Genomic DNA, 452,943 nt, shown 5'->3' with positions numbered 1-452,943 from the left:
CCACCGCCGCGCTCGACCCGGAGGCGGTCATCGACCAGAGCGACACCACCCTCGCCGGCCACCACGCCACCTGCGTGGACGTGACGCAGTCCGCCGGCGACTTCACCGCCTGCGTGACCACCGACGGGGTGCTGGGCAGCTTCACCGGCCTGGTCGACGGCCGCCAGGTCGAGCTGGCGCTCAACCGCTACCGCGAGACGGTCGACGGCGCCGCGTTCGACCTCCCGCCCGACGCCGGCGTCGTGGACCGCCGCCCGGCCAGTTCGTGACCGACCCCGTCGGCGGGCCCGCGCCCGGCGCCGGGCGGCCGCCCTCCGTCACACGCCCAGCAGGGTGCGCAGGTGGCGCGGGGGCGGGCAGTCGTGGGCGAGCATCGCGTCGTGCCACTCGCGCACCGACACTCCGGCCGGGCGGGCGGCGGCGATCCCGGCCACCTCGCTGTAGCCGACGAAGTACGTCGAGAGCTGCGTCGAGGTGAGCAGCGCGCGCCGCCACTTGCCGGCCGCCTCGCCCTCCTCCTGGAAGCCACGCCCGGTCATCAGCGCCATCGCCTCGGCCTCCGGCAGCTCCTCGCAGTGCACGAGCTGGTCCAGCAGCGCGTTGATGGTCATCCGCAGCTGCATCTTGAGCTGCTGCAACCGCACCGGCAGGCCGCCGAAGCCCAGGCCGGCCATCAGCTCCTCCGTGTAGACCGCCCAGCCCTCGATGAAGGGGCCCGACTCGGTCAGCGCGCGGACCCGGGTGGGGCCGACGTGCCGGCGGGCGTGGGCGAGCTGGAGGAAGTGCCCCGGCATCGCCTCGTGCACCGTCAGGTTGCGGATCATGTGGTCGTTGTACTCCCGGTAGAACGACTCGACCCGGTGCGCGGGCCACTCCTCGGGAGTGGGCGCGATGCAGTAGAAGGTCGGCACGTCCGCCGTCTCCAGCGGGCCGGGCGAGTCGCAGTACGCGACCGCCACGCCCCGGGCGAACCGCGGCATCTCCTGGATCACGCACGGATCGTCGACCAGGGTGACTAGGTCGTGGGCGCGTACGAAGTCGGTCGCCTCGTCCAGGCTGACCGAGGCCAGGTCCACGATCGAGGCGTCGTCGGGGTGCTCTGCGGCCAGCAGGTCCAGCGCCCGGCGTACCGTCTCGTCGTCGGCCGGGCCGCCGACCAGCTCGACGGCCGCCGCACGGATCTCCTCGCCGACCCGGTCCAGGTTTGCCCAGGCCCGGCGCTGGATCTCGGCGGCCCCCAGCTCCGTGTCGAGGGTGTGCCAGAGCCGCGCCTCCCAACGGCGCCGGCCCAGCCGCGGGTCCCGCCCGGGGCCGGCGTCGGCGGCCAGGCCCTGACGCAGCCACGCGACGAACTCCTCCAGCGCCGCGATCGCCGCCGTGGCGGCCGGCTCGACCCGGTCGTGCAGGGTGGGGGCCTGCGCGAGCAGCGCCGGCACCTCGTCGCGGATCAGCGCCGCCGTGCCGGTGAACTGCCCGACGGCCGTCTCGGCGTGGATCCGCGGCATGTCGCGCAGCGTCGCGCGCGCCGTCGCCAGCGCGTCCGGTACGGCGGCGAGCCGCCCGGCCAGGCTGCTCAGCCGGACCTCGACCGGGGCGTACGGGCGGGCGAGCAGCGCGTGCAGCAGCGGCCCGGGGTTGTGCCGCAGCGGGTCCCACTCGTGGGCGCGGATGTCGCCGGACTCGAACAGCTCCCGGTCCACGAACGAGGTGAGCAGTGCGTGGTCGACGCGCTCCTCGACGTCCAGGGCGTCCGGGTCCAGCTCGGCGAGCGCGTCCCCGGCCTCCCTGAGCATGGCCTGGTCGGCCGCGACCGCCTCGGCAGAGAGGTCCGGCAGCCGGTCGTCGTAGCGGTGGTCACCGGTGGTGGTCGCCAGCCCGGGCCGGCTCTCCAGCAACGCGTCGACGATCCGCTCCGCGAGCGGCACAAACGATTCCACCCGCCGACCCTACCGGCGTTCGGCCGTCCTGACGGCGTCGGCGTAGGCGAGGGCGGCGCGGCGCAGGGCCGCCTCCGGGTCCAGACCCGCCTCGCGGGCCGCCGCGACCGTGGCGAGCAGGCTCGCGCCGAGCCTCGCCTCCGGGTCCGCCTGGGAATCCGCGAGGGGCGGCGGTACGGCGAGGCCGACCCGGCCGGCGCGTTCCAGGATCTTGGCGGCCAGGGCGAGCGCGGGCTGGCTCAGCGCGATGCCGTCCAGCACCGAGTCACGCGCCTTCTCGGCCCGCTTGATCCGCTCCCAGCTCGCCTCGATCTCCTCCAGCGTGCCGGCCTCGGCGTCGGCGAAGACGTGCGGGTTGCGCCGGACCATCTTGTCGACCAGCCCACCGGCCACGTCGTCGACGGTCCACCGTTCCCCCTCGGGCAGCTCCTCGGCGAGCCGGGCGTGCAGCACCACCTGGAGCAGCACGTCGCCCAGCTCCTCGCGCAGCGCGTCGGTGTCGCCCGCGCTGATCGCGTCGTACGCCTCGTAGCACTCCTCCAGCAGGAAGCCGGCGAGGCTGCGGTGGGTCTGCGCCCGCTTCCACGGGTCGCCGCCCGGGGAGGCCAGCCGGTCCATCACCGCCACGGCGTCGAGCAGCCGGGCCCCGGGCGGGTCCCAGGAGCCGTACATCAGCTCCAGCTCGGCCAGGCCGGGCTCGCGCGCCAGCCGCAGGCCCAGCTCGCGGGCCAGCGACTCGTCGCCGGCCGGGCCGGCCAGCCACACCGCGACGCCGTGCGCCGCCGCCGCGTCGAGCAGCGCCTGCGTCGCCCGGCCGTCGACCACCGTGACCTCGGCGCCCGCCGCGCGCACCGCCGTCGTCAGCTCGCTCTCCGCCCCCGCCAGCACCGGATGCCGGCGTACGACGTCCCACGCGGCGGCGGTCAGCAGACCGGCCGGCAGACGGGGCGAGGTGACGAGCAGGACGATCCGGGCGGACATGCTCAGCTGTCGGTCCCGCCGGCCGCCTGCGGCCCACCGGGGGACAGCGGGTCCGGGGTGGAGACGTCGGTGACCCCGTCGGAGCCGGCCTCGCCCAGCGGCACGCTCACCGCCGGCGCGTTGCCGGAGAAGCTCAACACCGGGAACTCCAGCGGACGGTAGCGGGGGTTGACCGTCACGTCGTACGCGGCGACCGCCTCGGCCAGCGACTTACGGGTGGCCAGCGCGGTGCGCAGCTGCTCGCCGTCGAGCTGGCCGGCGGCGGCCTCGTCGGTCACGTCGGCCGGGATGGCACCGGCCTTGCGGCCCGCCGCCACCACGTCCGCCAGGTCCTGCGCGGTCGGCTCGGCCGGCGCACCGGTCGGCACCCCCGACAGGCAGGTGTAGAGCTCGGCGACCTGGCGCACGTAGCCGGTGTCGGGCGACAGGCCGAACTGCTGGGCGAGCTGCTCCGGCGCCACCTGCCCGCGCGGCTGGTAGTTCTTCTCCGCCGAGACCCGCTCGCAGACCTCGGCCAGCACCAGCACGCTGACGACCTGACCGCGGCCAGGCAGCTGCGGCGCCTGCGCCGGAGGCTGCCCCTCGGGCGCCTCGGGCTGCCCGGTCGGCGCCGGGTTCTTCGCCCGCAGGTCGGCCACGACGTCGGTGACGGCATCCTCGGTGATTCGCAGGTCGCCGACGTAGGCGGCGACACCGGGCTCGGCACGGCAACCGGAGAGGGCGACGAGGCCGAGCGCCACGCTGGCGACGGCGACAAGACGGCGAGCACGCATGACGGTCACTCTCTCATGCCGCCCGGGACCAGCGTGACGCCGCCCACCGGTCTGCCCGCCGCCCGTCCCCCGGCGTCCGCGCGTCCCCGCTCCGGCCGCCCGGGCCCCCGCGACCGACCCGCCGTCCTGCCGCACCGGCGCCCGCTCACCACCCGTCCGGCGTCCGCCGCTCACCGGGCGGGGGCTGCCGCCGTCGCCGGCTCGCCCAGCACGTCCTTCAGCAGCTGGGCGCACCACTCCAGCAGGGCCTGGTCGCGCAGCGGCTCGCCGCCCACCCGCCGCGTGCTCGGCCGGGGCACGCTGACCTGGTCGAGCGCGGACTTGTAGACCGAGTCCGGGTGGTAGCGCTTGAGCCGCAGCTGCTTCGAGTCGGGCAGCGGCAACGGGCCGAACCGGATGTGCTTGCCCTGCATGGAGACGTCGGTGAGGCCGTAGCGACGGGCCAGCAGGCGGAACCGGGCCACCGCGACCAGGTTCTGCACCGGGGCCGGGGGCTCGCCGTAGCGGTCCGTCATCTCGGCGACCACCTCGCGCAACCGGTCGGCGTCGCGGGCCTCGGCGAGCTTGCGGTACATCTCCAGGCGCAGCCGCTCCACGCCGACGTAGTCGTGCGGCAGGTGCGCGTCGACCGGCAGGTCGACCTTGACCTCGGTCTCCTCCTCCGGGCGCTCGCCCTTGAACGCGGAGACCGCCTCGCCGACCATCCGCACGTACAGGTCGAAGCCGACGCCCTCGATGTGCCCGGACTGCTCGCCGCCGAGCAGGTTGCCAGCGCCCCGGATCTCCAGGTCCTTCATCGCCACGTACATGCCGGCGCCCAGCTCGGTGTGCTGGGCGATGGTCGCCAGCCGCTCGTGGGCGTGCTCGGTGAGCGGCTTCTCCGGCGGGTAGAGGAAGTACGCGTACGCCCGCTCCCGGCCCCGGCCGACCCGGCCGCGGATCTGGTGCAGCTGGGCCAGGCCGAGCAGGTCGGCCCGCTCCACGATGAGGGTGTTGGCGTTGGGGATGTCGATGCCGGACTCCACGATCGTGGTGCAGACCAGCACGTCGAACTCCTTCTCCCAGAAGCCGACCATGACCTTCTCCAGGGCCTCCTCGCCCATCTGGCCGTGCGCCACCGCGACCCGCGCCTCGGGCACCAGCTCACGCAGCTTGCGGGCCGTCCGGTCGATCGACTCGACCCGGTTGTGCAGGTAGAAGACCTGCCCGTCGCGGAGCAGCTCGCGGTGGATGGAGGCCGCCACCTGCCGCTCGTCGTACGCCCCGACGAAGGTGAGCACCGGGTGCCGCTCCTCCGGCGGGGTGGCGATGGTGGACATCTCCCGGATGCCGGTGATCGCCATCTCCAGCGTGCGCGGGATCGGGGTGGCCGACATGCTCAACACGTCGACCGAGGCGCGCATCGTCTTCAGGTGCTCCTTGTGCTCGACGCCGAAGCGCTGCTCCTCGTCGACGATGACCAGGCCGAGCGACTTGAACCGGGTGGCCGCCTGGAGCAGCCGGTGGGTGCCGATGACGATGTCGGCGGTGCCCGCGGCGGCCATCTCCAGGGTCCGCTCGGCCTCCTTCGGAGTCTGGAAGCGGGAGAGCTGCTTGATGGTCACCGGGAACTGGCTCATCCGCTCGGCGAACGTGTTGTAGTGCTGCTGCACCAGCAGCGTGGTGGGCACCAGCACCGCCACCTGCTTGCCGTCCTGCACCGCCTTGAACGCCGCCCGTACCGCGATCTCCGTCTTGCCGTAGCCGACGTCACCGCAGATCAACCGGTCCATCGGGACGGTCTGCTCCATGTCACGCTTGACCTCCTCGATGGCGGCGAGCTGGTCCGGCGTCTCCTGCCACGGGAAGGCGTCCTCCAGCTCCCGCTGCCACGGGGTGTCGGGGCCGAAGTTGTGCCCCTTGGACGCCTTGCGGGCGGCGTAGAGCTGGATGAGCTGGGCGGCGATCTCCTTGACCGCCTTGCGGGCCCGGGCCTTGGACTTCTGCCAGTCCGAGCCGCCCATCTTGTGCAGGGCGGGCTGCTCGCCGCCCACGTAGCGGGAGAGCTGGTCGAGCTGGTCGGTGGGGACGAAGAGCCGGTCGCCGGGCTGGCCGCGCTTGCTCGGGGCGTACTCGATGACCAGGTATTCCCGGGAGGCGCCGTTCACGGTGCGCTGCACCAGCTCGACGTAGCGGCCGATGCCGTGCTGCTCGTGCACGACGTGGTCGCCGGCCTTCAGCTCCAGCGGGTCGATGGTGTTGCGCCGCCGGCTCGGCATCTTGCGCATGTCGCGGGTGGAGGTGCCCCGCCCGCCGGTGACGTCGTTGCCGGTGAGCAGCACGAACCGCGACGCCTCGTCGACGAAGCCGCTGGTCAGGCTGCCGCAGGAGACGAGCACCTCGCCGGGGGCGGGCGCGGTCGGGATCTCCTCGGTCAGCCGCGCGCCGAGGCCCGCGTCGCGGAGCACCTCGACCGCCCGCTGGGCGGGGCCGTGCCCCTCGAAGACCAGCGCGACCGACCAGCCCTCGCCGGTCCAGCGCTTGAGGTCGTCGACCACCCGGGCGGTCTCGCCGTGGTAGAGCGGGGCCGGCTGCGCGGCCAGGGTCACCGCGATCGCGTCGTCGGGGGTGACGTCGTACGCCTCCGGCCCGTCCTCCCACGGCTGCCGCGCCGGGGCGGCGTCCGCCTCCACCAGGCCGAACGGCGACAGCGTCCACCAGGGCTGGCGCAGCTTCGCCGCGACGGCGCGTACCTCCGCCAGGGTCCGGAAGGCGGCGGCGCCGACGTCGACCGGTGCCTGGCCGCCGACGGCCGCCGCGGCCCAGCTCGCCTGGAGGAACTCGTCGGAGGTACGCACCAGGTCGTGCGCCCGGGTGCGGATGCGCTCCGGGTCGCAGAGGAGCACGTGGGTGCCGGCCGGCATGGCGTCCAGCAGCAGCTCCATCGAGTCGGCGCCGATCAGCACCGGGGCGAGGGACTCCATCCCCTCGACCGGGATGCCCTCGGCCAGCTTGTCGAGGATCTCGGCCAGCTCCGGGTGCTCCTCGGCGAGGGCGGCGGCCCGCTTGCGCACCGAAGGGGTGAGCAGCAGCTCCCGGCACGGCGGCGCCCACAGCGTCGGCACCTGCTCGATGGTGCGCTGGTCGGCGACGGCGAAGGTGCGGATCTCCTCCACCTCGTCGCCCCAGAACTCGACCCGCGACGGGTGCTCGTCGGTGGGCGGGAAGATGTCGAGGATGCCGCCGCGCACGGCGAACTCGCCCCGCTTGGTGACCAGGTCGACCCGCGCGTACGCCATGTCGGTGAGGCGGCGGGCGACCTCCTCCAGGTCGGCCTCCGCCCCGGCGGCGAGCTGCACCGGCTCCAGGTCGCCGAGCCCCTTGAGCTGCGGTTGCAGCAACGACCGGACGGGCGCCACGACCACCCGCAGCGGGCCGGTGCGGCCGTGCGCGTCGGCCGCCCCGGGGTGCGCCAGCCGGCGCAGCACGGCCAGCCGCCGGCCGACCGTGTCGGAGCGGGGCGACAGGCGCTCGTGCGGCAGCGTCTCCCAGGACGGGAAGACCGTCACCTGCCCGGATGGGAGGAGGCTGCCCAGCGCGGCGGCCAGGTCGTCGGCCTCCCGGGTGGTGGCGGTCACGGCGAGCACCGGACGGCCCGCGCCGCCGGCCGCCCCGTCGGCCTCGTCGGCCGCGACCGCGGCGACCGCGAAGGGACGCAGCGCGGCCGGCGCCGTGATGTCGAGGCCGTCGACCTGCGCGGCACCGGAGCGCGCCAGGTCACGTGCCCGGGCCAGCCCCGGATCGGCCAGGGCGGCGGAGAACAGACCGGTGAGCATGGGATCACTTCCAGCGGGAGGACACGACGATCACCCCTCGCCCGGCCGGGCGGGGGGTCCACCGGTCGACACTATCTCTCCGGTCGGACGAACCACCCCCGCGTAGGTTGGATCCTCGACAATCCGCGCAGGGCCACCCGAGGGGGAGGACGGATGCCTGAGGGAGTCGGCAGCGACCCGCGCCGGAAGACCACGCCCGGCCGGTGGCGGGTGCTGGGGCACCCGGAGGGGATCCTGATCTACGAGGTGCGCTGCATCGTCGAGAGCCACGGCTGGACCGAACCCGCCGTCGAGAGGTTCTACAACCTCATCCTCGGACGCTCGGGGGCGTACCGGCGGCGGCTCAACGGTCGTACGGCGTTCTCGGACGCCACCTCGGTGCTGCTCACCCGGCCGGGCGACGTGATGTCCGTGTCCCACCCGCTGGGCTGCGGCGACTCGTACACCTGCGTGCAGGTCGACCCGACGGTGCTGGCCGACCGCCCGGACGGGGCGCGCTGGCTGGACACCGCCGGCTGGGAGGGCACCTCCGACGCGGCGCTCGACCTGGCACACCGGATGCTCATCGCGGAGTTCCGGCGTGGAATCGACCGGTTCGAGATGTCGGAGCGGCTGCACCGCTTCCTCGACGGGGTGCTCAACCTCACCGATGCCCGGGCCGAGCCACCGGGGGCCGACCTGGCACGCGCCATCGGCCGGCGGCCCGCCACCCAGGTCGCCCACCGCCGCCTGGCCGACCGGGCCCGCGAGGTGCTCGCCGCCGGCGCCTTCTCGCTCGGCCTCGACGAGGTGGCGCGGGAGGTGGGCGCCTCCCCGCACCACCTGAGCCGGGTGTTCCAGCAGGTCACCGGCAGCAGCCTCACCGCGTACCGCAACCGGCTGCGGGTCCGCGCGGTGCTCGACACCCTCGCGGAGGCGGACGGACGGCCGCTGCGCGCCGTGGCGGCGGAGCACGGCTTCGCCGACCAGGCCCACCTCACCCGCGTGGTCCGGGACCACGTCGGCCACCCGCCGGCCCGCCTGCGCCGCCTGCTCACCCACGACTGACCGACCCGCCCGCCGCCCTCCGCGCCTCTCCCCGCCCGCGCCGGGGCATCGGGTCGCGGGACCGCTGCCCGGCCAGCCCCGATCGGCCAGAGCGGCGGAGAACAGACCGGTGAGCGTGGGATCACTTCCAGCGCGAGGACACGATGATCACCCCTCGTCCAGCTGGACCGGGGGCCACCGCTCGACGCTGTTTCTCCGGACGTGCGAGCCACCCCCGCGTACGCTTCGTCGATGGTTCGCGACGGTCAGCCGAGGGGGAGGACGGATGACTGAGGGAGTCGGCAGCGACCCACGCCGAACGACCACGCCCTGCCGCTGGCGGGTGCTGGGTCACCCGGCGGGGATCTCGCTCTCCGAGGTGCGCTGCGGCGTCGAAAAGCGCGGCTGGACGGCACCGACGGTCCTGCTGCGTCACGAGGTCAACCTTGGCTGGTCGGGCGCCTACCGGCGGCGCATCAACGGTCGTACGGCCTTCTCGGACGCCACCTCGCTGCTGCTCACCCGGCCCGGCGACGAGATGCAGGTGTCCCACCCGCTGGGCTGCGACACGTTCACCCGCCTGGAGATCGAGCCGGCGGTCCTCGCCGAACACCGGGGCGGGGCGCGCTGGTTGGCGACCGCCGGCTGGGACGGCACCTCGGACACGGCGCTCGACCTGGCACACCGGATGCTCGTCACGGAGTTCCGGCGAGGGCTGGACCCGTTCGAGATGGCGGAGCGACTGCACGGCTTCCTCGGCAGGGTGCTCGACTTCGTCAACGGCCGGGCCGAGCCACCGGGGGCGGACCTGGGGCGCGTCGTCAACCGGCGCCCAGCCACCGCGGCCGCCCACCGTCGCCTCGCCGACCGGGCCCGGGAGGTGCTCATGCTCCGCGACTTCTCTCTCACGCTCGACCAGGTGGCGCGGGAAGTGGGCGCCTCACCACACCACCTGAGCCGGGTGTTCCAGCGGGTCACCGGCAGCAGCCTCACCGCGTACCGCAACCGGCTACGGGTCCGCGCGGTGCTCGACACCCTCGCGGAGGCGGACGACCGACCGCTACGCGCCGTGGCGGCGGAGCACGGCTTCGCCGACCAGGCCCACCTCACCCGTGTGCTCCGGGACCACGTCGGCCACCCCCCGGCCCGCCTGCGCCGCCTGCTCACCCACGACTGACCGACCCGCCCGCCGCCCTCCGCGCCTCTCCCCGCCCGCCGCCCGTCGCGCCGGGTCCCGGCTGCTGGCGTCGGAGCCACAGGGCGGCGGGATCGCGGGCCGGTCGGGGCCGAGGCCGAGTGGGCGACGAACCGAGCATCGATGTTCAAGACCCGCGACCGCCCGACGGACGACCATGGAATCCGTCAGCCGGGATCGCGCCGCCGCAGCGGCGGTCGGGGTGCGCGGACCTTTTCGGGGAGGCCCGCAGCTCCACCCCGGCTGCGACCTCGGCGGCGGCGACCTGCCGTCGCCGCCCGCCGGCGGTGTCGTACACCCCCCTGTACGGCACTCCGGCGGGCGCGCGGTGCTGTGGCTCGCCGGTTGAGCACTAAACGTGCCGGCGGCCGGGCCCGGGGCGGCGACGCCCCTGCCCGAGCTGGCCGGCCGGCCAGCCAGCCAGGAAGGATCTTGACGAGGGCGACCGGCCGTGATCGGCTGCGCTGATGGACAACCAGTGGCGGGCGCAGTTCGACGCGGAGGTCACCTTCGCCAACGGCGGCGGGCTGCGGACGGACGGGTTCCGACTGGACGTCCCCGGCCCCGACATCACCGACGACGAACTGGCGGCGCTGTTCGTCCGGCACCTCGGGCTGCTCATGGTGGCCGAGGTACGGATCACCGGCCGGACAATGATCGAGGAACCGCACAAGGGCGGCCGGGGCGTAGCTGCCCGGCCCGGCCCGGAGGGCGGCTCCCGGCGACTGGTCGAGCTGAGCCACGTGGTCACCGACGGCATGACCACCCTGCCGGGCTGGCCGGCGCCCCGGATCACCGAGTGGCTGACCCGGGAGGCGTCCCGGGCCAACTACGCCCCCGGCACCGAGTTCCAGGTGGGGCGCATCGACATGATCGCCAACACCGGCACGTACGTCGACACACCCGCCCACCGCTTCGCCGACGGCGCCGACCTCGCCGGCACCGGGCTGGAGCGCCTCGCCGACCTGCCCGGCGTCGTGGTCCGGGTGCCGGCGGGCACCCGTGCGGTGGACCGGCTGCTGCTGGCGCCGTACGAGGTCGCCGGGCACGCGGTGCTGCTGCACACCGGTTGGTCGGCGCACTTCGGCACCGACCGGTACGGCGCGCCGGAGGCGCCGTACCTCACGGGGGACGGCGCCCGGGCCCTGGTCGACGCGGGTGCCGCCCTGGTCGGCATCGACTCGGTCAACATCGACGACATGAGCCCGGCGGCAGCCGGCGAGCGCCCCGCGCACAGCGCCCTGCTGGCCGCCGGCGTACCGGTCGTGGAGCACCTGACCAACCTCGACGCGCTGCCCCCGACCGGCTTCCGGTTCACGGCCGCCCCGCCGATGGTGGCCGGCATGGGCACCTTCCCGGTACGGGCGTTCGCCGTCCTCGACCCCACCTGATCGACCAGCAGCCTGCCACCGGCACCACGGCCGGCTCCTGTCGCGACTCCGGTAACGACCACCAGGTCCGGAACGAATACAACCGCTGCGTGCCCGAACCCGAAGCGTCGCGCACACGCGGCACCCGCGGCCGGGACTCCGGCAGCCCTCGGCCGACCGGGTCCCGGTGGCGACGCAACGGCGGCGGGGCCACGCCAACACCCCGGGATCGACCTTCGGGTCAGCGCGCGAGCGGACGGTGACGGCAGGCTGCCGGAATGTCACGGGCACCGCGCGTCCCCAGAGCATTGGCGTTCCTCCCGTTCTCCGGCAGTCGGGCCGTCGCCGCCGGCCTGGTCACCTGGCGGATGCTTCGTGGGCCGTCCTGGCGCCGGCTGCTGCCCGACATCTACGTCCACGTCGACGGTTACCGTGAGGACGACCACCGGATGTGGTGCGACGCCGTTGCCCTCACCCTGCCGGCGGGTGCCGCCATCAGCGGTCTCAGCGCGGCATTCCTGTGGGGCGTGGAGCTTCTCCCACGCGCGAGCCCGGTCTTCGTCACGCTCCCGGCGACGGCGCGGCGACGCTCCTCTCGACGTGTGTCGGTCGACCAACGGTCGCTCGCCGCCCGGGAGATCACCCGCTTCGCCGGCTTGCCGGTCACCACCGGCGTCCGCACGGCCTTCGACCTCGGGCGGCAGTTGCCCCGGACGGACGCGCTCGTCGCGGTGGACGCGCTGCTTCATCGGCGGGTGGTCAAGCTCGCGGCGCTGGGCAGTTGCCTGGACACGCACAGCGGCTGGCCCGGCCTAGCCCAACTGCGGGAGGTGCTCGCGCTGGCCGAGCCGTTGAGCGAGTCTCCCATGGAGACCCGGCTCCGGCTCGTCCTGCACGACGCCGGCCTGCCAACCCCGACCGCGCAGTACGACGTGTACGGCACCCACCCGCACCGAGGACGCGTCTTCCTCGGCCGCGTCGATCTCGCCTACCCCCGGTGGCGAATCGCCATCGAGTACGAGGGTGACCACCACCGGGAACGCACCCACTTCCAGCGGGACGTCGCTCGGCTCAACGCACTCCGTGCGGCGGGCTGGTTGGTGCTGCGCTTCACGGCGGACGACGCACTGCGGCACCCCGCCCGGATTGTCCGGCTGGTCGCTGACGCAATCCACGAACGCCGCACTTGACCACGGCCCAGCCGACGGTGATCAGGACCCCATGGACCTTGAAACGGCCGGATAACGTCCATCGCGTCCTGATCACCGGGGCGCTCGCACGTGAGCGGCGGCGGGGCGGGGCCGGGCGCTCGCACGCGAGCGGCGGCGGGGCGGGGCCGGGCGCTCGCACGCGAGCGGCGGCGGGGCGGGGCCGGGCGCTCGCACGCGAGCGGCGGCGGGGCGGGGCCGGGCGCTCGCACGCGAAGGCGGGGCGGGAGGTCGGGTCAGTAGCGGACCGAGATGCGGCGCTCGACGGCGTCTACGCGGATCTCGCCGCCGTACGGGACGATCAGCTGCGGGTCGGTGTGGCCGAGGTCGACTTCGAAGACCACCACGGCGTCCGGCGCGTACGTGGCGAGCGCCCGGCTGACCGCCTCCCGCTGCGCGTCGGCCCAGGCACGCCGCTCGTCGGGGCTGTGCGGTCGTTCGAAGTCCCACGCCTTCGCCCGGCCGACGAGGACCGCCGGGAAGCCGGCGAGCAGCCCGCGCTCCCCCATGTTGCGCAGGATCCGGAACACCTCGGTGGCCGAGGGCAGTTCCTCGGAGGTCTCGACCATCAGCACCGACCCGGCCAGTTCCCCGGCGGCGGGTACCCGGTCGGCGGCCAGGAGCCAGTGCAGGATCTCCAGGTTGCCACCCCAGGTGCGCCCCTGGACCACCGTCGCCGGCCCCTGCCAGCGCCAGCCCTCGCCCGGCAGCATCTCCGGCTCGTCGGCCAGCGCCGCCAGGTCGTGCCAGTCGTTGGGCCGGTCGCCCCACTGCGGCGCGGGGGTGAGGTCGTACCAGCCGGAGGTGAACAGGGCCGCGCGCAGCGAGTCGAAGGTCAGCGGGTGCGGGCTGCCCGGCCGCCCGAGGTGCACGAGCACCGACCCTCCGTGGTACGACACGACGCCCAGCCGGTACAGGTGGTTGAGGACGTTGGTGTTGTCGGAGTAGCCGAAGTACGGCTTCGGGTTGGCCCGCAGCACGGCGTCGTCCAGGTGCGGGGTGACCGTGATCAGGTCGTCCCCGCCCACCGTCGCGAGCACGGCGGTGATCGTCGGGTCGGCGAAGGCGGCGGTCAGGTCGCGGGCCCGGTCACGGGGGTCGGCGCCGAGCACCCGGGTCGTCGGGTACTCCACCGGTTCCAGGCCGAACTCCTCGCGCAACCGGCGCAGCCCCAGCTCGTACACGTGGGGGAAGAGGGCCGGCAGGCCGGCGGAGGGCGAGACGACCGCGACCCGGTCTCCTGGGCGGGGCTTGGGGGGATAGTTCGGCGACGTCATGATCGGACGCTACCGACCGGCTCCACCGGTTTTCCGTTCGTCCGACCCGCCGGGGCGCTGGCAGACGGCCTCTAGGCTGGCCCCGCCGAAGTTGATCGAGCATTCGGAGGCCGCGTGAGCACCCCCGCCGGACATCCACCGCAGCCCTTCCACCACGGGCCGCCGCCCGGCGGCCCGTGGGGAGACCCCGTGCCGCCGCCGGTGACCAGGCGAATCCCGGAGGACCAGCCCTTCGTGGTACGCCCCAACGTCGCGAAGCGCGGCCTGCTGATGATGGGGGTGGCGCTGGTCCTCATCCTCCCGATCGCCTGCTGCGCCGGCCTCGGCGTGGTGAACTCGGCCGACCCGCAGTCGCGCTCCCAGTCCGTCGTCGGCCTCCTCGCCGTGGTGGGGTGCCTGCTGGCCCTGATCGCCCTGCCGCTGGGGATCCAGCTCTGGCTGATCGGCTCCGGCGGCCCGGTGCTGGCACTCGGCCCGGCCGGGCTCTGGATCCGCACCCGACCGACCCGGGGCCAGGCGATCTGGCTGCCCTGGGAGGGCGTCGCGCAGATCTCCCGCCGACGGTGGAGCCTGGAGAAGATGCTGGTGGTCACGCCGCGCGACGCACGGGCGCTGCGGCACCTCGGGGCGTTCACGGCGCTGGACGGCGCGGCGCTGAACGCCTTCTACGGCTCCGGTCTGGTCGCCACGCTCAACTTCGCGGACCGGCCCGAGGCGGAGATCATGGCGGCGGTCGCCCACTACAGCGCGGGCCGCTGCCAGCTCACCTGATCGACGGCCTCCCCGGCCGGGCCACCGACCTGCCCGGGTCCGTCGGCTACTTCGACCGCCGGTCGACCTCCTGGCCGGTCGCCGGGCTCACCATCTGGACCTCGCCGGAGGTGGCGGGTGTGCTCAGCGCCACCCCGTTCCAGGCCCGCCGCCGCGCCGGCCGACGCGCCGCACCCGCCCCCACCAGCGAAGACGCGCCCGGCGCCGGCTGAGACGCGAGGAAGGGCCACGTGCCGTACCCCGGGCGATTGCCCGGGTCCCCCTCCTTCCCGGCGGGGGACGCGGATACGATCCAGGGAGTCGGACAGCGCTGTCCTTCGTACTCGCGTAAGGAGCGCATCGTGACCGACCAGCACGACCACGACGGCCCCGACGCCGCCCTGCGGGCCGACATCCGCCGCCTCGGCACCCTGCTCGGGCAGACCCTCGCCCGCCAGGAGGGCCGGCCACTGCTCGACCTCGTCGAGGAGATCCGCGCCCAGGTGCGCTCCGACGCCCCCGCCGCCGCGCAGCGCCTCGCCGGCCTGGACGTCACCACCGGCACCAAGCTGGCCCGCGCCTTCTCCACCTACTTCCACCTGGCCAACATCACCGAGCAGGTGCACCGGGCCCGGGAGCTGCGGCGCCGCCGGGCGGTGCAGGGCGGGTGGCTGGACCAGGCGGCCAAGATGATCGCCGAGCGCGGCGTGCCCGCCGAGGAGATCGCCGCGGCAGCGCGGCGGCTGGCGGTACGGCCCGTCTTCACCGCCCACCCGACCGAGGCGGCGCGCCGGTCCATCCTGTCCAAGCTGCGCGCCATCGCCGACGAGCTGGACACCGAGACCGCCAACGCGATCCTCTACGGCGCCAGCGACGAGGGCCCGGCCAACCGCCGCCTCGCCGAGCTGCTCGACCTGATGTGGCAGACCGACGAGCTGCGGCTCGACCGGCCGGACCCGACCGACGAGGCCCGCAACGCCATCTACTACCTGCGCGACCTGTACGCCGAGGCCGCCCCGCAGGTCCTCGACGACCTCGCCGACACGCTGCGTACCCTCGGCGTGGAGACCTCCCCCACGGCCCGGCCGCTGTCCTTCGGCACCTGGATCGGCGGCGACCGCGACGGCAACCCGTTCGTCACCCCGGCGGTGACCCGCGAGGTGCTGACGATCCAGCACGAGCACGGCATCGCGGCCACCGAGAAGGCGATGGACCACCTGATCGACGAGGTGTCGGTGTCCCGGCGGCTGCGCGGGGTGTCGCTCGACCTCTCCGCGAGCCTCGCCGCCGACCTGGACGCGTTGCCCGAGGTGGCGGCCCGGTTCCGCCGGGTCAACGCCGAGGAGCCCTACCGGCTCAAGGCCCGCTGCGTGAAGGCGAAGCTGGCCAACACCCGGCAGCGGCTGCGCCACGGCACCGCGCACGTGCCCGGGCGGGACTACCGCGGCTCCGCCGAGCTGGTGGCCGACCTGGAGCTGCTGCGCGCCTCGCTGGCCCGCAACGCCGGGCAGCTCACCGCCGTGGGCCGGCTCGCCTCCACCATCCGTACGGTCTCCGCGTTCGGGCTGCACCTGGCGACCATGGACGTCCGGGAGCACGCCGAGGCGCACCACGCGGTGCTCGCCCAGCTCTACGCGGCCGTCGGCGAGGTCTCCGACTACCCGTCGCTGAGCCGGCAGGAACGCACGAAGCTGCTCGCCGACGAGCTGACCGGTCGCCGGCCGCTCTCCACCGTGGACACTCCGCTGACCGAGGCGACCCGCAAGACGTTCGACGTGTTCGGCACCATCCGCGAGGCGCAGGACCGGTTCGGCGGCGAGGTCATCGAGTCGTACATCGTCTCGATGACGCTCGGCGTGGACGACGTGCTCGCCGCCGTGGTGCTGGCGCGCGAGGCGGGCCTGGTCGACGTGCACAGCGGCCGGTCCCGCATCGGGTTCGTACCGCTGCTGGAGACCCCCGCCGAGCTGAACGCGGGCGGCGAGCTGCTCGACGAGCTGCTCTCCCTGCCGGCGTACCGGGCGCTGGTCGCGGCGCGCGGCGACGTGCAGGAGGTGATGCTGGGCTACTCCGACTCCAACAAGGAGGCCGGCATCACCACCAGCCAGTGGTCCATCCACCGGGCCCAGCGCGCGCTGCGCGACGTGGCCGCCCGGCACGGGGTGCACCTGCGGCTCTTCCACGGCCGCGGCGGCACGGTGGGTCGCGGCGGCGGGCCGACGCACGAGGCGATCCTGGCCCAGCCGTACGGCACCCTGGACGGCGCGATCAAGGTCACCGAGCAGGGCGAGGTCATCTCCGACAAGTACTCCCTGCCGTCGCTGGCGCGGGAGAACCTGGAGCTGACCCTGGCCGCGGTGCTCCAGGCCACCCTGCTGCACACCGCGCCCCGGCAGCCCGCCGAGATGCTGGAACGCTGGGACGCCACCATGGAGCTGGTCTCCGACTCGGCCTTCCGGTCGTACCGGTCGCTGGTCGAGGACCCGGACCTGCCCGCGTACTTCTGGGCGTCGACGCCCACCGAGCTGCTCGGCGCGCTGAACATCGGCTCCCGCCCGGCGAAGCGGCCCAACACGGGCGCCGGGCTCGCCGGGCTGCGCGCCATCCCGTGGGTGTTCGGCTGGACCCAGACCCGGCAGATCGTGCCCGGCTGGTTCGGGGTCGGCTCGGGCCTGGCCGCGGCCCGGGAGGCCGGCCTGGAGGACGTGCTGGCCGAGATGCACCGCAACTGGCACTTCTTCCGCACGTTCCTGTCGAACGTCGAGATGATGCTCACCAAGACCGACCTGAGCATCGCCCGCCGCTACGTCGAGACGCTGGTGCCGAAGAAGCTGCACCCGATCTTCCACAAGATCGAGCAGGAGTACGAGCTGACCAAGCAGGAGGTGCTGGCCGTGACCTCCTCGCCGGCCCTGCTGGAGAACTCCCCCGTGCTCCAGCGCACCCTGGCCGTCCGCGACACCTACCTGGAGCCGCTGCACCACCTCCAGGTGGCCCTGCTGCGCCAGTACCGGGAGTCCGGGGCGGCGGGCCGGGCGGTGGCCACCGCGCCGGGTGGCCGGCGGGCGCCGAGCGACGGTACGGCGCTGGAGCGCGCGCTGCTGACCACCGTGAACGGCATCGCCGCCGGCATGCGCAACACGGGCTGAGCGGCGGCGGGGACACCTTCCCGCGCCTTGCGCGCCGGAGGGTGTCCCGGCCGACCCGCCACCGACGAGCCTGCCCGACACCGTCACCGCCGGCCCTACCGGTCACACCATCGCTGGTGCTACCAGTCGCCGCCGCCGAAGTCGCCACCCCCGAAGTCGCCGCCGCCGAAGCCTCCACCGAAGTCACCGCCACCGCCGAAGTCGCCGCCGACCTCGCCGCCCTGCTCACCGAAGCCGGTGGCGTCGCCGAAGCCCTCCTGGTAGCCGGCCTCGTAGCCGTACCCGGGATCGGCGAAGCCGGGCGAGAAGAGCGCGTCGGCGATCAGGACACCGCCGAGGACACCCGCGCCGGCACCGAGCGCGGTCTTCCACCACGGGGTGGAGTACCAGCCCGCCGGCACCGGCCGGCCCTGGTAGCGCCCGCCGGGGTAGTAGTAGGGCGTGTCGCGGCCGGGCTGCGGCCCGGCCTTGAAGGTCTGCCCCTGCACGTCGACCTGACGCTCCCGGGTGAGCCGCCCGGCACCCTGTGCGGCGGCCAGCGGCGGCAGCTCGGGACCGGGGTCGATGCCGAGCGCCACCCGGGCCGCCCGCGCGTACGTCAGCCCCTCCAGCGCGGTCTCCCGGGCGAGGCGGAACTGCTCGACGCTGCGGGCCTGCTCGAGCTGGCTGCCGGCCGCGTTGTAGCGCTCCCCGGCGTCGACCAGCGCCTGGCGTACGGCCGGGTGGTCGCCGTGCAGGTTCATCACCTGGCCGCCGAGCCGCTCGTACCACCGCTGGGCGTCGGCCCGTACGTCGGCGAGGCGCCGCGCCTCCCGCGCGGCGCTCTCCCGGCGCCACCACAGGAACGCGCCCACCAGCAGCACCACGAGGATGAGCAGGGGCAGATATCTCATGGCAGCGACGTTACCCAGGCCAGGCCAGTGCCACGCCTGCGATCGGCACCGCGCGGCGGGCCGGTGGGCGGGGGCCAGGCCCTGACCGGCGCGCGGCACGCCCCTGCCGGGGAACGGCACCGCCCCGCCGGCCAGCGGCACGCTCCGGGCGGGAGCGGCACGGCGGCGCGCGGCGCGCCGGTCTGGCAAGCTCCGGGGGTGGACTTCTCGACGCTGGCCGTGGTGATCGTCTGCCTCGCCGCCGGAGGCGCGGTGGGCTGGTACGCCGCCCGGACCCGCTCGGCGACCGAGATCGCCCGGCTGGACGCCACGCTGCGGGCCACCCGGGAGGGCGAGGGGCGGCTGGAACAGTCCATGCGGGCGCTGAGCTACGAGGCCACCGCGCAGTCCCAGGAGGCGGTGGCCCGCGCCGTCGCCCCGCTGCACGACACCTTGCGCCGCTACGAGCAGCGCGTCGCCGAGTTGGAGCACGACCGGGTCGACGCGTACGCCGAACTGCGCGAGCAGGTCCGCGCGATGAGCACGGTCTCGGGCGAGCTACGTACCGAGACGAAGCAGCTGGTGGCGGCCCTGCGGGCACCCCAGGTGCGGGGCCGCTGGGGCGAGCACCAGTTGCGCCGAATCGTCGAGGCGGCCGGCATGCTGGAGCACTGCGACTTCTCCGAGCAGGTCACCGCCGCCACCGACCACCAGGGGGTCCGTCCCGACCTCGTGGTGCGGCTGCACAGCGGCCGGTCCGTGGTGGTGGACGCCAAGGCGCCGTTCGACGCCTACCTGACGGCGATGGAGGCCCGCGACGAGCGGGGTCGGGACACCAGTCTCGACGCGCACGCGAAGCACCTACGCGCGCACGTGGACGCCTTGGCCGCCAAGACCTACTGGGCCGCGTTCGACAGCACGCCGGAGTTCGTGGTGCTCTTCGTGCCGGCCGATCCGTTCCTCGACGTCGCGTTGCAGCGCGACCCGACGCTGCTGGAGCACGCGTTCGCCCGCAACGTGGTGCTGGCGACCCCGGCCACCCTGGTCGCGCTGCTGCGTACGGTCGCCTACTCGTGGCGGCAGGAGGCGCTGGCGCGCAACGCGGTGGCGGTGCACTCCCTGGCCCGCGAGCTGTACGGGCGACTGTCGACGTTGGGTGAGCACGTCGGCAAGCTCGGCGCGTCGCTCGGCAGCGCGGTGACCGCGTACAACCGGGCCGTCGGGTCGTTGGAGGCGCGCGTGCTGGTCAGCGCCCGCAAGCTAGCCGAGCTGGGGGTATCCGACCAGGAGCTGGCCGCGCCGGCGCAGGTCGAGCTGGCACCCCGTCAGCCGCAGGCCCCGGAGCTGCTCGGAAACGCCGAGGCCGGGGCGCCGACCGGTCGGTCGACACTGGACTGACGGCCGATACCTATCACCACCGATGTGACAATGGACGCCCACCCATGTCACGAAGTGGTCACAACGAACTCCACGGTAGTGACAGTGACCAGCGGCAGCGCGAAGGATTCGCCTCACGCGTGCCCTGCATCTGAGGGCCCTGTTCTCTGGAGGAAAGAGAACGTGAGCAAACCCCGAAACCTGAGCCGGCGGACCTCCGCCGCGCTCTTCGCGTCGGTCGTGGCGGCCAGCGCGGTGACGGTAGCCGGTGGTGCCGCCACCGCGAGCGCCGCGCCGACCGCCGCACCCGACGCGTCCCAGGCCACCCCTGTGGAGGCGCTGGGCTCGCACGACGCCAAGCTCCTCGCCGAGGCGGAGGCGAAGAAGGCCCCGACCGTCACCCTGATCGTGGCCACCAAGAAGGGCGAGGCGAAGGACGTCGCCGCCGACCTCAAGAACCTGGGCGCGGCCGTCACCGAGCGCTACGACAGCATCGGCTACGTCCTGGCCAAGGTCCCCACCTCGAAGGTGGTCAAGGCGGCCACGCTGCCCGGCGTCTCCGCCGTCGACCTGGACGAGACCATCCAGCTGCCCGACCCGACGCCCGAGGTCGCCCCCTCCGGCAAGAAGGCCGCGAAGCAGGCGGCGACGCTGCCCGGCCCCGGGGCCGACACCCCGGCCGCCAACCCCTACATGCCGACCAACGAGATCGGCGCCGTCGACTTCGTCGCCAAGAACCCCCAGTGGGACGGCCGCGGCGTCACGATCGGCATCATGGACTCCGGTGTGGACCTCGGTCACCCGGCGTTGCAGAAGACCACCACGGGTGAGCGGAAGATCGTCGACTGGGTGACCGCGACGGACCCGTTCGAGGACGCCACCTGGCGCCCGATGCTCACCGAGGTGACCGGTCCGACGTTCACCTCCGGCGGCGCGACCTGGACGGCCCCGGCGGGCACCTACCGGTTCAACCGGTTCGCCGAGTCGATCACGGCTGCCAGCGACCCGGCCGGTGACGTCAACCGCGACGGGGACCGGACCGACACGTTCGGCATCCTCTACGACCCGGCCACCCACAACATCTGGGTGGACGTCAACCAGAACAACGACTTCACCGACGACGCCATGATGCGGCCGTACAAGGAGAAGTTCGACGTCGGCTACTTCGGTACCGACAACGCGGCCACCCCGGTGGTCGAGCGGATCCCGTTCGTGGTCGAGTACCGCGAGGACGTGGACACCGCCCCCATCGGCGGTCCCGGCCTGGTGGACTACGTCAACATCGGCATCGTCGAGAGCACCCACGGCACGCACGTCGCCGGCATCACCGCCGCCAACGACATGCTCGGCAACGGCGCCTTCGACGGTGCCGCGCCCGGCGCCAAGCTCGTCTCGGCCCGCGCCTGCTCCTGGGGCGGCGGCTGCACGTACGCCGCGCTCACCACCGGCATGGCCGACCTGGTGATCAACCGCAAGGTCGACGTGGTCAACATGTCGATCGGCGGCCTGCCGGCGCTGAACGACGGCAACAACGCCCGCGCCGAGCTCTACAACAACCTGATCACCACCTACGGCGTGCAGATGTTCATCTCGGCCGGCAACTCCGGCCCGGGCCTGAACACCATCGGCGACCCGTCGGTGGCGGCCAACGTGGTCAGCGTCGCGGCGAGCATCAGCAAGGACACCTGGCTGGCCAACTACGGCTCCGCGGTGAAGAAGAAGAACGCCCTGTTCAACTTCTCCTCCCGTGGCCCGCGCGAGGACGGCGGCGTCAAGCCGAACATCGCCGCCCCCGGCTCGGCCATCTCCACCGCCCCGACCTGGCAGCCCGGCAACGCGGTCCCCGAGGCCGGCTACGCGCTGCCCCCGGGCTACGCGATGCTGAACGGCACCTCGATGGCCTCCCCGCAGGCCGCTGGCGCCGCCGCGCTGCTGCTGTCGGCCGCCAAGGCGACCGACAAGGGCGTCACCCCGGCCGCGCTGCGCCGGGCGATCTACACCTCGGCCAAGCCGATCAAGGACGTTCCGACGTACGCCCAGGGCTACGGCATGTTCAACGTGCCGGGCGCGTGGAAGCTGCTGCGTAAGGGCGTGGAGACGCGCTCCTACACCTCCGAGGCCCCGGTCTGCACCGTCCTGTCCGGTCAGCTGGGCACCCCGAACCGGGGCACCGGCCTCTACAACCGCTGCGCCTCCACCGAGGGTGGGCAGCGGATCGGCCAGTCGAAGAGCTACCAGGTCAAGCTGACCCGCACCAGCGGGCCGGCCGGCACCGTGAAGCACAACGTGGGTCTGCGCGGCAACGACGGCACCTTCAAGGCGCCGAAGACCGTCTCGCTCCCGCTGAACAAGACCGTCACCGTCTCGGTCACCGCCAAGCCCGCCACCGCCGGCGCGCACGGCGCGATCATGACGATCGACGACCCGGCCACCTCGGTCGTCGACTTCGAGGTCTCCACCGTCGTGGTGGCCTCGAACGACGTGAAGAAGCCGAACTTCTCCTTCTCGGCCGAGGGCTCGGTCGACCGGAACGGCTTCACCTCGTACTTCGTGACGGTTCCGCCGGGCACGGGCGCCCTCCAGGTGAACCTCTCCGGCATCGCCACCGGTTCGCAGACCCGGTTCATCGCCTTCAACCCGTACGGCGTTCCGGTGGAGAGCACCTCCAGCCTCGCCTGCTACACCAACTTCTCCGACGCCAACGCCTGCAAGCCGCAGGAGCGCGACTACCAGAACCCGATCGCCGGGGTCTGGGAGATCGAGGTGGAGTCCCGTCGGACCTCGCCGTCGCTGAACAACCCGTTCCAGCTCACGGCGCGGGTGCAGGGTGTCGCGGTCGAGCCGGCCGTCGTCGAGCTGCCGTCGGTCACCGCCGGTACGGCGACCCCGGTGACCTGGTCGCTGACCAACACCTTCGGCCCGGTCGCGGTGACCGGTCAGGGTGGCCCGCTCTCCAGCGTCCACGCCGAGCGGCCCACCATCGCCGAGGGCGCGTCGCAGGAGTACACCGTGGAGGTGCCGGCGGGCGCGACCCGCTTCACCGCCCGGATCGGCAACCCGGCCAGCGCCGCGGCCGACCTCGACCTCTACGTCTTCCGCGGTACCGCGGAGGTCGGTCGGGCCGCCGACGGCGACTCCGAGGAGGCCGTGACCATCAACAACCCGCCGGCGGGCACCTACCGGGTGGTCGTCGAGGGTTACGCGGTGGACGGGGCCGGTGGCAGCACCGCCTACGACTACCGGGACTCGTTCTCCGCGGCGGCGCTGGGCACCCTCTCGGCGCCCGCCACCCCGCTGGACCTGGCCCACGGCGCCACCGCCACCCTCACCGGTACGGTGACCGCCCAGTCCACCCCGCTCGCCGGTCGGGCGCTCTTCGGTGAGCTGTCCGTGGTGACCACCGAGGGCGCGGTCGTCGGCCGCGGCGCCGTCTCCATCGGCACCGTGAACTGACCCGTCCCGCACCGGAAACACCGGAGCCCGCCCCCACCCGGGGGCGGGCTCCGCCCGTTGTGCCGGCTCAGCCCCGGCGGGCGGTTTCGACCAGGAAGGGCGTGCCCTGCTGGCAGGTGGTGAGCAGGTCCCGCTGGACCCGGCCAGTCACCGTGACCTTCGCGCCCGGCTTGAGCAGGTCACGCGGGCCGCCGACCAGCAGGTAGTTGTCGAGCAGCAGGCAGTTGGGCTCCACCCCGGAGGTGACGGTCCCGGTCAGGGTGGTGCCGCCGGCCGGCGGCTTCGTCGGCGCGTTGCTGGGTCTCGGGGGCGGAGGCAGGGCCGGCCCCGTCGGATCCACCGGGTCGCCGGGGGTCGGGGTCACTCCGGGGGCGCTCGGATCCGGGCTGGGCGGGCTGGTCACCGGCTGCGCTCCCGTCGGGGTCGGGGTGGGGGTGTCGCCGGCACCGTCCTGGCCGCCGCAGGCGCTCAGCGCCACGCAGACGGCCAGCGCGGAGACGGCGAGCCGAAGAGTCCTCATACCCTTGTCTGACGCAGCGGGGCCGCGTGCCGTTCCCGCCCGGTCAGCCACGGGCCGCGGCGGCGGCCTTCATGTCCCGCTTCAGCTCCTGGGGCAGCGAGAAGGTCAGCCGCTCGTTGGCGGTCACCACCTCGTCGACGTCGGTGAAGCCGCGCGCCGCGAGGTGGGCCAGCACCTCCTGGACCAGCTCGTCGGGGACGCTGGCGCCCGAGGTCAGGCCGACCGTACGCGCCCCCGACAGCCACGCGTCGTCGATCTCGTGCGCGAAGTCGACGAGGTGACCGGCGCGCGCGCCGGCGTCAAGGGCGACCTCGACCAGGCGTACGGAGTTGGAGGAGTTGGTCGAGCCCACGACGATCATCACGTCGCACTCGGGCGCGATCTCCTTGACCACGTGCTGCCGGTTGGAGGTGGCATAGCAGATGTCGTCGCTGGGCGGCGACTGGAGCATCGGCAGCCGCTTCTTGAGCCGGGCCACCGTCTCCAGCGTCTCGTCCACCGAGAGGGTGGTCTGGGAGAGCCAGACGACCTTGTTCGGGTCGCGGACGGTGATCGTGTCGGCGTCCTCCGGGCCGTCCACGAGCTGGATGTGCTCGGGTGCCTCGCCGGAGGTGCCGATGACCTCCTCGTGCCCCTCGTGGCCGATCAGCAGGATGTCGTAGTCCTCGGCGGCGAACCGCTTCGCCTCCTGGTGCACCTTCGTGACCAGCGGGCAGGTCGCGTCGATGGCCCGCAGCGAGCGGCTGCGGGCCTGCTCGTAGACCTCGGGGGCCACCCCGTGCGCGGAGAAGATGACGGTGGCGCCCTCGGGCACCTCCTCGTTCTCCTCCACGAAGATCGCGCCCTGTGCCTCCAGGGTCTGCACGACGTGCTTGTTGTGCACGATCTGCTTGCGTACGTAGATCGGGGCGCCGTAGAGCTTGAGTGCCTCCTCCACGGTCTGCACCGCGCGGTCCACGCCCGCGCAGTAGCCGCGGGGCTTGGCCAGGATCACGCGCTTGCCGGTCCGGGACGTCACTTCAGCCTCAGTCACCCACCCATCGTACGTGTCGCCCCGTGGGGCGACACGGGCCGCGACCGCCACCACCACGGCCCGCGCCCGGCCGGACGGGCGCACCGGGCGCGACGCCCGCCCCGCCCGGGCCGGCTGCCGGGTGCCGCCCGTCGAGCCGCGCGGGAGTGTCCGGGGCGGGCCGTAGGGTGGGGCGGGTGAGCACAGGTGAGGTGGGGCGGAGCACGTCCGAGGAGCCGTGGCCGGTCCGGGTGGTCAGCCAGAAGGTCGGCGCCTGGATCGCCCGGCTGGGCTGGGTGTGGGTGGACGGGCAGGTGGCGCAGATCAGCCGCCGGCCGGGTGCCAGCACCGTCTTCCTCACCCTGCGCGACCCGTCGGCCGACCTGAGCCTGACGGTCACCACCAACCGTGACGTCCTGGACGTCGGCGCGCCGGAGCTGCGCGAGGGTGCCCGGGTGGTGCTGCACGCCAAGCCGGAGTTCTACGCCGCCCGGGGCACGCTGAGCCTGCGCGCCGACGAGATCCGGCAGGTCGGCCTCGGCGAGCTGCTGGCGCGGCTGGAGAAGCTCAAGAAGCTGCTCGCGGCCGAGGGGCTGTTCGACCGGGCGCGCAAGCGCCGGCCCCCGTTCCTGCCCAACCGGGTCGGGCTGATCACGGGCCGCGCCTCCGCCGCCGAGCGCGACGTGCTGACCAACGCCCGCCGGCGCTGGCCGGCGGTGGAGTTCCGCACGGTCAACGTGGCCGTGCAGGGGCCGAGCGCGGTTCCCCAGATCGTCGACGCGCTCAAGGTGCTGGACGCCGACCCGACCGTCGACGTGATCGTCATCGCCCGGGGCGGCGGCGGCATCGAGGACCTGCTCCCCTTCTCCGACGAGGCGCTCTGCCGGGCCGTCTTCGCCTGCCGCACGCCGGTGGTGAGCGCGATCGGCCACGAGACCGACGCGCCGCTGGTCGACTACGTCGCCGACGTGCGGGCCTCGACCCCGACGGACGCGGCCAAGCGCGTGGTGCCCGACCTCACCGAGGAGGTGCGCGTCATCCGCCAGGCCCGCCACCGCCTCGAACGCGCGGTGCGCAACCTGGTGGACCGCGAGTCGCACCGGCTCGACGGGCTGCGTTCCCGGCCGGTGCTGGCCCGCCCGCAGGTGATGGTCGACCAGCGGTTCGTCGACCTCGACGGGCTGCGCCAGCGGGCCGGCCGCTGCCTCGACCACCGGCTCGCCGCCGCCGACGACGACCTGCGGCACACCCTGGCCCGGCTGCGCGCCCTCTCCCCCGCCGCCACCCTCGACCGGGGCTACGCAATCGTCCAGCGCGCGGACGGTCACGTCGTACGTGCCGCGTCGGAGGTCGGCAAGGGCGATCCGCTCCGGGTACGCCTCGCCGACGGCGAGCTGGCCGCGACGGTCGACGGCTGAACGACGACGGGATCACGATGTGGTGGGATGGCAGCGATGACTGACGAGAAGAAGGACGAACCGCTCAGCTACGAGCAGGCCCGCGCCGAACTGGCGTCGGTGGTCGAGCGGCTGGAGACCGGCGGCACCACGCTGGAGGAGTCACTGGCGCTCTGGGAGCGCGGCGAGAAGCTCGCCGACACCTGCCAGCGCTGGCTCGACGGCGCCCGCGCCCGCATCGACGCCGCCCGCCAGGACCCCACCGCCTGACCACCTCACCCCACCCCGCGCGGGCCCCCGGCCGGGGCCCGCGACGCGGGGGTGGGTGGGGTCAGTTGAAGAGGTTGTAGAGCTCGGCGGGGGCCTCGACCACCTGGTCCGCCGGGGGCTTCTGGGCGGCGGTGGCGCTGCCGTAGTCCGAGTACGTGATCCGGATGTCCTGCGCCTTGCTCTGGCCGGCGGCCGGGATCTGGATGACCATCTCGCTGAGCCGGCCCTGCGGGTCGAGCTTCGCGGTGAACGGCACCGACTTCGCCTGCGCACCGAGCGCCGTGATCACCGTCGGGTCCACCGAGCCGGCTTCCGCCGCCTTCGACACGTCGATGGTGCCGGCGTACGCGCCGTCGCCGGTCTGGCGTACCTCCGTGATGCCCTGCGTCAGCACCTCGCTGCCGGTGGGGTCGACCTTGTCGAAGTCGAAGCCGAGGTTCCGGTTGCCCTTGATCCGGGTCTGGTCCAGGTGCTGGTACTTGCCGAGGTTCAGCTTCTGCACCCCCGGCACGCTGCTGGCGGTCGTGCCGCCGAGTTCGACCTTCACCCAGCTGTCCGGCTTGTAGTGGACGAGGTCGAGCTTCATGAACAGGTCGTCGGTCGGCTTGCCGATCGTCACCCGCATCTCGGCGCTCTGGGTGGGCTCGTGCACCCGCCCCTCGGCCGTCGAGCCGACGCCGGACATGGTGAACCGGAAGTTGCCGTTGCTGATCTCGCGGGTGGATGCCAGCAGCGCCTGCTTGGCGTCGCCGGCCCCCGGGGCCGCGCTGCCGGAGGCCGGGGCCCCGCTGCCGGAGGCGCCGGGCGTACCGGACGCCGAGACGGACGGGGAGGCGGACGAGCCCGCCGTCGGGGTCCCGGAGGCGTTGCAGGCGGCCAGGCCGGGAGTGAAGAGGGCGGCGGCCACCAGGCCGGCGCTCAGGCGTCGAACAGTCATACGTGTCTCCCACGTGGGTCACCCGACGCACCTGGCGGCGGCCGGAAACCGGGCGACGCACCACGTCGGCTGCGCCGCGCGAACCCCGCCGGGCCGGCTGCCGGAGGCGACCCGGCCCGGGTTCGCCCCACTCCTGTTCCCTGTCGCCGCGTCGCACAATCACCGGGATGTCCGGTTGCCCCGGTCGGGTGACCCCGGGAACGCGGGAACGGGGCGGCCGAGGCCGCCCCGTTCCCGTCGTGCCGGTGTTACTTGAGCATCTCGTACGTCGAGGCGGGGGCCTCTACGACCTGGTCCGCCGGCGGCTTCTGCGGGGTGGTGGCCTTGCCGTAGTCGGCGTAGGAGACCTTGATGTCGTGGGCCTTGTTGTCACCGGCCGCCGGGACCGAGATGACCAGCTCGGTGAGCCGACCCTCGGCGTCCACCTTGGCGGTGAAGGGCAGCGCCTTGGCCTGCGCGCCGAGCGCCTTGACCAGGTCGGAGTCCAGGGCGGCCGAGCCGTCGCCCACGGCGGACGCGTCGAGCTTGCCGGCGTAGCTGCCCTCGGCGGTCTTCTCCACCTCGGTGATGCCCTTGGCGAGCACCGCGGTGCCGGCCGGGTCCAGGTCCTTCATGTTGAGGCCGAGTTCGCCGCCGTCCTTGACCTTGGACTGGTCGAGGTGCTGGTACTTGCCCTTCATCTTGTCCGCGCCCGGGATCATCGCCCCCAGCTCGCCGAGGTCCATCTTCACCCAGCTGTCGGGCTCGACGTAGATCATCTCCATGCCGAAGGTCGTGCCGGAACCGTCGTCGACCTTCATCGTGAACTGGGCGCTGTTGCTCGGCTTGTGCACCGAGCCCTGGCCGTTGACGCCGCTACCGGAGATCGTGAAGGTGAAGTTGCCCTTCTCGATCTCCTTGGTGGAGGCGATGAGCGCCTCCTTCGGGTCGGCGGGCACGGCCGACGCTGCCGAGCCCGCACCGGCCGGCGCGGGGTCGTCCGACTTGCAGGCAGTCAGGCCGGGAACGAGCAGGGTGGCGGCGAGCACGCCGACGCTCCACCGTCGAATGTTCACAGTTGTCTCTCTTCGGGAAACGGAAAGCACGCGGCAGGCCTCAGCCGCCGGGCAGTGAGCCGGGGCAGCGTAGCCGATCCGACCGACACCCGGGGGGCGGTTTCCCGGGGCGGGCTACCGGATCGCGGTGGCCAGGTGCCGCAGCTCGTTGTCCCGGGCGTCGCCGACCACGATCACCGTCCGGTTCGGTTCGAGCAGGACCAGCGCCTGCTCGTTGCCGCGGGCGGTGTACCACTGCCAGGTGCGTCCGCCCAGGTCGGTCTGACCCTGCGGCTGCCCCTCGGCGGTCAGTTCGGTCGGCAGCAGCCGCTCCGGCGGGACACTGCTCTGCACCAACTGGGCGCCCCGGCCCTCCGGGGTGAGGTAGCCGAGGCGGAGGCTCGATCCGCCCTCGACGGTCTGGAAGTTCGCGCTGACCGTGCGCCACCCGTCGTCCAGCTCCGCGGGCTCGCTGACCGGGAAGGCGTTGGCGGCCCGCGCCGACTCGATGGCGGGCGCCGGGTCGACGGTCGTCGGCTGCTCGCCGCCGAGGAACCCCCGGTAGAAGGCGATCAGCAGGGCGATCGGGATCAGCAGCACCAGCAGCGAGATCGCCATGTCCTTCGGCGAGCGTTCCGACTTGCGGGTGTCGATCGCCGGCGGCGGCGCGGGCCGCTCGCCCGTCTCCGCCACGCCGTCGGGCGGGGGCGCCCCCGCCGCGCCGGCGGGCTCGACCAGCGCCGGTTCCCCCTCGGGTACGGCGGCGGCCCGGGTCGGGACGACCGGCGGCTGGCCGTCCGGCGGCGTCGGGTCGGCTGGTACGCGATCGGCAGGCTGTGCGGCTTCCACCCTGCCATCTTCGCAGCCGCCCGACCGGCCGTATCCGGGCCATCACCGCCCCGACCCCGCACCGGGTGAGCCATCGTGTGAGGATCAGCGACAAAGCCGGCAGCGGCGACGCCGCACCCTGCCGCCCCGCAACGTCGCGAGGAGGAGCCGTCATGACGAACACCAGGACCCGGATCCCACAGGATCTCGACCGCAACCTCGCCCTCGACCTGGTCCGGGTCACCGAGGCCGCGGCGATGGCCGCCGGTCGCTGGGTCGGCCGGGGCGACAAGGAGGGCGGCGACGGGGCCGCCGTCGACGCGATGCGCAAGCTGATCAACTCGATCCCCATGCGGGGCGTCGTGGTGATCGGCGAGGGCGAGAAGGACAACGCCCCGATGCTCTTCAACGGCGAGCACGTCGGCGACGGCAGCGGCCCGGAGGTGGACGTCGCGGTCGACCCGGTCGACGGCACCACGCTGATGAGCAAGGGCATGCCGAACGCCGTGGCGGTGCTCGCCGTGTCCGAGCGGGGCGCCATGTTCGATCCGAGCGCGGTCTTCTACATGGAGAAGCTCGCCGTCGGACCGGCGTACGCCGACGTGGTGGACATCAACGCCGGGGTGGCCGAGAACCTGCGCCGGATCGCCAAGGTCAAGGGCACCGACGTCTCCGAGGTCACGGTCTGTGTGCTGGACCGCAGCCGCCACGACGACCTGGTCACGCAGATCCGCCGGGCCGGGGCGGGCATCCGCTTCATCTCGGACGGGGACATCGCCGGTTCCATCGCGGCGGCCCGGGGCGAGTCGGACGTCGACGTGCTGATGGGCATCGGCGGCACCCCCGAGGGCATCATCTCCGCCTGCGCCCTGAAGTGCATGGGCGGGGCGATGCAGGCCAAGCTCTGGCCGCGCGACGCCGAGGAGCGGGAGAAGGCGCTCGCGGCCGGGCACGACCTGGACCGGGTGCTCAGCACCGACGACCTCGTCACCGGGGACAACTGCTTCTTCGTGGCCACCGGCGTCACCTCCGGCGACCTGCTGCGCGGCGTGCGCTACCGGGCCGGCGGCGCGTACACGCAGTCGATCGTCATGCGCTCGAAGAGCGGCACGATCCGCGTCATCGACTCGTACCACCGGTTGGAGAAGCTCGCGCTCTACTCGGCGGTCGACTTCGACGGCCGCCCGCTGGCCGAGCAGGAGTGAGCGTCACCGGGACGCTGGCCCCGCCGGCTCCGTCGGCGGCCCGCCGGATCACCGGCGTGGGCCTCGCGACCGCCTCCGGGCTGGCCGTGGCCGGGCAGTCCCGGATCAACGGCGAGTTGGGCGTACGCCTGGCCGACGGGATCGCCGCCGCGGTCGTCTCGTTCGGGCTGGGCCTGTTGGTGCTGCTGGTGCTGGTCCCCGCCACCCCGGGTGGGCGGCGGGGGCTGGTCGCCCTGCGCGACGCGCTCACCGACGGCACGCTACGGCCGTGGCAGTGCCTCGGCGGGGTGTGCGGGGCGTTCCTGGTCGCCGCCCAGGGGCTGACGATCGGCGCCCTCGGCGTGGCGGTCTTCACGGTCGCGGTGGTGGCCGGCCAGTCCGGCAGCAGCCTGGCCGTCGACCGGGCGGGCGTCGGCCCGAGCGGCCCCCAGCCGGTCACCGGCCAGCGACTGGCCGGCGCGGCGCTGACCGTGGTCGCGGTCCTGCTGGCCGTCGGCGACCGGCTCGGCGATCCCGCCGCCCTCGGGCTGGCCCTGCTGCCGCTGCTCGCCGGGGTGGGCATCGCCTGGCAGCAGGCCGTCAACGGCCGGGTACGGATGGCCTCCGGCAGCGCGCTGACCGCCACGCTGGTCAACTTCTCCGTCGGCACGGTGGCCCTGCTGGTCGCCTTCGCCGTCGACGTCGCGGTGCGGGGCTGGCCGGCGGGCGGCGCGCCGGCCGAGCCGTGGCTCTACCTGGGCGGGCCGATCGGGATCGTGTTCATCGCGATCGCCGCGGCGATCGTCCGGTTCACCGGCGTGCTGCTGCTCGGCCTGGCCACCATCGCCGGGCAGATCGTCGGCGCCGTACTCCTGGACGTGCTGCTGCCCACGGCGGCCTCCCGGCCGAGCGCCGTCACCCTGCTCGGCGCGGCGCTGACCCTGGTCGCCGTCGGGGTCGCCGCCCTCGCGCCGGTCGTGCCCCGCCCGTCGCGCTGACCGGCCCGCCGCCGGCCGGGCTGCCGGGTCCGCGGCGGCCCGGCGGGAGGCGCACCGCGACCGCCGGTACGTCAGGTGCCGTCGGACGAGTGCCCGGGGAACAGGTGGGCGCTCGGGTCGATGGCCACCGCCGCGTTGTTGACCGCCGTGGCGGCCTCGCCGAAGCCGGTCGCGATCAGCCGCACCTTGCCCGGGTACTCCGTGATGTCGCCCGCCGCGAAGACTCGGGGCAGGTTCGTCGCCATCGCGCTGTCGACCACGATGTGCCGGCGGTCCAGCCGCAGCCCCCACTCGGCCAGCGGGCCGAGGTCGGCGGTGAAGCCGAGGGCGGCCACCACCGTGTCGACGGGCAGCAGCTCCGCCGCGCCGCCGCGTACGGTGATCTCGGCGCCGGTGACCGCGCCGTCGCCGTGCAGCCCGGTCACCTCGGCGTTGACGATCACGCGGACCGGCAGGCCCAGCACCCGGGCGACGGTGGCCGCGTGTGCCCGGAACTTCTCCCGCCGGTGCACCACCGTCACCGAGCGGGCCAGCGGCTGGAGCGTCGACGCCCAGTCGAACGCGGAGTCGCCGCCGCCGACGATCAGCACGTCCCGGCCGGTCAGCTCCGTCGGCCGCGGTACGAAGTAGACGATCCCGGTGCCGGCGAAGTGCTCGGCCACGGGCAGCGGGCGGGGCGTGAAGCTGCCCAGCCCGCCGGTGACGATCACCGCACCGCAGCGCAGCTGCCCGCCGTCGGCGAGGCCGAGCACCGGCCGCCCGTCGGCGTACGAGAGCTTCTCGGCGCGGTTGCCGAGCAGGTAGCAGGGGTCGAAGGGCGCGGCCTGGGCGACGAGGTTGGCCACCAGGTCCCGCCCCTTGACCGCCGGGAAGCCGGCCACGTCGTGGATGAGCTTCTCCGGGTACATGGCGGTGATCTGGCCGCCCGGCTCGGGCAGCGCGTCGACGACCGCGACGGAGAGCCCCCGGAATCCGGCGTAGTACGCCGCGAACAGCCCGGCGGGGCCGGCCCCGATCACCGCGACATCGACCTGGCGCATGGGCGTACCGTCGCTTTCCGCTCACGAATCAACGCGTGCTGATCCCGACGGTAGGGCCGGCGGTGCGCTTCGGGCAAGCATGTCCCGTGCTCGGCTGGTGCCGGCGCGTCGGCGCTCAGGGCATGGTGAGCGTGGACTCCGAGCGGTAGGGGCCGCCCAGGTCCCGGCGGCGCCGGAAGATGATCGCCGCCACGACGCCCCCGAGCAGCCCGAAGAGATGGCCCTGCCAGGAGATCCGCTCGTCGGTGGGGAGGATGCCGACGAGCTGCCAGCCGTAGAGCAGGCCGACCAGCAGGAAGACCGCGAAGTTCCACCAGCTCCGCTCGACGATGCCCCGGGTGAGCAGGATGCCCAGGTAGCCGAAGATGACGCCGCTCGCCCCGACCACGACGGAGGTCGACGAGCCGGTGAACCACACCCCCAGCCCGCTGACCAGGATGATGACGAGCGTCGACCAGAGGAAGCGGCGGGCGCCGGCGGCCAGGACGAAGGTGCCGAGCAGGATCAGCGGGATGCTGTTGCTGTAGAGGTGGTCGAAGCCGTGGTGCAGGAACGGCGAGAAGAAGACCCCGTCGAGCCCGTCGATGCGCTTCGGGACGATGCCGGCGGCGGTGTCGAAGCCGGCCGCGAGCCCCTGGTCGAGGGCCTCGATGAGGAACAGGAACGGCACCACCGCGCACATGGCGACGAAGGCCCGGCCGAGCGCGGCGTAGAACGCCTCGGTGCCGAACCGGTTCGGGTCGCCGCTTGACGGGTGCAGGGTCACCCGTCAAGAGCTATCAGGTGCGGGGCGCAGCCGCCACTTCTGCGGGCGATCCCGTACCCGAGATGACGAGGGCGGGGTGTGTGGACGCCCACACACCCCGCCCTCGGAGGATCGGTCAGTACCAGCCCACGTCCTGCGAGTGCGCCCAGGCCTTGCAGGGCGAACCGTAGCGGCCCTCGATGTAGCCGAGGCCCCACTTGATCTGGGTCGTGGGGTTGGTCTGCCAGTCGTCGGCGACGGAGCCCATCTTGCTGCCGGGCAGCGCCTGCGGGATGCCGTACGCCCCGGACGAGGGGTTGCGGGCCTTGTGGTTCCAGCCGCTCTCCTTGTCCCAGAGCTTGTTGAGGCAGGGGAACTGGTCCATCCCGAAGCCCGCCTTGACCATCAGCGCGCAGCCGACCTCGCGGTTGCCGCTGAACTCGGCGCAGGACGCCGGGATCGGCCCGTCGTACGGCTTGCTCTCGGCGGCCTTCTCGGCCGCGGCCTTGGCGGCTGCCTCGCGCGCCTTCTTGCGCGACGCGGCGGCGGCCTCGGCCTCGCGGGCGCGCTTGGCGGCCTCCTTGGCCGCGGCGGCGGCGCGCAGCTTCGCCTGGTACTCGGCGGCCCGCTGCTTCGCGGACTGCACCTGGTGGCTGGCCTGCCGCTCGTGCTGGTACTCGAACTCGGCCTGCTCGACAGCGGCGCTGACCTGCGCGGTCAGGCCCTGCTGCTGGGTCTGTCGGTCTTCGCCCAGGTAGACACCGCCAGCGACGCCCACGGAGAGCAGCGCGACAGCGGCCGTACGGGCGCCGAACCGGCTCCACAGCCGACTCACGAAGTGGTCCCTTCGTCGGGTTCAAGGACACGGCGCGGGGCGGCACCCCGGGTGGGATGCGTCCGCGTCGCGAGCGCCCCGACCCGGTGTCGGTCGCAGCCGACGTACCCGGTGGATGCTGGCGCGTCCTGTGACGAACGATCACCAACGATCTTCTCGGTACGTGGGCGCTCGTGGGACACCATCGCGCACAGTGGGACTGTTGGGAAACCACGAGCCTCAATTGTGATCTGCACCACAAAGAGAATGCGGACAAACCCCTACATAAGGACCATCATTGCGGGATGTCCTCCAGCAGATCCGTCACCATCGCGGCGATCGGCGAACGCTCCGAACGGCTGAGGGTGACGTGGGCGAAGAGCGGATGGCCCTTGAGCGCCTCGATCACCGCGGTCACCCCGTCGTGCCGCCCGACGCGCAGATTGTCCCGCTGGGCGACGTCGTGGGTGAGCACCACGCGGGAGCCCTGGCCGATGCGGGAGAGCACCGTGAGCAGCACGCCCCGCTCCAGCGACTGCGCCTCGTCCACGATCACGAACGCGTCGTGCAGGCTGCGGCCCCGGATGTGCGTCAGCGGCAGCACCTCCAGCAGACCCCGCGAGGTGACCTCCTCCAGCACGTTCTCGTGCACCACCGCGCCCAGGGTGTCGAAGACCGCCTGCGCCCAGGGCGACATCTTCTCCGACTCCGAACCGGGCAGATAGCCCAGCTCCTGGCCGCCGACGGCGTAGAGCGGGCGGAAGACGACCACCTTCTTGTGGCGGCGGCGTTCCATCACCGCCTCCAGCCCGGCGCACAGCGCCAGCGCCGACTTGCCGGTGCCGGCCCGCCCGCCCAGCGAGACGATGCCGACCGACTCGTCCAGCAGCAGGTCCAGCGCGATCCGCTGCTCAGCCGAGCGGCCGTGCAGCCCGAACGCCTCCCGGTCGCCCCGGACCAGCCGTACGGTCTTGTCGGGCAGCACCCGGCCGAGCGCCGAGCCCCGGCCCGAGTGCAGCACCAGGCCGGTGTGGCACGGCAGCCCGGCGGCGGCGTCCACGTCGAGCGCATCGCCCGCGTAGAGCCGGCCGATCTGCTCCTCCGTCAGCTCCAGTTCGGCCATTCCCGTCCACGTCGGGTCGCTGGCCTGGCCGTGCCGGTACTCGTCCGCCCGCAGGCCCACCGAGGCGGCCTTGACCCGCAGCGGCATGTCCTTGCTGACCAGGGTGACCTCCCGCCCCTCGGCGGCGAGGTTGAGCGCGACGGAGAGGATCCGGGCGTCGTTGGAGTCGGTGCGGAACCCCGGCGGCAGCACGCCGCCGTCGGAGTGGTTGAGCTCCACCCGCAGCGTGCCGCCGGAGTCGTTGGCGGGCACCGGGCGGTCCAGCCGCCCGTGCCGGACCCGCAGCTCGTCCAGCATGCGCAGGGACTGCCGGGCGAACCAGCCCAGCTCCGGGTGGTGCCGCTTGCCCTCCAGCTCGGAGATGACCACGAGGGGCAGGACCACCTCGTGCTCGGCGAAGCGGTGGAAGGCCGCCGGGTCGGACAGGAGCACCGAGGTGTCCAGGACGAACGCCTGGCCTGCTGGTCGGGGCTCCTCGTTGCCGACCGGAGCGGCGGACGCGCTGCGGCGGCTCCGGGTGGCGCGGCGGGTCGTGGCAGTCGCGGCCGGGGTCTGGTCGGTCCCGGCGGGCGTACGGCGAGTCGTCACAGGCCTGCTCCGACGGATGGGCACCCGCCACCCGTGTTCCGCCTCCTCCGGTGCCCGGGGACACGGGGTCGGATGCGGAACCCCGTGCGCGAGGTCGCAGATCCGGGCGGACCGGCTGGCCCGGGAGAACCCCGCGCCATGCCTAGACGCTAGCCGCGTCGGACCCCGTCGGCTAGAGGTCGACGGTGGATCTCCGGGGACCGGCGGGTGAACTCGGCCGGCGGCGGAACCGGCCGGGATGCATGCCCCCTGCGCGCATCCCGGCCGGTGGGACCACCGTCACCGGTCTGACGTGGCCCCGACGGTGCGTGTCCGCCGCGGACGACGCACCGCGCCCGTTCCGGTCGACGGGGCCTCGGGCTCCCCGTCGACCGGGCTCAACCGGTCCGCCGGACCAGGGTGCCGGTCGGGTGCCGCCCGGTGACCGGGGCGACCGGCGCCGAGAACGACGAGCCGGTGTACGTGGTGCCGGGCCGGACCACCGTGCCGGTGACCCGGGCGGTGGTCACGGGCGACGGGCCGGCCAGGGCCGACGCGATGGCGGCCTGGGCGTCGCGGCGACGCCGGTTCCACGCCCCCCGGTCGCCGTCGAAGTAGCCCTGCCGGTAGCCGAACCGGTAGCCGATCCGGTAGCTGAGCTGACCGTGCAGCCGCCCGGCCGCGTAGCTCGTGGCACCGAGCACGAGTACGAGGAAGACGGCGAGGAAGGGGCTCATCCGGCGGCTCCGGTGCGCCGTGGGTCCCGGGTCATCGCTCCTCCGGCTCGGTGTGCGTGGGCTCGGCGACGAGCAGGCGGTCGAGGTCGTCGGTGCTGACCTCCTCGACCAGCTCGACGCTGATCCGGCAGCCGTCCAGGACGACCTCGGCCACCGAGGAGCGACGGATCTCCCCGCCGGCGTCGTACACCCGGACGCTGACCTCGGGGCAGCCGAGGTGGGTACGCCAGGCGTCCCACTCGGTGCGGTCGCCGACGCTGAGCGACAGGTAGCGGCAGCCTCTGGCGAGGTAGAGCCGCCATGGCGCGCTCAGGCCCGTGGCCACCCCCTCCGCGATCAGGCCGAAGGCCTGGGCCCGGGTGGCTAGCTCGGTCACCACGCCCCCCTCGCGCCGGGGGCGTGACACATGTGAGCACCGATCGTCTCATGCACGTGACACACCGTAGATTGTCCCATGGACGTGACAGTATCAGCTTTTCGTCCGTTTACGGCGACCTCTACGGGCATCTATTCTGCCCAGGTGACACCCCTCAGGAGCGGTGCCGGATCGTTTACCGGCACGTCGACGACCACGTCACGTCCGCGTGACAACAGCGTGCCAGGACACGCACCGGTGGCCGGATGGTCGTACCGTCACCAGGTGACCGAGACGGCCAACGCACGGAAGATCGCCTTCGCCACCTTCGTCCGGCGGGCGCTCGACGAGGCCCGGGCCACCCGGGCGTGGAGCGGCACCGAGGTGTCCCGTCGCACCGGCGTCTCCCGGCAGACGATCAACCGCTGGGTCCGGGGCGACTGGGCGAGCGACCCGGAGGCGGAGCGCGTGGTCGCGTTCTGTGAGGGCCTCGGGCTCAGCCCCGCGACCGCCTTCGCGGCGCTGGGCTGGGAACGGACGTCCGCCCCCCGCAGCGCACCGACCCCGCCGCCGATGGACCCGGACGTGGAGGCGCTGCTGCGGCGGCTCGTGGACCCCGACGTCTCCGACGCGGAGAAGTTCCACATCCGGGAAACCATCAGATACCTCGCGTACCGGCCCACCCTCCCGGTCGATGTCCGAAAACGAGGGAAACAGGCCGGCTAGTTCCTCAGATGGCGAAAGAACGGCAGGTCAGACTCATTCGTTTCGCTCCGGGGCCGGAACGGGCGCGCTAGCGTCCGTATTCGTACTGCTTGGGCTCGTCGTCGGCGGGGGGACGGGACAAGGCCGAACCCAGCCCTGCGGGACAGAAGGAGGGGTCTGTCCATGACCCTAAAGTGGATGGCAGTCGTGATCGCCACCGTGTCGCTGACACTGGGCGTGACCGGAAACGTCGTGACCCTGGCGGTCAACGGCGGGCAGCTTCCCCTGCTCGTCAACCTCCTCGCGCTCACCTCCGCCAGCACCGCGGTGATCGTGGCCGTGGTCGCCGAGCTGCACGACCGGCTCGACAACCGGGTCAGCGCCCTGACCGACTTCCTCGTCGGCCGGCTGAAGGAGATCGAGGAGCGCACCGGCGACCGCAACAGCGGATTCGTCGAGGGCTACCTGCTCAGCCACGGCCAGGATGCCGCCGTCGTGCCGTTCGGCCGGCGGGGACGGGGAGCCGCCGAACGCTGACCGTCGGGCCCGCCGCGCACCGACCGCACGCCTGTGGGGCGCCGGCCGGCAGCCACCGCTCGGGCGGGGATTGAGCCGTCCCGCCCGGGGTACGCTGTCGCGCGTGCCGCCGTTGAATCTGGGCAACCAGCAGCCGAGGACCCCGTTGGACGCCGAGCAGGCCTGGCGGACGACCGCCGGTCGGTCGGCCGGGACCGTGCTCTTCTTCGACTTCGACGGCACCCTGGCGCCGGTCGACGACGATCCCACCGCCGTCCGCCCCGCCCCGAAGGTGCTGGCTGCGATCGAAGCGCTCGCCCCGGTGGTCCGGCGCGTCGCGATCGTCTCCGCGCGCCCGGTCGACTTCCTCCGCGACCACCTCGGCGGCCTTTCCGGCGTCGACCTCTACGGCCTCTACGGCCTGGAGCACAGCCACTCCGGCGGCGAGACCGTGACGGAGCCTGCGGCCCTGCCCTGGGTGCCCACCATGGCCGAGCTGAACGACCTGGCCCGGGCCGAGCTGCCCGAGGGCACCCTGGTGGAGTACAAGCGGCTCTCCGTGGCGCTGCACTGGCGCACCGCGCCGCAGCTCGGCGCGGACGTGGAGCGGTGGGGTCGGGCCCAGGCCGAGCGGCTCGGGCTCAAGGTCCAGGCCGGGCGCATGGTGCTGGAGCTCAAGCCGCCGGTCGACCGCGACAAGGGCATGGTGATCGACGAGATCGTCCGGGACGCCGAGGGCGCCTGGTACTTCGGCGACGACGTCTCCGACATCAAGGCGTTCGCCGCGCTGCGGGCCCGGGCCGCCGCCGATCCGCACTTCTTCGGCGTCTGCGTCGCCGTCGCCAACCCGGAGACGGGTCACGAGGTCGCGGAGGCCGCCGACCTGACCCTGGACAGCCCCGCCGCCCTCGGCGACTTCCTCACCGACGCCACCCGGCACCTCACCTGACGCGCCCGCGCCGGCCGGGGGTGACACGCGCGCGGGCCCGCCCCGGCGACGCGCGCTGCGGGGCCGACCGGGCGAGGGCGCTGCGGGGCCGACCGGCGACGGCGCTGCGGGGCGGTCAGGCGCCGTAGCGGCGTTGGCGGTTGGCGTAGGAGCGCAGGGCGCGCAGGAAGTCGATGTGCCGGAAGTCGGGCCAGTTCAACTCGCAGAAGTAGAACTCCGAGTGCGCCGACTGCCACAGCATGAAGCCGGAGAGGCGCTGCTCGCCGCTGGTCCGGATGACCAGGTCGGGGTCGGGCTGCCCCCGGGTGTAGAGGTGCTCGGCGATGTGCTCGACGTCCAGCACCTCGGCCAGTTCCTCGATGGTGCCGCCGGTGGCGGCGTACTCCAGCAGCAGCGAGCGCACCGCGTCGGTGATCTCCCGTCGGCCGCCGTAGCCCACCGCGATGTTGACCTCGGCCCCGCCGCTGCGGTCCCGCGTGCGTTCCTCGGCGGCCTTCAGCGCGGCGGCGGTGGAGGCGGGCAGCAGGTCGAGCGCGCCGACCATCCGCAGCCGCCAGGGGTTGCCCTCCTCGGCCAACTCGACCACCAGGTCCTCGATGATCTGGAGCAGCGGGTCGAGTTCCTTGGCCGGTCGGCGCAGGTTGTCGGTGGCGAGGAGATAGAGCGTCACGTGCCCGATGCCGGCCTGGTTGCACCAGCCCAGCATGTGCTTGATCTTGACGGCGCCCATGCGGTGCCCGTCGTTCGGGTCGACGTAGCCCATCTCCCGGGCCCAACGACGGTTGCCGTCGCACATCACGCCGACGTGCCGGGGCACCGGCTTGCCCGCGAGCTTCGCCGTCAGGCGACGCTCGTACACCGAGTAGATCAGGTCCCGCAGAGTCATCACCTTGCAGCGTAGCGACCCACGCCCCGGATCACCGCCTCGGAATGCGCTCCCGCGCCGACAGACCGATGCCGATCATGCCGAGGGTCCGGGCGTCGAGCCGCCCGTCGCCCAGCCCCAACTCGACCACCGTCCGGTAGACCCGGTCGTCCCGGCGGGCCGCGCGGACCGCCGCGTCGACCACCTGCCGGCGCCGGGCCAGCCACGCCGCGACCGAGCTGTGCCGCAGGTGGGTGCCGAGGCGACGGCGCAGCGTCGCCGCGTACCGCCGGGCGGCCTGCTCGGGCGAGCCGGCGGCAGCCGCCCCGGCGAGCGCCCCGGAGAGCAGCGCGTAGAAGATGCCCTCCCCGGTGAACGGGTTGATCAGGGAGAGCGCGTCGCCGGCGAGCACCAGCCGCCCCTGCCCCGGGGCGGGGCGGTGCGTCGACAGCGGCAGGTGGTGGGCGCGCAGGTCGGTGACCGTGGCCGGGTCCGTGCCGGGCAGCAGCGTGCCGAGCCGGTCGACCAGGTGCGCCCGGCTCAGCGGCTCGCCCCGCAGCACCTCCCCGTACCCGACGTTCGCCCGACCGTTCCCGATCGGGAACGACCAGGCGTACGCCGGCCAGCGCGGCGCCGAGGTGACGATGAGCTGTTCGGGCGGGCCGGTCGGCGCTGGCGCGTACCCCCGGATGGCGAGCGCCAGGTGCCGGTCGGGATTCGGCCGGTGGCCCAGCGCCCGCCGGAGGACGGACCCCGCGCCGTCCGCGCCGACCACCGCCCGCGCCGCCAGCCCGCCGTCGAGCACCACCCGGTCGTCCCGGACCTCGACGTGCCGCACCGCGTGCCGGCGCAGCCGCGCGCCGGCCGCGACCGCCGCCGCCACCAGCCGGGCGTCGAAGACCTTCCGGGGCACGGTGTACGCGGGCCGTGGCAGCGCCCGCGCCACGGTGCCGCCACCCGGGCCGACCAGCCGGAGCGCCGGCAGGGGCGCGTACCCGGCCACCGCGTCGGTCACCCCCAGCTCGTCCAGTACGTCCAGCGCGTGCGCGGCGATGCCGTCCCCGCACGCCTTGTCCCGGGGAAAGTCGCTCCGGTCCAGCAGCAGTACGCTCGCCCCCGCCCGCCGGGCCGCCAGCGCCGCGGCCGACCCCGCCGGACCGGCCCCGACCACCACCACGTCGAACTCGTCGCCCACGGACTCGTCGCCCACCGCGTCGCCTCCCACCGCCGGTCCGGCTCCTACGGTCATCCTGCCGCCGCAGACCCGCGCAGCGCCGAAACCCGCCCGGCACGTCGGCGCGGCCGTCCAGGCGCCACCCGCACCAGTGCTGCGGACCGCGCCGACGCGGCAGGCACCCACACAGGCGGCCCGGACCCGCACCGGCGGCCCGCATCCGCCTCAGCAGCCCGCACCCGAATCGGCGGCCCGCACCCGCCTGAGCAGCCCGCACCCGAATCGGCGGCCCGCACCCGCCTGAGCAGCCCGGACCCGCGTCAGCAGCGCGTAAGCCCCGTGGGTGCCGCATTCGGTCACCCGGCAGGAGCCGCTCTTCCCGGACGCGGCGACGCGGACATCCATGTGCGCGGACGCTGTCGAGCTGCCCGCACGGACGGGGCGGACCGGAGCGGGGCCGGGCGGGAAGGGGGCGCGGCCGGGCGGGAACGGGGCAGGGCGAGGACGGGGCGGGAGCCGGCGGTTCGCAGGTGGTCCCATGGACGGGGCAGCTCGACAGTGCACGCGGGGGACACCGTCTCCGGCTGGTGGGGACGGCCTACTGGTCTCCTGGTTGGGCCCTACGGCGCCCGGTCACCCCGCGCTGCTTCGAGGGTGACCGGCGACGCCCTGGGCCGGCCGGGCGGCCCGTTCGGCGCGGGTGGCGCGCCAGAGGCCGTAGAACGTCAGCGCGGCGGCGGCCACCAGCGGGCCGCCGTCGCGGACCAGCCCGTCCGGGCCAAGCAGCCACCAGCACAGCGGCAGGTCGACGGCGAGCACGATCGCGGTGACGGCCACCAGCAGCGTGCGCGCCCAGCCCTTGCCGCGCATGAGGAAGGCGGTGCAGAAGAGCACCGCGTAGCTGGTCACGATTCCGGCGGCGAACCAGAACAGCACGGCGGGCACGGCGGTCAGCCGGTCGTCCAGCACCGCGCCGCCGGCGACCAGGGCCGGGACCAGCATGAGCGGGCTGTACGTGAACGCCGCGACCCGGCTGGTGAGCAGCCAACCGCTGACCTCCGGCCGGCGGGGCGGGGTCTCCCGCCAGGAGATGCCCTCGCGGTCGATGACCAGCCGGGGCCGGTGGCGGACCAGGTGCCCGGACACGGCTGGCGAGCGGTAGAGCAGCCAGACCACGGCGGCGCAGAGCACGGTGAGCAGGGCGAAGCCGAGCAACCCCGGCAGCGGCGGCACGCCCTGGCGGGGCACGATCAGCCGGCCCACCGCGAAGACCGTGGTCACCGCCAGGATCAGCCCGAACGGCCGGGCCACCCGCCGGCCCCGACGGACGTGCCCGATCAGCAGCAGGAAGCCGAGCGAGCGCAGCATCGCCCAGCCCGTCCGTACCGCCAGCCCGAAGCCCTGCTCCGGGGCGTACCACCAGTTGAGCAACTCGACCACGACGGTGGCCGCCGCGGTCAGCGCGAGCAGCGTGGTCAGCGCCCGGACGGCGGACGGCCGCCGGACCTCGGTCGCGGCGGCCGTCCTCATGGGAACCGATGATGCCCGCTCGGGGCGTCGGTCACACCTGTCGTCAGCGCTGCGGCGCCGCGTCGAGCCGGGCGCGCAGCGCGTCCAGCTCGGCCCAGAGCACGCCGGGCAGCTTGTCGCCGAACTTCTCGAACCACTCGGTGACCATCGGGAGTTCCTTGCGCCACTCCTCCGCGTCGACCTTCAGCGCGATCCGGACGTCCTCCGGGGTCATGTCCAGGCCCTCGACGTCGAGCGCGTCCTGGGCCGGGACCATGCCGATCGGGGTCTCCACCGCGTCGGCGCGCCCCTCGATCCGCTCGATGATCCACTTGAGGACGCGGGAGTTCTCGCCGAAGCCGGGCCAGAGGAAGTTGCCCTCCGGGTCCTTGCGGAACCAGTTGACGTAGTAGATCTTCGGCAGCTTGGACTCGTCGCCGTCGGTGCCCTTGCCCATCTCGATCCAGTGCCGGAAGTAGTCGCCGGCGTGGTAGCCGATGAACGGCAGCATGGCCATCGGATCGCGGCGGACGACGCCGACCGCGCCGGAGGCGGCGGCGGTGGTCTCCGAGGAGAGCGTCGCGCCCATGTAGACGCCGTGCACCCAGTCGCGGGCCTCGGTCACCAGCGGGATGGTGTCCCGGCGGCGACCGCCGAAGAGGATCGCGTCGATCGGCACGCCGTTCGGGTCGTAGTAGTCCTCGGCGAGGATCGGGCACTGCGTGATCGGGGTGCAGAACCGGCTGTTCGCGTGCGAGGAGAGGCTGTCGCTCTCCGGCGTCCAGTCGTTGCCCTTCCAGTCGACCAGGTGCGCCGGCGGCTCGCCCATGCCCTCCCACCAGATGTCCCCGTCGTCGGTCAGGGCCACGTTGGTGAAGATCGAGTTGCCGCGGTCGAGCGTCCGCATCGCGTTGGCGTTGGTCTTCCAGTCGGTGCCGGGCGCGACGCCGAAGAGGCCGTACTCGGGGTTGACCGCGTAGAGGCGGCCGTCGGGGCCGAAGCGCATCCAGGCGATGTCGTCGCCGATGGTCTCGACCTTCCAGCCCGGGACGGTCGGCTCCAGCATCGCCAGGTTGGTCTTGCCGCAGGCCGACGGGAAGGCCCCGGCGACGTGGTAGACCTTGCCCTCCGGCGAGGTGATCTTGAGGATCAGCATGTGCTCGGCGAGCCAGCCCTCGTCACGGCCCATCACGCTGGCGATCCGCAGCGAGTAGCACTTCTTGCCCAGCAGCGAGTTGCCGCCGTAGCCGGAGCCGAAGGACCAGATCTCCCGGGTCTCCGGGAAGTGCGAGATGTACTTCGTCTCGTTGCACGGCCACGCCACGTCCTGCTGGCCGGGGGCGAGCGGCGCGCCGATGGAGTGCAGCGCGTGGACGAAGTCCGCGTCGTCGCCCATGGCCTCCAGGACCGTGGCGCCCATCCGGGTCATGATGCGCATGGAGGCGACCACGTACGGGCTGTCGGTGATCTCGACGCCGAACATGGGGCTCTCGGCCTCGACCGGGCCCATGCAGAACGGGATGACGTACATGGTGCGCCCGCGCATGCAACCGCGGTACAGCTCCGTCATCGTCCGCTTCATCTCGGCCGGCGCCATCCAGTTGTTGGTGGGGCCGGCGTCCGCCTCGTCGACGGAGCAGATGAAGGTGCGCTCCTCGACCCGGGCGACGTCCGTCGGGTCGGTGCGCGCGTAGAACGAGTTGGGCTTCTTCTCGGGGTTGAGTCGGATCAGGGTGCCGGCCTCGACCAGCTCGTCGGTGAGGCGACGCCATTCCTCGTCGGACCCGTCCACCCAGACGACACGGTCGGGGGTGGTCAGTTCAGCGACCTCACGGACCCAGGCGAGCAGTTTGGGGTGGGACGTCGGGGCCTGATCGATACCCCGAACGGTAGCCGGAGCAACCATGACACATCTCCTTGGTGGTCGACGCTGACCGATCTATGGGATGCACGAGTCTTGACGGCGCATATGCGTCGCCTTCGTGGAAACCTGGGATTGGCCTCAGCGTAAACCGGGTGAGGTCACCAGTCAGTGGGACTGGTTGTGAAGAACTGCACAAGCTGCGGTCACGCTGCGGCATCACGAGCTAATACCCGCTTTCACGCGCAGTTTCACGCAAATGCTCTGGTGAAACCTCACACGCCCGCCGGCGGCGTCCCGTCGACGGAACCCACCGAACCGCCCCGCCGCGCCGTCGATCTCGTTACGCTCTGTCCACAGGCGCACACCCGGACAGGTGGTCCGTCGTTGCTACCCGTGCGGGATGCCGCCAGCCGGTAGGCTCGCGTCGTGGCCGCGACGATGACCGGGGAGCCCGGCTCCCGGCAGACCCGCACGGGTCTGGTCCACTCGCTGGTGGACCGTTTCGGCCATCTGGTCCGCGAGCTGAGCAAGTTCGCCACCGTGGGCGGGGTCGCCTTCCTGATCGACTTCGCGCTCTTCAACTACCTGACGAGCGTGCGGGGCGTCGAGCAGGTCACCGCGAAGACCATCTCGACGGTGATCGCGGCGACCGTCGCCTTCGTCGGCAACCGGTTCTGGACGTGGCGGCACCGCAAGCGCTCCAACCCGGCCCGCGAGTACGCGCTGTTCTTCTTCTTCAACGGCGTCGGCCTGGGGATCGCCGTGGCCTGCCTCGCGATCAGCCGCTACGGCCTGGGCAGCATCTGGCCGGCGGTGTTCCAGACCCCGCTGGCCGACAACATCGCCAGCTTCATCGTCGGGACCGGCCTCGGGACGCTGTTCCGGTTCTGGTCCTACCGACGGTTCGTCTTCGTCGAAGCGGGAACTCCCAGCGTTCCGGAAGAGAAGGACGACCGAGACCACCGGGCGTGACCTGCCGCCCACCCCGTCCCGGCCGGAGCCTGCCGGCCCCGCCCACTGCCCTAAGGTGTTCCGCATGCGTCTTGTCCGTCTGCTGCCTGAGCGCTGGCAGAAGTTCATCCACGAGGCGCTCAAGTTCGGAATCGTCGGCGGCGTCAACACCGTCATCAATTACGCCGTGTTCAACGCGCTCGCACTGACCGTTTTCGTCGACGGTCAGCTGAAGGCGACGGTCATCGCGACCGTGGTGGCGACCATCACGTCGTATCTGATGAATCGTCACTGGACGTACAGGGATCGCCCGAAAGCGGCCATGCGGCGCGAGTACGTCCTCTTTTTCCTTTTCAACGGGGCCGGCCTGCTCATCGAGCTGGGCGTCCTGGCCGCCGCCAAGTACGGACTGGGCCTGACCAGCCTGCTCGCCCTCAACGTGGCGAAGACCGGCGGCGTGCTGTTGGCGACGCTGTTCCGCTTCTGGTCCTACCGGACGTTCGTCTTCCAACCGGCACCCGCCCACGCGGCAGACACGTGGCACAGCATCCCGCGCGACGAGTGGGACACGATGGCCGAGATGGACCCGGTGGCCGAGCTGGCCGAGTCGATCTCCGAGCTGGAGGAGTCCGAGCCGCCACCGGGTGCCGGGCGGCGCGTCCCACGCGTCGCGCCCGGCCCGGGCCCCGCGCCGGCGGCGGGCCCGGCGGCCCCGGTCCAGGGGCGCCCCGCCCCGCTCGACGCCGGCCTCGGCAGCTCGCTGGACCGGGAACTGGAAGCGGAGCTGGCCGCCGAGCTCCAGGCGAGCACCCGCCGCCCGCCGCGCCGCTGACCCGCGCCGGGGCCCGCCGCCGGTCTCAGGCGGTGGGGTCGCGCAGGGGCTTGCCGTCGTGCAGGTCCGCCAGGATGTCGCGCATCTCGGAGTCGCCCAGGGAGTGCTTGTCGTGGTGGGCCTCCACCAGCTCGTAGAGCTTGGTCTGGACCTGACCGACCTTCGGCACGTCGTGCAGGACCGACTGGCCGCGCTCGCCGGCGGACTCGATGGTCAGCGTCCCGCAGCCGAGCAGGCGCTCCACGAACCGCTGGTTCATGGCGTGGTCGTTGATCCGGGTCAGCGGGATGTCCCGCCGGTCCCGGGAGAGCACGCCCTGCTGGAGCAGCACCCGCTCGTCTGTGAAGAGGTAGTGGGTGGTCCGCCAGACCAGGAACGGCCACAGCGCCAGCCACAGCACCGCCAGCAGGGCCAGGCCACCGATGACGGCGAGCGCGATCGAGCCGCCCCCGCCGGACGGCAGCAGGACCACACCGGCCACCACCGCCGCGATGGCGAGCACGAGCACCGCGACCGGCCGGACCAGCGCCTTCCAGTGCGGGTGCAGGTGCAGTACGACATGCTCGTCCTCGGTGAGCACGTCATCGGGGAACGCCACGGGAACCTCCTCGCAGAAACGGACGCGCTGACCGTAACCGCTCCCCTGTCGCCGGGGGATCAGCCGCGCGGCGGTCTGCGGGATTCAGCGCAGGTGCAGCACGTCGCCGGCCGCGAGGGCGCGGGTGCCGGCGGAGGTGGCGACCAGCAGCTGGCCGTCGGCGTCCACGCCGGTCGCGGTGCCGGTCACCTCCCCGCCGCCGGGCAGCAGCACGCGTACCTGCCGGTCGACCGTCGCGCAGGCGGCCAGGTAGGCGTCGCGCAGGCCGCAGGCGACCGCGTCGCCGCCCGCCGCGCGCCACTCGGCGTACCAGTCGGCGATCCCGCGCAGCAGCGCCCGCAGCAGCGGGTCCCGGTCGGTGGCCGCCGCGCCGGCCAGTTGCAGGGAGGTCGCCGGCAGCCCCGTCGGGTTCTCCGGCAGCTCGTCCGCGCGCAGCGTGACGTTGAGGCCGACACCGAGCACGATCGCGGGCGGCCGGGCCGGCGAGGCCCCCGGCACCGCCTCGGCGAGGATGCCGGCGCACTTCGCGTCGCCGACGAGCAGGTCGTTCGGCCACTTCAGGCCCGCGTCCAGCTCGGCCAGCCGGGTGACCGCCTCGATGAGGGCCACGCCGGCGAGCAGCGGCAGCCAGCCGTACCCCGTCTGGGGTGCCGCCGGCCAGTCGCGGTCGGCGACGGCCTCACCGGGACGGAGCAGCACGCTGGTGGCGATGCCGGCCCGGGCGGGCGACTGCCAGACCCGACCGCGCCGGCCGCGCCCGGCCGTCTGCCGCTCGGCGACCACCACCAGACCCTCCGGCTCGCCGGCCCGGGCCGCCTCGGCGACGTCCGCGTTGGTGGAGCCGGTCTCGACGCGCAGCTCCAGCCGGGCCCAGGGTCCGTGCGGGGCGACCAGCGCCCGCCGCAGCCGCGCCGCCGACAGCGGCGGGCGGTCCAGATCGGTGTACGGCGAGCCCGGCATCCCGTCAGCCTACGGCCGCCCCCGTCCGGCCGGCCGGGGGCGTCGCGGCCCGGCTGAGGCGAACTGCACAGCGGCGGCGGCCTGAACCATCGTTATATTCCCAGGGTGACTACCGAGACCGGGATCAACATCCACAGCACCGCGGGCAAGCTGGCCGACCTGGAGCGGCGGGTCGACGAGGCGGTGCACGCCGGGTCGGCGCGTGCGGTCGAGAAGCAGCACGCGAGGGGCAAGAAGACCGCCCGCGAGCGCATCGAGATGCTCCTCGACGAGGGTTCCTTCGTCGAGCTGGACGAGCTGGCCCGGCACCGGTCCACCAACTTCGGGCTGGCGAAGACCCGCCCGTACGGCGACGGCGTCATCACCGGCTACGGCACCGTCGACGGCCGGCAGGTCTGCGTCTTCGCCCAGGACTTCACCGTCTTCGGCGGCTCCCTCGGCGAGGTCTTCGGCGAGAAGATCGTCAAGGTGATGGACCTGGCCATGAAGATCGGCTGCCCGGTCGTCGGCATCAACGACTCCGGGGGCGCGCGCATCCAGGAGGGCGTCGCCTCGCTCGGCCTCTACGGCGAGATCTTCTTCCGCAACGTACGGGCCAGCGGCGTCATCCCGCAGATCTCCCTGATCATGGGCCCGTGCGCGGGCGGCGCCGTCTACTCCCCGGCGGTCACCGACTTCACCGTCATGGTCGACCAGACCTCCCACATGTTCATCACCGGCCCGGACGTCATCAAGACGGTCACCGGCGAGGACGTCGGCATGGAGGAGCTGGGCGGCGCCCGTACGCACAACTCGCGCAGCGGCAACGCGCACTACCTCGCCACGGACGAGCAGGACGCGATCGACTACGTCAAGGCGCTGCTGTCGTACCTGCCGTCGAACAACCTGGACGAGCCGGTGGTCTTCGACGCCCCCGCCGACCCCGACGTGACCGACGCCGACCGGGAACTGGACACGCTGATCCCCGACTCGGCGAACCAGCCGTACGACATGCACCGGGTCATCGAGCACGTCCTCGACGACGGCGAGTTCCTGGAGGTCCAGCCGCTCTACGCGCAGAACATGGTCGTCGGCTACGGCCGCGTCGAGGGCCGGCCGGTGGGCGTGGTCGCGAACCAGCCGATGCACTTCGCCGGCACCCTGGACATCGCCGCCTCGGAGAAGGCCGCCCGGTTCGTACGCACCTGCGACGCGTTCAACATCCCGGTGCTGACCTTCGTGGACGTCCCCGGCTTCCTGCCGGGCACCGGGCAGGAGTGGGACGGCATCATCCGCCGGGGCGCGAAGCTCATCTACGCGTACGCCGAGGCCACCGTTCCGAAGGTCACCGTGATCACCCGCAAGGCGTACGGCGGGGCGTACGACGTGATGGGCTCCAAGCACCTCGGCGCGGACCTGAACTTCGCGTGGCCGACCGCGCAGATCGCGGTGATGGGCGCGCAGGGTGCGGTGAACATCCTCTACCGCTCGGAGCTGGCCGCCGCCGAGGACCCGGCAGCCGTGCGGGCGGAGAAGATCGCCGAGTACGAGGACACGCTCGCCAACCCGTACATCGCGGCGGAGCGCGGTTACGTGGACAGCGTCATCCCGCCGCACGAGACGCGCACCCAGATCGTCCGCGCGCTGCGGATGCTGCGTACCAAGCGCGAGACCCTGCCCCCGAAGAAGCACGGCAACATCCCGCTCTGACCCCGGCCGCGCCGGCTCAGCAGCCCGGGTTCGCCCACGGGCACAGCCGGCGTGCCGCCGTCTCGCCCAGCGTCGTGAGGTCGGCGTAACCCAGGCCCTGCGGCCGGGCGCCGTCGACCGTGTCCCGCAGGACGTCGCCCTTCAGGGCGATCACGGTCACCAGGTCGCCGACCCGCACCAGCAGGGTGACCTCGACCGACGTGGCCGCGGCCAGCACCTTGCCGCTGCGCGGGTCACGAGGGGCCAGTGACGCGTGGCTCAGCAGCACGGACTGGTCTCCGGCGAAGCCGCTGACCGGTGTCTCCCACCGGTGCGTGGCGACCGTGGCCACCTGTCGGCCGCCCAGGAACGCGGACCCGGCGAGCTGCCACTCGGCGCAGGGGTTGAGCAGCAGCCCGACCATGCCGAAGACCAACCGTCCCTGGCCCGGGTCGAGCCGGTAGACGTCCTGGGTGAGCGCCGGGCCGCGCGCCGTGGCGTCCTCCTTGAGCCGAAGCAGGGTCTGGGAGCGCGAGTAGCGGGAGGTGGGCGCCGCCGACGGCACGCCCCGTTCCCGGCCGCAGGCCTCCAGCACGGGGTCGATCCGCACCGGTTCCGCCAGTCCCGACTCGCCGAGCAGCGCGCCGGTCTTCAGCGGCACGTCCACCGGCCTGAGCAGAGCCTCCTGCGGGATCTCCGCCGGCGTGACGGCGACCGGCGACCCGGCGGTGACGGCGGCCGGGGGGGCCGGCGGCACCGGGCGCCCGTTCACCGCGTACGCGGAGCCTGACGCCACGACGAGCACCGCGACGGCCGCCAGCACCGACGTACGCCTGCTGCGCCTGCGCGCCCGGGCGCGGATCTCCGCCGGCTCCGGCCAGCGGACGTCACGCAGGTCACGGTGCAGTTGTTCGACGAACCTCGGCTCGTCACGCATCGGCGGCCTCCTCCAGGTCAGAGACGGCGAGCAGCCCGGCGAGCGCGGCACGCCCCCGGGAGAGTCGGGCCTTCACGGTGCCCACCGGGGCGGCCGTCTGCCGGGCCACCTCGGCGACGGGCATGCCCATCAGGTAGTAGAGCGCGATGGCGGTGCGCTGTTCCTCGGGGAGCCGCCGCAGTGCGGTGACCACCTCCACTGTGGCGGTGTCCGGGCCGGGCACGCTCTCGTTGGCGCCGTGCCGCAGGTAGGCGCGGGCCCGGCTGCGCAGGCTGCGCCACCGGCTGACCGCGATTCGGCTCGCCACGACCCGCACCCACGCCTCCGGCTCCTCGTACCCGCTCACCGTCGACCAGCGCTGCCAGGCCCGGATGTACGCCTCCTGCACGGCGTCCTGCGCCTCGGCGAGGTCGCCGGTGAGCGCGTAGACGAAGCCGAGCAGCCGTTGCCGGCTGCCCCGGTAGAACTCGTCGAACCCGTCGACGTCCGGCACCTGCTACCTCCCCGTGACGGTCGCAGGGGACACGCGCCCGGCGGTGCCGCCGGTTGCCCCGGTAGCCGACCATTTTCACCGGCCCGGGCACGTCACCCCCGCCGGCCGGAGTCCGACGGCGGAAATTGACCTGCCCTCGACGGCGGACGCGGGCAGGATGGCGCGCATGACCCTCGACCGTGACATCCGCGCCTACCACCCGGACGACTGGCCGGCGATCGCCCGCGTCCACGACGCCGCCCGACTGGACGAGCTGCGCTGCTCGGTCGGGGTCGCCGCGTTCCGGTCCCTGGCCGACACCGCCGAGGGCGAGGGCCTCTTCGACGGCGAGGTGTGGGTGGCCGTGCGGGCGGGCGAGGTCGTCGGTTTCGTGGCGCTGGCCGACGGGGAGATCACCTGGCTGTACGTCGACCCTTCGTGTTACCGGCAGGGTCACGGCCGGGCGCTGCTTCGCCACGCTCTCGCCGCGGCGGGTGACGTGCCTGTCGAGACCACCGTCCTCGCGGGCAACGACGGGGCGCTCGCGCTGTACCTCGCCGAGGGCTTCCAGCTCCAGGAGACGAAGACGGGCCGGCTGGCCGGGAACGAGGAGTTTCCCGCCACCGGCCACATCCTGCTGCGCCCCGCGCCGGTCTGACCTTCCGCTTCGTCGGGGCTCCCTCAAGCGCCCGGCCAGGGCCGGCGGCGGCAGCCCGGAGTCGGCCCTGGTCAGGGCATCAGCCCGGCGTCGCTGAGGATCGGGCCGGCCAGCAGCAGCGCGCCGGCACCGAGCGCGACCAGGTTGACCAGGGCGAAGACGGTGACCCAGAAGAACGCGGGCAGCGGGGTGAGGCCGGCGAGCTGGTCGGCGTCGGAGGCGGGCATCCGGCCGCGCGAGCGCAACCGTTGCAGCTCCACCACCGGCCGTACGCCGCCGAGCAGCAGGAACCACACCCCGGCGTACGCGAACGCCGCCTGCACCTGCGGCGTGGCGTACCAGGAGACGGCGAGCACCACCCCGCCGGTGACCAGTAGCGAGATCACGCCGAAGACGTTGCGGATCATCACCAGCATGGCCAGCAGCAGCGCCACGGCGACCCAGAGCAGCAGGGTGATCCGGTTGCCGCCGAGCAGCCACGCCCCGGCCAACCCCACCAGCGGCGGGGCGACGTAGCCGGCGAGCAGGGTGAGGATCATCCCCGGGCCGGTGGGTCGGCCGGCCGAGAGGGTGAGCCCGGAGGTGTCGGAGTGCAGCCGGATGCCCTGCAGCCGGCGGCCGGTGAGCAGGGCGACCAGCGCGTGCCCGCCCTCGTGGGCGATCGTGATGGCGTTGCGGGCGATCCGCCAGGGCAACCGGGTGGAGACGACCACCAGCGCGGCGGCGGCGGTCAGCAGCACCAGCAGGGGCGGTGGGTCCGGCTGCGCCGCGAACAACTTGTCCCAGAGACCGCCGAGCCCGTCGATCGACACCATGGGGCGCGAGCCTACCGGCCCCGACCTGTGTCGCTGCGTGGTCGTCGGCCCGTGCCTGCCCGTGAGCCCTGCCCCGAGCAGGCGGCCCCAGTCGGTGTCGTGTCACGTGCGGGAGCCGGTCCGCTGGCGCGTCGACCCGGCCGCGCTGCGCCGAGGCGGCGACGCATGCTCGGCCCGGTGGTCGACTTCCGCCGTTCATGAAGAATTCCTTAGCTCCCCTTGCCATCCGGGGCACTTACCTCCAAAGATGAACGTCTATTAAGTCCGGCGTCCTTGGAGGCATCCATGACCCGTACCGGAACATCCGTGCGGCGGCTGCTGGCCGCCACCCTCGCGGCCCTCGCCACCGCGGCGGCGGGGCTCGTCGCGACCGCGACCCCCGCAGCGGCCGCCACCACACCCGGCATCGACGTGTCCCACTACCAGGGCGCCATCAACTGGACCAGCGTCCGCAACGCGGGCATCCAGTTCGCCTTCATCAAGGCGACCGAGGGCACCAGTTACAAGGACCCGAGGTTCAACACGAACTACGTGGCCGCCTACAACGCCGGCGTCATCCGGGGCGCGTACCACTTCGCCCGGCCCAACATCTCCTCCGGGGCGGTGCAGGCGAACTACCTGGCCTCCAACGGCGGCGCCTGGTCGGCCGACAGCCGCACCCTCCCGGCCGCGCTGGACCTCGAGGCCAACCCGTACGCCGGCGGCTACTGCTACGGCAAGACCACCTCCGGCATGCGGGCCTGGGTGCAGGACTTCCTGAACACCTACCGCTCCCGCACCGGCCGCTACGCCGTCATCTACACCACCACGAGCTGGTGGAACCAGTGCACCGGCAACTGGACGGCGCCGTGGGCCAACCACCCGCTCTGGATCGCCCGCTGGTCGAGCACGGTCGGCACCCTGCCGGCCGGGGCGCCGTTCTGGAGCTTCTGGCAGTACACCGACCGGGGCAGCGTCGCCGGAATCAGCGGCGGGGTCGATCGCAACCACTGGAACGGTGACCGGAGCCGGCTGATCGCCCTGGCCAACAACACCTGAGCCTGAATCGCCTGGGGAGGCGGTTGGCGGCAGCGGGATCGGTTGTGACCGTACGGTCGACAACCGGTCCCGCTGCCGCCACGTCGCGTCGCGGGTGTCAGACCCGCCGTCGGGCCGCCACGGGCACCGTCGCCGCATTCTCGCGGGCGAGCGCGTTGCGCCGGGGGAAGCGCCGGACGCCCACCCCGGCGAGGGTGACGGTGACGACGCTGAGCAGCGCGAACAGCAGCGGCAGGCCGGCGGCGGCGAGCAGCAGGACGATGTCGCCGAGGGCCACGAGCATCCACAGTGCCACTCGGGGCCGGGCGTCCCTGCGTCGGTAACCCATGTCGTACCCTCCCTTCCGTCGTGCAGGTCAGATACCCCGTACGGCGGAAGGTCATGCGAGTCGATCTCGCAACGGGCGCGAATCCCGCGGGTCAGTCCTTGCGGTCGGGCACGAAGCCCTCGGCGATCCGGTCGAAGTTGGCCAGGTTGGCCTGCCAGTCCTTCGCGGCGACCTCCCAGCGCAGGGCGTAGCCCCGGTTCTTGGCCGTGACGAAGCCCCGGTTGCGGACGTGGATCCGGGTGCCGTCGCGGGTCTCCAGCCACTCCCAGTCCGCGCAGGTCTTCCAGAAGCCGTCGCAGCTCGTGATGTCGACGTACTGGTAGCTGTTTACGTACTTCCTGCGATCCGGCTCTTTCTCCTTCCAGTCGGCCAACGCGTCCAACTCCGGCGTGTTGGTCCACTGGATCAGCAGCTCGCCCACCCCGTTGGGCTCGTCGAAGACGACGGTGTTCTGCCCGGCGTTGCGGCGCACCCAGTTCGCCGGGATCGGCAGCGCGAAGCCGGCGGGGTCCTTGTGCAGCTTCCAGCCCGCCGGCAGCGCGTCCGGGGTCGGCGACGGGGTGGCCGACGGCGTCGGGCTCGGCGCGGCGCTCGTGGGCGGGGCCGGCGCGGAGGACTGCGGCGGCTGCCCCTGCGAGGTCGCCGCGCCGGTCGGGTCGGCCTGCGGTGTGCCGCCGCCGTCCCCACCGTCGCCACCGGTCAGCATCGGCACGACCACCACCAAGCCGAGCAACAGCAGCGCCACCAGCACGCCGATCAGCACGTTGCGGCGGGTGTTGTCGGGCTTCGTACCGTCGGACGCCACGACCGCCGCCCGACCGGACGGCGGGCTCACCGGCGCGGGCATCACCGAGGTGGGATTCGCCGGCTTCCGGGGCGCCGGGTCGGCCTTCGTGTCGTCGAGCGCCGGCTTGGGCGGGTCGACCTTCGCGGTCGGGGCCGGGTCCGACGTGGAGGCTCCGACCTTGGCCGTCGGCGCGGCGTCCGAGGAGACCGCCGCCGTGGGGTCCTCGGCGGTGGACGCAGCGGCGGCACCGGCACCGGCCGCCGCCAGGGGCGCACGCGGAGCCGGCGGGCTGACGGGCCTGTCGGACGCGCCCTCGGCCGGGCGGGGCGCCGGCACCAACGGTGGGCGCGGCTCACGCGGACCGTTCGGCCCCGGCCGGCGTACGCCGTCGAGCAGCGGGATGGTCCGGGTGCGCTTGCCACCGGCGCGGCGCAGCAGCTTCTCCGCGACCTCGGCGGTGATCCGCTCCTTGGGGTCCTTGCGCAGCAGGCCGTTGAGCACCGGCTTGAGCGGCCCGGCGTTCTTCGGCGGCGGCATCGGCTCGGTGGCGAGCGCCGCCAGGGTGGCGATCGCCGACGGCCGCGCGTACGGCGACTTGCCCTCGACCGCCGCGTAGAGGGTGGCGCCCAGCGACCAGAGGTCGGCCTCCGGCCCGGCGGTGCCCTCGCGGGCCCGCTCCGGCGAGATGTACGCGGGCGACCCCAGCACCATGCCCGTGCGGGTCACGTTGGGGTCGCCGGGGATCGTGGCGAGACCGAAATCGGTCAGCACCACCCGGCCGTCGTCGCCGAGCAGCACGTTCCCGGGCTTGACGTCGCGGTGCATCACGCCGGCCTTGTGCGCCGACTTCAGCGCGGCCAGCACGCCCAGGCCGATCTCCACCGCGCGCGCCGGCGTCACCGGACCGTCCTCGGCGAGCGTGTCCTGCAACGACTTCGACGGCACGTACTCCATGACGATCCACGGGTCGCCGTCGGTACGCAGCACGTCGAAGATGCGGACCACGTTGATGTGGTTGAGCCGGGCGATGGCGCGGGCCTCGCGCAGCGAGCGCTCCCGCATCTCGCGGCGCTCCTCGTCGGTGAGGCTGGGCGGCGGGACGAGTTCCTTGATCGCCACGTCCCGGTGCAGCACCTCGTCGCGCGCCTTCCACACCCGACCCATGCCACCCTGACCGAGCGGCGACAGAAGCCGGTATCGGTCAGCGACGAGTTGGGGCAGCGCGTTCGACATCGCCCAGACGGTACCCGGAGCCGGCGACGCTCACACCGCCGGCACGCCACTGTGCGGTTCAGGTCAACCTCTCCGGCGCGTACGCTGGCGCCATGTCTGCCGAAGAGCCGCTGTTCCGGGTCGTCCGTGGGGTCCCCACCGCCGAGGAACTGGCCGCGCTGGTGGGCGCGATCGTCGTACGGTCCCGCCCGGCCGCCGCGTCCCCTCCGGTCGCCGCGTCCGCCTGGGCGCGCTCCGGCCGGCCCGCAGCGGCGGTCGCCGGCCCCGGCGCGTGGCGGGCGTCCGGCCTGCCCCGCTGACCTTTTCCGTCCTTTCCGTACGGATCACCGCAGCTCGGCGCCCCTACGCGACCGCAGGGTGACCGGTGCCGGTCGGGGCGGGGCTGCCGACATGCCCGGGGACCCATTAACCTCACTCAGGGAAACGGCACAGTGACGGGCAGGGAGGGGCGATGATCCCCGAAGAGGACGGTCCAGCGTCCTGGCTCCGCGGCTACGGCAGCATCGAGGCCGACATCCGCCAGCTCCGCGAGTTCGCCGACAAGCTCCAGGCCGAGGTGGAACGCAACTACGCCCCACACCTGTCGTACATCGCCGAGGACATGACCGCACCGGTGCCCAACCCGGCCGACGCGTTCATCGAGCTGGTCAACTTCCTGCGCGCCCACCACGAGACCCAGCAGGCCACCGCCGACATGGTCTGGGGCGTCCGCGACGCCACCGGCCACCTGGCCACGGCCGCCGGCACCGTCGCCACCAACTACACCGGGTCCGACGCCTTCGCCTCCGCGCGCGTGACCGACGTCGAGCGGGCCCTCGCCAACCCGGCCGCCACGGCGCCTCGCGGCGCGCCGCCGGTGCTACCCGATCCCACCGGGCCGGAGCCCGTGCCGGGGCAGGTGCGGGGTCCGGTGGTGCTCCCATGATCGAGCGAGGCACCGGTGGCCGCACGTCGGCCCTCACCGACTGGCGGCTGATGGACGTCGCCAGCATGTGGGCCTGCCTCCAGGACCACGACACCACCAACCACTGGAAGCAGGTCGCCGGCTGGCGCAAGGTCTGCGACCTCGCGCGGGCCCACCTGAGCCGGCTCCAGGAATACCGCAAGGGGCTGGCCGAGGCCTGGCCTCCGGAGACCAACGAGGCCGCCCGGGCGTACGTCCGGGAGCTGGACGAGCTGATCGACAAGGTGCAGCGCACGCACGACGCCGCCAGCGCCAACTACACCGTGCTCTCCGCCGCCACGCAGGCCATCAGCACCACCCGCGCGGAGCTCAAGAAGATCTACGAGACGTACGCCGTCAAGGTCCAGGAGAAGCAGACGTACGACGCGACGCTCGCCGACCCGAAGGCAGCCATGGGCAGCCGGGTCCCCGACCGTCCGGTGACCGACGCCGACCTGGAACGACTCAACGTCCAAGCGCGCGGCATCATGTACGGCCTCAGCAACGAACTCCAACAGGCCCAAGTAATGCTCCGCCAACCACCCCCTGTCAGGCCACCACGCCCCGGAGTTGACCCTGGGTCCACCGAGGTTTACGGCGGAGGAACCGCGCCAGCCATCCCACCAATCATCCCTGTACCAGTATCGACATCAATCGGTGCATCATCGGTCCGCTCACCAACTGCGCCTGTTCGGCCTGTCCAAACCCCTGTCGCGCCGAACGCTGGCCCCGTCCTAGGTGGCGCTGGTGCTGGGCTGGCACCAGCCAGCCCTGGGCTGCCAACCGCCACCCCGCCCGCATCACCCAATCCACCTTCAGTAACTGGAGGGATGCCTCCGCTATCGACCGGAATCAGCCGGCCCAGTGCCGTTGCCCCGCAACAAAGCCCGTTGAGTCGCCCCATCTCGAGAGGCGCTGGCAGCCAAGCAAACCCGGCGCAGCCATCTTCAAACCGGGCATTGCCACCTAGCGGCTTGATCGGGGGAACACCCGGGATAGGGCTAGGCCAACCCAGTGCAGGCAACAACCAACCACCACGACGAGTCAATCCGATCGGGGGCGTAATCGGGGGTGGCGGCGCGGGCACTGCACCGACAGGCGGGGCGGGCTCCCGACCTGGTGGGGGCCGAGGGCTTGGAAGTTCCCACGGAATGCTGCCCAACGGGGGTACTCTGCTTGGGGGTGTGGCAGGGATTGGCAGCCCGAATGGTGTAGCCGGACGAGGCAGGCGTCCGGAGCCCGACGAAACACGTCGCTGGGATCCAGACCAACCCTGGGAAACAGATAAGGGAGGCCCTCCGGTCGTAGGACCGCCCGCTGAGGAGGGGCCGATCGACCCAGGACCAGCTATCGGCCTTGACAGGTGAAAATAAGAGCGATTTTGGGCGCGCTGATGCTGAGTGCGTCGACGTCAACAGTTCCCGCCGACAAAATCGTCCTCTCGAATCATGCGCCTCAGCCATTCGGCGTTGATCGCATCCGAGGCGACCAGTGGCACTTGCGATACTTGAAGGTGACCCAAGCACATCTCATAACTCGTGGCGAAGGAGTAGTTGTCGCCGTACCAGACACCGGCGTCTACGCCCATCCCGATCTGCGCAACAACCTGCTCACCGGCACAGACGTCATTGCTGGCGGCAGCGGCAACGGTCAGCAAGACCTGAATGGGCACGGTACAGGAATGGCGGGGCTGATCGCCGCGCACGGCAGACCCCTGAGCAAGGGGGCGCTCGGTGTGGCTCCTAAGGCCAAGATTCTCCCTATTATGTCGTCCTCGGCCGACAATCTTGGCGACGCCGACGATCTCGCTCTAGCGATAGAAATAGCGATCACTGAGGGCGCGGACGTAATCAGCGTATCCAGCGGAGGAGGCACTAGCCCGCGCCTCACACAGGCCGTAAGGAAAGCCCTCGCGTCCAATATTGTAGTCGTTGCCGGTGCGGGAAACCTTCCAAATGATCGAACCGTTGCTTATCCCGCCCGAGAGCCAGGCGTAGTCGCGGTTGGCGGGATAGACCGAGGCGGACGGCACGCAGCCATATCAGTGACAGGCGCGGAAGTCGATATAGTTGCTCCGGCGGTCGATATCTACAGCACGAGCGTGGACGGCAAGTACCGGAAAGGTACAGGAACCTCGGACTCCACTGCCATCGTCGCGGGAGCCGCAGCACTGATCAGATCAAGGTATCCGTACCTGCCTGCCTCCGAGGTGTCGCACAGGCTCACGGCTACCGCGATCGACAAGGGCCCCCCGGGGCGGGACGACGAGTACGGGCACGGGGTCATCGACCTGGTGGCGGCGTTGACTGCTGACGTACCGCCGCTGGGCTTCGGTTCGGCGACGGCGAGCGCGCCGGCCCCCACCGCCGCGACCACGGCGGCGGTAGCGGAGCCGGCGGACGACGAAGACAACGCGGCGACGGCCCGTGGCCTGGTCACTCTCGGTGTGATCGTGGCGGCCGGCGGTGCGTGGGCGTTCGTCGCCCGTCGACGTCGTCGGGGCGACGACCCGCCGCCGCGCATCAGTCGCTGAGCAGCCCTGACGACCGACGGGCGGAGGAGCCCGCAACACGGCGCGGGCAACAGGCCGACACGGCCCGCCGGGGGCGTGGTCGCTGCGGTCAGCCGGTAACGTCGGCGACGTGCCGAAGTCCTTGCCGCTCCGCCTCGTGCTCGCGTCCGCCAGCCCTGCCCGCCGCAAGATTCTCCAAGCCGCCGGGATCGAGACGGACGTGCTGGTCAGCGGCGTCGACGAGTCCCTCGTGGTCACCGAGCGGGCCGAGGAACTCTGCCTGGAGTTGGCCCGGATGAAGGCGCAGGCCGTGCTCACCCGGCTGCGGCCGGCCGACGACCAGCGGACGCTGGTGATCGGCTGCGACTCGGTGCTGGCCTTCGACGGGGAGATCCTCGGCAAGCCGACCGACGCGGCGGACGCCACCCGGCGCTGGGAGCGGATGCGCGGGCGCAGCGGTGTGCTGCACAGCGGGCACTGCCTGATCGACGTCGCGGCCGGGCGGCGGGCCGAGGCGGTCGCATCGACCGTGGTGCACTTCGCCGACGTCAGCGACGACGAGATCGCCACGTACGTGGGCACGGGCGAGCCACTGGCCGTGGCCGGCGCCTTCACCATCGACGGGCTGGGCGGGCCGTTCGTGGAGCGCATCGAGGGCGACCCGAGCACGGTCATCGGGCTCAGCCTGCCGGTGCTGCGCCGCCTCCTCGCCGAGTTGGACCTGCGGCTGACGGATTTGTGGACGAAGGTCGCGCCCGGCAACCAGACGGTCGAGCCGCTCGATTAGCGTCAGTTCATGACCACCAAGTCGATCCTGCTCACCTCGGAACTGCACGCGTACCTGGTCTCGCGCGGTGCGCCGCCGGACGAGATCATGCGGGACCTGGCCGAGGAGACCCTCGCGGCCCTGCCGAACGACGCGCAGATGCAGGTCGCGCCGGAGCAGGCCGCCTTCCTGACCTTCCTCACCCGGCTGCTGGGGGTACGACACGCCGTCGAGGTGGGCACGTTCACCGGCCTCTCGTCGCTGGCCATCGCGCGAGGGCTGCCCGAGGGCGGGCGGCTGACCTGCTTCGACATCTCGGAGGAGTTCACCGGGATCGCCCGGCGCTACTGGGCCCGCGCCGGCGTGGACGACCGCATCGAGCTACGCATCGGCCCGGCCGGCGACACGCTGCGCGAACTGCCCCACGAGCGGCACCTGGACTTCGCGTTCATCGACGCCGACAAGACCGGCTATCCGATCTACTGGGCGGAACTGGTGCCCCGGATGCGCCCCGGCGGGGTGATCGCGGTCGACAACGTGCTGCGCGGGGGCCGGGTGATCGCCCCGCAGAACGCCGACGACCGGGCCATCGCCGCGTTCAACGACGAGGTGCTCGCCGACGTCCGCGTCGACGCGGTGATGCTCCCGATCGCCGACGGCCTCACCCTGGCCCGGGTGCACTGACGCCTCGCCCTGCGCGATCTTGGTAGGGAAAGGCCCCTGGAGGGGCCGTTCCCTACCAAGATCCAGGGGAACCGAAGATCCACGGGGGCGCCGCTCGGCGTCAGGCGGGGGCCGGGCGCAGGGCGCGGCCCAGGCGGGCGGCAAGCAGCGCGGCTGCCGCGATGAAGGCCGGCAGCAGCAGGAAGGCCAGGTGCGGTCCGACGCCGTCGGCCACCCAGCCGAGCACGACCGGCGCGATCCCGAAGCCCACCCCCATCGAGTACGACGCATAGCCGGCCGCCCGGTCCGCGGCCGGCCCGGCGACGGCGAGCGCGATCGAGATCGCCAGCGGGTAGTGCAGGGCGTTGCCGAGGCCGAGGACGACCAGGCCGGTGACGGCGAGCCAGCCGACCGGCGCGATCCAGAAGAGCGTGAACCCGGCCAGCGACACGCCCAGCGCGGCCAGCAGCAGCGGCACGGGCCGGTACCGCAGGGCGAGCCGGCCCCCGGCGAGCCGGCCCACGAACATGCCGCAGACGATCGCGGCGACGGCGGCCGAGGCGCCGCCGGCCGCCATCCCGGCGTGCGAGCGGAGCACGTCGGCCGTCCAGAGCGACAGGCAGACCTCGATCGAGCCGGTGACCGCCATCAGCACCCAGGCGATCCAGTAGGCAGGCGGCAGCCGCCGACCCGACCGCTGGGCGTCGGGCGCCACGCCGACACCCGGGGCCGAGGCAGCGGCGACCGCCGACCCCACGGCCGCACCCGAGGCCACGTCGACACCAACGGCGACCGCCGACCCCACAGCCGCACCCGAGGCCACGTCGACACCGGCGGGGACGGTCAGGGCGGCGGCGGCCGGGTCGGTGGCCGGCGGATCGCCGGGAGCCGCGGCAGCGGGGGCGGGTCGCGGCAGGCGTACGCGGAAGGTCAGGGCGGCGAGCGCGACCAGCGCGATCAGGCCGATCTCGACGGCCATCGCCGGTCGCCAGCCCCAGCCGGCGTCCACGCTGGCGCCGATGACCAGCGGGGCGAGGATGCCGGCGCCGGCGCAGACGGCGTTGGCCTCGGTCAGCGCGGCGGGCGCGCCGGCGCCGTGCCGGTCGGTGAGCACCACGGACACGCCGCTGATCACCAGCATGCCGAAGGTGGCGATCACGGCTACGGCGGTGATCGTGGCGGGCAGGGCGCGGACGACGCCCAGGGCGGCGACGCCGGCCGCCACGCCCGCCAGCCCGATCCAGATCGCCCGGCCCCGGCCGAGGCGGCCGGCCAGAGGTGCGAAGAGCGCTCCGCCGGCCAGCGCGCCGACGGCGATGCCGGTGCTGTGCAGGCCGGCGACGGCCGCCGAGGTGCCCTGTTCGTCGCGGAGCAGCGGCACGACCGGCCCGAAGCCGTAGAGGAAGAAGCCCCACAGCCCGAGCTGGGCGTAGGTCAGCCAGGTGAGCCGGTCACGGGTGAGGCGGGGCACCGGCCTCACGCTACAAGCGTCGGACTGGCGCCCCGCCCCTGGTGAGAGGCAACTCTCCCCGCCGTCAGGAAGGGGGACCCGCGCTCAGCGGACGCTGCGGGCGAACTGCCGTGCGGCCCAGACGACGCCGGCGGCGGCGAGGACCGCGATGATGCCGAGGCCCTGCCAGACCTTGTCGTCGCCGAGTTCGCCGGCGAAGAGGGCCCGGGTGCCGTCGACCGCCCAGGAGAACGGGTTCCACTCGGCGATGCCCTGGAGCCAGCCGGGGGCGAAGGTCAGCGGCAGCAGGATGCCGGAGAGCAGCAGCACGGGCTGGGCCACCGTGTTCATCAGCGGGGCCAGCGCGTCCTCGCTCTTGACCTTGAGCGCGATGCCGTAGGAGACGGCCGAGGTCATCAGCGCGATCAGGGCCAGCATGAGGTACGCCAGCAGCAGGTCGACGAGGGAGACGCGCAGGTCGAACAGGAGCGCGAGCAGCGTGATGATGACCGCCTGCACGATGAGCGACACCACGTCGCGCAGCGAGCGGCCGAGCAGCAGGGCGAGCCGGCTGACGGGGGTGACCCGGGAGCGTTCGATGACTCCGGCGCGCAGCTCGGCGATCAGGCCGAAGCCCTGGAACAGGCCGCCGAAGATGGCCAGCAGCACCAGCAGGCCCGGTACGAAGATCTTGTAGGCCTCCGCCTGGGTGGGCGCGTTCAGCGCCGGCTTGAGCAGCGGGGCGAAGAGCAGCAGGTACATCACCGGCTGGAAGACGCCGACGAAGACCCAGACGGGGTTGCGCAGCAGCAGCTGGAGCTGGCGCTGGAAGATCAGCCAGGTGTCACGGGCGAGTTTCATCAGATCTCTCCGGTCTGGGCTCAGGACTCGCGCAGCGAGCGGCCGGTCTTGGTGAGGAAGACGTCGTCGAGGCTGGGCCGGTGCAGCTCGATGGAGCTGAGCGCCAGGCCGGCGCCGTCCACCCGGCGCAGGATCTGCGGGATGGCGGTCGCGCCCTCGTCGACGTAGAGGCGCAGCCCGCCCTCGTCGACGGTCTCCAGCTTGTTGACGTACGGCTCGCCGTCGAGCAACTGCGCGGCCTGCGGAGTGGCCGTGGCGTCGAGCCCGACCAGTACGACGTCGCCGGAGATCTCGCGCTTCAGGTCGGCCGGGGTGCCCTCGGCGACCATCTCGCCGTGATCCATGATCGCGATCCGGTCGCAGAGCGCGTCGGCCTCCTCCAGGTAGTGGGTCGTGATGAATACGGTCATGCCGTCGGTACGCAGTCGCCGGATCTCGTCCCACATGTGCGCACGGCTCTGCGGGTCGAGGCCGGTGGTCGGCTCGTCCAGGAAGACGATCTTCGGCTCGTGGATGATGCCGAGGGCGATCTCCACTCGCCGGCGCTGGCCGCCGGAGTAGGTCTTGCACTTGCGGTCGGCGTACTCGGTGAGCTGGAAGGCGTCGAGGGCGCGGGCGGCCCGCCGCTGCGCGTCGGCCTTGCCGATGCCGTACATCCGGGCGTGCAGGACCAACTCCTCCCGGGCGGTGGACTCGTCCCAGGTGCTGCCGCCCTGGGCGACGTAGCCGATGCGCCGGCGCACCTCGGCCGGGTCCTTGCGCAGGTCGGCCCCGGCGATGGTGGCCTCGCCGCCGTCCGGCTCGATGAGCGTGGCCAGCATCCGCAGGGTGGTGGTCTTGCCGGCGCCGTTGGGGCCGAGGAAGCCGAAGATCTCCCCCTCGGCGACCTTCAGGTCCACGCCGCGCACCGCGTCGACGGTTTTCGTCTGGCGACCCTCTCGGGAGCGGAAGGACTTCCGCAACCCTCTGGTCTCGATCATCTCTGCTCCTGGTCGTCCGGGCCGGTGCCACCGGCCACCTGTTGTCCCTCGGAGACGACGCCGGACGGCATGCTCCCCCGTGGCGTCCCGGGCAGGCTAACGCGATATAACTTTTATGGTCAACGTTGATTATTCGTCGATCGTGCCCCGGGGCGGCAGCCGTTCCTCCCAGCCCTGCCACCCCTGCGCCCGCTCCAGCCCCTCGGGCAGGTACGGCACCCCCGACTCGATCCGCTCCGCGATCCGCTCGCACCACGAGATCTCCGCCTCGGACCGGGCCGTCCACAGCTCGAACATCCACCCCACGTGCACCGGCTTGGTCTCACGCATCCAGCCAGAGCTCAACGACGTACGCATCCACTCGACACCGGCGCGCAGCAGGTTCGCCCGGTTGCGCAGGGCGGCCGCCGCCTCCTCGCGCGGCATCGCGGGGAGGAAGGAGAACGCCGCCGTGAACGGATCCGGCGGCTCGTGCAGCCGCCACCACAGGCCGCGCAGCAGCGACTCGAACTCCTCCTCCCCCTTCGGGGTCACCTCGTACGTGGTGCGGGCCGGACGGGCGCCCACCTGCTCCGTGGCCACCGCGCGCAACAGCCCCTCCTGGGTCAGCTTGCGCAGGGCGTGGTAGATCGACCCGGGCTGCACGTTCGCCCACTTGTCGGCGTTCCAACTGAGCAGCTCGCGGCGCACGTCGTAGCCGTGCACGGGCTGCATCCAGCGCACCAGGCCGAGAATCATCATTCGCGTGGCAGACACCGGACGAGCGTAATAGGCAAATTTGACTAGGGTGGCGGAAGACAGTGCGGCATCCCACACTGAGCGATCGTTAGGGCCGACACGGTGGCCGATACACTCCCGGTCAGTGACCCTCCGGGAGGAGCCAGCAAGGTGCGCAAGGTACTCATCGCCAACCGCGGCGAGATCGCCGTCCGCGTCATCCGCGCCTGCCGCGACGCCGGCCTCGGCAGCGTCGCCGTCTACGCGGACTCCGACCGGGACGCCCTGCACGCCACGCTGGCCGACGAGGCGTACGCGCTCGGCGGGGACACCGCCACCGAGACGTACCTGCGCATCGACAAGCTGCTGGAGGTCGCCGCGAAGGCCGGGGCCGACGCGGTGCACCCCGGCTACGGCTTCCTCTCCGAGAACGCCGACTTCGCCCAGGCCGTCATCGACGCCGGGCTGACCTGGATCGGCCCCACCCCGCAGGCGATCCGGGACCTCGGCGACAAGGTGACGGCCCGGCACATCGCCCAGCGCGCCGGCGCGCCCCTGGTGCCCGGCACCCCCGACCCGGTCGGCGGCCCCGACGAGGTGTTGGCGTTCGCCGTCGACCACGGCCTGCCGGTCGCCATCAAGGCCGCCTTCGGCGGCGGCGGGCGCGGGCTCAAGGTCGCCCGCACCATGGAGGAGATCCCGCACCTGTTCGAGTCGGCCACCCGCGAGGCGGTCGCCGCGTTCGGCCGGGGCGAGTGCTTCGTCGAGCGCTACCTCGACAAGCCCCGCCACGTCGAGGCACAGGTGCTGGCCGACCAGCACGGCAACGTGATCGTGGTCGGCACGCGCGACTGCTCGCTCCAGCGCCGGCACCAGAAGCTCGTCGAGGAGGCCCCCGCGCCGTTCCTCACCGACGCGCAGCGCGCCCAGATCCACGACAGCGCCAAGGCGATCTGCCGGGAGGCGGGCTACCACGGCGCCGGCACGGTCGAATACCTGGTCGGCGCCGACGGCACCATCTCCTTCCTGGAGGTCAACACCCGCCTCCAGGTCGAGCACCCGGTCACCGAGGAGACCGCCGGCATCGACCTGGTGCGCGAGCAGTTCCGCATCGCCGACGGCGAGAAGCTGCGCCTCACCGAGGACCCGACCCCGCGCGGGCACTCCATCGAGTTCCGGATCAACGGCGAGGACCCGGGCCGCAGCTTCCTGCCCGCGCCCGGCACGGTCACCGCGCTGCGGCTGCCCACCGGTCCCGGTGTCCGGGTCGACACCGGCATCTCCGCCGGCGACGTGATCGGCGGCAACTTCGACTCGCTGCTGGCCAAGGTGATCGTCACCGGCGAGACGCGTACCGAGGCGCTGGAGCGGGCCCGCCGCGCCCTGGACGAGATGGTCGTCGAGGGCATGGCCACCGCGCTGCCGTTCCACCGGCTGGTGGTCCGGGACGAGGCGTACACCGCCGAGCCGTTCGCCGTGCACACCCGGTGGATCGAGACCGAGTTCGACAACACCGTCCCGCCGTTCACCGCCGCCGCCGGCACCGCCGAGGCGCCGGCCGAGCGCGAGACCGTCGTGGTCGAGGTCGGCGGCAAGCGGCTGGAGGTCAGCCTCCCCGCCGGCCTCGGCGGGGGTACGGCCACCGCCGCGCCCGCCGCGCGCAAGCCGGCCCGTCGGGGCGGCGGGGCCAAGGCCGGCGTCGCGGTCAGCGGCGACGCGCTGACCTCCCCGATGCAGGGCACCATCGTCAAGATCGCGGTCGCCGACGGCGACACCGTGGCCGAGGGTGACCTGGTCGTGGTGCTGGAGGCGATGAAGATGGAGCAGCCGCTGCACGCCCACAAGGCGGGTACGGTCAGCGGCCTCGCGGCCGAGGTCGGCGCCGTCATCACCGCCGGCGCGGCGATCTGCACCATCGCCTGACCCGCCGCCCCGGTGCCGGGCGCACCGCGGAGACCGGGTGGGGTCGGCGTCAGCGCAGCTCGGCGGCGGCCACCGCCCGGACGGCGGCCGTCAACGCCTCCAGGGTGGTGGATGCCACCCGCCAGTGCTGCCAGTACAACGGGCGGTCCAGGTGCCGCCCGGCGCCGAGGTCGACGCAGCGCCCGGCGGCGATGTCGGCGCGGGCGACGCGTTCCGGCACCATCCCCCAGCCGAGCCCGAGCCGCACCGCCTCGTTGAAGCCGTCGAAGGACGGGACGTAGTGGATCGGCGGGTCGAGCCGGCGCCGGGTGACCGTGCGGGCGAACCGCTGCTGGAGCTGGTCCTTGCGGTCGAACGCCATCGCCGGCGCGGACGCGAGGGCGGCCTCGGTGAGACCGTCGGGGAAGTGCCGGGCGGCGAACCCCGCCTCGGCCAGCGCGACGTACCGCATGGCGCCCAGCCGCTCCACCCGGCAGCCCTGCACGGCCTCGCGTTGCGCGGTCACGGCGGCCATCGCCGTGCCGTCGCGGACCAGCTCCGCGGTGTGGTGCTCGTCGTCGCGGCGGACGTCGAACAGGAGCGCCAGCTCGGTCGGCAGTCGCGCCAGCGCGCCGACGAACCAGGTGCCCAGCGAGTCCCCGTTCGCCACGACCGTCACCCGGGTGGGCACCGGCCCGCCGACGGCGGGTCGGGCGGCGTCCAGCGCCTCGCGTTCCAGCAGGGCGACCTGCCCGGCCAGCCGCAGCAGCGGCCGACCCGCGTCGGTGGCCCCGCACGGCTTCGTCCGCCGGACGAGCACCTGCCCGACGGCCTGCTCCAGCGCCTTGATCCGCTGGCTGACGGCCGAGGGGGTGACGTGCAGGGACCGCGCCGCCGCCTCGAAGCTGCCCTCGCGGACCACCGCCGCGAACGTCCGGAGCTGCGTGGTGTCCAGCATGATGAAGCCGAGCTTAACCGTGATGAGAATCCTTAGCTGGGCTGCATCCCGTGCGGCTCGTAGCCTCGGTGCGTGCCCGACATCCTCAGCAGCTCCGTGGCCGGCTCCGCCGCCGCCGGCTTCACCCTCGCCATCGCGCTGATCGCCGCCATCGGCGCGCAGAACGCCTTCGTCCTGCGGCAGGGCCTGCGCCGCGAGCACGTCCTGCCGGTCGTCGCCGTCTGCGCCGGGTCCGACGCGCTGCTGATCGCGCTCGGCATCGCCGGCATGGGCGGCGCCACGGCCGAGCACCCCGCCGCCCTCACCGCCGTCCGGTGGTTCGGCGCCGCGTTCCTGCTCGGGTACGCCGCACTGGCCGCCCGCCGCGCGCTGCGCCCCGGCGCGCTCTCCCCCGCCGACCGGCCGCCGGCCACGCTCGGGGCGACGCTGCTGGCCTGCCTCGCGTTCACCTACCTCAACCCGCACGTCTACCTCGACACCGTGCTGCTGCTCGGCGGGGTGGCCCGCCAGCACCCGCACCACTGGGTCTTCGGCGCGGGCGCCGCGCTGGCCAGCGTGGTCTGGTTCACGGTCATCGGCGCCGCCGCCCACCGGCTCGCGCCCGTGCTGGCCCGCCCGGTGGCCTGGCGGATCATCGACGGGACGGTGGCCGTCGTGATGGTGGCGGTCGCGGCCACCCTGCTGTTCGACTGACGACGCGCACCTGCCGGTCGGGGTGTTTTCGGCTACCACCGGGGGCGCGGGCGCCGGTGGGCGGGAATGATGGCGACGTGCGGTTCCTTCACGGCGCGGCTCCCGCGCACGACCTGACCTACAACGACGTCTTCATGGCGCCCGCCCGTTCCGAGGTGGGCTCACGGCTCGACGTCGACCTGGCCACCACCGACGGTACGGGCACCACCATCCCGCTGGTGGTGTCGAACATGACGGCGGTGGCCGGCCGCCGGATGGCCGAGACGGTGGCCCGGCGCGGCGCGATCGCGGTCATCCCGCAGGACATCCCCATCGAGGTGGTGGCGAACGTCGTCGCCTGGGTCAAGCGGCGGCACCTGGTGCACGACACGGCCATCACGCTGGGCCCGACCGACACCGTCGGCGACGCGATCCACCTGCTGCCGAAGCGGTCGCACGGCGCCGTGGTGGTGATCGACGACGAGAGCCGGCCGGTGGGCGTGGTGACCGAGGCCGACACGATCAGCGTGGACCGTTTCGCCCAGCTCCGGCACGTGATGTCCACCGAGCTGCACACCGTGCCGGCGGACGCCGACCCGCGTACCGGCTTCGACCGGCTCTCGGCAGGCCGGCGCCGGCTCGCCCCGGTGGTCGACGCGGAGGGGCGCCTGGTCGGGGTGCTGACCCGGCAGGGCGCGCTACGGGCCACCCTCTACCGGCCGGCCGTGGACGACCGGGGCCGGCTGCGGATCGCCGCCGCCGTGGGCATCAACGGCGACGTGACCGGCAAGGCGGCGGCGCTGCTGGAGGCGGGGGTGGACACGCTGGTCGTGGACACCGCGCACGGCCACCAGGAGCGGATGATCAGCGCCCTGCGGGCGGTCCGGACGCTGGACCCGGCGGTCCCGGTCGCGGCCGGCAACGTGGTGACCGCCGAGGGCGTACGCGACCTCGTGCGGGCGGGCGCCGACATCGTCAAGGTCGGCGTCGGCCCGGGCGCGATGTGCACCACCCGGATGATGACCGGGGTCGGCCGGCCGCAGTTCTCCGCCGTGCTCGACTGTGCCGCCGCGGCCCGCCAGCTCGGCCGGCACGTCTGGGCCGACGGCGGGGTCCGCCACCCGCGCGACGTGGCGCTGGCGCTGGCCGCCGGGGCCTCGAACGTGATGATCGGCTCCTGGTTCGCCGGCACGTACGAGTCTCCCGGCGACCTCTACACCGACGCCGACGGCCGGCGCTACAAGGAGAGCTTCGGCATGGCCTCGGCACGGGCGGTCAGCGCGCGCACGGCCGACGACAGCGCGTACGACCGGGCCCGCAAGGCGGTCTTCGAGGAGGGCATCTCCTCGGCGCGGATGTACCTGGACCCGGCCCGTCCGGGCGTGGAGGACCTGATCGACGAGATCATCGCGGGGGTGCGCAGCGCCTTCACCTACGCGGGCGCGCGCGACCTCGCCGAGTTCCACGAGCGGGCCCTGGTCGGTGTGCAGAGCACGGCCGGCTACACCGAGGGGATGCCGCTGCCCACGAGCTGGTGACACCGCCACCCGGCCGACGGCCTCGCGGACCGCAGCCGCTCCCGCTGCCGGGTGGCGGCCGGCTCGCCGCGCTGCCGCATACCGTCACGGCTGCGTCCGAGAGGGCCCGTCAGGGCTTTGGGAAGAGGCGGTGGATCACCTCGCGGGCCGCCTTGCGGGGGTCGTCGCCGACCCGGGGCGGCAGCGCGCCCGAGAGCCAGAGCGTGGCGAAGCCGTGCACGATGGACCAGGCTGCGAGCGCGTCGCCCAGCGGGTCCTCCGCCGTCGGGCGGCCCTCGGGCAGCCCGGCGACGCCCGAGTGCAGCGCGTGGCCGGCCCGCTGGCGGGCCACCACCAGTTCCTTCGCGTCGGAGCGGTAGAGGTCCGGCCGGAACATCACCTCGAAGTGCGCGCGGTGCCCGACCGCGAAGTCGACGTACGCGACGCCCCTGTCGAGCAGGTCGCCGCCGGCACCGTGCAGCGCCTCGGCCAGCAGGTGGAAGCCCTCGGCGGCGAGGGCGGTGAGCAGCCCGGCCTTGTCGCCGAAGTGGTGTGCGGGGGCGGCGTGCGAGACACCCGCCCGGCGGGCGAGGTCGCGCAGGCTCAGTGCCGCGGGTCCGGATTCCTCGATCACCCGTACCGCTGCGGTGAGCAGGGCACGACGCAGGTCCCCGTGATGGTAGCCGCGCGTTCCGGTCATGGCACGATCCTAACTTGTCATTGACAAGTTGACGCTTCGATGGGCAATCTTGTCGGCGACAAGTTTCCCCTCGAGGAGGTACCGATGGCTCCGCTCGTCGCTCTCGTGACCGGCACCGCACTAGCCCGGCTGGCCGGGCTGGTCGGCGTGGGCGCCCTCGACGGCTGGCACCCCGCGCTGCGGGTGGGACTGGCGCTGATGTTCGTGGTGACCGGGGTGGCGCACTTCGCCCCGGCGTACCGCAGCGACATGATCGCGATGGTGCCGCCCGCCCTGCCCCGGCCCGACCTGCTGGTCACGCTCACCGGGGTGCTGGAACTGGTGGGCGCGGTCGGGCTGCTGGTGCCCGCGACCGCCCGTTGGGCCGCGGGCGGGCTCGCGCTGTTGATGCTGGCCATGTTCCCGGCGAACGTCTCGGCGGCCCGGCGCGGACTGACCCTCGCCGGCCGGCCGGCGACCCCCCTCGGCCCACGTACGGCGGAGCAGGTCCTCTTCGTCGGCGCGGCGACCGCTATTTGGTTTGGGGCCTGACGTTCAGGGAGCTAACCTGCTTCCCATGCATCTGACAGAGCTGCGGGACGTGCCTCTCGCGCGGCTGCTCGTGGTCGCCGGGCACGTCACCGGGCAACGGTGGAACCGCTACCTCGCCGAGGCGCACGGCCTCACCCAGGCCGGGATGGTCACCCTGATGACCCTCGCCGAGCACGGCGAACTGCCGCACCGCACGGTTGCCGAGCGCTGCTTCGTCCGGCCGGCGACCCTGACCGGCATCGTCGACACCCTCGTGCGCGACGGCCTCGTCGAGCGGCAGCGCGACACGGCCGACCGGCGCAGCGTCAAGATCGCGATCACGACGGCCGGCCGGGCCCGCGTCGAGGCGGTGACCGCCATGATCCGCTCCGGCGCCCCGCTCACCTCGGTGGACGCCGACCCGGCGAAGGCGGCGGTGATCCGCGAGTTCCTCCTCGAGGTCATCGGCAACGGCGACCAGGCCACCCCGGAAGGGGGCCTGGCATGCTGACCCGGCTGCTGCGTACGCACCTGCGCCCGTACCACCGGCCGCTGGCCGCGGTGGTGCTGCTCCAGTTCGTCGGCACCATCGCGTCGCTCTACCTGCCCAGCCTCAACGCCGACATCATCGACCTGGGCGTGGCCCGGGGCGACACCGCGTTCATCCTGCGTACCGGCGGCTGGATGCTCGCGGTCAGCCTGGTCCAGATCGTCTGCTCGGTGGCGGCCGTCTACCTCGGCGCGCGGACCGCGATGGCCTTCGGCCGGGACGTCCGCTCGACGATCTTCGGGCACGTCAACCGCTTCTCCGCCCGTGAGGTCGCCCGGTTCGGCGCGCCCTCGCTGATCACCCGCAACACCAACGACGTCCAACAGGTGCAGATGCTCGTGCTGATGAGCTGCACGATGCTCGTCGCCGCACCCATCATGAGCGTCGGCGGCGTGGTGATGGCGCTGCGCGAGGACGTCGGGCTCTCCTGGCTGATGCTGGTCAGCGTGCCCGGTCTGGCCGTCGCCCTGTGGCTGATCATCCGGCGGATGGTGCCGGGCTTCCGGCTCATGCAGACCCGCATCGACACCGTCAACCGGGTGCTGCGCGAGCAGATCACCGGCATCCGGGTGGTGCGGGCGTTCGTCCGGGAGCCGTACGAGACGGAGCGCTTCGCCACGGCGAACGCCGACCTCACGGCGACCGCGCTGCGCATCGGCCGCCTGATGGCGTTGGTCTTCCCGGTGGTGATGCTGGTGCTCAACGTCTCCAGCGTCGCGGTGCTCTGGTTCGGCGCCGAGCGGGTGGACGCCGGGGCGATCCAGGTCGGCTCGCTCACGGCCTTCCTCCAGTACCTGATGCAGATCCTGATGGCCGTCATGATGGCCACCTTCATGCTGATGATGGTGCCGCGCGCGGCGGTCTGCGCCGAGCGGATCGTCGAGGTGCTCGACACCGACTCCTCCGTGGTGCCCGCCGCCCGGCCCGTCACCGAGGTGACGACCCACGGCGAGTTGGAACTGCGCGACGTCGGTTTCCAGTACCCGGGCGCGGCCGAGCCGGTGCTGCGCGACGTGTCGTTCCGGGTGACCCCGGGCACGACGACGGCCGTCATCGGCAGCACCGGCGCGGGCAAGACCACCCTGCTGTCGCTCGTGCCCCGGCTGGTCGACACGACCGCCGGCGCGGTGCTCGTCGACGGCGTCGACGTACGGGACCTGGCACCGGACGAGCTGTGGCGCCGGATCGGACTGGTACCGCAGCGGCCGTACCTGTTCACCGGGACGGTGGCGAGCAACCTGCGCTACGGCAACCCGGACGCGACCGACACGGAACTCTGGGACGCGCTGGAGATCGCCCAGGCGCGGGACTTCGTCGCCGCGATGCCCGAGGGACTGGAGTCGCCCATCGCACAGGGCGGCACGAACGTCTCCGGCGGGCAGCGGCAGCGGCTGGCCATCGCGCGGGCCCTGGTGCGACGCCCGGAGATCTACCTCTTCGACGACTCGTTCTCCGCGCTCGACCTCGGCACGGACGCGCGGCTGCGGGCGGCGCTGCGCCCCGTCACCGCGGACGCCGCCGTGGTGATCGTGGCGCAGCGGGTCTCCACCATCGTCGGCGCCGACCAGATCGTCGTGCTGGAGAACGGGGGCGTGGTGGGCATCGGCCGACACGACGAACTGTTGAGGACCTGTCCGACGTACGCCGAGATCGTGGCGTCGCAGAACACGGCGGAGGTGGCGGCGTGAGCGAGCGGAGCGAGCGAACCATCAGGCACAGCAGCGTGGCGCCTCATGCCGCTACCGAGCGAAGCGAGGTGGCGGCATGAGCGAGCGGAGCGAGCGAACCATCAGGCACAGCAGCGTGGCGCCTCATGCCGCTACCGAGCGAAGCGAGGTGGCGGCATGAGCGCCGTACCGCAGCAGAAGCCGGCCGCCGAGGAGCGGACGCCGAAGCGGCTGCCGCCCGGCGGACAGCGCGGCGGGCCGCCGTGGGCGGGGGCCGGGATGCCCGCCGAGCGGTCGATGAACTTCGGGCCCTCGGCCCGGCGGCTGCTGGGCCGGCTGCGCCCGCAACGCCTCCAGCTCGTCGCCGTGATCGCCCTGGCGGTGGTCAGCGTGGCGCTCAGCGTCATCGGGCCGAAGGTGCTCGGCTGGGCCACCGACCTGATCTTCACGGGGGTGATCGGCCGGCAGCTGCCGGCGGGCACCACCGCCGACCAGGCGGTGGCCGCCGCGCGGGCGGCCGGCAACGACAACTTCGCCGACATGCTCGCCCGGATGGACGTGGTGCCCGGCGTGGGCATCGACTTCGCCGCGCTGGCGCGCGTGCTGCTGCTGGCGCTGGGGCTCTTCGTGGGGGCCAGCCTGCTGATGTGGTGGCAGGGCTGGCTGCTCAACGGCGTGGTGCAGCGCACCGTGCTGCGGCTGCGCGCCGACGTGGAGGACAAGCTCAACCGGCTGCCGCTGCCCTACTTCGACCGGCAGCCCCGGGGCGAGCTGCTCAGCCGGGTCACCAACGACATCGACAACATCTCGACCAGCCTCCAGCAGACGCTGAGCCAGCTGCTCACCTCGCTGCTCACCGTGGTCGGCGTCCTGGCCATGATGTTCTGGATCTCGCCGCTGCTCGCCCTGGTGGCCCTGGTCGCGGTCCCGGTCTCGGTGGTCGTCACCACCAGCATCGCCAAGCGGTCGCAGCAGCAGTTCATCGCCCAGTGGACGCACACCGGCGAGCTGAACGGCCAGATCGAGGAGGCGTTCACCGGCCACGAGCTGGTGAAGGTCTTCGGCCGCCAGCGCGAGGTGGAGGCCGCCTTCACCGCGAAGAACGAGGAGCTGTTCCGGGCGAGCTTCGGCGCCCAGTTCGTCTCCGGGATCATCATGCCGGCGATGATGTTCGTCGGGAACCTCAGCTACGTGGCGATCGCCGTGGTGGGCGGCCTGCGGGTGGCGTCGGGGTCGATGAGCCTCGGCGACGTGCAGGCGTTCATCCAGTACTCCCGGCAGTTCACCCAGCCACTCACCCAGGTCGCCTCGATGGCGAACCTGCTCCAGTCGGGGGTGGCCTCCGCCGAGCGGGTCTTCGCCGTGCTCGACGCCGAGGAGCAGAGCCCCGACCCGGTCGAGCCGGCCCGGGTACGCGACCCGCGCGGCCGGGTCGAGTTCTCGAACGTCTCCTTCCGGTACACCCCGGACAAGCCACTGATCGAGGACCTCTCGCTGGTCGCCGAGCCCGGCCACACGGTGGCCATCGTCGGGCCGACCGGGGCCGGCAAGACCACGCTGGTCAACCTGGTCATGCGCTTCTACGAGCTGGACGCCGGCCGGATCACGCTCGACGGGGTGGACGTCACCACGATGCGCCGCGACGACCTGCGCGGCCGGATCGGGATGGTGCTCCAGGAGACGTGGCTCTTCGGGGGCACCATCCGCGACAACATCGCGTACGGCCGCCCCGGGGCGAGCGAGGAGGAGATCGTGGCCGCCGCCCGGGCGACGTTCGTCGACCGGTTCGTCCGCAGCCTGCCCGACGGCTACGACACGGTGATCGACGAGGAGGGCAGCAACGTCAGCGCCGGCGAGAAGCAGCTCATCACGATCGCCCGCGCCTTCCTCGCCGAGCCGTCGCTGCTGATCCTGGACGAGGCGACCAGCTCGGTGGACACCCGCACCGAGGTGCTGCTCCAGCGGGCCATGGCCGCCCTGCGCTCGGACCGGACGAGCTTCGTCATCGCGCACCGGCTCTCCACCATCCGCGACGCCGACCTGATCCTGATGATGGAGGACGGCCGGATCGTGGAGCAGGGCACGCACGACCAACTGCTCGCCGCGCAGGGCGCGTACCACCGCCTGTACCGGTCGCAGTTCACCGCCGCCGTCCAGCCCGACCCCGACCCGCAGCCCGAGCCCGAGCCCGCGCTGATCGAGGGGTCCGCCCGGTGAGGGGCGGGCCGCCGGTGGCGCGGGGCGGGCGGCCGACGGGGTCGGGGCCGGACGGGCGCTCAGCCGGCCGGCAGCAGGGTCGGGGCGCGGTCGGCCACCACCGCGCCGATCAGCCCCAGGGCGTCGGCGGCGGGCATCGGGTCGAGGGTCCGGCCGCCGCGCAACCGCAGCGCGACCGCGCCCCCGGCCGCCTCACGGGGGCCGAGGACGGCGGCGTACGGGACCCGGGCCCGGGCCGCGTCGCGGATGCGGGAGCCCAGCGAGCCGGCCCCGTCGACCTCGACGCGCAGCCCCGCGGCCAGCGCGTCGCGGGCGAGCCGGGCCGCCGCGTCGGCCTGGCCGTCCCCGACGGGCAGCACCACGAGCTGCACCGGGGCGTACCAGGCGGGGAAGGCGCCCTCGTGCACCTCGATCAGGTACGCGAAGAGCCGCTCCATGCTGCCGACGAGGCTGCGGTGCACCATCACGGGTCGACGCCGCGCCCCGGACGCGTCGGTGTACGACAGGTCGAACCGCTCCGGTTTGTCGAAGTCGAGCTGGACGGTGGAGAGGGTGGACTCCCGCCCGGCGGCGTCGCGCACCTGGACGTCGATCTTCGGACCGTAGAACGCGGCCTCCCCCGGCGCCTCGGTGAACTCCACCCCGTCGAGCGCGGCGCGCAACAGCTCCTCGGCCCGCGCCCAGCCGGCGTCGTCCCCGACGTAGCTCTCCCCCGGCCCGCGCAGCGACAGCCGGAACCCCGCCGGCCGTACGCCGAGCGCGGCGTGCGCCTCGCGGATCAGCCGCAGGATCTCGGCGACCTCCTCGCCCACCTGCTCCAGGGCGCAGAAGTTGTGCGCGTCGTTGAGCGAGATGGCCCGCACCCGGGACAGCCCGCCGAGCACCCCCGAGCGCTCGGCCCGGTACATGCCGCCCAGCTCGGCGATGCGCAGCGGCAGCTCCCGGTAGGAGCGGCCCCGGGCCCGGAACACGAGCGCGTGGTGCGGGCAGAGCGAGGGACGCAGCACGAACTCGTCGTCGGCGGAGAGCCGCATCGGCGGGAACATGTCGTCGGCGAAGTAGCCGAGGTGGCCGGAGCGTTCGAAGAGTTCCCGCCGGCCCAGCGGCGGGGTGACGACGTGCCGGTAGCCGGCCCGGCGTTCCAGCTCGCGGACGTACTCCTCGACGGCGTGCCGGGCGGCGGCGCCCGCCGGCAGCCAGAGCGGCAGCCCGGCGCCGGCCAGCGGGTCGGAGTCGAACAGCTCCAGCTCCCGGCCGAGCCTGCGGTGGTCGATCATGTGGCGCTCCTTGATCGGGTACGACCCGGAGGCGACCCGGTCACCGGACGCCACGAGGCCCCGGGGCGGATCGCCCCGGGGCCTCGTCGACGGTCAGGTCAGTGCGGCGCGCCGGGGTCTCCCGGCGTCGTGGTGGATACCGCACTGCGCATGCGGCGACGGTACGCCCCCGCCCGGGGCGACCGCAGCCGGATATTCCGGGCGGTCCGGGAAGGCGCGGGTCGGCGCGCCGGACGGGACGTGGGTGGGCCGCCGGCACGGGACCTGCCGGCGGCCCGCGGCGGCCGCACCGTCGGAAACGGGGGACCCGACGGTCGTGGGGCCGCGCGCCGACAACGGTACGCCCGGCCGATGCGATCCGCCGACCCTCGGCGGTACGCGGATCCGTCACCTCCGACGGTGTCCGCTCGTTGCACCTGGTGGCCCTGCCGTGTCGGTGGTCACCAGGAGCCAGGGTCGCGCCCCGGGACGTCGGACGACCAGTCAGGCTCGGTACCCGCAATCGGCCCCGTCCGGCGAGGTGGCAGTCGTGCCCGAACTACTCACTGAGATCGCGTCGCCGGCCTGGGCGTACGTCGTACTGCTCGCGCTGCTGGTCGCGGACGCCTTCGTCCCCGTGATACCCACCCAGGTCGTCATGATCACCGGCGGCGCCCTCACCGTGTACGGCGGGCTGAACCTGCCGGTGACCATCGCCGTCGGCGCGCTCGGCGTCTTCGTCGGGGACCTGGCCTGCTACCTGCTCGGGCGGGGCGCACCGGACCGCCGGGCACCGCGCGACGTGCAGCGGGGCCGGGCCCGGCGGGTCGCCAACCGGGTCACCCGGGGGCTGCGCCAGCCCGGGCCGCTCGTGATCCTGCTCTGCCGCTTCGTGCCGGGCGGCCGGATGGCGGCCTGCTTCTCAGCCGGCCGCAGCCGGTACCCGTACCGGCTCTTCGTGCTCTACGAGGGCCTGGCGGCGATCGGCTGGGCCACCTACGGCGGGCTGGTCGGGCACCTCGGCGGGACGGCGCTCACCGAGTCGGCGTGGCGGCTGGCGCTGATCGCGGGGCTCGCGGCGGCCGGCTTCGCGGCGGCGGGCTGGGCGATGACCGTCGTCGGCGCCCGGCGGGCCGCGGACCCGGTGGCGGTGGTGCCGGTCGTCGTCACGGCCCGCACGGACGCGCCCGGGGCGGAGTGACCGGCCGCGCCGGTCGCCGGGGTGGCCCGGGCGGCGCGGCCGGTGCGGTCACTCCAGCTCGTGCAGCATGAGCTGGCGGGCGGCCTCGGTGATGGAGCCGGAGAGGCTCGGATAGATCGTGATGGTCTGGGCCAGCTCGTTGACCGTGAGGTTGTTCTCCACCGCCATGGTGATCGGCAGGATCAGCTCGCTGGCCTTCGGCGCCACCACGACGCCGCCGACCACCTGGCCGCTGGCCGGGCGGCAGAAGAGCTTGACGAAGCCGTCGGCGAGGTCGTCCATCTTCGCCCGGGCGTTGCCGTCCAGCGCGAGCATCACCTGCCGGGCCGGCACCTTGCCCGCGTCGACCTCGTCCTGCGAGACGCCCACGGTGGCCAGCTCCGGGTCGGTGAACACGTTCGCCGCGACGGTACGCAGCCGCAGCGGCCGGACCGCCTCGCCGAGCGCGTGCCACATCGCGATCCGGCCCTGCATGGCGGCCACGCTGGCCAGGGGCAGCACGCCCGTGCAGTCGCCAGCGGCGTAGATGCCGGGCACGTTGGTCCGGGAGACCCGGTCGACGGTGACGTAGCCGCCCCGGGCCAGCGCGACGCCGTACTCGGCGAGGCCCAGGTCGGCGGTGTTGGGGATGGAGCCGACCGCGATGAGGGCGTGGGAGCCGGCCACCCGGCGGCCGTCGGAGAGTTCGACCTCCACCCCGTCGGCGGTACGCCGGACCGCGTCCGCCCGCGAGTTGTTCAGGATGCTCATGCCCCGGTTGCGGAAGACCCGCTCGATCGCCATCGCCGCGTCGGCGTCCTCGTGCGGCATCACCCGGTCGCGGCTGGAGACCAGGGTCACCTGCACGCCCATGGCCAGGTAGGCGCTGGCGAACTCCGCGCCGGTGACGCCGGAGCCGACCACGATCAGGTGCTCGGGCAGCTCCGGCAGGTCGTACACCTGGCGCCAGGTCAGGATGCGCTCACCGTCGGGGACGGCGGTGGGCAGTTGGCGCGGGGTGGCGCCGGTGGCGATGAGCACGGTCGACGCGGCGATCGACTGCTCCTCGCCGCCGTCGGTCGGGGTGACGAGCACCCGGTGGGTGTGGCCGAGGGTGTCCTCGCCGAGGCGGGCGGTGCCCGGCACGAAGGTCACCCCGGCCTTGACCAGCTTGGCGTGGATGTCGGCGGACTGGGCGAGCGCGAGGCGCTTGACCCGCTCGTGCACCGCGCTGGCGTCGACGGTGACGGCCTCCAGCCCGTCGGAGTGCACCCCGAACTCCTCGGTGTCCCGGTAGCCGGTGACCACCTCGGAGCTGGCGATGAAGGTCTTCGACGGTACGCAGTCGGACAGCACGCAGGCCCCGCCGGCGCCCTCGGCCTCCACGACGGTGACATCAGCGTCCAACTGCGCGGCGACCAGGGCCGCCTCGTAGCCGGCCGGTCCACCGCCGATGATCACGATCCGGCTCACAGTGCCATCCTTTCGTTCGCGGCTGCGGGGCTCCGCTCCGCTGCACTCCTCGCGCTCACCGTGCCCGCCCCCGACCAATGCTCACAGTGACTTTCTTCTCCCGAACGCGTCCGACACGCTCTGTCGTATTCTCCCCCACCCCGTGGGCGGGCTATCGTCATCGCCGTGCGTCATCACGCCGCCTACGGCTCAAACCTCGACCCCGCCCGCATGCGCGCCTACTGCCCGCATTCGCCGATGGTGGGCACCGGCTGGCTGGAGGGCTGGCGGCTCACCTTCGCGGGCGAGGACGTGATCGGCTGGGAGGGCGCGGTCAGCACGGTCGTCGAGTCCCCCGGCGACCGGGTGTTCGTGGCGATCTACGACATCCACCCGTACGACGCCGCCCAGCTCGACGAGCTGGAGGGGGTGGCCGCCGGCACGTACCGCAAGCTGCACGTGCGCGTCTCCACCCTCGACGGCGAAGTGACCGCGTGGATCTACGTCTTCGACGGGTACGAGGGCGGGCTGCCCACGGCGTGGTACCTCTCGGAGATCGCGAACGCCGCCGAGAAGGCGGGCGCGCCGGACGACTACGTCACCGAGCTGCGGTCCCGCCCCACCGGCACCGCGTCGGCCTGACGCCCCTCGTCGGCCCAGCGCGTATCCCACGGCCCCAGTCTGCTCCGGCACCGGGCGGAGCCTCCAGCCGCCCCCGGCCGGCGTCGTCAATCACACACCGGCGGCCGGTACGACCAGCTCGTACATGTCGACCCAGCGCACCTCGCCGAGCCCCACCGACCGGTAGAGCGAGAGCGGGGCGGTCGGGTTCGTCAGGTCCACCCCGAGGCCGGCCGAGGCCCGGCCCTTCGCCGCGTACCGGGCGAACGCGTGGTGCAGCAGGGCCGCGCCCACGCCCCGGCGCCGCTGCCCGGGCAGCACGGCGAGGTTCTTGACCCAGCCCTCGTTCCGGTCGAGCCCCTGGTCGGACGACTGGAGGATGCCCGCCGGCTCCCCGTCGACCTCGGCGACGAACCACTCGTCCCAGGCCGGGTCGGCCCCGATCCGGGCCCGCCACAGGTCGAAGCCGAGCGGCTCGTAGTCGGGGATGTCGCGGAAGGAGGTGTCGTAGATCCGGTGGAAGTCACGCAGATCCGACTCGTCGCCGGGGCGCAGCGGACGGACCGTCACCCCCGCCGAGGGTGCCGGCGGCTCGGCGGGCAGCCCCGCCAGCGACCGGCTCATGACCTGGTAACGCTTGACGAAGCCGAATCCCGCGTCGAGCAGTTCCTCGGCCCACCGCCGCTCGGGCGGGTACGCGGGGCTGCGTACCGTCAGGGCCGGCAGACCGCGCTCGGCGGCCCGCCCGGCCACCCGGTCCAGCTGCCGGGCCAACAGCGACGCCCGCACTGCGGCGCCCCGCTCCGGGTCGACGAAGACGTCGACGAACTCCCGACCCACCCCGCCCGGGTTGTCCAGCATCGCCCACGCCACGAGCGTGCCGTCCGGCTCGGCCACCACCCAGGAGTCCCGTTCCGGGTCGACGTTCGGCGCGGTCAGCGCGTCACGCACGTCCTCGGCGGTGAAGTCCGGGTAGCCGAGGGTGAAGGTGTCGGCGGCGTGCACCACCGCCAGGATCGCCGGTACGTCGTCGAGGGTGGGTCGGCGGGCCTGCCAACCGGCGGGGAGAGTCACGGAGGCGATCCTGACAGCCGGGCCGTCGAAGCGCCGCCGAATTTCCGGCCGCGGCGGCTCAGCCCGCGTCGGCCAGGTGGGCCCGGGTCGCGGTGAGCAGCTCCACCAGCTCGGCGCCGTCCGCCGGGCCGAGCGCCGCGAAGGCCGGCGCGGCCAGCCGGTCGGTCACCGCCTGGGCCCAGAGCCGCCGCCGGACCAGCGGCCCGACCGGGGGGTACGGCGGCGGCCAGCCGCAGGCGACCGCACCCGCCTCGCCGTCCGGGCCGGCGAGTACGGCCTCCAACGGCGTCATCCCGCTGGCCCGGACCGCGATCAGGTGCGCGCCGGCGAAGTGCTCCCGGAGCAGGCGCAGGCCGACGGCCGCCCGGGCGCCGGCCGTGCGGACCGGCACCGGCATGGCCCGCCAGGCAGCGAAGAGCGGCATGCCGCTGGCGTCCGCGGCGTCGACGGCACGGCCGAGCAGGGCGGCGAGCCGGCTCACCCCGGAAAGGGGGTCGAGCCGCTCCTCGCCCCACCGGCAGCACTCGGCCAGGGTGGCGGCGGCCACCTCGACCGGCGGGACGACCCGCCGGGCCGCGTCCCAGCCGTCGGCGACGGCGTCGGGGGCCAGGAAGCCGAGGGCGGCGGCGACCGTCTCCGCGCGGACGTCCCCGAGGGCGCCGGCCCGCCCGGTGACGTAGAACGCCCAGCCGGAGATGCCGAGCAACCGCGCCCGGCGCAGGGTGGTCGGGCAGCGGGTGAAGAGGTCACCGAGTTCCAGCACGACCGGCTTGCTGGCCGCCGCCACCTGTTCCGGCGTCATCCGCACGCTCCCCGGTCGCCCCGCCCGTCCACAAGGGTCAGTCTGCCGCGCCGACGTCCGCGTCGGCATCCCCCTCCTCGGCGTCGAGCGCCTCCACCGCCGCCTCCACCTCGCCGGCGCGGCGGCGGGCGGCGGTCACGGTCCGCTCCGCTCCGCGCCGCGCCAGCCTCGCCCGGCTCAGGTCCTGCTCGGCGACGGCCCGGCGGCGCTCCAGCTCGGCCAGTTCCGCCTCGATCGCGTCCAGGGCGGCGACGCCGTCGCGCTCGGCCGCCGTCGCGCCCGTCAGCTCCGCCTCGGCCCGTTTGTGATCGGTACGCGCCCTCGCCAGCTCCTTCTCCAGCGCCCGCCGCCGGCGTGCCCGCTCCGCCCGGGCGGCCCGCTGCGCCTGCTCGGCGCGGAGCGCGGACCGGTCGGCGTCGGGCCGCTGCTTCCCGGCCGGCTCGGGGCGGGGTGCCGGTTCCGGCTCCTCCCCGCCGGTCACCAGCCGCAACTGCGGGCGGGGCACCTCCCCGAAGCCGGCGTAGGTGGCGGCCTTCAGCAGCCGGCCGGAGCGGACCTGCTCGGCGACGTCGGTGTCGGCGAGCGCCGCGTTGAGGGTGGCCTCCACCTCGGCCAGCGGCAGTTTCCCGGCCGACGGGGCCCCCTCCGCCCCGGCCGCGAGCTTGCGCACCTCGGCGACGAGCGCGGCGACCACAGCCCGCCGCTGGGTGGAGAGTTCCCGCAGCCGGGGCCCGCGCAGCTCGCGTTGGGCGGTGCGTAGCGCCTCGGCGAGCTGGGCCAGGTCGGCGACCAACTCGGGGCGGCGGATGGCGAGCAGGTTGACCAGCCAGGCGGCCACGGTGGGCCGGCGCAGCCGGGCGATCTCCCGCGCGCCCTTCGGGTCGCCGGCGCTGCGGGCCTCGGCGACCGCCTCGTCGCGGATCGCGACGAACCGGTCCGGCGCGGTGGTGTAGAGCCGGTGCACCAGCTCTCGGGACGGGCCGGGCATCGCCGTCAGGCGTCGATCCGGGTGCCCGGTTCAAGCCGGCGGTAGTCCACTTCGGACATTTTGGTGAAGTTGCCGTTGAGCACGTTGAGCCCGTTGTCGTTGAGCAGCCCGTCGTGCAGCGCGTACGCCCGGCGCGGGGCGACCGCCCGGAGGAAGTCCAGCGACTCGGAGAACTTCGTCCACGGGGCGTGGATCGGCAGGAAGAGCGTGTCGACCTGGGTGTCCTCGGGGACCACCAGGCTGTCCCCGGGGTGGTAGACCACGTCGTCCAGGAGGTACGCCAGGTTGTCCACGACCGGGATGTCGGGGTGGATCACGGCGTGCCGGCCGCCGTAGGCGCGTACCGGCACGCCGGCGGCCGTGAACGACTGTCCCGGTCGGACCGCGTCGAGCGCCTCGGCGGCGTCACCGAGGGTGCCGGCCAGCGACGCCGGACCGTGGATGACGAACCGACGCCGGTCGAGCTGCCGGCTGACCGCCTCGACGTCGACGTGGTCGGGGTGCTCGTGGGTGATGAGCACCGCGTCCGCCCCGTCGAGCGCCGCCGCCTCGCTGAACACGCCCGGGTCGATGACCAGCACTCCCCCGTCGTGCTCCACCCGCAGGCAGGAGTGGGCGTACTTGGTGAGCTGCATCGTGACTCCAAGATTATCGAATCGTGACGTCCTGAGCGCAGTCTGCCGGAACCGACGTGGTGACGCGTCACGTCTGAGGTATCGCCCCACACGGGGGCGAGGACGATGGAGGCGGGATGGACGTAGGGGGACGGCGACGTCGGGGCGTACGGCTGACGGCTGCCGCTCTGGTCGCGCTGCTCGCGCTGGCGGGCTGTGGCAGCGACGCGGGCGACAACGCCGACAGCGCGCCGGCGGCGGCCCCGGCGGAGCGGGACCAGGCGGGCGGCGCGGCGGACCAGGCGGGCGGCGCGGCCGAGCCGGGCGCCGGCAAGGCCGAGCCGGGTGCCGGCGCCGGTGCGCCCGACCTGCGGGTCGACCAGCGGTCCATCATCTACACCGGCACGATGCGCGTGCAGGTGGAGGATGTGGACGACGCGGCGCGCAGCGCGATCGCCACGGTCACGGCGGCCGGCGGTTTCGTCGGCGGCGACCAGCGCCGCAGCGCCGACGCGGACGCGCGGGCCGAGCTGGAGCTGCGGGTGCCGGCGGCGAAGTTCCACGGCGTCGTCGAGGATCTGGCGAGGCTGGGCCGGCAGCAGCGGCGGGAGATCCGCACCGAGGACGTCACCGAGCAGATGGTCGACCTGGACGCGCGGATCACCACCCAGCGTGCCCGGGTGGAGAGCGCCCGCAGGCTGCTGGCGAAGGCGACCTCGATCAGCGACCTGGTGTCGCTGGAGAACGAGCTGTCCCGGCGGGAGGCGGACCTGGCGTCGCTGGTGGCGAAGAAGGAGCGGCTGGCGGACCTGACCAGCCTGTCGACGATCACCGTGTCGCTGGTCGGTCCGGATGCGAGCACCGCCGACGAGGAGACCGAGGTCGGCTTCATGGTGGGGCTCAGGGGCGGCTGGAAGGTCTTCCTGACCTCGATGACCGTCCTGCTGACGGTGCTCGGCGCGGTGCTGCCGTGGCTGCTGGTGATCGGCGTACCGCTGACGGTGCTGCTGGTGGTGCTGCGCCGGCGGCGGCGCACGGGCCCGCCGCCGGCGATGCCGGGCGGACCGGCGGCGCCGCTGCCTACCGGGCCGCCGCCAGTGCCCGCAGCGCGGTCTGGACCATGAGCCGTACGCCGACAGGGATGGCCCGTTCGTCCACGTCGAACGAGGCCCGGTGCAGGTCCACGTTCGGGCCGGAGCGGCCGACACCCAGCCGGGCGAGCGCGCCGGGGACGTACTCCAGGTACCAGGAGAAGTCCTCGCCGCCCATGCTCTGCGGGGTCTCGGCCACGCCCTCCGGCCCGAGCGTGGCGGTGGTGGCGCCGGTGAGGACCTGGATGGCGCGGGAGTCGTTGCACACCGGCGGGCGGCCCCGCAGGTATTCGAGGTCGACGGTGGCCCCGGTCGGGGCGACGACGTCGCGGACGACCTGACCCACGATCTTGGGGGCCAGCTCCCAGGTGTCGCGGTCCATCACCCGCAGGGTGCCGGACGCGGACGCCTCGGAGGGGATGACGTTGTAACGGGTGCCGGCCGAGGCGTGGCCGAAGACCAGCAGCAGCCCGCTGTTGGCCGGCACCCGGCGGCTGACCAGCGCCGGCACCTCGGTGATCAGGCGGCCCAGGGCGTCGACCAGGTCGACGGTCAGGTGCGGGCGGGCGGTGTGCCCGCCGGGGCCGGTGAGCCGGACGGTGACGTTGTCGGCGGCGGCGGTGATCGGGCCGACCCGCAGGCCGATCTGCCCGACCGGCAGGTTGGGGTCGCAGTGCAGCGCGAAGATCTGCACCACGTCGTCCAGGCCGCCGGCCTCGATGACCTCAAGCGAGCCGCAGGGCAGGATCTCCTCGGCGGGCTGGAAGATCAGCCGGACCCGGCCGGGCAGCTCGCCCAGGTCGGCGAGCTGGGCGAGCAGCATGCCGACGCCGAGCATGACGGTGGTGTGCACGTCGTGACCGCAGGCGTGGCAGACGCCGTCCACCGTGGAGCGGTACGGCACGTCCTTCGAGTCGGTCAGCGGCAGGGCGTCGATGTCGGCGCGCAGCGCGACGACCGGCCCGTCGGGGCGCCCGTCGATGTCGCAGATGACCCCGTTGCCCTTCGGCAGCAGCCGCGGCCGCAGCCCGGCCAGGGTGAGCTCCCGGGCGATCAGGGCGGCCGTCTCGAACTCCTCGCCGGAGAGCTCCGGGTGCGAGTGGAGGTGGCGACGGGTGGCGATCAGCCCGGGCACCCGGAGGGCGAGCAGGTGGTCCAGCTCGAACGGCAGGGGCTGGGACCCGGACGGCGCCTCCGGCCAGGACGACGCCAGCTGGTTGCCGGTGGGCAGCGTCAACGCACTCGTCACGTCGAATTCTCGTTCGCTAGAGATGGATGGATCATCAGGAACAGCAGACAGCCTAGACCTCCGACGGTGACGCTGCGCAACGTCGTTCTGGTAGCCGTCGGACCGCGCAGCGTCACGTATGCCCTGCTCGGAGCGCTCGTAGATCTGCGGGACAGCAGGTAGATCGCGGTCGAACGCCGTCATCTGCCACCCACCTCCTACAACGCGTAATCGGCCCGGCCGTCGCGAAATCGATGCCGATCGCAGAGGCCGCTTTTCCGAATTGTCGCATTAGTCGGTCACGTCGACGGACACTCCGACAATTACCCGACCTTCGCCCGAGCGAGGGCACCCGAGACGGTCACACACCCCGTTGCCGACCAACCGCACACCGTGTGCGTCCACGTCCACCCGGTCGGGTTACCCCCGAACCCGTCCGGCACACGCCGTGGCCGGTGGGCCACGTCGCCCCGCACCGCGCGCGCAGCCATCGGCTGCGTCGCCGGGGCCGCTCCACGCGCCCGCGCCGCCGATGGGCGGCCAGGGTCTCCTCCGACTGTAGCGCTCCTCCTCGCAGGCCCGCGACCAGCAGGAACGCGCCGTGGGCGGGTCGTTACCCGCACGTGCACCGGCCGGTTACGGCCAGGGGTGAAACGGTGCCGCACCGACGCCGACTCCCCGCCCGCCCCCGGCGCGGCGGGAGGGCGGACGGCCGTCGGGCGACGTGATCAGAACCGGTCGCTCGGGCGGTACAGCCCCCACACCTGGCGCAGGGTGCCGCAGACCTCGCCCACGGTGGCGCGGGCCCGCAGCGCCTCCTTCATCGGGTAGAGCACGTTCTCCGTGCCCTCGGCGGCGGCCCGCAGCTCCGCCAGCCCCCGCTCGACCGCCCCGGCGTCGCGCTCGGCACGCAGCCGGGCCAGCCGCTCGGCCTGCGCCGCCTCGATCGTCGGGTCCACCCGCAGCGGCTCGTACGGCTCCTCCTCGTCGACGGTGAACCGGTTGAGGCCCACCACCACCCGCTCGCCGGAGTCGATCTCCTGCGCGATCCGGTACGCGGACTGCTCGATCTCCCGCTTCTGGAAGCCCGCCTCGATGGCGTCGACCGCCGAGCCGTGGTCGGCCACCCGCTCCATCAGCTCGGTCGCCGCCGCCTCGATCTCGGCGGTCATCGCCTCCACCACGTACGAGCCGGCGAACGGGTCCACCGTGGCGGTCAGGTCCGTCTCGTACGCCAGCACCTGCTGGGTGCGCAGCGCCAGCCGGGCCGCCTTCTCGGTGGGCAGCGCGATCGCCTCGTCGAAGCTGTTGGTGTGCAGCGACTGGGTCCCGCCGAGCACCGCGCCGAGGCCCTGCACCGCCACCCGGACCAGGTTGACCTCGGGCTGCTGGGCGGTGAGCTGCACGCCCGCGGTCTGGGTGTGGAAGCGCAGCATCATCGACTTCGGGTTCTTGGCGCCGAAGTCGTCGCGCATCAGCCGGGCCCAGATCCGGCGGGCGGCCCGGAACTTGGCCACCTCCTCCAGCAGGGTGGTGCGGGCGACGAAGAAGAACGACAGCCGGGGCGCGAAGTCGTCCACGGCCAGGCCGGCCGCCAGCGCGGCCCGAACGTACTCGACGCCATTGGCCAGGGTGAACGCGATCTCCTGCGCGGGCGACGCGCCGGCCTCGGCCATGTGGTAGCCGGAGATGGAGATCGTGTTCCACTTCGGCACCTCCTTGCGGCAGTAGCCGAAGGTGTCGGCCACCAGCCGCAGCGAGGGCTTCGGCGGGAAGATGTACGTCCCCCGGGCGATGTACTCCTTGAGGATGTCGTTCTGGATCGTGCCGTTGAGGGCCGAGCCGGCGACCCCGTTCTCCTCGGCCACGAGCTGGTAGAGCAGGAGCAGCACCGACCCCGGCGCGTTGATGGTCATCGACGTCGAGACCTTGTCGAGCGGGATGCCGTCGAAGAGCATCCGCATGTCGTCGATCGAGTCGATGGCCACCCCGACCTTGCCCACCTCGCCGTGCGCGATCGGGTCGTCGGAGTCGTAGCCCATCTGCGTCGGCAGGTCAAAGGCCACGGAGAGACCCATCGTGCCGGCCCGCAACAACTGGTGGTACCGCGCGTTGGACTCGGTGGCGGTACCGAAGCCGGCGTACTGGCGCATGGTCCACGGGCGGGAGGTGTACATGGTGGGGTAGACCCCGCGCGTGTACGGGAACTCGCCCGGTCCGCCGAGCCGGGAGTCCAGTTCCTCCGGAAGGTCCGCCGCCGTGTAGACGCCCTTGATCGGAAAACCGGACTCGCTTGACCGCGGTTCGCTCATTAGCGGATGGTAGGACGCGCGACGGCGTCGGCGGGTGAGGGATACCGCACACCGGTCGACGCGTCGACGGGCATCGACGAGAGGTGAGCGCTCGGACACGTACCGTCCAGTTCGACAAACGTCCGCCGCGTCGGGTTTCGCATCGGGCGTCGGAACCAGCAAGATAGGGGGGTTGTGTCCCAGCCCCCCTCGAATTCCCCCGGTGGCTTTTCTGTGACTCAGATCCCGACGTGGAGCGGCGGACCAGTCAGTTCCCCCAACGGACGCGCGACGCCCGGCACGACCATCGGCGACCGCTACTCGCTGCGTTCGGCGGTGGGCAACGGCGGCATGGGCACGGTCTGGCGTGCCACGGACACACTCCTGCGGCGGGACGTGGCCGTCAAGGAGGTCGTCCTGCCCCCGGGGCTGGCCCCCAGCGACCGCGACGCCATGTACGAGCGCACCCTGCGCGAGGCCCGCGCGGCGGCGGCGATCCAGCACCCGGCCGTCGTCCAGGTCTACGACGTGGTCACCGAGGGCGGCCGGCCGTGGATCGTGATGGAGCTGCTCGACGCCCGCAGCCTCGCCGACATGGTGATCGAGGACGGGCCGGTCGCGCAGCGGGTGGTCGCCAAGATCGGCATCGCGCTGCTCGGCGCGCTGGAGGTGGCGCACGCGATCGGCGTGCTGCACCGCGACGTCAAGCCGGCCAACGTGCTGATCTGCGCCGACGGGCGCTGCGTGCTGACCGACTTCGGCGTCGCCCGGATGCCCACCGACGTGCAGCTCACCACCCCCGGGATGGTGCTCGGCTCGCCGCACTTCATCTCCCCCGAGCGCGCGATGGGCCAGGAGTTCGGCCCGCCGAGCGACCTCTTCTCGCTGGGCGTCACGCTCTACACGGCGGTGGAGGGGCGGCCCCCGTTCGACAAGGGCGACCCGATCGAGACCATGCACGCCGTGGTCGAGGACCCGCCCGCCCCGCCGCAGCGCAGCGGGCCGCTGGCCCGGGTGCTGATGGGGCTGCTGGAGAAGGACCCGGCCCGCCGGCTCGACGTGCACACCGCCCGGGCCATGCTGCGCGAACTGCTCGCCGGCCCGCTGACCAGCAACGCCGCCGCGGTGAACTCGGTGACCGATCCCTACTCCGTGGTGCCGGTGCAGCGGCCCGTGCCGACCCCGCCGGCCGCCCAGCCGGAGCAGCCGAAGCCGAGCGGGCAGATCGGCGGCCGGGCGATGCTCAACCCCGGCGAGTCGCTCACCGACCGGCTGGCGGCGCTGCGCCGGGGCGAGCGCCCCGCGCAGGCCGCCCTCGCCGCGAGCCCCGCCGCGATGGACGACACCAGCGCCGACGCCCTGGCCGGGCCGCTGCACACCCCCACCGGCGCAATGCCGGCGCCGGGTGGCCCCACCCCGGCCGGCCGCACCTACGGCGGCGCCGAGGCGACCCAGCGGATGGGGTCCGGCGGTTCGGACGCGACCCAGCAGCTGCGCACCAACGCCGCCGGCCTGGTCGGCTTCAGCGGCCCGACGGAGGCGACCCCGCGGGTGAAGGCGGGCACGCCCACCTTCGGGCCCCCGCCGGAGGCCACCCAGCGGGTGACCGCCGGCACCCCCGTCTTCGGCGCACCGCCGCCCGAGGCGACCCAGCAGCTCGGCGGGACGTACGGCGGCGGCCAGTGGTCCGTGCCCGGCACCGGCCAGGCGTGGGCGACCCCGGCCACCGCGCCGGCCACGGGCGGCTCCGGCGGCGGCTTCGCCGGTCGGGTCGGCACCGTCGGCAACCAGCTCGTCGGCACGGTCAAAGGCTGGCCGCGCAAGGTGCAGCTCGCCGCCGCCGGTGGGCTGGCCGCGCTGCTGCTGATCGGGGCTGTCGCCCTGTTCACCGGCGGCGACGACCCGGCACCCACCGTCCCGCAGGCCGCCCCGACCTCGCAGGCCCCGGCCGCCGGCGTGCCCGAGATGAAGGAGCACACCGGCAAGGGCGTGCGCGTCATGGTGCCGCAGGGCTGGGAGGTCAAGAGCGCCGGCGTGTGGGTGGACTACGTCGACCCGGAGGACGAGGGCCGCAAGGTCCGGATCCTGGTGGAGGACTTCCGCACCACCTCCATGCGCTGGGCGGAGGTCGCCGAGGACACCCTGAAGAACCGTTCCAAGTCCTGCGCCAAGCCGTACGCCCAGCTCGCCATGAACGAGGTGCAGTGGGTCGGCAAGGCGGCGGCCGAGTTCGAGTACACCTGCGGCGAGGGCGAGGCCAAGCGGCACGGCGTGTGGCGCGGCGTGGTCCACGAGGGCAAGGTCTACTCGTTCTACCTGACCTCGACCGACGCGAAGTTCGCCGACAGCAAGCCGATCTTCGACGAGATGGTGAAGTCGTTCCAGCTCACCGAGGCCGGCTGAGCCCGGGGGACGCGCGGTGGTGATCCGCCGGCGTGCTATCAAGAGACATGCCGGCGGAAACCACTGACATCGACGACATTCGCGAGCGAGCGCGGCGCTGGCTCGACGACGATCCCGACCCGGCCAGCCGGGCGGAGCTGCGGGCGGTGCTCGACCGCCTGCCGGCGAGCGCCCCGGAGCTGGCCGACCGGTTCGCCGGCCCGCTGACCTTCGGCACCGCCGGGCTGCGCGGCCCGCTGCGCGCCGGCCCCAACGGGATGAACCTCGCGGTGGTCACCCAGGCCGCCGCCGGGCTGGTCGGCTGGCTCGCCGCCCAGGGCGGCACCGGTCCGCTGGTGATCGGGTACGACGCCCGGCACGGTTCCCGCGAGTTCGCCGAGCGCACCGCCCAGGTCGCCACCGGCGCGGGACGCCCGGCGCTGCTGCTGCCCCGTCCCCTGCCCACCCCCGTGCTCGCGTACGCGGTGCGCCACCTCGGGGCGGTCGCCGGGGTGATGGTCACGGCCAGCCACAACCCGCCGCAGGACAACGGCTACAAGGTCTACCTCGGCGCAGAGCTGGGCGGGACGCTGGGCGCGGGCGCCCAGATCGTGCCGCCGGCCGACGCCGGCATCGAGGCCGCGATCCGGTCGGTCGGGCCGCTGGCCGAGGTGCCGCTCGGCCCGGCCGGGCAGGTGCTCGGCGACGACCTGGTGGCCTCCTACGTGCAGCGGGCCACCGCCGTCATCGACCCGGGCGGCCCACGCGACCTGGCGGTGGCGTACACGCCGCTGCACGGGGTGGGCGCGGCGGTGCTCACCGCGGCGTTCGCCAGCGCGGGCTTCCCCGTGCCCGGTGTGGTGCCCGAGCAGGCCGAGCCCGACCCCGCGTTCCCGACCGTCTCCTTCCCCAACCCGGAGGAGCCGGGGGCGGTGGACCGGCTGGTCGCGCTGGCCGAGGCGACCGGCGCGGACATCGCCATCGCCAACGATCCCGACGCGGACCGCTGCGCCGTGGCCGTCCGGGACACCGCCCGGGCGGCGAGCGCGGGCGGCGAGGTCGCCGGCCCGGCCCAGCCGGACGCGGCCCCGCCCGGCTGGCGGATGCTGCGCGGCGACGAGGTGGGTGTGCTGCTGGCCGACCACCTCATGCGGCGCGGCGTGACCGGGCTCTACGCCACCACGATCGTGTCGTCGTCCCTGCTGCGGGCGATGTGCGCCGCCCGGGGCCTGCCGTACGACGAGACGCTGACCGGGTTCAAGTGGATCGTGCGGGCCGGCGGCGGGGCCGAGCCGCTGGTCTTCGGCTACGAGGAGGCGCTCGGCTACTGCGTCGCCCCCGAGCACGTACGCGACAAGGACGGCATCACCGCCGCGCTGACCGTCGCCGAGTTGGCCGCCGGGCTCAAGGCGCGGGGACTCACCCTGACCGACCGGCTCGACGAGCTGGCCGCCGAGTTCGGCGTGCACCACACCGACCAGCTCTCGGTACGGGTGGACGACCTGCGGCTGATCGCCGACGCGATGGCCCGGATCCGGGCCGCCACCCCCACCACGCTGCTCGGCCAGCCGGTCACCGAGGCACAGGACCTGCTCCCCGAGGCCGACGTGGTGATCCTGCGTACCGGCACCGCCCGGGTGGTGATCCGCCCCTCGGGCACCGAGCCGAAGCTCAAGGCGTACCTGGAGGTGGTGGAGCCGGTGGCGGACGGCGACGTCGCCGCAGCCCGCGCCCGCGCCACCGACGCGGTAACCACCCTCCGCAAGGAAATGGCCGCAACCCTGGGCCTCTGACCCACCCTGCCCCGTCCCCCGGCCCACCCACCCCGTCCCCGCCACGTTGATCATGAGGTTAGCGGCACTGGAAAGCGCTTCCCCGGCCCGCCAACCTCACGATCGACGGGGTGTCGGGGGGGTGCGGCCGGATGGGTGGGGTGGGGTGGGGTGGGGTGGTTCAGCCGGGGGGGGTCAGCGGCGGGGGCCCAGGGCGGCGTCGACGGCGCGGCCCAGGGCGGCCACGACGAGGCCGACCGAGGGGCGGACCACGGAGTCGTCCAGGCTGACGGTGCCGGAGAAGCCGGCGCCGCCGGCGATCTCCTCCAGCCGCTGCCGGGCCTCCCGCGCCGCGTCACCGGTCAGGCCGAGAGCCGGCTCCATCCGCAGCACCGCGACCAGGGTGGCCAGCGCGGCGGTCCGCTCGTCGGGCAGTTCGCCGCTGGCCAGTGCCTCGGCGAGCCGGCGTCGGGTGTCCGCCTCGACGGCGGGGTCCACCGTCGGGTAGCGGTGCACGTGGATGAAGCCCAGCTCGGTCTCGTCGACGTCACGCACCACGCCCTGGGCGCACAGGTCGCCGAGGATCTTGTCGCGCAGGCCGTGCCGCAGCCGCTGCACCCACGACGAGGGGCTGTGCGGCGTGTCGGCCGCCATGCGGGCGAGGACCCCGTCGACGAGCGGCTCGCCGGTGGGCGTCGGGTCGACCACCGTCAGGGACCCCGCGGAGTACGCGATCCGCCCGGCCAGGGCCAGTTCGATCAGCACCGCGGCGGCCATCCCCAGGTCGAGGCTGATCCGCGGCATGGTCGCCTTGCCGGTCTCGTCGTCGTACGCGAGGAGAAGCAGCTCTTCGGCGAGCGCAACACCAGTCATGGCCGGAGACGGTAGCGGCTGCGCGCATCCCGCGCACGGACTCGCGCACGGATTCACGCGCAGCCGCGCGACGGACCTCAGAAGCGGGGCATGCCACCGAACTGGCGGTCGCCGGCGTCGCCGAGCCCCGGCACGATGAACATGCGGTCGTTGAGCCTCTCGTCGATGGAGGCGGTGACCAGGCGCAGCGGCAGGCCGGAGCACTCCAGCCGCTCGATGCCGACGGGCGCGGCGAGCACGCAGAGCACCGTGATGTCGGTGCACCCGCGGTCGGCCAGCAGCCGGCAGCAGTGCTCCAGCGAGCCGCCGGTGGCGAGCATCGGGTCGAGCACCAGCACCGGCAGGCCGCTCAGGTCGCGCGGCAGCGACTCCATGTAGGCGCGCGGCTCGTACGTCTCCTCGTCGCGGGCCAGACCGACGAAGCCCATCGAGGACTCCGGCAGCAGGCCGAGCGCGGCGTCGGCCATGCCCAGGCCGGCCCGCAGCACCGGTACGAGCAGCGGCGGATTGGCCAGCCGGGTGCCCTCGGTGCCGGTGACGGGGGTCTGCACCGGGTACTTCTCGACGGGGAAGGAGCGCGCGGCCTCGTACACCAGCATGGTGGTGAGTTCGTGCAGCGCCGCCCGGAACGAGGAGGAGTCGGTGCGCGCGTCCCGCATGGCGGTCAGCCGCGACTGGGCGAGCGGATGGTCAATGACGTGTACGTCCACGATCGCTCAACCTACCGGTCGCCCCGCTCCCGCACTGCGGGTGCGGCCGGACCAGCGACCTCGCTCACCACGCGCGCTCCCGACGGCACCGTGACCAAGATCACTGTCGGGTCGGGTGCGTAGACTTCGGGCCATGACGGCGACAGCGACGTCGGCCCGGTCGGAGCTCTCCGAGTTGGGACGATCCGAGACCGCTCTGCGGACCTTCCTGCACGGCCTGCCCGGCGTGGATCAGGTCGGCGCGGAGCAGCGGGCGGCACAGCTCGGCACCCGCTCCATCAAGACCACCGCCAAGGCCCAGGCCATCGACCTGGCGATCCGGATGGTCGACCTGACCACCCTCGAAGGGGCCGACACCCCCGGCAAGGTGCGGGCCCTCGCGGCCAAGGCACTGCGCCCCGATCCGGCCGATCCGTCCTGCCCGCACGTCGGCGCGGTCTGCGTCTACCCCTCGATGGTCCCGCACGTGGCCGAGGTGCTCGCCGGCTCCGGCGTGCACCTGGCCAGCGTGGCGACCGCCTTCCCGTCGGGCCAGGCCCCGCTGGAGGTCAAGCTCGCCGACACCCGGGCGGCCGTGGCGGCCGGCGCCGACGAGATCGACATGGTGATCAACCGGGGCGCGTTCCTGGCCGGGCGCTACTCCGAGGTCTACGACGAGATCGTGGCCACCAAGGAGGCCTGCGGGGACGCCCACCTGAAGGTGATCCTGGAGACCGGTGAGCTGGCCACGTACGACAACGTGCGGCGCGCCTCCTGGCTGGCGATGCTGGCCGGCGGCGACTTCATCAAGACCTCCACCGGCAAGGTCCCGGTCGCGGCCACCCTCCCGGTGACCCTGGTGATGCTGGAGGCCGTACGCGACTTCCGGGCGGCCACCGGCCGGCAGGTCGGCGTGAAGCCGGCCGGCGGCATCAAGACCACCAAGGACGCCATCAAGTACCTGGTGATGGTCAACGAAACCGTCGGCGCGGACTGGCTGGACCCGGACTGGTTCCGCTTCGGCGCCTCCAGCCTGCTCAACGACCTGCTCATGCAGCGCACCAAGCTGACGACCGGCACCTACTCCGGTCCCGACTACTTCACCCTGGACTGAGAGCCGATGTTCGAATACGCACCCGCCCCCGAGTCCCGCTCGGTGGTGGACCTCAAGGCCTCCTACGGGCTCTTCGTCGACGGTGACTTCGTCGACCCGGCCGACGGCGGCACGTTCAAGACGGTCAACCCGGCCTCCGAGGAGGTGCTCGCCGAGGTCGCCGAGGCCGGCGCGCAGGACGTGGAACGCGCCGTCCGCGCCGCCCGGGCCGCGTACGAGAAGGTCTGGGGCCCCATGCCGGGCCGGGACCGGGCGAAGTACCTGTTCCGGATCGCCCGGATCATCCAGGAGCGCTCGCGCGAGCTGGCCGTGCTGGAGTCGCTGGACAACGGCAAGCCGATCAAGGAGTCCCGCGACGTCGACCTGCCGCTGGTCGCCGCGCACTTCTTCTACTACGCCGGCTGGGCCGACAAGCTGGAACACGCCGGCTTCGGCCCCGGTCCGAGGCCGCTGGGCGTGGCCGCGCAGGTCATCCCGTGGAACTTCCCCCTGCTGATGCTGGCGTGGAAGATCGCCCCGGCGCTGGCCGCCGGCAACACGGTGGTGCTGAAGCCGGCCGAGACGACCCCGCTGACCGCGCTGCTCTTCGCCGAGATCTGCCAGCAGGCCGACCTGCCCGCCGGCGTGGTGAACATCGTCACGGGCGCCGGCGACACCGGCCGCGCGCTGGTGGAGCACCCGGGCGTGGACAAGGTCGCCTTCACCGGCTCGACCGAGGTGGGCCGGGCCATCGCCCGCGCCGTGGCCGGCACCCGCAAGAAGCTCACCCTGGAGCTGGGCGGCAAGGCGGCAAACATCGTCTTCGACGACGCCCCCGTCGACCAGGCCGTCGAGGGCATCGTCAACGGCATCTTCTTCAACCAGGGGCACGTCTGCTGCGCCGGCTCGCGGCTGCTGATCCAGGAGAACGTCGCCGACCGGGTGCTGGAGTCGCTGAAGCGGCGGATGGCCCAGCTGCGCGTCGGCGACCCGCTGGACAAGAACACCGACATCGGGGCGATCAACTCGGCCGCGCAGCTCGCGCGGATCCGGGAGCTGTCCGACGCCGGGTCCGCCGAGGGCGCCGAGCGCTGGTCGCCGTCGTGCGAGCTGCCGGAGCGCGGCTTCTGGTTCGCCCCGACGATCTTCACCGGGGTCACCCAGGCACACCGGATCGCCCGCGAGGAGATCTTCGGCCCGGTGCTGTCCGTGCTGACGTTCCGCACCCCGGCGGAGGCCGTCGAGAAGGCCAACAACACGCCGTACGGGCTGTCGGCCGGGATCTGGACCGACAAGGGCTCCCGGATCCTCTGGATGGCCGACCGGCTGCGCGCCGGCGTGGTCTGGGCCAACACGTTCAACAAGTTCGACCCCACCTCGCCGTTCGGCGGCTACAAGGAGTCGGGCTACGGTCGCGAGGGCGGCCGGCACGGGCTGGAGGGCTACCTCAATGTCTGAGCGGGTCGCGGTACGCAAGACGTACAAGCTCTTCATCGGCGGGAAGTTCCCGCGCAGCGAGTCGGGACGGTCGTATCTCGTGCAGGACGCGAATGTCTCCCTGGCCTCCCGCAAGGACGCGCGGGACGCCGTCGTCGCCGCCCGCGCCGCCGTGAAGGGCTGGGCCGGGGCGACCGCGTACAACCGGGGTCAGATCCTCTACCGGGTCGCCGAGATGCTGGAGGGCCGGCGCGAGCAGTTCGTCGCCCTCGGCGTGCCCGGCGACGAGGTCGACGCGGCCGTGGACCGCTGGGTCTGGTACGCCGGCTGGGCCGACAAGCTCCCCCAGGTGTACGGCGGCGCCAACCCGGTCGCCGGGCCGTACTTCAACCTGTCGGCGCCCGAGCCGACCGGCGTGGTGGCCGTGGTCGCCCCCGAGTCCCCGGCGCTGCTCGGCCTGGTCAGCGTGATCGCCCCGGCGATCGTCACCGGCAACACCGTGGTGGTGGCGACCTCGCCGACGCAGCCCCTGGCGGCGGTGACGCTGGCCGAGGTGCTCGCCACCTCCGACCTGCCCGGCGGCGTGGTCAACCTGCTCACCGGGCGGATCGCCGAGACCGTGCCGGCGCTGGCGGCCCACATGGACGTCAACGCCATCGACCTGACCGGGGTGACCGACGCCGAGCTGGCGGTGGAGCTGGAGGTCAAGGCGGCGCAGAACCTCAAGCGGGTGCTCCGGCCGGCCCCGGCCGACCACGACTGGTCCGCCGACCCGGGCATGACCCGGATGACCACCCTGCTGGAGACGAAGACGGTCTGGCACCCCAAGGGGGTGTGACTGTTCTGTCCTGGGGTTTTCCGGGGGAGCCCCGCCCGCTCCGGGCGGGGCGGGCGTGCGGGGCGGGGCGGGTCTACTACCGGGGGTAGGATTGCGGCGTGACTCGGCTTGGTGATCTCGAACGCGCGGTGATGGACGTCTTGTGGGACTCGGTCCCGGGCACCTCGGACGGGATCACCGTGCGCGAGGTGGCCGACGCGCTGGACGGACGCGAGCTGGCGTACACGACGGTGATGACCGTGCTGGACCGGCTCGCCGGCAAGGACATGGTGCAGCGCGAGCGGGAGGGGCGGGCCTGGCGTTACCGAGCCGCCGCCAGCCGTGAGGCGTACATCGCCCAGCTCATGCTCGACGCCCTCGACCTCGGCGGCAGCCGCGACGCCGCGCTGGTGCGCTTCGCCCGCTCGGTGACCGGCACCGAGGCCGAGGTGCTGCGCGCCGCCCTCGGGGCCGAGGCCGGGGCGACCGGGCACGACGGGAGCGCGCTGACCGGCCGGGTCGAGGCGCCGTCGGTCGACGGCCTGCCGCCCCGGTCCGACAAGGCAGCGGACAGGTAGGGCGGCGGTCGTGGCGTACGCCCTGCACTTCGCCGCGTCGATGCTGGCCTGCTGGCTGACCGCGCAGGTGCTGTCCCGCTCCACCTGGACGTGGCGCAGCCCCCGCGTGGCGATCGTCTGCTGGCAGGCGGTCGGGCTGGCCCTCGGGCTCTCCGCCATGGGCGTGCCGATCGCGCTGGGCCTGGCCGCCTACGACCGCCCGACCGGCAGCGCGCTGGTCGCCCTCGCCACGGACCTCGCCCATGGCACCCTGCCCGTCGGGCTGGGCGCGCCGCACCTGGCCGCCGTCGGGGTGGGCCTCGGCATCGGCGCGGTCCTGCTGGCCACGACCGTCCGCAGCATCCACGGCACCGTACGCGCCCAGCGCCGGCACCGGGACCTGCTCGCCCTGGTCGCCCGGCGCGACCCGACGGTGCCCGGGGCGCTGGTGCTCGACCACCCGGGCGCCGCGGCGTACTGCCTGCCGGGGATGCGGCCCCGGGTGGTGGTCAGCGCGGGCGCCCTCGACCTGCTGGACCCCGCCGAGTTGGCGGCCGTGCTCGCCCACGAGCGGGCGCACGCCCAGGAACGCCACGATCTGGTGCTGCTGCCGTTCACCGCGCTCAGCCGGGCGCTGCCGTGGTTCGCGTGGGTCCGCGAGGCGCACGACCGGGTCGCCCTGCTGGTCGAGATGCGGGCCGACGACAAGGCCCGGGAGGCGCACGCCGACGCGCCGCTCGCCGGCGCCCTGCGCCGCTTCGCCGCCGCCGGCAACCGGATCACTCCGGCGGGCGCCCTCGGGGTGGGCGACCGGGATCTCGACGTACGGGTGCAGCGGCTGCTGGTCGCCGGCCGGCCGCCCCGGCTGCTCGGAACCGCCGCGCTGACCGTGGCGACCACCGTGGCCGCCCTGCCGGTCTCCCTCTTCCTGAGCTGACTCCGGGCCGGCCCCGCGCCGCCTGCGGGCGGCCTTCCCGGGACTCGGTCCACCCTTACGGCATCGGTAGTTACCGCTGCGTGGAGCGCGTCCCGCCATGCTGGACGACGCCAGCCCGGGTGGCGACGCGACCCGCCCGTCGCTCCTCCCCCCACAGCTACTACAAGTCGTCGTAGGATCCACTACGACGGGCCATAGTAGTTATGTGTAGGCAATCTACGTGTAGGCTCGCTACGACAAGTGAGCCAACCGTACGGAGAGCCGGCCATGGACACCCTGCTGCTCGCCCGCCTGCAGTTCGCCACCACCACCTCGATCCACTTCCTCTTCGTGGTGGTCACCCTCGGCCTGGTGACCCTGCTGGTCTATCTCCAGACCGCCTCGGTGATCACCAACAAGCCGGTCTACGAGCGACTGACCAGGTTCTGGGGCCAGCTCTACGTGATCAACTACGTCCTCGGGATCGCCACCGGCATCGTGATGGAGTTCCAGTTCGGGCTGAACTGGAGCGGCCTGTCGCGCTACGTCGGCAACGTCTTCGGCGCGCCCCTGGCCATCGAGACGCTGGTCGCCTTCTTCCTGGAGTCGACGTTCCTCGGCATGTGGATCTTCGGCTGGCACCGGCTGCGCCGGGGCGTCCACCTCGCCCTGCTCTGGGGCGTCGCGATCACCGCGTACGCCTCGGCGTTCTGGATCATGGTGGCCAACGCCTGGTTGCAGAACCCGGTCGGCCACGAGGTACGCGACGGGGTCGCGCACCTCACCGACTTCTCCGCGCTGCTGGACAACCCCACCTTCCGCATGGCGTTCGGGCACGTCGTCACGGCGGCGCTGCTGGTCGGCGGGATGCTGATGGCGGCGGTCAGCGCGTGGCACCTCCTCCGGCGCACCGACGACTTCGCGCTGCACCGCAAGGGGCTGCGCATCGGCCTGATCACCTCGGCGGTGGCGATCTTCTTCGTGCAGGGCTTCGGCTTCGCCCAGTTCTTCGCGATCAGCGACGTGCAGCCCACCAAGTTCGGCGACGACCCCGCCGCCGCGCCGCTGATCGCCGAATGGACCGCCCGGTTCGGCCCCGGCGACTACACGCCGCCGGCCCTCGCCGACGTCGGCCTCGGCTTCATGATCCTGATCGGGTTCACCCTCGGCCTGCTCTGGCTGATGCTTCCGCTGCTGTGGCGGGACTGGATCATCCGGCTGCGCGTCCCGCTGTGGATCCTCCAGTTCGCCCTGCCGCTGCCGTTCGTCGCGGTCATCCTCGGCTGGATCGCCCGCGAGGTCGGCCGCCAGCCCTGGGCCGCGTACGGGCTGCTGCCCGTGGAGCAGGCCGTGTCGCCGGTCAGCCCCTGGCTGATGCTCACCTCGCTGATCGGCTTCAGCCTGCTGCTCGGCACCCTCGCCGTCACCAACTGGGTGCTGCTGGCGCGGCACGCCGCCCGGGGGGCCCACGACCCGGCCCTGGGCCGGCAACCGGACCAGCCGCCGGCCGACCCCCACCCCGAGCCCGCCTTCGCCTGAGGAGACGACCGTGGAACTCGCCTGGTACGCCCTGCTCGGCCTCTTCTTCGCCGTCTACCTGGTGCTCGGCGGGTACGACTACGGCGTCGGCCTGCTGCTCGCCCGCGACACCGGCCCGGCCCGCCGGCGCGCCGCGCTCAACGCGGTCGGCCCGTTCTTCCTCGGCAACGAGGTCTGGCTGGTGGCCGCCGTCGGCATCCTGTTCGGCGCCTTCCCCGTGCTGGAGGGGGAACTGCTCTCCGGCTTCTACCCGGCGGTGCTGTGCGCATTGACCGGGGTCGTGCTGGTGACCGCCGGCGTGCAGCTGCGCAGCCGACCGGGCGGGCAGCGCGCCCGCACCCGGTGGGACCGGATCGTGGTCGTCGGCAGCGCGCTCGCCGCGCTGGGCTGGGGTGCCGTGCTGGCCGGGCTGCTCCAGGGCGTACCGCTGCGCGCCGACGGCCACGTCGCCGGGGTGACCCACCTCTTCACCCCGTTCGTGGCCGCCGCCGCGCTCGCCGTCGCCGCGCTGGTCGCGCTGCATGGTGCGACCTTTCTCACGCTCCGGCTGCCCGCCGCCGACGCCGCGCAGGTCGGGCGGCTGGCCGCCCGGCTCGTCCCGGTGGCACTGACCACCGTCGGCGCGGCCACCGTCCTGGGCCTGCTCTCCGCCGACGTACGCGCCGCCGCACAGCAGCCAGTAGTGGGCGTACTGCTGCTGTCGTTGCTGGTCACGGCGCTGCTGACGACCCGCGCGGCGCTCGCGCGGCGGCGGCCCGGGCTGGCCTTCGCCGCCACCTGCGCGGCCCTGGCCCTGCCGGTGGCGCTGGTCGGGGCGACCATCTGGCCCTACGCGCTGGTCTCCACGGTCGACCCGGGGGCGTCACTGACCGTGGCCGACGCGGCGGCGAGCACACCCACGCTGCGGCTGCTGGGCTGGCTGACGCTGCCGCTCCTGCCGGCCCTACTAGGCTTTCAGGCGATGTGCTGGTGGGTGTTCCGGGGACGGACCGACGGCAGGGCACCGGTGTACTGGTGAACCGCCGTCCCTTCGACCCGCGTCTGCTGCGCCGGGTCCCGGGGGCCCGGCGCGACCTCGCCATGCTCGCGCTACTCGGCGTGCTGGCCGCGGGGTTGGTCGTCGCGCAGGCCACGACGCTGGCCGCGCTGCTGGCGACCGCGTTCGAAGGACGGCTCGACCGGCCCGCGCTGGCCGGCTTCGCCACCGCGGTGGCCGCCCGCTCGCTGCTGGTCTGGGCGCAGGGCACGGTGTCGGCGCGGGTCGCGGCGACGGTCAAGGCGGCGCTGCGGGCCGACCTGCTCGCGTCGGTCGGGCGACACGGCCCCGGCTGGGTCGCCGGGCAGCGCGCCGGGCAACTCGCCACGCTGACCGGGCGCGGGCTGGACGCGCTGGACGCCTACTTCACCGGCTACCTGCCGCAGCTGGTGCTCAGCGTCACCGTGCCGGTCGCCGTGCTGGCCCGGGTCTTCGTCGCCGACTGGAGCTCGGCGCTGATCATCGCGGTGACCCTGCCGCTGATCCCGATCTTCGGCGCGCTGCTCGGCTGGCAGGCGCAGGCCGCCACCGAGCGGCAGTGGCGACGGCTCTCCCTGCTCGGCGGGCACTTCCTCGACATGGTCGCCGGGCTGCCCACGCTGCGCGCGTTCGGCCGGGCGCGGGCGCAGACCGAGGTGGTCCGCCGGATGGCCGACGGCCACCGGGTCGCGACCATGAAGACGCTGCGGATCGCGTTCCTCTCCGCGCTGGTGCTGGAGCTGGTCGCCACCCTCTCCGTGGCGCTGGTCGCCGTGCCGGTGGGCGTACGGCTGCTCGGCGGCGGGCTGACCCTCCAGACCGCGCTGCTGGTGCTCCTGCTCACCCCGGAGGCGTACCTGCCGCTGCGGGCGGCCGGCGCCCGGTTCCACGCCAGCATGGAGGGGCTCACCGCGCTGGACGAGGCCCTCACCCTGTCGGCCGCCGCCCCCGCGCCGGCGCGCGGCGAGGGCGCGCCCGTCCCCGGCGGCCGCGGCGAGATCCGGTTCGAGGCGGTGACCGTGCGGTACGAGCGGACCACCGCCCTGCGCGACGTCACGCTGACCATCCGGCCGGGCGAACGCGTCGCCGTGATCGGGCCCAGCGGCGCCGGCAAGAGCACGCTGCTCGGCCTGCTGCTCGGCTTCGTCACGCCGACCGCCGGCCGGGTCACCGTGGGCGGGGTGGACCTGACCGACGCCGACGCCGACGGCTGGCGCCGCCAGGTGGCCTGGGTGCCGCAGCGGGCCCACCTCTTCGCCGCCTCACTGGCCGACAACATCCGGCTCGGCGCCCCGGACACCCCGGACGCGGCGCTCGCCGCAGCGGTCCACGACGCCGCCCTGGACGACGTGGTCGCCGGGCTGCCCGACGGGCTCGACACCGTACTCGGCGAACGCGGGCACGGCCTGTCCAGCGGGCAACGGCAGCGGGTCGCCCTGGCCCGCGCGTTCCTGCGGGACGCGCCCGTGGTGCTGCTCGACGAGCCGACCGCCCGGCTGGACACCGCCGCCGAGGCCGTCGTCCTCGACGCCACCCGCCGCCTGGTGGCCGGCCGGACGGCGCTGCTGGTGGCGCACCGGCCGGCCCTGCTCGCCGACGCCGACCGGATCCTGCGGATCGAGGACGGCCGGGTCACGGAACTGACGCGCACGGCGGCCGGGGAGGCCACCCGATGACCGACGACCGGCCCCCCGCCGACGCCCGGCCCCGCACGCAGCCCACCGACGCACCCGGCTCCGCCGACGTGCCCAGCGCCGCTGCCGACGCCCGGACTTCCGACGTGCCCAGCGCCGCTGCCGCCGCCCGGCCCGGGCCGGGGCGCGCCGGCTCCGCCGAGCGGGCCGTGCTGCGGCTGGCCCGGCCGTACCTGAACCGGCTGCTCGGCGCGGGGCTGCTCGCCGCCGCCACCGAGTTCGCCGCCCTCGCCCTGATGGCCACCGCGACCTGGCTGCTGATGAGCGCCGCCGAACGCCCCCCGCTGGACCGCCTCACCGTGGCGATCGTGGCGGTCCGGGCGCTGGCGATCAGCCGGGGCGTGCTCCGCTACACCGAACGGCTCGCCGGGCACGACGCCGTGCTGCGGCTGATCACCGACGTCCGGGCCCGGGTCTTCGGCACCCTCGCCGCCAGCCCGGCGGCACGGCAGCGCTCCGGCGACGCGCTGAGCCGGCTCGTCTCCGACGTGGAGGCGGTGCAGGACCTGCTGCTACGGGTGCTGGTGCCGGCCTCGGCGGCGGCGCTGGTCGGCGTGCTCGCGGTCGGCGGGGCGGCACTGATGTCGCCGGCCGCCGCCGGGGTGCTCGCGGTCGGGCTGCTGCTCGCCGGGGTCGCGCTGCCCGTGCTGGCCACCGCGTTGACCCGCCGCGCCGCCGCCGAACTGGCGCCGCTGCGCGGCGCCCTCGCCACCGACGCGGTCGACCTCACCCACGGCGCCGCCGACCTGGCCGCGTTCGGCGCCACCGGGCACGCGCTGGAGGCGGCCGGGGCGCGGGCGGAACAGCTGGCCCGGCTGGAGCGGCGGCTCGCCGCCACCGGCTTCGCGGTCGACGCGGCCGGGGTGCTGGTGGCCGGGCTGACCGCCGGGGCGGTGGTGCTCGCCGCGCTCGCCGACGGCGTGGACGGCGTGCTGGTCGGCGTCCTGGCGGTCGGCACGCTCGCCGCCGTGGAGATCGCGCTGGCCCTGGTCGGGGCCGCCCGGCAGTGGACCCAGCTCCGGACCGGCCTGACCCGGGTCGCCGCCCTGCTGGAGGCCCCGGCCGGTCCGGCCGCCCCCGGCGGCGCCGAGGTCGGCCCCGGGCCGTACGAGGTGCGGTTCGAGGACGTCACCGTCCGGTACCGGGAGGGTGCCCCGCCCGCCCTGGACGGGTTCGGCCTCGACCTGCCGCCCGGTCGACGGGTGGCGGTGGTCGGGCCCAGCGGCGCCGGCAAGAGCACGCTGGCCGCCGTACTCACCGGGGCGGTGCGCCCCGCGCACGGGCGGATCACCCTCGACGGGCGGGAGCTGTCGGCGTACCGGGCCGAGGAGCTGCCCCGCGCCGTCGGCGGGCTGCTCGCCGAGGCGTACGTCTTCCACGCCTCGGTGCGGGAGAACCTGCTGCTCGGGCGGCCCGACGCCGACGAGGAGGAGCTGGCGGCGGCCACCGCGGCGGCCGGGCTGCTGGCCTGGGTACGCGAGCAGCCCGACGGCTGGGACACCGTGGTCGGCGAGGAGGGCGGTCAGCTCTCCGGCGGCCAGCGGCAGCGGCTCGCGCTGGCCCGGGCGCTGCTCGCGGCCCCGGGTGTGCTGGTGCTCGACGAGCCGACCGAGGGGCTCGATCCCGCCGCCGCCGACGCGGTGCTCGCCTCCGCGCTGGCCGCCACGCCGGCCGGGCACTCCGTACTGCTGATCAGCCACCGGCTCAGCGGGCTGGCCGGGCTCGACGAGATCGTGGTCCTGGACGCCGGGCGGGTGGCCCAGCGCGGCCGGCACGCCGAGCTGGTCGCCGCCCCCGGTTGGTACCGGGACCAGTGGCTGATCCAGGAGGCGGCCGAACGCGGGTACCTGGCGCTGCGCCCCTGACGCCCGTCCGCCCGGATCCGGGTCGGGGCCAGGGTTCTCCCCGACGACGACCGCGGCGCCAGCGTGACAGGGTGGGGCCATGCGGGGCGAGGACGACGCGACGATCGTGGAGGAACGGCTGCGGGAGCTGGGCGCGCGCCTGCGGGGGCCGCGCCGCCTCAGGTCCGACCTGCTGGCCGAGGCGCGGCACGGGCTGTTGGACGCCGTCGACGCGTACCGCGAGAGTGGGCTGCCGGCGGCGGAGGCGCAGCGCCGGGCGGTGGCCGAGTTCGGCGCGCCGGCGGAACTCGCCCCGGCCTACCAGGCGGAGCTGGCGGCGGGTGCGCTGCGCGGGCTGTCGCTGCGGGTCGTCGCGCTCGCCACGGTCGCGTTCGTCGCCGGCGACCTCACCTGGCGGGGGGCGAGCTGGAACGGCTCCCCGCCGCCGGCCGCCTACCAGCTGCTGTCGGCGTCGGTGGGCTGGATCTGGGCGGCGGCGTTCGTGCTGGCCGCGATCGGGCTGCTGCCGGGCGGGCGGGCGGCGCTGCGCGGCCGTGCCGTGGACCGGGCGGTGGGGACGGCCCTCACCGGGGTCCTCGCCCTCGGCGTGCTGGCCGGCTCGGCCCTCTTCGCGTGGTCGATCGGCCTCTGGGACGCCGCGCTCACCTGGCCGCCCATGATCATCGGCACGGTGGTGGCCGCCGCCGGTTACCTCTGGCTCGGCCGGGCCGCACACACCTGGCTGCTCGCCACCCGCTGAAACCGGCGGTCAGGCCGGGGCGGTCGGCGGGGTGTCGGTGTCGAGGAAGCGCCCGACGGTGGAGCGGAACTCGTGCCACCCCGACCGCTCGCCGGCCAGCGCCCGCCGACCCTCGTCGGTGAGCTGGTACGTCCGCCGCTCCCGCCCGTTGACGGTGCTCCAGGTGCTGGCCACGCGGCCGGCCCGCTCCAGCCGACGCAGCGCCGGGTAGATGGTGCCGGTCGGCAGGTCGAGCTGGCCGTCGCTGCGGCTGCGCAGCGCCTCGATGATCGCGTAGCCGTGCAGCGGACCCTGCTCGAGCACCGCGAGCAGCAGCGCGTCGAGGTGTCCGTGCAGCGCCTGGGCCTTCATGCGTAGCAACGCTACTTGTCGGCGGGCGGGACCGCCACCGGGGTGCGGGCACCGGTCTCCCGGAGACGCCCACTAGGGTATGTGCCCAGAGTCACTCGTCGGCGGCGGACGCCGACGGGTGGGCAACCCGAAGCACACGGAGGTCAGCGTGGCCCGCCAGTCGCCCCAACGGCCCGACGCCGACGAGCCCGAGCTCGACGACGCCGACGCCCCGGCCGAGTCCGGCACCGCAACCGTCTCTGCCGAGGCCGCCCGCGCCCTCTGGGACGAGCTGCGGATCGACCCGGTGGAGATCGCGCTGCCCGCCGGCACCGGCTACACGCTGCGGGCCTACCGCCCGGCTCGGGAGCTGACCCCGACCGACGTCGCCGAGCGCGACCAGGACGATCCGTTCCTGGCCCGCCGCCAGGTCGCGGAGGAGGACGACGAGGAGGACGACGACGAGGCCGTCGTCATCCTCGACGAGGAGGTCGCCCAGGAGTTCGCCGAGAGCGACGAGGAGGAGGCCAAGGGCCGCCGCCGCGACGCGACCGACGAGGACGCCAAGGCCGACTCCGACGAGGACGAGGACGAGGCGGGCGACGAGGAGGTGCCGGTCTTCCTCAGCCACCGCGGGAAGCTGCTGCTCTTCAAGACGCCCGAGTCGCTGGTCAGTTTCGTCCGGTCCGGGGCGCCCAACGACCTGTCTCAGCTGGACAGCTGGAATGAACTGTCCGAACGGGTGGAGCCGGCCGACATCGCGCCGCTCGACGAGGACGTCTACGAGCTCGACCTGGTGGTCGAGAACCTCCGCGGCGGGCACGACACCTGGGACCCGACGCTGCTCATCGAGGCCGGCGAGGTGGCCCGCGACCTGGCGTACGCGCTGCGGCTACCCGCGGTGCTGGACATGCTCTCCGCCGGCTCCAGCCTGGACGATCTCGACGAGGCGCTGCGCGCCACGGTCGACGGCGGCGTGGGCGGCTTCTTCGGGCGGCGCCGACTGAAGAAAATCGGGGCACAAACCGCAAGTCTGGGTTGGCGCACCATTGTCGGAAAGATCTCTGCGGTCGTGGACTGGCGCGACTGACCCTTTACGGGGAGCATCAGTCTCTGGCAGTGAAAGCCTTGTGTCCCGGGAGGAGGACGACGCCGTGGCGCTCGTGCGCGTGTACTGCGGTCTGGCCTCGGCGGATCCGGCCGACCGACCGGTCTCGGCCGGTTCGACGCTGACGTCCGCTGTGGTCGACGACGCAGGCCGTCTGCTGCATGTCCGCGAGATCGGTGACGACCCCGCTGGCTACGCCCAGCTGGTCGCGCTGCTCGTGGAGCGGTCGGGCGGGCCGAGCGGTGCGGCCATCGCCGCCGACAGCGACGACCACACGGTCACCTCGCTGCTCAGCGCGGCGGGTCGTCCACTGGCGATCGCGGACGACGACTCCGTCGACGACTTCGCCGAACGCTTCGCCGACGACGACTCCCTGGAGGAGATGCAGTCGCCCCCGGTCGAGCGGCGTGCCGTCGGCCTGGCCCGCGCCCTGCAGGCCGGCGCCCTCTCCGCCGTCACCCTCCCGGCCCCCCGGGACCTCGCCGGCTACAAGCAGGTCCTCGCCGCGCACGCCGCCCTGGCCAGCGGCCGGCACTCCGCCGCCGTCGCGCTGCGGGAGGTGCTGCGCGAGCTCTACCCGGCCGCGTTGCGCGCGTACCCGGACCCGGCCGAGCCGGTCTCGCTGGCCGTGCTGGACGCGCTGCCCGAGCCCGGCATGCTGACCGGCACCGTGGGTCGCGGCGGCGACGCCCCGGCGGAGGCGGTCGCGACGCGTCTCGCCGCCGACGGGGTCGCCGACGCCGACGAACTCACCTCGGCGGTGACCGCCCTGCGGGTCGCCATCAGCGAGACGCCCCGACGCGCCACCGTCAACCGCGCCCTCACCTCCGCGGTGGCCGACACCGTACGGCAGGCCGTCGCCTCCGTCCGCGCCTGCGACGCCGGCTGCCAGGCCCTGGTCGGCGCGCTCAACGAGCGGGTGGGCGCGCCCGCCACGCCGGCCCCGGGCCGCCGCGCCGCGACCCGCCACGGCGAGCCGCTCGGCGACGTGCCCGGTCGCGCCCCCGCCGGCGCGCTGCCCGGCCTGACTCCCACCGGCGGTGGCCTGCCCGGCCTCGCCCCCACCGGCGCCGCTCCGCGTCCACTGCGGCCCGCCGAGTCCGAGCCCGCCCCGGGCGGTGGCCGCCGCAGCCGGCCCGAGCCCGTCTCCGGCACGACGGCGCCCCCGGCCCCCCGACCGCTCGGCCCGCCGCCGGTCGCCCCGGCCCCCGTCACCCCGCCCCCGGTCGCGCCGACGCCGGTCACGCCGGCTGCGGTCGCCGGTCCCCCGGTCTCCGCGCCCCCCGCGCGGCCGGGAGCGCTGCCGAGCCGCATCGATGGCCCGACCAACCGCCCGGTGTCCGCGCCGCCGCCTCCGCCGCCGGGGATCACCCCCATCGCCCCGGCGCAGCGTGGCGCGGTGCCGCCGGCCGAGGCGGGCGAGCCGTTCCGCCCGACCCTGACCACCGCGGCGATCCAGAACGCCCGCGCCGAGCGCCAGCGCACCGTGATCCCGCCCCGGCCGAAGACGAACGTCGAGCCGGCCCCGCCCACGGGCGGTTTCAGCGCCACCGACCTCAGCGTTCCCGTGCCCACGCCCCGGCCGGACCAGGAGACGACCCCGGCCGCCCGCACGGAGCCCGCTCCGCCCGGTTCCCGGGCGAACTGGCCGCTGGTCAACAACCCGGAGGACCCGGCCGACAGCTCCGCCAAGAACCCGGTCGCCAACTCCTACGGAGAGCGCGGCGGGCGCGGCGTCGACGCCCCGACCGATCCGGGGGCGGAGCGCCGGGTCACCCCGCCCTGGCTGGCCGACGACCTGCCCCAGGAGCCTCCGGTGCTGCGGTTGGTCGAGCCGCCGCCGCTGGCGGACCGCGCGCTGCGCGGCGCGACAGGGCCGGCCCCGGACGCGCAGCCCGAGACGCCCCCGCTGCGGCTGGTCGACCGCGAGGAGGCCGCACGCGGTGGCCGACCTGTCCCCCGTGACGAGCGGCCCGCGGCCGAGTACCGGCCGGCACCCCCGGTCGAGCGCCGGCCTCCGCCGGTGTCCGACGAGGGCGACGGCGACCTGCTGATCTTCGCCCAGGCCAAGTCCGCCTGGTTCGTGGGGCACGACGACGAGTCCAACCTGGACTGGTCCACCACCGCGGACACCGGCTGGCAGGCGGCCGAGCAGGCCGCCCGCCCGGCGGTCGGCGCCGAGACCCCGGCAGGGCTGCCGAAGCGGGTCCCCCAGGCCAACCTCGTCCCCGGCTCCCCGCTGCGGGACGAGCGGCCACTGCGGATCGTCCGCGACGCGGCGAGCCTCGCCGAGAACACCACCGGCTACTTCCGTGGCTGGCGCCGCGGGCAGGAGATCGGCGGGTTCGCGGTGGGCGGTCGGCCCGGGCGCGAAGCCGCCGGTGGCTGGGACTTCACCCGTGACACGGGCGACCGCGACGACGACCGGGAATACGAGTTCCGCTCCGCCGGCTACCGCTCCTGACCGCCGGGAAATCGCCTCCCACCTGCGTGTTCATGCCCACACCCGGATAATTTGACGCCACCTCGCGGCGGCCGGGAGCATACCGGCGGAACAGCCGGCGGCAGGGGTCGTCGGGTGGGAAGGCGACTCATGGCGACATCGGCAACCGGCTCCTCCGCGTTCACCCGCCGTGGCCTGCTGGCCGCGACGGCGGGCACGCTCCTGCTCAGCGCCTGCGGGCGGGGCGAGGCGGGCGCGGGCGATCCCGCCACGACGGTCGCGCCGAGCGGCCAGGAGCTGCTGATCGGCGTCAGCCTGGAGCTGACCGGCCCCGGCGCCGCGCTCGGCGTACTCCAGCGGCGGGCGTTGGAGATCACCTCCGAATCGCTCAACGCCAAGGGCGTCCCGATCGGCAACCTCCGCCGCGCCGTACGGCTCGAGGTACGCGACAACGCCGGCGACCCCGCGCTGGCGGCCCAACAGGCCACCGCGCTGGCCCGCGACAACGGCGTGCACGCCCTGCTCGGCGGCACCATGGCCGAGACCTCGATGGCTCTGGTCCAGGTGGCGCAGAAGGAGCGGGTGCCGTTCCTCTCGCTCGCCTTCGGCGACGGGATCGTGCTGCCGCTGGCGCAGCGGACGTACGTCTTCAAGATGACTCCGGACGCCGGCGACATGGCCCGTCGGCTCGCCCGGCTCATCGCCTCGCAGCGGCTCTCCCGGATCGCCCTGCTGGCGGCGGACGGCCTGCACGGCGATTCGGGCGCACGGGCGATGAGAGGCGCCCTGCGCACGGCCGGGGTGGCGCTGGCCTCCGCCACCCGGCTGCCCCGCACCGGCGGGGACTTCCGCCGGGCGGCCGGCGCGGCGGCGGGTACCCGCCCCGACGGGGTGGTGGTGTGGGCGACCGCCCCCGACTCGGCAGCCGCCGTCGGGGCGCTGCGCCGGGCCGGCTACGACGGGCCGGTGTTCCTCGACGCGGGCGCGGTGGCGGAGCAGACCCTCCAGGGCGGGAACGTGGCCCTCCTGGAGGGCGCGTACGCCGTGCACCCGACCTCGCTGGGCGGGGCGATGCTCGCCAACACCACCATGTCGGCGTTGGATCGCAAGGAGTTCGTCTACCGCTACGTGCAGCTGCACGGCGGGTTCAGCGGCTTCGCCCCGTACGCGTCCGACGCGGTGCAGCTGATCGCGGACGCGGCCCGGCTCTCCACCAGCGTCGACCGTGGACGGATCCGCGCGTTCCTCCAGAACCAGGTCACCGAGGGGATGGCGGGGATGTACTCCTTCACCCCCATCCGGCACGGCGGTATGGACCAGGGCTCGCTGGGCGTCTACACCGTCAGCGCGGGAGCCTGGACACGGGTGTCCTGACCCCGTGCCGACGGGCCACCCCGAGCGCGCCCGGCCACCGCGGGGCTCCCCTCGGGCCAGGCCCTCGCCCCCGTGACCTGGACAGCGACGAGCGCCCGGTGGCGGCCGAGGCCGTCACCGGGCGCGGGTCGCGTCGATCAGGCCGGCGCCACGGCGCGCGAGCGCCGCATGGTCAGCACGTACTCGACCAGCGAGATCAGCACGTGCTTCGTCGACTCCCGGTTGCGGGCGTCGCAGGCCACCACCGGCACGTCCCCGGAGATCGCGAGCGCGTCCCGGACGTCCTGCGGGTCGTGGTACTGCATCCCGTCGAAGCAGTTGATGGCCACCAGGTACGGCAGCCGCCGGTGCTCGAAGAAGTCGATCGCCGCGAAGCAGTCGGCCAGCCGGCGGGTGTCGACCAGCACGACCGCGCCGATCGCGCCCCGGACCAACTCGTCCCACATGAACCAGAACCGGGTCTGACCCGGCGTACCGAACAGGTACAGGATCAGGTCACGGTCGATCGAGATGCGGCCGAAGTCCATCGCCACCGTGGTCGTCGTCTTGCCCGGCACCTGCCGGGTGTCGTCGACGCCCACGCCGGCGGAGGTCATGATGGCCTCGGTCGTCAGCGGCGTGATCTCCGAGACCGAGCCGACCAGCGTCGTCTTGCCGACGCCGAATCCACCGGCGATAACGATCTTCGCCGACGTCACGCGCCCACTCGGGGTCGGCGGGCGGTGCGACATGTCAGAGCCTGCGAAGTCCACTCAGCACCCTCTCCAGCAGTTCAGTGCCCACCGCGTCGTCCGAGTCGTCCAAGATGGTCGGCTCGTGGACCGCGACCAGGCCGTCCGTCGCCATGTCGGCGATGAGCACCCGGGCCACACCGAGCGGGAGCTGCATGCGCGCCGCGATCTCGGCGAGCGACTGCACACGTCCATCACACAGCGCAGCGATGTACTGGTGCTCGCGACCCTGACCGCCGTTGCCACTACTGGCAGCGGCGCGGCCGCGCACCGTCGTCTCGACGAGCGCCTCCAGCGCGATGTCGAGGCGGGGGCGGGTACGACCGCGGGTCACGGCGTATGGACGGACCAACGCTCCGGTCGGCTCGTCACGATCGACCATGTCGCCGCTCACCTCCCTCGCACCCGGCACCGGCTCCGGTTGGAGCCCGTCGTCGTCGTTGTCGTCGTCGGCCCGCCGACCTCACGGGTCAACGGGTCGTCAGCCCAGCATGCCCGCAGCCGCACGTGGCTGCGGGGTCAACGCGTCGCCCACCCGGTCGACCAGCAGGGCCATCTCGTAGCCCACCTGCCCCACGTCGCAGCTGCGGGCGGCGAGCACCGCGAACGACGAGCCGTCCGAGATGGACATGAGGAACAGGAAGCCATTGTCCATCTCCACCACTGTCTGCAACACCGCGCCTCCCTCGAAGCAGCGGGCCGCACCCTGGGTGAGGCTGACCAGGCCGGACGCGATGGCGGCCAGCTGGTCCGCCCGGTCCCGCGGGAGGTCCCGTGACGACGCGAGGAGCAGGCCGTCCGCGGAGACGGCGACCGCGTGCGCGACACCGGGTACCCGGTCGGCGAAGTTGGCCAGCAGCCAACCGAGATCCTGCGTAGTTGTCATCGTTCTTGCTCCTTCTGCCCGCTCCCGGCCACCGGGCCTGAGCCAGACTGCGAGGATTGCTGCCCTCCCGGAGTCGCCTCCGGGCTGGTCGGGTTGTCCGACGGGTTCGTACGACCCCGCTGCACGCCCCGATGGTAGGCCGACAGGAGGCCGCGGACACCCTCCGGCGTACGCCGCTGCACCGACGTGGTGGGCTTCTCCACCGCGCCGGGCACCAACTGCGCCATCGGGGTGCGCTTCGGCAGCCCCGTCGAGGTGGTCGCCGCGACGGGCACCTCGGTGGCCGCGGTGGCGGCACGCCACCCGTCGTCGGCCGCGGTCTGCCAACTGCCCGTCTGCTGCTGAGCGGACCGCCGGTGACCGAAGCTGTCGGCGAAGCCGGGGCGGGCACCCCCGTTGGCCGTCGATCCGTTCTCGCGCGGCGCTCCTCCGGCCGCCGGAGTGTCTGCCATCGGTGCGTTACCTGTCGTCCCGGGTGGTGTCGGCTGCACGGCCCGACCGCCGGCGTCGACCCGGGCGAACTGCTGGGTCGATCCACTGTCGGTCGGCGTATTCGCGGCGGCCGTCGCCGCCTCCTCCGGCCCCGGGCGGCGGGTACGGAACCAGGCCGACTCGAGCTCCCGGAAGATCGGCAGCTCCATCGTCTCGTCCGCGTACCGCTGCCTGTTCTGGACCGGCGGCGTGGCCGGCCGCGTCTGCGGGGCGGCCGGGGTCGGCGCGGGAGCGGCCGGGGCCGGCGCGCCGGAGCGCGGCACCCGCGGCAGTTCGGTGGTCATGTCCAGCGCGGCGGCCAGACGCTCGGGCACCGGCGGGGTCGCCGCGTCCCGGTCCCCACCGGCGACCGGCGGCCAGGCCGGCGGCGCCGGCGTGGCCGGGCCCGGCGCGCCGGGACCCTGGCGCTGGGGCAGCGGGTTGGTCGGCGGCGCCGAGACCGGCATGCCGGAGTACGGCGCGGCCGAGACCGGCGGACCCGAGTAAGGGTGGCCGGAGACGGGCGACGCCGAGACCGGCATGCCGGAGACCGGCGGGCTGGACACCGGCGGCGCGGAGTAGGGCACCGGCGGGGTCGACACCGGCGGGCCCGCGTAGGGCACGGGCGGCGCGGAGACCGGCGGGACGGAGTACGGCCGGGCCTCGGGGGTGCTGGGCAGCTGCCGCGGGACGGGCTGCTGCTGACCCGTGGCGTCCTGGTCGTCGGCCGACCGCCGCTGCGGCAGCGGGTCGATCGACTGGCCGTTCGAGGTGCGCGGCTGGAAGGCCTCGCCCCCGTTGAAGCCGCTGGCGCCGGTCAGGTCCGACCAGGCCGGCATCGACCGCGCCGCGCCGGCCGAGGCGGGTGTGCCGGCCCCGTTGCGCGGCGCCGGGTCGAACGGCCGGCCGCCCAGGGTGACCTGGTTGCCGGACTCGCCGGGGCGCTGCGTGGGCATCGGGTTGGCGGGGCCGTTGCCGAGGGCCGGCAGGGCGCCGAAGGCCGGGGCCGGGCCGGACGAGCGCGGGCCGGGCGGCGGCAGCGCGGGCGCCGACTGCGGGCGGCCGGAGAGCGCCCGGGGCACGAGCACCGAGGTCGGCATGACCACCTCGGCGACGGTCCCCCGGTCGGTGCCCGGACGCAGCTCGACCTTGACGCCGTGCCGGGACGCCAGCCGGGCGACCACGACCAGGCCCATCATCCGCGAGACGGCCACGTCCACCTGCGGCGGCGTGGCGAGCCGCTCGTTGAGGTCGTGGAGCTGCTCGGGGCTGATCCCGATGCCCCGGTCCTCCACGTAGAGCGACGCGCGGTCGCCGACGCGCCGGGCCTCCACCATGACGTGCGAGTCCGGCGGGGAGAAGGCGGTGGCGTTGTCGAACAGCTCGGCGACCAGGTGGACCAGGTCGTTGACGGCGTGCGCCGCCACCTCGATGTCGCGGTCGATCACCCCGAACTCGATGCGGGTGTAGTGCTCGACCTCGGACTGGGCGGCCCGGAGCACGTCGATCAGGGCGGCCGGCTCCCGCTGCACGCGGGTGGAGTCGGCGCCGGCGAGCACCAGCAGGTTTTCGTCGTTGCGGCGCATCCGGGTCGCCAGGTGGTCGAGCTGGAACAGCTCGGCCAGCCGGTCCGGGTCCTCCTCGCCGCGCTCCAGCCGGTCGAGGTGACCGATCAGGCGGTCGACCAGGATCTGCGAGCGGCGGGCCAGGTTGACGAACATCGTCGCGACGGACGCCCGCAGCGCGGCCTGCTCGGCGGCGGTGCGGACGGCCTCCAGGTGGACCGCGTTGAACGCCTCGGTCACCTGGCCGAACTCGTCCTTGCTGCGCACCGGCAGCGGCTCGGCGATCTGGTTGGCGAGCTGCACCGGGGAGAGCTGGCCGGTCACCTTGGGGTCGCGCAGCCGGGCCACGGCCTGGGGCAGGCCGTACTGGGCGATGGAGAGCGCGCCCTGACGCAGGTCGCGCAGGGAGCGGGCCATCGAGCGGGCGACCAGGTAGGCGAAGAGGATCGCCAGGAGCAGCATGCTCAGCAGCAGGCCGGTCTCCAGGAACACCTGACGCTGCACGTCCGAGCGCAGCTTCTCGGCGCCCGCGACGACCTCGCGGTCGATCTTCGACTCGACCGTACGGATCAGCTTGGCGTTGGCCACCATCGCCGCGTCCCACTCGTCCGCGTCGAACGGCGCGCCGGTCAGGCTGTCGGCGGTGGTGATGCCGTTGAGCCAACTGTTGTAGGTGTTCGCCTCGCGCAGGTCGGGGCCGGCGACCACCTGGGCGTAGTACTCCTGCTCCGGCTGGCTCGCCACCACCTGGAAGCTCTGCAACCACTGGCTGGAGCCGGTGCTGGTGGCGATGTACTCGTTGCGCAGGTTGGGGGTGAGTCGCTGCTGGATGAAGGCCCGGTGCACCACGTCCCGGCGGCGCGACAGGAACTCCTTGTTGCGGGCGGTGGCGGTCGACGCGCGCATCTGGTCGCTGAGCTCGTTGTCGCCGGCGAGCTGGGTGGCCGAGTCGCGGATGCTGATCAGGTCGTCGATCAGGCCGTCGTACGCCTGCATGGCCGGGACGAGCCCGAGCTTGCCGTTGAAGACCTGGCTGCGGGTGCCGGGCAGGTCGGTCAGCGTCTGGTCGATGTCGCCCAGCAGGGTGTCGAGGTTGGCCGGGAGGTCCTCGACCTCGGCCCGCTGCTGCGAGTACGGCCCCTTGGCCTTGTCGACGCGGGCGTTGGCCTGCTCGTACGCCTGCTTGTAGCGGGCGCTGTCCTGACCGCGGGGCACGCCCAGCAGGCGCAGCGCGTTGGTGCGCTCGTCCTGGAGGGTGTCGACCAGGTCACCCGAGTAGCCGACGAGGTTGGCCAGGTCACCGGCCCGGTTGGCGTTGTTGAGGGTCTCCAGGTGGTCGACGAGGCCGCTGGTGCCCACGACCACCGTGGCGATGGTCGGCACGATCATGATGAGACCGAGCTTGGACCAGATCGGCATGTCGCGGAGCCGACCGGTCGGCCGGCGCAGACGCGACAGGAAGGAGCCCGCCGCCTTTGGCCGTTTGCTCACGTCACCGCCCTCGCGAAATTCTGGAACTGCGTTGCTCCTGGACATGCCCAGCGGCCGACCCCACGGGCCGGACCATTCGAGATTCCATCACGCCACCTGCGAAAGAGAAAGCCCAGGTTGGCCGCAGCGGGAGGTGTGATGAGATGTTGATGCAATTTGATAGCAATCCGTCTGGCCGGAGTAACTGAAGGTAATGAAGCACCCCCATCGCGTTGTCCTGCTCGCTGGGCCTTCCGGGTCCGGAAAGTCGTACATAGCGCAGCGAACCGGCCTTCCGGTGCTCTGCCTGGACGACTTCTACAAGAACGGCGACGACCCTACGTTGCCGCGACGAAACGGCCTGGTGGATTGGGAGTCGCCCCGCTCCTGGGACGCTGCGGCGGCCGTGGAGACGATTGCCCGGTTGGCCAGGGAGGGCAGGGCCGATGTGCCGGTCTACGCGATCGGTGCGGACCGGCGGGTGTCCACCCGGCCATTCGAGGTCGCCGGTTCGCCACTTTTCGTGGCCGAAGGGATCTTCGCGGCCGAGATCGTCGAGGAGTGCCGTCGGCGCGGGGTGCTCGCCGGGGCGTACGCCCTGCGTCGGCCCCGGGGGGCGACCTTCGTCCGCCGCCTGGCCCGCGACCTCGCCGAACAGCGCAAGGCGCCCCGGGTGCTCGTGCGCCGCGGCCTGGCGCTGCTGCGCGCGGAGCCGGCGGTGCTGCGGCGGCAGACCGGCCTGGGCGCCGAGGCGGCCCGGGCGGGCGAGGTGCTGCGCGCGGTGGCCGGCATGCTCGCCGGCCACCCGCACCGCTCCTGAGTCCTGCCGCGGTCAGCCCAGCAGCTTGCCGTACGCGGGCTTGATCACTTCATCGATGATCTTCAGCCGCTCGTCGAACGGGATGAAGGCGCTCTTCATGGCGTTGATGGTGAACCACTGGAGTTCCTTCCAGCCGTAGCCGAAGGCGTCCACCAGCAGGGCCATCTCCCGCGACATCGACGTGCCGCTCATCAGCCGGTTGTCGGTGTTGACCGTCACCCGGAACCGCAGGTCCCGCAGCAGCCCGATCGGGTGCTCGGCGATCGACGGCGCGGCGCCGGTCTGCACGTTCGACGACGGGCACAGCTCCAGCGGGATCCGCTTGTCCCGCACGTACGCGGCCAGCCGCCCGAGCACCGGCTCCGGGCCGGGCGTGATGTCGTCCACGATGCGCACCCCGTGGCCGAGCCGGTCCGCCCCGCACCACTGGATCGCCTGCCAGATCGACGGCAGGCCGAACGCCTCGCCGGCGTGGATGGTGAAGTGGAAGTTCTCCCGCTGGAGGTACTCGAAGGCGTCCAGGTGCCGGGTGGGCGGGAAGCCCGCCTCGGCGCCGGCGATGTCGAAGCCGACCACCCCGGTGTCCCGGTGCCGGACGGCCAGCTCGGCGATCTCCTGGGACCGGGCGGCGTGCCGCATCGCGGTGAGCAGGGTGCCGACCCGGATCGGGGTGCCCGCCTCGGCGGCCAGCGCGCTGCCCTCGACGAAGCCGGCGAGCACCGCCTCGACCACCTCGTCCAGGGTCAGGTCCCGCTCCAGGTGCTGCTCGGGGGCGAACCGCACCTCGGCGTAGACCACCCCGTCGGCGGCCAGGTCCTGGGCGCACTCCCGGGCCACCCGCCGCAGGGACGACGCGGTCTGCATGACGGCGACGGTGTGCGCGAACGTCTCCAGGTAGCGCTCCAGGGAGCCGGAGTCTGCCGCCTCGACGAACCACCGACCGAGCGCCTCGGGATCGGTGGTGGGCAGCTCGTGGCCTGCCTCGGCGGCCAGCTCGACGATCGTCGCCGGCCGCAGGCCGCCGTCGAGGTGATCGTGCAGCAGCGCCTTCGGGACCTTGACGATGTCCTCGTAACGGATTGTCGCGACCATGCACAGACCCTAGTCGGCGCCGCCGGGCCGACCGACGGGACCGGCACGGATCGGCGCTCGGCGCGCCGTCCCGCCGGCCCCGCGCCACCGGCGCCCGTTCCGGCCGGACGCCCCGCGTCGCCCGGCCGGACCTGCCCGGCACGGTGGCCGGACCTGCCCGGCGCGGGTCAGGGACGCCAGCCGTACACCCGGTCGACGGCGAGCCGGAGCACCAGGCGGCCGTCGGCGACCATCGCCGCCCGGTAGTCGGCCCAGTCGGGGTGCTCGCCGCGGATCCGTCGGTAGACCTCGACCAGTTCCTCGACGCTCGCGTCGTCGGTCGCCGCCGCCGGCGGGCTGAGCGTGACCACGCCCTCCGCGACCGCGTAGGCCCCGCCGTCGGCGGTGGTGACGTGCAGGCTGGCCCGGGGATCGCGGCGCAGGTTGCGCACCTTGGCGCGGTCGCCGGTGGTGGAGCAGCGGATCAGGCCGGGTTCGGCGAGGAAGTCGAGGTTGGACAGCTGGGGCCGCCCGTCGCGGCGCAGGGTCACCAGCACGCCCCGGCCGCGCTCGCCGAACAGCTCCCACAGCCGGGCGTTCACGCCGTCACCCGCAGCGGGGCGAGGGCGGCGGCCAGCCGGGCCAGCTCGTCGAGCAGCACCGTGGCGGCGGCGTCACGCCCCGGGTCCGGCACGAGTTCCCCCGTGTCGTCCAGCGCCTGCCGCAGGAACACGGTCACCGCCTCGTTGGCCGGCATCATCTTGAGGGTGGTCACGACCTGCTTGATCATCTGGACCGCGCGCAGGCCGCCGGAGGTCATGCCGTAGCTGACGAAGCCGACCGGCTTGTACTGCCACTCCGTGTAGAGGTAGTCGATCGCGTTCTTCAACGGCGCGCTGAAGCCGTAGTTGTACTCCGGCATGACGAAGACGAAGGCGTCGGCGGCGGCGACGGTGGCGCTCCACTCCCGGGTGTGCCGGTGCAGGTAGCGACCCTCGGAGGGGTGGTGCGGTTCGTCGTGGAAGGGCAGGCCCACCTCGGCGAGGTCGACGAGGCGTACGTCGTGGAAGGCGTCGTACGCGGTGGCGACGGCGGTGAACCAGTCGCCGATCCGGCGGCCCGCGCGGCCGGGCCGGGTGCTGGCGACGATGACGGTCAGGCAGGGCATGGCGAGGTCGCTCCTGTGGTGACGGGCCGGACCGGGGCCGGCACGGTGAACTTCGGGATGAGGCGCTGCGCCAGCGGGCCGATGCTGACGGCGAAGAGGAGGGTCCCGGGGCCGACGGTGCCGCCGAGGGCCCAGCCGAGGGCGAGCACGCCGAGCTCGATGGCCGTGCGTACCCGCCCGATCGGCAGGCCGCGGGCGGCCAGCCCGGTCATCAGGCCGTCGCGCGGCCCGGGGCCGAGGCGGGCCCCGAGGTAGAGGGCCGTGGCGAGCCCGTTGAGCAGGATGCCGACGAGCAGCAGGCCGACCCGGCCCGCGACCGGGGCCACGGGCGGCAGGACGGCGAGCGCGACGTCGGCCGCGACGCCGACCACCACCGCGTTCGCGACGGTGCCGATGCCGGGGCGCTGCCGGAGTGGGATCCAGAGCAGCAAAACGGCGAGGGCGACCAGGTTCACCACCTGCCCGAGGGGCAACCCGGTCCGGGCGGCGAGGCCCTGGTGCAGCACGTCCCAGGACGCGAGACCCAGGTCGGCGCGGACCATCAGGGCCACGCTGACGCCGAACAGCACGAGGCCGCTCAGCAGGCGGACCAGCCGGCCCGGCGATCTGGTTGACATGTCACTCACCCTAGGAGGCAGGTTGATGACATGTCAACCAGATCGCTAGGATGGTCGGTATGGAGCAACCACGCTGGCTGGACGGGCGGGAGCAGAGCGCCTGGCGCGGCTACCGGCGGATGCGCCGCCTGCTCGACCTGGAGCTGGCCCGCGAGCTGATGCGCGACGCCGGGCTCTCCGAACCCGACTACGACGTCCTCTCCGACCTCTCGGAGACGCCCGACCAGCGGCTGCGGCTCAGCGAGCTGGCCGACCGGATGCTCTGGTCGCGCAGCCGGCTCTCCCACCACCTCACCCGGATGCAGCAGCGCGGCCTCGTCACCCGCGAGGAGTGCGCCTCGGACGGGCGCGGCGCCGTCGTCGTACTCACCGCCGAGGGCCGGCGCGCCATCGAGGCCGCCGCCCCCGGCCACGTCGCGGCCGTCCGCCGGCACCTCATCGACCTGCTGACCCCCGACGAGGTCGCCGCGCTGGACGCGCTCACCCACCGGGTGGTCGACCACCTCACCGGCCGGGACGCCGCGCGAGACTGACCGCGGTGGTGCAGGCACCACCATCGAACCGGCGTACGCGCACCATCGAAGTGCCCCGGCCGGCTCCCTAGCGTCAACGGCACAGGTAGGAGCCGACGCGGGGAGTTGCACGTGTTCACGACATTGGCCACAGCGGTGGTCCACCGTCCGGGGCGGGTGATCGCCGGCTGGCTGCTCGCCATCGCCGCGCTGACCGCCGCCACCTTCGCCGTCTACGGCCCGGGCGGACCGCGCCCCGCCGACAGTCAGGCCGACATCCTGCCGGCCCGGTACGAGTCAGCGCAGGCCGCCGCCATCGCGGCGCGGATGTTCCCCGAGCCGCCCGGCAGCAGCGCGGTGCTGGTCGTCCGCCGCGCCGACGGGGCGCCGCTGACCGCCGACGACAGCGCCCGACTCGACCGGCTGCCGCAGGAGCTCCGGGTCGCCGGCGTCACGGAGGTGACCCCCGGCGCGGCGGCCCCGGACGGGCGGCTGCGCCTGACCGAGGCCCGCCTGGCCGGTGACGCGCACGAGGAGGCCACCGTGCAGGCGGTCGGACGGCTGCGCGACGCCACCGACGACGCGCTGGCGGGCAGCGGACTGGTCGCCGGCTGGACCGGGCAGGCGGCCGCCGCCGCCGACAGCTTCCTGCTCGACATGATCGTCAACGGCGCCATGGTGCTGGTGATCCTGATCCTGCTGCTCGTCGTGTTCCGCAGCCCGGCGATCGCGCTGCTCAACCTCTTCCTGGTACTGCTGGTCGCGCAGGCCGCCACCGGCCTGCTCGCGCTGGGCGCGAAGGTCTTCGGGTACCCGCTGGACGCCTCCACCACTGGCCTGCTCCCGGTCGTGCTGCTCGGCATCGGCACCGACTACGCGGTCTTCCTGCTCTTCCGCTACCGGGAACGGCTGCGGGCCGGCGAGGACCGCCGGGCCGCGATGGTCCACGCGGTCGGCCGCATCGGCGGCCCGGTCACCGTGTCCGCCCTGGTCGTGGCCGTCGCGTTCGGCGCCCTCGTGCTCTCCCGGCTGGCCTCCTTCCAGGTACTCGGGCCGGCCCTGGCCGTCGCCGTGCTGCTCATGGTGGCCGCCGCGCTGACGCTGTTCCCCGCCGTCTACTCGCTGCTCGGCCGCCGGGCGTACTGGCCGGCAAAGCTCACTGCGCCGGACGACGGCGGGGCCGCGCCGACGGGGCTGGCGGCCCGCGCCGGCCGGCTGGTCGCCCGCCGGCCCGCCCGGGTCGTGCTGACCACCCTCGCCGCGCTCCTGCTGCTCGGCCTCGGCGCGCTGCACCACCGGCCCAGCTACGAACTCGACGCGCTGCCGCCCGGCTCCGAGTCGGCCCGGGCCCTGGACTGGCTCCGCTCCGGGCTGCCCGCCGGGACCCTCTCCCCGACCGACGTCTACCTCACCGGCCCCGGCGTCGACGACGCCGCCGCGGAACGGTTCGCCGGACGACTCGCCGAGGTGCCGATCGTGGCGGCCCCGGCCGGCGTCGAGGTCACCGACGGCGTGGCCCGCGTGCGGGTGCTGCTCGCCGAGCCGCCGTACTCGCAGCGGGCCATCGACGCCGTGGAGACCGGGTTGCGGCCGGCCGCGCACGCGGCGGCGCCGCCCGGCACCCGGGCGTACGTCGGCGGGGAGACCGCCACCTTCGCCGACATCCGTGCCGTGCTCGACGAGGACCTGCGGCTGGTCCTCCCGGTGGCCGCCGGGCTGATCGGGCTGCTCCTGCTGCTGATGCTGCGCGGGCTGCTCGCCTCGCTGGGTCTCCTCGCCGCCGTGGCGCTCGGCTTCGCCGCCACCCTGGGCACCAGCGTGCTGGTGTTCCAGGTCCTCGGTGGGCAGGACGGGCTCAACTTCCAACTGCCGCTGGTCGTGTTCCTCTTCGTCACCGCGATCGGCACCGACTACAACATCCTGATGGTCGCCCGGCTCCGGGAGGAACTGCGCGCGGGACGCCCGCCCCGCCAGGCCGCCGAGGAGGCGGTACGCCGGAGCGGACCGGCCGTCGCCGCGGCCGGGGTGATCCTGGCCGGCAGCTTCGGGGTGCTGGTCGCGTCGCCGATGATGGCCCAGATCGGGCTCGCCGTCGCCGTCGGCGTGCTGATCGCCACGTTCGGGCTCTCCTGGCTGCTGGTGCCGGCGTCGACCGCGCTCACCGGCCGGGTGGCCTTCTGGCCGGCCCGTACCCGTCCGGAGCCGGCCGTGGTGGCGTCCCCGCCGGCGACGCGCGTCCCGCCGGAGCCCGCCCCGGCCCCCACGCCGGCCGAGGACGCGGCGCCGGCTGGGACAATGGCCCGATGAGCGGGGTGCGGCGGGCTCGGCGCGAGCTGAACCAGTTGGCTGTCGCGGCGGGGCTGGCCTGCGCGGGCATGCTGTTCGCGCTGGCCACGCTCCTCACCGCCGGGCTCAGCCTGCTCGGCGTCGGCCTGCCCCTGCTCGACCGCACCCTCGCCGGCACCCGGAGGCTGCTGGGCCGGCAGCGCCACCGGGTGCCCGGGCCGCCGGTCCGCTCGCCGTACCGGCCCGTGTCCGGCCCGCTGGCGGCCCGGCTGCGGACGATGGCCGGCGACCCGGCGACCTACCGGGACGTCGCGTACCTGTTCACGCACTTCGCCTACGCCCCGGTCGCCCTGCTCCTCGCCGTGGGGCTCTGGCTCGGCGTCGCGCAGGGCCTCGCCCTGCCGGTGATCCACACGGTCGCCCCCGGCGCGGTCGACAACTACCTGGGCCTGCCGATCGACTCGCTGGGCAACGCCGCGCTGGCCGTGGTGCCCGCGCTGCTGGTGGGGGTGGGGGCGTACTGGCTGCCCCGGGGGCTGGTCCACCTCGACGGGGCGCTGACCCGTGCGCTGCTCGGACCGACCGCGCGGGCGGCCCTCGCCGAGCGGGTCGTGGAACTGGCCGACACCCGTGCGCAGAGCGTCGACGCGCAGGCGGCCGAGCTGCGCCGGATCGAACGGGACCTGCACGACGGCGCGCAGGCGCGGCTGGTCGCGATGGCGATGAACCTCGGCCTCGCCGAGGAGCTGCTGGCCCGCGATCCCGAGGCGGCGCGTGGGCTGGTCGCGGAGGCCCGTACGAGCGCCGGCACCGCCCTGTCCGAGCTGCGCGACGTGGTACGCGGCATCCACCCCCCGGTGCTCGCCGACCGGGGGCTCGCCGGCGGCCTCGCCGCCCTCGCCCTCGGCGCGGCCCTCCCGGTCGACCTGGACGTCGACCTGCCCGGCCGGCTGGCGCCCCCGCTGGAGTCGGCGCTCTACTTCACCGCCGCCGAACTGATCACCAACGCGGCCCGGCACAGCGGGGCGGCGCGCGTGGCGGTACGGCTGCGCGGGACGGCGGACACGGTACGGCTGGCCGTCTCCGACGACGGGCGGGGCGGCGCCGACCCGCAGCGGGGCACCGGGCTGGCCGGCATCCGGCGGCGGCTCGCCGTCTTCGACGGCCGGGTCCGGATCGACTCGCCCGCGGGTGGGCCTACGGTGGTCGACGTGGAGCTGCCGTGCGAGTCGTGATCGCCGAGGACCTGGCGCTGCTGCGCGACGGGCTGATCCGGCTGCTCACCGCGTACGGCGACGAGGTGGTGGCCGCCGTGGAGACCGGCGACGAGCTGCTCGCCGCACTGCTCGAGCACCGCCCCGACGTGGCGGTGGTGGACGTCCGGCTGCCGCCCACCCACACGGACGAGGGGCTGCGCGCCGCGCTGGCCGCCCGGGAACGGATCCCCGGCCTGCCGGTGCTGGTCCTCTCCCAGTACGTCGAGCAGCTCTACGCCCGGGAACTGCTCTCCGACGGCGCGGGATCGGTCGGCTACCTGCTCAAGGACCGGGTGGCCGACGTGACGCAGTTCGTCGACGCGGTGCACCGGGTCGCCGACGGCGGGATGGCGATGGACCCGGAGGTCGTCTCGCAACTGCTGGCCCGGCCGACCCGGGCCGCGCCGCTGCGCCGGCTCACCCCGCGCGAGCACGAGGTGCTGGCGCTGATGGCCGAGGGGCGTTCCAACGGGGCGATCGCCCAGCGCATGGTGGTCACCGAGAAGGCCGTCAGCAAGCACATCAACTCGATCTTCGCCAAGCTCGACCTGCGCGACTGCGACGACGACCACCGCCGGGTACGCGCGGTGCTGACCTTCCTGGACGCCTGACGTGGACCCCCGCATCGTCGACCGTCTCCGCTGCCCGGTCTGCGCCGAGCCGCTGGCCGAGGTCGCCACCGGTGGTGCCGGCGCGCTGCGCTGCCCGCGCCGGCACAGCTTCGACGTGGCCCGCCAGGGCTACGTCAACCTGCTCGCCGGCCGCGCCCCGCACGCCGGCGACACCGCAGAGATGGTGGCTGCCCGCGCCGACTTCCTCTCCGCCGGCCACTACGACCTCATCTCGGCCGCCCTCGCCGCCGCCGCCACGGAGGCCGTCGACGGCGTGACGGCTGCTCGGCGCCTGCCGGCCGGGGCGCACGCCGACGGGACGTACCCCCTGGTGGTGGACGCCGGCGCGGGGACGGGCCGGCACCTCGCGGCGGTGCTGGCGGCGCTGCCGGACGCCGTGGGTCTCGCCCTCGACGTGTCGAAGCCGGCGCTGCGTCGGGCCGCCCGCGCGCACCCGCGCGCGGCGGCGGCGCTCGCCGACACCTGGCAGCGGCTGCCCCTGGCCGATGCCGGCACCGCCGTGCTGCTGAACGTCTTCGCGCCGCGCAACGGCGCCGAGTTCCACCGGGTCCTCGACCCGGCCGGGTCCCTGCTGGTGGTCACGCCGGCCGCCGACCATCTCGCCGAACTGGTCGGCGCCCTCGGCCTGCTGCGGGTGGACCCGGCCAAGGCGGACCGGGTCGCCGAGAGCCTCGGCGGGCACTTCACCGAGGTGGCGGCGGCCGAGCACCGGCGCGAGCTGGCGCTGACCGGCCCGGAGGTCGCGACGCTGGTCGGGATGGGCCCCAGCGCCTGGCACACCGACCCGGCCGGGCTCGCCGCCCGGGTCGCCGGGCTCGCCGAGCCGGTCCGGGTGACCGTCGCGGTGCGGCTGACCGTCTGGCGCCCCACCCCGCGCTGACCGTCCCTCAGGTGGAGAGGTCGACCTCTTCCCAGCCGGGGGGCTCGTCGTGGTACGGCCCTCGCAGCATCACCGCCCACTCCAGCGCCCAGCGGCGCTGGCCGATCGCGTTGGCGTCGACCAGCCCGGGCGGCGTCCGGCCGGACCGTTCCGTCTCCAGGTACGCCCAGTCCAGGCAGTAGTGCAGGTCCAGCAGGGCGGCCGCGTCGGCGGGGTGCTGCGGGGCGGTGAGGATCCGGGCCCGCCACTGGCCGAAGGTCTCCCCCTCGGGGATGTGCGGCATCCGCTCCACCAGCCGCTCGTCGACCGGCAGCGTCGGGTCGAGCTGCTTGGTCAGGCCGAGCACCCAGGCCAGGGCGAAGAGCGCGTCGTGGTGCAGCACGAACGACCGGTGGTCGCCCTTGCCGCCGGTCACGAACTGGAACTCCGGCGGCGTGACCATCTCCACCAGGTGCGAGGCGAGCAGCCAGCTCATCGCCGCCTGCGGCGGCATCCCGAAGCAGCGGGCCAGGATCAGGTGCAGCACCGCGATGCGGGCCTCGATCTCCACCGTGGGGCGGAGCTCGATCTGGTCGCCGGGTTCCCACACGAGCGGGAACTGGGCGGGCGGCAGCGGGAGGCCCAGCCGGGACAGTTCGTCCAGGCTCGCCTCACGCACCTCCCGCGGATCGGGGGCAGGTACGGTCACGGCGAAAGATCCTGTCTGCTCGCGACGACTCGGCGCCGGTTGTCCCCCCTTGGCCAGGGAGGATAGCGGTCCGAACGGGCGGACACCATGCCGCCCCGGCGACCGCCGCGCTCAGCCGATCCGCTCGATCACCAGCGGCGTCGCGGCGGGCGCGACGGGCGCGATCCGCACCGCCCGCGCGGCGTCGTCCCGCGCCGCCGGGATGCGGGCGGCGTCCTGCGCGCGCAGCTCGTAGAGCGGGTCGCCCGCCCGCACCGCCTCGCCCGGGCGCTTGTGCAGCACCACCCCCGCCGGCACGCTGACCGGGTCCTCCTTGCGGGCGCGTCCGGCGCCGAGCCGCCAGGCGGCCACCCCCATGTCGTACGCGTCGATCGCCGCGACGTGGCCGTCGGTGTCCGCGCGGACCACCTCGACCTCGTTGGCGGTGGGCATCGGGGCGTCCGGGTCCCCGCCCTGGGCGCGGATCATCGCCCGCCAGGAGTCCATCGCCCGGCCGTCGCGCAGGGCGGCCTCCGGGTCGACGTCCGGCAGCCCGGCCGCGTCGAGCATCTCGCGGGCCAGCGCCAGGGTCAGCTCGACCACGTCGGCGGGGCCGCCCCCGGCGAGCACCTCGACGGACTCGGTCACCTCGACGGCGTTGCCGATGGCCAGGCCCAGCGGGGTGGACATGTCGGTGAGCAGGGCGACGGTCCGTACGCCGTGCGCGCCGCCCAGCTCGACCATCGTCCGGGCCAGCTCGCGGGCCTGCTCGACGGACTTCATGAACGCGCCGGAGCCGACCTTCACGTCGAGCACCAGCGCGCCGGTGCCCTCCGCGATCTTCTTGCTCATGATCGAGCTGGCGATCAGCGGGATGGCCTCGACGGTCCCGGTCACGTCGCGCAGCGCGTACAGCTTGCGGTCGGCCGGGGCGAGCCCGGCGCCGGCCGCGCAGATCACCGCGCCGACGTCGCGGAGCTGGGCGGTGAACTCGTCGTTGCTCAACGCCGCCCGCCAGCCCGGGATCGACTCCAGCTTGTCCAGCGTGCCGCCGGTGTGCCCGAGACCCCGGCCGCTGAGCTGCGGCACGGCGGCGCCGCACGCGGCGACCAGCGGGGTCAGCGGCAGCGTGATCTTGTCACCGACGCCGCCGGTCGAGTGCTTGTCGACGGTCGGCCGGTCGACGGCGGAGAGGTCGAGCCGCTCCCCGCTGGCGATCATCGCGGCGGTCCACCGGGCGATCTCGGGTGCGGTCATGCCGCGCAGCAGGATCGCCATGGCCAGCGCCGACATCTGCTCGTCGGCCACCACCCCCCGGGTGTACGCGTCCACCACCCAGTCGATCTGCGCGTCGGAGAGCACACCCCCGTCCCGCTTGACCCGGATGACGTCAACCGCCGTGAAAGCACTCACCTTTGAGTTCCTATCAGTCGTTGCGAACGGGTCGACGGGCCGTGCCCACCGAGGGCTCGGCTCAACCACCCCAGCGGGCAGGGATCTCCATCGGCGGCTCACCCTCGCCGGCCCAGAAGATCGCGCCCGAGGCGTCCACGACCACCACCCGGGGCGTACGGGCCAGACCCCACGTGATCGCCTCCGCCGGGTCGCCCCAGCTCGGGCCCTCCTCCAGCACGCCGGTCTCGGCGCCCTCGTCGTCGCCCGCCGACCGCTCCCAGTAGGCCGTCCAGACCTGCTGGCCGGCGGAGAGGTCGGGGTGCACGAAGACCGTGCCGCGCCCACGCCAGGCGGCCAGCCGATCCGGCACCACGGGCACCGGGGCCTCCCCGGTCACGGCCTCCAGGTCGGCCACGTCGAAGGCGTGCGGCAGCAGCTCCGCCATCCGCAGCGGGCCGTCCTTCGCCTCGATGAGGCACTCCGGCCCGCCCTGCTCCCAGAGCAGCTGGCGGCACCGGCCGCACGGCATCAGCGGCTCGCCGGTGGCGTCGACGCAGGAGAGGGCCACGATCCGGCCGCCCCCGGTGGCGTGCAGCGAGGAGACGACGCCGCACTCGGCGCAGAGCACCACGCCGTACGCGGCGTTCTCCACGTTGCAGCCGACCACCACCCGGCCGTCGTCGACCAGCGCGGCCGCCCCGACCGGGAACTTCGAGTACGGCACGTACGCGTGCCGCATCACCTCGGTGGCGGCGTCCCGCAGCCGTTCCCAGTCGATCTCAGTCATTCCATCATTCTGCCGAATCCCCACGGGCCGGGCGTAGGAAGGGTGCGCGTGGGTGGTGGCCGGCACGCTCCGACGCCGGCGTCCGGCTGCCCGACGCGGCCGTCACCTGACGCTCAGTTCGGCCAGCCGCCGCGGGCTGACCAGGGTCAGCGTCGCGGCGGCCGCCTCGACGTCCACGTCGGGAACGTCATCGCCGCGACTGACCTGTACGAATGCGCCGTCGCGACGCAGCAGGTGGACGCGCTGGTCGTTCTCGACGCGCACCCAGTGCTCCGGTTCCACCCGCTGACAGGGTCCGTTCGTCCTGGTTGGCGCGGTGACGATGTCACGCACTGAGACCTCAGCCACCGTCGGACCGCACCGCTGTGGTGGAGCGAAGTCGGCCGGCAGCGGCAGCACCGAGATCGATATCCGGCGGTCCCCTTTCATCACGGTCACCGCCAACATGGGGTCGCGCAGTTCGGCGCGTGCGAAGACCACCTGGTAGCCCTCCACCTGCGGCACCAGGAGCGGCAACCCGAGGCGGGCGAACCCGTCCTCGCGGACGTCGCTTCGGGTTTCCTGACGCAGAAACGGAAACGCGGCGAGCGGAACAGCCAGGACACCGGCCAGGACGGCTTGGAGCAAGCGTGTACGGCCGCCGCCGATCGCGGTCCCGACGGCGAACCCCACAGCACCCAGCAGCACCGCCAGCCACACCGGCGGCGGAACCCAGCGTGGATGCCCCGCCTCGTAGAGCAGCGTGCCGCTGGCGGTGGCGAGGGCGCCGAACAGCGCGGACAGCAGCGGACGGTCGACGGCCAGGGCACGCAACGTCGCCCAGATGGCGGCGACGGCGGCGTACGGTCCGATGAGCAGTACCGGGATCCCCCACCCGAGGCAGCCACCGACGTTGTCCGGCACGCAGTCCGCCTGCGCGTGGACCTCGGACTGCCAGAGAGAGGTCAGCAGCCCGGCGCCGACGGCGCCCAGGACGCCGGCGAGGACCGCGTCACGTAACCGCTTCACTTGATGCCTCCCGGCCTGCGGGGCCTGGTCGGACTTCGGCCAGGCCCCGCAGGATACCTACCACCGGTAGTTGAACAGACCCATGTAGTCGGTCAGGACCCGGGCATACGCCTGGTTGCCCGCCTGGGTGGGGTGCAGCGTCTCCATACTGGAGAACTGCTTGGGGTCCCCGTCGTCGTCCACGGCCGCGTCCCCGACCCGCGCGCCGTGCAGATAAGCCTCGGAGCTGCCACAGATGTTGTGATCGGCGAACTCACTGCGCGCGTCCATGCCGTACACCCGGTTGGCGGCGTCCGACGGAAGCACCGACACCATCTTGTCGGAGAGCCCGTTGAGGAACTGCGTCTCGGTGGACGAGAAGCCGAACGGGATCGACGGCGGCAGCACCACCGCGTACTGACAGGGCGTGTCGAACAGGTGCGGGTATCCCATCACGAAGATGGCGGCGTTTGGCGCCCGGAGTCGGACCTGTCGTACGACCTCCTGGATCGACTGCCTGACGTAACCGTTGATCAGTTCCTCCTGCTTCTCCCCCAGCGGCTTGTCGTCGCCCTCCATGCGGTAGTCCGGCGCGCTGCAGTCGATGCCTGTCGCACAGGACATGCCGATCTTCGTGAACCGGGCGTCGTTGCCGCCGATGGACAGCATCACCGCCGTGGTGTTGGTGTTCAGCGATCCCTGATCGAGTTGGCTGATCTCCCCGTACTGGCCCACGGCCGGCTCGCCCTGCCAGGCACCGCCGGAGAGCAGGCTCGGGCTCATCAGATTGTGGGCCCGCGCTCCGCTGCACGCCACGAACTGTGCGTCGATGTTCTGGTGGTGCTGCGCCGTCAACGACGCGACGGTCCCGGGCGCGCCGGGAATCGTCGCCTGCTGCGACCAGGCGTGCACGCTGCGCCGGCAGGAGTTCCGCCACGCCTTGTCGTCGCCGTACTGGTCGCTGACCCGCGTGTAGTCGCCCGTCCCTTCACCCGAGGAGTACGAGTCGCCCAGCGCCACCAGGAAGTGCCGGGGTTTGCTGGGCAACGGTTGCACGGCGATGGCGTCAAAGGCGACGTCCTGGATACCTTCGCCGTCCAAAGTGAAGTTGCTCAACTCGACCCTGGGGCTACCCGTTCCGGTCAGGTCGAACACGCCCAGGTTGACCCATTTGTTGGACTCCCACTGCGTGGGGATGATGCGCTGTTCGGTGGTGCCGTTCGGCCGGCGGATGACGTATTTCGCCTGCCGTGTGTGCGCGCCGTGGTCCGGCATGTGCGCCCAGATCCGGGTCCAGGCGTTGGTCGGGTTGATGTTCCAGGTGCCGGTGACCCGGTACGTGGGGTGTTCCGACTGTTTGTAGGTGTGGGTGAACCAGAAGTGCCCGCCGAAGCCGGCCCCGATCTGGTGGAAGTCCACCTTGCCGGGGTTCACCACGTCGCCGTCCGGCTGGGTGTGGCTGGCGAAGTTGAGGCTGAACGTACCGCCCGACGTGAACGTGGGCCGGCAGCCCTCCGCGCCGAGCGGCACGGTGGTCGAGATGTCGTCGATGATCCGTACGCCGCTGGGGAGACCCTCCACCTTGCAGGTGCCGTCCGCGTTGACCGGGGTCGGGTGGATGTTGTCGCCTGCGTTCGCGTACGGCCGGGGCTCGACCGTCGTGTACCTACGGTTCTCCAGTCCACAGTTGATCGAGCAGTCCGTCCAGGTGACCGGGCCGTGCCACCAGCACTTCAGGTCGTCGCGCTGGCACGCCCCCGCCTTGGTGGTCGGGTAGTCGCCCGGCACCTTCGGTGGCAGGGTCTCATCGCAGTCGTTGACCTGCGGTTCGCAGAAGGTGTAGCGGGCCGCGTGCGCGACGTCCGGCTGCCGTGCCGCCGCCGTCACGTACGTCGGGGAGAACGTCTCCAGCTTGTAGTTGTAGCGAATCAGCGACGTGTAGGCGAAGCCGATCACCCGTTCGGGGTACGACCAGTGGTTGGGGTGTTTCGCGTTGTCGTAGCCGATGTCGTCATCGACATCGTCCTCGTCGCCCGGGTTGTCCACGTCGAGCGGCGCCGTCAGGAACCGCTTGCGATCGGCAGGATAGTCGGTGTTGGCGGGGTTGTTCGCCCAGCCCACGCCCCAGGGCAGGGTTGGGGCCTGCGGGTTCTGTGCGTAGAAGCCGGTGTTGTAGGCCCAGACGGCGAACCACCAGTTCTCCAGGTACTTCGGGTCGCCGTCGTTGGCGATCAGCCCGGCGGCACGGGTCTGGTTCCACTTGTCCTGAAGGATCCGCAGACCCGCCGCCACGTTGGTGGCGTAGTCCGTCGCGACCGCCTTCTGCTTCGTGTAGTCCCACGTGACCCCGGCGAGGGTCCGGCCGGTCTCGGACTTCCGCATGCCCGAGGTCACCTGACCCGCGCCGTATCCGCAGTCCGGACGCGGTTCCTTGGTCTCGTCGAAATTGATCAGATTGAAGTCCGGGTCCTGGAGGTCGAGACCGTAGTAACCCAGGCTGGTCAGCGGATTCCCGACGGAGGCGTCCACGGCATGCCGGCTCGCCTGCCAGAGGTTCGACTCCTGGGCGAGGATGCCCAGAAAGATCTGCGCGGGCACGTAGCCGCCGCCGAAGAGCGCCATCGACGGGAACATGCCTTGTGGGGAGTAGGCCGGCATGGAGTTGTTGCTCCAGTTGGCGGGTCGCTGGAACGTCAGCTGGTTACGCACCGCGAGGTTGGCCGCCCACTCCATCTGGGCCACTGTCGGCTGGTAGACCTGAAGCGTCTTGTCGTTGCGGGACACCGCGCAGGCGCCGTCAGGGTCCGTCGGGACGTTGGGGTCGCCCGCCGTCGCGGTCGTCCGGGAACTGCCCTGCCCGCTGGCGGCGGGCCGGCCACGCAGTGCGGGCGAGAGCCGCCGCCCGGCGTGGTCCACCCGTGGCTCGACCGAGAAACGGAGTTCCGAGTCGTCGGCCGTCCGGCTTGTCCTGATGTCCACCCGCTCCGGTCGCCCGTTGTCCGGCCGTTCCGCCAACTGCCCAGCGGCCTCCCGACCCGTGGTGGCCCGCTGGACAACCAGAGCACCGGTAGTGGAGACGTCCGCGTCGGGCAGGCCGTCGATCGCCCGCCAGCTACGCGGCAGCCGGCCCGCCGTACCGGCCTCTGCCCGCCCGCCGACAGCGAACACCCGGCCGCCCGCTCCGGGCCGGAGCTTGACCTGACCCTGCGGGACCGCCCCGTGGTGGGACACCTTCCCGGCGGCGAACCGCTTGAACTCGGTCCGGCCGTCACGCACGATCTGGAACGCCACCGCGTCCCGACCGTCGGCGAGCATCCGGAAGGGCGTGCCCCCCGTCGTTGCCAGGTGGGTCAGTGCACCGCCGGCACCGATCCGGACCAGGCTGTTGCCCTTCGAGCCGATCAGGCCGTCGCGCACCGGCAGCACAGAGGAGACCTGGCCGGCGGCGCGCACCTTTCGCACCGGCGAGGTCGGCCGCGCCGTGTCGACCGTGCCGAGCCAGGTGTGGGCCGCCTGACCAGGCTCGGCCGGCATTTCCAGCCGCGACAGAACCGCCTTCTCGCCCCTGCCGCACCCGGGGTTGTGGTAGGCCAGCGACACCCGCTCGGGCAGCTTCGTGACCGCACCAGTCTTCAGGTCGACGACTGCGGCAAACCCGCCTCGCTGCATGAGCAGCTCGCGGTTGGTGAAGGTCCGCGGCGCGTACACCACGACGGCGCGCCGGCCCGAGCCGGTGACGCAGGCCTGCCCGATCCACTGGTCGGTGTCGAAGCCGGGTTCCGCGAGGGTCGCCGCGGTCCGCCAGGCGTACGCCTGTGCCTCGTCGGCGACGAGGAGATGTAGGCCGGTTGCGTCGCCGGACGTGGTGACGGCGCGATCAGCCGACCGCCGCCATGCCGGCCCCAGACGGCGGTCGGGGTCGCGGACCCGGTCCGGATCGGCGGGTGGCCGAGGTGCACGACGGTTCTCCGGTGGGCGCGCGGACGCGGCGGTCGGGCCGGTCTCGGGCGCGGCGAACTTCGCAGTCGCGATGGACGAGGGAAGGAGGGTAGCGGCGCAGATCAGCGTCGCCATTGCGGCTAGGGACCGCTTCATACTCACCTCACGCAGACGAGGGGAATCTGCGTAGAAGGCTGACCGGGGGCGTCATCACAGGATCATCGCCAGATCACCGTCACCCGCACGGCAAGGGCCGCGTCCACCAGTGGTGGTGGACGCGGCCCGTGGCTGTCGCCTGCGCTCAGCCCTTGATGTACGGCTTGCCGTCGGCGGCCGGTGCCCGGACCCGGCCGACCAGCCCGGCCACCGCCAGGATCGTCGCCAGGTAGGGCAGCATGGCGAGGAACTGGCTCGGGATCGCGCTGTTGATGGCGCCCAGGTAGGTGGCGAGCTGGTCGGCGAAGCCGAAGAACAGCGCCGCGAGCAGCGCACCCGTGGGGCTCCACCGGCCGAAGATCAGCGCGGCGAGGGCGATGAAGCCCTTGCCGCCGATCATGTTCTTGGTGAACGAGTAGAGGGCCAGCGTGTAGGAGGCGCCGCCGATGCCGGCCACCACCCCGGCGAGCAGCACGTTGCGGTAGCGCAGCCCGAGCACCTTGACGCCCAGGGTGTCGGCGGCGGTGGGGTGCTCGCCGACCGAGCGGGTGCGCAGGCCCCAGCGGGTGCGGAACAGCGCGATGTGGATGACCAGCACCAGCAGCAGGCCGAGGTAGAGGAAGATGTTGCCCCGGAACAGCGCCGGGCCGAGCAGCGGGATGTCCGACAGCAGCGGGATCTCCCAGTTGCTGAACCGGGGGGCGCTGTTGTACTTCTGCGCGTTGGTCTGCATCAGCCGCTCGTAGAGGAAGCCGGTGACGCCGACGGCCAGCAGGTTGAGCACGATGCCCATGACGACCTGGTCGACCAGGTAGCGGATCGAGAAGACGGCGAGCAGCAGCGAGATGAACGCGCCGCCGATCGCCGCCGCGACCAGGCCCACCCAGACGTTGCCGGAGAGGCTGCCGAAGAGCGCGCCGCTGAAGGCGCCCATCAGCAGCTGGCCCTCGATGGCCACGTTGACCACGCCGGAGCGCTCGCAGAGCACGCCGGCCAGCGCGCCGAAGACCAGCGGCAGGGCCAGGATGAACGTGCCCCGGAGGATGTTGACCAGCGGCATGAAGTTCTGCCCGGCCGGCGCGTCGGAGACCTGCCAGCAGAGGAACGACAGCACGAAGCCGACCAGGCCGACGCCGAGTACGACGGTGAACCACCGCTTCGGCAGCCCGGCGAGCATCGCGACCCCGGCGGCGACCGCGACGAGGCCGAAGAGGATCGCGCCGACCGTGCCGTGGATCTTCAGGGCGGCGCCGGCGGCGTCCTCACTGAGGGTGAAGCGGGCCTGCTCGCCGGTGGCGAGCGCCCCGAACAGCACCGTCGCCAGCAGGCCGAGGGCGAGCAGCACGGCGCCGACCTTGCGGGTACGGGTCCAGAAGCCCTGGTCCACGGGGGCGACCGCGACGTCTTCGACAGCCATGGTGGACATGAGTTACCAGCCCTTCGCCAGGCTCGTCTGCAACCGGGCCGCGCGGGCGGCCCGGAGCTGGAAGATCGCCTTCACCAGGGCCGGCGCGGCGATGAAGATGACGATCAGCGCCTGGAGCACGGTGACCAGCTCCAGGGAGATCCCCGAGTAGGACTGCATCCGGTTGCCGCCGGCCTGGAGCGCGCCGAAGAGCAGCGCGGCCAGCGCGACGCCCCACGGCTTCACCCGGCCGAGCAGCGCCACCAGGATGCCGTCGAAGCCGATCTGCGCGACGACCAGCGGGGTCAGCGCGCTGGCGGTGGAGCCGAGCACCATGTTGGAACCGCCGAGGCCGGCCAGGACGCCGGCGAAGACCATGATCAGGACGTACGTCCGGGTGACGCTGATGCCGGCGGTCCGCGCGGCGTCCGGGTTGGCGCCGACGGCGCGCAGCTCGAAGCCGAGCGTGGAGCGGTTCAGCAGCCACCAGACCGCCCAGGTCGCCAGCACCGCCAGGATGATGCCGGCGTGCACCCGCAGCCCGTCGCCGAGCAGCCGGGGCAGCTGGGCCGAGCCGTCGACCGGGCGGCTGATCGCGTCCGTACGGTTCGGGTCCTGGACGCCGTTCTGCACGATGATCCAGGTCAGGAAGTACGTGGCGATGTAGTTGAGCATGATCGTGTTGATCACCTCGTGGGCGCCGGTACGCGCCTTGAGGATGCCCGGGATGAAGCCCCAGATCGCCCCGCCGAGCGCGCCGGCGAGCACCGCGACGAGCAGGTGCAGGCCCGGCGGCAGCGGCAGCAGGAAGCCGGCCAGCGCGGCCAGGATCACGCCCATGACGGCCTGGCCCTGGGCGCCGATGTTGAACAGGCCGCCCCGGAAGGCCAGCGCCACCGACAGGCCGGTGAAGACCAGCGGCGCGGTGTAGGTGAGCGTCTCCGAGATCGGGCTCATCGCCGCCTGGAAGCCGACCGCGTCCGGGTCGAAGACCGCGCCCTTGAAGAGGTTCCCGTACGCCTCACTGACCAGCGTCCAGCTCGCGTCGAGCGCGTCGGCCGGGCGGGCGGTGATGTAGCTGTAGGTGGCCAGCACCTCGGGGTCGGACACGATCATCAGGATCGCGCCGACGATCATCGCCAGCACCAGCGACAGCAGCGTCACCGTGAAGGTGTTGGCCGCCCAGAGGTTGTCCAGGAACAGCCGGCCCAGCGAGGGCTTCGGCTCCGGGGCCGGGACCTTCGGGGAGGTGGCCGTCTCGGCGCGCTCGGTGTTGCCGAGCGCGGCCTGCGCGGCGTGCGCCTCGGTCGCCGGCTCCTTGTCCGGGGAGCCCGACGGGGGGTTCGGGTTCGTCATGCCTCGTCCTCGTTGACAGGGCTCCCGGCGGTCGGGGCCGCCGCGGCGCCGTCGGCCGTCGGCGCGGCCGGGGTCGTGCCGTCCGCCGCGGCGGGGGCCGCGTCCGGGATGATGCCGGCCATCAGCAGGCCGATCTCCTCGCGCGGGGTGTCGGGGCCGACGATGCCGATGATCCGGCCGCGGTACATCACCGCGATCCGGTCGGCCAGGCCGATCACCTCGTCGAGCTCGCTGGAGACCACCATGACGGCGGTGCCGACGTCCCGCTCGCGGATGACCTGGCTGTGGATGAACTCGATCGACCCGACGTCGACACCGCGGGTCGGCTGGGCGGCGATGAAGAGCTTCAGCGGCCGGGACAGCTCCCGGGCCACGATGACCTTCTGCTGGTTGCCGCCGGAGAGGGTGCCGACGGGCGCGTCGGCCGAGGAGGTGCGGACGTCGAACTGCTCGATCCGCTCCCTGGCCGACTTCGCGATGGCGTCCGGCTGCAACGCCAGGCCCTTGCCGAACGGCGGCCGGTCGTAGATGTCGAGCACCAGGTTCTCCGCCACGGAGAACTCCTTGACCAGGCCGTCGACGCTGCGGTCCTCGGGCACGTAGCCGACGCCCGCGCGGAGCACCTTCTTGGTCGACCAGCCGTGGACCGGCTGCCCGTCGAGCGTGACCGTGCCGGCGAGCGTCGGGCGCAGCCCCATGATCGCCTCGATCAGCTCGGTCTGGCCGTTGCCCTGCACGCCCGCGACGCCGAGCACCTCGCCCGCGTGCACGGTCAGGTCGATCCCGTCGACCGCCCGGACCTGCCGGTCGTCGTCGACGACCAGGCCGGAGACCTCCAGGACCGGCTTGCCGGGGGTGGCGGCCTCCTTGTCGACGGTGAGCCGCACGCTGCGGCCGACCATGAGCGCGGCCAGCTCGTCCCGGCTCGCCTCGGGGGAGGCGGTGCCGACGGTCTTCCCGCGCCGGATCACGGTGATCCGGTCGGCGATGGCCTTGACCTCGCCCAGCTTGTGGGTGATGAAGACGATCGACTTGCCGGCGGCCTTGAGCGACCGCATCACGGTGAGCAGTTCCTCGGTCTCCTGCGGCGTGAGCACGGCCGTCGGCTCGTCGAGGATGAGCAGGTCGACGTCGCGGGTGAGCGCCTTGACGATCTCCACCCGCTGCTGGATGCCGACCGGCAGGTCCTCGATCACCGCGTCCGGGTCGACCCGCAGGTTGTACCGCTCGGAGACCTCGGCGACCTCGCGCCGGGCCCGCCGTCGGTCCAGGAAGCCGGCGACGCCGCCCTTGACCTGCTCGGCGCCGAGCATGATGTTCTCGGTCACGGTGAAGACGGGCACCAGCATGAAGTGCTGGTGCACCATGCCGATCCCGGCCGCGATCGCGTCGGACGGGCCCCGCAGCTTCAGCGGCGCGCCGTCGACCAGGATCTCGCCCTCGTCGGGCTGGTAGAGCCCGTAGAGCACGTTCATCAGGGTCGACTTGCCCGCGCCGTTCTCGCCGAGCAGGGCGTGGATCTCTCCAGGCTCCACCGTCAGATCGATGTGGTCGTTGGCGACCAGATCACCGAACCGTTTGGTGATGCCGCGCAGTTCGAGTCTCAGCGCAACCTCCTGGAGTGCGAAGCGATGGTGCAGCGTAGCTGCCGATGTACCGCTTGCGGCGCGGGGCCGTCGTCGGGTGGTGCGGATCGGCCGCCCCGGCGCCGTGGGGGTTTCCCCCGCGACGCCGGGGCGGCCGGGTCGTCGTGCTGTACCGCTCGCCGGCCTACCGGGGTGATCGTCTCACCGCGGGTGGCCGGCGGAGCCTCACTTCGGCTGGGCCGCGGAGGTGACGGTGACGGTGCCGGCGGCGATGTCCGCCTTCAGCTTGTCGATCTCGGCCTTCAGCTCGGCCGGGACCTTGCTGTCGAACTCGTGGTACGGGGCGAGCCCGACGCCGTTGTTCGACAGGTTGCCGAGGTAGCCCGGGGTGGCCGACAGCTTCTCGCCGTTGGCGGCCTTGACGACGGCCTCCTTGACGGCGTCCGGGATGTTCTTCTCGACGGTAGTGATGATCGCCGCGCAGTCCTGGGTGCTCTCGCAGCCGTCGACGTCCACCCAGATGGTGTTGTACTTGCCGCCCGACGCCTTGGCCGCGCCGGTGGTGCCGAGGCCGGCGCCGCCGGCGACCGGCATGATGATGTCGGCGCCCTGGGCGACCAGCGCGTCGCTGACCTTCTTGCCCTCGTCCTGCTTGACGAAGTCGTTGGTGAAGGAGCCCTTCTGGGCGGCCTTGTCCCAGCCGACGACCTTGACCGTCTTGCTCTTGGTCTTGTTGTAGTGCGCGACGCCGTCGGCGTAGCCGTCCATGAAGATGGTGACCGGCGGGATCGGCAGGCCGCCGTAGGTGCCCACCGTGCCGCTCTTGGTCATGCCGGCGGCCAGGTAACCGGCGAGGAAGCCGGCCTGGGCGGTGTCGAACTGCATCGGGTAGACGTTGGTCTCCGGGACCTTCGCGTCGACGATGCCGAACTGCTGGTTCGGGTTCGCCTTGGCGATCTTGGAGGTGGCGTCACCCATCAGGCCACCGACGGCCAGGATGAAGTCGCACTTCTGGTTGACGTACTGGGTCAGGTTGACCTCGTAGTCCGCCTCGGCCTTCGACGCGACGTACTTGATGTCGATCTTGTCGTTGGCCTTCTTGGCCTCCTCCAGGCCCTTCCAGGCGGAGGTGTTGAACGACTTGTCGTCGATGCCGCCGACGTCGGTCACCATGCAGGCGGTGTACTTCTTGTCGCCACTGCCGGCGTTGTTGTTCTCCTCGGGAGCCTCACCGCACGCGGCGGCGCCCAGCACGAGCCCACCCACCGCGACGGCGGAGGCGATCCGCATCCCACGCATCGAGCGCAAGACGTCTCCTTCCCATTGCACACCGCGTCCTGCACGGTGGCAGCCCTTTGAGCCGGCCTGCGCTGCGCCGCCGGCGTCCCACGTTACGGACGGGAGCGTACGCCCGCGCCCACCCACCGGCCGACAATCGTGCACGACTGTTGAGTGCCTGTTACCCCTACGTAACCCTTAGGTGGGGCAGATCACTCTCGGTGCTGGTAGATGCGCGGCGGGGCGTCGCGGAACGTCCGGTTCTGCACGTCGTCCCCTGCCGGTGACGTTACCGCCAGAAGACGGCCACCGCCGCGTTGACCAGGGTCAACCCGACGATTGCCAGGAAGTGCCCACGGTTGACCACGTCGCGCTTCCGGGAAAAGAAGACCATGACGAAGATCAGGATGGCGAGCACCAACTTGGTAACAAGTTTCGCGGGGGCCGGCTCGTCGCCGTCGCGCAGTGGCGCGGAGAGGCCGATCCCGGTCGCCAGCATGATCACGGACCCCCAGAGCATGGCCGGGTTGATCCGCAGTTTGCCGCTGACGTACTGGACGATCGCGCCGCCGAGCAGCAGGGCGAAACCGATCAGATGGACGTAGCGAAGTATCAGTCTCAGAGCTTCCACGCCCACCATCCTCCCCCATCAACGACGGAACGTAGTAGCGGGGCGGTAGGGGTTCCGCCCCGCTACCCGGCCGTCACGTCAGGCGCCACGCCTGGAAGGTGGGGCCGTCCGCCGGGAGGGTGACCGCGCCGTCGGCGTCGGGCCGCAGGGCGGGGGCGCCGCCGTACAGGTTCTCCGCCGGCCGCAGCCCGCCCAGGCGCAGCGGCCGGCCGGCGGCGCGGCGGGCCAGCACCAGCACCGTGCCGGTCGGCGCCTCCCGCAGGAAGACCAGCGTGTCCGCGTCGGCGTGCAGCCAGCGCAGGCCGCCGTGGCGCAGCGCGGGCTCCGCGCGGCGCAGCGCGACCAGGGCGCGGTACGCGGCGAACGTCGAGGCGTCCCAGCTCCCGGGCCGGTGCCACGGCATCGGGGTACGCGAGCCCTCGCCGTTGGTGCCGGTCAGGCCCAGCTCGTCGCCGGCGAAGATCATCGGGGTGCCGGGCATGGTGGCGAGCAGGCCGGCGGCGACCTCCTGCCGGGCGGCGTCGCCGACCACCGTGCGGATCCGGGCGGAGTCGTGCGACCCGAGCAGCTGCCACGAGTGGGTGTACGACCGCCAGGAGATCAACGAGCGGTAGGCGTTCATGGTGGCGAGCACCGCGTCCGCGTCCCGCCGGCGCACCCCGCCGGGGGTGCCGAGGAAGTTCGGCACGCTCTGGTCGCCGTGGCGCAGCCAGGACCAGACCGGGTCGGTGAAGCCGACGTAGTTCATCGTGCCGTGCCAGCCGTCGCGGTCGAGGTCACCGGTGTGGTCGTGACCGTGCTCGGCCATCAGCAGGGCGTCGGCCCGGGTCCGGGCGACCACCTCGCGCAGCAGCGCCGCCACCTCGTGGGTGTACGCGTCGGCGCCGCGCCGCCCGGTCATGTTCGCGACGTCCACCCGCCAGCCGTCCAGCCCGTACGGCGGGCGCAGCCAGCGGCGCAGCAGCGAGTCGTCGGCGATGGCGAAGCGCCGGCGCAGCTCGGCGCTGCCCCAGTTCAGCTTCGGCAGCGACGTGACCCCGTTCCACGATTCGTAGTCACCGGAGACCTCGTCGAAGTAGTACAGCTCCCGCTCGGGCGCGGAGGAGTCGGAGGCGGCCCTGGTGAACCACTCGTGCGCGTCGCCGGTGTGGTTGCTGGTGATGTCGCCGAGCAGCCGCCAGCCCCGGGCGCGTACGGCCTCGGCGAGGCGGACCAGGGCGGCGTCCCCGCCGAGCAGCGGGTCGACGGTGTCGAAGCTGGCCGCGTCGTAGCGGTGGTTGGAGCGGGCCGGGAAGATCGGCGTCAGGTAGACGGTGTTCACCCCGAGCCGGTCCAGGTGGTCCAGCCGCCCGGTGACGCCGTCCAGGTCGCCCCCGTAGAATTGCCGGGGCGTCTCGGGGCCGCGCCCGATCACCGGGGTGTCCCAGTCGCACGGGATGGCCCAGTCCGGCAGTTCGCGGCCCTCGGCGGCGGCGGACCGGGCGAACCGGTCGGGGAAGATCTGGTAGATCACCGCGTCGCGGGCCCAGGCCGGCGGTGGCGCGTGGGTGACCAGCTTGAAGTCGCCGTTGTCGGGCACGTCGTGGTGCACCAGGCCGGCGGCGTTCAGCCAGCGGTAGCCGCGGCTGCCGGTGAGCATGAACCGGTAGTTGCTGACCGGGTTGCGGGCCTCGACGGGGACCCGCCACCAGACGTCGCCGCCGTCGGTGCGGTCCACGACCGCCTCGGTGAAGCGGGGCTCGCCGTCGCCGGTGGTGCGCACGTGCACCTGCCGGACGTCGGCGCCGGCCGGCACCCGGACGAAGACGTCGACGACGTCGCCGAGGGCGGGCTCCTGCTCGGGCACGTACAGGGCGGAACCGTCGTGGTGCGGCAACAGGGACATGGTGGCGCCTTTCGCGTCGGTCGGACTGGGAGAGAAAGGGGTCTCCCGCCGCGGCCGGTTGCCCGGCCGCGGCGGTCGATCCGTGACTGCTCCGGTGTACGTCGGACGCCGACGCCCTTGCCGCAGCGGTGAGCCGAGGAGGCTCAGCCCTTGACTGCCCCGGCCGTGAGGCCGTTGACGATGTAGCGCTGGAGAAGCTGGAACACCAGCACCGTCGGGATCGCGGTGAGCAGGGTGCCCGCCGCGAAGATCCCGAAGTTGTTGTTGCGCTCGCCGGCCACCAGCCCGAACATTCCGACCGCGAGGGTCTTCGAGTTGGTGTTCGTGAGGAACACGTTGGCGATCACGAACTCGTTGATCGAACCGATGAAGGCGAGCAGGCCGGTCACCGCCAGGATCGGCGCCACCAGCGGCAGCATGATCCGGAAGAAGACCTGGGCGTGCGAGGCGCCGTCCATGGTGGCGGACTCGTCCAGCTCCTTCGGCAGCGTGTCGAAGAAGCCCTTCATCAGCCAGGTGTTCGCGCCGAGGGCGGCACCCATGTAGAGCAGGAAGAGGCCCCACGGGGTGTTGAAGCCGATCACCGGCCACAGTTCGGTGACCTTCGTGAAGATCAGGAAGATCGCCACGATCGCCAGGAACTGCGGGAACATCTGGATCAGCAGCAGGGAGAGCAGTCCGACGCGACGGCCGGCGAACCGCATCCGGGAGAAGGCGTACGCCGCCAGCGCCGACAGGAAGATCGACGCGAAGCTGGCCACCCCCGCCAGGAGCAGCGAGTTGAGGAACCAGCGGGCGAAGGCCGTCCGCTCGAAGAGGTTGGTGAAGTTCTCCAGCGAGGCGCCGGTCGGCAGCAGCTCCGTGGAGGAGAGCGTGCCGAGCGGGTTGAGCGCCGCCGAGACGACGAACAGGATCGGGAAGAGGCTGAACGCCACCGCCAGGATGCCGACCAGGTGCCGCCATACCACCTGGGCGAACCAGCGGTTCCTCGACCGTCGGGCCGCGTTGCGGTTGGCGACGGGCGATTCGGTGCGGGTGCTCACGAGTACACCTCCTCCTGCTTGCGGGTCCGGGAGAAGCTGATCGCCGACACCGTCGCCACGATCGCGAAGATGAAGATCGAGACAGCGGCGGCCAGGCCGTACTCGGCGCCCTGGGCGCCGAAGGCCAGCCGGTAGGTGTAGGTGATCAGCAGGTCGGTGGCGCCGGCCGTCGGGTTGTCCGCCGGGAACGGTCCGCCCTCGGTGACGAACTGGATCGCGTTGAAGTTGTTGAAGTTGTACGCGAAGGACGCGATCAGCAGCGGCGAGATCGCCACCAGCAGCAGCGGCATGGTCACCGCGCGGAACGACTGGAACGGCGACGCCCCGTCGACCGAGGTGGCCTCGGTCAACTCGCGGGGGATGGCCTGCAACGCGCCGGTGGTCACCAGGAACATGTACGGGTAGCCGAGCCAGAGCTGCACCAGCAGCACCGCGAGCCGGGCCGACCAGGTCTCACCGAACCAGTCCACCCCCAGCCCGAACAGGTTGTTGATCAGGCCGAAGTCGGTGTTGAACATGTCCCGCCAGACCAGCAGCATCGCGAAGGACGGCATGGCGTAGGGCAGGATCAGCAACACCCGGTAGAAGTTCGTGCCCCGCATCCGGGGCGAGTGCAGCGCCAGCGCGATGCCCATGCCGAGCAGGAACGTGAAGCCGGTGGAGCCGAGCGCGAAGGCGAAGTTCCAGATCAGCGTGCTGAAGAACGGGCCGGAGATGGCCGGGTCGGTGAGCACGCTGGCGAAGTTCCGCAGCCCGACGTTGACCTGCCAGCCCTGGGCCAGCGTCTTGCCGTCCGCGGCGACGAAGGAGCCGACCTTCCCGTCGGCGGTCCACGTCTTACCGGTCTCGCTGTCACGGATGCAGTCGCAGCCCGCGTCGTACGCCCGGACCGCCTTGCCCTCGTAGGCGCGCGACAGGCCGGACGAGCGCAGCGCGCCCCCGGAGGTCGGCACCACCAGGTCGGTGATGTCCTTGCTCCGCTTGCTGGCCTCGCCGAAGTTGAGGATCTGGTAGCCGTCGGCGGCGGTGACCTTGCCGCCCGGCGCGACGGTGACGCTGCCGGCGTCGAGCGGGCGCAGGCCCTCGGTGTCGCCGACGGAAACCGCGTTCGTCTGCGGGTCGGTGACCAGGAAGACCAGCGCGCCGGTGGCCGGGTCGCCCTTGGTGGCGACGGTCAGCGGGTACTGGACCGAGCCGGGGACCTGCGTCACCGAGCCGCTCTGGATGGCGACGATGGCGTCGTCCTTGCTGCCCCGGTGGCCGTCGCCGAAGTTCGTGAAGGCGGTGCTGGCGGTGTAGAGCACCGGGATGATCTGGAACGCCACCAGGAAGAGCGTGCCCGGGATCAGGTACTTGACGGGAATGTGCCGGGGGGTCAGGTAGAGGTAGAAGAGTCCGGCGGTGGTCGCCAGCAGGATCGCCAACCCGACCCAGAGCTCGGCCTCGATGAGCGGGAAGGCCGCCCAGACCGCGATCCCGGCCACGAGGCCGAGCAGGACCACCTTGACGAGCAGGCCGGTCAGGGTGATCGGCGCGTGGTTCCGCGCGGTACGGGACGTGCGCGGGGACCCGGACCGTACGGGCCCCCGGCCCGGGGGCTGCGTGGCAGCCCCCGGGCCGGATGACGACGTGCTCATTACTTGATCTGGCCGGCGATCGTCTTACCGGCTGCGGTGATCGTCTTGGCCGGGTCGGCGCCGCCGATGATGGCGGCCTCCGCCTTGCCGAACGGGTCCCAGATCGCGGCCATGGCCGGGATCGCCGGGAGCACCTGGCCGTTCTTGCCGGCCTCCTGGAACTTGGCCAGGTCCGGGTCGCTGCCCTTGACCTGGTCCAGCGCGGCGGTCAGCGCCGGGGGACGCGGCTCGGCGTTGTAGAGCGCCACGGCGAGGTCCGGGGTGGTCACGTGGTTCGCGACGAACTCCTGCGCCAGGGCCTTGTTCTGGCCCTTGGACGCGACGTAGAAGGACTGGACGCCCACGAACGGCTGGGCCTCCTTGCCACCGGCGAAGCCGGGGACCGGGGAGATGTCGTACTTGATGTTGGCCTTCTTGGCGTCGGCGATGGCCCAGGGGCCGGAGACCAGGAAGGCGCACTTCTTGCCGGTGAAGGTGGCGATGGAGTTCTCGCCGGTGATGGAGCGCTTCAGCGCACCCTCGCCCTTCTCACCCAGCTTGGCGATCTTCTGGAACGCCGCGATCGACTCCGGCTTGCCCACGCCCAGGTCCTTCGGGTCGTAGTCGCCGTTGGCGCTGGTACCGAAGAGGTAGCCGCCGGCCGAGGTGTAGAGCGGGTAGATGTGGTACGCGTCGCCGTTCTGGCCGGACTGGAGGCAGAGGATCTCGCTGGCCTTCTTCTCGGCCTTGAGCTTCTTGCCGGTGGCGACCAGCTCTTCGATGGTCTTCGGCGCCTCGGGAGCCAGCTCGGTGTTGCGGATCAGCGCCAGGTTCTCCATGGCGTAGGGCACGCCGTAGAGCTGGCCGTTGAAGGTCACGGCCTTGACGGCGGTCTCGTTGAACGCGCTCTTCTGCTCGGCGGCGAGCTGGACCGGGTCGATGGCGCCGTTCTGCACCAGGTTGCCGATCCAGTCGTGCGCGCCGACCACGACGTCCGGGCCGCTGCCCTGCTGGGAGGCGGTGACGAAGTTGGTCTGGAGGTCCTTGGAGACGGCCTGGACCTCGACCGTGACGCCGTTCTCCTTGCCGAACTTCTCGCCGAACGGCTTGAGGGCGGCGGCGCGCTTGTCGTCGGCCCAGATCACCAGCTTGCCGCCGGTGGCGGCCTTGCTGGACTCGTTCGCGGCCGGCTCATCGTTGCTGTCGCCACCACAGCCGGAGGCGGCGAGCGCCAGGCCGAGGACGGCGACCACACCCGCGGTACGGATGCGCATCGGTACTCCTGTCGTCATGGCGGCCCGCCGGGGGAGGGGCGATCCCGCCAGTGGAAGCTCTGTAATTTTCTTGCCAACCGGCGCCGGGCGTGCTGCGCCGCTACTCTCGCGTGTTGCGGGGACGTTAGCAAGAGGTTGCAGAGAATGGAAGGGCTTGCAGAAGTGTACGCAAGAACTTGCCTTTGAGCTAAAGTGCGCCCATGCGCGCTCGACTGTCCGACATCGCCCAACAGGCCGAAGTCAGCGAGGCCACGGTGTCGCGGGTGCTCAACGACCGCCCGGGAGTGGCCCCCGAGACCCGGCAGGCCGTACTGACCGCCCTCGATGTGCTCGGTTACGAGCGCCCGGCCCGGCTGCGCAAGCGCAGCGCCGGCCTCGTGGGCCTGGTGGTCCCCGAACTCGACAACCCGATCTTCCCCGCCTTCGCCCAGGTGATCGAGTCGACCCTGGCGCAGAGCGGGTTCACCCCCGTGCTCTGCACCCAGACCGCCGGCGGGGTCACCGAGGACGAGTACGTGGAGATGCTGCTCGACCGGCAGGTCTCCGGAATAGTCTTCGTCTCCGGCCTGCACGCCGACACCGCCGCCAACCACGACCGTTACCGGGCCCTGATCGCCCGCCCGCTGCCCGTCGTGATGATCAACGGGTACGCGCCCGGCATCCCCGCGCCCTTCGTCTCCTGCGACGACGGCGAGGCCACCGAGCTGGCCGTGGCCCACCTGGTGGCGCTCGGGCACCGCCGCATCGGCCTGATCACCGGGCCGGACCGGTTCGTGCCGGTGCAGCGCCGGGTGGCCGGCTTCCGGGCCGCGATGGGCCGCCTCGTCGGGGTCGACGAGCCCGGCCTCGACGAGCTGGCCGAGCTGTCGCTGTTCGGTGTGGAGGGCGGCGAGGCCGCCGCCGCCCGGCTGCTGGACCGGGGCGTCACGGGCATCGTCTGCGGCTCCGACCTGATGGCGCTCGGCGCGATCCGGGCCGCCCGGCAGCGCGGCATGTCCGTGCCGGGAGAGCTGTCGGTGGTCGGCTACGACGACTCCCCGCTGATGGCCTTCACCGATCCGCCACTGACCACGATGCGGCAGCCGGTGGCCGCGATGGCCGTCGCCGCCGTCCGGGCCCTGGTCGACGAGATCAACGGGCACGCCGCCCCGCACTCGGAGTACGTGTTCCGCCCGGAACTGGTCGTGCGCGGCTCCACCGCCGTCGCCCCCACCGGCGCCGCGCGCCCGGCCCCGGGCGGCCCGACCCGGCAGCGCCCGGCCCCGCCCGCGCTCGCCGTCCCGGCCTGACCGCCCGCCCCCGGAAGGCCCGCGCGAGCGGGGTTCCCCGGGGCGCCGCGTGACCGACGCCATTTCTTGCGCAAGGAATGCTTGACTCTTGCAGTAACGAGCGGCATTCTGCTCAGACACCACCCCCCGCACCCGCGCCGCGCTCGGGTGCCGCCGTCCCGCGCCACAGAACGGGGAACGCCACCCATGACCGTCAGCAACCCCTCGCCGCTGGCCTCCGACGACGACTGGTGGCGCTCCGCGGTCGTCTACCAGGTCTACGTGCGCAGCTTCGCCGACTCCAACGGCGACGGCGTCGGTGACCTCCAGGGCATCCGGGAGCGCCTGCCGTACCTGCACGACCTCGGCGTGGACGCGCTCTGGCTGACCCCCTTCTACACCTCCCCGATGATCGACGGCGGGTACGACGTCGCCGACTACCGCGACGTCGACCCGATGTTCGGCACCCTCGCGGACTTCGACGCGATGATCACGGACGCGCACGCCCTCGGCCTGCGGATCATCGTGGACCTGGTGCCCAACCACACCTCCAGCGCGCACCCGTGGTTCCAGGCGGCGCTGGCGGCCGGGCCCGGCTCCCCCGAGCGGGCGCGCTACCTCTTCGCCGAGGGCAAGGGCGAGAACGGCGAACTGCCCCCGAACGACTGGGAGAGCATCTTCGGCGGCCCCGCCTGGACGCGGATCGACGACGGCCAGTGGTACCTGCACCTGTTCGACCCGGCCCAGCCGGACCTGAACTGGCGGCACCCCGAGGTGCGCGCCGAGTTCGAGGGCGTGCTGCGCTTCTGGCTCGACCGGGGCGTGGACGGCTTCCGGATCGACGTGGCGCACGGCATGATCAAGGCCGAGGGGCTGCCGGACGTCGGGTTCAACTCCATGACCACCGGCCAGCGCCAGGCGGAGCTGCTCGGCAAGGGCCGGCTCCCCTACTTCGACCAGGACGAGGTGCACGACATCTACCGCGCCTGGCGGCCGATCCTGGACAGTTACCCGGGCGGCCGGATGGCGGTCGCCGAGGCGTGGGCCGAGACCCCGCAGCGCCTCGCCCGCTACATCGGCCCGGACGAGCTGCACCAGGCGTTCAGCTTCGACTTCCTCGACGCGACCTGGTCCGCCGACTCGTTCCGCAAGGTCGTCGACACCGCGCTCGCCGAGTCGACCATCGTCGGCGCGCCCACCACCTGGGTGCTCTCCAACCACGACAAGCAGCGGCACGTGACCCGCTACGGCGACGGCGCCGAGGGGCTGCGCCGGGCGCGCGCCGCCACCCTGCTGATGCTCGCCCTGCCCGGCTGCGCCTACCTCTACCAGGGCGAGGAACTGGGCCTGCCGGAGGTGCTGGACCTGCCGGACGAGCTGCGCCAGGACCCGGCGTTCCTGCGCACCGGTGAGAGCCGCGACGGCTGCCGGGTGCCGATCCCGTGGAGCGGCGAGCTGGCCCCGTACGGCTTCGGGCCGGCCGGCAGCGAGCTGAGCTGGCTGCCGGCCCCGGCCACCTGGCGTGCCCTCTCGGTCGCCGCCCAGACCGGCGTGCCCGGCTCGACGCTGGAGCTCTACCGCACCGCGCTGCGGATCCGCCGGGAGCACCCGGCGCTGGCCGCCGACGCGGGCGCAGTCACCTGGTTGGAGGCCGGGCCGGGCGTGCTCGCCTTCAGCCGCACCGCCGGCGACACCGTGCTGACCTGCGTGGTCAACATCAGCGGTGCGCCGGCCCTGATCGACGGGTACGGCGCACCGATCGCCGCCAGCGAGCCGCTCACCGGGCAGGGCTCCGGCCACCTGCTCGGAGTCGACGCGGCCGCGTGGTTCGAACGGCGCTGAGCGGGTAACCCGTCATCGACCTGGTCGTCCGTTGTGCCCCGCGCCGACGGGCGACTGGGCTACCGACCCCTTGTGGTGGGGGGTGAGGTGGCGCCGGCGCCTCCGGAGTCCGCTCCGGTGGCGCCGGCGTCCATCGGGATGCGCCGGCCGGACCGGTTCAGGCGCCGCCGGTGAGCTGGGCGGCGATTCGCCCGAAGCCGGCCCGCAGCTCGGCCTCGGTGGGCGGGGCGAGCGGCTCCGCGCGGTCGGCCTCCTCGGCCGCCGCCTCCAGCTCCTCGTCGATGGTGTCCTCGAAGTCGCCGTAGAGATCGGCCTGGTCGAGCTGCGCCGCCTCGTCCTCGGCAGCGATCTGCGCCGCAGCGATCTCGCCCCGGATCTCCTCGGCCGAGACCGCCGGCAGCAGCGGCTCGACGACCGCCATCAGCTGCTCCTCGGCGACGACCGACTCGGCCAGCGCGAGGGCGTGTGGCCGCTCGTAGGGACCGCAGACCACCGGCTCCCACTCGTCGGTGTCGCCGAGCGGGCCGAAGGTGATGATCCACGGCAGGCCGAGCATCGGCGAGTCGTCCGGCAGGTCCAGTGTCACGAGTGCGCCCACGCGCCCATCATGTCCGTGGTGCCGGGCCCCCGGGGAGTCATTCCCGCCATTCCCCCTACCGCGCGCGGGTCGCCAGCGCCGTCAGGCCGGTCGCGCCGCGTCCAACGCCGCGCGGACCAGGGCCAGCGCCGTCGCGGACGGTACGCCCAGCCGGGCGGCCTCGGCGGCGTACTCGGCCGCCACCCGCTGCAACCGGTCCGACGCGTCGTCGCGTCCGGGCGCGACGAAGGTGCCGTGCCGGCCCCGGGTCTCCAGCAGACCGGCCGCCTCCAGCTCCCGGTAGGCGCGGGCCACCGTGTTGACCGCCAGCCCGAGGTCGGCCGCGAACCGACGGACGGTCGGCAGCCGCGTGCCCACCGCCAACCGGCCCGTCCCGATCAGCTCCGCGAGCTGCCCGCGCACCTGCTCGTACGGCGGCACCGCCGAGCCCTGGTCGACCGTGATCCGCACGCCCGCTCCCCCACTCATCCGGCCCCGCCCGGGGTGCCCGGGTCCGTGTCCGCGTCCGGGTCGACCGGCCCCGGAGCCGCCGCCAGGTCCACCACCCGACCGCGTGGGCTGGTCGCGGCCAGCGCCGCGCCGAAGAGCACCAGCTGGTTGAGCAGGTAGAGGTAGAGCAGCAGCCCCACGGCGCCCGCCACCACCGTGTACGCCGGGTTCCGCTCGGTGCGCACCACGTAGAAGCGCCCGACGGTGTTGAGCAGCGTGATGCCGACCGCGACCAGCAGCACCACCGGGCGCAGCCGGGACCGGCTCATCCGCAGCCGCGGCACCGCCACCAGCAGCAGGGTGGCCAGCACCGCGTTGACCAGCACGCTGAGCACCGCGCTGACCGTGGTCAGGCCCACCGAGCCGGTGCTGCGCAGCAGGAAGCGCAGCAGCGACTCCAGGGTGTCCACCGCCGCCACCGAGACGCCGAGCAGCACGAAGATGACCACCAGCACGCCGAGGTCCACCAGGCGACGGACCACCAGGTTGCCCGGTTGCTGGTTGAGCCCGTACATGAGCCGCTGGGAGGAGCGGATCGCCTCCACCCAGCCGATCCCGGTGAACGCCAGGATGATCAGGCCGACCACCCCGACCGTGCCGCTGCTGTCGGCGATCTGCACGGGGTCGAGGAACGGCAGGTTCTCCCGGAGGAAGTCGGCGGCGGCGTCGCTGACCTCGTCGTTGTCCTCCAGGATGGCCCCGAAGATCGAGTACCCGACCAGCGCCAGCGCGAAGACCGCGAAGAAGCCGTAGTAGGCGATCGCGGCGGCCAGCCGCCCGCCCAGCACGTCGTTGTAGAGCACGCCGGCCCGCCAGAGGTGGTCGGCGGCGCCCCACCGGCGGCGGGTGGCGCTGATCCGGCGGTCGATGCCCGCCTCGATGCGGCCCAGCACGTTCACGCCGTCATCCTCGCCGATCTCCGGCCGCCGCGCGGGCAACCGGGCGCCGGCCCGCGCCGGGCGGCGGTCGTACGGCGGGAGCCGGCGTCGATGCCGTGGCGCACCCGGGCGACCGCTCAGCCGCCCAGCCGGAAGTCCCGGCGCGGCTGCCACCGGGTCTGCCCGCTGTGCGAGAAGAGGGTGAACGCCTCGACCTCGAACATGGCCGAGAAGTCGGCCAGGTCCTCGTACGCCCGGTCCAGCGCCTCCGGCGCGACGTCCTGGGCGACCGTGACGTGCGGGTGGTAGGGGAAGCGCGCCTCGCGGTGCAGCTCGGGGGCGGCCCTGATCGCGGCGGCGAGCAGTTCGCACTCGCTGATCCCGGCGGCCACCGCCACGAAGACGACCTGGGTCACCGGGCGGAACGTGCCGGTGCCCCGCAGGTGCAGGGTGAAGGGCAGGTGGGCGGCGGCGACCGCGCCGAGGTGCCGTTCCACCGCCGGCAGCGTCGCCACCGGGATCTCGGTCGGCCCGAGCAGGGTCACGTGGGCGGGGACGACCCGGGGGTCGCCGGCCTCGACGCGCCGCCGGGTGAGCAGGCCGCCCCACGGCTCGGGGATGTCGACGGCGATGCCGATCTCGATGGTGTCGCCGGCGTCCGGCGCCCCGTCCCTGCGATCCACGCTGTGCGTCATCCCTCCGGCCACCGACCCGTCCGCCCTCACCCGTCGCGCCGGGGCGCTACTCGCCGCGCACCGGCGGGAAGAAGCCCACCCGCTCGTACACGGTGCGCAGCGTCGTGCCGGCGAGCACGCGGGCCTTCTCCGCGCCGGCGGCGAGCAGCTTGTCGAGCTGCGCCGGGTCGTCGAGGTAGGTCCTGGTGCGCTCCTGGATCGGGCCGACGAACTCCCGCACCACCTCGCCGAGGTCCTTCTTGAGGTCGCCGTAGCCCTTGCCGGCGTACGCGGCGACCAGGTCGTCGACGCTCCGCCCGCTCAGGGCCGAGTAGATGGTCAGCAGGTTGGAGACGCCCGGCTTGGTCTCGGTGTCGAAGACGATCTCCCGCCCGGTGTCGGTGACCGCGGAGCGGATCTTCTTGGCCGAGCGGGCCGGATCCTCCAGCAGGTTGACGATGCCGGCCGGCGACGAGGACGACTTCGACATCTTGGCCGTCGGGTCCTGGAGGTCGGTGATCTTCGCGGTGTCCTTGACGATGTGCGGCGCGGGCACCGTCAGGGTCGGCCCGAACAGCGAGTTGAACCGCTGGGCCAGGTCGCGGGAGAGCTCCAGGTGCTGGCGCTGGTCCTCGCCGACCGGCACCGCGTTGGCCTGGTAGAGCAGGATGTCGGCGGCCTGGAGGATCGGGTAGGTGAACAGGCCGACGCTCGCCCGCTCGCCGCCCTGCTTCTGCGACTTGTCCTTGAACTGCGTCATCCGGCTCGCCTCGCCGAAGCCGGTGATGCAGCCCAGCACCCAGGCGAGCTGCGAGTGCTCGGGCACCTGCGACTGCACGAAGAGCGTGCTGCGCTCGGGGTCGAGGCCGACGGCGAAGAGCTGCGCGGCGGCCATCCGGGAGCGCTGCATGAGCGTCTTCGGGTCGTGCCCCGCCGTGATCGCGTGCAGGTCGACCACGCAGTAGTAGGCGTCGTGGGTGTCCTGCAACGCCACCCAGTGCCGCACGGCGCCCAGGTAGTTGCCGAGGTGGAACGAGTCGGCCGTCGGCTGGATGCCGGAGAAGACGCGGGGGCGGGCGGGAACGTCGGACATGGCGGCAATTCTGTCAGCAAGACCCGGTGCGCGTCATGACGGGCCGGCGGGTCGGTTCCGCCCCACCGGTGCGGGGGCGGTGATCTCGCGCCGCGGCTCCGGCAGGCGCCCGGCGGAGACGGTGAGCCGGGCCACCCGCCGTCCCTCCAGCGTGAGCACCCGCAGCAGCCAGCCGTCGGGCGGGTCGTCGGGTTCCGCGCCGCCGTCGCCGGGCGGGCCGGCGGTCACCGGCACCTCGTCGCCGGCGACGGGGAGCCGGCCCAGCGCGGCCATCACGAAGCCGCCGACCGTCTCGTAGGGGCCGGGTGGCAGGCGTACCCCGGTGTGCTCGGCGAAGTCGGCGAGGTTGAGCCGGCCGTCCACCACGGCGGGCAGGCCCGCGTGCACCGGGTCGGGATCGGTGTCGTACTCGTCGTGGATCTCCCCGATCAGCTCCTCGATCAGGTCCTCCAGGGTGACGATGCCGGCGGTGCCGCCGTACTCGTCGACGACCACGGCGAGGTGGTGGCGCTCCCGGCGCATCTCGCTGAGCGCGGCGAGCACCCGTTTGCTGCCGGGCAGCCGCTTCACCTCCCGGGTCAGCTCGCCGACGGTGGTGCAGGGATCGACGTCCGGGCGGAGCAGCACGTCGCGCAGGTGCACGAAGCCGACCACGTCGTCGTGGGTGCCGTCGACGACCGGGTAGCGGGTGTGGGTCTCGGCCCGCACCATCCGCTCCGCCTCGGCGATGGTGAGCCGGGCGGAGAGGAAGACGACCTCGGTGCGCGGCATCATCACCTCGCGGACCAGGCTCGCCCCCGCGACCAGCACCTCGTCGATGATCCGCCGCTCGACCGGGTCGAGCAGGGTGTTGGCGGCGACCAGGTCGCGCAGCTCCGCCTCACTGATCCGCTCCCGGCCGGCCGCCGGGCTGGCGCCGAGCAGGGCCGTCACCGCGCGGGTGGCGGCGTCGGCGGCGCGCACCACGATCCGGGCGACGGCCCGGGGCAACGGCCCCGGCTCGCGGCGTGGCCGGCTCCGGGCGCGTCGCCGCAGCCCGGGAGCACCCGCTTCCCGCATGACAGTGATGGTAGACAGCGCCGGGCGCGCAGGCAGCCCATGTTCGGCTCTGTTCGAAGTTGTGGAATCATGATGGAATCACAAGGTGGCCGACGCGGGGCGGGCACCGGACGGCCGGCCGTAGGGTGATCACGACACGGGCCGCCACCGGACGGCCAGGCAGGAGGAGACCGACGTGAAACTGCTCGTCACCGGCGGCGCCGGCTTCATCGGCAGCGTGGTGACCAGGATGCTGCTCGACGCCGGCCACGAGGTCGTGGTGCTCGACGACCTGCGCACCGGCCACCGCGAGGCGCTCGCCCCCGACGCGACGCACGTCGACGCGCCCGTCCACGACGTCGCGCGGGTGCTCACCCCCGGCGCGGGCTTCGACGGGGTGCTGCACTTCGCCGCGCTGATCGCCGCGGGCGAGTCGATGACCCGGCCCGAGCTCTACTGGCACACCAACACCGTCGGCTCGATCGCCCTGATCGACGCCGTCCGGGCCGCCGGCGTGCCCCGCCTGGTCTTCTCCTCCACCGCCGCCGTCTACGGCAACCCCACCGAGCTGCCCATCCCCGAGACGGCGGTGAAGGCCCCGACGAACACGTACGGCGCCACCAAGCTCGCCGTCGACATGGCCCTCACCTCCGAGGCGATCGGGCACAACCTGGCCGCCGTGTCGCTGCGCTACTTCAACGTCGCCGGGGCGTACCTCGACGGCGACGTCGCGCTCGGCGAGCGGCACGACCCGGAGACCCACCTCATCCCGATCGCGCTGGAGGTGGCCGCCGGCCGGCGGGAGAAGCTCCAGCTCTTCGGCGACGACTACCCGACCGTCGACGGCACCTGCGTGCGCGACTACATCCACGTCGCCGACCTCGCCCGCGCCCACCTGCTGGCGCTCGACGCGGCAACCGCCGGGCAGCACCGGATCTACAACCTGGGCAACGGCAACGGCTTCACCAACCGCCAGGTGGTCGACGTGGTCCGCGAGGTCACCGGGCAGCCCGTGCCGGTCGAGGTCGCGCCGCGCCGCGAGGGCGATCCGGCCGAACTGGTCGCGTCGTCCGCGCTGGCCCGCGAGGAGCTGGGCTGGGTGCCGCGCAAGCCGACCCTGCCCGACATCGTCGCCGACGCCTGGGCGTTCTACCGCACGCACGTCGCGGGGCCGCGGTGACCGACGACGTCGCGGCCCGCGCCACCGCCGCCTTCCGTTCGGCGTACGGCGAGCCGCCCGCCGGCCGCTGGGCGGCTCCCGGGCGGGCGAACCTCATCGGCGAGCACACCGACTACAACGACGGCTTCGTCCTGCCCTTCGCCCTGCCGCTGCGCACGGTGGTGGCAGCCGCCCCGCAGCCCGGCGACACCTGGACGGTCCGCTCGGAGCTCACCGGCGAGACGATCACCTTCGGCGCCGGGGAGGTCGCCGGGCCCGGCCGGGTCACCGGCTGGGGCGCGTACGTGGCCGGGGTCGTCTGGGCGCTGCGGGAGGCGGGGCACGCGGTGCCCGGCGCCCGGCTGGCGATCGCCTCCGACGTGCCCCTGGGCGCCGGGCTGTCCTCCTCGGCCGCGCTGGAGGCCGCCGTGCTGGCCGCCCTGGTCGACCTGGGCGGGCTGGACCTGCCCGCCGAGCGACGGCCCCGGCTGGCCCAGCGCGCCGAGAACGACTACGTGGGCGCGCCGACCGGCATCATGGACCAGTCGGCGGTGATCCGCTGCCGCGCCGGGCACGCGCTCTTCCTGGACTGCCGCGACGAGTCCGTCGAGCAGGTCCCGTTCGACCTGGACGCCGCCGGCCTCGCCGTGCTGGTCGTCGACAGCCGGGCCCCGCACCGGCACGCCGACGGCGAGTACGCCGCCCGCCGCGGCTCCTGCGAGCGGGCGGCCGGGCTGCTCGGCGTCGCGGCGCTGCGCGACGTCCCCGCCGACGCTCTGGCCGACGCCCTCGCCCGGCTCGACGAGGACGAGACCCGCCGCCGGGTGCGGCACGTCGTGACCGAGAACCAGCGGGTGCTCGACACCGTCGCGCTGCTGCGCGCCGGCCGGGTACGCGAGATCGGGCCGCTGCTGACCGCCTCGCACGCCTCGATGCGGGACGACTTCGAGATCACCGTCCCGGAGATCGACACCGCCGTCGAGGCGGCCCTGGCCGCCGGGGCGCTCGGCGCCCGGATGACCGGCGGCGGCTTCGGCGGCTGCGTCCTCGCCCTCGTCGGCGCGGAACGGGCCGACGCGGTCGCCGCCGCCGTCACGGCCGCGTACGCCGAGCGGGGCTTCGCCGCGCCCGGCCACGTCACCGTCCTGCCCGGCCCGGGCGCCACCCGGCTGGACTGAGCACCGACGCGGCGACCCGCCGGACGGCCGTCGCCAGCCGGACGGGCACCGCCAGCCCGGCGAGCACCGGCGGTCCAGCGGCACCGCCGGCCCGGCGGGCACCGACGCGGGCGGCTGCCGGTCCGGAGCCCTGCGCCGATGGGTTGAGCGGCTACCGGATCTGGACCCACCGACAGCCTGCGCGGAACGGACGAAGCCGCAGCGGCCGGGCATCCCGGGGACCGGCCCACCGGTCGACGCGCTGATACCTCTGTGGCATTTAAATACCACTGTGGTATCGGGACGAATCGACAACACTGCCGGTCGTCAACGAGCAGCTCGGCACAGCCGGGCACAGCCCCGCGAGAGTCCTGAGCGCGAGGCACGGCGGTAGGCGCGTTCAGCCCGACGGGCGGGCGTCGGCACCCGCCCGTCGGCGGGACTCACTGCGCTTCGACGATCATCCCCGCGCCGACGGTGCGGTTGGTGGACTCGTCGATGATCACGAAGCCGCCGGTGGTGCGGTTGCGGCGGTACTCGTCCGCGAGCAGCGGCACGGTCGTCCGCAGCCGCACCCGGCCGATCTCGTTGAGCGCCAGCCCGCCCGCGGACTCGTCGCGGTGCAGCGAGTTGATGTCCAGCCGGTAGTGCAGGCCGCGCACGATCGCCCGCGCCGAGCGGGTGGTGTGCTTGATGGCGTACTTCCCGCCGACCTGGAGCGGGCGGGTCTCGTCCATCCAGCACACCATCGCCTCGATGTCCTGGGACACCGCCGGGGCGTTGTTCGGACGGCAGATCATGTCGCCCCGGGAGATGTCGATCTCGTCTTCGAGGCGTACGGTCACCGACATCGGCGGGAACGCCTCCGCGACCGGCCCGTCGGCGGTCTCCACGGCGGCGATCCGGCTGGTGAAGCCGGACGGCAGCACCATCACCTCGTCGCCCGGCTTGAGCACGCCGGAGGCGACCTGGCCCGCGTAGCCCCGGTAGTCGGTGACGGTGGTCGACTGCGGGCGGATCACGTACTGCACCGGGAAGCGCACGTCGACCAGGTTGCGGTCGCTGGCGATGTGCACCCGCTCCAGGTGGTGCAGCAGCGACGGGCCCTCGTACCAGGGCATGTTCTCCGACCGGGTGACGATGTTGTCGCCGCGCAGCGCCGAGACCGGCACCACCGTCAGGTCGGGCACGTCGAGCTTCGCGGCGAACGCGGTGAACTCGTCGGCGATCCGCTCGAAGACCTCCTGCGAGAAGTCGACCAGGTCCATCTTGTTGACGCAGAGGACCAGGTGCGGCACCCGCAGCAGCGAGCACAGGAACGCGTGCCGGCGGGACTGCTCGACCAGGCCCTTGCGGGCGTCCACCAGGATCAGCGCCAGGTCGGCCGTCGACGCCCCGGTCACCATGTTGCGGGTGTACTGGATGTGCCCGGGGGTGTCCGCGATGATGAACTTCCGCCGGGGCGTGGCGAAGTAGCGGTACGCCACGTCGATGGTGATGCCCTGCTCGCGCTCCGCCCGCAGGCCGTCGGTGAGCAGCGCCAGGTTGGTGTACTCGTCGCCCCGCGCGGCGCTGACCGCCTCGACGGCGGCGAGCTGGTCGGTGAAGAGCGACTTCGTGTCGTAGAGCAGCCGGCCGATCAGGGTCGACTTGCCGTCGTCGACGCTGCCGGCGGTGGCGAAGCGCAGCAGGTCCATCGGCCGGGGCTCCGGCACGGCCCGGGCGTCCGTCGGGCTCGCGTCGGCCGGCGGGACGGTCTCGGTGGTCATCAGAAGTAGCCCTCCCGCTTGCGGTCCTCCATGGCGGCCTCGCTGACCCGGTCGTCGCCGCGGGTCGCGCCACGCTCGGTGATCCGGGTGGCGGCGACCTCCTCGATGACCTTCTCGACCGTGTCGGCGTCGGAGCGCACGGCGGCGGTGCAGGACGCGTCGCCCACCGTCCGGTAGCGCACCCGCGCCTTGAACCGGTCCTCGCCCGCCCGGGGCCGGAAGAACTCGTTGACCGCGTAGAGCATCCCGTCGCGCTCGACCACCTCACGCTCGTGGGCGTAGTAGATCGACGGCAGGGCGATGCGCTCGCGGGCGATGTAGTGCCAGACGTCCAGCTCGGTCCAGTTGGACAGCGGGAAGACCCGGATCGACTCGCCCGGGTGGTGGCGGCCGTTGTAGAGCGCCCACAGCTCCGGGCGCTGGTTCTTCGGGTCCCACTGGCCGAACTCGTCGCGGAAGCTGAACACCCGCTCCTTGGCCCGGGCCTTCTCCTCGTCGCGGCGGGCGCCGCCGAAGAGCGCGTCGAAGCGGTGCTTCTCCACCGCGTCCAGCAACACCGGCGTCTGGATCCGGTTGCGCATCCCGTCGGCCGACTCGCGCACCAGCCCGCGGGCCAGCGCCTCCGGCACGCTCGCCACCACCAGTTGCAGCCCCAGCTCGGCGACCCGCTGGTCCCGGTATTCCAGGACCTCGGGGAAGTTGTGCCCCGTGTCCACGTGCATGACCGGGAACGGCACGTTGGCCGGGGCGAACGCCTTCTGGGCCAGCCGGAGCATGACGATCGAGTCCTTGCCGCCCGAGAAGAGCAGCACCGGCCGCTCCATCTCGGCGACCACCTCGCGCATCACGAAGATGCTCTCGGCCTCCAGCGCGTCGAGGTGCGACACCTGGTAGGCGGCGGGGGCGGTCATGACACGGGCTCGCTTCGCTCGAATCCGCTCATCGTATTCCAGACCTTTCCGGTCGGGCATGCCAAGAAGTGCCGCTCAGGCTACCCGGAATGACGCTGCAACGCTGCAAGCAACCGACTGGCGAGATCCTTGCGGCAGACCAGCAGGTCGGGCAGGCGCGGATCCGCCTCGTTGTATCTCAGCGCAGAACCGTCGATCCGGGAAGCGTGCAGGCCGGTGGCCGTCGCCACAGCGACCGGCGCGGCCGAATCCCACTCGTACTGACCGCCCGCATGGATGTAGGCGTCCACCTCACCGGTCACCACCGCGGCGATCTTCGCCCCGGCCGAGCCCATCGGCACCAGGTGCGCGCCGACGTCCTCCGCCAGGTCGGTCAGGAACACCGGCGGCCGGCTCCGGCTCGCCGCCAGGCGGATCGTCCGCCCGCCGGGCGCCGCCGCCTGCACCGTCGCCGGAGGGTACGCCGGCGGATAGTCGGTCCCCAGCACCCGCTGCTGCGCCGGCAGCCCGACCGCGCCCGCCACCAGCCCGTGCGGCGTCGGAGCGGTACGCGACCAGAGCGCCACGTGCACCGCCCAGTCCGAACGGCCCTCCTCGGAGAACTCCCGGGTGCCGTCCAGCGGGTCGATGATCCACACCCGGTCGGCGGTCAGCCGGGACACCGCCTCGGCGTTCACCTCCGCCGCCCACGCCAGCCGCGAACCCTCGTCCTCCTCGGAGAGGACGGCGTCGTCCGGCCGCCACTTCGCCAGCTCGGTGCGGATGAGGTCGTGCGAGACCTTGTCGCCCGCCGAGCGCAACGCCCCCGCGTCCGCGAAGCCCATCTCGGCGCGCAGGCCGAGCAGCGCCTGACCGGCCCGGGCCGCCAGCCACCGGGCGAAGGCCCCGTCGATCATCGGAGGACTGCCCATGACTCTCGCTCCCGTCGCCTCGCCACGCTCGGCGTCGCCGCCGGCGATCCGCCCCGGCCGTCGCGTCGCGCCGAAAGGCGAAGACTACCGGCCCCGGGCGCCCGGCCCGGCGCTCACACCCCGTGGTAGAGGTTCTGTGTCGGCTCCACGCCCCTGGTGACCACCGACTCCACCACGTCGGCGGCCCGGTCCACCAGGAACTCCAGCTCCTTGCGCTCGGTCGCGCCGAAATCCGACAGTACGTAGTCCGCCGGATCCTGCCGCCCCGGCGGCCGGCCGATGCCGAAGCGCACCCGGACGTACTCCTTCGTGCCCAGCGACTTCGACATCGACCGCAGGCCGTTGTGCCCGCCCTCGCCGCCGCCGCACTTAACCCGCAGCTGGCCGTAGCCGATGTCCAGCTCGTCGTGCACGGCGATCACCCGGCCCGGCGGTACCTTGTGGAACTGGGCGAGGCCGGCCACCGGCCCGCCGGAGAGGTTCATGTACGTCAGCGGCTTGACCAGCACCAGCTTCGGCCCGCCGAAGCCGAGCCGCCCCTCGGCGACCTCCGCCACCGTCCGCTTGTGCCGGCCGAAATTCGCGCCGAGCCGGCCCGCCAGCAGGTCGGCCACCATGAAGCCGACGTTGTGCCGGTTGCCGGCGTACTCCCGACCCGGGTTGCCCAGGCCGACCACCAGCCACGGCCCCGCCTCGTCCGTCACGCCCCGCCCCTCCCGCTGCTCGCCGTCACCGCACCCACCGGACACCGATACGCCGACAGGCGCCCCCGACCGCGCGGGGACGCCTGTCGCAACGCTGCGAACCGATCAGGCCTCGGTCTTCGCCTCGGCGTTCTCCTCGCCCTCGGCGGCCGGAGCCTCGGCGCCCTCGGCGGCCTCGGCGGTCTCCTCGCCGACACCGGCCTCGGCCTCCTCGGCGGCCTCCTCGACCTCGGGGAGGGTGGCCTCGAGCTGCTCGGCGGTCGGCGCGGCGGTCACCGAGGCGACCGTCTGGTCCGCGTCGGCGGCCAGCTCGACGCCGGCCGGCAGCTCCACGTCGCCGGCGGTGACCTGCGTGCCGGCCTCCATGCCCTCGATCGAGGCCTCCAGGTGGTCCGGCACCTTGGTGGCGTCGGCGGTGACCGACAGGGTGTCGTGGTCGTGCACGATCAGGGTGTCCTTCGCGGCCTCGCCGGTCAGCTGGACCGGGACCTCGACGGTGACCTTCTCGCCCCGACGGACCAGCAGCAGGTCCACGTGCTCGAAGGTGTCCTTGATCGGGTCACGCTGGATCGCCTTCGGCAGCGCCAGCACCTGGGTGCCGTCGCTGACCTCGATCGCGAAGAGCTGGTTGGCGCCACCCTTGCGGATCGCGGCGGCGAACTCGCGGGACGGCAGCGCGATGTGCTTGGGCTTCTCGCCGTGGCCGTACAGCACGGCGGGCACCTTGCCGGCCCGGCGGGTACGACGGGCACCACCCTTGCCGAACTCGGTGCGGGGCTCGGCGCTGATCTTTACCTCGGACACGGGAAAACTCCTGATGCTTTCGCTGCGGCGGCTTGTCGTCTGGCGGTGCTGGGGCGAGGGGCTCGCTGGGGCTCATGCGTCGAGAACGACTGCCCGGAGCACCGCGTCGATGACGGTGCCTCCGTGCGGCGCTTGTCAGCGGCCCGCCGGGCACCCTCGCCGTGGCAACCGCACCAGTCTACCCGAGCTGATTCCGCGCGCTCCGGCAGTCCCCTTATCACCGTTCCCGCAGGCCCGCAGGGTGATCCGGCCCCGGTCGACGACACCCCTCCGACGCCGGGCCGGGAGGCGCGAACGCACCCCGGCCCGGCGTCGGACGGTCAGCTCAGGCCACCGAAGAGGGTGGTCACCGAGCCGTCGTCGAAGACCTCGCGGATCGCCCGCGCCAGCAGCGGCGCGATCGACAGCACGGTGATCTTGTCGAGCTGCTTCTCCGGCGGCAGCGGCAGCGTGTTGGTGACCACGACCTCGCTGATCGGGGCGTTCTTCAACCGCTCGGTCGCCGGGTCGGAGAGCAGCGCGTGGGTCGAGGCGACGATCACGTCGGCCGCGCCGGACTCCCGGAGGATGTCCGCCGCCCCGCAGATCGTGCCGCCCGTGTCGATCATGTCGTCGACGATCAGGCAGACCCGGCCCTCGACCTCGCCGACCACCCGGTTCGCCACCACCTGGTTCGGCTTCAGCGGGTCGCGGGTCTTGTGGATGAACGCCAGCGGGCAGCCACCCAGCCGGTCCGTCCACCGCTCCGCCACGCGTACCCGGCCCGAGTCCGGCGCGACCACCGTCATCGGACGGCCGTCGTACTTGTGCTGGACGTACTCGGCGAGGATGTCCATGGCGAAGAGATGGTCGACGGGCCCGTCGAAGAAGCCCTGGATCTGCGCGGTGTGCAGGTCGACGGTGAGGATGCGGTTCGCCCCGGCCGTCTTCAGCAGGTCCGCCACCAGCCGGGCCGAGATCGGCTCCCGGCCGCGGTGCTTCTTGTCCTGCCGGGCGTACGGGTAGAACGGCAGGACCACGGTGATCCGCTTGGCCGAACCGCGCTTCAGCGCGTCGATCATGATGAGGGTCTCCATGACCCACGTGTTGACCCCGTGCGTGACGGACTGGACCACGAAGGCGTCCGAACCGCGTACCGAGTCCTTGAACCGTACGAAGATCTCACCGTTGGCGAACTCGTACGCGTCGGCCGGCGTCGGCGCGACGCCGAGCACCTCACCGATCTCCTTGGCCAACTCCGGAAAGCCACGTCCGGAAAAAAGCATCAGGCTCTTGCGGTTTTCGGCGACGATGCTGCCCATGGGCCCGTCTGCTCCCGTTGGTCGGTGGTACCCGGCGGTGATGGTGGGCCGGGGACTATTCGGTTGCAGTATCCCCCGCGCCCGGGGCCGACCTGACCGGCTCGGCGTCCCCGTGGATTGCCTCACCTTCACTTGCCCGGGATCCCGACGCCGACGCATCCTCATCGGCCTTCTGGGCCCGCGCCGCCGCCTCCGCCGAGGCCGTACCGGCACGCTTGCGGGCCACCCAGCCGTCGATGCTGCGCTGCGGCGCGCGGGTCACCCCGAGCGCGCCCGGCGGCACGTCCTGCGTGATCGCGCTGCCCGCCGCCACGTACGCCCCGGCGCCCACCTCGACGGGGGCGATGAGGCTCGTGTCGCAGCCGATGAACGCCGCCTCGCCGACCGTGGTGCGGTGCTTGTGCACCCCGTCGTAGTTCACGAAGATCGTCGCCGCGCCGATGTTCGCCTTCGCGCCGATCGTCGCGTCGCCCACGTACGACAGGTGCGGCACCTTCGCGCCCGCGCCCACCTCGGAGTTCTTCACCTCGACGAACGTGCCGACCTTGGCCTTCTCGGCCAGCCGGGCGTCCGGCCGCAGGTACGCGTACGGCCCGACGCTGGCGCCCGGGCCGACCTCCGCGCCCACCGCGTGGCTGCGGAGCACCGTGGCGCCGGGGCCGACGACCGTGTCGATCAGCGTCACGTCCGGCCCGACGACCGCGCCCGTGCCGACCACCGTGCCGCCGCGCAGCTGGGTGTTCTGGTCGACCACCGCGTCCCGGTCGAGGGCGACCGTCACGTCGATCCAGGTGGTGTCCGGGTCGAGCAGGCTGACCCCGGTACGCATCCAGGCCTCGTTGACGCGGTCGCGCAGCAGCCGGCGCAGCGTGGCCAGCTCGACCCGGTCGTTGCAGCCCAGCGTCTCCACGTGGTCCGCCGCCACGTGCACGGCCACCGGCTCACCGGCCGAGCCCAGCAGGGCGAAGACGTCGGTCAGGTACTCCTCGCCCTGGTCGTTGTCGGTCGACAACTTGCCGAGCGCGTCGCGCAACCGGGCGACGTCGAACGCGTAGATGCCTGCGTTGATCTCCCGGATCGCCCGCTGCGCCTCGGTGGCGTCGCGCTCCTCGACGATCTGCTCGAGCCGCCCGCCGGCGTCGCGCACGATCCGGCCCAGGCCGGTCGGGTCGGGCACCTCGGCGGCGAGCACGGTCGCCGCCGCGCCCGCGCCCTCGTGCGCCTCCACCAGCGCGGCCACCGTCTCCGGGCGCAGCAGCGGCACGTCGCCGTTGATGACGACCACGGTGCCGGTGGCGTCCGGCACGGCGTCCAGCGCGATCCGGACGGCGTGGCCGGTGCCGAGCTGCTCGGCCTGGAGCACCGGGGTGGCCGTGGGGGCGATCTGCGACAGGTGCGCGCGGACCTGGTCGGCGCCGTGGCCGACCACGACCACCGTTCGGTCCGCGGCCAGCGGCGCGGCGGCGGCGAGCACGTGGCCGACGAGGGTGCGGCCGAGTAGCGGGTGCAGCACCTTGGGCAGCGCCGACTTCATCCGCTTGCCCTCACCGGCGGCGAGCACGACAACGGTGCGGAGGTGGGGCTGGGACACGACACGGGCTCCCGTCGGGACGGCGAACAATCTCGCGGCCATGCTAACCAGACATCGTCTGCGACGAGCGGAAGCTCCCGGGAGAGGACTCGAACCCCTACAATCAGGACCAAAACCTGACGTCCTGCCATTAGACGACCCGGGACGGTCTAAAACGGGCAAACTTAACAGCCTGCCGGACTCCTACACCTTAGCGCCCCTCGCCCGGGACGCCATCGCCCATTTCCTCCCCGCGTCCATCGGCAGGCGGTGGATCGGTCGTGCGCAGCACCTCGGGCGGGCGCGCGACGCCCCCAGCCATTTATCCCCGCCGCTGTCCCGTGCGCATCCCGGGCACCTAAGTTACGGTGACGTAGGCGTAACTACGTGATCATCGCGTCCCCTTGCGAGGTGCCATGGCCGCCACGTCCCTCGACCCCGCCGCCGGTCCGAAGCCGCTCACCCAGGGCACCCAGTCACGGGGCATCCTCATCGCCCTCTGGGCGTTCGTGGTGATCCCCTTCCTGGCCCTCCTCGCCGCCGTGCCGGTCGCCTGGGGCGGCTGGCTGACCTGGACCGACGTGGCGGTCGCCGCGTTCTGGTACGTCGTCTCGGGCCTGGGCATCACGGTCGGCTACCACCGGTACTTCACCCACGGGTCGTTCAAGGCGAAGCGCTGGCTGCGGGTCGCGCTGGCGGCGTCCGGCTCGCTGGCGGTACAGGGCGAGATCATCCAGTGGGTGGCCGATCACCGGCGTCACCACGCCTTCTCCGACCTGGAGGGCGACCCGCACTCGCCGTGGCGGTACGGCGAGAGCGTCCGGGGCCTGACCAAGGGCCTGTTCCACGCGCACGTCGGTTGGCTCTTCGGCCGGGAGCTGTCCAACCGCCGGCGCTTCGCCCCGGACCTGCTCGCCGACCGGGACATCAACCGCGTGGACCGGCTGTTCCCGCTGCTGGTGGTGGTCTCGGTCCTCGGTCCGGCGCTGATGGGCGGCCTGCTCACCTGGTCGTGGCGGGGGGCGCTGTCCGCGCTCTTCTGGGCCGGTCTGGTGCGCATCGCGCTCCTGCACCACGTCACCTGGTCCATCAACTCCGTCTGCCACGTCTACGGGGAGCGGCCGTTCGCGGTGCGCCAGGGCGACCGGGCGTCGAACTTCTGGCCGCTGGCGATCGTGTCGTTCGGCGAGAGCTGGCACAACCTGCACCACGCCGACCCGACCAGCGCCCGGCACGGCGTACTGCGCGGGCAGGTGGACATCTCGGCCCGGGTCATCTGGCTGTTCGAGAAGGCCGGCGCGGCCTGGGACGTGCGCTGGCCGAAGCCCGAGCGCATCGCGGCGAAGCTCGTCGGGCCGGCCGCCGGGCGGTAGCGCGGGCGGTGGGCGCGGGGGCCGCCTGGCAGGATGGCCGGGTGACCGAGCGCCGGCGGAGTGACGAGACCATGGCCGATGTCCCTGGCCGCGACCGCGCGACCGGCCGGCGGCCGGCGGTTCCCGCCGGGGCCGGCAAACCCTCCGCACGCGTACGCATGTCGGCGGCCCAGCGCCGGGAGCAGCTGATCGCGATCGCCCGGCAGATCTTCGCCGAGCGCGGCTTCGACGCCACCTCCATAGAGGAGGTGGCGGCCCGCGCGAAGGTCTCCAAGCCGGTGGTCTACGAGCACTTCGGGGGCAAGGAGGGGCTCTACGCGGTGGTGGTGGACCGGGAGGTACGCGCCCTGCTGGACCGGATCACCACGGCCCTGACCGCCGGGCACCCGCGCGAGCTGCTGGAGCAGGCGGCACTGGCCCTGCTGACCTACATCGAGGAGGAGACCAGCGGCTTCCGGGTGCTGGTACGGGAGTCGCCGGTGCTGTCGGCGGCGGGCAACTTCAGCAGCGTGATGAACGACGTGGCCCACCAGGTGGAGCACATCCTCGGGGCCGAGTTCTCCAGCCGGGGCTACGACCCGAAGCTGGCCGAGCTCTACTCGCAGGCCCTGGTGGGGATGGTGGCGCTGACCGGCCGCTGGTGGCTGGAGGTGCGCAAGCCGCGCAAGGAGACCGTGGCGGCGCACCTGGTCAACCTGGCCTGGAGCGGGCTGTCGCACCTGGAGGCGAAGCCGAGCCTGATCACGGTCCGGGGGCGCTGAGCGAGCAGCCCTGGCGCCGGCCGTCGCCGGTCAGCGGCCGTGGGCCTCGGAGACCGGGTGGTGGCGGCGGCGCCGCTCCTCCTCCGCGTGCTCGTCGGTGCCGACCTTGTCGTACAGGCCGGTGCCGAGCAGGAGCAGGCCGAAGAGCATCGACACGATCACCGTCGACATCGAGAAGTTGAGGAAGTTGGCCTGGGTCTGGAGCACCGACATCATGAGGATGCTGGTGACCAGGAAGATGATCCCGGCGGTCAGGTTCATGTAGTGGCCGAGGTTGCCGCGCCGGGACGCCCCGACGATGAGCACGATCCCGAAGACGACGGAGGCCAGCGAGAAGGCCAGGTTGGTGCGGAGCCCGAGGGCCCAGTTGTCGCCCCGGTCGAAGAGCGGGTCGCCAACCGTCAGGGCGACGCCCCAGACCCCGAAGACCAGGATGTAGAGCCCCACCAGGCCGGCGAGGAGCCGGTAGACCGGTCGTGCCGGATGGTTCACGGGAAAGTGCGGCATGGCCCCTCCACCAATCAGGACATTCACCCCGATTGTCCTCCGTAGAAGGTCATCCGTCTGCCAAACCGCCCAACGGCGGGCGAAACCGCAAAGATCCCACCCCCACCGGGCCGCAGGGCCGGGTCGGAGTGGGACCACGTCGGTTGTCGCCGGAGCCCGACCCGCGCAGGGATCAAGCCTGACCGCCCGGAGCGGGTCGGGCTCCGGCGACAACCCAGCAGCAGAAGAGCTCAGAGCACGAGGCGGGCCTTCTGCCAGGCCTCCTGCTCCTCGTCCGTGCCGACCTTGCCGTACATGCCGACCATCAGCAGGACCAGGCTGAGCACCATCAGCGCGATGACGGTGAAGACGCTGAAGTTGAAGATGTTGGCCTCGGTCTGGATGAAGGCGAGGCCGGCGAGGCTGATCACCATCATGACGTACGCCAGCCACTGGTTGATCATCACGTCGATGTTGCGGCCGATCGCGGTGCCGGCCAGCACCGCGGCCCCCAGCAGGACGCTGAGCAGCGAGAAGCCGAGATTCGTGCCCTGGCCGAGGACCTGGGTGTCATCCTGGGCGAGGACCTCGTTGCCGGCGCTCGCGACGATGCCGAGCACGCCGAAGGCCACCAGGTACAGACCGGTCAGCCCGCCGATCGCCCGGTAGACCGGCCGCGCGGGGTGGTTGACGGGGGTGTGGGCCATGTCTGAGTCTCCAACGCCGTTCGGGTGAGGGTCGACAGCGATTGTCCCGCACGCCGGGGTGTGACGCCGCACACGGGGGGCCTGGAGGTGCGGCGCCACGAGCAGGCGGTGGCTCAGCTAGCCGGGATCTCCTCGGCCAGGGCCAGCCAGGACTCCTCGGTGCGCTCCCGCTCGGCCCGTAGCTCCTTGAGCTGGGCGTCGAGCTCGGCGACCTTGGCGTAGTCGGTGGCGTGCGCGGCGAGCTGGTCGAGCAGCGTGGCCTCCTTCTGCTCCAGCTTGGCGACCTGCCGTTCCAGCCGGGCCAGCTCCTTGCGGGCCTGCCGCGCCTCGGCAGCGGACATGCCGGTCGCGGCGGGGGCGTCGGCGCCGGCCCCGGACGCCGTCTCCGGCAGCGCCGGGCCGGGCTGCCCGGCGGCCCGGGCGAGGTACTCGTCGACGCCGCCGGGCAGGTGCACCAGCCGGCCGTCGCCGAACATCCCGTACGCGACGTCGGTGACCCGTTCGATGAGGTACCGGTCGTGGCTGGCCACGATGACGGTGCCGGGCCAGGAGTCGAGCAGGTCCTCCAGCGCGGCGAGGGTGTCGGTGTCCAGGTCGTTCGTGGGCTCGTCGAACAGCAGCACGTTCGGCTCACCGGCGAGCAGCCGCAGCATCTGCAAGCGGCGGCGCTCGCCGCCGGAGAGGTCGCTGACCGGCGTCCAGAGCCGCCGGTCGTCGAAGCCGAAGACCTCGGCGAGCTGGGCGGCGGAGACCTCCCGGTCGCCGAGCTGCACCCGCCGGGCCACCTCCTCCACCGCTTCGAGCACGCGCAGGTGACCGGGCAACTCGGCCAGTTCCTGGGAGAGGAAGGCCGGCCGGACCGTCGAGCCGGTGGCGAAGCGCCCGCCGTCGGGGCGGGTGATGCCGGCCAGCATCCGCAGCAGGGTGGTCTTGCCCGCCCCGTTGCGGCCGAGGACGGCGATCCGGTCGCCGGGGCCGACCTGCCAGGTGGTGTCGCGCAGGATCTCCTTCGGGCCGGCGTGCAGGGTGACGTGCTCCAGGTCGTACACCTGCTTGCCGAGCCGGGCGGTGGCGAGCCGTTGCAGCGACATGGTGTCGCGGGCCGGCGGGACGTCGGCGATGAGGGCGTTGGCGGCGTCGATGCGGAAGCGCGGCTTGGACGTGCGAGCGGGCGGGCCGCGCCGCAGCCAGGCGATCTCCTTGCGGAGCAGGTTCTGCCGGCGGGCCTCGGTGGCCGCCGCGACCCGGTCCCGCTCGGCGCGGGCCAGCGTCCACGCGGCGAAGCCGCCCTCGTACGCCCGGACGGTCTGATCGGCGACCTCCCAGGTGGTGGTGCAGACGGCGTCGAGGAACCACCGGTCGTGGGTCACCACGACGAGCGCGCCCTTGCGGCCGACGAGGTACTTCGCCAGCCAGTCGACCCCGCCGACGTCGAGGTGGTTGGTGGGCTCGTCGAGGATGAGCAGGTCGGACTCGCGCACCAGCAGCGCGGCCAGCGCGACCCGCCGCCGCTCGCCGCCGGACATCGGGCCGACAGGCTGGTCGAGGCCGAGGTGGGGCATGCCGAGGCCGTCGAGGATGGCCCGCACGCCGGCGTCGCCGGCCCACTCGTGCTCGGCGCCCATGCTCTCGCCGAGCCAGGCGGTGCCGAGCACCACGTCCCGGACGGTGGCCTCGGGGGCGAGCTGGAGGGTCTGCGGCAGCCAGGCGACCCGCAGGTCACGGCGGTGGGTGACCCGGCCGTCGTCCGGCTCCTCGATCCGGGTGAGCAGCCGCAGCAGCGTGGACTTGCCGGCGCCGTTGAGGCCGACCACGCCGATCCGGTCGGCGTCGTCCAGGCCGAGCGAGACGTCGGTGAGCAGCGGCCCGGCGGCCCCGTAGCCCTTGGACACCCGGTCCAGGTTGACGATGTTGGCCACGACCTCACCTCCCATGATCAAGGCGTCCCGGTGCCGGTCGGCACCTGGGACGCCTGAGCTTCCAGCGTACGCGGACCGCCCCGCCGCCCGCCGGGCACGGGCTCCCGCGCACCTGGGCCGGCGGCCCCCGGGGAGGTCGGGTCGGGCTGCGGGAAGGAGCGGGCCGGTCAGGTGATGCGCGCGCCGGGGACCGGGCCGTGCGCCGTGCGCGCCTCGCGGCACACGTCGGCGGTGGTCAGCTCCGCGGCGATGCGCTCCGCGTCGGCGGCGTCCGCCGCGAGGAAGACGCAGGTCGGCCCCGAACCGGAGACGATGCCGGCCAGCGCGCCGGCCGCCTCGCCGGCCTTCAGCGTCTCCGCCAGCGACGGGCGCATCGCCAGGGCGGCGTCCTGGAGGTCGTTGCCGAGGGTCGCGGCGAGCACCCGGGGGTCGCGCTGGCGCAGCGCGGCGAAGAGCGCGTCGGTGCTGCCCAGCGGCTCGCCGGCGGTGCCGGCGTCGCGCAGCCGGTCCAGTTCCCGGTAGGCGGCCGGCGTGGAGAGGCCGCCGTCGGCGACGGCCACCACCCAGTGCCAGGTGGTGGGGCGGGCCAGCACGGGACTGACCGTCTCGCCCCGGCCGGTGCCCAGCGCGGTGCCGCCGTGGATCAGGAACGGCACGTCCGAGCCGAGGCCGGCGGCGATGCGGGCCAGCTCGTCGCGCGACAGCCCGGTCCCCCAGAGCGCGTCGCAGGCGACCAGCGCGGCGGCCGCGTCGGCGCTGCCGCCGGCCAGCCCGCCGGCCAGCGGGATCTGCTTGCGCAGGTGCAGCCGGGCGTGCGGCGGCACCCCGGCGTAGCCGGCGAGGGCGTGGGCCGCCCGGATGGCCAGGTTGGTGTCGTCCAGGGCCAGCTCGCCGGCGCCCTCGCCCTCCATGGTGAGGGTGAGCGTGTCGCCCCGACGGGCGGTCAGCTCGTCGTGGATCGAGATGGCGTGGTAGACGGTATTCAGCTCGTGGTAGCCGTCGCGGCGCAACGGCCCCACCCCGAGATGCAGGTTGACCTTGGCGGGCACCCGGACGCGCACCGGTCCGCTGGCGCCACGCCGCCGCTGCTCGTCCTCGTCGTCCGGTCCCCAGGCCTCGGTCACGGGCGTCAGCCTACTGCGCGGCGGGTGGGGCGACCGGAGCCGACGCGGCGATGGCGGCGAACTGCTCGACGGTGAGCGCCTCGCCCCGCGCGCCGGGGTCGACGCCGGCGGCGGTGAGCGCCCCGGCCGCCCGGTCGGCGCCGCCGGCCCAGCCGGCCAGCGCGGCGCGCAGGGTCTTGCGGCGCTGCGCGAAGGCCGCGTCCACCACGGCGAAGACCCGTTCCCGGGGTACGTCGGCGCGGGGCGGCTCGCGGCGGGTGAAGGCGACCAGCCCCGAGTCGACGTTCGGCACCGGCCAGAAGACGTTCGGCGGGACCTTCCCGGCGGCGCGGGACGAGGCGTACCAGGCGAGCTTGACCGACGGCACCCCGTACACCTTGGAGCCCGGGCCGGCGACGAGCCGGTCGGCGACCTCCTTCTGCACCATCACCAGCCCGTGGCGCAGGCTGGGCAGCTCGGCCAGCAGGTGCAGCACCACCGGCACGGCCACGTTGTAGGGCAGGTTCGCCACCAGCGCGGTCGGCGCGGGATCGGCCAGCTCGGCGGCGCGCACGCGCAGCGCGTCGGCGTGGTGCACGCTCAGCCGCGCGGCGTCGGGCCCGGCGTGCCGGGCGGCGGTCTCCGGCAGCGCGGCGGCCAGCGTCGGGTCCAGCTCCACGGCGTGCACGTGCGCGGCGGCGGGAAGCAGGCCGAGGGTGAGGGAGCCGAGGCCGGGGCCGACCTCCAGCGCCACGTCGTCCGGGGTCAGCCCGGCGGCGGTGACGATGCGCCGGACGGTGTTCGGGTCGTGCACGAAGTTCTGGCCGAGCCTCTTGGTGGGGGTGACGCCCAGCCGGGCGGCCAGTTCCCGGATCTCCGCCGGGCCGAGGAGACCGGTCACGCCCCGTAGCCTATGCGGGCCGCTCCCGGGGCGCGCGGGCCAGGGCGCCTCCCCGTCACCACGGGCCGAAGACGCGCTCGCCGGTGGCGGAGATGGCGGCGCAGAGCTCGTCCAGGTCCGTGCCGGTCGTCTCGGCCAGCGACCGTACGGTCAGCGGGATCAGGTACGAGGCGTTCGGCCGGCCCCGGTGCGGCATCGGCGTCAGGTAGGGCGCGTCGGTCTCCACCAGGAGCTGCCCGACCGGGGTCGCCGCGGCGGCCTCCCGCAGGGCGGCGGCGCTGCCGAAGGTGACCGTGCCGGCGAAGCTGAGCAGGTAGCCCCGGCGGACGCACTCGCGGGCGAAGTCGGCGTCGCCGGAGAAGCAGTGCAGCACGACGGTGTCCGGGGCGCCCTCGTCGTCGAGGATCCGCAGCACGTCGGCGTGCGCGTCGCGGTCGTGGACGACCAGCGCCTTGCCGTACCGCTTGGCGATGGCGACGTGCGCCCGGAAGCTCTCCTCCTGCACGGCGCGGCCCTCCTCGCCGGTGCGGAAGAAGTCCATCCCCGTCTCGCCGATGCCGCGCACCCGGTCCCGGGCGGCGAGCGCCTCGATCTCGCGCAGCGCCTCGTCCAGGTCGGCCAGGCGGGGGGCCTCGTTGGGGTGCAGCGCCACGGTGGCCAGCACGGCCGGGTGGGTTTCGGCGACGTCGGCGCCCCAACGGGAGGAGGCGACGTCCACGCCGACCTGCACCAGCCGGTCGACGCCCACCGACGCCGCGACGGCGACGGCCGCGGCGACCGGGTCCCCGGCGGGCCCGTCGCCCGGCTCCCCGTCCGCGCGCGGGCGTGGGGGTACGCCGGCCTCGCTGACGGTGATGTCGAGGTGGGTGTGGCTGTCCAGCACGGGGCTGGGCAGCGGCTCGGGTACGGGCGGGAACTCCCCGGCCCGGCGGGCGGCGCGCTGCTTGCGGGTTTCGGTGGGCTCGCTCATCGCGGCCAGCATCACACACGGCGGGCGGCCGGTGTTCCGGGGACGCCACCGGCCGTTCACCGGAAGGGCACATCTCGCGCCTAGCGTCGTCGGCGTGACCGTCACCCCTCAGAGCAGCGGAAACGGCCCGCGCGTGACGTACGGGGGCGTGATGTACCCGGCGGAGGAGATCGCCCGGGGCGCGGCGTACGAGCTGTTCAGTGCCGAGGAGGCACCCGGATTCGAGTGGGCGCCCCGGCCCGGCGCCGCGCTGCCGTGGCGCAGGTTCGCGCACGCGACCGAGGTCGGCGTCGTGCCACCGGCGGGGCCGGCCGAGGACGCGGAGTCCTCGCTGCTGGTGCCGCTGCACCGCGAGCGGGGCTGGTCGTACGTGCAGCAGCTCAGCCAGCAGCCGGCTGCCGCCGGTGACCCGACGCTGGCGGCGGTGCGCGCCTCGGCGGTGCTGCGGCGGGGCACCCGGATGGTCAAGGTGCTCTCCGCCCGGCAGCTCGCCGGGTACGTGCGCGGGTGGCTTCCGCACGGCTTCTGCTACCGGGAGCACGACGTGGCGCACCTGCGTACGCCGGCGGCCACGGCCGTGCTGCGCACCGACGGCACGGACGGTCCCGACGGGGCGGACGTCACGTACGCGCTGCGCTGGCGGGCGGCCGACCCGGCCGACTACGACGTGCCGGTCGGCGAGGCGCACCGGGGGTTGACCGCGCTCGCGCCACGGGACCGGCTGGGCGGGGCGGTGCTCGGCACCGGTTTCGTGCCCAGCAGCGCCCAGCTCGTCCCGGAGTTCGTCACCCGGGACTTCGCGGACCTGCCGATGCCGGCGAACGCCACCCTGCTCGCCTACCCGCCCGACGGCGCGGAGGTGGTGCTCTACAGCTACCAGGCCGAGCAGCGCGGCTGGCTGCGGATGGTGGGCCCGCAGTGGCGGCACCTGCTGGCGGCGGTGCCGGGGCTCTCCCCCGACCAGGAGTACGTGCCGACCGGCGAGGCACCCCGCTCCACCCGCCTGGTCGGCGGCTACGCCGGCGGCGAGTACGAGGCGGTGGCCGACCTGCCTGGCGGGTTCCGGGTGCTGGCGATGACGCGGGCCGCCCGCTACCCGGTGGAGTCGGCGGCGCGCCGGCTGCGGCTGGCCGACTGGCGGGGCGTGCCCTGCCTCGTGCTGCGGGAGGAGTCCGGGTGGCTGCGCCTGCGCCTGCGCCGGCCCGGCCCGGACGCCGTGGCGGAGACCGGGGCGCAGTGCCAGGAGCGGGGCGTCTACGAGACGTGGGCGCCCGCGGACGAGGTCACCGACGACCGGGTGGTGGACCTGCCGTACGCGCCGTGACCCGGGCCCGGCAGGCGCGTGCGGCGGCATAACCCCCGGCAGGGCGGGAACCCGCCGGCGTCCCGACCGTCACGTGACGAGGAGACGCGCATGCCTTTCATCACCGTGGGGACGGAGAACTCCGCCCCCGTAGACCTGTACTACGAGGACCACGGCTCCGGGCAGCCGATCGTGCTCATCCACGGCTTCCCGTTCAACGGGGCGACCTGGGAGAAGCAGACCGGGCCGCTGCTGGCCGCCGGATACCGGACGATCACGTACGACCGGCGGGGTTTCGGCAACTCCGCCCAGCCGGCGTCCGGGTACGACTACGACACCTTCGCCGCCGACCTCGACGTGCTGATGACGGAGCTGGACCTGCGCGACGCGATCCTGGTCGGGCACTCGATGGGCACCGGCGAGGTGACCCGCTACCTGGGCGTGTACGGCTCGCAGCGGGTCGACCGGGCGGTGCTGCTGGCCCCGCTCGCACCGTTCCTGCTGAAGACCTCGGACAACCCGGAGGGGGTCGAGAAGAGCCTGTTCCAGGGCTTCCAGCAGGCCATCCTCGACGACCGGTTCGCCTACCTCACCACCTTCTGCGAGGCGTTCTTCAACTACCAGGAGAACAAGGGCAGGCTGGTCAGCGAGGAGGCGTTCCGGGCGCACTGGGAGATCGGCGCCCGGGCCTCGGCGAAGGGCACCCACGACAGCGTGGACGCCTGGCAGACCGACTTCCGGGGCGACGTGTCCCGCATCGACGTGCCGGTGCTGATCGTGCAGGGCGACGCCGACGCGGTGCTGCCGTACCCGAAGACCGGACAGCGGCTCCAGCCGATGCTGCCCGGCAGCCAGCTCGTCACGCTGAAGGGCGCGCCGCACGGCATCCCGTGGACGAACGCGGCGGAGGTGAACCGCAGCATCATGGACTTCATCGGCGCGCCGGCGATGGCCAGGGCGTGACGCGTCACGGCCACCGGCTCCTCGACGGCGACCGGCGCGGCGGCCGGCACCCGACGGCGACGGGCGCGGCCCCCGAGGGGGTCGCGCCCGTCGGCTGGGCAGGCGGCCGTCAGTCGGCCAGGCGGGCCAGTTCCTCGTCGACGATCGACGGGTCGAGCTTGCGGAAGACCGGCTTCGGCGCGGCCAGCGGCCGACCGGCCTCCAGCGGTACGGACTCCCAGCGCGCGCCGACGGTGTAGTCGCCGGTCAGCACCGGGTACGCGGGCCCGCCGTCGAGGTCCTCGACCTCCTCGATCACCGGCATCGGGGCGTGCACGCCGGTGCCGCCGAGCAGCTCGTGCACCTTCTGCGCGGAGTGCGGCAGGAACGGGGTGAGCAGCGTGTTGGCGTCGCTGACCACCTGGAGGGCGACGTGCAGGATGGTGCCCATCCGCGGCTTGTCGTCCTCGCCCTTGAGCTTCCAGGGCGCCTGCTCGGAGAGGTACCGGTTGGCCTCGGCGACCACCCGCATCGCCTCGCCGATGGCCTGCTTCTGCCGGTGCCGGGCGATGAGGTCGCCGACGGTGGCGAAGCCGGCCCGGGCGACGGCGAGCAGCGCCTCGTCGGCCTCGGTGAGGCCGGCCGGGTCGACGGGCGGGATCGCGCCGAAGTTCTTGGCCGCCATGGAGACGGACCGGTTGACGAGGTTGCCCCAGCCAGCGACCAGTTCGTCGTTGTTGCGGCGGAGGAACTCGGCCCAGGTGAAGTCGGTGTCGTTGCTCTCCGGGCCGGCGGCGGCGATGAAGTAGCGCAGCGCGTCGGCGTCGTAGCGCTCCAGGAAGTCCCGGACGTAGATGACGACCCGGCGCGACGAGGAGAACTTCTTCCCCTCCATGGTGAGGTATTCGCTGGAGACCACCTCGGTGGGCAGGTTGAGCCGGCCCAGGTCGCCCGGCGCGCCGTCCCGGCTGCCCTCGCCCGAGTAGCCGGAGAGCAGCGCCGGCCAGATCACCGAGTGGAAGACGATGTTGTCCTTGCCCATGAAGTAGTAGGCGCGGGCGTCCTTCCCCTCACCGTCGGTGGACCACCACCGGCGCCACGCCTCGGGGTCGCCGGAGCGGCGGGCCCACTCGATGGAGGCGGAGAGGTAGCCGATCACCGCGTCGAACCAGACGTAGATGCGCTTGTCGGGGCGCTCGCGCCAGCCGTCGAGCGGGATCGGCACGCCCCACTCCAGGTCGCGGGTGATGGCCCGGGGCTGGAGGTCGTCGAGCAGGTTCTTCGAGAAGCGCAGCACGTTGGGCCGCCAGCCCTCGCGGGTGTCGAGCCACTGCCGCAGCACGTCGGCCAGGGCGGGCAGGTCGAGGAAGAAGTGCTCGGTCTCGACGAACTTCGGGGTCTCGCCGTTGATCCGCGACTTCGGGTCGATCAGGTCGATCGGGTCGAGCTGGTTGCCGCAGTTGTCGCACTGGTCGCCGCGCGCGCTGTCGTAGCCGCAGATCGGGCAGGTGCCCTCGATGTAGCGGTCGGGCAGCGTCCGGCCGGTGGACGGGGAGATCGCCCCCATGGTGGTCTTCGGGACGATGTAGCCGTTGCGGTACATGCCCTCGAACAGCTCCTGCACCACCGCGTAGTGGTTGCGGGTGGTGGTGCGGGTGAACAGGTCGTAGGAGAGCCCGAGGCCGTGCAGGTCCTCGACGATCACCCGGTTGTAGCGGTCGGCCAGCTCGCGCGGGGTGACCCCGTCGGCGTCCGCCTGCACCTGGATGGGGGTGCCGTGCTCGTCGGTGCCCGAGACCATGAGCACGTCGTGCCCGGCCATCCGCATGTACCGGCTGAAGACGTCGGAGGGAACGCCGAAACCGGAGACGTGGCCGATGTGGCGCGGGCCGTTGGCGTACGGCCAGGCGACCGCCGCGAGAACGTGACTCATGACCAGCAAGCCTAGTGACCCGCTCTCGGTGACCGCGAACCAATAGGGCCCGCGGGTCGGCGGCCCGGTCGGACGGGCTCCGCCGTTTGCCCGATTTGTCGCCGACACGCGGCCTGAGCTGCCGGCCGAGGTCCCGGTCGCGGGGTGCAATGAACGCCGTGACTGGCAGACGAGCGGCCCCCGATCGCGACGACCGCCCCTCCGGCCCTGCGGACGGCGGTGGGGCGGGGGCGCCGCGCGGCACCCTCGCGCCGCACCCCCGGGTGGTCCCGGCCGCCGCACCGCCGGAGCCGCCCGCCGAGGCCGCCGTCGCGGCGTCCGCGCCGCCGCCCACCGAGGCCACCGTCGAGGTGGAGCCCACGACCGGGGCACCGGTGGACGCCCTGCCGCGCCGGGTCCCGGTCCGCCAGCCGAACCGCTGGCCCCGCCGGGGGCGTCCGGTCGCCGACGGTCCGCCGGACCCCGGCGACGGCGGGCGTACGCCGGACGGCGCGGGCGGCCGGCCCGCACCCGACCGGAACGACGCCGGGCGTACGCCGGACGGCGGAGACGGGCCGGACGACGACGGCGCGTACTGGCCGCCGATCGAGCTGGTGCACTGGGACGGCACGCCGATCCGGGAGGACCCGCCGCACGAGCGGCAGCGGTCGACGCGGGACGAGGCCGCGCGGCGGCGGGCACCACGCCGCCCCCGCCCGCCCGATCCGCTGCCGGGGCTGGCCGCGCTGCTCGCCTTGAGCCTGGTCGCGGCGTTCTTCGCGTGGGTCAGCGCCGGCCCGTTCTGGCTGGCGGTGGGGCACGCCACGCGGGGCACGGTGGTGATCGCCGACTGCACCGGGGGCGGGTTGACGCTGCGCTGCCGGGGCAACTTCGCCCCGGCCGACGAGACGTGGACCGCACACGGCGTACGGGTGAGCGGGGTGGCCGCGGAGCGCACCGCGACCGGCGCGACGCTGCCGGCCCGGATGACCGGCCCGGACGGCGGCACCGCGTACGCGGACACCGGCCCGGCCGCGCACCTGCGCTGGCTGCTCGGCCTGCTGGTGGTGCTGGGCTGCGCCGCCGGGATCGCCCGCTGGACGGGGTCGACCCGGATCGCCGACCCGCGCGCCCGCCGCTGGGCCGTGGCCGTCGCCCTGGGCGGCCCGTTGGTGATCACCGCCGGCTTCCTCGTCGCCGCCTGGTAAGACCCGGGGTGGTGCCGCCCCGGGCAGACCGGCCGGCGGTCCCCGTCCCAGCGGTCGAGCCAGCGCGAGGCGGGAGCGGGCGTTGTTCCACGCGCCCCGGCGCACAGGTGGCGCACCGAAACGGCTGAACGCGTTCAGCAGCGTGGGCTGCTCGGGGCAGCCGGCAGCCGGCGGCGCCGGCACGGTGCCGGCATGGGTGCGATCAAGCCGTGGCACATCGCCACGCTGTGCTGTCTCGTCACGTCCGCCGCGCTCATCGGCGGTCTGGTCTGGTACCTGGTCTCGCGGGCCGGCCGCCGCTGAGACGTGAAGTGGTGGGGTCTGAGCGTAGCCCCGACGGCGTTCTGGCTGAGAAGACGTGGCAGGCGCGTGAGGCCCTGACGGACCTTTGCCGCCGAAACACTGATACCTGAGCGGCATAAAGATACCTGTGAGGTATCGAGACCAGGAGAACCACACCGCCAGCCGCGCCGGCGAACGGCACGGTAAGTCACGGTTCATCACACAGGCCGTGGTACTCAACGTCGCTTCGGCGTCGGGCGCGGCGCGGGCATGTCGACAGCCACCGCGTCACCCTGCGCCGATCCCACCACCAGCGCAGACAGGCGAAGTGGTGGTGGAGCACTAGGCTCCGCGTGGTGGACCTCCAAGCGCAGATCGACGCCGTCACGGTGATGCGTTCGGAGCTGTCGTCGGGACGTTCGGTGCTCCTGACGGGCGAAGCAGGGTCCGGGCGCACCGCTGTGCTCGAGCAGCTCCGTGGCGAGATGACCGACAGCGGGCGGTCGGTGGTGCTGGTGCGCGGGGCCGACGCGGTCGCTGAGCTGCCCCTGGTCGCCTTTGCCGAGGTCATCGCCGACCATGGGATCGCCGGTGCCGCGCCCTTGGCGATCTACACGAACCTTCCCGTTCGGGTTCGGGCCCGGGGGACGATCGTGCTGGTCGATGACGCTGACGCTCTGGATCGTGCATCGGCGGTGCTGCTCGGACAACTGGCGAGGGCGGGGTCTCTGGTGGCGGTCGCGGTGACCTGTCCCGATGACCTGCCGAAGTCCGTGCTCGATGAGGTGACCCACGGGCGATGGGGACGGATCGATCTTGCTCCGCTGGGCTCCGACGATGTTCTGCGGGTGGCAGCGGAACTGGTCGGCGACGAGCTCGCCGCACGGTCGGCGGCGATGTTGGTGTCCCTCGCCGAGGGGCATCTGTCGACGGTCGTCGAACAGGTGGCTGCCGCAGGCGTCCTGGGCCGCGGTCCCGCCGGCACCGAGTTGGGCGACCTCGTGGCGACACCAGTGCTGCGTCGACGTGCCGAGGAGGCGACCCGCAGCGTGAGTCCGGAGGCGTACTCCGCGTTGGAGCGCCTCGCCCTGGCACCCGAACTCCCTGTCGGTCTGTTCGCCGGTCCGGTGGTCGCCGACCTGGTGGAGGCGGGCCTGGCCGCGGTGGATGGCACGTCGATCCGCCAGACCAGATCGCTGGTGGGCTTGGCGCTGCGGTCGCGGTGGTCGACGGCGGAGCGTGCCGAGCGACTGGGCCAGTTGGCCGATGCCCTGGGTGACTGGCCGGCATGGACCAATACGTCGATGCTGATGGCGGTGCGGGCGGGGCGTCGGATCAGTGACCATCTCCTTTTGGACGCGGCCGACGTCGCGTTGGCTGCCGCCAGGAGCCAGGAGGTCAAGGAGTTCCTGGACGCCCTGGACACGTCGTCTCCGCGCGAGCGCCTGTTGCGGGGCGCGGTCGCCGCGGCGGAGGGTGAGATAGCCACGGCGGAGGAGTTCCTGCGCGAAATCGATCTCGCCGCGGTGAGCGACTCCCTGCGGGTACGCATCGGGCAGGAGTGGGGGCTCGCCCTGGCCGTGCGCGGTGGCGACCCGCAGCGCGCTGTTCGTCAGGTCACGGCGGTCCTCTCCACGATCAGTAACCCCGTCGTGGGGCGGGTTCTCGAGACCGATCTCGTCAAGTGGCGCCTCATGGCGGGTGAGCAGTCCTCCGATGTCGAGGTCTCCCCGACGTCGGACGATCCCCGCGTCCGCCTCAACGAGGCCGTGATCGGTGCCATGCTGGCGAGTCTCGGCAGGCCGGCGTCGGAGGTGCTCGCGTACGTGGACACCGGTCGGGCCCTGGTGTCCGAGATCGAGGAGGTGCCCAGCTCCACCCGTGATCTCCTGACGTTGTCGGAGTATCTGAGTGTCGCGTTCGACGGCCGGGTCGCGGAGGCGGAGCGCCTGGCGTCGCGTCATCGTGACCGGGCGGCACGGGAAGCCGACCCGTCGTTGGGCATGTGGGAATTCGCCGCGGCAGAACTCGCCCTGCACCGCGGGGACCTGACCCAGGCAGAGGCGTTGGCCAGACGCGCGACCCGGCACCTCGCCTGGCGGGACTTCACCGGCCTCCAGTCCGCTGCTGTCGCGCTGATGGCAGCCGTCAACGCCCGCCGGGGCCGACTCGGAGCGGCCGAGGACCTGATCGAGGACATCACCGATCTGCACACGGCTGACGTCAAGGTCGCACTGCACGTGGCACGCACCCGAGCTGAGCGGGCGCTTCGGTCCCACCGACGTGACGAGGCCGCCGACCTGCTGTCGGAGGCTGGTCGCACCGCGCTCGCGCATGCCCACCTGCACCTCGCGTTGATGGCTCTGGACGAGGCGTTCATGCTCGAACCATCGGACGGACGCGCTCGTGCCGTCATCGACCAGAGGGGACTGTCGCCACTTGCGGCTGTGCTCGCCCGCCGGGTCGAAGCAGTTCTCGGGGGTGCCGCGGCCGGGCTCGCTCTCAGCGTCGACGAGTTGGACGGGATGGGCTTCATCGGGCGGGCCGCCCACGCGGCGCACCTGGTAGCCCGGATACACAGCCGAGCCGGCGACCTGGCCACAGCGCAGAAGTGGAGATCGCGAGCGGTCGTGCTCACCACCCGCTGCGGTACGGTCTGGCCGCCCGCGCGCGATGGTGATGCCTTGTCACCCCGCGAGCTCGACATCGCCCGCCGGGCCGCCCGGCGGGAACGCAGCCGTGAGATCGGGGCAGAGCTGGGTCTTTCGGTACGGACCGTCGAGAACCATCTCGCCCGCATCTATCGCAAGCTCGGCATAGCAGGACGGGACGGCCTCGCCGAAGAGATGCTCGGCGAGAACTCCGCGCAGTGACCGCGTCCCGCTCCCGCGTCACTAGGTAGAAGCTACTCATCGCACGGCGGACCATTCTGCGCTTTCATGACCACGGCCGACAGCCGCAGGTCGCGCACCGTCCTCCCGGTCGCCCACCCGGTTCTCGCGCCTCGATCCGTGGCCGACAGGGAAGTGACACAGCATGCGCCTCACCGCCGCCCGTATTCTCCGCACCTCCGCAGCCTTCGGCCTCATCCTGGCATTGGCCGCATGCGACGACGCAGAGTCAGCAGGGACGCCGACGGCTGGCTCCCCCGCTACTCGGGCGTCCGCCTCCCCCGCTACTCAGGCGCCATCCGCCTCCGCCGCTGCCGTCGACGACGCCCGTCAACCGGGTTGGGAGAACGCAACCGATCCGGAACGGCGGCTCCAGGGCTGCCTGGTCGGGACGTTCGTCCTGGACCGTGACGCGTGGACCGCCGGCATCACCACGCTCCTGAAGAAGGATCTCTCGTCGGTCAGGGTCAAGGACTCCGGAAAGGTGACCTTCGAGCTGAAGGCCGACCGGACCTACACGCTGACCGCGGACGACAGCCGCACCATCTCGACCGGAAGCAGCCCCGGTGGCGACATGCGTTGGGTCCTGGGCTTCGACGGCACCGAGTCCGGCACCTGGACGGCGAAGTCGGGCCAACTCGTTCTGAAGACCGGCGCGGGGGGACGACTCGCGGCCGACAACGAGATCTCCATGGACGGCCAGCAGCTTCCGACCAACGCCTTGCCCGTCAGCGGAACCCCGTGGTCGCAGACGCTGACCACGAAGTGCGATGCCGACGGCTTCGTCGCGGTCCCGGCGGATGAGCCGTCCGCCGTGAAGATCGTCCTCACGCGCCTCGGCTGAAACCGGCAGCCGGTCTGCACGGCGTTCACCACCACCGCCGGCACCCGAGCCCCGATCGACCCCTTACCTCGACATCACTCGAACTGGAAGGCACGACATGAGAACCTCGCCACGACGGCTGGCCGGCTGCGGCCTGGCAGCCGTCGCCACGCTGCTCCTGACAGCCTGCGGTGAAGACGCACCGCCCGCTGACGCCCGCGCCGGAAGCACGTCCTCGACGTCGGAGTCGGCACCGTCCGGCTCAACAGGTTCGGGGGCGAGCTCGGAGATCACATCCGACCTCGACAAACTCGGCTTCGCGCTCAAGACCGCATTGGGCGAGGGCACGACCTACGGCGTGGACGGCTCGAAACTCCGCGTGAAGATCAACGACAATTTCCAGCAGTTCCTGTCCACCGAGTGCACGTCGGTGGAGTTGGCTGCAAGCTCGGTGACGTTGCCGTCCCATTCCGTGGTCGAGATCGAGTACGCCGACGGCCACGTGGAGGTCTGCGATGTCTGAGCGTGGGGCGCGGCGGCGGACGGCTTGTGCGGGGGCCATCGCGCTGGTCCTCCTCCTGACCGGGTGTGACTTCGCTGGCGCCGGTGACGGTGCCGGGAAGGCACCGGCTGCCTCCACGAGCAGCGGGGACACCGCTCCCGCGAGCAGTGGCGACACCACTGGGGCCAACGGCCGCGGTGTTGAGCTGCCGGCGAGCTACCCCGTCGACGAGGTCCCCCTCGTGGCGGGCACCATCGTCTCGGCGGATGTGATCCCGGGCAAGGGTTGGAACGTGGTCCTGACCCCGCAGACGCCGCTGGACAAGGTGGCCGACGAGGCCGGCGCGTTGGTGAAGGCGAAGGGGTTCACGCAGCGCACGCAGGCCCGCTCGAAGCCCGACAACCGCGGCTACCGCAGCGACAAGTACGACCTCTTCATCAATCGCCAGGACGCGGACGGCACGGTGTCGTACACGGTCCTCACTCTCTGAGTACGTTCGCCACGTCGGCCGGCGCCCTCGCCGGGCGCCGACGGCCGTGTCGGCACCCGCCTGTCAGGCGTGCACGACGGTGTAGACGTCGCGGCGGCGCAGCGCGTACTCCGTGGCGACCTCGGTGATCGCGTCGCGGCGGGACAGGCCGGCGGCCTCGCGGGCGGCGACGGCGGCCCGCAGCGTGTCGTCGTCGGGCCGCTCGGGGGCCGACTCGGGCGCGCCGGCCACGACGAGGGTGATCTCGCCGCGCGGCTCCCCCTCGGTCGCCCAGTCCGCCAGCTCGCCGAGTGGGCGGCGGACGATCTCCTCGTACGTCTTGGTCAGCTCGCGGCAGAGCGCGGCCGGCCGGTCGGCGCCGAACGCGGCGGCCAGGTCGGCCAGCGCGGCGGCGATCCGGTGCGGCGCCTCGAAGAAGACCAGCGTCCGCTCCTCGGCGGCGAGGGCACGCAGGCGCGACCGGCGGGCGCCGCCGGTGCGCGGCAGGAAGCCCTCGAAGCAGAACCGGTCGCAGGGCAGGCCGGAGAGGGCCAGGGCGGTGGTGACCGCGCTCGGGCCCGGCGCGGCGGTGACCGGCACGCCGGCGTCCAGGGCGGCGGTGACCAGCCGGTAGCCCGGGTCGGAGACGCTCGGCATGCCGCCGTCGGTCACCAGGGCCACGACGTAGCCGGCGGAGAGCACGTCGACCAGCTCGGGGGTACGCCGTTCCTCGTTGCCCTCGAAGTAGGAGACGATCCGGCCGCCGACGGTGACGTCGAGGTCCCGGGCCAGCCGGGTGAGCCGGCGGGTGTCCTCGGCGGCCACCACGTCGGCGGCGGCGAGCACCTCGCGGAACCGGGCGGAGGCGTCGGCGGGGTTGCCGAGCGGCGCGCCGAGCAGGACCAGGCGCCCGGTTGCGGACATTTCACCCACGAGATGCGACTCCTTCATCGACGACGTTGCCGGTATCGGAGACGACGGGCGCCACCGGGCACCTTCGCAGCCTACGATCGCCGGGTGACGAGTGCGTCGACAGCACAGAGCGCGGACCAGGCGGGGCCGGATCCCACGGACGGGGGCCCGCCCCAGGGACCGCCGGGCGCGACCGGCGGGGTTCCCGGCGTGGTCCGGCGGCGGCTGGCCACGGTCGAGGCCGGGCTGGACGGGCGCTCCTGGCTCGCCACGGGCGTGGTCGTCGCGATCGCGGCGATCCTGCGCTTCGTCGGGCTGAGCCACCCGCCGGGCAAGATCTTCGACGAGACCTACTACGCCCGGGACGCCTGGGGGCTGGTCGACAAGGGCGTCGAGTGGAACTTCAAGGACGGCGGCCCGTCGTACGTGGTCCATCCGCCGCTGGGCAAGTGGCTGATCGGGCTCGGCGAGTGGGCCTTCGGCTACTCGGACGCCGAGCACGGCATCTCGGTGCCGGGGCAGCTGATGACGACCGCGCCGGAGTTCGGCTGGCGGGTCTCGGCGGCGGTCGTCGGCACCCTGTCGGTGCTGCTGCTGGTGCGCGTCGGCCGGCGCATGTTCCGCTCCACCGTGCTCGGCTGCGCCGCCGGCCTGCTGCTCGCCCTGGACGGCTTCCACCTGGTGCTGTCGCGCACCGCGCTGCTCGACATCTTCCTGCTCTTCTTCGTGCTGGCCACCTTCGGCGCCCTGGTGCTCGACCGCGACGCGCGGCGCCGCCGGTGGGCGCGGGCGCTGGAGGCCGGCCTGGACCCGGGCCGGCCTGGGCGGGCCGGGCGTCCGGCGGGCGGCTGGCGGAACTGGCCGTGGTGGCGGCTCGCCGCCGGCGTCCTGTTCGGCTGCGCCTGCGCGGTGAAGTGGAGCGCGCTCTACTTCCTGCCCGTCTTCGCGCTGCTGGTGATCCTGTGGGAGGTGGGCGTACGCCGCTCCGCGGGCGTACGCCGGCCGTGGCGGGACACGCTCCTCGACGAGGTGCCGTGGCTGGTGCTGGCCGGGGTGCTGCTCGTGCTCACCTACGTCGCCACCTGGTCCGGCTGGCTGCTCGGCGACGAGGGCTACTACCGGCTGGCCGAGCGCTACCCGAACGCCCCGCTGAGCGACGCCCCGGTGTTCGGCGCGCTCAACAACCTGATCGAGTACCACAAGGCCGCGTACGGCTTCCATGCCGGCCTCGACGACCCGCACAAATACCAGTCGTGGCCGTGGCAGTGGCTGCTGCTGGGTCGGCCGGTCGCCTTCTACTGGTCCGGCGACGGGTCCTGCGGGGCGGCGAGCTGTGCCGCGGAGGTCCTGCTGCTCGGCACTCCCCTGCTCTGGTGGTCGTTCCTGCCGGCCCTGGCGGCGCTGGCCTGGCTGGGCCTGGCCCGGCGGGACTGGCGGGCGGGGGCGATCCTGCTCGTCGTGGCGGCCGGCCTGCTGCCCTGGTTCTGGTTCGCGCTCGACGGCAGGACGATGTTCTCCTTCTACACCGCACCGGCGCTGCCGTTCCTGGTGCTGGCGGTGACCTACGTGCTCGGCGCGATCGTCACGCCGGCCGGCCCACCGGGCGCCGCCACCGCGCGGACCGGCTCCCCGGCCACGGACGCGCGGCCGGGCTCCCCTGCCCCGGGTGGCGAGTCCGACGAGGCGCGGGAACGCAGGCTCGTCGGCGGGGTGATCGTCGGGGCGTACGTCCTGCTGGTCGCGCTCTGCTTCGCGTACTTCTATCCGATCTTCGTCGGGAAGCTGCTGCCGTACGCGGAGTGGTCCGCGCGGATGTGGCTGGACGGCCGCTGGATCTGACGGCACGGCACGGCACCCGTCGTCCGCGGCGAGCGGCGCGGCGGGTGCACGGAGAACGGGCCCGCACGCGGTGGCGTGCGGGCCCGTTCGACGTAGAAGCGCGCCCCGATCGCCTGCCACGGGGGAAGCGGGCGATTGGGGCGCGCATCAAGAGCTTAACCACCCCGTACCACTGGCACAACGGGTCGACTTCGGTCAGATTTCCGACCGACGTGACACGCACGGATGGTTTACATCCGACACCTTACGGTCCGTCATCCTGCGCAAACGGTACGGATCGACGCCGGCCGCAGGTCCGGCATCTGCCACATTTTGCCGGCGACGGAATTCCCATCAGGCACGAGTTCCCGTAACGTATCGACAGATTTGGTTCTCCGGCCATCTCGGGTCCCGTCCGCCGGCACCCCGGCCGGTTGCACTGTGGGCCAACCCCGATCGATCGGACGGAGTTCGCGATGACCCGTACCCTCCGCTGGGCAGGCGGCCTGCTGGCCACCGTCACCGCCGCCACCCTCGGACTGTCCGCCCCCGCCCACGCGGCCACCGTCTCGGTGCCGTTGCGCACCCTCGTCGCCGACCTGCCGGTGGCCGCCGAGAGCCGCACCGGCTACTCCCGGAGTCTCTTCCCACACTGGACCGACGCGGACTCCGACGGCTGCAACACCCGGTACGAGGTACTGATCGCCGAGGCCACCACCCGCCCCACCGTCGGCTCCGGCTGCCAACTGACCGGCGGGCGCTGGCGCTCCTACTACGACGGCGCCTACTGGACCAACCCGTCCGACCTCGACATCGACCACATGGTCCCGCTGGCCGAGGCGTGGGACTCGGGCGCCCGGAACTGGACCACGTCGCGGCGGCAGGCGTTCGCCAACGACCTCGGCGACGTCCGTTCCCTGGTCGCGGTGACCGACAACGTCAACCAGGCCAAGGGCGACCAGGACCCGGCGACCTGGCTGCCGACCAACGAGAAGTGCCGCTACGTCGGCGAGTGGGTCGCGGTGAAGACCCGGTGGCGGCTAAGCGTGGACAGCGCCGAGAAGAGTGCGCTGACCAGCCGGGCGAGTTCCTGCACGAACATCACGCTCACGGTGACGCACGCGTACTGACCGCCGAGGGCCCGGGGCGACCGACCGGCCGCCCCGGGCGCTAATCAGAAGAGCCGGGGGGTACGGGGCAGCCAGCCGATGAAGCGGTCCTGAAGGGACGCTCCGGGCGCCGCCGGCAGGTCCTGGGCGGCGGCCGCGAGGCAGGATCCCAGGTAGACGCTGAGCATGGCCCGGTCCGTCCGGTACTCCTCCAGCAGCCGGGACCGCTTGACCACGCACGGCCAGTCGGCGCCGCAGGTGCCGCAGGTCCAGCCGGGTGCCAGTGGGGCGTGCTCGTCCGATCCGGACGCCGAGGACTCCGCACCACCGGTCATCGCACTCCCTCTCCGGTTCGCCTGACGGTCCGCTCCGGGTGGCCGCCGTCGACGGTGGATGGCGATCGTCCCCCGGCGACGCCTAGTCAGCGCCGCAGGACGCTCCGGCGTTACGCGGTGCGGTACGTTCACCAGTCATGGCCCTCGCGACGCCGACCGTGGACCGGGCGCCCGCCCGCCGGTGCGGTCGACACCTGCCGCACCGGCCGCCGCCCGCCGGGCCCGCCGTCGGGCGGGCGTACCCGTCGGGAGGCGGCGATGCGTGACCTGCTGCCGCCGGCCGTGGCGGTGGCCGTGGCCGGGCCGTCGGACTGGACGGACGAACTGCTGCCGGCCGAGCGGGCCTGCCTCAGCGATCGCGCGGTGCAGAGCCGCCGCCGCGACTTCACCGCCGGGCGGGTCTGCGCCCGGCGGGCGATGGCCGCCCTCGGCGTGCCCCCGGTCGCGGTGCCGTCGGCCGCCGACCGGTCACCGGTCTGGCCGGCCGGCGTGGTCGGCGCCATCACCCACACCGCCGGCTACTGCGCGGCGGTCGCGGCCCGCGCCGACGAGATCCGGTCGGTCGGCATCGACGCCGAGGGGCACCGCGAGCTCAACGCGGGCGTACGCCGGCTGGTCTGCCTGCCCGAGGAGGAGGGCCGGTGCGCCCGCCTGCCGGCGGGGACCTCCTGGCCGGCGGTGGTGTTCAGCGTCAAGGAGACGGTCTACAAGGTGTGGCACCCGCTCGTCGGCACGTGGCTGGACTTCCACGACGCCCTGGTGGAGCTCGACCCGGACGCCGGCACGTTCACGGCCCGCATCGCGCCGGCGCGACGCGACGCCGCCCCCGTGCCCGACCCGCCCGCGCTGGTCACGGGCCGCTTCAGCGTCGACGAGGCCCTGGTGCGCACCGCCGCCGTGCTGCTGCCCCGCTGAGCCGCACACGGCACGGGCCGGGGCGGACGCAACCGAACAGGGGACGGCGCGGCGCCGGCGGAGACGCGAAGATGGTCCGTTGTCCGCGCACGGTAGCGTCAGCCGCGTTTGCCGTCGTCGTCAGGTGTGCCTAGGAGTACGGTGAGTCACCCCCCGCCCCCTTACGGGCCTCAGGATCCGAACCAACCGAACCCGGAGCAGCAGCCGCAGCCGTACCCGCCGGCCCCGATGCCGCAGTTCCCCGCCGAACAGGGCGGCCACCCGCCCCAGCCGCCGACCTCCGGCGCACCGCAGACCACGGGCGATCCGTGGGCCCCGCTCCCGCCCGTGCCGCCGCAGCAGCCGGCCGGCGACCCGTGGGGCGCCCCGCAGCCACCCGTCTCCGGGGCGCCCCAGCCCCCGGTGTCGGGCACGCCCGGTGAGCCGTGGGCGCCGCCGCCGGTCTCCGGCGCACCGCACCAGCCGGTCTCCGGCATGCCGCAGCCGCCGGTCTCCGGCGCACCGGGCGAGCCGTGGGCCGCTCCGCACCAGCCGACCTCCGGTACGCCGTACCCGCCGGTGTCCGGCACGCCCGGATACCCGGCCGGTGGCCCCGGTTACCCGCCGCCCGGCGCACCCGGCTACCCGCCACCCGGTGGGCCCGGCTACCCGGCCGGCGCACCCGGTTACCCGCTCGGAGCGCCGCACCCGGTGGCGCCGCCGAAGAAGAACAACACCGTCCTGATCGTGGTGGCCGTGGTGGCCGTGCTGGCCCTGCTCTGCTGCGTCGGCGGCATCGTCGCGCTCGTCGCCGGCGCCAACAAGGCCGCGAACGACCTGGAGAGGGCCGCCCCGAGAATCACGCTTCAGCCGGACGGCCCCGCCCCGTCGGCGAGGAGCGGCGAGGACTTCAACCTGAGGCCCGGCGCCACCCTGGTGGTCGCCGACGACGAGGGCACCCTCGAGATCACCGTCACCCGGTTCACCACGGAGACCAAGGGCTGCCGCTCGTACGCGCCGGCCCCGGACAAGGGCATGTACCTGATCGCCCACGTCGACGCGACGGTGACCAAGGGCAGGAGTTCCATCAACCCGTTCTACTTCGAGTGGGTGGCCGCCAACGGCACCACGGCCAACGGCCTGGCGAGCGCGCTCTCCGGCTGCGGCGACCTGCTGGGTTCCGGCAACAACCTGCCCGAGGGCAGCAAGCGGGCGGGCACGGTGGTGTTCAACGTGGCCGACAAGAACGGCACGCTCGAGTACCGGCACAGGTTCAAGACCGCCGGCTCCTGGCGGCCGTGACCCGCGCCTCGTGACGGGAGGCCGGTCCCCCGGGGCCGGCCTCCCGCGCGTCTTCCGTCCGTCGCCCGTCCCTGCTCGTTGCGTCCGCCGGCCGTCCCGCTGGTCGGGCGGCCGTCTCCCCCCCGCCTGGTCGGGTCCGCCGGCCACCGTCACGTCCACCGACCCGCGGATCGCGGCCGGTGCCCGGTCAGCGGCCCTGCTCCAGCAGGTCCGCGACCGTGATCAACGGCGTCACCAGCGACGGCAGCAGGGCGGGGTCGTCCAACCGGCCGCCCCGGTAGGTGATCAGCTCCGCCGCCCGTACGCTCCAGCTCGGCACCGCCCCGGCGAGGTGCGCGGCGATCAGGGTCGGCCCGACCAGCGTCTGCTGCCCCGGCGCCGCCGCTGCCACCCGCCACTGCCGGTCGAACTCCTCGTGCCCGGTGGCGTAGGTGTCGCTGCCGAACAACGCGCGGCCCAGCTTCGAGAAGGCGTTCCGCGGCGCGACCGCCAACGTGGGGAACTCCCGTCGCAGCCACACGGAGCTGACGACGTACGTGTGGGTCTGCGAGCTGGTCGTCTGGTTGCCGTCGGCGCCGGTCGAGGTGTGCGTCTCGGTATACGCGTACTCGGCCACGCAGACGGGTCGGCCCTGCAACGTCCCGGTCAGCGCGAACCGCACGCCCCGGCGGCTGCGCCCCGGTACGCGGTCCGTCCAGGTGAGCTGGGGCCGCTCGACGAAGGTCCAGCCGTACCGGGCGGCCCACTGTCGCCAGCGTTCCCGCCGCTCCCGCTCCTGCCGGTGGGTCGTCACGATCAGCGCGACGATGCCCACACCGATGAGGAGGGCGACGGCCACGCAGCCGCCCATCAAGAACACGCTCCCCATCCGCTCCACGGGCGGCAGCGTAGTGACCGGTCGCACGCCCGCCGGCGCCCGGGACGGTCGCGGTCGCGGCTGCCGGGTTCCGGTACGGGGTTCCCTCGACGCCACGCCTCGCGGTCGTCACCCGGTGTCGCGCCGACCCCTGTCGACCCATTGATCCCACCCCAGACGTCCACGGATCGATTGATCCCCATCTGGTGCGCTGCTTAGCTCCCGGGGCGTCGTCGACCACGGCGATGCCGATCTCTGCCGACATACCAGGAAGCGATCCCCATGAACACCATGAAGACGGTCCTGCGCCGGATCGGCGGGGCCGTGACTGCCCTGCTGGTGGTTGCCGGGGCCACGGTCGCCGGCGCGACCCCCGCCGCCGCCGCGAACTACTACTACGAGCTGCCGTACCCGGCGGGCGAGTCCTACCGGGTCACCCAGGGGCCGGAGGGCACCTACTCGCACGTCGGCCCCTACAACGAGTACGCCTGGGACTTCGGGCTGCCGGCCAACTACGAGGTCTCCGCCTCGCAGGGGGGCACCATCATCATGTCGAACTGGTCGCCGTACTGGCAGAACGGCATCGAGGTGATCATCCGGCACTCGAACGGCCAGTGCACCCACTACGCGCACCTGAACCGGGCGATCTACAACGCCGGCACCTGGGTGCCGCAGGGCCGCGTCATCGGCTGGTCGGGCAGCACCGGCGCGTCCAGCGGTCCGCACCTGCACTTCCAGGTCATCAACTGCAACACCCGGGTGGGCATCCCCGCCACCCTCCAAGGCTGGACGCCGTACACCGGCACCTGGCCGGTCAGCGTGAACTACTACGCCTGAGGCCCGTGACCGATAATCCCAGCTACTGATGGAAGCGCTCCCGGCGCCGCCCCGGCATCGGTCGGCCGGCGGCCGGGACGCGTCGCGGACGGGGTGCCGGCGGCTGCCGGCACCCGGTCCACAGGCAGCTACGGAGGGAAGTCGGATGGCGGCACGGACGGTCGACGCGGTCGAGTTGAGCGTGGTCATACCCACCTACCAGGACGCGCAGTGCCTGGCGCTGACGCTGCGGTCGCTGACCCGGCAGACCGTCCGCCCTGAGCGCTTCGAGGTGGTCGTGGCCCGCGACGGCGGCTCCCCCGCCGGGTACGCCGACGCCGTCGGGGCGGCCACCGGCCTCGACCTCCACCTGATCGAGTTCCCCCGGCGGAGGGGCCGCTCCGCCGCCCGCAACGAGGCCGTCCGGCACACCCGGGCGCCGCTGCTGCTGTTCCTCGACGCCGACTCGTACGCCTCCCCGCAGTTGCTGGAGCGCCACCTGGCCCACCACGCGGTCGCCGGCCGGCCCGCCGTGCTGATGGGCCGGCGCGACGAGCTGAGCCTGGAACACGTCGAGGCCGTCCTCGACGGGCGGGAGCTGACCGGCGTCCCCCGCCGCCGCGCGGACCGCTCCGGGGACCTGCGCTTCCCGCACGGCGAGCCGCCGGGGCAGGACTGGCTCCGGGCCGGCTGGGCGCTGGCCTACACCCACAACATCTCGCTCGCCCGCGACCTGTTCGACCGCACCGGCGGGTTCGACGAACGCTCCGGGCTGCGCTGGGGCCTGGAGGACATCGAGCTGTTCTACCGGGTGCACCGGCACCTCGGCGTCACCGGGTCGAACTTCGCGTACGACGACGAGGCACGTGCGTTCCACCTCCCGCACCACCGCAACACCGACCGCAACTTCGCCGACTTCGCGGCCAACCGGAGCCTCCTGACCGGGCAATACCACGTCATCGAGTGGGAGTTCTACGGCCTGCTGGACGTGTACGACTCGCTGGAGCGCATCGTCTACTACCGCTGGGCGGCCACCGACTGCGCACGGCGCTCGACGTGCCGCATCGGCCCGGCGTTCGACCGGCTCGCCGACCGGCTGCCCGGCCCCCGCGTGCTGTGGGTGGGCACCGGCAGCGCGCAGGTCGACCTGCCGCCCGGGGCGCTGACCTTCGACTACGCCGCCCCGCCCGGTCCCACGAACCACCACCTGATCGGCATGGACCCGCCCATCCCGGCGGGCAGCCTCGACGCGGTGGTCAGCGTCGACTTCTGGCGGTACCTGCGCTGGGACGACCTCTGCCGGTTCGTCAACACCTCCGGTCGGCTCGCCCGCGAGGTGCACCTGGTCTCCACCGGCGACACCGGCTCCGCGCCGCTCACCCCCGGGCCGGCGGTGCTGGGCTACCTGCGCCGCGCCCTGGGCGACGCGTTCGCCACCGACCTGTCCCACGTCGACGGGCTCGGTGACGTGCTGACCCTGCGGTCCCTGACTCCGGCCGCGCGGGGCGCCCGCCCGCACCGGCGATGACATCATCGAGGCATGCCTCTGATCGAAGTGGTACGTGGCGACATCACCCGTGAGGACGTCGACGCCATCGTCAACGCGGCGAACGAGTCGCTGCTCGGCGGCGGTGGCGTCGACGGGGCCATCCACCGGGCGGCGGGACCGCGGCTGGCGCAGGCGGGCGCCGCCCTCGCGCCGTGCGACCCGGGCGAGGCCGTCGCCACCCCCGCGTTCGACCTCGACCCGCCCGTACGCCACGTCATCCACACGGTCGGTCCGGTGTGGGAGGGCGGCGGCCACGGCGAGGCGGACGTCCTGGCGTCGTGCTACCGGCGCAGTCTCCAGGTCGCCGACGAGCTCGGCGCCCGCAGCGTCGCCTTCCCCGCCATCGGCACCGGCGTCTACGGCTACCCGTCCGACCAGGCGGCGACGATCGCGGTCACGACCATCAGGACGACACCCACCGCCGTCGGACACGTCCGCCTGGTCGCCTTCGACGAGGCCACGTACCGGCTCCTGGCAGCAGCCGCGTCGGCCGACTGAGCCGGGCCCCGCCCACCCTCCAACCGTCTGACCACGCGGGGGGGGTCAGCTCCGCCATGCCGCTCATCGTCGAGGCAGGTGACCAGGCCCCACGAAGGGCGACCGCAGTGTTCCAGGGCTGCACAAGACCGAGAAAGGCCGTTTCCGACAACGGAAACGGCCTGAACTGGGTGGAGTTGAGGGGATTCGAACCCCTGACCCCCTCGATGCGAACGAGGTGCGCTACCGGACTGCGCCACAACCCCTCCGCCGGCGGACCGGCATCGGTCCCACCCGGCTTTCACCGGGCGGGCCGGCGCCAAGGTTAACAGGTTCACCGCCCCCGCCGCGAATCCACCCCCCGAGCACCGAGATCTTGGCACGAAACGGCCCCTCCGGGGGGCCGCCAGCCACCAAGATCTCAAAGAGTACTTCGGCGGCGGCGCAGAAGCGGCCGTCAGGCCGAGTGGGAGCCGCGACCGGACTGGTAGGGGCGGCCGCGCAGGCCACCCGAGCGGCGGTAGGAGACGGAGCCGCCGTTGGCCGCCGCCGGCAGGTCCGCCGGCCGGTCGAGGCCCATCGCGGCGCGGCGTACCACCTCACGCTGGGCCGCCAGGCGGCGCTGCGCCTCCCGGCGGGCCGCCGCGCGCCGGGCCTGCTCGCGCCGCACCTCGGCCTGCCGGGCGGCCAGCCACGCCGCCTCCCGGGCCCGGGCCCGCCGCCGCCGGCGATCGGCCACGGCGAGCCTGCGCAGGTGTACGACGTACGCGACCAGCAGGGTGGCGGTGACCCCGAAGCCGATCCAGAAGCCGGGACTGACCACGACCACGCCGATCAGCTCGACGAAGTTGAGCAGCAGCAGCGCGGCGAGCACTCGGCGGCGCCGGTAGACGGCGGGGGCGTGCTGTCGGCGGGGCGGCGGCCGGCGGCGGCCCTTGCGGGGGGCCGGCGGCACGGCGCGCAGCCGCTTCGACCGGCGCGCGGCGGGGGGCGCGGAAACGGGCGCGGAGAGCCCACCGGTGCCCACATCCTCGCTGAGGGTGATGACGAGGCTACGGGGCGGGTGCACCGGGCGGCGCCCCGGCACAGTACGGCGCCGCCGGCGGCGCTGGAGCACCCGCGCCGTCGACTGCGCCCGCTCCGCCACCAGCCGCTCGGTGGCGTCGTACCGGCGAACCAGCGCCGGGGCGAGGGCGAGCAGGCCGGCGGCGGCGAGGACGGCGAGGAGCACCGAGGTCGGCACCCTCACCCCTCCCGTCACCGAATTCGGAGCAACCACCGCCCGGCCGCAGGATCTTCCACCGATGGTGGTCCGATGCGCGGATCGTACGGATGGAGCAGCGCTTGCCACAGCTTGCAGTTACTTGAGGTTACGGGCCGTGGACGCGGATGCTGACGCGCCGCGCCGATCCCGTGCGTGGGACGGCTCACCCCGCGGTGGCGCGGACCCGGTGCCAGCGGGCCAGCAGCCCTCCCTCGGCGGCGACCTCCTCGCTGGTCATCGCGTATCCGATGTGGTCCCGCCACGCACCGTCGATGTGCATGTAGCGCACGTGGTACGACTCCTCGCGGAACCCCAGCTTCTCCACCACCCGCCGGGACGGCCGGTTCTCGGGGCGGATGTTCACCTCGACCCGGTGCAGCCCGCCCTCGCCGAACGCGTGGTCGACCGCGAGCGCCAGCGCGGTGGGGATGACGCCGCGACCGGCCACCCGGGAGTCCACCCAGTAGCCCACGTACGCCGAGCAGAACGCCCGCCGCACGATGCTGCCCACGTTGAGGTGGCCGACCAGCCGCTCCCGGCCGCCCTGGCGCAGGCAGACGGCGAACGGCATTCCCTCGCCGATGCGCGCCGAGCGGCGCTGGTCGCGGTACACCCAGCGGAACGCGGCCGGCGAGTTCAGCTCGTGCCAGTTGCCGGGGATGGACGACTCCCACGGCGCCAGCCACTCCCGGTTGGCGCGACGCACCTCCGACCAGGCGGCGGCGTCCGAACGCCGGTAGGGCCGCAGCAGCACCGGCCCGTCGGTCAGCACCGCCGGCCACCTCGGCGCCCGCCCGACCCCGAACAGACTCACGGACCAGACCTTCCGCTCGCGATCGAACACACCGATGCCCGGGCGACGCCCGCCGGGCCGCCCCTCCCACTCGCGTCCGGGGGCACGCTCCGCGCGCTCACCGGCGCCGGTCCAGCAGGAGGACGTCCACCGTGGAGCCGGCCGCCGCGGTGGTCACCCGCTCGCCGAGCACCATCAGCCCGTTCGCCTCCGCCAGCCCCGAGAGGGTGTACGGGCCACCGTTGAGCGGCTGCACCGTGTAGCCGCCGCCGCGCCGCTCGGCGACGTGCGCGGGACGGAACTCGCGCAGCCCCACCGGGGACGAGATCGTCTCCAGCAGGTGCGCGCGGACGCTGGGCCGGAACACCGGTTCCGCCCCGGCCAGCAGGTTGATCGCCGGGCGGGCCAGCACCTCGAAGCCGATCAGGGCCGAGCCCGTGTCGCCGGGCAGGCACACCACCGGCACCTCCTCGGCGCCGACCGTGCCGAAGCCGAGCGAGGTGCCGGGATAGAGCGCGACCTCGGTGAAGGTGACCGGGCCGGCCCGGCTGCCCTCCCGGCGGGAGAGGATCCGCCGCACCATGTCGCCCGGCCCGGTGCCGGTGCCCCCCGTGGTGATGATCAGGTCGGCGCGCAGCGTCTGGTCCTCCAGCAGCCCGCGCAGCCCTTCCGGATCGTCGTCGCAGATGCCCACCCGGTACGCGAGGGCCCCCACCTCGGCTGCGGCGGCCGTCAGCGCGTGCGAGTTGGCGTCGACGGTCTGGCCGGGCTGGCTGCCCCGGCCCACGTCGACCAGCTCGTCGCCGGTGGCCACGATGACCACCCGGGGGCTGGGCCGGACCACGACGTGCCCGATGCCGGTGGCGGCGAAGACCGCCACCAGCGCCGGCGACACGTAGGTGCCGGCCCGGGCCAGCAGGGTGCCGGCGGGCAGTTCCTCGCCGGCCCGGCGCACCCCGTACCCCCGTTTGGGGACGCGGAAGATCTCCACCGCGGCCATGCCCTGGTCGGTCCACTCGACCGGGACGACCACGTCCGCGGCGAGCGGCAGCGGCGCCCCGGCGGCGACGGAGAAGCAGGCGCCCGGGGTGAGCCGGACCGGCCGCCAACTCGCCGCGCCGAGGTCGCCGACGACGTTGAGCCGGACGGTGCGCCCGCCCGGCCCGCCGGACTGGGACGGGACGTAACCCACGCCCCGACCGCCTCCGGAGATGTCCTCCCAGCGGGCCGCGTACCCGTCCACGGCCGACTGGTCGAAGGCCGGGAAGGAGTGCGGCGCGACGACGTCCTCGGCGAGGACGTTGCCGTGCGCCTGGGTGAGGTCGAGGTCGAGCGGAGGCAGCGCGCGTAACCTGCGCAGCACGCTGCCCAGGTAGTCGGCGAGCGGCGTCAACTCGTTCGCGGCCGCCTCGGCGTCGGCCGACGCTGTCATGTACCAGTCACGCCCGACGCGTCGGTGTTGACGAACTCGGCCAGCCACTTGCGGAACTCGGCGCCGAGGTCGTCGCGCTCGGCGGCGATCTGCACCACGGTCTGGAGGTAGCCCAGCGGCATGCCGGTGTCGTAGCGGGTGCCGCGGTAGACGATCGCGTGCACCGGCGTGCCCTCGTTGCGCAGCAACTCCATCGCGTCGGTGAGCTGGATCTCCCCGCCGCTGCCCGGCTCCGTCCGCCGGATCGCGTCGAAGATGCTGGCCGGCAGCACGTAGCGGCCCAGCACAGCGAGGTTGCTCGGCGCGTCCTCCGGCTTGGGCTTCTCCACCATGCCGGTGACCCGGACGACCTCGCCGATGTCGGTCAGCTCCGCCTCCGCCGGCTCCACCGAGGCGATGCCGTAGCGCTTCGTCTCGGCCGGGTCGACCTCGAAGAAGGCCAGCACCACGCCGCCGGTGCGCGCCTGGAGCTCCAGCATGGCCGGCAGCAGCGGCTCGGCGGGCTTGACGAACTCGTCGCCCAGCAGCACCGCGAAGGGCTGGCCGCCGACGTGCGACTCGGCGTAGCCGACGGCGTGGCCCAGGCCGAGCTGCTCGGGCTGGCGGCAGGTGTAGATCTCGGCCAGTTCGCTGGGGCCGCGTACGGCGGCCAGCCGCTCGGCGTCGCCCTTCGCCTCCAGCCGCGCCTCCAGGTCGGGGCGGCGGTCGAAGTGGTCGACCATCGAGGTCTTGCCCCGGCCCGTGATCAGCAGGACGTCACCGATGCCGGCCTGGGTGGCCTCCTCGACGATGTACTGCAACACCGGGCGGTCGACCACCGGGAGCAGCTCCTTGGGCACCGCCTTCGTGGCCGGCAGGAACCGGGTGGCCAGACCGGCCGCCGGGATGACGGCCTTGACCGCGCGGGAGCGACCGGTTGCGGCGGTCGCCGTTGAGGGGTTCGCTGAGTGCTCCGACATGTCGCGAGACTATCGGCCACGGCTCTGTCGTGGAGGGTGAGGACCGGAAGACGCGCCGCCGCAGGGACCGGGCCGCACCGGGTCGGGCGCGGCCGGCTCGCTCCCCGCGGTGGTGTCGACGGGATCGGCCGGTTCGGGGTGGGCCCGCACCGGCTGGCGGGGGGCGCCGGCGCGCGGCATCCCGTCCTCGGGGGTCACCGCCGCGGCCGGGACGGGGATCTCCCGCGCCGGTGGACCCGCCCGCTCCTCGGCGATGCGCCAGGTGTCCCGGCCGGCCGCCTTCGCGGCGTAGAGCGCGTCGTCGGCGGCGTCCAGCACCTGCTGGCCGGTGCCGCCGTGGTCGGGGTGCACGGCGATGCCGATGGAGACGGTGACTCCGATGGCCACGGCCGCGCCGCCGTGCCCACCGGCGGCGATCGGGGCGTCGCGGACCGCCGCGCCGAGCCGCTCCGCGACGATCGCCGCGCCCCGGGCGTCGGTCTCCGGCAGCAGCAGCACGAACTCCTCGCCGCCCTGCCGGAAGGCGAGGTCGACCTCGCGGATCTCGCCGCGCACCCGCCGGGCGAACTCGGCCAGCACGGCGTCGCCGGCCGCGTGCCCGTAGGTGTCGTTGACGGCCTTGAACCGGTCCAGGTCGAGGGCGAGGACGCTCAGCATCCGGCCGAACCGGGTCGCCCGCTCGACCTCCCGGCGGATCGACTCCCGCAGGTAGCGGTAGTTCCACAGGCCGGTGAGCGGATCGGTCAGCGAGAGCCGCTGCGCCTCCTCGTGCACCCGGACGTTGTCGACCGCCACGGCGGCGTGACCGGCGAAGGTGCGCAGCGTGACGAGGTCGTCGTCGTCGAACTCGTCCGCGCCGAGCCGGTCGTAGAGGGCCAGCACGCCGAGCGCACCGGTGGGGACGGCGGGCTCCGGCCCGGGGCGGAGGGACGAGGAGTCGCGGGCGGTCGCGTCGGTCGGGCCGGGGGCGGCGAACGGCACCGCGATGTACGTGCGGCAGACCGGCTCCCCGGGCGGCGCGGCGGACGGCTCCACCCGGCCCCGGCGCGGCTCCCCGGTGGCCGCGACCGCGCCCACCACGCCGCTGCCCAGCGGCACCCGCAACGGCCCCGACCCCTCGTCCGCCGCCCCGGCCTCCGCCAGCCCCTCGGTGCACTGCGCGACGAGCACCCCGCCGTCGTCGACGAGCAGCACCGCGCCGGCCCGGGCGCCGGTCGCGGCGATCGCGCTGTGCAGGATCACCCGCAGGATGCGTTGCAGGTCGTGTGTGCTGGCGAGGGTGTCCCCCAGCACGGCGAGGTGCCCGCGCAGCTGGTCCCGGCTGCTGGTCAGCGCCGCCACGTAGGTGCCCGTCTCGCGGGTCATCCGGTTGAAGGCGCCGGCCAGCCGGCCGATCTCGTCCCGGCTGCGCACCGGCACCCGGGCGGTCAGGTCGCCGCGCGCCACCCGGTCCACCGCGCCGGCCAGCTCGACCAGCGGGCGGGTCGTCACCCGGGCCAGCCGCCAGGCGACCACCAGGGCCAGCAGGGTGGCCACCAGCACCGCCGAGCCCAGTGCGACGTACAGCCCCCGGGGGCGTTCGCTGGGCACCGAGAGCACCAGCGGCAGGGGCTGCCCGGAGGACGGGCCGACCCGCCGGACGTACCGGCCGTCGGGCGTCTCGGTGACCCGCTCGCCGTGCAGCGTGCCGGCGGCGGCGAGCACGGCGTCGCGTACGGCGGTCGACTCGGTGCTGTGGGCGAGCCGGACGGGCGCCGAGGCGTCGTCGAGCAGGGTGACCGCCACCCCCGTCACGGCCGCGAGGCGCGCCACGAACGCCGGGTCGACCGGCTGCGCGGCGGTGACCGCGCCCAGCGGCCCGCCGGCCCGGTCGTGCAGGTCGGCTCGGGCCGCGAGCGCCCGCACCGGCCCGGCGACCGGCGGGCCGGCGCAGTCGCGCCACGGCTCGGCGGGGCCGCGGGGCGTGGCGTAGGTGACCCGGCCGGCGACGTCGGTGACCCGCACGGCGGCGGCCAGGTTGCGGCGGACGGCCTGGGTCGCGGCGGCCGGTCGGTCACTGGTCAGGGCGACCGCGTCGGCGGCGGCCCGCAACTGCTGGCAGAGGGCGGCGACCGAGGTGCGCACGGTCGCGGCGGCCACCGCCAACCGCTCGGTCGAGCGGCTGGAGTCGACCGCCGCCACGGTCGCCCCGACGAACATCACCCCGAGCACCACCGGGCCGAGCGCCACCGCCAGGAAGGCTGTGGTCAACCGCCCGCGTAGCGTCACTCGGTCCCCCCGGAAGTTCCGCCGCCGTTGCTTGCGATGCTGACACAGAGCCACCAGGTGACAAGCGTTGCGTCAGGAGTGTTGCGTGCCCGATTTTTCTCATGGAGCGGAAGGGGCGAAGCGGGATGCGCGCGCCGCCGTGCTCGCGCGCCGCCGGGCGCTGGGCGCGCCGCAGCGGGCCGCCGCCGCCGGGCGCGTCCAGGCCGAGCTGGTGGCTCTCGTACGCCGGTTGCGCCCACCGAGGATGACGGCGTACGTGCCGGTCGGCTCCGAGCCGGGCGGGCCCGACCTGCCGGCGGTGCTGCACGCGGCGCTGCCGCCGGGCGGGGAGTTGCTGCTGCCGGTGCTCCGCGACGACCTCGACCTCGACTGGGCGGCCTGGAGCGGGCCGGACGACCTGGTGGCCGCCGGGCGGGGGATGCGCGAGCCGGCGGGGCCGCGACTGGGCCGGGCGGCGGTCGCCGGGGCGGCGCTGGTGGTGGTGCCGGCGCTGGCCGTGGACCGTCGGGGGCGGCGGCTGGGTCGGGGCGGCGGCTCGTACGACCGGGCGCTGGCCCGGGTGCCGGCGGCCACCCTGACCGTGGTGCCGCTGCACGACGGCGAGCTGGTGGCGGCGCTGCCCGCCGAGCCGCACGACCGGCCGGTACGCGCGGTCGTCACGCCCGCCGAGGGGCTGCGTACGCTGGACGCCGCCCCGGGTGTCACGGACCACACTTCCGCTGGACGAATCCGGGGGCGATGACGCACCATTGGCACTCGAATACGTCGAGTGCCAACCGGCCGTGTCCAGATCCGGAGGAGAACGTGCCCACGTACCAGTACGCCTGCACCGCGTGCGGTCACCAGCTCGAGGCGGTGCAGTCCTTCTCCGACTCGCCGCTGACCGAGTGCCCGGCGTGTGAGGGACGGCTGCGGAAGGTCTTCAACTCCGTCGGCATCGTGTTCAAGGGGTCGGGCTTCTACCGTACGGACTCGCGCTCGTCCGGCTCGGACACCGCGAACAGCGGCGCCGCCGCCAAGCCGGCGAAGTCGGAATCGTCCTCCGGCGGCGACTCCGGCTCGACCGGCTCGTCGTCGACGGGCTCGTCCTCGTCGGCGGGCTCGTCCTCGTCGGCGGGCGCGGGCGGCTCCTCCGGCGGCGGGGGCAAGACCCCGGCCGCCAGCACCAGCGCCTCCTGACCCACCCCACGGGTGGGCCGGGTCAGTCCCAGTGCGGGGGGCGCTCCGCGAGCAGCCAGTCGTCGTTGCCGCCGGAGCGCTCGCCCCACCCCCGGTCGGTGTCGTCGGCGGTCTGCTCGGGCAGCACCACGAAGTCGTCGCTGAGGTCGACCGTGCGGTCGTCGTCGCCGCGTACCGCCGGGGTGCCCGGATCCTCGGTGATGCTCACGAGCGGCAAGACTAGCGCAGCCGTCACCGGCGGGACCGGCGACGAACCGCCGGGCCGACGCGTCCGACGGGTCGGCGGGCCACGGCGTTGGTAGCGTCGGACGGCGTGACGACCCCCACCTCCGGCGGCGCCCCGGACGAGTACTGGCGGCGCCCCGACGCCTCGCCCGAGCGGCCCACGGGCGCGCCGGCGGGATCGGCCGCGTCGCCCCCGGTGCGGGGGAGCGGCTACGCGGGCCCGCCCGCGACCACCCCGCCCCCGGCCGGGTGGCGCCCGCCGGTGCACCTGCGACCGCCACCGCCCCGGCGACTGCCGCCGCAGGACATGGCGGAACTCGACGCGGCCGAGCAGCGGGCCCAGCGGCTCACGTACGGCGTGGGCACGGTGGCCGCCGTGGTGCTGGTGATCCTCGTCTGCGTGCTCTGCTCCCGGCTCGTGTTCTGACCGGGCACGGGCCGCTGGCGGACCGGCGCCGCCGGCGGGACGTCAGAGGGTGTTGCCCCAGACCGCCTCGGCCCCGGAGTGCCCGGTCAGATAGACGTAGACGAGGCTGACGACGCCGAGCGCCACCACCACGACCGACAGCACCGGGGTCGCCCAGGACGGCAGCTTCGGCACCCGCCGGTGCCCGCTCGTCACGAACAGCAGCAGCAACGACGCCACGGCCAGCGGCAGCACCCAGCGGAACAGGATGTCGCCGTAGCGCGAGTGCGTGAAGATCTGCTCCACGATCGGGCCCTGCATGCCCCGGGCGAGGAACGCGTCGGTCAACTCCTCCCCCGACTCGACGGCGACGAAGGCCGACACCGGCGCCACCACGGCGAGGATCGCCACCGCCCAGTCCAGCCGCGCCCGGAACCGCGGCAGCGCCACGTACGCGGCGGAGAGCAGGGCCAGCAGCGGCACGAGCACGACGACCGCGTGCACCACCAGCACGTGGGCCGGCAGACCCAGGATCTCCTTGAACATCCACACCTCCGGCGGTACGCGGTCGCGGGCTGCCAGCGTACGGTGCGCCGGCGGGCCCGCCCAGATCGTCTCGACCGGGAACACGTGCGTGGGGCCGGTCCGGTTCACCACTGCCCCACTGCCACCGCCCGGGCGGCGGCGCCCCGCCCGGTGCGGCCTGCCGGGCGACCGGGCTGTGGCCGGCGCCACGCTGCCGCGGAGGCCGGTTGTCGCGCTCCGGGCCGCGTGCTGTCATTGGCAGATGCCCGGTGGTGAGGAACTGCTCCGGTCGAGGGGCCTGCGGGTCACCCGGCCGCGCCTCGCCGTGCTCGACGTGCTGGCCGCCGGCGGTCACCTGGAGGTCGACGAGATCACCCGCCGGGTCCGCGAACGCCTCGACTCGGTCTCCACCCAGGCGGTCTACGACGTGCTGGGTGCCCTGTCGCGGGCCGGGCTGTCCCGCCGCATCGAGCCGGCCGGCAGTCCCGCCCGCTACGAGGCCCGGGCCGGGGACAACCACCACCACGTCGTCTGCCGGGGCTGCGGCGAGATCGCCGACGTCGACTGCGCGGTCGGCAGCGCGCCCTGCCTGGACCCGGACATCGCCCACGGGTTCGAGGTCGACGAGGCGGAAGTGACGTTCTGGGGCCTCTGCCCCACCTGCCAGGCCCGCCGCTCCGCCGACGACTGACGCCCGGCGGCCCTCCGCGCGGCGGGCGGCGGGCGGGCGTGGCACGCTTGGCCGGTGGACTCCGATGACCTCGGCCTCTTCGGTCCGGGTTCGGTCACGTGGAAGGTGCACGAGGAGCCGATCCTGATCGTCGCCGGCCTGCGTTCGCTCTATCTCCAGTCGCTGCATCCCCGGGCCATGGCCGGGGTCGCCCAGAACAGCAACTACCGTTCCGACGCCTGGGGCCGCCTGGTGCGCACCGCCACCTACGTGGGCACCACCATCTACGGCACCACCGCCGAGGCGGAGGCCGCCGGGCTGCGCGTACGCCGCCGGCACGCCCGCCTGCGGGCCACCGACCTGTTCACCGGGGAGGAGTTCCGCGTCGACGACCCCGACCTGCTGCGCTGGGTGCACGTCACCGAGGTCGAGTCGTTCCTCGACACGGCCCGCCGGGCCGGGCTGCCGTTGACCGCCGACGAGGTCGACGGCTACTACACCGAGCAGCGGCGCTCGGCCGCCCTGGTCGGCCTCGACCCGGAGACCGTCCCCGGCACCGCCGCCGAGGTGGCCGACTACTACCGGCGGGTCCGCCCCGAACTGCGGATGACCCGCGAGGCGGCCGAGACGGCGCTCTTCCTCACCGCGCCGCCGATCCCGTGGAAGCTCAGCCTGCCCGCCCGGATCGGGCTCAACCTCGGGCCGCCCCGCTGGGCGTACTTCGGCATCGCCGGCACCGCCCTGGCGCTGCTGCCGGCCTGGGCCCGGCGGATGTACGGCGGGCTGGGCCTGCCCACGACCGCGCTCTCCGCCGACCTGAGCGTCCGGGCGCTGCGGCTGACCCTCGCCACGTTGCCCCGCCGGTGGCGGGAGGGCCCGTTGCAGCAGGCCGCCAAGGAACGCGCCGCCCGGCTCACCGGCACGCCGGCCTGAGGGCGACCCGGGGCGGGTCGGGCCGCTCACCGCCGACGACGAGCGTCGGGGGCGGTGCGTGATCAGGCGCGGCCGGGCGGCTGCCGACTCGGGCGTGCCGGGCCGCTCAGTCCTGGCCGGGCACCGGCTCGGCGACGCGCTCGACGGCCGCCCACGGCTCCTTGCCCGGGGCCTGCGCCCCCACGGGGCAGGTGCGCCGGTAGTCGCACCAGCCGCAGCGCGGGCCGGGCGTGGTCGGGAACGCGTCGTCGGGGTCCGCCCCGTCGGCCACCGCCCGCTCGGCGGCCATGATGTCGCGGGCGGTCTCCTCCGCCCGGGTGAGCTGCCGGGCCAGGGACTCCGCCGTGTGCTCGTGCGCGGCCACGGTGCCCGTCGGCAGGTGGTGCAGCTCCACCCGGCGGCACTGCCGGCGGAACACCCGCTCGGCGGCGTACGCGTAGAGCGCCAGCGCCTGCGAGCCGCGCGCGTCGTCGGCGTCCAGCCCGGTGCGGCCCGTCTTGTAGTCGACGATCACCAGCTCCGGGCCGTCGGGCCCGGGGCGGGAGTCGATCCGGTCGGCCCGGCCGTTGAAGGCCAGCACGGCGGTCTTGACCGCCACGACGCGCTCCACGCCGAGCGGGTCGACGCCGGGCTCCAGGGTCTCGACGTAGGACTCCAGCCAGCCCAGGGCCCGGCGGTAGGCCGCCCGCTCCTGCTCGTCGTCGCGGTAGCCCTCGCGCACCCAGGTGCCCTTGAGCAACGCGGCGAGGGCCTCCGGCCGGCGCCGCTCGGGGCTCAGCGCATACCAGTTCTTCAGGGCGGTGTGCACGCTCGCGCCGAGGGAGTTGTGCGCCCACGGCGGGCCCTTCTGCGGGGCCGGACGGTCGACGTAGGAGTAGCGGTAGCGCCGGGGACAGTCGGCGTAGGCGCCCAGCTTGCTGGGGGTGCAGACGAAGAGCCGTTCCGGCATGCCCTCGAAGCCGAGCTGCTCGGGCTGCTCGCCGCGCTGCCGGGGCGCCCGGCCGCCGCCGGTGGAGGACCGTCCCGCTGAAGAGGCTCGTCGCACACCGCGATCCTGCCATCCACCCCCGACGGAACCGGCCGCCGGTCAGGTCATGTCGGCGTACTGGGTCACGAACGCGGCCACCGCGTCCGCGATGAGCTGCACCGCGATCGCGGCCAGCAGCAGGCCGGCGATCCGCGTCAGCACCTCGATCCCACCGGGACGCAGGATCTTGACGATCCCGCCGGAGAACCGGAGCACGACCCACACGGTGAGCATCACGGCCACGATCGCGGCGGCGATGGCCGTGACGTCCGCCCCGCCGTCGGCCTGCTGGACGAAGAGCATGGTGGCCACGATGGCGCCGGGACCGGCCAGCAGCGGCGTACCCAGCGGCACCAGGGCGATGTTCGAGGTGACCTGCTGGCTCGGGTCGTCGGCCTTGCCGGTCAGCAGCTCCAGCGCCACCAGGATGAGCAGCAGCCCGCCGGCGGCCTGGAGGGCCGGCAGGTCCACGTGCAGGTAGTCGAGCAGCGTCTGCCCCGCCACCGCGAAGATCACGATCACGCCCAGTGCCAGGGCGACGGCCTGCCAGGCCGCCCGGTTGCGGTCCCGCGCCGTCAGGGGGCCGGTCAGCGCCAGGAAGATGGGCATCATGCCCGGTGGGTCGACGATCACCAGCAGGGTCACGAAGACCTCGCCGAACAGCTTGGCATCCACGTGATCAACGTAGCCGCGCGACCGGAGACGGAAACGCGGATCAGCCGGAAGCGACCTCGGTCACCCCGCGCGCCTCGGCGACGATCCGCTCGTACGCCTCCGGGTCGGTGGTGAACGCGCCGAGCCGGACGGTCTTGTGCGTGCCGTGGAAGTCCGACGAGCCGGTCACCAGCAGGCCCAGCTCGTCGGCCAGGGCCCGGACGTGTGCCCGTTCGGCCGGCGAGTGGTCCTCGTGGTCGGCCTCCAGCCCCGCCAGCCCGATCGCGGCCAGGTCGGCGATCAGCTCGTCGGGCACGATCCGCCCCCGCCGGCTGGCCCTGGGGTGGGCGAACACGGGCACGCCGCCCGCCGCGCGCACGAGCCGGACCGCGCGGAAGACGTCGATGTCCTCCTTGGGCAGCCGGTAGCGCTCGCCCAGCCAGTCCGGCCCGAACGCCTCCGTCGTCGTGGTCACCAGGCCGGCCCGGATCAGCGCCTGCGCGATGTGCGGCCGGCCCACGGTCCCGCCGGCCGCGCCGGCCAGGATCTCGGACCAGCTCACGTCGATCCCGTCGGCCCGCAGCAGCGCCACGATCCGCTCGCCCCGCTCCTCCCGGGCGGCCCGCACCCGGGCCAGCTCCGCCACGAGTTCCGGCATGTCCGGATCGAACAGGTACGCCAGCAGGTGCAGCGGCACCGGCGGTTCCTCGCCGTACCAGCGGCAGGAGAGTTCCGCGCCCCGGACCAGGCTGAGCCCGGCGGGCAGCGCCGCCAGTGCGGGCGCCCAGCCGGCCGTGGTGTCGTGGTCGGTGATCGCCACCACGTCCAGCCCCGACTCCGCCGCCGCCCGTACCAGCTCGGCCGGGCCGAGCGTGCCGTCGCTGGCGGTGGAGTGGGTGTGCAGGTCGATCCGCGGTGCCGGGCTCATCGGCCCGACGCTACCGCCCGGGGCGCGCGGGTGCGCTCAGGAGGGGCCCTCGCCGCCCACCGGCACCGGGCGTCCCCCGGCGGGCAGGCCGGTCACGGGCGCGGGCAGGGCCGCCTCGCCGTCGAGCACCCGGCCCACCTCGACCCGCACCAGGGCGCCGGAGGTGTCGGAATAGTGGGCCGTGCCCTGCGGCGTCCAGACCACCGGCCCGGCAGCGGGCGGACCGGCGGGGCGGGCCGCCGGTGCGGCGAGCCGGTCCAGGTCGACCAGCAACGCCCGGTCCTGCCCGCCCGCCCTGCCGTTGGCCAGGAGCCACCGCCCGTCGGCGGAGACCGCGCCGGCGCCGGCGACGGTCAGCGTCGGCCCGCAGCCCGTCCGTACCGGCGCGAGGTCGCGGGCCGGGTCGAGCAGGGCGAGGCAGGGCCGGCGGGGGGTTCCGGCGGACACCAGCGCGACCGCCAGGCCGTCGGGGCGCGTCGCGTAGACGTGCAGGGCGGCGTCGCCCGCCCCGCGCGGTGGGCCCGCCGCCGGGCGCCACAGGGCGTGGCCGGCGCGCGCCGGGTCGAGTCGGACCAGGACGGTGTCGCCGGCGAAGCCGACCGGCACCGCGGTGCTGGGCACCGGGGTCCGGGCGGCGGCGACGACCTGGGTGCCGACGATGCCCGCGGCGACCAGCTCCGTCCCCTCCCGCCAGGCGACCTGCCGGCCGTCGGGGCTGAGGACGATGTCCCGCGCCCCGGCCAGGAGCAGGTGTGCCGCGCCCTGCGGCTGCACGACCCACAGCGAGCGACCGGCCGCCGTCGGCGCGCCCACCACCGCCCAGCCGGCCCGGTCGGGCAGCCGCTGGGCGCGCTCGGCGGCCCGGCCCACGTCGGGCAGGGCGAGCCGCTGACCGTCGGCGGTGACCAGGACGTCGGCGAGGATGAGATCCACCTCGCCGCGCCCCACGTCGGGCTGCGGGGCGGCCGACAGCTGCGGGGTCGGGTCCGCCAGCGGCGAGGCGTACGGGTCGCCGAGCACCACCGTGGGGTGGGTGGGCCGCCCGGGCTGCTGCCCCAGCTGCGCCATTCCGGCGCTGACCGTCACGGTGGCCACGGCGGCGAGGGCGATCCCGGTCAGCGTCCGCCGGCGCCGGGACCGGTCGGCCCGGCGGATCGCCAGCCCCGCCGGATCGGCGACGAGCGGGCGCGCGACGGCCACCCGGCGGGCGAACGCCTCCCGTACCGCCTGCTCCAGCTCGTCCTGGGTCACGGCGAATGGACGCGTCGGGCCGTCGGGCCGGTTGTCACCCTGGCCGGCCGGACGGCTCACCGGTGCTCTCCGGAGCCGGTGCGGGCCGCCGGTCGCCCGGGTCGCCCCTCGCCGCCCGTACGCGGCGCCGGCCCGGCCCCGGCCCGCGCCCCCGATGCCACGGGCACCGGATCGCCCGCCGACTCGTCGGCCGGTTCGGCGGGAGGCGGGCCGCCCGCGGCGTCCGAGGCGGGACCGGCGGCCCGGATCGGAAGGCCGGTCGCGGGGCCGTCGGGAACGGAGAGGGTGTTTCCGCTCCTGCCCGGGGTGGCGTCCGGGCCGCCCACGGTGGTCGGTGGGGCGTTCGTCGCCGCGACCACGGCCGCGGCGTCCTCCCCCACCACCATCGTCGGGGCCCCGTAGGCCGTCGACGGACGGATCGGTGCGGGACGGCCGACACCGCCGGGCGCCGGGGCGCGACCGGTCCCGCCGGTGGCGTGGGCGGCAGGTTCCGGGCCGCCGTGCGCCGGGACGGGACGACCGGCGCCGCCGTGGGCCGACGCGTGCGTGCCGTCGTGCCGGGCCGGGTCGGTCCCGGCGGGCAGGTCGAGGACGGCCTCGGCGCCCATCCGGCGGCGCAGGGTGCCCAGGGCGCGCGAGGTCTGGCTCTTGACCGTGCCAGGCGAGATGCCGAGCAGGGCGGCGGTCTGCGCCTCGGACATGTCCTCGTAGAAGCGCAGCACGAGCACCGCCCGCTGCCGGCTGGGCAGCGCGCTCAGGTGGCGCCAGAGCAGGTCCCGGTCGAGCTGCTGCTCGATCTCGTCGACCCCGGCCCGCTCGGGCAGCACCTCGGTGGGGCGTTCGCCGTGCCAGCGGCGGCGCCACCAGCTCGTCGATGTGTTGATCATGACCCGGCGGGCGTACGGCTCGATCGCCTCGATCCCGCCGAGCCGCTTCCAGGCCAGGTAGGTCTTGGTCAACGAGGTCTGCAGCAGGTCCTCGGCGGTGGCCCAGTCACCGCTGAGCAGGTAGGCGGTGCGCAGCAGGGCGCTGGAGCGGGCCGCGACGAAGTCGCGGAACTCCTCCTCCAGGGGATCCCTGCCCACCACCGGCCACCTCCGCGCCCCGTTCCCCTGGCAGGTTGCCACGCCCGGGGCGGTCGGGTCGACGGCGAACGGTGCGCAGTTCCTCCGATGTTCGGACGAAAAGTTTCACGCCCCGTCGTCGGCCTTGGCCTCGTCGGCCTCCTTGCCCAGCCGCGCCTCGACCGCCTGCGGCTCGTACATCTCCTCGACGACGCGCAGGTAGAGCTCGTTCGGGTTGGGCAGGTTCTTGATCTCACGCAGCGCCTGCTCCTGACCGGCGGACTCCAGCACGAACGTGCCGTAGTTGAGCGCGCGGCCGGTCGGGCTCTGCTCGTACTTCATGTCGGTGACCCGGGTCAGCGGCATCATCGCGACCTTCCGGGTGATGATGCCGTTGACCACCATCACCCGCTTGTTGGTCAGGATGAAGCGGTCGTACCACCAGTCGGCGACCTTCCACGCCACCCAGCCCATCACGGCGAACCAGAGCAGCACGGCGATGGTGGTGAGCGCGCCCACGTCCTGCCCCGCGAGGAAGCCGGAGAGGTAGCCGAGCACGAAGGTGGCGGCCACGCCGACCAGCAGCGGGGTGGTGAGGTGCACCCAGTGCCGCTTCCATTCACCCCGGTAGCGCTCGGTCGGGAAGAGGTAGCGCGCCACCAGCGAGCTGGGCTCGTCCTCCAGCGGCAGCACCCGGCGCGGCGCCGCGCCGGCGGCGTCGGCCCGCAGACCGGCCAGCTCGTCCTCGGAGATCTGGGGCGGCTGGTAGCCGGCCTCCGGGTCCCGGATCCAGGCCCGGCCGGAGCGCTCCGAACCCCCGTACGGCGACGGGTCGCCGTAGCCGGCATCGTCCGAAAAGGAGGGGCCGCCGGAGGGGCCCGGACCGGTGCCGTAGCCCGGCCCGTCGTCGGGGCCGAGCCGGGGGATCGGCTCCGTGTCTCGCTCCCGGCGCTCCCGATCGGGATCGTCGGGATCGAAGGGTGGACCGGAGGGGTTTCCCATCGACGGCTAGGCGACGAGGCTGGTGAAGAAGTCGCCGAACCCCTGGGCGATGTCCATGATCCCGCCGCCCAGCGACTTGAACACATCCGCCGCAGAATTTGGCCGATAGGCGACGAAGAAGATCAAGAATGCGATTCCGGCCCAGGTGAGGACCTTCTTGACCATGGCGGGCCATCCTCTCGCGCGGCGCCGGGTCCCATTACCGCAGCGGCACCCAGAGTATCAGTGTGGTGTCGTACAGTGAATATCTGCGTCCGTTCTCCGACATTCCGGGTTGCCTGTCAAGCCCTGGGGCTCGTCAAGCCTTCCCGTGCAGATACGGAGAGGGTGCGCCGTACACGAGCTCGGGCGGTGTCCACTCGGTCAGGTCGTGCAAGACGACGTCTTCCGCGAGGAGGTGACCCGCACTCGCCGGCCAGGCTATCGCATGGAGCCACAATCCCCGAGCCTCGCCGGCGTACGCGCTTCGATCCGTCGGCGAGTTCACGAGCCACAGTGGAGTGGGATGACCGGCCACCCTGATCCTGGCCTGCCCCACATGCTCCGGATGCCCCGGCCCGGGATCGGTCAGCGCCTGCGCGAGTTCCGGGCCGGGGTCCGGGCCGACCAGCCCCGCGAAGCGGGTGCCCAGGCCGACACCCGGCTCCTCGGCCACGAAGACCAGATCCGCGGGGCCCTCGCCGAGCGGCGCCGGCCCGGCGCAGGCGACCGCCGTGGCGCGCACCCCGGTGCGGTCGTCGCCGGCGTACGCCACGCCGGTCATGGTCCAACCGGTCGGCAGCGGCCACGGGCACCACAGCGGCGCCCTCGGCCGGGCCGGCGGCTCGGCGGCGGCGGCGATCCGCGCCACCACGCTGGCCACGATCTCGGCCCCGACGTGCTCGGGGACGTGCAGTGGGGGAACCGGCCCGCAGTCCAGGCAGCGCGACTCGGTGTGCATCAGGTCCGGCGCCCGTACCGGCCCACCACATTTGGGGCAACTCACCGCGACACTCACCATCCCACCGTCACCCCGTCGCGCCGCCCCGTCAAGCGGAGCGCCGGTTTCGGTGCCGCCGGAGGCCACCGGGGCGGGCTCTCAGCCCGGCGGCGGCCCGGCGTGCGTACGGATCCAGGCGTGCATGGCGATGCCGCTGGCCACGCCGGCGTTGATCGACCGGGTGGAGCCGTACTGGGCGATGGAGAAGAGCTGGTCGCAGGCGGCCCGCGCCGGCTCGGAGAGGCCCGGCCCCTCCTGCCCGAACAGCAGGACGCAGCGGCGGGGCAGGGTGGTGGTCTCCAGCGGCCGGGAGCCGGGCAGGTTGTCGATGCCGACGACGGGCAGCCCTTGCCCGGCCGCCCAGGCGACGAACTCCTCGATGGTCTCGTGGTGCCGGACGTGCTGGTAGCGGTCGGTCACCATGGCGCCCCGCCGGTTCCACCGCCGGCGCCCCACGACGTGCACCTCGGCGGCGAGGAAGGCGTTGGCGTTGCGGACGACCGTGCCGATGTTGAAGTCGTGCTGCCAGTTCTCGATCGCCACGTGGAAGTCGTGCCGCCGCCGGTCCAGGTCGGCCACCACGGCCTCCCGCCGCCAGTAGCGGTAGCGGTCGACGACGTTGCGCCGGTCGCCCTCGGCGAGCAGCTCGGGGTCGTAGCGTGGGTCGTCCGGCGGGTCACCGGGCCACGGTCCCACGCCGACGTCGAGCTGGTCTCCGGTCACGATCCCGCAGGGTACGGCCCGCGAACCCCGCCCCGGGCCGCGCCCCCGGCCCCCGCCCGGGCACCGGGCCGGCCCGGCGCGTAGGGCACCGACCGGGCGGACGCAAGGTCGACCGGAGCGGGGACGGAGCGACCAGGGGCGGGGACGGAGCGACCAGGGGCGGGGACGGAGCGACCAGGGGCGGGACGGAGCGACCGGGACGGTTCAGCGCAGCCCCAACGCGACGCCGAGCCGGTCGAGGAAGCGGCGGTCGGCGGGGGCCGGCGGCAGCGCCGGCGCGCCGGTCGTCGTCGCCGCCCCGCACACCCGGGCCGCCACCGACTGGACCCACTGCCGGTACGCCGCCGAGTCGGCGGGATCCGCCCGCCGCCGCAGCACCCGCGTCGCGGCCCGGCAGGCGGCGAGCAGGTCCACCACGTCGGTGAGGCGGTCGACGGGTTCGCCCGCCCCGTCGTGCCGGGCGTAGATGGCGACGACCACCGCGCGTACGAGATCGCTGTCGAAGGCCCGGCCGGCGGCGACCGCGTCCAGGCCGGCGAGCCCGGCGGCGACGGTACGGCGGGGCCGCCCGGTGCCGGGCGCCGCGGCGGCCACGATCACGCGGCCGGGCAGGCCGGTCAGCAGATCCCACTCGACGGCGGAGTAGACGGCGGTGGTCAGCGGTGCGGCGCGGCGGCCGGCAGAGGACGGCTCTCCGGCGACGGAGTGGCTCATGGGGACCTCCGGCGCCAGCATATGCCCCGGATCGGAAAAAGGGCCCCTACCACCCGGAACCCGGATGAGAAGGGCCCCGTCGGTCAGCGCGGCTCGGGGAAGCTGGGCCGTTCCGGGTCGACGCCCTCGGGCACCGCCGTCGCGGCGTACTCCTTCTTGGGGACCATCACCCGGCGGCGGAAGACGCAGACCAGGGTGCCGTCCTGGTTGTAGCCCCGGGTCTCCACGGAGACCACGCCCCGGTCGGGCTTGGAGGACGACTCGCGCTTGTCCAGCACGGTGGTCTCGCCGTAGATCGTGTCGCCGTGGAAGGTGGGCGCCACGTGCCGCAGGGACTCGACCTCGAGGTTGGCGATGGCCTTGCCGCTGACGTCGGGCACCGACATGCCCAGCAGCAGCGAGTAGATGTAGTTGCCGACCACCACGTTGCGCTTGAACTGGCTCGCCGTCTCGGCGTAGTGCGCGTCCATGTGCAGCGGGTGGTGGTTCATGGTGAGCAGGCAGAAGAGGTGGTCGTCGTACTCGGTGACCGTCTTGCCGGGCCAGTGGCGGTAGACCGCGCCGACCTCGAACTCCTCGTAGTAGCGGCCGAACTGCATCCTTGTCCCCTTCGACGGGCGGCGATGGAGTTCGGCACAGCATGCCTTATGGAGTGTTAAGGCGATGCGCGGGGCGCTCGGCGTGCGGAAATGTCACACCGCCGCAACCGGGGGGAGACGCAATGAGCGGCGGGGCCCTCCCCGGCACCCGCCGCCCACGCTCTGATGCGGAAGATTCTGCCGCACGACAAGGCACATCGAACAGAGACGGAGGTCACATTTACCTTTTCGTAACACTACTGTGCGTGCTCGATCGACCGAGTCTCGGCGATCTCCGCACGCCAAATAGCCGCTTGTCAACCGCCTGATTGCTCATTCGCGCCCGCCAATCGTGTCGATCTCCATGGAAACGCTCCCATCACGGCCGGTCACGCAAATGCGTCGTGCACTTGCGTAACGCAACGACGGGCGGGAACAACCACCGTCGATGGGAGCGCGACCTGGGCAGCGCCGTGACGAGCACGTTTCGGCGGAGCCGGGCCGGGAATTCCACGCGGTACGCCCTGGTTCCACCTGACGTAGCTATTCCGCGCCGATCGGAGACATTCATGGCAACCGTAGAGCTGACCACGGCAAACTTCGACGAGGTGACCGGCAGCGACGGCATCGTGCTCGTCGACTTCTGGGCCGAGTGGTGCGGCCCGTGCAAGCGGTTCGCCCCGGTCTACGAGCGCTCCTCCGAGAAGCACTCCGAGATCGTGTTCGGCAAGGTCGACACCGAGGCGCAGCAGGAGCTGGCCGCCAAGTTCGACATCCGGTCGATCCCGACCATCATGGCGATCCGCGACGGCGTCATCGTCTTCGCCCAGCCCGGCGCCCTGCCCGAGTCCGCCCTGGAGAACCTGATCGAGCAGGTCCAGGCCCTCGACATGGACGACGTACGCCAGAAGCTGGCCGGGCACAGCCACTGAGCCGCAGCGCCGCACGACGGCCGGGTCCCGAGGGGCCCGGCCGTCGTCGTCTCCCCGCCGGCCGGCCGGCGGGGACGGGGCCGCACTGGCCCTCCGGCCAGCGGTTCGTGGCCGGCGGAGGGAGCCGGGGCGGGCGGTACATCCCGTATCGTCACGACCCGATGGAAACCTTGACCACCCGCGGTCGCGCCGCCCGGCTCGCCGCCACCGCCCTCGGCCTGGCCGTCCTGCTGGCCGGCACCGTCTGGGGCACCGACGACCACTTCCCGTTCGGCCCGTTCCGGATGTACTCCACGTCCAACCCGCCGAACTCCCCCGCCCCGGACACCCGCGTCGAGGGCGTCGACAGCAGCGGAGCGGTCGTCGACCTGGGCGAGGGCGCCACGGGCATCCGTCGGGCCGAGATCGAGGGCCAGCAGAGCCGCTACGCCGCCGACCCCGCGCGGCTCGCCGAGGTCGCCGACGCGTACGCCGAACGCCACCCGGACGCGGCGGAGCTGGTCGAGGTCCGCATCGTCGTCCGCTGGCACGGCATCCGCGACGGGCGGCCCACCGGTCGCTGGACCGACGAGACCGTGGTCGCCTGGCGGGCGGACCGATGAGCCGCTGGTTGACCGAGGCCGTGCCCCGCGGCCGGGTGGCCGCCTTCCGCACGCTGATCTACCTCTTCGTCGCCGCCGACCTGGTCGTCTTCACCCCTTGGGTGCGCACCCGCGTGGCGGTGCCCGGCGAGCTCTACCAACCGCTGCTGGTCGGCCGCCTGCTGCCGTTGCCCACGCCGACCCCGGCGGTGGTCGCCGCGCTCTTCTGGGCCCTGCTGCTGCTCGCCCTGCTCGCCGCGACCGGCCGGGCGCCCCGGTTGCTCGGCTGGACGGTCTTCGCGCTCTACTTCGAGTGGATGATCGTCGCGATGAGCTACGGCAAGGTCGACCACGACCGGTTCGGCCTGCTCGTCGCACTCGCCGTGCTGCCCACCGCCGGCCGGGCCCGGCACGGCGACGCCACCCGCACCGAGGCGGGCGGCTGGGCCCTGCGGGTCACCCAGATCGCCGTCATCTGCACGTACTTCCTGGCCGCCTGGGCCAAGCTGCGCTTCGGCGGGCTGGACTGGCTCACCGGCTCGGTGCTGGCGCGGGCCATCATCCGGCGCGGCACCGAGCTGGCCGACCTGATCGCCTCGGTGCCGTACCTGTTGATCGTCGCCCAGTTCGGCATCGTCGCGTTCGAGCTGCTCAGCCCGGTGGTCTTCCTGCTCAGGGAGCGCTGGCGCCTGGCGACGGTGGGCTTCTTCTACTCGTTCCACCTGGTCACCATGGCCACCATCACGATCTCGTTCGCCCCGCACCTCGCCGCGATGACCGCCTTCCTCCCGCTGGAGCACGTCCGGCCGGTGGTCTGGGCCCGCCGGCTGTTCAGCCGCCGGGGGCGCGACGCCGCGAGGCCCGCCGGTGCCGCGCCGGCACTCGCGGGTCAGGCGTCGGCGGCCGGGCGACCGGACGGCCCGTAGAGGCGCTCCCGCGCCTCCTGGGGCAGCGCACACGCGGCCGTGCCGCCGGGCAGCCGGTGCCGGTTGCGGGCCACCCAGCGGTACGCGGGCCAGGCGGCGGCGCGTACCGGAGCGAACCGGAGGCCGGCGCCCGCGACCCGCCAGAGCGGACCGCTGTCGCCGAGCAGCCGCGCGATCGCGTCCGGGCCGGCCGCGCGGGAGCCGTCGGCGCCCACCCACTGCACCGCCTCCTCGCACTCGGCCTCGCTCAGGCCCAGCGCGTCGAGGTCGGCGAACTGCCACGGCACCACGCGGACGCCGGTCGGGATGCGCCGGTCGATGAACTCGGCGCACCGGGTGCAGAACGCGCAGTCCCCGTCGTAGACGAACGTCGACCTCTCCATGCCTCCATCCTCCACCCGCCGACCGCGCCCGACGCGGCGAGGTGGGCGGGAACACGGCGGGTCGCTTGCGCTGCGCTCGTACGCGTGTTCGAATAAGGGCCATGCGCTGGGACAACCTCGCCGCTCCCCCGGACGAGGGGGTCCCGGGCCGGGCAGCGCCGGCGACACCACCCCTGCCGCTGGCGCTGCCCGGCGCCGTCGCCCGCACCTTCGACACCCCGGGCTTCGCCGGCATGACGTTCTACGAGGTGCAGGCGAAGTCGATCATCAACAAGGTGCCCGGCACGTCCCGGGTCCCGTTCGAGTGGACGATCAACCCCTACCGGGGATGCAGTCATGCGTGCGTCTACTGCTACGCGCGGAACACGCACACCTACCTCGACCTCGACGCCGGGGCGGACTTCGACCGGAAGGTCATCGTCAAGGTCAACGCCGGTGAGCTGGTCCGGCGGGAGCTGGCCGCGCCGCGCTGGCGGGGCGCGCACGTCGCGATGGGCACCAACGTCGACTGCTACCAGCGGGCCGAGGGGCGCTACCAGCTCATGCCGCAGATCATCGCGGCCCTGCGCGACTTCGCGAACCCGTTCTCGATCCTCACCAAGGGCACGCTGATCCTGCGGGACCTGCCGCTGCTGCGCCAGGCCGCCGAGGTCACCCGGGTCGGCGTGTCGTACTCGGTGGGCTTCGTCGACGAGCACCTCTGGCGCGCGGTGGAGCCGGGCACCCCCAGCCCGAGGCGGCGGCTGGACGCCGTACGGGCGCTGGCCGACGCCGGCTTCGACGTCGGCGTACTGATGGCGCCGATCCTGCCCGGGCTCAGCGACGACGACGCCTCGATCGACGCGACCGTGGCGGTGATCGCCGCCGCCGGGGCGAGCAGCGTGACGCCGCTGGCGCTGCACCTGCGCCCGGGCGCCCGGGAGTGGTACGCGCGCTGGCTCGGCCGCGAGTTCCCACACCTGGTCCCCCGCTACCGCGAGCTCTACCGCTCCGGCGCGTACGCCCCACAGTCATACCAGCGGGAGCTGACGGCCCGGGTACGCATCGCGGCCCGCCGGCACGGGCTGCACCGGGGCGAGCGCGGCGACGACCGCCGCCCACCCGACCCGGCACCCGCGCCCCCGGCCGCCGAGCAGCTCACCCTCCTGTAGGGGCCGCAGGAGCACGCCCGGCTGCGCAGCGCGCTCGCGGGCGGGGACTGAGCGGCGGGGTTAGAGTCGGCGGGTGCGCTCCGCTCAGCAGATCCTCGCCGACTCCGCCGTGATCGCCGTCGTGGGCGCGTCCCGCGACCCGCGCAAGGCCGCGCACAGCGTGCCGTTGCAGATGCAGCGGTACGGCTGGCGGATCATCCCGGTCAACCCGACGGCCGACGAACTCTTCGGTGAGCGGGTCTACCGGTCCCTGGCCGACATCCCGCACCCGGTCGACCTGGTCGACGTGTTCCGGCCCGCCGACGACGCGGTCGACGTGGTACGCGAGGCGGTGGCGATCGGCGCCCCGGCGGTCTGGTTGCAGCTCGGCATCGTCTCGGCCGAGGCGCGGCGGATCGCCACGGAGGCGGGCGTCGACTACGTCGAGGACCGCTGCCTGATCGTCGAACGCGCCGCCGCCGGCCTGACCCGACTGGGCTGAGCGGACTCGCGGAGTCCCGGCACGGCGGTCAGTCCCGCCCGCCGTGGCGAGTGCAGGAGTCGGCTGGGCGGTTGGTCAGGCCCGCACGTGGCCGGCGGCTCGTACCCTGCGGTCATGTCTGTCCGTCTGTCCGGCCGGCTGCCGAAGCGCGACGACGGGCTCTGGTCCCGCCGGCTGCTGGCCGCGACGGCGGCCGCAATGGTGACGGTGCTGGTGGCCGCCACGCTGTTCCGGGTTCCCCGGTTCGAGCCCGATGTCTGTGCCCTATGGCTCTTCGTCGGTCTGACCGTGCTGCCGAGGCGGTGGTCTCCGCGACAGGACGCCCGGCTGGTCTGGCGGGAACGGGTGGCCGGCGTGGACGGGCCGGAGCCCGGTCTGGTCGCGCGACGGTCCCTCGCCGGCTGGGTCGACCTCGTCACCGACCTGGTCCGGGCGACGGTGGTGACGCTGGTCGCGACGATGCTGCTGCCCGCCGACCCGCAGTGGGCCCGGGTCGTACGGCTGGCGCTCCTGGTCGGATTGGCGGCGGCGGTCGGCCTCGTCGCCTGTTCCGGCGTGCGGTTCACCGGTCGGTTGGCGCTGACGGCGAGCGGGATCCGGCACGGCCGCCGGCGGTACGACTGGTCCAACATCGACCGGGTGAGCCTGCACCGGAAGGACGGCCGGCTGGCCGGGGTGCGGCTGCGGCCGAGGGTGTGGCGGTCGCCGGGGCCGGCGCCGGTGGTCGGCGGCCGGGACGTGGCGGTGCCGGAGCAGCGCCTGGCGGCCGCGATCGAGGCGTACCGGGAGCGACCGCAGGCGCTGGCGGTGGGGCCGATCACCGCACCGGAGCCGGCCGTCGAGCCGGCCGGTGGGTGACCGGCCCACCCGTCAGAGCTTGTACTGCTTGAGCAGGCCCCGGGAGATGATCGTCTTCTGGATCTCCGAGGTGCCCTCGCCGATGAGCAGGAACGGGGCCTCGCGCATCAGGCGCTCGATCTCGTACTCCTTCGAGTAGCCGTAGCCGCCGTGGATGCGGAACGCCTCCTGGACGACCTCGGCGCAGTATTCCGAGGCGAGCAGCTTGGCCATGCCGGCCTCGACGTCGTTGCGCTGGCCGGCGTCCTTGAGGCGGGCGGCGTTGACCATCAGCGCGTGCGCGGCTTCGATCTTCGTGCCCATCTCGGCGAGCTTGAAGGCGACGGCCTGGTGCTTCGCGAGGGGCTGGCCGAAGGTGTGGCGCTGCTGGGCGTACGCGACGGCCAGCTCGAAGGCGCGGATGGAGATGCCGCAGGCGCGGGCGGCCACGTTGACGCGGCCGACCTCGATGCCGTCCATCATCTGGTAGAAGCCGCGGCCGACCATCTCCGCGCCGCCGAGGACGGTGGACGCGTCGACGGTCACGCCGTCGAGCACCATCTCGGTGGTCTCGACGCCCTTGTAGCCCATCTTGTCGATCTTGCCGGGGATGGTCAGGCCGGGGGCGGTCTCGCCGAAGCCGGGCTCCTTCTCCAGCAGGAAGGTGCTCATGTTGCCGTAGACGGAGTCGGCGCCGGTGTCGGTCTTGACCAGGGTCGCCACCACCGACGAGTACGCCCCGTTGGTCAGCCACATCTTCTGGCCGTTGATCACGTACCGGTCGCCGTCGCGGACGGCCTTCGACTTGATCGCGGAGACGTCGGAGCCGCACTCCGGCTCGGACATGGAGAAGGCGCCGCGCACCTCGCCGGTCGCCATCCTCGGCAGCAGCCGGGCCTTCTGCTCGGCGGAGCCGTGCTGGGAGATCAGGTACGCGACGATGAAGTGGGTGTTGACGATGCCGGAGATCGACATCCAGCCCCGCGACAGCTCCTCGACCACCAGCGCGTAGGTCAGCAGGGACTCGCCGAGCCCGCCGTACTCCTCGTCGATGGTGAGACCGAAGAGGCCCATCTCACGCATCCCGTCGAGGATGTCGCTCGGGTACTCGTCGGCGTGCTCGAGCCGCTGCGCGTGCGGAATGATCTCCTTGTCGGCGAACTCCCGGACGGTTTCCAGGATCGACCGCTGCACATCGGTCAGGCCGGGCGTCTGGGCGAGTCTGGCCATCTCAGCCTCCGGGGGTCGGCGCCTTACTCATGGGTAACTGAACGCTCCGTCAGTATTGGCCGCACGGCCGTCGAGGCCAAGGTGACCAGTCCACACAACCGCTGTGAAAAGGTTCACCGCTGCGGGTAGCGTCCGGCAAGAGGGGACGCGATCCGCCACCGGCAGGAGGAGACCGTGAGCCAGCCACCGTCGTCGGGCCCACCAGATCCGGACCGGTCGCCGTCGCCCTGGGAGCCCCCGCCGGGGCACGACCCGTCGAGGTACGAGCCGCCCGCTCCCGAACCGCCGTCGTACGGCCCGCCGAGCCACGATCAGCCCGGTTACGAACAGCCCGCACACGAACAGCCCGGTTACGAACAGCCCGCACACGAGCAGCCCGGTTACGAACAGCCCGCGTACGGGCAGCCCAGCTACGAGCGGCCCGGCGAGCCCCCGCAGGGGCAGCAGTGGGGGCACCAGCCCCCGTACACCCCGCAGGTGCCCTACGGGCAGTACGGCCCGCCGTCCGGTCCCCGGCCCGGCGGGACGAACGTGCTCGCCATCCTCTCGCTGGTCTTCGCGTTCGTCTTCTCCCCGGTCGGCATCGTCCTCGGCCACCTGGCCAAGCGGCAGATCCGCGCGACGGGCGAGGAGGGCGACCAGCTCGCCACATGGGGGCTCATCCTCAGCTACGTCATCACCGGGCTCGGGCTGCTGGCCTGCTGCGGCTGGATCGTGCTGATCGCCGTCGCCGGCAACAGCGGCCCCAACTACTGAACCCCGCGGATCAGCGGAACTGGGCCTCCCGGACGCTGTTGCCGCCGTCCACCACCAGCATCTGCCCGGTGATGTACGAGGCGGCCGGCGAGCAGAGGAAGGCGATCGCCGCAGCCACCTCGTCCGGCGTGCCGGGTCGGCCGACCGGGGTGCCGAGCCCCTGCCGGATCTCCGCCACCGTGGAGGCGGCGGTGTGGATGGTGCCCGGCGCGACCGCGTTGACGGTCACCCCGTCGGCGATCATCTCCATCGCCAGCGCCCGGGTCAGCCCGACCACACCCGCCTTGGCCGCCGCATAGGCCGCCTCGGTGGGCAGGGCGTTGACCGGGCCGGCGGTCGCGGCCAGGTTGACGATCCGGCCCCAGCCCCGCTCCGCCATGCCGCCGATGAAGGCCCGGCTGCACAGGAACGCGGTGGTCAGGTTGCGGTCGATCTCGCCGTGCCACTCGTCGTAGCTGAGCTGGGCGACCGGGCGCAGCACCTCGGGACTGGCCCGGCTGGCCAGGCCGGCGTTGTTGACGAGCACCTCGACGTCGCCGAGCTGCTCGGTGACCGCGTCGGCGAGCGCGCCCACCTCCGACTCGTCGGTGAGGTCGGCGACGAAGCCGGTGACGCCCAGCTCGCCGGCCCGCTCGTGGATGCGTCGGGTGGTGGAGACGATGGCCACCCGGGCGCCGAGGTCGGCCAGGCGGCGGGCCGTCGCGTACCCGATGCCGTCCGGGCTGCCCGCCCCGGTGACCAGGGCGACCTTCCCGTCGAGCCGCATGGTCACCGGGTCCGGCAGGGCCGCGGGTTCGTCGGTTGCGGCGGCGCCCGGCGGGGCGGCGGCTCGGGTGCGCCGGGCCAGGCCGGGGCGGCTCGCGTCCCGTCTCGGTCGGCTGCCGGAGCGGTCCGCGGCTCGCGCGTCAATCACCATGCCGAGATCCTGCCCGCTGGAGGGAGCGCGGGCAACGCGGCACACCCGGTGGCGACGCCCCGGCGTCTGGGCAGGGCTGACTACCCTGACGGGCGCACCCCGCACCCAACGGAGCTGACGAATGACATATCCCCCGCCCTCCGGCGGCTGGAACGACCCGGCGTGGTCGGGCCAGCAGTCGAGCCCGCCCGCCGATCCCGCCCGCCCGGTGAGCGGCAATCCCGTGCCCACCCAGCCCACCGGCAGCGACCCGTACGCGCCTGCCGACCCGTACGCCGCGGACCCGTACGCGGGCGGCGACCCGTACGCCGGGATGAAGCACGCCTCCGGGCAGCCCGGACCCGCCGCCTACCCGCCGGCGTACCCGAACTACGGCTACGCCCCGGCGATGAGGACCAACGGCCTCGCCATCGCCGCCCTGGTGCTCGCCCTGGTCGGCATCGGCTCCTGCGTCACCGCGCCGATCGGCGCGATCCTCGGCCACGTCGCGCAGAAGCAGATCCGGGAAAGCGGGGAGGGCGGCGAGGGCATGGCGAAGGCCGGCATCATCGTCGGCTGGATCGTCACCGGCCTGTACCTGCTGGTGGTCCTCTTCTACGTGGCGATCATCGTCTTCGCGATCAGCCAGGCCGACACCAGCAGCACCGGCTACTGAACCGACGGTGCCGCCCCGGCGTGGACCGGGGCGGCACGGATCGTCGGAAGGGTGGCCCTACTCCGCCGGCGGGGTGAAGGACGAGGTGCGGGTCATGCCCGCGGCGCGGCCCTTCGCCGCCACCACGAGGGCCATCTTGCGGGACGCCTCGTCGATCATCTCGTCGCCGAGCATCACCGCGCCGAGCCGGCCGCCGGCCTCCGAGGTGTAGTGCTCGTACGCGTCGAGGATCAGCTCGGCGTGGTCGTAGTCGGCCTGGGCCGGCGAGTAGACCTCGTTCGCGGCGTCGATCTGGCCAGGGTGCAGCACCCACTTGCCGTCGAAGCCGAGCGCCGCCGAGCGCTTGGCCACCTCGCGGAACCCGTCCACGTCGCGGATCTGGAGGAACGGGCCGTCGATGGCCTGCTTGTCGTGCATCCGGGCCGCCATCAGGATGCGCATGAGGATGTAGTGGTAGGGGTCGCCCGGGTAGTCCGGGATGAGCGCGCCGACCACCAGGGACTTCATGTTGATCGAGGCCATGAAGTCGGCCGGGCCGAAGATGATGGTCTCGACCCGGGGCGAGGCGGCCGCGATGGCGTCGATGTTGACCAGGCCGGCGGCGTTCTCGATCTGCGCCTCGATGCCGATCCGGCCGACCTCCAGGCCGAGCGTCCGCTCCAGCTGGGTCAGCGTCATGTCGAGCCACTGCACCTGGGCCGCGTTCTGCACCTTCGGCAGCATGATGCAGTCGAGGTTGGCGCCGGCGCCCTCCACCACGTCGATGACGTCGCGGTAGGTCCACGGGGTGGTGAGGTCGTTGACCCGTACGACGCGGGTCTTGCCCGACCAGTCGCCCTCGTTCAGGGCCGCGACGATGTTCTTGCGGGCGTCGGGCTTGGCGAGCGGGGCGACCGCGTCCTCCAGGTCGAGGAAGACCTGGTCGGCGGGGAGCCCCTGGGCCTTGCCGAGCATCTTGACGCTGGAGCCGGGTACCGCGAGGCAGGACCGGCGGGGGCGACCGACTGCGGCCATGGATGCGCTCCTTCCAGCGTGCGGAGGGCACGCCGACGTCACGTGGCGGAAATGCGAGGGCCGGACGATGCCGAGGGCCTTTGTGACGCCACGGTAACCTCGTGCCGTGACCGGGGTGAATGGACCTGTGGAAGATCTCACTGGGCGTCGACTCGTGGTGGTGACCGGGGCCAGTTCCGGTATCGGCCTGGCGGCCGCCGTGGACCTGGCGCGCCGCGGTGACCAGGTGGTACTCGTCGGCCGGGACCCGGCCCGGCTCCAGGCCGCGGCGGAACAGGTGCGGGAGGCGTCCGGCGAACGACCGGAGCTGTTCCGCGCCGACTTCGCGGTCCTCGACGACGTCCGCGGGCTGGCTGCCAGGCTGCGCGAGGCGTACGACCGGATCGACGTGCTCGCCAACAACGCCGGGGCGATCGCCCTCCAGCCCCTCACCACCGTCGACGGCTTCGAGCTGTCGATCCAGGCCAACCACCTGGCCCCCTTCCTGCTCAGCAACCTGCTGCGGGACCGGATCGGCCGGATGGTGGTCACCGCCTCCGGCGCGCACCGCAGCGGCGTGCTCGACCCGGCCGACCTGAACGCCCCGCTGCGCCGCTACCGGCCGATGCAGGCGTACGGCACCAGCAAGCAGGCGAACATCCTCTTCACGGCCGAGGCGGCCCGACGCTGGCCGGAGATCCCGGCGTACTCCTTCCACCCGGGGGTGGTGCGCAGCCGGTTCGGCAACGACAGCCGGCTGGTCGCCCTGGGCATGCGGCTCCTGCCGTTCCGCAGCCCGGAGAAGGGCGCGGAGACGCTGGTCTGGCTGGCCAACCAGGCCCCCGAGCGGCTCATCACGGGCGGCTACTACATCGACCGGCGGCTGCGCCGGCCGCTGCCCAGGGCGGCCGACCCGCAGCTGGCCGCCCGGCTCTGGGCGGCCAGCGCCGAGGCGGTCGGCCTCGCCGGATGACGATGTCGCCGGCCGCCGGGACGCTGCCATACTCCGCCGTATGACGACGGGGAACGATGTCCTGCGGGTGCTCGACGAGGACAGGGAGCTCCGGGCGCGGCTCGACGCCGAGCTGACCGCCTTCAACAACCGGGCGACCGGCGCGGACGACGAGGCCGGCCTCTGCGTCCGGGTCGACGACGCCGACGGCGGGCTGGTCGCCGGCCTGACCGGGTGGACCTGGGGCGGTTGCGCCGGGATCGACATGGTGTGGGTGCGCGAGGACCGCCGTGGCGAGGGCTGGGGCGGCCGGCTGCTGCGCGCCGCCGAGGAGGAGGCCCGCCGGCGCGGCTGCGCGGAGGTCTCGGTCGCCTCGTTCTCGTTCCAGGCGCCGGAGTTCTACCGCCGGCACGGCTACCTCGACACGGGGCGCCGGGAGGGCATCCCCGGGGGCCACGTCGACCATCACTTCTTCAAGTCGCTGGTCACCGATCCCGCCGCCGCCGTGCGCCTGGTGGCGCTGGTGGAGCTGGCCGCCGACGCGGTGGACGCCGGCCGGCGGTACGAGGACGCGGTGCTCGGGCTGCTCGGGCGGCACGGCGGCCGGCTGGAGCGCCGGCTGCGCACCGGCGACGGGCGTACGGAGGTGCACCTGATCCGGTTCGACACGCGCGACGGCTACGCCGGCTTCCTCGCCGACCCGCAGCGGGTGGCGCTCCGCGGTGAGCTGGGCGGGGCCGCCCCGACCGCCCGGGTACTGGAGGTCCACGAGGCCTGAACCGGCGCGGGAGCGGCCCGGTCGCCCGGCTCGACGGGCGTGTTCACTGTGGACGGTCTGATACGGTGCATCGCAGTGATCAACGCCGATTAGTGAGGGGAGCTCCCGCATGACCGAGCAGATCGAGGCCTTCGAGCCGGTGGCGTCCGACGACTACGACCAGGAACTGACGTGCCTGGAGCCTCCGGTCGAGGCCTGACCGGTCGAAGCCTGAGCAGTCATGCGTGTCCGCGTGTCACGGCTGGTCGTCTTCCTGTGGCGTGACGGCCAACTGGTCTGCGACGACCCCCTGCGGCACCGGCAGTTCGCGTTGACTGTCGAGGCGGAGAGGCTGCTGCGCGACTACGCCGACTGGGCCGAGCTCGACGGCCGGCTCGCGCAGCAGCTCCTCGACGCCCACGTCCTCGTCGCCGAGGGTTCCCCCGAACACGCCCGGGAGGAACGCCTCGGCGCCTGGCGCGACCTGGGGCCGGCGGCCACCTACTACCACCTGGCCAGCCGTACGCTCGGTAGCGACGTCTTCCGCTCGGCGGCGCAGGACGCGGCGGTGCTGCGCGCCAAGAGCGGCCAGCCGGAACCGGTCAAGGAGCACGACGGTCCCCGGATCGCCCTACCTCCCGCCGACCCGCCCCCGGTCGACTTCACCACGGTCCTCGCGGCCCGGCGGTCGACGCGGTGGTTCGACCCGGACAACCCGGTGCCGCTGCCGGCGTTCGCCGCCCTGCTGCGCTGGACGGCCGGGGTCCGCCGCGAGGTGGACGTCACCGGAGTCGGTACGGCGCTGCTCAAGACCGCCCCCTCCGGCGGGGCCCGCCACCCGGTCGAGGTCTACCCGGTGGTCCGCGACGTGGCGGGGCTGGAGCCCGGGATCTACCACTACGCGGTGCGCCACCACGAGCTGGTGCGGCTCGCGCCCGCGCCCGGCGAGGACCGGCTGCGCGAGTGGTGCGGCGGGCAGCCGCACGCCGCCCAGGCCGGCTTCCTGCTGATGTACGCGGCGGTGCTCGACCGCACCGTGTGGAAGTACCCGGCGGCCCGCGCCTACCGCGCGCTCCTGCTCGACGTCGGTCACCTGAGCCAGACCGTCTACCTCACCGCGACGGCGCTCGGGCTCGGGACGTTCTTCACCGCCGCCACCCGCGACGCCCCCGTCGAGGACGCCCTCGGCCTGTCCTGGCCGGACGAGGTCTTCCTCGGCGTCTCCGGCGTCGGCGTGCCGCACCCCGCCGAGCGGGACCGCCAGGCGGCGATGCTCGCGGGCGGCGACGCGGCGTTCTCCTTCCCCCCGGACGCCTGGCACGGGCGCGGCGAATGACCCCGATGGTGAACGATCTCCCCGACGCCTGGCACGGGCGCGGCGAATGACCCCGATGGTGACCGTCGACCTGGCCCGGCTGGACGCGAACATCGCGCGCTGCACCGGGCGCGCGGCCGAGGCCGGGGTGGCCCTACGGGCACACGTCAAGGGGCACCGGAGCCCCGAGATCGCCGCCCGGCAGGTGGCCGCCGGCGCGGTGGGCGTCGCCGTCCACTCGGCCGCCGAGGCCGAGGCCTACGTCGCGGTGGGCGTGACGGACGTGACGGTGGCGTGGCCGTGGCGCGACGCGTGGCGGTGGAGCAGGTTCGCCCGGCTCGCGCGGCACTGCGCGGTGACGGTGCACGTGGACCACCCCGACGCGGTGGCCGGGCTCGGCGCGGCGGCCGAGGCCCACGGCGTCGAACTCGGCGTACGGATCGAGGTCGACACGGGCCTGCACCGCGTCGGCGTCGACCCCGCCGCCGCCGGGGAGCTGGCCGCCACGATCGCCAGGACCGGCGGGCTGCGCCTGTCGGGCGTGACCGGCTACGTGGGGATCACCGGCCCCGACGACGCTCGCGACCGGGTCGGGCTGGGCCGCAGGCGGGCGCGCCTGCTGGTGTCCGTCGCGGAGCGGATCCGCGCGACCGGGACGCCCTGCCCGCAGGTGAGCGTCGGGGGCACCCCGACCCTCGGCGGGGCGCTGGACGTCGCCGGCGTGACCGAGGTGTGCGCCGGCGCGTACGCGCTGCTCGACGGCGGGCTGGCCCGGCTGGGCGAGTGCGACGCGTCGGCGGTCGCGATCGCCGTCACCACGACCGTCACCGGCACCGACGGGCAGGCGCTGCGCACCGACGCCGACGAGCTGCTCGCGGGCGCCGACCAGACCTGGATGAGCGGTGTCGTGCTGACCGCCCCCGACGGGGCGCCGGTCCGCCCGGAGTCGGTGTCGGTGGGCGACGAGCTGCGGGTGCTGCCCGGGCACGTGTGCCCGGTGGTGGCCCGCCGACCGCTGCTGCACGTGCTCGACGCCGGCGAGCCGGTGGCCCGATGGCAGGCACTGGTGCTTCCGGACCGGGCATGACCCGGGCGGTCGCGCCCCTGGACCGTCCGGCCGACCCGCTGCGCGAGCGCCGGTTCGTCCTGTTCGCCACGGCCAGGACGATCTCCGTCTTCGGCAACGCGGTCGGCCCGCTCGCGCTGACCTTCGCCGTGCTGGACCTTCCCGGCTCATCGCCCCCGGCGCTGTCGCTCGTGCTCGCCGCGATCTCGGTGCCCCGGATCGCGCTGATGCTGCTCGGCGGCGTCATCGGCGACCGGCTGCCCCGGCACCGCGTACTCGTGACGGCGGAGCTGATGTGCGGCGGCGCGTACGGCGCAATGACGCTCCTCGTGCTGACCGGGCGGGCGGGCGTCGCCGCCCTCGCCGTCTGCGCGGCCGTCGCCGGCACCGCCTCCGCGCTGCTGCTGCCGTCGCTGAACGGGTTGACCGCCGAGCTGGTCGCGCCGCAGGCGCGGCAGCGCGGCAACGCCCTGCTGCGCCTGGGTACGAACACCGCCACGGTAGCGGGCTTCGCGGCGGGCGGCGCGCTGATCACCTGGCTCGGGCCGGGCTGGGCCCTGGCCCTCGACGCCGCCACGTTCGCCGTCGCCGCCGGCCTTCTCGCACGGCTGCGCCTCCCCGGAACGGCCCGGCCGACCAGGCGGAACCTCCCGGCCGAGCTGCGCGACGGCTGGCGGGAGTTCGTCCGGCGGCGCTGGCTGTGGCAGATCGTGCTCGCCGCAGCCGTGATCAACGCCGCCGTCGGGGTCACCTTCGGGCTCGCCGGGCCGCTGCTCGCCCGGGCGCACCTGGGCGGGGCGGGCGCCTGGTCCGGCGTCCTCGCCGGGTACGCGGTCGGCATGTTCGCCGGCGTGCTCGTGGCGCTGCGGATCAGGACGACCCGCCCCCTGCGCACGGCCGTACTCGCCGTGTCGATGCTGGGGCTGCCGGCGCTGCTGCTCGGCTCCGGCGCCGCCCTGCCGTTCGTGATCCTCGCCGCCGTGCTGGCCGGGGTGGCCTTCGACGTCTTCGGGGTGCTGTGGGAGACGACCGTCCAGTCCGAGGTGCCGACGGAGGCGATGTCCCGCGTGAGCGCGTACGAGTGGCTGGGGGCGGTGGGGCTGGGACCGCCCGTCATGATCGCCGCCGGCTTCGTCGTACCCGGGATCGGCGTGCGGACCACCCTGCTCGGCCTGGCCGCGGTGATCGCCGTCGCCGCGCTCGTCCCGTTGGCCAGTTCCTCTGTCCGGCACTACGAAAGGCAACCCGATGGCCGAGTACGTTGACGCCTTCGTCACGGCGTATGAACGCTTCTGGGCGCCGTACCCGCAGCGGATGGGCGACGCGTGGCTGCGCCTGCACGGGCACGTGGCCCCCGGGGCCGAGCGGAGCCTGCTCGACGTCGGCTGCGGCACCGGCATCGTCGCCGCCCGGTTCGCCTCCGTCGGCTACCGGGTCGTCGGGGTCGACGTCTCCGAGGCGATGATCGCCCGCGCCCGCGTACGGCTGGCCGGCACCGACGCGGTGCTGATCGCCGCGGACGCCGCGGACTTCGAGGTGCCGGTCCCCTGCGCGTTCGCGGTCTCCACGTACGACGTGCTCAACCACGTCGGCGGGATCGACCGGGTCAGCGCCTACCTGCGCTGCGTGCACCGGGCGGTCGCGCCGGGCGGCTGGTTCGGCTTCGACATGTCCACGGTCAAGGGCCTCCTCGCCGAGGTGCCGCCCGTCACCCGGCAGGACGGGACCGTCTCGGTCGAGGTCGCGCGGGGCCCGCTCGACGGCGACCGCCGCCCGCTGCACGTCACCGGTGAGCTGCGCACCGACGACGGCCACGCGACCCCCTTCACCACGACGATCACCAACACCGCCCATCCGGTCGCCGACGTGCTCTCCGCCCTGGCGGACGCCGGCTGGGTGACGAGTCACGTCGCGGCCGTCGACGACCTGCTCACCCCCGTACCGGACCCGGAGGCGCTGCCCCGGGTCGCCGTGCTCGCCCGACGCCCCTGACGGCGGGCCGGTCAGGCTGATCAGCCGGGCGGCGGGCCCGCGTCGGCGGGGACGGCGGTGGCGACCGGGCGGACGCGACGGGCCACGCGGGCACCGCCGAGCACCACCACCGCGACGCCGGCCAGCAGCAGCGCCAGCCCGGCCAGGGCGGTCACCCCGGGCAGCTGCCCCAGCCAGGCCCAGCCGATCAGGGCCGCGCCCGGGGCCTCCAGCAGGGCCAGCACGCTGACCGTGGTCGCCGAGACCCGCTTCAGCGCGTAGTTGAACATCGAGTGCCCGAGCAGTTGGGCGCCGGCCACCAGGGCCAGGACGACGAGCCAGGTGCCGGTGTCGAAGCCGGTGAGGACGCCCTCGCGCCGGCCGGCGCCGACCGTCAGCGACCGGAACTCGGCACGCCGCCGGGCCGCCGAGAACGGGCCGAGCACGGCCACCGAGAGCAGGTTGCGCCAGAACGCGACGGCCAGCGCCGGCGCCGCCGCGACGGCCACCAGCGGCGCGGACGACGAGACGGCGACGACGGCCAGCACGACCGCCCCGGTGGTCACCGGGTCGAACGGCGGGCGGTGCGCTGCGGGGGACACGAGGTGCAATCCTCACATGCCACGGGCCACCACGTACCGTCAGCACTCCGTTACGATCATGCCTGTCCGCGCCGGCGATCCCCTACCGCCCGGAGGCGCTCCCCCATGCCCACCTACCAGGCGGTCCTGTTCGACTTCTTCGGCACGCTGACCTGTTCCGTCCAGCGGGGCGCGGCCCACCGGTCGACCGCCGAGCTGCTCGGCTGCGCACCGCGCACGCTCGTCGACGTGCTCGACCGCACCTACTACGAGCGGGCCTGCGGGCGGCTCGGCGACGCCGAGGCGACCCTGCGCTGGGTCTGCGAGCAGGTTGGCGTGCACCCGTCCGAGGACGCGGTCCGCTCGGCGGTCGCCTCCCACCACCGGGCCGTACGCGCCGACACCCGGCTGCGGGACGAGGCGGTGCCGACGCTGACCGCGCTGCGCGGGCTCGGCCTGCGTACGGGGGTGATCAGCGACTGCACGCACGAGCTGCCGGCGTTCCTGCCGCAGTTGCCGATCGCCCCGCTGCTCGACGTGCGGGTCTTCTCCGTGCAGGTGGGGCGCTGCAAGCCCGACCCGGCGCTCTACCAGGCGGCGTGCCGGCGGCTCGACCTGGCGCCGGCGGACTGCCTCTACGTCGGCGACGGCGGCAGTCAGGAGCTGACCGGGGCGGAGCGGGCCGGGATGACCGCCGTACGCCTGGCGGCCCCGGACCTGGCCGGCCACATGGTGTTCAACGCCGACGCCGCCTGGAGCGGGCCGGCGCTGCGCTCCCTCGACGAGGTGGTCCACCTCGTCGAGCGGGTGCCCGAACGGGCGGACGTGCTCCTGCCGGCGGACGTCGCCGTTCCGGCGGGCGCAGGCGTGCCGGCGGGCTGCTCCCCGGTGTGAGCCCGGGGCGACCAGGTCACCCGCGCCGCCGACCGGCGGGGGCGGGCGGGGGCGGGCGGATGGGCCGCGCGGCCGTCGGACGGGCGCCTCAGCGGCGGCGGACCCGGTGCAGGCGGAACGGCTTGCGGACCGCCCGCACCGCCGGCGTCTCCCGGGGCACCTCGGCCAGCGAGTCCGTGGGCAACCCGTTGCCGGCGACGGGCTCGCCGGCCGGGGCCAGCCGGTTCACCGCGCAACCGTCGGCCGCCCAGCGCTCCACCAGCTCGGCGGCGGGGCCGGGCGCGTTCAGCCGCTTCGCGGCCACGAGGGGCGCGACGGTCTCCCAGTGCTCGGTGCCGGGCGTCACGCGGCTCACCCGGGCCGGCCAGGTGACGATCCGCCCGCCGTGGTCACCGCGCAGGGTGACCTGCGCGTCGGTCGCGTCGGCCAGCCCCGGGGCGGACTGCTCCCCCGGGCCGCTGACCACGAAGAGCGCCCCCTCCAGGGGCAGGCACCACAGCGCCAGCGCCGGCCCGCCGGACACGCTCACCCAGGCCACGGCGGCCTTCTTGACAGCCTCGTCGACCAGCGGTGTGCTGGCCCGCTCCGCGTCGGTCACCCCGGCATCCTCCCGCATCCGCCCCCGTCCCGTCAGCGCCACCCGGGGTCCGTCGACGGCCGGGATCCGCCAGAGGGTCCGGCCGCGCCGACGTCCGTCGACCGGGTCCGGCCGCGCGCCCGGAGGCGCGGTGCCCCCAGACGCGGACCCGCCGGTCAGCCGACGAACGGCGGGACCACGATCTCGCCCCGGGCGACCGGCATGACGTGGCCGGCCACGGTGGCGCCCACCGCCTGGCCCTCGGCGGCGGTCACCGTGCAGGCCAGCACGGACGGCCGGTTGATCTCGATGCCCTGGTGGACGGTGTACTCCGCGCGCCCGTCGGCCGGCAGCAGGCCGCTGGCGACCAGCCACACCCCGAGGCCGAGGGCGGCCGAGCCGGTGGCCGGATCCTCCGGCACGCCCAGCCCCGGAACGAAGACCCGGGCGTGGGCGGTTTGCGCGGCGGCGTCCCAGGAGAAGACGCTGACGTGCTCCACTCCGTACCGCTGTGCCGCCGCCGCGTTGACCCGGGCGCGGGCCACCGCGTCCGGGCGGACCGGAAGGTAGGGGAACTCCAGCCCGCACCCGGCCACCCGCGGCGCCGGACCGACGTGGTCGTGGGCGCTCAGGCCGGCCATCTCCAGCAGCGGCTCCGGGTCCAGCTCGGGGCCGAGGGTGGGTACGCCGCCGGTGAGCGTGGCCCCGGTCGCGGTCACCTCGATCGGCAGCACGCCCGCGCCGCACTCCTGAGTGACCTGCCCCACACCGAACATGCCCCGACGGCTCGCGGTCACCGCCGCGCCGACGCTGGGATGCCCGGCGAACGGCAGTTCCTCGACCGGGGTGAAGATCCGGGCGCGGTAGGTGGCGCCGACCTGGGTGGGCGGGAGCACGAACACCGTCTCGGAGAGGTTGAACTCACACGCGAGCGCCTGCATCTGCTCGGTGGCCAGCGCTTCGGCGCCGAACACCACCGCCAGCGGGTTGCCGGCGAACGGGCGGTCGGTGAAGACGTCCACGATCTCGTAGGCCAAGGTCGACATGTTGATAGACACTAGGCGCTTAGGCTGGTGCCCGTGAGCACGCCGACCCGGATCTACATCGCCCGGCTCGCCGGGGTCGCCGTCTTCGACCCCAACGGCGACCAGGTGGGCCGGATCCGCGACGCGGTGGCCCGGCTCCGGCCGACGCAGCGCCCGCCGGAGGTGGTCGGCCTGGTCGCCGAGATGCCGATGCGCCGGCGCATCTTCCTCTCCATCAACCGGATCACCTCCATCGACGCCGACGCGGTCGTGCTCGGCAGCGGCACGCTCAACCTGCGGCGCTTCGAGAAGCGTCCGAACGAGTTGCTCGTGCTCCAGGAGCTGCTGGACCGCCGGGTGCAGCTCGATCCCGGCGGGCAGGCGGGTTCCGTGGTCGACGTGGCGATGGAGTGCAGCCGGGGCGGCGAGTGGTCGCTGGCCCGGGTCGCCGTACGCGAGCACACCGGCCGGCTCACCCGCCGGGGCCACCTGCACCAGGTCGAGTGGGAGCGGGTACGCGGGCTCAGCGGCATCGCCGACAGCCGGGGCACGGCCAACCTGCTCTCGGTGCTGGAGGACATGCGCCCCGCCGACCTCGCCAACGCCCTCCAGGACCTCCCCGACGCCCGGCGCAACGAGGTCGCCGCCGCGCTGGACGACGAGCGCCTGGCCGACGTGCTCAGCGAGCTGCCGGAGCACGACCAGGTGGAGATCCTGGCCGCGCTGGACCGGGAGCGGGCGGCCGACGTGCTGGAGGAGATGGACCCGGACGACGCCGCCGACCTGCTCAGCGAGCTGCCCCCGCCCGAGCAGGACGTGCTGCTCGACCTGATGCAGCCCGACGAGGCCGACCCCGTACGTCAGCTGCTCAAGTACACGCCGGGCACCGCTGGCAGCGTGATGACCTCCGAGCCGGTCATCCTGCCGCCGGACGCCACCGTCGCCGAGGCCCTGGCCCGGATCCGGGAACCGCAGCTCTCCCCCGCGATCGCCGCGCAGGTCTTCGTGTCCCGGGCGCCGATGACCACGCCGACCGGCCGCTACCTCGGCATGGTGCACTTCCAGCGGCTGCTGCGCGAGCCGCCGGCCGACCTGCTCGGCGGCATCGTGGTCAACGACATCGACCCGCTGCGGCCGACCACCCCGCTGCCGGAGATCACCCGCCGGATGGCCACGTACGACCTGGTCGCCATGCCCGTGATCGACCGCAACAACCGGCTGGTCGGCGCGGTCACCGTCGACGACGTGCTGGACCACCTCCTGCCCCGCGACTGGCGGGACCGGGGCGCCGCCGGGCGCCCGGTCCCCGCCGAGCCGACGCTGGACGGCGCGAATGGCTGAGCAGCGGCGGCCGCCGCGGCTCGACCAGCCGCGCGAGCCCCGGGGCGTCAAGCTGCCCCGGTTCGACCCGGAGGCCTTCGGCCGCTGGTCCGAGGGGATCGCCCGGGGGATGGGCACCGCGAACTTCATCGTCTACATGACGATCGTGATCGCGCTGTGGTTCGGCTGGAACACCCTGGCCCCGGCGCACCTGCGCTTCGACCCGTACACCTTCACGTTCCTGACCCTGATGCTGTCCCTTCAGGCCAGCTACGCGGCCCCGCTGATCCTGCTGGCGCAGAACCGGCAGGCCGACCGGGACCGGGTCTCGCTGGAGGAGGACCGCCGGCGGGCGACCATGCAGAAGGCCGACACGGAGTACCTGACCCGGGAGATCGCCGCGCTGCGCAACGCGATGGGCGAGGTGGCGACCCGGGACTTCCTCCGTTCGGAGCTGGCCAGGCTCGCCGAGGAACTGGACGAGGCGGGCCGCCGCCGGCAGCGGCTGGAGCGCCGGCAGCAGGAGAAGATCCCGCCGCACGGCGACGGGCTGGAGGAGCCCCGCGACGACCTGGACGACGACCGGGTCCGGGACGGCCAGCCGGAGGCCCGCAGCCGGGAGCCCGAGGGCTGAGCCCCGGGTGGGCCACCCGAGCGGCGCGGCCGACGACGCCGGGCGGGACCGGGGCGGGCGTGCCCCGGCGGCGGGCGAGGCCCACTCGATCGTCCCGTTTCGCCCGGTACGGCGCTCGGCCCAGCCGTCGCCATCGATTCGCTCACACCGGCCCCCGCTGGCGGCGGTGGGGCGGGGCCGCCGACGTAGCATTGCGGGCATGTCAGCTCCCGTCAGCACCGTCTCCGACGCGATCCAGGCCGCGCTGGCCACCGTCAACGACCCGGAGATCCGCCGGCCCATCACCGAACTGGGCATGGTCCGCTCCGCCGAGGTCGGCGACGACGGAGTGGTACGGGTCGAGCTGCTGCTCACCGTCGCCGGCTGCCCGCTGAAGGACAAGCTGCGCTCCGACATCACGGCCGCCGTCGGCGCGGTGCCCGGGGTGACCGGCGTGACGATCGAGTTCGGCGTGATGAGCCCCGAGCAGCGCCAGGAACTCCAGGCGAAGCTGCGCGGCGGCGGCGCCTCCCAGGAGCCGGTCGTCCCGTTCGCCCAGCCGGGCTCCCGCACCCGCGTGTACGCGGTCGCCAGCGGCAAGGGCGGCGTCGGCAAGTCCAGCGTCACGGTCAACCTGGCCGCCGCGCTGGCCGCCCGCGGGCTCTCCGTCGGCGTGGTCGACGCCGACATCTACGGCCACTCGGTGCCCCGGATGCTCGGCGCCGACGGGCGCCCCACCCGCGTCGAGGACATGATCATGCCGCCGCAGTCGCACGGCGTGAAGGTCATCTCGATCGGCATGTTCACCGCCGGCAACGCCGCCGTGGTGTGGCGCGGCCCGATGCTGCACCGGGCGTTGCAGCAGTTCCTCGCCGACGTCTACTGGGGCGAGCTGGACGTGCTCCTGCTCGACCTGCCGCCGGGCACCGGCGACGTGGCCATCTCCCTGGCCCAACTGCTGCCCAACTCCGAGATCCTGATCGTCACGACCCCGCAGACCGCCGCCGCCGAGGTGGCGGAGCGGGCCGGCGCGATCGCGTTGCAGACCCACCAGCGGGTGGTCGGCGTCATCGAGAACATGTCCTGGCTGGAGCTGCCGGACGGCTCCCGGATGGAGGTCTTCGGCGCGGGCGGCGGGCAGGCGGTCGCCGAGTCGCTGACCAAGACCATCGGCGCCCAGGTGCCGCTGCTGGGGCAGATCCCGCTCGACACCCGGGTCCGCGAGGCCGGCGACGTGGGCACCCCGATCGTGCTGGCCGAGCCGGAGTCGCCGGCCGCGAAGGCGCTGGGTCAGGTCGCCGACCGGCTCGCCGTACGGCGGGAGTCGCTGCTCGGCAAGCCGCTGGGCCTCAAGCCCGCCGGCCGCTGACCGTACGCCGGCCGCTGACCGGCACCGTCGCCACCCACGCGGGGGCGGCGTTCCCCCGGGAGCGCCGCCTCCGTCGCCGTCTCCGGCGCGGTACGGCGGGCGGGGTCAGGTCGCGTCGTCGTAGCTGACCCGGGGAGCGGGGGCCGGGGCGGCGCCGGTGGCGGTGGCCGGGCGGCCGCCGCCCGCGCGCAGGTCGGCGGCGGAGGCCACGTCCTTCAGCTCGTTGTGCACGCCGGTCACGTCCGCCCGCAGGTTGTCGTAGACGCCCTGCAACGGCTTCCGGATCGCCTGCTCGTCCTCCTCGCTGAGCAGGTGCTTGCGGATGAACGCCTTCGGGTGCAGGTCCTCCAGCTGGATGTCGGTGCCCAGCTCCCGACTGAGGTCGGTGGTGGCGTTGCTGGCCATGGCGCGCAGGTTGCGCACCATGCGCAGCCCGTCGCTGATCACCGCGGGCAGCCGGTCACCGAAGATCAGCAGCGCCAGGAGCAGCAGCGCACCGATCTCCCACCAGTTCAGGTTCTCGAACACTGCGCGGGCCTCCTTCGGCGTCAGCAGCAAGACTACGCACGTCGGGCACCGCCCGGGGAGGGGTGGTGGGACCCTACTTGGCGTCTGCGGCCAGCGTCACGGAGGCGTTCTGCCGGTTGGCGCCCCGGCGGTACTCCACGGTCACCACCGCGCCGGGCGCGAACTTGCGGACCAGCGCGATGAGGTCGGTCGGCTCGGTCATCGGCCGGCCGTCGAGCTTGAGGATCACGTCACCGGCCTTCAGCCCCGCGCCGGCCGCCGGGCCCGACGGCTCCACCGCCGCCAGGCGTACGCCGGTTCCTCCGGTGCCCGCGCCGGCCCCGCCGACCTGGGCGCCGATCACCGTGCGCCGGGCCTTGCCGGTGCCGATGATGTCCTGCGTGATCCGCTTGGCCTGGTTGATCGGGATGGCGAAGGCGAGGCCGATGTTGCCCGCCTCCTGCCCGTCGGAGACCAGCGACTTGATGGTCGAGTTGACCCCGATCACCCGGCCCGCGCCGTCGACCAGCGGGCCGCCCGAGTTGCCGTGGTTGACGGCCGCGTCGGTCTGGATCGCCGCGTAGTAGCGCGTGGGACCGCCCGGCTCGCCGGCCCGCATCGTGCGGTCCAGGGCGCTGACGATGCCGGCCGTGACCGTGTTGGCCAGCGAGAGCGGCGAGCCCATGGCCAGCACCGGGTCGCCCACGGCCAGCGCGTCGGAGTCGCCGAACTCGACCGGCCGCAGCCCCGTCCTGGAGACCTTGATCACCGCGATGTCGGACTCCGGGTCCTGCCCGACGACGGTCGCCGGGGCGGAACTGCCGTCGTTGAAGACCACCGACGCCTTGCCGGTCGCCCCCGCCACCACGTGGTCGTTGGTGATGACGTGCCCGTCGGCGCTGGCGATGAAGCCCGAGCCCTCGCTCGTGCCGCCGAGGCTCGCCACCCGGACGGTCACCACGCTGGGCAGCACCCGCTCGGCGACCCCGGCCAGCGACTCGGGCCTGCGCTGGGCCAGGCCGGGGGCCTGCGGGTCCGCGCCGAGCACCGTGTTGGCCACGGCACCCCCACGCACCGCGAAGGCGTACCCGAGCGCGCCGCCCAGGCTGCCCGCGAGCAGCGCGGTGATCAACGGGATGAGCAGCAGTTGCCGCAACGTCGGCCGGCCCGGAGCGTCCGGGTCGAGGACCTGCTCCGGCTCAGTGCCGGGGCTCGGCGCGGCCGGCAGCACCACGGCGGTCGGCGCCGTCGGGTCGCGCCACGGGTCGGCCAGCGCGTCGGACCACCAGGGCGAAGTCGTGCCGCCCCCGCCGCCCTGAGGCGTCGGCGGCCGGCCCACCGGCGGGTGTCCGGGCAGCGGCGGTCGCGCCGGTGCCGGAGTTCCCCCGGGCTGGCGCCAGTCCCAGCCGTCGGTCACGTCGGTGCCCTCCCAGTCCGTCCCCGGGTCCCGCGCTCGACGGACCCGGCGACAGCGTCGCCCGGTCGCGCCCGCCGGAACACCGCTTCCAGGATTACATGGATGCGGCGGATGGAGTCACCGGTTGCCGACCGTGATCGTCGGGTGGTGGACGCGCGGCTGCGCCCGTTCGACGTCGCCTCTAGGCTCACAGTGCCCACCCGCCCCCGCACCACGCATGCCGCCCGGAGGTGTCCCATCGCCACGGTCGCCGGTTCCGGCACTTCGACGGCCCAGACCCTGCACTTCGCCGAGTCGTACGTGACCGAGGATCTCGTCCTGCGCACCGCCCGCAGCCTGGCCCACGAGGTCGGCCTCGAGGCGGTGACCCCCGGCGCCGGCGCGGCGCTGCGGCTGCTCGCCGCCGCCGGCAGCGCCCGGGCGGTGGTGGAGATCGGCACCGGCACGGGCGTCAGCGGCGTCTGGCTGCTGCGCGGGATGCGCGCCGACGGCGTACTCACCACCATCGACGTCGAGGTCGAGCACCAGCGGATCGCCCGGCGGATCTTCACCGAGGCGGGCTTCGCCGCCGGCCGCACCCGGATCATCACCGGCCGGGCGCTGGACGTGCTCCCCCGGCTCGCCGACGGCGCGTACGACCTGGTCTTCGTGGACGCCGAGGCGACCGGGTTCGCCGCCTGCGTCGACGCCGCGCTGCGGCTGCTGCGCCCGGGCGGCGTGGTCGCGCTCAACGGCACGCTGGCCGGCGGCCGGATCGGTGACCCGGCCGCCCGCGACGTGGAGACGGTGACCGTCCGCGAGGCCATCAAGGCGATCCGCGAGTCCGAGCACTGGATCCCGGCGCTGCTGCCGGTCGGCCACGGGCTGCTCGCCGCCGTCAAGTGCTGACCCGCCGCTGACCGGGGGCCCGCCCGGGGCGGGCACCGCCCGGCGGTCAAGCCAGCGAGCCCAGCCAGCGCAGCAGCGAGCGTACGCCCCAGCCGGTCGCGCCCCGGGTCAGCTCCGCGTCGTCGCCGTCGGCCCAGGACGGCGCGGACATGTCCACGTGCAGCCACCGGTTGCGCAGCTCGCCGGTGAACTCCCGCAGGTAGAGCGCCGCCATCACCGACCCGGCGCCCCGGTCCGGCGAGCTGTGCAGGTCGGCCAGCTCGCTGCCGAGGTGCTCGGCGTAGTCGGCGGGCAGCGGCATCCGCCAGGCGGCCTCGCCGGCGGCGGCGATCGCGGCCAGCACGTCCGTCGCGAGGGCGTCGTTGTCGCTGTAGAGGGCGCCGGTGCGCTTGCCCAGCGCCACCGCGTTCGCCCCGGTGAGCGTGGCGAGGTCGACCAGCAGGTCGGGCCGCAGCTCGGCCACGGCGTACGCGAGGGCGTCGGCCAGCACGAGCCGGCCCTCGGCGTCGGAGTTGGTGGTCTCGCTGGTGGTGCCGCCGTAGTGGCGGATGATGTCGCCGGGGCGGAACGCCGAGCCGCTGAGCATGTTCTCCGCCAGCGGCGCGAGCGTGGTGACCCGGACCGGCAGGCGCAGGGCCGCCGCGCCGAGGGTGGCCGCGACCACCGCCGCCGCCCCGGCCATGTCCTTGCGCATCAGCTTCATCGCCGCCACCGGCTTGATCGAGATGCCGCCGGTGTCGAACGTGATCCCCTTGCCGACCAGCACCACGTGGGTACGCGCGTCGGCCGGCCGCCAGTCGAGCTCCAGCAGGCGCGGGCCGCTCGCGGAGCCGCCGCCGACGGCGAGGATCCCGCCGAAGCCCTCGGCCGCCAGCTCGTCCGGGCCGCGTACGCGCAGGTGCAGGTCGGGCACGTCGGCGGCGAGGGCGGCGACCTGCTCGGCGAACCACTGCGGGTTCTTGACCGACGAGGGGGTGTTGGTGAGATCGCGGGCGAAGCGGGTCATCCGGGCCGTCGTCCGGGCCGCCTCGACGGTCGCGGTGTGCGCGCCCGGGTCGGCCACCAGCACGTCGACCTCCGCCAGGGCGGGGGCGGTGCCGGCGTCGGTCAGCCGGAACCGGTAGGAGGCCAGCAGCAGCCCCTCGACGAGTCCGCGTACGGCCGCCGACGTGGCGTCGGCCGGCATCGCCAACGTGACGTGTGTCTCATCCTTCGCGGCACGGGCCAGGGCCGCCCCAGCCGCCCGCCAGCCCGCCTCGTCGCCCTCGCCGACGCCGAGCAGCAGCAGCCGGCCCGGATCCCGCCCGGGGCGCAGCTGCGACTGGACCTCGCCGGGGCGCCCGGTCAGCCGGGCCGCCGGCGCCAGGGCGGCGGCCTCCTCGGCCACGCCGTCGGGCAGCGCCGAGGCGGTCGGGGCCGGTCGGACCGGGTCGCCGTCGGCCGGGCCGGGCCGGACGGGCAGAACGAGCGTGTCGAGCCGGTCGGGCTCGGCGAGCAGACGGATGGCGAGCACGCGGAGCCGTACCTCCAGGGAAGCTCGCGGAGCGCGGCTCCGCGGGGAATGAAGACCCTGAGCCACCGGCGGGGCCGGTGGCTCAGGGGTTGACGAAAGGCCCGCGCGGGCGCGCGGACCGTTCCTCGGTCAGCCGGCGGCTGCCTTCAGTGCGTCGCCGAGTGCGTTGGCCTCGTCGGGAGTCATCTCGACGACGAGCCGGCCACCACCCTCCAGCGGGACGCGCATGACGATGCCCCGGCCCTCCTTGGTGACTTCCAGCGGACCGTCGCCCGTCCGCGGCTTCATCGCCGCCATGTTGTCTCCCCTCAGACCTACACCAGGGTCGGTGGGTTGCCCCACAGCCACTTCGTCTTGACCACCCGCAACCTACGCGGGGGTGTCGACCAACGATTTTCCCTGATGAACACCGCCGGACCCAAACCGAAGCAGCATTGATGTAACAGCATCTAGCTTATCCTGAGAAGGCCTGTCACAATGTGCGGTCATGCAGGCACGGTCGGCACTCTTCGACCTGTACGGCGACCACCTCCGGGCGAGGGGCGGCCGGGCACCCGTCGCCGCCCTGGTCAGGCTGCTGGCGCCACTCGGGATCGCCCCGCCCGCCGTGCGCACGGCGGTCTCCCGGATGGTCCGCCAGGGGTGGCTCGACCCGTGCCGGCTGACCTCCGGGCCGGGATATTCGATCACACCGAAAGCCGCCCGCCGGTTGGACGAGGCGGCGGCGCGGATCTACCGGACCGGCCGGATCACCTGGGACGGACGGTTCGACCTGCTGGTGCTGGAGGCCCCCCTGTCCCGCCGGGACCGGCAACGGCTCGCCGCCAACCTGACGTTCCTCGGCTACGGCGCCCTGGACGAGTGCACCTGGGTGGCGACCCGGCCGGGCGAGGACGTGGACGTGCTGCTCGACGAGGCGGGCGTGCGCTACGAGCGGTTCACCGCCGCGCACACCGCCGGCACCCCCGGCGCCATGGGCGTCGTGCGCCGGGCCTGGGACCTCGCGGAGATCGGCCAGGCGTACGAGCAGTTCGTCGCCGAGCAGCGGCCGCTGCTGGCCGGGGTCACGGTGCGCAGCCTCGACGAGGAGGCGTACGCCGCCCGGTTCCGGCTCGTGCACGCGTGGCGTACCTTCCTGTTCCGGGACCCGCAGCTGCCCCCGGCGCTGCTCCCCGAGCGCTGGCCCGGCACCGCCGCGGCCAGTTTCTTCGACCGGCACGCGGCCCGGCTGCGGCCGGCCGCCGACCGGTACGTCGAGCAGTGCCTCGACTCCGGCAACCGCATCGCCCGACAGAAGGGTCGTTAGAAGTGACCGAGCCGCTGCTCGTCGACCGCACCGACGCCGTCGTCACCCTGACGCTGAACCGACCGACGGCGATGAACGCGCTGGACGTGGCGCTCAAGGAGGCGCTGCGGGACACGCTGGCCGAGTTGGAGACCGACCGGTCCTGCCGCGCGGTGGTGCTCGCGGGCGCGGGCCGGTCGTTCAGCGCCGGGCAGGACCTGCGCGAGCACGTGCAGACCCTGGAGTCCACCGACGGCAACCCGCTGGACACCGTGCGCGCGCACTACAATCCGATCGCCGCCCGGCTGGCCAACCTGCCCAAGCCGGTGGTCGCCGCCGTGCGGGGGATGGCCGCCGGGGCGGGCGCCTCGCTGGCGTTCCTCGCCGACATCCGCATCGGCGGGCCGTCGACCAGCTTCCTGATGGCGTTCGCCAAGATCGGGCTCGCCGCCGACACCGGCGCCTCCTGGACGCTGCCCCGGCTCGTCGGCCACGCCAAGGCCATCGAGCTGCTGATGCTGGCCGAGCCCGTACGCGCGGCGGACGCCTGCCAGCTCGGGCTGCTCAACCGCCTGGTGGAGGACGACGAGCAGGTGCTGCCGACCGCGCAGGAGCTGGCCGCCCGGCTGGCCGCCGGCCCGACCGTCGCGTACGGGGCGATCAAGCGGCAGCTCTCCATCGCCGACGCAGGCACGCTGGCCGACGCCCTGGCCGCCGAGGCGCAGGCGCAGTCGATCTGCGGGGGCACCGCCGACCACCGCGCCGCCACCCAGGCCTTCGTCAACAAGCAGAAGCCGGTCTACGAGGGCCGCTGACGCCCTCCCGGGCCGGCCGGCCTCCCGCCACACCCGCAGGCGGCCGGTCGCGCCTGAAAGGGCTCGTGAGCCGGCGCGTACGGCGATCACCGGCGGCAGTCACCAGGGCGTCGACGCGCGGACGCCGCTGGAGCGGATCAGTCGTCCTCCTCCGGGTCCTGGTTGGCCTCCGCGCCGAGCACGAACGCCTGCATGGCCAGCTCGTCGCCCGAGGGCGAGACGAACGCGGGCAGCTCGCGGGGGCCCAGCTCCTGCACGTACGCCCAGAACAGGCGGACCGCCTCGGCGGGCGACGCGGCCTCGATCGGCAGGTCGAGGCTGACCAGCCAGGTGCGTCGTCGTGGTGGCGGGCCCAACCGGTCGGCCAGCTCCTGGAAGGCCGACGGGTCCAGCGCGGTCACCGGCCCGTCGAGCGCCAGCGCGTCGGCCGGCACCGGCTCGTCGAAGGCCCGCCGGGTGTACGCGACCACCAGCGGCGCCTCGACCCGCTCGGACTGCGGATCGTCCGGGTCCTCCCGCTCCTGGCCGGCCGCCGCGGCGACCCGGCCCAGCGCCACCAGCCGGGGCGGCGCGTCGACCAGCACGGCCACCCGGTCGCCGGGGCGGGGCCCGGAGTCGTCGGTCAGGCCGGTCAACTCGAGCGTGTCGTGGTGGACGAGCCGCTCGGACTCGTAGCGCCCGGTGGGCAGCAGCACCGCCCAGGCGCCCGTGCCGTCGGCGGGGCGGGCCCCGTCCACCCGGTGCGCGGTGTCGGTCGTCATGGCCTCCATCCCATCACGCCGCCCGCGCCGCCACGACGTGGCAGCCCGCAAGGTGGTCGTCGACCATCCCGGTGGCCTGCATGAGCGCGTAGGCCGTGGTCGGGCCGACGAAGCGGAAGCCCCGCTTCTTGAGCGCCTTGGCCATCGCCGTGGACTCGGCCGTCAGGGCCGGCACCTCCGCGAAGGACGCGGGTCGGGCCGGCCGGGGCGGCGGGGCGAAGGACCAGAGCAGCGCCGAGAGCCCTTCCGGAAGCTCCAGCGCCGCCCGGGCGTTGGCGATCGCCGCCTCGATCTTCGCCCGGTTGCGGACGATGCCGGCGTCGGCGAGCAGCCGGGCGACGTCGGCGTCGCCGTAGCCGGCCACGGTCTCGATGCGGAACTCGTCGAAGGCCAGCCGGAAGGCGGGACGTTTGCGGAGGATGGTCAGCCAGGACAGCCCCGACTGGAACGCCTCCAGTGTGAGCCGCTCGTAGAGCGCGTCGTCGCCACGCAGGGGGCGGCCCCACTCGGTGTCGTGGTAGGCGGCGTAGTCGGGGGTGCTGTGCCCCCAGCCGCATCGCGGGAGCCCGTCGGCGCCGATCACCAGGTCAGTCACGCGTCCACGCTAGGACACCGTACCGACGGGCCCGCGCCCCACGGTGCCGCGGCGCGCCTCGGTCGACGGGCCCGTACCGCCCGCGGTCGGCGACATCGGGGGGTCCCGGGCCGGCCGACACCCCGATGTCGGCGACGTCGAGTCGATCAGGGGAATTCGCTCGACGAGGGCACGCAGACCGGCCCGCCCACCGTCAGGGCAGCCGGCCCTGCTCCACCAGCCGACCGAACCTCTTCAACGCCTGGGTCAGGCTGAACTTCGACCCGGGCCAGAGCACCGGCCAGGCCACCCGGCCCGCCGGGCCGCCCGGCAGGTGGAACCACTCGTGCCAGACGACCTGGGTGCGGTCGCGCTCCAGCGGCGTGCAGCGCAGCACGCCGGGGCCGCGCAGCAGCTTCCCGCAGTGCACCACCCCCACCTCGTAGGGTGCGTCCACCCGCACCACGCGCATCTCGTCGCGCAGCACGGCGGGGCCGAGCGCCGTGACCGCCTCGACCAGGCTGCCCTCGCCGCCGTCGCCCTCGACCACCCGGACGGTGGTGAACGGGATCCAGTCCGACTGCCGTTCCCAGGCCGTCAGCGCCGCGAAGACCCGGTCCGCCGGCGCGTCGACGATCACCGTGGCGGTGACCTCGCCCGCGCCGGGCTGCGTGACGTCGCGCAGGTCGTCGCCGGGTTCCGGCCCGGTCACTTCGACTCCGACCCGACCACCGGGCCGGGACCGGTCGCGTCGCCCGCCGTCCGCGCCGGACCGTCGTCGCCCGCCCCGGTCCGGGCGGGGGCACGGTCGGCTGCCTCGGACCGGACCACGGTGTCGTCGACCGCGTCCGCCCGGCCGACGGTGTCGTCGGCCGCGTCGGCGGTCGGGCCCACGAAAGCGGGGATCGGCTCGACGACCACGTCGGTGTCCCCCGCCGCGTCCGGCCGGTCGGCCCCGACCGGCACCGTCCCCCGGGCCGCCGCCGACGGCTCGGCGGCTGCCTGCTCCCGCGCCTTGCGCAGGGCGTCGGCGTCCGCCGTCCGGCCCTCGCGCAGCGCGGCGACCTCCGCCTCCAGCACGCCGATCAGCTCGGACTTGTAGCCGATGTCGTAGGCCGCCCGGCGCATCGCGTGGTCGACCTGGGCCATGCGGTAGCCGCGCAGCGCGGTGTCGAACCGGACCTCGCCCACGTCGGACTCGCGCAGCGGTCGGGCCGCCGGCAACGGCACGGCCCGCCCGTCCGGCTCAGCGGGTGCCAGGCCGGGATCCCGACCGGAGACCAGCACCGTCACCCCGAACACGACCGCCGCGACGGTCAACGCCACGACCAGCAGGAGCAGAACCTGACCCATGCACAGATCGTGGCACGTCGAACCGCCCGGAGCGACCCCACCACCCGCAGCGTCCCGGATCCGCGGCACAGGAGCCCGCCCCGGCGCCCGCTGCGGGCGCGCCGCGCCGCGCCGGGGCCGCGAAGTCGATCGTCCTGCCCAGGGGAGTCGAGGGGGACCGCTGCCGCCGGAACGCTGATACCTGGGCGGCATAAAAATACCTGTGTGGTATCAGACGAGGGGACTACACCGCCGCCCGTCGAGGCCCGGCGCAGCCGGGGCACGCTCCGCGAAACCGGCCGTCGAGGCCCGACGCAGCCGAGGCACGCTCCGCGAAACCGGCCGTGGGCCCGCGCCAGCCGCGGCCGGAGGTGCCGTCGCGGTCGTCGGGGCCGCCGGACCGGCGGGGCCCGGCCCGGGCCGACCGGCTAGCGTCGTGACCGGCCGGCGGCGGGCACGGGTCGGCGGCGGTGGACCTTCAGGAGGCGGCATGGTCGGGGCGCTTCGACTCGGTGGGCGCACGTTCGGCCCCGACGAGCTGGTGGTGATGGCGATCGTCAACCGCACGCCGGACTCGTTCTTCGACCGGGGCGCGACCTTCGCCCAGGACAGCGCGCTGCGCGCCGTGGAGCGGGCGGTCGGGGAGGGCGCCGAGATCATCGACATCGGCGGGGTCAAGGCCGGCCCGGGCGCCGAGGTCGACGTGGCCGAGGAGATCCGCCGCACGGTGGAGACCATCGCCGCCGTCCGGGCCGCCTTCCCCGACGTGGTGATCTCGATCGACACCTGGCGGGCCGAGGTGGCGGTGGAGGCGGTGGCGGCGGGCGCCGACCTGCTCAACGACACCTGGTCCGGCGCGGACCCGGCCCTGGCCGAGGTGGCGGCGCGCACCGGCGCCGGGCTGGTGTGCTCGCACGCCGGCGGCCTGGCGCCCCGCACCCGCCCGCACCGCGCGGCCTTCGCCGACGTGGTCGCCGACGTGCTCACGACCGTGACCGGGCTCGCCGAACGGGCGGTCGCGCTGGGCGTACGCGCCGACGGGATCCTGATCGACCCGGCGCACGACTTCGGCAAGAACACCCGCCACTCCCTGGAGATCACCCGCCGGCTCGGCGAGCTCTCCGGCACCGGCTGGCCGCTGCTGGTGGCCCTGTCGAACAAGGACTTCATCGGCGAGACGCTGGACCTGCCCGTGGCCGAGCGGCTGGAGGGGACGCTGGCGGCCACCGCGGTCTCGGCCTGGCTGGGCGCCCGGGTGTTCCGCGCGCACCAGGTGCGTCCCACCCGCCGGGTGCTCGACATGGTCGCCTCGATCCGGGGCGACCGCCCGCCGACGCTGACCCGGCGGGGCCTCGCCTGACCGTCGCCGCACCGGGGCGGCAGGACGACCGTCGACCGCCCGGGGACGGTCAGGACCAGCGCAGGATGTTCTTGCGCCAGGCGTAGAGGATGCCGAGCGCCAGCACCGCGACGAAGACCGCCATCTCCACGACGGTGACCATGCCGAAGCCCGGCCGGTCGAAGACGACCGCCCAGGGGAAGAGGAACACCGACTCGACGGCGAACAGTACGTAGAGGTACGCGTACACGTAGTAGCGGATCTGCATCTGCGCCCAGTCGGCGCCGACGGGGTCGAGGCCGCACTCGTAGGTGGCGCGCTTGCCGAAGGGATCCGCCGGTCGGGCGGGACGTAACACCCGGTTGGCTGAGAACGCCGTAACGAAGAAGAGGACGCTGGCGAGCAGGAGCAGCCCGAGCGTCGCGTACGAGCCCAGGTAACCGGTCACGGTCGCCGAGCCTACCGGTCCTCGGCGCCGCCCGGGTCGAACCCGTTACGGATTTGTTTCCCCCGGGGACTAGTGCCGCTTGGCAACAATTGTCGAATATTGGGATCTCACTCATCGTCACCGGAGGACAGATGGCGCGCGTGGACGTACGGCCCGGCCGGCGGGCGCGTGACCGACGCGCCGTACCCCTGCTGGTGATCGGCCTCGCGGTCGGGCTGACCGTCACCGCGACGCCGGGCTGGGCGACCGCCGCGCCCGCCGTCGCCAGGGCCGCCTCGCCCTCGAGCGAGCCGGCCGAGGAGCCGGGCGGGGACCCGCCCACGGCGGATCCGACCGAACCCGGACCGGTCCCCACCGAGGCGCCCTCCACCACGGCGCCGCCGCCCGAGAGCCCGCCCCCGCCCGCCACGACCGAGCCCGCCCCGACCACGGCGGCCCCGGAACAGCCCCTGCCGACCACCGCGGTGCCCACCACCGGCGCGCCACCCCCGGCGCCGTCCGTGCCGCCGGTGCGGCCCTCCGCGCCCGCCCCCACCCAGCCGGCGCCCGTGGCGGGAGTCAGCGTCACGACCGACGACGTCACCCTCACCGCCGGCTACTGGAACGCGCCGAGCACGGTGACCACGCTGCGGGTGACCATCACGAACACGGGCGCCACCCCGGCCCGGATCCGGCTCGCCTACACGCTCCCGGCGGGACTGACCGACGCCGGCACCGTGGGCTGCGCCCCGGTCGCCGGCGGGGAGCACCGCTGCGGCGAGTGGGCGAGCGCGCCCGGCGCCCGGTTCAGCACCCTGCTCCGTGTACGGGTCGACGGCGACGCGTGGAAGCGGATGCCGCTCAGCGGCTCCGTACGGGTCACCGCGACCGCGCCCGGCGTGGCCGGCACCGTGGGCGACGACGAGGGCTTCGCGGTGCTCTTCCCGCCCGGCCCGCCGGTGCCGGGGATCCGGCTGGACGCCGAGGCGGTCTCCTTCGACATCAGCGGCGGGTCGAGCGGGCTCGACGTACGCCTGGGCAACACCGGCCGGGTGGACGCCGAGGGCCGCGTCGAGGTGGTCCTGCCGGCCGGGGTGACCGTGCCGGCTCCCCCGGCCGGCTGCACCACGGTCGACCCCACCCGTACGCGCTGCGAGCTGGGCACCCTCGCCGCCGGCCGGACCACGCAACTGCGACTGCCGGTCTCGGCGACCGCCGAGGCCCAGCGGCAGGCCCCGCTGGCCGGCGCGGTACTCGGACAGCTCGACCCGCGCAGCGGCCGGGCGAAGAAGGTGCAGATGAGCTTCCGGATCACCGCCGCTGCCGCGCTGGCGACACCGGTGGCCTCGCCGCCCGCGCCGACCGGGTCGCAGGGCGTGCTGGCCGCCGACGTCCCGGCCGTCAGCGGCGGCGGCGGAGACGGCTCGGTGCGGCGTACGGCGGTCCTGCTGATCGTGATCTCCACGCTGCTGGTGGTGTTCGCCCTCGCGTTGGCGACCACGTCGCTGCGGCGGCGGATGGCCGCCCCGGCCGTCGGGCCGTCCACGGCGCCGACGGAGTGACCCGGACGTCCCCGACGACGCCGGCTCGGCGTCCCCACCGCTGCGCCACCGGTGATCTGGATTACGGCGGACGGATGGAAACACCTCAAATCGGGGTGGAATCTCGCTGGATCGCATCCCACAGGGCGGCCTCCGAGAAGGTTGGGGCGGCGATTCGACGTAGGCTCTCGGGTGAGGTAACTACAGCGGACCGGGCCCGCCTCCGCGGGTTCGGTGCAGCGGTGCGTCAAGGAGGTCACGTGGCCGGGCAAGGCGAGGTCACCATCATGTTCAGCCGCCCGCGCGACCGCGCCCAGCGAAGCGAGGTGCAGGCGTGACCAAGCAGATCCGTCAACTGGACCGGGTGGTCATCCGCTTCGCCGGTGACTCCGGCGACGGCATGCAGCTCACCGGCGACCGGTTCACCTCGGAGACCGCGCAGCTGGGCAACGACATCTCCACGTTGCCGAACTTCCCGGCCGAGATCCGGGCCCCCGCCGGCACCCTGCCGGGCGTGTCGAGCTTCCAGGTGCACTTCGCCGACTACGACATCCTCACCCCCGGCGACTCGCCCAACGTGCTGGTGGCGATGAACCCGGCGGCGCTCAAGGCGAACCTGGCCGACCTGCCGCGGGGCGCGGACATCATCGTCAACACCGACGAGTTCACCAAGCGCAACCTGGCCAAGGTCGGCTACCAGTCGAGCCCGCTCGAGGACGACTCCCTCGCCGGCTACGTGGTGCACCCGGTGGCGCTGACCTCGATGACGGTCGGCGCGCTCGCCGAGCAGGCGGTGTCGAAGAAGGACGCCGAACGGGCCAAGAACATGTTCGCCCTCGGCCTGCTCTCCTGGATGTACAACCGCCCCTACGAGTCGACGCTGCGCTTCCTGGAGCGCAAGTTCGCCGCCCGCCCCGAACTGGTCGCGGCCAACGTCGCGGCGTTCCGCGCCGGCTGGAACTTCGGCGAGACCACCGAGGACTTCGCGGTCCGCTACGAGGTCAAGCCGGCGAAGATGCGGCCGGGCACCTACCGCAACATCACCGGCAACGCGGCCCTGTCGCTCGGCCTGGTGGCCGCCGGCGTCCGCTCGGGGCTGCCGGTCTTCCTGGGCGCCTACCCGATCACCCCGGCGTCGGACATCCTGCACGAACTGAGCAAGCACAAGCGCTTCGGCGTGCTCACCATGCAGGCCGAGGACGAGATCGCCGCCGTCGGCGCGGCGCTGGGCGCGTCGTACGGCGGTTCGCTGGGCGTCACCACCACCAGCGGCCCGGGCGTGGCGCTCAAGAGCGAGACGATCTCCCTCGCGGTCGCGTTGGAACTGCCGCTGGTCATCGTCGACGTGCAGCGGGCCGGCCCCTCGACGGGCATGCCCACCAAGACCGAGCAGGCCGACCTCAACATGGCGCTCTACGGCCGCCACGGCGAGGCCCCGGTAGCGGTGATCGCGCCGAAGTCGCCGTCGGACTGCTTCCACGCGGCCCTCGAGGCGGCCCGGATCGCGCTGACCTACCGCACGCCGGTCATCCTGCTCTCCGACAACTACGTCGCCAACGGCTCCGAGCCGTGGCTGCTGCCCGACGTCGAGTCGCTGCCCGACCTGCGGGTCGAGTTCGCCACGAAGCCCAACGGCGACGACGGCACCACGTTCCTGCCCTACCTGCGCGACCCGCAGACCCTGGCCCGGCCGTGGGCCGTGCCGGGCACCGCCGGGCTCGAGCACCGCATCGGTGGTCTGGAGAAGGCCGACAAGACCGGCGACATCTCGTACGACCCGGCAAACCACGACTTCATGGTGCGTACCCGGGCGGCCCGGATCGAGACGATCCCGGTGCCGGACGTCGAGGTCGAGGACCCGGACGGCGACGCCCGGGTGCTGGTGCTCGGCTGGGGCTCCACGTACGGGCCGATCGGCGCGGCGTGCCGGGGCCTGCGCCAGCGGGGCCACGCCATCGCGCAGGCGCACCTGCGGCACCTCAACCCGATGCCGGCCAACCTCGGCGAGGTGCTGCGCTCCTACGACCGCGTGGTCATCCCCGAGATGAACCTCGGCCAGCTCGCCCACGTGATCCGGGCCAAGTACCTGGTCGACGCGATCGGCTACAACCAGGTCCGCGGCCTGCCGTTCACCGCCGCCGAGCTGGAGACGATGCTGGAAGAGGTCCTGAAGAATGTCTGAGCCCGTCGCCCTCAAGCTCACCGCCAAGGACTTCAAGTCCGACCAGGAGGTGCGCTGGTGCCCCGGCTGCGGCGACTACGCGATCCTCGCCGCGATCCAGCAGTTCATGCCGGAGCTGAACATCCCGCGCGAGCGGATCGTCTTCGTCTCCGGGATCGGCTGCTCGTCGCGCTTCCCGTACTACATGAACACGTACGGGATGCACTCGATCCACGGCCGCGCCCCGGCGATCGCCACCGGCCTGTCGGCCAGCCGGCCCGACCTGTCGGTCTGGGTGGTCACCGGTGACGGTGACGCGCTCTCCATCGGCGGCAACCACCTGATCCACGCGCTGCGCCGCAACGTCAACCTGAAGATCCTGCTGTTCAACAACCGGATCTACGGCCTGACCAAGGGGCAGTACTCGCCGACCTCCGAGGTCGGCAAGGTCACGAAGTCGACGCCGGCCGGCTCGGCCGACGCGCCGTTCAACCCGCTGTCGCTCGCCCTCGGGGCCGAGGCCACCTTCGTGGGGCGCACCATCGACTCCGACCGCAAGCACCTCCAGTCGGTGCTGCGGGCCGCCGCGGAGCACCAGGGCTCGGCGTTCGTGGAGATCTACCAGAACTGCAACATCTTCAACGACGGCGCGTTCGACCAGCTCAAGGAGCCGGCCACCCGCGACGACTTCCTGATCCGGCTGGAGCACGGGCAGCCCATCACGTTCGGCAAGGACGGGCAGTTCTGCGTCGTGCACCCGCCCGGCGGGTTCGGCCTGGAGGTCCGGGAGACCGCGTCGGTCAGCCCGGGCGAGATCGTCGTGCACGACGCGACGGTCACCGACCCGGCGTACGCCTTCGCGCTGTCCCGGCTGCCCGGCCTGGACCTGCGGAACACCCCGATCGGCGTGTTCCGCTCGGTGGACCGCCCGTCGTACGACAGCGTGGTGCAGGAGCAGCTCGCCGAGGCGAAGGCGAAGGTCACCGAGACGCCCGAGCAGCAGCTCGCCGGCCTCCTCGCCAGCGGGGACACCTGGACCATCCTCTGACCGACGCGGCCGACCGTCCCTGAGCGAGCGCCGGGGAGGTCGGCCAACCCGCCCCGCGCGCCGGCTGCGGCCCTCCCGGCGGCCCGCCCGTCGACGCCTTGTGTCCGGCGAACAGGTCACCGCCAGCGCTTCACCCTGCTGGAACACGCAGCCGCCTGCGCAAACCCTCGCCGCCCCCTGACCCGTCTCCTCCGACCCCCCCCAGCCGGTCACGCTGAGTAACGCTTCTGCATTTTCCGTAGGTTACTACGGGGAGTAACGATCTCGTCGGCGCGGCAAGGCAGGTGCTCGCCACCCCCTGACTCCGAAAGCGTTTGACCAGCGCCTTCAGCGTGAGCCGCCCTCGGGGGCGACTAAACCCCTCGCGCCCTTTGCTCTGCATCCTCATGGGCACCAGTAACCCTGGGTGCCTGTTGCGTATGAGGATGCAGAGCAAAGCGTCCGGAGGACATAGGGCGGGGACCTAGAGGTCGAACACTGAGCGTAACCATGCCGGTCCGATGAGCGTGCTGCGCATGCATGCTGCTCGGCGACCCGTAGTGCCGCACCGGCGGACGCCGGGCCCGACGCAGACCCGCAGCCGGCACCTGCGCCGGCGAACATCCGCAGGGCACCGGTCCGGTCGGACGACAGCCAGGACGGTCCCGCCAGGACCGTCCAGGTCGAGGTGGGCCCGCCAGGGCCGTCCGGGTCGAGGTGGGCCCGCCAGGACCGTCCGGGGCCAGGGCGGGCCGCCGGTCAGGGGGTTGCCGTCGCCTCGGGGCGGTCGTCGCGTACGTGCACCAGCATGTCGCCGGTCTCGATGACCGCGCCGGCCTTGTCCGCCAGGGTGACCACCTTGCCCCGCCGGACCAGCGCGATGACCAGCGAATCCAGCTCGCGGGGGGAGCGGCCCACCTCGGAGCGCTCGGCGGAGCGCATCGCCAGCGCCATGCCCTGGCCGGGGGTGAGCAGGTCCTCCACCACGTCGATCAACGGCGGCGCCGAGGTGGACAGGCCCAGCAGCCGGCCGGCGGTGGCCGAGGAGACGATCACGTGGTGGGCACCGCTCTGCTTGAGCAGCGGGGCGTTCTCCGCCTCGCGGGCGGCGGCGATGATCCGTACCTGCCCGGCGGTGAGCTGCCGTACGGTCAGGGCCACCAGGACCGAGGCGTCGTCGCTGTCCGTCGCGATGATCACCGCCTTGGCGTTGCGTACGTGCGCCTCGTTGAGCACCGACGACCGGGTCGCCGAGCCCTCGATCGCCACCAGGCCGGCCGAGGTTGCCTGCCGCAGCGCGGGACCGCTGCGCTCCACCACCACGATCCGGGACTTGTCGAGCCCGTTCTCCAGCAGGGCGGAGACCGCGCTGCGGCCCTTCGTGCCGTAGCCGCAGATGATGACGTGGTCCTTCACGGCTCTCCTCCACCGCGACAGGCGACGCCCGGTGCGGTACTGCTCGGTCAGCACTTCCAGGGTGGTGCCGACCAGGATGATCAGGAAGATCACCCGGGCCGGCGTGATGTAGACGACGTTGATCAGCCGGGCGCTCTGGCTGACCGGGGCGATGTCCCCGTAGCCCGTGGTCGAGAGGGTGACCACCGTGTAGTAGAAGCAGTCGAGGAGGGTCATCCCGTCCTCGTTGACGTCGCGGTAGCCGTCCCGGTCGAGGTAGACCACGGCCACGGTGGCGAAGACCAGACCGACGGCGGCGGCGAGCCGGAGACTCAGTGCGCTCAGGGGGCCCCGTCGCTGCGCGGGAAAGTGGATCACGTGAGGGCCCGCCCCGGCCCTGTCGTCGCCTGCACGACCACAACATAGCGGCCCGCGCGGATCTCGCACGGCGAGGTCGCCCACCAGGGGTCACGTCCCCCGGGTCGACGCGACGAAGGACAGGTCCGGGCCGGGGACACCCGGCTGCGGGCACGACGCGCGGCAGGACGGGACGACCCGCGCACCCGACAGGAGGCATGATGAAATCGTCCCTGGACGACGAGCCCGAGAGCGAGGCCCGCATGTCGTTGCTGCGACGAGTGATCGGCGGGGTGCTGCGTCGGTTGCGGCTGCGGCAGGGCCGCACGCTGCGCGAGGTGGCCGAGGCGGCCGGGGTCTCCGTGCCCTACCTGTCGGAGGTCGAACGCGGCCGCAAGGAGGCCTCCTCGGAGGTGCTGGCGGCGATCTGCCGGGCGCTCGGCATCCACCTGTCCGACCTGCTCGAGGAGGCGCGCGACGACCTGCGCCGCGTCGAGCCGCGCATCCCGGCCGCGCCCCGGGCCGGCCTGTCCCGGCTGGAGCGGGCGGAGGGCGGCCGGCCCGACGCCGCCACCCCTGTCGCGTGGGTCGGCCCGCGTACCGGCGGCCCACTGCTGCACCTGGCCCCACGCACGGGCGGTCCGACCCTCCGGGTCGGGCGGCCCGCCTCCGCCGTCGGCGGTCGCCGCGGTCCGCGTACCCGTGTCGCGCTCGGCTGCGCGCGGACGCGGGCGGGCGCGCGGGCGTCGATCCTCGTGTAGGCCGGCCGGTTCTGCCGCAGGCTGATCTGCCGCCGGCAGAATCGTTGGCTCCGCGCGGGCCGCTCCACGCAGGCTGGAGGGGCCGGTCCCCCGGGCGTCCTCCGGTCGCCCGCCGGCACTGTCGGAAGGGCGGACGCGATGATCGGTCTCGACGTGCGGATGCTGGACGGTGGACAGCCGTCCTTCGGTGACCAGGTGTTCGATCGGCTGCTGAAGGAGCGGATCATCTTCCTCGGCACCGAGGTGACCGACGCCTCGGCGAACCAGATCTGCGCGCAGATGCTGCTGCTCGCCGCCGAGGACCCGGAGCGGGACATCGTGCTCTACGTCAACTCGCCGGGCGGCTCGGTGAGCGCGGGGATGGCCGTCTACGACACGATGCGGTTCGTCCGCAACGACGTGGCCACGGTCGCGCTGGGCTTCGCCGGCTCGATGGGGCAGTTCCTGCTCTGCGCGGGCACGGCCGGCAAGCGTTACGCACTGCCCCACTCGCGGATCATGATGCACCAGCCCTCCGGCGGGATGGGCGGCACCGCCGCCGACATCACCATCCAGGCGGAGAACATGCTGCACGTGAAGCGGACCATGCAGGAGCTGATTGCCCGGCACAGCGGGCGCAGCCTGGAGGAGATCCAGCGGGACTGGGACCGCGACCGGTGGTTCACCGCCGAGGAGGCCCGCGAGTACGGCCTGATCGACCGGGTCGTCACGAAGGCCGAGCAGCTCCCGGCGAGCTGACGGGCCCGGGCCGCGACGGGGGCGGTCCCGGGCAACGTCAGGTCACACCGGCGTCGGACGCGCCCCCTCGATCCGCGTCCGACCCCCCGGTACGCGAGGGCCGCCGCTGTGCCGGCCGTCGATACGCGGAGCCTATTCCGGCTGCTGGGATTCCGCGCGGATCGCGGGGCACAGCGTCTTGCCGACGAATCTCGTTACATCCGGCGACGGCGGGGCAGAAAGGGTTGGACCGGGCCCCGGTCCGGGTACCAGAAAGAGGTCGGAACGACGCGTCTCCCGGTCCTACCGGGATCGGGACCCCGGGACGACCTTTAGACTAAGGTCACAGTCCGTAATCCGGATTCCCCCGGACAATCGGAAGGACTTCACCGTGATCGAGACCATGCAGATGAGGCCGATCAACCCCGAGTCGGTGCCGGAGGCCACGGGCGGTTACCACAACGCGCTGGAGGTCCAGACCGCCGGACGGATGCTGTTCATCAGCGGGCAGATCCCCCAGACCCGGGACGGCCACGTCCCGGCCAGCCCCGAGGCCCAGTGCCGACTGGTCTGGGACAACATCCGGGCCGTGCTCGCCGACGCGGGCATGGACGTCGACAACCTGGTCAAGGTCACCACCTTCCTGGCCGACCGCCGGCACGCCGACGTCAACACCAAGGTCCGCAACGAGGTGCTCGGCGCGCACCGCCCGGCCCTGACGGTGATCGTCACCGGGATCTTCGACCCGGAGTGGATCATCGAGATCGAGGCGATCGCCGTCGCCTGACCCGGCTCACCGGTGCGGCCGGGCGGTCGTGGTGGGCAGTTGGGCGTTCAGGGCGACGACCTGGTCGCACTCCGGGCTGCGCCCCAGCTCGCGCACGTGGGCCCGGACGAGCTCGGGGATGCGGTAGCGGCCGTCCGGCAGCGCCTCGGCGAGGCCCGCGTCGACCAGGCGTTCGGCGGCGACCTCGGCGGCGACCGGCGGCTGGCCCGAGAGCGCGGCGAGGTTCGACACGCTGACCGTGCCCCGGTCCAGCCGGCTGAGCAGGCGCAGCGCCCGCAGCGCCAGGCCGTCGCCGTCGCCGTACCGGGACAGCACCCGCACCGCGCCGGCCAGGCAGTCCCGCATGGTCATCGACTCGCAGACCAGGGCGTCGAGGCGGCCGGCGGGATCGGCCAGCCGGGCGGCGAAGGCGGCGAGGGACCAGTTCTGCCGGGTCGCCAGCCGGGCGGCCGCGATCCGCAGTGCCAGAGGCAGGGCGTCGCAGCGCTGCACCAGCGTCCGCGCCGCCTCGGGCTCGGCGTCCACCCGCTCGGCGCCGAGGTGGTAGCGGAGCATGTCGAGCGCGTCCTCGGTGTCCAGCGAACCGACCGAGACCCGGGCGGCGCCGTCGAGGGTGGTCATCCCGGACCGCGAGGTGACGATCAGGGCGCTGCCGGCGGGCACCGGCCCGAGGACGCGTACCTGCGCGGCGGTCGCCACGTCGTCGAGGACGACCAGGACCCGGCGGCCGGTCGGCAGGGTCGACCAGCCCGACGCGGGGTGGTCGCTCGTCGACGACGCCCCGAGCGCCTCGGCCAGGACCCGCACCGCCCGGGCGGCCTCCGCCGGCCCGTCGGACGTCCCCCCGCCCATGGGTACGAACACCGAACCGCCCGGGTACTCCGCGGCCAGCTCGTGGGCGGCGCGTACGGCCAGGGCGGTCTTCCCGGCACCGGCCAGGCCTTGGACCACGCCGACCCGCCCGGACCGCACCCCGCCGACCAGCCGCGCCAGCTCGGCGCCCCGCCCGTGCAGGGTCACCGGGTCGGCGGGGAACCGGGAGGCCGGCGGGCTCGACGTGGTGACCCGGGCGGGCGGGCGGGCCCCGGGACGGTGCAGCCGCAGCGACGGGTCGTTGCGCAGGATCCGCTGTTCCAGCTCCCGCAGCGACTCGCTGGGTTCGATGCCCAACTCGTCGACCAGCAGCCGCCGCAGGTCCCGGTACGCGCCCAGGGCGACCGCCTGCTGCCCGTCGCGGTAGAGGGCGGTCATCAGGTGGGCGTGCAGGCGCTCCCGCAGGGGGTGCTGACTGACGAGCACCTTCAGTTCCGGCAGCAGCATGCTGTGCCGGCCCAGCTCCAGCTCGGCGCCGATCCGCGCCTCGACCGTCGCGATCCGGGTCTCCTCCAGTCGGGCCACCTCAGCCATCACCAGCGGGGTCGGGCGGACGTCGGCCAGCGGGACGCCGCGCCACAGCGCCAGCGCCGCGTCGAACCCCTCGACGGCGGCCTCCGGCAGGCCGGCCGCGAGATCGGCGTGGGCCTGCCGGATCAGCCGCTCGCACTCGCCGATGTCGATCGTCTCCGGGGCGACGACCAGCCGGTAGCCGGGGCTGCGGGTGGTCAGGACCTGACCGTCGCGGTCGTCGAGGGCGCGGCGTAGCCGCCACGCGTACCCGGCGACGAGGCCGCTGGCCGAGGCCGGCGGGTGGTCGTCCCAGAGTTCGGCGACCAGTTGTTCGAGCGACACCACCTGGTCGGCCTTGAGCAGCAGCATCGCCAGCAGGGCGCGCTGTTTCGCCGAACCGATCCCCCGCCACTGGACACCGTCGTGGAACTCCACCGGCCCCATCAACCGGAAACGCAGGCGGGCGGGTGGTGCTTGCCGCGGGATGGGCATCTCTGCTCTCGATTCGTGAGCGTGGTGGGGGTCGCTGCCGCTCAGACCAGCCCGACGTCGGCTGCGAGCCGCCGGCGGTCGACCTTGCCGTTGGCGTTGACCGGGAAGAACTCGACCCGGTGGTAGCGCGCCGGCGCCATGTAGGGCGGCAGGTGGTCGGCCACCAGCGCGGCCAGTGCCGGCTCCGCCACCGTGTCGCAGGTGTAGAGCGCGTGCAGCTCGACCTCCCCGGCGCCGGCGGGCAGCGCCAGGACGACGACGTCGTGCACCCCCGGATGTCGGCGCAGGACGGACTCGATCTCGCCCAGCTCGATCCGGTATCCGTGGATCTTGACCTGGTCGTCGAGCCGGCCCAGGTGGACCAGTTCGCCGTCCTCCCGTCGGACCCGGTCCCCCGTCCGGTACCAGCTCGCCGGGCCGGGCGGGCCGTCGACCGGCGTCGACCGGCGGCCGTCGTGGTCGACGAACCGGCCGTGGTTCTGCGCGGGGTCGAGGTAGCCGTCGAACCGCTGGCTGCCCCGTACGCAGAGCTCACCGTCGTCCCCGGCGACCCCGTCGGCCGCCAGCAGGACCCCCTCCAGGTGCGGGTGGATCCGCCCGATCGGCACGGTGTCGTTGCTGGTCCGGGGCCAGCGCGCCGGATCGGCGGGGAGCTGGTAGCGGGTGCAGGTGACGGTGAGTTCGGTCGGCCCGTACAGGTTCTCCAGGGTGCTGCCCGGCGCGGCGTCCGCCCACGCCCGCGCCTGGGCCAGGGTGAGCTGCTCGCCGGCGAAGAGGCTCCAGCGCAGGCCCGGCATGCTGCCGGGCCGCAGGCTGCGCAGGCGGCGGGCCAGGGAGACCACCGACGGTACGGAGAACCAGTGGGTGATCCCGTTGTCGTTGACGTAGCGGACGGGGGCCAGGGCGTCGCCGGGCGCGGCGACCACCAGCAGCGCCCCGGACAGCCAGGCGACGAACATGTCGAACACCGACGGGTCGAAGGTCAGCTCGAAGGTCTGCGACAGCCGCGAGCCCGGGCCCACCTGGTAGGCCTCGACGCAGTGCGCGAGGTAGGGGGTCAGGTTGCGGTGCCGGACCGGCACCCCCTTGGGCGTGCCGGTGGAGCCGGAGGTGAACAGGGTGTAGGCGACGTCGTCGGGGCCGCCGGCGTACGCCTGCGTCCACCGCTCGGCCGGCACGTCGTACCAGCGGTGCTCGGGGGTGTCGGGCAGGTGCAGGACGCCGACGGGCCCGGCCGCCTCGTCGGCCACCCGCCGGCCGGCGTCGTCGGCGATCAGGGCGTCCACCCCGGCGTGGGCGCAGGTGCGCCGGATCCGTTCCGCCGGCGTGTCGGGGCCGAGCGGCACGACGGTCGCCGCCAGGCGCAACGTGGCGAGATAGCCGACGTACGCCGCGAGGCTGCGCGACGCGCAGAGCCCGACGACCCGGGGCGGGCGACCGTGCAGCTCGACCAGCCGGCCGGCCAGCCGCTCGACCCGGTCCAGGAGTTCGGCGTACGTGAGCTCGTGCCCGGCGACGCGCAGCGCCGGGGCGTCGGGATGCCGGCGGACCGTGTCGGTGAACCCCTGGTAGAGGGTCGGGCCGGCCGTGCTCACCGGGAGCCGCCGGTCGTCGCCGCCTCCGGCAGGTCCCCGCCGTCGTCGGCGGCGCCCCCGCCCTCGTCCGGGCCCCCGCCGGGCGCCGGGGCGGCGGCCGGCTCGGCGGCCGGACCGTCGACCTCCGCGATCCGCTCGCGGGTGACCACCTTGAAGAACGGGTAGATCAGCAGTACGCAGAGCACCGCGAAGAAGCCGAACGCCACCTGGTAGGAGAAGACCTGGGCGAGGATGCCGGCGAGGATCGCGGCGACCGGGGTCATGCCCCAGGCCACAAGGCGGCTCGCCGCGCTGAACCGACCGAGCATGTCAGCCGGCACCAGCGACTGCGTGATGAACCGCGAGTTGACCGTCCACATCGTGCCGCCGGCGCCGGCGATGAACGCGGCGGCGCCGATGACCCAGGCGCTGGACGGCGCGGCGGGCAGCAGTGCGGGGGCCGCCACGAGGGCGAAGGCGCCGACGATGTCGGTGAACATGGACCAGCGCCGGCCGATCCACCGGTTGACCGGCCCGACGATGACGGTGCCGATCACCCCGCCCGCGCCGAGGCAGGTGAGCAGGAAGCCGTACTGCCGCTCGTCGAGCCCGAGCGGGCCGCCCACGGCGTAGACCGGGATGAGGGCGAGCCACGCCGCCCAGCAGCCGGCCATGATCGCGATGAGCAGCGCCATCGTCCGGAGCAGCCGGTGCTGCCAGAGGAACTGGAGGCCCTCGCGGATGTCCTCGTTGACCGAACGCTTGCGCGCGGGGGCAGCCACCTTGAAGTTGCCGACCAGCAGGAGCAGCAGGACCGCGCCGGCCACGTAGGCGAAGCCGGTGACGGCGAGGGCCAGGCCGAATCCGACCGCCACCAGGAAGCCGCCGATCGGCTGCCCGGCGAAGCCGTTGAACAGGTACTCCAGGGCCGTGATCCGCGCGTTGGCGGTCTCCCACCGGTGTTTCGGCACGGCCGACGGGACGATGGAGGCGCCAGCGATGCCGGCCACCACGTCGGCGAGGCCGATGACCAGGGCGGCGGCGTAGATCAGCGCCAGGGTCGGGCTCGCGGCGAGCACGGCGACGAGGAGCGCGCCGACGGAGAGCATCCGGGCGATCTCGGCGCCCATCAGCAGGGACCGCCGGTCCATCCGGTCCACGAAGACCCCGACGTGCAGCGCGGCCACCAACCACGGCAGGCTCATGATGGCCGCGACGGCGGTGACCACGACGGGCGACCGGCTGATCTGGGCGGCGAGCAGCGGGAGGGCGATCCGGGCCACCGCGTCGGCGATGTTCGTGGTGCCCGTGAAGATGACCAGAATCCATTCGTTTCGCCTGGCTCCGGGCGGATCCGCCTGCACTGTGGGTTGAGCTGTGGCCACGACAATCCCTCACACGGTCTTGAATTAAGAGAAGTGAATGGGGACTCCGCCGCGAAGTGCACACACCGCCCGGACAAACGATAAAGGACCATTTAGCCGGCCGCACATGTCAATTAGGTGACATCTGAACCGGGCGGATGGTCGACCGATCCGCGCAGCCGTCCCGTCAGCGCCGGCAATTCCGATCGGACCGGTCGGCGGGCGGCACGGAGTGGCAGGTCATCGGGGTCCGCGCGTTGACGGTGTGGGCGTACGGGCATCGACAGGCGGCTCCATCAATCGCGGAAAAGTCCCTTTCGCGCCTTTTGGGAATACTCTGCGTTGCGCTGGTTGCACCATAGGTCATCCGAAGATGCGTGTCCATCCTCACGTCGACAGGCTCCCCGGCCCCGGCGCGTCCGGCGGCGGCCGGCGGCCCGCGCTCCGCCGGTGCCCCGAACAACACGTACGGCCAGTTCTGTCGGCCCCTGCCACATCTGAGGCAATTGCGTGGACATTGCCGCCCGCCGGCCGGACTCGCCACTGGTCGACGCCCCTTTTGCGCCGCCCCTTCCCCGATGCGCGCGAACCCGAGGCGCCGCCCGAATCAGCGACCAACGACATTCCATCTCGGGAACATCGAGCGAACATCGAGGCCGGGATGCTCGGACCCGTAGAACTTCCAAGCGCAAATTCAGTCGACCCCCACCTCGATCGGCAACCGCTGCTCATCCGGTTTCCGATCACTCGGGCGCGGCCGACCTCAGGTGAACGGGAAGCAGGGATGACGACTCCAGCTGACCTCGACACGACGATCGCGAAGTACGCGTCGGTGGCCTTCGACGACTCGACCCCCCTGCTGGAGGCCGGACTCGAATCGCTGTCCCTGCTGCGGCTCGCCGTCGAGCTGGCCAACGACGACGACGCCGAGATCGACGCCACCCGCCTCGTGGACCTGCGCACGGTGGGTGACCTCAAGCAGTGGCTACGCGAGCTGAGCGCCGTGGGCGCCGAGACCGGAGGCGCACGGTGACCACGACGGCCGGGACCCAGCTCGCGGCGGAGACCGCCCCGGAGCGGCTGCCGATCACCGAATCGCAGAAGGGGCTGCTGGTCGTCAACGAACGCTCACCCGGGCGTGCCGTCTACAACCAGCTCGTCCGGTTCGACATCGACCCGTCGATCCCCGACGAGACGATCGAGTGCGCGCTCGCCACGGTCGTCGCCGTCCAGCCGGCCATGCGCCAGGTGTTCGGGCTGCTGCCCGAGATGCACGCCCGGCTCACCCCGCCCCCACGGGCGGAGGACTTCCCGCTCGAACGGGTCACGGCCCGCCGACGCGACTTCGAGGAGGCGGTCGGCGCGGCCCAGCGGCGCATCGGCCGACCGGAGTTCGACCTGGCCAACGGCCCCGCGTACCGGTTCGCCATCGTCCGGTGCCTCGACGAGCCCCGCGTGGCGGTCCTCATGTGCGACCACCACATCATCCTCGACGGCGTGTCGATGGGGCCCCTGGTACGCGACCTCCAGGAGGCGCTGTCCGGGCGCCTCGCCGGGGCGGAGATCGAGCAGCGGCGCGCCGCCCGCGAGAAGGCCTTCGTCAAGGAGCTGGCGGCGCAGAACCGCACCGCCACCTCCGACCGCGTCGTCGAACGGTCCCGGGAGTGGGCGGCCCGGCTACGGGAGGTCCCGCCCCTGGTGCTGGCGCCCCTGCCCGGGCGCGCCGCGCAGACGGAGTTCACCGGCGACCGGGTGAGCTGGTACCTCAGCCAGGCCGAGACGGCAGCGCTGTCGGAGACCTGCCGGCGGCTGGAGATCTCCCCGTTCGTCTTCTTCTCCGGCATCTACGGCACCGTGCTGGCCCGGCATGCCAACGTGTCCAGCGTCCTCGTCGGCAGCCCGTTCATGGCCCGCCGCACGATCGGCGCGTTCGACCTCGGCGGGTTCTTCGTCAACACGCTGCCGGTCACCGTCGACGTGGAGTGGAGCCGCACCGTCGACGAGCATCTCGGCAAGGTGGTCCGGGAGTCCATCGACTTCTGCCGCGCGAACGTCGACGTCACCTTCAACCGCCTCGTCGCCGATGTACGGCCCGACCGGTCCAGCAACCGCAACCCGCTGTTCTCGGCGATGCTCGCCATGCAGGACACCTTCACGCCGGAGCCGGGCGGAGCGGTGCTGCGGGTCCTGGAGCCCGGCAACGGCACCGCCAAGTTCGACCTCTGGCTGGGCGCCACCCCGGTCGACGGCCGCTGGCTGCTCGAACTCGAGTACGACCGGCAGCTCATCGCGCCGGTGGTCGCCGACGGGCTGCTCACCTCGCTGCGCGACGCCGTACGCGGGGCGGTCTCCGACGGCTCGCGCCGGCTCGGTGACCTCTTCGCCGACGCCTCCGCCGCCGCCAGCGTCCGCTCCGACGGCTGGACCAGCCCGCTGACCGGCGACACGCCGTGGGACTGGGTGTCGGCGGCGGCCCGGCGGCGGCCCGACGCCCCCGCGATCGAGGACCCGACCCGCCGGCTCGACTACCGCCGACTGCTGGCCGAGGCCGAGCGGATCAGCGCCGGGCTCGCCGCACACGGGGTCGGCCCCCGGGCCGTGGTTGGCCTGGCCGCGACGACCCTCTGCGACACGGTGACCGCCATCCTGGCCATCCTCCGCCGGGGCGCGGCGTACCTCCCGCTGGACCCGGGCCTGCCCGCCGAGCGGCTGGAGTACATGGTCCGGCGGGCCGGCTGCGAGTTCGTCGTCGGCGAGGCGCTGGTGCCCGACGTGCCCACGGTCGCGGTGGCGGACCTGGCCGCCACGACGGAGCCGGTGCCCGAATCGCTGGCCGACCCCGCCGCCCCGATCTACGTCATGTACACGTCGGGCTCCACCGGGCAGCCCAAGGGCGTCCAGATGGGGCACCGCCCGCTGGCCAACCTCACGAGCTGGCAGATCGCGGCCCTCGCCATGGACGCCGAGACCCGCTTCCTCCAGTACGCCCCGCTCGGCTTCGACGTCTCCTTCCAGGAGATCCTGCCGACCCTGGCCGCCGGCGGGACGGTGGTCTCCCGCGAGCCGGCCGACCGGCGGATGTTCACCGCCGTGCTCAGCCGGATCGCCACCACCGAGGTGACCCACGTCTACCTGCCGGTCGCGGCGCTGCGTCCCCTGGTGCAGACCGCCGCCGCCCGGGGCACCCGGCTGCCGGCGCTGCGCTACCTCTGCGTCTCCGGCGAGCAGCTCACCGTCGACGACGAGATCCGGGACTTCTTCCTCGCCCACCCGCACTGCACCCTGGTCAACCTGTACGGCCCCACCGAGACCCACGCGGTCACGTCGCACCGGCTGTCGTACCGGGACGCGGTGTGGCCGACCCACGTGCCGATCGGTCAGCCGTACCCCGGGGTGAGCGCGTACGTGGTCGACGCCACCGGCCACCTCGCCCCGCCCGGCGTCGCCGGCGAACTGCTCCTGGGCGGGGACTGCCCCGCCGACGGCTACATCAACGACCCGGAGATCACGGCCGAGAGGTTCGTGCCCGACCGCTTCTCCGGCACTGCCGGCGGGACCATGTACCGCACCGGGGACCTCGTGGTCCGCGACGACCGGGGTGACCTGGTCTTCCTGGGCCGGATGGACACCCAGGTCAAGATCCGGGGATACCGGATCGAGCTGGGCGAGATCGAGACCGTCGCGAACCAGGTCGACGGCGTGCGACAGGCGGTCGCGGTGGTCCGGGGCGCCGGTGCCGACCGGGAACTCGGGCTGTTCGTCCGACCCGACGCGGACCGCACCGTCGACCCGGAGCAGGTCCGTCAGCGGCTCACCACGGCGCTGCCGGTCTACATGCGTCCGTTGTGGATCTTCCCGGTCGACCGGGTCCCGACGACACCGACCGGCAAGACCGACCGCGACGCGCTGCTGCGGATCGCCGACGAGCTGCTGGTCGAGCAGCAGAGCGCCGACACCACCGAGGTCACGTACGCCGACGAGCTGGAGCGCGAGCTGGCCGGGCTGTGGGGCGGGGTGCTCGACGTCGAGGGCATCCGGCCGGACCGCCCGCTCATCGAGTACGGCGCCCACTCGCTGAACATCTTCACCACCCTCGCCGAGGTGCAGGAACGCTACGGGGTGGCCGTACCCCTGGTCGACTTCTTCGCCGCGCCCACCGTGGCCACCCTGGCCGGGCTCGTCCGCACGGCACGGGGCGGCGACGCGGCGGTGACGCCGTGACGACCCGACTGCCCGGCCGGCTGGTCCCCCTGCTGCGGCGCGGCGACCGACCGGCGTGCGTGCTGCTGCCGGGCGCCGGCGGCGGGCTGCACCCCTACCTGCGGCTCGCGGCGGCGATCGGCAGGACCCACAACGTCTCGGCCGTACGCGCGGCCGGTCTGCTGCCCGACGAGGAGCCGGAACTCAGCATCGCCGAGATGGCCGACGCGGCGGCGCAGGCGCTGGACGCGGACGGCACGGTCCCGGCGGCCGTCTTCGGCTGGTCCCTCGGCGGCTCGGTCGCCTGGGAGCTGTGCGTCCGGCTGGCCGAGCGGGGGCACCTGCCCGACCTGGTGCTGGTGGACGCGTCGCCGCTGCCGCGCCGCGCCACGGCCGAGGAGGACGCCCGGGTCCGCGAGACCATCGTCGGGATGCTCGGGCCGCGTCCCGACCCGGCGACCGTCGAGCGGGTCCGGCGGGTCTTCGACACGCAGGTCGCCGCCCTCGCGGACTACCGGGCCGACCGGTCGTACGCCGGCCGCGTGCTGATGCTGATGTGCACCGACGAGGAGTTCGCGTTCCGCGCCGAGGCCGAGGCCCGGTGGCGGGAACTCGCGCCGGAGCTGAGCGCCGGGCGGCTCGACGCGGGGCACTTCGACGTCTTCGACCCCGAGCGCCTGCCGCAGCTGGTCGACGAGGTGACGCCGTTCCTCGGCCGGGCCACCTCCGGGGCGGTGCCGCAGTGAGCCCACTGGCGGTCGTCAGCGGCGGCACCCGGGGCATCGGGCTCACCTTCAGCCGCCGGCTGGTGAAGCTGGGGCACCGGGTGGTCGCGCCGTACCGCAGCGACGCCGTCGCGGCGGCGTCGGCGGCGGCCGAGCTGGGCGACGCGTTCCATCCGGTCCGGCTCGACGTCGCCGACGCCGAGGCGGTGGGCGCGATCGTGGAGCTGGTCCTCGCCGAGCACGGCCCGCCGACCGTGCTGGTGAACAACGCGGGCATCAACGTCGACCGGCCGTTCCTGGAGATGTCGACCGAGGACTGGCGGCGGGTGCTCGACACGAACCTCTCCGGCGTCTTCCACCTGACCCGGGGGTTCGCGCCGGCGATGCTGGCGGCCGAGGGCGACGGCGTGATCGTCAACGTGGGCGCCACCACCGGCATCCGCCCCCGCCGCAACGGCGCGAACTACTGCGCCAGCAAGGCCGGCCTGCTCCAGCTCACCAAGTGCCTGGCGCTGGAGCTGGCGCCCCGGATCAGGGTCAACTGCCTGATCCCGGGCATGACCGAGACCGACGAGCTGGTGACCCGGTTCCGGCTGGACGATCCGGCCGCCCGGGCGGCGGTGGTGGCGGAGATCCCCCGGGGCCGTATCGGCACCACCGAGGAGATCGCCGACGCCCTGGAGTTCCTCGTCGGGCCGGCGAGTGGATACCTGACCGGGCAGAAGCTGATCGTGGACGGTGGGCAGTTCATGTGGTGACCGATGTGGACGACATCCTGGACGGCGCGACGCGGGCCCGGGCCGAGCTGCCCCCGCCCGGCGACGGGCGCTACGACCGGTACTGCGAGGCGCTCGCCGACCGGCTCTCCTCCGGCTGGGCCGACGTCCTGGCGGCGAACGCCGCCGACGTGGCCCGGGCCACCGAGGCGGGCCTCGGCCCCGAACTGGTCGACCGCCTGGCACTCGGCAAGCGCCACCTCGACGCGCTGGTCGACCTGATCGCGCGCACCCGTGCGGCGCTGCCGGCGGTGACCGCCCCGACCGCCGGACACCGCGCCGGCAACGGCGCCACCGTACGCCGGCTGCCCAAACCGCTCGGCGTGGTTCTGATGATCTTCGAGGCGCGGCCGACGGTGACGGTGGAGGGCGCCCTGCTCCCGGTGGCGGTCGGCAACGTGGCCGTCCTGCGCGGCGGGTCCGAGATCGCGGACACCAACCGGGCCCTCGCCGTCGTCGTCGGGCAGGCGCTGGCGGACGCGGGGCTGCCCGCCGGCACGGTACGGGTCGTCACCGACCCCGACCGCCGGCTGGTCCGGGCCCTGCTGAAGCGGCACGACGCGGTCGACGTCCTCATCCCCCGGGGCAGCCCTACCCTGATCGACTACTGCCTGACCAGCTCCACCATCCCCGTCATCGCCAGCGGCGGCGGCGTCAACCACCTCTACGTCGACCGCAGTGCCGACCTGGAGCTGGCCGCCCGGATCGCCCTCGACAGCAAGCTGGGTGAGCCCACCGCCTGCAACACCCTCGAACTGGTGCTCGCCCACGCCGACGTGGCCGAGGAGCTGACCCGGGCCCTGCTGCGGGCCGGCGCCGGGCTGGCCGAGCCGTGGCTGTTGCGGGTCGACCCCCGGCTGAGCGCCGTCGCGCCCGCCGGAGCGCCGGTGGCCGAGCTGACCGCCGCAGACGACGGCCGCGAGTTCCTGGAACGCGCGGTCGGCATCCGGCCCGTCGCCGGCCTCGACGAGGCGGTGGCCCACATCCGCCGCTTCGGTTCCCGGCACACCGAGGGCGTGGTGGCCGCCGACCCGGCCGTCGTGGACGCGTTCCTGGCCGGGGTGGACGCCGCCGCGCTGGTGGTCAACGGCTCCCTGCGCCTGCACGACGGCCCGACGATGGGGCTGGGCCCGGAGCTGTCCATCGCCACCGGCCGGCTGCACGTACGCGGCCCCGTCGACCTGTCCGCCCTGCTGACCTGGAGCTGGGTCGTCGACGCCGGGGGCCGGCTGCGCGGCGCCGGGACGGAGGAGTCGTGACCGACCGGGCCCTGATCAACGAGGCGGTGAAGCGACTGGTCGTACGCGAGTCGCGGCTCGCGGTCGACCCCGCCACGGTCGACGACCTCGAACCGCTCAACGGCGACCTGCTGCGCGTCAACTCGCTGGGCTTCCTCGGCATGCTCGTCCGCCTCGAGGACGAACTCGACGTGACGCTGCCGGACGACATCTTCGCCGGGCGGGTCTTCACGACCGTCGCCGACCTGGTCGATGTCGTCGCGGACGTGGTGAAGGAGGAGTCGTGACCGAGACACCCCGGGCCTGGCGCAGCGTCCTGCCGCACCTCGGCTACGAGTTGCCCGCGGACGTGACGCCGGCGGACACCGGCGGCCCGGTGACCGCCACCCTGCCCCTGGAGCTGATCCGGCAGAGCGTCTCGACCCGGGAGTTCTGGCCGATCCCGGAACCGGTGGCCGAGCGCTACCGGGCCTACCGGCCGGCGCCGCTGTGGCGGGCCCGACGCTTCGAGGCCGAGATCGGGGCGACGGTCCCGGTCTACGTGAAGTACGAGGGCGGCAACATCTCGGGCAGCCACAAGTTCAACACCGCGCTGGCGCAGGCCCACTACTACCACCGCGCGGGCTTCCGGGAGCTGGTCACCGGCACCGGCGCCGGGCAGTGGGGCAGCGCCCTCGCCGCCGCGTGCGCCGCGTTCGGCATGGCCTGCACCGTCTTCATGGTCGGCGGGAGCCTGCGCGACAAGCCGTACCGGGGCAGCCTGATGCGCCTCTACGGCGCGGAGCTGCACGCCAGCCCCAGCCCGCTGACGGGGGTGGGCCGCGCCGCCGCAGAGCGGCCGGGGCAGGGCAACAGCCTGGCGCTGGCCATCGGCGAGGCCGTCGAGTACGCCCGGGCGGACCCCAAGCGGGCGTTCTGCATCGGCAGCGGCGAGACGTACAGCATCCTGCACCAGTCGGTGATCGGCCTGGAGTCGATCGACCAGCTCGCCGCCCTCGACGCCACCGTGGACGCGGTGATCGGCTGCGTGGGCGCCGGCAGCAACTTCGGCGGGCTGGCCCTGCCGTTCTTCGCCGCCGATCGGGCCGGCGAGCGGGAGATGCCCGCCGACCTGATCGCGGTGGAGTCCAGCGCCACCCCGAAGCTCACCCGGGGCGTGTACGCCTACGACCACACCGACTCCACCGGCACCGGCCCGATGGAGGCGATGTACACGATCGGCAGCGGGTACGCGATCCCCGCGTCGCACTCGGCGGGGCTGCGCTTCCACGGCGCGGCGAAGCTCGTCTCCGCCATGCGGCACCGGGACCAGGTCTCGGCGCTGGCGGTGGGCCAGCGGGAGGCGCTGACCGCCGGCCGGACGTTCGCCCTGACCGAACTGGTGCTGCCCGCGCCGGAGTCGGGGCACGCGCTGGCCGCCGCCGCCCGGGTGGCGACCGGCCGCGAACCGGGGCACCCGGCGCGGCACGGGGTGCTGGTCTGCGTCAGCGGGCACGGCCTGCTCGACCTGGCCGCGTACGACAAGCTCCTCGCCGGTCTGCCCGAGGACCGGCCGGCCGACGCGGACGCGTTGCGGGCGGCGACGGCGTCGCTCCGCACGGTCCACCCGACGTGAAGGGCGTGACATGGTCGCTGTGCCTGCGGTGCCGACGCGCAGCCGGGAGTGGACGCCGGTGCTGACCGGTCTCCGCGCCGACCTGCTGGACTGCGTACAGGTGAACCTGGCCGCGCTGGCGGACCGGGCCTACGGGCCCGGGTCGCACCTGGCGCTCGGCGCCGCCCTGCGGTTCGACACCGTCGTGGGGCCCGCCGGTACGCCGGCGGTGACCGCGTCGGTCGAGCAGCGGCTCACCGAGGCAGCCGACCTGCTCGGCCTGCGGGTCACCCGGCGCTGGGACGACGTGCCCGGCGCGCGGCTGCGCGAGCTGCTCGCGGAGCACTCGCCGCTCTACGTGGTCGCCGACGCGTTCACCATGTGCTGGCTGCCGTACGCCGGCAACCAGCACATGGAACACAGCTTCCTGCTGGTCGACGCTGGCGAACAGTGCGTGGTGGTCGACGGCTACCACAACTCCACGCAGTGGGGCGACGCGCGACCGGGAACGTGGCGGATGTCGGCCGCGGACTTCGACGCCGCGGTGCCCCGGGCGACCGCGATGACCGTCGCCGCCGACGGCGCCCCGGTGCTCGACCGGGCGGCGGTCCTGCGCGACAACGCCGCCGCGCTGCGCGCCGGGGCGGACCGGATCGAGGACTACCTGGCGGCGGTCCGACGGCGGGCGGACGAGGCGGAGGCGGCGGCCCAGCTGGTGCTCGACGTGTGGCTGCTCGGCCGGTCCCGCGCACTGCACGCCGCCTGGCTGGCCGGCGACCCGGCCACCGCCGACGCGGCGCGCGAGGCCGCCGGTCGCGCCGACGCCTGGCTCGCCCTGGCCGGGCAGAGCTACGTGGCGATGCGCCGGGTCCGCCGGGGCGGCGTCTTCCCCACCCCCGTCCTCGACCAGCTCGACGGCCTGCTGCGCGACGACGTGGCGCTCGCCGGTCGGCTCGCCGACGCCGGACCGGTGCCGCCGCCGCAGGACGGGCCGGCCGCCGACCCGGGCCGGATCCGCGCGGTGCTCGCCGACGAGGTGCGCGCCGTGCTCGGCGTGGGCCCGGAGGTGCCGGTCGAGGGGCGTCCACTGCGGACGCTGTCCGGCTTCAACTCGTTCCGGCTGGTCGAGGTGATCGAGCGGGCGGAGGCCCGCCTGGGGGTGGAGCTGGACCCGGACGACCTCACCGGGCCGGCCCTGCACGACCTCGACTCGCTGGGCGCCGTGTTCGACCGGGCCCGCCCGGCGGCGCAGGGGGTGTCGGGCCGGTGACCGGGCTGCTGCACGACCTGCTGGATCGTACCGCGACCGCCCGGCCGGAGGCGCCGGCGGTCGCCCACGGCGACCTGGTGCAGACCTACGGGGAGCTGGACGCGGCCAGCCGGCGGCTCGCCGGTTGGCTGGCCGGGCGGGGTGTCCGCCGGGGCGAACGCGTGGTCCTCTGCCTGCCCACCGACCCGCTGGTGCCCGCCCTGCTGTACGCCTGCTCCCGGGCGGGTGCCGTGTTCAGCGTGGTCAACGACCAGTCCCCCGCGATCGCCCTGGCGCACGTGCTGACCGACGCGGAGCCGGCGCTGCTCGTCACCGACAGCCCCCGGGCGCTGGCCGTGGCCGCCGATCACGGGGTGCCGACCGTCGGCACGGCGGAGCTGCGCGGCGTCGTACGGGACGGCCCGGACGCCGAGCCGGCGGCTTCCCCGCTGGCCGTCGACCCGGTCTGCCTGATCTACACCTCCGGCAGCACCGGCATGCCGAAGGCGGTGGTGTCCACCCACGCGCAGGTGGTCTTCGCCGTCGGGGCCATCGCCTCCCAGCTCGCCTACCGGGCCGACGACGTCGTGTGGTGCGCGCTGCCGCTCTCCTTCGACTACGGCATGTACCAGATCTTCCTCAGCACCCTCGCCGGCGCCCGGCTGCACCTGGCCGCCACCGCCGACACCGGCCCGACGCTGCCCCGGCACCTGGTCACCAGCGGCGCGACCGTGCTGCCCGCCGTGCCCGCGCTCGCCCGGGGCCTGGCCCGGATGCTGTCCCGTCCGGGCGCGACCGTGCCCGCGCTGCGCCTGCTCACCAACACCGGCGCCGCGATGCCGCCCGAGGTCCTGCGCGACCTGCGCGCCCGGATCCCCACCCTGCGCGTACAGCTGATGTTCGGGCTCACCGAGTGCAAGCGGGCGGCGATCATGCCGGTGGACGAGGACCTGCGCCGGCCCGGCGCCTCCGGGCGGGCCCTGCCGGGCACCGAGATCCTGATCGTCGACGCGGACGGCGCGGCGGTGCCGCCCGGCACCGTCGGCGAGATCGTGGTCCGGGGCCCGCACGTGATGGCCGGCTACTGGCGTCGCCCGGAACTCACCGCGCAGCGCTTCCCCCGCGTCGAGGGGCTCTTCCCCCAGCTGCGCACGGGCGACCACGGCTGGCTCGACGCCGACGGCTACCTCTACTTCGTCGGCCGGCGCGACGACATCTACAAGGAACGCGGCATCCGCGTCAGCGTCACCGAGGTCGAGGCCGCGGCGTACCGGATACCGCAGGTGCAGGCCGCCGCCGTGCTGCCGCCCCGCGCCGAGGACGGCGGCGACTCGGCCACCCTGTTCGCGGTGACCGAGCTGACCGCGCCGGAGGTGCTCGCCGCGCTGCGTACCGAACTCGACGAGATCAAGACGCCCCGGACCTGCCTCGTCGTGCCGGAGATCCCGCTGACGCGCAACGGCAAGGTCGACCGGGCCGAGCTGTACCGGATGTGGTCGGAGCGCGCCCGTGTCTGAGCTGGCGGAACTCTTCGACCGGCCGGACGCGCCGGAGACCCCCGCGTACCTCTACGACACCGACGAGCTGGCCCGCTCGTACGCGGCGCTGCGGGCCGCCCTGCCCGGGCCAGCCGAGCTGTTCTACTCGCTCAAGGCCAACCCGCACCCGACGGTGGTCGCCGACCTGACCGCCGCCGGGTGCCGGGCCGAGGTCTGCTCCCCCGGCGAGCTGCGCGTCGCGCTGGCGGCCGGGTGCGACCCGGCCGAGGTCCTCTACACCGGCCCGGGCAAGCGGGACGTCGACCTGGTCGAGGCCGTACGGGCCGGGGTCGGGCTCTTCTCCGTCGACTCGCCGTACGGGCTGGACCAGCTCGACCGGGTGGCCCGCGGGCACGGCGTCGAGGCACGCGCGCTGGTGCGGATCAACGACGACACCCCGGCCCCCGGGCAGGGGCTCACCATGACCGGTGTCGCCTCGCAGTTCGGCGCGGACGTGCGCTGGGTGCTGGACCGGCCCGAGCTGTTCGGGCCACGCCGGAACGTGTCCCCGGTCGGGTTCCACCTCTACATGGGCAGCAACGTCGACGGCGAGGACGCCCTGGTCGCCCAGTTCACCCAGTCCGTCGACACCGTACGGCGGCTGGCGGCGGCGACCGGGATACAGCCGGAGCTGATCGACCTGGGCGGCGGCTTCGGTGCGCCCTTCGCGCGGGCCGGCGACCGGCCGGACCTGCCGAAGCTTGCGGACCGGCTGACGGCGTTGCTGACCGACGCCTTCCCGGGCTGGCCGGAGCGCGGGCCGGGGGTGGCCTTCGAGTCGGGCCGGTACCTGGTCGGCACCTGCGGGACGCTGGTCACCCGGGTCCTGGACGTGAAGCGGTCGCAGGGCGCCACCGTGGTGGTGCTGGAGTCGGGCATCCACCACCTCGGCGGGATGTCCGGCCTGCGCCGGCTGCCGCCGATCGTGCCGGACCTGCTGACCGTGGACGCGGCGGCCGGCCCGCCGGTGCCCGGGACCATCGTCACCGGGCCGCTGTGCACGCCGCTGGACACGTGGGCCCGCGCCGCCGCCCTCCCGCCTCTGGTCCCGGGCCAGCTGGTCGCCGTGCCCAACGTGGGCGCGTACGGCCTCTACGCCAGCCTGGTGGCCTTCCTCGCCCATCCCACGCCGGTCGAGGTCACCGTCGCCGGGGGCCGGATCACCGGCGTGACCCGGCTGGAGCTCACCCGGCACACCGTCATCGGCAGCGACAGGGGTTGATCTGACAATGGACGCCGCTTTTCCGGACCTGCTCAAGCCGTTCCTCAAGTACGCGGGAACGCAGCCCATCACCGCCGAGGCCTCGCTCAACGAGCTGGGCCTGGACTCGATGCGCGCGATCGAGCTGCTGTTCACCATCGAGGACACCTACGGGGTGTCCATGCCCGACGAGCTGCTGACCGACAGCACCTTCGCCACCGCGGGCAGCCTGTGGAACACCATCGAGTCGCTGCGGGGGCGGGCGGCGTGAGCACCGCGACCGGCCACGAGGCCGCGCTGGAGGAGGTGCTGGCCGCCGCCGCCGCGCACGCGGAGCAGGCGGACGAGACGGCGGAGTTCCCCACGGCGGCGCTGGACGCGATGCGGGCCACCGGCCTGCTCGGCCTGCTGGTGCCGGCGGAGCACGGCGGCGGGGGCGGCGGGCTCGACGACCTCGTCGACGTGACGCTGCGGCTGGCCCGGGTGGACATGTCCGTCGCGTTGATCTTCGCGATGCACTGCCAGCAGGTCGTGGCGGTGGTCCGGCACGCCGACGGCCCGTTCGCCGAACGGCTCCTGCCGGAGCTCGGCAAGGGCGACGTCTACCTCGCCTCGGTGACCACCGAACGCGGCAAGGGCGGGCACCTGCTCAGCTCGGAGTCGACGGTCCGGCAGGACGCCGGGACCCTGACGATCGACCGGGACGCCCCCATCGTGACCGGCGGCCAGCACGCCGACGCGTACCTCATCACCACGCTGGCGCCGGACGCCACCTCGCCCACCCAGGTCTCCCTGGTGTACGCCCGCCGCGACCAACTCACGCTGGAGGTGCGCGGCGGCTGGCAGCCGCTCGGGATGCGGGCCACCCAGAGCGTGCCGATGCGGCTGACCGGGCGGGTGCCGGCCGACCAGGTGATCGGCGCCCCCGGGAAGTTCCGCGAGATCGTCGCCCCCACCTTCGGCCCGCTGGCACACATCGGCTGGTCGGCGGCGTGGCTCGGCGCGGCCACCGGCGCGCTGTCGCGGATCCTGCACCACATCCGCGACGCCGGGCGGGGCCAGTTCGATCCCTCCTCCGAGCTGCTGCTGACCCGGCTGGCCCGCGTCCGGGGCCGGCTCGACCTGGTCAACGCCCTGCTGCGGCACACCGTCGCGGCCGTGCAGGGCACTCCCGACGTGGCCGACCCGTCGACCCAGCTGCTGGTCAACTCCCTGAAGGTGCACGCCGCCGAGCAGTGCTTCGCCGCCGCCGACGAGATGGTGGAGCTGGTCGGCCTGCGGCACGGTTACCTCAGGTCGTCGCCGCTGTACCTGGAGCGGGTCTTCCGGGACCTCCGCTCCGCCTCGCTGAACTACGCCAACGACCGGCTGCTGCTGGTCAACGGGGCGCTGACCCTGCGGGACCGGCAGGTGCACCTTGCCTGAGCTGCGGACGGCACCGGCGGCCCCTGCGGCGCCCGGCCCCGCGACCCCCGGCCCGGAGGCGCCCGGCGCCGATGTGGCCGCGCGTACCGAGGCGGCGCTGCGCGGGCTGGCCACCCCCGCCGACGCCCGGGCCGTCTGGCGGGCGCTCGGCGGGCACGGCCTGCTGCGTGACCTCGCACCGGCTGGGCTGCCGGGGCTGCTCGGCACCCTCGACGCGCACTGCCCGGTCGGGGTGGTGCTGTCGGTCTGCGTCCAGGTCGCCAGCGCCCTGCCCGTCCTGCGCGAACAGGTCGACGCGGGGCCGGCGGACGGGCCGGTGCGGGCCGCGTACCTCGACGCGGTCGCCGGGCGCGCGACGCTCGCGCTGGCCGCGACGGACCGCGACGGCGCCGGCTCCGACCTGATGGAGCTGGGCACGACGGTACGCATCGACGACCGGTCGCTGGTGCTCGACGGCGGGAAGCGGTGGATCACCAACGCCCGCACCGCCGCGTACGCGCTCGTGCTGGCCCGGCACCGCCCGCAGCGCCACTTCACCAGCTTCGTGTGGGTCCTGGTGCCCACCGACGCCCCCGGCGTGCGGGTGTCCGCCACCCGGGGCACCCCGCTGAGCGGCGCCGGCCTGGGCGACCTGCACTTCGACCAGGTACGCCTGGACCGGTCGTACCTGGTCGGCCGCCCCGGCCGCGGCATGGTCAGCTTCGCCCGGCACATCGCCACGGAACGCTTCGCCGGCGGCGTGTGGGCCGCCGCGATGTGCCGGCGCGTGCTCGCCGAGACCCACCGTCGACTCGTCGAGCGTCCCCTCGGCGCCGGCCGGGCCTGGGACAACCCGGCGGTCCGGGAGCGGTTCGCCCGATGCGTGGTGGAGGCCTGGCGGATCGAGGCCGCCTGCGACGCCCACCGGGCGAGCACCGAGCCCCTGGTGACCAGCATGCTGCTGAAGGTCTCGGTGGCGCAGGGCCTGGACGTGGTGCTCGGCGAGTGCGCCGCCCTGCTCGGCGCGGAGGCGTACGCCGAGGGCGGGCTGGCGCAGCTGCGGGCCGCCGCCGGCATGTTCGCCACCGCCGGCGGCGCCACCGGGGCGATGCTGGCCGGGATCGCCGAGCACGTGCCCGACCTGCTCCGGGACCGGCCGTGGTGACGGCGCGGCAGCGGGCGGCGCTGGTCTGCCGGGCGCGACCGCGCCGGGCCACGGCGGGCCACCACGGCGGCGTCGTCCGGCTGCGGCTGGGCGCCCGGGTGCGGGTGGCGGTGGCCGGGCAGCGGCTGCTCGCCCACCTCCCGCCGGCCCCGTCCGACCTGGCTACCGTCGGCGACCTCCCCGCCGGACCACGCGCCGAGCGGCTGGCCGCGCGGGCGCTGCTGCGCCTGCTGCTCGCCGCCGAGCTGGGCCGGACGGCCGGTGCCACGCCGATCGCCGCCCACGACGGCGGCCAGCCCCACCTGCCCGAGTGGCCGGGGGTCAGCGTCAGCCTGTCCCACGACGCCGGGACGGTGGCCGCCGCGCTCGGGCGGGGCGTACCGGTCGGCGTCGACGTCCAGGTGCCCGTGCCCGCGCCGCCGGCCCTGCTGCGCCGCTGCTGCGCCCCGGCGGTCCGCACCGCCCTGGACCAGCTGCCCGAGCCGGCGCGGGACCGCGAGTTCGCCTGGATCTGGACGGTGCAGGAGGCGTGCGTGAAGGCGACCGGAGCCGGCCTCGCCGGCCGGCCCTGGGCCATCGCGGTGCCGGCGGGACGACGCACGGGCCGCTGGGCCGACCTGCGGTGGGTGAGCCTGCGCGGGCACACCCGGGTCCCGGCGAGCGTGGCGTACGGGGTGGGTGCGCGATGACCGTCCCGGACCCCCGGTTCGCCGGGCTGAGCTGCTACACCGCCAACCTGGCCGGCTACCAGGCCGGCGAGTTCGCCGACACCCCCGACCGCTTCGCCGACTCGGTACGCGTCGCGGTGCGCACGGACCTGCCGGTGGGCGGGCTCGCCTTCTCCCACCACCGGGTGCCGCTGGACCGGCTGCCGGACGGCACCCGGCTGGCGTGGGCCACCGCCCCGGTCGACGACGTCGTCGACCGCGTCGACGCGGAACTGCGGCGCCACGGGCGGGTGCTGGTGGTCGCCGACAACGCGGCGCTGCCCTGGTCCCCCTCGACCGACGGCACCGGGCACGCGCCGCACTGGCTGCTGGTCGACGACCGGCGCGGCGACGACTGGCACGTGGTCGACGGGTTCAGCGGGCTGCTGCCCGCCGGCGAGCAGGAGCCGTACGCGGGCTGGCTCGGCACCGCCGGCCTGCTCGCCGCGATGACCCCGCCGCCGTCGTGGCGCCCGGAACAGGACCGGCGCAACGCGCTGGCCTTCGGCTTCTGGCTGCCCCCGCCGGCCGGCGCGCAGCCGCAGTGGCTGGTCCGTACGGGTGCCGCCGGGGACGAGCCGGAGCTGCCGGGCGACTGGTTGCTCGACGACGACGCGGCCCTGGAGTTCCTCCGCGACCACGTCGTCGCGCACCCGGAGGCGGCCGGGTCGCACCTCGACGACCTCTGGGCCGTCGCGCAGCACCGGACGTTCCGGTACCGCCACCTCGGCGACGACGAGGCGGCGCGGGCCTGGGCGGACCTGCCCCGGGCGCTGCGCTTCGCGGTGGAGTCGGCCCGCCGGGGGCGCCCCCGGTCCGCGCTGGTGCGGACCACCTTCGACCACCTGCGGCAGCTGGAACGAGACCGGTCGACCACCCCAGCGCCGGCGGCGGAACGCCCGCACCGGCAGACCTTGTGAAGGATGTGCGATGCAGACCCGTACCCTCTACGACTGGTTCCGTACGTCGGCCCGGCAGCACCCGGACAACGTGGCGATCGAGGTCGCCTCGGACGCACTGACCTACGCCGAGTTGCGGGCCGCGGCCGGGCGGTTGTCGGCCGCCATGCAGCGGGTGCCGGGGCGGCCGCCCCGACGGGTCGGGCTGCTCACCTCCCGCAGCCTCGTCGGCTACATCGCCTACCTGGCCGCCCTGCGGCTGGGCGCGACGGTGGTGCCGCTAAATCCCGCCAACCCGGCGGCCCGCAACCTCGCCATCACCGACGAGGCGGACCTCGACCTCGTCATGGTCGACGACACCTCCGGCGACGGGCTGGCCGAGTTCCGCGCGCAGACCACCGTGCGGGTCCTCGACCTGACCGGTGAAGGCTGGCGCCGGTTCCTCGCCCCGGGCGACGCGACGGAGATCCCGCCGGCCGTGGAGCGGGGCCGCGACGACTTCGCGTACATCATCTTCACCAGCGGGACCACCGGGAAGCCCAAGGGCGTGCCGGCGACCCACGCCAACGTCGACTCGTTCCTCACCGAGGTGATCAAGCGGTACCGGTTCCGGCCCGAGTCGCGGGTCTCGCAGACCTTCGAGATGTGCTTCGACGGCTCGATCCTGGCGATGTTCGGCGCGTGGGGCACCGGGGCCACCCTGTGCGTGGCCCAGCGCGGGGACGTGCTGACGCCGGTGCGCTTCATCAACACGAAGCGGCTCACGCACTGGCTGTCGGTGCCGTCGCTGATCTCGTTCGCCAAGCGGCTGCGGGCCCTGGCGCCGGAGAGCATGCCGACCCTGCGGCTGAGTTCCTTCGGCGGGGAGCCGCTCACCATCGAGCAGGTCAACGACTGGACGGCCGCCGCGCCGAACACCGCCGTGATCAACTGCTACGGCCCCACCGAGACCACGGTCATCGTCACCGCGTACGAGGTGCCCGCCGACCCGGCCGCGCGGATCGAGTCGTCGAACCGCTCGGTGCCGATCGGGGACATCTACCCGCACCTCGACTACGTGCTGCTCGACGAGGACCTGCGCCCGTGCGACGACGGCGAGCTGTGCGTCCGCGGCGAGCAGCGCTTCCCCGGCTACCTGGACCCGGCCGAGAACGCGGGCCGCTTCGTCTCCTTCGACGGCGAGCGGGGCCGCCTCTACGACGGCACCGGGCCGTTGACCGCCGAGCACTGGTACCGCACCGGCGACCGGGTCCGCCGCGAGTTCGGCGAACTGGTGCACCAGGGCCGCATCGACCACCAGGTGAAGGTGCGCGGCAACCGCGTCGAGCTGGCCGAGATCGAGGCCGCGCTGCGCGCCCACGCGGACGTGGTGGAGGCGGTGGTGCTCACCGTCGCCGGCGACGACGGGGAGCTGGACCTGCACGCCGTCTACACGGGCGCGTCGCTGGCCGACGACGACCTCACCCGGCTGGTGGGGCACCTGCCGCCGTACATGCGGCCACGGGCGTTCCACCACCGGGCGGAGATCCCGCTGACCGAGGTGGACAAGGTCGACCGCAAGCGGTTGACCTCCGAGCTGCTCGCCACCCGTGGCTGAGCAGGGCGCGGGGGCCGCCCCCGGGCCGGTCCCGGCCACCGCGATGCAGGAGGCCCTGTGGTGGGTGCACCAGCGGGCCCGCGACCGGTCCGTCTACCACCTCACCTGGCGGCTCGGGGTGGACGACCCACTCGACGAGGCGGCGCTGGCCGTCGCGTGGCAGGCGATGGTCGACCGGCACGAGGCGCTGCGGACCTCGGTGGTGCGGCAGGGGGACGCCGTCACGCTGGTGGTGACGCCCCGCGTCGCCGTCGGCCTGCACCGGCTGGAGGTGGACGACCCGGGGGACGCCGACCCGGGCACCCTGCTGCGGCTCGTCGCCGAGGAGGTGCACGTCGCGCCGGTGGACCCGGCGGCGGCACCGCTGGCCCGGATCACCCTGGTCCGGGTCGGCGACCGGCACGAGGTGCTGCTGACCGTGCACCACATGGTGCTCGACGGCTGGGCGGTCCAGCTGCTCGTCGGCGAGCTGTCCGAGGCGTACGCGGCCGTGCGGGAGGGGCGTGCCGTGAGTTTCCCGGCCGACCCGGTGCCGTTCAGCACGTACGCCCGGGAGCAGGCCGCTGCCCGCGCGGACGGCCGGTGGGACAAGAGCCTGGCGTACTGGTGCGACGCGCTCGCCGGCGCCGCCTCCGCCGTCCTGGAACCCGACCTGCCGGGCGGGGTGATCAGCGGCGCACCCGGCGCGATCCTGCGCTACGGCTTCAGCGCCGAGGCGGGCGCCGGGATCACGGCCCTGGCCAAGGCCACCTTCGCCACCCCGTTCGCGATCATCCTCGCCGCGGCGCAACTCGTGCTCGCCCGGGCCGGCGCCGGGTCGGACGTGGCGGTGGGCGTGGTGACCGCGAACCGGATGACCACCCGCGACCAGGCGCTGCTCGGCTACACCGCGAACCTCTGCGTGGCCCGGGCCAGGGTCGCCGAGGCGGACACCGTCGCCGCGGTGGTGGGCGCCGCCCGGGACGGCATGTGGCAGATGCTGACCCATCAGGCGGTGCCGTATCCGGTGGTGTTCGGGGCGCTGCCCGAGCAGACCCGGGCGGCCCTCGGCGACCCCGCGCCGCTGCTGCTGAGCTACCTCGGCCCGATCGGCACCGACCTGCGGATCGGGGCGGTCCCGGCGACGCTGCTGCCCAGCCCGAACCGGGCCGCCCGGGCCGACGTGGCGATGTCCGTCTGGGAGGCCGACGGCGGCTACCTCGCCGAGGTCGAGTACCACACCGGACGCTACCGGGAGAGCAGCGTGCTGGCGCTGCTGCACGACCTGGACGCGGTGCTGGCCGACGGCGGCGCGGAGCCGCAGCGTACGGTCGGTTCGTTCGAGGTCGCGACCCGCGCCCGCGCCGGCCGCGCGGCCCCGACCGCCGCGGACCGCGATCCGGCGGCCGGCCCGCTGCCCGAGTCGGCGGACTGGCGCCAGGTCGTCGCCGCCTGGACCGACGTGCTCGGCGCCCCGCCGGTGGGGCCGGACGTCGACTTCTTCGCCGCCGGCGGCAACTCGCTGAGCGCCCTGCGCCTCGTGGACGCGCTGGCCGCCGACGGGAGGCCGGCGGTGGACGTCGTGCGGTGGCTGGGCGAGCCGACCCCCCAGCGGCTGACCGGCCTGCTGGGCGGCGGCGGCTCCGAGCCGGTCCCGGCGGAGTCGACGCTGGTGCGGCTGCGGGACGGCTCGGGCCCGCACCTGCACCTGGTGCACGGCGCCGGGGGCAGCCCGCAGGACTACCAGGACCTGCTGGCGGAGCTGCCGGAGCACTGGCGGGTGACGGCGTCCCGCGACAGCGCGCAACTGCCGACGGTGCCGGAGCTGGCCCGCCGCTACCGGGCCGACCTGGACGCCGCCGGCCTGGTCCCGGACCTGCTCGGCGGGTGGTCGTTCGGCGGTCAGGTCGCCTACCAGATGGCCGCCGACCAGGTCGGGCGGCGTTCGGCGCTGGTGCTGCTGGATTCCGCCCCGCCGGTCGGGTACGAGCTGCCGGCCGACGACGTCCGGCAACGCTTCGACACCTTCACGGAGAACGTCCACCGGGCCCTCGGCCTGGAGCCGGACGCCCCGAGGCCCCGGGTCACGGGCGGCGCGGAGCCGGGCGGCTTCGACGAGCGGCTGGCGGTCGGCGCGCTCGCGGCCTGCCTGGCGGCCGTCCGGCAGCCCGTGCCGACGGCGCTGCTGGCGCACCGGTGGCACAGCTACGAGCGCCACCTGCGGGCCAGTGCCGGGTACGTCCACGACGGCCCGGTCGACACCCCCGCGCTGGTGATCGGCGCGGACCTGCTCGACGCGCAGCTCGCCCAGTGGGCGGCCCGCGTCGGGGCGGCCCGGTCCCACCGCATCGGCACCGACCACTTCGGAGTGCTGCACTCCGCCGCCGTGGCGCAGGTAGCGGCGGCCGTCATCGATTTCGCGCGCGTCGCGGCGGCACGAGGTTAACCAAGGAGGATCCGTGTTCGACTCGAGAGTCTTGTACCAGGAACTGCGGGAGCACGTGGAGCGCGAGGTGGCGCCGGACGACATCGCCACGGCCCGCCGCGACTTCTCGTACCTGGGGCACGCGAAGGTCTCCTTCGTCGCCCCCGACAGCGTCAAGAAGGCGGTCGCCGACGAGGTCAACGAGCTGATCGACAAGGCGGGCACGCGACGGGACCTGCGGTTCGCCGAGACCGACTACACGCCGCGCCGGATGCGCAACGTGACGCGGGCCGAGATCGCCGACCTGGGCACCGTGATCAGCGGGATCTACACGGCGGAGCCGATCCTGCGGGTGCTGTCGGAGGTGGCCGGCGAGCCGGTGCACCCGTGCCCGTACGAGCCGGAGCAGTTCGTCATCACCTGCCTGGAGAAGGACGGCGACACCCACGGCTGGCACTGGGACGACTTCACCTTCGCCCTGGTCTGGGTGGTGGAGTGCCCGCCGGTGGAGCACGGCGGCTTCGTCCAGTGCGTGCCCGGCACCACCTGGAACAAGAAGCGTCCGGAGATCAACCGTGCGCTGGTCAGCCGCCCCATCTACTCGATGGAGCTGTTCCCCGGCGACCTGTACCTGATGCGGACCAACACCACGCTGCACCGGGTCGCCCCGGTCCGCCAGGGTCGCCGCAAGATCATCAACATGGGGTACGCCTCCACGTCCGACCTGACCCGCGACTTCACCCACGAAACCATGGACCAGCTGTGGGCCACCGCGCCCGCCGGAGAGGTGTGACCGTCATGTCGTCTCGGAACAACATCGCCCCCCAGCACATCGTGCTCGCCTTCTCCGGCGGGCTCGACACCTCGGTGGCCCTGGTCTGGCTCAAGGAGCGCTACCGCTGCCGGCTGACCGCGTTCATCGCGGACCTCGGGCAGGGCGAGGAGCTGGACACCGCCGCCCGCAAGGCCGAGAAGCTCGGCGCGGACGAGGTGCGGGTGGTCGACCTGCGCGAGGAGTTCGCCCGGGACTACGCCTTCCCGATGTACCGGGCCAACGCCCTCTACGAGGGGCAGTACCTGATGGGCTCCTCCATCGGCCGGCCGCTGATCGCCGCCGCGCAGGTGCGGGTGGCCGAGGAGGTCGGCGCCGACGCCGTGGCCCACGGGGCCACCGGCAAGGGCAACGACCAGATCCGCTTCGAGATGACCTTCGCCGCGCTGCGCCCCGACCTCACGGTGATCAGCCCGTGGCGGGAGTGGGACCTCGCCTCCCGCAGCGACCTGCTCGCCTACGCCGGACGGCACGGCATCGAGCTGGACCTGAGCAGTGGCGAGCGGCCGTACTCCATCGACAGCAACCTGCTGCACACCTCGTACGAGGGCGAGGCGCTGGAGGACCCGGCGCAGCCCGCGCCGGAGGGCCTGCTGTTCCGGGTGCGCGACATCGCCGACACCCCGGACGAGCCCGAGACCGTCGAGATCCACTTCCAGGGCGGCAACCCGGTCGGCGTCAACGGGACGCCCCTGTCGGCGAGCGCCGTGCTGGAGGCGCTCGACGAGATCGGCCGCCGGCACGGGATCGGCCGCCTCGACATCGTGGAGAACCGGATCTTCGGCATGAAGACCCGCAACATCTACGAGGCGCCGTCGGGCAGCCTCCTCTGGCACGCCCACCGGGCGGTGGAGTCGCTGGTGCTCGACCCGGAGGTGGCGCAGCTCAAGGAGGAGCTGATGCCGAAGTACACCGCCCTGGTCTACCGGGGCCTGTGGTTCGCCCCCGAGCGGCTGATGTTGCAGACGGCCATCGACTTCAGCCAGCAGGACGTCACCGGCGACGCGATCCTGCGGGTGCACCGGGGCACCGTCCAGGTGATCGGCCGCCGCTCCCCGCACAGCCGCTACGACACCGCGTTCGCCACCTTCGAGGCGGACGACGTGTTCGACCAGCGCGACTCCTCCGGCTGGCTGCGGGTCAACACCGTCCGCTTCCGGGCCGGGCGGGCCAACGGGACGGCGAAGCCGTGAGGATCGTCTTCTTCGGCTACGGCGAGCTGGGCGCCACCGTGCTGCGGGGCATCGCCCCGCACCACGAGGTGCTGCTCGTGCTGACCCACCGGGCCGAGTTCAGCGGCCTCGGCGAGCCGGACGTGGAGCTGGCCGCAGCCGAACTGGGCCTGCCGGTGCGCTACTCGGCCACCGCCCGCGAGCCCGACCTGCACGAGCAGTTGCGCGACCTCGCGCCGGAGGTCATCGTCTCCACCAACTGGCGGACCCGGGTGCCGGCGGAGGTGCTGCGCATCCCGGAACGCGGCGCGGTCAACACGCACGACGCGCTGCTGCCCGCGTACGCGGGGTTCGGCGCGGTCAACTGGGCGATCCGCAACGGCGAGGAGGAGACCGGCCTCACCGTGCACTACATGGCGGAGGAGCTGGACACCGGACCGGTGATCACGCAGACCCGCGTGAAGATCGGCCCGTACGACACCGCCGGGCAGATCCTGGACCGGCTCCTCGCGGAGTACGTGCCGGTCACGCTCCAGGCGTTGGACCGGGTCGCCGAGGGGCACCGGGGCGAGCCGCAGCCGCCCGAGGGGGCGTCGTTCTACCACCGGATCGGGGTCGAGGACACCCGGATCGACTGGCGGGACAGCGCCACCACGATCTGCAACCTGGTACGCGGCCAGTCGGACCCGTTCGTCAACGCGTGGACGACGCACCGCGGGCTCCGGCTCTGGGTCAAGGCCGCCACCCGGCCGACCCGGGCGCACGGCGGCACGCCCGGCCGGATCGTCAAGGCCGACTACGGCGGCGTGGTCGTCGCCAGCGGCGGCCCGGGCGACGGCGACGACCGTGGGGTGGTGCTGCTCCAGGTCAGCACCGAGACCGGCCCACCCGTGCGCGCCCTCGACTACTTCACCACCTTCGGCGAGTACCTTCACTGACACGGTGACCGGGGGCGCCGGTCATCGCGCTACGACGATGACGGGAGAGGTCGGATGATCGGTCGACTGCACTCGGTGGTGCTGGACTGTCCGGACGCCGAGAAGTTGGCGGAGTTCTACGTCGAGCTGACCGGCCTGGAATGGGCCGACAGCGACGGGTACTGGGTGACGTTGAAGGGCCCGGACGGGCATCCCCGCCTCTGCCTCCAGAGCGTCGCCGACTACCAGCCGCCGCAGTGGCCGGATCCGACCTTCCCGCAGCAGGCCCACCTCGACGTGGAGGTGGACGACATCCAGGAGGCCGAGCAGGCCGTGCTCCGGCTGGGTGCCACCCTGCTGCGCGGCGGCGGGAGCCGCAACCACGGCTTCCGGGTCTACGCCGACCCGGTGGGGCACCCGTTCTGCCTGGTGTGGGGTCAGGACTGACGCCATGACCAACCAGGACCAGGCGGTGGAGTTCCGCCGTACCGCGGGCGCGTTCGCCACCGGCGTCGGCATCGTCAGCAGCGTGCACGACGACATCCCGCTGGCGATGACGGTCAACTCGTTCACCACCGTGTCGCTGCACCCCACCCTGGTCCTGACCTGCCTGAAGCACCGGAGTCGACTGCTCGCCCAGATTCGCGACTCCGGCATCTTCGCGGTCACCGTGCTGGCGGCGGACCAACGGGACGTCGCCCGTTGGTTCGCCGACGCCCGGCGGCCCTCCGGCGCGGCCGCGTTCGCCGGCGTCCGGGTGCACCGGGCGCCGGCGACCGGCTGCCTCGTGTTCAGCGAGGGACTGGCCTACTTCGACTGCCGGGTACGCGACCTCTCCGACCAGGGCGACCACTCGGTGGTCATCGGGGAGGCGGTCTCCTACGGCGCCCTGCACCCGACCAAGGCGCCGCTGCTCTACCTGCACGGGTCGTACCGGTCGATCGCGGCGGCGCCCTCGGCGGCGTCCGCCGCGTAGCGGGTGGGGGCGGCCACCCGCCCCCACCAGGTGGCGTCGGCCGGTCACGTCGTCACCGGCTCACCCCGATGCCGTACGCGCGCATCCAGGTGTCGATCTCCAGCAGCGGCAGCACCAGGTGGGCCGCGTTGACGTGCGTCATCGTCCGGCTCCCCGACTCGATCAGCGCGCGGACGCGGTCGGGGTCGAACAGGCCGTGCAGCGGCGAGGTCTCGTCGACGACGAGTTTGTTGACCGCGCCCAGCACCGCGGCGTCGTACCGGGGGTCGTGCATCGCCGGGTAGGCGCTCTTCCGCCGCCGCAGGACCTCCTCCGGCACCAGGTCGGCGACGGCCATCCGCAACAGGCTCTTCTCCCTGCCGTCGGCCTTCTTCATCGACCAGGGCGTGTTCCACACGTACTGCAACAGCCGGTGGTCGCAGAACGGGACCCGGACCTCCAGGCCCGAGGCCATGCTCAGCCGGTCCTTGCGCTCCAGCAGCACGGACAGCGGCCCCTGGAGGCTGAGATAGAGCGCCTCCCGTACGCGCGCCTCCGCCGGGTCCTCGCCCGGCAACCGCGGTACGGCGGCGCAGAGCTGGCGGTAGTGGTCGCGCTCCAGCTCGTCGGGCCGGATCCGCCTGAGCACGTCGGGTGCCAGGCACTCCCACAGCCGTGGTGCGTCGCCCAGCCACGGGAACGTGTCCGTGCTGAGGGTGGCGGGATCGTGGAACCACGGATACCCGCCGAAGACCTCGTCGGCCGCCTCGCCGGAGAGCAGGACGCGGGCGTCGGTGCGCTCCCGCACCCCCGCGAAGAGCAAATACATCGAGGCGTCGAACTGGCCGCTGATCGGCCGGTCCATGGCCCGCATGGCCAACGGGCGCGCGTCCGCGACCGCCGCGGACGACAGCGCGACCACCGTGTGGTCCGTACCGATCCGCTCGCTCGCGATGCGCACGTAGGGCGCGTCCCGTTCGGGCCGCAGGACGGTCGGGCGGAACGACGCCTCGTCCTCGGGGAAGTCCACCGAGAAGGTGGCCAGCCTGCCCTCGCCGCGTGCTCCGAAGGCGCGCGCGGCGATCGCGGTGGTGGCCGTGGAGTCCAGCCCGCCGGAGAGCAGCGTGGCGATCGGCACGTCGGCGACCAACTGCTGGTGCACCACCTCGTGGAGCAGGTCCCGCACGTTCCCCACGGTCGTGGGCAGGTCGTCGGTGTGCGGATCGGTGGTGAGCCGCCAGTAGCACTCCTGCCGTACGCCCGCGAGGTCCACCGTCACCACGTGCCCCGGCTTCACCTCGTGCAGCCCCCGCAGCGGGGTCTGGCCCGGCAGCGCGAGCCGCCGGTTCAGCAGGACCGGCAGCAGCGCCTCGTCCACCGCCGGGCGGAACACCGGGTTGGCGAAGATGGCCTTCGGCTCGGACGCGAAGAGCACGCCGTGCGGCAGTGGCGCGTAGAAGAGGGGCTTGATGCCGAGCCGGTCGCGGATCAGCACGAGTTGCTGCCTCGGCGCGTCCCACACGGCGAAGGCGAACATGCCGACGAGTCGCTCGGCGCAGGCCGGACCCCACTCCCGGTAGGCGTGCAGCACGACCTCAGTGTCGGAGCGCTCGACGAAGACGTGCCCGCGTCGTTGCAGCTCGGCGCGCAGCTCCCTGAAGTTGTAGACCTCGCCGCTGTAGGTGAGGACGGTCGCGGCGTCGGGCGCGACCATCGGCTGGCGGCCACCGACGAGGTCGATGATGGCCAACCGGCGGTGCCCCAGCGCGACGTGCCGGTCGACCCACACGCCATGGTCGTCGGGGCCGCGCTGGCGCATCGTCCCGGTCATCTCCCGGATCAGCTCGACGTCCTCCCCGAGGTCACGGGTGAAGTCGAGCCAGCCGACGATTCCGCACATTTTCCCTCTCCCCAGAAGTCACGCGGCCGCGGTCCGAGTCAGACTCTTCGCTCGGCGCATCGGTTTGCTCAGCGATGGAACGAGACACGTCGCGACGACGGCCACCGACGTCACCATCGCGACCCGCAACCCGAACCGGTCGCCGACGACGCCGGCGACGACCGCCCCCACCGGCATGACGCCCCAGGTGACGAACCGGTGCACCGCCGTGGCGCGGGTCGACATGTGGTCGGGGGTCACGAGGTGGCGGATGGTCAACGCGTTGGTCTTGAAGGCCCCCGAGCCCGCCCCGTAGACGAACGTGCCGACGCTGATCATCACGGCGGCGTACTCGCCGAACGCGCAGACCGTGGTGACGAGTCCCGCCACGATCGGCACGCTCACGATCCCGAGGGTCGGCCCGATGCCGAACCGCCGGGTCAGCCACCGGGCCAGCAGCGTGCCCACCGGGAAGCCGGCTCCGCCGAGGCCGACCGCGAGGCCGAAGACGGCCGGGGACAGGTGCAGGTGGTTGACCGCGAAGATCGCCACCATGGCCATGTACATCGCGATGCCGAGGTTGTAGACCAGGCCGGACGCCATGATCAGGCGCAGCAGCGGCTGCTGGAGCACGAACCGGATCCCGGCGCCGACCTCCTGCCAGACCGGTTTGCGGTCCACGACGGGCACCGGCGCCGCACGGTGGCGGATCAGCAGCAACGTGACCATGCTGACGAGGAACGTCAGGGAGTCGGCGAGCATCGCCCGCACCGCTCCGGTCAGGCCCACCACGAGGCCCGCCAGACCCGGCCCCAGCAGCAACGCCATCGACTCGGAGAGGGTCAGCCGCGTGTTGGCCGCGTGCAGCCGGTCGCTGTCGGCGATCAGCAACGGCGCGTACGACTGGTAGGCGATCTGGAAGAAGACGCTGCACACGCCCGTCACCAACGCGGCCACCACCAGGTGCGCGAAGCTCAGCACCCCGGCGAAGCCGGCGAGCGGCACCGACAGCACGGCCAGCGCGCGGATCCCGTCCGCACCGATCATCGACCGGCGCAGACCCACCCGCGCCACCCAGACGCCGGCGGGCAGCCCGATCAACAGGTACGGCAGCTTCACCGCCGCCGCCAGCAGGCCGACGTCGAACGCGCTGGCGCCCAGCGCCTGCGTCGCCGCCAACGGCAGCGCGAGCATCAGGATCTGGTCGCCGACCAGGCTGACGCTCTGGCCGCCCCACAGCCACCGGAAGTCGCGCCAGCCCTGCTTCGCGTCCTCGCGTCCCCGTACGTCGACACTCATGACCGGGCACCTCCCGGTCGACACCGCGCCACGGTCATCGGTCGGCCGCTCCCAACAGACAGCCGAGCATGGCGCCGCTCTTCACGGTGACCGCGCCCGGCCCCGTGGCCGTGTCGAACCGCATGAGACAGCCGGTGGGCACGGCGCCGACGCAGAACGGGCTGATCACCGGGTTGGCGAGCACCTCGTCGGTGCGACCGGACTCGTCCAGCATCACCCGCACCGGGCGCCGGACGGGGGTGACGAGTTCCTGCGCCACGTAGTACTCGGATTCCGTGCCGGTACGCACCAGCTCGGCCCAACGCTCCGGCTCGGTGGTCGCGCCGAAGAACACCTCCAGCGACGACAGTCCCGCCGCGCCCTTGAGCACGAAGTGCTCCTGCCGCTCGACGAGCAGCCGGGGCAGCTCGTACGCGCGCCCCCGCCAGTGCACCCGGCGCTCCCCCAGCACCCTGCTCCACGGCACGAAGCGCCGTACGAGCTCCCGGTCCTGCTCCGACATCCACGGCAGGCCCTCGGACAGCCAGGCCAGGACCTTCTTCGAGTCGACGAGCCGGGAGGTCTGCGACGGCACCGCGTGCATCCCGCCCTTGATGGCGGTCAGCAGCGGCGTCACGTCCCAGCCGAGCTGCCCCGCCTCGTCCTCGCAGAACTGGACGACGCCGAGCAGGTCGGTCGGCCGGATCTCGTCGAGCAGGTGCGGCAGTCGCGCGAAGCGGGCGGGCAGGCCGTGCTCGCCCAGCAGCTGGACCTGCATGTCGTTGACCCGGCCACGCTTGCCGGGGTCCTCCAGCGTCCCGATCAACAGGGCGCCGGCCGGGAGGCTCAGCTCGGCGCAGGTTCTCCTGAGCAGCTCGGCGAAGAGCGCGAAGATGTCCTCGCCCGCGAGCGGCGGCAGCCCCGCCGCCGAGCGGACGCGGTGCCAGGCGCGGCGCTGCTGCTCGAACTGCACCATGCCGCCGATGCCGGCGCCCACGTTGAGTTCGACGAAGCGCGGGCCGTCCTCGCCGATGACGACGTCGGCGCGGACCACGTCACCGGTGTGCCGCAGCTCGAACGCCTCGTCCTGGTTCGCCCGCTGGTATTCGGCCGGGTCGACCCTCAGCGCGGCCATCCGGCCCGCCAGGTCCGGCGCCAGGCGCAGCACCGTCTGGTGCGACAGCTCGACCAGGCGCCGGGTGGCCGCCAGCAGCTCCCGGTACGCGCCGAGTGGCACGACGACGGGCTCGGCCGCGATCGGGAAGCCACCCATGGGAATGTCCCGCATGTGCTCGGCGAGGATCTCGGCCACCCGCGCCGACGGCAGTCCGCTGAATGTCATGCGATGACGCTCCTCGTCGACGATCCTTCGGGTACGGGTGCGAGAAACTCGTCGAGGTCGACGTGGCGGGCGCGCCGCACGCCGGGAGAGTTCGCGGGGTAGTCGAGCCGTGGGGGCCGTTGCGCGTCGTGGAAGTAGACGGCCTCCAGGAAGCCCTGCGCCGTCTCCGCCACGAACGGGTTCGCCACCAGGAAGTCGCGCACCGCCGGGGTGTCCCGTCGGACCCGCAGCCACAACCGCTTGCCGCCGAAGTGGTTGGGCGGCAGGACCACGCGCGTGCCGATGAGGCGCTTCGACTGGTACGTGCCCTTGCTGAGGAAGGGCTCCGTCCCCTGGAAGTCGAGCTGACGCACCCCGTTGGCCGCCGCCCACTCGATGAGCAGGACGTTCATCGCCTTGATCGCGCCGTTCGAGTAGTGCACGTCGGCGCCGTCGCGCACTCCCACCAGCCGCGACGTCAGCACGCCGGTCGTGGGGTTCCAGTGGCACATCCGCCCGGCGATGCGCTCGCCGTCCTCGGTGAGCACGAACAGCCGGCCGGTGCGGAACAGGCATTCGTACGCCGACTCCCTGGATTCCGTGCGTTGCCGGGTGCCGTGCCGGTTGCGCATGGTGGCGCTGTAGTAGTGGTCGTAGAAGTGGTCGAACCACGCGGCGTCCCGCACGATCTCGCCGCTCCACCGGTGTCGACGCGAGTTCTTGCGGAAGTTGCGTCGCTGGTTCTTCGAGATCCGGCCGAGCACCGCCTCCGCGTCGTCGTCGAAGTCCACCACGAAGTGCACGCGCATCGGCAGGACCAGCGACGCGTCGGTGGGCATGCGCCGGGCCCGCGCCGCACTCGTGCCGAGGATCGTGATGTCGGCGTCCGGCAGCCGGTCGGCCGACCTGAGGTCACGGCCCCGCAGTGCGGCGGGGCGGCGCACCGCCGTACGCTCCCCGTCCGCGCCGCGGCGCTGTTCGGTGAAGTCGAGCGTGTACGCCAGGCCCTCCGGCAGCCCGGAGTACGAGATCGACAGGCCGCCGAGATCCGAGCGCACGGCGGGGAACCGGGCCCAGTCCCTGGTGTCCCAGGCGACCCGGGCCCTGGTCAGCAGCGGATGCCCGCTGTTGCGCCAGTGGTAGCCGGCGTGCAGGCGCAGCCGTCGAAGGAGGGGGACGCGGGCCGGCGCGATCGTCTCAGACACTGGATCGGTTCCTCGTCACTGCGCCGTGATCGCCTGGACAGGACAGCGGCTCGCCGCCTCGCGCACCGCGTCGTGCAACTCGGCGGGCGGCCGGTCGTCCAGCAGCACGACCGTGCCGTCGGCGTCGTCCTGGTCGAAGACCTCCGGCAGCGCGAGCGCGCACTGCCCGGAGCCGACGCAGGAGTCGCTGTCGACCTGGATTCGCACGTGTTCTCTCCTTCGTTACCAGGTGACCGGCAGCTCGTGCACGCCGTAGACGCTGACGTTCGTCTTCAGCGGCACCTCGTGCGGTGCGACGGCCAGCGCCAGCCGGGGGAAGCGCCGGAAGATCGCCGGCAGCGCGACGCGCATCTCCATGCGCACCAGGTTCTGCCCGAGGCACTGGTGGATGCCGTAGCCGAACGCCATGTGCCCGGCCGTCCGGCGGCCGAACTCCAACCGGTCCGGCTCGGGGAACCAGCTCGGGTCCCGGTTCACGGCGGGCAGCGAGATCGTGATCGACTCGCCGGCGCGCAGCAGGTGCCCCTCGAACTCCACGTCCTCCAGCGGCGTGCGGGGCACCCCGAAGTGGAAGATCGTCAGGTATCTGAGCAGCTCCTCCACCGCGTTGTCGATCAGCGCGGGCTCCGCCTGGAGCCGGGCCAGGTGCTCCGGGTGCGACAGCAGGGTGAAGGTGCTCAGGCCCAGCGAGCCCGCCGTGGACTCGTGCCCCGCGGTCAGCAGCAGCACCCCGATCCCGACGATCTCCTCCGTGGCGAGCGTGCCCTCCGCCGCCAGCATGCTCAGCAGCCCGCCGGTGTCGGTGTCGCGGTCCACGACGAGTTGCCGCAGCAGCCCGTACAGCTCGTCCATCGCCCGCGAGGCGTCCTCCGCGCTGGCCTCCAGGCTGAACAACGTCGCGCTGTTGCGCTGGAACTCCGCCCGGTCGCGGTACGGCACCCCCAGCAACTCGCAGATCGCCAGCGACGGCACCGGCAGCGCGAACAGCGACACCAGGTCGGCCGGCGGCCCGTGCTTCTCCATGGCGGTGAGCTGGTCGTCGACGATCCGCTCCAGCAGCGGCCGCATGTCCTTCATCCGCCTGGCGGTGAACTTCCCGGCCAGTTGCAGCCGCAGCCGGGTGTGCTCCGGCGCGTCCATGTCCACCAGCCAGCCGGGCAACGCGGGCGCGCCGAAGAACGGGTCCGCGCTCGGCCGCGCCACCGGCGCCCGCTTGAACTCCGACCGCGCGCTGAACCGCTGGTCGGACAGCAGCCTCCTGGCCAGGCCGTGGCTGGTCACCAACCAGCCGACGTGCCCGTCCGGATAGACCATCCGCCGGATGGGCGCCTCCTCCCGGTACTCCGCCAGCTCGGCTGGCGGGTCGAACGGGGCGACCCGCGCTGTCGGCAACGGAACCGGCTTCATATCCTCACCTCTTCCTTCAGGAACTGGGCCAGCCGCCGCACCCCGGTGTCGATCTGGTCGACGTCGAGGTAGCTGCACGACAGCCGCAGCTGCCGCTCGCCGCCACCGCCGAGATAGAACTGCGCCATCGGGGTCCAGAGCACGCCGTACTTGCCCGCCGACCGCTCCAGCAGGTCGACGTCGGCCGCTACCGGCAGGCGCATGCGCACGAAGAACCCCCCGTCGGGCCGGTTCCACTCCAGCCGGCCGGAGCGCGCGTCGCCGAGGTGCGCGTCGAGGGCCCCGATCAGGTGCTCCAGGTTGCGCCGGTAGAGCTCGGACTTGCGCCTGGACAGCTCCAGCAGGGACCGGCCGTGCTCCAGCAACATGCCCGCGATCACCGCCTGGCACAGCGGCGACGTGTTCACCGTGACCATGGTCTTGACCGTGGCGAGTTCGTCGGCGAGCAGCCTCCCGCCATGACCCACGCGCTGGTCGGCGACCACGTAGCCGACCCTGGCGCCGGGGAAGCACACCTTGGCGAACGTGCCGATGTGGATGACGCGCCCGGCCTCGTCGAGCGCCTTGAGCGGCGGCAGTCGCTCACCGGGCGGCGCGGTGAAGGCGTACGCGTCGTCCTCCAGCACGAAGAAGTCCTCGCGCTCGGCGAGCGCCAGCAGTTCCCGCCGCGCCGCCAGGGTCATCCGGCTGCCGCCGGGGTTGGAGAAGTCCGGCGCGACGTAGCACGCGCGCACCCGCCGACCCGCCCGCCGGGCCTGCCCGCAGGCGGTCGCGAGCGCGTCGAGGTCGATCCCCGCCGGGGTCTCGCCGATCGCGCGGCGCTCGATGTCCAGCAGCCGGGCCGCCCCGGTCATCCCGACGAAGCAGGGATCGGCCACCGCGAGCACGTCGCCGCCGGAGCGGAACAGCGCGCGCAGCACCAGGAGCATGGCCTCCTGCGCGCCCACGGTGATCACGATGGCGCCCGGGTCGACGTCGATGCCGTGGTCCCGGGCCAGGGCGTCGCGGACGATGCCGTTGATCAGCCCCCGGCCGGGCCCGTACTCGTAGAGCAGCCGTTGCGCCTGACCGGGCGTGCGGCCCTCGTCGCGCAGGTGTGCCAGGAAGCGGCCGGTGTACCGCTGGACGTCGATCTCGGTGAGGAAGTCCGGGTGCGGCGCGCCGGGCGCGAAGGAGATCGCGTCCGGGTACCTGCCCATCACCTCGTTGAGGAAGCCGATCGCCCCGAGCAGCGGGTCCCGCAGCGACGGATGCAGGGACTCCTGGTCGAGCCACCCGCCGCTCACCGGCGCGCTCCCGAGCGCTGCCAACGCCGTTCGACCTTGGCCAGGACGTCGTCGCTGTAGGCGCGGAACGCCTGGGCGTACGCGAACTCGGCCAGGTACTCCCGGAACACGTCCAGCGGCTCCTCCGCGAGCGTCAGCATCCGCCGGTTGGCGGCCACGGCCGGTGCGCCGAGTTCCCGTACGGCGCGCTCGATCGCGTCCGGCATGTCCTGCGGCGCGACGACCTCGTCGCAGATCAGCCGGCCCTCCGCGCTCGCCGCGGGGATGCTCCGCCCGCCCAGGATCACCTGCCGGGCGAGCCGCGCCCCGGCGAGCCTGGTGAGCCGGAGGTTGCCGAGCCCCGGCACGATGCCCTCCTCGGCCGCCGGCAGGCTGAAGTAGGCGTCGGGTTCGGCGATCACGCGATCGAGTACGAGCAGCAGCTGCATGCCACCACCGATGGCGAACGAGTCGACGGCGCCGATCCACGGCTTCGCGACCGTACGCTCCGACCAGGAGCCGGCCGCCACGTCGACGAGCAGGCCGCGGCACATCTTGTTGATGTAGCCGAGCTCCCGGCCCAGCAGGAACTCCAGCAACGGGATCGCGCCGTTGCGCAGGTCCTTGAGGTTGATGCCCGCGCTGAACACCCGCCGACCCTGGTAGCGGGGGTGGTCCACCTCCCCGCCACGCAGCACCCCGACGCGCACCTGGTCGTCCAGCAGCACCAGGTCGACGGCCGTCTCCAGGTCGGCGATCAGGCCGGCGTCCTCGGCGTTGAGGCAGTGGGCGTTGCGGAAGGTGACCTCGGCGGCGTGTCCCCGGCGTTCGACCAGCACGGCGCCCAGCTCCGCCACGCCCGTACGCCGGAAGTCGGCGAGCAGCCCGAGGGCCTGCGGGGTGGGCATCAGCATCGCGTCGATCAGGTGCCGCCCGGCCGTGGCCGAACGCAGCACCGCCGCGCAGAAGATGCCCTGGTCGATCTCCCGGCCCTCCTTGTCCGCCTGCGCGTGCCGCAGTTCGGCGCCCATCTGGGCGGCCGACGGCACGAGCCCGGGAAACCGCTCGGCGGCGGCCGAGACGAGCGCGGGCAGTCGCGGATGGCTGGTGCGGTCGTCGGTGAGCAGGTCGTAGACGGCGTCCACGTGCAGGGCGAGGAACGCGCGGCGCGCCGCCCGGCAGGCGGTGTGGATCCGGTCGGCGGCCTGCCGCTGCGAGTCGTCGCGCGCGGCCTTCGGGGGCAGGGCGGCCAGCATCTCCTCGCCCACGGCGACGTACGCGGCCAGTTCCCGCGCGTCGTCGTCGAGCACGCCGACGAGGCTCGGGGCCGCCGCCTCCCACGCCGGCGCACCGGTGGCGATCACGTGGCGGCTCCCACGGCCAGCCGCCGCAGTTCGCGGTCGCACGCGGCCAGGTGCACGCCGAGCGCGTCGTCGTACTCGGCGGCGGACGCTTCGAGCAGCAGTTGCCGGCGCACCGCGAGTTCCTGGTCGGACACGCGGCCCATCAGTACGGTCGCCGTGTGCAGCGCGTCGTCGAGGTCCTCGCTGACCTGGTCGACAAGGCCGAGTTCGGAGGCCTTCGCCACGGAGATGTCCATCCCCCAGATCACGATCTGGCGGGCCCTGGCGACCCCGAGGTTCTGCACCAGCCGGTAGACCGACATGCCCGGCCAGAAGTGCCCGTCGTTGACCGGCAGCACCAGCACCAGGTCCGGCGCGCCGATGCGGAAGTCGACGGCCAGCAGCAGGTCGAGCGCGGGGCCGCCACAGGGACCGCTGGCCACCGCGACGTTCGCGGCCGGCAGCCGCTCGAGCCTGCGGACCGCCCGTTCCCACCGGTTGACGTCGCGGATGCCGACCTCGCCCGGCCACGCCCGGCTCTCCGCCGCCGTGCCGTCGAGCCGCAGCACGACCACCGTCCGTCCGGCGCGTCTCTCCACCTCGTCACACATCGCGTTCACGGAGGCGGTCAGCTCCGCGAGCGGTCGCGTGACGTCGACCGTCAGCGCGAGTCCGAGCCCGTCGGACACGCCTGTCAATTCGAGGTGCCTGCTCATCGTGGCGGCCTCCCCTTCCGTCACCAGGCCACCAGGGCCATTTCGATAGTTGATCCGGGCCCCATCGTCATGAGGACGCCGAATTCGCCGGGCGCCGCGTTCCGCTCGGCGAGCAAACGCTCGTAGGAGAAGAGAAAGGACCCGCTCGACAGATTTCCGTGCTCCCGGAGGACACCTGTCGTGTGTCGCACGTCGTGTCGGGACAGCCCGAGATTCGCGCGCACGGAGTCGATCACCTTCTTGCCACCGGAGTGGATGATCCAGTGCGAAATGTCGGAGCGGCGCAGGTCCAGCCCGTCGAGCAGCTTTCCGAGCGCGAGCTCGGCGTGCGCGCCGACCACGTACGGCACGTCCTGGTCGAGATGGAAGCTGAACTTGCCGTGGTCGTCGTCCCAGTCGTAACGCATCGCGTCGACGGCGTCGGGAATGATGCAGCTGGAGAAGCGCAGGAGCGCTGGGCCGGTGGGGGCGTCGCCGTCCGGCCTGCACACCGCCACCGCCGCGGCGCCGTCGCCAAACAGGCTGTTGACGACCGACGAGCGCATCGTGCCGTCGAAGACGTACGCCGCCGAGCACGCCTCGATGCAGACCATGAGCGCCAGCTCGCCGGGGCGTGCCCCGGCCCAGCCCGCGACGGCGGTCAGGCCGTTCAGCCCCGCGTTGCACCCCATGCCCACCACGTCGAGGCGCGAGCAGTGCACGCTGATGCCCAGTTCTTTGATCAACAGCGCGGAGAACCCGGGCGTGATGAATCCGGTCGACGAGACGCAGCACAGGTAACGCACGTCGGACAGCGTCGCGCCGGCGGCCTTGAGGCAGGCCTCGACGGCTTCCCTGCCCATGGCCAGACCGTTGGTTACGTGTTTGCGCAGCAGTTCGCCCTGGCTTTCCGTACACCTCGAACCGTCGGGCCCGAGTGGCGGCAGCGTGAGGCCCCGGCGATCGATCGCGCTGTTGAGGAAGACCGACCTGATCCGCGGGTCGGTGATATGGAATTCGTCGAGCAGTTCACGCTGGCTGTACGACGTCGTCGGCACCGCGGTGCCGACCCCCACAATGCGCGGGGAATCGACCCGCTCCTTCACCCCGAGCCTCATCGACCATTCCTCCCCATGAAGTCGAGCCGGCTAGACTCGCCGTCGTGTCCAATGGAGTGCGTTACGAGAAGAGCGGCCATGTCGCCGTCGTGACCCTCGACCGGCCCGAGGTGCTCAATGCGATGGACCTGCGCATGCACCAGGAACTCGCCCAGGTCTGGGACGATTTCGAGGCCGACGACGACATGTGGGTGGCCGTGCTCACCGGCGCGGGAACCAGAGCCTTCTCCGTCGGCCAGGACCTCAAGGAGCTGGCCGAACGGGTGCGGGCGGGCAGCGCGGGCACGGCGACCTTCGGCAGTCGCGGCAAGCCCGGTTGGCCCCGGCTGACCGAGCGGTTCGACCTGACCAAGCCGGTCGTCGCCAAGGTGCGCGGGTACGCCATGGGCGGCGGCTTCGAGCTCGCGCTGGCCTGCGACATCGTGATCGCGTCGGCCGACGCGACGTTCGCGCTGCCCGAGGCGCGGCTCGGCCTCATGGCGGGCGCGGGCGGCGTGTTCCGGTTGACCAGGCAGCTGCCGTGGCGCAGCGCGATGGGGCACCTGCTGACCGGCCGGCCGATGACCGCCCGACGCGCCTTCGAGCTGGGCCTCGTCAACGAGGTGGTGCCCGCCGACGAGCTCGACGCGTGCGTCGACGGCTGGGTGGCCGACATCCTGCGGTGCGCGCCGCTGTCCGTGCGGGCGATCAAGGAGGCGGCGACGAAGTCGGTCACCATGCCGCTGGAGACCGCGTTCTCGACCCGGTTCGTCTGGGAGGAACGGCGGATGCACAGCTCGGATGCCGTCGAGGGGCCGCTCGCGTTCGTCGAGAAGCGCGAACCGCGGTGGCGGGGCCGCTGACCCGCCCATCAGCCGAGATAATCTTCCACGCCGCCCTCGCGGACGGTGTCCAGGGTGAAGCAGTGGAAGCCCCCGCCGAAGAGCCGGCGATGCCGGTGGCGGACCGGTACGACGGTGAAGCCGTTGCGTTCCAGCGTGCGCACCAGCTCCGGACACGCCTCGTTGACCAGGACCGTCCCCGGGTCGACCGAGAGCACGTTGAGGTCGATGAACGGGCTGGTGAGGATCAGGTCGTCGTCGTCGTAGCGGGGGAAGTTGTCGCCCTCCGGCTCGGGCGCGACGATGTGGTCCCACCTGCGCAGCGGCTCGGGGAGCTTCTCCACCACCTGGGCGGAGCGCACCAGCAGGGTGCCCGGCCGCAACGCCAGCACCATGCTGTCGATGTGGCTGTCGCTGAGCTGGTGCACCCGGTGGATGCGGAAGCGCCCCTCCAGGTGCCGTTCGAGCCAGTCGCACGCCAGCGCGTGGTTGGCCGTCGAGACGTTGGCGACGACGTCCCGGCCCAGGCGCAGGCACTGGGCGCCGTCGAACATCATCTCGAACCCCACGTCGTACGGCGAGGGACGCGGATCCTCGATCGCCTCGGTGGGCCCGCCCGCCGTGCCGGTCCGGACGTAGGACAGGTCGAACGACGCGTCGGTCATCATCGGCCGCGGCATGACCGTCCACCGCGCACCCCGTCGGAAGTACTCGGCGAAGATCGGCTTGAGCAACTGCGTCTCGAAGTACCGGGAGCGGATCATCGGTGGCGTCTCGATGATCTCGTCGCCGAGGATCAGGGTGTTGTCCCGCACGTTGAGCGGGGGGACGACGGCGGCCGACCACGCCGGCGTGGCCACCTCCACGGTGGACGCGTCCACGTCGAGTGGCCGGTGGACGGTGACCGACAGGGACTCGAGGGTCTTCGCGATCCCGTCGAGGTCCTCGCACAGTTCAGCGACGTAGCGCTGCTTGATCGGCACCCGGCCGGGCTCCGGCGTCGACCCGCCGGCGCCCCGCGCCGCCAGCCGTGGGTAGTACCACTCGGTGCGGAACGACCGGTTCTCCCTGATGTTGTCGTGGAAGAAGAGATCGAATGACAGCTCGCGCTCGTGCGACACGTAGTTCTCGGCCGACCCGACAATTACTTCCTTGAGCGGCGACCACTCATCAAAGCTGTTGAGCTGCATGCACTCCCCCGGGGCTGCATCCGATTAGTCTGCGCCGGACACCCGCAGTGCCGATGGTTCGGCCCCACCGGGAGGTGTCAAGGGGTGCGCGAGACTCTGACCCACAAGCGCTTTCATTCGCTGATCCGGGCGCCTGAGGCGTTCGTAATCACCTAATCACAGAGAATCACCTCGCGTACATGTGATCCACGTCACACTATTTGGGTCGTCCCGCCTTTCGCCCTTCCGGTAGTCTCGCCAACGCGGTCCACCCATTCAGCCTGCTCAATCGAGTCGTGGGTGATCAAAAGAGACGGACGGGGGTCTCTGCGACACAAATTCCGAGTTCAAACGCGGCGACCATACGCGCTGGCGATTAATCGCGAGATGGTGCCGAAACAATTCCTGCCCGGAATTCTCGCCAATCCACACAGGAGCGATGGGATTTATGCGCGCCGTACACGAAGGCGATCCGGTCTACGACCGTTTCCAGTTCTTGATGAACGCCCCCGCGTTGTTCAACGCGGTGGCCACCTCGGTCGAGCTGAGGATCTTCCACTTCCTCGCCGACCGGCCGGAGTCGACGTTCGACCAGATCCGTGAGTTCACGGACCTGCCGCCGCACCAGCTCCGAGTCCTCCTCCAGGCGGTCTGTTCGACCGGGCTGCTGACCCGGCGCGACGGCCGGTATGCGAACTCGGCGGTCGCCCAGGACCTCCTCGCCTCCGACGACGAGGACAGCTGGGCGCACATCATCGTCGGCTGGAAGGAGGTCTACTACCCCGCCTTCGCGCAGATGACGAAGGCGCTGCGGGCGGGCACCAACACCGCGCTCGACGCCTACCCCGGCGACGAACCCACGCTCTACCAGCGACTTTCCCGCAATCCCGAACTCGAGGCGGTGTTCCACCGCGCGATGAGCGCCTTCACGCTGCGCTCCGTCGACGCGCTGGTCGAACGGCCGGAGTTCGCCGAGGTGCGGCACCTGCTCGACGTCGGCGGCGGTGACGGCACGACGTCCATCCGCCTCGCCGCCCGCCACGGTCAGCTCAAGTCGACGATCTTCGACATCCCCAGCGTGTCCAGACTCGCCGACGGCAAGACGACCTCGCTGGCCGACCGGGTCGACCTGCTCCCCGGCAACATGTTCATCGACGACTTCCCCCTCGGCCCGGACGCCGTCCTCTTCAGCCACGTGCTGGAGATCTTCTCCGACGAGCAGATCCTGGCGATGCTGAAGAAGGCGTACGACGTGCTGCCGGCCGGCGGACGCGTATTCCTCTACGGCTACAACGTCTCCGACGACGAGACCAGCGGCATCTTCTCGGCGCGACTCGGCCTCTACTTCAACGTGCTCGCGAGCGGGCAGGGAATGGCCTACCCGGCGGCGGACTATGAGCGCTGGTTGCGTCAGGTGGGTTTCCACAATGTGACGACCGTTCGCGGCCTTCCCTTCGAACACGGCCTCAGCATGGGCACCAAATAGCATCGACTACCGAATCAAGCGCGGAACCGGAAGGCTGTCCACATGCTTCTCGAGAACGCCCTCGCACACTATTACACGCAGGTTCAAGAGGCACTGCGAACGCTGCTGGGCAATTCAGGTTCGAGCGAGTTCACGCCCGGTGTCGACCTGCCCGAACTGACGCCCGCGGTGCGTGAGTACCTTTCGGCCTCCGAACTGAGGCACACCCGGATGGGCCAGTACCGCGGCAAGGACCTCTCGCTGCTGGACCTGACCCGCAATCCCGGGACGATGACGACCAAGACGTTCGCCTCGCTGGTCATCGTCGCCCGCGCGGTCCGGCACATCCAGAGCACCGGCGAGCGCGTCACGATCGTCACGCCGTCCTCCGCCAACAAGGCCGTCGCCATGCGCGACGCGGTGCTGCGGGCCATCACCGCCGGGCTGGTCACGCCCGACCAGCTCAACGTCGCGGTCGTCGTGCCGGCCGGCTCCGTACACAAGATCCGCGCGTCGGAACTGCTCACCGACCCGCACCTACGCGTCCGCAATCCCATCGCGGTATACCGCGGCGAGGTGGCGGGAACCGTGAAGACGATCGCGCGGAACATGATCGACAAGCACGGGGAGGCGCTGGAGAAGAGCGCCAAGACCAATCTCTGGTACACCCTCCAGTTGGAGAACTACCTGGCCGCCGACGTGGTGCGGGCGCTGGCCGAGGCCGAGTTCTTCCCGCCGGCCACGGATGAGCCGCGGCTGCACGTGCACGCCGTGTCCAGCGCGTACGGCCTGCTCGGGCACGCGTACGGCCGGGAACGGTTCGACGGGCCCGGCCTGCCCTCGCGGTACTTCCTCGTGCAGCACCTCGGCGCGCCGGACATGGTGATCAGCCTCTACCACGACGGCGAATTCGACACCGCGCACCTGCCCGCCTACTCCTACGAGGCGGAGTCCGGCCACTACGTCCAGCGGGAGAGCCCACACTTCCCGGCGGTCACCTTCGACCCGCGGGAGACGCTGGACCCGACCTTCTACACCAGGACCCCGGTGACCTCGCCCCGGATGAACTCGCTGATCCACAACCAGGGCGGCGGCGGAGTGGTCGTCTCGCTCGCCGAGTGCCTCGAGCGGTTCGGCCAGGTGCGCTCCCTGCTGGGCGCGGCCGGCGTGCCGATCGCCGCGAACCCGACCGCCCTGCGCGAGTGGTCGCTGGTCATGGCCGTGACCGGGATCCTGAACGCCATCGACCGGAACCTGGTGCCGGAGGACGACATCGTCGTGCACGGTTCCGGCTGCTACTCCGTCGGCGACTTCGACGAGGTGACCCTCCGCGACATGCACGAGGTCGGCACCGACGACGACTCGCTCAGGAACGTGGTACTCGAAGCCACCGCGCTGTGACCGCCCGCCGCCGCTTGATGAGGAAGGGACCCTCCCGATGCGCCTGAACAGCTACGACGACTTCTCACCGCTCAAGGAGGTCGTCCTCGGCTCCGCGGCGAACTACCTCGAACGCATCCACGACCTGTCGTTCGACATGTTCGTCAGCGACAACCTCACCGGCGCCAAGGGGTACTACCCGAGCATCACCGACTGGTACGACGCCGCGTCCCGCGCCAGCCGCAACGAACCGCACCGGCTCGCGACGAAGAAGCGCTTCCTCGGCGAGCTCATCGAGGACGTCGAGGGCATCTCGACCATCCTCGAATCCCTGGGGGTGCGGGTCCTGCGGCCGATGCCGCTCGACCCGCAGCCGAAGGACGTCGCGACCCCCGCCTGGTCGGCGCCGGTCACTCCCCCGCTGAACGTACGGGACAACACGCTGATCCTCGGCGACGAGATCATCGAGACGCCGCCGACCCTGCGGGCGAGGTACTTCGAGACGCAGTTCCTCAAGCCGATCTTCATGCGGTACTTCGCGGAGGGCGCGCGCTGGACGACGATGCCCCGGCCGATGATGACCGACGCCTCGTTCGACCCGGAGAACGTCGCGAACGCGGCACCCAACATCGAGGTGCCGGTGCACCCGCAGCCGTCGCCGTACGACGTCGGTCCCGAGATCATGATCGACGGCGCGAACTGCCTGCGGCTCGGCCGCGACCTCATCGTCAACATCTCCAACGCCAACCACGCGCTGGCCTGCGACTGGCTCGAACGGCACCTGGCGGGGCGCTTCCGCGTCCACCGCATGCACAAGCTGACCCAGAGCCACATCGACAGCGTGGTGATCCCGCTGCGGCCGGGCACCCTGCTCATCAGGTCCGAGCGGGTGCTCGACTTCCTGCCGGAACGGCTGCGCAGGTGGGACACGATCGTCTCGCCGGTGCCGGACGTCAGCGACTACCCGCAGTACGACAACGACGACCCGATCCCCGCCAGCCCGTACATCGACCTCAACCTGCTGTCGATCGACGAGAACACCGTGCTGGTCAACGACGCCTGCAAGACCCTGATCCGCACGCTGGAGGACCACCGGTTCACGGTGGTACCGGCGCGGCACCGGCACCGCCGGCTGTTCGGCGGCGGCTTCCACTGCTTCACCCTCGACACCGTCCGTACCGGCGGCGCCGAGGACTACCTCACCTAGGAGGGGCTCATGGCGGTTCTCGACTGCGCATCGGCCCTGTCCGACGCACTGCTGGAGCGGAAGTTCGCACCGTTCTTCGGCACCCCCTGCGGCATCCTGGCGCCTCTCTACAGCCGGCTCGAGGCCGCCGCGAACCTGTGCACCGTCTCGCGTGAGGACAACGCGGTCGGTGTCGCCGCCGGGGCCGCGATGACGGGGAGGAGCCCCGTCGTCCTGATGCAGAACTCCGGCCTCGGCCAGTCGGTGAACGCCATCGCGTCACTCGTCGTGCCGTACCGGATCCCGATGCTCCTCATCGTCAGCCTGCGCGGCGTCCCCCCGGACTTCACCACGGAGAACATCGTCATGGGTCGTCTGACCGAACCACTGCTCCGCGAGGCGGGGATACCGACCGCCCAGCTCGACGAGGAGAACCTGTCGGCACGCACCGACTGGGCCAGCACCCTCGTCGTCGAGCACCGCCAACCGGCGGCGCTGCTCGTTCCCCCGTCCCTGTTCGGGTGGCGGGCATGAACAAGACGGCCGCCATCCGCGCGCTCATCGAGGCGACGTCAGCCGATCCGATCATCTTCACCACCGGATACTCCTGCCGCATCGCCAGGAACGTGGCCGACCGGCCGAACCACTTCTACATGACCGGCAGCATGGGCCTGGCGGCCTCCATCGGTACCGGCATCGCCATGTCGACGGGCAAGCTCGTGGTCGTCGTCGACGGTGACGGCGCACTGACCATGAACCCCGGCTGCCTCATCACCGCCGGCGCGCTCGCCCACCTCCCACTCTTCCACCTCGTCCTCGACGACGGCCGGTACGAGTCCACCGGAGGCCAGAGCGTCCCGTCGCGACGCATCAACTTCACCGCACTCGCCGAAGCCGCCGGATACACCGGCGTCTGGCACGTCGACGACCTGAGCAAGTTCAAGGAGTTGCTGCACAGCGAGCTGAGCACGTGCGTGACCCCCACGTTCGTGCACTGCGAACTCACCGAACAGGACGAGGCCGGCGCGCCGCCGAGAATCGAGGCCGAACTCGCGCAGCACCAGCTCCGGTTCAGCGGACACCTCGCCGCGCGCGGGTGACCACCGGCCGACGCTGAGGCCAGTCCCAAGGCCGCTCGTCGGCAATCGTTCCGTGGATGGTCCGTGACGGTCCGGGCCATCCACGGACCGGGCTGCGACTGACGGCGCAGGCAAGACCCACGCCGGGATCGAAGCCGGCCCGTCCGGCCGGAGGCCGCCAGCAGGCCGGGTCGGGCGGGCGGGCGCAGCCCACTTGGGGCGCGCCCACGAAGACCGCAGCCGGACAACGTGCGGAACGAGGCGGGACGCTGCTCAGGTGACCTATTGTCTGATCTTCGAGGTGCCCCCGGCAGGATTCGAACCTGCGACACACGGTTTAGGAAACCGATGCTCTATCCCCTGAGCTACGAGGGCGCGAGGGCCTAGTCTAGCGACCCGGGCGTTCACCTGGGGTGGCAGGGAGTCGCCTGCGTTCACCCGCGTCACCCGGACCCCCGTTCGCCCAGCCCAGGAGCACAGCCCGAGTCTCCATGTGACTCCGGTTGATCTTGATGGGCAGGGCGAAGTGGCCGGCGAGACCGGGGTTCCGTCGGCGGGGAGCGTGCTGGTTCAGGAGGCGGCGCGGACCGCTGGTGCCGGTCGGATGAAGGTTTTGCGGTCACGGACAAGTGCCCAGAGGACGTCGACGCGCCGTCGGGCGAGGGCGAGTATGGCTTGCCGGTGGTTCTTTCCTTCGGCGCGTTTCTTCTCGTAGTAGGCGCGGGAGGTAGGACATTCTCGGGCGGCGGTGAAGGCGGCCATCCACAGAATGTGCCGCAGTCTCCGGTGATAGCGGCGGGGCTGCCGATGGTTGCCGGAGACCGTTCCGGAGTCGCGGGAAACAGGCGCCAAACCTGCGTGCGCGGCCAACTTAGCCGGGCTGTCGTACTCGGTCATGGCGGCCGTGTGGACGAGCAGTTCGGCGGTAAGCAGGGGGCCCATGCCGGGCATGCTTTCGATGATCGGCGCGAGGGGGTGCTGGTCGAGTTGGTCGGCGATGAGGTCGTTGACGGCGGCGATGCGTTGTTCGAGTGCGAGGATCTCGGTGGCCATCTGCCCGACGACCACGGCGGCGGCGCGTTGGCCGGGCAGGTTGACGGTCTGCTGCCGGGCGGCGGCGACCATCGCCTCGGCGACCTGGACGGCGTTCTTGACGTGGCCGCGGCGGAGCAGGGCGGTGATGCGGTCGACGCCGGCGTGCCGGATCGCGGCCGGGGTCTGCCAGCAGGCGAGGACCATCATCGGGGCCTTCCGGTTCAGGTCCACAGCCCGCTCCAACGCGGGGCTGATGCCGGTGAGTAGTTCCTGTAACCGGAACAGGGTGGCGACACGCTGCCCGACGAGGTCGGCGCGGTAGCTGGTCAGGACGGTGAGTTCGGCGAGGAGCCGGTCGGAGGGTTCCAGGATCGGGATGTCGGGGCGCATGCGGATGGTCTGGGCGATGACGACCGCGTCGCGGGCGTCGGTCTTGTTCTCTCCGGCGAACGCAGCAGCCATGTGGAACGCGACGGTGCCGGAGACGTAGCGGACTTGGACCTGCCTGCGCCACAGCAGGGTCAGCAGCAGGGCGGACAGGCCGGTGGTGACGTCGACCGCCCAGCAGACCGGACGGCCGTGCGTCGACACCTCGGCCATGACGGTGAGCAGGGCGGTCTCGTCGTTGGCTACCCGGCGGGAGTAGACCAGCCGACCGTCACCATCGACGGCGGCCACGTGGTGGTGGGTCTTGCCGATGTCCACGCCGATCCACAGCCTCGCCACCGTCTCGCTCTCCTTCGTTGATGAGTCTTCTCGGATGACCCTCGTCTACGGGTTCGGGTTTGCCGGCACCTTCTAGCGATGCGAACACGGGTCGCGGATCTCCATCAGCGGTCTACCGAATCTCGCAGACGACGAAGCGGCGGGTGGCATCTCCTACCGTCAGCCAACCGATCGCGGCGAAACACACGCAGCCATACCCACCGCCTCCGGGCATCAGGGACTACGGCCACCGGGGCCCCGCCCGTTCAACCAACCCCACCCGCGGGGCGGGAACGGGTGGCACCTCGAGGCTCAGCCATGATCGCGGCGGAACACACACAGCCATACCAACTCCCGAGCCCGCGAGCACGGCAACACCGAGCCTGCCGCCGTCACCGGACGGCATCCCGGACAGGATGTGCGAGACCTGCGAGCATCAGCGCTCCATCGAGCGCGGGGCAGGCGTACAGCATGGCTGCCCATGGCCGCCGGTCCACCGGCCGCCGTTCCCGCGACCAGGCTGATTCCCACGCCAGCCGTCGTTGCAGCGGCTTGAATAGCGGTGTGCAGATCAGCAAGGACGGGCGGGACTGGCGCATCGGGGCCGCCGCCGACGTGGGTTGGATCGCTGGTCACACGACTGCCGGCGTTTCGATCACCACCGCCATCCCGCCGGTCTTCGACGCCTACGCCACCACGTACCAGACCGACGAAGTCACCGCCGCTGCCTACGAGCACGCCCTGGTCGAAGACCTCGGCGCGTACACCCCCGACCAGCCGTGGTGGCTGGCATACCTCGACACCGGTGCCCACGACGTCGTCTTCCCGCACGCTCCGAGGGTGTTCCTCTACTGGAACTGGCCGTACGTGCTGGTCGAGGCCGGCCCCGAGCAAGCCCTCACCTGGCGCACCGGTGGGCACATCCGCCACCCGCACGGCGCGCTACCCGACCTGTTCTTCCCGGCCGACCGGTCATGGCTGGTCTCTGCCCTCTGGGACGACACCTGGACCTGCCTCGGCGGCCCGGAACAACTGATCCACACCCTCGAACGTGACCCCCTGGCCAACGCCCGCCGGGTCCGACTCGACGAAGACGCGCTGCCACCGGGGCTGACCCGCGAGTGAGACCCAACGCCCAACCCGGTTGCGCCACCCTCTCTGCCTTATCGCACCAGCCATCTGCCGAAGCCGCACGTGTCGCCGCAAGGGGCCGACACGCCGGCAGTCGTCTATATGCAGGTGAGCTGTATATAAAGATGGTCTATAGGGCTGACCATGGCGATGCAGGAACCGACGTTCTTCATCCTGACCGCGCTGGTGCGCGCCACCCCGCTGCACGGCTACGGGATCATCCAGGCCGTCGAGCAACTGTCGGACGGGCGAGTCAAGCTCAAGGCCGGGACGCTGTACGCGGCGCTGGACCGACTCAGCACGGAGGGCCTGGTCGTCGTCGACCGGGAAGAGGCCGTGGGTGGCCGGCTGCGCCGCTACTACGTGCTGTCCGACGACGGCCGAGCGGCGCTCGAAGCCGCAGTGGCGCGGCTCCAGTCGAACGCCCAGGTGGCCACCTCCCGGCTGCGCGAGGCGTTCGGCTTCACAGGGGGAGTTCAGCATGCCTGACCTGGAGCGCTCCTACCGCCGTCTGCTCTGGGCGTACCCCGGCTTCTACCGACGCGAACGCGGACCTGAAATCCTCACCACCCTGCTCGACGCGGCCGAGCCGGGGCAGGTCCGGCCATCGCGCGACGAGGCGGCCCACCTGTTGGTGAACGGTCTGCGGTACCGGTTCGTGCCGCCCACCTGGATCGGCCGGCTCGCGACCGGCCTCGTAGCAATCTGGGCGGCCGTAGTGCTCAGCGCAGCCGGCGCCCTCGCCGTCTGGGCGCTCGCCAACCCCGAAGAACCCGACCTCGCCACCTTCAGCGACGAGCTGGTCGGCCGCCCGGCCTCGTCCGCCTACGAACTCCCGGGCGGCAACCTCCTCGACATGGCCTACGCCTACCGCACGTACGGCGAGTTCCAGGATTTCGCGATGGAGGGCTGGGACGGCGGGCGACCAGCGCCGATGGGCCAGAGCCGAGTCTACGAGCAGGTCACCGACACACCGACCGTCCTGGCCGATGCCCACCAGCACCTGACGAGCGCGGGCTGGCGCACCGGCGCCCTGAGCCAGGGTGGTGCCGACAGTCAGGCCGACGTGAACAGCGCGCACGGAGTCTTCTGGGCCTCCCGAGACGGGGTGCTGTTGCGCGTGTCCGGATACGACAACCAGACCGGTGTCACGGTCGGCGCCTACCCAGTCGAGCCCAGCGGCGTGCTGGCCGGCGCGATCACCGGGTTCATGATCGGGCTGATCCTGGTGTGGCAGGCGATGACTTGGATGGCTCACCGGGTCGCCCGAACCCCACGGCAGGCACGGTGGCTGATCCTGCTGCTCGGCCTACCGACCCTCCTCGCCTGCGCGGTGAACACCCTGGACAACGTGCTGAGCATGCTCCCGGACCCGGGCAACGCCAGCGTGCCGTTCGCCGCCGACTACATGTATCCGCTGGCCAATCAGATCAGCAGCCCACTGGCGGCCACCGTCATCGCGCTCACGCTGACCGGCATCCTCAGCGTGATCGCTGCGGCAGCCCGAATCGACCAGCCTCGACCCGTAAGCCCAGCAACGTCGACCGCTGAAGGAACCGAAAGCTGAGCCGAACTTCCTGCTGCCCAACCGTCCAAACCCCGGTTCGGGTTCGGCCAAGATCTGGCGGGCGACCGAGTCGGTTGAGCTTGGCGCGTACCGAGTCGGTTCAGCTTGGCGCGTAGCCCTTCGGCGTCCTCGGCGGTGATGCCGGCGCCGCAGCCGTGGCAGATGCACTGGCGCGCATCCCGTCGATGGTGGCGTAGAGGAGGGCGAGGACTTGCCGGTAGGCGGGGCTGGCGGCAGTCTTGGTCACGCCCGGTGTCCTAGGTCTAACCAGGACCGCGGTGGTTCTGCCGGTCAACCGGCAGAACCGCAGCTACCGCCGTGCCCACGGATCCTCAGGGAGTCACGTCCCGCAGCACGTCCCGGGTGAACCGTACGTACTCCGGGCTGCATGCCCCACCGATGCCGGCGGCATCAGCACGCCGACCGAGTTCGGCGAGGAAGTCATCGACCGAAGTGAACCCGGGCGGCGGCTTCAGCAGCCACAGCCGGCCCCGAGGCCGGCCGGTGATGCCCGCGTCGGCCAGTAGGGCATCGTTGCCGTTCTCGACCTCGTTGCGGGACTCCCAGCGTGACCGCGTAGCGGGTTGCCCGGTCCGGCACCCAGGTACGCAGCTGCGGAGGCCACACCGCGGGGAGGAAACCAGCATCGGAGCGTCCGGGGCCAACTGCCAGCCTCGCGCGGTCAGTTCGCGTACCTCCGGCAACTGCTCCGGCGTCAGGCCATCCGTGTCCGTGTCGGCGGCCCTGGCCGCAGCGGGATCAGGCGGCTGGTCGATGCCCCAGGCATACCCGGCGTCCATTTTCGCAGCTTACGGCGGCGCCTGCGCCGCGACGGTCGGCATCCGATTCGCCAGGTTCGCAACGGCGACGGCTGCTCCGTACGACGGTGAGAACCTCAGTGGTCACGTCCTGGCGGCTCAGACCCCGTGCTGACGCAAGGCGGGGCCCACGATCAGCGCCTCCGACGGTAGCGGCGGCCAGCCGAGGCACGGGACCCGCGGTGCAGGTACGCGGCGGCACCGACGGTGAAGATCGTGACGGTGGTGAGCCACGACGTTGTGGAGGTTGAGGGCTGGATCGGCCAGGCCCAAGCTGTGACGACTACACCGGTCTGGCGTGGAGCGGCAGCGTAGACGGCGCTCACGTAGACGAAGGCGGGCAGCCACGCCAGCCGCGCGCCGAGCAGCACTGCGCCGCCGGCGACCAGTCCGATACAACCGAGAGCATTGCGAACCAGTGTGTGAGCACCGTACGTGTCGGGCGCCCGCAGCCCGGCCAGGATGAGCGCCATGGCGGTGACAACGGCGGCGACGAGAAGGTGACCGGCTCGCCAGGCCCGCCACGGCAGGGGTGTGCTGCGTTCGAGGTCCTCGTCGGCGCCGGCGAGGGTGGGCCCGAGCAGTAGTGCGGCCAGCAGCGGTGCGAGTGCGACCACGGGGACGCGGGCGGCCGGTCCGTCGAAGTAGGGCCTGGTGGCGAGCCAGGTTCCGGCGGCCCAGGCCAGCAGCGCGATGACGCCGACACCGACCAGGAACGTGGGAGCGTCCCGGGCGCGCAGGTGCAGCGTGAGCAGGCGGCCGGTCACGGCTGCTCGCCGAGCCGGATTAACGCCGGGATGTCGCATCGGTGGGCGGCATCGAGGTAGGCGGCGAACCAGGCGCGCTGCGCTGGCTCCGGTAGTGAGCGGAGCCTGGCGAGGGGCACGTCGTCGGGGGTGGCTGCCTCGTCGAGCATCCAATCGGTGGCCAGGGTGTCGGTCCGGTACACCCGCTGGTTGATGCTGCGTGTCCCGGACGGGTCCTCACATCTGGCCCGGGTCACCTGCCGGAAGTCCGCCCGCAGGCTCTTCCGGCTGGCAAGGCCGCCCAGCGCCGTGGACTGGTAGTCGAGGTTGAGCCAGACCGTGTCGTCGTTCCGTTCGATGGGCTGGCGGGCCGGCTGGGCGGCCTGGTCGGCCGCCCGCCGGGGCGCTCCGGGTATCCCGTCGAGACGTCTTAGGATCGGCTGCACAACCTTGGTGACGTCGTCGATCAGGAAGGCGTTGATCCGGGAGAGGCACACCTGCGGGCCGCTGCTCGTGCACACCAGCTCGACCGCGGCCGGGTCGGCCGGGAGGCGGTAGGTGCCCGGCCCGGTGGTGATCGGCACGGCGACGGCGACGGCGAGTCCGCCGGCCAGCAGGGCTGCTCGCCGCTGCCGCGCGGCGGCGGCGAGCAGCAGGACCGTCAGGGCCACCAGCCAGGCTGCCTGCAACACGGTGACCCGGCCGGGAACGAGTGAGTACACCGCCCAGCCGCCGTAGACCGGTGAGAGCCACGCGGCGGGCGTGCCGTCCCAGTAGGTGATGATGGCCAGGCCGAGGTATGTGGCGAGGCCGGCGATCGGGGCCGCCACCCGCAGCGGTACGAGCCGGCCGACGAGGACGCCGACCGCGGCGGCGGCGGCCAGGGCGAGGACACCGACGGTCAGCGTCCACCACCAGCCTCCGCCGGTGTAGGTCGCGACCCGGGCGATCAGCACCGCCGCCCCTGCGAACGCGAGCAGCAGTCCGGCGGCGCCGGCCACGGTTACGGCGAGCCAGGCCACCACCAGTGGTTGCCAGCCCGGGCGGGGGGTGGAGGCGATCAGCTCGTCGATGTCGCGCCGCCGTTCCCGCCCGGACTGCCACGCCCCGGCAGCGATCATGAGAGCGCACAGAATCAGCAGCGACACCCGCAGGTAGTTCGCGAGGCCCGCCCACCGGCCGGCCCAGTCGTCCGGGTGCACGGCCAGCATCCACACGCCGGCGCCGAACATCGCCGCAGCGGCGAAGGGCGCCGTACCGCGGCGTAGCTCCGCCCTCAGCGCGCGCTTCACCGCGGTGCCGTCCGCGCACCGCGCAGCACCGCCGTGTAGCCGCGCTCGATGGGGGAGTCGCCGCTGTCGCCGTCCCCACCGGCCGCGATCAGCTCATCAGGGAGGCCAGTGAATACCAGCCGCCCGCCGTCGACCAGGTTCACCCTGGTGCACGCCGCCACGACATCCTCGACCAGGTGTGTGCTGACCAGGACGACTGCATCCAGGCCCAGCTCCCGCAGCAGCGCCCGGAACTGCACCCGCTGCTCCGGGTCCAAGCCGGCGGTCGGCTCGTCCAACAGCAGCAGCCGCGGGTCGTTCACGATGGCCTGGGCGATGCCGACGCGACGCAGCATCCCGCCGGAGAGGTGCTTCATCCGGTCGTCGGCGCGATCCAGCAGCCCGACCCGCTCGATCGCCCGGTCCACCGCCAGCGGAACTCGCGCCGGCGGCATCTCCTTCAGCCAGGCGAAGTACTCGACGAACTCCCGCACGGTGAAGCGCGGATAGAACCCGAACGCCTGAGGCAGGTAGCCCAACTGGCGGCGCGCCTGCCGCAACGCCGACGGTTTCCCGATGTGGTGGCCCAGCAGCCGGACCGCACCCCGGTCGGGTCGCAGGACCGTGGCCAGGACCCGCATCAGGGTGGTCTTGCCGGCGCCGTTCGAGCCGAGCAACCCGTGCACGCCCACTCCGAGCTCGAGGTCCAGGTCGTCGAAGACGACTCGCTTGCCGTAGCTGACCCGCAGGCCGTCGACGCTCACCGTCGTCATGCCGGTTGCCTTCCCACCCGTTCCCGACGCACATACACCACCACCGTGGCCACCGCGGTGACCCCCAGCCATCCCGGGACGCTCGACACCAGGACCGCCAGACCGCTGACCGGCGGCGCCAGCACCACCACCGCCCACGCCCCGGCCACCACCAGCGCGGCGTACCCGGGCTCGACCAGCGAGCCGAGCGCCAACGTCAGGACCGTCAACGCGACACAGGGAAGCAGCCACAACCCCGGCGTACCGATGCCCGTCACCGCGCCAGCGAGGACCGCGACGGGCGCCGCGACCGCGAGGACCGCCAGCGTGCGCCACAGAACGATTCGCAGGCCGCCCTGCGGTGTCCCCGCGATCAGGTCGTGCAACGGATCGGTCTGCGGCCCGTACGACAGGGCCGTACCGACAGCGGGCAGCGCTGGCGCGATCAGCAGGAGCAGCCACGGCGGGACCACGGTCGGGCTGATTGCCATCCCCGCGGTGAGCACCCCGGTGACGGCCACCGACAGAAACCACGCCGCCCGCGCCGCAGGCCCCGCACCCACCAACACCCTGACCCGCCGCCACCCGGTCGCCCGCCGCACCCGCCCCTGCGTCGGCAACCGGCCGCCCAGCGCCACCGCGGCCGCCTCCACCGCCAGAGCCGTCGACGCATCCGATGCGATGCTCGTCCGGCAGGCCGCACAGCGGTCGAGGTGCGCCTCCACCGACCACGCGTCGACGTCAGCGAGACGCCCCTCGCCGTACGCCGCCAGCACCCCGGCGTCGACATGGAAACCGGTCACGACAGCGCCTCCCTCAACTCGCGGCGTGCCCGCATCGCCCGGGTCTTCACCGTGCCCTCCGGTACACCCAGCAACACCGCGGCCTCGCGCACCGTCAGGCCATCCAGCACCGTCGCCTGCAACACCGCCCGCAGCTCCGGAGCCAACCGGTGCAGCGCACGCTCCAACTCGGCGTCGTACGCACCGGCCAAGGCCTCGTCCTCCGCCGACGGAGACCACGCCAACACGTCGTCGCCCGGCGCCCCCACACTCTGCGGACGGACCAACGCACGCCGCCGCGCGTCGATCAACCGACCGGCCGCCACCGACCACAGCCAGCCCACCGCCGCACCGTCCCCGCGGTAGCCGGCTGCGGCCCGCCACACCGTCAGGAACGTCTCCTGCACCACCTCCCGGACCAACTCCGGATCCCGGCACCGGCGGCGCAGACGCAGCACCAACCACGGCGCGTTACGCGCATACAGCACGTCGAACGCCCCGCGGTCACCCTTCCCGACGAGGCGCAACAGCTCCTCGTCGTCCACGTCCATCACGCAAGGTTAGGACGCATCACTCGGCGAAACGGTTCTCTGACAGGAGCCGCGTGCCGCGAGAGTCTGACGCAGCTAGGCAGTATGGCGCGAAAGGCACCTCTGTCAGGAAGTCACTCATTAGGCTGCATGCGGGGCAGCTTGTCCGCGCTGATCACGGCCGTTTCCCACCTTGGCCAGCCTGTCCGGGGCTACGCCGGGTGAACCTTCATCTCTCACAGCATGCGCTCAAGGCGCCCTGCCTGGCATCGCTCCGTCTCCCGCGTCCGGCCAGACCTGGCGGCACGGAGAAATTCCCTCGCAGGAGCAACCCTGCGCGCCGGACTTTACGTGACTATCTCGAATCGGGGATCGGAGGCCTGGATGGGTGATCGCGACGCGGCGTTCGCGGAGTATTTCGCGGCGAGGTCTGACGCAATGCGTGGCACCGTGTATCTGCTCTGCGGCGACTGGCACCGGGCGGAGGACTTGGTTCAGACCGCGTTCACCAAGCTCTACCTGGCTTGGGGCCGGGTCTCGCGCCATGAGGTGCTGGACGCCTACGTGCGCCAGATCCTGATCCGGACCTTCTCGACGAGCGGCGCCGCGGCTGGTGGCGGCGGGAGCGAGTGGGCGGGGACGACGCCGAGCGACCGGCACCGCCCGACTCGCCAGAGAACCGGTTAGTGATGCTCCAGGCACTGGCCGCCGCAGCTTCCTGCGGCTTGGACATGCTGCGGGGCCTCCTGTCACCCACCCACAGCGGGATCGAGAAGGGAAGACGATGAACGAGGACGACCTGCGCGAGACGCTATGTAGCGAGATGGCGACCAGCGCCCCGCCGCCACCGATGGCTACGACCGCCACGCTGCGCGCCGCCCGACGCGCACGCAGCCGCCGCCGAACCCTGTGGGCCTGCGCCGGATCGGCGGCGACGATTCTGGCGGTCGCTGGCGCCGCAACGATGTTCACCCCCGATGCCGGCGGCCACAGCCCGGCAGGTCCGGCGCCGCAGGCCGCCCCGCCTCCGTCATCGAAGGACACCGCCCAGCCGTGGCCGACCGGACCGGACGGCCACCCGCAGGAGGACCGCACCGCGCGAGCAGGCTCCAGATACGACCAGGGAATCCGGCTACTCGACGAGATCATCTCCGTCGTGCCCGCCGGTTACACCGCGCCGGAGAACCCGGCGAACCAGCCCACTGACCAGAAGCCGCTGCGGACGCACCAGGCGCAGTTCGAGGACAAGGTCAACGGTGTCGACGTGTGGGGTTACATGTCCTCGGCCGCCCTGGCCAAGGGTGAGCGGATGGGGCCTTTGCTCGTCGAGGTGCACACCGCGGGCAATCAGCTACCGGCCGAGCCGTGCGCGCTAGCCCGCCAGTTCTGGGGCATGCAGGGTGAGTGCCAGGTGGAGACCGTCGCAGCGGCGCAGGTCGGCGTGGTAGTCCGACCCGGCCGCGACCACCGGTTCGACCAGTGGGCGGCCTACCGGCACCCGGACGGCGTGGTGGTATTCGTCGCACAGGGCGCGAACCTCGATGACGAACGGCCGGGCCTGACCACGCTGCCGTTCTCCGTGCAGCAGCTCGCGGCCCTCGCCGTGAACGAGAGGTTCCACCTGCAATAAGGCGGGCTCGGCGGGGGGTGGCTTCAGCAGGATGTCGGCGGCACGCTGAAAGCCGCCGGGTGCATGTTCCCGGGCTGCGCAACCTGCTGATCTCTGACGACATCGCCACCGCTGTTCCGAAGACTGCCGGTCAGGGAGGACGGAGAGTTCGGGGCGGCGGGCCTTTGGGGCATAAGCAACGCCGGCGGCAAAGACAGCTACGCTGCACGGATGGCAGCGTGTCCCGAGCTGACCAGGCCGCTCCCCCAGGCGGGGCGCGGTCACGGTCTCTCCGGGGCAACCCCGGGGACGTCACACTCACCTCGGCACCACACCACAGGTGCGTCGGCACGCTCCGCGAGCCTGTGCACCCGCACGACCGGGCATCGTCGGGACACGCCGCCATCCATCCCGGCTTGGCCGTGACCACCATCCACGCCCTCGCCACCGCGCTCGCCGACGCGTTCCTCGCCGGCGACGACTGGCGCCGCGCCGATCTCGTCGACCAGGGTGGGCTCGTCCTCGGGGTCCGGCGGCGATGGCTGTGGCCGGTCGTCGACGCGGCGCTGGTCGCCTATCCCCACCCACCACGCGACCGGCCCCGTGAGCTGGCTGCCTTCCTCACCACTCTGGACCCGCTACGCGCGGCAGTCGCCGCCGCCCGCCAGCACCAGCGGCCGATCGTCATCCGCACGCGGCCCGCGACGCCGACCCGCACCGTCCGCCGTCCCTGGCGCACCCCCGTCATCGACACCGTCGGCGACCTGGCCGCGATGCTCGACCTGAGCATCGAGCACCTCGACTGGTACGCCGACCGACGCGCCATGAACCGACGCGCCACCGCCCACCGGCTGCACCACTACCACTACCGGTGGACCGACCACGGCCGCCTGATCGAGGCACCCAAGTCCCGGCTCCGCGCCCTGCAACGCCGGCTCCTCGCCGAAGTACTCGGCCCCATCCCGGTCCACACCGCCGCCCACGGCTTCGTACCCGGCCGCTCCGCGCACACCTTCGCCGCCGCCCACGCCGCGCAGCCGGTCGTCGTCCGGATCGACCTGCTCGCCTTCTTCACCCACATCCCCGCCACCCGCGTCTACGGACTGTTCCGCACCGCCGGCTACCCCGAACCCGTCGCCCACACCCTCACCGGACTCTGCACCACCCGCACCCCACACCCCGTCCTCCGCCAGGCACCTCACGACCTGCCGCACCGGTCGGCACGGCTCGCGGCGCTGCGCACCGGCCACCTCCCCCAGGGAGCGCCCACCTCACCCGCACTGGCCAACCTGTGCGCCTACCGACTCGACCGACGCCTCACCGGCCTCGCCGACGCCTTCGAGATCACCTACACCCGGTACGCCGACGACCTCGCCTTCTCCGGCGACCTCACCACCCGCCGAATCCACGACCTGATCACCGCCGTCACCGACATCGCCCGCGACGAGGGCTTCCAAGCCCACCCAGGTAAGACCCGCATCCGCGGGCGCGCCGACCGGCAACTTCTCGCCGGACTCGTCGTCAACCAACACCCCGCCACACCACGCGACGAATACGACCGGCTCCGCGCCATCCTCCACAACGCTGCCCGCACCGGCCTCGCCATACAGAACCGGACGGGCCACCCCGATTTCGCTCAATACCTCATCGGACGAGTTCTCTGGGTCGGTCATCACCACCCAGCACGCGCAGCCAAACTCGCCGCGCTGCTGGCCCAAGCTCTTGCGGCACCGTAGACTGACGCGGCGCGGCAGCTTCGCCGGATCTCGGCAAGGACACGTCGGACCAACCGAAGCATGGCCTGAGCAGGACTTACGCCTGTTCTGCTGATCTTCGGCAAGCGAGCACAGCAATGCGCGTGTGCGACCCGCTAACGTAAAGACAGAATAGGAACCCGCAGGTAGTGAGCCTCTGGGTACAGATAGAGCGTCGTCTTAGGAGTCTCCATGTGACTCCGGGTGATCTTGGTGGGCAGGGTCGAGCGGCCGGCGGAACCAGGGTCGCGTCGGCGGGGACGGTGCTGGTTCAGGCTGCGGCGCGGGCTGTCGGCGTCGGTCGGGCGAAGGTTTTGCGGTCGCGGATGAGTGCCCAGAGGACGTCGACGCGTCGTCGGGCGAGGGCGAGTATGGCTTGGCGGTGGTTTTTGCCTTCGGCGCGCTTCTTTTCGTAGTAGGCACGCGAGGTGGGGCATTCTCGGGCGGCGGTGAAGGCGGCCATCCACAGAATGTGTCGCAGCCTTCGGTGAAAGCGGCGAGGCTGCCGATGGTTGCCGGAAACCGATCCAGAATCACGGGAAACAGGTGCCAGGCCCGCGTGGGCGGCGAGTTTCGCAGGGCTGTCGTACTCGGTCATGCCGGCGGTGTGGACGAGCAGTTCGGCGGTCAGCAGGGGTCCCATGCCCGGCAGGCTCGCCACGATCGGCGCGAGGGGGTGCTGGTCGAGGTGGTCGGCGATGAGATCGTCGACGGCGGCGATGCGTTGTTCGAGGGCGAGGATTTCGGTGGCCATCTGTCCGACGACCACGGCGGCGGCGCGTTGGCCGGGGAGCGTGACGGTCTGCTGACGCGCAGCGGCCACCATCGCCTCGGCGACCTGGGCGGCGTTCTTGACGTGGCCGCGGCGGAGCAGGGCGGTGATGCGGTCGACGCCGGCGTGCCGGATCGCGGCCGGCGTCTGCCAGCAGGCGAGGACCATCATCGGGCCCTTCCGGTTCAGGTCCACGGCCCTTTCCAGCGCGGGACTGATCCCGGTGAGCAGTTCCTGCAGCCGGAAGAGAGTGGCGACACGCTGCCCGACGAGGTCAGCGCGGTAGCCCGTCAGCACTGTCAGCTCGGCGAGGAGCCGGTCGGTGGGTTCCAGGATCGGGATGTCGGGGCGCATGCGGATGGTTTGGGCGATGACCAGCGCGTCGCGGGCGTCGGTCTTGTTCTCTCCGGCGAACGCGGCAGCCATGTGGAACGCGACGGTGCCGGAGACGTAGCGGACCTGGACCTGGCGCCGCCAGAGCAGGGTCAGCAGTAGGGCGGACAGGCCGGTGGTGACGTCGACCGCCCAGCAGACCGGGCGGCCGTGCGTCGACACCTCTGCCATGACGGTGAGCAGTGAGGTCTCCTCGTTGGCGACGCGGCGGGAGTAGACCAGTCGGCCGTCGCCGTCAACGGCGGCGACGTGGTGGTGGGCCTTGCCGATGTCCACGCCGATCCACAACTTCCCCACCGTCTCGCCTTTCGTTTGCAGTCGGTTTGCACGAGTGGCCCTCGTCTGTGGTTCGGGTTTGCCAGCACCTTCTAGCGATGCGAACGCAGGTCGCGGGTCTCCATCAGCGGTCTACCGAATCTCGCAGACGACGAAGCGGCGGGTGGCATCTCCTACCGTCAGCCAAACAATCTCGGCGAAACACACGCAGCCATACCCACCGATTCCTGGGCATCAGGGTCTACGGCCACCAGGGCCGCGCCCCGTTCAACCAACGCGTCCGTGAGGCGGGAGCGGGTGGCACCTCGAAGCTCAGCCACGATCACGGCGGAACACACACAGCCATCCCCACTCCCGGCCCTGCGGGCACGGCAACCCCCAGCCTTCCGCCGTGGCCGGCAGGCACCTCGGACACGATGTGCGAGAACCAGGAATCAAGATCTCGGTGGCGCCGCTCGGCCCTGCACGAGCGACGCGGGCTGAACCAGTCCTGCGACGGCAAGGGCGTCGAGATCGCACCCGGCGACACGGTTTGGACGCCGCCCGAAAGGTGCCACTGGCGCGGCGTTGCCCCCGATCACTTCACGGCCCACCTCGCAGTCGGGGCAGCCGCAGCCGACGACAGTCCAGGCAGCGAATGGGTCGACCTCGTGACCGAGGAGTACGGATAACCCTGACAACACCCGTGTCCCGACCCGCTACCCGACGCCCACAGACGAGACGTGATGCCGCGAGATGTGGGGGTAGGAGGTCCGGGAGCCACGACGAGAAGGAGTTGTCATGAACCTGAACTTTCTCCGACCGCTGTACGACCAGCCCGGCCCGTGGGCGTCGGTCTACCTGGACGCCAGCCGTGCAGGCGAGAACGCCGACCACGAGGTGGAGCTGCGCTGGAGGGCGCTACGAGAAGACCTTGCGGAGCAGGGGGCCGACTCCGCCACCTTGGACGCGCTTGACCAGGCCGTCCGTGACCAGCCAACCCAGCCCGGCCGGTACGGGTTGGCGCTGTTCGCCCGTGCCGGGCAGGTGGCCCTGGTCGAGCCGCTGCCCGCTCCCCCACCGAGCGACGAGGCGCATCACGGCCCACTGCCACACGTGATGCCGCTGCTCGCGCAACGCGGCGAGGAGGTCCCGCACGTCCGGGTGCTCGCCGACCGGACCGGCGGCGACCTCGACGCAGTCACCGCCGACGGCGTGCCCCGGCAGCGCACGGTGGAGGGCGGTGAGACGTTCCCGCTGCGTAAGGTTCAGGCCGGCGGTTGGTCGCACCGGCGCTATCAGCAGGCGGCCGAGGTGTCCTGGGACCGCAACGCCGGTGACGTGGCCGCCGCCGCCGTGGATCTCGCCGAGTCGATCGGCGCTGAGGTGATCGTCGTCGGCGGGGACGTCCGGGCGGCGCAGCTGTTCGTGCAGCGGCTGCCGGTCCGGTGGCGTGAGCGCACGGTCCGCACCGACGCCGGCTCACGTCACGCCGGGGCTGACAACACCGCGCTGGACGACGTGACCGTGCAGGCCATCGCCGAGGTGGCCGACCGGCACACCCGCGACATCATCGGCCGCTACCAGGCCCAGGCCGGGGACGGCACCGCGCCGGCCGGGCTGGCCGAGGTGGTGGCGGCACTGCAGCGCGGGCAGGTCGACACGGTGCTGCTGGTCAACGACACCTCGTCCACCGACACCCTCTGGATCGGCCCCGACAACCTCACCCTCGTGGCGGCCGACGATCAGACCCTGCGCACCCTCGGAGTGCAGAATCCCCAACGGGTACGCGCCGATGCCGCCCTGCTGCGCGCCATCGCCGGCACCGACGCCGACCTCGTCCTCGTCGGACCTGACGACGCACCGCTGGAGCACGGCATCGGTGCCGTCCTGCGCTACGCCGATGCCAACACCCCCTGAGGTCGCCGGACCGGTCACGCGGGGGCCGGTTCCCGCCCGGGGGAGAGCACGAGTCGTGGCCACCGAAACGATGACCGGGAAGGTAGCCGACTCGCCCCTGCGACGGCCGCGGCCGCGAACGGTTGGACGCGGGTGCCCTTGTCCGACTGACCAAGGGCACCCGCCGGATCGCCCTGGCAGCGGCCGGACGCGGCGATCTACCTGCTGCATATCCGCGGCCGGGGCCGTACGGCCATGGGGGCGGGCGGCGCGCTGCGCCTGCCGCGAAGGTGATGCGGGTCGTGGATAGAACGGTCGCCGAGTATTGGGTGGGAGAGGCGTGGACATGACAGATGGCACGGTCTACTCCGGCTCGCACTGGCAGCGCTACGCCACCGGCGACACCGACGAGGCGCATGCCTACATCCGGCGGGCCTTCTTCGACGTCAACGTGCGCTTCTCGGCGAAAGCCGCGACGGAGCCGGTCTCCGCACCATCACCACCAGCCTCGCCGACATCGGTGTGACCCGGCTGCACTATTCGGCGCGCACCCAGGTTGGCACTGCCCGGAACGGGGACCTGACCATCACCCACCTGCTGGGCGGCCGCTTCACCATCGCCAGGGGAAAGGACGACTACCAGCTACGGCCCGGCGATGTGGTGTTGATGCAGCCGGATCAGCCCCAGGAAGCCGAGTTCGACGACGTCGACTCGTTCACCACCCGCCTTCCCCGCATCCTGCTCGAAGAGGTCGCCTACGCCCAGACCGGCCTCAACGGTGCGGACCTGCGCTTCGACAGCTCCCGGCCGATCTCGGCGGCGCTCGGCCGCCACTGGACCCAGGCCGTCTCCTACCTGACCCGCGCCGTGCTGTCCGACCCCGCCCTCATGGCCAACCCACTGGTCACCGGGAACACCCGTCACCTGCTCGCGGCGACGGCTCTTGCCGTGTTTCCCAACACCGCTCACGCCACGGCCCTGGGGGCCGTCGGCGAGGTCACTCCGCGGGCGTTACGCCGGGCCGTGGCCTACGTCGACGACCACGCCGAGCAGCCGGTCACGGTCGAGCAGATCGCCGCTGCGGCCGGTGTGCGCCCGCGCGCGCTGCAACTGGCGTTCCGCCGCCACCACGGCACCACCCCGGTGCGGTACGTCCGCCAGGTCCGCCTCGAACGCGCGCACCGCGACCTGCAGGCCGCCGACCCGACCACCGGTGTCACCGTCACCATGATCGCCCAGCGTTGGGGCTTCACCCACACCTCGGGCGCTTCAGCACCGACTACCGCGCCACCTACGGCAGCAGTCCCAGCCACACTCTGCGCACCTGACACCCAGCCGCACCGCCGCTGCTCAGCCCTCCACTCCGGTGGCGGAGTGGGCGGCGCCGACCGGCTTGGACTGCGAGGACCCGCGCTGCCGCAGATAGATGGACAGGACCACCATCGACGTCACGGCCAGCAGCTCGGACTGCCAGTTCTGCAGGGTGCGGTTCCAGAAGTCGGGTTGCAGCAGGTAGTCGCCCCAGGTCACCGGGTCCTGGAGGTTGGCGAGCTGCTGCTCGTTGTAGGCGGCGACCCCGGTGATGGACTGGGCCAGCCAGGACAGCAGGAAGATCGTGCCCATGACGAGGCCCAGCGAGCGGGAGAACAGGGCGTGCCGCAGGCCTCCGGCCCGGGCCCAGGCCGGAGAGGTGTCAGTGGCGTACGGGCCAATCATCTGATCCTTGTCGGACTCGCGGCCGGCCTTGTCGAGTTCCTTCGACTCGGGTGAGCCTTTCTGCAGCAGCCAGACGGTGAGGAAGATGTAGAGGAAGAACTGCAGGTACTCCGACTGCCAGTTCTCGGTGACGTCGACGGCGAAGCTCGCCGAGGTGACGTACCGCCCGAGCGACACCGGTGCCAGGCCCTCGCTGAGTTGCCGCTGGTTGAAGTCGGCGTGCCCCGCGAACGCCTGACCGACCAGCGACAGGAGGAACAGCAGCCCGAATACCAGGCCGAGGGAGTTCTCGCGCAGGAACTTCTTCACCGATGCAGCACCCCCAACGCGGTGAAGTAGACGAGGCCGACGGCGACCACGAGCAGCAGCAGCACGAACTGCAATCGCATGGCTCACCCTCCTTGCAGCACGCAGTCGTAGGGCTTGTCCCCTCGGGCGGTGCAGCCGGCGGCGACCACGCGCCAGCCGCCGGGAAAGACGGCGAGGAAAACGGTGTCGCCGTCCAGCCGCACCTGCGCCCGCTGCCCGTACACGTCGGTGGCGACGACCGCGCCGGGTTCGGGCAGGTCCTCGGCCAGGATCGCCTCGGCGCACGGCTTGTCGGCGGACTGTTCCAGCTCGGTGACGGTGTCGGGAGCCAACACGGCACAGGCGGCAGTGCCGTCGCGCCCCGCGACGGCGTCCAGCATTCGTGTGGTGACAGCGGCGGCCGCGTCAGCGCGGTCGGTCACCGGCCCGCAGCCTGCCACGGTCATCACGGTCAGGGCTGCGCCCACTACCGCACCTGCAAACCTCATGCGGAGGTGCTTTCCCCCGCGCGACGCTGCCCAACCGGGTCCGGCTCGCCGCCTCGCGCCGTCGGCACGGTGCTGCTCAATCGGGTACGGGTCGCCGCCAGCAGGTAGGTGACGCACGGGGCGGCATCGCGCAGGGTGAGCGTGACCCCGGCGTAGGCGGCAGCCCGGTGCGTGCGCAGCAGGGCGCTGATGCCGTGCGCGCTGAAGAAGGTCACCCGGGACAGATCGAGGATCAACCGTGCGGGTCGCCGGGCGATCACGTGTGCGGCCAACTCGTCGATGAGATGGGCGGTACTCATGTCGACCTCACCGCGAACGGCGATAGCTGGTACCGGCCCTTCGCTGTTCAGGTTCAGCGTCATGATCGGTTTGGCGACCCGCGCACGGTGTCGAGTCGGCTGTTCGAGGATAGACATGGCGCCTCCCGATCTGGTGCATCGGTGAGTCGGATCCTCCCGCGTCGTCGGCGCGGTCGGTGGACCTGGGCACATGTCTTGACCCGGAGACCACCATACCCACGACGTTCGCCGCGGACACCAGTTGAGCGGTGTACGAGTTTCGATGTGGCCGTTGTTCGCGGGCCAGATTGAGCGACGTGCCAGCCGGCGGGCCGCCGACAGGTCGGCGGCGCAAAGACGAGGAACCCGACGAGATGCGGCCTGTCCGGTACAACGAGGCGGTTCGGGGTACGGCCTGATGCGGTGAGGGACCGAGGCGAGGAGGCGGCGGTGGCGGACACGACGGTGTCGGATCTGGTGGTCGCGCGGCTAGCCGACTGGGAGGTGGACCGGGTCTTCGGCTATTCCGGTGACGGGATCGACGGGGTAATGGGGGCGTTGCGGCGGGCGGGTCGACCGGAGTTCGTGCAGGCCCGGCACGAGGAGACGGCCGCGTTCATGGCGTGCGGGCACGCGAAGTACACCGGCGGGCTGGGGGTGTGCCTGTCCACGCAGGGGCCCGGTGCGGTGCACCTGCTCAACGGTCTCTACGACGCCCGGCTGGACTCCCAGCCGGTGCTCGCCCTGGTCGGCCAGCAGGTGACGTCGGTGTTGGGCAGCGGCTACCAGCAGGAGATCGACCTGGTACGCCTCTACGGCGACGTGTGCGCACAGTTCGTGCAGACCGCGTACACCCCGGAGCAGTTGCCGATGTTGCTCGACCGGGCGATCCGCACGGCCCTGGCCACCCGCAGCCCCACCTGCGTGATCCTGCCGCACGACGTGCAGACTGCTTCAGCCCCCGACCTCGGCGCACACGAACACGGGATCATGGTGACCAATCCGGGTCTGCCGGTACCCGAACTGCGGCCCCGCGCCGACGACCTGCGGACCGCCGCGGACCTGCTCGACGCCGGGCAGCGGGTGGCGATCCTCGTCGGGCAGGGCGCCCGCGCCGCCGCCGGCGAGGTGGTCGACCTCGCCGAGGCGCTCGGCGCCGGAGTGACAGCGTCACTGCTGGGCAAGCCGGTGCTGGACGAGGCGCTGCCGTTCCACACCGGCGTGATGGGCCACCTGGGCAGCACCGCCAGCAGCATGCTGATGAACGAGTGCGACACCCTGCTGATCGTCGGCAGCAACGATCCCTGGTCGGAGTTCTACCCGGCGCCGGGACAGGCCCGGGCGGTGCAGATCGACATCGACGGCCGACGTCTGGGCATGCGCTACCCGGTGGAGGTGCCGCTGCTCGGCGACGCTGCCGAGACCATCCGGGCGCTGCTGCCACTGCTCACCAGGCGGTCCGACCGGAGCTGGCGTCAGCGCGTCGAGGGCGAGGTGACCCGCTGGCGAGACATCGCCCGACAGCGGGCGACCGCTCCGGCAGAGCCGGTGAACCCGCAGTACGTCCTGCACGCCCTCACCGACCGGCTACCCGCAGACGCGCAGGTGGCGGTGGATGTCGGCTCGGTGACCTACTGGTACGCCCGGCACCTGCGGCTGCCCGTCGGTGTCGACGCGCACCTGTCGAGCACCCTGGCCTCGATGGGCTCGGCGCTGCCGTACGGGCTGGCCGCGAAGCTCGCCGCCCCGCACCGGCCGGTGGTGGCCCTCGCCGGGGACGGGGCCATGCAGATGAACGGGCTCGCCGAGCTGCTCACCGTCGCGCACCGCTGGCGGGACTGGGCCGACCCGCGGTTCGTGGTGCTGGTGCTGCACAACCGCGATCTCGCGGAGGTGAGCTGGGAGCAGCGGGAGATGGAGGGCGATCCCCGCTTCGTCGACTCCCAGCGCCTGCCCGACGCCCCGTACGTCCGCTGGGCGGAGCTGCTGGGCCTACACGGCGTCCGGGTCACCACCCCCACCGAGGTCGACACCGCCTGGGACGAGGCCCTGTCAGCGGATCGGCCCACGCTGATCGAGGCGATCGTGGACCCGGCGATCCCGCTGCTGCCTCCGGCCCAGCCCTACGAGAAGGTCGCCACGATGTACCAGGCGCTCGGCCGGGAGGACACCGACCTGGGCCGGCGGGCCCTGGCACACCTGCGCCGGGAACGCGCCACCGAGAGCTTCGACGACCCCCGGTGACGGCCGGAGGTGTGCCGGCCTGAATTCCGGAGACGTCAAATCGTAGGTCGAGGAACGAAGAAAGGGGTGTGATGAAGCGGATCCGGCAGTCGGTGCACGCCTTCGCCGGCAGCGCGCTGGCGGTGGTGATCGCCGGGGTGGTCGCCCTCCTCACCGGCCAACCGTGGCTGTTTCCCAGCCTGGGGCCGGCGGTGATGCTGCACCTGGAAAAGCCCGACTCGCCGGAGTCGTCACCCCGCAACACGCTCATCGGGCACGGCGTCGCCCTGCTGGCCGGGTACGGCTTCCTGGTGGCCTGCGGGCTGACCGACAACCCGCCGGTGCTGCAGGAGGGGATGAGCGGGCCGCGGATCGTCGCCGCGGCCGGGTCGCTCGCGGTGACCGCGCTCGTGCTGGTGCTGCTGAAGGCGTCACATCCCCCGGCAGGCGCGACCACACTGATCGTGAGCCTGGGCCTGCTGACCACCCCCACTCAGTTGCTCATCGCTGCGGGTGCGGTGGTGCTGGTCACAGCGGTGGACTGGCTGTACGGGCAGGTGTCGGACCGGCCGATGCCGGTATGGGCGGCACCCGAACGGTCACCGGAAGAAGGAGGGCATCGTGGTGGACCGGATCGCCGACCCGTGGGGTGAGCGGACCCCGTACGGGCCGGGACAGGAGTGGCCGGTGCGGGTGGACCGGTACCTGGCCGACGAGCGCACCGATGCCGACGTGGACCGGTGGGTGCAGTCGGCGTCGGTGCTGCACTCCAACGGCGACGCGCTGGACATCGCGGTCGCCGACGGGCGGATCGTCGGCGTACGCGGCCGGGCGGTCGACCGGATCAACCGGGGCCGGGTCGACCCGAAGGACCTGTACGGCTGGCAGGCCAACCACAGCCAGGACCGGTTGACCCGCCCTCTGGTCCGGGACGGTGACCGTCTGGTCGAGACGGACTGGGACACCGCGATGGGCCGCGTCGTGTCCCGGTCGAAGGAACTCCTCGACGGGCCGGGGGGATGGGGACACTTCGGCTTCTACACCACCGGCCAGCTGTTCCTGGAGGAGTACTACACGCTCGGCGTGATCGGCAAGGCCGGGCTGGGCACCCCGCACATGGACGGCAACACCCGGCTGTGCACCGCGACCGCGGCGGCGGCGATGAAGGCGAGCTTCGGCACCGACGGGCAGCCCGGCTCGTACACCGACGTGGACCACTGCGACGCGATCGCCCTGTGGGGCCACAACGTCGCCGAGACCCAGACCGTGCTGTGGATGCGGATGCTGGACCGCCGACGCGGCCCGAACCCGCCCGCGATGCTGGCCGTGGACCCGCGTGCGACCCCGGTCGCCCGGGAGGCCGACCTGCACCTCGCGGTGCGCAACGGCACCAACGTGGCCCTGATGAACGGCCTGCTCCGCGAGATCATCCGGCGGGGGTGGCACGACCGCGACTACATCGACGCGCACACCCTCGGCTTCGACGAGCTGGGCCGGATCGTCGACGGCTATACACCCCGCCGGGTCGCCGACATCTGCGACGTGCCGGCCGCCGACGTGGAACGCGCCGCGGAGCTGCTCGGCACCTCGCGGCGGCTGCTGTCGACCGTGTTGCAGGGCTTCTACCAGTCGAACCAGGCCACCGCCGCCGCCTGCGGTGTCAACAACCTGCACCTGGTCCGGGGCATGCTCGGCCGCCCCGGCGCCGGGATCTATCAGATGAACGGCCAGCCGACCGCGCAGAACACCCGGGAGACCGGGGCCGACGGTGACCTGCCGGGCCTGCGCAACTGGGAGAACACCGCGCACATCGAGGAGTTGGCCCGGCTGTGGAACGTCGACGTGGACACCATCCCGCACTGGGCGCCGCCGACGCACGCCATGCAGATCTTCCGGTACGCCGAGCAGGGCTCGATCAAGCTGCTCTGGATCACGGCCACCAACCCGGCGGTCTCGCTGCCCGAGCTGTCCCGGATCCGGCGGATCCTGGCCAAGCCGGAGCTGTTCGTGGTCGTGCAGGACCTCTTTCTCACCGAGACCGCCGAACTGGCCGACGTGGTGCTGCCCGCCGCGACGTGGGGCGAGAAGACCGGCACGTTCACCAGCGTCGACCGCACGGTGCACATCTCCGACAAGGCCGTCGACCCGCCCGGCGCGGCGAAGCCGGATCTGGACATCTTCCTCGACTACGCCCGCCGGATGGACTTCCGCGACCGCGACGGCAACCCGCTGATCCGGTGGACCGGGCCGGAGGAGGTGTTCGAAGCGTGGAAGGAGTGCAGCCGCGGCCGGCCGTGCGACTACACCGGCATCACCTACGCCAAGCTGCGCGGCGGCTCCGGCATCCAGTGGCCCTGCACCGAGGAGCATCCCGACGGCACCGAGCGCCTCTACACCGACGGGATCTTCAACACCGACCCGGACTACTGCGAGACGTACGGTCACGACCTCGCCACCGGTGCGGAGTTCACGGAGCCGGAGTACCGGGCCAAGGAGCCGAAGGGGCGGGCGTTCCTGCACGCCGTCGACTACCAGCCCTCACCCGAGGTGCCCGACGACGACCACCCGATGCTGCTGACCACCGGCCGGACCGTCTACCAGTTCCACACCCGCACCAAGACCGGCCGCGCGCCGCAGTTGAACGCCGCCGCCCCCGAGGTGTGGGTCGAGCTCCATCCGGGCGACGCCGAGCACCTCGGTATCGGCGAGGGCGACCTCGTCGGCATCTCCTCCGCGCGCGGCGGCATCGAGGCCCGCGCCCGCATCAGCGGCATCCGCCCCGGCGTCGTCTTCGTGCCGTTCCACTACGGCTACTTCGACCAGGACCCGGACGACCGCACACCCCGCGCCGCCAACGAACTGACCATCACCGCCTGGGACCCGGTGTCCAAGCAGCCGCTGTTCAAGGTGGCGGCCGTCGCGGTGGCGAAACTCGCCGACGGTCGGGGCGTACCCTCACCGGCGCCGACCGTCGGCGGCAGCGCACCGCTCGCGGACGCCGACGTGCCACCGACCGTCGGGGGGCCGACGGCCTGGGCCACCAGCGGGAAGGAGTGAGTCGTGCACCTCGCCCACTACCTCGGACTGCTGCACCGCGCGCAGGTAAACCTCGCCGACGCGTTCCGGCAGGTCGCCGACGCGCACGCCGAGGAACCCGACATCCAGCACCTCTGCCAGCAGCAGGCGAAGCGCTGCGACGGCCACGCCGAACAACTGCAACCGTTCGCCGCCCGCTACTCCGAGGACGCCCCCACCGAGCCCGACCGGCTGCACTCGCAACTGTTCACCGGCACCCGCACCGGCGGCATCGGCCTCCTGCGTGACCTGCAGGACCTGTACCTGATGGCCGCCGAGTGCGACATCGCCTGGACCGTCGTCGGCCAGGCCGCCTACGGCGCGCGCGACGAGGACCTGCTCGCGGTCGTGAAGCGCTGCGAGGGAGAGACCGCGATCCAGCTCAAGTGGCTGCGTACCCGGATGAAGGCCGCCGCACCCCAGGCGCTCGTCGTCGCCGACTGAGGGGGCGAGAGACCGGTCAGCGCAGCAGCACCGGGCCCGCGTCGATCCGGGTGCGGAACAGGACGTACGGCGTGCGGCGCAGGTCCTGCCCGCGCTGGTACGTCGCCTGCCGGTGCAGCTGGTTGGCGGTGACGTACAGGTGCCCGTCGGCGGCTACGGACATGGTGTCGGGCCACAGCAGTCGCGGGTCGTGGACGACGGTCTCGTACTCGCCGTCGGTGCGGCGGCGCAGCACCGCGTCGTGCTCGTAGGAGGTGAGGTAGAGCCGGCCGGCGTCGTCGGTCTCCAGGCCGTCGGAGCCGCCGCCCTTGTCGCCCTCGTCGATCACCGTCGCGGCGACCTCGTCGTCGCCGACCGTGCGATCGGCCAGGGCGTCGGTGGCCACGCTGTACCAACGACGCGAGGCCAGGGGACAGTAGTAGAGGCGGGAGCCGTCGGCGGCGATGGCGATGCCGTCGCAACCCATGGCCACCGGTTTCGGGTCGCCGCCGGCGGGGCGTTGCAGGAACGGCCGGCCCTCGACCACCGGCCGGAACGTCTCCAGCGGCTCGGCCTTCGTCGACGGGTGCTCGTGCAGCCGCCGCCACGACTCACCGGTGGCCAGGTCGACCACGATGATCCCGTTCGGGCCGGAGTCGGCGGAGTCGGTGATGTAGGCGACGCCGGCCTCGCCGCGGCGCAGGTCGAAGCGCACGTCGTTGAGGTAGGTGCTGGGCAGGGCGACGTCGGTCGGGAAGGTGATCACCTGGGCGACGGTGTCGGTGTCCAGGTCGACCCGGACCAGCTTCGGGCCGCCGGGCGAGGTGGGGCGGAACATCGGGCTGCCGGTGTCGAGGACCCAGAGCCGGTCGGCGGGGTCGACGACGATGCTCTGCACCGACACGAACGCCTCCGCGTCGTCGTCGCCCGACGGGCTGTTCCAGCGTTCGTCCGGGTAGGGCACCTCGCGGCCGTCGCGCAGTTCGACCACCGTGGCGGGCACCTCGTCGCCCCACTTCGGGAAGTTGACGAAGATCCGGCCCGTGTGGGACACGCTCACGCCGGTCGGCATCGGTCCGGTGAAGGTGTGCACGACCTCCAGCTCGCCGACCGGCTCGTCGGTTGCCGGGCCGGTCATCGCAGGGCCTTCAGGGCGACGGCGGTGACCGCGCCGTAGGCCAGGTGCGGGATGAGGTCGGTGACCCAGTCCGCAGCCGACCACGAGCGGGGGTCGGTGATCTTCAGCGCGGTCATCGGGGCGTTGGAGGCGATCATCGCCAGGCCGGTCAGTGCCAGCGCCGACACCGCGGTGGGCAGCCGGCGGCCTCCCGCCGCGGCGTACACGCCGGCCGCGGCCACGGAGGTGGCGTAGCCGAGCAACGGGCCGAGCCCGGACTTCCGGTTCTCACCCGTCTGCTGGTCGCCGAGGTCGACGTGGGCGAGGTCGGCCAGGCGGGCGGCGCTGTCCTCTCCGGCGCTGCTGGCCGGTCGGGCCCGTACCGCCATGTCCAGGTAGGTGACGGCGTTCAACGCGGACGCGCCGGCCGCGCCGGCGATGAGAGCTCTACTGGTCGGCGTCATCCTCGCCTGCTACCCGCCGGCCCGCCGATGACACCCGGTCGAGCCCACCGGCCGGCGCGATCGAATCGAAACAGGGCACCTGACGGCAGGGCACCTCCACACCATGCTGCTGCCGTGGCGTTCGGCGGAAGCGGGGGTATCGTGGCGGGTCTGTAGTTCACATCCGCCGTATCGGGTGTGACGAATCGGCGTCGAGCAGTGGCGTTGGTCCCGGCTCCATCCTCCGGTGGGTTCGTGCAGCGGTCCGCGACGCGCGGGCTGCCATCGCACGCCAACTTTTCTGGTTCTGCCGGCGTGCCGCCTGTGAGGGACTTGTGCCATGGCCCCCCTGTCAACGGACCCCGCCGACGCCTTCGCCGAACTCGGCCGCATCAAGCTCGGCGAGACCGGCCTCGACGACGTCTTGCAACGCGTCGCCGAACTGGCCAAACGTGCCCTGGACACACCGGTGGAGGTGTCGGTCACCCTGATCCGCAACGGCACCGGGCACACCGCGGCGTTCACCGACGACCTGGCCCGCGACATGGACGAGCGGCAGTACGCCCAGGGACGCGGCCCCTGCCTGGACGCCGCGGCCAGCGGCGACGTCCTGTCCGTGTCCGATCTCGCCGAAGAGCACCGATGGCCGGACTGGGCCGAACGCGGCCACAAGGCGGGACTGGGCAGCTCGGTGTCGATCGGCCTGCCCATCCAGGACGCGGTCGTCGGCGCGCTCAACGTCTACGCCCGCACCCCGCACGCCTTCGACGACGACACCGTCACCGTGCTGGAGACTTTCGCCGCGTACGCCGCGGTCGCCCTCGCGAACGCGCAGCTCTACGACAGCACCGCCACCCTGGCCCAGCAGATGCAGGAGGCGATGGCCAGCCGCGCGGTCATCGAGCAGGCCAAGGGCATCATCATGGCCGAACGCCGCTGCACCCCCGGCGAGGCGTTCGACATCCTGGCGAAGGTGTCGCAGGACTCCAACCGCAAGCTCCGCGACGTGGCCCAGGCCCTCGTCGACCGGGCAGCCGGAGAACGCTGACCCGCGTCTACTTTTCGCGGGCCTTGCGGGTGCTGCCGTTGTTGGCCTTGCGGATGGCCTCGACGAGGTCCGCCTTCTTCATCCGGGACCGGCCACGGACGTCGAGCTTCTTCGCCACGTCCATCAGGTGTTCCTTGCTGGCGTTGGCGTCGACGCCACCGGCCGTCCGGCCCGACGAGCCGCGGCCGCCGGCGGCCTTCTTGTCACTCGGTCCCTTGCTGCCCTTCGGCTCCCAGTGGTCGCCCACCTTCTCGAAGGAGTGCTTGACGGCCGCGAACGCCGTCCGGTGGGCGCGCTCGCCCTCACCGTACGAGTCGACCGCCGAGTCGTGCGCCTCCGCGTAGGTGTCCTGCGCCTCCTTCGGCGACCGCTTCAGGGTGCTGGGCATGTCCTTGCGTGCCGGCATCGTCACTCCTCTCGTAGCCCCTCGTCGATGACCCTGCCCCCCGTGGCCACCGCCCAAACACCGCCGCAGCCACTCGTCGTTCACCTGGACCGTGTTCGGGGCCATCGCCGCCCGGACCGAACGGGTCGGCCTGGTCACCGGGGTGACCTGCCCGACGGTCCGCTACCACCCGGCGATCATCGCGCAGGCCGCGGCCACCCTCGCGATCGTCTCCGACGGCCGGTTCACCCTCGGCGTGGGCGCCGGCGAGCGGCTCAACGAGCACGTCGTCGGCCAGGGCTTCCCGAGCGTGCGCGGACGGCACGAACGGCTCCGGGAGGCACTGGAGATCATCCGGTTGCTCTGGCAGGGCGGCTACCAGTCGTACGAGGGCAAGCACCTCCACCTTGAGGACGCGCAGTGTTCGACCTGCCCGACCAGCCGCCGGTGATCGCGGTGGCGGCGAGCGGACCGGCGTCGGTGGCGATCGCCGCCGAACTCGGCGACGGGCTGTTCGCCACCGAGCCGAAACCCGACCTGGTACAGGCGTACCAGCGTGGCGGCGGCGACGGCCCCCGCTACGCGGAGGTGCCGATGGCCTGGGCGCCCGACGAGCAGCAGGCGGTGCAGGCGGCCTGGCAGACCAGCCGGTGGGCGGTCACCGGGTGGAAGGTGATGAGCGAACTGCCCAACCCGGTCAACTTCGAGGCCGCGTCGAGCACGGTCACCGAGGACGACATCCGGCAGCAGTTCGCCGTCGGCCCCGACCCCGACGTCCACGTCGAGGCGGTGCGCACGTACGCCGACGCGGGCTTCGACCACCTGGTCCTGCAGAACGCCGGCCCCGACCCCGACGGCTTCCTCGACTTCTACCGCGACACCCTCGCCGACCGCCTCGGCGCGCTGGGCTGACGCCGGATCGGTCGGGTCCGCCGTGCGTACTGTCCGGCAGACCGGGCAGGAGATGGACGGTAGGGAGAGAGACTCGAAGAGAGGGGATGCCTGATGCCGAGCACCACTATGCCGATGCTGGAGACGTACCCGAAGTCGATCAACCTGGACCGGGCGAAGCTCGCGGCGGCGATCGACGCCCTCAACGACTGCGCGCAGGCCTGCACCGCGTGCGCGGACGCCTGCCTCAGCGAGGACATGGTCGCCGAACTGACCAAGTGCGTCCGGACGAACCTGGACTGCGCCGACATCTGCACCACCACCGCCCGGGTGCTGTCCCGCCACACCGGCTACGACGCGAACATCAGCCGTACGCTGCTGGAGGCCTGCGCCACCGCCTGCAAGTCCTGCGGGGACGAGTGCGCCGGTCACGCCGACAAGCACGAGCACTGCCGGATCTGCGCCGAGTCGTGCCGTGCCTGCGAGCGGGCCTGCCGCGACCTGCTGGCCACGATCAGCTGAGCACAGGCGGGCGGTGCCGCACCCTGACAGGTGCCGGCACCGCCCGCTTCGTCACCGCTTGGCCTCGTGTTTGGCCATCTGGGGCTGCTCCCCCTTGCCGACCTTGCGCAGCGCCTCACGCAGCTGCTCCTCGGTCATCTTGGAGTTGCCCTCGATACCCGCGTCGTGGGCCTGCTGACGCAGATCGTGCAGCTTCTCCCGGTCACCCATGTCGACCTCCCCGTGGGTGCGATGGCGCCGCGTTTCCGCGCGCCGCTGTCGTCCGCCGCGTTCCCGCCCGGCAGTAGAGGCAAACGGGCTCAGCGGGCGCCGGGTCCCAGGTTGTTGTCGGCGTTGCGGGGGATGACGCTGAACTGGCCCTCGGACTCCATCCGCACCTCCTTGACGTCGTCTAAGCGCTCGACGCCCTGCTGGCGGAGTTGGCTGTACAACTCGTCCTCGGTGATCAACTCACGGCGCATGTTGCGGCGCAGCATGCGGCCCTCTCGGACCAGTACCAGGGACCCAGGGTGGATGATGCGGGAGGCGGCGGGCCAGCGGTAGGCCAGCACGTCGAGCACGTACGCCCAGCCGATGATCACCGCGACCAGCAGCACCCCGTCGGCGATCGACGTGTAGTCGTCGGCCATCGCGTTCTGCGCGGCGTCGGCGATCAGCACGATGACCAGCAGATCCGTGACGCCGGTGCTGCCGCTCTCCCGCTTGAGCAGCACCCGCAGGAGGAAGAAGATCGTCAGGTAGATCACGCTGCCCCGCAGCGCGATCTCCCACAGCGGTGTGTCGGGAACGAACAGCTTCCACCAGTCGCTCACCCACCGCGCCTACCCCTGCCGGCCACCGCCACACACGCAGCGTCGTCGGTGGGCGTGCAGGCTTGTTCCAGGGCACTCATCGACAGGTGGCGCTCGCCCTCACCCCACGCGCGGTCGTAGACGTCCTCGGGACGCGGCTGTTCCACCATAGGCATCCACCGGAGGGTGGATCTCGGAAACCGCGCGGTGGGAGCGGAGCTGCCGGGAATGGTGCCGATGACCGGCGGGTGCGGCCGGCGCGGCCCATCCGGGAGACGACACGGGGAGGCAGGGTGAGGGGCGATCACCAGACAGTGATCTCCCGTGCGACGAGCGCCCGCCCTCGAAGGCTCGGTACGGTGCCGGCGGTCCGAGGCGGTAGCGGTCGGTGAGTTCGGGGTGGGAGAACCGGATGACGGTGCCCTGCACGGTCACCAGCTGCGGCGGAGAAGGCGGCGACGCGGCCGTCGACAGCACGAGCAGGGTGCCGTTGGTCAGGTCCACGTCGCGTACGGCGAACGCGGTGTCGGTGATGACGCGCTCGACGCTCGCGGTCAGGGTGAGCTGGTCGCCCACCTTCGCCCGCGCGGCTGTGCCCGGTGGGGTGGTCGGCGCCGGTTCGGCACTGGTCTGCGGGGCTGCGGACTCGCCCGTGCAGCCCGCACGAAGCAGGACCACCGCGGCCAGCGCTGCTACCGCTGCCTGCTTCAGGCCGTAGTTTCTGCTCATCCGTGGCTCCCCACTTCTCCTGGTGCGGGGTTCAAGGAGTCCCCCGCCCATGGCGGTACGACGCGGAAACCGTGACGATCACGTCAAGATCCCGGCGGAGTACGGCTATCCGTCATCCGGCAAGCTTCGATCGCATCCAGCGACAGGCGTGCGCCCCCTGGCGGGAGGCGAAGGTTCGACCGCCCAACGTCTCGTACCGCTCGCCGGACCTGCCGTTCGGCACATGTCGGAAACGCCGGCGGGAGCGGCCGTCGGTGCCGCCGGTTTCTTTACGTCATCGGCGCTCGATGATGGCGGGTCACTCGTCGGGACCGTAGATCGTGGCCCGTGATCGGGAACGCCGCGCACCGGCACGTGGGCGGCGAACCGCAGCACTCCGGCTGGCCAAGCGCCAAGCAACGGTCGCTGGCGTGAGCGACAACATGACGAACGGCGCGGAGGCTTGCGTCTCCTGCCGTCACAGCCGAGGCGGCACGTAGACGCGGACCGCGGCGGTGCGCTGCGGCGGTCGGCCATCGCCTGGACGGCCGGGCTGTTCCGGCAACCGTGCCCGCCGGCCACTGCTCGGCTGCCGACACCGGGATGGCACGAATCGGATTCAGCAGGCCGACCTCGGGCATAGCGTGGAGGAACCTCCGCCGAAGGGAGAGCGAGATGACCGAACCGGATGAGAGCCGGGAGAAGACCCCGAAGACCGACCAGGTGCTGTTCTCCCCGGACGACGACCCGCACCACACCATGGCGCAGGCCCCGCAGCCCGACGAGCACCTGGAGCCGACGGTCACCCGTGGCGGTCGCACCGAGGCCGTCGACGACGAGCAGTAGAGGGGGTTGCGGATGGACCGGCGTGCGAGCCCGGTGCGACCACCGGGAGAGTCGACAAGCCTGTGGCATCAGGGACTGTCCCTCGGTTCCAAGGCGTTGCAGGACACCGCACCGCTCAAGGGCTTTGACGCGTACGTCGTCGGGTTCCACCCGGCGAAGGACGATCCGTCGATGCAGATGGAGGCGCACCACTACTGCCGTCAGGTCAACGACGACTTCCTGCAGTGCGTGCTGTTCGACGGCAACACCGCCGAGGCGAACCTGATCGGGATCGAGTACATCGTCTCGGAGCGGCTGTACGGAACCCTCCCGGACGCAGAGCGCGGCTTCTGGCACCCGCACAACTACGAGGTGCTCGGCGGTTCACTGATCGCGCCCGGGCTACCCGAGCCGGCGGAGCGGGCATTGATGGCGATGCTGATGAACAGCTACGGCAAGACGTGGCACACCTGGCACACCGGCCGCCTGGACACCGGTCCGGGCGATCCGCTGCCGCTGGGCGAGCCGATGCTGATGTGGTCGTTCAACCGCGACGGGCAGTGCGACCCGGCGTTGGAACAGCACCGTAACGAGGCGATGGGCGTCGACCGTGCCGAGAAGCGGCGCGCTCGCTCGGGTCTGCTGGAGCGGGCGCATCCGCAGGACGGGGTGGCGCTGCTCGACGGAGCGTTCCCGATCGGAGAGCCGGTCCCGGGAGTGGTCGACCGGTCGACCGGTCGGTAGCCGGCAGGCCGGGCGACGGCACCTGAAGCCCGGTTACCGCTGCTCGTCGCGTACGTCGGCGAGGCTGCTGCCGTCACCGAACCGGTTGCGCGTGATGATGCTGAGGCTTCCATCGCTCTCCAGCACCACCGCCGCCACATCGGCGAGGTCACCGACGCCCTGGCTGCGTGCGGCCTGCCGGATCTCGCTCTCGGCCACCCGTACCCTGCGCATGGTCTGGTGCCGCAACCGTCCGTCGCGCAGCAGCACGGTCGGCTGGGACTTGAGCAGCCGCTGCGACGGCGGCCACCGCACCGCGAGCACAGCAATCAGGTACTGCAGGCCCACCAGCAGGGCCAACGCGAGAACCCCCTCGACCAGGGAGACGTCCCGCGACAGCAGGATCGTCGCCAGAGTCGAACCCAACGCCACCGTGACCACGAAGTCGAACGCGTTGAGCTTGGACAGCGTCCGTTTGCCGGAAACCCGCAGGATCACCACCAGCGCCGGATAGACCAACACCGCGACGACGAGCAGACGCAGCAGGTCCCCCAGGTTCTTCAACACCATCCCCGAGTGCTACCCAGCAGCTTCGGCCTGTACCGCTGGGGATCGGGCCGGATTCGGGGCTCACCACGATCCAGCGCCGGTCGAGGTGGGCCCCGACTCCTCACCGCCCTTGCTCGGCATGCGGCTGAGCTGGTCGCGGATCCCGTCGTCTTGCGCCGGCTCGCGGGATACTCACTGCTTCGCCTCGGCAGCCGCTGCCTGCTCGTCGTCGCGTTGGCGGCTGAGGAAGAACGCGCCGAGCGCACCGGCGAAGGTGCCGAAGACCACCACGGAGTACGCGGCGAGGACCAGTTCCAGGACCTGGGAGAAGGTGTCGGTGGCGGCGAGCGGCTCACCGGTGATGGTGGTCAGGGCGACGTCGTGCAGGGCTCGCCCGTACGTCGGGTAGGAACCGGTGACGACCAGGAGCTGCCCGGCGGCCAGGATGATCGCCACCGTGACCACCGCGAGCCAGGCCAGCCGGTCGGTCAGCAGCCGGCCCGCAGATCGGGAGCCTCGGACGGCTGCGGCGATGACACCGGTGCCGCGGGCGGCTCTCAGGGCGGTGGCGGCGCGGGCGAACCGCAGGAAGGGCACGGCGAGGAAGATCACCTGCCACCAGTTGCGCTTCCAGAACGCGCGGGCGCAGTGACGGGCCAGCCAGGCACGTAGCGAGAACTCGGCGACGAAGACCGCCCACAGCACCCAACTGGCGACGGTGAGCGCGGTGGTGAGGGGCTCGTCGCGGGCGAGGGCCTGACCGAGCACCAGCAACAGGAACAACACGCCCAGGACGCCCATCGGCTTGTCCAGCCGGCGGGCGAGCCCGTTGAGCCGGGCGTCGTCCTCCATCTGCCGTGCACGACGCGCACCCGCCTCCCGGCGGGTGTGGTCGGTCATCGTCCTGGCCGGCGGCTCACGCCAGCCCGGAGACTTCTGATCGCTTCGGCATGGGAAATCCGGTACCCGCCGGCCCGCTGGTCACACCACCACTGTCAGCCGGTGTGTGTAGCGCTCTTCGGGTACGGCGGAGGGAACGACGAAAGACGACCCTTTTGGAGCCGAGCACGACGACGCCATGGTGGAGACGTACCCGATGTCCATCAACTGGACCGGGCGAAGCTGGCGGCCCGCGGTCGACGCCCGCAACGGCTACACCCAGGCGACCGCGTACGCGGATGCCGTCTGGGCGGTGCCGACACGTGAAAGGTGCCGGCGCCGCCCGCGTTCGTTACCGCTTGGCCTCGTGCGCTTGGCCATCTGGGTTGCTCGCCCTTGCCGGCCTCGGGGAGAGTGGAGTTGCTCCTCGGTCATCCTGGAGTTGCCCTCGATACCCGCGTCGTGGGCCTGCTGACGAAGATCGTGCAGCTTCTCCCGGTCACCCATGTCGACCTCCCCCTCGCGTGGGATGGCGCCGGCTTTCACGCGCCGCTGCCGTCCGCCGCCTTCCCGTGCGGCGGAGGTGAACGGTCTCAGCCGGTGTCGCGAGCGATGACGCTGACCTTCGGACTCCATCCGAACCTCCGCCGCAGCGCGATCTAACACGCCGGAACCGCCACACCCGCAGCGTCCTCGGTGGGGGTTCAGCGGGCGGCGCCGCGAGCCTGCACGGCGTGCGTCAACGTCATGAGCAGCAGACCGCCCACGAGATTGCCGGCACCGGCGAGCAGGACGTTCAGCCCCAGGCCGGCGTAACTCACGTGGGCGTCGAGCCAGATGCCGAACAGCAGGTGCAGGCCGGAGACCACGACGTGGTCGAACGGGCCGAGGGCCAGGAAGAACCCCACCACGTACGCCAGCGCGATCCGGCTGCCCGCCGACCTGACCGCGTGCAGCAGGTACGACAGTAAGGTGAGCAGGGTGCCCGCGGCGATCCCCCGGGTGAAGGTGGCCAGGCCCTCCTTGGCCGCGATCTCCTCGGCGACGAGGGCGAGCGTCTCGTGTGCTCCGGCCGGCAGGGTCCCCCGCACGGTGAACACGGCGGCCATCACCGCACCACCGGCGAAGTTGAGCAGGAGCACGAGGAGCCACAGCCGCGCCAACTGTCCGACAGCTGAGACACGGCGGCGCGCGACTGCCGCCGCCACCGGATCGAAGAAGTTCTCGGTGAACAGCTCCGTGCGGCCGACCACCACGAAGACCAGGCCAATGCCGAAGGCGAGTGCACCGATCAGTTGACCGATCCCGGCGGCGTAGTCCGGTGCGACCAACTCGCGGGTCACGCCGAGGGCGACGATCCCGAACACGATGGTGACCCCGGCGATGAAACCGGTGGACGCCTGTTCCAGCGCCGTCATGGACAGGCGGCGCTCGCCCTCGCCTCGCGCGCGGTCGTAGACGTCCTCGGGACGCGGCTCTCCTGCCATCCGGTCCAGATACCCGGTCGCCCAGGAATGAACCGGCCAGAGTGGGTTGGGCAAGTTGAAGGGCCAGCCACCCCGTACACGCCTGTTCGTCGCTCGACCGGCATTACTCTGGGCGAACACCTGGACGGAACCAACCATAGGAATGGCCGGAGGAAAGATGAAGAAGAACTACATCCGGTTCGGTTTGGTCCTGCTGATCAGCCTTGCGGTCATGTTCGCCCTCACGCTGTCCCAGATCCGCAGGTGGTCGGACTTCTATCTGAATCTGAGCAACTTCTACATGTCAGTGATCATGGTGGCGGTCATGGGTGTGATCATGATGGCCGTCATGCATCAGATGTTCACCGATCGACGTCTCAACATCATCCTCTACGCCGTACTGGGCGCCCTCTTCGTCGGTGGTTTCGCGGCGGTGCGCACCGAGCCCTTCGTGGGCAACGAGGGTTTCCTCCGGTCGATGATCCCCCACCACTCCCGGGCCGTCCTCGTCTGTCAGGAGTCCAACATCACCGACCCGGAGATCGTCGAACTCTGCGACCAGATCGTGAAGTCACAGGAAGAGGAGATCACCCAGATGAAGCGGATCCTCGACGACCGGTACTGAGTTCCGCGCTCTCGGGAGCCGGTCCGTGCCGACAGCGTCGCCCGTCACCCGCATTGGGGGAATGGGCCGCGAGGCCGAATCAGCGGCGACCACCCCAAACGCCACCCGCACGCCCCTCGTTGACGTGTCGAGGCGCCTTTTGCCCTGCACCCCTGCAGCCCTGCAGCCCTGGGAGGATCGGGATGCCGCGCACCGTCGAGTTGATCCTTCCCGCCGAGCGAACGGCGGAGGTCGTGGCGGCGATGCGTCGCCTGAACCCGCTGTCGCTGCGCCTGCAACCTGGCGTGGCCCTGCACCCGCCCGGTGACGTGCTCACCGTCGAGGTCACCAATCGTGACCTGCAGCAGGTGATGCGAGTGGCCGATCGCTGCGGGATTGGCAGCGACACCAGCGTCTCCCTGTCCACCAGCCGCCCGGCGAGCGTGGTGTCCGCCGGTCGTGCCGATGACGTGGTCCAGTACCGCGACACCGCAACCGTCGAGGAGGTGGAACTGGCCATCGGCCAGGAAAGCACGATGACCGCCGGCAAGGTGGCCATCATGCTCGTGGCGGGAGCGTTCGCCGCGCTCGGGCTCGCGTCGGGCACGCTGCACCTGCTCATCGGCGCAATGGTCATCGCGCCGGGCTTCGAACCGTTCAGCCGGGTCGCACTCGGTCTCGCCCACGGCAGCCGCGCTGCGGCGGGGCCTGATCGACATGGCGAAGGGCTACAGCGCACTGACCGCTGGCGGCGCGGTCGGCGCCGCGGCGTGCACGTTGTGCGGTACCAGCTGGCGCGACGCCGGCGTGAGCAGCTACCTGCCCGCTGCGGCCCTACAGGGATATTTCTCGACCACCAGCTGGACCAGCGTGACGGTGGCGGTACTCGCCGGCGCCGCCGGCGCTCTACTGCTCGTCGTCAACCGCCGGGTGCTGACCGCAGGAGTCATGATCGCGCTGGCCCTCATCCCGGCGTTCGCCCTCACCGGCATGGCACTGGTCGGCGCTGAGTGGAGCCTCGCCGGGCGGGCCCTCGGGCGAGGGCTCCTGGACGCCGTCACCGTCACCGTGATGTCCGCCGCGGTCTTCGGCTGGCACCGGCGCACCACACGCCGACAAAACAGGGTCTGAACCAGGACCACTGAGGTGCGTAGGGGATCCGCCCCGTGCGGGCCACCACCGCGGACACGATGTGCGAGGCCGGGGCGGAGTCCGATTCGAGGGATGGTGATGATCACCACGTTCGGTCAACTCTCCCCTGACGGAAGGGTAGGGTCGGTGCCGGTCGTCCCGGTGTCGCCGGATGGCTGCTGCGGCGGCCCTGACCGAGTCCAGGTGATGAGGTCCTCGGCCCGGCAGAACCGACTGTTGCTGGTCGTGGTAACTGCGCCCCATCGGTGTGGGCTGGACCTGCGTGCGTCCGCGTGACGCCCTGAGGGGAAATGGCTGTATGTCCTCTGTGCTGTCCGCGGTCTCCCGGCCGCGTCTGTCCCGTCCGTCGTGGCTGTCGCCGAAGGTGTTCCGCACCGAGGTCCTGGCCGGCCTGGTCGTCGCCCTGGCGCTGATCCCGGAGGCGATCTCCTTTTCGATCCTGGCCGGGGTCGACCCTCGGGTGGGGCTGTTCGCCTCGTTCACGATGGCGGTGACGATCGCGATCTGCGGCGGCCGGCCGGCGATGATCTCGGCCGCGACCGGAGCGATCGCCCTGGTGGTGGCGCCGCTGGCGAAGGAGCACGGGCTGGACTACCTGATCGCGGCGGTGATCCTCGGCGGGGCGATCCAGGTGCTGCTGGCGGTGCTCGGGGTGGCGAAGCTGATGCGATTCATCCCGCGCAGCGTCATGGTCGGCTTCGTCAACGCCCTCGCGATCCTGATCTTCGCCGCCCAGATTCCGCACCTGCTCGGCGTGCCGTGGCTGGTCTACCCCCTCGTCGCCGTCGCTCTAGCGATCATGGTCGGGCTGCCCCGGCTCACCCGCGCCGTCCCGGCGCCGCTGGTCGCGATCGTGGTGTTGACCGTGGTCACCGTCTTCGCCAGCGTGGCGGTGCCGACCGTAGGCGACGAAGGGGCGCTGCCGGACAGCCTGCCCACGCTCGGCCTGCCGCAGATCCCCTGGACCATGGACACCCTCACCCTGATCGCCCCCTACGCCCTCGGGATCGCGCTGGTCGGGCTGATGGAGTCGCTGATGACCGCCAAGCTGGTCGACGACATCACCGACACCCCGTCCAGCAAGACCCGCGAGTCCTGGGGACAGGGCATGGCCAACATCGTCACCGGGTTCTTCGGCGGCATGGGCGGCTGCGCCATGATCGGCCAGACGATGATCAACGTGAAGGCGTCCGGCGCCCGCACCCGACTGTCGACCTTCCTGGCCGGTGTCTTCCTGCTCGTCCTCGTCGTCGCGCTCGGCGACGTGGTCGCGGTCATCCCGATGGCCGCCCTGGTCGCCGTGATGGTCATCGTGGCGGTGTCGACGTTCGACTGGCACTCCGTCGCGCCGAAGACGCTCAAGCGCATGCCGTACGGCGAGACGATCGTCATGGTGGCCACCGTGGTCACCACCCTGGCCACCCACAACCTCGCCATCGGCGTCGTGGTCGGCGTGCTCACCGCCATGGTGATCTTCGCCCGACGGGTCGCCCACCTCGTCGAGGTCACCAGCGTGCTGGACCCCGACGGCGGCACCCGGATTTACTCCGTGCACGGGGAGCTGTTCTTCGCCTCCAGCAACGACCTCGTCGGCCAGTTCGACTACGCGAACGACCCGGAGAACGTGGTCATCGACATGACCCACGCCCACGTCTGGGACGCCTCCTCCGTCGCCGCCCTCGACGCGATCACCACCAAGTACGCCACCCGGGGCAAGACCGTCGAGATCATCGAGCTGAACACCCCCAGTGCCCGCATTCACGACACTCTCGCCGGGCAGCTCGGCGTCGGCCACTGATGGCCCCCACCAGCCGCGACACCGGGCCGGAGCAGGACGCCTCCGGCCCGGCCAACGGTCGTCTCATGCAGATCGGCGAAGCAGCCGAACGGGTCGGGCTGAGCATCCGCACCATCCGCCACTACGAGGAAGCCGGCCTGATCGTCCCCTCCGCCCGCAGCGAGGGCGGCTTCCGCCTCTACACCGCACCCGACCTCGACCGCCTCGCCGTCGTCAAACGCATGAAACCCCTCGGCTTCACCCTCGACGAGATGCGGGACCTGCTCGCCGTCCTCGACGCCCTCGACACCGCCACCGGCACCGACCGGACCGAGTTGCTCGACCGGCTCGCCATGTTCCACACCGCCGCCACCACCCGCGTCACCGCCCTGCGCGACCAACTCACCACGGCCGAAGGCTTCGCCGACACCATCCGCGACAAACTCCACCACCACGGCGGCCCTACACTCTGAACACCGCCGTCCGCGCCGAACAGCACGTGCCACAGGCGGGCCGCCATCAAGGTCGCGTCGGAGCAGGCGGTGATCCGATCGGTACCGGCGCATCGAATTGCGGCTGATTTGCGGCACGCAAGGTTCCCGTCATCGCGCCCTCGCGGTTGAGGCAGACCGAGTGTGTCCGCGATACAGGCACGACGACCGCCTCGGTGGTCCGCAGGTCGGATACCAAAGCCTTTCGAACACGGGTTGCCTCGCGCATCGAACGCGGTTCGCCGCGCAGATCGAAATCCGGCCGGCTACCACGGTGCCGCGCCAATATGACCCCGCGTCGTGCTGCCGCCCTGAGGCAAGAACCCCCATGCCTTCCGTTGATCTTGACGGGCAGGGTGTCCGATGGGAGTCTCGCGCTGGCGGAAAGGATTCAGGCTCTGCGGCTGCAGGAAGCCAAGCGTGCTGGGCCTAGCGTAGTAGGCTGAGGAGCATGGGCCGGTTCTCCGAGGATGAGCTGCATGCGGTCGTCTCCCGGTACGAGGCGACGCGCGCGGCCGCGTTGACCGAGCGGGACGAGCAGCTACAGGCGTTCCACGCGGCCGGATGGCGGCCGGTGGATCTGCAACGCGTCACCGGATACAGCCGGGAGACGATCCGTCAGGCACTACGACCGGAAGTCCGGCGCGCAACCAACATCAACCGGCGCCGCACATCCCCCCGACCGCCGGCGGACTACCAGCCCTACGGCGACCGCAAGCCCTACCTGGTGGCCGAAACCCTTACCGCGCTGCACGGCCCGACCGAAGGCACGGTGACGCTCCCGCGTCACCTCGACTGGTCCGGGCACGCCGAATACGACCTGGGCCGGACCGCACGCCTCGCCAGCATGTACAAGGTGGTGCTCACCGAAGCCAGTACGGTCGGGGATCTGCACACCTGGCTCGATGCCGACCTCCTCCGGCGGCTCTGGCCCACTCTCTGGCTGCCACCCCAGCTCCGCCAGCGCTGGGAGGAAGCCTTCCCCGAACTCGCCGTGACCCGCAGCAACGCGGCATAGCGGTGGACCCCTTCCACGAACGCCTCGCCCGTACCGGGCTCGGGGCCGCCGAACGCTACGGCTTCGCGCTGGCCGGCGGCTACGCGGTCCAGGCCGCCGGGCTCGTCGAGCGGCCCAGCGAGGACATCGACCTGTTCACCGCCTGGGACCGCCGCGACGAGTTCACCGCCGCGGTCACCGCCGTTGTGCGCGCCTACCGGGACGACGGCCTGACCGTCGAGACCGAGCGCCAGTACGACACCTTCGCCCGGCTGGCCGTCACCGACGGCGTGCGAGTTTCCAAGGTCGAACTCGGCGTGGACTGGCGCGCCAACGAACCGATCCTCATGGCGATCGGACCGGTACTCCACCCGGACGACGCGGTAGCGAACAAGATGAGCGCCCTTTACGGGCGAGCGTTCGCCCGGGACTTCATCGACATCGACGCCACCCTCCGATCCGGCCGCTACACCCGCGACGCACTTCTCGCCCTCGCGCAGCGCGCTGACCGTGGCTTCGACCCGCGCATCTTCGCCGACGCCCTCGGACAAGCCACCCTGCTCGATCCTGACGACTTCGCCCAGTACGGCATCACCGGCCCAGCGCTTGACGATCTCCGAAGCCGATTTGCGGAGTGGCGCGGCGAATTACTCGACGACGAGGAAGGATGACTCGGCTCCCGACTCGCGGCAGCGTTGGAGCTGCACCCGCAGGACCCACAACGTTCCAGCTGATCTTCGGCAAGCGATCGCAGCGAGCCCGCGAAGCGACCGGCACGCAATGGGGACGATAGGGAAGCCGCAGGTCATCGGCCTGCGGACACCGGCGGAGCGTCGGGTTAGGAAACCGATGCTCTATCCCCTGAGCTACGAGGGCGCGAGGGCCTAGTCTAGCGACCTGGGGGTTCACCTGGGGTGGCAGGGAGTGCCCCACGTTCACCCACGTCACCCACACCCCCGTTCTCCCAGCCCAGGACCACACCCCGAGCCTCAATGTAACTCCGGTTGATCTTGGTGGGCAGGGTGGATCAGCCAGCGGGACCAGGGTCTCGTCGGCGGGATAACGGGCTGGTTCACGCTGCGGCGCGGACCGGCGTTGCTAATGGGGTGAAGCTTTCGCGGTCGCGGATGAGTGCCCAGAGGACGTCGACGCGTCGTCGGGCGAGGGCGAGTATGGCTTGGCGGTGGTTCTTTCCTTCGGCGCGCTTCTTCTCGTAGTAGGCGCGGGAGGTAGGGCATTCTCGGGCGGCGGTGAAGGCGGCCATCCACAGGATGTGCCAGCCGACGGTGAAAGCGGCGAGGCTGCCGATGGTTGCCGGAAACCGTGCCGGAGTCGCGGGAGACGGGTGCCAGGCCGGCGTGGGCGGCGAGTTTCGCAGGGCTGTCGTGCTCGGTCATGCCGGCGGTGGACGAGCAGTTCGGCGGTGAGCAGGGGTCCCATGCCGGGCAGGCTTCTGATGATCGGCGCCAGCTGGTGCTGGTCGAGGTGCTCGGCGATGAGATCGTCGACGGCGGCGATGCGTTGTTCGATGGCGAGGATCTCGGTGGCCATCTGCCCGACGACCACGGCGGCGGCGCGTTGACCGGGCAGGTTGACGGTCTGCTGGCGGGCGGCTGCCACCATCGCCTCGGCGACTTGGACGGCGTTCTTGACGTGGCTGCGGTGGAGCAGGGCGGTGATCCGGTCGACGTCGGCGTGCCGGATCGCCGCCAGCGTCTGCCAGCACGCCAGGACCATCATCGGGGCCTTCCGGTTCAGGTCCACAGCCCGCTCCAGGGCGGGGCTGATGCCGGTGAGTAGTTCCTGCAACCGGAACAGGGTGGCGACGCGCTGCCCGACGAGGTCGGCGCGGTAGCTGGTGAGTTCGGCGAGGAGCCGGTCGGAGGGTTCCAGGATCGGGATGTCGGGGCGCATGCGGATGGTCTGTGCGATGACCACCGCGTTGCGGGCGTCGGTCTTGTTCTCGCCGGCGAACGCGGGCGGCCATGTGGAACGCAACGGTGCCGGAGACGTAGCGGACCTGGACCTGACGCCGCCACAGCAGGGTCAGCAGTAGGGCGGACAGGCCGGTGGTGACGTCGACCGCTCAGCAGACCGGACGGGCGTGCGTCGACACCTCAGCCATGACCGTCAGGAAAGCGTCTCGTCGTTGGCGACCCGACGGGAATAGACCAAGCGGCCGTCACCGTCGACGGCGGCGACGTGGTGGTGGGCCTTGCCGATGTCCACGCCGATCCACAGCTTCGCCACCGTCACGCTTCCCTTCGTTGGTCGGTTCTCTTGGATGGATCTCGTCTGTGGGTTCGGGTTTGCCGGCACCTTCTAACGATGCGAACGCAGGTCGCGGGTCTCTAACAGCGGTCTACCGGATCTCGCAGACGATCAAGCGGCGGGTGGCATCTCCTACCGTCAGCCAAGCGATCTCGGCGAAACACACGCAGCCATACCCACCGCTCCCGGGCATCGGGGTCTACGGCCAGGAGGGCCGTGCCCGTTCAACCAACGCGTCAGCGAGGCGGGAGCGGGTGGCACCTCGAAGCTCAGCCACGATCACGGCGGAACCACACAGCCATCCCACTCCCGGCCCGCGGGCACGGCGGCCCCGGCTTCCCGCCGTCGCCAGCCGGCGCCCCGGACACGATGTGCGAGAGCCGGGGATCGATCGAGCGCGGGGGAAGGCGTACGGCGTGACTGCGCATAACGGGGGCGCGGGGGCGCCGTTCCTTGACTGGCCTGATTCCCACGCCAACCGTCGCTGCAGCAGCTTGAATGGCGGTGTGCAGGTCAGCAAGGACGGGCGGAGTTGGCGCATCGGCGCCGCCGCCGACGTGGAATGGATCGCTGGTCACACCACTGCCGGCGTCTCGATCACCACCGCCATCCCCCCGGTCTTCGACGCCTACGCCACCACGTACCAGGCCGACGACGTCACCGCCGCCGCCTACGAGCACACTCTGGTGGAAGACCTCATCACGCACACCCCCAACCAGCCGTGGTGGCTGGCCTACCTCGACACCGGCGCCCACGACGTCGTCTTCCCCCACGCCCCCAGGGTGTCGCTCTACTGGAACTGGCCGTACGTGCTGGTCGAGGCCGGCCCCGAGCAGGCACTCACCTGGCGGACCGGTGGTCACATGCGCCACCCCCGCGGATCGCTACCCGACCTGTTGTTTCCCGCAGACCGATCATGGCTGGTCTCCGCACTCTGGGACGACACCTGGACCTGCGTCGGCGGCCCGGAACCGCTGATCAACACCCTCCAACGAGATCCCCTGGCCAACGCCCACCGGGTTCGACCCGACGAAGACGCGCTGCCACCGGGCCTGACCCGCGAGTGACACCCCGAAGGCTGGCGACGGTCGAGTCAGCCGGAACCACGGGGTCATTTTCAGGCGGGGCCGACAGAGCCAGGTGCGCGCACTCTCCTGGAAAGGAACGACTGTTCGTTGCACGCATTCTCGTAACGCACCCGGGACGCTCGGTCAGCGGCTGGAGAGTTGACGGTTCCTGGCAGAGTCTACCGATCAACACGGCCCTGCCCACGTCGCTGCGTCAGAGCAGATTGACCCCGTCGCGGCGGCGATGTAGCGGCGTACGATCAGAAAGGTGCGTCCGCAGCCTGCCAACGACATCAATACCTGCGTGGCGAGTAGCTTGCGTATGCCGGTGACGGCGACTGTCCCCACCCGATCGTAGGGCAGCTCCGATTGCAGCCCCTGGACTGCGTTGCGAAGGACTGTCGTGATCTCGTCCGGACGGAACGTGCCGCCCCAGCCGTTGAGTCCTCCGCGCTGCTTGGTGCTGAGAGGGCCATGCCGCAGATGCAGGCGCCGTCGACCAGGATCAGCCTCGCAGCACCGGAGTAGGTCGTCGTCATAGTCATCAGCGCCTCAGGATGTAGCGCCGTGCACCCCGGGTCCCGGTTGTCTGACAGTCATCAGGAGGAAGGGCGTCGAGTCCGACCATGGTGTGTTCCACCTGGCCGCGAACGTACGTGCCTCGACCGTCAGAGGGGGCGATGCAAAATTCGGCTCGCTAGAGATAAGGGTCGATGCTTTACAGACCGGCGCCCGAGGTCCGGATCGATCCAGTAGGAGAACACGGGGCAATGCTGAGCTGGTTCCACACCGAGATGACCGGCCTTCTGCCGATCAACGATTTTCACGATGCCGTGGTGAGCGCATGAAACGCCGAACGGCGGCCCGCTGAACCAGTCGGGCCGCCGCTCACAGAATGTGGATCAAAGCGGGCGGATGTTCTCCGCCTGCGGACCCTTCTGGCCCTGGGTGATGTCGAACTCCACCTTCTGATTCTCGTCGAGGCTGCGGAAGCCGCTCGCCGAGATCGCGGAGAAGTGGGCGAAGACGTCGGCGCCGCCGTCGTCCGGGCTGATGAAGCCGAAGCCCTTGTCGGCGTTGAACCACTTCACGGTACCTGTAGTCATGTCTGCTCCTTCGCAGGCTGTTAGAGACCGCACTGTGCGGACCCTTACGCCGCCGCGTTGATCACCCGCGTCGAAACGACACGAAAAACGAAAAGCGCCTGGATGGGTTTCAGATGCCCCATCAGGCGCCGGAAAACGTCTACGGAAATCAAAACTGCAACTCGGCTACCGTAGCACATGATCCGTCGTCGATCCCATGGCGGGAAGTGGACCTGGCCACTGAGCTTGCTTCCCTGCGGAGGCGCGCCCGGATCCACACCGCGCTCGGCGAACCCGGCGCGCCTGGTGATCGTGGACGCGCTCGCCTTGGGTGACGCCGCTCCCCTCGACGAGATGCGCGACCTCCTCACCGTCCTCAACACCGCAACCGGCACCGACCGCGCCAACCTGCTCGACAGGCTTGCCACGTTCCACACCCGCCGCCACAGCCCGCGCCACTGCCCTATCGACCGTCAGTCCTTCGGTAAGCTGCTGCGCCAGCCACAGTCCCCCGGTGGCCGACCTCCCCCGGCGACGGCAGGGGCGACGTCTACCTCACCCAACCCAGGCCCGTCGTCGCTGACCTGGCAGGTCAGCAGGTCAGAGTGCTGCCACAGACGCACCTCGCCGCTACCCCGCCATGGCGCACCACGTTGGTGGCCAACTCGTGCACCGCCAACCCGAAGTCCTCCAGCCCGTGGCCCACCAGACCCGCCGAACGGGCTGCCGCGGCGACCGCGTGTCGCAGCGCGGTCACCTGCGCAGCAGTAATCTCTTCCGACAACAACGCCGCTTCGTCGGCGCCACGAGCGGTGCGCCATTGGCACCCACGTCGTCCGTCCCGCCGCTGCCCCTGGTTGGACGCTACACGCCGCCGACCCGCCGCACCCCGACCACCGGCGGCCGACGGCCGCCTCGGACCGCCGGTCACGAACAGCAACAATCCCGGCCGATGGCCCGGGATGCGAAGAGGTGCGACGAGTAGGAGTACGGGGCTACCAGGACCGAGCCGGGGACGCAGGACTCTCGCTCTGACGGGCGGCCGGATCATCGCCCGACGACCTCAGCCGAGAGCGGGCCCGGCCAGTCTGCCGCCGCGGCCCACGCTACTGCTTCTCGTTCTGCCGCAGGGCTTCCTCGAGCTGGTCTTCCAAGATGATGATCCGGCAGGAGGCTTCCAGGGCGGTGCCCTGATCCACCATCTCGCGGGCCCGGGCGGCCAGACGCAACTGGTAGCGGGAGTAGCGGCGGTGCCCGCCGGCAGAGCGGTGCGGGTTGATCAGTTTCGCCTCGTCCAGGCGGCGCAGGAAGTCCTGCGTGGTGCCGAGCATCTCCGCGGCCTGACCGATGGTGTAGGCCGGAGTGTTCTCGTCGCCGAACATGTCATCGGGGTTTCGCCCCATGTCACCTCCACGTCGAGGGCCCCGGCGCTCACGCGCCGGGGCCCAGGGTTACGGGTCAGAACACCATCTACCGACAGGAACGTCGGCTTGTCGTATCCGCACCAGCCGCTGAAGGCTTCGGGTGCGAGGATCGCGTATGCGTGACCGGAGACCACCTCTCGTTCGATGGAAACTGCGGTGTCCGCCGAGCCTGGAATGACGGCTACTGGCGGGCGATCCAACGGTGTACGGCCCTCCCTTTCCTCTGCGTCTTCTTACCTTGCGGTCCGCCGGCGCCGGAGCCCACGCGACTTCATGGCCCCGACACGCGCGGCGACATCAGCTGGAGCCCTGAGCAAGCCTCGGCCCCACCTGCGTGCCCCATCGCGCATCACACGTTGGGGCGGACGTGCTCCTACTGCCGTTCTGGCGGAACGAATCCCGCTTCTTGCCGTCCGTCGTGACCTCACGGCCGGGCGGCCCCGTCTGCGTCTTGACGGATCTTCTCTCTCGACTCGCAAAAGAGTATTCCACGCCGCCGAAAATGTCTAGTCGCTCCAGCCTAGATTCTCTGGTCCGCCGTCGTCAGGGTCACCGGCGTGCCCCGGCCGGCGCGGCGAGGTCCGCGCCGACATCGACCCGACACCGGTACCGCCTACCGACCGATCAACAGCGCCGTACGTCGCGACGCACTCCGGCCGGCACACCCGTTGTCCCACGACAGCGAGACCCAGCCCTGCACGGTTCTCTCCACGGCGCCACGAGCATCGCGGACACCGATGACGGTCTCCGTTCTCTACGCTGCACCCATGGCAGCGTGTCCCGAGCTGACCAGGCCGCTCCCCCACGCGGGGTCCGGCCATGGCCCCTCCGGGGTAGCCCCTGGGACGCGACACTCACCTCGGCACCACACCACAGGCGCGTCGGCACGCTCCGCGAGCCTGTGCACCCGTACGCCCGGGCATCGTCGGGACACGCTGCCACCCCTACCGGCCTGCCCGTGAACACCATCCAGGCCCTGGCCACCGCCCTCGCCGACGCGTTCCTCGCCGGCGAGGGCTGGCGCCGCGCCGATCTCGTCGGCCAGGGTGGGCTCGTCCTCGGGGTCCGGCGGCGACGGCTGCGGCCGGTCGCCGACGATTCATTGCGGACTGAACCGCAATCACGGGGCAGGGTGGTTGGCGGAGTTCGCCGATCCAGCAGCGGTGCACTATCTGTGGCCTGTACTGGTGCACCGGTTGGGGCACCGGCCTGAGTCTTCGCCGCACTGGCGGTGCATGCTGCTTTTGACGGTGCGAGACGGCCAGCAGATCTTTTCCCTGCTGGATGTCCTGCCCGCCTCGTTCGAGGATCTACCCGAAACGCTGGATGCGGCCACGAAGACCAAGATCGCCCACCGGCTGGAGCATGAGGGCCTGCTGACGCAGGCGCAGTGGGCCGACCTCAACCCCTGATCCGGGTACTGCTTGGCGGTGATATACGGCGGCTGATATCGGGCGGCGAACCGTGCGGTCAGGTGTCGAGGCCTGCGAGGTTGAGGCGTTCGAGCAGGCACATTCCAGCCCGGCGACGTCGACCTTGACGCCCCGGCGCGCTCGCCGAGGTGCACCGAAGGCTGGCCCTCGACGAGCCCCGCAACACGCAGATCGCCGACGATGTCGCCGCAGCCCTCACACGGGGTCGCAACTGTCTCGTCCTGACCCGACGGGTCGCCCAGGTCGAAGCGCTCACCGCTCTGCTCGCTGCACGCGGACACCAGGCGCTCGTGCTCCAGGGCGCGATGAGCACCCGCGAACGGCGGAGCATCGTTGACCGGCTCGAGGGCGCGAAGGCCGGCGACGGCCTGCTCGTCTCGGCACCACACCCTTCATCGGTGAAGGCTTCGACGCGCCCGCCCTCGACACCCTCTTCCTCGCCGGCCCGATCTCCTACGACGGCCTATTCGTCCAATGCGCCGGCCGAGTCATCCGCGTCGCGCCCGGCAAGGACCTCGCCGAGGTCCACGACTACCACGACCCGGCCGCACCCATCCTCGCCGCCTCACTTCCACGCCGCATGCCCGGATACCGGGCCCTCGGCTTCACCAGGACATGAGTGCATCCCCTCGCGATCATCATGACTGGTCCGCCGGCTACAGAGATAAGACGTAAGCCAAGCGCGCTGGGCCTAGCCTGGTAGGCTAGCGGTCATGGGCCGGTTCTCCGAGGATGAGCTGCAGGCGGTCGTCTCCCGGTACGAGGCGACGCGGGCCGCCGCGTTGACCGAGCGGGACGAGCAGCTACAGGCGTTCCACGCGGCCGGATGGCGGCCGGTGGACCTGCAGCGGGTCACCGGATACAGCCGGGAAACGATCCGTCAGGCACTCCGACCGGAAGTCCGGCGGGCGACCAACATCAACCGGCGCAGGACATCACCCCAGCCGCCAGCGGACTACCAGCCCTACGGCGACCGGAAGCCCTACGTCGTGGCCGAAACCCTCGCCGCACTGCACGGTCCCACCGAAGGGACGGTGACGCTTCCGCGTCACCTCGACTGGTCCGGGCGCGCCGAGTACGACCTGAACCGGCCCGCGCGCCTGGCCAGCATGTACAAGGTGGTGCTCACCGAAGCCAGTACCGTCGAGGATCTGCACACCTGGCTCGACGCCGATCTCCTCCGGCGACTCTGGCCCACCCTCTGGCTGCCACCCCAGCTCCGCCAGCGCTGGGAGGAAGCCTTCCCCGAACTCGCCGCGGCCCGTAGCGAGGCGGCGTAGCGGTGGACCCCTTCCACGAACGCCTCGCCCGTACCGGGCTCCGTGCCGCCGATCGATACGGCTTCGCGCTGGCCGGCGGCTACGCGGTCCAGGCCGCCGGGCTCGTCGAGCGGCCCAGCGAGGACATCGACCTGTTCACCGCCTGGGACCGTCGCGACGAGTTCACCGCCGCAGTCACCGCCGTCGTCCACGCCTACCGAGACGACGGCCTGACCGTCGAGACCGAACGGCAGTACGACACCTTCGCCCGGCTGGACGTCACCGACGGCGTGCGGGTTTCCAAGGTCGAACTCGGCGTGGACTGGCGCGCCAACGAACCAATCCTCATGGCGATCGGACCGGTCCTCCACCCTGACGACGCGGTCGCGAACAAGATGAGCGCCCTCTACGGGCGAGCGTTCGCCCGGGACTTCATCGACATCGACGCCACCCTCCGATCTGGCCGCTACACCCGCGACGCCCTTCTCGCTCTCGCGCAGCGCGCCGACCATGGCTTCGACCCGCGCATCTTCGCCGACGCCCTCGGACAAGCCACCCAGCTCGATCCCGACGACTTCGCCCAGTACGGCGTCACCGGCCCAGCGCTTGACGATCTCCGAAGCGGATTCGCGGAGTGGCGCCGCGAACTGCTCGACGACGAGGAAGGGTGACTCGGTCCCGACTCGGGTGTGTGACTGAGACGGACCCGACTGCCTCAGCCAGGCGGCCGAGCAGCTCGTCGCGGGTGCCCTGGTCCATTTCCTGCCCCGTCCTTGATCCGCAGCCACGACCGGACAATTATCAGCCGCTTCGCGTCGGCCGGCATACACGGAGCAGAGGGCAGCAGTACGCGGTCCGGACGACATCCTCATCTGCGGCAGAAGGCGGAGGTCGCACTCACGGCGGCATTCGAAGTCGGGAGCGCCGACCTGGTTCACGGCGCGGACGCCGGGCCAGCGTCCGGTGGGGCGGTGGCGGCGGAGGGCGCGTGGAGCCGATGAGCCACTGTCGCCGGAACGCTGATACCTGCGGGGCATAAGAATACCTGTGGGGTATCGAGGGACGAGAGGAATACACCGCCGGCCGTCGAGGCCCGGCGCAGCCAGTCACGGTCTACGAGACAGACCGTAGGGGCCAGAGGCGCCGAGATGTCGTCGACGAAGCCCGCCGGCGCGGTATCGCAGTCGACCCGCAGCACGCGCTCGGCGCGCGCTCCAGAGGTGGCGGCGAGGGTGCGGCGAGGTCAGGACGTGGCAGGGAGGGGGCCGTCAATCGCGGCCGGTCAGGGGCAGCGCGGCGGTGGTGGCGATGCGGAGGATGGCCTCCTCCATCGAGGTGGTCTCGGGCAGGACGACTTCGTCGTCGTGGCCGAGGACGTCATGCGGGGCGTACCAGTCGCGCATGTTGTCCGCCGTGAACTCCGTGGCCTGCGGACGCATCTCGTGCCGGCGCAGGGTTTCGGGCAGGGACACGTCGAGATAGACGAACAGCGTCCGCCCGCGGTGGGCGTCGCGCAGTGCCGTGAGCATCCGCCGGTACCGGGGGGCGTACATGATTCCTTCGAGAATCACGTGGTAGCCGTGGTCGAGGGCAATGCGGACCGTCTGTTCGATGAGGGCGGGCGCGAGCCCGCCGGGCTTGTCCCGTTCCCGCAGCAGGACACGGCGTAGGTAGTCCTGCTCGACGAGGGCGCAGCCGCGGCCGTGCCGCAGCCGCAACTGTCGCGCGATGCTGCTCTTGCCCGCCCCGGAGTTTCCCCGGATGCAGATCAGAATCGTGTCGGGACTTCCGATCGGGATCACATCGTTCACGGCGGCGGCCCTCCGGTGACGGTCGGTATGGCTGCGGGACCAGTTGTCGGCGCGCGGAGGCACCGCCACCGACGAGCAGTCACCCGCACCTCGGGGCGCTGCCTAGCGGTTGACGTAGGCGGCCAGGCCGCCAAGCTCCTCGCTGGCGATGAACACCGACCGCACGTTGAGGACCGCCTCCTCGACGTGGGCGGGGCAGCCCCACGCCGAGTCGCCCCACGAATCAGCAATCTTGATCTCGGCCGCCTCCGCGCACCCCTGGGCGCCGCCGAGCTGGCAGCGTTCGGGGTGCGGCGTGGTGACCTGCGCGGCAGCGGCGGCACGCATCCGCGCGGCGAGTTCCGCGGCAGCGGCGGCGCGCTGCTCGGCCTCGGCGCGAAGTTCCCGCTCCGCGCGTACCGCTTTGGTCAGCTCGTCATGGGCGGCCTTGGCGCGCGCCTCGGCGGCCGTCTTCGCCTCTTCGATGTGGTGGCGTTCGATGGCCAGGGCGGCGGTGCCGGCGAAGACCCGGGTGAGGGCGAGGTCGGTGTCCTGCGGGACGCGCGGGGTGCGGTGGTACATGGCGAAGGTGCCCAGCAGGCTGCCGTCGCGGGCCAGGATCGGCGTGGACCAGCAGGCAGCCAGCCCCGCCCGCTCGGCCAGGCCGCGGAACTCGACCCAGAACGGGTCGGTGGCGATGTCGGTGACGATGACCGGTTCCCGCCGGTGGGCGGCCGTGCCGCAGGACCCGACGCCTTCGCCGGTGGCGATCCCGTCGATGGCCTGGTTGTAGAAGTCGGGCAGGCTGGGCGCGGCGCCGTGGCGTAGGTGCCGGCCGTCAGGATCGGCGAGCAGGACGGAGACGAGTACCTCCCGGGGCGCGAGGTTCTCGATGCAGCGGGCCATCCCGTCGAGCACCTCGGTCAGGGGAGCCTGGCGGGCGATCTGCTCCAGCAGGGCACGGTGTTCGGCCATCAGCCGCTGGGCGTGCTTGACCTGCGTGGTCTCCACGCCGATCACGCGTATCCCGGTCACGGTGCCGTCGGCGTCCCGGCGCGGCTCGTACGTGAAGTCGAAGAACGCCTCCCGCGCGTGCGGACCGACGCCCAGCACGACGCGGGCGTCCCGGCCGGTGTAGGGCTCGCCCGTGCGATAGACCTCGTCCAGGAGAGCGATGAACCCCTGACCGGCGAGTTCGGGCATCAGCTCGGCGATCGCGACCCCGGTACGCGCCCGTTCCTGACCGATCGCGGCGAAGAACGCCGGGTTCGCCGTCTCCACCAGGTGCGCCGGCCCGGCCAGCGCCGCGAAGACGGCGATGGACTGCCCGAACAGGGCACGCACGTCCTCCTGGGCCGCTTGCCCGGCAACCGCCGGATCCGCAGCGATGGCCTCGTGCCGTGGTGCCGCCGTCATGTGTGCCTCCCCCTCACCCGTGCGTCACGTCGACCGAGTGGTGGTTCGCCCAACGGTGAGGCCGCAAGGATACGGGCAAGGTGGCCCAGCCGCCGTGCGGTACGACCGGTCGGCACAGCGGCGCGGGACGCCGGCGGGCCGCCGGGGCGCTCGTCGCGCCCCGGCGGCCCGTCTTCGTCAGCGGATCGTCAGCCGTTGTTGTCGATGAGGCTGGCGATCTGGTTGTAGATCAGGTGGGCCTTCGCGCCCTGGTTCGACGGGCAGCCGCCGAGGTGGTGCAGGGCGATGACCCGGTGGCTGGAGTTCAGCACGGGCGAGCCCGAGTTGCCGCCGGAGGTGTCGCAGCTGTAGCTGATGTTCCAGCTGTTGTAGTTCGCGTTCTTGACGGTGCACACCGCGCCGTTCTGGGTGTCCTCGAAGATCGAGAGACGCTTGGGGCGGCCATCGCCGTGGCCCGGGATGTACATCCGGGTGCCGGTGGTGGTGGCGGTCGTCGCCAGGTACAGCGTGCCGAAGCTCTGGATGCTGGTGAAGTTGTTCACCGAGTACAGGGTGTAGTCCAGCTCACCGGACCCGCCGCTGCTCACCTTGTAGAGCGTCGCCCCGCTCACCTTGGTGCCGGCGCCGGGGTTGTTGCCGCCGCAGGTGGCGCACTGGTAGTTGAACTGCATCTCGCTGCCGCTGACGGCGGACTGCGTGGAGAAGCAGTGCTTGTTGGTCAGCATGCGGTTGGTGTTGCCGATCCGCCAGGTGGTGCACATGCCGCCGCCGCTGATCAGCAGCCGCGCCACGGCCCTGCCGCGGGCGTACTCCGTGGGGTGGCTGTTCTGGTAGCAGACCACGTCGCGGCGGGCGTCGGTGCTGCACACCGACTGCGTGGAGAAGTTGTGCTGCGCGATCTCGGTGCGGTCGTAGCCGCGCCAGAACCGGTCGATGGTCGCGACGTTGCCGCGGGAGGCGCGGCTGCTGTGCAGCGTCACCACCGCCGTGTCGCCGTCGACCGACATCGCCCAGAAGCCCGGCTGACCGTCCGTCGTGTAGTCCGAGCCGGTCGCCCGGTTCAGGTAGCGGTCGTACCGGTAGCTCTCGCGGCCGTCGGGGCTGGACACCGTGACGTAGTCGCCGTGGGCGAGCCGCAGTGCGCTGAAGTGCACCTTCACGTACGACGCGCCGGGGTGCCGGATGACCTGCGTGCGGCCGTCGCTGGCGGAGGAGAGCGCGCCGTCGACGGTACGGAGTTCACCGACCGTGGTGACGCCCTCCGCCTGGAACTGCTCCGACTCGGGCGCCCGCTGGGACTGCGGCGCGACGGGCTGGACCGCGTACGCCTCCGCGGCGGGTACCGACATGACGCTCAGCCCGAGCGTGCAGGCGCCGAGTGCGACCGCCGCCGTGCGCAGGCGGCGTAGGGCAAGTTTCATCGTCGCTCCCTCCGAGAGACCAGCACTGGACGTGCTTCCCGTCTTCATACACGAGGAGGAGCAGACATGTAAATATGTCGATGGCTTCCCACGATGCTGGACGCGGCGTGACGACGCCTACGCCCGCGACGGGCGGGACCCGGCGGAGGAACGCCGCCGCCGGTCAGGACCGGCCGGAGCTGATCCGGTCGAGGTGGGGCGCGAGCTCGTCGGTGATCAGCAGGTCGCGCCGGATCTCGCCGTGCGGGTAGCCGGCCCGGCCCACCATGTGCGCCGCGACGGGCGCGGTGGCGAGCTGGAAGGCGCCGACGAGGACGAGGGTGGTGATGTCCACGCCGGTACGCAGCCGCAGCGCGCAGCCGAGCAGGACGAGCAGCAGGCCGAGCACCTGGGGCTTGGCCGCCGCGTGCATCCGGGCCAGCAGGTCGGGGAAGCGCAGTAGCGCCGCCCCCGCGGCGACGCAGAGCAGCGCGCCGGCGATCAGGCACACCGCGGCGGTGACGTCGAGGACGGCGTCGAGCGTCACTTGTCGTTCCTCCGGGCGGCGAAGCGGGCGACGCTGACCGAGCCGACGAACCCGAGGATGGCGAGCACGACCAGTACGGGCAGCGCGGTGGCGTCGCGGCTGTAGGCGGCCTCGGTGGCGATGGCGGCGACCACGACGGCGAGCAGGACGTCGGTGGCGACGGCACGGTCGAGGATGGATGGTCCACGGATGATGCGGACGAGGGTCAGGCCGACGGCCACGGCGAGCAGCGCGGCAACGGTCACGGCGACGACGGTCATCTGGGTGCCCCTTCCAGGTGGGCCGGCTCCGGCGGGCCGGCGGGGTGGGGTTGCGTGACGCGGCTGAGCTCCTCGGGCGAGCCGATGGCGGCGACGATCCGTCCTTCGAGGTCCAGTACGCCCTGCCGGAACCGCTCCACCTCCTCGCGGCTGCGTACGCCGATGACGTGCACGTAGAGGGTGCCGGTCGCCCGGTCGGCCTCGATGATGAGGCTGCCGGGCACCAGCGACAGCGCCTCGGCGGTCAGCGTGAGGTTGAGGTCGGTGTTGACCCGCAGCGGCACGGCGATGATCGCGCTGAGCGGGGGTTTGCCGGACAACGCCAGCCAGGCGATCTGGGCGGAGGCGACCACGAGGTCCCGCAGGAAACGCACCCAGAACCGCGCGAGCGGGATGGGGCGGATCCGCCCGGCGAAGGTCACCGGCGGCAGCGGGAACACCGCCAGCAGCACGGCGGAGAGCACCAGCCCGCTGATCAGGTTGGCCCAGGAGAGGGTCCCCCACAGCAGCACCCAGACGCTGGTCAGCCCCGTCACGGCGACGATCCGGTTGCGTCGGCGGGCCTTGCGGGTCAGCGGCGGGTTCGCCGGTGGGGTGAGGGTGGTCGGAGTCGTCCGGTCACTGGTCACGGGGCACCGTCCGGGAACACGGCCTCGACGTACGGGGTCCTGCGCAGCAGGTCGTCGGCGGCGTCGGTGCTGATGTCGAACAGCGGCCCGGCCACGGCGGTCAGCGCCAGGCCCAGCACCACCAGGGCGGCGGTCGACCCGATCATCAGCCGGGGCAGCACGACGCCCGACGCCTCGGGCCCGGGTGCCCGGCGCGGCTGCTCGGCGCCATCGGTACGGGCGGCCCGGACGGCGTCGCCGGCGTCCGGCATGTCCGGGTGCGGGGCCCGCCAGAAGGCGAGGTTCCACACGCGGGCGATGGCGTAGAGGGTCAGCAGACTGGTGAGCAGCCCGCCGGCGACGAGCGTCCACGCCAGCGCGCCGCCGTCGTCCACGCCGGCCTGGACGAGGCCGAGTTTGCCCAGGAAGCCGGAGAACGGTGGGATGCCGGCGAGGTTGAGCGCGGGTACGAAGAACAGCACGGCCAGCAGCGGTGACAGCCGGGCCAACCCGCCGAGCCGGTCCAGGGCGGTGCTCCCGCCCCGCCGTTCGACGAGGCCGGCGGCGAGGAACAGCGTGGTCTGGATGGTGATGTGGTGCACCACGTAGAAGATCGCCGCGGACAGCCCGAGGGAGGTGCTCAGGCCGACGCCGAAGAGCATGTAGCCGATGTGGCTGATGAGGGTGAACGACAGCAGCCGTTTGACGTCGGACTGGGCGACCGCGCCGAGGATGCCCACCACCATCGTCAGCGCCGCCACCACCAGCAGCAGGTCGGCGGTGCGGCCGCCGGGGAACAGCAGCGTCTCGGTGCGGATGATCGCGTACACGCCGACCTTGGTGAGCAGGCCGGCGAAGACCGCCGTGACCGGGGCCGGGGCGGTCGGGTAGCTGTCCGGCAACCAGGCCGACAGCGGGAACACGGCCGCCTTGATGCCGAAGGCGAGCAGCAGCATCCCCTGCAACACCAGCCGCAGGTCGTCCGGCAGCGCGTCCAGCCGGTCGACGAGCTGGGCCAGGTTGAGCGTGCCGGTCGCGGCGTAGACCAGGCCGATCGCGACCAGGAAGATCAGCGACGACAGCAGGCTGACCACGACGTACGTGGTGCCGGCCCGGATCCGGGTCTCCGTGCTGCCCAGGGTCAGCAGCACGTAGCTGGCCACCAGCAGGATCTCGAAGCCGACGTAGAGGTTGAACAGGTCGCCGGAGAGGAACGCGTTGCACACGCCGGCGGTCAGCACGAGGTAGGTCGGGTGGTAGACCGACAGGGGGGTCTCCTCGTTGCCGTCGGCCGTGCCCTGCCCGATCGAGTAGACCAGCACGCAGAGGGTGACGGCGGCGGAGACGACGAGCATCAGCGCGGCGAGCTGGTCGGCGACCAGGACGATGCCCAGCGGCGCGACCCAGCCGCCGACCTCGACGACCAGCGGCCCGTCGACGGAGGAACGGACCAGCAGCGTCGCCGCCACGGCGACGGTGGCGGTGAGCACGGTGAGGCTGACCCAGCGCTGGGCGCGGGGCCGGCCGACGAGCAGCAGCGTCAGGGCCGCGCCGAGCAGCGGCATCACCACCGGCAGGGGTACGAGCCAGGTCATCGGCCCCTCCCCGCGTCCCCGGCGGGGCTGACCGTGGCGTCGTCGGCGGGCACGGCGGCCAGGGCCGGGTCGCCGTCGGTGTCGCCGTCCGCGCCGTCGGTGTCGGCGGTGCCCGGCCCCTCGTCCCGGTCGGCCAGCTCCATGATGCGGCGGTCCTCGACGTCGTCCTGCACCTCGTCGTGCCCGTTGAGGTGCCAGCTCCGGTACGCGAGGGCGAGCAGGAACGCGGTCATGCCGAGGGTGATGACGATCGCGGTCAGCACCATGGCCTGCGGCAGCGGGTCGCTCATGTCCTCCTCGGCTGTGGTGCCGACGATCGGCGGCCCGCCGGCCTTGCCGCCGGTGAGCAGCAGGAGGTTGGCGCCGTTGCCGAGCAGGATGACGCCCATCAGCACCCGGGTGAGGCTGCGTTCCAGCAGCAGCGTCACCCCGGCGGCGAAGAGGACGCCGACCACGAGGACGTAGGTCAGGTTCGGACTCACACCAGCTCCTTCGCCCGGTCGTCGGTCTGTTCGGTCTCGCGTTGGTCGGTCTCCTGCTGGCGGTCCATCTCCGCGCCCAGGCTGCGCAGGATGTCCAGGACCAGGCCGACCACGATGAGGTAGACGCCGACGTCGAAGAAGACCGACGTGACGAAGTGGACGTGGCCGAGGACCGGCACGTGCAGGTCCAGCAGGGCGCTCTGGAGGAACTCCCCGCCCAGCAGCATCGCGGCGACGCCCGTGCCGACCGCGACGAACAGCCCGGCGCCGAGCACCGCGCCGGCGTCCACCGGGGCGGCCCCGTTGAGTTCCGTACGCCCGCCCGCCAGGTAGCGCACGGCCAGCGCGAGCCCGGCGACCAGTCCGGCGGCGAAGCCGCCGCCGGGGGCGTTGTGCCCGGAGAAGAGCAGGTATATCGAGAAGAGCACGATGGCGTGGAACAGCAGCCGGGTGACGACCTGGAGGATGACCGACTGCTGACGGGTGGTGGCGCCGGTGGTCAGCCAGCGGGGCCGCGACGACTCGGTGCGGCCGACGCCGGGGATGCCCCTGCGCAGGTCGAGGTCGCGGGAGTGGCGGAAGATGAGGCTGGCCACGCCGGTGGCGGCCACCACGAGCACGGCGATCTCGCCCATGGTGTCCCACGCCCGGATGTCCACCAGGGTCACGTTGACGATGTTCTTGCCGCCACCGTAGGAGACCGCCTCGTCGGGGAAGTCGACGGAGATCGGGGTGGCGATCCGCGCTCCCGCCGCCACGTACGCCATGCCGGCGGTGACCACGCCCACGGCGACGCCGAGCGCGATGCGACCGCGCCGGCTGGACCGGATGGGCCGCTCGGAGAACTTGGCGGGGAGGTGGCGCAGGACCAGCACGAACATGACGATCGTGACGGTCTCCACCAGGAACTGGGTCAGGGCCAGGTCCGGGGCGCCGTGCAGGATGAACATCAGCGCGGTGCCGTAGCCGGCGACGCCGACGAGGATCATCGCGGTCAGTCGGCGCCGGGCGCGGGCGGCGGCCACGGCGGCCACGATCACCACCGCGGCGGCGACGGCCTGCAACGGGGTGTCCCACAGCTCGAACCGCTGCGGCCAGGGCATCCCGGCCAGCAGCGCCCCACCCGGCAAGGTGATCATCACCAGCAGGATGACGCCGAGGTAGAACGGCAGGGAGCCGCGCTGGGTGGCGCCGGTCAGCTCCACCGCCAGCCGGTCCACGCCGCCGATGAGCCGGTGGTAGACCGCCGCCCCGTCGAAGGGCAGCTGGACCGCCGCACCCAGCCGCCCCCGGTGCCGCAGGGCGAACAGCCCCACGCCGCCGGCGACCGCCAGCGCCGACAGGCCCAGCGCCAGGGTCGGTCCGTGCCACAGCGCGAGGTGGTAGCCGGGCTCGGCGCTCGGGTACTGGTCCGCGTACGGGGCGAGGACCTTGTCGACGGCGGGCGCGAGGAGCCCCACCGCCAGGCCGGCGGCGGCGAGCACGACGGCGGGCGCGAGGAAGGGCCACCGGACGGGCCGCGCCCGGGTGACGGGCACGTCGCCTTTGGTGGCGAACGCGCCCCACACGAAGCGCAGGGTGTACGCCACGGTCAGCGCCGAGCCGAGCACCACGCCGGCGAGCACCACCAGGTCGGCGGTGCCGCCGTGCAGGAACGCCTCGACTGCCGCCTCCTTCGCGACGAACCCGGCCAGCGGCGGGAGGCCGGCCATGGAGGCCGCCGCGAGGCCGGCGACCGCCGCGAGCGCCGGCGCCCGCCGCCCCAGGCCGCTGAGTTCGTGCAGGTCGCGGGTGCCGGCGACGTAATCGACGATCCCCACGACGAGGAACAGGGTGGACTTGAACAGCGCGTGGGCCAGCACCATCGCCACGCTGGCCAGCGCGGTGTCGCGGGTACCCGCGCCGAGGATCACCATCAGCAGGCCGAGCTGGCTGACCGTGCCGTAGGCCAGCAGCAGCTTGAGGTCGGCCTGCCGCAGGGCCGCCCAGCCGCCGAGGAACATGGTGATCAGGCCGCCGGCGAGCAGCACCGGCCGCCAGGGCGAGACCCCCGCCACGGCCGGCCCCATCAGCGCGACGAGGAACACGCCGGCCTTGACCATCGCCGCCGCGTGCAGGTACGCGCTGACCGGGGTGGGTGCGGCCATCGCGCCGGGCAGCCAGAAGCTGAAGGGGAAGATCGCCGACTTGCTCAGCGCGCCGAGCAGGATCAGCACCAGGGCCACGGCCAGGTAGCCGCCGTCGGGCAGGTCGGTGGCGATCTCGGACCAGCGGTACGTGCCGGCGTGCTGGCCGAGCATGACGAACCCGGCGAGCATCGCCAGGCCGCCCAGGGTGGTCACCAGCAGCGCCTGCATGGCGGCGCGCCGGCTGGCCCGCTTGGTCGGGTCGCTGCCGATCAGCAGGTAGGACAGGACGGTCGTCAGTTCCCAGAACACGTACAGCAGCAGCAGGTCGTCGGAGACCACCAGGCCGAGCATCGCGCCGGCGAACGCGACGAAGACCGCCGCGAAGCGGCCCAGGCCGGGGTCGTCGGAGCGGAAGTAACGGGCGCTGTAGGCGAGCACCAGCGCCCCGACGCCGCCGACGAGCACCACCATCAGCCACGCCAGGGTGCCCATCCGCAGGGCGACCTCCAGGCCGAGCTGGGGAACCCAGGTGACCGTCTCGACGACCGGGGTGCCGGAGCGGACCGTCGCGGTATGGGTGAGCGCCCAGACCAGGGTCGCTGCGGGGGCCAGGGCCACCAGGTAGAGGGCTCGTCGCCCCCAGATACGTATCAGTCCCGGGGCGATCACGGCTGCGAGTGCGTGGACCGCCACCAGAACCAGCACATATCCTCCCAGGACTTGACAACCGGTTAGCCAACCCTAACCGGTAAGGGGCGTTACTGCCCACTGCCGATACCGGCCCGGCCACCTGGGGCGCCGCGCGGAGGGCACGACGCGGGTCGCCGACGCCCGGTGAAGAGGTCGTGGCGGTCCCGGGCCGTGGCCACGGCCCGCGCGGACCGCATAGCCGCGCCCCCTGTCGCCCGCGCACCTCCCGCCCATCATGATCGGGAGGCGATCACCCACCCTGCGGACACCCTTGGCGGCCTGGCGAGCAGGGCGGACGGCACACCGTCCGGCGCGGTCGATCGAAGACGACGGATGGATGTGGGCGATGCGGAGTCAGTCGCTGGTGTCGACCCGGACGGCCATCGCCGGGGCGACGGGCAACGCCGCCGGCCGCCCCGGCGGCGGTCGCCGCACCGGCCCGGCGCTGGTGCTCGACCTGCCGCCCGAGCGGCCCGCCTGACCGCTGACCGCTGAGCAGGGCCCCCGACCTGCCCGCCGGTCAGCGCTGCCAGCGCACCACGCCGCCGACCACGGTGAGCGCCACCGTCAGGTCGCGCAGCTCCGCCGGCTCGACCTGGTACGGGTCGGTGGGCAGCGCGATGAAGTCCGCGAGCATCCCCGGGGTGAGCCGCCCCTTCAGGTGCTCCTCGTAGGAGGCGTACGCGCCCGCCTCGGTGAAGCAGCGCAGCGCCGTGTCGAGATCCACCCGCTCGTGCGGGTCCACGCCGCCGGGCGGGGTGCCGTCGGGCTGCTGCCGGGTCACCGCGGCGTGGATGCCGAAGAACGGGTCCGGGTCCTCCACCGGGGCGTCCGAGCCGAACGCCACCGTCGCGCCGGCGTCCAGCAGGCTCCGCCAGGCGTACGAGGCGAGGTCCCGGCCGGCGAGCATCCGGGTGGTCAGGGGGATGTCGCTGGTGCAGTGGGTGGGCTGCATCGAGGCGATCACGCCCAGCCGGGCGAGCAGCGGCACGTCCGCCGGGCGCAGGTGCTGGGTGTGCTCGATCCGGTGCCGCAGCCGCCGTACCGCCCCGGTGACGCCCGGGTTGGCGCCCGCCGACTCCTGCCAGCGGGCGTACGCGCGCAGCACCATCTCGTTCGCCGCGTCGCCGATGGCGTGCGCCGCGACCGCGATGCCGGCGCCGGCCGCCTTCGCCACCAGCCGCTCGAACTCATCGGCCGGGGTGACCGCGATGCCGTGGTTGTGCGGCTCACCGTCGTACGGCTCGGTCATCAGGCAGGTGTGCGAGCCGAGCGCCCCGTCCGTGAAGATCTTGACCGGTCCGGTGCTCAGCCAGCGGTCCCCGTCGCCGGTCGCCCAGCCCCGGTCGATGACCTCGTCCAACGCGGTCGACGGGATCGACTTGTGCACCCGAAGCGGCAGCTCGCCCCGGGCGTACAGGGTCTCGTAGGCGGCCCGGCAGTCCTGCCCGTCGAGGTCGTGGATGCTGGTGAGGCCGGCGGCGAGCAGCCGGGGCAGGTGGGTACGCAGCTGCGCCACCAGGTCGCCGGCGAGCGAGGTGCGCATGACGTCGTACGCCGCGTCCCCGGCCGCCTCCCGCAGGATGCCGGTCGGCTCGCCGCGTTCGTCGCGGACGATCTGCCCGCCGATCGGATCGGGGGTGTCGGCGTCGATGCCGAGCCGCCGGAGGGCGGCGGTGTTGACCCAGGTGGTGTGCCCGTCGATGGTGGGCAGCACGGCGGGCCGGTCCGGGCAGACGCGGTCGAGGTCGGCCCGGGTGGGCTGCACCGGCCGGTCCCACTTGTGGCTGTCCCAGCGCCCGCCGAAGAGCCAGGCGTCGGGCGGCAGGGTGGCGGCGTGCCGGGCGATCCGCGTGAGCGCCTTGTCGAGGCTGGTGGTGCCGCGCAGGTCGACCTGCTCCAGGCCGCGCACGTAGAGCGCCGAGTGCAGGTGGCTGTCGATCAGCCCGGGCAGCACGGTCATGCCGGCGAGGTCGACCCGGCGCGCGCCGGCGCCGGCGCGGTCGCGGCACTCGTCGAGGTCCCCGACGGCGACGATGCGCTCACCGCGTACCAGCATCGCCTCGGCGTGCGGGCGGGCGGGGTCGAGCGTGTGGATCCGGGCGTTCTCGAAAACCGTACCGGTCATGGGCTGCCTGCTTCGACGGTCGGGCGGGGCCGTCCATGCTAGACAGCTCCCGGCCCCGGCCCCAGGGGCACCCGGGACGCGCGGTGGCCGGAAGGGGCCCGCCCGGGACCGCCTGCGGTACGCTACCGGACAGTCACTACTACGACCTGTCGTGGTTGTCGTCGGGCACCCCCTCCGGCGGCCCGACACGGAGGTGCCGGATGGCTGACGACGCGGAGCTGACCGCGTGGGCGCTGGCCGCCGGCCGGGGTGACCGCAGCGCCGCCGCCTGCCTCGTCCGGGCGACGCAGCAGCAGGTCCGGCGCTTCCTCGCCGCGCTGGTCTCGCCCCGCGAGGCCGACGACCTGACCCAGGAGACCTTCCTGCGGGCGGTGCGGTCGTTGCCGTCGTACGCCGGACGCTCCTCGACGCGGACCTGGCTGCTCGCCATCGCCCGCCGGGTCGCGGCGGACCACGTCCGCACCCTGACCTCCCGGCCGCGCACGGTGCCGATGCCGGACGGCTACGACGCCCCCGACCCGGCGCACAGCGGCTTCGACCGGCAGGTCGTGCTCGAACGCCTCGTCGCGGCGCTGCCCAGGGACCGGCGGGAGGCGTTCGTCGCGACCCAGGTGCTCGGCCTGTCGTACGCCGAGGCGGCGGAGGTGTGCGGCTGCCCGGTCGGCACCATCCGCTCCCGGGTGGCCCGGGCCCGCGAGGATCTGGTCGCCGCCGTGCGCAGCTGGTCCGAGCCGGACGCTCGCCGTGGCGGCGATGCCACCGGCTGAGCCGCGTTCCCCCGCGCTGACCTGCGGGAAGAGCATGGTCCACAAAACTGCGCGGGAACCAACCGCGCCCGCGGGCCGACTACCGGTACATGGGGTGTGAGCAGTGGCGTGAGGTGCTGTCGGCGCAGTTGGACGGGGAGGAGACCGCCGCCGAGCGGACGGCGGTGGCGGACCACCTGGTTGGCTGCGACGGTTGCCGACGGTGGTACGACCAGGCCACGGCGGTGAGCCGCCGGGCGCGGCTCTCGGTCGCCGTCGCCGGTGACGACCTCACCGACGCCATCCTCGCCGCGCTGCCCACGCCGCCCCCGCGCCGGCGGCGGGTGCGGTTCGTGCTCACGCTGCGGGCGGTCCTGGGCCTGGTCGGGGCGCTGCAACTCGTGCTGGGCCTGGCGCAGATCGGGCGCGGCACGGCGGGCGCGCACGCGCACGCGACGGCGGGTGGGTTGATGTCGGGGCACCTGTGGCACGAGTCGGCGGCGTGGAACGTCGCCGTGGGCGCCGGCTTCCTGTTCGTCGCGGCCCGGCGCACCCCGCCGACGGGGCTGGTGCCGATGCTGAGCGCCTTCGTCGGCGTACTGGCGTTGCTGTCTGTCAACGACCTGCTGGCCGGGTGGGTGGAGACCACCCGGCTGGTCAGCCACGGCTTCCTGCTCGCGGGCTACCTCATCGTCGTGGCCCTGTCCCGCCCGGGGCTGCGCCCCGACGGCCCGGTCCGGCGCGGCCGTCCGGACGAACCCCGCTGGAGCCTGCCCGCCGACGAGCTCACGGAGTCGCCGGGGCTGCGGCTGCTCCCGTCGCCGCATCCCGGCTCCGCGCGCGTCTCCGACCGCCGCGCCGCCTGAACCGGTACGCGGAACGGAAGCACCCGTCCGGGTCGGAACTCCCCCGCCCCGCCGGCCGACCAACCGGACGTCGTACGACCAACCGAAGGGACCTGCCCGATGCGCCCGACCCTGTCCACCGGCCCGCGCCGCCGCGCGACCGCGCTCCTCGCCACCGCCGCCCTGCTGGCCGGCGGGGCGGCCGGCTGCGGGTCGTCGGACGGCTCCCCGTCCGCCGCGCCGGGCCCGTCGGTGTCGCTGGACGCCGGGGCGTCGGCGAGCGCCCCGGCGGGAGTGCTCGGCGTCCGGGACCCGTGGGTCAAGGCCGCCGACGCGGGGATGACCGCCGCGTTCGGCACGCTGGTCAACGACGGCGACACCGACGTGACCGTCACGGGCGCCACCACCGACGTGTCGCCGATGGAGCTGCACGAGATGGCCATGCGGGACGGGCGGATGGTGATGCGGGCCAAGCAGGGCGGCATCGTGGTCAGGGCGAGGAGCTCGCACGCGCTGGAGCCCGGCGGCGACCACCTGATGCTGATGGACCTGCGGCAGCCGGTGCGCGCCGGTGACCAGGTGAGCTTCACGCTGACGTTCGCCGACGGCCGCACCCAGTCGTTCACGGCGGTGGCCAAGCCGTTCACCGGCGCGCAGGAGAGCTACGCCCCCGGTCACGGCGCCCCGGGGGCGGGCGCGGGCCCGGCGTCGTGACGGGTCCGTCGACCGCGCGGCCGGTGAGCAGACGCGGCCTGCTCACCGGCGGGGCCCTGGCGGCCGGCGGGTCCCTCGCCGTCGCCGCCGCGCTCGCCGCCGCCCGTTCCGGCGAGCCGGGCGTACGGACCGCGGAGCCGGTCGCGGCGGCCCGGATCGGCGACGCGGTCGAGCCGTTCCACGGTCCCCGGCAGGCCGGCGTCGCCACGGAACCGCAGGCGTACGCGGCGTTCGTCGCGTTCACCTTGCGGCCGGGCACCGACCGGGCGGCGCTGGGGCGGATGCTGCGCCTGCTCACCGACGACGCCGCCCGCCTCACCCGGGGCCGCCCCGCCCTCGCCGACACCGAGCCCGAACTCGGGTTGCTGCCCGCCCGGCTGACCGTCACCTTCGGCTTCGGTCCCGGCCTGTACGCCGCCGCCGGGCTCGACGAGCGCCGGCCGGCGTCCGTGGCCGCCCTGCCGTCGTTCCGCGTCGACCGGCTCCAGCCCCGCTGGTCCGGCGGCGACCTGCTGCTCCAGATCTGCGCCGACGACCCGCTCACCGTCGCCCACGCCCAGCGGGTCCTGGTCAAGGACAGCCGGCCCTTCACGACCGTGCGGTGGGTGCAGCAGGGCTTCCGGCGCGGCGCGGGTGTCGAACCGGGCGGGCGTACCCAGCGCAACCTGTTCGGTCAGCTCGACGGCACCGCCAACCCGAGGCCGGGCGGCCCGCTGGAGAGCGCCGTGTGGGTGCCCGACGGGCCGGCGTGGCTGCGCGACGGCACCACCCTGGTCGTCCGCCGGATCAGCATGAACCTGGAGACCTGGGACCTGCTCGGCCGCACCGACCGGGAACTGGCCGTCGGCCGCCGCCTCGACACCGGCGCCCCGCTCACCGGCGCCGCCGAGCACGACGTGCCCGACTTCGCCGCCACCGGCCCCGACGGCCTGACCGTCATCCCCGACTTCTCCCACCTCACCCGCGCCCACGTCGGCGACGACCGGCTGAAGATCCTGCGCCGCCCCTACAACTACGACGGCGTACCCACCGCCGAGGGGCACGCCGACAGCGGCCTGATCTTCGCCTCGTACCAGGCCGACGTCGCCCGCCAGTTCCTTCCCATCCAGCGGCGCCTCGCCGAGCGGGACCTGCTCAACGAGTGGACCACCCCGATCGGCTCCGCCGTCTTCGCCGTACCGCCCGGCTGCCCGGAGGGCGGCTGGATCGGCCAACAGCTGCTCGGCTGACCACCACCCACGAGGAGAAGCACCAGACATGCACACCCGGCCCCGCCGCCCGACCCTCGTCGCCGCCGCGCTGGTCGCCGCCGCGCTGCTGCTCGTACCGGCCGCCCCGGCCGCCGCGCACAACACGCTGCGGGCAGCCAGCCCCGCCGACGGCGACCGCCTGACGACGCCGCCGACGCGGGTCACGCTGGAGTTCGCGCAGCGGCTCGACCCGACCTTCACCACCATCGCGCTGTCCGACGCCGCCCGGCGGAAGATCCCCACCGGGGCGCCGGCCGTCGACGGGACGAAGGGCACGGTGACGGTCGGCGAGACGCTGGGCGAGGGCACCTACACCGTCGCCTACCGGATCGTCTCCGCCGACGGGCATCCCGTGCAGGGGTCGTACACCTTCACCGTCGCCGGTGGCGCCGACACCGCCGGCGGCCCGACCGCCGCACCGGCCGCCGCGCCACCTCCCGCCGAATCCGCCGCCGCCGCGACCGGCCCCGCCGCCGCGACCGGCCCCGGCGGTTCCGGTACGGGCGTCGTCGCGCTGGTGGCCGCCGGGGGCCTGGTCGCCGTCGTCGGCGGGGTCGCGCTGCTGCTGCGACGCCGCCGGACCCGCTGACCGGCGGCGCTCCCCGGCCCCGACGCACCGGGGCAGCGCCGCGTGGCGCCGGGCGCCACCTCCTTCCGCGCACACCAAAGGGACACCGACGTGCCAGACACCACCTCCCGCCCCGCCCAGCCCGCCCGGGTCCGGGGCACCGACCGCGTGGCGGGCGACGCCGGGGCGGTCGCCCGCCCGCCTGGCACCCGCGCCCGGGGCCGTGGCGGGATCCTCGTGCCCGTCGCGGCCCTGGCGTCGGCGGTGGCCGTACTCCTGCTCGGGCTGCGGGCCGGCGACGCGCTCGCGGTCGCGATCCCCGGGCTGCCGGATCCGGGGCCCGTCACGGCGTGGGCGCTGCCCGTGGTCCGGCTGCTCGCCGACGCCCTCGCCACCCTGACGGTCGGGATGCTGGTGACGGCGGCCTTCCTGCTGCCGGGCGACGGGCGCAGCGTCTCGGCGTACGGCTGGCTGCTGCTGCGCCGCGCGGGCGCGGCGGCCGCGGGCTGGGCGGTGGCCTCGGTGGCGCTGATCGTGCTGACGGTCTCGGACCTGCTCGGCGTCCCCGTGGACCGCCTCGGCGTCGCCACCGTGGTCAGCTTCGCCACCTCGATCTCGCAGGGGCAGGCGCTGCTGCTCCAGGCGGGGCTGGCGGTGGCGGTGCTGGCCCGGGCGGGCGTCTCGCGCGGCCTCGCCGCCGCGACGGCGTTGATCGCGCTGGTCGGGGTGCTGCCGCCCGCCTTCACCGGGCACGCCGCCGGGGCCGGCAACCACCAGATCGCTGTCTCCAGCCTCGCCCTGCACGTGCTCGCCGCCGCCCTCTGGGTCGGCGGGCTGGTGGCGCTGCTGATGGTGCGGCGCAGCCGGCAGCTCGCCGACGCCGCCGACCGGTACGGCCGCCTCGCCCTGGGCTGCTTCGTGGCCGTCGCGGTGAGCGGGTCGGTCAACGCCGCCGTACGCCTCGGCGACGTGGACCAGCTCTGGCAGTCCCGGTACGGCTGGCTGGTCCTCGGCAAGCTCGCCGCCCTGGCGGTCCTGGGCACCCTCGGCGCGTGGCACCGGTCGCGGACCCTGCCGGCCCTGCGCGCGGGTCGGCGGGGCGCGTTCGCCCGGCTGGCCGCCGGCGAGGTGGTCGTGTTCGCCGCCACCGTCGGGCTGGCCGTGGCGCTGTCCCGCAGCCCCACCCCGGTGACGCAGGACCCCCTCGACGCCGACCCGATCACCGAGCTGCTGGGCTTCCCGATGCCCGCCGCGCCGACCCCGGAGCGCCTGCTGGGTCAGCCGCTGCCGGACATGTTCTTCCTGACCCTCACCGTGCTCGGCGTCGGCGGCTACCTGGCCGGGGTGTGGCGGCTGCACCGGGCCGGGCACCGCTGGCCGCCCGCCCGTACGGCGAGCTGGCTGGCCGGGGTGCTGCTGCTGGCCGCCGTCACCAACCTGGGCGTGGCCCGCTACGCGTACGTGCTGTTCAGCGCCCACATGGTGCAGCACATGGTGCTGTCGATGCTGGTGCCGATCCTGCTCGTCGGCGGCGCCCCGGTCACCCTCGCGCTGCGCGCCCTGCGTCGCCCCACCGACCCGCAGGTGCGCGGCGCCCGGGAGTGGCTGCTGCTGGCGCTGCACAGCCGGCCCGCGAAGCTGCTCACCCATCCCCTGGTCGCGCTGGGCATCTACGCGGGCAGCCTCTTCGGCCTCTACCTCAGCGACCTGCTCGGCACGCTGATGCGCTCCCACCTCGGTCACCTGGCCATGCTCACGCACTTCGTGCTCGCCGGGTACCTGCTGTTCTGGGTGCTCATCGGGGTCGACCCGGGCCGGCCGAGGCTCGCCCACCCGCTCCTGGTGATCATCCACCTCGCGTCGATGATGGCGCACGGCTTCTTCGGCCTCGTACTGATGCAGACCACCACCCTCATCGCCCCGGACTGGTACGTCGCCGTCCACCCCGACTGGGCGTCGTCGCTCATGGAGGACCAGCGGCTGGGCGCGGGCATCGCCTGGGCGTTCGGGGAGATCCCCGCCGCGGTCGTGCTGGTGGTGCTGGTCCGCCAGTGGGTCCGCGCCGACCGGCGGGAACAGGACCGCCTGGACCGGGCCGCCGCCCGGGCCGACGCCAGCGGCGAGCCGGACGACCTGGCCCGCTACAACGCCTTCCTCGCCGCCGCCGGCCGCGCCGGTCCCGCCGGTCCTGATGGTCCTGATGGTTCCGCCGGTCCTGATGGTTCCGCCGGTCCCGCCGTTCCCGGCGACGGTCGGGCCGGCGAGCGGGGGCCCGGCTGAGGGCGTCTCAGCCGGACGACGGTCATGGCGCGGGCGGGTGGTAGGTGATGGCGGGCCGTCCGGTGGCCGGGTGCGCCGCGACGTCGGCCCGTACCCCGTAGACGTCGGCGAGCAGCCCGGGGGTGAGGACCTCGGCGGGCGTACCGGCGGCGACGACCCGCCCGGCGGCCAGTACGACCACCGCGTCGCAGAACATGGCGGCCAGGTTGAGGTCGTGCAGCGCGGCCAGCGTGGTGACCCCCGAGCGGCGGACCAGGTGCAGCAGGTGCAACTGGTGGCCGATGTCGAGGTGGTTGGTGGGCTCGTCGAGCAACAGCAGCAGCGGTTGCTGGGCCAGGGCACGGGCCAACTGCACCCGCTGCCGCTCCCCGCCGGAGAGGGTGTGCCAGCGGCGGTCGGCGTACCCGGCCAGGTCCACCCGGGCCAGCGCGTCCGCCGCAGCGGCGCGGTCGGCGGCGCTGTCGGACCAGCGCGAGCCACGGTGGGGCGTACGACCGAGCAGCACCACCTCGCCGACGGTGAGGTCCAGGTCCGTGTCGGCGTGCTGGGCGAGCAGCGCGGCACGGCGGGCCAGCGTGACCCGGGGCAGGGTGGCGACGTCGTCGCCGCCGACCGTGACCAGCCCGGCGTCCGGCGCGGCGAGCCGGGCGACGATGCGCAGCAGGGTGGTCTTGCCGCAGCCGTTGGGGCCGAGCAGCCCGACGAGGCTGCCCGCCGGCACCACGCAGGTGACGTCGTCGAGGATCCGCCGGGCCGCGGCGGACCAGGACACGCCGGTGACGGCGAGCATCAGCCACGCACCTTCCGGCGGTGCAGCAGCACCACGAAGGCGGGCACCCCGAGCAGCGCCGTCAGCACGCCGACCGGCAGTTCCCGGGGCGCGAACAGGGTCCGCGCGGCGGTGTCCACCCAGACCAGGAAGATCGCCCCGGCGAGGACGGCGACGGGCAGCAGGCGCCGGTGGTCCGCCCCGGTCAGGAACCGGGCGGCGTGCGGCAGGATCAGCCCGACGAAGCCCACCGCGCCGCTGACGGCGACCAGCGCCGCGGTGAGCAGCGCGGTGGCGACCAACAGCAGCCACCGCACCCGGGCGACGGGGACGCCGAGGGTCGCCGCGGCGTCCTCGCCGAAGGCGAACGCGTTGAGCGTGCGGGCGTACGCCGCCATCAGGGCGAGCGCGGCGGCCAGGACCGGCGCGGCCCAGGCCAGGGCGGCCCAGTCGACGCGGGCCAGCGAGCCGGAGAGCCAGAAGGTGATGCTCTGGGTGGCGTGCGGGTCGGCGACCCAGATGATGACGAACGAGGTCGCCGCCCCACAGAGCTGCGCGACGGCCACGCCGGCCAGCACAACCCGGGTGGGGGCCAGCGCGGCCCGCCGGCCGGCCACCGCGGCCACCACCGCGAACGCGGCCAGCGCCCCGGTGAAGGCGCCCCCGGTGAGCGCTACGGCCCCGCTGCCGAAGCCCAGGACGAGCACCGCGACCGCGCCGAGCGACGCCCCGGAGGAGACCCCGAGCAGGTACGGGTCGGCCAGCGGGTTGCGGGTGACGGTCTGCATGACCGCGCCGACGGCCGCCAGCCCGCCCCCCACCGCCGCGGCCCCGAGCACCCGGGGCAGGCGCAGCCGCCAGACGATGTGCTCGCGCAGCAGGGGCACCTCGGCGTGCGGAAGCCCCAGGCGGTCGGCCAGGACCGACCAGACGGTCGACACGGGGACGTCGGCCGGTCCGATGGTGACGGCCACGCCGATCGACACGACCAGGCCCGCCAGCAGGGCCACCAGCAGCGCCGCCAGGCCCACCGGGTGCGCTGCGCGGAACCCTGCGTGACGCCGGCCTCCGGGGACGTCGGGCCGGGCCGGGGCGGCGGCGGTACGGGTCGGGTCGGCGGCGGCGCGGCGGGCCACGGCGGTCAGCGGTCCGCCCCGGCGGGGAGCTGCGCCACGCCCGCGGCGAGCGCCTCGACGCCGAGCACGACGCGTACACCGGCGGAGGTGGACGAGAACGGGATGACGACGAAGCGTTGCCCGGCCACCGCCGGCAGGTCCTTCAGGGTGGGGTGCCGGGCCAGGAAGGTCCGCTTCGCGGCGGCCGTGTCCCAGCCCGCGTCGACCAGCACGATCGCGTGGGGATCACGGTCCACGACCGCCTCCCAGCTGGTGTCGGCCCAGCCGCCGGTGAGGTCGCCGAACGCGTTGCGCACCCCGACCGCCGACATGATCATGTTGGGGCCGCCGCAGCAGGCCCCGACGCTCGGGGCGTCGGTGCCGGCGTCCCACCAGAGCACGGAGACGTCCCGCGCGCCGCCGATCCGGGCGGCGGCCGTGGCGATCCGGGAGCGCTGGTCGGCGATGAGCTTCTCGGCCCGCTCCGGCACCCCGAAGACGGCCGCGACGTCCCGGATCTCGGCGAACACGTCCTCGACGGTCAGCCTCGCCGGCCGGTGCTGCTTCGGGCATCCGGCCGGCGAGAGGTACGTGCCGATGCCGAGCCCCGCCAGCGCCGCGCGGTCGCCGACGCCCTCGTCGCCGAAGGCACTGTGGAACGAGGCGTAGACGAAGTCGGGCGCCGCCTCCAGCAGCTTCTCCTTCGCCGGGTACCTGTCCGACAGCACCGGCACGGCGGCGTACGCGGCGGCGTGCTCGGGCAGGATCGCGTCGTCCAGGTACGCCGTGCCGGCCATGCGGTCGGCGAGGCCGAGGGCCAGCATGATCTCGGTGGCGGGCTGGTTCAGGGTGACCGCCCGCTCGGGCGGGGCGGCGACGGTGACCGGCGTACCGCAGTTGGTCAGCGTGACCGGGGCGGCGGCTGGCGGCGGCGTGGCCGGGTCGTCCGTGGCGCAGGCGCCGAGCAGGACGACGAGGACGGACAGGGGCGCGGCAACGCGCCGGGACAGGGTGGACCGCACTGCGCGCACGCGCATCGGGACCGCCTTCCAACACCTCGTGGACGGGTCATCGCAGTGCCGTGGCCGGTCTCCTGGCTGACGGGAAATGCGTCCGTGGCCGGCCTTCCCAGGCTTGACGCCCAGTGACCTCTTACGACGAGGGCCGCGAACTTCCCGATCACAGTGGCGAGGGCCGCACCGGTCTTGCACCGGCTTCCCGAACACCACGGCAGCGTCACCCTAGCCGCCGGCCGCCCCGGAAGTCACGGTGACGAACACCATCAGGGACGGTCGGCGAAGGCGGTCGGCGGGGCGGCCGGTCGGGGCTACGCGGCGGCCGGCAGGTCGACCACGCGGGTCGCCCAGCGGGCCATCAGCGCCGGGTCGTGGGTGATGAGCAGGACCCCGGCGGCGTGCTGCCGCTGGTAGTCGGTGATGACGGCCGCGAGGTGCGCCTGGGTGGATGCGTCGAGCATGGCGGTGGCCTCGTCGCAGAGCAGGTAGTCGGGCCGGTGCACGAGCGCGCGGGCGAGGCAGGCGCGTTGCAGCTGCCCGTCGCTGACCGCGTGCGGACGGCGGGCGAGCAGGTCGGGCGTGAGGCCGACGAGGTCGGCCAGCTCCGCCGCCCGGGCGCGCGCCTGCTCGTCGGGGGTGCCGGTGGCGCGCAGCGGCTCGGCGATGATGTCGGCGAGGCCCAGCCGGGGGTCGGTGGCCGCGCGGGGGCTCTGGAACAGGATCGCGACGCGCGTACGGACGCCGGCGGGCAGCCGGTGCCGGGCCCCTGCCACCCGCTGACCGTCGAGGGTGACGTGCCCGGCCTCGGGGGCGTGCAGCAGGGCGAGCACCCGGGCGAGGGTGGACTTGCCGCTGCCCGACGGCCCGCGCAGGCCGACCGTCTCACCGGGGGCGACGCGCAGGTCGACGCCGTCGAGGACGCGCCGGCCGCCGTAGGAGACGGCGACCCCGTGGGCCGCGAGCGCGGTGCTGGTCATGCCGGCGCTCCGGCGGTGCTGGTCATGCCGGCGTTCCGGCGGTGCTGATCATGCCGCGCTCCGGCGGTGCTGGTCATGCCGGCGCTCCGAGGGTCAGCGGGTGGTGGCAGGCGACTCTGCCCGGTCCGCCCGCCGGGGGCGCGGGCGGGGTGCGGCAGACGTCGGTGGCGCGCTCGCAGCGCGGGGCGAAGGCGCAGCCGGGCGGCAGGTCGGTGAGCATCGGCGGGTGGCCGGGGACGGGCCGGAAGGCCCGTTCGGGCAGGGCGTCGAGCAGACCTGCGGTGTACGGGTGGGCGGGCGCGGCGAACAACTCGGCCGTCGGCCGCCGTTCCACGATGCGGCTGGCGTACATGACGGCGACCGTGTCCGCGACCCGGCGGGCGGCGGCCAGGTCGTGGGTGATGAGCAGGACGGCCCCGCCGGCGTCGCAGCGGCTGCGCAGCAGGTCGAGGGTGTGGTCGACCAGGGGCCGGTCGAGGCCCGTGGTGGGCTCGTCGGCGAGCAGCAGCGGCGGGTCGGGAGCGAGGGCGAGGGCGGTGGCCAGGCGCTGGGCCATGCCGCCGGAGAGTTCGTGGGGATAGCGGTCGAGGTCGGCGGGGTCGAGACCCACCTCGGCGGCGACCCGCTCGGCCGCCGCGGGTGCCGCGGGCCGGGTGTGCCCGTGGGCGCGCAGGGTCTCCTCCAGCAGTCGCCGGCCCGTCCGTACGGGGGTCAGCGCGGTGGCGGGGCTCTGCGGCACCAGCCCGACGGCGCGGCCGCGTACGACGCGGGCGAGCTGGCGCTCGGAGGCGCCGGTGAGGTCGACCCGCTCCCCGGTGGGCCGGTGCAGGCGGGCCTGACCGGTGACCGTGGCGTTGCCGGGGAGCAGGCCGAGCAGGGCGTGCGCGAGCACCGACTTGCCGCAGCCCGACTCCCCGACCACCGCCAGCAGTTCGCCCGGGTGGACGGTCAGGTGCAGGTCGGTGACGGCCTGCACCACGGCGTCGCGGAGCTGGAAGCGGACGGTCAGCCCGTCGACCTCCAGCAGGCCGGGCCGACCGCCGGCGCCGACACCACGCGTGCCGCCGGAGTCGGCCGGCTCGGTGATGGCGGCCGGCTCGACGGTGCCCGTGGGGTCGACGATGCCGGCCGGGTCGACGGTGCCGGGGGTGGTGGTCACAGGTTCAGCTCCGCTCGTACGCGCGGGTCGAGGCGGTCGCGCCAGCGGCCGGTGAGGGCGGCCAGGGCCAGCGTGACGACGACGAGGAGCAGGCCGGGCACGATGCTGGCCCACCAGGCGCCGGTGAGCAGGGACCGCTGCCCGTCATTGATCATGTTGCCGATCGAGGCCAGGTGCGGGGGCAGGCCGAGACCGAGGAAGGAGAGCGCGGTCTCGTGCCAGACGGCGTGCGGCACCATCAGCGTGGTGGCCAGCGCCAGCCGGGGCAGCACGTGCGGGAGCAGGTGCCGGGTGATCACCCGGGTGCGGCTGGCGCCGCCGGAGATCGCGGCGTCGATGAACGGCCGGGTACGCAGGCTGAGCAGCTCCGAGCGGACGATGCGGGCGGTGGAGAGCCAGTGCGTCAGCCCGATCGACAGGATCACCGCGCCCAGGCTCGGGCGCAGCATCGCGACGATGAAGATGCCCAGCAGCAGGTGCGGCAGCGCCGCGATGGTGTCGACCACCCGCATCAGCACCCGGTCGACCCAGCCGCCCAGGGTGCCGGCCACCGCGCCGACGAGGCCGCCGATCACGGTGGCGACGAGCGCGGCGACCGCGCCGACGAGCAGCGAGACCCGCAGGCCGTACAGGCTGCGGTGGGCCACGTCGCGACCCAGGTCGTCCGTGCCGGCCGGGTGCGTCCAGGAGGGCGCGAGCCGGGTCCGGGCCAGGTCCACGGCGCTCTCGTCGAGCGGCCAGAGCACGGGGGCGAGGAGGCAGGCCAGGCCCGCGCCGACGAGCACGGCCCAGGCGACGGCGGCACCGGCGCGGCCCGTACGGAGCTTCGGCCGCCGGGTCCGGGCGGGCAGGGCGAGGTCAGTCATCGAGGCGTACCCGTGGATCGGCGGCGGCGTAGGCGAGGTCGGTGCCCAGGTTCGCGGCCAGCACCACGACGGTGGTGGCCAGGGTCGTGGCGGCCAGCAGCGGGAAGTCGCTGCCCAGCGCGCCCTGGACGGTCACCGCGCCGAGGCCGGGCAGGGAGAACACGGTCTCCACCAGGACGGCCCCGCCGATCAGCTCCGGCAGGTGGGTGCCCACGAGGGTGAGGAAGGGCAGCAGCGCGGTACGCAGGGCGTGGCCGAACAGGACCGTACGGCCCGGCAGCCCCCGCGCCCGGGCGGCGAGGACGTGGTCGTCGCGGAGGCTGTCGGCGACGGCGTCCCGGATGAACAGCACGAACCACGGCGTCTGGGCGACGGCCAGCACACCCACCGGCAGGATCAGGTGCCGGGCCACGTCGGCGGGGTCGGTGCCGGTGGCGGTGATGTCGGTGAGCCCGCCCGCCGGCAGCCACCCGAGGGTGAGGGCGAACAGGGCGATCGCGGCCAGCCCGATCCAGAACACGGGCATCGACTGCACGGCGTACGCGGTGGCGCGCAGCGCCCGGTCGAACCAGCCGCCGCGCCGGTACGCGGCCAGCGTGCCCAGCAGCAGGCTCGCCACGAGGACGAGGGCGAGCGCGGCGCCGACGAGCAGCAGGGTCCAGCCGGCGCGGGCGGCGAGCACGGAGGTGACCGGTTCGTGGCGGCTGGTGGACCAGCCCAGGTCGCCCTGGAGCAGGTTGCCCACCCAGCGCAGGTACTGCACGGGCAGGGGGTCGTCGACGCCCCAGTTGGCGCGGATCTGCGCCAGGTTCTCCTCGCTGGTGGTGAACGCCGCCGCGCCCGCGTACTGCTGGGCGGGGTCGATGGGCGAGGCCGCGCCGAGGGCGAACATGCCGACGCTGGTGGCGGCGAGGATGGGTACGGCCACCAGCAGCCGCCGGCGGACGACCTTGCCGGCTCCGGCCATCCGGCGCGTCCGGCGCCGGGCGGTGGCCTTCGCCGGTGCGGCTGTCGGGGCGGAGGTCGTCACGACTTCCTCGTCCAGGTGTGGATGTTCCACCAGAGGCTGTTGGCGACGTCGTGCTCGTGCGGCTCCACCCGTGGGGTCACCCCGGCGAGCCCGTCCTTCACCACGTAGGTGTGCTGGAGGTAGGTGAGGAACACCCACGGCATGTCGGTGGCGAGCTGCTTCTGGAACGTGGCGTACGCGGCCTTGCGGGCGGCCGGGTCGGCGTTGGCGCGGCCGTCCTGCAACGCCTTGTCCGCCACCGGGGACCGGTAGGAGCCGGGGTTGAAGAAGCCCTGGCCGGCGAAGGCGGAACCGAACAGCTTGTAGGAGACGAAGTCCGGGTCGTACGGGGTGCCGTAGCCCATGACCAGCGCGTCGCTCTTCATCCGGGGGGTGATCGCGTCCCAGGTCAGCCCCTCGGGGGTGATCTTGATGCCGACCTTCTTCGCGTCGGCGGTCACCGCGAGCGCGAGTTCCTTGCGGAGGCTGTCCGTGGCCGGGTACATCAGGGCGAACGCCGCCTGCCGGCCGTCGCGGACGCGGATGCCGTCCGGGCCCGGCTTCCAGCCGGCGGCGTCGAGGGCGGCGGTCGCGGCGGCCGGGTCGGCGGCGGGTTTGCCGACGATCGAGGGCTCGGCGAACTCCGACGTCGGCGGGACCGGCCCGAACGCGGGCTCGCCCGCCCCGCCGAGCAGCCCGGTGACCATCGCCGCCCGGTCCACCGCGGCGTTCAGCGCCCGCCGCACGGCGAGGTCGGCGGTGACCGGGTTGCCCATCGGCAGCATCACGCCCCGGTAGTCGGCGGTGGGCACCCGCTGCACCCGGTAGCCGGCCTGCCCGTCGAAGCCGGTGGCCAGCTTCGGCGCCAACTCCGCGGCGTCGAACTCCCCCGCCCGCATCCGCTGCGCGCGTACGTTGTCGTCGGCGACGAACGCCACCACCACGCCGCTGTTGGCGGGCCTGCCGCCCCAGTAGCTCTCGTTGGCGGCGAGCACCAGCCGGTCGCCCGGCGTCCACGACGTCACGCGGTACGGGCCGGTGCCCACCGGCTTGCGGTTGAACTCGGCCTTGTTGATGTCCTGCCCCGTCAGCGCCTTGGCCGGCACGATCCCGAGGGCCAGCCGCTGCGCGAACGGCGCGTAGGCGTACTTGAGGGTGAAGACCACGGTCGACGGGTCGGGCGCGGCGACCGAGGCGAGCATGTCCAGGTCGGAGCGGAGCGTGGAGTCGACCTTCGGGTCCAGCACCGCCTGGTAGGTGAAGACCACGTCCTGCGCGGTGAACGGGCTGCCGTCGTGGAACAGCACGCCCTCGCGCAGCTTCGCGGTGACCGTCCTGCCGTCCGCCGACACGGTCGGCAGCTCGCGGGCCAGGGCCGGCACCAGCTCGTTGCGGGCGTCGCGGGCGACCAGCCCGTCGAAGATCAGGGAGCCCCCGTCGACCCCGAAGTTCAGCACCGGGTTCAGCGCGTCCGGCTCACCCGCCGTCGCCACGACGAGAGTGCCGCCACCGGCGCCCGTCGACGTGGTCGTCGCCGACGAGCAGGCGGTCAGGGCGAGGACGCCGGCGACGGCAACCGCCGTCACGCGCTTGGACACACGCGTACGCATGACATGCTCCCGGGTCTGTTCGTCGCACGACCGCCCGGGTGGGGTGCCGGGCCGGCGTCCTGGATCTGAGGTGCCGGGACAACCGGCCACTAACGCCAGCATTCCGCAATTGCCAAACTGATGCAACAAGCCACCGTCGTGTGTGTCGCCCAGGCCACACCCCCGTGCGCGCCGGAGGTGTCCGCCGACGGCGCGCGGTTGACCGAGCTGGCCGCGCTGGCGGGCGCGGGACGGCTCAGTATGCGCGTGGCGGACACCCTGCCGCTGGACCAGGTCGACGTCGCCCACGAACGCCTCGCCGTAGGCGGCCTGCGCGGACGCCTCGTCCTCGCCCCCCTGACCACGTGCGGACATCCGCAGGCGGGCCGGCCCGCCTGCGGATCAGCCGAGGGGCAGGGCGTTCAGCCAGTCCTGCCAGGCCCGCTCGGCCTGGGTCGGGTCCTGCCCGACGGCGAAGACGTGGTGGCCGAGGACCAGGGCGTCGCCCCGCTCGGCACCGGAGTGCAGGAAGCGGTAGAGCGCGTCGGGGGTGCGGACACCGACGTAGGTCGGGAGGCCGGCCAGGTCGACGACGCCCTCGATCGGCGGCAGGCCCGCGACGGTGAACCGGACGCGGTCGCCCTCGGCCAGCGGACCGGCGACGCCGAAGGCGTCGGTCACGGCCGCCCACGCCCGGTCCGCGCCGCCGACGCTCGGGCGGAACGCCGAGACGGGGGTCGCGGTCCGGCCGGAGAAGTGGGCGAGGTACGCGGCCAGCGTCCCGAGGTACATGTCCCAGCCGACCGCCATGGCCGCGTACTCGGTCTCCCAGTTGTCCCCGAGGACGCCACTCTGCACGAGCCGCAGGGTCGTACTGCCCCGCTCGCGGCCCTCGATGAGGTATTCCAAGGCCATGAACGTGCCGTCCGGGGCCGGCTCGGTGCGGTCGGCGAGCCGCTTGCCGGGCTCCCACGCGGTGATCGTCGCCTCCTCGACGTGCCCGGCCAGCGTCAGGCGCGTACGGCCACCCTCGCCCGGCTCGACCTCGCTGCGGCCCATGAACCAGGAGTCGATGCCCGGCCCGGTGGCGATGGCCTCCCACACCTGCTCGGGCGTGGCGGCCAGCTCGACGTCCTTGCGCAGCTCGAAGTGGTGCCCCATGTCAGTGCTCCTCGTTCGCGGTCGTGTCTTCGGGGTCGGCGCTGGGGTGCAGGGCGACCACCACCCGGTGCTCACGGCCGCCGGGGGCGTTCTCGTCGTGGTACCTGCCGACCAGGGCGGTGACGGTGGCCGCCAGTTCCTCGGCGAACGCCGCCCGGTCGCGCGCGGAGGCGAACCGGACGGTGCCGTCGACGGCGAACGTGGCCACCCGCTGCTTCGCGCGCTCGGCGCCGGTGATGAGCGCGCCGACGTCCTGCACCAGGCGGGCCGCCAGCGCCAGCAGCCACCGCGCCGACAGCCGGTCGGGCGACTGCGCCGGATCGGGCCGCACGGCGGCGAGGGCCGCGGGCGAGATCACGTACGACGCCGCCGTCGCCCGCATGACCCGCTCGGTCACGTTGCCCTTGCGGCGCTCCTCCACCAGCTCGACAAGGCCGTGCTGCTCCAGCGCCCGGAGGTGGTAGTTGACCTTCTGCCGGGGCAGGCCGACACGGGCGGCGAGCATCGTCGCCGAGGCCGGCTCGGCGAGCGCGGCCAGCAGCCGGGCCCGCATCGGGTCCAGCGACGCCTCGGCCGCCGCCGGGTCCTCGATCACTGCGATGTCGAACATGACCACAGCGTCGCACCGACAAATTTTCTTGTCAATACAATCCAGTTGTTCGGCGTGCTTCCTCAATCGTCCACGGGACGCAGGCGTACGCCGCGCAGCAGCTGCGCGTTGAGCGCCACCACGATCGTCGAGGCGGACATCAGGATCGCCCCGACCGCCGGGCTGAGCGTCACCCCGGCCCACGCCAGCACGCCAGCCGCCAGCGGAAGGGCGACGACGTTGTAACCGGCCGCCCAGGCCAGGTTCTGGATCATCTTCCGGTACGAGGCCCGGGACAGCCGGATCACGCCGGTGACGCCGCGCGGGTCGGAGGAGGCGAGCACCACCCCGGCGGACTCGATCGCCACGTCGGTGCCGGCGCCGATGGCGATGCCCACGTCGGCGCGGGCCAGGGCGGGGGCGTCGTTCACCCCGTCGCCGACCATCGCCACCCGCAGCCCCCGCCGTTGCAGGTCGGCCACCGCGTCGTCCTTGTCGGCGGGCAGTACCTCGGCGAAGACCTCGTCCACGCCGGGCCGGAAGCCGAGGTCGGCGGCCACCGCCTCGGCGACCGGCCGGGCGTCGCCCGTGATCATCACGATCTTGCCGACGCCCTGCTGCCGCAGCTCGGCGATCGCCGCCCGGGCCTCGGGGCGGACCTGGTCCTCCAGCGCGAGGGCGCCGAGCACGCTGGCCGCGTCGCCGTCGAGGCGCAGCAGGTGCAGCACCGCCGCGCCCCGCCGCGACCAGTCGGCCTGCCGCCCGGCCAGGTCGTCCGGCACCTGCGCGCGCAGCTCGCGGAGCAGGGCGGGCCCGCCCACGGCGTACGCCACGCCGTCGACCTCGGCGCGGACGCCGCGCCCGGTCAGCGAGCGGAACCCCGTCGCCCGCCGCGCCCCGCCGCGCTCGGCCCCGGCGGCCACGATGGCCCGGGCCAGCGGATGCTCGCTGTCCGCCTCCACGGCCGCGGCCAGGGCGAGCACCTCGTCCTCGTCGCCGCCCCCCGTGGCCGCCACCCCCGACACCACGTGCTCGCCCCGGGTCAGGGTGCCCGTCTTGTCGAACAGCACCGCGTCGACCGTGCGCATCCGCTCCAACGCCAGCCGGTCCTTGACCAGGATCCCGCCCTTGGCCGCCACGGCGGTCGACAGCGCGATCACCAGCGGGATGGCCAGGCCGAGCGCGTGCGGGCAGGCGATCACGAGCACGGTGACGGTACGCACCACGGCGTCGCCGGGGTCGCCGAGCACGGCCCAGGTCACCAGGGTCGCCAGGGCCACCACGGTCGCCACGTAGAACAGCCAGGCGGCGAAGCGGTCGGCGAGCACCTGCGCGCGACCGCTGGACTGCTGGGCCTGGGAGACCAGGCGTTGGATCCCGGCCAGCGCGGTGTCCTCGCCGACCGCCTCGACGCGCACCCGGATCGCCGCGTCGGTGGCCACCGTCCCGGCGACGACCCGGTCCCCGACGTCCCGCGAGACCGGCCGCGACTCGCCGGTGACCATGGACTCGTCCAGTTCGGCGCCGCCCTCGGTGATCCGGCCGTCGGCCGGCACCCGGGCACCGGGCCGGACCAGCACCAGGTCGTCGACCCGCAGGTCCGCCACGGACACCCGCTCGACGCCGCCGTCCGCCGTCACCCGCTCCGCGTCGTCCGGCAGCAGCGCCGCCAGGGCGGACAGCGCGCCCTGCGCCTGCCCGATCGCCTTCATCTCCTGCCAGTGCCCCAGCAGCATGATCGTGACCAGGGCCGCGAGCTCCCACCAGAAGTCCAGGTCGAAGACGCCCAGCGCGGTCGCCGCCGAGGCCACGTACGCCACCGTGATGGCCATCGCGATGAGCAGCATCATGCCGGGCGCCCGGTCACGCACCTCCCGTACCGCGCCGAGGAGGAACGGCCAGCCGCCGTAGAGGAAGACGACCGTGCCGAGGACCGGGCCGACCCACGTCACGCCGGGGAACTCCAGCCGGTAGCCGAACCAGTCCATCACCATCTCGCTGGTCAGCACGATCGGCACGGTGAGCGCCAGGCTCAACCAGAACTTGCGGCGGAACATCTCCGGGTCGTGCCCGGCGTGCTTGTCGTGCCCGCCGCCATGCCCGGCGTGCCCGCCAGCACCGCGCCCGGCGTGCTCGCCGTGCCCGGTGGGTCCCTGGGCGCGCCCGACCGACCCGTCCGCGTCGGCGGCGCGCTCCTCATGGCCGGGGAGCCCGTCCGCGTGCCTCGCAGCGGGTGGCCCACCCGGTGCCGGGCCAAGCGGCCGAGGGTCAGGGTGCTCGTGGCGCGGGTCGTGGGACATGGTCGCCTCCTCCCGACCACCATATACCCCCCTCGGGTATATGGTGGTCAATCCGGAGACCGAAGAAAGCCGGCGTTCCGGGTGGGACGCCGGCAACCTCGCGCGGCCGGCCCACGTCGGCCGGCCCCGGGCGGGTCAGCTCATGGTGGCGAGCAGCTCGCGGCAGGCCCGCTCGCACGCCCGGCAGGCGTCGGCGCAGACCCGGCAGTGCTCGTGCATGCCCGCGTGGCCGGCACACTCGTCGCCGCAGGACCTGCAGGCCGTGGCGCAGGCCTCCAGCAGGCTGCGGCTGATGTTGGCGTCGTAGCCGGTGTGCCGGGACAGCACCCGGGCGGTCGTCGTGCAGACGTCCGCGCAGTCCAGGTTCGTCCGTACGCACTTCGTCAGCTCGGCGACCATGTCCTCGCTGAGGCAGGCGTCGGCGCAGGCCGTGCAGGCCTGGGCGCAGGTGTTCAGCGCGTCGATGACGGCGGCCAGCTTCGCCCGGTCCAGGTTGATCGACTTCGGGTACGTCTCGAGCATCGGCATCGTGGTGCTGGGCACGGCGTTCTCCTCTCGGTCGTTGCCTGTGCACTACCCGCGACCGTCGCCCGGCATGCCGTCAGGGGCGGGTCGCGCCGGCGCCGGGGGGGGCGGAGGCGCGCCGGTCGCCGCACTGGCCGATGATCGGTCCGTGTTCAGACGCCTCCGCGAGACGGCCCGCGAGAACCGCCGGCAGCAGCGGCTCATGTCGAAGTCGAAGAACCCCGACGGGTGCTGCGACTGCTGCGACCTGGGGCTGTTCTCCACCCTGTTGACGCTCGGCTCGGCGACGGCGGCGGCGACCCGGGTGCCGGCGCTGGACCGGGCGGGGGTGGCGGCGATCCGGGGCTACCGCCGGTGGCTGTCGCCGCACTGGCCGGGGCGCTGCCGGTTCACTCCGACCTGCGGCGCGTACGGGCTGGCGGCGGTGGAGCGGCACGGGCTGGCGGTGGGCGGACGGCTGGCCGCCGCGCGGGTGCGCCGCTGCCGCCCCGGGGTGCCGCGGGGCACCCACGATCCGGTGCGCTGACCGACGCGCCCTGGCGTGAGCCGGCAGGAGATCGGGTAGAACCAGACCATGGGCCAGCTGAGCAGTTCCCCACCCCCACCGCAGGCCGTTGAGCTGCGCCGGTGGACCCTGTCGGAGGCGGCGGACCTGCGCAGCCTGCGCGCGTCCCTGCACGAGGAGCTGACCGGCGACGTGCTCGGCGAGGGTGAGGCCCTGGCGGAGGTCCCCGAGCTGGTGGCGTTGATCGCGACGGAGCTGGCCACGAACGCCCTGCGCCACGGGATCCCGCCGACCATCGTCCGGCTGCTCGCCACCGACGACTACCTGATCCTCGACGTCGCCGACCACGACCTGGGTTCCCTGCCCCAGCTCGCCGAGGCGCGGCCCACCGGCGACGGCGGGCGCGGCCTGGAGCTGGCCCGCGCCCTCTCCCTGGACGTCGGCTGGTACGCCACCAGCACCACCAAGAACATCTGGGCGTCCTTCCCCCGCTCCGAACACCTGACCCCCACCTGACCCCCACCTGACTCCCACCTGACTCCCACCCGGGCGATCGTGCGGTCGTGGTGCCCGTTCGGATCCCTTCCGGGTGTTCTGCACACCCACCACGACTGCACGATCGACGTGGTCAGGGGTGCTCGCGGGGCGGGGTGGGTCACCGGGCGGCCTACACTGGGTGCGTGAGGGAACCGGCATGAGCAGCGGGGCACGGCGCGGGGCGCCGGGCGGTCATCTCTGCTGGTCGTACGACGATCCGGAGGCCCTCGCCGAGCAGACGGAGCGGCACCTCGCCGCGAGCCTCGCCGCCGGCGAGCGCTTCTGGTATGTGACGCCGCGCCCCTCGGACCTGGCGGCCGAACGGCTGCGCGCCCTGCCGGGCTTCACCGACGCCGCGCGCCGGGGCGCCGCGGCGGTGGTCCCCCTGATGTCGACCTACTCGCCCGACCACGTCGTCGACCCGGTGGCGCAGGTCGCGGCCTACGCGACCGCGACGGACGAGGCGCTGGCCGCCGGGCACACCGGGCTGCGGGTCGTCGCGGAGGCCACCGAGCTGGTCCGCACCCCGGCCCAGCTCGACGTCTTCACCCGCTACGAGCACCTCATCGACCGCTACATGCGCACCGGGCCGTTCAAGGCCGTGTGCGCCTACCACCGGCCGAGGCTGGGCGACCGGACGGTCACGGAGCTGGCCTGCATGCATCCGCAGAGCAACGTCGACGACCTGCTGTTCCGGTTGTACGCGGTGGCGCCCGAGGACGGGCACGCAGCGCTGGCCGGAGAGCTGGACATGTCGAACCACGAGCTGTTCCGCACCGCCCTGGACCGCGCCGACCTGCACCCCGTCGACGGTGAGCTGGTGCTGTCTGCGGCCAACCTGCGCTTCCTGGACCACCGCGCCCTGAGCCTCCTGGCCGAGTACGCGCACCGGCGCGGCGCGACCGCCGTGCTGCGTACGCCCCGCTCGGCCACCGCCCGCCTGGTCGGCCTGCTGCAACTGCCCGCGATCCGGGTGGAGGTCACGCCGTGAGGACGGGCGCGGCCGCCCAGCACCAGGGCTACTACCACGAGGCCGTCCGCTACGGCTCCGACGACGAGTTGCTCGCGGTGGTGGTGCCGTTCCTGCTCGGCGGCGCCGACGCGGGCGAGCCGACCTTCGTCGCGCTGGGCGAGCGCACCGGCGGGCTGGTCCGCTCGGCGCTGCCGGTCGGGTGCAAGGTCGAGTTCCTGCCCGGTGGCGACCTCTACTCCCGGCCCGCCGCCGCCATCCGCTCCTACCGCGAGCTGCTCGCCGAGCAGGTGGCCGCCGGCGCCGGCCAGATCCGGATAATCGGCGAGATGCCGCCCGGTTCGTTCGGCGCGACCTGGGACTGGTGGGCCCGCTACGAGTCGGCGATCAACCACGCGTACGACGACTTCCCACTGTGGAGCATGTGCGCGTACGACACCCGCACCACGCCGTCGGCGGTGCTGGCCGACGTGGCCCGGACGCACCCGCGCTTCGCCACCGCCGACGGGCGGCACGTGCCGAGCCCGGCCTGGACGCCGCCGCGGGACTACCTGCGGCAGGACCTTCCGGTCGTGCCCGACCCCCTCCAGGCGCGGCCGCCGGCCGTCGAGCTGACCGACCCGACGGCGGCCGAGGCGCGCGCCGCCGTGCACAAGGTCGACCAGGGTCAGGTGCCGGTCGACGAGGTGGAGGATCTGGTCGTCGCCGTCAGCGAGATCGTCACCAACGCGCTGCGCCACGGCAGGCCGCCGGTCCGGCTGCGCGTCTGGGCCGGCGACGAGCGCATCGTGGCGACGGTCAGCGATGCCGGCGACGGGCCGGGCGACCCGTTCTGCGGGCTGCTCCCCGCGTCCAACGGCGCACCGGGCGGGCTCGGGCTCTGGATCACCTACCAGTCCTGCAACCACGTGACCTGGCAGCGCGACGACGACGGGTTCACGCTGCGGTTGACGGCCGGGAACGCGTACACCGGCTGAGCGCGGCGGGCTCGCGGCCCGGCACCGGACCGGACGGTGGGGTTGCGGCGGAGCGCGCCGGCCAGCGCCGGTGGTACCAGGCGGCGAACAGGGCGGTGGCGAGCAGAAGTTCGGCGACGTCGCCGCCGTAGTACATCAACCGGGCCGCCGCGCGCAGCGCCTCGACGTCCCGGTCGGGCAGCCCGGGCGGCAGGGTCGCGGCGTGCGCGTAGAGGTACTTGGCCAGCACGGCGTGCCCCGCCCCGGCGGCGAGCAGCGCGCCGGCCCGCACCGCCGGGCGCGGCCGACGCGGCGCCGGGTCGGGGCCGGCCACCGACCAGGCGAGGAGGTAGCCGGCGGCGAGGTAGTGCACGTGCAGGGCGTGGTGCAGCACGGGGTTGCGCTCGGCCGCCGCGTAGAGCGGCGTGAGCAGCACCAGTGCCAGCCCACCGGTGCTGAGCAGCGCCGCCGTCACCGGATGGGCGAGCACGTGCACCGGCCTGGCGCGCAGGAGCCGGCCCACCCGGCGGCCGACCGGCGGCGGCACGACCCGCAGCAGCAGGGTCACCGGCGCGCCGAGGGCCAGCGCGAGCGGCGCGACCATGCCGAGCAGCAGGTGCTGCGCCATGTGCACGCGCGGATCGCCGGGGCCGGCCACCAGCGGGCCGAGGGCGACCGCGAGCACCGCGCAGCCGGCCAGCCAGACGACCGTACGGCGGCGACGCCAGCCGCGCCGGTCCCGGGACACGGCGAGCAGGTAGCCGGCGGCGAGCACCGCGACCGCCGCGAGCGGCAGCGGGTCCGGCCCGGCGGCGGCACCGGTGTGCGCGAGCGCCGTCACGGCACGTCGCGGCCGTGGCGGGAGCGCACCCGCCAGGTCACCCACGCGCCGAGCAGCAACAGCACCACCGCCGCCGCGTTCCACACCACGTCGTACGGGAGCAGGTGCACCCCGTAGCGGATCTGGTGCAGCCGCAGCACCTTGTGGTCGACGATGCCGTCGAAGAGCTGGAACGCCCCCGCGCCGAGCAGGAACCCGCCCCAGGCGGCCCGGGGCAGCAGGGCGCCCCGGCGGCGCAGGTCGGCGTACCAGAAGAAGCCGCCGACCAGGGCGATCAGCTCGGCCGAGTGCAGCAACCCGTCGGAGAGCAGCCCGACGGAGAGGGTGGACCGGTCGTAGAAGTGGTGCCAGCCGAGGATCTGGTGAAAGACGATCTCGTCGACGGCCGCCATCACGGCCACGCCGACGACCGCGGCGGCGAGGACCGACCGGCGAAGATCGGGCGCGGCGGCGCGGCTCACCGGCACTCCCGCCATCTCATCACCTCGCATCGCTCGCGTCGGTGTCGAACTACCCGATGGCGGCCGAAGCATGCGGAAGTCCCCGCGACGGGACGGTCGTGCCGTACGGTTCCGGTGGCTCCGGTCACGACCGGCGGACGGCGGGCGGGCCCGCGGGTACCTTCGGCGGGCGGGCGACGATCGTCTCCCGGGGCGGGAACAGCAGACTCCGGGAGGACACGGCCGTGCCGGACGCGGAGGAACTGGTCAGCGACGCGCTCGCGGCGGTACGCGGCACCGACGTACGCCTCGCGGAGCGGCAGCTGGACCGGCTGATGATCGGCACGGGCGCCGCGGACGGCGTGGGCACGGTGGACGCCGCCCTGCTGCGCCGCCTCGCCCTCGGCGTGGGGTGGCTGGCGCGGCACGGCTGGCAGCCGGTGGATCTCGGCCGGCTCGCCGCCCGCCGCCTCGGCCCCCGGGCGGCGGGGCTGGTCACCGACGCGCTGGCCGCGCACCGCCGCGACCTGGCCGGGCCGGTGCCGTCGTGGTGGGACGACCAGCTGCGCGACCTCGGCGCCGGGGTGTGGTGGGACGCCGACGAGGGCCACCTGACCGCCTGGGCGAACCGCGTCGGGTCCGACCGGTTCACCGCGCTGCGGGCGGCGGTCGACGCCCTGGCCATGGTCGAGGGGCTCCCGCCGGTCGCCGTGCTGCGCCCGCCGCCCGGCGCGCCGTCGACGGGCGTCACGAACGGCGGGTCGCACGGCGGATCCCGGATGCTCGACCGGGTACGGGCGCTGCTGGCGAAGGCGGAGTCGACCACCTACCCGGCCGAGGCGGAGGCGCTGACCGGCAAGGCCCAGGAGTTGATCGCCCGGCACAGCATCGACCAGGCGCTGCTGGCCGGCGTCGCCGAGCCCGCCGACCGCCCCGGCGGGGTGCGCCTCGGCACCGAGCCCCCGTACGCGGGCGCGAAGGCGCTGCTGGCGCAGGAGGTGGCGGCGGCGAACCGCTGCGAGGCGGTCTGGTCCGACGGCCTCGGGTTCACCACCGTGCTGGGCTGGCCCGCCGATCTGGAGGCGGTCGAGCTGCTCCACACCTCGCTGCTGGTGCAGGCCACCACCGCGATGCTGCGCGGCCGGGGCGAACGGCGGGCCAAGGGCACCGGCCGGCGCACCCGGGACTACGACGAGTCCTTCCTCAACGCGTTCGCGCTGCGGATCGGCGAGCGGCTGCGGGCCGCCACCGACGCGGCCGACCGGGAGGCGACGGCGCAGGCCGGGCCGGAGCGGCTGCTGCCGGTGCTCGCCACCCGCGCCGAGGCGGTACGCGAACGCCTCGACACGCTCTTCCCCGGCGTCGTACGGGGGCGGCTCACCATCCGCGACGCCGACGGCTGGTCGTCGGGCACCTCCGCCGCCGACCGGGCCTCGCTCGGTTCCGGACCCGCCCCGAAACGGCAGGTACGCGGGCGGCGCTGAGATTCCTCACCGCCGGATGTCGAAACCGGCGGGTCCGCTACGACCCCTGTCTGGAGGCGCGCCGCCGTGGGCGGGCCCCGGCGTGGGGGCCGACGGGTCCCGGCGTCAGCGGGTGGTCACATCAACGGACGCCGGCCGGCGTGCGGCACGGGGTGCAGGCCGGTCGGCGTCCCCGTCGGGGTCGGCGACGCCGACGCCCACCGGCTCAGGCGCGGCACTCGCGGGTCAGCTTCGGCGGGATGCCGGTGAAGGTGGCGTCCATCCAGGCGGCCGGCCGGGACGCCCGGGAACCGGCGTCGATGCGCTCGGCGGTGTCCTCGATCAGGGCGCGGATCTGCGGGTCGGCGGCTCGGCGGGCCTGCGCGCGTACGTCGTCGGCCAGCTTCGCCAGGTTGCGCCGGAGCTGGTCGGCGACCTGCTCCCCGGTCAGGTCGCGGCTGACGGAGGCCGCCGAGTCGGTGGCGATCCTCCGGCTGCCGGCGACGATGACCCGGTCGACCTCGCGGCAGACCTCGGCGGTGTTGGCGGCGGTCGTGGCGACCGGGGACGGGCTGGGAGCGGTGGCGCTCGCCGTGGCCGTCGGGCTCGGCGGGGTGGCGCCGCCCCGGGCGGCCTCCTCCCGGGCGCTGTCCTGGCATCCCACGGCCAGCACCCCGAGCGCCACCGTGGCGGCGGCCCGGCGCGCGTAGACGACGGATCGGGACACGGGACCTCCCGTTCGGGCTCTCGGGCCGTCCTGCGGGCGACGGCACGGGTTCGGCCGACGTCGGGCGGCGGGGTGTCAATCTGGCAACGAGGGGCACGGCCGGCGGGACACGTCCGCCGGACGCGCCAGTACGCCCTCCGCCGGGTCGGCCCGAAGGCGATCCGGCGGAGGGCGCGTACGCGTGTCAGCTCTTGAAGGCGTCCTTGATCTTCTCGCCGGCCTGCTTGAGCTTGGCGCCGGCCTGCTCGTTGCGCCCCTCGGCCTCGAGCCGCTCGTTGTCGGTGGCCCGGCCGGCGCCTTCCTTCAGCTTGCCGGCCGCATCCTCGGTCGTGTTGTTGATCTTGTCATCGAAACCCATGTCAACCTCCCGATTGGCAGTGCCGGTACGCCCCTGGAGTACCCCGTGCCGCCCCCGTCCAACCGTCCCGGTCAGCACAGTCGTCCCGGGCCCGCGCCGGCCGGCCCCGGCACGCACCGTGCCGCCGGGCCCGAGGGGCGGGCCGGCGGCACGGTGCGGAGAGGCTCAGCCGACCGGGCGGAAGCCCCGCAGCCGGAGGCTGTTGGCGACCACGAAGACCGAGGAGAAGGCCATCGCGGCGCCGGCGATCATCGGGTTCAACAGGCCGGCGGCGGCCAGCGGCAGGGCCGCCACGTTGTAGGCGAACGCCCAGAACAGGTTGCCCTTGATGATGCCGAGGGTGCGCCGGGCGAGCCGGATGGCGTCCACGGCGGCCATCAGGTCGCCCCGGACCAGGGTCAGGTCGGACGCCTCGATCGCCACGTCCGTGCCGGAACCCATCGCCAGGCCGAGGTCGGCCTGGGCCAGCGCGGCGGCGTCGTTGACCCCGTCACCGACCATCGCCACCGTCCGCCCCTCGCCCTGGAGCCGCCGTACGACGTCGACCTTGTCGGCGGGCAGCACCTCGGCGACCACCTCGTCGATGCCCAGCTCGGCGGCCACCGCCCGGGCGACCGTCGTGTTGTCGCCGGTCAGCAGCACCGGCGTCAGGCCGAGCGCGCGCAGCTGCGCGATCGCCGCCCGGCTCGTCGGGCGGACCACGTCGGCCACCGCGAGGACGCCCCGGGCCCGACCGTCCCAGCCGGCCAGCACCGCCGTACGTCCCTCGGCCTCCGCCGTGGCCGCCGCCCGCGCGACCTCCTCCGGTACGTCGAGACCGTGCTCGCGCAGCAGCCGGGGCCGGCCGATCAGCACCTCCCGGTCCTCGACGGTCCCGCTCACCCCGAGCCCCTCGGCGTTGACGAAGCCGGCCACCGGCGGCAGCGTGCCCGCCTCGGCCGCGCCGGCGGCGATGGCCCGGGCGATGGGGTGCTCGGAGGCGGACTCCAACGCCCCGGCGAGCCGCAGCAGCTCCGCGCGGTCCTCGCCGGTCGCCGGTACCACGTCCACCAGGGTCATCCGACCGGTGGTGACGGTGCCGGTCTTGTCCAGCACGACCGTGTCCACCTGCTTCGTGGACTCCAGCACCTCCGGCCCCTTGATCAGGACGCCGAGCTGCGCGCCCCGGCCGGTGCCGACCAGCAGGGCGGTCGGCGTGGCCAGCCCGAGGGCGCACGGGCAGGCGATGATCAGCACCGCCACGGCGGCGGTGAACGCGGCGGTGGCGCCCGACCCGCTGCCGAGCCACCAGCCGAGGGTGCCCACCGCGAGGGCGATCACGATCGGCACGAAGACGCCGGAGATCCGGTCGGCCAGCCGCTGCACCGCCGCCTTGCCGGTCTGCGCCTGCTCGACCAGCCGGGCCATCTGGGCCAGTTGGGTGTCGCCGCCGATCCGGGTGGCGGTGACCACCAGCCGGCCGCCCGCGTTGACGGTCGCGCCGACCACGGAGTCGCCCGGGCCGACCTCGACCGGGACCGACTCGCCGGTGAGCATGCTGGCGTCGACCGCCGAGGTGCCCTCGTCGACCACGCCGTCCGTGGCGATCTTCTCCCCGGGCCGGACCACGAACCGGTCCCCCACCACGAGCTGGTCCACCGGGATCCGGGTCTCCGTGCCGCCGCGCAGCACCGCGACCTCCTTGGCGCCCAGTTCGAGCAGGGCGCGCAGGGCCGCGCCGGCGGTCCGCTTCGCCCGCGCCTCGAAGTAGCGGCCGGCGAGGATGAACACGGTCACCCCGGCCGCCGCCTCCAGGTAGATGTTGCCGGCGCCGTCGGAGCGGTTGATGGCGAGGCTGAACGGGTGGGTCATCCCCGGCGTCCCGGCGGTGCCGAGGAAGAGGGCCCAGACCGACCAGCCGAACGCGGCCAGGGTGCCGAGCGAGACCAGGGTGTCCATGGTCGCCGCGCCGTGCCGCAGGTTGATCCAGGCCGCCCGATGGAAGGGCAGCCCGCCGTAGACCACGACCGGGGCGGCCAGGGTCAGCGACAGCCACTGCCAGAAGTCGAACTGCCAGGCGGGCACCATCGCCAGCGCGATCACCGGCACGGTGAGCAGGGCCGAGACCCACAGCCGGGTACGCAGGACGCGCAGCTCGTCCACCGGCTCGGCGGCCGGTGCGTCTCCGGCGGACCGGGGCGGGGGCGGCAGGGCCGCCGTGTAGCCGGTCTTCTCCACCGTGGCGATCAGGTCGTCCGGGGTGACCTCGTCGGCGTACCGGACGGTGGCCTTCTCCGTGGCGTAGTTGACGGTGGCGGTCACCCCGTCCATCCGGTTCAGCTTCTTCTCGATCCGGGAGGCGCAGGAGGCACAGGTCATCCCGCCGATCGCCAGCTCGATCTGGTTCGGCGCGTACGCCAGGGGCTTGCTGCTGATCGTCATCACGGTCCCTCAGTCGTGCCCGTGACCGGGGACGCCGTGGCCGGCGTCGGCGGTCGGGGAGCTCGTGGCGGCGGGCGTGCCCGCCGTCGGGGTGCCTGTCGTGGCCGGGACACCCGGCGCGGTCGGGCTGCCGGCGACGACGGTGAATTCGGCGGTACGCACGACGCCGCCGTGCTTGAAGTCCAGGTAGAGCCGGTAGGCGCCGGCCGACGGCACCTCGGCCGAGAAGCTCACCTCGGGGCCGGGCCGCGTCCGCCCGTCACCGGGCTCGCCGTTGGGGTGCACGTGCAGGTACGCCAGGTCGCCCTGGCGCAGCGCCACCAGGTGGCCGTACGCGCCCAGGTAGGGCTCCAGGTCGGTGACCGGCGCGCCGCCGCGGCTCACGCTCAGGGTCAGCTCGGCGGTGCGGCCGGGCTGCGGAGCGCCGGCGAGCGTGACGGTGTAGCCGTCGACCGTGGTGCTGGTCGCCGGCGCGGGCAGGGGGTGCCCGGTCAGCGCGCCGGGGACGGTCACGTCGACGCCGAGGGTCAGCGCCTCGCCCCCGGTCGGGGTGAAGTCGGCGAACGCCCGCCACACGCCGGGCCCGGCGAGCGGCGAGTCGACCCGCCAGGTGCCGTCCGGCGCCATCTCCGGGTGCACGTGCCGGAAGCCGGAGAGATCGCGGCGGGCCACGATCAGGTGCATGCGCTTGTCGTGCGCCACGTCGTACGCGGTGACCGCCCGGCCGTCCGGGCCGGTGACCTGGAAGGCGAACTGCCCGGCCGGGGCGTCCACCGGACGCAGGGTGTACCCGCGGTCGGAGACGAGCAGGCCGCCGGGCAGGTGCGCCGTTGCTCCGTTGTCGCCCGCGTGTCCGGCTCCGCCGTCGTCGCCGTGCCCCCCGCCGGCGTCGTGCGGGGCCTCGGCGGGCGGCGACACGGGGTCGGCCACCCGACCGACCCCGTACGTCGCGCCGAACACCACCGCGAGGCCGAGGGCGAAACCGCTCAGCTTCGTCGCCGTGTTCATGGTGTGCCTCGTCTTCCCCGTGCCCGCTCTCAGGCGCCCACGAGGTCGTAACCGGCCTCGTCGACGGCGGAGCGCACGGTGTCGGTGTCCAACGGGCCCTCGCTGGTGACGGTGACCCGACCGGCGGCGACGTCGACCTGGACGTCGCTGACGCCCTGGATCGCGCCGACCTCGTTGCTGACCGCGGTGGCGCAGTGCCCGCAGGTCATGCCCTGCACCTCGTACGTGGTGGTGATCATGGAACTCTCCTCTCGACGCCCCCAGCGTATACCCCCCAGGGGTAATCCGGAGGCATTCGGCTGCCCGTGCGGCGTACCGGTACCCGGTGGGGGTATCCCGGACACGGAGGACCGTACCATACCCCCGAGGGGTACGTTATCCTCGACCTCATGACCACACCGACGCCCACCCCGACCAGGGGCTACACCGCCACCAAGGACCAGCTGCTCGCGCGGCTGCGCCGCGTCGAGGGGCAGGTCCGTGGCATCGAGAAGATGGTCGACGACGACCGCTACTGCATCGACGTGCTCACCCAGATCTCCGCGATCCAGGCCGCCCTGGACAAGGTCGCGCTCGGCCTGCTCGACGGCCACGCGCGGCACTGCATGCACGAGGGCGCGGCCGAGGGCCGGGCCGACGAGATGGCCACCGAGATGATGGCCGCCGTCGGCCGCCTGATGAAGCGCGGCTGACCGCCGGCAGGTCCTTCGTCCGTCGGCACACCGGGTCCACCCGACGGGCTCCTCCCGGCAAGGTCCGGCTGCGGAGCCCCGGCGTCCCCGGTCGGGACGGTCACGGCACCCCCGTGCCCCGGCGCCCCCGGGTCGGGGACGCCGGGACGTGCGGGTCAGAACCGGCCGAGGAACTTGCGCATCGTGTCGATCTCCGCCTGCTGGGTGCTGACGATCTGCTGGGCCAGGGCCTTGGCCTCCGCGTTCACGCCCCGGGCCAGTTCGTCGCGGGCCATGGTGATCGCGCCCTCGTGGTGGGCGATCATCATGGTCAGGAACTGCCGGTCGAACTCCCGGCCGGTGGCGGCCGCCAGCTTCGTCATGTCGGCGTCGGACATCATGCCGGGCATGCCGTGGTCCATGTGCGGCATCCCGCCCGGCGACGGCACCGGCCGTCCCCAGGCCGCCAGCCATCCGCTCATCGTGGCGATCTCGGGCGCCTGGGCGGCCTTGATCTCCGCGGCGAGCCGCTTGACCTCCGGGTCCGCCGCCCGGGTCGGCGCCAGGTCGGCCATCTCCACCGCCTGCCGGTGGTGCGGAATCATCATCTGGGCGAACATCGCGTCGGCGTCGCCGAACGCGGCCGCACCGGTGGCCGTGGCCGCCGGCCCGCCGGTGCCAGGGGTGCCGTGCCCCGCGCCCGGCGACGAGTGCTCGTCGCCGCCGCAGGCGGCGAGGGCGAGGGCGGTGGTGACGGTGACGCCGGCCAGGGCGGCACGGCGCGCGAGGGTACGAGTGGTCATGGTGGAACCTTTCGGAGTCGGAACGTACGCGGCACGACGAGGACGCGGAACGGCGTGCAGCCGCACCCGCGTCGAACGCGTCCTACCTACGCAGCACCGAGACCTCGGCGAGCCGCAGACCCACCGGCCGGGGCGGCGGGGCCCGGGGCGGTGGGAAGGCGCCGACCGAACCGCCCCCGGTCGGGCCGACGGCGCGTACGCGGACCGACAGCAGCGCCGCCAGCAGCAGCGCGGCCGCGAACGCGCCCAACACGGCCAGGCACACGCCCCACCCGGGTAGCCCTCCCCCCGTGCCGCCGCCGGCAGGCAGCAGTTCCTCGGCGGCGCAGCCCCCGGGACAACCCACCACGGCCTGGAGGGCCGCCCCGACGACGTGCGGAGCGGCGACGCCCTGCGAAGGCGGCACGAGCGCAAGGGCGGCGTGCGGGACGGCCGCGACGGCGGCGTGCGGGACGGGCCCGACGGCGGCGTGCGCCGATGGGTTCGCGGGATGACCGGTCTGGTGCGAGTCGTGCCCGATCGTGTGCATCGCGGCCAGCCCGAGCAGTGTGCCGACGAGCAGCAGGAGCCGCGCGCCCCGCGCCGCCGTCACCATCGTCCGCACATCCGTCACGCTAGCGCGTCGGCCCGTTCCGCACTGGTACCACCCGCGCCCGGCCCCCCACACGTGTGCGGGCCGGGCGCGCGTAGGTCACGCACGTGTGCGGGCCGGCGTACGTCGGTCACGCACGCGGGCCCAGCCGGGCGCGCGTAGGTCACGCACGTGTGCGGGCCGGACCTGCGCGGCGAAGGTCCGCGTCGCGACACCCCCCGCACGACCTGCGCCCCGATGCCGGGGTGGCTACCATTCGGCCGGTGGCCCGCCGGACTCCGCACCACCCGCCCCGCGCCCCCCGCCGGGCGACGGCGCCGATCGCCCGTCGCCGGACGGGAGCCGACGACCACGGCACGTGACCACACCGCCACGCGGAGGGCGATTCCCGCCCCGCCTGCGTGGCGCCGCTGAACCGACCGGCCCGCCGGCCCGTACCCCGCCCTGGACTCGTTGGGAGACACACGTTGGGCGCCGATCACACCCGTCCCGCTCCGTCCGCCCCGCCCAGGGTGCGGCGGATCCTCGTCGCGACGGTGGCGCCCCTCTTCGTCGCCACGCTGATCGCCGCCCTGGTGCTGTGGCCGTGGGACGCGCCCGACCCCGCGGCCGGCACCGAGCCGCCCCGCTACCACGGCACCGTGACCCGGGTGGTGACGGAGCCGTGCCCGCCGGCCCCGGAGGTGCCGGAGGGCAGCCCCGACGCCCCGCAGGGCCCCTGCGGCACCGTCACCGTGCGGGTCGAGGACGGCCCCGACGCCGGTCAGCAGGTCCAGACGCCGGTCCCGGCCGGCCCCGGTGCGCCGACCGTCGCCGTGGACGACGAGATCATCCTGGTCGAGCTCATCGACCCCGCCGACCCCACGGCCAGCTCCTACAACATCGCGGAGCACCAGCGCGGCAAGCCGCTGGTCTGGCTGGTGGCGCTCTTCGCGGCCGCGATCGTCGCCTTCGGGCGGTGGCGGGGGCTGGCCGCGCTGGCCGGCCTGGCGGCGAGCTTCGCCATCCTGCTGACCTTCGTGCTGCCCGGCATCGGCGCCGGGAGCCCCCCGCTCCTGGTCGCGGTCGTCGGCGCCGCCCTGATCATGTTCGTGGTGCTCTACCTGACCCACGGCGTGACCGCGCAGACCTCGGTCGCCGTACTCGGCACGTTGGGCAGCCTGGTGCTGACCGGCGTCCTCGGCACCATCGCCACCGCCGCGACCCACCTGACCGGCTTCGGCTCCGAGGACGCCACCACGCTGTCGATGTACCAGGCCGACGTCGACCTGCACGGGCTGCTGCTGGCCGGGATCATCATCGGCTCCCTCGGGGTGCTCGACGACGTCACGGTCACCCAGGCCGCCACCGTCACCGAGCTGGCGCACGCCAACCCGGGACTGTCCCGCAGGCAGCTCTACCGGGCGGCGACCCGGGTCGGGCGCGCACACATCGCCTCGACGGTGAACACGATCGTGCTGGCGTACGCCGGTGCCTCGCTGCCGGTGCTGCTCCTGCTCACCGCCGACTCGCGGGCGGTGACCCAGCTTCTCACCAGCGAGTTCCTCGCCCAGGAGATCGTCCGAAGCGCGGTCGCCACCCTCGGGCTGATCGCCGCCGTGCCGCTGACCACCGGCCTGGCGGCCCTGGTGACCACGGCGGGCCGGCGGGCCGGGGAACCCACCGACCGCGAGGCCACCGCGCCCGCGCCGACGCCCCGGCCGGCGGCCGACCGGTCCGAGGCGCTGGAGGCGCTCAGCGGACCGCGCGGGGACACGCCGTCCGCCGCTCCCGCCGGATGGCCCGACCAGAACGGGAGAACGGACACGGCATGGTGACACTCCTCTGCGTGACGGATCATGGTTCCCGCCCTGATAGACGCGTCACTGGTCACCGTCAGCCATTACGAAATAACGCATTTAGTCGGCTTAGGGACGTAGATCCCCGGGAGTGCTCTCGGGTAACCTCGCTGCCGGTCACCGCCGAAGGCGCGCAGCGGCGCCTGCGGTGCCGCCGCCCAATCGCCGCCAGGCGAACCGGGGACCCAGGCACGTGGGGTGAATCCGCGACAGCGGTAGGGGCCACTTCCGCCCCGAACCCGTCAGCTAACCCGGTCGGCGGTCGACGGAAGGGAAAACTGTGACGGCACCCCTACGCCGCTGGTTGACGCCCGTGGTGGCCGTACTCGCCGCCTTGGCGGTCTTCGCCGGGCCTCTCCCGGCGGGGGCCGAGCCCACCCCACCCAAGCCCTCCGGCCACGGCGACGACGAGCCCAAGCTGCTCGACGACCTGATCGAGGCCCGCAACCGGTCCTACGTGCAGGCCAAGGCGAAGCTGGAGAAGTCGAAGAAGCGTCAGCTCGAACTGGCCCTGGAGGTCAACCGGGCACAGGGCGAGCTGAACGCGCTGGCGCCGCAGGTCAGTCAGATCGCCGCCCAGTCCTACCGGACGGGACGGATCGGCGCGGTGTCGATGCTGCTGGACACCGCCAGCCCCGACTCGTTCGTCAAGCGCGCCGCCGCCCTCGACGAGCTGAACCTGGTCAATTCCAAGAAGCTCGCCGAAGTCAACGCGGTCAAGAACCGCGCCGAGCAGGCCAAGCTGGCGCTCGACGCCGAGGTCCGCGAGCAGCAGAAGCTGACGAACGAGATGGCGCGCGGCAAGCGGGAGGCGGAGAAGGCGCTCGCGCTGGTCGGCGGCAGGGGGCTGACCAGTGGCAAGGTGGTCGCCACCTCGCCGGTGGCGAAGATCGCGCCGGGGCGCACGGCCGACGGCGACTGGAAACCCCTGGGCTGCACCGAGAACGACCCCACCACCTCCGGCTGCATCACCGCGCGCACGCTGCACATGTACAAGGAGGTCAAGCGGGTCGGCTTCAACCGGTTCGTCGGCTGTTACCGCTCCGGCGGGCCGTACGAGCATCCGAAGGGCCGGGCCTGCGACTGGTCGTTGCAGAGGAGCGGCTTCTCCCCCTGGCACAACGACGACACCTACATGTACGGCAACAACCTGACCGCGTTCCTGGTCCGCAACGCAGACCGGCTCGGCATCTACTACGTGATCTGGAACCGGCAGATCTGGTTCCCGGCGACAGGCTGGAGCTCCTACAGCGGCCCGTCGAACCACACCGACCACGTGCACGTGTCACTGCTCTAGCCGCCCGCCCACGGGCCGGCGAAGCCGGGACCGACACAGGGCCACCCCCGCCGGACGCGGGAGCGGCCCTGTGTCGTCGTGCGGCCCGACGACGACCGGTCGGGACGGGTCGGGAGGATCAGGCGGCGCTGGCAGCCGGCTCCGGCGCGTCGACCGTACGGGCGGACGCGGCGGCCACCGTCCGCACCTCGCCGGCGGTCAGCCGGTACGACATGCCGACCACCCCGCAGCGGCCGGCGGCCACCTCCGCGGCGAGGACGGCGGAACGGTCGAGCATCGCCTCGACGGTGTGCGCGATGTGGATGTCGACGATCCCGTCGATGTCCTCCACGCCCTCGGCGGCGGCCCGCCGCAGACTGGGCACCACGGCATCCACCACGGCGCAGAGATGCCCGACCGGCGAGGTGCCGGTGGCGTCCGCCGTACGCGCCGCCTGGACGGCCCCGCACGAGTCGTGCCCGAGCACCACCACCAGGGGCGTGCCCAGGACGGTGACGGCGTACTCGACGCTGCCCAGCACCTCGGGGCCGATGGTGTGCCCGGCGGTGCGGACCACGAAGAGGTCACCCAGGCCACGGTCGAAGATGATCTCGGCAGCGAGGCGGGAGTCGGAGCAGCCGACGATCACCGCGAAGGGATGCTGCCCGTCGGCGACCGCGGCACGGTGCCCGGCGTCCTGGTTGGGGTGGCGCGGCGCGCCGGTCACGAACCGCCGGTTGCCGGCGTGCAGCTCGGCGAGCGCCTGCTCGGGACTCGCGGGGACGGCCGGGGCGGTGCCGGCGTCGGCCGGGGCGGTGCCCGTGGTCGACCCCGGGAGCGTCCGCTCCGGGCCCGGTTGAGTGCCTGGCGATCCGGGACGACTCATCCCCACACCTCGCTCCTGACGTGAACGGCCTGGTCACCCGGGCCGACGCTGGACGCGGGCTGCCACCACGGTCACACGCACGGCAAGGTACGTCAAGGTATGCGTGATATCCATTTCATATGTTCGTCGGCACCCGGTACGCCGTCCGCCCGCAGGCTTGCGCGTCACGCGCTCGCGCGGCAGCCAGCGTGCGAGGGCGCGCGGCAGGTGCGAGGAAAGGGCCATACGATGGCGGGCATGGCGACGACTGGGGAGAACGGGAGCACCCGCAACTGGACGTTCCTCACCAACCACGGGCACGTGCTGCTCGCCATCGCGCGCAACCCCACCGCCCGGCTCCGCGACGTCGCCGACGAGGTGGGCGTCACCGAACGGGCCGCCCAGGCGATCGTCGCCGACCTGGAGGCCGGCGGTTACCTCAACCGCACCCGGGTCGGCCGGCGCAACGAGTACACGCTCAACCCCGCCGGCCGGTTCCGGCACCCCGCCGAGGCGGACCGGCAGGTCGGTGCCCTGCTCGCCCTCTTCACCGACGAGCAGGAGCCGGTCGAGCCCGCCGAGGGCCCCTGACGACGGCACCCACCCGTCCGCCGCCACCGACCGCCGCCACCCACCGCCGACGCTCCCGACCCCGCGCCGCCGACCGCCGCAGGACTCCCGGCCCGCCGCCGACCCGCCGACCGCCGCAGGGCTCCCCCGGCGGTAATCTCACCGCGTGCGCGAGAGTTTCCGACCGGGCGGGACCGAGCGGACCCGCCGACCCGGGCGCGGTGCCCGCGCGGTCCTGCGTGGAGCGGCCGTGGTCCTGCTCGGCACCGCCGTCGTCGTCCCGTCGCCCGCCTCGGCCGCCCTCCCCCGCTGTGGGCCCCCCGGCGTCGCCGCCCCCGCCGGGACGCCGTGGCCGCTGAAGCGACTCGAACCCTCGTCGGCCTGGCGGATCTCCCGGGGCGCCGGCGTCACGGTGGCGGTCATCGACTCCGGCGTCTCCGCCACCCATCCCGCGCTGAAGGGCCAGGTCAGGGTGGGCCGGGACTTCAACGGGCTGCCGCAGCAGGAGGGCCGCTGCGACCTGGCCGGGCACGGCACCATCGTCGCCGGCATCATCGCCGGCAAGGAGGGCGCCGGCACGTCGTTCAGCGGCATCGCGCCGCAGGCCAGGATCCTTCCGGTACGCGTCCTGCCCGACACCCGGACCACCGTCGACGAAGGGCTGCCGGGGCAGATCGCCACGGCGATCCGGTGGTCCGTGCAGAACGGCGCCGACGTCATCAACCTGTCGCTGGTGACCCTGGACCGGAAGGAACTCGCCGACGCCGTCCGCTACGCCCTCGACGAGGGGTGGTCGTGGTCGCCGCCGCCGGCAACCGCCAGGAGAACCAGCAGGACATGCCCGCGTACCCGGCCGCCTACCCGGGCGTGATCGCGGTCGCCGGCGTGGACGAGGAGGGCGGCCACGTGGGCAGTTCGGTGAGCGGGGACTACGTCGACCTCGCGGCGCCCGGGCTGAACATCCTCGGTCCGGCCCCCGGGGGCGAGGGCTACCTGGCCGAGCCGCAGGGCGGCACCAGCTTCGCCGCCGCGTACGTCTCCGGGGTGGCCGCGCTGGTCCGGGCCGCCCACCCCGACCTCGGTCCGGAGCAGGTCGCCGACCGGCTGGTCCGGACGGCCGACAGCCCGCCCGAGGGGAAGAACGCCGAGGTCGGCCACGGGGTGGTGAATCCGTACCGGGCGGTGGCGAGCCTGCTCGGCAGCCGCACCGACCCGCCCGCCGGCGCGATGCCGCCGCCGCCCTCCACCGAGGACCCGCTCGCCTGGCAGGGCACCGTCGCGGTCTGGGCCGCCGCCGTGGGCGCGCTCGTCGCGGGGCTGCTGCTGTCCGCCAAGCCGATCCTGCTCCGCGGGCGACGCCGGGGCTGGCGCCCGGGCCGTCGCCCCTCCGAAGTGGACGCCACGACCGGCTGACGCCCCTTCCCCACACCGCTGCAAGCGCTCCACCGAACGCGCCCAGCTCGCGCTGGCCAGCTCGGACGTCGCGGGTGGGCCCGGACTACGGCCTGTCTCATGAACCGCGACGGCGGTGCCGGACCTCGACGGCCGGCGGTGTAACCCCGCCGCCTCGATGCCACACAGGTATTCTTATGCCTCGCAGGTATCAGCGTTCCGGCGGCAGTGGTCCGTCAACTCCACTCCCCGCGCCTCCCACGTCTTCTGCCAGAGCGCCGCCCGGACTGCGGTCAGCCCCGACACGCCGTGCGGCGTACGCCTGACACCTTCCTGGTTCCGGCGCACCTCGGGTGTCGGCGAGCACCGCACGGACACATCCCGGACAGAGCGGAGCGCCGCCCACCGTGCGGTGGACGGCGCTCCCCGCGTTAGCGTCAGCGCAGGATGCCCGGCGTACCGCCGCCGTCGGCGCCCCAGACGTCCTCGTCCTCCTCCAGCCAGGTGTTGCGCGCGGTCTCCTCGTCGCCGTAGCCGGCGCCACCCATACCGGCCATGCCACCTACGCCCCGGGCCCCCGCGCCGGCGCCCTTGGCGCCGGCACCGGCGGCACCCGCGCGCCCGCCGCCACGGCCGGCCCCGCCGGCCGCACCGCCGCCCATCATCGGCGCCATGCCGCCCGCGCCCAGCTTGCCGCCGGCACCGAGCTTGCCGCCACCCCGACCACCGTTGCGTCCGGCGCCGGCCGCACCGCCGCCCATCATCGGACCCATGTTGGGGCTCACCGGCCGGCCGAGCGAGCCGCCGCCCGGAATCACGCCCCCGCCGCCCAGGCCGCCACCACCGGAGCCCAGCCCGCCACCGGCGCCGAGCCCGGAGGTGCCGGGCAGGCCGCCGCCACCGGCCCCGCCGAGGCCGGAAACGCTCGGGGCGCCGGCACCGGCCAGCCCACTGCCGTAGTTCTCGCCGAGGCTGCCGGTGTTCGGCGGGTAGCCCCCGGTGCTCGGGGTGTAACCGGTGCCCGGCGTGTAGCCGCCGCCGGTCAGGACGGGGTGGGCGGTGGAGCCGATCCCGGTGGTCCCGGTTTCGGGCACACCGGCCCCGCTGAGTGACGGCATGCCGCCGCCCGGCACGCCACCGGTCGAGGGCATCCCGCCCATGCCGGGTACGCCGCCGGTGCTGCCAGCGCCGGGGCCGGCGCCGAGGTCCGGGGTCTGCACGTCCGGCGACTGGGTGGTGCCCGGCGTGGTCTGCCCGGGCGTGCCCGAGTCGATGGTCACGTAGTCGCCGCTGACCTGGTTGTAGACCTTGGCGGCTTCCTCGGACTTGTCGTTGATCCAGTCCGCGAGCGAGGTGAGCGGGTCGAGCAGGCCCAGGAAGTCGGGCTTGACCTTCATCTCGAAGAGACCCGTGTCGATCACGAGCCGGCCGTTGCGCGCCTCCAGCACGTCGTTCACGCAGCTCGCGGGGATGGGGAACTCGGCCTGCGCGGCGCTCAGCTTGTCGGCGGCGGTCTTCAGCGACTGGACGATGCCGTTGTGCTTCTCGGCGTCGTCGACGACCCGGCCCGTGTCCGTGGCGATCTGCTTGATGTGGGTCTTGAAGGACTCGTACGCCGGGCCCTTCCACACCTCACCGAGATCGGCGACGTTCGTCTCCAGGCTCTCCTTGACGGAGTTCAGGTTCTTCAGCAGCTGCTCCCAGCCCAGTGCGGCGCTGGTGACGTCGCCCGGCCTGCCCGCGACGACGATCTGCTGGCACATCTCTTCCCAGCTCGGCATCCTGTCACCCTCCCGTTCAGCCGTTGGATCCGTTGGTGGCGGCTTGGCTGAAGGCGCGCTCCATCTCGGCGGCGGACATGGCGTTCGCCTTCTCCGCCGTCTCGTAGTTCTCCTTGACCTCGCGCAGCGCGTTGGCGGCCTGGTAGAGGTCCTCGGCGAGCTTGCGGACGCTCTGCTGCGTGGTGGTGAAGAGGCTGCCGTGCTTGCGGGCCAGGTCGCCCGCCCGGTCGAAGGCGCCGAGCGGGCTCGTCGCCCCGCCGCCGACGCCGTTCATGCCGCCGGACGCCGCCGCGCCGCCCATCCGGTCCTGGATCTCGACCATCGTGTACGACTGCTTGTTGAGAAACGAGGCGTGCGACTCCAACCACTCGATGGCCTTGTCCAGGCTGGACGCGTCCCACTCCGTGTTGTCGCCGCTCTCGCTCGCCCCCGGCACCAGGCCGGAGGGCGTCTGCGCCCGGTTGACGTTGTCCATCGTGATGCCGCTGACGTGCACGGTGGGTGCCAGCGGGGTGATGGGCATGTACGGAGTGTCCACCCGGATCTCGTCCGGCTGCTCCGTCCTGTCCACCTGTGGGCTCGTCCGGTCGTCCGTCATCGGTTCCTCCCCGTCGCCGACTGACAATGTGGCTTACTGCTGCTGCCCGCCGGGAGCCGGCGGGGGTGGGGGTGCCGTCGGCGCGGTGCCGGGCGGCGGCCAGGCACCGGCCTGGGATGTCGGCGGCGCACCGTACGGGTGTCCGCCGGCAGGCGTCGGGCCGTACCCGGGCGGGGGTCCCGCCTGGGGTGGTGCGGGCATACCAGTGGGTGCGCCGCCGAGCGGCGGATGACCGGGCATGCCGAATTGCGGGTTGCCGTGCGGGCCCCCCGGGGCGCCACCGGACTGCGGATGACCGGGCGGCGGCGGGTAGCCGGGCGGACCGGCCTGCGGCGCCCCGGGCGGCGGATAGCCGGGCGCACCGCCGGAGGACGGATAGCCGGGCGGTGGGTAGCCGGGCGGGCCGGATCGGGCGACGGCCGCCTTCCGACGGGACCGGCGTACCAGCACGATCACGAGGACCAGCAGCGCGACGGGCACGAGCAGGCAGAGGGCCCCCTGGACCAGTGCACCCGTGTCCTTCTTCATGCTGATCGACACCGCCGGCCCGTCGTCCTGCTGCGGCGTGGCCGCGCCGACGGACGGGGCCACGCCGTCCGGAGCACCGGCGAGCAGCGGGTGCGCGTCCACCGCCGGCACGGTGCGGGTCAGCGCGGCGAGCGGATCGATCGCGCCGAAGCCGTACTGGCTGTCGCGGCCGTCCGGGCCCTTGTCCCGGGCGGTGCGGATGAGCCGGTTGACCACGTTGGCCGCGTCGAGGTCCGGGTACTTCGCGCGGACCAGCGCCGCCACGCCGGACGTGATGGCGGCGGCGTCGCTCGTGCCGCTGCCGATGCCGTAGCCGTTGGACGAGACCGACGTGGACCGGGGCGAGATGATCTCCTGCATCGGCGCGGCGAGCACGGCCTCCCGACCGGTGGCGCTCTGCGCGAAGAACTCGCCGTTCTTCGCCAGCCCGGTCACGGCGACGACACCGGGGATGTTCGCGGGGCTGGTGACGACGCGGTCGTTCTGCAGCCGGTTGCCGGCCGACGCGATCAGCACGACGTTCTTGTCCAGGGCGTAGCGGACGGCGGCGATCTCGTCGGGGGTCGCCGTCGTGCCCGTCCCGACGGACATGTTGATCACGTCTGCGCCGGCGTCGGCCGCCCAACGGATGCCCGCCGAGAGGTCCGCCGAGTCGAAGGAGTTGCCCATCGCGACGGGCAGGATCTTCGCCTCCGGGGCGATGCCCAGGTGCCGCATCGCGCCACCGCCCCGGGACGCGATGATCCCGGCCATCGCCGAGCCGTGGGCCTTCCTGGTGTCGTCGTCGCGGCGACCGTCGGCCGCCGTGCCGGACGTGACGCCCTTGCCCGGCAGGACCTGGCCGCGCAGGTCCGGCAGGTCGGGGTTGACCCCGGTGTCGATGACCGCGACGGTGACGCCCTTGCCCTTGGTGAGCTTGTGGGCCTGCGGGATCTTCAGCTCGTCGAGGTACCACTGGAGGCCGCGTACCGTGTCGGCGCGTGCCGGGGCCGGTGCGGCCAGTGGACCGGTGCCGGCGCCGACGACCACCGTCAGCGCCGCGACGGCCAGCCGGAGCTTGGACCGCGAAGGCTTGCCCGCACGCATGATTCTCCCAGGACCTATCGACGCACAACGCGACGCGGCTCCGGCCCGGTCGAACCGGACCGGAGCCGCGTCGGCGATTGTGTCAGTTCCACGCCTTGGCGTTGCTCATCTCGGTGCTGACGTAGTTCTCGCGGGCGATGCCCACGGCGCCACCGATGTCGTTCAGGATCTTGTTGATGTCCCGGACGGCGGCGTCCCACTGCGCCTGGTGCTGCTCGTACGCGGCACGGTCCTCACCGTCCCACTGGAGCTTGGACAGCATCGAACGCAGCGTGTCCAGCTTCTCGTCGATGGTCTTCGAGATGGCCATCATCTGCTGGTTGCTGCTCTCGAGGACCGCGTAGTCGACCTTGATGCTCATGAGTTCCTCCCCTGCTCGTGTCGGCGGATCACGGGTTGAGTGCAGAGTGGAACTTGTCCAGCATCTGCTGCTGCTCTTCGTCGTTGACCTGGTGCGTCGTACCCGACTTGTCGAGCAGGTCGGCGATGTTGTCCATCGCCGTCAGCAGCTTGGCCGTGTCCTCGTTCCAGCGCTGCATCAGCGACTGGAAGCCGGTGGACGCCTGCCCCTTCCAGGCGATGGCCAGGTCGTCGACCACGTTCCACAGCTTCTTCAGCTCGCCGTCGACATCGCTGCGCGTGGAGCGCACGTCACCCGCGGCGGTATGCAGAGTCGCTGCTTCGACCTCGAACGCCATGCTTCACACCCTTCCGTCATCTTGTGGCGGCGCAGTCGCCGCGTCCTCCCCCGCCGCAAGGCATCACCCCACCGACGGACACTCAGCCATGACCGTAGCGGACAGTGTCCATACCCCGCAGCCCTGCCCCGAGCGGTTGCCCAACTGCTGCCGGAGCGACCCGTCCGCCTATGCGGAACGGGAGTACGAGCGGACGTGCAGCACCACTCCGACCACGAAGAGGAGGGCGAGCATCGATACGAGCACCCACTGCACCACGTCGTCGGCGAGGGTGCCGAGGGCCAGCCCGAACGCCGCCACCCCACTGAGCAGGACGATCTCCATCGCCCGGCGGGCCAGCCGCGAGCGGGAAAGCTGCGCGACCAGACCCAGGACGATGAAGACCGGGATGGTCGCCAGCCCGTACACGAACAACATGCTCTGCCACACGGTGCCGCCCGCCTCCCGGTCGGAAGCTCAGGCCCGGTAGAAGGCCGGGTCCTGCACCCAGTCGATCTGGATGTCCTGGATGTCGGGGTCCGCGTTCCCGGTCGCCCAGCCCGGCCGCGAGTCCGAGACGAAGTTGTACTGACTGTTACCGCGGAACGCCGACGCCACCGTGGAGAACAGCGCCCCGATGTCCGTGAAGATGAGCCCGAGGATCGCCGCGGTGGCGGTGAGGCCGGCGACCCCGATCGCCTGCGCCAGTGGCGCGGTCGCCGGGAACGCCTGGAGGGCGACGGCCGCGATGACCGCGATGAGGATCGGCACCAACGCGCCGACCAGGGCGTCGATCGAGGCGTTGAAGTGGTCGCGTACGGCGGTCAACGCGTCCTTGTTGGCGTTGAGCGCCTCCGCGAGCGCCCCGATCTCGGCGTTCAGCTTCTGCACGAAGGCGTCGAACGCGTCCCGGTCCTCGAAGTTCCACTCCTCGCTGGAGGGGATCACGCTCTCCAGCGCCGCGCCGAACTGGTCGCCGCCGAGGAAGCGGGCGGCGTCGCCCCACTCCTTGATGGACTGGTTGACCTCGTCGTTGTCGAACGTCTCGAGGTGGATGATGGCGGCCGTCAGGAACGCGGCACCGACGAGCCACACCCAGTTGGCCCGGGCCGCGCCGGCCAGCGAGCGCACGGGCGCGGTCTGCGCGGCGACGCTGTGCGTCCCCACCACCGAGCCCGAGGAATTCGCGATCAGGATCTCCGGCATCGAGCCCTCCCTGCGTCCCGCGCCCGCGAGGTCACTTGACCACCCAGGGCTGGTCCGACTTCTCCCAGTTGAGCGCGCTCTGTTCGAGGTTGGCGGCGGCCCTCTCCAGGTGCTCGACGCCGGTGCGCAGATTGTCGAGATGACCGTCGACGGCATCGTTGTGCGCGCTGACGGCGGACAGGCCGAGCAGCGTCATGGACATGCCCGACAGCTTGACGCCCTCCAGCGCCCGCTGCGCGTTGCGCAGGTATGCCATCGGGCCGTCGGCGGCCGCGAGCTTCTGCCCGGCCTTGCGGATGGCGTCGACGTCGACGGTGTTGGCCACTGGGCCCTCTCCTCTCGTCAGCCGCGCAGCCGGCGCAGCGGATCGTTGAGGTCCACCCCGAACTGCTGGAACCACTCCTCCGGGGTGACCTTGCCCGCCTCGGCGCGGCGGACCAGGTCGGCGCCGCCGAGCATCTCCTCAAGCAGCTCGCGCTGCCGTTCGGCGTGCGCCTCGTAGGCGGCGTCGATGGCGGCCTGGAGCGACTCGGCCAGGCTGAAGCTGTCCAGGCGCATCGCCCGGGCGTTGATCTCGATGTCGCCGACCTTCATGTCACCGTCGACCGTCACCTGGACCATGCCGTCGGGGCTCTCGCCGACGACCCGCAGCTCGGCGCGCTGCCGCTGGAAGTCCGCGAGCCGGCGCTGCTGCTCCTGCGCCTGACGCAGGATGCCCTCGAGGCCGGCGCCGCCCATGCCGCCGGGCGTCCACGATGTGCTCAAAACGGTCCTCTCGTCGGCTGCGACGCTCGTGCCGCAGGTTACCGGATGCCGTCACACCGGGCCGTCCCACCGACGGCGCCGTCCCGGCGGTCGGGCGTCAGGACGGCTCCGCCCAGGCGGTCTGGATGAGCTGCTGGCCGTCGCGCCGGCGCACCAGCGTGCCCCGGCCCGGCGGCTGCGGGCTGGGCCGCAGCGTGCCGAAGACCGCGCCCTCCTCCCGGTTGCCGGACATCAGCAGGCCGGGCTGGTCCAGTTCCCGCAGGCGTTGCAGGACCGGCTCGTAGAGCGCCCGGGCCACGCCACCCACCCGCCGGGTGATGATCAGGTGCAGTCCGATGTCGCGGGCCTGGGGCAGCAGCTCGTGCAGGGCGCTGAGCGGGTTGCTGCCGCCCGAGGCGACCAGGTCGTAGTCGTCGACCAGGATGTAGAGGTCCGGCCCCTTCCACCAGCTGCGGTCGCGCAGCTGTGCGGTGGTGACGTCCGGGCCGGGCAGCCGGTTGGACAGGGCGCTGCGGATCGAGGCCAGCCCCTGCGCGAACACCTGGTTCGACGGCGCGTAGTCGAGCAGGTGGTCCCCCTCGACCGCACCGAGCAGCCCGCGCCGGTAGTCGGCGATGACCAGCCGGGCCTGCGCCGGGGTGTACCGCTCCGTGATGCCCCGCGCGATCAGCCGCAGCAGGTTGGTCTTGCCGCACTCGGCGTCGCCGAAGACCGTCAGGTGCGGCTCGTTGACCAGGTCGAGGTAGACCGGCGCCAGCGCCGACTCGTTGACGCCGATCGGCAGGCCCGGCGCCGACCGGTCGACGACCCGGGCCAGCTCGCCGAGGGGCAGCCGGCGCGGCAGCAGCCGTACCTTCGGCGCCGGCTGGCCCTTCCAGGCCTCCGCGACGTGCCGGGACAGGGCGATCGACGCCTCGGTCAGGTCGTCGATGTCGCGCCGGCCGTCGATCCGGGAGATGGCGGTCAGGAAGTGCAGCTTGTCGCGGGTCAGGCCGCGCCCGGGCGAGCCGGTCGGCACGTTCGCCGCCGCCCGCCGGTCGATCTCCGACTCGTTGGGGTCGCCGAGACGCAGCTCCAGCTTCGTGCCGAGCAGGTCCCGCATGTTGATCCGGATCTCCGCCCACCGTACGGCGGTCAGCACCACGTGCACGCCGAAGCCCAGGCCACGGTTGGCCAGGGTGGTGATGGTCTGCTCCAGCTCCTCGTACTCCTGGCGCAGGGTGTTCCAGCCGTCGACGACGAGGAAGACGTCGCCGAACGGGTCGTCGGCGAACTCCCCGGCCGCCCGGCGCCGGCGGTAGCTGGCCACCGAGTCGATGCCGTGCTGGGCGAACCGGTTCTCCCGCTCGTCCAGGACGGCCACCACCTCGGCCACGGTGCGGCGTACGGCCTCGGTGTCCCGCCGCCCGGCCACCCCGGCCGTGTGCGGCAGCCCGTCCAGGCTGCGCAGCGCGCCGCCGCCGAAGTCGAGGCAGAAGAACTGCACCTCGCGTGGGGTGTGGGTGAGCGCCAGCGACGCGAGCATGGAGCGCAGCATCGTGCTCTTGCCGCTGAGCGAGGCACCGACGATCACCACGTTGCCGCCGGCGCCGGCCAGGTCCACGAGCATCGGGTCACGGCGCTGCTCGTACGGCCGGTCCACGATGCCCACCGGTGCGGCCAGCCGCCCGCGACCGCCCCAGGAGGCGGTGCAGAGGCCGAACCTCGCATCGACGCTCAGCGGCGGCAGCAGCTCGCCGAGGCCCGGCGGCTCCGCCAGCGGCGGCAACCAGACCTGGTGCGCCGGGCGGCCCCGCCCCTTCAGCCGGTCGATGAGCACGTCCAGCATCGCCACGGCCTTGCCGTCGGCGGGCTGCTCCGGCTCGGGCGCGTCCGGCACCGGCAGGGTCGGGTTCCGCACGGGTACGAAGTCCACCCCGTACCGCACGATCCGGCGCTGCACCAGCGCCCGCGACGACGCGGCCGCCTGCCCCGGGGCCCGGTACGGCCCGGACACGTACGCGGCCCGGAACCGCAGCATGGTGCTGGTGTCGGTCTTCAGGTAGCCGTGGCCGGGAGCGTTGGGCAGCTCGTACGCGTCCGGCACGCCGAGCACGATCCGGCTCTCCACCGCCGAGAAGGTGCGCAGACCGATCCGGTACGACAGGTGGGTGTCCAGGCCGCGCAGCTTGCCCTCCTCCAGCCGCTGGGAGGCCAGCAGCAGGTGCACGCCGAGCGACCGGCCCAACCGGCCGATCATGACGAACAGGTCGATGAAGTCGGGCTTCGCGGCGAGCAGCTCACTGAACTCGTCGCAGATGATGAGCAGGCTGGGCATCGGGTCCAGCGGCTCGCCGGCGGCCCGGGCCTTCTCGTAGTCGTAGCGCGAGACGTAGTTGCCGGCGGCCCGCAGCACCTCCTGGCGGCGGGTCATCTCGCCGGCCAGCGCGTCCTTCATGCGGTCGACCAGCGGCAGCTCGTCGGCCAGGTTGGTGATCACCGCGCTGGTGTGCGGCAGCGCGTCCAGCGAGGCGAAGGTGGCGCCGCCCTTGAAGTCGACCAGGACGAAGTTGAGTTCCTCTGAGGAGTGCGTCACGGCCAGCGCGCCGACGATCGTGCGCAGCAGTTCGCTCTTGCCGGAACCGGTCGCGCCGATGATGAGGCCGTGCGGGCCCATGCCCTCGTGCGCGGACTCCTTGAAGTCCAGCTCGACCACGTTGCCGTCCGGCCCCACGCCGAGCGGGATGCGCAGCCGGTCGCGGTGGCTGCGTGGGCGCCAGGTCTGCTGCACGTCGACGGCGGCGGCGTCGCCGACGCCGAGCAGGTCCGGCAGCTCCATGCTCTTGGCCAGCGGCTCCTCCGACGTGGTCTGCTGCTGCGACAGCCGGAAGGGGGCGATCTGCCGGGCCAGCCCCTCGGCGGCGGCCTCGGTGAGCCGGTCCGGCCGGCCGAGCCGCGACGAGGAGGTGCCCCGGACGAGTTCGAGGGCGCTGCCGTCGCCGACGTCGAGGCAGAGCAGCCAGCGGCCGGCGTCGCGGGGCACGGTGCCGGACAGGTCGATCACGGTCGCGCCGAGCAGCCCCGGCCCCATGAGCTGGCACGCCGCCGAGACCTCGCCGCCGTCGACCACCACGACCAGGTGCGGGGCGGTGGTCAGCGGCTTCGCCTCGGGGGCGAAGCGGGGCCGGCCGGCCAGCTCACCGGCGAGCGCCTCCTCCGCCTCGGCGAGGCTCGCGAAGACCATCCGGCGGGCGCCCGCCGCGTCGGTCCGCGCGCTGTGGTGGTTGTGCGGCAGCCACTTGACCCAGTCCCAGGACGGCTGCCGGTCCGGTGCGGCGACGATCGCGACGACCAAGTCGTCCGGGGCGTGGAAGGTGGCGAGCTGACCGAGCGCGGCCCGGGTCAGGTCGAGCACCGGCTCCCGGTCGCCGCGCAGCACCACCCGGCTGAACGCCCGCACCGAGAGCGCGGTCGGCAGGTCCGGCACGCTCGAGTGGGCGCGTACGAAGCGACGCAGCGCGATGGCGCTCATCGGCTCCAGGTCCTCGACCGGCTTGGTCTCCGGCGGGACGATCTCCACGGCGAGGCGCTGCGGGCCGGTGGCGATCCGGGTCTCGCCGAAGTCGTCCTCGGTGATCCGCCGCTCCCACAGCCGCCGGGAGGCGGCGATCGACCAGAGCGCGTCCGGCTCCGGGTGCCGCCAGGCCATGGCCGCCCGCTGCTGCTCGGCGGCGCGCCGGGTGCGCTTGCGCATCTGGGCCAGGTAGCGCATGTAGTCGCGCCGGTCGGCGTTCAGCTCGGCCTTGTCGTTGTTGCCGTTGCTGAGCGATCCGATCGCCATGCCCAGCATCGAGACGCCGAAGAGGCCGCCGGCGATGTAGGTCATCGTGCCGCCGCCCCGGCCGGCGTAGAGGAACGCCATGGCGCCCACGCCGCAGACCATCGGCAGGATCATCAGCAGCTGCCCCATCCCGCGCGGGGTCGGCTCGGGCAGCTCCGGAGGCGACTCCAGCAGCACCTCGCCTCGCGGCAGCGCTGGCCCCGGCTGACGCGGGAGCCGGCGGAACACCACCGTGCTCACGGCTGTCTCCTCCCAGAAGCGGCCCTGATGAAGTTCGGCGAGCGACCGGAGTCGTCGGGTGGGCATCGTACGTGCCCGCCATCGTAGGTAATCTCCCGTGGGCGTCAGGAGCCCGTGCGTCGGCGCCGCCGGCCAGGGGTGATCGTAGAGAGCGCGAGGAGGCCACTGTGGCGACGAAGACGGCGACCGGCGGCCTGAGCCGGATCACCATCGTGGCGCCCCGCACCCGGATGGACCTCGCGCTGCCGTCGGACGTACCGCTCGCCGACCTGCTGCCGACCCTGCTCCGTTACGCGGGTGAGGACCTGGCCGACGAGGGGGTGCGGCACGGCGGCTGGAGCCTGGCCCGGCTGGGCGGCCAGCCGCTGGACGGCGGCCGTACCGCCACGCAGCTCGGTATCCGCGACGGCGAGGTGCTCTACTTCAACCCCCGCTCGGCCACCGCGCCGGAGATCGTCTTCGACGACGTGGTCGACGCCGTGGCCACCGCCACCAACCAACGCCCGGGTGCCTGGCAGGTCGGCACCACCCGCTCCTTCGCGGTGCTCTTCGCCGCCGCGGCGCTCGGCGCGGGCGCGCTGGCGGCGCTGTTCACCGGTCCTCCGCACCTGCCGGGCGCGCTGGCCGCGCTGGTGGTCGCGGTCGCCCTGGTGGTCACCGCCGCCGTGTTGTCCCGGGCCGCCGCCGACAGCGCGACCGGGTCGGTGCTGGGCGTCGTCGGCCTGGCGTACGCGGGGGTCGGCGGCCTGCTGCTGCTCGCCGGCGACCGCCCGCTGACGGAGCTGGCGGCGCCGCACGTGCTCCTCGCCGCCACGGCGGTGGTGGTCTGCGCGGCGGTGGCCGCGTTGGCCGTCGGCGACCGGCTTCCGCTCTTCTTCGGCGCGGTCGCGGTCGGCGCCGCCACCGGCCTCGGCGCGCTGGTCAGCCTGGCCTTCGACACCGACGCGCCGGCCGCCGCCGCGGTGGTCGCCGCGATCGCGTTCGGCGCGGTGCCGGCGTTGCCGATGATGGCGTACCGCCTGGCCCGGCTGCCGGTGCCGTCCATCCCGACCGGGCCCGACGACCTGAAGACCGACACCGAGTCGGTGGACGGCCGGCAGGTGCTCCAGCTCAGCGAGCGCGCCGACGAGTTCCTGACCGGCCTGCTCTGGACGGTGTCGCTGCTGGTGCTCGGCGCCCAGGTGGTCCTCGCGCTGCACGGCAGCCTGCCGGCGGTGCTGCTCTGCCTCGTGCTGGCCCTGCTGTCGCTGCTGCGGGCCCGGCCGTTCCTGGGCCGCGCCCAGCGCACCCCGGTCCTGTTCGCCGGCACCGCGGGGCTCGGCCTGACCGCCGCCGCCACGTTCGGCAACGGCTCGACCGCCGTACGCCTCGGCCTGATCCTGGGCGGCCTGGTGCTCGCGGCCGTGGTGAGCCTGATCTACGGGCTCACCGTGGCCGGCAAGCGGATCTCCCCGGTCTGGGGCCGGCTGCTCGACATCGTGGAGATCATGCTGATCATCGCGCTGGTCCCGCTGGCCGTCTGGGTCGTCGGCCTCTACGGCTGGATCGTCAACCTCCGCCCCTGACCCGCCCGCGCCCTCAGGCTGCCGGGTGCAGGGTCGTCACGGTGGTGGCCGCCGGGGCGGTGGCGTAGACGCCGGGGCCGTGCTGGCCGTCCACGGGGCGGGCCGGGGCGCCCGACCGGCGCGCCACCTCCCGCACCGCCTTGACCAGCGCCTCCACGTGGTCGTCGAGCGCCGCCACCCGCAGCATCGGCGGGGCGACGCGTCCACCGGGCAGCACCACGACGGCCAGGGTGTGCGACGGGGCGGACGTCGCCGTCACCGCGTCCACCAGCGGGCCGAAGGGCGCGTCGGCCCGGGGCCGCAGCACCAGGCAGCGCTGGGTCCAGCCGCCGCCGCGCAGCCCGGTCCAGGTCTCCGCCGGGGGCGTCGGCGCCAGGTCCAGCCCGGCCGCCGAGACCACCGCCGCGCGCAGCTCGTCGCGGCTGAGCGGCCGGTGGTCGAGCCCGGCCGCGGTCAGCGCCTTGCCCAGCCGGCCGATCCCGGCGGCCAGCGTGCGGTGCACGCCGGGCATGCCGCCGCCCCGGCTGACGGTCTCGACGCGGGCGTCGCGTACGGAGAGCCGCAGCGCCAGCCAGACCGTCCGGTGCGCCGCCGGGGGCGCGCCCGGCGCCGGGTACCAGACCAGGGTGTGCGACACGACCTGGGCGCGGGTGACCGGGCCGGTGAAGTCGGCGAGCACCCGCAGCGCCCGGTCCAGCACCGCCGCCTCGACCGATCCGGCGGGCGCCCCGGCCCGGCCCTGCAACGCCACCGCCGCGAACCAGCCCTGCGCGTCCTGGCCGATGCCGAGCCGGGTGCCACGGTCGGTGAGCTCGGTCACGGTCAGCTCGGGGGCGAGGGCGGCCAGCCTCGGGTCGGCCCCGCCGCCCGTCGCGACGGTGCTCCTGGCCGCCTCCCGACGCCGCCGCAGCCGGCGGCGCAGCAGCAGGTCCTCGTACCACCAGCGGCCGCCGCGACGGGCGAAGACGGCGACCGCCACCGCCAGCGACAGCACTCCGACCGTGGCGGCGAGCCAGACGGGGCCGCCCAGCGCCGCCCAGACGGCCAGGGCGCAGAGCTCCAGCACGACGAGCTGCCCCACGGCGACGGGACCGATCCGACCACGGTCGCGCCGGTCGGCCGGGACGACCGGCCGCCCGGCGACGCCGGACGGCTGCGGTGCCGGACGACCGGGTGGCGCCTGAACCTGCGTCATCGCTGACAGTCCTTTCTGGACGGCGGAGCGTCCGCCGGATCGGGTCGGGCGCTGGTCCCGGTGACCCGTCGACGGCCCCTTATCGTAGGGAAGCCCGCGACACCGACTCGGACCTGCTCGTCGCGGACCCACCCCCGCCGGAGGTAAGTCATGCGGACCCGCCGCGACCAGGTGCAGGCGTACCGCTTCGTCACCCGCCGGATCGTCTCGGCGTTGCTGTCGGGCGACCCCGAGACCACCAACCTGCCGATGCGGCGGCTCGGCATGGCGGTCTTCGGCAGCGTGATCGCCGCGGCCGTGGTGCTCGGCGGCGTGGGCGCGTACGGGCAGTTCACCGGCAACACGGCGCCGCTGGAGCCGAACACCCTGGTGATCGAGCGGGAGACCGGGGCGACGTACGTCTTCGTCGACGGCAAGCTGCACCCGACCCTCAACTACGCCTCGGCCCGGCTGATCATCAACGAGCCGGCCCCGCAGGTGCGCACGATGTCCCAGGCGTCGATCCGGGACCGGCCCCGGGGCCGTACGGTCGGCATCGTCGGCGCCCCCGACGCGCTGCCGGACCGCAAGTCCCTGACGGGCCTGCCCTGGTCGGTCTGCGACGTGCCGGACCCGGCCGACCCCCGCCGCTCCGGCACCCGGGTGGTGATCGACCGCCCGCTGCCCGGCGGCGCGCCGCTCGGCGACCGGGCCGTGCTGGTGGAGGCCGACGGCCAGCGGCACCTGCTCACCGGCGACACCCGGTTGCAGGTGACCGGCGGCGACTCCGCGCTGGCCGCGCTGCGGATGGCCAACGCGCCACGCCTGCCCGTGGGGCAGCAGTTGCTCAACGCCGTGCCGGCCGGGCCGGTCCTGCGCAAGCCGGCGATCGCGGGCGAGGACGAGGCCAGCACCCTGACCGAGCGCCCGGCCAAGGTCGGTCAGGTCTTCCGGGCGGCGGGCCAGCACTACGTGCTCACCCGGGAGGGCCTCTCCGCGATCGGCGAGATCAGCGCGCTGCTGCTGCTGCGCGACGGCGGCCAGGTCACCGACATCACCCCGGCGCAGGCCGGCAAGCTGTTGACCGACCAGCGGGCGGAGGAGGCCGGGATGCCGCAGGCCCTGCCCGCGCTGCACCCGGTCACCGCCGGTCGGACGGCGGTCTGCGCGACCTACCGGGCGGGCGCCGACGGTGGGCCGCCCACCACCACCCTGGAGGTCTTCGACCGCGTGCCGACGGAGCTGGCCGAGCCCGCCGGCGTTCCGGTGCGGCAGAGCGCCCGCGACGGCGTACGGACCGCCGAGGGCGTGCTGCTGCCCGGGGGCAAGGGCGTGCTCGTGCAGGCCACCCCCGGCGCCGGCGAGAGCGGCACGGCCGCCCCCGGCGCCACCGTCCATCTGATCAGCGCCCAGGGGGTCCGCTACCCGCTCGGCGTCGGCGCGATGTCGGCGCTGGGCTACGAGGGGGTCACCCCGCTGGCCGTACCCGCGTCGCTGCTGGCCCTCGTGCCCACGGGGCCCACCCTCTCGCGGGACGCCGCGCTCTCCCACTTCGCGCCCGGACCCGCGCCGTCGGCGCCGGCGAAGCCGACGGGCGGCGCGGCGAAGCCGACGGACAGCCCCGCGCCGGAACGGTCCGGCGCGCCGGTGACGCCCTCCGGCGGACCGGAGTCGGAGGCGCCGGCCTCGCCGGACGCGTCGTCCGCCAGCCCGGGAGCGGACGGCTGAGGTCGGCCCGGCCGCGACCGGGGGCCGGGGTCCGCACGTGACGGATCGACGCCGGTAGCGGGTCGCCCGCGTCGCACCGGTCGACTAACCTGAGCCTCGCCAACGGTTATCGACGATGACGTACGGGGATGCTGCCATGACCGGGCGCACGACAGTCGACCTGCTGTCCCTGGAAGACTTCCACCAGAAGTTGGCCAACCGGCTGACCGAGGCGGAGAAGGCGTTGCGGAAGCTGAGCACCGAGATGCAGTGCCGGCCCCCGGCGCTGGGCTCGTTCGCCGACGCCACCGAGAACTCCCGCCGCTACTCCGAGGTCCACCAGTCCTACGTGGACCAGGTCGACCGGTTGCGTGCCGCGGTGAAGGCAGCGCAGAGCGCCACCGCGACGATCCTGGCCAACTACCGCACCGCCGAGGAGCGTAACGCGGCCAACTCCGCCGACATCGCCGCCGCGCTGAACGGGGTGGACGACGCGTTGAAGCGGAAGGAGGAACCGCGTGTCTGAATACACCCAGCGCTACCAGCACGTCAGCCACCAGCAGCTCTACGACGGCGTGATGGCCGGTCAGCCGGGCCAGATCGACGGCGTCGCCGCGCAGTGGACGGCGCTCAAGGGCATGCTCGACGGGCTGTCCCGCGAGCTCAGCGGCGACCTCGACAAGCTCGCCAACACCTGGACGGGTTCGGCCGCGCAGGAGTTCCAGCGGCGGTTGACGCTCGTCACCGACTACGCCGACAAGCTCGGCGAGGGCATGGCGGACGTCAGCCGGGGCCTGACCCTGATGGCCGGCGAGCTGCGCACCGCCCGCGCGCAGGCGGAGAGCCCGGCCGAGACCGACGACCACGACCAGGCGCTCTCCGGCGCGGCCAAGGGTGCCGTGTTCGGCGTGCCGGGCATCGTGGTGGGCGGGCTGCTGGGTCACCAGCAGGACAAGGCCGAGCAGGAGAAGGCGCACCAGCGGATGGTCAACGTGGTGGCCGAGCTGGCCGCCGGCTACGACCTCTCCGCCTACGGCCGGCTGGTCGCGCCGCCGCCGCCACACCCGGACACCCCCGGCCTGACCAGCCGCGACTCCTCGACGACCCCGCGCAGCGGCCCGGGCGCCACCACGCCGACGGCCGCGCCGACCACCTCCGGCCTCGCCGGGCAGCCAGGCGGCGCCACCGTCGCAACCCCCGCCACGCCGGGTTCGGGGCCGGGTGGCGGTGGCTCCGGGACGGCCACGCCGGGCACCGTCGGCGGCGGGCACCCGGGCGGCAGCCCGGTCTCCGGCGCTCCGGGCGGCGTCGCGGTCGGCACCTCCCTCGCCGGTGCCACGCTGCTGACCGGCGCGACCGCCACGACGGGTCCCGCCGGGCTGGGCGGCACCTCGACGGCCTCGGCCGGTGGGCCGGGCATGCAGTTCGGCCCGCAGGGCGGTCCGGCCGGAGGGGTGCTCGGCACCGGTGCCCTCGCCGCGAGCGGCAACGCGCCGACCTCCGCGGTCCGCGCCGCCGGCGGCAGCCCGGTGGCCGACAACCGGTCCGCCACCGGAATGGGCCGGCGCTTCGACGGCGCGCGGGACGGTTCACGGCAGGGCGACCGGGCGGCCAACGCGGCGGGGCGCGCACGCGGCACCGCGGGGCGCCCCGGCGTCCTGGGCGGCAGCCAGGGGGCGCACGACGACGACACCGACGGCCGGCTGACCTGGTTGACGGAGGACGACATGGTCTGGGGCGACGGCGCAGCCGCCGCTCCGCCCGTGCTCGGCACCGACGGCTGACCACCACCGCACGACGACGGCCCACCCGGCGGGCGTACCACCGGGTGGGCCGTCGCACGTCCGGCGTCGTGCCGCGCGGCTCGCACCGCCCGGCCCGACGATCCATTTCGGACATCGTGGCGGCGGTCACCCGTTCCCCGGCCGTCGCCGTGCTGCACGCACCGGGCGCGGGCGATAGGTTGGACACGTGCCGTCCGTAGCGTCCGTCGACCCGTTCTGGTCGGTCACGCTGCGCTCCCTGCGCGAGCTGACCCGCCTGGCGGTCGCCGCGCTCGTGCTCGCTGTGGGCCTCGGCGCCGTCGCCGCACCGGCCCCGGCACCGTCCGTCACCGGCCCGGCCGCCGTCACCGCCGCCGTTCCGGCCGCCGACGCCCGGCTCGGGCTGCCGCGCCGGGAGCCAGTGGCGGAGCAGGTCAGCGGTGCCGCCGCCGCACCGGCGCCACGGAGCGCCACCGCACCGGCCGACACCTCCGCCGCCCCGGTGGCCCGCTCGGACGGCCCCGCCCGCGACCCCGGCCGGGGCGACCCCGCCCGGCGCGGTCCGCCCGGCGCCTGACCGTCGGCCACCGGCTGCACAGCCAGGGGCGTCGCCCGCGACGAACCGTCGCCGCGCGACACGGGTCCCTCCGACCCGTTCCCCTGCTCCGGTCGCCACGTCGCCGGCCTACCCGGCCGCCCGCCCCGTCACGGGTCCGCCGCCGGGTCGGCCACCGCCGCGGTACGCCCCGCACGCGCGCCCGAAACCCACCCGCCCGTACGCCGGGCACAGACCCTGTCGATTCCCCTCGATCGACCGCGAGGTGCTGACCATGCAAAACGTGTTCTCCTCCGTCCTGCTCGACGTGCCCCGGGCCGCCGTGATCTGGCTGAGCCTGCTCGGCGTCGTCGCCGTCGCCGTGGCCGGCCTGCTGCTGCTGCGGCCCGGCCGGCTCACGTTCGACGCCGGTTCCCGGATCCGGCGCGCCGCGATGCCGAGCGAGCTGGAACGGGCCGAGGAGGAGCGCGAACGCTCCCGGTACGCCGGGGAGGTCTCGGTCGCCGCGGAACGGGCCACCACCACCGCCGCCCGGTTGCGGGCCGAGTGGCTGGCCGCGCAGGAGGAGGTCGAGGCGGCCTGGCAGGCGTACGAGGCCGCCGAGGCGGACGTCCGTCGGCTGGCGGTCGCCGAGGCGATGCCCCTGCCGCGTACCGTCCGGACGCCCGCCGAGTACGCGGAGCGCGAGCGCTTCCTGCACCGGGCCGCCCTCGACGCGTACTGGCGCAAGGAACTGTCGGTGGAGCAGCTCAGCGACGTCTTCGCGCACCGCGACGGCTGGGATCCACGACTGCACCCGGTCGAGCAGGAACTCGTCCTGCGCCGGGCGGTACGGGACAACCTGCTCGCCCGGCAGCGGGCGGCCCGGGAACGGGAGCAGGCCGCGTGGCGGGCCGCCGAGACCGCCGCCGAGGCGGCGCGCAGCCTGCGGGACGAGGCGTTCGCGGCGGTCAGCCCCCGCGCCGAGGAGTCGCCGTCGCTGCTGCCGCTGATCGAGGGCGCCGGTACGGCGGAGCAGACCCGGGAGTTCCCGGTGCTGACCGGCCGCGACGTGCCGTCGGTCGCCCGGGGCCGGGCGGCGGTCCCCGCGTACTGACCGGCGAGCGGGGCGCAACCGGTCCCGCTGGGCTAGCGTGACGGTGTGTCCAGGGAAGCGTGGGTCGTCGTCGGTGTCGTGGCGGTCGTCACGTTGGTCGGCGCGGTGGTGCTGGCCGTCCGCGTGATCCGCACCCGCCGGCTGCTCGGCACGCTCGGGGTGAGCGGCAAGGTCGCCTTCTACGGCGCGCTGCTCTACACGGTCCTGCCGATCGACCTGCTTCCCGACCCCATCTACCTGGACGACATGGCGGTGCTGACCGGCGCGCTGCTCTACCTCGGCCGGCTGGTCCGGCAGCGGCGCGCCGCGAACCGACCGCTGGCCGGCGCACCCGACGCGGCGGCCGACCCCGCCGCGAACCGACCGCTGACCGGCGCACCCGACGCGGCAGCCGACCCCACCCGGGACCGGCGCCACGTGCCATGATCGCTGCCGCACCGCGAGACAGGGGACCGACATGCCCGGCGACCATCGGTTGGCACCCCACGACGAGCGGGTCGTGGCGTTCTGCCGGGAACGGCACCTGGCCACGTTGACCACCCTGCGTCCGGACGGCACCCCGCACGTCGTACCGGTGGGGGTCACCTTCGACGCGGCGGCCGGACTGGCCCGGGTGATCACGGGCGGCGCGTCCCGCAAGGCGCGGCACGTGGCCGCCGCCGGCCCCGGGGGCGCCCCGGTGGCCGTCTGCCACGTCGACGGGCGACGTTGGCTGACCATCGAGGGCCGGGCCGTCGTGCGTGCCGACCGGCCGGCCGTGGCCGAGGCCGAACGCCGGTACGCCGAGCGTTACCGGACCCCCCGCCCGAATCCCGACCGGGTGGTCATCGAGATCACGGTGACCCGCCTGCTGGGCAGTCTGTGACCTCCTGACCGGTTCATCCCGGTATCGCCGCCCGATCCCCGACGGATCCGCGCGATCCGGGGACGCCGCCCGCCCGGCGCCGGGGGGTGTGACGTGCGGCATCCGTACGCCGGAATCCTGCTGCCCGCCGGCCGGTTGAACCCGACGTGCGGCCGTACGCCCGGCCGCGCGGGCCAGGAATGTCCTCCTCAGCAGGACCGTTGCGTCCCTGAGTACCGCCCGTGGGCCGACCGCCCCGGGTCGTCGAATCACCACAGAGCCGAGCGCCTTTCCCGGTGCTGCACGCCTCCCCCCGGAGGCGTCGACCCCCGATTGGAGCCCGACCATGAATTCGATCGTGCAGAGGAGCGGCCTCTCCGTCGCCGGTCTGCTGGTGGCCGGCGGCTGCCTCGCGGGCCCGGCGGCCACCGCCCAGGCCGCACCGGCGGCGACCGCGCCGGTCGGTTCGGTGCACACCGACGGGCACACCGACCGGAACGGCCGCGCCGACCGGCGGGCCGAGCGCTCGGTGGGCATCGAGTACCAGGCCCAGCCCAACTTCTACTACTGCGGCCCGGCCGCGACCCGGATCGCCCTGTCGGCGCTGGGCAGGGCGCTGCCCCAGGACGAGGTCGCCAAGCGGCTCGGCACCACCGAGGCCGGCACCGACTCCGCCCTGGACACCACCCGCGTGCTCAACGAACTGACCGGCCGGGGATACCGGACCACCGAGATCCGGGACTCGGTGGCCAGGCCGGAGCAGGTCGACCGGCTTCGCTCCGACGTGGTCGCGGCCCTCGACGCGGGCCGGCCGGTGGTGGCCAACATCAAGGGCACCGCCGTCGACACGGTCGGCAACCCGCACTCGTACGAGGGTGGGCACTACCTGACCCTGGTGGGCTACCGCGACGGCGGGGACCTGATCCGCATCGCCGACCCGGCCGCCCCCGAGGGCGAGTACTGGATGACGCTGGAGAAGGTCGCCAACTGGATCGCCGAGCGCGGCTACTCGTCCTGACCCGTACCTCCACGAGGGCCGGTCCCCACGCGGGGGCCGGCCCTCGTCGGCCGCTCGCGACCGGGGCGGCCGGGCGGCCGTCGTCGGTGAGGGACGTCGATCGCTCGCCGTGGGTTCGGTCGACGGTTCGCGGGTACCAGGGCTCACAGCCGACCGTTCCGCAACCGGTAAGGGGCAGACATGACCAACCCATCCGCAACCAGCGGTCAGGACGTGGTGGACGTCCTCACCGCCGACCACCGTGAGGTCGAAGCGCTCTTCGTGCAGTTGGAGAGCCGGCAGGGCACCCCCGAGCACCGCCGACAGCTGGCCGACGTGATGATCGCCGAGCTGGTCCGGCACGCCGTCGCCGAGGAGATGCACGTCTATCCGACCGCCCGCAGGGCACTGCCGGACGGCGACCAGATCGCCGAGCACGAGATCTCCGAGCACGCCGACGCCGAGCGGACCATGAAGGAGCTGGAGTCGGTCGACCCGTCCGACCCGCGCTTCGACGAACTGCTGGCGCACCTGACCAGCACGATCCGGCACCACGTCAAGGACGAGGAGTCGGACCTCTTCCCCCGCCTGCGCGCCGCCGTGGCCGGCGAGGAGATGGTCGAACTGGCTGAGAAGGTGGAGGCGACCAAGAAGACCGCCCCGACCCGGCCGCACCCGGCCGCGCCCGACCGGCCGCCGGCGAACCGGCTGCTCAACCCGGGTGCCGGCCTGGTGGACCGGATGCGCGACGCGTTGAGCGGCCGCGCCACCTCGATGGCGGAGCTGGGCGAGAAGCAGCGCTGACCGCCCGCGCCCACGGTGGCCACGCCCGGCCCGGGGCGTGGCCACCGGCGTACGCACCGGCGGCGCCGGTCGGGTCCGCCCCCGCGAGGTCACGCGGAACCGGTCGGGTCAGGGCTCCGGCGCGATCCGGCGCAGGCCGTCCGCCTCGGAGACGATGACCGCCTCCATCGGGCAGGAGTCCGCAGCGTCGACCAACGCGTCGTCCGGCGCCACCCGCTCGGCCAGCGGACGGGCCAGCCCGTCCACCAGCACGAAGTGCTTCGGCGCGGTGCCCGCGCAGATCCCCGACCCGATGCACCGGGTCGGGTCCACATGCACCCGCCACTGCTCGTTCGACCCACTCACCGGTTCACCACCTCACCGGCATGGCGACGAGGCCCCGCACCAGCAGGCCGCTCTTCCAGGTCAGTTCCGCTTCGGGCACGGCCAGCCTCAGGTCGGGCGTGCGGTCGACCAGGGTCTCCAGGACGACCTGGAGCTCCATGCGGGCCAGCTGGGCGCCTACGCAGTGGTGCACCCCGTGGCCGAAGCCGAGATGAGGGTTCGCCTCCCGGGTCAGATCGAGCCGGTCCGCCTCGGCGAAGACCGTCTCGTCCCGGTTGGCCGACGAGATCGACACCACCACGGGCTCGCCGGCGCGGACCAGCACGCCGCCCATCTCGACGTCCTCCAGGGCGTAGCGGGCGAAGGCCGAGGACGCGCCGAGCGGCACGAACCGCATCAGCTCCTCGACGGCGCCCGGCACCAGCTCCGGCCGGGCCCGCAGCCGGGCCCACTCGTCGGGATGGTTGAGCAGCGCGTACACGAAGTTGGGGATCTGGGTGACCGTGGTCTCGTGCCCGGCGGCGAGCAGCCCGGCGGCCAGCCGCACGACCTCGTCCTCCGCGAGCCGGTCGTCGGCGTCCCGGGCCCGGACCATCGCGCCGAGCAGGTCGTCGGTGGGGTGCTCGCGCCGCCGGGCGATGAGCTCGCCCATGTACGCGAAGAGGCTGTCGATGTACTCCTGGGCCCGCTCCGGGGTCAGCGAGGTGGTCGACACGATCGCCTCCGACCAGGTGTGGAAGCGGTCCTGGTCGGCCACCGGGACGCCGAGCAGGTCGCAGATGACCCGGATCGGCAGCGGGGTGGCCAGGTGCGCCACGAGATCGGCCGGCGGACCGGCGGCGAGCATGCCGTCGACCAGCTCGTGGGCCACCTGCCGGGTACGCGGCCGCAGCTCCTCCACCCGCCGGGCGGTGAACGCCTTCGCCACCAGTCGGCGCAGCCGGGTGTGCTCCGGCGGATCCATCGACAGGATCCCGCCCTCCTGCTGCCGCGGCGAGTTGCGGGGCTCGTCCCGGCCCACCGAGGCGGCCCGGCTGAACCGGGCGTCGCCGAGCACGGTGCGGACGTCGGCGTGGCGGGTGGCGAGCCAGGCCGGCTCGCCGTACGGCATGCGGATGCGGGTGAGCGGTTCGTCCCGGCGCAGCCGGGCGTAGCGCGGGTCGAGGTCGAGCCGGTCGGGGTCGCTGAACGGATAACGCTGGGGGGCGGTCGTCTCGGGGGCCTCGGTCACCGGATGACTTCCTCTCGTCACGGCGCCCCAGGGGTGGGCACCGGTCCGGTCGGGGACGACTCCACGTTGAGTCATGTTCCGACTGCGGATGGTAGCGAGAGTGGTCGATCCTTGGCTAGCGGTACGCGTCGATCGACGCAGAAGCGGGCGTCCCGGGCTGCCGACTGCGACGGCCCGGAACGCCCGACGGGCTCAGCGGACCTGGTCGCCCCCGCCGGTACGCGTCTGGGCCTGGTCGACGCCCTTGTCGATCTGCTCGTCGTACTTGCCGCCGGTGCGCTTGTCGGCCATGTCGCCGCCCTTCTCCAGGCCCTGGTCGACCTGCTTGTCGTGCTTGTCGGCGAAGTCCTTGGCCTTGTCCATGAAGTCGCTCATCGGGTCCTCCTCGAATCCGGGTCCGATCTCTGCGTTCCCTGAGGCCGGTGGCGCAAACAGACGGACGGGGCGACCGGAGCGCGATCGGGAAACGGGCGGTCTTCCCCGGCGCCTCGGCCGCCCAACTAGCGTGAAAGGGGACGCGGGTGTCGGAGGGACGCCGGCCGGGTACCGACTCGCCGGAGATCGAGGAGGGCCGACGTGGTCGCAGACGGTGCCGGGCGTACGCCCGAGGGGACGACGGACCGGGGCGCGGGCCCCCGACAGACCTGGGCTGCGCTTCCCTGGCTGGTCCGCTCGGCCGTGGTGTGGAGCGCCTGCCTGGTGGTGGTCGTCGCCGGGCTGTACCTGCTCGGAAAGATCGCGGTGCTGCTCGCGCCGCTGGCCATCGCGCTGGCCGCCACCATCTTCCTCACCGCCCTGCTCGACCCGGTGCAGCTCGCCCTGCGCCGGCTCCGGCTGCCCGCCGCCCTCGCCGCCCTGCTCACCGTGCTGCTGCTGCTCGGCCTGCTGTTCGGCGTCGGCGCGCTGGTGTGGAGCCTCACCGCGGGCCAGTTCAGCGAGTTGAGCCAGGAGCTGGGGCAGGGCCTGCAACGCACCCGGGACTTCGTGACCTCCACGCTGCCGGTCACCGACCAGCAGCTCGACCGGCTGCTCGGCCAGGCCCGCGAGGGCCTCGGTCAGGACTCGGTCGATCCGGTCTCCAGCGCCAGGACGGCCGTGGAGGTGGTCGGCTCGGCGCTGCTCGCGCTCGTCCTGCTGTTCTTCCTGCTCAAGGACGGCCGCTCCATGTGGCACTGGACGCTGTCCCGGTCGACCGGGCCGAACCGAAGGGTGACCGCCGAGGCGGGCCGGGCGGGTTGGCGGACGCTCGGCGCGTACAGCCGGGGCACGATGATGATCGCCGCGATCGACGCGATCGGCATCGGTCTGGCGCTGGTGCTGCTCCGGGTGCCGCTGGCCTTCCCGCTCGCGCTCATCACCTTCTTCGGCGGCTTCATCCCGATCATCGGGGCGACCGTGGCCGGCGCGGTGGCGGTGCTGGTCGCCCTGGCGGCGAAGGGGCCGGTGACCGCGCTGCTCGTCCTGGCCGCCGTGATCGCCGTGCAGCAGATCGAGGGCAACCTGCTCGAGCCGCTGATCATGAAGCGTCAGGTACGCCTGCACCCGGCGGTGATCCTGGTGGCGGTGACCGCCGGCACCCTGATCGCCGGCATCGCCGGGGCCTTCGTCTCGGTGCCGATCACCGCCGTCGTCTGGCGGATCGTCGACACCGTCCAGCAGCACCGCCGGCACCCGGCACCCCCGACCCCAGCCTGACCCGGGGGCGGCGCTCAGCGGGAGGCCGGCAGGTGGGTGGTGAACCAGTCGGCGGCGCAGTGGGCGACCTGCTCCAGGGTGCCGGGCTCCTCGAAGAGGTGGGTGGCCCCCGGGATCACGGTCAGCTCGGCCGTCTCCGGCAGCGCCTCCTGCGCCTGCTCGTTGAGCGTGATCACCTGCTCGTCGAGGCCGCCGACCAGCAGCAGCGTGGGCGCGCGTACCTGGCCGAGGGCCGGGCCGGCCAGGTCGGGGCGGCCGCCCCGGGAGACCACCGCGCCGACGAGGTCCGGTCGGGTGGCCGCCGCCACCAGGGCGGCGGCCACCCCGGTGCTGGCCCCGAAGAGGCCGATCGGCACCGCGCCGAGAGGTCGCTCGGCCGCCAGCCAGGCCACGATCGCGGCGAGCCGGTCCGCGAGCAGGGTGATGTCGAAGCGCAGCTCGGCGGTCCGGGCGTCCACCTGGTCCTCGGCCGGGGTCAGCAGGTCGACCAGCACGGTGCCGAGGGCGGCGCGGTTGAGCACGTGCGCCACGGCGGTGTTGCGTGGGCTGTGCCGGGAGCTGCCGCTGCCGTGCGCGAAGAGCACCACGCCGGCCGGCTCCGCCGGGATCAGCAGATCGGCCGGGAGTTCGGCGTCCCCCGCCGGGATCGTCACCGCGCTGCTGCGCACGTCCATCTCGCCTCCGTACGTCCTCGGTCTCGGCCGCATACCCGTCCTCCGGGCCGGCAAGCCGCCCGGCTCGGCCGGCGTTTGTCGCCCGGGGGCCCGGGTAGGCGGCGGATGACCGCAGGCCGTACCGGCGCAACCGCGCCCCGACGGATCGCGAGGATCGCCATGGCGCAGCAGCGAGAGACCCGGCAGCAGGACACGGACCGGGACCGGCGGGAACAGGACACCGAGCGCGGCCGGGACTGGGCGGACGACGCGGCCCAGGCGCGCACGGCCGACGACCCGCGGGCGATGGCGCCCCGCGACGCCGCCGGCCGCCCGTCACAGGGCAGGCCCGTCTGACCGGCGGCGCCACCGTCGGGAGTACGCAGACCGGCGCCGCCGGCCCGTCGTGACGTACGCGGGCCGGCGGCGGCCCGTCACGGCTCGTTCTCGGGCAGGCGGAGCAGGGGCGCACGCCCCGGGGCCTGCTCCGGGGCCGGGCCGGACACCTCCGCCGGGGGGATCGGCATCGTCACCGGCTCCCCGCAGGTGACCCGCACCGGCTCGCCGTGGTGCCGCAGCTCCAGCACGTCCCCCGGGTCGCCGCGGCGCAGCGAGTACGTGGTCTCGAATGGCCGGACGTCGACCCGCAGCCGCATCCCGCGCCACTGGAGCGAGAACTCCAGCCGCTCCAGCCGGCTGGACAGCCGGGGCGCGAAGGAGAGGTTGCCGTCGTGGTCGCGCAACCCGCCGAACCCGGCCACCAGGGCGATCCAGGCGCCGGCGAGCGAGGCCATGTGCACGCCGTCGCGGGTGTTCTCGTTGAGGTCGTGCAGGTCCATCAGCGCGGCCTCGCGCAGGTAGATGTGCGCCAGCTCCGGGTGGCCCACCTCGGCCGCCAGCACCGCCTGGGTGCACGCCGACAGCGAGGAGTCGCGCACCGTACGCCGCTCGTAGTAGAGGAAGTTGCGCAGCTTCTGTTCCGGCGTGAACGCGTCCCCCCGCCAGTGCATGGCCAGGACCAGGTCCGCCTGCTTGACGACCTGCTTGCGGTACAGGTCGAAGTACGGGTAGTGCAGCAGCAGCGGGTACTTCTCCGGCGGGGTCTGCGCGAAGTCCCACTCCTGGAGCCGGGTGAAGCCCTCGACCTGCTCGTGGACGTCGATCTCCTCGTCGTACGGGACGTGCATGGAGGCCGCCGCGTCCCGCCAGGCCGCCGCCTCCTCGTCGGTGACGCCGAGGTGGAACGCCTCGTCCCGGTAGCGCATCACGGCGTCGGCGGCGGTGATCAGGTTCCGCTGCGCCATCAGGTTGGTGTAGATGTTGTCGTTCTTGACGGCCGTGTACTCGTCGGGGCCGGTGACCCCGTCGATGTGGAACTGGCCGTGCCGGTCGTGGTGGCCCAGGGAGCGCCACAGCCGGGCGGTCTCGACCAGCAGCTCGAGCCCGATCTCGCGTTCCAGTTCGGTGTCCTGGGTGACCTGCACGTAGCGGCGCAGCGCGTCGGCGATGCCGGCCGCGATGTGGAAGGCTGCGGTGCCCGCCGGCCAGTACCCCGACGACTCCGGCCCCTCGATGGTGCGCCAGGGGAACGCCGCCCCCTCCAGGTTGAGCGTCCGGGCCCGCTCGTGGGCGGCGGCCAGGGTGGCGTGCCGCCAGTGCAGCGCGTCCCGCACGGCCGCCGGGTGGGTGTACGTGAGCACCGGCAGGACGAACATCTCCGTGTCCCAGAACGCGTGCCCGTCGTACCCCGGCCCGGTCAGGCCCTTCGCGGAGATGGGCCGCCGCTCCGCCCGGGAGCCCGCCTGGAGGACGTGGAACATGCCGAAGCGGACGGCCTGCTGGATCTCCGGGTCGCCCTCCACCACCACGTCGGCGGCGTCCCAGAACTCCTCGAGGTATTCGCGCTGCTCTCGGCGCAGCCCGTCCCAGCCGTCGAGTCGCGCCCCGGTCAGGGCGGCCTCGACCTGGTCGCGCATCGCGGGCAGCGACCGCCGGCTCGACCAGCCGTACGCGAGGTACTTGACCACGCGCAGCGTCTCGCCGGGCTGGAGCACGCACCCGATGGTGGTACGCACCCAGTCCTCGTACCCCTCGGACTGGATGGTCTTGCGCGCCGGGGCGTACACCTCGTGTTCCATCGCGGCGGCCACCCGCAGCCCGGAGACCTTGGTCCGGTGGATCAGCAGCCCGCCGTCGGCGGTGGTGAGCTCCTCCTCGGCCTGCAACGGCGACTCCAGCACGGCCGCGACCCGCGGGTCCCTGCTCTGCGGGGGCAGCGCCTCGTTCGCCACGAGTTCCGACTGGAGGATCAGCCGCAGCGGGCCGTCCACCGCCTCCACCTCGTAGTGGATCGCGGCGACGGCGCGCTGGGTGAACGAGACCAGCCGGGTGCTGCGGACCTTGACCTCGCGGCCGGCCGGGGAGCGCCAGTGCAGTTCCCGGTGCAGGGTGCCGGCGCGCAGGTCGAGGACCCGTTCGTGGGCGAGGAGTTCGCCGTAGCGGACGTCGAGCGGCTCGTCGTCGACCAGCAGCCGGATCAGCTTGCCGTTGGTCACGTTGACGATCGTCTGGCCGGACTCGGGGAACCCGAAGCCGGCCTCCGCGTACGGCAGCGGGCGCAGTTCGTAGAAGGAGTTGAGGTAGGTGCCGGGCAGGCCGTGCGGCTCCCCCTCGTCCAGGTTGCCGCGCAGCCCGACGTGCCCGTTGGAGAGGGCGAAGACCGACTCCGACTGGGCCAGGACGTCCATGTCCAGCCGCGTCTCCCGGACGTGCCACGGCTCGACCGGATAGGCGCGTTCCCGGATCACGCGGGCCGCCTGGTGTCGAGCAGTTCGGCGAGGTCGGTGACCACCACGTCGGCGCCGTGGGCGAGCAGTTCGGCGGCCTGGCCGACCCGGTCGACGCCCACCACGTACCCGAATCCGCCGGCCCGCCCGGCGGCCACCCCGGCGAGGGCGTCCTCGAAGACGGCGGCGTCGCGCGGGTCGACCCCGAGCAGCCGCGCACCGGCCAGGAAGGTGTCCGGGGCCGGCTTGCCGCGTAGCCCCTCGGCGCGGGCGACGAGCCCGTCGACCCGGGCCTCCAGCAGCGGTTCCAGCCCGGCGGCGGCCACCACCTCCCGGCCGTTGGCGCTGGCCGTGACGACCGCCCGGCGCAGGCCGGCGGCGACCGCCGCCTCCAGGTAGGTCACGGAGCCGGGGTAGACGTCCACGCCGTGCGTACGCAGCCGCTCCAGCAGCAGCACGTTCTTGCTGTTGCCGACGCCGTTGACGGTGTCGGCGTCCGGCGGGTCGTCGGGCGAGCCCTCGGGCAGGACGATGCCCCGGGAGGCGAGGAAGGTGCGCACCCCGTCGGCGCGCGGCCGGCCGTCGACGTAGCGGTTGTAGTCCGGCCCCGGATCGAAGGGGCGGAACTCCTCGCCGGTGACGGCGGCGCGGCGGCGCAGGAAGCCGTCGAACGTCTCGGTCCAGGCGGCGTTGTGCACCCGGGCGGTCTGCGTCAGCACACCGTCCAGATCGAAGAGACAGGCGGTCACGTGAGCAGGTAGGCCCAACACGGTACGAATCTATCCAGACCTCCGGGTCCGTAAACCGCTTTCGGTCCCCTTTGCCGCCCGGCTCAGTTGGGGCGCAGCGTCCAGACCACGGTCATCTCGCCGGTCGGCTTGCCCTCCTCGGTGGCGATGGCCACCTGCACGGGGAACTCCGGCCGGCTGCCGGACTCCAGCTCCGCGACCACCTCGGCGACCGGCCGGCAGAGGCGCGCGGTGGCCCGCACCGGCCCCATGGCCAGCTTCCGGTACGCGATGTCGGCGCGCACCGCCAGCGGCGTGGCCCGGTCGAGCAGCGTCGCGAACGCGGCCAGCACGACGGCGCCGGAGGCGGTCTCGCCGAGGGTGAACATGGCCCCGGCGTGCGGGCCGCCGACGTGGTTGTGGGTGGCCGGCGAGTCGGGCAGCCGGACGGTCACCCGTACGCCGCCCTCCGCCTCGGGGGCCACCTCGACGAATTCGATGCCGAGCGTACGGGCGAACGGCACGGCTTCCAGGATGCCGGCCGCCACCTGGCGCGAGTCGATGGTCATGGCCCGACGTTACTAGCCGGTAACTTTCCCGGCAAGGGTCGCCGCGGTCAGCGCCAGCCCACGTCGATCCGGTCGCCGCGCTCGTCGAAGAAGTGCAGCGCGTCCATGCGTACGGAGACGGCCAGCGGGTGACCGGCGGAGACCCCCGGGTACGGCGCGAGCCGGACCGCCAGCTCGGCCGGGCGCCGGTGGTGCCGGCCCGGGTCGTTGAGCACGCTGGTGCGGGTCACACCGGTCGGCGCGGCCACCTCCTCCTCCGCGGCGCGCCCGGTCAGCCGCTGCACGACCTGCCCGAAGCGGCGCCGGCCGCGCTGGACGGGGGGCGCGTCGGCCCTCGCGCCCATCTCGTCCACCACGATGGCCGTGGCCCCGACGTCGAGGAAGGCGAGCGACTCGTGCCCGTGGTGCTCCAGGTAGCGGATCCGGCCGTGCAGCACGGCGCCCTGGGCGTCCGGCGCCACCGGGGTGAGCGCCTCGGCCCGCATCCCGACGACGATCCGTTCCCCGTGGTAGTGCGCGACGGCCCGGCTGCGGATGTCGTCCCACGGCAGGTGCAGCGCCTGCTCGCCGAGGGTGAGGGTGACGTAGCGGTCGAGATGGACGTAGACCGAGGCCTCCAGCAGGTTCATCCGCGGGCTGCCCAGGAACGCGGCCACGTAGAGGGTGGCCGGGCGGCCGTAGACCTGGGTGGGGGTGCCGACGTCCTGGAGGACGCCCTTGCGCATGATGGCGACCCGGTCGGCCATGGTCAGCGCCTCGGCCTGGTCATGGGTGACGTAGATGGTGGTGACGCCCAGTTCCCGGGTCAGGCCCGAGATCTCCGCCCGCAGCTCGGCGCGCAGCCCGCTGTCGAGGTTGGACAGCGGCTCGTCCATCAGGAACACGCCCGGGCGGCGCACGATCGCCCGGCCCATCGCGACCCGCTGGCGCTGCCCGCCGGAGAGCTGGCTGGGCTTGCGACCGAGCACGTCGCCGATGCCGAGCGCGCTGGCCACGTCGGTGACCCGCTCGTCGCGCGGCTCGGGCTCCAACCCGGACAGCTTGAGCGGGAAGGCGATGTTGTCGCCGACGGTCATGTGCGGGTAGAGCGCGAAGTCCTGGAAGACCATCGCGATCTTCCGGTCGCGCGGCGGCAGGTCGTTGGCCAGCTCGCCGTCAAGCATGACCGCGCCCGACGTCGGGTCCTCCAGCCCGGCCACCATCCTCAGCACGGTGGACTTGCCGCAGCCCGACGGACCGAGCAGCACCATGAACTCGCCGTCCTCGACGTCGAGGTTGACCTTGTCGACGGCCAGCGTGCCGTCCCTGAACACCTTCGTGACGTCCTTGAGCGCGACGGTTGTCACCGTGCCCTCCCCCCAGCTCGTCGGGCGAACCCCGAATGACTGTGACGAGGATCATCCGTCTCGCACATCGGGTAAACGTGCCATGTTCGGCTTGTGACGGCCCTGTGACGCCCACCCGCCGGGACGACGTCCCGCGCTCACCGCTCGCCGAGGAAGACCCGCCGGACGACCCGCTCGGCGGCGTGGCCGTCGTCGAGCGCGCAGAACCGGGCCCGGAACCGCTGCCGGGCCTTGCGCGCCGCCTCCGCGTCGACCCCGCCGGCGCGGAACAGGTCGAGCAGGTCGTCGAAGCTGGTGGCCACCGCGCCCGGTGGCTCCGCGGTCACGTCGAAGTAGACGCCCCGGGCCAGCCGGTACGCCTCCCAGTCGGGGGCGTAAACCACGATCGGCCGGTCGAGCACGGCGTAGTCGAACATCGCCGAGGAGTAGTCGGTGATCAGCACGTCCGCCACGAGGTAGAGGTCCTCCACGTGCGGATGGCCGCTGACGTCGCGTACCCGGTCGCGCTCCGCCGGACGGCGGGTCGGGCGGTCCCGGTCGTGGAAGTAGTGGCTGCGCATCAGCAGCCGGCCGGCCGGCCCGAGCACGTCGAGCAGCCGCTCGGGGTCGAACGGCGGCCGGTAGCCGGGCAGGTGCTCCCGGTGCGTCGGGGCGTACAGGACGACCTGCTCGCCGGGCCCGAGGCCGAACCCGGCCCGCAGCCGCAGCACCTCCTCGGCGGTCGCGGTGACCAGCCGGTCGTTGCGCGGATAGCCGACCTCCAGCGTGGTGTACGCGGCCGGGTACGCGCGCTCCCACATCTGGCTGGAGAAGCTGTTCGCGCTGATGCTGTAGTCCCAGCGGTCCACCCGGCGCAGCAGCCCGGCGAAGTCCATCCCGACCGCGCCGACGGGGTACCGCTGCTGGTCGAGCCCCATCACCTTCACCGGCGTGCCGTGGTGGGTCTGCACGTGCACGGTGCCCGGCCGCTTGCGGACGAAGTCCGGGAAGTTGACGTTGTTGACGAGCCAGCGCGCCCGCGCCAGCGCCCGGTAGTACGCGCGCGTCCCGGCGACCACGTACGCGACGCCCTCCGGCACGGTGTGCACGCGGTCGCGTCGGACGATCCACACCCCGCGCACCTGCGGCGCCAGCCGGCGGGCCGCCTCGAAGATCGCGGCCGGGTTGTCCGCGTACCCCCGGTACCAGTAGGCCGCGTAGACGGCCAGCGTCTCCTCGACCGGCCGGCGCAGCTCGGCCCGATAGTACTCGCGCAGCAGGGTGTCCCGGGCCGCCCGGGCCGCGCGCCGGGCCGGGGGCGCCACCCGCCGCTTCGTGCCCCGCGCGGTACGCCGGGCGGCGTCGCGCGCCCGGTAGGCGGCGCGCAGCGCGCTGAACGTACGCCAGCGGCCGGCGGCCACCAGCCGGTGCTTGAGCCCCTCGGCACCGGCCGGCGTCGGGTAGCCGCCCGGCGGCAGCCAGCGCGCGTGATCGGCGGTGATCTGGGCGAAGAAGGCCGGGCGCAGCGCGGGGGCGATCCGCTCCCCGTTGCCGAGCACGGTCAGGTAGTGCCAGATCATCCGCTCGAACAGCGCGGGGCGCAGGTCGTCGACGTCCGCTCCGCCGGCGTCCAGCAGCCGGAACACCCGGTGCCACTGGTCGAAGACCTCGAAGTGCCGCTCGCCCCTGGTCCGGGTGATCGCCCCGGTGCGGCGCTGCCGGTAGTTCACGCAGACCCGGTCCAGCACGCCGATCCGCTCGGCGGCCAGCAGCACCGGGTAGCTGAACGAGACGTCCTCGTACCAGCCGGGGGCGAAGCGCAGGCCCTGCTCCAGCAGGAACCGCCGGCGGACCAGCCGGTTCCAGGCGGTGTGCAGCAGCCGCAGCGTCTCGGGCCGGTCCCGCAGCCGGAAGGTCTGCTCGCCGGGCGGCTCCGGGAAGACCTCCGCCATCGCGCTGCGGCTGGTGGCGTTGTTCCAGTGGGTCCGGACGTGGTCGACCAGGAGCACGTCGGGGCGGGTCGCGCGCAGGCGCCCGGCCACCTCGGCCAGGCAGTCCGGCGCGAGCCAGTCGTCGCCGTCGACGAACCAGACGTACTCGCCGGTGGCCCGGTCCAGCCCGACGTTGCGGGCCGGACCGAGCCCGACGTTCTCCGCCAGCCGGACGGCGTGCACCCGCGGGTCGCGGGCCGCGTACTCGGCGAGGAGTTCGCCGCTGTCGTCCGGCGAGCAGTCGTCGACGCCGATCACCTCGATGTCGGCGACCGGCTGGTCGAGGATGGAGTCCAGGCACTCGCGCAGGTAGCCCTGCACCCGGTAGGCCGGCACGACGAAGCTGATCAGTGTCATCGGCCGGCCCCCTCCGTCAGCCCGGCGAGCGACCTCCCGCGCCGACCAGGCCCACCGACGCCCGCGCGGCGCGGGCGGGCAGGACCACCCAGGCGAGGGCGACACTCCCCACAAAAACCACGAGAAGGTACGTACCGAGTGTAGCCATCCCGATACCTGCAAAACCGACGATCGCCGCCAGGGCCAGGAGCACCGAACGGCCCTCCCAGCCCAGCGTGACGCCGTGCAGCGGCGGGGCCGACTGCCGCTTCTCCAGCCGCGCGGTCAGGTCGTAGTGGTGCAGGGTCAGCACGAAGACGTACCCGAAGATCAACCACGGCGGCACGCCGCCGACCACCCCGACCGCGATGGCGAACAGGTACTCGCCCGCCCGCAGCGCGGCCGGCACCAGCCAGTCCAGCGGCCCGTTGTGCGCCGCGCCGGCGCCGAGACCGGCAGCCAGCAGCACCACCAGCGCGGCCGGCACCGCCCACCGCAGGCCCTCCGCCCCGTCGCGGGTCAGCAGCGCCGCCACCAGCAGCGCCGCCGGGCCCAGCACCGCGCCGACCGCCAGCGTCAGCGGGCCCACCGGGCGGAGCACCGGCAGGACCCGGGCCAGCGGCCCGTCGTCGCGGTGCAGGGTGGCGTCGACCGTGTCCAGCACCGGCACCCACATCCAGCGGGCCCGCAGCGTCCGCAGCGCCCCGGTGTACGCGAACGCCAGCACCCCCCAGGCCAGCACCGCGTACAGGCTGACCAGCGGGCCGAACAGCGCCACGGTGATCGCGATCAGCGCCCACCGCTCCCCGATCGGGAAGACCACCGTCCGCTTCAGCCAGTACGACACCGAGCCCGTGTCGGCCTGCACCCGGTTGGAGGCGGCGTTCAGCTTGTCGCCGATGCCACCGCCGGAGGTGCCGACCGCCTTCGGCCGGCGGGCCGCCTCGTCGTGCAGCACGCCGTACCAGGTGTCGGTCATGTGCCGGACGGTCTGGAGGGTGATGGCGGCGATCGCCAGCGCCCAGCCGTACCGGAAACCGGCCTGGGTGGCCCCGTAGCCGAGGCCGGCGTAGACCACGTACTCCTTGGCGCGGTCGGCCATGGTGTCCAGCCAACCGCCCCAGGCGCTGAAGTGCCGGGTGTAGCGGGCGAGCTGGCCGTCCACGCAGTCGAGCACGAAGCCGAGGTAGAGCAGCACCGCACCCGCGACCAGCGCCAGCCGGCCGCCCGTGCCGAAGAGCACGGCGGCGGCCACCGCGAAGGCCACCGAGATCATCGTGACGGCGGTGGGACCGAGCCCGAGCTTCGCCGACGCCTTCGTCACGTACGGCGACCAGGTGCTGACGAAGAACGTGGTGAAGAAGTCGTCGCGCTCCTTCACCGAGAGCTTCAGCTCGGCCCGGTCCTCGTCGACGGCGGCCACGGCCGCCTCCGCGGCGGCCAGCCCCGAGGGGTCGGCCACCCGGTGCGCGACGAGCAGGCGTACGCGTTGGGCGAAGGTCAGCGTGCCGAGCCCGGTGAGGCCCGCGAAGAGCCGGTCCACGGCGGGCCCGGCCGGCGCGGCGGCCGACGGTGCGGCGGCGGGGACCACCCCGGCGGCGACCGCGCGCGCGGCGGCGGCGAGCGACGGCAGGTCGTCGACGCCGACCCGCAGCGCGCCGCCGAAGACGCCGGTGGCCTCGCCGTCCAACGCCTCCGGTGGCCCGGCACCGACCACCTGGCCGCGCTCCTCGCGCACGGCCGTGCGGCCCTCGCCGGGCGGGTCGGTGAGCACCAGCGCCACCGTCGGCCCGACGGGGCTGGTGGCCAGGTGCCGCAGGACGGCGGTGTGCGCGACCAGGTCGGCGCCGGTCACGAGCACCGGTCCGGTGGCCGCGTCGGCCAGGGCGGCCAGCTCGTCCAGGTCGGCGACGTGGCGCACCTCGTCCGCCCCGGCGCGCCGGAGCTGGTCGGCCAGCCGGTCGGCGAGGGGCTCGCCCGAGCGGGTCGGCAGGCTCGCGGCCGGGGCGTCGGCGGCGAGCACGATCGCGAGCGTCACCGCGGAACCGCGGCGTGGTACGCGTGCAGCGCCTCGGCGATCGTGCCGTCGACGCCCACCCGGCCCCCGTCGAGGTACAACCCCCGACGGCAGAACCGGGTCAGGTCCTTTTCGTTGTGTGACACCAGCACCAGAGTGCGCCCCTCCCCGAGCAGACGGTCGATCGTCGCATAACACTTCTTGCGGAACTCCTCGTCCCCGACCGCGGTCACCTCGTCCATCAGCAGGATCGGGTGCGGCAGGTGCGAGATGATGGCGAAGCCGAGGCGGACCTTCATGCCGGACGAGTAGTGCCGCACCGACGTGTCGACGGCCCGCTCCACCTGCTCACCGGCGAACGAGACGATGTCGTCGAAGTGCCGGCGCAGATAGCCCGACGGCAGCCCGTGCAGGCCGCCGACCAGGTAGAGGTTCTCCCGCCCGGTCAGGTCGCTGGAGAACCCGGCGGAGAGCTCCAGCAGCGGCGCGACGTCCCCGCGTACCCGGATCCGGCCCTCGTCGGGGATGAGCACGCCGGCGATCAGCCGCAGCAGCGTGCTCTTGCCGGTGCCGTTGCGCCCGACCACCCCGACGGTCTCCCCGGCGCCCACCGAGAACGTCACGTCCCGCAGCGGCCAGAACCGGCCGTCGTCGGCGCCGCGCCGCCCCCGGTGGATGAACAGCTCCCGCAGCCGCAACTGCCGCCGCCGGTTGCGGACGAACCGGATGCCGAGCCGGTCCGCCTCGATGATCGCCTCGGCCATCCCTACAGTTCCTTGAGCACGGCGGGTTCGAGCCGACGGAACGACCACCAGCCGGCGACCAGCACCAGCAGGCTGACGCCGACGGCGGTGGCGAGCAGCCGGGCGTCCGGGAACTCGTCGGGGTACCAGACCGCGTGGTGCAGCTGGAAGATGCCGACCAGCGGGTTCAACTCGTACGCGGCCTTCAGCCAGCCCGGCAGGTCGGCGTCGCGTACGAGGCTCAGCGGATAGATGATCGGGGTGGCGTAGAAGAGCACCCGGACGACTAGCCGCATGAAGCGCTCGACGTCGCGCATCAGCACGTTGACCGCCGAGAGCAGCAGGGCCAGCCCGACCAGCAGGGCGCCCTGCACCGCCACCGCCAGCGGCAGGGCCAGCAGCGACCAGCCCGGCTCGACCCGCCCGGACGCGGCGTACCCGACGGCGACGGCGACGAGGATCGGCAGGCCGGCGGCGTACTCGGCGAAGCGGCCGGCGACCCGGCCGATGGGGAAGACCTGCCGGGGCAGGTTCATCGTCGTGATCAGCCGGGCCTGACCGGTCAGCGCGTTGGTGGCCTCGCTCAGCGCCGAACTGGTCCACATCCAGGCGAAGATCCCGGTGAGCAGGAACAGCGGATACGAGTCGGCCGCGTCGCCGAGGTGGCGGTTGGTGTCCCGCGAGTAGAGGACGCCGAAGACGAACCAGTAGATCGCCCCCAGGCCGAGGGGCTCGATCAGCGACCAGAGGTACCCGAGCACGGACTGCTGGTACTTCACGGCGAGGTCGCGCCTGACGAGGATGCGCAGCGAGGTGCGGTGCGACCACAACGCCGCGACGCCAGAGGTCACCGCCGCCTCCCGCCTGACCGGACGGACGACAGGCTAGCAGTCGATGAACGAACGCCCCCTCAGCACTCGATCACGTTGACGGCCAGTCCGCCGCGCGCCGTCTCCTTGTACTTGACCTTCATGTCCGCGCCGGTCTCGCGCATCGTCTTGATGACCTTGTCCAACGAGACGTGGTGCACCCCGTCACCACGCAACGCCAACCGGGCAGCCGTGATCGCCTTGATGCTAGCCACCGCGTTGCGCTCGATGCAGGGGATCTGCACCAGACCACCAACCGGATCACACGTCAACCCCAGGTTGTGCTCCATACCGATCTCCGCGGCGTTCTCCACCTGCTCCGGCGTACCACCCAACGCCTCAGCCAACCCCGCGGCCGCCATCGAACAGGCCGAACCCACCTCACCCTGACAGCCCACCTCCGCACCCGAGATCGACGCGTTCTCCTTGAACAACACCCCGATCGCACCCGCCGCCAACAGGAACCGCACCACCCCCTCCTCGCAGGCACCCGGCACAAACCGGGTGTAGTAGTGCAGCACCGCCGGAATGATCCCCGCCGCCCCGTTCGTCGGCGCCGTCACCACCCGCCCGCCGGCCGCGTTCTCCTCATTCACCGCCAGAGCGAACAGCGTCACCCAGTCCATCGCCCGCAACGCATCGGCCGGGTCGGACTCCGTCTCCAGACTGCGACGCAACTCGGCCGCGCGGCGACGCACCCGCAACCCACCCGGCAGCACCCCGTCACGCGAGCAACCCCGCTCGACGCACTCGCGCATCACCCGCCAGATCTCCAACAGGCCGGCACGCACCTCGCCCTCACCGCGCCAGGAAAGCTCGTTGGCCAGCATCACCCCACTGATCGACAGCCCCGTCGACGCGGTCACACCGAGCAACTGCGCACCGGTCAGGAACGGATACCGCACCCGCGTGCTGTCAGGCTTGATCCGGTCCGCCCCGGCCGCCGCCTCGTCCACCACGAAACCGCCGCCGACCGAGTAGTACGTCCGCACCCGCACCTCGACACCCGCGTCGTCGTACGCGACGAACGTCATCCCATTCGGATGAAACGGCAACGACCGACGCCGGTGCAACACCAGATCCCGATCCACATCGAAGTCGACCTCGTGCGCGTCGAGCAGGCCCAGCCGCCGCTCCGCGCGGATCCGGGTGATCCGCGCGTCGACCGCGTCCGTGTCGACCGACTCCGGAGCCTCACCAGCCAACCCCAGCAACACCGCCCGATCACTACCGTGACCATGCCCCGTCGCACCCAACGACCCGAACAACTCCGCCCGCACCCGGGCCGTCCCGGCCAACAACCCGTCAGCCTTCAACCCCGCAACGAACGTACGAGCCGCCCGCATCGGCCCCACCGTGTGGGAACTGGACGGCCCGATACCGACACTGAACAGATCGAAAACACTGATCATGGCTGCACTTCCTCGCCGTCGTACCTCGTGGGTCTCCGGCACGGTCGTGGCCGGCCCGGTCGGGGCGGCCGTCCGGCACCCGGGGTGGGGGTGCCCGACCGGCGAGCCTACCCGCCCAGGTCAGCGCCCGCCCGTCGTTCGCGACCGGCCGTCGGGAGCCGGCGGACCGGGGGCGTCGCGGGGCCGGTTCCCGGGTAACCACCTACGGGTAAGGGCGCCGCCGCTCCTCCTCGCGACCGAGGGCGCGGTGACCACCCCTTCCTACCGTTGAGGGCAGAGGCGGCGAACGCCGCAGAGTGGGAGTACGACGATGAGTCGCAAACTGGTCCGCCCCCGCCAGGGGCGCATGCTCGCCGGCGTCTGCGCCGGCCTGGCCCAGCGTTTCGGCAGGTCGGCCGGCTTCATCCGGCTGCTGTTCCTGCTGTCGCTGCTGCTGCCCGGCACCCAGGTGGTCGTCTACCTGGTGCTCTGGGTCCTGATGCCGAACGAGGACCGCCACGCCGCCACCCGCTACTGAGCCCACCCGCCCCGCCCGATCCACAGGCAGGCACGAGGCGCCCGTCCCGACCAACGGGGCGGGCGCCGTCGCGTCCGTGGCGGCCCGCGTCACGGGGCGGTGTAGGTGACCGTCACCTTCTCGTAGCCGAGGGAGCGGAGCAGCCCCTCCAGCATCTTGCGGGTGTTCTCCTCGGCCCGCTGGGTCAGGCCGCTGTCGCGGGCGGCGGTGGTGATCCGCTCCTCGGCGAGCTGGTAGACCTGCTGCTGGCGGTTGGGGTCGCCCTTGACCAGCTCGCCGACCCGGTTGAGCAGCCCGCGCTCCTCGGCGAAGACGTAGCTCTTCTCCAGGTCGAGGTTGGTCTTGGCGAGCTGCGGCGCCGGCAGCCTGATCTCCACCGACTTGCCGTCGGCCGACTCGACCACCGCGCCCTCGGAGATCTTGGCGAAGTCCACGTACGCCTCGACGCTGCCCGCGCCGACGAAGAGGGTGCGCTGGCTGAGCAGCCAGTCGGGCACGTTGCGCCGGTCGTTCTGGAGGTCGACGACCACCTGGAAGTTGCCCTCGGCCGCGACGTAGCGGCTGAGATCCTGGATCGACTTGAGCAGCGGCGGCTGGCTGCGGTCGGTCTGCTCCTTGGCGAAGGGGTTGCGGAAGTCCGGCAGCAGGCCGGTGGCCTGCACGCCGAGCAGCACCACCACCGCCAGCGCCGCCGCGCCGAGCACCCAGAGCAGGCCCCGGGCGGGCCCGCCCCCGGGCGGTGGCGCACCCTGCTCCGGCTCGGTTGTGACAGCCGAGCGCTCCTTGAGCGCCTCGCCGGTCGGATAACCGGGGAACTCCCTCGTGGGCTCGTTGATGTCACCGTCGCGGGCCATGGCCCTCACCGTCCTCGTCAGACACGTCGTCTGAGGATGACGGTACGGCTCCTGTGCGACACCCGCTCGGCGAAGGACGCACCGCCGCGCCGATCCGACAGAACCGCAGGTCAGGACGGGTCGGACAGCCGGCGTCCCGCGCTCACTCGATCGGGCCGGAGAGGACGAGCACTCGGGCGTGGATCTGGTTGCGCTGCTGGAGCGCCGCGCGCAGGGCGCGGTGCAGCCCGTCCTCCAGGTAGAGCCCGCCGTTCCACTGCACCACGTGCGGGAAGAGGTCGCCGTAGAAGGTGGAGTCCTCGGCGAGGAGCTTGTCCAGCGCCAACTCGCGCTTGGTGGTGATCAACTGATCCAGGCGCAGCGGCCTCGGCGGAATCTCCGCCCACTGCTTGAGCGTCAGGTTGTGCTCCGGATAGGGACGCCCGTCCCGGACCGCTCTGAAGATCACGACGGCACGCTCCCCTCCCCCTGGCCGGGCCGACCCACGACACCGGGTCGGGTCGCGGCGCGGCACCACGACCCCCGGCACCGATGACCGTGCCAGCGTAGCCGCCTGCACCACGCCGCGTTCTGCTCCCTGATGTCAGTTTCACTACCCGCCGTCCGGTTCGCCACCGGACGGCGCGTCCGACGGGTCATCCGCCGCCGGTCTAGCTCCACCGTCCCCGCCGGACGACCTCGGCCACCGGTCGGCGCCCCCGGCGCAGCGACGGTGACCGGTGGTCGGGCGCACGATAACCCACCGTGACGGCACCGACGGGCTCGTACTCCGCCGGCACCCCGAACGCCTCCCGGTACGCGTCGAGGCGCTGGGCGGGGATGCCGAAGAAGCACGCCCCCAGCCCCTCGTCCACGGCGGTCAGCAGCATCAGCAGGGCGGCGAAGCCGGTGTCCACGTACCAGTAGGGCACCGGCCAGCGCTCCGTCGATCGGTCCGCCCAGCCCTTGTCGGGTTCCGCGTACCGCTCCAGGTAGGCCGACCGGTTCGCGTGCGGGACGACGATCAGCGGCGCCCGCCGCATCCCCGCCAGCCACCGCTCCCGGCCGCCGCCGCCCGGGGTGGTCGCCGTCCAGAACCGCTCCCGGTCCTCCCGCGCCTCCAGCACCAGGAAACCCCAGCCCTGGGCGAAGCCGGCCGACGGCGCGCGGACCGCGTGGTCGAGCAGCCGCTCCACCACGTCGGGCGGGACGGGACGGTCCGGGTCGTAGTTGCGCACCATCCGGCGCCGCCGGACCACCTCGCTGAACTCCATGCGCTCCCCCGCTCAGACCCCGGGCCGTACGCCCCAGACACCCCGCCAGGTCGCGCCCGGCTTCAGGGTGATCACGTCCCGGCCAGAGCGGAACGCGTCCGGCGGGCAGGTCATCGGCTCCACCGCCACCGACCGGCGCCGCCGCTCCCCGGGCAGGGCGTCGCCGGTGAACACCTGCCACCAGCCGAACTCCCGGTCCGCCCAGATCCGTACGCCCGCCGCGCCGTCCGGGGCGGCCAGGCTGACCACCGAACCGCCGTCCTCGTCGCGCACCACGTCGCCGAAGCAGAGGTCGAGCTGGGCGCCGCCGATGCGGCGGGGGCTGGTCCAGTCGTACTCGGTGCCCTCGACCGGGGTGACGCCGATCGGCAGCAGCCTGCCGTCCACGTGCAGCCGCTTCCGGGCGGGCAGCCGCATCGACAGGTCGTCCACCGCCACCCCGGGCACCCGCAGGTACGGGTGCACCGCGAAGCCGAACGGCGCCGGCTCGTCGCCGAGGTTCGTCGCCTCGTGCTCCGCGCGCAGGCCGTCCGGCCCGACGCTCCACCGGGTACGCAGCCGCAGCGGCCACGGGTAGCCCGGCTGCGGCGGCAGGTCGTAGCCGACGGTCACCGCGTCGGACGACTGCTCCACCAGCCGCCACGGCACCCAGTTGACCAGCCCGTGGATGGCCACGCCCCGGTCCGGCTCGCTGAGCGTGAGCTGCAACGACCGCTCGCCGAAGGTGTAGCGCCCGTCGCGGATCCGGTTCGGCCAAGGGGCCAGCACCTGCCCGGCACAGCCGGGGCAGAGCTCGTCGGCGTCGTACCCGTCGAGGTGGTCGGTGCCGTCGTGCCGGTATGTCCGGACCCCGCCGCCCACCTCCACGATGACGGCCTCGTGGCCGGCGGCCGAAATGCTCCACTGCGCGCCCGATGGCGGACGCTGGTCGGGGGTGTCCATGCGGGGGACCCTAACGGTTCCCGCCCCGCCGTCGCTCGCCCCGACCGGGCCCGTCACCCCCGGTCGTCGCCGGAGCGGGCCGCCGCCCGGTAGCGCAGCAGCACCGGGAACGCCACCGCGAGCAGCACCGCGAGCGCCGCCGAGATCAACCCGCCGCTGACCCAGGCGACGCCGCCGCCGAAGCCCGCCGCCACCGCACCGGCCCGCAGGTCGCCCAGGCGCGGACCGCCGGCGATGACCACCGTGTTGACGCCCATGAGCCGCCCGCGCATCCGGTCCGGCGCGTAGACCAGCAGCAGCGACTGCCGCAGCACCGCGCTGACCAGGTCGGCCGCCCCGGCCACCGCGAGCAGCAGCACCATCAGCCAGAGCTGGCCGGCCAGCCCAGCCGCCGCCACGGCCAGCCCCCAGCCGACCACCGCCACCACCAGCACCAGCCCCTGCCGGCGCAACCGACCGATCCAGCCGGAGGTCAGCCCGCCGAGCATCGCACCCGCCGCGATCGCGCTGTAGAGCCAGCCGACCGCCGCGCCGCCACCGAACCGGGACTCGGCGATCTCGGGGAAGAGCGCCCGGGGCATCGCCAGCACCATGGCGATCAGGTCGATCACGAAGGAGAGCAGCAGCACCGGCGTGGTCGCCAGGTAGCGCAACCCGTCGACGATGCTGGCCAGCCCGGCCCGCCGTGGGGAGCCCGGGGCGGCCGGGCCCGCGTCCGGCTCCGGCTCCGGCGGCATGGCCGGCAGCCGCACGGTCGCCCAGACGGCCACGGTGTAGAGCACCGCGTCGGCCGCGTACGCGATGGGCAGGCCCAGGTCCGTGCCCCACCAGGCGAAGATCAGGCCGGCGACCAGCGGGCCGAACACCGAGGCGGCCGTGTGGGTGGTGAAGTTCAGCGTGCTCGCCGCCGGCACCAGCTCCGCCGGCACCAGCCGGGGCAGGATCGCGTTGCGGGTGGGCGAGCTGACCGCGAAGGCGACCGACTGCACCGCCACCAGGGCGAGCAGCAGCAGCGGGCTGCCGACGCCGAGCACCGCCTGCACCACCAGGCCGAACGTGGCGACCCAGAGCACCGCCGCGGTCGCCAGCAGCACCTTGCGCCGGTCGTGCGCGTCGGCCAGTGCGCCGCCCCAGAGTCCGAAGACCAGCAGCGGCACGAACGCCGCGATCCCGATCAGGCCGACCCAGAGCGAGCTGCCGGTCAGCGCGTACATCTCCACCGGCACGGCGACCGCGGTGAGCTGGATGCCGAACATCGCGATGCCGTTGCCCAGCCACATCCGCCGGTAGGCCGGCACGGCCAGCGGGCTCAGGTCGATCGCGAAGCGGCGCAGCCCGCCCGGCCGGGGGGCCTTGAGCTGGGTCACGGGGCCAGCCGTTCCACGACCCACTCCCCGGCCCCGGTACGCCGGAACCGCAGCCGGTCGTGCAGCCGGCTGACCCGGCCCTGCCAGAACTCCACCGCGTCCGGCCGCACCCGCAGGCCGCCCCAGTACGGCGGGGCGGGGACCGGCTCGACCTCGGCGAAGCGCTCGGCCGCCGCCCGGTACGCCTCGTCCAGCACGGCCCGCCCGGGGATCACCCGCGACTGGGTGCTGGCCCAGGCGCCGAGCTGGGAGCCGCGCGGCCGGCTGGCGAAGTACGCCTCCGTCTCCGCCCGGTCGACCCGCTCGACCCGGCCGGTGACCGTCACCTGCCGGTGCATCGGGAACCAGGGGAAGACCAGGCTGGCGTACGGGTTGGCGGCCGCCTCGGCGCCCTTGCGGGATTCGTGGTTGGTGTAGAAGACGAAGCCCTCCGGGTCGTACCCCTTCAACAGCACGGTCCGGGCGCTCGGGCGGCCCGCGGCGTCGGCGGTGCCGACCACCATCGCGTTCGGTTCGGGCAGCCCGGCGGCGACCGCGTCGGCGAACCAGCGGGCGAACTGGCCGTGCCAGTCGGCGGCCAGATCCGCCTCGGAAAGGCCCAGCTCCGCGGCGTACTCGTTACGCATGCCCGCCGGCCGCGCTGTGTCCCCCGTCACGTTCCCCCTCCTCCTCGTCGGCCCGGCCCACCCTCTGCGGCGCAGGCCAGCCCGCACCGCACAGTGTCACCGACGCGCTCCGGGCCACCCGGAGCGGGGATGTCGTGTGCGGCACAGTCGCCGTGGGTCGCGAATCCGGTTACCCAGCAGGCAAGATGTCACGAACACATCCCTGAGGGTCGCCTAAGGTGCTCGACCGGCTGGGCCGGGACCGGAGCCCCGGGCGGGCGCGCCGAGCAGATCCAGGAGAGCGACATGGCCGATTTCAAACCCGGACTGGAGGGCGTCGTAGCCTTCGAGACCGAGATCGCCGAACCCGACCGCGAGGGCGGCGCGCTGCGCTATCGCGGGGTCGACATCGAGGATCTGATCGGCCAGGTCTCCTTCGGCAACGTGTGGGCGCTGCTGGTCGACGGGCGCTTCGGCCCGGGTCTGCCGCCGGCGGAGCCGTTCCCGGTGCCGGTGCACTCCGGCGACATCCGGGTGGACGTGCAGTCCGCCGTCGCGATGCTGGCCCCGTACTGGGGTCTCAACCAGCTGCTCGACATCTCCGACGAGCAGGCCCGCGAGGACCTCGCCCGGGTGTCGGTCACCGCGCTCTCCTTCGTCGCCCAGTCGGCGCGCGGCCTGGGCCTGCCGGCCGTGCCGCAGAAGGAGATCGACAAGGCGTCCACCATCGTCGAGCGCTTCATGAAGCGCTGGCGCGGCGAGCCCGACCCCCGGCACGTCAAGGCCGTCGACGCCTACTTCATCTCGGCCGCCGAGCACGGCCTGAACGCCTCCACCTTCACCGCCCGGATCGTCGCCTCCACCGGCGCCGACGCCGCGGCCTGCATCTCCTCCGGCATCGGCGCCCTCTCCGGCCCGCTGCACGGCGGCGCCCCGTCGCGGGTGCTCAGCATGCTGGAGGCGGTCGAGCGCAGCGGCGACGCCGAGGGCTACGTCAAGGGCGTCCTCGACCGGGGCGAGCGGCTGATGGGCTTCGGCCACCGCGTCTACCGGGCCGAGGACCCGCGGGCCCGGGTGCTGCGCCGCACCGCCAAGGAGCTGGGCGCGCCGCGCTTCGAGATCGCCGAGGCGCTGGAGAAGGCCGCCCTGGCCGAGCTCCAGGCCCGCCGCCCGGACCGGGTGCTCGCCACCAACGTCGAGTTCTGGTCCGCCGTGGTGCTGGACTTCGCCGAGGTGCCGGCGCACATGTTCACCTCCATGTTCACCTGCGCCCGGATGGGCGGCTGGAGCGCGCACATCCTGGAGCAGAAGAAGCTCCAGCGGCTGGTCCGCCCGTCGGCCCGCTACGTCGGCCCGGGCACCCGCAAGCCCAGCGACGTCGAGGGCTGGGACGCCATCCCGCACGGCGTCTGATTGGCGCGCCGAGGGCCCCTTCCCGTCGCCCGTCGACGGAAAGGGGCCCTCGGTCGTACGCGGGCCCGGCCGGCGCGCCGGCTGTGGTGCACGCCTCAACGCCGCTGGTGGGACCAGGGGTCGGTGCGGCCCGCGCGGGTGGGAGGATGAAGGCCGGCAGTGTCGCCGGACCGGGCCCGGGTCCCGGCCACGTCGTGCGCCTGAGCGCGCGTCCGCCGTTCGATCCGCGCCCGCCTGAACACCGGGCCCGCCCTCGCCCCTGCGGAAGGATCTCGACAACCGTGGCTGACGCACCGACCATCCGGATTCCCGACGACCTCAAGCCCGCCGACGGGAGGTTCGGCTGCGGGCCCTCCAAGGTCCGTCCGGCGGCGGTCTCCGCCCTCGCCGACGTGGCGACCAGCTACCTGGGCACCTCGCACCGGCAGAAGACCGTGCGCGACGAGGTGGCCCGGCTGCGCCGCGGCATCGCCGACTTCTTCTCCCTCCCCGAGGGCTACGAGGTGGTGCTGGGTAACGGCGGCACCACGGCGTTCTGGGAGGTCGCGACGTTCGGCCTGGTCCGCGACCGGGCCCAGTTCGCCAGCTTCGGCGAGTTCGGCGCGAAGTTCGCCAAGTCCGTCAAGGACGCCCCGTTCCTCGGCGAGCCCACCGTCCGCAAGTCGGAGGCCGGCAGCGCGCCGACCCTGACCGCCGAGGCCGGGGTGGACGTCTACGCCACCCCGCACAACGAGACCTCGACGGGTGTGGCCGTGCCGATCAGCCGGGTCGCCGGCGCCGACCCCGGCTCGCTGCTGCTGGTCGACGCCACCTCCGGCGCCGGCGGGCTCGACGTCAACGTCGGCGAGACCGACGTCTACTACTTCGCCCCGCAGAAGTGCTTCGGCTCCGACGGCGGCCTGTGGCTGGCCCTGATGTCCCCGGCCGCACTCGAGCGGGCCGGCGAGATCAAGGCGTCCGGCCGCTACATCCCCGCCTTCCTCGACCTGGTCACCGCGATCGACAACTCGCGGCTGGAGCAGACCTACAACACCCCGGCGCTGGCCACCATCTTCCTGGCCGCCGAGCAGACCGACTGGATGAACTCCCAGGGCGGGCTGGCCTGGGCGGCCAAGCGCACGGCCGAGAGCGCCGCGATCGTGTACGGCTGGGCGGAGCGTTCCGAGGTGGCGACGCCGTTCGTCACCGACCCGGCGCTGCGCTCCAACGTGGTCGCCACCATCGACTTCGCCGACTCCGTCGACGCGACCGCGATCGCGAAGGCGCTGCGCGCCAACGGCATCGTGGACACGGAGCCCTACCGCAAGCTGGGCCGCAACCAGCTCCGCGTCGCGCTCTTCCCGGCCGTCGAGCCGGCCGACGTCGAGGCGCTGACCGCGTCGATCGACTACGTGGTCGAGCGGCTCTGAATCGTCGTCACGGTCGGTGGCCGCCGGACGCGTCGGCGGCCACCGACCGTGATCATCGTCGCAGCTCAGTCGCGACATGCGGGTGTCGCATCCCCCACCTGCGGGCAGATGCGCGTACGGTGGTGCGAGGACGCCCGGGTGGCCGGCTCGTGGCGTGACGGCCAGCGAAGCGGGACGGAGGCAACGCCATGCGCCCAGTACGCTTCGTCGCCCTCTCCGAGGACGGCCAGGCCCTGGTGCTCGCCGACGAGGTCGGGCGACTGCTCGCCCTGCCCATCGACGAGCGGATCGCCGGCGCGTTGCACGCCGAGCCCGGCGCCCCGCCGCTCGCGGTGGCCCCGGCGGCGACCGCCGATCCGGTGCCCTCACTCTCCCCTCGGGACATCCAGGCCAAGATCCGCTCCGGCGAGTCCGCCGAGGACGTCGCCCGCATCGCCGGCGTGCCCGTCGACCGGGTGCTGCGCTACGCCGGCCCGGTGCTCCAGGAGCGGGCCATGCTCGCCCAGCACGCCCGCCGCACCCGGCTCAAGGGTGCGGAGAAGCCCACCCCGCTCGCCGAGGTGGTCAACGGCCGGCTGGCCCAGCACGGGATCGACACCGAGAAGATCTCCTGGGACGCGTGGCGCCGCGACGACGGCACCTGGCGGATCGTGGCGACCTGGCCCTCGGGCAAGGCGACCGCGCAGGCGATCTGGGATCTCGACAAGACCCGGCAGGCGGTCAGCCCGCACGACGACATGGCGCAATACCTGTGCGCCGAGCGGCCCACCCCGATCCTCGGCCAGGAGCCGGCGCCGGAGCGGGGCGGCCACGCGCTGCCCGGCCCGTCGCGTGGCGAGCCGACCCGGGGCGGGCACGGCCTGCCGGCGGCGGCCGAGCACAGCCGTCCCGGCCGCGACCCGATCCGGGCCGGGCGGGACGCCCTGCTCGCCTCGCTCGACCGTCCGCTCGGCTCGACCTCGGGCCGCGGGCTCGAACCCCGCAGCCCGGCCGCCCTGGCGGGGCAGGACGCGCCGCGCCAGCGGCCGGTCGGTGGCGGAGCGGCGGCGCTGCTCGGCGGCGGCCAGGGTTCCGCGTTCGACGACGACTCCGACGCGCCCAAGGAGGTGCCGGCCGTGCCGTCGCTGGCGGTGCTCCGGCCCCGGCGCACGGGCGCGCCCTCGGCAGCGGCCGGCGAGTCGACCGACGCCGGCGGCAAGCCGCGCAAGCGCCTGCCGAGCTGGGACGACGTGCTCTTCGGCAGCGGCCCGGCGGCCCGCGAGTCCTCGTGACCGCCTGACTCCGGCGACGGATCCCCGTCGCCGGAGTCGACGCGAGGCACTTGACGTGCCGCCGTGGCAGGGTGGCGTCATGGAGTACACGAACCTTGGCCGTACGGGCCTGTCCGTCAGCCGCCTCTGCCTCGGCACGATGAACTTCGGGCCGCAGACCACCGAGCCGGACAGCTTCGCGATCATGGACCGGGCCCTCGAACACGGGATCAACTTCTTCGACACCGCCAACGTCTACGGCTGGCAGACCGGCGAGGGGATCACCGAGCAGATCATCGGGCGCTGGTTCGCCCAGGGCGGCGGCCGGCGCGAGAAGGTCGTGCTGGCCACCAAGGTCTACGGGAAGATGGGCGAGTGGCCCAACGAGCAGGGCCTCTCCGCGCGGCACATCGTCCGGGCCTGCGAGGATTCGCTGCGCCGCCTCCAGACCGACACCATCGACCTCTACCAGATGCACCACGTCTCGCGGAGCACCCCGTGGGAGGAGATCTGGCAGGCCATGGAGACCCTGGTCGCCCAGGGCAAGGTCCTCTACGTCGGGTCGTCCAACTTCGCCGGCTGGCACATCTCCGTGGCGCAGGAGGCGGCGGGCAAGCGCCACTTCCTCGGCCTCGTCTCCGAGCAGTGCATCTACAACCTCATGACCCGACACGTCGAGCTGGAGGTGGTGCCCGCCGCGCAGCACCACGGGCTGGGCGTCATCCCGTGGTCGCCGCTGCACGGCGGTCTGCTCGCCGGGGTGCTGCGCAAGATGGCCGAGGGCGGGGCCGCACGCGGCGCCAGCGGCCGCTCCGCCGACGCGCTCGCCGAGCACCGACCCACCATCGAGGCGTACGAGAAACTCTGCGGCGACCTCGGTCACGACCCGGCGGACGTGGCCCTCGGCTGGCTGCTGTCGCGGCCCGGGGTGACCGCTCCGATCATCGGGCCGCGCACCACCGACCAGCTCGACCGTTCCCTGGGCGCCCTGACCGTCGACCTCGACGAGGGCACCCTCTCCCGCCTGGACGAGCTCTTCCCGCCCGTCGGCAACGGCGGCCCCGGCCCGGAGGCCTGGGCCTGGTGACCCGGGAGCGTCAGAGGGGCCAGGCGGCCAGCCGGTCGTAGGTGGGGCGGGGGCCGGGGTGGCTGCGCACGAGCACCATCTCGCCGGCCGGCCACTCCGGGCCCTCGTAGTCGTCGAGCGTGGCCACGTCGGCGGCCACGTCGGCCGGGGACACCCGGTCGCCGGGGCGGGCGATCGTCAGGTGCGGGCGGAACGGCTTCTCGTCGTGCGGCAGGCGGCCGTGCCGCAGCCGGGAGCGGATCAGCCGGGCCAGCACCTGCACCGGCTCCACCTCGCCCCGCAGGTCGACCCAGAGCACGGTGAACCGGCCCCGCCCGAACCGCCCGCCGCCGGCCAGCCGGAGCCGGGGCGCGGCCTGGCGGCCGTCGCGGGACCACTCGGCGGCCAGCCCGAGCGCGCTCTCCACGGCGACCAGCCGGTCCGCCTCGACGTCGCCGAGGAAGGCGAGGGTGACGTGCGCGTTGCCGGGGTCGGCGAGCCGGACGTTGGTCCCGGCGGCGGCCGCCGCGCCGACGCGCAGCCGGGCGACCTGCGTGCCGAGGTGCGTGACCGCCTCGGGTGGCGGGTAGAGCGCGACGAAGAGCCTCACGCGCCGCCCTCAGCGGTGCCGCTGCCGGTGGCCGGCCCGGGCGGCGGGCAGGGTCAGCCCGGCGGCGTGCAGCAGGCCCTCCACCCGGACCCGTTCCAGCTCCAGGTCGACGCCCTCCAGCTCGGTCAGGTGCTCGGTGAGCCCGAGGGCCCGGCAGGCCAGCCGGAGGCGGTCGTCGTACGCCCGCAGGATCGTGCCGTGCCAGACGGGCTGGCGGCCGTCGGAGGCGACCCCCTGCCCGCGTAAACGACGCAGGTCGGCGGCGAGTTCCTCCAGCGGGCGGCGGTCGGGCCGGTCGAAGTCGGTGAGGTCGATGTCGCGGGTCAGCGCGTCGGCCTCGACGGCCCGGTCCAGCCGGGCGATGGTGCGCCGTTCCCGGCGGCGCTCCCGCCACTCCGCGTACGCGCAGGCGACCCGGTCGATGATCTCGTCCGCGCAGAAGGCCACGGCGATCAGCACCGGCAGGCTGGCCGCGGCGACGAAGATCAGGATCAGCAGCAGCGCGCGCCCGGGCTCCACGTATCGACGCTAAGCCTCTTTCCTCCTTACCGCCACCGCTTTCGTGCCATCCACGCCATCCGCAGGATGGGACGGACCGTCCCACCCCGGGCGGGGACACTCAGCAGTCGGCGGAGGTGACGTAGAAGCGCGGCATCGGCAGGACGCGGAAGCGCAGCCGGGCGCCGGAGCGGCGCAGCTGCCAGGTGAGCGCGATCAGGATGGTGGCCAGCGAGATCAGCCCGCCGATCCAGATGCTGGCGCCGGCGCCGTAGGTCTCGGCGACCCAGCCGATGAGCGGCGCCCCGACCGGGTTGGTGCCGAGGAAGACCAGCACCCAGAGGGCCATCACCCGGCCACGGAAGGCGGCATCCGTGCCGAGCTGCACCCGCTGGTTGGCCGCCTGGGCGAAGAACACCATGAAGAAGCCGGTCGGCAGCAGCAGGGTCACCACCATCCAGTACGCCGGGGCGAGCCCCACCAGCGTGCCGAAGATGGCGCAGCCGACACCCGCGCCGAGCACCAGCCAGACCGACGGGCGACTGCGCCGCCCGGTGCCGGCGAGCGCCCCGACCAGCGCCCCGACCGCCAGGGCGGTGCTGAACAGCCCGAACGAGGCGGCACCGGTCTGGAACACGGTCTTGGCCAGCGCGGCGAGGGTGAGCTGGAAGTTGAACAACGACATGCCGATCACCGACATCACCGCCATGGGCAGCAGCAGGTCGGGCCGGCGCCAGACGTAGCGCAGACCGTCGACCACCTTGGCCGAAGCCCGCTCGTCGCGCGGCGGCAGCGCCTCCCGGTACAGCTCGGCGGGGCGCATCCTGATCACGGTGACCAGCGGGGCGATCGAGCTGAGCGCGGTGAACATGAAGACCGGGCCGACGTCGAAGGCGGCGATGGCCAGGCCGGCGACGGCCGGCCCGACGATCCGGGCCGAGTTGAACACCGCCGCGTTCAGCGAGAGCGCGTTCGGCAGCAGCGACGTGCCCACCAGTTCGGAGACGAACGCCTGCCGGACCGGGGTCTCCACGGCGTTGGCGACGCCGAGCAGGGCCGCGAACGCGAAGACGTGCCAGAGCTGTACGAGGCCCGTGATCACCAGCAGGCTCATGGCGAGCGCCAGCACGGTCCAGAACGCGTTCGCGACGAAGAGCAGCATCCGCTTGTCGTAGCGGTCGGCCAGCCGCCCGGAGAGCAGGGTGAGCAGCAGCACCGGGGTGAACTGGAGCGCGGTGACCACGCCGAGGGCGGTGGCGGAGTTGTCGGAGAGCTCGAGGACCAGCCAGTCCTGGGCGATGAACATCATCCAGACGCCGATCAGCTTGATCAGCTGCCCGGATGCGAAGAGCCGGTAGTTGCGGACCTGTAGGGACTGGAACATCGTGCTCAGCTTCGCCTGCACTCTTGGTGCGCCTCCTCGCGGTCGTACGCGTCATCGACGTCGGACGGCGCGGTGGCACGAGGCGCGGGTCAGGCGCGGGCGACCTGCTGAAGGATCTCGGCGGCCTGCCGCAGGGTGTCCCGTTCGGCTTCGGTCAGCTCGGCCAGCCGGCGGGCCAGCCACTCGTCACGGACCCGCTCGAACTGGTCGAGCACGGCCCGTCCCCCCTCGGTCGCCGCCAGGATGACCTGTCGGCCGTCGGTCGGGTGGGGGGTGCGCCGCACGAGGCCGCGCTCCTCCAACTTCGCGACGATCTTGGTCATCGTGGGCGGCTGCACCCGTTCCACGTCGGCCAGTTCCCGAGGCGTCAGCGCACCCGCCAGCCGGAGGCTGGTGAGCGCGGAGAGCTGGGTGACCGTGAGGTCGCCGACCGGCCGGGCCTGGCGGACCCGTCGGTTGAGCCGGGTGATCGCGTCACGCAGCTGGGGTGCCAGCTGCGCCGGTGGCACGCGTTTCGCCGTCACCGTCCGCTCCGTCACGATAGTTAGCCTAACTAATTAGCCAGGCGAATGAGATGCGATATGACCATGCTCACGAGAAGTTTTCCCTGCTCCGGGCCGGGTATCCGAATCGGCCGACCGGCCCGGAGCGTGGCGTGTCGAGGATCAGAGCACCACAGACTCGATCGGCCCGCGCAGGAAGTAGAGCACGAAGAGGGCGGCCACCCCGTACAGCAGCGGGTGGATCTCCCGCGCCTTGCCCCGGGCGAGCTTCACCACCACGTACGAGATCAGGCCGGCCCCGATGCCGTTCGAGATCGAGTACGTGAAGGGCATCAGCACGATCGTCAGGAACGCCGGGATCGCGATCTCGTAGTCCGACCAGTCGATCGTCCGGACCGCGGTCATCATCAGGAAGCCGACCACCACCAGCGCCGTGGACGCCGCCTCGAACGGCACCACCACGACCAGCGGCGCCAGGAACATCGCCAGCAGGAACAGCCCGCCGGTGACCAGGTTGGCGACGCCCGTACGGGCGCCCTCCGCCACACCGGCCGCGCTCTCGATGTAGGACGTGTTGCTCGACGTGCTCGCCGCACCGCCGGCCGCCGCCGCGATCGAGTCGACCAGCAGGATCTCCTTCGCCCGCGGCGGGGTGCCCTGCTCGTCGAGCATGCTCCCCTCCTGGCCGACCGCGACCATCGTGCCCATCGTGTCGAAGAAGTCCGTGATCAGCAGGGTGAACACGAACATGAGGACGACGAGCCAGCCGGCCCGGCTCCACGAGTCGAACACGTTGAAGTTGCCGATCAGCGACAGGTCCGGCACGTCCACCCAGGTCTTCGGCAGCTCGGGGACGTTCAGCGCCCAGCCCTTCGGGTTGGGCTTGCCGTCGACGAAGGACGGCCCGATGTTCGCCACCGCCTCGACGATGATCGCCAGCACGGTGGAGCCGAGGATGCCGATCAGGATCGCGCCCCTGACCCGGCGCACCAGCAGCACGATGGTCAGCAGCAGGCCCACCACGAAGACCAGCAGCGGCCAGCTGGCGAGCTTGCCACCGATGCCCAGGCTCACCGGGACGGTGCTGTTCTGCACGTCCGGCACCCGACGCACGAAACCGGCGTCGACCAGGCCGATGATGGTGAGGAA

The 452,943-nt window shown here is 73.2% G+C and carries 433 protein-coding genes, 3 tRNA genes, 4 pseudogenes and 2 riboswitches (2 of these 442 only partly in view); of the genes and pseudogenes, 204 read left to right on the top strand and 236 right to left on the bottom strand.

Annotated elements, in window-relative coordinates; translation table 11 throughout:
- Positions 1-269, top strand: partial view of a hypothetical protein gene (locus CLT72_RS27265; RefSeq protein ID WP_101414195.1) — the final stretch only. The gene continues 424 nt to the left of window position 1, outside the view; 269 of the gene's 693 nt are visible here — the last part of the coding sequence; the start codon falls outside the window, past its left edge; the stop codon is at positions 267-269.
- A 48-nt stretch (positions 270-317) separates the two neighbouring features.
- On the opposite strand, the gene CLT72_RS27260 is transcribed toward CLT72_RS27265, so the two are convergent.
- From CLT72_RS27260 to mfd, 4 genes are all read right to left on the bottom strand, one after another.
- Positions 318-1,937, bottom strand: coding sequence for a DUF885 domain-containing protein (locus CLT72_RS27260; protein ID WP_101414194.1), 1,620 nt, complete (start codon positions 1,935-1,937; stop codon positions 318-320).
- Between the two features lie 9 nt (positions 1,938-1,946).
- Positions 1,947-2,918, bottom strand: coding sequence for a nucleoside triphosphate pyrophosphohydrolase (locus CLT72_RS27255; RefSeq protein ID WP_101414193.1), 972 nt, complete (start codon positions 2,916-2,918; stop codon positions 1,947-1,949).
- A 2-nt stretch (positions 2,919-2,920) separates the two neighbouring features.
- Complete coding sequence (locus tag CLT72_RS27250) at positions 2,921-3,691, bottom strand: hypothetical protein (protein ID WP_101415416.1); 771 nt, start codon at positions 3,689-3,691, stop codon at positions 2,921-2,923.
- A 170-nt stretch (positions 3,692-3,861) separates the two neighbouring features.
- Positions 3,862-7,506, bottom strand: coding sequence for a transcription-repair coupling factor (gene mfd, locus CLT72_RS27245; protein ID WP_101414192.1), 3,645 nt, complete (start codon positions 7,504-7,506; stop codon positions 3,862-3,864).
- 153 nt (positions 7,507-7,659) lie between these two features.
- On the opposite strand from mfd, the gene CLT72_RS31705 reads away from it, so the two are divergent.
- The 4 genes from CLT72_RS31705 (at position 7,660) to CLT72_RS27220 (ending at position 12,287) form a co-directional block, all read left to right on the top strand.
- The gene (locus CLT72_RS31705; RefSeq protein ID WP_144082339.1) at positions 7,660-8,553 is read left to right on the top strand and encodes a helix-turn-helix domain-containing protein; all 894 of its coding nucleotides are present in this window, start codon (positions 7,660-7,662) and stop codon (positions 8,551-8,553) included.
- Between the two features lie 265 nt (positions 8,554-8,818).
- Positions 8,819-9,709, top strand: a complete 891-nt coding sequence (locus tag CLT72_RS27235; RefSeq protein WP_101414190.1) for a helix-turn-helix domain-containing protein — start codon at positions 8,819-8,821, stop codon at positions 9,707-9,709.
- A gap of 485 nt (positions 9,710-10,194) precedes the next feature.
- The gene (locus tag CLT72_RS27230; protein WP_101414189.1) at positions 10,195-11,118 is read left to right on the top strand and encodes a cyclase family protein; all 924 of its coding nucleotides are present in this window, start codon (positions 10,195-10,197) and stop codon (positions 11,116-11,118) included.
- 257 nt (positions 11,119-11,375) lie between these two features.
- Complete coding sequence (locus CLT72_RS27220; protein WP_101414188.1) at positions 11,376-12,287, top strand: endonuclease domain-containing protein; 912 nt, start codon at positions 11,376-11,378, stop codon at positions 12,285-12,287.
- Positions 12,288-12,541: 254 nt separating this feature from the next.
- Here CLT72_RS27220 and CLT72_RS27215 read toward each other — a convergent pair whose 3' ends face one another.
- Entirely contained in the window at positions 12,542-13,582 is a 1,041-nt protein-coding gene (locus tag CLT72_RS27215; protein WP_101414187.1) for a S66 family peptidase, read from the bottom strand.
- A gap of 114 nt (positions 13,583-13,696) precedes the next feature.
- Here CLT72_RS27215 and CLT72_RS27210 point away from each other — a divergent pair, with 114 nt between their 5' ends.
- Both CLT72_RS27210 and ppc read left to right on the top strand, forming a co-directional pair.
- Positions 13,697-14,353, top strand: coding sequence for a hypothetical protein (locus CLT72_RS27210; RefSeq protein WP_144082338.1), 657 nt, complete (start codon positions 13,697-13,699; stop codon positions 14,351-14,353).
- Between the two features lie 341 nt (positions 14,354-14,694).
- Positions 14,695-17,481: a phosphoenolpyruvate carboxylase gene (ppc, locus tag CLT72_RS27205; RefSeq protein WP_101414185.1), complete on the top strand. Its 2,787-nt coding sequence runs from the start codon at positions 14,695-14,697 to the stop codon at positions 17,479-17,481.
- A 119-nt stretch (positions 17,482-17,600) separates the two neighbouring features.
- Here the strand turns inward: ppc and CLT72_RS32430 are convergent, their stop codons facing one another.
- The gene (locus CLT72_RS32430) at positions 17,601-18,374 is read right to left on the bottom strand and encodes a hypothetical protein (RefSeq protein ID WP_199184653.1); all 774 of its coding nucleotides are present in this window, start codon (positions 18,372-18,374) and stop codon (positions 17,601-17,603) included.
- A gap of 198 nt (positions 18,375-18,572) precedes the next feature.
- On the opposite strand from CLT72_RS32430, the gene CLT72_RS27195 reads away from it, so the two are divergent.
- Positions 18,573-19,751, top strand: a complete 1,179-nt coding sequence (locus CLT72_RS27195; protein WP_101415415.1) for a DNA recombination protein RmuC — start codon at positions 18,573-18,575, stop codon at positions 19,749-19,751.
- A gap of 162 nt (positions 19,752-19,913) precedes the next feature.
- The gene (locus tag CLT72_RS27190) at positions 19,914-23,183 is read left to right on the top strand and encodes a S8 family serine peptidase (protein WP_101414183.1); all 3,270 of its coding nucleotides are present in this window, start codon (positions 19,914-19,916) and stop codon (positions 23,181-23,183) included.
- A gap of 67 nt (positions 23,184-23,250) precedes the next feature.
- Here the strand turns inward: CLT72_RS27190 and CLT72_RS27185 are convergent, their stop codons facing one another.
- Both CLT72_RS27185 and CLT72_RS27180 read right to left on the bottom strand, forming a co-directional pair.
- Entirely contained in the window at positions 23,251-23,703 is a 453-nt protein-coding gene (locus CLT72_RS27185; protein WP_101414182.1) for a hypothetical protein, read from the bottom strand.
- Positions 23,704-23,746: 43 nt separating this feature from the next.
- The gene (locus CLT72_RS27180) at positions 23,747-24,736 is read right to left on the bottom strand and encodes a 4-hydroxy-3-methylbut-2-enyl diphosphate reductase (RefSeq protein ID WP_101415413.1); all 990 of its coding nucleotides are present in this window, start codon (positions 24,734-24,736) and stop codon (positions 23,747-23,749) included.
- A 230-nt stretch (positions 24,737-24,966) separates the two neighbouring features.
- Between CLT72_RS27180 and xseA the strand changes: the two genes are divergently transcribed.
- Together xseA and CLT72_RS27170 are read left to right on the top strand one after the other, a co-directional pair.
- Positions 24,967-26,133 (top strand): exodeoxyribonuclease VII large subunit, encoded by a 1,167-nt coding sequence (gene xseA, locus CLT72_RS27175; protein ID WP_374208854.1) that lies wholly within the window; start codon positions 24,967-24,969, stop codon positions 26,131-26,133.
- A gap of 36 nt (positions 26,134-26,169) precedes the next feature.
- The gene (locus tag CLT72_RS27170; protein ID WP_101414181.1) at positions 26,170-26,382 is read left to right on the top strand and encodes an exodeoxyribonuclease VII small subunit; all 213 of its coding nucleotides are present in this window, start codon (positions 26,170-26,172) and stop codon (positions 26,380-26,382) included.
- 61 nt (positions 26,383-26,443) lie between these two features.
- Here the strand turns inward: CLT72_RS27170 and CLT72_RS27165 are convergent, their stop codons facing one another.
- From CLT72_RS27165 to CLT72_RS27155, 3 genes are all read right to left on the bottom strand, one after another.
- Positions 26,444-27,319, bottom strand: a complete 876-nt coding sequence (locus CLT72_RS27165) for a hypothetical protein (protein ID WP_101414180.1) — start codon at positions 27,317-27,319, stop codon at positions 26,444-26,446.
- Between the two features lie 248 nt (positions 27,320-27,567).
- Complete coding sequence (locus CLT72_RS27160; protein ID WP_101414179.1) at positions 27,568-28,374, bottom strand: hypothetical protein; 807 nt, start codon at positions 28,372-28,374, stop codon at positions 27,568-27,570.
- A gap of 114 nt (positions 28,375-28,488) precedes the next feature.
- On the bottom strand, positions 28,489-29,202 hold the full coding sequence (locus CLT72_RS27155; RefSeq protein WP_101414178.1) for a DUF4245 domain-containing protein: 714 nt from the start codon (positions 29,200-29,202) through the stop codon (positions 28,489-28,491).
- Between the two features lie 152 nt (positions 29,203-29,354).
- On the opposite strand from CLT72_RS27155, the gene glpX reads away from it, so the two are divergent.
- Together glpX and CLT72_RS27145 are read left to right on the top strand one after the other, a co-directional pair.
- Positions 29,355-30,386 carry a class II fructose-bisphosphatase gene (gene glpX, locus CLT72_RS27150; RefSeq protein WP_089001995.1) on the top strand — a complete coding sequence of 344 codons (1,032 nt, stop codon included), beginning with the start codon at positions 29,355-29,357 and terminating at the stop codon, positions 30,384-30,386.
- Entirely contained in the window at positions 30,383-31,363 is a 981-nt protein-coding gene (locus CLT72_RS27145) for a DMT family transporter (protein ID WP_101414177.1), read from the top strand. The genes glpX and CLT72_RS27145 overlap by 4 nt, the downstream gene beginning before the upstream one ends.
- Positions 31,364-31,434: 71 nt before the next feature.
- Here the strand turns inward: CLT72_RS27145 and CLT72_RS27140 are convergent, their stop codons facing one another.
- The 6 genes from CLT72_RS27140 to CLT72_RS27115 all read right to left on the bottom strand — a co-directional run bounded on the left by CLT72_RS27140 (position 31,435) and on the right by CLT72_RS27115 (position 36,765).
- Entirely contained in the window at positions 31,435-32,403 is a 969-nt protein-coding gene (locus CLT72_RS27140) for an NAD(P)/FAD-dependent oxidoreductase (RefSeq protein WP_101414176.1), read from the bottom strand.
- A 115-nt stretch (positions 32,404-32,518) separates the two neighbouring features.
- On the bottom strand, positions 32,519-33,169 hold the full coding sequence (locus CLT72_RS27135; protein ID WP_101414175.1) for a rhomboid family intramembrane serine protease: 651 nt from the start codon (positions 33,167-33,169) through the stop codon (positions 32,519-32,521).
- Positions 33,170-33,284: 115 nt separating this feature from the next.
- Positions 33,285-33,983 carry an aggregation-promoting factor C-terminal-like domain-containing protein gene (locus tag CLT72_RS27130; protein ID WP_101414174.1) on the bottom strand — a complete coding sequence of 233 codons (699 nt, stop codon included), beginning with the start codon at positions 33,981-33,983 and terminating at the stop codon, positions 33,285-33,287.
- 274 nt (positions 33,984-34,257) lie between these two features.
- Positions 34,258-35,673 carry an RNA 5'-3' helicase PhoH2 gene (phoH2, locus tag CLT72_RS27125; RefSeq protein ID WP_101414173.1) on the bottom strand — a complete coding sequence of 472 codons (1,416 nt, stop codon included), beginning with the start codon at positions 35,671-35,673 and terminating at the stop codon, positions 34,258-34,260.
- A gap of 377 nt (positions 35,674-36,050) precedes the next feature.
- Positions 36,051-36,389 carry a hypothetical protein gene (locus CLT72_RS27120; protein WP_101414172.1) on the bottom strand — a complete coding sequence of 113 codons (339 nt, stop codon included), beginning with the start codon at positions 36,387-36,389 and terminating at the stop codon, positions 36,051-36,053.
- Between the two features lie 31 nt (positions 36,390-36,420).
- Positions 36,421-36,765: a hypothetical protein gene (locus CLT72_RS27115; RefSeq protein WP_101415412.1), complete on the bottom strand. Its 345-nt coding sequence runs from the start codon at positions 36,763-36,765 to the stop codon at positions 36,421-36,423.
- A 264-nt stretch (positions 36,766-37,029) separates the two neighbouring features.
- Between CLT72_RS27115 and CLT72_RS27110 the strand changes: the two genes are divergently transcribed.
- From CLT72_RS27110 to otsB, 3 genes are all read left to right on the top strand, one after another.
- The gene (locus CLT72_RS27110; protein WP_101414171.1) at positions 37,030-37,470 is read left to right on the top strand and encodes an XRE family transcriptional regulator; all 441 of its coding nucleotides are present in this window, start codon (positions 37,030-37,032) and stop codon (positions 37,468-37,470) included.
- A gap of 162 nt (positions 37,471-37,632) precedes the next feature.
- Positions 37,633-37,986 carry a hypothetical protein gene (locus CLT72_RS27105; RefSeq protein ID WP_101414170.1) on the top strand — a complete coding sequence of 118 codons (354 nt, stop codon included), beginning with the start codon at positions 37,633-37,635 and terminating at the stop codon, positions 37,984-37,986.
- A gap of 103 nt (positions 37,987-38,089) precedes the next feature.
- A complete protein-coding gene (gene otsB, locus CLT72_RS27100; RefSeq protein ID WP_089002004.1) occupies positions 38,090-38,914 on the top strand; it encodes a trehalose-phosphatase in 825 nt (274 codons plus the stop codon).
- A gap of 115 nt (positions 38,915-39,029) precedes the next feature.
- On the opposite strand, the gene CLT72_RS27095 is transcribed toward otsB, so the two are convergent.
- From CLT72_RS27095 to CLT72_RS27080, 4 genes are all read right to left on the bottom strand, one after another.
- Entirely contained in the window at positions 39,030-39,800 is a 771-nt protein-coding gene (locus CLT72_RS27095) for an isoprenyl transferase (protein ID WP_089002005.1), read from the bottom strand.
- Positions 39,801-39,831: 31 nt separating this feature from the next.
- The gene (locus CLT72_RS27090; protein ID WP_101414169.1) at positions 39,832-41,028 is read right to left on the bottom strand and encodes a geranylgeranyl reductase family protein; all 1,197 of its coding nucleotides are present in this window, start codon (positions 41,026-41,028) and stop codon (positions 39,832-39,834) included.
- Positions 41,029-41,586: 558 nt separating this feature from the next.
- Positions 41,587-42,483: a hypothetical protein gene (locus CLT72_RS27085; RefSeq protein ID WP_101414168.1), complete on the bottom strand. Its 897-nt coding sequence runs from the start codon at positions 42,481-42,483 to the stop codon at positions 41,587-41,589.
- A 43-nt stretch (positions 42,484-42,526) separates the two neighbouring features.
- Positions 42,527-44,368: a phosphoenolpyruvate carboxykinase (GTP) gene (locus tag CLT72_RS27080; RefSeq protein ID WP_101414167.1), complete on the bottom strand. Its 1,842-nt coding sequence runs from the start codon at positions 44,366-44,368 to the stop codon at positions 42,527-42,529.
- A gap of 396 nt (positions 44,369-44,764) precedes the next feature.
- Between CLT72_RS27080 and CLT72_RS27075 the strand changes: the two genes are divergently transcribed.
- Both CLT72_RS27075 and CLT72_RS27070 read left to right on the top strand, forming a co-directional pair.
- Positions 44,765-45,298, top strand: a complete 534-nt coding sequence (locus CLT72_RS27075; protein WP_101414166.1) for a GtrA family protein — start codon at positions 44,765-44,767, stop codon at positions 45,296-45,298.
- 64 nt (positions 45,299-45,362) lie between these two features.
- Positions 45,363-46,109, top strand: coding sequence for a GtrA family protein (locus tag CLT72_RS27070; protein ID WP_101414165.1), 747 nt, complete (start codon positions 45,363-45,365; stop codon positions 46,107-46,109).
- A gap of 25 nt (positions 46,110-46,134) precedes the next feature.
- Here the strand turns inward: CLT72_RS27070 and CLT72_RS27065 are convergent, their stop codons facing one another.
- Positions 46,135-46,707, bottom strand: coding sequence for a PH domain-containing protein (locus tag CLT72_RS27065; protein ID WP_089002009.1), 573 nt, complete (start codon positions 46,705-46,707; stop codon positions 46,135-46,137).
- 84 nt (positions 46,708-46,791) lie between these two features.
- Positions 46,792-47,667 carry a biotin--[acetyl-CoA-carboxylase] ligase gene (locus tag CLT72_RS27060; RefSeq protein ID WP_101414164.1) on the bottom strand — a complete coding sequence of 292 codons (876 nt, stop codon included), beginning with the start codon at positions 47,665-47,667 and terminating at the stop codon, positions 46,792-46,794.
- Positions 47,668-47,772: 105 nt separating this feature from the next.
- Between CLT72_RS27060 and CLT72_RS27055 the strand changes: the two genes are divergently transcribed.
- A complete protein-coding gene (locus tag CLT72_RS27055; RefSeq protein ID WP_101414163.1) occupies positions 47,773-49,356 on the top strand; it encodes an acyl-CoA carboxylase subunit beta in 1,584 nt (527 codons plus the stop codon).
- 16 nt (positions 49,357-49,372) lie between these two features.
- On the opposite strand, the gene CLT72_RS27050 is transcribed toward CLT72_RS27055, so the two are convergent.
- Positions 49,373-50,272 (bottom strand): hypothetical protein, encoded by a 900-nt coding sequence (locus CLT72_RS27050; protein WP_101414162.1) that lies wholly within the window; start codon positions 50,270-50,272, stop codon positions 49,373-49,375.
- Complete coding sequence (locus CLT72_RS27045; protein WP_089002013.1) at positions 50,265-50,765, bottom strand: RNA polymerase sigma factor; 501 nt, start codon at positions 50,763-50,765, stop codon at positions 50,265-50,267. Before CLT72_RS27045 ends, CLT72_RS27050 begins: the two co-directional genes overlap by 8 nt.
- A 166-nt stretch (positions 50,766-50,931) precedes the next feature.
- Between CLT72_RS27045 and CLT72_RS27040 the strand changes: the two genes are divergently transcribed.
- Entirely contained in the window at positions 50,932-51,402 is a 471-nt protein-coding gene (locus CLT72_RS27040) for a GNAT family N-acetyltransferase (RefSeq protein ID WP_250101527.1), read from the top strand.
- Between the two features lie 71 nt (positions 51,403-51,473).
- On the opposite strand, the gene CLT72_RS27035 is transcribed toward CLT72_RS27040, so the two are convergent.
- Positions 51,474-52,217: a M50 family metallopeptidase gene (locus tag CLT72_RS27035; RefSeq protein WP_101414160.1), complete on the bottom strand. Its 744-nt coding sequence runs from the start codon at positions 52,215-52,217 to the stop codon at positions 51,474-51,476.
- 285 nt (positions 52,218-52,502) lie between these two features.
- On the opposite strand from CLT72_RS27035, the gene CLT72_RS27030 reads away from it, so the two are divergent.
- Positions 52,503-53,255: a GH25 family lysozyme gene (locus CLT72_RS27030; RefSeq protein ID WP_101414159.1), complete on the top strand. Its 753-nt coding sequence runs from the start codon at positions 52,503-52,505 to the stop codon at positions 53,253-53,255.
- A gap of 97 nt (positions 53,256-53,352) precedes the next feature.
- Here CLT72_RS27030 and CLT72_RS27025 read toward each other — a convergent pair whose 3' ends face one another.
- Positions 53,353-53,583: a hypothetical protein gene (locus CLT72_RS27025; protein ID WP_089002016.1), complete on the bottom strand. Its 231-nt coding sequence runs from the start codon at positions 53,581-53,583 to the stop codon at positions 53,353-53,355.
- Positions 53,584-53,674: 91 nt separating this feature from the next.
- Positions 53,675-55,603 (bottom strand): serine/threonine protein kinase, encoded by a 1,929-nt coding sequence (locus tag CLT72_RS27020; protein WP_101414158.1) that lies wholly within the window; start codon positions 55,601-55,603, stop codon positions 53,675-53,677.
- A 92-nt stretch (positions 55,604-55,695) separates the two neighbouring features.
- Here CLT72_RS27020 and CLT72_RS27015 point away from each other — a divergent pair, with 92 nt between their 5' ends.
- The 5 genes from CLT72_RS27015 (at position 55,696) to CLT72_RS26990 (ending at position 60,508) form a co-directional block, all read left to right on the top strand.
- Positions 55,696-55,902, top strand: coding sequence for an acyl-CoA carboxylase subunit epsilon (locus CLT72_RS27015; protein WP_089002018.1), 207 nt, complete (start codon positions 55,696-55,698; stop codon positions 55,900-55,902).
- Positions 55,903-56,054: 152 nt separating this feature from the next.
- Complete coding sequence (locus CLT72_RS27010; protein WP_101414157.1) at positions 56,055-56,528, top strand: hypothetical protein; 474 nt, start codon at positions 56,055-56,057, stop codon at positions 56,526-56,528.
- A 1,411-nt stretch (positions 56,529-57,939) separates the two neighbouring features.
- On the top strand, positions 57,940-59,079 hold the full coding sequence (gene mycP / locus CLT72_RS27000) for a type VII secretion-associated serine protease mycosin (protein ID WP_101415411.1): 1,140 nt from the start codon (positions 57,940-57,942) through the stop codon (positions 59,077-59,079).
- Positions 59,080-59,188: 109 nt separating this feature from the next.
- Positions 59,189-59,845, top strand: coding sequence for a Maf-like protein (locus CLT72_RS26995; RefSeq protein ID WP_101414155.1), 657 nt, complete (start codon positions 59,189-59,191; stop codon positions 59,843-59,845).
- Between the two features lie 9 nt (positions 59,846-59,854).
- Positions 59,855-60,508, top strand: coding sequence for an O-methyltransferase (locus CLT72_RS26990; protein ID WP_101414154.1), 654 nt, complete (start codon positions 59,855-59,857; stop codon positions 60,506-60,508).
- A gap of 100 nt (positions 60,509-60,608) precedes the next feature.
- Here CLT72_RS26990 and CLT72_RS26985 read toward each other — a convergent pair whose 3' ends face one another.
- The 4 genes from CLT72_RS26985 to CLT72_RS26970 all read right to left on the bottom strand — a co-directional run bounded on the left by CLT72_RS26985 (position 60,609) and on the right by CLT72_RS26970 (position 64,519).
- Positions 60,609-61,958 carry an MFS transporter gene (locus CLT72_RS26985; protein ID WP_101414153.1) on the bottom strand — a complete coding sequence of 450 codons (1,350 nt, stop codon included), beginning with the start codon at positions 61,956-61,958 and terminating at the stop codon, positions 60,609-60,611.
- Positions 61,959-62,042: 84 nt separating this feature from the next.
- Positions 62,043-62,798 carry an ABC transporter permease gene (locus tag CLT72_RS26980; protein WP_101414152.1) on the bottom strand — a complete coding sequence of 252 codons (756 nt, stop codon included), beginning with the start codon at positions 62,796-62,798 and terminating at the stop codon, positions 62,043-62,045.
- A 20-nt stretch (positions 62,799-62,818) separates the two neighbouring features.
- Positions 62,819-63,778: an ATP-binding cassette domain-containing protein gene (locus tag CLT72_RS26975; protein ID WP_101414151.1), complete on the bottom strand. Its 960-nt coding sequence runs from the start codon at positions 63,776-63,778 to the stop codon at positions 62,819-62,821.
- Between the two features lie 129 nt (positions 63,779-63,907).
- Positions 63,908-64,519 (bottom strand): PadR family transcriptional regulator, encoded by a 612-nt coding sequence (locus tag CLT72_RS26970; protein WP_101414150.1) that lies wholly within the window; start codon positions 64,517-64,519, stop codon positions 63,908-63,910.
- A 147-nt stretch (positions 64,520-64,666) separates the two neighbouring features.
- Between CLT72_RS26970 and CLT72_RS26965 the strand changes: the two genes are divergently transcribed.
- Entirely contained in the window at positions 64,667-66,418 is a 1,752-nt protein-coding gene (locus CLT72_RS26965) for an acetyl/propionyl/methylcrotonyl-CoA carboxylase subunit alpha (RefSeq protein ID WP_101414149.1), read from the top strand.
- 49 nt (positions 66,419-66,467) lie between these two features.
- On the opposite strand, the gene CLT72_RS26960 is transcribed toward CLT72_RS26965, so the two are convergent.
- Positions 66,468-67,355 (bottom strand): LysR family transcriptional regulator ArgP, encoded by an 888-nt coding sequence (locus CLT72_RS26960; RefSeq protein WP_101414148.1) that lies wholly within the window; start codon positions 67,353-67,355, stop codon positions 66,468-66,470.
- A 96-nt stretch (positions 67,356-67,451) separates the two neighbouring features.
- Between CLT72_RS26960 and CLT72_RS26955 the strand changes: the two genes are divergently transcribed.
- On the top strand, positions 67,452-68,048 hold the full coding sequence (locus CLT72_RS26955; protein ID WP_101415410.1) for a LysE/ArgO family amino acid transporter: 597 nt from the start codon (positions 67,452-67,454) through the stop codon (positions 68,046-68,048).
- A 77-nt stretch (positions 68,049-68,125) separates the two neighbouring features.
- Positions 68,126-69,565, top strand: a complete 1,440-nt coding sequence (locus CLT72_RS26950) for a GuaB1 family IMP dehydrogenase-related protein (protein ID WP_101414147.1) — start codon at positions 68,126-68,128, stop codon at positions 69,563-69,565.
- 109 nt (positions 69,566-69,674) lie between these two features.
- Here the strand turns inward: CLT72_RS26950 and CLT72_RS26945 are convergent, their stop codons facing one another.
- Positions 69,675-70,244 (bottom strand): TetR/AcrR family transcriptional regulator, encoded by a 570-nt coding sequence (locus CLT72_RS26945; RefSeq protein ID WP_089002031.1) that lies wholly within the window; start codon positions 70,242-70,244, stop codon positions 69,675-69,677.
- An 84-nt stretch (positions 70,245-70,328) separates the two neighbouring features.
- On the opposite strand from CLT72_RS26945, the gene CLT72_RS26940 reads away from it, so the two are divergent.
- The 4 genes from CLT72_RS26940 to CLT72_RS26925 all read left to right on the top strand — a co-directional run bounded on the left by CLT72_RS26940 (position 70,329) and on the right by CLT72_RS26925 (position 75,188).
- Complete coding sequence (locus tag CLT72_RS26940) at positions 70,329-70,775, top strand: DoxX family protein (protein WP_089002032.1); 447 nt, start codon at positions 70,329-70,331, stop codon at positions 70,773-70,775.
- A gap of 25 nt (positions 70,776-70,800) precedes the next feature.
- Entirely contained in the window at positions 70,801-71,265 is a 465-nt protein-coding gene (locus CLT72_RS26935) for a MarR family winged helix-turn-helix transcriptional regulator (RefSeq protein ID WP_101414146.1), read from the top strand.
- On the top strand, positions 71,259-72,992 hold the full coding sequence (locus CLT72_RS26930) for an ABC transporter ATP-binding protein (protein ID WP_101414145.1): 1,734 nt from the start codon (positions 71,259-71,261) through the stop codon (positions 72,990-72,992). Before CLT72_RS26935 ends, CLT72_RS26930 begins: the two co-directional genes overlap by 7 nt.
- 156 nt (positions 72,993-73,148) lie before the next feature.
- Entirely contained in the window at positions 73,149-75,188 is a 2,040-nt protein-coding gene (locus tag CLT72_RS26925; RefSeq protein ID WP_101414144.1) for an ABC transporter ATP-binding protein, read from the top strand.
- A gap of 59 nt (positions 75,189-75,247) precedes the next feature.
- Here the strand turns inward: CLT72_RS26925 and thrS are convergent, their stop codons facing one another.
- Positions 75,248-76,465, bottom strand: coding sequence for a threonine--tRNA ligase (gene thrS, locus CLT72_RS26920; protein WP_101415409.1), 1,218 nt, complete (start codon positions 76,463-76,465; stop codon positions 75,248-75,250).
- A gap of 529 nt (positions 76,466-76,994) precedes the next feature.
- On the opposite strand from thrS, the gene CLT72_RS26915 reads away from it, so the two are divergent.
- On the top strand, positions 76,995-77,645 hold the full coding sequence (locus CLT72_RS26915; RefSeq protein WP_101414143.1) for a DedA family protein: 651 nt from the start codon (positions 76,995-76,997) through the stop codon (positions 77,643-77,645).
- Between the two features lie 48 nt (positions 77,646-77,693).
- Here CLT72_RS26915 and CLT72_RS26910 read toward each other — a convergent pair whose 3' ends face one another.
- Positions 77,694-79,097 (bottom strand): NAD(P)H-quinone dehydrogenase, encoded by a 1,404-nt coding sequence (locus CLT72_RS26910; protein ID WP_101414142.1) that lies wholly within the window; start codon positions 79,095-79,097, stop codon positions 77,694-77,696.
- A gap of 165 nt (positions 79,098-79,262) precedes the next feature.
- Here CLT72_RS26910 and CLT72_RS26905 point away from each other — a divergent pair, with 165 nt between their 5' ends.
- On the top strand, positions 79,263-79,718 hold the full coding sequence (locus CLT72_RS26905) for a gamma-glutamylcyclotransferase family protein (protein WP_101414141.1): 456 nt from the start codon (positions 79,263-79,265) through the stop codon (positions 79,716-79,718).
- Between the two features lie 90 nt (positions 79,719-79,808).
- Here the strand turns inward: CLT72_RS26905 and CLT72_RS26900 are convergent, their stop codons facing one another.
- The 4 genes from CLT72_RS26900 to CLT72_RS26885 are packed head-to-tail and all read right to left on the bottom strand — an operon-like array spanning position 79,809 to position 83,196.
- A complete protein-coding gene (locus CLT72_RS26900; RefSeq protein WP_101414140.1) occupies positions 79,809-80,771 on the bottom strand; it encodes a GNAT family N-acetyltransferase in 963 nt (320 codons plus the stop codon).
- Positions 80,772-80,829: 58 nt separating this feature from the next.
- On the bottom strand, positions 80,830-81,573 hold the full coding sequence (locus CLT72_RS26895) for an SCO6745 family protein (RefSeq protein ID WP_101414139.1): 744 nt from the start codon (positions 81,571-81,573) through the stop codon (positions 80,830-80,832).
- Between the two features lie 37 nt (positions 81,574-81,610).
- Positions 81,611-82,561 (bottom strand): hypothetical protein, encoded by a 951-nt coding sequence (locus CLT72_RS26890; protein WP_101414138.1) that lies wholly within the window; start codon positions 82,559-82,561, stop codon positions 81,611-81,613.
- A 5-nt stretch (positions 82,562-82,566) separates the two neighbouring features.
- Positions 82,567-83,196 carry an MBL fold metallo-hydrolase gene (locus tag CLT72_RS26885; protein ID WP_101414137.1) on the bottom strand — a complete coding sequence of 210 codons (630 nt, stop codon included), beginning with the start codon at positions 83,194-83,196 and terminating at the stop codon, positions 82,567-82,569.
- A 116-nt stretch (positions 83,197-83,312) separates the two neighbouring features.
- Here CLT72_RS26885 and CLT72_RS26880 point away from each other — a divergent pair, with 116 nt between their 5' ends.
- Complete coding sequence (locus CLT72_RS26880) at positions 83,313-84,299, top strand: DUF4349 domain-containing protein (protein ID WP_101414136.1); 987 nt, start codon at positions 83,313-83,315, stop codon at positions 84,297-84,299.
- Here the strand turns inward: CLT72_RS26880 and CLT72_RS26875 are convergent.
- Both CLT72_RS26875 and CLT72_RS26870 read right to left on the bottom strand, forming a co-directional pair.
- The gene (locus CLT72_RS26875) at positions 84,256-85,515 is read right to left on the bottom strand and encodes an amidohydrolase (protein ID WP_089002045.1); all 1,260 of its coding nucleotides are present in this window, start codon (positions 85,513-85,515) and stop codon (positions 84,256-84,258) included. The genes CLT72_RS26880 and CLT72_RS26875 overlap by 44 nt on opposite strands.
- 707 nt (positions 85,516-86,222) lie before the next feature.
- Positions 86,223-87,806: a methylmalonyl-CoA mutase family protein gene (locus CLT72_RS26870; RefSeq protein ID WP_101414135.1), complete on the bottom strand. Its 1,584-nt coding sequence runs from the start codon at positions 87,804-87,806 to the stop codon at positions 86,223-86,225.
- Between the two features lie 213 nt (positions 87,807-88,019).
- On the opposite strand from CLT72_RS26870, the gene CLT72_RS26865 reads away from it, so the two are divergent.
- Both CLT72_RS26865 and CLT72_RS26860 read left to right on the top strand, forming a co-directional pair.
- Complete coding sequence (locus CLT72_RS26865; protein ID WP_101414134.1) at positions 88,020-90,188, top strand: serine/threonine-protein kinase; 2,169 nt, start codon at positions 88,020-88,022, stop codon at positions 90,186-90,188.
- A 47-nt stretch (positions 90,189-90,235) separates the two neighbouring features.
- On the top strand, positions 90,236-91,960 hold the full coding sequence (locus CLT72_RS26860; RefSeq protein ID WP_101414133.1) for a phospho-sugar mutase: 1,725 nt from the start codon (positions 90,236-90,238) through the stop codon (positions 91,958-91,960).
- 174 nt (positions 91,961-92,134) lie between these two features.
- Here the strand turns inward: CLT72_RS26860 and CLT72_RS26855 are convergent, their stop codons facing one another.
- On the bottom strand, positions 92,135-92,812 hold the full coding sequence (locus tag CLT72_RS26855; protein ID WP_089002049.1) for a GOLPH3/VPS74 family protein: 678 nt from the start codon (positions 92,810-92,812) through the stop codon (positions 92,135-92,137).
- Between the two features lie 77 nt (positions 92,813-92,889).
- Positions 92,890-93,522 (bottom strand): uracil phosphoribosyltransferase, encoded by a 633-nt coding sequence (gene upp, locus CLT72_RS26850; protein WP_101414132.1) that lies wholly within the window; start codon positions 93,520-93,522, stop codon positions 92,890-92,892.
- Positions 93,523-93,655: 133 nt separating this feature from the next.
- On the opposite strand from upp, the gene deoC reads away from it, so the two are divergent.
- The 10 genes from deoC to CLT72_RS26800 all read left to right on the top strand — a co-directional run bounded on the left by deoC (position 93,656) and on the right by CLT72_RS26800 (position 105,173).
- A complete protein-coding gene (deoC, locus tag CLT72_RS26845; RefSeq protein WP_101414131.1) occupies positions 93,656-94,615 on the top strand; it encodes a deoxyribose-phosphate aldolase in 960 nt (319 codons plus the stop codon).
- 6 nt (positions 94,616-94,621) lie between these two features.
- Positions 94,622-96,052: an aldehyde dehydrogenase family protein gene (locus CLT72_RS26840; protein ID WP_101414130.1), complete on the top strand. Its 1,431-nt coding sequence runs from the start codon at positions 94,622-94,624 to the stop codon at positions 96,050-96,052.
- Complete coding sequence (locus CLT72_RS26835; RefSeq protein WP_101414129.1) at positions 96,045-96,869, top strand: aldehyde dehydrogenase family protein; 825 nt, start codon at positions 96,045-96,047, stop codon at positions 96,867-96,869. Before CLT72_RS26840 ends, CLT72_RS26835 begins: the two co-directional genes overlap by 8 nt.
- Before the next feature lie 98 nt (positions 96,870-96,967).
- Complete coding sequence (locus CLT72_RS26830; RefSeq protein ID WP_101414128.1) at positions 96,968-97,426, top strand: BlaI/MecI/CopY family transcriptional regulator; 459 nt, start codon at positions 96,968-96,970, stop codon at positions 97,424-97,426.
- A gap of 10 nt (positions 97,427-97,436) precedes the next feature.
- Positions 97,437-98,342 (top strand): M56 family metallopeptidase, encoded by a 906-nt coding sequence (locus tag CLT72_RS26825; RefSeq protein WP_101414127.1) that lies wholly within the window; start codon positions 97,437-97,439, stop codon positions 98,340-98,342.
- A gap of 240 nt (positions 98,343-98,582) precedes the next feature.
- Positions 98,583-99,860 carry a cytochrome ubiquinol oxidase subunit I gene (locus CLT72_RS26820; RefSeq protein ID WP_250101875.1) on the top strand — a complete coding sequence of 426 codons (1,278 nt, stop codon included), beginning with the start codon at positions 98,583-98,585 and terminating at the stop codon, positions 99,858-99,860.
- A 10-nt stretch (positions 99,861-99,870) separates the two neighbouring features.
- Positions 99,871-100,878 (top strand): cytochrome d ubiquinol oxidase subunit II, encoded by a 1,008-nt coding sequence (locus tag CLT72_RS26815; protein WP_101414125.1) that lies wholly within the window; start codon positions 99,871-99,873, stop codon positions 100,876-100,878.
- A complete protein-coding gene (cydD, locus tag CLT72_RS26810; protein ID WP_101414124.1) occupies positions 100,875-102,551 on the top strand; it encodes a thiol reductant ABC exporter subunit CydD in 1,677 nt (558 codons plus the stop codon). Before CLT72_RS26815 ends, cydD begins: the two co-directional genes overlap by 4 nt.
- Positions 102,548-104,434 carry a thiol reductant ABC exporter subunit CydC gene (cydC, locus tag CLT72_RS26805; RefSeq protein ID WP_101414123.1) on the top strand — a complete coding sequence of 629 codons (1,887 nt, stop codon included), beginning with the start codon at positions 102,548-102,550 and terminating at the stop codon, positions 104,432-104,434. The genes cydD and cydC overlap by 4 nt, the downstream gene beginning before the upstream one ends.
- Before the next feature lie 79 nt (positions 104,435-104,513).
- Entirely contained in the window at positions 104,514-105,173 is a 660-nt protein-coding gene (locus tag CLT72_RS26800; RefSeq protein WP_101414122.1) for a permease prefix domain 1-containing protein, read from the top strand.
- Between the two features lie 9 nt (positions 105,174-105,182).
- On the opposite strand, the gene CLT72_RS26795 is transcribed toward CLT72_RS26800, so the two are convergent.
- Entirely contained in the window at positions 105,183-105,524 is a 342-nt protein-coding gene (locus tag CLT72_RS26795; RefSeq protein WP_101414121.1) for a PadR family transcriptional regulator, read from the bottom strand.
- A 118-nt stretch (positions 105,525-105,642) separates the two neighbouring features.
- Between CLT72_RS26795 and CLT72_RS26790 the strand changes: the two genes are divergently transcribed.
- The 3 genes from CLT72_RS26790 (at position 105,643) to CLT72_RS26780 (ending at position 110,428) form a co-directional block, all read left to right on the top strand.
- Positions 105,643-106,593 (top strand): DNA primase, encoded by a 951-nt coding sequence (locus CLT72_RS26790; protein ID WP_101414120.1) that lies wholly within the window; start codon positions 105,643-105,645, stop codon positions 106,591-106,593.
- A 40-nt stretch (positions 106,594-106,633) separates the two neighbouring features.
- Positions 106,634-109,075 carry a transposase gene (locus CLT72_RS26785; RefSeq protein WP_101414119.1) on the top strand — a complete coding sequence of 814 codons (2,442 nt, stop codon included), beginning with the start codon at positions 106,634-106,636 and terminating at the stop codon, positions 109,073-109,075.
- 129 nt (positions 109,076-109,204) lie between these two features.
- Positions 109,205-110,428, top strand: coding sequence for an ABC transporter substrate-binding protein (locus CLT72_RS26780; protein WP_101414118.1), 1,224 nt, complete (start codon positions 109,205-109,207; stop codon positions 110,426-110,428).
- Between the two features lie 137 nt (positions 110,429-110,565).
- On the opposite strand, the gene CLT72_RS26775 is transcribed toward CLT72_RS26780, so the two are convergent.
- The 4 genes from CLT72_RS26775 to CLT72_RS26760 all read right to left on the bottom strand — a co-directional run bounded on the left by CLT72_RS26775 (position 110,566) and on the right by CLT72_RS26760 (position 115,572).
- Positions 110,566-111,159, bottom strand: coding sequence for a GTP-binding protein (locus tag CLT72_RS26775; protein ID WP_089002065.1), 594 nt, complete (start codon positions 111,157-111,159; stop codon positions 110,566-110,568).
- 1 nt (position 111,160) lies between these two features.
- Positions 111,161-111,541, bottom strand: a complete 381-nt coding sequence (locus CLT72_RS26770; protein ID WP_101415408.1) for a DUF742 domain-containing protein — start codon at positions 111,539-111,541, stop codon at positions 111,161-111,163.
- Positions 111,542-111,640: 99 nt separating this feature from the next.
- Positions 111,641-112,045, bottom strand: coding sequence for a roadblock/LC7 domain-containing protein (locus CLT72_RS26765; protein ID WP_067370442.1), 405 nt, complete (start codon positions 112,043-112,045; stop codon positions 111,641-111,643).
- Positions 112,042-115,572, bottom strand: a complete 3,531-nt coding sequence (locus CLT72_RS26760; RefSeq protein ID WP_101414117.1) for a nitrate- and nitrite sensing domain-containing protein — start codon at positions 115,570-115,572, stop codon at positions 112,042-112,044. The genes CLT72_RS26765 and CLT72_RS26760 overlap by 4 nt, the downstream gene beginning before the upstream one ends.
- 277 nt (positions 115,573-115,849) lie before the next feature.
- On the opposite strand from CLT72_RS26760, the gene CLT72_RS26755 reads away from it, so the two are divergent.
- Positions 115,850-116,371: an ATP-binding protein gene (locus CLT72_RS26755; protein WP_231925784.1), complete on the top strand. Its 522-nt coding sequence runs from the start codon at positions 115,850-115,852 to the stop codon at positions 116,369-116,371.
- 12 nt (positions 116,372-116,383) lie between these two features.
- Here the strand turns inward: CLT72_RS26755 and CLT72_RS26750 are convergent, their stop codons facing one another.
- The 4 genes from CLT72_RS26750 to yczE form a co-directional block, all read right to left on the bottom strand.
- Positions 116,384-117,463 (bottom strand): adenosine deaminase, encoded by a 1,080-nt coding sequence (locus CLT72_RS26750; RefSeq protein WP_101414116.1) that lies wholly within the window; start codon positions 117,461-117,463, stop codon positions 116,384-116,386.
- Positions 117,464-117,630: 167 nt separating this feature from the next.
- Positions 117,631-118,044: a PPOX class F420-dependent oxidoreductase gene (locus CLT72_RS26745; RefSeq protein WP_089002069.1), complete on the bottom strand. Its 414-nt coding sequence runs from the start codon at positions 118,042-118,044 to the stop codon at positions 117,631-117,633.
- Entirely contained in the window at positions 118,041-118,610 is a 570-nt protein-coding gene (locus CLT72_RS26740; protein ID WP_101414115.1) for an NADPH-dependent FMN reductase, read from the bottom strand. The genes CLT72_RS26745 and CLT72_RS26740 overlap by 4 nt, the downstream gene beginning before the upstream one ends.
- Entirely contained in the window at positions 118,598-119,227 is a 630-nt protein-coding gene (gene yczE, locus CLT72_RS26735) for a membrane protein YczE (RefSeq protein ID WP_101414114.1), read from the bottom strand. The genes CLT72_RS26740 and yczE overlap by 13 nt, the downstream gene beginning before the upstream one ends.
- A gap of 59 nt (positions 119,228-119,286) precedes the next feature.
- On the opposite strand from yczE, the gene CLT72_RS26730 reads away from it, so the two are divergent.
- The 5 genes from CLT72_RS26730 to CLT72_RS26710 all read left to right on the top strand — a co-directional run bounded on the left by CLT72_RS26730 (position 119,287) and on the right by CLT72_RS26710 (position 124,793).
- Positions 119,287-119,760, top strand: coding sequence for a MarR family winged helix-turn-helix transcriptional regulator (locus CLT72_RS26730; RefSeq protein WP_101414113.1), 474 nt, complete (start codon positions 119,287-119,289; stop codon positions 119,758-119,760).
- 111 nt (positions 119,761-119,871) lie between these two features.
- Positions 119,872-122,046, top strand: a complete 2,175-nt coding sequence (locus CLT72_RS26725) for an MMPL family transporter (RefSeq protein ID WP_158242075.1) — start codon at positions 119,872-119,874, stop codon at positions 122,044-122,046.
- Positions 122,043-123,260 carry a sensor histidine kinase gene (locus tag CLT72_RS26720; RefSeq protein WP_101414111.1) on the top strand — a complete coding sequence of 406 codons (1,218 nt, stop codon included), beginning with the start codon at positions 122,043-122,045 and terminating at the stop codon, positions 123,258-123,260. Before CLT72_RS26725 ends, CLT72_RS26720 begins: the two co-directional genes overlap by 4 nt.
- On the top strand, positions 123,248-123,892 hold the full coding sequence (locus CLT72_RS26715) for a response regulator transcription factor (RefSeq protein WP_101414110.1): 645 nt from the start codon (positions 123,248-123,250) through the stop codon (positions 123,890-123,892). Before CLT72_RS26720 ends, CLT72_RS26715 begins: the two co-directional genes overlap by 13 nt.
- A 1-nt stretch (position 123,893) precedes the next feature.
- Positions 123,894-124,793 (top strand): putative RNA methyltransferase, encoded by a 900-nt coding sequence (locus CLT72_RS26710; protein WP_101414109.1) that lies wholly within the window; start codon positions 123,894-123,896, stop codon positions 124,791-124,793.
- Positions 124,794-124,800: 7 nt separating this feature from the next.
- Here the strand turns inward: CLT72_RS26710 and CLT72_RS26705 are convergent, their stop codons facing one another.
- The 14 genes from CLT72_RS26705 to CLT72_RS26640 all read right to left on the bottom strand — a co-directional run bounded on the left by CLT72_RS26705 (position 124,801) and on the right by CLT72_RS26640 (position 144,798).
- Complete coding sequence (locus CLT72_RS26705) at positions 124,801-125,481, bottom strand: DUF4272 domain-containing protein (RefSeq protein ID WP_101414108.1); 681 nt, start codon at positions 125,479-125,481, stop codon at positions 124,801-124,803.
- 111 nt (positions 125,482-125,592) lie between these two features.
- Positions 125,593-126,873, bottom strand: coding sequence for a thymidine phosphorylase (locus CLT72_RS26700; RefSeq protein WP_101414107.1), 1,281 nt, complete (start codon positions 126,871-126,873; stop codon positions 125,593-125,595).
- Between the two features lie 61 nt (positions 126,874-126,934).
- Positions 126,935-127,642 carry a cytidine deaminase gene (locus CLT72_RS26695; protein ID WP_101414106.1) on the bottom strand — a complete coding sequence of 236 codons (708 nt, stop codon included), beginning with the start codon at positions 127,640-127,642 and terminating at the stop codon, positions 126,935-126,937.
- A 102-nt stretch (positions 127,643-127,744) separates the two neighbouring features.
- Positions 127,745-128,545, bottom strand: coding sequence for a hypothetical protein (locus CLT72_RS26690; protein ID WP_144082337.1), 801 nt, complete (start codon positions 128,543-128,545; stop codon positions 127,745-127,747).
- Positions 128,546-128,707: 162 nt separating this feature from the next.
- Entirely contained in the window at positions 128,708-132,724 is a 4,017-nt protein-coding gene (locus CLT72_RS26685) for an SGNH/GDSL hydrolase family protein (protein WP_486484333.1), read from the bottom strand.
- 145 nt (positions 132,725-132,869) lie between these two features.
- Positions 132,870-134,150, bottom strand: a complete 1,281-nt coding sequence (locus CLT72_RS26680) for an ABC transporter permease (protein WP_101414103.1) — start codon at positions 134,148-134,150, stop codon at positions 132,870-132,872.
- A 3-nt stretch (positions 134,151-134,153) separates the two neighbouring features.
- Positions 134,154-135,485, bottom strand: a complete 1,332-nt coding sequence (locus CLT72_RS26675; RefSeq protein WP_101414102.1) for an ABC transporter permease — start codon at positions 135,483-135,485, stop codon at positions 134,154-134,156.
- Complete coding sequence (locus CLT72_RS26670; protein WP_350822179.1) at positions 135,482-137,032, bottom strand: ABC transporter ATP-binding protein; 1,551 nt, start codon at positions 137,030-137,032, stop codon at positions 135,482-135,484. Before CLT72_RS26670 ends, CLT72_RS26675 begins: the two co-directional genes overlap by 4 nt.
- 264 nt (positions 137,033-137,296) lie before the next feature.
- Positions 137,297-138,361 carry a BMP family lipoprotein gene (locus CLT72_RS26665; protein WP_089002083.1) on the bottom strand — a complete coding sequence of 355 codons (1,065 nt, stop codon included), beginning with the start codon at positions 138,359-138,361 and terminating at the stop codon, positions 137,297-137,299.
- Between the two features lie 277 nt (positions 138,362-138,638).
- Entirely contained in the window at positions 138,639-138,980 is a 342-nt protein-coding gene (locus CLT72_RS26660) for a hypothetical protein (protein ID WP_089003690.1), read from the bottom strand.
- Positions 138,981-139,053: 73 nt separating this feature from the next.
- On the bottom strand, positions 139,054-140,865 hold the full coding sequence (locus CLT72_RS26655; RefSeq protein WP_101414100.1) for a glycoside hydrolase family 13 protein: 1,812 nt from the start codon (positions 140,863-140,865) through the stop codon (positions 139,054-139,056).
- 143 nt (positions 140,866-141,008) lie between these two features.
- Positions 141,009-141,908 carry a sugar ABC transporter permease gene (locus CLT72_RS26650; RefSeq protein ID WP_101414099.1) on the bottom strand — a complete coding sequence of 300 codons (900 nt, stop codon included), beginning with the start codon at positions 141,906-141,908 and terminating at the stop codon, positions 141,009-141,011.
- Positions 141,905-143,545 carry an ABC transporter permease subunit gene (locus CLT72_RS26645; RefSeq protein WP_101414098.1) on the bottom strand — a complete coding sequence of 547 codons (1,641 nt, stop codon included), beginning with the start codon at positions 143,543-143,545 and terminating at the stop codon, positions 141,905-141,907. Before CLT72_RS26645 ends, CLT72_RS26650 begins: the two co-directional genes overlap by 4 nt.
- On the bottom strand, positions 143,545-144,798 hold the full coding sequence (locus CLT72_RS26640) for a sugar ABC transporter substrate-binding protein (RefSeq protein WP_101414097.1): 1,254 nt from the start codon (positions 144,796-144,798) through the stop codon (positions 143,545-143,547). The genes CLT72_RS26645 and CLT72_RS26640 overlap by 1 nt, the downstream gene beginning before the upstream one ends.
- A gap of 200 nt (positions 144,799-144,998) precedes the next feature.
- Here CLT72_RS26640 and CLT72_RS26635 point away from each other — a divergent pair, with 200 nt between their 5' ends.
- A complete protein-coding gene (locus CLT72_RS26635; RefSeq protein ID WP_089002088.1) occupies positions 144,999-146,087 on the top strand; it encodes a LacI family DNA-binding transcriptional regulator in 1,089 nt (362 codons plus the stop codon).
- Positions 146,088-146,273: 186 nt separating this feature from the next.
- Positions 146,274-147,908, top strand: coding sequence for a glycoside hydrolase family 13 protein (locus CLT72_RS26630; protein ID WP_101414096.1), 1,635 nt, complete (start codon positions 146,274-146,276; stop codon positions 147,906-147,908).
- Positions 147,909-148,065: 157 nt separating this feature from the next.
- On the opposite strand, the gene CLT72_RS26625 is transcribed toward CLT72_RS26630, so the two are convergent.
- From CLT72_RS26625 to CLT72_RS26600, 6 genes are all read right to left on the bottom strand, one after another.
- The gene (locus tag CLT72_RS26625) at positions 148,066-148,506 is read right to left on the bottom strand and encodes a hypothetical protein (protein WP_101414095.1); all 441 of its coding nucleotides are present in this window, start codon (positions 148,504-148,506) and stop codon (positions 148,066-148,068) included.
- 81 nt (positions 148,507-148,587) lie between these two features.
- Positions 148,588-148,974 (bottom strand): GntR family transcriptional regulator, encoded by a 387-nt coding sequence (locus tag CLT72_RS26620; RefSeq protein WP_101414094.1) that lies wholly within the window; start codon positions 148,972-148,974, stop codon positions 148,588-148,590.
- Positions 148,971-149,894, bottom strand: a complete 924-nt coding sequence (locus CLT72_RS26615; RefSeq protein ID WP_101415407.1) for a YihY/virulence factor BrkB family protein — start codon at positions 149,892-149,894, stop codon at positions 148,971-148,973. Before CLT72_RS26615 ends, CLT72_RS26620 begins: the two co-directional genes overlap by 4 nt.
- Before the next feature lie 116 nt (positions 149,895-150,010).
- Complete coding sequence (locus tag CLT72_RS26610; RefSeq protein ID WP_101414093.1) at positions 150,011-150,568, bottom strand: 2'-5' RNA ligase family protein; 558 nt, start codon at positions 150,566-150,568, stop codon at positions 150,011-150,013.
- 46 nt (positions 150,569-150,614) lie between these two features.
- Positions 150,615-151,640 carry a tryptophan--tRNA ligase gene (gene trpS / locus CLT72_RS26605; RefSeq protein WP_089002093.1) on the bottom strand — a complete coding sequence of 342 codons (1,026 nt, stop codon included), beginning with the start codon at positions 151,638-151,640 and terminating at the stop codon, positions 150,615-150,617.
- Positions 151,641-151,673: 33 nt separating this feature from the next.
- Complete coding sequence (locus tag CLT72_RS26600) at positions 151,674-152,699, bottom strand: hemolysin family protein (RefSeq protein WP_101414092.1); 1,026 nt, start codon at positions 152,697-152,699, stop codon at positions 151,674-151,676.
- 175 nt (positions 152,700-152,874) lie between these two features.
- Here CLT72_RS26600 and galE point away from each other — a divergent pair, with 175 nt between their 5' ends.
- Together galE and galK are read left to right on the top strand one after the other, a co-directional pair.
- Positions 152,875-153,858, top strand: coding sequence for a UDP-glucose 4-epimerase GalE (gene galE / locus CLT72_RS26595; protein WP_101414091.1), 984 nt, complete (start codon positions 152,875-152,877; stop codon positions 153,856-153,858).
- Entirely contained in the window at positions 153,855-155,015 is a 1,161-nt protein-coding gene (galK, locus tag CLT72_RS26590; protein ID WP_101414090.1) for a galactokinase, read from the top strand. The genes galE and galK overlap by 4 nt, the downstream gene beginning before the upstream one ends.
- A 422-nt stretch (positions 155,016-155,437) precedes the next feature.
- Here galK and CLT72_RS26585 read toward each other — a convergent pair whose 3' ends face one another.
- The 8 genes from CLT72_RS26585 to CLT72_RS26550 form a co-directional block, all read right to left on the bottom strand.
- Positions 155,438-156,763 (bottom strand): sulfate adenylyltransferase subunit 1, encoded by a 1,326-nt coding sequence (locus tag CLT72_RS26585; RefSeq protein ID WP_101414089.1) that lies wholly within the window; start codon positions 156,761-156,763, stop codon positions 155,438-155,440.
- Entirely contained in the window at positions 156,763-157,674 is a 912-nt protein-coding gene (gene cysD, locus CLT72_RS26580) for a sulfate adenylyltransferase subunit CysD (protein WP_089002098.1), read from the bottom strand. Before cysD ends, CLT72_RS26585 begins: the two co-directional genes overlap by 1 nt.
- A gap of 80 nt (positions 157,675-157,754) precedes the next feature.
- Entirely contained in the window at positions 157,755-158,585 is an 831-nt protein-coding gene (locus tag CLT72_RS26575; protein ID WP_101414088.1) for a 3'(2'),5'-bisphosphate nucleotidase CysQ, read from the bottom strand.
- 113 nt (positions 158,586-158,698) lie between these two features.
- The gene (pth, locus tag CLT72_RS26570) at positions 158,699-159,289 is read right to left on the bottom strand and encodes an aminoacyl-tRNA hydrolase (protein ID WP_101414087.1); all 591 of its coding nucleotides are present in this window, start codon (positions 159,287-159,289) and stop codon (positions 158,699-158,701) included.
- Positions 159,290-159,394: 105 nt separating this feature from the next.
- A complete protein-coding gene (locus CLT72_RS26565; RefSeq protein ID WP_101414086.1) occupies positions 159,395-160,093 on the bottom strand; it encodes a 50S ribosomal protein L25/general stress protein Ctc in 699 nt (232 codons plus the stop codon).
- Positions 160,094-160,413: 320 nt separating this feature from the next.
- The gene (locus CLT72_RS26560; RefSeq protein ID WP_101414085.1) at positions 160,414-161,394 is read right to left on the bottom strand and encodes a ribose-phosphate diphosphokinase; all 981 of its coding nucleotides are present in this window, start codon (positions 161,392-161,394) and stop codon (positions 160,414-160,416) included.
- 55 nt (positions 161,395-161,449) lie between these two features.
- Positions 161,450-163,027 carry a bifunctional UDP-N-acetylglucosamine diphosphorylase/glucosamine-1-phosphate N-acetyltransferase GlmU gene (glmU, locus tag CLT72_RS26555; protein ID WP_101414084.1) on the bottom strand — a complete coding sequence of 526 codons (1,578 nt, stop codon included), beginning with the start codon at positions 163,025-163,027 and terminating at the stop codon, positions 161,450-161,452.
- Between the two features lie 32 nt (positions 163,028-163,059).
- Positions 163,060-163,130 (bottom strand) — tRNA-Gln (locus CLT72_RS26550).
- Between the two features lie 250 nt (positions 163,131-163,380).
- Between CLT72_RS26550 and CLT72_RS26545 the strand changes: the two genes are divergently transcribed.
- The gene (locus tag CLT72_RS26545) at positions 163,381-164,337 is read left to right on the top strand and encodes an acyl-CoA desaturase (protein WP_101414083.1); all 957 of its coding nucleotides are present in this window, start codon (positions 163,381-163,383) and stop codon (positions 164,335-164,337) included.
- Between the two features lie 71 nt (positions 164,338-164,408).
- The gene (locus CLT72_RS26540; protein WP_101415406.1) at positions 164,409-165,098 is read left to right on the top strand and encodes a TetR/AcrR family transcriptional regulator; all 690 of its coding nucleotides are present in this window, start codon (positions 164,409-164,411) and stop codon (positions 165,096-165,098) included.
- 30 nt (positions 165,099-165,128) lie between these two features.
- On the opposite strand, the gene CLT72_RS26535 is transcribed toward CLT72_RS26540, so the two are convergent.
- The 6 genes from CLT72_RS26535 to CLT72_RS26510 form a co-directional block, all read right to left on the bottom strand.
- Complete coding sequence (locus CLT72_RS26535) at positions 165,129-165,605, bottom strand: DUF4383 domain-containing protein (RefSeq protein ID WP_101414082.1); 477 nt, start codon at positions 165,603-165,605, stop codon at positions 165,129-165,131.
- 230 nt (positions 165,606-165,835) lie between these two features.
- Positions 165,836-166,291: a DUF4383 domain-containing protein gene (locus CLT72_RS26530; protein ID WP_101414081.1), complete on the bottom strand. Its 456-nt coding sequence runs from the start codon at positions 166,289-166,291 to the stop codon at positions 165,836-165,838.
- 113 nt (positions 166,292-166,404) lie between these two features.
- The gene (locus CLT72_RS26525; protein ID WP_101414080.1) at positions 166,405-168,210 is read right to left on the bottom strand and encodes an ABC-F family ATP-binding cassette domain-containing protein; all 1,806 of its coding nucleotides are present in this window, start codon (positions 168,208-168,210) and stop codon (positions 166,405-166,407) included.
- Positions 168,211-168,377: 167 nt separating this feature from the next.
- The gene (locus tag CLT72_RS26520) at positions 168,378-169,334 is read right to left on the bottom strand and encodes a 4-(cytidine 5'-diphospho)-2-C-methyl-D-erythritol kinase (protein ID WP_101414079.1); all 957 of its coding nucleotides are present in this window, start codon (positions 169,332-169,334) and stop codon (positions 168,378-168,380) included.
- A 10-nt stretch (positions 169,335-169,344) separates the two neighbouring features.
- The gene (gene rsmA, locus CLT72_RS26515; RefSeq protein ID WP_101414078.1) at positions 169,345-170,214 is read right to left on the bottom strand and encodes a 16S rRNA (adenine(1518)-N(6)/adenine(1519)-N(6))-dimethyltransferase RsmA; all 870 of its coding nucleotides are present in this window, start codon (positions 170,212-170,214) and stop codon (positions 169,345-169,347) included.
- Between the two features lie 55 nt (positions 170,215-170,269).
- Positions 170,270-171,196 (bottom strand): TatD family hydrolase, encoded by a 927-nt coding sequence (locus tag CLT72_RS26510; protein ID WP_101415405.1) that lies wholly within the window; start codon positions 171,194-171,196, stop codon positions 170,270-170,272.
- Between the two features lie 82 nt (positions 171,197-171,278).
- Between CLT72_RS26510 and CLT72_RS26505 the strand changes: the two genes are divergently transcribed.
- Both CLT72_RS26505 and CLT72_RS26500 read left to right on the top strand, forming a co-directional pair.
- Positions 171,279-172,508, top strand: a complete 1,230-nt coding sequence (locus tag CLT72_RS26505; RefSeq protein WP_101414077.1) for a hypothetical protein — start codon at positions 171,279-171,281, stop codon at positions 172,506-172,508.
- A gap of 90 nt (positions 172,509-172,598) precedes the next feature.
- Positions 172,599-173,450: an alpha/beta fold hydrolase gene (locus tag CLT72_RS26500; RefSeq protein ID WP_101414076.1), complete on the top strand. Its 852-nt coding sequence runs from the start codon at positions 172,599-172,601 to the stop codon at positions 173,448-173,450.
- 109 nt (positions 173,451-173,559) lie between these two features.
- Here the strand turns inward: CLT72_RS26500 and metG are convergent, their stop codons facing one another.
- Entirely contained in the window at positions 173,560-175,362 is a 1,803-nt protein-coding gene (metG, locus tag CLT72_RS26495; protein ID WP_101414075.1) for a methionine--tRNA ligase, read from the bottom strand.
- A gap of 149 nt (positions 175,363-175,511) precedes the next feature.
- Here metG and CLT72_RS26490 point away from each other — a divergent pair, with 149 nt between their 5' ends.
- The 5 genes from CLT72_RS26490 (at position 175,512) to CLT72_RS26470 (ending at position 181,537) form a co-directional block, all read left to right on the top strand.
- Complete coding sequence (locus tag CLT72_RS26490; protein ID WP_101414074.1) at positions 175,512-176,549, top strand: hypothetical protein; 1,038 nt, start codon at positions 175,512-175,514, stop codon at positions 176,547-176,549.
- Between the two features lie 638 nt (positions 176,550-177,187).
- Complete coding sequence (locus CLT72_RS26485; protein ID WP_144082336.1) at positions 177,188-179,704, top strand: helix-turn-helix transcriptional regulator; 2,517 nt, start codon at positions 177,188-177,190, stop codon at positions 179,702-179,704.
- A 163-nt stretch (positions 179,705-179,867) separates the two neighbouring features.
- Positions 179,868-180,566: a hypothetical protein gene (locus tag CLT72_RS31700; protein WP_144082335.1), complete on the top strand. Its 699-nt coding sequence runs from the start codon at positions 179,868-179,870 to the stop codon at positions 180,564-180,566.
- Positions 180,567-180,663: 97 nt separating this feature from the next.
- Positions 180,664-181,068 (top strand): hypothetical protein, encoded by a 405-nt coding sequence (locus tag CLT72_RS31695; RefSeq protein WP_144082334.1) that lies wholly within the window; start codon positions 180,664-180,666, stop codon positions 181,066-181,068.
- A 220-nt stretch (positions 181,069-181,288) separates the two neighbouring features.
- Positions 181,289-181,537, top strand: a complete 249-nt coding sequence (locus tag CLT72_RS26470) for a hypothetical protein (RefSeq protein ID WP_101414070.1) — start codon at positions 181,289-181,291, stop codon at positions 181,535-181,537.
- Positions 181,538-181,600: 63 nt separating this feature from the next.
- On the opposite strand, the gene rsmI is transcribed toward CLT72_RS26470, so the two are convergent.
- Positions 181,601-182,467, bottom strand: coding sequence for a 16S rRNA (cytidine(1402)-2'-O)-methyltransferase (gene rsmI, locus CLT72_RS26465; protein WP_101414069.1), 867 nt, complete (start codon positions 182,465-182,467; stop codon positions 181,601-181,603).
- 66 nt (positions 182,468-182,533) lie between these two features.
- Here rsmI and CLT72_RS26460 point away from each other — a divergent pair, with 66 nt between their 5' ends.
- Together CLT72_RS26460 and CLT72_RS26455 are read left to right on the top strand one after the other, a co-directional pair.
- Positions 182,534-184,267, top strand: a complete 1,734-nt coding sequence (locus tag CLT72_RS26460) for a dolichyl-phosphate-mannose--protein mannosyltransferase (protein ID WP_101414068.1) — start codon at positions 182,534-182,536, stop codon at positions 184,265-184,267.
- A gap of 455 nt (positions 184,268-184,722) precedes the next feature.
- Positions 184,723-185,376 carry an HNH endonuclease family protein gene (locus CLT72_RS26455; protein WP_101414067.1) on the top strand — a complete coding sequence of 218 codons (654 nt, stop codon included), beginning with the start codon at positions 184,723-184,725 and terminating at the stop codon, positions 185,374-185,376.
- 44 nt (positions 185,377-185,420) lie between these two features.
- On the opposite strand, the gene CLT72_RS26450 is transcribed toward CLT72_RS26455, so the two are convergent.
- Positions 185,421-185,690 (bottom strand): hypothetical protein, encoded by a 270-nt coding sequence (locus CLT72_RS26450; RefSeq protein ID WP_101414066.1) that lies wholly within the window; start codon positions 185,688-185,690, stop codon positions 185,421-185,423.
- 258 nt (positions 185,691-185,948) lie between these two features.
- Here CLT72_RS26450 and CLT72_RS26445 point away from each other — a divergent pair, with 258 nt between their 5' ends.
- Together CLT72_RS26445 and CLT72_RS26440 are read left to right on the top strand one after the other, a co-directional pair.
- Positions 185,949-186,605 carry a 4'-phosphopantetheinyl transferase family protein gene (locus CLT72_RS26445; protein WP_101414065.1) on the top strand — a complete coding sequence of 219 codons (657 nt, stop codon included), beginning with the start codon at positions 185,949-185,951 and terminating at the stop codon, positions 186,603-186,605.
- Positions 186,606-186,833: 228 nt separating this feature from the next.
- Positions 186,834-187,886: a hypothetical protein gene (locus CLT72_RS26440; protein WP_199184652.1), complete on the top strand. Its 1,053-nt coding sequence runs from the start codon at positions 186,834-186,836 to the stop codon at positions 187,884-187,886.
- A 187-nt stretch (positions 187,887-188,073) separates the two neighbouring features.
- Here CLT72_RS26440 and CLT72_RS26435 read toward each other — a convergent pair whose 3' ends face one another.
- Positions 188,074-188,763 carry a hypothetical protein gene (locus tag CLT72_RS26435; RefSeq protein ID WP_144082333.1) on the bottom strand — a complete coding sequence of 230 codons (690 nt, stop codon included), beginning with the start codon at positions 188,761-188,763 and terminating at the stop codon, positions 188,074-188,076.
- A 261-nt stretch (positions 188,764-189,024) separates the two neighbouring features.
- Between CLT72_RS26435 and CLT72_RS26430 the strand changes: the two genes are divergently transcribed.
- From CLT72_RS26430 to CLT72_RS26420, 3 genes are all read left to right on the top strand, one after another.
- Positions 189,025-189,579 (top strand): M23 family metallopeptidase, encoded by a 555-nt coding sequence (locus CLT72_RS26430; protein ID WP_101414062.1) that lies wholly within the window; start codon positions 189,025-189,027, stop codon positions 189,577-189,579.
- Positions 189,580-189,724: 145 nt separating this feature from the next.
- Positions 189,725-191,086, top strand: a complete 1,362-nt coding sequence (locus CLT72_RS26425) for a glycosyltransferase family 2 protein (protein WP_158242074.1) — start codon at positions 189,725-189,727, stop codon at positions 191,084-191,086.
- A gap of 12 nt (positions 191,087-191,098) precedes the next feature.
- On the top strand, positions 191,099-191,605 hold the full coding sequence (locus CLT72_RS26420) for an O-acetyl-ADP-ribose deacetylase (RefSeq protein WP_101414060.1): 507 nt from the start codon (positions 191,099-191,101) through the stop codon (positions 191,603-191,605).
- A 171-nt stretch (positions 191,606-191,776) separates the two neighbouring features.
- Here CLT72_RS26420 and CLT72_RS26415 read toward each other — a convergent pair.
- The 6 genes from CLT72_RS26415 to CLT72_RS26390 all read right to left on the bottom strand — a co-directional run bounded on the left by CLT72_RS26415 (position 191,777) and on the right by CLT72_RS26390 (position 198,300).
- Positions 191,777-191,850: transfer RNA gene (locus CLT72_RS26415), tRNA-Ala, on the bottom strand.
- A 191-nt stretch (positions 191,851-192,041) separates the two neighbouring features.
- Positions 192,042-192,833 (bottom strand): divisome protein SepX/GlpR, encoded by a 792-nt coding sequence (gene sepX / locus CLT72_RS26410; RefSeq protein ID WP_199184651.1) that lies wholly within the window; start codon positions 192,831-192,833, stop codon positions 192,042-192,044.
- A gap of 178 nt (positions 192,834-193,011) precedes the next feature.
- Positions 193,012-193,662 carry a GNAT family N-acetyltransferase gene (locus tag CLT72_RS26405; protein ID WP_101415404.1) on the bottom strand — a complete coding sequence of 217 codons (651 nt, stop codon included), beginning with the start codon at positions 193,660-193,662 and terminating at the stop codon, positions 193,012-193,014.
- Positions 193,663-193,759: 97 nt separating this feature from the next.
- Positions 193,760-195,073 carry a molybdopterin molybdotransferase MoeA gene (locus tag CLT72_RS26400; RefSeq protein ID WP_101414058.1) on the bottom strand — a complete coding sequence of 438 codons (1,314 nt, stop codon included), beginning with the start codon at positions 195,071-195,073 and terminating at the stop codon, positions 193,760-193,762.
- Positions 195,070-196,032 carry a UTP--glucose-1-phosphate uridylyltransferase gene (locus tag CLT72_RS26395; RefSeq protein WP_101414057.1) on the bottom strand — a complete coding sequence of 321 codons (963 nt, stop codon included), beginning with the start codon at positions 196,030-196,032 and terminating at the stop codon, positions 195,070-195,072. The genes CLT72_RS26400 and CLT72_RS26395 overlap by 4 nt, the downstream gene beginning before the upstream one ends.
- 9 nt (positions 196,033-196,041) lie before the next feature.
- Positions 196,042-198,300, bottom strand: coding sequence for a diguanylate cyclase (locus CLT72_RS26390; protein ID WP_199184650.1), 2,259 nt, complete (start codon positions 198,298-198,300; stop codon positions 196,042-196,044).
- Positions 198,301-198,385: 85 nt separating this feature from the next.
- Between CLT72_RS26390 and CLT72_RS26385 the strand changes: the two genes are divergently transcribed.
- Together CLT72_RS26385 and CLT72_RS26380 are read left to right on the top strand one after the other, a co-directional pair.
- Positions 198,386-199,042: a 5-formyltetrahydrofolate cyclo-ligase gene (locus CLT72_RS26385; protein WP_101414056.1), complete on the top strand. Its 657-nt coding sequence runs from the start codon at positions 198,386-198,388 to the stop codon at positions 199,040-199,042.
- 62 nt (positions 199,043-199,104) lie between these two features.
- Positions 199,105-199,479, top strand: coding sequence for an FmdB family zinc ribbon protein (locus tag CLT72_RS26380; RefSeq protein WP_101414055.1), 375 nt, complete (start codon positions 199,105-199,107; stop codon positions 199,477-199,479).
- A gap of 22 nt (positions 199,480-199,501) precedes the next feature.
- Here CLT72_RS26380 and CLT72_RS26375 read toward each other — a convergent pair whose 3' ends face one another.
- Entirely contained in the window at positions 199,502-199,696 is a 195-nt protein-coding gene (locus CLT72_RS26375) for a hypothetical protein (protein WP_089002131.1), read from the bottom strand.
- A gap of 96 nt (positions 199,697-199,792) precedes the next feature.
- On the opposite strand from CLT72_RS26375, the gene CLT72_RS26370 reads away from it, so the two are divergent.
- The gene (locus CLT72_RS26370) at positions 199,793-200,131 is read left to right on the top strand and encodes a hypothetical protein (protein ID WP_101414054.1); all 339 of its coding nucleotides are present in this window, start codon (positions 199,793-199,795) and stop codon (positions 200,129-200,131) included.
- Positions 200,132-200,173: 42 nt separating this feature from the next.
- Here CLT72_RS26370 and CLT72_RS26365 read toward each other — a convergent pair whose 3' ends face one another.
- Positions 200,174-200,656, bottom strand: a complete 483-nt coding sequence (locus CLT72_RS26365; RefSeq protein WP_101415402.1) for a DUF2231 domain-containing protein — start codon at positions 200,654-200,656, stop codon at positions 200,174-200,176.
- A gap of 241 nt (positions 200,657-200,897) precedes the next feature.
- Here CLT72_RS26365 and CLT72_RS26360 point away from each other — a divergent pair, with 241 nt between their 5' ends.
- Both CLT72_RS26360 and CLT72_RS26355 read left to right on the top strand, forming a co-directional pair.
- Positions 200,898-201,326, top strand: a complete 429-nt coding sequence (locus CLT72_RS26360) for a Fur family transcriptional regulator (protein WP_101414053.1) — start codon at positions 200,898-200,900, stop codon at positions 201,324-201,326.
- 54 nt (positions 201,327-201,380) lie between these two features.
- Positions 201,381-202,238, top strand: coding sequence for an oxygenase MpaB family protein (locus tag CLT72_RS26355; RefSeq protein WP_101414052.1), 858 nt, complete (start codon positions 201,381-201,383; stop codon positions 202,236-202,238).
- A gap of 106 nt (positions 202,239-202,344) precedes the next feature.
- Here the strand turns inward: CLT72_RS26355 and CLT72_RS26350 are convergent, their stop codons facing one another.
- From CLT72_RS26350 to CLT72_RS26305, 11 genes are all read right to left on the bottom strand, one after another.
- Positions 202,345-203,187: a PD-(D/E)XK nuclease family protein gene (locus CLT72_RS26350; protein ID WP_101415401.1), complete on the bottom strand. Its 843-nt coding sequence runs from the start codon at positions 203,185-203,187 to the stop codon at positions 202,345-202,347.
- Positions 203,188-203,325: 138 nt separating this feature from the next.
- Positions 203,326-203,940, bottom strand: coding sequence for a MarC family protein (locus CLT72_RS26345; RefSeq protein WP_101414051.1), 615 nt, complete (start codon positions 203,938-203,940; stop codon positions 203,326-203,328).
- A 40-nt stretch (positions 203,941-203,980) separates the two neighbouring features.
- Positions 203,981-204,847, bottom strand: a complete 867-nt coding sequence (locus tag CLT72_RS26340) for a PHP domain-containing protein (protein ID WP_101414050.1) — start codon at positions 204,845-204,847, stop codon at positions 203,981-203,983.
- 36 nt (positions 204,848-204,883) lie between these two features.
- Positions 204,884-206,158, bottom strand: a complete 1,275-nt coding sequence (locus CLT72_RS26335) for a hypothetical protein (RefSeq protein WP_101414049.1) — start codon at positions 206,156-206,158, stop codon at positions 204,884-204,886.
- Positions 206,155-207,183: a SigE family RNA polymerase sigma factor gene (locus tag CLT72_RS33100; RefSeq protein ID WP_396800358.1), complete on the bottom strand. Its 1,029-nt coding sequence runs from the start codon at positions 207,181-207,183 to the stop codon at positions 206,155-206,157. The genes CLT72_RS26335 and CLT72_RS33100 overlap by 4 nt, the downstream gene beginning before the upstream one ends.
- A gap of 105 nt (positions 207,184-207,288) precedes the next feature.
- Positions 207,289-208,164, bottom strand: coding sequence for a PH domain-containing protein (locus tag CLT72_RS26325; RefSeq protein ID WP_089002138.1), 876 nt, complete (start codon positions 208,162-208,164; stop codon positions 207,289-207,291).
- Positions 208,165-208,170: 6 nt separating this feature from the next.
- Positions 208,171-208,329, bottom strand: a complete 159-nt coding sequence (locus tag CLT72_RS32425; protein WP_007455302.1) for a hypothetical protein — start codon at positions 208,327-208,329, stop codon at positions 208,171-208,173.
- A gap of 133 nt (positions 208,330-208,462) precedes the next feature.
- Positions 208,463-209,164 carry a DUF6758 family protein gene (locus CLT72_RS26320; protein WP_486484332.1) on the bottom strand — a complete coding sequence of 234 codons (702 nt, stop codon included), beginning with the start codon at positions 209,162-209,164 and terminating at the stop codon, positions 208,463-208,465.
- Between the two features lie 78 nt (positions 209,165-209,242).
- Positions 209,243-209,866, bottom strand: a complete 624-nt coding sequence (locus CLT72_RS26315) for a TrmH family RNA methyltransferase (RefSeq protein ID WP_101414047.1) — start codon at positions 209,864-209,866, stop codon at positions 209,243-209,245.
- 204 nt (positions 209,867-210,070) lie between these two features.
- Entirely contained in the window at positions 210,071-210,601 is a 531-nt protein-coding gene (locus CLT72_RS26310; RefSeq protein ID WP_199184649.1) for a hypothetical protein, read from the bottom strand.
- Positions 210,602-210,663: 62 nt separating this feature from the next.
- The gene (locus CLT72_RS26305; RefSeq protein ID WP_089002140.1) at positions 210,664-211,179 is read right to left on the bottom strand and encodes a MaoC family dehydratase; all 516 of its coding nucleotides are present in this window, start codon (positions 211,177-211,179) and stop codon (positions 210,664-210,666) included.
- A 548-nt stretch (positions 211,180-211,727) separates the two neighbouring features.
- Here CLT72_RS26305 and trxA point away from each other — a divergent pair.
- From trxA to CLT72_RS26290, 3 genes are all read left to right on the top strand, one after another.
- Positions 211,728-212,090, top strand: coding sequence for a thioredoxin (trxA, locus tag CLT72_RS26300; RefSeq protein ID WP_089002141.1), 363 nt, complete (start codon positions 211,728-211,730; stop codon positions 212,088-212,090).
- A gap of 161 nt (positions 212,091-212,251) precedes the next feature.
- Positions 212,252-212,692, top strand: coding sequence for a hypothetical protein (locus tag CLT72_RS26295; RefSeq protein WP_101414046.1), 441 nt, complete (start codon positions 212,252-212,254; stop codon positions 212,690-212,692).
- A complete protein-coding gene (locus CLT72_RS26290; protein WP_101414045.1) occupies positions 212,689-213,597 on the top strand; it encodes an HTTM domain-containing protein in 909 nt (302 codons plus the stop codon). Before CLT72_RS26295 ends, CLT72_RS26290 begins: the two co-directional genes overlap by 4 nt.
- Here the strand turns inward: CLT72_RS26290 and CLT72_RS26285 are convergent.
- A complete protein-coding gene (locus CLT72_RS26285; protein ID WP_089002144.1) occupies positions 213,561-213,980 on the bottom strand; it encodes a thiol-disulfide oxidoreductase DCC family protein in 420 nt (139 codons plus the stop codon). The two genes, CLT72_RS26290 and CLT72_RS26285, sit on opposite strands and share 37 nt — an antisense overlap.
- Positions 213,981-214,081: 101 nt before the next feature.
- Between CLT72_RS26285 and CLT72_RS26280 the strand changes: the two genes are divergently transcribed.
- From CLT72_RS26280 to CLT72_RS26270, 3 genes are all read left to right on the top strand, one after another.
- Positions 214,082-215,131 (top strand): Rv2578c family radical SAM protein, encoded by a 1,050-nt coding sequence (locus tag CLT72_RS26280; RefSeq protein ID WP_101414044.1) that lies wholly within the window; start codon positions 214,082-214,084, stop codon positions 215,129-215,131.
- Between the two features lie 73 nt (positions 215,132-215,204).
- Positions 215,205-215,612 carry a CoA-binding protein gene (locus tag CLT72_RS26275; RefSeq protein ID WP_089002146.1) on the top strand — a complete coding sequence of 136 codons (408 nt, stop codon included), beginning with the start codon at positions 215,205-215,207 and terminating at the stop codon, positions 215,610-215,612.
- A gap of 114 nt (positions 215,613-215,726) precedes the next feature.
- On the top strand, positions 215,727-216,470 hold the full coding sequence (locus CLT72_RS26270; protein WP_144082332.1) for a hypothetical protein: 744 nt from the start codon (positions 215,727-215,729) through the stop codon (positions 216,468-216,470).
- 12 nt (positions 216,471-216,482) lie between these two features.
- Here CLT72_RS26270 and CLT72_RS26265 read toward each other — a convergent pair whose 3' ends face one another.
- Positions 216,483-217,679 (bottom strand): acyl-CoA dehydrogenase family protein, encoded by a 1,197-nt coding sequence (locus CLT72_RS26265; RefSeq protein WP_089002147.1) that lies wholly within the window; start codon positions 217,677-217,679, stop codon positions 216,483-216,485.
- A 174-nt stretch (positions 217,680-217,853) separates the two neighbouring features.
- Here CLT72_RS26265 and CLT72_RS26260 point away from each other — a divergent pair, with 174 nt between their 5' ends.
- Positions 217,854-218,435 carry a DUF4190 domain-containing protein gene (locus tag CLT72_RS26260; RefSeq protein ID WP_101414042.1) on the top strand — a complete coding sequence of 194 codons (582 nt, stop codon included), beginning with the start codon at positions 217,854-217,856 and terminating at the stop codon, positions 218,433-218,435.
- 10 nt (positions 218,436-218,445) lie between these two features.
- Here the strand turns inward: CLT72_RS26260 and CLT72_RS26255 are convergent, their stop codons facing one another.
- Positions 218,446-219,351 (bottom strand): SDR family NAD(P)-dependent oxidoreductase, encoded by a 906-nt coding sequence (locus tag CLT72_RS26255; protein ID WP_101414041.1) that lies wholly within the window; start codon positions 219,349-219,351, stop codon positions 218,446-218,448.
- Positions 219,352-219,472: 121 nt separating this feature from the next.
- Here CLT72_RS26255 and CLT72_RS26250 point away from each other — a divergent pair, with 121 nt between their 5' ends.
- Positions 219,473-220,006 (top strand): DUF4190 domain-containing protein, encoded by a 534-nt coding sequence (locus CLT72_RS26250; protein ID WP_101414040.1) that lies wholly within the window; start codon positions 219,473-219,475, stop codon positions 220,004-220,006.
- A gap of 57 nt (positions 220,007-220,063) precedes the next feature.
- On the opposite strand, the gene CLT72_RS26245 is transcribed toward CLT72_RS26250, so the two are convergent.
- Positions 220,064-221,020: an HpcH/HpaI aldolase/citrate lyase family protein gene (locus CLT72_RS26245; protein ID WP_089002151.1), complete on the bottom strand. Its 957-nt coding sequence runs from the start codon at positions 221,018-221,020 to the stop codon at positions 220,064-220,066.
- 127 nt (positions 221,021-221,147) lie between these two features.
- Between CLT72_RS26245 and CLT72_RS26240 the strand changes: the two genes are divergently transcribed.
- The 6 genes from CLT72_RS26240 (at position 221,148) to CLT72_RS26215 (ending at position 227,081) form a co-directional block, all read left to right on the top strand.
- Entirely contained in the window at positions 221,148-221,972 is an 825-nt protein-coding gene (locus CLT72_RS26240; RefSeq protein WP_101414039.1) for an SDR family NAD(P)-dependent oxidoreductase, read from the top strand.
- Positions 221,973-222,012: 40 nt separating this feature from the next.
- A complete protein-coding gene (locus CLT72_RS26235; protein ID WP_101414038.1) occupies positions 222,013-222,729 on the top strand; it encodes a GNAT family N-acetyltransferase in 717 nt (238 codons plus the stop codon).
- Between the two features lie 220 nt (positions 222,730-222,949).
- Positions 222,950-224,044: a SagB/ThcOx family dehydrogenase gene (locus CLT72_RS26230; RefSeq protein WP_101414037.1), complete on the top strand. Its 1,095-nt coding sequence runs from the start codon at positions 222,950-222,952 to the stop codon at positions 224,042-224,044.
- A gap of 46 nt (positions 224,045-224,090) precedes the next feature.
- The gene (locus tag CLT72_RS26225) at positions 224,091-225,110 is read left to right on the top strand and encodes an alanine racemase (protein ID WP_101414036.1); all 1,020 of its coding nucleotides are present in this window, start codon (positions 224,091-224,093) and stop codon (positions 225,108-225,110) included.
- Complete coding sequence (locus CLT72_RS26220; protein WP_101414035.1) at positions 225,107-226,354, top strand: MFS transporter; 1,248 nt, start codon at positions 225,107-225,109, stop codon at positions 226,352-226,354. Before CLT72_RS26225 ends, CLT72_RS26220 begins: the two co-directional genes overlap by 4 nt.
- Complete coding sequence (locus tag CLT72_RS26215) at positions 226,338-227,081, top strand: class I SAM-dependent DNA methyltransferase (RefSeq protein WP_101414034.1); 744 nt, start codon at positions 226,338-226,340, stop codon at positions 227,079-227,081. Before CLT72_RS26220 ends, CLT72_RS26215 begins: the two co-directional genes overlap by 17 nt.
- A 20-nt stretch (positions 227,082-227,101) precedes the next feature.
- On the opposite strand, the gene CLT72_RS26210 is transcribed toward CLT72_RS26215, so the two are convergent.
- Positions 227,102-227,662 carry an EamA family transporter gene (locus CLT72_RS26210; RefSeq protein ID WP_101414033.1) on the bottom strand — a complete coding sequence of 187 codons (561 nt, stop codon included), beginning with the start codon at positions 227,660-227,662 and terminating at the stop codon, positions 227,102-227,104.
- A 105-nt stretch (positions 227,663-227,767) separates the two neighbouring features.
- On the opposite strand from CLT72_RS26210, the gene CLT72_RS26205 reads away from it, so the two are divergent.
- Positions 227,768-228,535, top strand: a complete 768-nt coding sequence (locus CLT72_RS26205) for an HAD family hydrolase (RefSeq protein WP_101414032.1) — start codon at positions 227,768-227,770, stop codon at positions 228,533-228,535.
- An 88-nt stretch (positions 228,536-228,623) separates the two neighbouring features.
- Here CLT72_RS26205 and CLT72_RS26200 read toward each other — a convergent pair whose 3' ends face one another.
- On the bottom strand, positions 228,624-229,151 hold the full coding sequence (locus CLT72_RS26200) for a hypothetical protein (RefSeq protein ID WP_284039562.1): 528 nt from the start codon (positions 229,149-229,151) through the stop codon (positions 228,624-228,626).
- A gap of 137 nt (positions 229,152-229,288) precedes the next feature.
- Entirely contained in the window at positions 229,289-230,158 is an 870-nt protein-coding gene (locus CLT72_RS26195) for a PhzF family phenazine biosynthesis protein (RefSeq protein ID WP_101414030.1), read from the bottom strand.
- A gap of 33 nt (positions 230,159-230,191) precedes the next feature.
- Between CLT72_RS26195 and CLT72_RS26190 the strand changes: the two genes are divergently transcribed.
- From CLT72_RS26190 to CLT72_RS26180, 3 genes are all read left to right on the top strand, one after another.
- The gene (locus CLT72_RS26190; RefSeq protein WP_101415399.1) at positions 230,192-231,478 is read left to right on the top strand and encodes a magnesium transporter MgtE N-terminal domain-containing protein; all 1,287 of its coding nucleotides are present in this window, start codon (positions 230,192-230,194) and stop codon (positions 231,476-231,478) included.
- Complete coding sequence (locus tag CLT72_RS26185) at positions 231,471-232,091, top strand: DUF1003 domain-containing protein (RefSeq protein ID WP_101414029.1); 621 nt, start codon at positions 231,471-231,473, stop codon at positions 232,089-232,091. The genes CLT72_RS26190 and CLT72_RS26185 overlap by 8 nt, the downstream gene beginning before the upstream one ends.
- Positions 232,092-232,290: 199 nt before the next feature.
- The gene (locus tag CLT72_RS26180; RefSeq protein WP_101414028.1) at positions 232,291-233,439 is read left to right on the top strand and encodes an Mrp/NBP35 family ATP-binding protein; all 1,149 of its coding nucleotides are present in this window, start codon (positions 232,291-232,293) and stop codon (positions 233,437-233,439) included.
- Between the two features lie 105 nt (positions 233,440-233,544).
- Here the strand turns inward: CLT72_RS26180 and CLT72_RS26175 are convergent, their stop codons facing one another.
- Both CLT72_RS26175 and CLT72_RS26170 read right to left on the bottom strand, forming a co-directional pair.
- Positions 233,545-233,967 (bottom strand): twin-arginine translocase TatA/TatE family subunit, encoded by a 423-nt coding sequence (locus tag CLT72_RS26175; protein WP_101414027.1) that lies wholly within the window; start codon positions 233,965-233,967, stop codon positions 233,545-233,547.
- Between the two features lie 73 nt (positions 233,968-234,040).
- Complete coding sequence (locus tag CLT72_RS26170; RefSeq protein ID WP_101414026.1) at positions 234,041-235,363, bottom strand: S1C family serine protease; 1,323 nt, start codon at positions 235,361-235,363, stop codon at positions 234,041-234,043.
- A 300-nt stretch (positions 235,364-235,663) separates the two neighbouring features.
- Here CLT72_RS26170 and CLT72_RS26165 point away from each other — a divergent pair, with 300 nt between their 5' ends.
- Positions 235,664-236,251 carry an O-methyltransferase gene (locus CLT72_RS26165; RefSeq protein ID WP_089003702.1) on the top strand — a complete coding sequence of 196 codons (588 nt, stop codon included), beginning with the start codon at positions 235,664-235,666 and terminating at the stop codon, positions 236,249-236,251.
- A gap of 46 nt (positions 236,252-236,297) precedes the next feature.
- Here the strand turns inward: CLT72_RS26165 and CLT72_RS26160 are convergent, their stop codons facing one another.
- Together CLT72_RS26160 and CLT72_RS26155 are read right to left on the bottom strand one after the other, a co-directional pair.
- The gene (locus tag CLT72_RS26160) at positions 236,298-237,764 is read right to left on the bottom strand and encodes a M17 family metallopeptidase (protein WP_101414025.1); all 1,467 of its coding nucleotides are present in this window, start codon (positions 237,762-237,764) and stop codon (positions 236,298-236,300) included.
- Positions 237,765-237,893: 129 nt separating this feature from the next.
- Positions 237,894-238,061 (bottom strand): DUF3117 domain-containing protein, encoded by a 168-nt coding sequence (locus CLT72_RS26155; RefSeq protein WP_007455245.1) that lies wholly within the window; start codon positions 238,059-238,061, stop codon positions 237,894-237,896.
- A gap of 190 nt (positions 238,062-238,251) precedes the next feature.
- On the opposite strand from CLT72_RS26155, the gene CLT72_RS26150 reads away from it, so the two are divergent.
- Both CLT72_RS26150 and CLT72_RS26145 read left to right on the top strand, forming a co-directional pair.
- On the top strand, positions 238,252-239,070 hold the full coding sequence (locus CLT72_RS26150; protein ID WP_089002167.1) for a PaaX family transcriptional regulator: 819 nt from the start codon (positions 238,252-238,254) through the stop codon (positions 239,068-239,070).
- A 2-nt stretch (positions 239,071-239,072) separates the two neighbouring features.
- Positions 239,073-239,864: an enoyl-CoA hydratase/isomerase family protein gene (locus CLT72_RS26145; RefSeq protein WP_101414024.1), complete on the top strand. Its 792-nt coding sequence runs from the start codon at positions 239,073-239,075 to the stop codon at positions 239,862-239,864.
- Between the two features lie 137 nt (positions 239,865-240,001).
- On the opposite strand, the gene CLT72_RS26140 is transcribed toward CLT72_RS26145, so the two are convergent.
- The 4 genes from CLT72_RS26140 to CLT72_RS26125 form a co-directional block, all read right to left on the bottom strand.
- Positions 240,002-240,625 carry a hypothetical protein gene (locus CLT72_RS26140; protein ID WP_101414023.1) on the bottom strand — a complete coding sequence of 208 codons (624 nt, stop codon included), beginning with the start codon at positions 240,623-240,625 and terminating at the stop codon, positions 240,002-240,004.
- Positions 240,626-240,638: 13 nt separating this feature from the next.
- The gene (locus CLT72_RS26135) at positions 240,639-241,220 is read right to left on the bottom strand and encodes a DNA-3-methyladenine glycosylase I (protein WP_101414022.1); all 582 of its coding nucleotides are present in this window, start codon (positions 241,218-241,220) and stop codon (positions 240,639-240,641) included.
- Between the two features lie 193 nt (positions 241,221-241,413).
- Positions 241,414-241,911 carry an SRPBCC family protein gene (locus CLT72_RS26130; protein ID WP_101414021.1) on the bottom strand — a complete coding sequence of 166 codons (498 nt, stop codon included), beginning with the start codon at positions 241,909-241,911 and terminating at the stop codon, positions 241,414-241,416.
- On the bottom strand, positions 241,908-242,552 hold the full coding sequence (locus CLT72_RS26125) for a DivIVA domain-containing protein (protein WP_101414020.1): 645 nt from the start codon (positions 242,550-242,552) through the stop codon (positions 241,908-241,910). Before CLT72_RS26125 ends, CLT72_RS26130 begins: the two co-directional genes overlap by 4 nt.
- 469 nt (positions 242,553-243,021) lie before the next feature.
- On the opposite strand from CLT72_RS26125, the gene folP reads away from it, so the two are divergent.
- The gene (gene folP / locus CLT72_RS26120; protein ID WP_101414019.1) at positions 243,022-243,891 is read left to right on the top strand and encodes a dihydropteroate synthase; all 870 of its coding nucleotides are present in this window, start codon (positions 243,022-243,024) and stop codon (positions 243,889-243,891) included.
- 49 nt (positions 243,892-243,940) lie between these two features.
- Here folP and ndhC read toward each other — a convergent pair whose 3' ends face one another.
- Positions 243,941-244,318, bottom strand: coding sequence for an NADH-quinone oxidoreductase subunit A (ndhC, locus tag CLT72_RS26115; protein WP_089002173.1), 378 nt, complete (start codon positions 244,316-244,318; stop codon positions 243,941-243,943).
- A gap of 131 nt (positions 244,319-244,449) precedes the next feature.
- On the opposite strand from ndhC, the gene CLT72_RS26110 reads away from it, so the two are divergent.
- The 3 genes from CLT72_RS26110 (at position 244,450) to CLT72_RS26100 (ending at position 249,047) form a co-directional block, all read left to right on the top strand.
- Positions 244,450-245,859, top strand: a complete 1,410-nt coding sequence (locus tag CLT72_RS26110; protein ID WP_101414018.1) for a hypothetical protein — start codon at positions 244,450-244,452, stop codon at positions 245,857-245,859.
- Positions 245,860-246,172: 313 nt separating this feature from the next.
- The gene (locus CLT72_RS26105; RefSeq protein WP_101414017.1) at positions 246,173-248,020 is read left to right on the top strand and encodes a 2-oxoacid:acceptor oxidoreductase subunit alpha; all 1,848 of its coding nucleotides are present in this window, start codon (positions 246,173-246,175) and stop codon (positions 248,018-248,020) included.
- Positions 248,013-249,047 carry a 2-oxoacid:ferredoxin oxidoreductase subunit beta gene (locus CLT72_RS26100; protein WP_089002176.1) on the top strand — a complete coding sequence of 345 codons (1,035 nt, stop codon included), beginning with the start codon at positions 248,013-248,015 and terminating at the stop codon, positions 249,045-249,047. The genes CLT72_RS26105 and CLT72_RS26100 overlap by 8 nt, the downstream gene beginning before the upstream one ends.
- 738 nt (positions 249,048-249,785) lie before the next feature.
- Here the strand turns inward: CLT72_RS26100 and CLT72_RS26095 are convergent.
- Positions 249,786-250,799: a potassium channel family protein gene (locus CLT72_RS26095; protein WP_101414016.1), complete on the bottom strand. Its 1,014-nt coding sequence runs from the start codon at positions 250,797-250,799 to the stop codon at positions 249,786-249,788.
- Between the two features lie 242 nt (positions 250,800-251,041).
- Between CLT72_RS26095 and CLT72_RS26090 the strand changes: the two genes are divergently transcribed.
- From CLT72_RS26090 to CLT72_RS26080, 3 genes are all read left to right on the top strand, one after another.
- Positions 251,042-251,539 (top strand): helix-turn-helix domain-containing protein, encoded by a 498-nt coding sequence (locus CLT72_RS26090; protein ID WP_101415398.1) that lies wholly within the window; start codon positions 251,042-251,044, stop codon positions 251,537-251,539.
- 138 nt (positions 251,540-251,677) lie between these two features.
- Entirely contained in the window at positions 251,678-252,277 is a 600-nt protein-coding gene (locus CLT72_RS26085) for a ClpP family protease (protein ID WP_101414015.1), read from the top strand.
- A 370-nt stretch (positions 252,278-252,647) separates the two neighbouring features.
- Positions 252,648-253,043, top strand: coding sequence for a RidA family protein (locus tag CLT72_RS26080; protein WP_101414014.1), 396 nt, complete (start codon positions 252,648-252,650; stop codon positions 253,041-253,043).
- Between the two features lie 6 nt (positions 253,044-253,049).
- Here the strand turns inward: CLT72_RS26080 and CLT72_RS26075 are convergent, their stop codons facing one another.
- Genes CLT72_RS26075 through CLT72_RS26065 form a run of 3 tightly spaced genes read right to left on the bottom strand, consistent with a single transcriptional unit; the run spans position 253,050 to position 257,880 of the window.
- Positions 253,050-254,921, bottom strand: coding sequence for an AfsR/SARP family transcriptional regulator (locus CLT72_RS26075; RefSeq protein WP_101414013.1), 1,872 nt, complete (start codon positions 254,919-254,921; stop codon positions 253,050-253,052).
- A gap of 41 nt (positions 254,922-254,962) precedes the next feature.
- Positions 254,963-256,516, bottom strand: a complete 1,554-nt coding sequence (locus tag CLT72_RS26070) for an amino acid adenylation domain-containing protein (protein WP_101414012.1) — start codon at positions 256,514-256,516, stop codon at positions 254,963-254,965.
- Positions 256,513-257,880, bottom strand: coding sequence for an MFS transporter (locus tag CLT72_RS26065; RefSeq protein ID WP_101414011.1), 1,368 nt, complete (start codon positions 257,878-257,880; stop codon positions 256,513-256,515). Before CLT72_RS26065 ends, CLT72_RS26070 begins: the two co-directional genes overlap by 4 nt.
- A gap of 763 nt (positions 257,881-258,643) precedes the next feature.
- On the opposite strand from CLT72_RS26065, the gene CLT72_RS26060 reads away from it, so the two are divergent.
- From CLT72_RS26060 to CLT72_RS25955, 22 genes are read left to right on the top strand one after another with little or no spacing between them, the layout of a single operon-like run.
- Entirely contained in the window at positions 258,644-258,892 is a 249-nt protein-coding gene (locus CLT72_RS26060; protein ID WP_089002183.1) for an acyl carrier protein, read from the top strand.
- Complete coding sequence (locus CLT72_RS26055; protein ID WP_101414010.1) at positions 258,889-262,080, top strand: non-ribosomal peptide synthetase; 3,192 nt, start codon at positions 258,889-258,891, stop codon at positions 262,078-262,080. The genes CLT72_RS26060 and CLT72_RS26055 overlap by 4 nt, the downstream gene beginning before the upstream one ends.
- Positions 262,077-262,805, top strand: coding sequence for an alpha/beta fold hydrolase (locus CLT72_RS26050; RefSeq protein WP_101414009.1), 729 nt, complete (start codon positions 262,077-262,079; stop codon positions 262,803-262,805). The genes CLT72_RS26055 and CLT72_RS26050 overlap by 4 nt, the downstream gene beginning before the upstream one ends.
- A complete protein-coding gene (locus CLT72_RS26045) occupies positions 262,802-263,542 on the top strand; it encodes an SDR family NAD(P)-dependent oxidoreductase (RefSeq protein ID WP_101414008.1) in 741 nt (246 codons plus the stop codon). The genes CLT72_RS26050 and CLT72_RS26045 overlap by 4 nt, the downstream gene beginning before the upstream one ends.
- Entirely contained in the window at positions 263,539-264,819 is a 1,281-nt protein-coding gene (locus tag CLT72_RS26040) for a glutamate-5-semialdehyde dehydrogenase (protein ID WP_358165602.1), read from the top strand. The genes CLT72_RS26045 and CLT72_RS26040 overlap by 4 nt, the downstream gene beginning before the upstream one ends.
- On the top strand, positions 264,816-265,085 hold the full coding sequence (locus CLT72_RS26035) for a phosphopantetheine-binding protein (RefSeq protein WP_101414006.1): 270 nt from the start codon (positions 264,816-264,818) through the stop codon (positions 265,083-265,085). Before CLT72_RS26040 ends, CLT72_RS26035 begins: the two co-directional genes overlap by 4 nt.
- Complete coding sequence (locus CLT72_RS26030) at positions 265,082-266,413, top strand: TrpB-like pyridoxal phosphate-dependent enzyme (RefSeq protein ID WP_101414005.1); 1,332 nt, start codon at positions 265,082-265,084, stop codon at positions 266,411-266,413. Before CLT72_RS26035 ends, CLT72_RS26030 begins: the two co-directional genes overlap by 4 nt.
- A 10-nt stretch (positions 266,414-266,423) precedes the next feature.
- Positions 266,424-267,662 (top strand): acyl carrier protein, encoded by a 1,239-nt coding sequence (locus tag CLT72_RS26025; protein ID WP_101414004.1) that lies wholly within the window; start codon positions 266,424-266,426, stop codon positions 267,660-267,662.
- The gene (locus CLT72_RS26020; protein WP_101414003.1) at positions 267,659-269,158 is read left to right on the top strand and encodes a class I adenylate-forming enzyme family protein; all 1,500 of its coding nucleotides are present in this window, start codon (positions 267,659-267,661) and stop codon (positions 269,156-269,158) included. Before CLT72_RS26025 ends, CLT72_RS26020 begins: the two co-directional genes overlap by 4 nt.
- Positions 269,151-270,401, top strand: coding sequence for a type III PLP-dependent enzyme (locus tag CLT72_RS26015; RefSeq protein ID WP_101414002.1), 1,251 nt, complete (start codon positions 269,151-269,153; stop codon positions 270,399-270,401). Before CLT72_RS26020 ends, CLT72_RS26015 begins: the two co-directional genes overlap by 8 nt.
- A 7-nt stretch (positions 270,402-270,408) precedes the next feature.
- The gene (locus CLT72_RS26010; protein WP_089002193.1) at positions 270,409-270,651 is read left to right on the top strand and encodes a phosphopantetheine-binding protein; all 243 of its coding nucleotides are present in this window, start codon (positions 270,409-270,411) and stop codon (positions 270,649-270,651) included.
- Positions 270,648-271,805, top strand: coding sequence for an acyl-CoA dehydrogenase family protein (locus CLT72_RS26005; RefSeq protein WP_101414001.1), 1,158 nt, complete (start codon positions 270,648-270,650; stop codon positions 271,803-271,805). The genes CLT72_RS26010 and CLT72_RS26005 overlap by 4 nt, the downstream gene beginning before the upstream one ends.
- Entirely contained in the window at positions 271,798-272,949 is a 1,152-nt protein-coding gene (locus tag CLT72_RS26000; RefSeq protein WP_101414000.1) for an acyl-CoA dehydrogenase family protein, read from the top strand. Before CLT72_RS26005 ends, CLT72_RS26000 begins: the two co-directional genes overlap by 8 nt.
- On the top strand, positions 272,943-273,638 hold the full coding sequence (locus CLT72_RS25995; RefSeq protein WP_101413999.1) for a 4'-phosphopantetheinyl transferase family protein: 696 nt from the start codon (positions 272,943-272,945) through the stop codon (positions 273,636-273,638). The genes CLT72_RS26000 and CLT72_RS25995 overlap by 7 nt, the downstream gene beginning before the upstream one ends.
- The gene (locus CLT72_RS25990) at positions 273,635-274,576 is read left to right on the top strand and encodes a hypothetical protein (protein WP_101413998.1); all 942 of its coding nucleotides are present in this window, start codon (positions 273,635-273,637) and stop codon (positions 274,574-274,576) included. Before CLT72_RS25995 ends, CLT72_RS25990 begins: the two co-directional genes overlap by 4 nt.
- A gap of 10 nt (positions 274,577-274,586) precedes the next feature.
- Positions 274,587-276,152 carry an amino acid adenylation domain-containing protein gene (locus tag CLT72_RS25985; protein ID WP_101413997.1) on the top strand — a complete coding sequence of 522 codons (1,566 nt, stop codon included), beginning with the start codon at positions 274,587-274,589 and terminating at the stop codon, positions 276,150-276,152.
- Complete coding sequence (locus tag CLT72_RS25980) at positions 276,145-278,577, top strand: condensation domain-containing protein (RefSeq protein WP_199184648.1); 2,433 nt, start codon at positions 276,145-276,147, stop codon at positions 278,575-278,577. Before CLT72_RS25985 ends, CLT72_RS25980 begins: the two co-directional genes overlap by 8 nt.
- A 13-nt stretch (positions 278,578-278,590) precedes the next feature.
- Entirely contained in the window at positions 278,591-279,349 is a 759-nt protein-coding gene (locus CLT72_RS25975; RefSeq protein WP_089002198.1) for a HalD/BesD family halogenase, read from the top strand.
- A gap of 5 nt (positions 279,350-279,354) precedes the next feature.
- Positions 279,355-280,581, top strand: coding sequence for an argininosuccinate synthase (locus CLT72_RS25970; protein ID WP_101415396.1), 1,227 nt, complete (start codon positions 279,355-279,357; stop codon positions 280,579-280,581).
- A complete protein-coding gene (locus CLT72_RS25965) occupies positions 280,578-281,498 on the top strand; it encodes a methionyl-tRNA formyltransferase (RefSeq protein ID WP_101413996.1) in 921 nt (306 codons plus the stop codon). Before CLT72_RS25970 ends, CLT72_RS25965 begins: the two co-directional genes overlap by 4 nt.
- A 54-nt stretch (positions 281,499-281,552) precedes the next feature.
- Positions 281,553-281,924, top strand: a complete 372-nt coding sequence (locus CLT72_RS25960; protein ID WP_101413995.1) for a VOC family protein — start codon at positions 281,553-281,555, stop codon at positions 281,922-281,924.
- Between the two features lie 4 nt (positions 281,925-281,928).
- Positions 281,929-282,453, top strand: a complete 525-nt coding sequence (locus CLT72_RS25955) for a flavin reductase family protein (protein WP_089002201.1) — start codon at positions 281,929-281,931, stop codon at positions 282,451-282,453.
- Positions 282,454-282,505: 52 nt separating this feature from the next.
- Here CLT72_RS25955 and asnB read toward each other — a convergent pair whose 3' ends face one another.
- The 10 genes from asnB to dpgA are packed head-to-tail and all read right to left on the bottom strand — an operon-like array spanning position 282,506 to position 293,943.
- The gene (asnB, locus tag CLT72_RS25950; RefSeq protein ID WP_101413994.1) at positions 282,506-284,332 is read right to left on the bottom strand and encodes an asparagine synthase (glutamine-hydrolyzing); all 1,827 of its coding nucleotides are present in this window, start codon (positions 284,330-284,332) and stop codon (positions 282,506-282,508) included.
- Positions 284,333-284,350: 18 nt separating this feature from the next.
- Positions 284,351-285,610, bottom strand: a complete 1,260-nt coding sequence (locus tag CLT72_RS25945) for an MFS transporter (RefSeq protein WP_101413993.1) — start codon at positions 285,608-285,610, stop codon at positions 284,351-284,353.
- A 34-nt stretch (positions 285,611-285,644) separates the two neighbouring features.
- Positions 285,645-286,931 (bottom strand): hypothetical protein, encoded by a 1,287-nt coding sequence (locus CLT72_RS25940; protein WP_101413992.1) that lies wholly within the window; start codon positions 286,929-286,931, stop codon positions 285,645-285,647.
- Positions 286,928-288,115 (bottom strand): GNAT family N-acetyltransferase, encoded by a 1,188-nt coding sequence (locus tag CLT72_RS25935; protein ID WP_101413991.1) that lies wholly within the window; start codon positions 288,113-288,115, stop codon positions 286,928-286,930. Before CLT72_RS25935 ends, CLT72_RS25940 begins: the two co-directional genes overlap by 4 nt.
- A 15-nt stretch (positions 288,116-288,130) precedes the next feature.
- Positions 288,131-288,322, bottom strand: a complete 192-nt coding sequence (locus tag CLT72_RS25930) for a ferredoxin (protein ID WP_101413990.1) — start codon at positions 288,320-288,322, stop codon at positions 288,131-288,133.
- A gap of 15 nt (positions 288,323-288,337) precedes the next feature.
- The gene (locus CLT72_RS25925; RefSeq protein ID WP_101413989.1) at positions 288,338-289,522 is read right to left on the bottom strand and encodes a cytochrome P450; all 1,185 of its coding nucleotides are present in this window, start codon (positions 289,520-289,522) and stop codon (positions 288,338-288,340) included.
- Positions 289,519-290,808, bottom strand: a complete 1,290-nt coding sequence (locus CLT72_RS25920) for an aminotransferase-like domain-containing protein (RefSeq protein ID WP_250100792.1) — start codon at positions 290,806-290,808, stop codon at positions 289,519-289,521. Before CLT72_RS25920 ends, CLT72_RS25925 begins: the two co-directional genes overlap by 4 nt.
- A complete protein-coding gene (gene dpgC / locus CLT72_RS25915) occupies positions 290,805-292,151 on the bottom strand; it encodes a (3,5-dihydroxyphenyl)acetyl-CoA 1,2-dioxygenase DpgC (RefSeq protein ID WP_350822051.1) in 1,347 nt (448 codons plus the stop codon). The genes CLT72_RS25920 and dpgC overlap by 4 nt, the downstream gene beginning before the upstream one ends.
- The gene (gene dpgB, locus CLT72_RS25910; protein WP_199184647.1) at positions 292,148-292,819 is read right to left on the bottom strand and encodes an enoyl-CoA-hydratase DpgB; all 672 of its coding nucleotides are present in this window, start codon (positions 292,817-292,819) and stop codon (positions 292,148-292,150) included. Before dpgB ends, dpgC begins: the two co-directional genes overlap by 4 nt.
- 47 nt (positions 292,820-292,866) lie before the next feature.
- Entirely contained in the window at positions 292,867-293,943 is a 1,077-nt protein-coding gene (gene dpgA, locus CLT72_RS25905; protein ID WP_101413988.1) for a 3,5-dihydroxyphenylacetyl-CoA synthase DpgA, read from the bottom strand.
- Positions 293,944-293,987: 44 nt separating this feature from the next.
- Here dpgA and dpgD point away from each other — a divergent pair, with 44 nt between their 5' ends.
- Positions 293,988-294,785 carry an enoyl-CoA-hydratase DpgD gene (gene dpgD, locus CLT72_RS25900; protein ID WP_199184646.1) on the top strand — a complete coding sequence of 266 codons (798 nt, stop codon included), beginning with the start codon at positions 293,988-293,990 and terminating at the stop codon, positions 294,783-294,785.
- A gap of 8 nt (positions 294,786-294,793) precedes the next feature.
- Here the strand turns inward: dpgD and CLT72_RS25895 are convergent, their stop codons facing one another.
- Positions 294,794-295,954, bottom strand: a complete 1,161-nt coding sequence (locus tag CLT72_RS25895) for an amidinotransferase domain-containing protein (RefSeq protein ID WP_101413986.1) — start codon at positions 295,952-295,954, stop codon at positions 294,794-294,796.
- A gap of 427 nt (positions 295,955-296,381) precedes the next feature.
- Between CLT72_RS25895 and CLT72_RS25890 the strand changes: the two genes are divergently transcribed.
- The 5 genes from CLT72_RS25890 to CLT72_RS25870 are packed head-to-tail and all read left to right on the top strand — an operon-like array spanning position 296,382 to position 301,064.
- Positions 296,382-297,419, top strand: coding sequence for a methyltransferase (locus CLT72_RS25890; protein ID WP_101413985.1), 1,038 nt, complete (start codon positions 296,382-296,384; stop codon positions 297,417-297,419).
- A 42-nt stretch (positions 297,420-297,461) separates the two neighbouring features.
- A complete protein-coding gene (locus tag CLT72_RS25885; protein ID WP_486484331.1) occupies positions 297,462-298,799 on the top strand; it encodes a DUF6002 family protein in 1,338 nt (445 codons plus the stop codon).
- Positions 298,800-298,836: 37 nt separating this feature from the next.
- On the top strand, positions 298,837-299,985 hold the full coding sequence (locus CLT72_RS25880; protein ID WP_101413983.1) for an amidinotransferase domain-containing protein: 1,149 nt from the start codon (positions 298,837-298,839) through the stop codon (positions 299,983-299,985).
- A 9-nt stretch (positions 299,986-299,994) separates the two neighbouring features.
- Positions 299,995-300,498: a thiamine pyrophosphate-binding protein gene (locus CLT72_RS25875; protein WP_101413982.1), complete on the top strand. Its 504-nt coding sequence runs from the start codon at positions 299,995-299,997 to the stop codon at positions 300,496-300,498.
- Positions 300,495-301,064: a thiamine pyrophosphate-dependent enzyme gene (locus tag CLT72_RS25870; protein WP_144082330.1), complete on the top strand. Its 570-nt coding sequence runs from the start codon at positions 300,495-300,497 to the stop codon at positions 301,062-301,064. The genes CLT72_RS25875 and CLT72_RS25870 overlap by 4 nt, the downstream gene beginning before the upstream one ends.
- A 281-nt stretch (positions 301,065-301,345) precedes the next feature.
- Here the strand turns inward: CLT72_RS25870 and CLT72_RS25865 are convergent.
- Positions 301,346-301,418: transfer RNA gene (locus CLT72_RS25865), tRNA-Arg, on the bottom strand.
- A gap of 195 nt (positions 301,419-301,613) precedes the next feature.
- Entirely contained in the window at positions 301,614-302,804 is a 1,191-nt protein-coding gene (locus tag CLT72_RS25860) for an IS110 family RNA-guided transposase (protein WP_101413980.1), read from the bottom strand.
- Between the two features lie 543 nt (positions 302,805-303,347).
- Here CLT72_RS25860 and CLT72_RS32420 point away from each other — a divergent pair.
- From CLT72_RS32420 to CLT72_RS25840, 3 genes are all read left to right on the top strand, one after another.
- Positions 303,348-303,908, top strand: a complete 561-nt coding sequence (locus CLT72_RS32420; protein WP_199184645.1) for a hypothetical protein — start codon at positions 303,348-303,350, stop codon at positions 303,906-303,908.
- Between the two features lie 156 nt (positions 303,909-304,064).
- Entirely contained in the window at positions 304,065-304,403 is a 339-nt protein-coding gene (locus CLT72_RS25845; protein WP_101415391.1) for a PadR family transcriptional regulator, read from the top strand.
- Entirely contained in the window at positions 304,396-305,481 is a 1,086-nt protein-coding gene (locus CLT72_RS25840; protein WP_101413979.1) for a hypothetical protein, read from the top strand. Before CLT72_RS25845 ends, CLT72_RS25840 begins: the two co-directional genes overlap by 8 nt.
- 332 nt (positions 305,482-305,813) lie before the next feature.
- On the opposite strand, the gene CLT72_RS25835 is transcribed toward CLT72_RS25840, so the two are convergent.
- The 6 genes from CLT72_RS25835 to CLT72_RS25810 form a co-directional block, all read right to left on the bottom strand.
- Positions 305,814-306,281 carry a DUF5956 family protein gene (locus CLT72_RS25835; RefSeq protein ID WP_101413978.1) on the bottom strand — a complete coding sequence of 156 codons (468 nt, stop codon included), beginning with the start codon at positions 306,279-306,281 and terminating at the stop codon, positions 305,814-305,816.
- A 152-nt stretch (positions 306,282-306,433) separates the two neighbouring features.
- Positions 306,434-307,066, bottom strand: coding sequence for a hypothetical protein (locus tag CLT72_RS25830; RefSeq protein ID WP_101413977.1), 633 nt, complete (start codon positions 307,064-307,066; stop codon positions 306,434-306,436).
- Positions 307,063-308,337, bottom strand: coding sequence for a hypothetical protein (locus CLT72_RS25825; protein WP_101413976.1), 1,275 nt, complete (start codon positions 308,335-308,337; stop codon positions 307,063-307,065). The genes CLT72_RS25830 and CLT72_RS25825 overlap by 4 nt, the downstream gene beginning before the upstream one ends.
- Entirely contained in the window at positions 308,334-309,089 is a 756-nt protein-coding gene (locus tag CLT72_RS25820) for an ABC transporter ATP-binding protein (protein WP_101413975.1), read from the bottom strand. The genes CLT72_RS25825 and CLT72_RS25820 overlap by 4 nt, the downstream gene beginning before the upstream one ends.
- Positions 309,086-309,871, bottom strand: a complete 786-nt coding sequence (locus CLT72_RS25815) for a zf-HC2 domain-containing protein (RefSeq protein WP_101413974.1) — start codon at positions 309,869-309,871, stop codon at positions 309,086-309,088. The genes CLT72_RS25820 and CLT72_RS25815 overlap by 4 nt, the downstream gene beginning before the upstream one ends.
- Positions 309,868-310,404: an RNA polymerase sigma factor gene (locus CLT72_RS25810; protein WP_101413973.1), complete on the bottom strand. Its 537-nt coding sequence runs from the start codon at positions 310,402-310,404 to the stop codon at positions 309,868-309,870. The genes CLT72_RS25815 and CLT72_RS25810 overlap by 4 nt, the downstream gene beginning before the upstream one ends.
- A 360-nt stretch (positions 310,405-310,764) precedes the next feature.
- On the opposite strand from CLT72_RS25810, the gene CLT72_RS25805 reads away from it, so the two are divergent.
- The 3 genes from CLT72_RS25805 to CLT72_RS25795 all read left to right on the top strand — a co-directional run bounded on the left by CLT72_RS25805 (position 310,765) and on the right by CLT72_RS25795 (position 313,725).
- Positions 310,765-311,067 (top strand): sigma factor, encoded by a 303-nt coding sequence (locus tag CLT72_RS25805; RefSeq protein WP_357716167.1) that lies wholly within the window; start codon positions 310,765-310,767, stop codon positions 311,065-311,067.
- A 97-nt stretch (positions 311,068-311,164) separates the two neighbouring features.
- Positions 311,165-312,010, top strand: a complete 846-nt coding sequence (locus tag CLT72_RS25800) for a hypothetical protein (RefSeq protein ID WP_101413972.1) — start codon at positions 311,165-311,167, stop codon at positions 312,008-312,010.
- A gap of 401 nt (positions 312,011-312,411) precedes the next feature.
- On the top strand, positions 312,412-313,725 hold the full coding sequence (locus CLT72_RS25795; protein WP_396803873.1) for a reverse transcriptase family protein: 1,314 nt from the start codon (positions 312,412-312,414) through the stop codon (positions 313,723-313,725).
- Positions 313,726-314,014: 289 nt separating this feature from the next.
- On the opposite strand, the gene CLT72_RS25790 is transcribed toward CLT72_RS25795, so the two are convergent.
- Positions 314,015-315,205, bottom strand: a complete 1,191-nt coding sequence (locus CLT72_RS25790; protein WP_101413971.1) for an IS110 family RNA-guided transposase — start codon at positions 315,203-315,205, stop codon at positions 314,015-314,017.
- Between the two features lie 759 nt (positions 315,206-315,964).
- Here CLT72_RS25790 and CLT72_RS25780 point away from each other — a divergent pair.
- Entirely contained in the window at positions 315,965-317,083 is a 1,119-nt protein-coding gene (locus CLT72_RS25780) for a baeRF2 domain-containing protein (protein ID WP_101413970.1), read from the top strand.
- Positions 317,084-317,408: 325 nt separating this feature from the next.
- On the top strand, positions 317,409-317,588 hold the full coding sequence (locus CLT72_RS25775; RefSeq protein WP_144082329.1) for a hypothetical protein: 180 nt from the start codon (positions 317,409-317,411) through the stop codon (positions 317,586-317,588).
- Positions 317,589-317,704: 116 nt separating this feature from the next.
- On the opposite strand, the gene CLT72_RS33095 is transcribed toward CLT72_RS25775, so the two are convergent.
- Positions 317,705-317,896: a hypothetical protein gene (locus CLT72_RS33095; RefSeq protein WP_486484330.1), complete on the bottom strand. Its 192-nt coding sequence runs from the start codon at positions 317,894-317,896 to the stop codon at positions 317,705-317,707.
- Between the two features lie 54 nt (positions 317,897-317,950).
- Between CLT72_RS33095 and CLT72_RS33090 the strand changes: the two are divergent.
- Positions 317,951-318,268: pseudogene (locus CLT72_RS33090) on the top strand (helix-turn-helix domain-containing protein); the annotation flags it as partial.
- Between the two features lie 144 nt (positions 318,269-318,412).
- Here the strand turns inward: CLT72_RS33090 and CLT72_RS25765 are convergent.
- The 3 genes from CLT72_RS25765 to CLT72_RS25755 form a co-directional block, all read right to left on the bottom strand.
- On the bottom strand, positions 318,413-319,087 hold the full coding sequence (locus CLT72_RS25765; RefSeq protein ID WP_101413968.1) for a DUF6766 family protein: 675 nt from the start codon (positions 319,085-319,087) through the stop codon (positions 318,413-318,415).
- 83 nt (positions 319,088-319,170) lie between these two features.
- A complete protein-coding gene (locus tag CLT72_RS25760; protein ID WP_358168722.1) occupies positions 319,171-319,509 on the bottom strand; it encodes a hypothetical protein in 339 nt (112 codons plus the stop codon).
- A gap of 62 nt (positions 319,510-319,571) precedes the next feature.
- Positions 319,572-319,991 carry an STAS domain-containing protein gene (locus CLT72_RS25755; RefSeq protein WP_158242073.1) on the bottom strand — a complete coding sequence of 140 codons (420 nt, stop codon included), beginning with the start codon at positions 319,989-319,991 and terminating at the stop codon, positions 319,572-319,574.
- Positions 319,992-320,303: 312 nt separating this feature from the next.
- On the opposite strand from CLT72_RS25755, the gene CLT72_RS25750 reads away from it, so the two are divergent.
- The 4 genes from CLT72_RS25750 to CLT72_RS25735 all read left to right on the top strand — a co-directional run bounded on the left by CLT72_RS25750 (position 320,304) and on the right by CLT72_RS25735 (position 325,595).
- A complete protein-coding gene (locus tag CLT72_RS25750) occupies positions 320,304-322,097 on the top strand; it encodes a thiamine pyrophosphate-requiring protein (protein WP_101413965.1) in 1,794 nt (597 codons plus the stop codon).
- Positions 322,098-322,168: 71 nt separating this feature from the next.
- Positions 322,169-322,729: an HPP family protein gene (locus CLT72_RS25745; RefSeq protein ID WP_101413964.1), complete on the top strand. Its 561-nt coding sequence runs from the start codon at positions 322,169-322,171 to the stop codon at positions 322,727-322,729.
- The gene (locus CLT72_RS25740; RefSeq protein ID WP_101413963.1) at positions 322,698-325,133 is read left to right on the top strand and encodes a molybdopterin oxidoreductase family protein; all 2,436 of its coding nucleotides are present in this window, start codon (positions 322,698-322,700) and stop codon (positions 325,131-325,133) included. The genes CLT72_RS25745 and CLT72_RS25740 overlap by 32 nt, the downstream gene beginning before the upstream one ends.
- Before the next feature lie 3 nt (positions 325,134-325,136).
- On the top strand, positions 325,137-325,595 hold the full coding sequence (locus CLT72_RS25735) for a ferritin family protein (RefSeq protein WP_101413962.1): 459 nt from the start codon (positions 325,137-325,139) through the stop codon (positions 325,593-325,595).
- Between the two features lie 16 nt (positions 325,596-325,611).
- Here CLT72_RS25735 and CLT72_RS25730 read toward each other — a convergent pair whose 3' ends face one another.
- Both CLT72_RS25730 and CLT72_RS25725 read right to left on the bottom strand, forming a co-directional pair.
- Positions 325,612-326,712 (bottom strand): L-dopachrome tautomerase-related protein, encoded by a 1,101-nt coding sequence (locus CLT72_RS25730; protein WP_101413961.1) that lies wholly within the window; start codon positions 326,710-326,712, stop codon positions 325,612-325,614.
- On the bottom strand, positions 326,709-327,155 hold the full coding sequence (locus tag CLT72_RS25725) for a hypothetical protein (protein WP_101413960.1): 447 nt from the start codon (positions 327,153-327,155) through the stop codon (positions 326,709-326,711). Before CLT72_RS25725 ends, CLT72_RS25730 begins: the two co-directional genes overlap by 4 nt.
- Before the next feature lie 319 nt (positions 327,156-327,474).
- Between CLT72_RS25725 and CLT72_RS25720 the strand changes: the two genes are divergently transcribed.
- Positions 327,475-328,182 carry a GAF and ANTAR domain-containing protein gene (locus tag CLT72_RS25720; RefSeq protein ID WP_101413959.1) on the top strand — a complete coding sequence of 236 codons (708 nt, stop codon included), beginning with the start codon at positions 327,475-327,477 and terminating at the stop codon, positions 328,180-328,182.
- Between the two features lie 7 nt (positions 328,183-328,189).
- Here CLT72_RS25720 and CLT72_RS25715 read toward each other — a convergent pair whose 3' ends face one another.
- Positions 328,190-328,588, bottom strand: coding sequence for a ChaB family protein (locus tag CLT72_RS25715; protein ID WP_101415389.1), 399 nt, complete (start codon positions 328,586-328,588; stop codon positions 328,190-328,192).
- Positions 328,589-328,679: 91 nt separating this feature from the next.
- Between CLT72_RS25715 and CLT72_RS33085 the strand changes: the two genes are divergently transcribed.
- From CLT72_RS33085 to CLT72_RS25705, 3 genes are all read left to right on the top strand, one after another.
- Positions 328,680-329,018, top strand: coding sequence for an LLM class flavin-dependent oxidoreductase (locus tag CLT72_RS33085; RefSeq protein WP_363620671.1), 339 nt, complete (start codon positions 328,680-328,682; stop codon positions 329,016-329,018).
- Positions 328,988-329,479 (top strand): LLM class flavin-dependent oxidoreductase, encoded by a 492-nt coding sequence (locus CLT72_RS33080; RefSeq protein ID WP_363620673.1) that lies wholly within the window; start codon positions 328,988-328,990, stop codon positions 329,477-329,479. Before CLT72_RS33085 ends, CLT72_RS33080 begins: the two co-directional genes overlap by 31 nt.
- Before the next feature lie 93 nt (positions 329,480-329,572).
- Entirely contained in the window at positions 329,573-329,980 is a 408-nt protein-coding gene (locus CLT72_RS25705; protein WP_101413958.1) for a four-helix bundle copper-binding protein, read from the top strand.
- A 51-nt stretch (positions 329,981-330,031) separates the two neighbouring features.
- Here CLT72_RS25705 and CLT72_RS32045 read toward each other — a convergent pair whose 3' ends face one another.
- The 3 genes from CLT72_RS32045 to CLT72_RS31690 all read right to left on the bottom strand — a co-directional run bounded on the left by CLT72_RS32045 (position 330,032) and on the right by CLT72_RS31690 (position 331,500).
- Complete coding sequence (locus CLT72_RS32045; protein WP_158242072.1) at positions 330,032-330,190, bottom strand: hypothetical protein; 159 nt, start codon at positions 330,188-330,190, stop codon at positions 330,032-330,034.
- Positions 330,191-330,279: 89 nt separating this feature from the next.
- A complete protein-coding gene (locus tag CLT72_RS25700; RefSeq protein WP_101413957.1) occupies positions 330,280-330,792 on the bottom strand; it encodes a DUF421 domain-containing protein in 513 nt (170 codons plus the stop codon).
- 99 nt (positions 330,793-330,891) lie between these two features.
- Positions 330,892-331,500: a hypothetical protein gene (locus CLT72_RS31690; protein ID WP_144082328.1), complete on the bottom strand. Its 609-nt coding sequence runs from the start codon at positions 331,498-331,500 to the stop codon at positions 330,892-330,894.
- A gap of 654 nt (positions 331,501-332,154) precedes the next feature.
- Between CLT72_RS31690 and CLT72_RS32415 the strand changes: the two genes are divergently transcribed.
- Entirely contained in the window at positions 332,155-332,325 is a 171-nt protein-coding gene (locus CLT72_RS32415) for a hypothetical protein (RefSeq protein ID WP_199184643.1), read from the top strand.
- Between the two features lie 12 nt (positions 332,326-332,337).
- Positions 332,338-333,048 carry an OBAP family protein gene (locus CLT72_RS25690; protein ID WP_101413955.1) on the top strand — a complete coding sequence of 237 codons (711 nt, stop codon included), beginning with the start codon at positions 332,338-332,340 and terminating at the stop codon, positions 333,046-333,048.
- A gap of 33 nt (positions 333,049-333,081) precedes the next feature.
- On the opposite strand, the gene CLT72_RS25685 is transcribed toward CLT72_RS25690, so the two are convergent.
- Both CLT72_RS25685 and CLT72_RS25680 read right to left on the bottom strand, forming a co-directional pair.
- Positions 333,082-333,597, bottom strand: a complete 516-nt coding sequence (locus CLT72_RS25685) for a DUF421 domain-containing protein (protein WP_101413954.1) — start codon at positions 333,595-333,597, stop codon at positions 333,082-333,084.
- Between the two features lie 171 nt (positions 333,598-333,768).
- Positions 333,769-334,428 (bottom strand): hypothetical protein, encoded by a 660-nt coding sequence (locus tag CLT72_RS25680; RefSeq protein WP_091299272.1) that lies wholly within the window; start codon positions 334,426-334,428, stop codon positions 333,769-333,771.
- A gap of 489 nt (positions 334,429-334,917) precedes the next feature.
- Here CLT72_RS25680 and CLT72_RS25675 point away from each other — a divergent pair, with 489 nt between their 5' ends.
- Positions 334,918-335,118: a hypothetical protein gene (locus tag CLT72_RS25675; protein WP_101413953.1), complete on the top strand. Its 201-nt coding sequence runs from the start codon at positions 334,918-334,920 to the stop codon at positions 335,116-335,118.
- A 41-nt stretch (positions 335,119-335,159) separates the two neighbouring features.
- On the opposite strand, the gene CLT72_RS25670 is transcribed toward CLT72_RS25675, so the two are convergent.
- Positions 335,160-335,942, bottom strand: coding sequence for a formate/nitrite transporter family protein (locus CLT72_RS25670; RefSeq protein WP_101413952.1), 783 nt, complete (start codon positions 335,940-335,942; stop codon positions 335,160-335,162).
- Between the two features lie 157 nt (positions 335,943-336,099).
- On the opposite strand from CLT72_RS25670, the gene CLT72_RS25665 reads away from it, so the two are divergent.
- On the top strand, positions 336,100-336,546 hold the full coding sequence (locus tag CLT72_RS25665; protein ID WP_101413951.1) for a DUF305 domain-containing protein: 447 nt from the start codon (positions 336,100-336,102) through the stop codon (positions 336,544-336,546).
- Positions 336,547-336,590: 44 nt separating this feature from the next.
- Here CLT72_RS25665 and CLT72_RS31685 read toward each other — a convergent pair whose 3' ends face one another.
- Positions 336,591-337,211, bottom strand: a complete 621-nt coding sequence (locus tag CLT72_RS31685; protein ID WP_144082327.1) for a hypothetical protein — start codon at positions 337,209-337,211, stop codon at positions 336,591-336,593.
- Positions 337,212-337,242: 31 nt separating this feature from the next.
- Between CLT72_RS31685 and CLT72_RS25660 the strand changes: the two genes are divergently transcribed.
- The 5 genes from CLT72_RS25660 to CLT72_RS25640 all read left to right on the top strand — a co-directional run bounded on the left by CLT72_RS25660 (position 337,243) and on the right by CLT72_RS25640 (position 341,613).
- Positions 337,243-337,656 (top strand): DUF389 domain-containing protein, encoded by a 414-nt coding sequence (locus tag CLT72_RS25660; protein ID WP_101413950.1) that lies wholly within the window; start codon positions 337,243-337,245, stop codon positions 337,654-337,656.
- A gap of 319 nt (positions 337,657-337,975) precedes the next feature.
- A complete protein-coding gene (locus CLT72_RS25655; RefSeq protein WP_101413949.1) occupies positions 337,976-339,475 on the top strand; it encodes a SulP family inorganic anion transporter in 1,500 nt (499 codons plus the stop codon).
- Positions 339,475-339,927, top strand: a complete 453-nt coding sequence (locus CLT72_RS25650; RefSeq protein ID WP_101413948.1) for a MerR family transcriptional regulator — start codon at positions 339,475-339,477, stop codon at positions 339,925-339,927. Before CLT72_RS25655 ends, CLT72_RS25650 begins: the two co-directional genes overlap by 1 nt.
- 469 nt (positions 339,928-340,396) lie before the next feature.
- On the top strand, positions 340,397-340,963 hold the full coding sequence (locus CLT72_RS25645) for a hypothetical protein (RefSeq protein WP_101413947.1): 567 nt from the start codon (positions 340,397-340,399) through the stop codon (positions 340,961-340,963).
- Between the two features lie 2 nt (positions 340,964-340,965).
- On the top strand, positions 340,966-341,613 hold the full coding sequence (locus CLT72_RS25640; protein ID WP_101413946.1) for a nucleotidyl transferase AbiEii/AbiGii toxin family protein: 648 nt from the start codon (positions 340,966-340,968) through the stop codon (positions 341,611-341,613).
- A gap of 401 nt (positions 341,614-342,014) precedes the next feature.
- Here CLT72_RS25640 and CLT72_RS25635 read toward each other — a convergent pair.
- A pseudogene (locus CLT72_RS25635) lies at positions 342,015-343,192 on the bottom strand (IS110 family RNA-guided transposase).
- 527 nt (positions 343,193-343,719) lie between these two features.
- Here CLT72_RS25635 and CLT72_RS32410 point away from each other — a divergent pair.
- On the top strand, positions 343,720-344,280 hold the full coding sequence (locus tag CLT72_RS32410; RefSeq protein WP_199184642.1) for a hypothetical protein: 561 nt from the start codon (positions 343,720-343,722) through the stop codon (positions 344,278-344,280).
- A gap of 902 nt (positions 344,281-345,182) precedes the next feature.
- On the opposite strand, the gene cspE is transcribed toward CLT72_RS32410, so the two are convergent.
- From cspE to CLT72_RS25600, 3 genes are all read right to left on the bottom strand, one after another.
- Positions 345,183-345,386, bottom strand: coding sequence for a transcription antiterminator/RNA stability regulator CspE (cspE, locus tag CLT72_RS25615; protein ID WP_013283833.1), 204 nt, complete (start codon positions 345,384-345,386; stop codon positions 345,183-345,185).
- A gap of 571 nt (positions 345,387-345,957) precedes the next feature.
- Positions 345,958-346,122: a hypothetical protein gene (locus CLT72_RS33075; RefSeq protein WP_486484329.1), complete on the bottom strand. Its 165-nt coding sequence runs from the start codon at positions 346,120-346,122 to the stop codon at positions 345,958-345,960.
- A 349-nt stretch (positions 346,123-346,471) separates the two neighbouring features.
- Positions 346,472-346,768 (bottom strand): helix-turn-helix domain-containing protein, encoded by a 297-nt coding sequence (locus CLT72_RS25600; protein ID WP_101413945.1) that lies wholly within the window; start codon positions 346,766-346,768, stop codon positions 346,472-346,474.
- A gap of 1,157 nt (positions 346,769-347,925) precedes the next feature.
- Between CLT72_RS25600 and CLT72_RS25595 the strand changes: the two genes are divergently transcribed.
- The 3 genes from CLT72_RS25595 (at position 347,926) to CLT72_RS25580 (ending at position 350,152) form a co-directional block, all read left to right on the top strand.
- The gene (locus tag CLT72_RS25595) at positions 347,926-348,201 is read left to right on the top strand and encodes a hypothetical protein (protein ID WP_199184828.1); all 276 of its coding nucleotides are present in this window, start codon (positions 347,926-347,928) and stop codon (positions 348,199-348,201) included.
- Between the two features lie 734 nt (positions 348,202-348,935).
- Positions 348,936-349,502, top strand: coding sequence for a hypothetical protein (locus CLT72_RS25585; RefSeq protein ID WP_101413944.1), 567 nt, complete (start codon positions 348,936-348,938; stop codon positions 349,500-349,502).
- Positions 349,503-349,504: 2 nt separating this feature from the next.
- Positions 349,505-350,152, top strand: coding sequence for a nucleotidyl transferase AbiEii/AbiGii toxin family protein (locus CLT72_RS25580; RefSeq protein WP_101413943.1), 648 nt, complete (start codon positions 349,505-349,507; stop codon positions 350,150-350,152).
- On the opposite strand, the pseudogene CLT72_RS33070 reads toward CLT72_RS25580, so the two are convergent.
- The 10 genes and pseudogenes from CLT72_RS33070 to CLT72_RS25530 form a co-directional block, all read right to left on the bottom strand.
- Positions 350,142-350,240, bottom strand: a pseudogene (locus CLT72_RS33070) (uridylate kinase); the annotation flags it as partial. The gene CLT72_RS25580 and the pseudogene CLT72_RS33070 sit on opposite strands and share 11 nt — an antisense overlap.
- Positions 350,241-350,749: 509 nt before the next feature.
- Positions 350,750-351,283, bottom strand: a complete 534-nt coding sequence (locus tag CLT72_RS25570) for a kinase (protein WP_101413942.1) — start codon at positions 351,281-351,283, stop codon at positions 350,750-350,752.
- 111 nt (positions 351,284-351,394) lie between these two features.
- Positions 351,395-352,687 carry a GAF domain-containing protein gene (locus tag CLT72_RS25565; protein WP_101413941.1) on the bottom strand — a complete coding sequence of 431 codons (1,293 nt, stop codon included), beginning with the start codon at positions 352,685-352,687 and terminating at the stop codon, positions 351,395-351,397.
- 188 nt (positions 352,688-352,875) lie between these two features.
- Positions 352,876-354,108, bottom strand: coding sequence for a trypsin-like serine peptidase (locus CLT72_RS25560; protein WP_101413940.1), 1,233 nt, complete (start codon positions 354,106-354,108; stop codon positions 352,876-352,878).
- Between the two features lie 163 nt (positions 354,109-354,271).
- Positions 354,272-354,634, bottom strand: coding sequence for a monovalent cation/H(+) antiporter subunit G (mnhG, locus tag CLT72_RS25555; RefSeq protein ID WP_101413939.1), 363 nt, complete (start codon positions 354,632-354,634; stop codon positions 354,272-354,274).
- The gene (locus CLT72_RS25550) at positions 354,631-354,894 is read right to left on the bottom strand and encodes a monovalent cation/H+ antiporter complex subunit F (protein WP_089002241.1); all 264 of its coding nucleotides are present in this window, start codon (positions 354,892-354,894) and stop codon (positions 354,631-354,633) included. The genes mnhG and CLT72_RS25550 overlap by 4 nt, the downstream gene beginning before the upstream one ends.
- On the bottom strand, positions 354,891-355,523 hold the full coding sequence (locus CLT72_RS25545; protein ID WP_101413938.1) for a Na+/H+ antiporter subunit E: 633 nt from the start codon (positions 355,521-355,523) through the stop codon (positions 354,891-354,893). Before CLT72_RS25545 ends, CLT72_RS25550 begins: the two co-directional genes overlap by 4 nt.
- Positions 355,520-357,097, bottom strand: a complete 1,578-nt coding sequence (locus CLT72_RS25540) for a Na+/H+ antiporter subunit D (RefSeq protein ID WP_101413937.1) — start codon at positions 357,095-357,097, stop codon at positions 355,520-355,522. The genes CLT72_RS25545 and CLT72_RS25540 overlap by 4 nt, the downstream gene beginning before the upstream one ends.
- Positions 357,094-357,579, bottom strand: coding sequence for a Na(+)/H(+) antiporter subunit C (locus CLT72_RS25535; RefSeq protein WP_101413936.1), 486 nt, complete (start codon positions 357,577-357,579; stop codon positions 357,094-357,096). The genes CLT72_RS25540 and CLT72_RS25535 overlap by 4 nt, the downstream gene beginning before the upstream one ends.
- Positions 357,576-360,413, bottom strand: coding sequence for a Na+/H+ antiporter subunit A (locus tag CLT72_RS25530; RefSeq protein WP_101413935.1), 2,838 nt, complete (start codon positions 360,411-360,413; stop codon positions 357,576-357,578). The genes CLT72_RS25535 and CLT72_RS25530 overlap by 4 nt, the downstream gene beginning before the upstream one ends.
- A gap of 331 nt (positions 360,414-360,744) precedes the next feature.
- Here CLT72_RS25530 and CLT72_RS33065 point away from each other — a divergent pair, with 331 nt between their 5' ends.
- A complete protein-coding gene (locus CLT72_RS33065) occupies positions 360,745-360,879 on the top strand; it encodes a hypothetical protein (RefSeq protein WP_350823153.1) in 135 nt (44 codons plus the stop codon).
- Between the two features lie 39 nt (positions 360,880-360,918).
- On the opposite strand, the gene CLT72_RS25525 is transcribed toward CLT72_RS33065, so the two are convergent.
- Positions 360,919-362,526 carry an amidohydrolase gene (locus CLT72_RS25525; RefSeq protein WP_101413934.1) on the bottom strand — a complete coding sequence of 536 codons (1,608 nt, stop codon included), beginning with the start codon at positions 362,524-362,526 and terminating at the stop codon, positions 360,919-360,921.
- 200 nt (positions 362,527-362,726) lie between these two features.
- On the opposite strand from CLT72_RS25525, the gene CLT72_RS25520 reads away from it, so the two are divergent.
- The 6 genes from CLT72_RS25520 to CLT72_RS25495 all read left to right on the top strand — a co-directional run bounded on the left by CLT72_RS25520 (position 362,727) and on the right by CLT72_RS25495 (position 368,929).
- On the top strand, positions 362,727-363,293 hold the full coding sequence (locus CLT72_RS25520; RefSeq protein WP_101413933.1) for a sigma-70 family RNA polymerase sigma factor: 567 nt from the start codon (positions 362,727-362,729) through the stop codon (positions 363,291-363,293).
- 89 nt (positions 363,294-363,382) lie between these two features.
- A complete protein-coding gene (locus CLT72_RS25515) occupies positions 363,383-364,138 on the top strand; it encodes a zf-HC2 domain-containing protein (protein ID WP_101413932.1) in 756 nt (251 codons plus the stop codon).
- A gap of 99 nt (positions 364,139-364,237) precedes the next feature.
- Positions 364,238-364,831, top strand: a complete 594-nt coding sequence (locus tag CLT72_RS25510) for a copper chaperone PCu(A)C (RefSeq protein WP_101413931.1) — start codon at positions 364,238-364,240, stop codon at positions 364,829-364,831.
- A gap of 23 nt (positions 364,832-364,854) precedes the next feature.
- Complete coding sequence (locus CLT72_RS25505; RefSeq protein ID WP_374208830.1) at positions 364,855-366,060, top strand: Dyp-type peroxidase; 1,206 nt, start codon at positions 364,855-364,857, stop codon at positions 366,058-366,060.
- A gap of 28 nt (positions 366,061-366,088) precedes the next feature.
- Positions 366,089-366,670, top strand: coding sequence for a copper resistance CopC family protein (locus tag CLT72_RS25500; RefSeq protein ID WP_101413929.1), 582 nt, complete (start codon positions 366,089-366,091; stop codon positions 366,668-366,670).
- A 90-nt stretch (positions 366,671-366,760) separates the two neighbouring features.
- Positions 366,761-368,929, top strand: coding sequence for a bifunctional copper resistance protein CopD/cytochrome c oxidase assembly protein (locus CLT72_RS25495; RefSeq protein ID WP_486484328.1), 2,169 nt, complete (start codon positions 366,761-366,763; stop codon positions 368,927-368,929).
- A gap of 22 nt (positions 368,930-368,951) precedes the next feature.
- Here the strand turns inward: CLT72_RS25495 and CLT72_RS25490 are convergent, their stop codons facing one another.
- The 8 genes from CLT72_RS25490 to CLT72_RS25455 form a co-directional block, all read right to left on the bottom strand.
- Positions 368,952-369,719: an ABC transporter ATP-binding protein gene (locus CLT72_RS25490; protein WP_101413928.1), complete on the bottom strand. Its 768-nt coding sequence runs from the start codon at positions 369,717-369,719 to the stop codon at positions 368,952-368,954.
- Positions 369,719-370,834: a FecCD family ABC transporter permease gene (locus tag CLT72_RS25485; protein ID WP_486484327.1), complete on the bottom strand. Its 1,116-nt coding sequence runs from the start codon at positions 370,832-370,834 to the stop codon at positions 369,719-369,721. Before CLT72_RS25485 ends, CLT72_RS25490 begins: the two co-directional genes overlap by 1 nt.
- Positions 370,835-370,839: 5 nt before the next feature.
- Positions 370,840-371,850 carry an ABC transporter substrate-binding protein gene (locus CLT72_RS25480; protein ID WP_101413927.1) on the bottom strand — a complete coding sequence of 337 codons (1,011 nt, stop codon included), beginning with the start codon at positions 371,848-371,850 and terminating at the stop codon, positions 370,840-370,842.
- A 29-nt stretch (positions 371,851-371,879) separates the two neighbouring features.
- Positions 371,880-372,058, bottom strand: a riboswitch (cobalamin riboswitch).
- Between the two features lie 82 nt (positions 372,059-372,140).
- Complete coding sequence (locus tag CLT72_RS25475) at positions 372,141-372,806, bottom strand: ABC transporter ATP-binding protein (protein WP_101413926.1); 666 nt, start codon at positions 372,804-372,806, stop codon at positions 372,141-372,143.
- 73 nt (positions 372,807-372,879) lie between these two features.
- The gene (locus tag CLT72_RS25470) at positions 372,880-373,965 is read right to left on the bottom strand and encodes an ABC transporter ATP-binding protein (RefSeq protein ID WP_486484326.1); all 1,086 of its coding nucleotides are present in this window, start codon (positions 373,963-373,965) and stop codon (positions 372,880-372,882) included.
- Positions 373,962-374,831 (bottom strand): ABC transporter permease, encoded by an 870-nt coding sequence (locus tag CLT72_RS25465; protein WP_101413925.1) that lies wholly within the window; start codon positions 374,829-374,831, stop codon positions 373,962-373,964. Before CLT72_RS25465 ends, CLT72_RS25470 begins: the two co-directional genes overlap by 4 nt.
- Complete coding sequence (locus tag CLT72_RS25460) at positions 374,824-375,861, bottom strand: ABC transporter permease (RefSeq protein ID WP_250100759.1); 1,038 nt, start codon at positions 375,859-375,861, stop codon at positions 374,824-374,826. The genes CLT72_RS25465 and CLT72_RS25460 overlap by 8 nt, the downstream gene beginning before the upstream one ends.
- Entirely contained in the window at positions 375,858-377,450 is a 1,593-nt protein-coding gene (locus CLT72_RS25455) for an ABC transporter substrate-binding protein (protein ID WP_101413924.1), read from the bottom strand. The genes CLT72_RS25460 and CLT72_RS25455 overlap by 4 nt, the downstream gene beginning before the upstream one ends.
- Positions 377,451-377,570: 120 nt before the next feature.
- Here CLT72_RS25455 and CLT72_RS25450 point away from each other — a divergent pair.
- Positions 377,571-377,768, top strand: a pseudogene (locus CLT72_RS25450) (zinc-binding dehydrogenase); the annotation flags it as partial.
- Positions 377,769-377,831: 63 nt separating this feature from the next.
- On the opposite strand, the gene CLT72_RS25445 reads toward CLT72_RS25450, so the two are convergent.
- From CLT72_RS25445 to CLT72_RS25430, 4 genes are all read right to left on the bottom strand, one after another.
- Positions 377,832-378,590, bottom strand: a complete 759-nt coding sequence (locus CLT72_RS25445; protein WP_101413923.1) for an SRPBCC family protein — start codon at positions 378,588-378,590, stop codon at positions 377,832-377,834.
- A gap of 1 nt (position 378,591) precedes the next feature.
- A complete protein-coding gene (locus CLT72_RS25440; RefSeq protein WP_199184641.1) occupies positions 378,592-379,200 on the bottom strand; it encodes an ArsR/SmtB family transcription factor in 609 nt (202 codons plus the stop codon).
- A gap of 62 nt (positions 379,201-379,262) precedes the next feature.
- A complete protein-coding gene (locus CLT72_RS25435) occupies positions 379,263-381,479 on the bottom strand; it encodes a copper-translocating P-type ATPase (RefSeq protein ID WP_250100756.1) in 2,217 nt (738 codons plus the stop codon).
- A 135-nt stretch (positions 381,480-381,614) separates the two neighbouring features.
- On the bottom strand, positions 381,615-382,022 hold the full coding sequence (locus CLT72_RS25430; protein ID WP_250100755.1) for a four-helix bundle copper-binding protein: 408 nt from the start codon (positions 382,020-382,022) through the stop codon (positions 381,615-381,617).
- A gap of 130 nt (positions 382,023-382,152) precedes the next feature.
- Between CLT72_RS25430 and yidD the strand changes: the two genes are divergently transcribed.
- From yidD to CLT72_RS25410, 4 genes are all read left to right on the top strand, one after another.
- Positions 382,153-382,530, top strand: coding sequence for a membrane protein insertion efficiency factor YidD (gene yidD / locus CLT72_RS25425; protein ID WP_250100754.1), 378 nt, complete (start codon positions 382,153-382,155; stop codon positions 382,528-382,530).
- A 48-nt stretch (positions 382,531-382,578) separates the two neighbouring features.
- The gene (locus CLT72_RS25420) at positions 382,579-383,025 is read left to right on the top strand and encodes an ATP-binding protein (protein WP_089002261.1); all 447 of its coding nucleotides are present in this window, start codon (positions 382,579-382,581) and stop codon (positions 383,023-383,025) included.
- Positions 383,026-383,203: 178 nt separating this feature from the next.
- Positions 383,204-384,037 carry an MEDS domain-containing protein gene (locus CLT72_RS25415; RefSeq protein WP_101413921.1) on the top strand — a complete coding sequence of 278 codons (834 nt, stop codon included), beginning with the start codon at positions 383,204-383,206 and terminating at the stop codon, positions 384,035-384,037.
- The gene (locus CLT72_RS25410; protein ID WP_101413920.1) at positions 384,034-384,993 is read left to right on the top strand and encodes a sensor histidine kinase; all 960 of its coding nucleotides are present in this window, start codon (positions 384,034-384,036) and stop codon (positions 384,991-384,993) included. The genes CLT72_RS25415 and CLT72_RS25410 overlap by 4 nt, the downstream gene beginning before the upstream one ends.
- On the opposite strand, the gene CLT72_RS25405 is transcribed toward CLT72_RS25410, so the two are convergent.
- Entirely contained in the window at positions 384,953-385,813 is an 861-nt protein-coding gene (locus CLT72_RS25405; protein WP_101413919.1) for a cytochrome c oxidase assembly protein, read from the bottom strand. The two genes, CLT72_RS25410 and CLT72_RS25405, sit on opposite strands and share 41 nt — an antisense overlap.
- Positions 385,810-386,289: a DUF2243 domain-containing protein gene (locus tag CLT72_RS25400; RefSeq protein ID WP_101413918.1), complete on the bottom strand. Its 480-nt coding sequence runs from the start codon at positions 386,287-386,289 to the stop codon at positions 385,810-385,812. Before CLT72_RS25400 ends, CLT72_RS25405 begins: the two co-directional genes overlap by 4 nt.
- A gap of 209 nt (positions 386,290-386,498) precedes the next feature.
- Here CLT72_RS25400 and CLT72_RS25395 point away from each other — a divergent pair, with 209 nt between their 5' ends.
- Positions 386,499-387,737, top strand: a complete 1,239-nt coding sequence (locus CLT72_RS25395) for a DUF2786 domain-containing protein (RefSeq protein WP_101415379.1) — start codon at positions 386,499-386,501, stop codon at positions 387,735-387,737.
- Positions 387,738-387,942: 205 nt separating this feature from the next.
- Here the strand turns inward: CLT72_RS25395 and CLT72_RS25390 are convergent, their stop codons facing one another.
- The 5 genes from CLT72_RS25390 to CLT72_RS25370 form a co-directional block, all read right to left on the bottom strand.
- Complete coding sequence (locus CLT72_RS25390) at positions 387,943-388,443, bottom strand: hypothetical protein (RefSeq protein ID WP_101413917.1); 501 nt, start codon at positions 388,441-388,443, stop codon at positions 387,943-387,945.
- Positions 388,444-388,627: 184 nt separating this feature from the next.
- Positions 388,628-388,801 (bottom strand): CsbD family protein, encoded by a 174-nt coding sequence (locus tag CLT72_RS25385; protein ID WP_101413916.1) that lies wholly within the window; start codon positions 388,799-388,801, stop codon positions 388,628-388,630.
- 165 nt (positions 388,802-388,966) lie between these two features.
- Positions 388,967-391,222, bottom strand: a complete 2,256-nt coding sequence (locus CLT72_RS25380) for a heavy metal translocating P-type ATPase (RefSeq protein ID WP_101413915.1) — start codon at positions 391,220-391,222, stop codon at positions 388,967-388,969.
- A 9-nt stretch (positions 391,223-391,231) separates the two neighbouring features.
- Positions 391,232-392,230: a hypothetical protein gene (locus CLT72_RS25375; RefSeq protein WP_101413914.1), complete on the bottom strand. Its 999-nt coding sequence runs from the start codon at positions 392,228-392,230 to the stop codon at positions 391,232-391,234.
- 29 nt (positions 392,231-392,259) lie between these two features.
- Positions 392,260-392,469 carry a heavy-metal-associated domain-containing protein gene (locus CLT72_RS25370; protein ID WP_101413913.1) on the bottom strand — a complete coding sequence of 70 codons (210 nt, stop codon included), beginning with the start codon at positions 392,467-392,469 and terminating at the stop codon, positions 392,260-392,262.
- Between the two features lie 150 nt (positions 392,470-392,619).
- Between CLT72_RS25370 and CLT72_RS25365 the strand changes: the two genes are divergently transcribed.
- Positions 392,620-392,922: a metal-sensitive transcriptional regulator gene (locus CLT72_RS25365; protein WP_089002271.1), complete on the top strand. Its 303-nt coding sequence runs from the start codon at positions 392,620-392,622 to the stop codon at positions 392,920-392,922.
- A 155-nt stretch (positions 392,923-393,077) separates the two neighbouring features.
- On the opposite strand, the gene CLT72_RS25360 is transcribed toward CLT72_RS25365, so the two are convergent.
- Positions 393,078-393,704, bottom strand: coding sequence for a DUF305 domain-containing protein (locus CLT72_RS25360; protein ID WP_101413912.1), 627 nt, complete (start codon positions 393,702-393,704; stop codon positions 393,078-393,080).
- An 82-nt stretch (positions 393,705-393,786) separates the two neighbouring features.
- Positions 393,787-394,308, bottom strand: a complete 522-nt coding sequence (locus CLT72_RS25355; protein WP_199184640.1) for a hypothetical protein — start codon at positions 394,306-394,308, stop codon at positions 393,787-393,789.
- Positions 394,309-394,763: 455 nt separating this feature from the next.
- On the opposite strand from CLT72_RS25355, the gene CLT72_RS25350 reads away from it, so the two are divergent.
- Both CLT72_RS25350 and CLT72_RS25345 read left to right on the top strand, forming a co-directional pair.
- Positions 394,764-396,113, top strand: coding sequence for a YibE/F family protein (locus CLT72_RS25350; protein WP_101413910.1), 1,350 nt, complete (start codon positions 394,764-394,766; stop codon positions 396,111-396,113).
- A 166-nt stretch (positions 396,114-396,279) separates the two neighbouring features.
- A riboswitch (cyclic di-AMP (ydaO/yuaA leader) is annotated at positions 396,280-396,411 on the top strand.
- 3 nt (positions 396,412-396,414) lie between these two features.
- Positions 396,415-397,431 carry a coiled-coil domain-containing protein gene (locus tag CLT72_RS25345; protein ID WP_101413909.1) on the top strand — a complete coding sequence of 339 codons (1,017 nt, stop codon included), beginning with the start codon at positions 396,415-396,417 and terminating at the stop codon, positions 397,429-397,431.
- Positions 397,432-397,549: 118 nt separating this feature from the next.
- Here the strand turns inward: CLT72_RS25345 and CLT72_RS25340 are convergent, their stop codons facing one another.
- Entirely contained in the window at positions 397,550-398,296 is a 747-nt protein-coding gene (locus tag CLT72_RS25340) for a carbonic anhydrase (RefSeq protein ID WP_101413908.1), read from the bottom strand.
- A gap of 228 nt (positions 398,297-398,524) precedes the next feature.
- Here CLT72_RS25340 and CLT72_RS25335 point away from each other — a divergent pair, with 228 nt between their 5' ends.
- From CLT72_RS25335 to CLT72_RS33055, 3 genes are all read left to right on the top strand, one after another.
- Complete coding sequence (locus tag CLT72_RS25335) at positions 398,525-398,866, top strand: helix-turn-helix transcriptional regulator (RefSeq protein WP_089002277.1); 342 nt, start codon at positions 398,525-398,527, stop codon at positions 398,864-398,866.
- A 145-nt stretch (positions 398,867-399,011) separates the two neighbouring features.
- On the top strand, positions 399,012-399,716 hold the full coding sequence (locus tag CLT72_RS33060) for a S8 family serine peptidase (RefSeq protein WP_486484325.1): 705 nt from the start codon (positions 399,012-399,014) through the stop codon (positions 399,714-399,716).
- Positions 399,683-400,258 carry a S8 family serine peptidase gene (locus CLT72_RS33055; protein ID WP_486484324.1) on the top strand — a complete coding sequence of 192 codons (576 nt, stop codon included), beginning with the start codon at positions 399,683-399,685 and terminating at the stop codon, positions 400,256-400,258. Before CLT72_RS33060 ends, CLT72_RS33055 begins: the two co-directional genes overlap by 34 nt.
- A gap of 416 nt (positions 400,259-400,674) precedes the next feature.
- On the opposite strand, the gene CLT72_RS25325 is transcribed toward CLT72_RS33055, so the two are convergent.
- The 10 genes from CLT72_RS25325 to eccCa form a co-directional block, all read right to left on the bottom strand.
- Positions 400,675-402,018, bottom strand: a complete 1,344-nt coding sequence (locus CLT72_RS25325; protein WP_144082326.1) for a WXG100 family type VII secretion target — start codon at positions 402,016-402,018, stop codon at positions 400,675-400,677.
- 16 nt (positions 402,019-402,034) lie between these two features.
- The gene (locus tag CLT72_RS25320; protein ID WP_250100742.1) at positions 402,035-402,616 is read right to left on the bottom strand and encodes a hypothetical protein; all 582 of its coding nucleotides are present in this window, start codon (positions 402,614-402,616) and stop codon (positions 402,035-402,037) included.
- 33 nt (positions 402,617-402,649) lie between these two features.
- Entirely contained in the window at positions 402,650-404,230 is a 1,581-nt protein-coding gene (locus tag CLT72_RS25315) for a S8 family serine peptidase (RefSeq protein WP_101413906.1), read from the bottom strand.
- Between the two features lie 82 nt (positions 404,231-404,312).
- Entirely contained in the window at positions 404,313-404,591 is a 279-nt protein-coding gene (locus CLT72_RS25310) for a WXG100 family type VII secretion target (RefSeq protein ID WP_101413905.1), read from the bottom strand.
- Between the two features lie 28 nt (positions 404,592-404,619).
- A complete protein-coding gene (locus CLT72_RS25305; protein WP_101413904.1) occupies positions 404,620-404,928 on the bottom strand; it encodes a WXG100 family type VII secretion target in 309 nt (102 codons plus the stop codon).
- Between the two features lie 168 nt (positions 404,929-405,096).
- Complete coding sequence (locus tag CLT72_RS25300; RefSeq protein ID WP_101413903.1) at positions 405,097-405,345, bottom strand: hypothetical protein; 249 nt, start codon at positions 405,343-405,345, stop codon at positions 405,097-405,099.
- Between the two features lie 39 nt (positions 405,346-405,384).
- Positions 405,385-406,113 (bottom strand): hypothetical protein, encoded by a 729-nt coding sequence (locus CLT72_RS25295; protein WP_101413902.1) that lies wholly within the window; start codon positions 406,111-406,113, stop codon positions 405,385-405,387.
- Between the two features lie 31 nt (positions 406,114-406,144).
- The gene (locus tag CLT72_RS25290) at positions 406,145-406,438 is read right to left on the bottom strand and encodes a hypothetical protein (protein ID WP_101413901.1); all 294 of its coding nucleotides are present in this window, start codon (positions 406,436-406,438) and stop codon (positions 406,145-406,147) included.
- A gap of 17 nt (positions 406,439-406,455) precedes the next feature.
- Positions 406,456-406,878, bottom strand: a complete 423-nt coding sequence (locus CLT72_RS25285; RefSeq protein ID WP_250100741.1) for a YbaB/EbfC family nucleoid-associated protein — start codon at positions 406,876-406,878, stop codon at positions 406,456-406,458.
- A 97-nt stretch (positions 406,879-406,975) separates the two neighbouring features.
- Entirely contained in the window at positions 406,976-410,938 is a 3,963-nt protein-coding gene (gene eccCa / locus CLT72_RS25280; RefSeq protein ID WP_101413899.1) for a type VII secretion protein EccCa, read from the bottom strand.
- Positions 410,939-411,105: 167 nt separating this feature from the next.
- Between eccCa and eccD the strand changes: the two genes are divergently transcribed.
- The gene (gene eccD / locus CLT72_RS25275; RefSeq protein ID WP_101413898.1) at positions 411,106-412,503 is read left to right on the top strand and encodes a type VII secretion integral membrane protein EccD; all 1,398 of its coding nucleotides are present in this window, start codon (positions 411,106-411,108) and stop codon (positions 412,501-412,503) included.
- A 13-nt stretch (positions 412,504-412,516) separates the two neighbouring features.
- On the opposite strand, the gene CLT72_RS25270 is transcribed toward eccD, so the two are convergent.
- On the bottom strand, positions 412,517-413,698 hold the full coding sequence (locus CLT72_RS25270) for a type VII secretion protein EccE (RefSeq protein ID WP_101413897.1): 1,182 nt from the start codon (positions 413,696-413,698) through the stop codon (positions 412,517-412,519).
- Between the two features lie 150 nt (positions 413,699-413,848).
- Here CLT72_RS25270 and eccB point away from each other — a divergent pair, with 150 nt between their 5' ends.
- The 9 genes from eccB to CLT72_RS25225 all read left to right on the top strand — a co-directional run bounded on the left by eccB (position 413,849) and on the right by CLT72_RS25225 (position 421,444).
- Positions 413,849-415,405, top strand: coding sequence for a type VII secretion protein EccB (gene eccB, locus CLT72_RS25265; protein ID WP_101413896.1), 1,557 nt, complete (start codon positions 413,849-413,851; stop codon positions 415,403-415,405).
- Positions 415,406-415,541: 136 nt separating this feature from the next.
- Positions 415,542-415,910, top strand: coding sequence for a hypothetical protein (locus CLT72_RS25260; protein WP_101413895.1), 369 nt, complete (start codon positions 415,542-415,544; stop codon positions 415,908-415,910).
- A complete protein-coding gene (locus tag CLT72_RS25255) occupies positions 415,903-417,168 on the top strand; it encodes a WXG100 family type VII secretion target (RefSeq protein ID WP_101413894.1) in 1,266 nt (421 codons plus the stop codon). The genes CLT72_RS25260 and CLT72_RS25255 overlap by 8 nt, the downstream gene beginning before the upstream one ends.
- Before the next feature lie 187 nt (positions 417,169-417,355).
- The gene (locus CLT72_RS25250) at positions 417,356-417,724 is read left to right on the top strand and encodes a hypothetical protein (RefSeq protein WP_101413893.1); all 369 of its coding nucleotides are present in this window, start codon (positions 417,356-417,358) and stop codon (positions 417,722-417,724) included.
- A gap of 253 nt (positions 417,725-417,977) precedes the next feature.
- Positions 417,978-418,799, top strand: a complete 822-nt coding sequence (locus CLT72_RS25245) for a hypothetical protein (RefSeq protein WP_101415377.1) — start codon at positions 417,978-417,980, stop codon at positions 418,797-418,799.
- A 45-nt stretch (positions 418,800-418,844) separates the two neighbouring features.
- Complete coding sequence (locus tag CLT72_RS25240; protein WP_101413892.1) at positions 418,845-419,225, top strand: DUF1232 domain-containing protein; 381 nt, start codon at positions 418,845-418,847, stop codon at positions 419,223-419,225.
- A gap of 31 nt (positions 419,226-419,256) precedes the next feature.
- Positions 419,257-419,664 (top strand): pyridoxamine 5'-phosphate oxidase family protein, encoded by a 408-nt coding sequence (locus CLT72_RS25235; protein WP_089002293.1) that lies wholly within the window; start codon positions 419,257-419,259, stop codon positions 419,662-419,664.
- A 325-nt stretch (positions 419,665-419,989) separates the two neighbouring features.
- Complete coding sequence (locus CLT72_RS25230; RefSeq protein WP_101413891.1) at positions 419,990-420,661, top strand: C39 family peptidase; 672 nt, start codon at positions 419,990-419,992, stop codon at positions 420,659-420,661.
- Positions 420,662-420,841: 180 nt separating this feature from the next.
- Entirely contained in the window at positions 420,842-421,444 is a 603-nt protein-coding gene (locus CLT72_RS25225; protein WP_101413890.1) for a hemerythrin domain-containing protein, read from the top strand.
- A gap of 108 nt (positions 421,445-421,552) precedes the next feature.
- On the opposite strand, the gene CLT72_RS25220 is transcribed toward CLT72_RS25225, so the two are convergent.
- The 3 genes from CLT72_RS25220 to CLT72_RS25210 form a co-directional block, all read right to left on the bottom strand.
- On the bottom strand, positions 421,553-421,789 hold the full coding sequence (locus CLT72_RS25220; protein ID WP_101413889.1) for a ferredoxin: 237 nt from the start codon (positions 421,787-421,789) through the stop codon (positions 421,553-421,555).
- A gap of 4 nt (positions 421,790-421,793) precedes the next feature.
- Positions 421,794-422,999, bottom strand: a complete 1,206-nt coding sequence (locus tag CLT72_RS25215; RefSeq protein ID WP_250100734.1) for a cytochrome P450 — start codon at positions 422,997-422,999, stop codon at positions 421,794-421,796.
- 192 nt (positions 423,000-423,191) lie between these two features.
- Positions 423,192-423,374: an antitoxin gene (locus CLT72_RS25210; protein ID WP_101413887.1), complete on the bottom strand. Its 183-nt coding sequence runs from the start codon at positions 423,372-423,374 to the stop codon at positions 423,192-423,194.
- A 201-nt stretch (positions 423,375-423,575) separates the two neighbouring features.
- On the opposite strand from CLT72_RS25210, the gene CLT72_RS25205 reads away from it, so the two are divergent.
- Complete coding sequence (locus CLT72_RS25205; protein ID WP_101413886.1) at positions 423,576-424,694, top strand: AI-2E family transporter; 1,119 nt, start codon at positions 423,576-423,578, stop codon at positions 424,692-424,694.
- Positions 424,695-424,708: 14 nt separating this feature from the next.
- Here the strand turns inward: CLT72_RS25205 and CLT72_RS25200 are convergent, their stop codons facing one another.
- Entirely contained in the window at positions 424,709-425,368 is a 660-nt protein-coding gene (locus CLT72_RS25200; RefSeq protein ID WP_101413885.1) for a dienelactone hydrolase family protein, read from the bottom strand.
- A gap of 159 nt (positions 425,369-425,527) precedes the next feature.
- Here CLT72_RS25200 and CLT72_RS32405 point away from each other — a divergent pair, with 159 nt between their 5' ends.
- Positions 425,528-425,704, top strand: coding sequence for a hypothetical protein (locus CLT72_RS32405; protein ID WP_199184639.1), 177 nt, complete (start codon positions 425,528-425,530; stop codon positions 425,702-425,704).
- Positions 425,705-425,781: 77 nt separating this feature from the next.
- On the opposite strand, the gene CLT72_RS25195 is transcribed toward CLT72_RS32405, so the two are convergent.
- From CLT72_RS25195 to CLT72_RS25155, 9 genes are all read right to left on the bottom strand, one after another.
- Positions 425,782-428,154, bottom strand: a complete 2,373-nt coding sequence (locus CLT72_RS25195; RefSeq protein ID WP_101413884.1) for a glycosyl hydrolase family 65 domain-containing protein — start codon at positions 428,152-428,154, stop codon at positions 425,782-425,784.
- Entirely contained in the window at positions 428,151-428,903 is a 753-nt protein-coding gene (locus tag CLT72_RS25190; RefSeq protein WP_101413883.1) for an HAD-IA family hydrolase, read from the bottom strand. Before CLT72_RS25190 ends, CLT72_RS25195 begins: the two co-directional genes overlap by 4 nt.
- A 62-nt stretch (positions 428,904-428,965) precedes the next feature.
- A complete protein-coding gene (locus CLT72_RS25185) occupies positions 428,966-429,430 on the bottom strand; it encodes a DUF4442 domain-containing protein (RefSeq protein ID WP_101413882.1) in 465 nt (154 codons plus the stop codon).
- A gap of 47 nt (positions 429,431-429,477) precedes the next feature.
- Positions 429,478-430,776: an ABC transporter ATP-binding protein gene (locus CLT72_RS25180; protein ID WP_101413881.1), complete on the bottom strand. Its 1,299-nt coding sequence runs from the start codon at positions 430,774-430,776 to the stop codon at positions 429,478-429,480.
- A 137-nt stretch (positions 430,777-430,913) separates the two neighbouring features.
- On the bottom strand, positions 430,914-433,103 hold the full coding sequence (locus tag CLT72_RS25175) for a bifunctional glycosyltransferase/CDP-glycerol:glycerophosphate glycerophosphotransferase (RefSeq protein WP_101413880.1): 2,190 nt from the start codon (positions 433,101-433,103) through the stop codon (positions 430,914-430,916).
- 16 nt (positions 433,104-433,119) lie between these two features.
- A complete protein-coding gene (locus CLT72_RS25170; protein ID WP_101413879.1) occupies positions 433,120-435,120 on the bottom strand; it encodes a DUF5941 domain-containing protein in 2,001 nt (666 codons plus the stop codon).
- The gene (locus CLT72_RS25165) at positions 435,117-435,863 is read right to left on the bottom strand and encodes an ABC transporter ATP-binding protein (protein WP_101413878.1); all 747 of its coding nucleotides are present in this window, start codon (positions 435,861-435,863) and stop codon (positions 435,117-435,119) included. Before CLT72_RS25165 ends, CLT72_RS25170 begins: the two co-directional genes overlap by 4 nt.
- A gap of 2 nt (positions 435,864-435,865) precedes the next feature.
- Positions 435,866-436,693 carry an ABC transporter permease gene (locus CLT72_RS25160; RefSeq protein WP_101413877.1) on the bottom strand — a complete coding sequence of 276 codons (828 nt, stop codon included), beginning with the start codon at positions 436,691-436,693 and terminating at the stop codon, positions 435,866-435,868.
- Between the two features lie 59 nt (positions 436,694-436,752).
- Complete coding sequence (locus CLT72_RS25155) at positions 436,753-438,123, bottom strand: L-serine ammonia-lyase (RefSeq protein WP_101413876.1); 1,371 nt, start codon at positions 438,121-438,123, stop codon at positions 436,753-436,755.
- 310 nt (positions 438,124-438,433) lie between these two features.
- Here CLT72_RS25155 and CLT72_RS25150 point away from each other — a divergent pair, with 310 nt between their 5' ends.
- Complete coding sequence (locus CLT72_RS25150; protein WP_089002308.1) at positions 438,434-438,640, top strand: PspC domain-containing protein; 207 nt, start codon at positions 438,434-438,436, stop codon at positions 438,638-438,640.
- 89 nt (positions 438,641-438,729) lie between these two features.
- Here the strand turns inward: CLT72_RS25150 and CLT72_RS25145 are convergent, their stop codons facing one another.
- The 6 genes from CLT72_RS25145 to pdxH form a co-directional block, all read right to left on the bottom strand.
- Positions 438,730-439,494, bottom strand: coding sequence for a DUF4230 domain-containing protein (locus tag CLT72_RS25145; RefSeq protein ID WP_101413875.1), 765 nt, complete (start codon positions 439,492-439,494; stop codon positions 438,730-438,732).
- A gap of 142 nt (positions 439,495-439,636) precedes the next feature.
- Positions 439,637-439,942, bottom strand: coding sequence for a type II toxin-antitoxin system VapB family antitoxin (locus CLT72_RS25140; protein ID WP_089002310.1), 306 nt, complete (start codon positions 439,940-439,942; stop codon positions 439,637-439,639).
- Between the two features lie 202 nt (positions 439,943-440,144).
- On the bottom strand, positions 440,145-440,747 hold the full coding sequence (locus CLT72_RS25135; RefSeq protein ID WP_101413874.1) for a nitroreductase family protein: 603 nt from the start codon (positions 440,745-440,747) through the stop codon (positions 440,145-440,147).
- A gap of 12 nt (positions 440,748-440,759) precedes the next feature.
- A complete protein-coding gene (locus CLT72_RS25130; protein ID WP_101413873.1) occupies positions 440,760-441,689 on the bottom strand; it encodes an aldose 1-epimerase family protein in 930 nt (309 codons plus the stop codon).
- A 53-nt stretch (positions 441,690-441,742) separates the two neighbouring features.
- Positions 441,743-443,056, bottom strand: a complete 1,314-nt coding sequence (locus CLT72_RS25125) for an MFS transporter (RefSeq protein WP_101413872.1) — start codon at positions 443,054-443,056, stop codon at positions 441,743-441,745.
- Positions 443,053-443,682, bottom strand: a complete 630-nt coding sequence (gene pdxH, locus CLT72_RS25120; protein ID WP_101413871.1) for a pyridoxamine 5'-phosphate oxidase — start codon at positions 443,680-443,682, stop codon at positions 443,053-443,055. Before pdxH ends, CLT72_RS25125 begins: the two co-directional genes overlap by 4 nt.
- A 285-nt stretch (positions 443,683-443,967) precedes the next feature.
- Between pdxH and CLT72_RS25115 the strand changes: the two genes are divergently transcribed.
- The 4 genes from CLT72_RS25115 (at position 443,968) to CLT72_RS25100 (ending at position 448,820) form a co-directional block, all read left to right on the top strand.
- On the top strand, positions 443,968-445,074 hold the full coding sequence (locus CLT72_RS25115; protein ID WP_089002315.1) for a citrate synthase 2: 1,107 nt from the start codon (positions 443,968-443,970) through the stop codon (positions 445,072-445,074).
- Between the two features lie 281 nt (positions 445,075-445,355).
- Complete coding sequence (gene serC, locus CLT72_RS25110) at positions 445,356-446,483, top strand: phosphoserine transaminase (RefSeq protein ID WP_089002316.1); 1,128 nt, start codon at positions 445,356-445,358, stop codon at positions 446,481-446,483.
- Between the two features lie 188 nt (positions 446,484-446,671).
- Positions 446,672-447,754 carry a septation protein SepH gene (gene sepH, locus CLT72_RS25105; RefSeq protein WP_101413870.1) on the top strand — a complete coding sequence of 361 codons (1,083 nt, stop codon included), beginning with the start codon at positions 446,672-446,674 and terminating at the stop codon, positions 447,752-447,754.
- Positions 447,755-447,833: 79 nt separating this feature from the next.
- The gene (locus CLT72_RS25100; RefSeq protein ID WP_101413869.1) at positions 447,834-448,820 is read left to right on the top strand and encodes an aldo/keto reductase; all 987 of its coding nucleotides are present in this window, start codon (positions 447,834-447,836) and stop codon (positions 448,818-448,820) included.
- A gap of 10 nt (positions 448,821-448,830) precedes the next feature.
- Here CLT72_RS25100 and thpR read toward each other — a convergent pair whose 3' ends face one another.
- The 5 genes from thpR to CLT72_RS25075 all read right to left on the bottom strand — a co-directional run.
- Positions 448,831-449,409, bottom strand: a complete 579-nt coding sequence (gene thpR, locus CLT72_RS25095; protein ID WP_101413868.1) for an RNA 2',3'-cyclic phosphodiesterase — start codon at positions 449,407-449,409, stop codon at positions 448,831-448,833.
- A 9-nt stretch (positions 449,410-449,418) separates the two neighbouring features.
- Positions 449,419-449,928 (bottom strand): hypothetical protein, encoded by a 510-nt coding sequence (locus CLT72_RS25090; RefSeq protein WP_101413867.1) that lies wholly within the window; start codon positions 449,926-449,928, stop codon positions 449,419-449,421.
- Positions 449,929-450,028: 100 nt separating this feature from the next.
- A complete protein-coding gene (locus CLT72_RS25085; RefSeq protein WP_101413866.1) occupies positions 450,029-451,312 on the bottom strand; it encodes an MFS transporter in 1,284 nt (427 codons plus the stop codon).
- Positions 451,313-451,380: 68 nt separating this feature from the next.
- On the bottom strand, positions 451,381-451,830 hold the full coding sequence (locus CLT72_RS25080; protein WP_199184638.1) for a MarR family winged helix-turn-helix transcriptional regulator: 450 nt from the start codon (positions 451,828-451,830) through the stop codon (positions 451,381-451,383).
- Positions 451,831-451,956: 126 nt separating this feature from the next.
- Positions 451,957-452,943, bottom strand: partial view of an NCS2 family permease gene (locus CLT72_RS25075; protein WP_101413864.1) — the 3' portion only. 492 nt of this gene lie beyond the right edge of the window; only the last 987 of its 1,479 coding nucleotides appear in the window; its start codon lies beyond the right edge, outside the window; it ends in the stop codon at positions 451,957-451,959.

The sequence above is a fragment of the Micromonospora sp. CNZ309 genome, assembly GCF_002846525.1.
Note: the sequence above shows the minus strand (reverse complement) of the source record. Positions and strands in the feature narration are given on the sequence as shown.

Excerpts from the sequence above, each read along its gene's own strand:
- CLT72_RS27255 (WP_101414193.1), bottom strand. The coding sequence starts at position 2,918 with ATGTCCGCCCGGATCGTCCTGCTCGTCACCTCGCCCCGTCTGCCGGCC.
- CLT72_RS27250 (WP_101415416.1), bottom strand. The coding sequence starts at position 3,691 with ATGCGTGCTCGCCGTCTTGTCGCCGTCGCCAGCGTGGCGCTCGGCCTC.
- mfd (WP_101414192.1), bottom strand. The coding sequence starts at position 7,506 with ATGCTCACCGGTCTGTTCTCCGCCGCCCTGGCCGATCCGGGGCTGGCC.
- CLT72_RS31705 (WP_144082339.1), top strand. The coding sequence starts at position 7,660 with ATGCCTGAGGGAGTCGGCAGCGACCCGCGCCGGAAGACCACGCCCGGC.
- CLT72_RS27235 (WP_101414190.1), top strand. The coding sequence starts at position 8,819 with ATGACTGAGGGAGTCGGCAGCGACCCACGCCGAACGACCACGCCCTGC.
- CLT72_RS27230 (WP_101414189.1), top strand. The coding sequence starts at position 10,195 with ATGGACAACCAGTGGCGGGCGCAGTTCGACGCGGAGGTCACCTTCGCC.
- CLT72_RS27220 (WP_101414188.1), top strand. The coding sequence starts at position 11,376 with ATGTCACGGGCACCGCGCGTCCCCAGAGCATTGGCGTTCCTCCCGTTC.
- CLT72_RS27215 (WP_101414187.1), bottom strand. The coding sequence starts at position 13,582 with ATGACGTCGCCGAACTATCCCCCCAAGCCCCGCCCAGGAGACCGGGTC.
- CLT72_RS32430 (WP_199184653.1), bottom strand. The coding sequence starts at position 18,374 with ATGAGATATCTGCCCCTGCTCATCCTCGTGGTGCTGCTGGTGGGCGCG.
- CLT72_RS27185 (WP_101414182.1), bottom strand. The coding sequence starts at position 23,703 with ATGAGGACTCTTCGGCTCGCCGTCTCCGCGCTGGCCGTCTGCGTGGCG.
- CLT72_RS27170 (WP_101414181.1), top strand. The coding sequence starts at position 26,170 with ATGACTGACGAGAAGAAGGACGAACCGCTCAGCTACGAGCAGGCCCGC.
- CLT72_RS27165 (WP_101414180.1), bottom strand. The coding sequence starts at position 27,319 with ATGACTGTTCGACGCCTGAGCGCCGGCCTGGTGGCCGCCGCCCTCTTC.
- glpX (WP_089001995.1), top strand. The coding sequence starts at position 29,355 with ATGACGAACACCAGGACCCGGATCCCACAGGATCTCGACCGCAACCTC.
- CLT72_RS27140 (WP_101414176.1), bottom strand. The coding sequence starts at position 32,403 with ATGCGCCAGGTCGATGTCGCGGTGATCGGGGCCGGCCCCGCCGGGCTG.
- CLT72_RS27120 (WP_101414172.1), bottom strand. The coding sequence starts at position 36,389 with ATGAGCCCCTTCCTCGCCGTCTTCCTCGTACTCGTGCTCGGTGCCACG.
- CLT72_RS27105 (WP_101414170.1), top strand. The coding sequence starts at position 37,633 with ATGACCCTAAAGTGGATGGCAGTCGTGATCGCCACCGTGTCGCTGACA.
- CLT72_RS27095 (WP_089002005.1), bottom strand. The coding sequence starts at position 39,800 with ATGACTCTGCGGGACCTGATCTACTCGGTGTACGAGCGTCGCCTGACG.
- CLT72_RS27090 (WP_101414169.1), bottom strand. The coding sequence starts at position 41,028 with ATGACCGTAGGAGCCGGACCGGCGGTGGGAGGCGACGCGGTGGGCGAC.
- CLT72_RS27085 (WP_101414168.1), bottom strand. The coding sequence starts at position 42,483 with ATGAGGACGGCCGCCGCGACCGAGGTCCGGCGGCCGTCCGCCGTCCGG.
- CLT72_RS27080 (WP_101414167.1), bottom strand. The coding sequence starts at position 44,368 with ATGGTTGCTCCGGCTACCGTTCGGGGTATCGATCAGGCCCCGACGTCC.
- CLT72_RS27075 (WP_101414166.1), top strand. The coding sequence starts at position 44,765 with ATGACCGGGGAGCCCGGCTCCCGGCAGACCCGCACGGGTCTGGTCCAC.
- CLT72_RS27070 (WP_101414165.1), top strand. The coding sequence starts at position 45,363 with ATGCGTCTTGTCCGTCTGCTGCCTGAGCGCTGGCAGAAGTTCATCCAC.
- CLT72_RS27060 (WP_101414164.1), bottom strand. The coding sequence starts at position 47,667 with ATGCCGGGCTCGCCGTACACCGATCTGGACCGCCCGCCGCTGTCGGCG.
- CLT72_RS27050 (WP_101414162.1), bottom strand. The coding sequence starts at position 50,272 with ATGCGTGACGAGCCGAGGTTCGTCGAACAACTGCACCGTGACCTGCGT.
- CLT72_RS27040 (WP_250101527.1), top strand. The coding sequence starts at position 50,932 with ATGACCCTCGACCGTGACATCCGCGCCTACCACCCGGACGACTGGCCG.
- CLT72_RS27035 (WP_101414160.1), bottom strand. The coding sequence starts at position 52,217 with ATGGTGTCGATCGACGGGCTCGGCGGTCTCTGGGACAAGTTGTTCGCG.
- CLT72_RS27030 (WP_101414159.1), top strand. The coding sequence starts at position 52,503 with ATGACCCGTACCGGAACATCCGTGCGGCGGCTGCTGGCCGCCACCCTC.
- CLT72_RS27025 (WP_089002016.1), bottom strand. The coding sequence starts at position 53,583 with ATGGGTTACCGACGCAGGGACGCCCGGCCCCGAGTGGCACTGTGGATG.
- CLT72_RS27020 (WP_101414158.1), bottom strand. The coding sequence starts at position 55,603 with ATGTCGAACGCGCTGCCCCAACTCGTCGCTGACCGATACCGGCTTCTG.
- CLT72_RS27015 (WP_089002018.1), top strand. The coding sequence starts at position 55,696 with ATGTCTGCCGAAGAGCCGCTGTTCCGGGTCGTCCGTGGGGTCCCCACC.
- CLT72_RS27010 (WP_101414157.1), top strand. The coding sequence starts at position 56,055 with ATGATCCCCGAAGAGGACGGTCCAGCGTCCTGGCTCCGCGGCTACGGC.
- mycP (WP_101415411.1), top strand. The coding sequence starts at position 57,940 with ATGCTGAGTGCGTCGACGTCAACAGTTCCCGCCGACAAAATCGTCCTC.
- CLT72_RS26990 (WP_101414154.1), top strand. The coding sequence starts at position 59,855 with ATGACCACCAAGTCGATCCTGCTCACCTCGGAACTGCACGCGTACCTG.
- CLT72_RS26980 (WP_101414152.1), bottom strand. The coding sequence starts at position 62,798 with ATGAAACTCGCCCGTGACACCTGGCTGATCTTCCAGCGCCAGCTCCAG.
- CLT72_RS26975 (WP_101414151.1), bottom strand. The coding sequence starts at position 63,778 with ATGATCGAGACCAGAGGGTTGCGGAAGTCCTTCCGCTCCCGAGAGGGT.
- CLT72_RS26970 (WP_101414150.1), bottom strand. The coding sequence starts at position 64,519 with ATGATGATTCTCGGCCTGGTGCGCTGGATGCAGCCCGTGCACGGCTAC.
- CLT72_RS26960 (WP_101414148.1), bottom strand. The coding sequence starts at position 67,355 with ATGCTGGACACCACGCAGCTCCGGACGTTCGCGGCGGTGGTCCGCGAG.
- CLT72_RS26945 (WP_089002031.1), bottom strand. The coding sequence starts at position 70,244 with ATGACCGGAACGCGCGGCTACCATCACGGGGACCTGCGTCGTGCCCTG.
- CLT72_RS26940 (WP_089002032.1), top strand. The coding sequence starts at position 70,329 with ATGGCTCCGCTCGTCGCTCTCGTGACCGGCACCGCACTAGCCCGGCTG.
- CLT72_RS26935 (WP_101414146.1), top strand. The coding sequence starts at position 70,801 with ATGCATCTGACAGAGCTGCGGGACGTGCCTCTCGCGCGGCTGCTCGTG.
- CLT72_RS26930 (WP_101414145.1), top strand. The coding sequence starts at position 71,259 with ATGCTGACCCGGCTGCTGCGTACGCACCTGCGCCCGTACCACCGGCCG.
- CLT72_RS26925 (WP_101414144.1), top strand. The coding sequence starts at position 73,149 with ATGAGCGCCGTACCGCAGCAGAAGCCGGCCGCCGAGGAGCGGACGCCG.
- thrS (WP_101415409.1), bottom strand. The coding sequence starts at position 76,465 with ATGATCGACCACCGCAGGCTCGGCCGGGAGCTGGAGCTGTTCGACTCC.
- CLT72_RS26895 (WP_101414139.1), bottom strand. The coding sequence starts at position 81,573 with ATGACGCCGGAACAGGTGGCGGCGGCCAGCAAGCCGGTCGTGCTGGAA.
- CLT72_RS26890 (WP_101414138.1), bottom strand. The coding sequence starts at position 82,561 with ATGCCCGGCCCGTCCCGAGAGCTGGTGCACCGGCTCTACACCACCGCG.
- CLT72_RS26885 (WP_101414137.1), bottom strand. The coding sequence starts at position 83,196 with ATGCAGCTCACCAAGTACGCCCACTCCTGCCTGCGGGTGGAGCACGAC.
- CLT72_RS26880 (WP_101414136.1), top strand. The coding sequence starts at position 83,313 with ATGGACGTAGGGGGACGGCGACGTCGGGGCGTACGGCTGACGGCTGCC.
- CLT72_RS26870 (WP_101414135.1), bottom strand. The coding sequence starts at position 87,806 with ATGAGCGAACCGCGGTCAAGCGAGTCCGGTTTTCCGATCAAGGGCGTC.
- CLT72_RS26860 (WP_101414133.1), top strand. The coding sequence starts at position 90,236 with ATGCCGGCGGAAACCACTGACATCGACGACATTCGCGAGCGAGCGCGG.
- CLT72_RS26855 (WP_089002049.1), bottom strand. The coding sequence starts at position 92,812 with ATGACTGGTGTTGCGCTCGCCGAAGAGCTGCTTCTCCTCGCGTACGAC.
- deoC (WP_101414131.1), top strand. The coding sequence starts at position 93,656 with ATGACGGCGACAGCGACGTCGGCCCGGTCGGAGCTCTCCGAGTTGGGA.
- CLT72_RS26840 (WP_101414130.1), top strand. The coding sequence starts at position 94,622 with ATGTTCGAATACGCACCCGCCCCCGAGTCCCGCTCGGTGGTGGACCTC.
- CLT72_RS26835 (WP_101414129.1), top strand. The coding sequence starts at position 96,045 with ATGTCTGAGCGGGTCGCGGTACGCAAGACGTACAAGCTCTTCATCGGC.
- cydC (WP_101414123.1), top strand. The coding sequence starts at position 102,548 with ATGACCGACGACCGGCCCCCCGCCGACGCCCGGCCCCGCACGCAGCCC.
- CLT72_RS26800 (WP_101414122.1), top strand. The coding sequence starts at position 104,514 with ATGCGGGGCGAGGACGACGCGACGATCGTGGAGGAACGGCTGCGGGAG.
- CLT72_RS26795 (WP_101414121.1), bottom strand. The coding sequence starts at position 105,524 with ATGAAGGCCCAGGCGCTGCACGGACACCTCGACGCGCTGCTGCTCGCG.
- CLT72_RS26780 (WP_101414118.1), top strand. The coding sequence starts at position 109,205 with ATGGCGACATCGGCAACCGGCTCCTCCGCGTTCACCCGCCGTGGCCTG.
- CLT72_RS26775 (WP_089002065.1), bottom strand. The coding sequence starts at position 111,159 with ATGTCGCACCGCCCGCCGACCCCGAGTGGGCGCGTGACGTCGGCGAAG.
- CLT72_RS26770 (WP_101415408.1), bottom strand. The coding sequence starts at position 111,541 with ATGGTCGATCGTGACGAGCCGACCGGAGCGTTGGTCCGTCCATACGCC.
- CLT72_RS26765 (WP_067370442.1), bottom strand. The coding sequence starts at position 112,045 with ATGACAACTACGCAGGATCTCGGTTGGCTGCTGGCCAACTTCGCCGAC.
- CLT72_RS26750 (WP_101414116.1), bottom strand. The coding sequence starts at position 117,463 with ATGGTCGCGACAATCCGTTACGAGGACATCGTCAAGGTCCCGAAGGCG.
- CLT72_RS26740 (WP_101414115.1), bottom strand. The coding sequence starts at position 118,610 with ATGCCCTGCCTGACCGTCATCGTCGCCAGCACCCGGCCCGGCCGCGCG.
- yczE (WP_101414114.1), bottom strand. The coding sequence starts at position 119,227 with ATGTCAACCAGATCGCCGGGCCGGCTGGTCCGCCTGCTGAGCGGCCTC.
- CLT72_RS26730 (WP_101414113.1), top strand. The coding sequence starts at position 119,287 with ATGGAGCAACCACGCTGGCTGGACGGGCGGGAGCAGAGCGCCTGGCGC.
- CLT72_RS26720 (WP_101414111.1), top strand. The coding sequence starts at position 122,043 with ATGAGCGGGGTGCGGCGGGCTCGGCGCGAGCTGAACCAGTTGGCTGTC.
- CLT72_RS26695 (WP_101414106.1), bottom strand. The coding sequence starts at position 127,642 with ATGACTGAGATCGACTGGGAACGGCTGCGGGACGCCGCCACCGAGGTG.
- CLT72_RS26685 (WP_486484333.1), bottom strand. The coding sequence starts at position 132,724 with ATGAAGCGGTCCCTAGCCGCAATGGCGACGCTGATCTGCGCCGCTACC.
- CLT72_RS26680 (WP_101414103.1), bottom strand. The coding sequence starts at position 134,150 with ATGTCCACCATGGCTGTCGAAGACGTCGCGGTCGCCCCCGTGGACCAG.
- CLT72_RS26675 (WP_101414102.1), bottom strand. The coding sequence starts at position 135,485 with ATGACGAACCCGAACCCCCCGTCGGGCTCCCCGGACAAGGAGCCGGCG.
- CLT72_RS26665 (WP_089002083.1), bottom strand. The coding sequence starts at position 138,361 with ATGCGGATCGCCTCCGCCGTCGCGGTGGGTGGGCTCGTGCTGGGCGCC.
- CLT72_RS26655 (WP_101414100.1), bottom strand. The coding sequence starts at position 140,865 with ATGTCCCTGTTGCCGCACCACGACGGTTCCGCCCTGTACGTGCCCGAG.
- CLT72_RS26645 (WP_101414098.1), bottom strand. The coding sequence starts at position 143,545 with ATGAGCACGTCGTCATCCGGCCCGGGGGCTGCCACGCAGCCCCCGGGC.
- CLT72_RS26640 (WP_101414097.1), bottom strand. The coding sequence starts at position 144,798 with ATGCGCATCCGTACCGCGGGTGTGGTCGCCGTCCTCGGCCTGGCGCTC.
- CLT72_RS26635 (WP_089002088.1), top strand. The coding sequence starts at position 144,999 with ATGCGCGCTCGACTGTCCGACATCGCCCAACAGGCCGAAGTCAGCGAG.
- CLT72_RS26630 (WP_101414096.1), top strand. The coding sequence starts at position 146,274 with ATGACCGTCAGCAACCCCTCGCCGCTGGCCTCCGACGACGACTGGTGG.
- CLT72_RS26620 (WP_101414094.1), bottom strand. The coding sequence starts at position 148,974 with ATGAGTGGGGGAGCGGGCGTGCGGATCACGGTCGACCAGGGCTCGGCG.
- CLT72_RS26610 (WP_101414093.1), bottom strand. The coding sequence starts at position 150,568 with ATGACGCACAGCGTGGATCGCAGGGACGGGGCGCCGGACGCCGGCGAC.
- trpS (WP_089002093.1), bottom strand. The coding sequence starts at position 151,640 with ATGTCCGACGTTCCCGCCCGCCCCCGCGTCTTCTCCGGCATCCAGCCG.
- CLT72_RS26600 (WP_101414092.1), bottom strand. The coding sequence starts at position 152,699 with ATGCGGGAAGCGGGTGCTCCCGGGCTGCGGCGACGCGCCCGGAGCCGG.
- CLT72_RS26585 (WP_101414089.1), bottom strand. The coding sequence starts at position 156,763 with ATGACCACCGAGACCGTCCCGCCGGCCGACGCGAGCCCGACGGACGCC.
- cysD (WP_089002098.1), bottom strand. The coding sequence starts at position 157,674 with ATGACCGCCCCCGCCGCCTACCAGGTGTCGCACCTCGACGCGCTGGAG.
- CLT72_RS26575 (WP_101414088.1), bottom strand. The coding sequence starts at position 158,585 with ATGGGCAGTCCTCCGATGATCGACGGGGCCTTCGCCCGGTGGCTGGCG.
- CLT72_RS26560 (WP_101414085.1), bottom strand. The coding sequence starts at position 161,394 with ATGGGCAGCATCGTCGCCGAAAACCGCAAGAGCCTGATGCTTTTTTCC.
- glmU (WP_101414084.1), bottom strand. The coding sequence starts at position 163,027 with ATGGCCGCGAGATTGTTCGCCGTCCCGACGGGAGCCCGTGTCGTGTCC.
- CLT72_RS26545 (WP_101414083.1), top strand. The coding sequence starts at position 163,381 with ATGGCCGCCACGTCCCTCGACCCCGCCGCCGGTCCGAAGCCGCTCACC.
- CLT72_RS26540 (WP_101415406.1), top strand. The coding sequence starts at position 164,409 with ATGGCCGATGTCCCTGGCCGCGACCGCGCGACCGGCCGGCGGCCGGCG.
- CLT72_RS26535 (WP_101414082.1), bottom strand. The coding sequence starts at position 165,605 with ATGCCGCACTTTCCCGTGAACCATCCGGCACGACCGGTCTACCGGCTC.
- CLT72_RS26530 (WP_101414081.1), bottom strand. The coding sequence starts at position 166,291 with ATGGCCCACACCCCCGTCAACCACCCCGCGCGGCCGGTCTACCGGGCG.
- CLT72_RS26510 (WP_101415405.1), bottom strand. The coding sequence starts at position 171,196 with ATGCTGGCCGCGATGAGCGAGCCCACCGAAACCCGCAAGCAGCGCGCC.
- CLT72_RS26500 (WP_101414076.1), top strand. The coding sequence starts at position 172,599 with ATGCCTTTCATCACCGTGGGGACGGAGAACTCCGCCCCCGTAGACCTG.
- metG (WP_101414075.1), bottom strand. The coding sequence starts at position 175,362 with ATGAGTCACGTTCTCGCGGCGGTCGCCTGGCCGTACGCCAACGGCCCG.
- CLT72_RS26490 (WP_101414074.1), top strand. The coding sequence starts at position 175,512 with ATGAACGCCGTGACTGGCAGACGAGCGGCCCCCGATCGCGACGACCGC.
- CLT72_RS31700 (WP_144082335.1), top strand. The coding sequence starts at position 179,868 with ATGCGCCTCACCGCCGCCCGTATTCTCCGCACCTCCGCAGCCTTCGGC.
- CLT72_RS31695 (WP_144082334.1), top strand. The coding sequence starts at position 180,664 with ATGAGAACCTCGCCACGACGGCTGGCCGGCTGCGGCCTGGCAGCCGTC.
- rsmI (WP_101414069.1), bottom strand. The coding sequence starts at position 182,467 with ATGAAGGAGTCGCATCTCGTGGGTGAAATGTCCGCAACCGGGCGCCTG.
- CLT72_RS26455 (WP_101414067.1), top strand. The coding sequence starts at position 184,723 with ATGACCCGTACCCTCCGCTGGGCAGGCGGCCTGCTGGCCACCGTCACC.
- CLT72_RS26450 (WP_101414066.1), bottom strand. The coding sequence starts at position 185,690 with ATGACCGGTGGTGCGGAGTCCTCGGCGTCCGGATCGGACGAGCACGCC.
- CLT72_RS26445 (WP_101414065.1), top strand. The coding sequence starts at position 185,949 with ATGCGTGACCTGCTGCCGCCGGCCGTGGCGGTGGCCGTGGCCGGGCCG.
- CLT72_RS26440 (WP_199184652.1), top strand. The coding sequence starts at position 186,834 with ATGCCGCAGTTCCCCGCCGAACAGGGCGGCCACCCGCCCCAGCCGCCG.
- CLT72_RS26430 (WP_101414062.1), top strand. The coding sequence starts at position 189,025 with ATGAACACCATGAAGACGGTCCTGCGCCGGATCGGCGGGGCCGTGACT.
- CLT72_RS26425 (WP_158242074.1), top strand. The coding sequence starts at position 189,725 with ATGGCGGCACGGACGGTCGACGCGGTCGAGTTGAGCGTGGTCATACCC.
- CLT72_RS26420 (WP_101414060.1), top strand. The coding sequence starts at position 191,099 with ATGCCTCTGATCGAAGTGGTACGTGGCGACATCACCCGTGAGGACGTC.
- CLT72_RS26400 (WP_101414058.1), bottom strand. The coding sequence starts at position 195,073 with ATGACAGCGTCGGCCGACGCCGAGGCGGCCGCGAACGAGTTGACGCCG.
- CLT72_RS26395 (WP_101414057.1), bottom strand. The coding sequence starts at position 196,032 with ATGTCGGAGCACTCAGCGAACCCCTCAACGGCGACCGCCGCAACCGGT.
- CLT72_RS26365 (WP_101415402.1), bottom strand. The coding sequence starts at position 200,656 with ATGTTCAAGGAGATCCTGGGTCTGCCGGCCCACGTGCTGGTGGTGCAC.
- CLT72_RS26360 (WP_101414053.1), top strand. The coding sequence starts at position 200,898 with ATGCCCGGTGGTGAGGAACTGCTCCGGTCGAGGGGCCTGCGGGTCACC.
- CLT72_RS26350 (WP_101415401.1), bottom strand. The coding sequence starts at position 203,187 with ATGCCGGAACGGCTCTTCGTCTGCACCCCCAGCAAGCTGGGCGCCTAC.
- CLT72_RS26340 (WP_101414050.1), bottom strand. The coding sequence starts at position 204,847 with ATGAGCCCGGCACCGCGGATCGACCTGCACACCCACTCCACCGCCAGC.
- CLT72_RS26325 (WP_089002138.1), bottom strand. The coding sequence starts at position 208,164 with ATGGGAAACCCCTCCGGTCCACCCTTCGATCCCGACGATCCCGATCGG.
- CLT72_RS32425 (WP_007455302.1), bottom strand. The coding sequence starts at position 208,329 with ATGGTCAAGAAGGTCCTCACCTGGGCCGGAATCGCATTCTTGATCTTC.
- CLT72_RS26320 (WP_486484332.1), bottom strand. The coding sequence starts at position 209,164 with ATGGTGAGTGTCGCGGTGAGTTGCCCCAAATGTGGTGGGCCGGTACGG.
- CLT72_RS26310 (WP_199184649.1), bottom strand. The coding sequence starts at position 210,601 with ATGCTGGCGCCGGAGGTCCCCATGAGCCACTCCGTCGCCGGAGAGCCG.
- CLT72_RS26305 (WP_089002140.1), bottom strand. The coding sequence starts at position 211,179 with ATGCAGTTCGGCCGCTACTACGAGGAGTTCGAGGTCGGCGCGGTCTAC.
- trxA (WP_089002141.1), top strand. The coding sequence starts at position 211,728 with ATGGCAACCGTAGAGCTGACCACGGCAAACTTCGACGAGGTGACCGGC.
- CLT72_RS26295 (WP_101414046.1), top strand. The coding sequence starts at position 212,252 with ATGGAAACCTTGACCACCCGCGGTCGCGCCGCCCGGCTCGCCGCCACC.
- CLT72_RS26290 (WP_101414045.1), top strand. The coding sequence starts at position 212,689 with ATGAGCCGCTGGTTGACCGAGGCCGTGCCCCGCGGCCGGGTGGCCGCC.
- CLT72_RS26285 (WP_089002144.1), bottom strand. The coding sequence starts at position 213,980 with ATGGAGAGGTCGACGTTCGTCTACGACGGGGACTGCGCGTTCTGCACC.
- CLT72_RS26280 (WP_101414044.1), top strand. The coding sequence starts at position 214,082 with ATGCGCTGGGACAACCTCGCCGCTCCCCCGGACGAGGGGGTCCCGGGC.
- CLT72_RS26270 (WP_144082332.1), top strand. The coding sequence starts at position 215,727 with ATGTCTGTCCGTCTGTCCGGCCGGCTGCCGAAGCGCGACGACGGGCTC.
- CLT72_RS26265 (WP_089002147.1), bottom strand. The coding sequence starts at position 217,679 with ATGGCCAGACTCGCCCAGACGCCCGGCCTGACCGATGTGCAGCGGTCG.
- CLT72_RS26255 (WP_101414041.1), bottom strand. The coding sequence starts at position 219,351 with ATGGTGATTGACGCGCGAGCCGCGGACCGCTCCGGCAGCCGACCGAGA.
- CLT72_RS26250 (WP_101414040.1), top strand. The coding sequence starts at position 219,473 with ATGACATATCCCCCGCCCTCCGGCGGCTGGAACGACCCGGCGTGGTCG.
- CLT72_RS26245 (WP_089002151.1), bottom strand. The coding sequence starts at position 221,020 with ATGGCCGCAGTCGGTCGCCCCCGCCGGTCCTGCCTCGCGGTACCCGGC.
- CLT72_RS26235 (WP_101414038.1), top strand. The coding sequence starts at position 222,013 with ATGACGACGGGGAACGATGTCCTGCGGGTGCTCGACGAGGACAGGGAG.
- CLT72_RS26230 (WP_101414037.1), top strand. The coding sequence starts at position 222,950 with ATGCGTGTCCGCGTGTCACGGCTGGTCGTCTTCCTGTGGCGTGACGGC.
- CLT72_RS26225 (WP_101414036.1), top strand. The coding sequence starts at position 224,091 with ATGACCCCGATGGTGACCGTCGACCTGGCCCGGCTGGACGCGAACATC.
- CLT72_RS26220 (WP_101414035.1), top strand. The coding sequence starts at position 225,107 with ATGACCCGGGCGGTCGCGCCCCTGGACCGTCCGGCCGACCCGCTGCGC.
- CLT72_RS26215 (WP_101414034.1), top strand. The coding sequence starts at position 226,338 with ATGGCCGAGTACGTTGACGCCTTCGTCACGGCGTATGAACGCTTCTGG.
- CLT72_RS26205 (WP_101414032.1), top strand. The coding sequence starts at position 227,768 with ATGCCCACCTACCAGGCGGTCCTGTTCGACTTCTTCGGCACGCTGACC.
- CLT72_RS26200 (WP_284039562.1), bottom strand. The coding sequence starts at position 229,151 with ATGCGGGAGGATGCCGGGGTGACCGACGCGGAGCGGGCCAGCACACCG.
- CLT72_RS26195 (WP_101414030.1), bottom strand. The coding sequence starts at position 230,158 with ATGTCGACCTTGGCCTACGAGATCGTGGACGTCTTCACCGACCGCCCG.
- CLT72_RS26185 (WP_101414029.1), top strand. The coding sequence starts at position 231,471 with ATGGCTGAGCAGCGGCGGCCGCCGCGGCTCGACCAGCCGCGCGAGCCC.
- CLT72_RS26180 (WP_101414028.1), top strand. The coding sequence starts at position 232,291 with ATGTCAGCTCCCGTCAGCACCGTCTCCGACGCGATCCAGGCCGCGCTG.
- CLT72_RS26155 (WP_007455245.1), bottom strand. The coding sequence starts at position 238,061 with ATGGCGGCGATGAAGCCGCGGACGGGCGACGGTCCGCTGGAAGTCACC.
- CLT72_RS26150 (WP_089002167.1), top strand. The coding sequence starts at position 238,252 with ATGCAGGCACGGTCGGCACTCTTCGACCTGTACGGCGACCACCTCCGG.
- CLT72_RS26140 (WP_101414023.1), bottom strand. The coding sequence starts at position 240,625 with ATGACGACCGACACCGCGCACCGGGTGGACGGGGCCCGCCCCGCCGAC.
- CLT72_RS26125 (WP_101414020.1), bottom strand. The coding sequence starts at position 242,552 with ATGGGTCAGGTTCTGCTCCTGCTGGTCGTGGCGTTGACCGTCGCGGCG.
- folP (WP_101414019.1), top strand. The coding sequence starts at position 243,022 with ATGGTCGGGGCGCTTCGACTCGGTGGGCGCACGTTCGGCCCCGACGAG.
- CLT72_RS26110 (WP_101414018.1), top strand. The coding sequence starts at position 244,450 with ATGGCGCGCGTGGACGTACGGCCCGGCCGGCGGGCGCGTGACCGACGC.
- CLT72_RS26100 (WP_089002176.1), top strand. The coding sequence starts at position 248,013 with ATGTCTGAGCCCGTCGCCCTCAAGCTCACCGCCAAGGACTTCAAGTCC.
- CLT72_RS26090 (WP_101415398.1), top strand. The coding sequence starts at position 251,042 with ATGTCGTTGCTGCGACGAGTGATCGGCGGGGTGCTGCGTCGGTTGCGG.
- CLT72_RS26085 (WP_101414015.1), top strand. The coding sequence starts at position 251,678 with ATGATCGGTCTCGACGTGCGGATGCTGGACGGTGGACAGCCGTCCTTC.
- CLT72_RS26075 (WP_101414013.1), bottom strand. The coding sequence starts at position 254,921 with ATGCCCATCCCGCGGCAAGCACCACCCGCCCGCCTGCGTTTCCGGTTG.
- CLT72_RS26060 (WP_089002183.1), top strand. The coding sequence starts at position 258,644 with ATGACGACTCCAGCTGACCTCGACACGACGATCGCGAAGTACGCGTCG.
- CLT72_RS26025 (WP_101414004.1), top strand. The coding sequence starts at position 266,424 with ATGGTCGCTGTGCCTGCGGTGCCGACGCGCAGCCGGGAGTGGACGCCG.
- CLT72_RS26010 (WP_089002193.1), top strand. The coding sequence starts at position 270,409 with ATGGACGCCGCTTTTCCGGACCTGCTCAAGCCGTTCCTCAAGTACGCG.
- CLT72_RS25990 (WP_101413998.1), top strand. The coding sequence starts at position 273,635 with ATGACCGTCCCGGACCCCCGGTTCGCCGGGCTGAGCTGCTACACCGCC.
- CLT72_RS25985 (WP_101413997.1), top strand. The coding sequence starts at position 274,587 with ATGCAGACCCGTACCCTCTACGACTGGTTCCGTACGTCGGCCCGGCAG.
- CLT72_RS25970 (WP_101415396.1), top strand. The coding sequence starts at position 279,355 with ATGTCGTCTCGGAACAACATCGCCCCCCAGCACATCGTGCTCGCCTTC.
- CLT72_RS25960 (WP_101413995.1), top strand. The coding sequence starts at position 281,553 with ATGATCGGTCGACTGCACTCGGTGGTGCTGGACTGTCCGGACGCCGAG.
- CLT72_RS25955 (WP_089002201.1), top strand. The coding sequence starts at position 281,929 with ATGACCAACCAGGACCAGGCGGTGGAGTTCCGCCGTACCGCGGGCGCG.
- asnB (WP_101413994.1), bottom strand. The coding sequence starts at position 284,332 with ATGTGCGGAATCGTCGGCTGGCTCGACTTCACCCGTGACCTCGGGGAG.
- CLT72_RS25945 (WP_101413993.1), bottom strand. The coding sequence starts at position 285,610 with ATGAGTGTCGACGTACGGGGACGCGAGGACGCGAAGCAGGGCTGGCGC.
- CLT72_RS25940 (WP_101413992.1), bottom strand. The coding sequence starts at position 286,931 with ATGACATTCAGCGGACTGCCGTCGGCGCGGGTGGCCGAGATCCTCGCC.
- CLT72_RS25925 (WP_101413989.1), bottom strand. The coding sequence starts at position 289,522 with ATGAAGCCGGTTCCGTTGCCGACAGCGCGGGTCGCCCCGTTCGACCCG.
- dpgA (WP_101413988.1), bottom strand. The coding sequence starts at position 293,943 with ATGAGGCTCGGGGTGAAGGAGCGGGTCGATTCCCCGCGCATTGTGGGG.
- CLT72_RS25895 (WP_101413986.1), bottom strand. The coding sequence starts at position 295,954 with ATGCAGCTCAACAGCTTTGATGAGTGGTCGCCGCTCAAGGAAGTAATT.
- CLT72_RS25890 (WP_101413985.1), top strand. The coding sequence starts at position 296,382 with ATGCGCGCCGTACACGAAGGCGATCCGGTCTACGACCGTTTCCAGTTC.
- CLT72_RS25885 (WP_486484331.1), top strand. The coding sequence starts at position 297,462 with ATGCTTCTCGAGAACGCCCTCGCACACTATTACACGCAGGTTCAAGAG.
- CLT72_RS25880 (WP_101413983.1), top strand. The coding sequence starts at position 298,837 with ATGCGCCTGAACAGCTACGACGACTTCTCACCGCTCAAGGAGGTCGTC.
- CLT72_RS25875 (WP_101413982.1), top strand. The coding sequence starts at position 299,995 with ATGGCGGTTCTCGACTGCGCATCGGCCCTGTCCGACGCACTGCTGGAG.
- CLT72_RS25870 (WP_144082330.1), top strand. The coding sequence starts at position 300,495 with ATGAACAAGACGGCCGCCATCCGCGCGCTCATCGAGGCGACGTCAGCC.
- CLT72_RS25845 (WP_101415391.1), top strand. The coding sequence starts at position 304,065 with ATGCAGGAACCGACGTTCTTCATCCTGACCGCGCTGGTGCGCGCCACC.
- CLT72_RS25840 (WP_101413979.1), top strand. The coding sequence starts at position 304,396 with ATGCCTGACCTGGAGCGCTCCTACCGCCGTCTGCTCTGGGCGTACCCC.
- CLT72_RS25835 (WP_101413978.1), bottom strand. The coding sequence starts at position 306,281 with ATGGACGCCGGGTATGCCTGGGGCATCGACCAGCCGCCTGATCCCGCT.
- CLT72_RS25820 (WP_101413975.1), bottom strand. The coding sequence starts at position 309,089 with ATGACGACGGTGAGCGTCGACGGCCTGCGGGTCAGCTACGGCAAGCGA.
- CLT72_RS25805 (WP_357716167.1), top strand. The coding sequence starts at position 310,765 with ATGGGTGATCGCGACGCGGCGTTCGCGGAGTATTTCGCGGCGAGGTCT.
- CLT72_RS25800 (WP_101413972.1), top strand. The coding sequence starts at position 311,165 with ATGAACGAGGACGACCTGCGCGAGACGCTATGTAGCGAGATGGCGACC.
- CLT72_RS25780 (WP_101413970.1), top strand. The coding sequence starts at position 315,965 with ATGAACCTGAACTTTCTCCGACCGCTGTACGACCAGCCCGGCCCGTGG.
- CLT72_RS25775 (WP_144082329.1), top strand. The coding sequence starts at position 317,409 with ATGACAGATGGCACGGTCTACTCCGGCTCGCACTGGCAGCGCTACGCC.
- CLT72_RS25755 (WP_158242073.1), bottom strand. The coding sequence starts at position 319,991 with ATGTCTATCCTCGAACAGCCGACTCGACACCGTGCGCGGGTCGCCAAA.
- CLT72_RS25745 (WP_101413964.1), top strand. The coding sequence starts at position 322,169 with ATGAAGCGGATCCGGCAGTCGGTGCACGCCTTCGCCGGCAGCGCGCTG.
- CLT72_RS25730 (WP_101413961.1), bottom strand. The coding sequence starts at position 326,712 with ATGACCGGCCCGGCAACCGACGAGCCGGTCGGCGAGCTGGAGGTCGTG.
- CLT72_RS25725 (WP_101413960.1), bottom strand. The coding sequence starts at position 327,155 with ATGACGCCGACCAGTAGAGCTCTCATCGCCGGCGCGGCCGGCGCGTCC.
- CLT72_RS25720 (WP_101413959.1), top strand. The coding sequence starts at position 327,475 with ATGGCCCCCCTGTCAACGGACCCCGCCGACGCCTTCGCCGAACTCGGC.
- CLT72_RS25715 (WP_101415389.1), bottom strand. The coding sequence starts at position 328,588 with ATGCCGGCACGCAAGGACATGCCCAGCACCCTGAAGCGGTCGCCGAAG.
- CLT72_RS25705 (WP_101413958.1), top strand. The coding sequence starts at position 329,573 with ATGCCGAGCACCACTATGCCGATGCTGGAGACGTACCCGAAGTCGATC.
- CLT72_RS32045 (WP_158242072.1), bottom strand. The coding sequence starts at position 330,190 with ATGGGTGACCGGGAGAAGCTGCACGATCTGCGTCAGCAGGCCCACGAC.
- CLT72_RS31690 (WP_144082328.1), bottom strand. The coding sequence starts at position 331,500 with ATGAGCAGAAACTACGGCCTGAAGCAGGCAGCGGTAGCAGCGCTGGCC.
- CLT72_RS32415 (WP_199184643.1), top strand. The coding sequence starts at position 332,155 with ATGACCGAACCGGATGAGAGCCGGGAGAAGACCCCGAAGACCGACCAG.
- CLT72_RS25690 (WP_101413955.1), top strand. The coding sequence starts at position 332,338 with ATGGACCGGCGTGCGAGCCCGGTGCGACCACCGGGAGAGTCGACAAGC.
- CLT72_RS25685 (WP_101413954.1), bottom strand. The coding sequence starts at position 333,597 with ATGGTGTTGAAGAACCTGGGGGACCTGCTGCGTCTGCTCGTCGTCGCG.
- CLT72_RS25680 (WP_091299272.1), bottom strand. The coding sequence starts at position 334,428 with ATGGAGGACGACGCCCGGCTCAACGGGCTCGCCCGCCGGCTGGACAAG.
- CLT72_RS25670 (WP_101413952.1), bottom strand. The coding sequence starts at position 335,942 with ATGGCAGGAGAGCCGCGTCCCGAGGACGTCTACGACCGCGCGCGAGGC.
- CLT72_RS25665 (WP_101413951.1), top strand. The coding sequence starts at position 336,100 with ATGAAGAAGAACTACATCCGGTTCGGTTTGGTCCTGCTGATCAGCCTT.
- CLT72_RS25660 (WP_101413950.1), top strand. The coding sequence starts at position 337,243 with ATGGCGAAGGGCTACAGCGCACTGACCGCTGGCGGCGCGGTCGGCGCC.
- CLT72_RS25655 (WP_101413949.1), top strand. The coding sequence starts at position 337,976 with ATGTCCTCTGTGCTGTCCGCGGTCTCCCGGCCGCGTCTGTCCCGTCCG.
- CLT72_RS25650 (WP_101413948.1), top strand. The coding sequence starts at position 339,475 with ATGGCCCCCACCAGCCGCGACACCGGGCCGGAGCAGGACGCCTCCGGC.
- CLT72_RS25645 (WP_101413947.1), top strand. The coding sequence starts at position 340,397 with ATGGGCCGGTTCTCCGAGGATGAGCTGCATGCGGTCGTCTCCCGGTAC.
- cspE (WP_013283833.1), bottom strand. The coding sequence starts at position 345,386 with ATGACTACAGGTACCGTGAAGTGGTTCAACGCCGACAAGGGCTTCGGC.
- CLT72_RS25600 (WP_101413945.1), bottom strand. The coding sequence starts at position 346,768 with ATGGGGCGAAACCCCGATGACATGTTCGGCGACGAGAACACTCCGGCC.
- CLT72_RS25585 (WP_101413944.1), top strand. The coding sequence starts at position 348,936 with ATGGGCCGGTTCTCCGAGGATGAGCTGCAGGCGGTCGTCTCCCGGTAC.
- CLT72_RS25565 (WP_101413941.1), bottom strand. The coding sequence starts at position 352,687 with ATGACGGCGGCACCACGGCACGAGGCCATCGCTGCGGATCCGGCGGTT.
- CLT72_RS25560 (WP_101413940.1), bottom strand. The coding sequence starts at position 354,108 with ATGAAACTTGCCCTACGCCGCCTGCGCACGGCGGCGGTCGCACTCGGC.
- CLT72_RS25550 (WP_089002241.1), bottom strand. The coding sequence starts at position 354,894 with ATGACCGTCGTCGCCGTGACCGTTGCCGCGCTGCTCGCCGTGGCCGTC.
- CLT72_RS25540 (WP_101413937.1), bottom strand. The coding sequence starts at position 357,097 with ATGACCTGGCTCGTACCCCTGCCGGTGGTGATGCCGCTGCTCGGCGCG.
- CLT72_RS33065 (WP_350823153.1), top strand. The coding sequence starts at position 360,745 with ATGCGGAGTCAGTCGCTGGTGTCGACCCGGACGGCCATCGCCGGGGCG.
- CLT72_RS25525 (WP_101413934.1), bottom strand. The coding sequence starts at position 362,526 with ATGACCGGTACGGTTTTCGAGAACGCCCGGATCCACACGCTCGACCCC.
- CLT72_RS25520 (WP_101413933.1), top strand. The coding sequence starts at position 362,727 with ATGGCTGACGACGCGGAGCTGACCGCGTGGGCGCTGGCCGCCGGCCGG.
- CLT72_RS25515 (WP_101413932.1), top strand. The coding sequence starts at position 363,383 with ATGGGGTGTGAGCAGTGGCGTGAGGTGCTGTCGGCGCAGTTGGACGGG.
- CLT72_RS25510 (WP_101413931.1), top strand. The coding sequence starts at position 364,238 with ATGCGCCCGACCCTGTCCACCGGCCCGCGCCGCCGCGCGACCGCGCTC.
- CLT72_RS25500 (WP_101413929.1), top strand. The coding sequence starts at position 366,089 with ATGCACACCCGGCCCCGCCGCCCGACCCTCGTCGCCGCCGCGCTGGTC.
- CLT72_RS25490 (WP_101413928.1), bottom strand. The coding sequence starts at position 369,719 with ATGCTCGCCGTCACCGGCGTGTCCTGGTCCGCCGCGGCCCGGCGGATC.
- CLT72_RS25480 (WP_101413927.1), bottom strand. The coding sequence starts at position 371,850 with ATGCGCGTGCGCGCAGTGCGGTCCACCCTGTCCCGGCGCGTTGCCGCG.
- CLT72_RS25475 (WP_101413926.1), bottom strand. The coding sequence starts at position 372,806 with ATGACCAGCACCGCGCTCGCGGCCCACGGGGTCGCCGTCTCCTACGGC.
- CLT72_RS25465 (WP_101413925.1), bottom strand. The coding sequence starts at position 374,831 with ATGACTGACCTCGCCCTGCCCGCCCGGACCCGGCGGCCGAAGCTCCGT.
- CLT72_RS25455 (WP_101413924.1), bottom strand. The coding sequence starts at position 377,450 with ATGCGTACGCGTGTGTCCAAGCGCGTGACGGCGGTTGCCGTCGCCGGC.
- CLT72_RS25445 (WP_101413923.1), bottom strand. The coding sequence starts at position 378,590 with ATGGGGCACCACTTCGAGCTGCGCAAGGACGTCGAGCTGGCCGCCACG.
- CLT72_RS25440 (WP_199184641.1), bottom strand. The coding sequence starts at position 379,200 with ATGTTCGACATCGCAGTGATCGAGGACCCGGCGGCGGCCGAGGCGTCG.
- CLT72_RS25435 (WP_250100756.1), bottom strand. The coding sequence starts at position 381,479 with ATGTCCCACGACCCGCGCCACGAGCACCCTGACCCTCGGCCGCTTGGC.
- CLT72_RS25420 (WP_089002261.1), top strand. The coding sequence starts at position 382,579 with ATGGGCCAGCTGAGCAGTTCCCCACCCCCACCGCAGGCCGTTGAGCTG.
- CLT72_RS25415 (WP_101413921.1), top strand. The coding sequence starts at position 383,204 with ATGAGCAGCGGGGCACGGCGCGGGGCGCCGGGCGGTCATCTCTGCTGG.
- CLT72_RS25400 (WP_101413918.1), bottom strand. The coding sequence starts at position 386,289 with ATGGCGGGAGTGCCGGTGAGCCGCGCCGCCGCGCCCGATCTTCGCCGG.
- CLT72_RS25385 (WP_101413916.1), bottom strand. The coding sequence starts at position 388,801 with ATGGGTTTCGATGACAAGATCAACAACACGACCGAGGATGCGGCCGGC.
- CLT72_RS25380 (WP_101413915.1), bottom strand. The coding sequence starts at position 391,222 with ATGACGATCAGCAGCAAGCCCCTGGCGTACGCGCCGAACCAGATCGAG.
- CLT72_RS25375 (WP_101413914.1), bottom strand. The coding sequence starts at position 392,230 with ATGAACACGGCGACGAAGCTGAGCGGTTTCGCCCTCGGCCTCGCGGTG.
- CLT72_RS25370 (WP_101413913.1), bottom strand. The coding sequence starts at position 392,469 with ATGATCACCACCACGTACGAGGTGCAGGGCATGACCTGCGGGCACTGC.
- CLT72_RS25365 (WP_089002271.1), top strand. The coding sequence starts at position 392,620 with ATGACCACACCGACGCCCACCCCGACCAGGGGCTACACCGCCACCAAG.
- CLT72_RS25360 (WP_101413912.1), bottom strand. The coding sequence starts at position 393,704 with ATGACCACTCGTACCCTCGCGCGCCGTGCCGCCCTGGCCGGCGTCACC.
- CLT72_RS25340 (WP_101413908.1), bottom strand. The coding sequence starts at position 398,296 with ATGAGTCGTCCCGGATCGCCAGGCACTCAACCGGGCCCGGAGCGGACG.
- CLT72_RS25335 (WP_089002277.1), top strand. The coding sequence starts at position 398,525 with ATGGCGGGCATGGCGACGACTGGGGAGAACGGGAGCACCCGCAACTGG.
- CLT72_RS33055 (WP_486484324.1), top strand. The coding sequence starts at position 399,683 with ATGCCCGCGTACCCGGCCGCCTACCCGGGCGTGATCGCGGTCGCCGGC.
- CLT72_RS25325 (WP_144082326.1), bottom strand. The coding sequence starts at position 402,018 with ATGCCGAGCTGGGAAGAGATGTGCCAGCAGATCGTCGTCGCGGGCAGG.
- CLT72_RS25320 (WP_250100742.1), bottom strand. The coding sequence starts at position 402,616 with ATGACGGACGACCGGACGAGCCCACAGGTGGACAGGACGGAGCAGCCG.
- CLT72_RS25315 (WP_101413906.1), bottom strand. The coding sequence starts at position 404,230 with ATGCGTGCGGGCAAGCCTTCGCGGTCCAAGCTCCGGCTGGCCGTCGCG.
- CLT72_RS25310 (WP_101413905.1), bottom strand. The coding sequence starts at position 404,591 with ATGAGCATCAAGGTCGACTACGCGGTCCTCGAGAGCAGCAACCAGCAG.
- CLT72_RS25305 (WP_101413904.1), bottom strand. The coding sequence starts at position 404,928 with ATGGCGTTCGAGGTCGAAGCAGCGACTCTGCATACCGCCGCGGGTGAC.
- CLT72_RS25300 (WP_101413903.1), bottom strand. The coding sequence starts at position 405,345 with ATGTTGTTCGTGTACGGGCTGGCGACCATCCCGGTCTTCATCGTCCTG.
- CLT72_RS25295 (WP_101413902.1), bottom strand. The coding sequence starts at position 406,113 with ATGCCGGAGATCCTGATCGCGAATTCCTCGGGCTCGGTGGTGGGGACG.
- CLT72_RS25270 (WP_101413897.1), bottom strand. The coding sequence starts at position 413,698 with ATGACGCAGGTTCAGGCGCCACCCGGTCGTCCGGCACCGCAGCCGTCC.
- eccB (WP_101413896.1), top strand. The coding sequence starts at position 413,849 with ATGCGGACCCGCCGCGACCAGGTGCAGGCGTACCGCTTCGTCACCCGC.
- CLT72_RS25260 (WP_101413895.1), top strand. The coding sequence starts at position 415,542 with ATGACCGGGCGCACGACAGTCGACCTGCTGTCCCTGGAAGACTTCCAC.
- CLT72_RS25245 (WP_101415377.1), top strand. The coding sequence starts at position 417,978 with ATGCAAAACGTGTTCTCCTCCGTCCTGCTCGACGTGCCCCGGGCCGCC.
- CLT72_RS25235 (WP_089002293.1), top strand. The coding sequence starts at position 419,257 with ATGCCCGGCGACCATCGGTTGGCACCCCACGACGAGCGGGTCGTGGCG.
- CLT72_RS25230 (WP_101413891.1), top strand. The coding sequence starts at position 419,990 with ATGAATTCGATCGTGCAGAGGAGCGGCCTCTCCGTCGCCGGTCTGCTG.
- CLT72_RS25225 (WP_101413890.1), top strand. The coding sequence starts at position 420,842 with ATGACCAACCCATCCGCAACCAGCGGTCAGGACGTGGTGGACGTCCTC.
- CLT72_RS25210 (WP_101413887.1), bottom strand. The coding sequence starts at position 423,374 with ATGAGCGACTTCATGGACAAGGCCAAGGACTTCGCCGACAAGCACGAC.
- CLT72_RS25200 (WP_101413885.1), bottom strand. The coding sequence starts at position 425,368 with ATGGACGTGCGCAGCAGCGCGGTGACGATCCCGGCGGGGGACGCCGAA.
- CLT72_RS32405 (WP_199184639.1), top strand. The coding sequence starts at position 425,528 with ATGGCGCAGCAGCGAGAGACCCGGCAGCAGGACACGGACCGGGACCGG.
- CLT72_RS25185 (WP_101413882.1), bottom strand. The coding sequence starts at position 429,430 with ATGACCATCGACTCGCGCCAGGTGGCGGCCGGCATCCTGGAAGCCGTG.
- CLT72_RS25175 (WP_101413880.1), bottom strand. The coding sequence starts at position 433,103 with ATGACACTGATCAGCTTCGTCGTGCCGGCCTACCGGGTGCAGGGCTAC.
- CLT72_RS25165 (WP_101413878.1), bottom strand. The coding sequence starts at position 435,863 with ATGGCCGAGGCGATCATCGAGGCGGACCGGCTCGGCATCCGGTTCGTC.
- CLT72_RS25155 (WP_101413876.1), bottom strand. The coding sequence starts at position 438,123 with ATGATCAGTGTTTTCGATCTGTTCAGTGTCGGTATCGGGCCGTCCAGT.
- CLT72_RS25150 (WP_089002308.1), top strand. The coding sequence starts at position 438,434 with ATGAGTCGCAAACTGGTCCGCCCCCGCCAGGGGCGCATGCTCGCCGGC.
- CLT72_RS25145 (WP_101413875.1), bottom strand. The coding sequence starts at position 439,494 with ATGGCCCGCGACGGTGACATCAACGAGCCCACGAGGGAGTTCCCCGGT.
- CLT72_RS25135 (WP_101413874.1), bottom strand. The coding sequence starts at position 440,747 with ATGGAGTTCAGCGAGGTGGTCCGGCGGCGCCGGATGGTGCGCAACTAC.
- CLT72_RS25130 (WP_101413873.1), bottom strand. The coding sequence starts at position 441,689 with ATGGACACCCCCGACCAGCGTCCGCCATCGGGCGCGCAGTGGAGCATT.
- pdxH (WP_101413871.1), bottom strand. The coding sequence starts at position 443,682 with ATGCGTAACGAGTACGCCGCGGAGCTGGGCCTTTCCGAGGCGGATCTG.
- CLT72_RS25115 (WP_089002315.1), top strand. The coding sequence starts at position 443,968 with ATGGCCGATTTCAAACCCGGACTGGAGGGCGTCGTAGCCTTCGAGACC.
- sepH (WP_101413870.1), top strand. The coding sequence starts at position 446,672 with ATGCGCCCAGTACGCTTCGTCGCCCTCTCCGAGGACGGCCAGGCCCTG.
- CLT72_RS25100 (WP_101413869.1), top strand. The coding sequence starts at position 447,834 with ATGGAGTACACGAACCTTGGCCGTACGGGCCTGTCCGTCAGCCGCCTC.